The organism is Rathayibacter sp. PhB127 (genome assembly GCF_003751665.1).
In the GTDB taxonomy this organism is placed as follows: Bacteria; Actinomycetota; Actinomycetes; order Actinomycetales; family Microbacteriaceae; genus Rathayibacter; species Rathayibacter festucae.
This window is the reverse complement of sequence record NZ_RKHW01000002.1, coordinates 453,706-907,708: the sequence shown is the minus strand read 5'-3', so window position 1 is coordinate 907,708 and position 454,003 is coordinate 453,706. Positions and strand designations below refer to the sequence as shown.

Genomic DNA, 454,003 nt, shown 5'->3' with positions numbered 1-454,003 from the left:
CCCATGCTGATCGAGCAGCCCGCGCAGCGGGCGCATCGAGATCCGCCGTCGCCGGGACTACCCCACCGCCGTCACCAGCACCAGCAGCAGCACTGCGGAACCGTTCAGCGTCGCGTGCGACACGATCGCCGCGCCGAGCCGGCCGGTCACCGTCGAGATCCAGCCGTGCGCCAGCCCGGCGATCACCGTCGTCGTCCCCAGCGTGACCACCGTCGCGGGGTTCACCATCTGGTGCCCGTGCAGCAGGGCGAAGACCAGCGTCGAAGCGATCACGCTGAACACCGCCGCCCAGACGCGCCGTCCGCGGGTCGGCGGTGCCGCATCGCCCTTCGTCCGCAGCATCCGGTTGCGGACCGCCCGCATGACGACCCCGCGACAGAGGATCTCCTCGACGATCGGAGCGACCAGCACCGGGATCATCACGGAGCTCAGCACGAACCACAGCGGATCGGGGTCGAGCTCGAGGTTGCTCTCCGCCTCGCCCAGCAGCGGCGAGAACACGATCAGCACGGCGACGATCGCGAGCCGCACGCCGATCCCCAGCCCGATGCCGATCGGCACGTCGATCCAGCGGAACCGCAGCCCGTAGTCGGCCGCGAGCGACCCCAGCCCGCGCAGCTTCGATGCGGCGAACGGGATGACGAGCGCGACCAGGTAGCTGGCGAACGACCCCGCGAACACGAGCCCGGGGGAGTAGGGCAGCACCCCGAAGCCGAACAGCACGATCAGCAGCGCGAGCGGCAGCACGATCCCGGCGATCGTCAGCGCCGCCGTCGGCAGCCCCCAGCGCACCCGCGGATCCGGCAGATAGAGGAGAGAGGAGTACGGAGCGTCGACCGACGGCTGCGGCTCGGGCGGCGGCGCCCACGCGAAGGCGGGCCCACCGTGCGGCGGCGCGGCGGCGATGGCAGGCGGCTCAGGGGCGACGGTCGACGGATCGGGCGGCGGAAAGGCGGCGGGATTCATGGCCCGCCCAGGCTACGCAGCCCAGCTGAGCGCCCGGAGCGCACCCCGGGCTCGCAGAACCACGTCCGGCTCGCAGGATCGAGCCGTTCTCGCGAGCCGAGGTCGATCCGACGAGCCGAGGATTCAGTAGGGGCGGGGATGCGCGAGAGCATCGGTGCCGCACGAGGACGAACCTCTCGGCCCCTCGGAAATGTTCGATTCTTTCGTTTCTCCCGAGTATCATCGACGGCATGAGCACGTCCACCGATCGACCGCGCGGTGCCCGCAAGGCCCAGACGTACCTCCCCGAGGCCGCCGCCCGGGACGAGATCCTCGACTTCGCCGCGCTGATGCGAGAGCTCGAGATCTTCCTCGCGCAGAACTCGTCGAAGGCGGCGCTCGTCGATCCCCAGGGCAGGGCCCGCCCCATCCCCGATGAGATCTTCCGCATCCTCGATCAGGTGACGAACTCCCTCGCCGCGGGCGAGGGCATCACGGTGGTCCCGCAGGGGACGACGATGACGACGCAGCAGGCCGCGGACTTCCTCGGGATCAGTCGCCCGACGCTGGTCCGCCTGCTGGAAGCGGGCGACATCGCCCATGACAAGCCCGGTCGTCACCGTCGGGTCCGGTTGGAGGACCTGGTCGCCTACCAGGCGGACTTCCGCGCCGAACGCCGCGCCGCGCTGCGCGAGCTGCGGCAGGCGAGTCTGAGCGCGAAGGTCCAGGTGGGCGATCCTGCCGCGGTGAAGCGGCGTGCGGAGCTCGACGCTGAGTGAGATTCCCGGCCTTCTTCGACACCAACGTCCTCTACGGCGCTCTGCTCAACGACGTCGTCCTCGAACTCGCTGATCGCGGGCTCTACCGGCCGCTGTGGTCGAAGGACGTCCTGTTCGAGCTCGCGAAGAACCTGGTGAAGAACGGGGAGGATCCGCGTCTCGTCGAGAAGCGCGTCGGGACGATGGAGCGCTACTTCGCCGACGCCATGGTCTCCGGCTACGACGACCTGGTACCGACGATGACGAACGACGAGAAGGATCGGCACGTCCTCGCGGCCGCCGTCCGTGGCGGCGCAGAGGTGCTGGTGATGTTCAATACGAAGGACTTCCCGCCGGAGTCCGTCGAGCCGTTCGACCTCGAGATCGTCCACCCCGACGCCTTCCTGCTGGACCAGCTCGACCTCTACCGCGCGCCGACGCTCCGCGCTCTGGTCGAACTCGTCGAGGGGTACGACTCTCCGGCGATGACGGTCGACGACTTCCTGCTCGCGCTCACCCGCGCCGGTGTGCCGGACTTCGTGGATGCCGTTCGGTCGAAGCTCTACTGACCCGTCCCGGAGGGGATCGAGCCAGAAGCGTCACGCGCCGGCCGCCGGACGGGGGCTCACGCGGCAGTCGTGCCGACCGTTAACGGAAGAAACCCCCGCCATGTAGAAGCTAGGCGAGGGTTTCCGTGGCTCCGACGGGCGTCGATCCCGTGACCTCACGATTTTCAGTCGTGCGCTCTACCAACTGAGCTACAGAGCCGTTGCAGCCGAGGATGTCCGAGGACATCGATGCCGCGAGGAGACGAACGAGTCGTCTCCTGGAAAAGGCCCTTCCTCTCGGAAGGGCCTCTCTGCGACCCTGACGGGACTTGAACCCGCGACCTCCGCCGTGACAGGGCGGCACGCTAACCAGCTGCGCTACAGGGCCTCGTTGCGAAGACAAGCATACTGCCTTCGAGGCTGTTCGATTTTCACATCCCGTCCGTCTCCGGCCGTTCTGCGGTGGTGCTCTTCTCTTGCGGTGGTAGCCCTCATCCGTGACCCCAACGGGATTCGAACCCGTGCTGCCGCCGTGAAAGGGCGGTGTCCTAGGCCACTAAACGATGGGGCCGGAAGCTCGCCGGGGCGACCCTGCGGCCGACCCACCATGACTACCGACACGCAAGCATAGGGACAGCCGGCCGGATATGCAAAACCGGCCCTCGAGGGGCGCCGATCGCGGGTCGGCCGCCGGACGTCGATGCGCGCCTGTGCCCCGGACGGGCGACGCCGATCCCTAGGCGTACGGGGAGGGCTTGACTAGTGTGGGTCGGAATCGCCACTTCCTCGCGACGGAGCCGCACCGCTGCCGGGGGAGTAGTCCGTCTCCAGCACCGAGGTCCCATGATCCACTCTTCGCGCCGAAACCGCCCCGCACGCCGCTCCGGCGCGCCGCGGATCGGCCGTCTCCGCGGCACCGCCCTCGTCTCGGCCGCGGTGGCCCTGGTCGCGGGTCTGCTGGTCGCCACTCCCGCCCAGGCGGTCGAGTACCCCAGCTGGGCCGACGTCGAGGCGGCGAAGGGCAACACCCAGGCGGCGGCCGCGCAGGTGGACAGCATCCTCTCGCTCATCGACGGCCTGCAGAGCGAGGTCGCGGCGGCGCAGCAGGTCGCCGAGCAGCGCGGCGAGGAGTACTTCGCGGCGCAGCAGGACTTCGACGACGCCGCCGATCGGGCGAGCGAGCTCGAGGCCAAGGCCACCGCCAGTGCCGACCAGGCCGACGCCGCGACGCAGCAGGCGGGCCTCCTGGCCGCTCAGCTCTACCGCACCACCGGCACCGACCTCTCGGTCAACATCTTCCTCGACGGCGAGGGCGGCAAGGCCGACGACCTCCTCGGCCGCATCGGCAACATGACGAAGCTCGTCGAGCGCTCCAACGCCATCTACGAGCAGGCCAGCACCACCAAGAACGCCGCCGAGTCGCTCGGCGACCAGGCGAAGGTCGCGCAGGCCGAGCGGGAGAAGCTCCGCGTCGCCGCCGAGGCGAAGCTCGCCGAGGCCACGGCCGCGCAGGCCGCTTCGGAGGCGGCGCTCACCGAGCAGCAGAACCAGAGCATCGTGCTCGAGCAGCAGCTCGCTGCCCTCCGCGACACGGAGTCGACGACCGTCGCCGACTACGAGGCCGGCGTCGCCGCCCGCGAGGCCGAGCGCCAGCGCATCCTCGCCGAGCAGGAGGCCGCCCGTCAGGCGCAGGCAGAGATCGCTCGCCAGCAGGCGGCGGCCGCCCGAGAGGCCGCGGCCGCTGCGGCGGCAGCGGCTCCCTCCCGCGGATCCGGCGGCGGCGGTGGCTACAGCGCCCCGGTCGCCCCGTCCCCGGGCGGCGGCTCGACCGCGGTCGGCGACTCCGGCTGGGTGCGTCCCGCCGCGGGTCGGATCACCGGCACTTTCGGGCCGCGCGGCAGCCTCTCTACCGGCGGCGGCTCGACCAGCTCCTACCACCGCGGCACCGACATCGCCGGCGGCTGCGGCATTCCGATCTTCGCCGCCCACAGCGGGACGGTGACCTACGCCGGCTGGTTCGGCACCTACGGCAACTGGATCGAGATCAGCAACGGCGACGGCATCAGCACCGGCTACGCGCACATCATGCCCGGCGGCATCTACGTCAGCGTCGGCCAGCGGGTCGAGGCGGGCCAGCAGATCGCCGCCGTCGGCACCACCGGCGCCTCTACCGGCTGCCACCTGCACTACGAGACCCGCGTCAACGGCACCGCCGTCGACGCTCAGCCCTTCATGGCCGCACGAGGAGTCACACTTGGTTGACGCGCAGAAGACCGCCCGCAGCTTCACCCCCGCCCCGCGTGAGCGGGCCTGGAAGGGCCGTCTTCCGCTGGCGGTCTCGGCCGCCTTCGCGGTGACCGCCGTCACGGCGTCGCTCGGCATCGTGCCGGCTCAGGCGGACGACCCGTCGTACCCCTCGTGGGACGACGTGCAGAACGCGAAGACCGACGAGGCCAGCAAGCAGGCCGAGATCGACTCGATCACCGCGCTGATCGGCGGGCTGCAGACCTCGGTCGACGACGCGTCGCTCGTCGCGATGAAGAAGGCGGAGGCCTGGCGCCAGGCCCAGGAGGCGCTCGACGCCGCGGCCGCCGCCGTCACCGAGCTCGAGGACCGCGCGAACGCGGCGGCGTCGACGGCGCACACGTCGCAGATGCGTGCCGGCCTCCTCGCCGCGCACCTCTCCCGCTCCGCCGGCGGCGACCTCTCGATGAGCCTCGTCGCGAAGGGCCAGGACGCGGGCGATCTGCTGTACCAGCTCGGCGCGATGTCGCAGCTCTCCGAGCAGTCGCAGCGCGTCTACGCCGACGCCCTGGCCGACAAGCAGACCGCGGAGTCGCTCGCCGAGCAGGCCGACGTCGCCGTCGTCGAGCACCAGAAGCTGTCCGACGCCGCGGACGAGGCCCGCACGGGCGCCGACGCCGCCGCCGCCTCCGCCCGGAGCGCCCTCGCGGCGCAGGAGGCGAAGTCGGAGGAGCTCATCGCGCAGCTCGCGCTGCTCAAGGACTCCACCGTCGAGATCGAGACCGCGTTCCTCGCCGGCGAGCAGGAGCGCAAGGCCGCCGCGGCCGCTGCCGCCGCCGCCGCGAAGGCCGAGGCCGACGCGGCCGCCGCCCAGCCGGTCGCGCAGCCGTCGTCCGGGTCCTCGTCGGGAGGGTCCTCGTCGTCGGGCTCCTCGTCGACGGCTCCCCGCCCCGCGGCGCCGGCAGCGAGCCAGCCCTCGGCGCCGGTCCCGAACCAGCCGGTCGTCGAGCAGCCCGCCCCCCAGCCCGCCCCGCAGCAGCCGGTCGCTCCGGCGGCCCCTGCGCAGCAGCCCGCACCGCTCCCGGCGCCCGCAGCCCCGCAGCCCGCACCGGCGCCGGTGCAGAACCCCGCGCCGCAGCAGAACCAGGTCGAGACCGCGATCTCCTACGCGATGGCGCAGCTCGGCGAGCGTTACGTGCTCGGCGGCATGGGCCCGGACGTCTGGGACTGCTCGGGTCTGACCAAGCAGTCGTACGCGAGCGCCGGCGAGTACATCGGCACCCACTCCGCGACGAACCAGTACAACACCATGGCGAACGAGGGCAAGCTCGTCCCCTACAGCCAGCGTCAGCGCGGCGACCTGCTCTTCTGGTCCGACTCGCCCGGCGACTACTATCACGTCGCGATCTACCTCGGCGACGGCCAGATGATCGAGGCGCCGAACCCGAACTCGCCGGTGCGCGTGCACTCCATCTGGGGCACCCCGACCGGCATGGTCGGCCGCCCGACGGCGTAGCGCCGCCCGCGCGGCTCCGCCCGGGCAGCACCGCTCGAAGACACGAGAACCCGCCCCCTCGAGGCGCCGGCAGCAGCCGGTCGACTCGACGGGGCGGGTTCCGTCGTTCGGAGACCCGTGAGGGTCAGTGGCCCTCTTCGGCCAGCTTCTTGATGCCGTCCTGGACGATCTGCTCCGCCTCGGCGGCGTCGCCCCAGGCCTCGACCTTGACCCACTTGTTGGGCTCGAGGTCCTTGTAGCGCTCGAAGAAGTGCTTGATCTCGTTCTTGGTCTGCTCCGGGACGTCCGAGATGTCCTGGATGTGCTGCCAGCGCGGGTCCTTCGCGGGGACCACGATCACCTTGGCGTCGGAGCCGGCCTCGTCGCTCATGTTGAGCACGCCGACCGGGCGGACGGAGACGCCCACGCCCGGGAAGACGGGGTACTCGAGCAGCACCAGCGCGTCGACGGGGTCGCCGTCGAGGCCGAGGGTGTTCTCGAAGTAGCCGTAGTCCGTCGGGTAGACGAAGGAGGTGAAGAGCACGCGGTCGAGGTAGACGCGACCGGTCTCGTGATCGACCTCGTACTTGTTGCGGCTGCCCTTGGGGATCTCTACGACGACGTCGTATGCGGCCATGTTCGCTCCTTGAGTCGGTGGCGCCGCGGGCGGCGCATCGGCGGGTCGGACCGGCCGGGGGAGTGCGCGCGGACACGCGCGCTCGCAGGCCGGATCGCTGGCCTAACGTTACTTGATGTGCCCGATCGCCCCCGCCTGACTCCCGCCGTCGCCGACATCCGGCGCGCGGTGCGCGCGAGCCTCGACGAGCTCGATCCGGGGGCCCTGGTGCTCGTCGCGCTGAGCGGCGGAGCCGACTCGCTGGCCCTCGCGGCCGCGGTCGCCTTCGAGGCCGAGCGCGGCGGCCGGCGAGCCGGCGCGGTGATCGTCGACCACGGTCTCCAGGACGGCTCGGCGGAGGTCGCGCGACGCGCATCGGAGCAGGCGCACGCCCTCGGCCTCGCCCCCGTGCTGCGCGAGGTCGTGTCCGTGCTGCCGGACGGAGACGGTCCGGAGGCGGCGGCGCGCACGGCGAGGTACCGCGCCTTCGACGACGCGGTCGAGGCGACGGGTGCCGCGGCGGTCCTCCTCGCGCACACCCTCGACGACCAGGCCGAGACGGTGCTCCTCGGACTCGCACGCGGCGCTGGCGCGGCGAGTCTGCACGGCATGGCGGCGGTGAGCGGGGTGCTGCGGCGCCCTCTGCTCGGCGTCCGGCGCTCGAGCACCGTGGCGGCCTGCGCCGACGCCGGCCTCGAGCCGTGGAGCGATCCGCACAACGACGACCCGCGCTACACCCGCGTCCGCGTCCGCCGCTCGGTACTGCCGGTGCTCGAGGACGAGCTCGGCCCGGGAGTCGCCGAGGCGCTCGCCCGCACGGCCGACCAGCTCCGCGAGGACGGCGACGCGCTCGATGCGATGGCGCTCGACTGGGCGCTCGAGCTCGTCGGCCAGAACGACGACGGCCACGTCACGGTCGACGCGCGCGGCCTCGCCGCCGACCCCCCGGCGCTCCGCCAGCGCATCATCCGCCTCGTCGTGCAGAACGAGTTCGGCGTCGCCCTCTCCCGCGCCCAGACCCTCGCCGTCGCCGCCCTCGTCACCGACTGGCACGGCCAGAAGGGCGTCGACCTCCCCGGCGTCCGAGCCACCCGGGTATCCGCCACTCTCGTCTTCGCCCCCGTGTGATCTCCCCGCCGCGAGATGCCACTTGTGCACGCGACACGCCGTGGAAGGCGTGCACAAGTGGCATCTCGCGGAGGGGGGCAGGGCGCCCCCGCCCGTAGAGTGGCCGGGTGGAAGCAGCCGACATCGCCGACGACATCACCGAGGTCCTCTTCACCGAGGCCGAGATCCACGAGCGGATCCGCGACCTGGCACGCGCCATCGAGCGCGACTACGCCGGCGAGAACCTGCTCATCGTGGGGGTGCTCCGCGGTGCCGTCATGGTGATGGCGGACCTCGCCCGCGAGCTGAAGCTCGACATCGTGATGGACTGGATGGCCGTCTCCTCCTACGGCAGCAGCACCAAGTCCTCCGGCGTGGTGCGGATCCTCAAGGACCTGGACACCGACATCACCGACCGCAAGGTGCTGATCGTCGAGGACATCATCGACTCCGGCCTCACCCTCTCCTGGCTGCAGGGAAATCTGCGCAGCCGCGGCGCGGAGTCGGTCGAGATCTGCGCGCTCTTCCGCAAGCCCCGCGCCGCCAAGGTCGAGGTCGACGTCGCCTACGTGGGCTTCGACATCCCGAACGACTTCGTCATCGGCTACGGCCTCGACTACGCCGAGCGCTACCGCAACCTCCGCGATGTCGCGATCCTCGCTCCCCACGTCTACGCCTGACCGGTCCGGGGCCGACGCCCGCGCGGACGCGGCGCAGTCGAGCCTCGAGCGGCTGTTCGCCGTGCCGGTGCTCGGCTACCACGTGAGCTACCCGACGTCGCTGCGCGCGGATCTCGAGTTCGACTACTGGTGGCTCGCGCACGCGATCGACGCCGCGGTCGACGCGTTCGAGCGCACCGGCGACAGCGAGCACCTCGAGCGCGCCGCGCGGATCCACCGCGCCGTCCGGCTCCGCAACGGCGGACGGCTGGTCAACGGCTACTTCGACGACATGATGTGGCTCGGCGGCGCGCTGGCCCGCCTCGGCGAGGCGACGGGGGAGGGCCGCTGGCTCGACCGCGCGGACCGGCTCTGGCGCTTCGCGGTCGCGCGCGGCTGGAACCTCCGGCACGGCGCGAGCCTCGCCTGGCGCCGCCGCCAGCTCGACTACAAGAACGCGCCGGCGAACGGGCCGTTCGCAATCCTGGGTGCGCGGCTGGAGCGGCTCCGCCCCGACGGCCGGGAGGAGCTGTCCCGCGCCGCCTTCGACTGGCTGCACGTGCGCCTGCGCGACGACGACACCGGCTTCGTCGCCGACGGCATCGGCCGCGAGGGCGGCTCGGCCCGCGACGACTGGGCGTTCAGCTACAACCACGGCGTCTACATCGGGGCGGCGCTGGCGCTGCACCGGCTGCGTCCGGATGCACGGCTGCTCGCGCACGCCTCCCGGACCGCCGACGACCTGCTCACGCGCCTCGCGCCCGACGGCGTCTTCGTCGACCAGGGTGCGGGGGACGGCGCGCTCTTCGGCGGCATCGCCTACCGGCACCTGGTCGACCTCGCGACGGCGGACGGGGTCGACGCCGCGTCCGCCGCACGGATCCGCCGCTTCGTCACCGGCAGCGTCGACGCCCTCTGGCGCTCGAGCGAGCGAGGCGGGATCCTGCTCGCCGGACCGCGCTGGGACGCCCCGCCGACCCTGCCCGCGACGCTCTCGGCCGAGCTCGGCGCGGTCCTCGCGACGGAGGCGGCGGCGACCCTCGCACGGCGCACGGTGCGGGAGCCGGCGTCCGGCACAGCAGACTGAGAGCGTGAGAGCCCCTTCCGCGAGATCCACGGCCGCGCGACCCGTGGTCGCCGTCGTCATCAATCCGAGCAAGTTCGACGACGTCGGCGCCGCGCAGGACGTGGTCGCCACGGTCGCCCGCCGCGCCGGCTGGCGCGAGCCGCTCTGGTTCGAGACCAGCGTCGACGACTCCGGAGCCGGAGCCGCGCGCGCCGCCCTGGAGTCGGGCGCCGACCTCGTCTGCGCGATGGGCGGCGACGGCACCGTGCGCGCGGTCGCCTCGGTGCTGCGCGGCACGAACGTCCCCTACGGCCTGCTGCCCAGCGGCACCGGCAACCTGCTCGCCCGCAACCTCGGGATCCCGCTCGGCGCGCTCGCCGACGCGGTCGAGATCGCGCTGCTCGGACAGGACCGGGCGATCGACGTCGGCACGGCGACCTTCGACGACGGCGAGGAGCGCGTCTTCATGGTGATGGGCGGCGTGGGCCTGGACGCCGAGATCATGGACAAGACCGACGACGAGCTGAAGAAGCGCGTCGGCTGGGGCGCCTACGTGGCGGCGGGTGCCGAGGTGATGTTCAAGGCCGGCTTCGAGGTGACGCTGACCATCGACGGCAAGCCGGAGCCGCCGACCCGCACCCTGATGGTGCTGGCCTGCAACTGCAGCTCGGTCGTGGCGAACATCGAGCTCGCCGCCGGCGCGGTCCTCGACGACGGCGACCTCGAGCTGGTGCTGCTGCGCCGCCGCTTCGGCCTCGCCCTCGACGTCGCGACCGGCAACCGCAACGGCCTCGCGTCGCTGCACCAGTGGCCGGGGCGAGAGTTCTCCTTCTCGCTCGACCAGCCCGTGCTCGCCGAGCTCGACGGCGATCCGATCGGCCGCACCACGAGCGGCCGCTTCAGCGTCGACCCCGGCGCACTGCTCGTCCGCCTGCCGGTGCCGACCCCGAAGAGCCCGGGCCTCACCCCGCACGACACCCTCGTGATCGATACCACCGAGATCGCCACCATCCTCGCCGCCGAGCCCGACGGAGCCTGAGACCCGCCCGCCGGCCGCGGTGGATCTCGATACGCCCGCTGCGCGGGCTACTCGATCAGCATGACGGGGTGCTCCGCGATCGGCATGCGGGCGGCGTTGGCTGCTCACTCGGCCGGGGGCTTTCCCTCGACTCCTTTACGGATGTAATGTACGTTACGAACGTAAAGGAGGCACCATGGCCGACCCCCGCCTCGCCCGCTCGCGAGAGCAGCTGATCGCCGCGATCACGGTCGCGCTCGATCACCCCGGCGACGAGCAGCCGTCGATCACCGACCTCTGCTCGGCCGCCCGCGTCAGCCGGCCGACGTTCTACCAGCACTTCGGCGACGTGCCCTCGCTGGTCGAGGCCGCCGCGCTCGAGCGGATGCACGCGCTGTTCGCCGCCGTCGTGCCGCCCTCGCCGCAGGACGACTGGGAGACCGCGGTGCCCCGCGTCGTCCGCGGCCTGCTCTCGGGACTCCTCGAGCACGCCGACTTCTACCGCCGCGCGCTGAGCGGTGGCACCGCCCGCTCCGTTCAGGAGTCGGTCGTCGCCTTCCTCGCCCAGCGGCTGCTCGCCTTCTCGCCGCTGGCCGCGCAGGAGGCGGGCGACCGCGCCCGGGTCGAGCGCTTCGCCGTCTTCCTCGCCGCCGGGACCGTCTGGCTCGTCGTCGGCTGGCTGCTCGACGGCGACGACCGCCGCCCGGTCGCCTCCGCCTCGGCCGAGATCGCCGAGCTCCTCGTCACCGGAGTCGCATCGCCGCGGCTCACCGCCCCCGCCACCGACTCCTCGAAGTAGAAGGACCATGCCCGCCTCCGCCGCCCGCCGCTCACCCCGGCTCCTCCACCGTCTGCGCTCCGTCTCCCCGCGCCTCGTCGTCGTCTTCTCCGCGATCGCGCTCATCCCGCTGATCTACGCGGGACTGCTGACCTCGGCCAACCTCGACCCCACCCACCACCTCGACTCGGTCCCCGCGGCGATCGTGAACGAGGACACCGGCGCGACCGCCGCCGACGGCTCGGCCCTGGCGCTCGGCGACGCGCTGACCGACGAGCTGACGACGAGCACCTCCGCCTCGAACTTCGACTGGACGCGGACCGACGCCGACGAGGCCGCGAGCGAGCTCGCCTCCGGCGCCGTCTACGCGGTGCTGACCGTGCCGGCCGGCTTCTCGGCCGACGTCGCCTCCGTCGGCGGGGACGACCCGTCGGCCGCGACCGCGGCCCGGCTGTCGATCGCGACGAACGACGGCGCCAACCTGATCGTCGGCAACATCGCCGCGACGATCGGCAGCACGGTGACCCAGACCCTCGAGAAGCAGGTCGGTGCGGAGTACCTGAAGAACGTCTACGTCGGCTTCACGGACGTGCACGACAGCCTCGAGCAGGCCGCCGACGGCGCGACGCAGCTCGCCGACGGCGCGGCCACCGCGTCGAGCGGCTCGGACGAGCTCGTCGTCGGCCTCGAGCAGCTGCAGGACGGCACCGCGCAGCTCGCCACCGGGGCGGACTCGCTCCGCAACGGGGCCGACTCCGCTGCGGACGGAGCGGCGACCCTCTCCTCCGGGCTTCAGCAGCTCGCCGACGGGACGGCCGCGCTGCCGTCGTCCGCCGCCGCGCTGAACACCGGAGCGCAGTCGGTCGCCGCGGGGGCTTCGACCCTCGACGGTGGAGCCGCGGACCTGGCGACCGGAGCGGCGACCCTCGCGGACGGCACCGCCGCTCTGTCCTCCGGAGCGGCGACAGCCGCGACCGGCGCGCAGTCCCTCGCCGAGGGCGCCTCCTCCGTCTCCGACGGCGCGACGGCGGCGCTCGCCGGTGCCGGGACGCTGCGCGACGGCTCGGCGGCGCTGGCCGCGAGCACTCCCGCCCTGGCCACCGGAGCGGCGACGGTCGACACCGGCCTCCGGTCGCTGATCGCGGGCTACGGCACCCTCACCGACACCGAGCGCCTCGCCCTCCTCACGCAGCTCGAGTCGGGAGCCGCCGGAGTCTCGGCCGGAGCGACCGCCGCGGACCAGGGCGCGCAGACCCTCGCCGCCGGGTCCTCGGCGCTCGTCGGCGACTCCTCGGGCGGGCTGACCGCGCTCGTCGCGGGCGCCGCCTCCGTGTCCTCGGGAGCCGCCGACCTCACGACCGGCGTGCAGTCGCTCGCCTCCGGAGCCGCCTCCGCCGACTCCGGCGCGCAGTCGCTCAGCACCGGGGCGCAGTCCCTCGCGACCGGCGCCGCCTCCCTCGACTCCGGAGCAGCGCAGGTCGCCGCCGGCACCGGCTCCCTCGCCGGCAGCGTCGGCCCGCTGACGACCGGCCTCGACTCCGCCGCGAGCGGGGCCGGCGCGCTCGCCTCGGGCACCGCCTCGCTCGCCTCCGGCTCCGACGCCCTCGCCACCGGTGCCGACTCCGCCGCGCAGGGCAGCGCGGACGCCGCGACCGGCGCAAGCAGCCTCGCCTCGGGGGTCGACTCCCTCGCCTCCGGTTCCGAGACGCTGTCCGGGAAGCTGGCCGACGGGGCCGCCGACGTCCCGTCCTACACGGCGGACCAGGCGGACGCGCTCAGCGCCGTCGCCGCGGCCCCCGTCGCTCTCGACACCGAGCGCCTGAACCGCGTGCCCGAGTACGGCTCCGGACTCGCGCCGTACTTCATGGCCCTCGCGCTCTGGGTCGGCGCCCTCGCCTTCTACCTGATGAGCGCGCCGCTGAGCGAGCGCCTGCTCGCCGCCCGCCGGCCCGCCTGGGTGATCGCGCTGCGCAGCTACCTGCCCGGCGCGCTGATGGCGGCGGCGCAGGGCGTGCTCGCCGCGCTGGTGATCCGCTTCGGCGTCGGCGTCGAGATGGCGCAGCTCCCGGCGCTGATGGGGATCGCGGTCCTCACCAGCCTGACCTTCGTCGCGATCAACCAGGCGCTGATCGCCCTGCTCGACGCGCCCGGCCGCTTCCTCGCGCTGCTGCTGATCGTGCTCCAGCTCTCCTCGGCCGGCGGCACCTACCCGATCGAGACGGCGCCCGCCTTCTTCCAGGCCGTGCACGGGGTGCTGCCGCTGACCTACACGGTCGAGGCGTTCCGCTCCCTGATCGCGGGCGGCAGCATCGGCGTCGCGAACGCCGTGCTGGTGCTCTCGCTGTGGCTGCTCGGCGCCCTCGCCGTCACCGTGCTGGCCGCCGCCCGCCGCCGCCGCGGCCTGACGCCGGCGCTGCGCGACCCGGAGCCCCTGCTCGAGACGGCGTGACCCGAGCGGCCCAGCACGGGCGACCGCGCACGCCTCATGCTGGTCGAGTAGCCCCGCAGGGGCGTATCGAGACCCGCTGTCGTCAGCAGGGCGGGTCTGCAGCCCCGGCTTCTGGCGCTGGTGGATCTCGATACGCCCGCTGCGCGGGCTGCTCGATCAGCATGGAGAGGGGGCCGAGCGCCCAGCCCGCGCTTCCTCCGCCCAGGGCGAACGCGTGGCGCGCGCTCAGAGAGCGGGAGGTAGCCTGACACTCACATTTCCTCGTCAGAAAGGTGCCGGGCCTGCGCCCGCAACATTCATGAACGTCAAGCGCATCTTCCGGGGTCCCATTCTCTACGTCGTCCTCGCGATCGTGGCGGTCTGGATCGGCTCCTCGCTGATCACGATGTCGGGCTTCCGGCAGATCAGCACGCAGGAGGGGCTCCAGCTCCTCTCCGACGGCAAGGTCGATTCCGCGAAGATCGTCGACGGCGAGCAGCGCGTCGACCTGACCCTCGCGCAGGACGACGGCGACAACGGCAAGCAGGTGCAGTTCTACTACGTGGCACCGCGCGGCGCCGAGGTCGTGGACGCGGTCACCACCGCCGCTCCGTCCGACGGCTACGACGACGAGGTCCCGCAGACCAACTGGTTCCTCTCCGCTCTCGGCTTCCTCCTCCCGATCCTCCTGATCGGAGCGTTCTTCTGGCTGATGCTCTCGGGCATGCAGGGCGGCGGCAACCGCGTCATGCAGTTCGGCAAGTCGAAAGCGAAGCTCGTCTCGAAGGAGTCGCCCAAGGTCACGTTCGGCGACGTCGCCGGCGCCGACGAGGCGATCGAGGAGCTGCACGAGATCAAGGAGTTCCTCAAGGAGCCCGCCAAGTTCCAGGCCGTCGGCGCGCGCATCCCGAAGGGCGTCCTGCTCTACGGCCCTCCCGGCACCGGCAAGACCCTGCTGGCCCGCGCCGTCGCGGGTGAGGCGGGCGTCCCCTTCTACTCGATCTCCGGCTCCGACTTCGTCGAGATGTTCGTCGGCGTCGGCGCGAGCCGCGTCCGCGACCTGTTCCAGCAGGCCAAGGAGAACTCGCCGGCCATCATCTTCGTCGACGAGATCGACGCCGTCGGCCGCCACCGCGGCGCCGGCATGGGCGGCGGCCACGACGAGCGCGAGCAGACCCTCAACCAGCTCCTGGTCGAGATGGACGGCTTCGACGTCAAGACCAACGTCATCCTGATCGCGGCGACCAACCGCCCCGACATCCTCGACCCCGCGCTGCTGCGCCCGGGCCGCTTCGACCGCCAGATCGGCGTCGACGCCCCCGACATGCTCGGCCGCAAGAAGATCCTCGAGGTGCACGGCCGTGGCAAGCCGCTGGCCGGCGGTGTCGACCTCGAGGTCGTCGCCCGCAAGACCCCGGGCTTCACCGGCGCCGACCTCGCTAACGTCCTCAACGAGGCCGCGCTGCTCACGGCCCGCTCCAACGCGCAGCTGATCGACAACCGCGCGCTCGACGAGGCGATCGACCGCGTCATCGCCGGTCCGCAGCGCCGCACCCGCGTCATGCGCGACAAGGAGAAGCTGATCACGGCGTACCACGAGGGCGGCCACGCCCTGGCCGCCGCGGCGATGCGCCACACCGACCCGGTCACGAAGGTCACGATCCTCCCGCGCGGCCGAGCCCTCGGCTACACGATGGTCCTGCCGCTCGAGGACAAGTACTCGACCACCCGCAACGAGCTGCTCGACCAGCTCGCCTACGCGATGGGCGGCCGCGTCGCGGAGGAGATCGTCTTCCACGACCCGACCACCGGCGCCTCGAACGACATCGAGAAGGCGACCTCGATCGCCCGCAAGATGGTCACCGAGTTCGGCATGTCCTCGAACGTGGGCGCCGTGAAGCTCGGCTCCTCCTCGGGTGAGATGTTCCTCGGCCGCGACATGGGCCACCAGCGCGACTACTCCGAGCAGGTCGCCGAGCGCGTCGACCTCGAGACGCGGCAGCTGATCGAGCAGGCGCACGACGAGGCCTGGCAGGTCATCAACGCCAACCGCGACATCCTCGACCGCCTCGCCGCCGACCTCCTCGAGAAGGAGACCCTCGACCACGACCAGCTGGCCGAGATCTTCAAGGACGTCCGCAAGATCGACGAGCGCCCGCAGTGGCTCTCGAGCGACAAGCGCCCGCTCTCCGACCTCCCGCCGATCGCGATGCCGCCGGCCAAGGCGCCGATCGACGCCGGCGCCACCGACGGCGCGGTCGTCTCGGAGAGCTCCGAGCCCGCCGCCCCGCAGCGGCCGCCGCTGATCAACCCGCGCCCGACGACGGCGTAGCAGCACCGTGCCGGTCGACAGGGCGCGCATCGAGGCCGCCGTCGCCGAGCTCCTCGCGGCCATCGGGGAGGACCCGGGCCGCGAGGGGCTCTCGACGACCCCGCAGCGCTTCGCCGACTCCTACGAGGAGTTCTTCGGCGAGTTCGACCTCGACCCGGCCTCGCACCTCGCCGAGACCTTCGCGGTCGTCGAGGAGGGGGAGCAGCCGCCGGCGACCCAGACGGTCGTCGTCCGCGACCTGGCCTTCCGCTCCGTCTGCGAGCACCACCTGCTGCCGTTCGCCGGCGTCGCGCACATCGCCTACCGCGCGGGCGAGCGCGTCGTCGGCCTCGGCAAGCTCCCGCGGGTCGTCGAGACAGTCGCGTCCAGGCCGCAGCTGCAGGAGCGGCTGACCGAGCAGATCGCGGACGTCCTCGACGCCGGTCTCTCGCCCGAGGGCGTCCTGGTCGTCGTCGACGCCGAGCACGGCTGCGTCCGGCTGCGCGGCGCGCGCCAGAGGGCCAGCTCGACCGTCACCGTCGCCGCCCGCGGCACCCTCGCCGACCCCGCCGCGCGCGCCGAGATCATCGCGCTGATCGGCGCCGCCCGGGAGGCCTGACGTGGGCCTCGCCGTCACCGATCTCGCGCCCGGCCATCGCGCCGCGCTCCTCGGGATCCTCAACGTCACCCCCGACTCCTTCAGCGACGGCGGTCGCTGGCTGTCCGTCGACGACGCGGTCGAGCACGGACTCACGATGACCCGCTCCTCCGGCGACGGCCCGGCGTCCTTCGGCGCCGACCTCGTCGATGTCGGCGGGGAGTCGACCCGCCCCGGCGCCGCGCGCGTCGACGCCGCGGCCGAGCAGGGGCGCGTGCTGCCGGTGGTCCGCGCGCTCGCGGCCGAGGGCGTCCGGGTCAGCATCGACACCATGAGCGCCGCGACCGCGGAGGCCGCTCTGGACGCGGGCGCGGTCGTCGTCAACGACGTCTCCGGCGGACTCGCCGACCCGGCGATGCTCCCGCTCGTCGCCGAGCGCGGCGCGGTCTACATCGCCATGCACTGGCGCGGTCACAGCGCCGGCATGACGGAGCTCGCCTCCTACGCCGACGTGGTCGCCGAGGTGCGCTCCGAGCTGGAGCGCCGCGTGGACGCCGCCCGTGCGGCGGGCATCCGCGACGAGCACCTGATCCTCGATCCCGGACTCGGCTTCGCGAAGGACGGCGGCCACGACTGGGCGCTGCTCGCGCACCTCGACGCGATCGTCTCGCTGGGCCTGCCCGTGCTGGTCGGCCACTCCCGCAAGCGCTTCCTCGCCCCCTTCGCTCCGGCCGGCTCGACCGCGGCGGAGCGCGACGACGTGACGGCGCTGCTGAGCCTCGCCGCCGTCGACCGCGGCGCCTGGGGCGTCCGGGTGCACGACGTCCGCTCGAGCGCCCGCGCCCTCGCGCTCGGCGCCCGCCTCCAGGAGGAGCTCCCGTGACCGACCCCGCCCGCTCCGCCGCGACGCCGCCGGCCCTCGACGCCGCCGCGCTCGCGCTGCGCGACTCGATCACCCTCACGGGTCTGCGGGTGCGCGCGCACCACGGGGTCTTCGACTTCGAGCGCGAGAACGGCCAGGACTTCGTCATCGACGCCACGGTCTGGCTCGATCTCGCCCCCGCGGCGAGCGGCGACGCGCTGGCCGAGACGGTGCACTACGGCGAGCTGGCGATCGCCCTCGCCGACGCCGTCACCCGCGACCCGGTCGACCTGATCGAGACCGTCGCGGAGCGCCTGGCCGCGGTCGCGCTGAGCTTCGCCGCCGCCGAGGTGGTGCGGATCACCGTGCACAAGCCCGACGCGCCCATCCCGCTGCCGTTCGACGACGTCGCGGTGCAGATCACCCGGGTCCGCCCGTGAGGCCGCGGCAGCAGCGACTGCTGCCCGAGCGTCGGGTCGTCCTCGCACTCGGCAGCAACCTGGGCGACCGGCTCGCGCACCTGGAGGCCGCCGTCCGCGCGCTCGCGACGACGCCCGGGCTCCGCCTGGACGGGGTGTCGAAGGTGGTCGAGTCGCCGGCCTGGAAGCTCGACGGCGCCGACGAGGCCGCGCCCGCCTACTTCAACGCGGTCGTGATCGGCTCGACGACGCTCGAGCCCGACGACCTGCTCGCCGCGACGGCCTCGATCGAGCGCGCGGGCGGCCGGATCCGCGGCGACGGCGAGGAGCGCTGGGGCGACCGCACGCTCGACATCGACCTGATCGCGGTCGGCGGCGTCGTCCGTGACGACCCGCACCTCACCCTCCCGCACCCGCGTGCCGGTGAGCGCGCCTTCGTGCTCGAGCCGTGGCTCGACGTGGAGCCACACGCCGTCCTGGCGGGGCGCGGCCCGGTCGCCGAGCTGCGCGCCCGCGCGACGGACCGGGTGACCGACCGGCCCGAGGCGATAGCGTGGCGGCGCCCGCGAACCTCCGAGACCGCCTCCGCCCCCGGCCGCACCGACCCCGAGAGCAGCACTCCGTGAAGCGCACCCGCATCAGCTCCCTGCTCGGCCTGGCACTCGTCGGCGCCGTCGCCGGCTTCCTGATCGACCTGGCCATCGCCTCCGCGGGGCGCCCGGTGCTGATCCCGCCGCTCACCGTCCCGCTCACGCTCGTGGTGGTCGCGGCGCTGGTGATCGGCTTCGCGATCCCGATCCACCGCGCGACCAAGGGGACGCTCCGCCGCCCCATCGACCCGTTCCGCGCGATGCGCGTCGTCGTGCTGGCGAAGGCGTCGAGTCTCGTCGGCGCCCTGCTGCTCGGGGCCTCCGGCGGGGTGCTCGTCTACCTGCTGAGCCGGCCCGTGGTGCCTTCGCTAGGCTCCGTGTGGCAGGACGTGGCCGCCATCGTCGGCGCGATCGTCCTGCTGGTGGCCGGTCTGGTCGCCGAGCACCTGTGCACCATCCCGCCGACCGACGACGACGACCCCGCTGTCGGCGAGGTGAACCACGCCTGACGCCGACGCCCGCTCGGACGCAGGCAGGGAGGACGTCATCATGGCCGACGACCAGGAGGCGACCCCCGCGGCCGCTCCGGAGCCGCTGAGCCCGGAACCGCTGAGCCCGAAGCCGCTGAGCCGGCGTGAGGCGCGGAGCCGCGAGGCGGCGCTCGAGCAAGAGCGCGAGTCGGTCCGGCCCGTGAACGATGCGATTCAGCAGAAGCCGGACGCGGTTCGGCCGGGGCGTGACGCGGTCCAGCCGGAGGGTGTCGGGCTCGACTCCGTCGGTCCCGAGCGCGCGACCGGTGGCCGCCTCGACCTGGCCGGTCCGTGGCGGCGTGTGTCGCCGAAGTACGTGGCCGTCGAGGTCGTCTCGGCCGTCGTCTCCAGCGTGGTGCTCCTCGCCGTGCCGACCTTCCTTCTCCTGATCGGCGTCGACTGGGCGTGGATCCTCGTCGTCGCGGCGGCGATCCTCGCCGTCACGCTCCTGATCGTGGCGCCTCGACGCGCCCGCGCGTACGGCTACCGGCTGCGCGAGGACGACCTGCTCTTCCGCCGCGGCATCATGTTCCAGCGCTTCGTCTCGGTGCCCTACGGCCGCATGCAGCTGATCGACGTCAACCGCGGACCGCTCGCCCGCGCCCTCGGCCTGGCCGACCTGCGCTTCGTGACGGCCGCCGCGGCGACCGGTGTCAGCATCCCCGGGCTCGTCGACGGCGACGCCGAGGAGCTGCGCGATCGGCTCGTCGAACTGGCGGAGTCGCGCCGGGCCGGCCTGTGAGCGAGGCTCCTGCGGCCGTCCGCGGCATCGAGACCGACCTCGCCGACGGCGAGTGGCACCGCCTGCACCCCGCGACACCCGTGCTCAAGGGCGGGATCGGCCTGCTGGTGGTCCTCGGCATCCTGATCACCAACCTCCGCGAGCGCCTGCTCGAGCTCTTCCTCCCCGGCCCCGGCGATTACGAGAGCGGCGACCCGGTCGACGCCTTGATCGACCGCGGGCTGATCGGCTGGGCGCTGCTCGCCGTGGCGGCCGGTCTCGCCGTCGCCGTGTTCGCCTTCTGGCTGTCCTGGCGGATGCACACCTTCCGCATCACCGACGAGATCGTCGAGGTGCGCTCGGGGGTGCTGTTCCGCACCAACCGGCGCGCGCGGCTCGACCGCATCCAGGGCATCGCCGTGCAGCGCCCGCTCTTCGCCCGGCTCTTCGGCGCGGCCAAGCTCGAGGTGAGCGTCGCCGGGCAGGACGCGAACGTGCAGCTCTCCTACCTCGGCTCGCGGCTGGTCGACGCGCTGCGCCGCGACATCCTCCGGCTGGCCTCCGGGGTGCGCGAGCGGGAGGCGGTCGCGGGGGAGGCACCGGCCGGCGGCTTCCTCGCGCGCCGGATCGAGGAGTTCGGCGAGCAGCCGGAGGAGGCGCCGCCCGAGTCGGTCGTCTCGATCCCGCCGGGCCGGCTGCTCGGCTCGTTGGTGTTCAGCGGCTTCACCGTCTTCCTGATCGTGACGATCGTCGCCGTCGTCCTCACCTCCGTCTACGGCTCGCCCTACGTGCTGATCGCGATCCTGCCCGGCCTGATCGGCTCCGGCAGCTACTACATCCGCCAGTTCGTCCGCTCGCTGCGCTACTCGATCGCCGCGACGCCGGACGGCGTGCGGGTCGGCTACGGGGTGCTCTCGACCAGCAGCGACACCCTGCCGCCCGGCCGGATCCACGCGGTGGAGATCACCCAGCCGCTGCTCTGGCGGCCGTTCGGCTGGTGGCAGGTGAAGATCGACCGGGCCGGCCACGCGGCGTCGCGCGGTGCGAACGGCGAGCCGAACACCACGATCCTCCCGGTCGGCGACCTCGCCGCCGTCGAGCGCGTGCTCGCGCTGCTGCTGCCCGGCGACGACGAGGGCGCCGAGGCGACCCCGGTCGGCGACGCGCTGCGCCGCCGGGACGCTCCCGGCTTCACGAGCGCGCCCCGCTCGGCGATGCTCCTCCGGCCGTTCTCCTGGCGGCGCACCGGCTTCCGGCTGGCGGAGGACGTCGTGGTCCTGCGCAGCGGAGCCGTCTGGCGCCGCGTCACGGTCGTCCCGCTCGCGCGGATGCAGAGCGTCGGTGTGCAGCAGGGGCCGCTGCAGCGGATGCTCGGGCTGGCCTCGGCGCGCGTGCACACGGTCGCCGGCCCGGTCACGCCGCTGGTGCCGGTGATGAGCGTCAGCGACGGAATCGCCTTCTTCGAGAGCGTGGGCCGCGCCGGGACCGCCGCGGCCGAGCGCGACGCCAGCCACCACTGGGGGCGGCGCGCCGCCGCCGCTCCGACGCCCCGCGACGCGTGGGCCGCACCCGAGGGGGACCCGTATGCCTGACGCCCGCCGCGACGGACGCCTCGGCGTCGGGATCATCGGCGCCGGACCCGTCGGCCCGGTGCTCGGTGCCGCGCTCGCCAACGCCGGGCACGCCGTGGTCGGCGTCGCCACGACGAGCGACGCCGGTCGCGAGCGCGTGGACGCGCTGCTGCCGGGAGCGCCGGTGCTCGCGATCCCCGATCTCGTCGAGCGGAGCGAGCTGGTGATCATCGCCGTCCCCGGCGCCGAGATCGCGGCCCTCGTGGCGGGCCTCGCCGCGACCGGGGCCTGGCAGCCCGGGCAGCTCGTGCTGCACACCGCGGCGGAGCACGGCTTCGGCGTGCTCGCGCCCGCCCTGGCGTCGGGCGTCATCCCGCTCGCGGTGCACCCGGCGATGACGTTCACCGGCACCAGCCTCGACCTGGCGCGCCTCGCCGAGACCTACTTCGCCGTGACCGCGCCCGGCCCCGTGCTGCCGATCGCCCAGGCCCTGGTCGTCGAGATGGGCGGCGAGCCGGTGACCGTCGCGGAGGCGGACCGCCCCGCCTACGCCGAGGCCGTCTCCACCGCGACCACCTTCTCGACCGCCATCGTCGAGCAGGCTGCCGGCCTCCTCGCCGGCATCGGCGTCGACAAGCCCGGCTTCTTCCTCTCCAGCCTCGTCCGCTCCTCCGTCGACGACGCCCTCCGCCGCGCGGCCGGCTGACCCCGCCCTCCCGTGCCGGCGGATCTCGATACGCCCGCTGCGCGGGCTACTCGATCAGCAAGTGGGGCGCCCGCGGCGCGGGCCACTCGATCACCGGACTCCGCCTCGCCGGTAGGGTTCTCGGGTGATCAGCACCATCGAACGCATCGGCGAGCTCCGCGGGACCCTGCAGGAGGCGCGGCGCGGCGGGGCGCGGATCGCCCTCGTGCCGACCATGGGCGCGCTGCACGACGGGCACCTCGCGCTCGTCGACCGGGCGCGGGAGGTCGCGGACGTCGTCGTCGTCTCGATCTTCGTCAATCCGCTGCAGTTCGGCCCGAACGAGGACCTCGACCGCTACCCGCGCGACCTCGCGGCCGACGTCGCGCTGCTCGAGGAGCGCGGTGTCGCCCACGTCTTCGCGCCGAGCGTCGCCGAGATGTACCCGGACGGCCCCTCCTCCACCCGCGTCGTCGCCGGGAAGGTGGGCTCGCTCTACGAGGGCCGCTCGCGCCCCGGCCACTTCGACGGCATGCTGACCGTCGTCTCGAAGCTCCTGCACATCGTGCAGCCCGACGTCGCGATGTTCGGCCAGAAGGACGCGCAGCAGCTCTTCCTCGTCCGCCGGATGGTGCGCGACCTCGACCTGCCCGTCGCGATCGAGGGCGTGGCGACGGTCCGCGAGGAGGACGGCCTCGCGCTCTCCAGCCGCAACCGCTACCTCGACGCCCGCGAGCGCCGGGCCGCCCGGACGATCCCGCTGCTGCTCGAGGCCGCCGCCTCCGCCGCCGACCGCGGCATCGACGCCGTGATCGCCGCCGCGCAGTCCGCCTCGATGGGCGAGCCGCTGGTTAAGCTGGACTACCTCGTCGTCGCGAACCCGGCGACGCTCCTGCCGGTCGACGACGACCACCGCGGCCCGGCCCTCGTGCTCGTCGCCGCGGTCGTCGGCTCCACCCGGCTCCTCGACAACGGCCCGATCCTGCTCGCCTGATCGCGCCCGCCGCCTCCAACCGAAAGCACCCGCGTTCTGACATGGTCGACACTCCCGGCGCCCCCGTGCCCCCGTCCGAGCCCACGCCCGAGGAGGCCTCCGAGCAGAAGGCCGTCCGCCTGGCCAAGCGCGAGCGCCTGATCGAGCTGGCCGGCGACGACCTCGGCGGCGGCGCCTACCCGGTGTCCGTCGCGGTCACCGACACCATCGCGGCCGTCCGCGCGCGCCACGAGGGCATCGAGCCGGACGTCAAGACCGGCGAGCGAGTCGGCCTGGCCGGCCGCGTCGTCTTCCAGCGCAACACCGGCAAGCTCTGCTTCGCGACGCTGCAGGCCGGTGACGGCTCGCGGATTCAGGCGATGGTCTCGCTCGGCGACGTCGGCGAGGAGTCTCTGGCGAGCTGGAAGGAGCTCGTCGACCTGGGCGACCATCTCTTCGTCGCCGGCGAGGTGCTGTCCAGCAAGCGCGGCGAGCTCTCCGTCTGGGTGTCGGAGTGGAGCATCGCGGCCAAGGCGATCCTCCCGCTGCCGAACCTGCACAACGAGCTCGGCGACGAGACGCGGATGCGCCAGCGCTACCTCGACCTGATCGTGCGCCCGCAGGCCCGCGAGACCGTGATCGCCCGCTCGACCGTGAACGCGTCGCTCCGGAAGACCTTCGTCGACCACGGCTTCCTCGAGGTCGAGACCCCGATGCTCCAGGTGATGCACGGCGGCGCCTCGGCCCGCCCCTTCGCCACGCACTCGAACGCCTTCGACACCGAGCTCTACCTGCGCATCGCGCCCGAGCTCTACCTCAAGCGCGCCGTCGTCGGCGGCATCGAGCGCGTCTTCGAGATCAACCGCAACTTCCGCAACGAGGGCGCCGACTCGACGCACTCGCCCGAGTTCGCGATGCTCGAGGCTTACCAGGCCTACGGCGACTACTCGACCATCGCCGACCTCACTCAGGAGCTGATCCAGAACGCGGCGCTCGCCGTCGCCGGCTCGCACGTGGTCACCTGGGCCGACGGCACCGAGTACGACCTCGGCGGCGAGTGGGACCGCATCTCGATGTACGAGAGCCTCTCGCTGGCCGCCGGCATCGCGATCACCCCGCAGACCCCGCTGGTCGAGCTCGAGACGCTCGCCGCGCGCGAGGGCGTCGAGGTGCACGTGCCCACCCACGGCAAGTACGTCGAGGAGCTCTGGGAGCACTTCGTCAAGGGCGGTCTCGTCCGGCCCACCTTCGTGATGGACTTCCCCGTCGACACCTCGCCGCTGGTGCGCGCGCACCGCAGTGTCCCGGGCGTCGTCGAGAAGTGGGACCTCTACGTCCGCGGCTTCGAGCTCGCCACCGGCTACTCCGAGCTGATCGACCCGGTCGTCCAGCGCGAGCGCTTCGTCGAGCAGGCGCTCCAGGCCGCGGCCGGCGACGACGAGGCGATGCGCCTCGACGAGGACTTCCTCCGCGCGCTCGAGCACGGCATGCCCCCGACCGGCGGCATGGGCATGGGCATCGACCGGCTGCTGATGGCCGTCACCGGTCTCGGGATCCGCGAGACCATCCTCTTCCCGCTGGTCAAGTAGGTTCGAGGCGTGGTCAGGGCATCCAGCATCGTCGCGACGGTCGTCGCCGGCGTCCTCACCCTCGCGCAGTTCGGCGTGGGCGCGGCGGTCGCCGGCTCGGTGCTCGTCGACTCCGCCGATGTCGGCCGTGCGCTGGCGGATCAGCGGGCGGCGGAGTCGTTCACCCCCGACGGCACGATCACCGGTTTCGCGGACCGCACCGCGATGTCCACCCGCGGCCGCGCCCTCTACTACGCCTCGAACCCCTCGGTCGAGCCGACGGCCGGCTTCAACGCGCTCTGCGGCTACGGCGCCTCGGACGAGATCGTGCTCGGCTGCTACACCGGCAGCGACATCTACATCTCCGACGTCGAGAACCCCGACCTCGACGGGATCCGCGACGTGACCGCCGCGCACGAGATGCTGCACGCCGCGTGGGTCCGGATGGACGCCGCCGAGCAGGCCGAGGTCGGCGCGCAGCTCGAGGCGGCCTACGCCGCCCTGCCGCAGGACGGCCCGATCGCCGAGCGCCTGGAGCTCTACCGCACCGGTGGCCTCGGTGAGCGCGTCAACGAGCTGCACTCGATCCTCGGCACCGAGGTCGCCGACCTGCCGCCCGCGCTCGAGGCGCACTACGCCGAGTACTTCGCCGACCGCTCGATCGTGGTCGGCCTGAACGCCCAGTACGAGGCGGTCTTCACCGACCTCGAGGACCGCATCACCGAGCTGGTCGCCCGCATCGACGCGATGTACGCGGACCTCACCGCGCGCATCGACGCCAACAACGCCGAGTACGACGCGCTGAACGCCGAGATCGACTCCTTCAACGTCCGGGCGGACAGCGGCGACTTCGCCTCGGACGCCGCCTTCGACGCCGAGCGGGCCGACCTGCTCGCGCGGGGCGAGGCGATCGACGCCACCCGGGCCGCGATCGACGCGGACATCGCGGTCTACGACGGCCTGCGCACCGAGCTCGAGGGGCTGAACGCCGACGCGTCGGCCCTCAACCGGTCGATCGAGAGCAGCTGAGCCGCGCCGGGCGGCCGGGGGAGCGATCCGGCCGGCCCCGTTCGCTGAGCGGCCGCTCCGGGCCCGCTCCCGGCCGGGCCCGGTAGGATCGCCCCCATGGACTGGGAGCTGTGGAATCAAGGACTGTGGGCACTCGTGCCGACCGTCACCGTCGGCCTCCTCTTCTGGTTCATCATGCGCGCGCTGATCCGCTCGGACCGCAACGAGCGCCGCGCCTACGACCGCATCGAGGCGCAGGAGCGGGCCCGCCGAGGTCTGCCCCCGCGCGACGCGGCGTAGAGCCCGGCGTGAACACTCCCGACTGGTCGCTGGTCCTCGCGGTCGGCGCGATCGTCGTGGAGCTCGTCGTCCGCGTGATCGCGGTCATCGTCGTCCCGCGCAACCGCCGCCCGACCACCGGCCTCGCCTGGCTGATGGCGATCTTCCTGATCCCCTACGTCGGCATCCTGCTCTTCCTCTTCATCGGCAGCTACCGGCTCCCGCGCAAGCGCCGGCGCAAGCAGGAGGAGATCAACCGCTTCATCCTGGAGTCGACCGAGGGCATCGACCGGGTCGCCCGCGACCACCCCTGGCCGCTCTGGCTCGAATCCGTCGTCACCCTCAACCGCAACCTCGGCGCGATGCCCCTCGTCGGCGGCAACGACGCCCGCCTGCAGGGCGGCTACGAGCAGACCATCCGCGCGATGGCCGACGAGATCGACCGCGCCCGCCGCTACGTGCACTGCGAGTTCTACATCCTCGCCGCCGACGCGACGACGGCCCCGTTCTTCGACGCGCTCGACCGCGCCGTCGCCCGCGGCGTGACGGTGCGGATCCTGCTGGACCACATCGCGTCGATCCGCGTCCCCGGCTACTACACCGGGACGCACCGCCGCCTGAGGGCGCTGGAGCGGGCCGGCGCGCGCTGGTCGTACATGCTCCCGGTGCGCCCGTGGCTCGGCCAGTACCAGCGCCCGGACCTCCGCAACCACCGCAAGCTGCTGATCGTGGACGGCAACGCGGCGTTCATGGGCTCGCAGAACGTCGTCGACTCCAGCTACAACAAGCGCGGCAACATCCGCCGCGGCCTGCACTGGCACGACCTGATGGTGCGCCTCGAGGGCCCGGTGGTGCAGGGCATCAACGCCATCTTCATCACCGACTGGTACAGCGAGACGGACGAGCTGCTCCTGCGCGAGTCCGAGCCGATGGAGGCGCTGCAGCAGCGCGACACCATCGACTGCCAGGTGGTGCCGAGCGGTCCGGGCTTCGACGGCGAGAACAACCTCCGGCTCTTCCTCGCGCTGCTCTACTCGGCCCAGAAGTCGATCATCATCACGAGCCCCTACTTCGTCCCCGACGAGGCGATGCTCTACGCGATCACGACCGCGACCCGCCGCGGGGTGCACGTCGAGCTCTTCGTCTCCGAGATCGGCGACCAGGCCGTCGTCTACCACGCTCAGCGCTCCTACTACGAGACGCTGCTCACCGCGGGCGTGCGGATCTGGATGTACCGGAAGCCCACCATCCTGCACGCGAAGCACTTCACCATCGACGACGACGTCGCCGTGATCGGCTCGAGCAACATGGACATGCGCTCCTTCACGCTCAACCTGGAGGTGTCGCTGATGGTGCGCGGCGCCGACTTCGTCGAGGACCTGCGCGAGGTGCAGCAGGACTACCGGGAGCACTCCCGCGAGCTGACGCTGCGCGAGTGGCGCCAGCAGCCGCTGCGCTCGACGATCCTCGACAATCTGGCGCGGCTCACCTCGGCCCTCCAATAGGGGTCGATCGAGCTTCGCTCAGGAATGGCGAGACTCTCTCACTTCTTGTTACGCTCCGAAGGCGAACGTTCCTCGACGTCCGCTCCTCTTCGATCGGAGTCGCCCTCGTGATCCCTCGTCCCTCACATCTGAATCCGCTCTGCGTCCCGCTGAGCGCCGGAGCGCGCGCCGTGCGGCTCCGGGGCTCAGCGGGCGCCTCGGCGCTGCGCCGCACGGTCGACGTCTCCGTCCCGGCGTCGGCCGGCTTCCGGATGGACCTCGCCATCGCCGCGACCGAGCGCGTCCGCGTGATCCACGTCGTCTCGACGGCGTTCGCCGTCCGCTGGCCCGGAACGAGCGCGGTCGACGGGTCCTCGGTCTTCATTCTGCCGATGGACGGCGTCCTCGTCGTCGACACGACGTCCGGCCTGCTCGAGGTCGAGGAGGGCGGGCTCGCCCTCTCCTCGGAGGATCCGGTCGTCGTCCGCACCTCGCGCCCGGCCCGCTTCCTCGTGCTCTGCGCCGACAACGGCGTCTCGGAGCGCCGCCGCACCGACCCGGTCCGGCTCATCCCCGCCACCTCGACGACGGCCACCGCGCGGACGATGCTGCGGGCGTTCCTCGCCGAGCTCGACCCCGAGAACCCGGTGCAGGCCGAGTACCTCGAGGGCACCGTCCTGCGCCTCGCCCGGCTGCTCGGCTCGGAGCGGGAGGAGGGCTCGCGCGAGCGCCTCGGTCTGCACGACATGGTCGAGGCCGCCCTGCAGGTGATCCAGGCCGACTACAGTGACCCGACGCTCGACCCGAGCACGGTGGCGCGGCGCTGCCGGGTCAGCCTGCGGACGCTCCAGCGCGCGGTGGCCGACGAGCGCGGCTCGACCCTGCGCCGGCTCATCTCCGACGTCCGCACCGAGAACGCCCTGCGTCTGGTCGGCACGCCGGAGTCGAGCATCCTCCCGCTCAGCGACATCGCCCGCCGCTCCGGCTTCTCGTCGCCGGAGCGGCTGCGGCGCGCGATCGCGACCGAGACGGGGCTGTCCCCGAGCGAGTACCGGCGCCGTCTGAACGGGGAGGACCTCGCCGCGGGCTGAGCCGGCCCTCGGCCGCTGTGCCGCCCGTCCTCGCCCACCCTCGTCGCTTGCGGGTGACGGCGACTCGCGCAAGGCCCTGTGCTGTCCGAGGCGCCCGGCGTAGCGTCGGATCGTCCTCAGCACGGTGGGCCGTCGGTCCTCCCGGGCCGGCACTCTAGAAGGGAACGTCATGGCGGCGAGCAGAACGACGCGCATCCTCATCCTCGGCGGCGGCTACGTCGGCCTCTACACGGCCTGGGGCCTCGAGAAGCTCCGCGGAGCGACGCCGATCGACGTCACCGTCGTCGAGCCGAACCCCTACATGACCTACCAGCCGCTCCTCCCCGAGGTGGCCGGCGGGCACGTCCAGCCGAGCCACGTCACGGTCCCGCTGGTGCAGGCGCTGAAGCGCACCCGGATCGTCCGCGGCGCGATCACCGGCGTCAGCCTGGCCGAGCGCTCGGCCACCGTCGCGGCGATGGACGGCACCAGCCGCACGCTGCCCTTCGACCACGTCGTCTTCGCGCTCGGCGCGGTGACCCGCACCTTCCCGACGCCCGGTCTCGCCGAGCACGCCATCGGCTTCAAGACGGTCGAGGAGGCGGCGCACCTGCGCGACCGCGTCATCGAGAACATCGCGAGGGCCGCGCTGACCACCGATCCGACCGAGCGCCGGCGCCTGCTCACCTTCGTCTTCGTCGGCGGCGGCTACACCGGGGTCGAGGCGCTCAGCGAGCTGCTCGACCTCAGCCGCCGCACCCTCGCCGCGCAGCCGTCGCTCTCGATGGGCGACGTCACCTGGCACCTCGTCGAGGCGCTCGACCGGGTCGCGCCCGAGGTCGGCCCGGAGCTCTCGGTCTGGACGCTCGACCACCTCCGCGAGCGCGGCGTGCACGTGCACCTGAAGACGACGATGCCCTCCTGCGAGGACGGCGTGGTCGAGCTCTCCAGCGGCGAGCGGATCCCCGCCGCGACGATCGTCTGGACCGCGGGCGTGAAGCCCAACCCGATCCTCGACGCGACCGATGCGCCGCGCGGGCCGAAGGGCCACGTGATGGCCGACGCGCGCCTCCGGGTGATCACCGAGGACGGCGAGCCCGTCGGCTCGGCCTGGGCGGCCGGCGACGGCGCGCAGGTGCCCGACCTGACCGCCGCGAAGCAGCCCGCGTACTACCCGCCGAACGCCCAGAACGCCGTCCGTCAGGCCAAGCTGCTGGCGCGCAACATCATCGCCGACATCACCGGCGGCCCGGTCGAGGAGTACCGCCACGTGTCCGTCGGCACGGTCGCCGAGTACGGGATCGGCAAGGGCGCGGGCCTCATCAAGGGCGTGAAGCTGCGCGGGCTGCCCGCCTGGCTCGCGCACCGGGCGTACCACGGGGCGGCCATGCCGACCTTCGACCGCAAGTGGCGCATCATCGCCGGCTGGGTCGTCGACGCGGTCTCGCGCCGCGACCTGTCGCCGATGAGCGCGCTGCAGGATCCGCGCCGCGCGTTCCGCGAGACCGCCGAGGCGACCGACCGCGAGGCCGCGGAGAAGCGCGCGGCGAAGGAGAAGGAGAAGGCGGCCGAGGCCTCCTGACCCGGACCTCCTGACCCGGCGCCGGTGCGCTCAGGCGCGTCGGCGCGGCTTCAGCCGGACGGTCGGCAGGGTCGGCGCCGGCAGTGCCCGGCCGGGGTAGTCCGCGACCGTGCCGAACGGCCCGTCGGCGTCGCCGCCCGCGATGACGTCGCTCTGCCAGCGCTCGCGCGCGGCCGCGACATCGTCGTGGCTGCGGCCGACGAAGTTCCACCACATCACCAGCTGGTCGGGGAAGGGCTCGCCGCCGATCAGGACGACCCGGGCGCCCTCGTCCCCGGCCGTCAGCACCAGCACGTCGCGGCCCGGCGCGAGATAGGCGAGGTCGGAGCGGGGGACGTCGACGCCGTCCACCTCGAGCGGGCCCGCGTCGACCAGCACGCCGTGCTCCCACGCCGCCTCGAGCGGGATCTCGACGCGGGCGCCCGGCTCGAGGTCGAGCTGAGCGGCGACGAGCGGGGTGAACACGCTCGCGGGCACGGAGGCGCCGAGCAGCTCGCCGACGAAGACCTGCGCCGTCGCACCGGGCAGCTCCACCCGGACGCCGCGGTGGTGCTCGAAGAACGGCTCGCCCAGGCGCGCCTCCTCGGGCAGCGCGACCCAGAGCTGCACACCGTGCAGGACGGGCTCGGCGCCGGTGGAGACCTCCGAGTGCGAGATGCCGCGCCCGGCGGTCATCAGGTTGAGCTCGCCCGGGCGCACCAGCTGGTGGCTCCCGACGCTGTCGCGGTGGTCGATCTCGCCCTCGAAGAGCCAGCTGACCGTCTGCAGCCCGGTGTGCGGGTGCGGCGGGACGTCCATTCCCGCCTCCTCGCCGAGGCGCACCGGACCGTAGTGGTCCGCGAAGCACCAGGCGCCGATCGTGGAGCGCGAGCGCTGGGGGAGCGTGCGGCGCACCTCGATCGCGCGGGGACCGCCGAGCGGCACCAGGCGCGCCTCGAGGATCTCGACCGCAGGGGCCTCGACGACGGGAGCCTCGACGGCGGTGCTGCGGGCGGAGGGCACCGGGTGCTCCTCCGGGTGCTTCTCGAGGTCGCTCATCCCCGAAGTGTATGCCTCTGCATGGATTTTCGGCGGCCGCTCACGGAACGCTGCATGCGGGCTCCGCCAGGTCCGGGTCCACCGGGGCGGCGGCGGCGGGCGCCCCGCGGGGAGCGTCCGCCGGCGGCACCTCGATCGTCGCGGCGTCCTCCTCGCCGGTCCCGGCGATCGCCTCGGCGACGGTCCGGTGGACCAGATCGATGTCGGGCTGCTCGGGCAGGGTCAGCGGCAGGCCGAGCTCGACGCGCAGGAGGGGGTGCTCGCGGGCCGAGACGGCGAGCCGGGCGAGGGCAGGCAGCGACTCGGCCGGGAGACTCGTCGAGACGTTCTCGCCGCCGGCCCGGGCGATCGCCTGGAAGCGGGTCAGCACCGTCAGCGGGTCGGCCTGGCGGAACAGCGCGGCCTGGAGGCAGCCCTGCCGCTCGGACCGGTCGGCGTCGGAGGTGTTCACCCGTGACCGGGCGAACCAGAGCGCCTCGCTGCCGTCGAGGTGCTGGAGTCCCGCCTCGATCGGCGGACCGTACTCGACGGGTCGCCCGCTGCCGTCGTCGGGCACGCCCGCCTGGAGGACCGGGCGGCCGACCACGACCGAGACGCCGCCCAGCGCGTCGATGAGCTCGACGAAGCCGGTCATCCGGATCGACACCGTCGCCTGCACGGGCAGCCCCGTGTAGCCGCTGACCGCCTCCCGCACGGCGTCCGCGCCCGGGTCCGCGCTGCCGGGGTAGAGCTCCGGGTGCTCGAGCCCGTACTGGTAGGTGTGGTTCACGCCGCAGCCGGCCAGGCAGCGGGTCCCCTCGGGCAGGGCCGCCGCCAGCGCCGAGCCGGGCGGGTAGAGGAAGTTGGCGGCGGTGCGCGGGACGCCGAGCAGCACGCTGCGCCCCGTCACGGCGTCGACGCTGACGACGGTGAGGGAGTCGGGCAGGAGGACCTGGTCGCGCAGGGGGTCGTCGTCGAGGCCCATCAGCAGGATCGTGTAGCGGCCGTCGACGGGCTCCAGGCCGCGACCCGAGGCCGAGACCGCCGTCAGCAGGCGGTGCTGCGCGGCGACGGTCGAGACCCACCACGTCGTCGCCCCGAGGGGCGCGAGCACGGCCAGCACGGTGACGAGCGCGAGGGCCGCCCGCGGCACCGCGGTGCGCCGGGCGAGCAGGGCGGCGGCGATCGGGCCGGAGATCCAGAACAGGCCGATCAGCGCGCCGACCGCGCCGAGCAGCAGCAGGACGTGGGTGTCGGTCGCGGCCCCGACGAGTGCTGCCGGATCGGAGACCGCGGTCCAGGCGCCGAGGGCGATGCCCAGCACGACGAGCACGGCGAGGCCGGCGCGGACGGCGGCCGCTCGCGGGCGGCCGAGCATCCGGTGCCCGAGTCCGGGGAGCACGGAGGAGGCGAGCACCGCCAGCAGCGCTCGCCTCGTCGTGCCGGGAGCGGGCGGGCGGCTGCGCTCGCCGTCCGCTCCCGGGTGGTGCGTCAGGCTCTCGCGCGGCGACGGCGCGCCACGACGAGTCCGCCGAGGCCTGCGGCGAGCAGGCCGCTCGCCAGCAGGGCGATCGAGCCGGCCTCGACGCCGGTCTCCGCCAGGTGCGCGCCGGGCTTCGCGCCCGGCTTCGATCCGCTGTTCGAGACCGGGGCCACGGCCACCGGCGTCGGAGTCGCGGTCGGGGTCGCCGTCGGCTCGGCCTCGGGAGCGGCGGCGCCGCCGTCGAGCGTCGCGGCCGACAGCACGCGGCCGTAGCCGTCCAGCAGCGCGACCGTGTGCGGGTCGGTGGTGTACTCGGCGCCGATCGTGGTGGTCACCGAGCCGCCGGCGATCGTCGAGGTGCCGATGGTGGTCGGCTCCGAGTAGACGACCGTGCTGGTGGACTGGCCGTCCAGGTCGCCGGGCGCCGCCCAGTACAGCTCGGAGAAGGTGAGGTCGAACGCCTCGTCGACCGTGTAGCTCGACGGCTCGACGGTCGCGAGCGTGAGCGGGGTGCCGTACGTCTGCAGGTCGGCCAGCGCGGGCGCCACAACCGTCGGGACGGCCCCGTCGACGACGGCGGTGCCGGCCTCGGGATCGACGTCGTACTCGATCTCGCCGCCGCGGTAGATGGCCGCCGTCGCGTCGGGCTCCGGCAGCTCGAGGCCCGGCTGCGCGGCACTCGGGCTGAAGAAGTAGAGGTTCGTCGGTCCGGCGAAGTTGACGACCCGGGCGGTGCCCTCGGCGTCGAGCGACGCCTTGCGGATGTTCCAGACCCCTCCGCCCTCGTAGCCCTCGACGGTGCGCGGGATCTGCGACTGCACGAACACGTCGTAGCCGGCGTACTCGGGACCTGCGTCGACGGTGATCCCGCCTCCGTTGTACTCGAAGATCTCCTCGCCCTCGATCTCGGCGGCCGAGGCGGGCGTCGCCGCCAGCAGCGCGAGGCCGAGTGCGGCGGCGGTGGCGGCGACGGCGCCGCGGGCGAAGGGTGGTGCGAGTCGTGTCATGTGGTGCTGGTCCCCCAGGTGATCGAGGCTCTCGGTGGTGAGTGCGCTGAGTCACGATCCCGCACGGGAGACCCCGTCGCATCCGCCGGGAGGCGGACGTGTCGCGGGGCGTCGGTGCCGCCGTACGGCCGCTCTCGGGCACCCGTCTCACGCCCAGGGCGAACAGGGGGTCCGACCGGGGGGAGCGCTGGTTACAGTCGAGCTATCGGAGCCCACCCCTGCGGGTTCTGTAGGGAGTGACAGCATGTTCGAGAGATTCACCGATCGCGCACGGCGCGTCGTCGTCCTGGCCCAAGAAGAGGCCAAGATGCTCAATCACAACTACATCGGGACCGAGCACATCCTGCTCGGCCTGATCCACGAGGGCGAGGGAGTGGCCGCCAAGGCGCTCGAGTCCCTCGGCATCTCGCTCGACGCGGTGCGCGAGCAGGTCCAGGACATCATCGGCCAGGGGCAGCAGCAGCCCACCGGCCACATCCCCTTCACGCCGCGTGCGAAGAAGGTCCTCGAGCTGTCCCTGCGCGAAGCGCTGCAGCTCGGCCACAACTACATCGGGACCGAGCACATCCTGCTCGGCCTCATCCGCGAGGGCGAGGGCGTCGCCGCACAGGTTCTCGTCAAGCTGGGCGCCGACCTCAACCGGGTGCGCCAGCAGGTCATCCAGCTCCTCTCGGGCTACCAGGGCAAGGAGCAGGTCGCCGTGGGCGGTGAGCAGCAGCAGCCTCAGGGCGGCTCGCAGATCCTCGACCAGTTCGGACGCAACCTCACGCAGGCGGCGCGAGACAACAAGCTAGACCCGGTCATCGGGCGCGAGAAGGAGATCGAGCGGGTCATGCAGATCCTCTCCCGCCGCTCCAAGAACAACCCCGTCCTGATCGGCGAGCCCGGCGTCGGCAAGACCGCCGTCGTCGAGGGCCTCGCCCAGGCGATCGTGCGCGGCGACGTGCCGGAGACGCTCAAGGACAAGCAGCTCTACACGCTCGACCTCGGCTCGCTCATCGCCGGCTCCCGCTACCGCGGTGACTTCGAGGAGCGCCTCAAGAAGGTGACGAAGGAGATCCGCACCCGCGGCGACATCATCACCTTCATCGACGAGATCCACACCCTCGTCGGCGCAGGGGCCGCGGAGGGCGCGATCGACGCCGCCTCGATCCTCAAGCCGCTGCTCGCCCGCGGCGAGCTGCAGACCATCGGCGCGACCACGCTCGACGAGTACCGCAAGCACTTCGAGAAGGACGCCGCGCTCGAGCGCCGCTTCCAGCCGATCCAGGTCGCGGAGCCGTCGCTGCCCCACACCATCAACATCCTCAAGGGCCTGCGCGACCGCTACGAGGCGCACCACAAGGTGTCCATCACCGACGGCGCCATCGTCTCGGCCGCCAACCTCGCGGACCGCTACATCAGCGACCGCTTCCTCCCCGACAAGGCCATCGACCTGATCGACGAGGCCGGCGCCCGCCTGCGCCTCTCGATCCTCTCGGCCCCGCCGGAGCTGCGCGAGTTCGACGACAAGATCGCCGTCGTCCGCACCGCGAAGGAGGCCGCGATCGAGGACCAGGACTTCGAGAAGGCCGCGTCGCTCCGCGACGAGGAGAAGCAGCTGCTCGGTGAGCGCCTGCGCCTGGAGAAGAAGTGGAAGTCGGGCGACGTCAAGGCGACCGGTGTCGTCGACGAGGGCCTGATCGCCGAGGTCCTCGCCCAGGCGACCGGCATCCCGGTCTTCAAGCTGACCGAGGAGGAGTCCTCGCGGCTCGTCTTCATGGAGAAGGCGCTGCACCAGCGCGTCATCGGCCAGGAGGAGGCCATCGCGGCCCTCTCGCGGACCATCCGCCGCACCCGCGCCGGCCTCAAGGACCCCAAGCGCCCTTCGGGATCGTTCATCTTCGCCGGTCCCACCGGTGTCGGAAAGACGGAGCTCGCCAAGGCGCTCGCCGAGTTCCTCTTCGACGACGAGAACGCGATGATCTCGCTCGACATGTCGGAGTACGGCGAGAAGCACACCGTCTCGCGGCTGTTCGGCGCCCCTCCCGGGTTCGTCGGCTTCGAGGAGGGCGGCCAGCTCACCGAGAAGGTCCGCCGGAAGCCCTTCAGCGTGGTCCTCTTCGACGAGATCGAGAAGGCTCACCCCGACATCTTCAACTCGCTCCTCCAGATTCTCGAGGAGGGTCGTCTGACCGACGGCCAGGGGCGCGTCGTCGACTTCAAGAACACCGTCATCATCATGACCACCAACCTCGGTGCGCGTGACATCGCCGGTGGTCCCGTCGGGTTCCAGATCGAGGGCGAGAACGCCACCGGCTACGACCGCATGCGCGGCAAGGTCAACGAGGAGCTGAAGAAGCACTTCAAGCCCGAGTTCCTCAACCGTGTGGACGACGTCATCGTCTTCCCGCAGCTGTCGAAGCCCGAGCTGCTCCAGATCGTCGACCTGTTCATCGGCCGCCTCGGCGACCGCCTGCTGGACCGCGACATGACGGTGGAGCTGACGCAGTCGGCCAAGGAGCGGCTGATCGAGGTCGGGTTCGACCCGGCCCTCGGCGCCCGCCCGCTGCGCCGCGCGATCCAGCGCGAGATCGAGGACCAGCTGTCCGAGCAGATCCTGCACGGCCAGCTCGGTGCCGGAGACCACGTGCACGTGGACTTCGCGGAGGGCAAGTTCGTCTTCACGACGACGCCGCGTCTCATCTCGATCAGCGCCGGTGCGACGGCGGGAGCGGCGACCGCCGGCCCCGCGACGCCGGACCTGATGGCGTAGCACCCGCACAGCACGACAGCGAGCCCGTTCCTCCTCGCGGAGGGACGGGCTCGTCGTCGTTCGGCCGTACGCTTGTCGGATGGCCGATTGGAAGTACCCGGTGCGCCGCGCGCGCACGAGCGACGTCCCCTTCATCCAGGAGCTCAGCGAGCCGCTCGTCAACGAGCGCATCCTCCTCGGCAAGGACCGCGTGGTGCTCTACGGCGCCGTGCAGGAGTTCCGGATCGCGGAGTCGGGCGACGGCACCGCCATCGGCTGCGGCGCGCTGCACGTGATGTGGGACGACATCGCGGAGGTGCGCACCCTCGCCGTCGCGAAGGACTGGCTCGGCCGGGGCGTGGGCCACCACATCCTGGAGCGCCTCGAGAACGACGCGCGCGAGCTCGGGCTGAAGCGCCTGTTCTGCCTGACCTTCGAGGTCGGCTTCTTCGAGCGCCACGGCTACGCGCCGATCGGCGAGAAGGTCGTCGACCCCGAGGTGTACGCCGAGCTGCTGCGCTCTCCCGACGAGGGCGTCGCCGAGTTCCTCGACCTCGCCCGGGTGAAGCCGAACACGCTCGGCAACACCCGCATGCTCAAGACGCTCTGAGCGCTCGCGCGTCGTAGCCTGTGTCGGTGACTCCGCCTCCCCGCCGCCTGCCCTCCCGGGTCTACCGGCGGCGCAGGGCCGGCCTGATCCTCGCGCTCCTGGTGATCATCGCCGGGATCGCCGCGCTGGTCTCGCTGCAGCCGTGGGCGGGCGCGCGCGGGACGGCCGAGAGCGCGAGCCCGACGGCCTCGGCGCTGCCGACGCTCTACCCCTCGACCGCGCCCGAGGGCTCGCCGCCCGCCGACGCCGCCGCCTGCACCGCCGACACCGTCGCGGTCACGGCCGTCACCGATGCGACGAGCTACGGGCCCGACGAGGCGCCACAGCTCTCGCTCTCGCTCGCGAACATCTCGAGCACCGACTGCGTGATCGACGCCGGGACGAGCGGGCAGGTCTTCACGATCACCAGCGGGTCCGACCCGGTCTGGACCTCGACCGACTGCCAGACGAACGGGTCGTCCTTGGAGATCCTGCTCCAGGCCGGCACCTCGGTCACGGGCAGTGCGATCACCTGGGACCGCACCCGCTCCTCGCCGGACACCTGCTCCGGCGGGCGCGAGGCGGTCGAGGGGGGCGGCGCGGCGTACAACCTCTCGGTCTCGGTCGCGGGGATCCCGTCGGGGTCGACGACGCAGTTCCTGCTGCAGTAGTCCGTCCCGCCTGTCGCCCTTCAGGAGGAGGTGGCGCGGAACACGCGCGCGTACGCTCACAGACATGATGAGGACGCTCCGCCGGCTCCTGTCCGCGATCACGCCGAGGGGGCGGGGCTCGGGAGCGCGCGGACCCGGGTCGTCCGCGGGAGCGGCGGGGATGCTGCTCGTGGCCGTGCTGGCGGGGGCGCCCACGGCGGCGGCCGGGCCACTGCCGGTGGTCCACGCGGGCGAGCCGGTCGCCGCCGCTGCCGTCGGCGCCGCCGCCATCGGCGGACCAGCACGCGGCGTCGACGACTTCCGCTTCACCCGCTACGCCGTCGACTACGACCTCGGCCGCGACGCCGAGGGGCGCTCGACGCTGACGACGGTGGAGACCTTCGTCGCCGAGTTCCCCGAGAACCAGAACCGCGGGATGCAGCGGGCGATCCCGCTCCAGTACCAGGGCTACCCGACCGGTGTCGACCTGGTGTCGGTGACGGACGAGACGGGACGGGCTCGGCCCGTCGACACCGAGACCGAGGACGCGATCCTCCTCGTGACGAGCGCTGCGGACGGCTTCGTCAGCGGCAGCCAGACCTACGTCTTCACCTACACCCAGCACGACGTGACGCTGCCCGGCTCCGGAACGCGGAGCGGCGAGGACGAGTTCTACTGGGACGCGAACGGCACGCAGTGGCGGCAGCCCTTCGACCGTTACGACGTCCGGATCCGGCTCACCGGCGGCCTGGCCGAGGCGGCGACCGGCACCGCTGCGTGCTACCGCGGCGCGGCCGGCTCCACCGACGGCTGCTCGATCGGCCGCGACGGCGCCGTGGTGACCGCGAGCGGGACCGACCTGGCGGCGTACGAGAACGTGACGGTCGCGGTCGGCTTCGCGCCGGGGACCTTCACGCCGCGCGACGACGGCTACTTCGCCTCGGGCTGGGCCTGGGTGCAGCTGGCGTCGATGCTCGTGCTGCTCGGCGTGCTCGTCGCGGCGATCCGGCGGCGTGCCACGGTGCTGCGCGATGCTCCGGGGCGCCCGACGGTGATCGCCGAGTACGAGCCGCCCGCGCAGGGGCTCTTCCTCTCCGCGGCGCTGCGCGGGCGGTCCTCGCGCGCTCCGGCCGCGGCGCTGCTCGACGCGGCGGTCCGCGGGCTGGTCCGGGTCGAGGAGAAGGACTCGGGGAGGAAGCCGGGGTTCCTCCTCCGCGTGCTCGATCCGGCGACGGCCGCGCCGCGACGGGCCGGGCGGCCGCGGGTCGTCCCTCCCGTCGACCGGGAGTTCTTCGACATCGCGTTCGGGGTCTCGCCCTCGCCGGGCACCGTCCGCGATCTGAGCGGGAAGGACAAGGAGTTCGGGAAGGCGGTGTCGTCCTTCCAGACGGTGATGTCCGCGCGGGTCGTGGAGGAGGGACTGCGGCGCTCCGGGACGGTGCGCGGCTCCGTGCTCCTGGTCGTGCTCGCGGTCGTCGCCGTCGTCGGCGTCGTGCTGTCCGGGGCGCTCCTGCTCGGGGCGGCGCTCGGCGGGGCGCTGCCGATCGTGCTGCTCCTCTCCGCGCTGGTCGTGGGGGCGCTGGTCTGCGTCCTGCTCGCGAAGGTGCCGCTGACCGCGGCCGGCGCGGAGCTGCGCGACCACCTGAAGGGTCTCGAGCTGTACCTGCGGCTGGCGGAGGCGGACCGGTTCGCGATGCTGCAGTCGCCCCGCGGTGCCGACCGGCGCAGCGTCGGTCCGGTCGAGGTGGTCGAGGTGACCGAGCGGCTGCTGCCGTGGGCGGTGCTCCTCGGGCTGGAGAAGGAGTGGTCGGCGGCGCTCGCGACCGCGTACGAGCAGACCGGCGAGAGCCCGGTCTGGTACTCGGGGACGACGGGGTTCCACGCCGCGGCGTTCGCGGGGAGCATCTCCTCGTTCTCCTCGTCCGCGTCGAGCTTCGTCGGCTCCTCGTCGAGCTCGTCGAGCGGCGGCGCGGGCGGTGGCGGCAGCTCCGGCGGTGGCGGGGGCGGCGGCGGAGGCGGCGGGGTCTAGCCTTCTCGGCCGCGCGCGCCCCGTCTCGACCTGCTCTCGGCGCGGCGGTCGGCGCGGAGCCGGCTCTTCGCGGCCGCGTAGTCGCGGGAGCTGCGGCTCGAGAGGGCGAGCAGCACGAGGATGTCGAAGGCGACGCTGCCGAGGTTGGTCTGCAGGCTGATCGCCGCACCGCCCTGGAGCACGGCGGCGAAGGCGGTGATCGTGCTGAGCAGGCTGGAGGAGAGGGCGAGCAGGCGGGCCGTCCCGGAGCCGCGGAGCACGAGTGCGCCGAGGAGTAGCCAGAGGAGCGTCGCCACCCCGAGGAGGGCTGCGGCGATCGGCCGGGTCGAGGCGTCGTCGAGCGTGGAGCCGCCCGCGGTGGCGGTGCCGCCGTCGAGCCAGGTCAGGTCGTCGAGCGAGGCGGCGCCGGCGAGCAGCAGCACGGCCTGGAGCGCGTACGCGAGGCCGCGGGCGACGAGCATCAGGGCTCCGACGTGCGTGGTGACGGGACGGCGGAGGACCGTCGCGGACGAGGTGCCGAGCGCACCGGCCAGCTCGGTGGCGGCGACGGGGGCGATCGCGTCGCGCTCGGCGGCCCCGGACGGCAGGGGGATCGCGCGGAGGTCGACGACCGGCAGGTCGCCGTCGGTGACGATGGAGTCGCCGCCGCCGTTCCGGGAGTGGTAGCCGGTGGAGAAGTCCTGGATGACGTCGACCGTCACCTCGGGGTGGTGCTCGCGGAGGCTCGCCACGATGTGGTCGCGCTCCTGGTCGGTGTCGGGGGAGATCTTGTGCGTGACCTGGAGGGTGAAGAGCGAGAGTCCGACGCTGCGGTCGAAGGTGCCGGCGGCGACCCATTCGACGGGGAACCCGCCGGGCAGGAACCAGTCCTCGGGGCAGCGCCAGAAGCGCACGTGGTGGCGCTTGCCCGGGTTGCCGGCGACCTCCTGCTGGAACGCGACGTCCTGCTGCCGCCCGAACACGAAGAGCGGCGAGACGGGGGCGCGGTGGTAGCTGCGGCGGGTGAGCGTGGCGGTGATGATCCTCCGGCTGCTGCGCACCGTGACCTCGTCGGCGCGGGTCCAGCCGGAGGAGGTCATCGCGTGGACGAGCTGCGCGTCGCTGCCCTGGAGGGCGAGGTTGACCGGGTCGCCGAGCAGGCCGTCGCTGGTGCGCGCGCGGCCGATGAAGTAGTCGGGCACGTAGAGCCGGGTGAGGATCCGGTGCAGCCGCGGCAGCACGAGGTACGCGACCAGGACCCAGACGGCGACGTAGAAGCCGATCTGGGCCCAGCCGGAGCGGACGCCGTCGGTGACGAGGACCACGGCGAGGAGGGTCGCGGCCACGCCGCCGAGGACGAAGAAGGCCTGGTCGAGCAGGGCGGGGATCGGGAAGCGGCGGCGGCGGACCGCCGGTGCGGAGGCGGGGGCGGAGTCTCCGTCCGTGGCGGGACGGTCCTGGTCGGTGCCGGGCCGCTCGGTGTCGCTGCTCACGGCGTCAGCCTAGGGCGGCGGTCCGGCGCGGGGCCCGTCAGCCGACGGGGATGCGGGCGGGCACCGGCACCAGGGCGTGGGTGATCGCGCTCGAGAGGGTGAAGGCGCTCGAGTCCAGGTGGGAGGGGTGGCCGAGCCGGGTGGCCTCGTTGGCGCGCTGCTTCGCGCCGGACGCCGGACGGATGTCGCCGGAGAGGCTGATCTCGCCGAAGGCCGCGATGCCGGGGCGCAGCGGCGTGTAGGCGTGGGCCGAGGCGATCGCGACGGCGATGGCGAGGTCGGCGGCCGGCTCCATCAGCTTCACGCCGCCGACGGTCGAGACGTAGACGTCGCAGCGGCGGAGCGGGATGCCGGCCTGGCGCTCGAGCACCGCGAGGATCATCGCGACGCGGGAGGCGTCCACGCCGTTGGTCACCCGGCGCGGGTGGTCGCCGTCGTTCGCGATGACGAGGGCCTGGATCTCGACGGGCAGAGCGCGGCGCCCCTCCATCGCGACCGTGACGCAGATACCCGGGGTGGGGAAGCGGGTGCGGCTGAGGAAGAGGCCGCTGGGGTCGGGGATCTCGGCGATGCCCTCGGCGGTCATCTCGAAGCAGCCGACCTCGTCGGTGGGGCCGAAGCGGTTCTTGAGGGAGCGAACGAAGCGCAGCGCCGTCTGGCGGTCGCCCTCGAAATGGCAGACGACGTCGACGAGGTGCTCGAGCAGGCGCGGGCCGGCGATCGAGCCGTCCTTGGTGACGTGGCCGACGAGGACCAGGGGCAGCGCGCGCTCCTTGCAGACGCGGATCAGCGTCGCGGCGACCTCGCGGACCTGGCTCGGCCCGCCGGGCAGGCCGTCCACCGTGTCGCTCGCCACGGTCTGCACGGAGTCGACGATCAGGAGGTCCGGGCGGACCTCGTCGATCTGGCCGAGGACGGTGGCGAGGTCGGTCTCGGCCGCGAGGAAGAGGCTGTCGTGCATGGCGCCGGTGCGCTCGGCGCGCATCCGCACCTGGGCGGCGGACTCCTCCGCGCTGACGTAAAGCACGCGCTGGCCCTCGGCGGCGGCGCGGGAGGCGACCTCGAGCAGCAGCGTCGACTTGCCGACGCCGGGCTCGCCGGAGAGGAGGACGACGGCGCCGTTGACGATGCCGCCGCCGAGCACCCGGTCGAGCTCGCCCACGCCGGTGGGCCGATGGGCGGCGGAGGTGGTCTCGATCTGCGTGATCGGCTTGGCGAGCCGCGCCGCAGTGGGGGCGACGGCCGCGACCGCCCGGACGAGACCGGTCCGCTCGGTGCTCTCGATCACGGAGCCCCACTGCTGGCACTCGCCGCAGCGGCCGACCCACTTCGCGGTCGTCCAGCCGCACTCGGAGCAGCGGTAGGCGGCGGTGCGCGTCTTCGAGGAGGCCATGGGGTCCTTCCGGGCCGGGGGAGTGCGGGGCAGTGTGGAGTACAGGGCAGTGGTGGAGTGCTGGGCAGTGGTGGAGCGAGGGAGCACCGGCGACGCTACGGCCGGCCTCCGACATCGGAGTGTTCCTTCGAACGTGTCTTCGACCCTAGCGGGCACCGCCGACACCCGGACGCGCCGCGCCCGATCGGTGGACAGCCGGGCGGACGTCCCTGTGGGGAGGAGTCCTGGCGGCACCAGAGCGGCGCGCGGGCGGTGTCGGTCGTCTGCGGGAGACTGGGCCCATGACCTCGACGGTGCACACGCTCAAGTCCGGCCGCGCGCTCGGAGTCGCCTGGGTCGGCCCGGAGGACGCCGAGCGCGTCGTCGTGCTCGCGCACCCCGCACCCGGCGCCGCCGGTCTCGACCCCGACCCCGCGGCCACCGCCCGCCACGGCGTGCGGCTGCTCTCGTTCGACCGCCCCGGCTACGGTGCCTCGGAGCTGCTGACCGACGTCGATCCCGCCGGCGCCGGTGCCGGGGCGAGCCCGGAGCAGGCCGCCGCCGACATCGCCGAGTACCTGGCCACCGCGGGCATCGCCTCGGTCACCGCGGCCGGCTGGTCGGCGGGCGGCCGCGTCGCCCTCGCCCTCTCGGCCAACTACCCGGGCCTGGTCGGGCGCGTCGCCGTCCTCGGCACTCCCGCGCCCGACGACGCCGTGCCGTGGGTCGGCGAGCAGAACCGGGCGATGCTCGAGCAGCTGCGCGAGCTGCCGGTGGACGAGGCCGTCCGCTCCCTCGCCGCCGCTCTCGACAGCGCGTTCGGGCCGTCGCCCACCCCCGAGTCGCTTCTCGGCGTGCTCGGAGGGGACGCCGCCGACGAGGACGTGCTCGAGGCGCCCGGCGTCCGCGAGCGGCTCCTGGCGATGCTCGAGCGCGCCGTCGCCCAGGGCAACCTCGGCCAGGCCGCGGACATCGTCGGCTACACCCTCCAGGAGTGGGGCTTCGCGGTCGAGACGGTCGACGCCCCGGCGCTCCTCCTCTACGGCGGCGAGGACGCGACCGTCGGCCGCCAGCACGGCGAGTGGTACGCCGCGCGACTGCCGGACTCGCGCCTCGAGGTCGTGCCCGGCCGAGGCCATCTGCTCGCCGTCTCCGAGTGGGACCGGGTGCTCGCCTTCCTCCTGCCCGAGCCCGCCTGACGCCCCGGCGACGGCCGCACGCCCGCGCTCGGCCGCGGTTCCCGCGCCGATTGGCGGGATTCCGGAGCCTCGCGTACACTCGTCCTCGGTACCGTGTCCGAGCGGCCGAAGGAGCATGTCTCGAAAACATGTGTGGGCTTGCGTCCACCGTGGGTTCAAATCCCACCGGTACCGCCAGTCAGAACCCCCGAGTCAGCGAGAGCCGACCGGGGGTTCTGTCGTTCCCGGACCGCGCGACACCGTCGGCGGAGGCGGATGGTGACAGCTGTCGAGCTCTCGAGGACGGGGCCGGTCACGTGGAGCGACAGAGGAAACGCGCCTCTCGTACCCCCGGTGCATGAGCTGCCTAAGCTCTCGGTCGATGACATGGCGAGAGCTCCTTCTCGCCCGGCGGAGGACGTAGGTTTGCCAGATGACACCGACAGCTCGAGCAGCGATGAGGGGCCTGGCCCATGGAGCATTCGTGGGAATGACGGGCGACAGACGGCGCCTGGGCGAGATGAAGAAGGTGCTTGGTCACCCGACGCCGACCGAGGTCTCGTCCATGGAACGATCGACGCCGAAATCGAAGAAGAATCTGAACGCTCCGGCACGGTAGAGGCGATCGCTCGAAGCCGATCGTTTCGAGGTCCTCTCCCTCCGGTCGCGATGATCGAGGGATACGAGCGCGTCGTCCCGGGCAGTGCCGAGAAGATCGTCGATGCGCATGTCGCGAATGAACATGCTCGCGCGGGAGCGCTGACTCGGCTCACGAGGGCGGAATCCGTCGGTGTGATCGTCGGAGCGGGTGCGTCGCTCCTGGCACTCGGGGCGACGACCCTCACGCGGAGATGTGGGTGACCCCCGTCCGAGGCTTCTGCCGGTGGTGGCGCGCATCGTGCTGGAGATGGTTGCGCTGCCATGCTACGTTCGCCGGAGTGATGTTGACGTGGACATCCGTGCGGGGGAGATGCCGATCAGGCGCCGCGGCACGAGCACCACAGGTACAAGGAGGTACCCATGAAGATGGACAGGAGAGGGCTTCTCGCCCTCGCAGGCACGGCAGCGCTCGCGGGCGCGGTCACGGCGGTGGCCGGGCCGGGCGCCGCACCCGCGCACGCCGCCACCGGCACGGCGGTCGTCGACCCCGGGCAGCGCGGACCCGTATGGGAGGGCTTCGGCACGGCGCTCTGCTGGTTCGCGCACCGCATCGGCGGCACGCAGGCGGTGCGCGACACCTACGCCGACCTGCTCTTCGACCGCGACAAGGGTCTCGGGCTGAACATCGTCCGCTACAACATCGGCGGCGGCGAGAACCCGGCCTACCCCGGGCACATGGATCTGCGCGCCCGCATCCCCGGCTACCTCGCGTCCGCTTCGGCGGCCTACGACTGGTCGGCGGATCCGAATCAGCGCTGGTTCCTCCAGGCCGCCAAGTCGCGGATCCCGGCGAGCGAGTTCCTCGCCGAGTCGTTCGCGAACTCGCCGCCCTGGTGGATGACGATCTCGGGCAGCGTCACCGGGGGCAGGAACGCCGCCGAGAACCTCCGCACCGACAGCTACGAGGCCTTCGCCCGCTACCTCGTGACGGTCAACGAGCGCTTCCGCACGACCTGGGGCGTGCCCTTCCGCACCCTGTCGCCGGTGAACGAGCCGAGCGCCGCCTACTGGACCTTCGGCAACCGCCAGGAGGGCAACCGGATGTACCCGGCGAACCAGGCGACCATGCTCAGGGCCCTGGCGGACGAACTGGCGCGGCAGGGCTCGCCGACGCGGATCGCGGCGTCGGACGAGACGAGCATCGACGTCGGCCGCGACACGGTGAACAGCTGGTCCGCGCAGACCCGCGCCCTCGTCGGGCAGTACAACGTGCACAGCTACGAGGGCTCCGACCGGACCGGCTTCAAGACCGCCGCTCGCGGCACGCGGATCTGGGACTCCGAGCACGGCAACGGCGACGCCAGCGGCATGACGCTCTCGCAGAACATCCTCTGGGACGTGAAGTGGCTCGGCGCGAGCGCGTTCGCCTACTGGCAGGCGGTCGACTCCGGTGGCTGGGGGGTGCTCGACACCGACCTCAACAACGCCTCCGCGGATCTCTCGAGCTACACCCGGAACAAGAAGTTCTGGGCGATGGCGCAGTGGAGCCGTTACATCCGCCGCGGCTACCGGGTGATCGGCGTGAGCGACAACGACACCGTCGCCTTCCACGACGAGGCCGGCCGGCGCGTCGTGCTGGTCACGGTGAACAACACCTCGACGCCGGCGACGGTCACCTACGACCTCAGCCGCTTCGCTCCCGCCACTGCGACCGCCTCGGGGGTGCGCACCAGTGGCTCCCAGGACCTCGCGGCGCTGCCCTCGGCCGCGCTCGCCGGCAACCGATTCACGGCATCCGCTCCGGCGATGTCGACCACCACGTGGGTCGTCCCCTCGATGACCCTCAACTAGAAGGAGAGTTTCAATGACGAAACGACGAGGACGGATCAGGCTGGCGCTCATGGCGCTCGCCACGGCGGCGCTGGTCGCGGTCTCGTGCCTGGCGCCCGCGACGGCGGCGCCGCAGACCGTCACCAACGGCACGCAGTTCCTCACGACCCAGGGCCAGCCGATCCACGGCCACGGCGCCGGGCTGCTCAAGGTCGGGCAGTACTACTACTGGGTCGGTCAGAGCACCGACGCGGACAACCGGTTCATCTCGGTCCCGCTCTACCGCTCCACCGACTTCAAGAACTGGGAGTTCCGCGGCGACATCCTCACCAAGAACTCGGCGCCGGAGCTGAACGTCTCCACGATCGAGCGGCCGAAGCTCGTCTACAACGCGGCGACACAGAAGTACGTGCTCTGGATGCACTGGGAGAACGGGCAGAACTACTGGGAGGGCCGGGTCGCGGTCGCGACCTCGAGCACGATCGACGGCTCCTACTCCTACCAGGGCAGCTTCCGGCCGCAGGGCTACGAGTCGCGCGACATGACGGTGTACCAGGACGACGACGGCTCGGCGTACCTCTTCTCGTCGACGGCCATCCCCACCACGAACGCGTCGACGGCGATCTTCAAGCTCAACGCGTCGTACACGAACGTCGAGTCGTTCCAGGGGCTGCACTGGGAGAACCAGTCCCGTGAGGCGCCGACGATCTTCAAGCGCAACGGCGTCTACTTCGCGCTCTCGTCCGGGACCACCGGGTGGAGCCCGAACCAGAACAAGTACTCCACGGCCACGAAGATCACCGGGCCGTGGTCGACGCCGACCGACTTCGGCGGGCCGACCGGCAACCGCTCGCAGCCGACCTACGTCGCGACCATCAGCGGCAGCGCCGGCACGTCCTACCTCTACATGGGCGACCGCTGGGCGGGCGCCAACAACGGAGCGGTCAACGACTCCAGCTACGTCTGGCAGCCGCTGCAGTTCCCGTCGAACACCTCGGTCGCCATGCCGGAAGTGGACGGGGTCGTCATCGACACCGCGGCGGGAACGGTGAACGCCGCCCCGGCGCTGCCGCGATCGACGATCAAGTCGGCGTCGAGCGGACTGTGCGTGAACGTCGCGGACGACTCGACCGCGACCGGCTCGAAGGTGGTCCAGTGGACCTGCGGCAACGGGTCGAACGCCGTGTTCGCCCGGGCGTCGGCCGCCGGCTACCTGCAGTTCCAGACGCAGCACAGCGGGCTCTGCCTCGCGCAGTCCGGGTCCTCGGGCTCCGGCGGCGCGCTGGTGCAGGCGCCCTGCACCTCCGGACAGACGACGCAGTGGCAGGTGAGCGGTCAGACCATCGTCAACCGCGCGAGCGGCGCCTGCCTCGACGTGCCCGACGAGAGCACGACCGCGGGTCGTCAGCTCGGGACCTGGTCCTGCAACGGAGGCAACCACCAGAAGTGGAGCTTCGTCGCCTAGCTGAGGCGTGAGGGTCGCGCGGTGGGGGGAAACCGCCGCGCGACTCCGCGCCTCGTGCGGGGGCGGGCGGGCCCATCGGGTCCGGCGCCCGCCGACCCCCGCCGTGGAACCCCCGGTCAGCGCGAGCCGACCGGGGGTTCCGTCGTGCCCGGGTGAGGGAGCGAGGCTCCGACCCGCCGGGATCCGGATCGAACGGTGGAGCGAGCGGTCATTCGTCCGCAGCGATCTCGACCACGCGCCCCGCGTCCCCGGCGGGGCGCCAGACGTAGCTCTTGCTCCGTCGGGAGCGCACGAACAGCCCCGCTTCCTCGAGGCCGAGGAGATCGACTCGAGCGGTCTCTCCTGAGATGCGATGGGTGGTGGCGTGCCCGTGCACCGTGAACTCCGACTGCGGATCGCGGAGTGCCGACTCCAATGCGGCGAGCTGGCGAGGATTGAAGTCGTTCGAACGGCGATCGAGCAGGGCTCTCATGTCCCGAAGTTCAGCGCTCTTGCGCTGCAGGTGTCTCTGCAGATCGTCGAGCGCTCGCGTGCAGACGTCGACATGGAAGGTGAGGAAGTACGTGAGATCGCCGTCGTCGTCCTCGGTGAGCAGGTAAGCGCCTGGGTAACGGGCGGGAGCGTTCTTGAGGATCCGGGAGACGGTGAGGTACTCCGTCACCCAGTAGCCCTGCCGGAGCATGCTCCAGTAGAAGAGGATCCGCGCGGTCCGGCCGTTGCCGTCGGCGAAGTAGTGGTCGTAGCCGACCATGAAGTGCAGGACGATCGAGCGGAGCGGAGCGGGAAGATAGGCCGTGTCGCCGTCCTCGCCGTTCGCGAAACGGCAGAGCGCCTGGAGCCGATCGGCGAGCTCGGCGGCCGGCGGCGGCACATGCAGGATCTGGTCGTCGTCGCCGAAGATGCGGACGCGCTCGTCGCTCTCCTGCTGGAGGCGTCCGGCGTCCTCGGGGTCGTCGAGCGTGCCATCGGTCACGATGCGGTGCAGCTCGAGGACGAGCTCCGGGGTGAGCCGCTCCTCGGTCACCTCGCGGATGCGCTCCATGGCGCGATAGTTGTTCAGGATCATGCGCTCGCTCCTCGTAACGGGACGGCGACCGGAGACGAGCATCTCCTTGGCCACGCGGCGCGAGGTGGAGGCGCCCTCCAGCTGACTGGAGGTGATCGCCTCTTCGATGAGGGAGCTGACGACGTACCGGTCTCGATCGCCCTGGGAGACGGCGAGCTCGGGCATCGAGATCGTGCCGCTCGCGCGGGCCGCGATCTCCTCGCACCTCCGGAGGAGGTGATCGGTGAGCGTGTAAGAGAAGGCCTTGCCGTCCTTCGAGAGGAGAGAGACCGTGCGCAGCCCGGACTGACGACGGAGCTTGAGCGCCGCCCAGAATTCCTGGGCGGTGAGGCCGGCGGGAGGGGTCCGGTAGCGGACCTTGTCCCAGGGCAGGTAGGCGCTGTCGTCGAGATCGGCGCCGACCATCGCCGAGAAGATCCGATCTCGCCCTTCGCCGTGCAGGATCGCGGCCCAGTCGGGGGGCGGCATGGGGACCTTCACCGTCACACCCACCTCTCGTTGCTCCAGATTCTGTCACGATCTGGAGCAGATCTGGAGTGGGGCGACGCGGGATGCGGGCGAGCGGCCGGTCAGCGGGTGGCGGTAGTTCCCCGGGGCGTGCGGGTGGCGACCGCGTGGGACAGCAGGGTGGCGGCCACGCCCACGGCGACGCCGATCGCGGTCTCGAGGGCGCGGTCGCGCAGGAGGACGAACTCGTCGGTGTGGTGGGCGAGCTCGACCATCAGGATCGCGAGCGGGGTGATCAGGGCGAGGGTCAGGCCGTAGTTGCGGCCGACGACGAGCTCGGCGAGCATCTGCAGCAGCACGACGACACCGATCGTGGCCAGCGGGGACAGCGGCAGGGCGAGCAGCGCGGCGGCGATCGCGACGCCGATGACGGTGCCGAGCATCCGGTGGCCGGCGCGGACGAGGCGGGCGGTCGCGTCGGCGCCCGAGACCGCCGCGACGGCGGAGACCATCGCCCAGTAGGGGTGGCCGAGGCCGGTCGCGGTGGGGATCGCGCCGGCGATCAGCACGACGGCGCCGAAGCGGAGCATCCCGGCGCGGGTCGTGGAGCGGACGGCGGCGGCGCGGAAGGAGGGTCGCCACGGCGTCGCGGGCAGCAGCCGGGCGCGCGGGGCGGCGATCCCGCTCACTCCGATGAGCAGCGAGAAGGCGGCGGAGGCGGCGGCGAGGGCGAACGCCTCCGGGATCCGCGTCGCCTCGACGGGCACCGACGCGCAGGCGGTGACGGCGAACACCGGGAAGAGCGGGCCGGGCGGGTGCCAGTGCAGGGCGTCGCTGAGATAGGCGGCGCCGGCGGCGGCGAGGGTGACCACCGGGATGATCAGCCAGTCGCGCTGCGGCGACAGGGCGACGGCGGTGCCGATCGTCACCATCGCCACGAGGTAGGCGGCGGCCGAGGCCTGCATCAGCAGGCGCGGGCGGTGGGTGTGCCGGCGGCCGTAGAGCGCGGTGAAGGCGCCGAAGGTGGCGTAGAGGGCGAGGTCGGTGCGGCCGAAGACCCAGAGGAGGAGGAGCGGCACCGCCATCGAGATCCCGGCGCGCAGGGCGACGCGGTGCGCGCCGTCGTGCGGGCCGAAGGCGACGAGCTCGCGGGGGTGCGGCAGGGCGCTGCGGAGGGAGGGGGTGGCGGGCATCGGAGTCCTCGGGTCGGCGGGCGGATCCGAGCGGCAGCGGCCGGAGAGGTCGTTCACGGGTGAACCAGATATACTTTACTCGTGAATCATCTTCTGTCGAGCGACTCGTCGCATCCGGACCACGACGCGGCTCCGGACGCCGTCGACGAGATCCGCGCGGGCTGGCGCCGGCTGCGGCCCGAGCTGGACACCTCGGCGGTCGATGTCGCCGGGCGGCTGATCCGCGCCTCCGCCCTGCTCGTGCGGGCGACCGAGGAGCGGCTCGCCGTCTTCGAGCTGACCCGCGGCGAGTTCGATGTGCTGACGACGCTGCGCCGGCTCGCCGCGCCGCAGTCGCCGACGACGCTGCGGACGATCGGCCTCGCCTCCGCCCCTGCGGTGACGAAGCGGCTGCACGCGCTCGAGCGCCGCGGGCTGGTGCTGCGGACCGCGAACCCGGCGGACGGGCGCGGCGCGCTGATCGCGCTGACCGCCGAGGGGACCGCGCTGGTCGACGCCGCCTTCCCCGAAGTGCTCGAGGTGGAGCGGGAGCTGCTCGCCGCGGTGCCCGACGCGCTCCGCGACGAGGCCGCCCGGGGCCTGCGGGCGGTGCTCGCGAGCATCGAGGCGGCGCCCGAGCGGTGACCGCGCCCGCACGCCGCGGCTACCGTGGAGCCATGCGCCTCACGTCCAGCTTCACCGTGGACACGCGGCCGCCGGTGCTGCAGCTGGTCAAGACGGCGGCGGCGACCGTCGTCACCTGGATCATCGCCGCCCTGATCTTCCCCGGGACGCTGCCCGTCTTCGGCGCCATCGCCGCGCTGCTGGTGGTCGCGCCCAGCGTGAACCAGTCGTTCTCGAAGGCGCTCGAGCGCAGCGTCGGCGTGATCATCGGGGTGGTCGTCGGGTCGCTGATCGGGACGCTCTTCGGCGACGACAGCGCGATCGTCCTCGGGGCGATCGTCGCGGCGATCGCCGTGGGCTGGGCGGTGCGGCTGACGCCCGCCTCCGCCGTGCAGATCCCGATCAGCGCGATGCTCGTGCTCTCGGTCGGCTCGGTGACGCCGAACTACGCCGTCGACCGCATCCTCGAGACGCTGATCGGCGCGGCGGTCGGCATCGTCGTCAACGCGCTGATCGTCCCGCCGATCACGCTGGCGCCGGCCGAGCGGGCCGTCGGCGACCTGACCGCGCAGCTCGCCGCGGCTCTGGACGACCTGGCCGACGTGCTCGAGACGAAGGTCGGCCGCGAGCGGCTCAGCGAGCTGCTGATCAACGCGCGGCTGCTGCAGACCATGCAGACCAAGGCGGAGGAGGCCATCGCCACGGGCGAGGAGTCGCTGCGGCTGAACCCCCGCCGCTCCGCGCACCGCGACCGGCTGCTGGCGCTGGACTCCGTCACTCCGCGGCTCGCCCGCATCGTGACGCGCGTCCGCGGCATGACCCGCACGGTGCACGACCTCTACGACCAGGACCTGGTGGGCGAGCCGACGATCGGGGACATCGCGGTGCAGCTGCACCGAGCGGCGCACGACCTGCGGCTGCTTGTGCAGTCCTCGGTCGCGGTGCCGGAGCCGGAGCCGATCACCGACGAGCTGCCGGCGCTCACCGCCCCGCTCGTCATCGTGACCCCGCACCCGGAGCACTGGATCCTGCTGGGGGCGCTCGCCGAGGACCTGCGGCGCATCCGCGAGGAGATCGTGGGCGAGGAGTCCTGAGCGGGCTCCGCGCTCAGCGTGCGGTGGGCGTGTCGAAGAGGCCGGGCCCGGAGTCGCCGTCTCCGGCATCGGTGTCGGACTCCTGCAGCGCGGCCGGGTCGGTGGCCTCGGCGTGCTGGGTCTTGCCCTCCGCGATCAGCGAGTCGTCGTCGACGAGGATGCCGGCGAGCTCGGTCACCCGGCCGCGGATAGCGCCCAGCGGGTCGTCGATCGGGGCGTCCTCCTGCGAGCGGTCGACCTCGTCGTCCGGGAAGCGGCGCAGCTCGGCCTCGTCGCGGTCGGGCTGCGGGGCGCGGGCGTGCTCGACGCAGAGCCGGGCGACCTCCTCCGCGTGGGCGTGCATCACGGAGTGCGAGGCGTCCGGGATCTCCCAGGCGCGCGCGTGCGGGATCGCCTCGGCGACCTCCTCGGCCCACTCCCGCGGGACGAGGCGGTCGAACTCGCCGCGGATGACCAGCGTGGAGGCGCGGATCCGGGGCAGGACGTCCTCGATCCGGTACTGCATCATCTCGGGCAGCACCCGCGAGAACCAGCGCGGGCCGCAGAGCAGGTAGGCCGCGGCGGCGAGGACGGCGACCTGCACCGGCTCGCGGACGCTCGACTGGGCGAAGCGCCAGGCGGCGATCGGGATGCGGCGCTCGTGCGGGTTCATCACCGGGCCGAGCAGGACGATCGTGGTGAGCTCGGGGCGGCGGGCGGCGAGCTCGGCGACGACCTGCGTGCCCATCGAGTGGCCGAGGACGACCGGGTCGTCGAGGCCGAGGTCGTCGATGACGGCGCCGACCAGCTCGGCGTAGTCGCCGATGGTCATGTGCCGGGCGTTCGGCGGGTGCGGGACGCCGCCGAAGCCGGGCAGGTCGAGGGCGTGCACGGGGCCGAACTCGTTGAGCGCCGGGGCGAGCCGCTCGAAGTAGGTGGCGGCGACGCCGATGCCCGGGACGAGGACGAAGGTGCGCTCGCCGGTGTGGCCGACCGTGTTGACCCGGGCGTAGACGTCTCCGCGGCGGACGCGGAGGACGGAGACGTCGGTGTTCTTGTAGCGGCGGCGCGGGTCGCGCCGGCGGGAGCGCGTGGTGGAGAAGACGTCGCGCAGGCCGTGGCGGACGCTCGAGGCGAGGGCGCGCAGGGGGCGGCCGGGGTAGGGCACGGGCGCCTCCTCGGGTGTCGCGGCGCAGCGGCCTGGCGGGAACGGGTCGGGGGAGAGCCTAGGCGCTGGCCGATCCGCTCAGATCAGCATGTCCTCGGAGCGGTGGAGGATCAGCCGGGCCGGCCCGATGTGGAGGAGGCCGTTGGTGAGCGGGGCGCAGCGCACGCCCCCGCGGCGCCGCATCGCCTTGAAGGCGCCGGGCGCGAGCGAGACGTCCATCCAGGCGCAGGGGTTGGCCGGGCGGCCGCCCTGGAACTCGATCCGCTCGCCGCCCTGCTCCACCGCGAAGGTGCGGCCGGCGAGCGCGTCGATGTCGGCGCCGCGCACGATGATGTTGCGGCGGGTGTCGGCGGGGTCGAACGCGGCACGGCCGAGCTCCGCCGCGACGTGCTCGAGCGACTCGATCGCGAAGAGGGTGACCGCGGCGGTGCGATGCGCGCGCTGGGCGAAGTAGCGGTCGCCGACGATGCCGAGTCCCGCGCGGATCTCGATCCGCTCGGGCTGCTCGTTGCCCTCGGAGGGGATCGGGCCGTCGGCCGGCCGGCCCTCGAACCGGTGCAGCGGCGAGACGACGAAGCGCACGAGCTCGATCGCGGCGGCCTCCATGACTGCCACGGTACGCGGGCCCGGGCGGGCGCCCGCTCGATTCGCGGCGGGGCTCCCCGATGTGTATAGTCGTACCTCGTTGCGTGCGCCCCCCAAGGCCACGCGATGGACTGCGCCCGTAGCTCAACGGATAGAGCATCTGACTACGGATCAGAAGGTTGGGGGTTCGAATCCCTCCGGGCGCACTCTGGTTGAGACAGAACAGGACGGCTCGCTTCGGCGGGCCGTTCTTGGTTGAACGGCTCATTCACGATGCAGCCTCCGCCTCGGACCAGGGGATGCTGTCGCCCTCCTCCGCCAGCGCGGCGTCGAAGGCCTCCACATCTTCTGCGTCCTCGAGAGCGTCCCTCATCCGCTCGTACTGCTCGGGGCTGATGAGCACGGCTTCCGGACGTCCTCGGCGCATGATGACGACGGTCTCGGTGCGTGAGCGGATGATCAGTTCGGAGAAGTTCGCGCACGCGTCGGTGACGCTGATGGTCGACATGCTTCGAGCGTACGTTCGGCCGTCGGGGCATCCGCGGTTCGGCGCCGAGGGGCGTGCAGTCCGACGTCCGGGGGCTGCTCGCGGGACGTCGCGCGCCAGCTCGGGTGCGGGGCGGCGGCGGCGCGAGGGGGAGGGCTAGCGTCGTCGGGGCGGGATCTTGCGCAACCCGGGTTCCGGTCTCGTGCGGTGGACGGTTGCGGCGGGGCGGGCGGCCCTGCATACTCAAAACCACACGACGCAAGGTTTTGGGCGCGACCGCTCGATTCCGCACACTCGATGACGAGAGGGAACGATCATGACGACGTCCAGCGGATCCGCGGCGGGGATGCCCTCGGGCATGACCACCGCGACGGCGACAGTGCGGGGGCACCACGCGTTCTCCGAGCCGACCGAGCCCGCGTCGAAGGGCTACGTCTTCTGGCTGCTCGCGGCGCAGCTGATCTTCTTCATCGCGCTGCTCGGGCCGGCGGTCGTCGGCATCGGCCTGAAGATCCAGTCGCTCGTCGAGTCGGGCGAGATCGCGCAGGACGGCGCGACCGGCGCCGCGGCGGTGCTCGGCGGCTTCGGCGCCCTCTTCGCCACGATCGCGAACGTCGTCGTCGGCCGGCTCTCCGACCGCACGACGAGCCGCTTCGGCCGCCGCCGGATCTGGATCGTGACCGGCACGGTGCTGATGACGGTCGCCTTCGCCATCATGGCGCTCGCCCCCACCCTGCTCGTCGCCACCGTCGGCTGGTCGCTCGCCCAGCTCGGCGCGAACATGACGCTCGCCCCCTTCACCGCGACGCTCGCCGACCAGGTGCCGAAGTTCCAGCGCGGCAAGATCACCGCAGCGCTCGGCATCGCGCAGAACGTCGGCATCCTCGGCGGCACCTACGTCGCCCAGGCGTTCGCCGGCCAGCTGGTCGTGATGTTCGTCGCCCCGTCGATCCTCGCGATCGTCGCCATGATCGTCTTCGCGGTCGTGCTGCCCGACAAGCGCCTGCCCCAGGCGCCGCCGCGCGCGACGCTGCGCGACTGGGCCGAGACCTTCTGGGTCAGCCCGGTGAAGAACCCCGACTACGCGCTGGCCTGGTGGTCGCGCTTCCTGATCATCTTCGCGAGCTTCGGCTTCACCACCTTCCGCTTCTTCTACCTCCTCAACCACATCGGCGTGGAGGAGGGGAGCATCCCGGCCGTGATCACCACCAGCGTGCTGATCTACACGGTGACCCTCGTCGGCGCGAGCTACTTCGCCGGCTGGCTCTCCGACCGGATCGGGCGCCGCAAGGTGTTCGTCTGGAGCTCGACCGCGCTCTTCGCGGTCGGCACCTTCGCGCTGATCTTCGTGCAGGACATCGGCGCCTTCTACGTCCTCGAGGCGGTCCTCGGACTCGCCTACGGCATCTACGTCGGCGTCGACCTCGCGCTCGTCGTCGACGTGCTGCCGAACCCCGACGACTCCGGCAAGGACCTCGGCGTCTTCAACATCGCCAACGCGCTGCCGCAGACGCTCGCGCCGCTGGTCGGCGGCATCCTCGTCTACGTCAGCGACCCGACCGGCAACAACTACGGGCTGTGGTTCACGGTCTGCGCACTGGCCGCGGTGGTCGGCGCGCTCGTCATCCTCCCCATCAAGAAAGTCCGATAGGCCTTTCTCGGACGTCCATAGGACAGGCTGGTCGGAGACGACAGTCCTGCCCGCACCACCATCACCAGTGAAAGCGACATCGATCATGACTCTGCCCCTGGCCTCCATCCAGCTGTACACGCTGGCCAAGGAGTTCTCCGAGGACCCGAACGGCTCACTCGAGAAGCTCGCGGCGATCGGACTGAAGAACGTCGAGGCGTTCGACTTCGTCCGCCGCCCCGCCGAGATCCGCGCCGCACTCGACGCGAGCGGTCTCGCCTCGCCGACCGGCCACGCTCCGCTGCTCTCCGACGAGCTGTGGACGCCGGACGGCTCCATCCCCACGCCCGCCCCCGAGGTCGTCTTCGAGGCGGCCGCGCAGATCGGCATCCAGACGGTCATCGACCCGTTCGTCTCGGCCGAGCGCTGGCTGACCGAGGACGGCGTGGCGGACATCGCCGACCGCCTGAACAAGGCCGCCGAGGTCGCCGCGACCTTCGGCCTGAAGGTCGGCTACCACAACCACGCGCAGGAGTTCATCGCCTCCTTCGACGGCGAGACCGCCTACGAGCGCTTCGTCGCGACGACCGACGAGCGCGTCGAGATCGAGCTGGACCTGTTCTGGGCGCTGACCGGCGGCCAGGACGGCCCCGCGCTGGTGTCGAAGCTGGGCTCGCGCCTGGTCGCGGTGCACGTCAAGGACGGCATCGCCCCGGCCGAGAACCCGTTCGCCCCCGGCGCCGCGGCCTTCGGCTCGGACACCCTCGACCAGCGCCGCCCGGGCGAGGGCGACGTGCCGCTCGTCGAGGCGCTCAAGGCCGGCGAGGGCGCCATCAAGTACGCCGTCATCGAGTACGACAACGCCCCCGGCGACGTCTTCGCGGACATCCAGGCGAGCTACGACTTCCTCGTGAAGGGCGGGTACGCGGCATGAGCGGGCCCATCGGCATCGGCGTCATCGGCGTCGGCGTCATCAGCGACACCTACCTCGAGAACCTCGCGTCCTTCCCGGACGTCCAGGTGCTCATCGTCGGCGACCTGCTGCTCGACCGGGCGAAGAGCCAGGCCGAGAAGCACGGCGTCCCCGCCTGGGGCTCGGCGGAGGACGTCCTCGCGCACGCCGGCGTGCAGGTCGTCGTCAACCTGACCATCCCCGCCGCGCACGTCGAGGTCTCGGCCGCGGCGATCGCCGCGGGCAAGCACGTCTGGAGCGAGAAGCCGCTGGGCCTGGACCGCGCCGGCACCGCGCAGCTGCTGCAGGACGCCGCCGCCAAGGGGCTGCGCGTCGGCTCGGCGCCGGACACGCTGCTCGGCCCGGGCTTCCAGACCGCGAAGCGCGCGATCGCGGACGGCGTGATCGGCGAGCCGATGTTCGCGTCCACCGTCTTCCAGACGGTCGGACCGGACCTCTGGCACCCGAGCCCGGCGTTCCTCTTCGCGCAGGGCGCGGGCCCGCTGCTGGACATGGGTCCGTACTACTTCACCGGACTCGTCAGCCTGTTCGGACCGGTCCAGCGGGTCGCGGCCCTCGGGCGGAAGAAGCTCGAGGAGCGGGTCATCCGCTCCGGCCCCGACGCGGGGACGACGTTCCCGGTCGAGGTGCCCACCTCGCTGCAGGTGCTGACCTCGTTCGCGGCCGGGCCGCAGGCGTCGAGCCTGCTCAGCTTCGACTCCGCGCTCGAGCGCCACGGCGTCTTCGAGATCCACGGCACGGAGGGGTCGATCGTGATCCCGGACCCGAACCAGTTCGAGGGGCGCACCGCGTACGTGAAGGCCCGCACCTCGATCGCCGACGGCCAGTGGGGCGAGCAGGAGTGGACCGAGATCGAGCAGAAGGGCACGGTCGTCGGCCGCGGACTCGGCCTGCTCGACATGGTCCGCGCGATCGCCGAGGACCGCCCGCACGTGGCCACCGGCGAGCTCGGCTTCCACGTGCTCGACGTCATGCTGTCGGCGCAGGAGTCGGCCGAGAGCGGCGAGTTCGTCGCGATCGACAGCACGCTGTCCGCGCCGGTACCCGCGGTGCCGGTGGACTTCGACCCGTTCGCGCAGACGCTCTGACGCGCTGACGGTCTCGCCGTGGCCCCCGCTCTCCACTCTCGGAGGGCGGGGGCTTCGGCGTGGGTGGGTCTCGCTACGGTGCTGCGCACAACATCAGCTGAGAGCAACCGGCCTCCTCTGTCAGCCGAGGGACCCCCTTCTCAGCTGATGTTGTGCGCGGCTGCGGCGGCAGAACATCGGCTGGAAGCGCTTGTCATCGCTGATGGGCGATGAGACGGATTCCTGGCTGATGTTCTGCGTCCGCGTCGGACGATGACGACATCGGAGGGGCCGCTGCAGGGCCGCCGTGCTGAGGATGTGGGTCTCGATACGCCGCTGCGCGGCTACTCGACCAGGATGCGGGGGCGCTGCGCGGCTACTCGACCGGCATGGAGGGGCCGCTGCGCGGCTGCTCGACCAGCGTGCAGGGGCCGCTGCGCGGCTGCTCGACCGGCATGGAGGGGGGCGCTGCGCGGCTGCTCGGCCGGCGTGCAGTGCGCGTCAGGGGGGCGGGGGCGTCAGCTCGCGGCGGAGGCGGGCGAGGGTGTCGCGGAGGCGGGTCTTGACGGTGCCGATCGGCAGGCCGAGCTCGGTGGCGATCTCGGCGTGGGTCAGGCCGCGGACGTAGGCGAGGAAGAGCAGGTCGCGGTGCTTCGGCGCGAGACGGCGGATCTCGGCGGCGGCGCGGCTGAACTCGCCGACGATCTCGCCGTGCGACTCCGCCTCGTCGATCTCGCGGAGGTAGCTGTGGATCGCGTACCGGTGGTCGCGCTCGCGGGAGGACTGAGAGGCGCGGACCCGGTCGATCGCGCGGCGGCGGGCGATCACGGCGACGAGGTGCTGCTGCTCCTCCAGGACCGCGTGCCGGCCGGCGGAGCGCCAGAGCTCGAAGTAGGTCTCCTGCGCGACCTCCTCGGCCTGCGCGTGGTCCTGCAGGATGCCGACGGTGATCGAGCGGACGCGGCGCACGGTCCGCTCGTAGAGCCGGCGGAACGCGGCGTGGTCGCCGTCGGCGAGGCCCGGGACAAGGCCCTCCGGAGCGGACAGGGCGTCGGCGGTCACGGAGCGCTCAGCACCCGGCGGACCCCAGGCTGCCTTCGGAGTGCGGACGGAGCTCCTCCGCCAGGCGCTCGAACGCGGCGACGGCCTCGTCGTTGCTGACCCGGCCGGCGTCGACGCCGTCCGCGATGCGGAGGATCTCGAGCTTGCGGTCGGCGCGGGCGGCCGTGTCCAGACCCGCGGTGCCGACGGCGGCGGTGGCTTGGACGCGGGCCACGATGGTGCGCACCTGCCAGCGGCGACTGTTGAACGACATCCTTGCGACCTCCTCGATCGACCCCGTGCATCATTCGGAGCCGCGGCTCTGTCCGATGGGTGTCGGGGAGGAGGAGGGAGTCAGGGCAGCTGGTCCTCGAGATGGAAGACCTCGGTCAGCTGCAGGAAGCCCGTATCGGGGGCTCCGTCGAGCTCGACGAAGAACTCGGCCATCTCGGCCTGCCAGCGGGCGTTGACCTCGGTGGCGGCCATCCCGGCGCGGGCGGCCTCGAGCGACGGGGTCTCGAAGTACCCGATCAGGAGGCCGTCGGGGCGGAGGAAGAGGGAGTAGTTGTTCCAGCCGGTGGCCTTCAGGGCGGCGGCCATGTCGGGCCAGATGGCCGCGTGGCGGCGGGTGTACTCGGGGATGCGCTCCGGTCGCACCTGGAGCTGGAAGCAGACGCGCTGCATGGGGTGGGGCCTTTCGGTGGGGGATCTCGATACGCGCCCTGCGGGCGCTACTCGATCAGCAAGGAACATGCTGGTCCAGCAGGAAACATGCTGGTCGAGTAGCCGCGGAGCGGCGTATCGAGACCCACCGTTTCAGGGACGGTGGATCTCGATACGCGCCCTGCGGGCGCTACTCGATCAGCATGCCGCGATCAGCAGGGCTGCGACGGGTCAGAAGTCGAAGTCGGCGATGTTGTCGGCGGTGAAGGTGAAGGGGTCGCCGAGCAGGACGGTGTTGTCGGCGTCGACGGTGAAGGAGCCGAGGTCGCCGGCTTCGAAGGTGTCGCCCTCGGCGCCGGTGATGTCGCCGTCGATCAGGGCCTTCGAGGCGTAGGCGGCGAGGTAGCCGAGGTCTCCCGGGTTCCACAGCGCGAACGCGGTGACGGTGCCGTCCTCGACGAACTCGCGCATCTGGTTCGGCGTGCCGAGACCGGTCAGCGCGACCTTGCCCTTGAAGTCCGAGGTGGAGAGGTAGCGGGCGGCGGCGGCGATGCCGACCGTCGTGGGCGAGATGATGCCCTTGAGGTCGGGGTGGGTCTGCAGGAGGGCCGCGGTCTTGTCGAACGAGGTCTGGTCGTCGTCGTCGCCGTAGACGGTGTCGACGAGCGTGACGTCCGGGTGGTTCGCGGTGAGCTCCTCCTCCATCAGCTCGATCCAGGCGTTCTGGTTCGTGGCGTTCGCGGAGGCGGAGAGGATCGCGACCTCGCCGCTGTCGCCGATCTGCTCGGTGATCAGGTCGACCTGCGCCTTGGCAATGCCCTCGGCGGTGGCCTGGTTGATGTAGAGGTCGCGGCAGTCGGCGTTGGTGTCGGAGTCGAAGGTGACGACCTTGGTGCCGTTGTCGCGCGCCTCGTTCAGCGCGTCGCAGATCGCCTTCGGGTCGTTCGCCGAGACGACGATCGCTCCGGCGCCCTGCTGGGTGAGCGTGTTGATGTAGGAGACCTGCGCGTCGGGGGAGGCCTCGGCGGGCCCGACCTCGGCGTAGGTGCCGCCGAACTCCTCGATGGCCTTCTCGCCGCCGGCGTCGGAGGTGTCGAAGTACGCGTTGCCGAGGTTCTTCGGCAGGAAGGTGATCGAGTAGTCACCGGAGCCGGAGTCGCCGCCGGCGTCCGAGCTGGAGTCGCCGTCGGAGGCGGAGCAGCCGGTCGCGACGAGCGCGACCGAGACGGCCAGTGCGGTGAGGGTGCCGAGGCGGCGCCCACGGGAGGAGAACATCATCGTCTGCCTTTCGTCGAGGTGCTGTGGGGGTGGTGCGGGGTGGTGCGGGTGCTGTGCCGGTGATGCGGGATCAGGGGCGTCTCCTGCCCGAGCGCCGCAGTCGCGACAGCCAGGCCAGGAAGCTGGTGGACACCACCGAGAGCACGAGCAGCACTCCGGTGATGATGTTGATGACGTCGGAGGTGACGTTCGCGAGGCGCAGGGCCGAGGCGATCACGCCGATCAGGATCACGCCGGCGATCACGCCGTGCAGGGCGCCGCGGCCGCCGAAGATCGACACGCCGCCCAGCAGGACGGCCGCGATCACCTGCAGCTCGAGCCCGGTCGCGTTGTCGCCGCGGGCGGAGCCGTAGCGGAGCGTGTAGTAGATGCCGGCCAGCGCGGAGACGGCGCCGGAGACCACGAACAGGATGAACTTGGTGCGGTTCACGTTCACGCCGGAGAAGATCGCCGCCTCGTCGTTCAGGCCGATGGCGAAGACGCCGCGGCCGAAGCGGGTGGAGTGCAGCACCACCGCGAAGACGATCGCCAGGATCGCGAACGGCAGCACCACCAGCGGCACCGGGCCGACGAGCTTCGCCTTCGCGAGGTCGGTCCAGAACTCGGGGAAGTCCGTCACGGCCGTGGTGCCGAGCAGTCCGACCGCGAGCCCGCGGTAGAGCGCGAGCGTGCCGATCGTGACGGCGAGCGAGGGCAGTCCGACGACGGTGACCAGGAAGCCGTTCAGCGCTCCGCCGACGGCGCCCGCCACGATCGCGATCAGCGCTGCGACCTCGAACGGCACTCCGGCCTGGTGCAGCGTGCCGGTGAGCACGCTCGCCAGCCCGACGGTGGAGGCGACCGACAGGTCGATCTCGCCGGTGATGATGATCAGCGTCATCGGCAGCGCGATCAGCAGCGTCGGAGCGATGTCGAGGAAGAGGTAGGTGATGGTGATCGGCTTGTCGAAGCTCTTCACCGAGGCGGAGGCGACGACGATCACGAGGATCAGCAGCAGGACGATCGCCGTCTCGCGGCTGAAGAGGATCCGCTGCCAGGCCGGCCGGGCGTAGTCGCGGTACTCGCGCGCGGTGCGCACGGCGGTGGTGTCGGTGACGAGGCTCATCAGGAGTCGTCCCTCTCTTCGAGGAGCTTGCGGGACTGTCGGAGGGAGAGCACGCGGTCGAGCACGATGGCGCCGATGATCAGCACGCCGACCACCGCCCGCTGCCAGAAGTCGGGCACGCCCAGGATCGGCAGGGCCCGGTTGATGGTGAGCAGCAGCACCGCGCCGATCGCTGCGCCCCAGACCGTGCCGGAGCCGCCGAAGATCGCGACGCCGCCGATCACCGCGGCGCCGACGGCGTCGAGCTCGTAGCCGGAGCCGGCCTGCGAGTTGACGGTGCCGTAGCGCGCCGCGTAGAGGACGCCGGCCAGGCCGGTCAGCGCGCCGGAGACGACGAAGGCGACCAGGATGCGCCGGGTGACGGGCAGGCCGTAGAGCCGCGCCGCGTCCGGGTCGGAGCCGATCGCGTAGAACTCGCGGCCGGCGCGCTGGTTGCGCAGGTACCAGCCCGAGGCGATCAGCACGACGAGCGCGATGATCGTGAGGTACGGGATGGTGAGGAACTGCCCGGTGCCCAGGGCGAGGAAGTCCTTGGGCATGTCGGACGCGTTGATCCGATCGCTGCCCGTCCAGGCGACGTTGATGCCGCGATAGGCGTAGAGCGTGCCGAGAGTGATCACCAGTGCCGGGACCTTCGCGAACGCGACGAGCGCGCCGTTGATCAGCCCGAGCAGTCCGCCGAAGACGATGCCGGCGGCGAAGACGGCGAGGATCGGGATCCCCGGCACGTCGAGGAACAGCCGGCCGGTGAGGTAGGCGGTCAGCCCCAGGATCGAGCCGACCGAGAGGTCGACCGAGCGGGTGATGATCACGATGGCCTGGCCGACCGCGATCAGGATGAGGATCGACGGGGTCAGCAGCAGGTCGCGCCAGCCGTCGGGGGAGAAGAGGAAGGTCGGGTTCTTCGCGGTCGTCGCGATGACGACGAGGATCAGCGCGAGCAGGATGCCGGTCTCGCGGGCCCGGACGAAGGAGCCGAAGCCGGAGGCGAAGGCGTTGGGCTTGGCAGCGGGCACGCGCTTCTGCGTCGGTGCCTGGGCGGTGCTCATGCGGCTGCTCCTCTGGTGGCGGCGAGCATGACGGTCTCGCTGGTGGCCTCGGCCCGGTCGAGCTCGGCGGTGATCCGCCCCTCGCGCATCACCAGGACGCGGTCGGCCATGCCGAGCACCTCGGGCAGCTCGGACGAGATCATCAGGATCCCCATCCCCTCCCCGGCGAGCTGCGAGAGCAGCCGGTGCACCTCGGACTTGGTGCCGACGTCGATGCCGCGGGTCGGCTCGTCGATGATCAGGACCCTCGGGTTCGTGGCGAGCCACTTGCCCAGCACGACCTTCTGCTGGTTGCCGCCCGAGAGCGTGCCGGCGACGGTGTCGAGCGCGTCGGTCTTCACCTCGAGCCGCGCGGCCCAGTCGCGCGCGGCGGTGTTCTCGCGGCGGCCGGTGATCAGGCCGCCCTTGGAGAGCGACTTCTGGATCGCCATCGTGATGTTGCGCGACACGGAGGAGTCGAGCACGAGGCCCTGCTTGCGGCGGTCCTCGGGGACGAGAGCGAGCCCGGCGCGCATGGCGGCCGAGGGGCTGCCCGCCGGGATCCGGCCGCCGACGAGGGTGACGGAGCCGGAGTCGTAGGGGTCGACGCCGAAGACGGCGCGGGCCACCTCGCTGCGGCCGGCGCCGACGAGGCCGGCCAGGCCGACGATCTCGCCGGCGCGGACGGTGAAGGAGATGTCGTGGAAGACGCCGGCCGAGGTGAGGCCGCTCACCTCGAGCAGGACGTCGGTGATCTCGGTCGCCTGCTTGGGGAAGAGCTCGGTGATGTCGCGGCCGACCATCTCGCGGACGATGCCGTCGACGGTGGCGTCCTCGGTGGCGGTGGTGGAGATGTAGGCGCCGTCGCGCATCACGGTGATGGCGTCGCAGAGCGAGAAGACCTCGTCGAAGCGGTGCGAGATGAAGATCAGCGCCCGGCCCTCGTCGCGGAGCGAGCGGGCGACGGTGAAGAGGCGCTCGACCTCGACGCCGGAGAGCGCGGCGGTCGGCTCGTCCATCACGAGGACCTTCGCGTCGAGCGAGATGGCCTTGGCGATCTCGATGATCTGCTGGTCGGCGATCGAGAGACCCTCGGCGGGGCGGTCGGGGTCGATCCGGACGCCGAGGCGCTCGAAGAGGCCGACGACCTCGGTGCGCATCGCCTTGCGGTCGATGCGGCCGAGGCGACCGCGGGGCTGCCGGCCCATGAAGATGTTCTCGGTGACGCTGAGATCGGGGAAGAGCGTCGGCTCCTGGTAGATCACGGCGATGCCCGCGGCCTTCGACTGCGCGGTCGAGGAGAAGTCGACCGGTTCGCCGTCGAGGAGGAACTCGCCCGCGTCGCGCTGGTGCACTCCGGCGATGATCTTGACGAGCGTCGACTTGCCGGCGCCGTTCTCGCCGACCAGCGCGTGGATCGACCCGCGGTGCACGGCGATGGTGCCCGAGCGCAGCGCGACGACGGCGCCGAACGCCTTGACCACGCGGGCGAGCTCGAGTGCGGGTGGCGGATCTGATGCCACGGGTGGTACCTCCTCATCGAGGGGAATCGCGGTCAGGTCCCGGCTTCGGATGAAGAGGACCTGAATCGATTCATCCAGCTTCATCGCTACTATAGGGACGCTGAGCCGGAGCGGTCAACGCGAGATGCGGCTCGGCGTCCCAAGGGAGGCGATGTGGCGCGAGTGAGCATCCGCGACGTCGCCCTGCGCGCCGGCGTCTCGGTCGGCACGGTCTCCAACGTGCTGAACCGGCCGGACGAGGTCTCCGACGACTCGCTCGCCCGGGTGAACGCCGCCGTCGAGTCGCTCGGCTACGTGCGGAACGACGCGGCCCGGAAGCTCCGCAACGGCGTGAGCTCGACCGTCGGCTTCGTGGTGCTCGACGGGCAGAACCCGTTCTTCAACGACGTGGTGCGCGGCGCCGAGGACGAGGCCTCCCGCCACCAGATCGCCGTGCTCTACGGCAACACCGACGAGGACCCGTCGCGCGAGCGGCAGTACCTCGACCTGTTCGAGGAGCAGCAGGTGCGCGGCGTGCTGATCGCGCCGTACGGCGACATCTCGCAGCGGCTGGAGAAGCTGCGCGGGCGCGGGGTGCCGGTCGTGCTGGTCGACCGCTTCAGCGGCGACGGCCGCTACAGCTCGGTCTCGGTCGACAGCGTCGCGGGCGGGCGGATGGCGGCCGAGCACCTGATCGCGACCGGGCGGCGCCGGCTGGCCTTCGTGGGCGGGCCGTTCGAGATCCGCCAGGTCACCGACCGGCTGGCGGGCGCGCGGGTCGCGGTGGAGAACAGCGATGCGTCGGTCGATCTCGAGGTCGTGGCGACCACGGCGCTGACCGTCGCGCAGGGGGTCGCCGCCGGGATGCGGATCCTGGCCCGGCCGCGCCGCGACCGCCCCGACGCGCTCTTCGCGGCCAACGACCTGGTCGCGCTCGGGCTGCTGCAGGCGCTCGCCGTGGACGGGCGGATGCTGGTGCCGGACGAGATCGCGCTGATCGGCTTCGACGACATCTCGTTCGCCGCGGCCGCCGCCGTGCCGCTGTCCTCGATGCGGCAGCCGAGCTCCGTGATCGGGCGGACGGCGCTGCGCGTGCTGTTGGAGGAGGCGGCGGACCCGGAGCTGATCCCGCGGCAGACGGTGTTCCTGCCGGAGCTGGTCGCGCGGGCGTCGACGCGGGCGCGGCGCTGACGGCGGCACCTGCGGATCGGCCTCCCGCTAGCGTGGACGGGATCGTCGACCGGATCCGAAGGAGCATCTCGATGACCGCAGCACGCCAGGACACCGTCAGCACCGCCACTGTGCGGCACCTCCCGTGGGCCGCGCCCGCGCGGGAGCCCGCGATGAGCACCGCGGTCGACCGCCACGGCCGCTGGCGGCTGACCAGCCGCTCGGTGCTGCGCGACGGTCGGCCCTTCATCCCGGTCTCCGGTGAGCTGCACTACAGCCGCGTGCCGCGCGCTCGGTGGGAGGAGCGGCTGCGGCTGATGCGCGCGAGCGGCGTGACGGTCGTGGCGTTCTACGTGATCTGGATCCACCACGAGGAGGTGCGCGGAGAGCGCCGCTTCGACGGGGACCTCGACGTCGGCGCATTCGTCGACCTCTGCGCCGAGGTCGGGCTGGACGTCGTCCTGCGGGTGGGGCCGTGGTGCCACGGCGAGGTCCGCAACGGCGGCTTCCCGGACTGGGTGCAGGCCGCCGAGGTGGAGCACCGGACCGACGACCCCGAGTACCTCGAGCTCGTCCGGGACTGGTTCGGCGCGCTCGGCGGCGAGCTGGCGTCGCGGTGCGGACCGGGCAGCAACGTGGTCGCGATCCAGATCGAGAACGAGATCTACGACCAGCCCGGGCACATCCGGACCCTCAAGGGCCTGGCCCGGGAGGCGGGGCTGACGGCGCCGATCTGGACGTCGACGGGCTGGGGCGGCGCCGACCTGCCGCTGGACGAGGTGCTGCCGCTGTTCGGCGGCTACGCGGACGGCTTCTGGGTCGAGTCCGACTCGCCGTGGGACTCGACGTTCCGCGACCACTTCTTCTTCAGCCACCAGTGGGACGACCCGGGCATCGGCGCCGACGTCCGCGGCGCGACGACGGACGCGGTGACGCCCCGCGCCCCCTCGCTCGACTACCCGCCGGCGACCTGCGAGCTCGGCGGCGGCATGGCCACCGCCTACCACCGGCGCCCGGCCGTGCAGCCGCTCGACATCGCGGCGGTCGCGCACACCAAGATCGGCAACGGCTCGGCCTGGCAGGGCTACTACATGTACACCGGGGGGACGAACCCGCGCAGCGCCGCCGCCGACGGACTGCAGGAGTCGCAGGCGACCGGCTACCCGAACGACCTGCCGCGGTTCGACTACGACTTCCGCGCGCCGATCGGAGCGAGCGGCCGGCCGTCGCCGACCCTCGCGCTGCTGCGGCGCCAGCACGCCTTCCTCGAGGCCTTCGGCGAGCGGCTCGCGCAGATGCCGTCGACGCTGCCGGACGAGCTGCCGGTCGACCAGCAGGACACGGACACGCTGCGCTGGGCGCTGCGGAGCGACGGGTCGAGCGGCTTCGTGTTCGTCACCTGGCACCAGCCGCACGAGCCGCTGCCGGAGCACCCGGGCGTGGTGCTCGAGGTGGGTCTCGACGACGAGGTCGTGCGGTTCCCCTCGGTGAGCACGCCCGTGCCGGCCGGGACGCTGATGGTCTGGCCGGTGCGCCTGACGGTCGGCGGGGTCCGGCTGGACTGGGCGACCGCGACGCCGCTGACGCTCCTCGACGGGGCGGAGCCGACGCTGGTCCTGGTGGCGGCCGCGGGCGTCGTCGCCGAGCTCGCCTTCGCCGAGGGCACGCGGCTGGCGGTGGACGGGGAGCGGCGGGACGGCGCGCTCCTCCGCCTCGATGTCGAGGAGCCGGTGCTGGTACGGGCGCAGGGCGACGGCGGGGCGTGCTCGGTGCTGGTCCTGTCGGCGGAGGCGGGCGAGGAGGCGTCGGTGCTCGTCGACCAGGGCTCGGGGGAGCGCCGCCTCGTGCTGTCGGAGGACCCGGTCTGGCTCGACGGAGCGGGGCGGATCGCGGGGGACGTCCGGGCGGGGAGCCGCCTGCCGCGCGCCTACGACCCGGAAGGGCAGCGCTTCGTCCCGGTCGCCGGATCAGCGGCGTCGATGCGGCCGGAGACGGAGGCGGTCGAGGCGCCCCTGCTCCGCGCGAGCGACGCCGTGCCGGTGTCCTACGGCGAGTCCGCGGGGCGCGCCTCCGCACCCCGGGACGCCGACTTCGCCGCCGCGGCCGCGCACCGGCTCGAGCTGCCGGAGACCGATCCGGCGGCGCAGCGCCGCGAGCTCGAGATCCACTGGGCGGGCGACGTCGCCCGGATCCTCGTCGACGGCGAGGTCGTCGCCGATCAGTTCTGGGACGGTGGGCCGTGGGTGCTCGACCTGGACGAGTTGAACGCGGGTTCCGGGGACGTCGTCCTGGAGATCCTGCCGATGTCGCCCGAGGCCCGGATCGGCCTGACCGGGAGCGCCGAGGAGCGCCGGCGACGAGACGCTTCTCCTCTTCTCGAGCTCGGCCCGGTCGTCGTGGCGCACTGGTACCGCTGGACCGAGGACTGACGAGCGTCCAGGTGGCGTGCACGCCCGGAATCTAGGGTGGGCGGATGACCTCCTGGAGCGCCGCAGACATCCCCGACCAGACCGGCAGGACGTTCGTCGTCACCGGCGCGAACAGCGGACTGGGGGAGGCGACCGCGCGGGCGCTCGCCGAGCACGGCGCCCGCGTGGTCCTCGCCTGCCGGACCGTCGAGAAGGGCGAGCGGGCTGCCGAGCGGATGGGCGGCGACGTCGTCGTCCGGCGGCTCGACCTCGCCGACCTCGCCTCGGTGCGCGAGTTCGCCGAGGCGACCGGGCCGATCGACGTGCTGGTCAACAACGCCGGCATCATGGCGGTCCCGGAGGGGCGCACCGCGGACGGCTTCGAGCTGCAGTTCGGCACGAACTTCCTCGGCCCGTTCGCGCTGACCGGGCTGCTGCTGCCGCGGATCGCGGACCGCGTGGTGTCGCTCTCGAGCCTCGCACACCGCTTCGGCGCGCTCGACTTCGACGACCTGAACTGGGAGCGCCGCCGCTACAGCCCGTGGCCGGCATACGGGCAGTCGAAGCTGGCCGACCTCGTCTTCGCGTTCGAGCTGCACCGGCGCCTGCGCCGGGCCGGCTCGAGCGTCGGCTCGATGGCCGCGCACCCCGGCATGTCGGTCACCGAGCTGCACACGCACACCGGCGACGGGCAGGGCGCGATCATGGGCGCGCTGATGCGCACGGTCGGGCAGAGTGGTGACGACGGCGCGCTGCCGACGCTGCTCGCGGCGACCTCGCCCGACGCGCGCTCCGGCGCCTACTACGGACCGGGCGGCCTCGGCGAGGTCCGCGGGGCGCCGCGCCAGGTGAACCCGAACCGCGCCGCCCGCGACCGGGACGCCGCGCGCCGGCTCTGGGACCGCGCCGTCGAGCTGACCGGGGTGTCGCCGCTCGACGAGGGCTGAGCGAAGCGCCCTTCCGCGGACACCCGCCTCCTCCGCGTCCCGGCTCCTCCGTACACTGGCGAGCGCGCGGGAAGCCGCCGCCGGACCCCGAGGAGCACCGTGGCAGCACGACGAACGACCGCCGCCGCGACGCTGCACGACGTCGCCCGGGCGGCGGGAGTGTCCCTGGCCACCGCCTCGCGCGTGCTCAACGGCAGCGCCCGCAAGGTGCAGGGCGAGTACCGCGAGCGGGTCGAGGCGGCCGCGGCCGAGCTGGGCTACTCCGCGAATCCGGCGGCGCAGGCCGTCGCGCGCGGGACCACCTCGACGATCGCGCTGCTCGTCAGCGACATCACCGACCCGTACTTCTCGGGCATCGCCTCCGGGGTGATCGGCGCGGCCGACGCGTCGCGGCTGGACGTGCGGATCGCCGTCACCGACCGCGACCCGGACAAGGAGCTCGGCCTGGTCCGCTCGCTGCGCGGTGGGCGGCCGCGGGCGATCGTCCTGGCCGGCAGCCGCTTCGCCGCCGACCGGCACCGCGACGCGCTGATCGCCGAGCTGCAGGCCTACGAGGCGTCCGGCGGGCGGGTCGCCATGATCAGCCAGGGCGGGCTGCCGTTCCCCTCGGTGCAGGTGGACAACCGCGCCGGAGCGCGTGCGCTCGCGGCGGCGCTCGCCGAGGCCGGCTACCGGCGCTGCGCGATCGTGCGCGGTCCGGAGGCGGTGCTGACGTCGTCCGACCGGGTCGCGGGGTTCCTCGAGGGGCTGTCCGCGGCGGGGGTGAGCGTCGATCCGGATCTGATCGTCGAGGCGCCGCTCACCCGGGACGGTGCGTTCGACGCCGCAGCCGCGCTGCTGGCCGGGCGCTCCGCCGACATCGACCTGGTCTTCGCCGTCACCGACCTGATGGCGGTCGGCGTCGCCTCCGCGATGCGCGCGGCCGGAGTCGAGCCCGGCGCGGGCATGGGCGTCGCGGGCTTCGACGACGCGCCCATCGCGGAGGACGTGCACCCCGGCCTGACCACGGTCGCGGTGCCGCTCGCAGCGCTCGGCGAGCGCGCCGTCGCCGCGGCCCTCGGCGACGACGCCGACGGGGCCTCGGTCGAGCTGCCCACCCGCGTCGTCCTGCGCGCGAGCACCCCGCCGCGAGTCGCGCCGGCCGCGTAGCGCGCGCCATGCTGGTCGAGTAGCCCTGCAGGGGCGTATCGAGACCCGCCGTCCCCCGAAGGGCAGGTCTGCAGACCCCTGTTCTAACGGTGGTGGATCTCGATACGCCCGCTGCGCGGGCTACTCGATCAGCATGGAACACGTGCAAGCGTGTCGGCGCGGGTCCGCACGTGCTGGTCGAGTAGCGCGCAGCGCGTATCGAGACCCGCCCACTGCCGTTCCTCCGCTGGATGGGAAAGCGCTTGCCCGCAGGACCGGTCCGCGGCTAGCATCAGGAAAACGCTTCCCACTCCTCCGAAAGGCGCACCGTGTCAGAGTCGACCACCCCCACCCTCGGGATCATCCTGAACGGCGCCTCCGGCCGGATGGGCTACCGCCAGCACCTCGTCCGCTCGATCCTGGCGATCCGCGAGCAGGGCGGCGTGCTGCTCTCCGACGGCACCCGCGTGCAGGTCGAGCCGCTGCTGGTCGGGCGCTCCGAGGCGAAGCTCGCCGAGCTCGCCGGCAAGCACGGCCTGACGAACTGGACCACCGACCTCGACGCCGCGCTCGCCGACCCGAAGTGGCAGGTCTACGCCGACTTCCTCGTGACGAAGGCGCGCGTCCCCGCGATCAAGAAGGCGATCGCCGCCGGCAAGCACATCTACACCGAGAAGCCCACCGCGGAGTCCTACGCCGAGGCGCTCGAGATCGCCGAACTGGCCAAGGAGGCCGGCATCAAGAACGGCGTCGTGCACGACAAGCTCTACCTGCCGGGCCTGCAGAAGCTCAAGCGCCTGATCGACTCCGGCTTCTTCGGCCGCATCCTCAGCGTCCGCGGCGAGTTCGGCTACTGGGTCTTCGAGGGCGACTGGCAGGCCGCGCAGCGCCCGAGCTGGAACTACCGCAGCGAGGACGGCGGCGGCATCATCGTCGACATGTTCCCGCACTGGAACTACGTGCTGGAGAACCTCTTCGGACCGATCGAGGGCGTCTACGCCAAGGCGACCACCCACATCGAGACCCGGGTCGACGAGAACGGCGCGCCCTACACGGCGACGGCCGACGACGCGGCCTACGCGATCTTCGATCTCGCCGGCGGCATCACCGCGCAGCTCAACTCCTCCTGGGTCGTGCGGGTCGACCGCAAGGAGCTCGTCGAGTTCCAGGTCGACGGCACGCTCGGCTCGGCCGTGGTCGGCCTCTTCGGCGCCAAGATCCAGCCGCGCGTCGCGACCCCCAAGCCCACCTGGAACCCCGACCTGCCCGAGACGCACGACTACGCGGAGGACTGGCAGGAGCTGCCCGTCAACGACGTGTTCGAGAACGGCTTCAAGACCCAGTGGGAGCAGTTCATCCGCCACGTGGTCGAGGACGCTCCGCACGAGTACGACTTCTTCGCCGGAGCGCGCGGCGTGCGCCTGGCCGAGCTGGGCCTGGAGTCCTCCCGCGAGGGCCGGCGGATCGACGTCGCCGCGCTCGACGCCGCCGCCGACGCCGAGGTGCTCGTGCAGGCGGGCGCCGTCCAGTGAGCGGGCTGACCCTGCTCGGCGCCGACGGCGCGACCCGCTCGATCGAGCTGCTGCCCGCTCCCGCGCACACGCGGCCCACCGCTCCGCTGCGCTCGCGCACCGCCTACGCCGCCGCGCACGTCGTGCCGCTCGTGCACGGCGAGAACCGGCCCGGCCACCCGGCCCAGATCGACTGGGACGCCACGCTCGGCTTCCGCCACCACGTCTGGTCCTGGGGGCTGGGCGTCGCCGACGCGATGGACACCGCGCAGCGCAACATGGGCCTGGACTGGACCGCGACGCAGGAGCTGATCCGCCGCAGCGCCGCCGAGGCCGCCTCGGTCGGCGGGGCGCTCGTGGTCGGGATCAACACGGACCAGCTCACCGAGGACGTCGTCCCGCTGGACACCGTCATCGACGCCTACGTCGAGCAGCTCGCCTTCGCCGAGGACGCGGGGGCGGAGGTCGTGCTGATGGCCAGCCGTCACCTGGCCCGCGCCGCGGAGACCGCCGCCGATTACGAGCGGGTCTACGCCGCCGTGCTCGCCCGCGCCACGAAGCCGGTCGTCCTGCACTGGCTCGGCACCGCCTTCGACGGCGTGCTCGAGGGCTACTTCGGCGCGGCCGACCCGGTCGACGCCTTCCCGGTCGTGCAGCGGATCATCGAGGACAACCTCGACTCGGTGCGCGGCATCAAGATGTCGCTGCTGGACGCGGACGCCGAGATCGCGCTGCGCTCCCGGCTGCCCGAGGGTGCGACCCTCTTCACCGGCGACGACTTCAACTACGTCGGCCTGATCGAGGGCGCCCCCGACGCCGACGGCACGCCGCGCTGGTCGGACGCGCTGCTCGGCGCCTTCGCCGCGCTGGCACCGAGCGCCTCCGCCGCCATCCAGGCACTGGACGCGGGCGACACCGCCGAGTACCGCCGCGTGCTGGGCCCTACCGAGGCGCTCTCACGCCAGGTCTTCGCCGCGCCGACGCAGTACTACAAGACCGGCGTCGCCTTCCTCTCCTGGCTGAACGGCCACCAGCCGGCCTTCTCGATGGTGGGCGGGCTGCACTCCGCGCGCTCGCTGCCGCACCTGTCCGAGATCGTCCGGCTCGCGAACGCCTCCGGTGCGCTGGAGCGGCCGGAGCTCGCGGCCGACCGCTGGACCGGGCTGCTCGCGCTGAACGGCGTCGAGGTCACCCGCGGCGTCGAGGCGCTGCACCTGGTCGAGGCGGTCACCGCGTGAGCGCCGACCCGCGCCTCTCGCTCAATCAGGCCACGATCAAGCACGCCTCGCTCGCCGAGGCGCTCGACACCACGGTCGCCGCGGGGATGTCCGCGATCGGCCTCTGGCGCGAGCCGGTCGCCGAGGTCGGGCTGGCGGAGGCCGTGCGCCTCGTCGCCGACTCCGGCCTGCGCGTCTCCTCCCTCTGCCGCGGCGGCTTCTTCACCGCGCCCGAGGGTCCGGAGCGGCGGGCGGCGATCGACGAGAACCGCCGTGCGATCGAGGAGACCGCCGCGCTCGGAGCCCCCGCGCTCGTGCTCGTCGCCGGCGGGCTGCCGGCCGGCTCGCGCGACGTGATCGGCGCCCGGGCCCGCGTGCAGGAGGCGCTGGCCGAGCTGGCCGACGACGCCGCGGCGGCGGGCGTGCAGCTCGCCATCGAGCCGCTGCACCCGATGTACGCCTCGGACCGCGCCGTCGTCTCGACGCTCGGCCAGGCCCTCGACCTCGCCGCGCCGTTCGACGCGGCCGCGGTCGGCGTGGTCGTCGACACCTTCCACGTCTGGTGGGACCCGCAGGTGCTCGCGCAGATCGCCCGCGCCGGAGCGGAGGGCCGGATCGCGAGCTACCAGGTCTGCGACTGGGCGACCCCGCTGCCGGCCGACGTGCTGCTCGCGCGCCGCTACCCGGGCGAGGGTGTCATCGACTTCGAATCGCTCACCCGCGCGGTCGTCGAGGCGGGCTACGCCGGCGACGTCGAGGTCGAGATCTTCCACCAGGAGGTCTGGGACACGGCGTACCCCGAGGTCGCGGAGCGCGTCGTCGCGTCCTTCGCCGAGACGGTGTCGCCGCACCTCTGAGAGGCGCACCCCTGAACTCCCGGTCCGCCGTCGCTGGAGGGTGAGCGGCGGACCGGGCTTCTTCTTTCTAGAGGAGCGACGCGCTCAGCTCCACGGCAGATCCAGCGCGTCGAACGTCGTCTCGCGGCGCAGCGCCTCCTGCAGCGCGTGCTCGACTCCGTCGACCACGCGGTGGCGCCCCTCGACGTCCTGCACCTCGCGCCAGGCGTCCGCGGGCAGCGCGCGCGGCGACGGAGCCGCCATCACCGCCTCGAGCAGGCGGAGGAAGCCGCCGGTGCGCTCGATCCCGGCGTGCAGCGGCGTGCCCAGCTCTCGGGCGGCGAGCAGCCCCTCGAACGGCGTGATCCGGTCGAACTGCAGCGTGCGCGGCGGCAGGTCCTCGCGCACGAGCTGCACCACGTCGAGGGTGTAGTAGAACCGCAGCGTCCCGCGGGTGCCGACGATCTCGACGGAGGGCTCCTCCGGCCGTTCGGCGCAGAGGGTGACCGCGGTCGTGACCCGCAGGCCGTCGGCCAGGGTCAGGACGGCGACCGAGGTGTCGTCGGCCTCGATGTCGTTCGCGCGGCGCAGGTCCAGCCGCACGTCGACGACGTCCTCGAGCCGGTCGGCGCCGGCGATCGCGAGGGCGGTGGCGGTCGCGTGCGAGAAGGGGTTGGTCAGGACGCCGTCGGCGACGACCGCGCCGTCGAGCGTGCGGCGGCCGGCCCAGGGGGAGCGCGACCAGTAGCGGTCGTCGCGGACCCAGACTCCCGAGGCGCCGTAGCGCAGGACGTCGCCGATCTCGCCGTCGGCCACGGCCGCGCGGATCGCCGGGATCGCGGAGGAGCCGAGGCTCTGGAAGCCGACCTGCACGAGCGAGCCGGTCGCCGCGGCGCGCTCCGTGATGGCGGTGAACTCGGCGAGCGAGGCGGCGGGCGGCTTCTCCAGCAGGACGTCGTTGCCGTGGTCCATCGCCGCGAGCGCGATCGCCGCGTGGGTGTGGATCGGGGTGCTGATGATGACGACGTCGGTGCCGCCGGCGGCGAAGAGGCCGGTCGCGTCCGGGTGGTGCGCGACGCCGTCGGGGAGCAGCCCCTCGACCGGCGGCCGCGGGTCGGCGACGCCGATGAGCCTGACGCGGCCGTCGCGGTGCGCCGCGAGGACGGCGCCGAGGTGCGAGGCGCCGTAGCCGCCGATGCCGACGAGCCCGATCCGGGGGATCACGGTCGGACTCCGGAGAGCGGGCGGCTGCGGTCGTCTCGTCTGCGCTGCATGATCCGGCCAGCGTATCGGAAAGCGGTTACCTACGCCCCTCTGCGGGCCGGCCGTCTGGAGGCGGCCGCCGGTGCCGGACTACTCTGGTCACGCTGAGACGAGGTCACGGAATGAAGTTCACAGGTCACGTGCTGTCGATCGGGGCGCTCCTCGAGCTCGAGGACGAGCAGCCTTCCTCGCCGGTCGGGCGCAGAGCAGGCGTCCTGCACACTGCGGCGGGGAACGCGCGCCGAGTCGAGCAGCTGCTCGCCGAGGGTGAGTCGCTCGAGACCTGCTGGAGGTTCGGGATCCTGCAGACACTCGACGACTACGTGTCGACGGCGAAGCGGGCCGGTACCGAGGTCGCTTCCGGGGTGTTCTCGGAAGAGCCCGGGCGGACAGGTGCCGCCGAGCTCGATGCGGCGTTCGCGGCTCTGGCGGATCACTTGGCCGGACGAGACGGGTGGGAGACTCCCGCGTGGGCGTCGGCTGCTGAGCGTCGTGTCGAGGCCTGGTATCCCTCCGTGCCGAGCATCTTCCGCGAGGAGGCCGAACGGGACAGCCCTCGTGCCTTCCGCCAGCGCGGGATCCTGATCACTGGACGGTCCCTGGCGCGCGCATGACCGGCGACGGAGAGCTCGACGCCTCGGAACTCCGGGCGCTGTTCCAGGAGCTCTCCGACCGCTTGGAGGACCGCGGCCAGCAGGCACAGCTCTTCGTCGTCGGCGGGGCAGCGATGGCACTCGAGTACGACGGAGGGCGGGTGACGCGTGACGTCGATGCCGCGTTCGCTCCGGCCTCCGCCGTCCGGGAGATCGCCGCTGAGCTCGGCGAGCTTCACGGCCTCGAGCCCGACTGGATCAACGACGCCGCGAAGGGCTTCCTGCCCGGCCAGGACGATGACGCTCGGACGGTCTTCGACTCCGAGTCCCTCCTGGTCCAGGTCCCCTCGCCGGAGTACCTCCTCGCGATGAAGCTTCACGCCGCACGGGACGAGCGCGACCTGTCCGACGCGGCGACGCTGTACAACGTCTCGGGCTACACCACCGCGGAGGAGGGAGCGGCGCTTCTGAGGCGCACGTACTCCGATGCGCTGCTGCTTCCCCGCCACCGCTACATCGTGGACGACGTCGCGGAGAGGGCGCGAGTGCTGCGAGTGCTCGGAGGTCCCGCCGCGGAGTGAGCAGATCAGCGCGCGGGGTCGATGATCGTCATGCCCGCCGGGCTCGCGCGGTCGAAGACGGGGAGCAGCTCGGCCGCCTCCTCGAGTCCGATGGTGTGCTCGATCAGGCGCTGGGGGGCGAGGACGCCCTGCTCGATCAGCCGCAGCATCCCCGGGTAGTCGCGGGCCGCCATCCCGTGGCTGCCGAGGACGTCGAGCTCCCAGGCGATCACGCGCGCCATCGGCACGCGCGGGTGGCCCTCGACCGGCGGCAGCAGGCCGATCTGCACGTGCCGGCCGCGCCGGCGCAGGCTGAGGAGGGCGTCGGCGCAGGTCTGCTCGCTGCCGACGGCGTCGACGGCGACGTGACTCCCGCCGCCGGTGAGCGCGTGCACGGCGGCCGGCAGATCGCGGCCGTCGGCGAGGAGGACGTGCTCGGCGCCGACACTCGCCGCGACCTCGAGCGCCGCGGCGTTGCGGTCCACCGCGATCACGCGGGCGCCGAGCGCGTGCGCGACCATGACGGCGCTGAGGCCGACGCCGCCCGCTCCGATCACCGTCACCCACTCGCCGGGCTGCACCCGGGCCCGCCCGACGAGCGCGCGGTAGGCGGTGGCGAACCGGCAGCCGAGGCTCGCGGCGGTCGCGAAGTCGACGCCCCCCGGGATCGCGACGAGATTGGTGTCGGCCGCGTGCAGCGCGACGGACTCGGCGAACGAGCCCCAGTGCGTGAAGCCGGGCTGCTCCTGGTCCGGGCAGACCTGGGCGTCGCCCTGCAGGCACCACTCGCAGCGGCCGCAGCCGCAGACGAACGGCACGGTCACCCGGTCGCCGACCGCCCAGTTCCGGACCTCGGGCCCGACCTCGGCGATCACACCGGCGAGCTCGTGCCCCGGGACGTGCGGGAAGGCGATGTCGTCGTGCCCGGCCCAGGCGTGCCAGTCGCTCCGGCACAGCCCGGTGGCCAGCACCCGCACGACGACGCCGTCGGCCGGGGCGACCGGCGTCGGGACCTCGCGGACCTCGGGCTCGCCGCGGACGGAGTCGAGGACGAGAGCGCGCATGCCCTCATCCTGGCAGCGCGGCGGGGAGACGCCGAAAGCCCACGCTCTCGCGTGGGCCTCGGAAGTGGAGCGTCGCAAGCAACGCGTCCGGGACGACTTTAGCAGTCGTCGGCGCCGAAGCGGAGGTCGGTGAGCGAGACGAAGTGCCAGCCCTGGCGGCCGTCGTGCTGGGTGTAGGTGAGGGTGCTGCCCGAGGGGAAGACGCCGAAGCGGAAGGTGTCGGAGCGGGTGACGCCCGCCGTCGTGTACTCGTTCCCGGTCGCGCGGCGGAAGGGGTCGGCGAGGGTGCCGGCGCCGGCGCCGGGGAGGGAGCCGGACGTGGCGATCGAGGTCGGCTCGGTGCTGAAGCCGACGGCGTCCCAGTAGGTCGGCACCCAGGAGTTCGCGTCGGTGTTCGAGGTGATGTCGAAGACCGTCAGCTGGAAGTCGACCGGGTCGAAGAGCGCGCCGTCGGCGTCGCGGAACTCGAAGGTCAGGGTCTGCGCGTCGGATCCGGGGGTGGGCAGGACGGCGAGGTCGCCCTCGCGACGCTGATTGAGCACGAGCGCTCCCGCCGGACCGAAGCCGGCGAAGGAGTACTCGGAGGGGACGCCGCCGGGAGCGTTGCCGGCCCAGCCCGAGCCGTTCTGGCTCATGTTGTAGCGCGTGCCGCCGGAGAGGTCGGTCGTGCCCGCGGCGAGGGTCGAGGTGATGCGGACCGTCGAGGTGCGGCCGGACGCGGAGGTCGCGCCGAGGACGGCGGGGTTGCCGCTCGCGTTCGTCGCGGCGAACTGCGTGACGCTCGTGCAGGGGGTGGTCGACGCGGCGGCGAGGGGCGCGCCCGTGGCGACGGCGACGACGGGGACGGTCCAGAGGGCGGTGGTGGTGAGCGAGCGGCGGGAGAGTCCGGGCGCGGGGGTGCTGGTCATGGCGGGATCCGTTCGGGTGCGGAGGGGAGCGGGCGAGGCGGAGCAGGGCTGAGCGGTGCGGGTGCAGGGCGGTGCAGGGCAGGGCAGGGCGGTGCAGGTCGGGGCGGAGCGGCGGCTCAGCGGCCGGCGTTGTAGTGATTCTGGATCTGGGTCGCGGTGAGCGCGGTCGAGTAGACGGCGGCGTAGCGCAGGCTGCCGGAGAAGGAGGCGGGGCCGACGTTCGTCCAGGAGCCGCCGAGGGTGTCGTAGCCGATCTTCCAGTAGCCGGTGGTGTTCTCCGCGCTGCGGAAGGCGGTGTTGCCGGCGACCTTCACGCCGTCGAGCCAGAGGCTCGTCCCGGCGGTCGGCGAGAGGGTGGAGACGACGTGGTGCCAGGCTCCGTCGTTGACCGGGTTCGGGCTGGTGATCGACTGGACGCCGTTGTTGTAGATGCCGAAGACGAGGCGGCCGTCCGCGCCGATGTAGGTGTGCCGGTCGTACTGGCTGCCGGCGGTGTCGCGGCTGCTGTTGAAGCTGAAGAGCTTGCCGCCCGCGACGGTGGTCTTGAACCAGATCTCCGTGCTGAACGTGGTCGGGTTGGCCAGCTGCAGCGGCGTGCTGAGGTAGCCGTTCGTCCCGTTCAGCAGCCAGGAGCCGCCGGCGTCGCGCGGGCAGGCCTTCGGGGTGGTCGCGGAGCTGGTCATCGCCGGACGGTAGGTGCCGGGGTAGGCGCCGGAGTCGGTGTCGACGGCGGTCGTCGCTCCGGTGGCCTGCGCGAGCGTGTAGGAGAACAGCGCGTCGCCCCTGTCGGCGGCGACCGCCGAGTCGCAGGTGAAGAAGGCCGCCGCGCTGCCGACGGTGTTGTTCGAGTTGCGGATGGAGGCGACGTAGGCGCCGGAGGTGGCGGGGGCGAGGAACAGCACGGCCGAGAGCGCGGCGACGAGCAGCGCGGCGAGGGTGGTGCGCGGGGTCCGCGGCGCCGCGGAGCGGAGGCGGGCCAGGAGGCCGGAGCGGGTGCGGCGGTGGCGGCTCATCGGGCGGCCGACTCGGTCTCGGCGGTCTCGGCGGTCTCGGCGGTCTCGGCGGTCTCGGCCGGCTCGGTCTCGGTCGGCGCGGTCTCGGTGGCGCGGGCCCGGCGGCCGTGCTCGCCGCGCGGCTCGGCCTCGGCGGGGAGTCCGACCAGCATCGTCCAGAGCACGGGGGTGGCGCAGAGGGCCCCGAAGAGGATCCAGCCCCAGAGCGGCAGGTGCAGCGCCGAGGACACGTTGTAGAAGTCCTCGCCGTTGGCCGGCACCTGGATGCTGCCGACCTGGCCGGAGACGAGGTCGGCATGGGTGCCGCCGACGGCCGTGACGCGGATCGGGAGCATGCCGACCGAGACGAGCGAGGCGTCCGTCTGCCCGTCCTCCACGGTCGCCTCGAGGACGACGATGCCGACGAACGGGCGGAGCACGAAGACCGTGAAGGAGGCGACGAGCGAGATCCCCAGCACCCGCATCGCGGCGCGGTGGGTGGGGGAGGAGAGCAGGCGGGTGAGCAGCAGGACGAGGACGGTGCCGGCGAGGAGCATCGGCAGGCCCTTCGCGAGCCAGCCGGCGCCGGGGAGCGCGACGACGACCTCGCCGATCAGCTGCTCGGCGCCGGTCGCCCACGGGTCGGTCGCGCCGTTGATGTCGCCGCGGGTGACCAGGGTGCCGTCCTCGGCGAGGTCGACCACGCGGTGCGTGTAGGTCTCGTCGGGGGTGGTGGTGGGGTGGAAGCTGACGACGTCGCCGACCCGGATGTCCTCGAGGGGCGTCGGGGCGGTGAGGACCAGGGTGCCGACGGGAGCGGCGGTGCCCATCGACGGCGTCTGGACGATGAACCAGCGTCCGCCGGAGGCGTGGAAGAGGAAGGCGGCGACGACCAGGGCAGCGACGAGGGCGGTGACGGTCCAGGTCGCGACGGTGCGCAGGCGGGAGCGGGGGGAGCGGGGCTCGGGGGTGGAGACGGTGGTGGCGGGGGTGAGGGGGGAGGCGGTGCCGGTGGGGACGGCGGTGGATCCGGGGAGCGCGGGGGCGGGGCGGGTCTGCAGCGTGGTCACGGGTCCACCTCCTCGGCGGGGTGGGGGCCGCCTGGGCGGCGGCCCCCGGGGTGCGGGTGTCGGGTGTTGCGGGGGCGTTTCTCGGGGTGGGGCGGGTGCTTCGGGGGAAGCGGTCTTCGGTGGTGGATCTCGATACGCCCGCTCTGCGGGCTACTCGATCAGCATGAGCTGATCAGGTGACGATCGAGGGTTCCTCGATCGGCGCGAGCCGGGGAGGCTCGATCAGCTGGCGAAGGTCCAGGTGAGGGGGAGCGAGGCGGACAGGCCCTGGTAGGTGTTGCCGGCCGAGGAGTCGAGCGTGACGGCGATGGTGAAGGGGGTGCTGGTGCCGGCGGTGACGGGGGCGGCGGAGAGCGACTTGGCGGCGGTGCCGGCGAGCGCGGCGGCGGTGCCGCTGTAGACGGTGGTGCTGCCGGAGGTGATGACGACGTTCAGCTTGGAGCAGAAGTCGGTCGCGGTGCCCGAGGAGCCGGCGGCGGTGTTGACCGACTGGGCGCAGGTGGCGCCCGGGGTCAGCGTGAAGGTGTTGGCCGAGACGGTGCCGGCGTTCTTGATGGTGATCGAGGTGCTGACGGTCTGGCCGGGGACCATGGTGGTCGAGCCGCCGAACTTGTTGATGGTCGAGCAGGTCGCGGTGTTGGTGCTGACCGAGCCGCCGTCGGTGCTGAGGCAGGTGACGGGCGTGGTGCCGGTCGACTTCTCCTCCATGACGAGCGAGCCGGAGGCCGCGGTGTTGTTGGTGTTGGTGATGCTGGCGACGAAGCCGGAGAGGGTTCCGGACATCGAGACCGACAGCAGCGCGGCGGCGGCGACGCTGGTGGCGAGGACGAGGGGGGCGAAACGGACGCGCTTGCGCTTTGCGGTGTGGTTCGACATGACAGGACTCCTGATCGGGTAGAAGGTGAACTGCCGTGCAGTTCGCTGTGGGTGTTTTTCTGGCTTGTCGAGTAAGTTACTTGATGGCAAAGATACTTTGCAATCGTCCTAATACCCCCTGTTGTGGGGACAGCCATCCCGACGGCGACGTCGCCGCTCCGACACTCGCTCCCACCCCCGCTCCGACACCCGAGAAGGCCGCATGGATCCCGACACCACACCCCCCGCCGACGGCGGCGAGCAGACCGCCGGCGCGGCCCTCCGGCAGGCGCTGCGGCAGCTCGAGACGGCGCAGCGCCACCTGCGCGCCGCGGTCGCCCTCGACGCCGGGATCGGGATCTCGGAGCTGAGCGCGCTGGAGGCGCTCGCCGAGTCGCCCGGGCTGACGCCCAAGTGGCTGGGGCTCGAGCTGTCGCTGACGACAGGGGCGGTGACCGCGCTGCTCGACCGCCTGGCCAAGGCCGGCCATCTCGACCGCGTCTCGAACCCGCAGGACCGGCGCAGCGTCCTGCTCCAGCTGACCGACTCCGGCACCGCGCTGCTCGCGGGGGTCGACGAGCGCTACGGCGCGGTCAGCGTCGAGGTGCTGCGGGCGTCCCCCCGCCTGGGCGAGGAGGAGGTCGTCGAGGACCTCGCGCGCGCCGCGGCGGTCATCACGGCGCACACGATCGGCTGAGCGCGGGCGACCCCGCGCGTCAGGCCTGCAGGGCGCGGTCCTTGCGGATCGACCAGAGGTTGCGGCTCGCGGTGCGCTCGTAGTCGAAGTCGGTCACCAGTGCCTGGATGAGGGCGATCCCGCGACCCGACTCGGCGAACGCGTCCGGCATCTCCCGCGGTCCGGCGTCGACGCCGGGCGGATCCGCGGTGTCGACCAGCTCGGCCCGGAGCGCCTCGTCGTCGACGGTGACGACGAGGCGGCAGAGGACCGCGGTGGTCGAGACGGCGTGCTGGATCACGTTGGAGACGAGCTCGACGAGCGCCGTCTCGAACTCCATCCGGTCGCGGGCGCCGACGTCGGCGCGCTCGCCGAAGAGCGAGTCGAGCAGGTCGTGCACGAGCTCGATGTCGTCGGGCGGCGTCCGGAAGGCGAGGGTGCGCTCAGTCACGGTACGCGTCGCCGGCCGAGGCGTAGCCGACGAGCACGCGGTCGAGGTTGGAGAGCTCGAGCACCATGGTGACCTGCTCGCTCGGGGCGGCGATCCGGAGGTCGCCCCCGGCCTGGCGGGCGCTCTTGAGGCAGGCGACGAGCGCGCCGAGCCCGGACGAGTCCATGAAGGTGACCTCGCTCAGCTCGACGACGATGCGGCTGCTGCCCTCGTCGAGAGCGCTGCGCACCTCCGTCCGCAGATCCCGTGCCGCGGCGAGATTGAGCCGGCCCGCCGCCGTGATCACGGCGACGCCGGGAGCGATCGTCTCGGTGCTGAAGGTCATGCCTGCTCCTGGTCGGTGTCCGCGGCGGGGCGCGGAGTGTCGTGGGTCCGCGTCACGAGGAGCGCGGTGATGTCGTCGAGCGCGCGGCCGGAGCCGGCGAGCGCGGTCAGGGCGGTGAGGAAGCCGATGGCGCCCTCGGAGGTGCGGACGAGGTCCGCCGCGAGGACGAGCGACTGCAGGGTCCCGTCGAAGAGGTCGAGCACCCCGTCGGTGAAGGAGACCAGGGAGTCGCCGACGGCGAGATCGACGGTCTGGGTGACCCAGCCGCCGTCCTCCGCGATGCCGAGGGGGAGGCCGAGCGCGGCGAGGCGGTGGAAGGTCCCGTCGGCGCGGAGCAGGACGGTGAGCCCGTGGCCCGCGTCCACGAAGTCGACCCGGCCGGTCGCGGTGTCGAGCCGGCCGTGGAAGAGCGTCGCGAAGGTCTCGGTGGCGGAGAAGTCCGGCTGCAGCTGCTCGCTGACCGCGGCGACCACCGCGTCCGGAGCGCCGCCGGCCCGGGCGCGGAACGCCGCGCGGATCCCGGCGGCGAGGATTGCGGCGCCGGTCCCCTTGCCCATCACGTCGACGAGGGTCAGATCGACGACCGCCTCGGTCGCGGTCCAGGTGTAGAAGTCGCCGCAGATCTGCCACTTGGGCAGCGACGCCCCGGCCAGGTCGTAGCCGGCGGGATGGCGGAACGCGGTGGGGGAGAGGCGGGCCTGCACGTCGGCGGCGCGGTCCCACTCCGCGGTATCGCGCAGCTCGCGCTCGACCCACTGGCCGAACTCCTCGAAGAGCAGCTCCTCCTCCGGGCTGAGCGCGCGGGGGACGAAGTCGAGCAGGCAGAGCGTCCCGAGCTGCAGGCCGTCGTCCACCGTGAGCGGGCGCCCGGCGTAGAACTGCACGTGCGGCGGTCCGGAGACGTGCACGTGCTGCGCCCAGGCTCCGTCGGCGCCCAGATCGGGGACGACGAGCGTGCTCCGCTGGGCGAGCGTCGCATCGCAGAACGTCCCCGCGCGCGGGTAGGACACCGGCCCCTCGGGCTGCGGCGACTTCGTGAAGAGCGTCGTCTCGTCGAGGATGTGGATCTCCGCCACCGGCACCTGGAAGAGCTCCTGCGCCATCCGGGTGATCCGGTCGAAGCGCTCCTCGGGGCCGGAGCCCATCAGGCCCAGCGCCTCGATCACGGCGGCGCGGCGGTCCCGGTCGTCGGGCGCCCCGAGCGGTGCGTCGGCGCCGATCGCCGGGTCCTGGCTGGTCTGCTGCGACATCGTCCCCCCGAGTCTGCGTGCGGAGACGGTGTCTCGCCTCCGCGATGACGGTATCGAACGGTGCGCCCCCGGTCGCCGCTGAGGGCCGTTAGTCACCCGGACGGGGGTCACAGCTGCGCGACACTCGTTGCATTGCACCCTGACCCCGATGGTGCAATGATGCACAGTATGCAAGCAGATGCGACCGCGACCCGGCGCGACCAGCGCGCGGCCGAGCGGCGCAGCGAGCTGGCCCGCACCGCCCGCGAGCTGACCATCCGCCACGGCTTCTCGGGCTTCACCGTCGAGGAGCTCTGCGAGGAGGTCGGCATCTCACGCCGCACCTTCTTCAACTACTTCCCGAGCAAGGAGTACGCGATCGTCGGCCGGCCCGAGGAGGGCCTCGACGACGACAGCGTCGCGGAGTTCCTGACCCGCCGCCCGGGTGTCTCGCTGCTCGAGGCCCTCGTCGCCCTCGGCGCGGTGCACTTCGCCGCGATCGGCCTGAACGCCGACAGCGTCCGCGAGTTCGTCGCCGTCGCCGATCGCGAGCCGAAGCTCCTGCAGGCCCTGCTCGACGTCGGCACTCAGCGCGACCGGCTCGTCGCCGACCTCGTCGCGCGGCGCGAACGGCTCGACCCCGCCGACCCGGCCGTGCTGCTCGCCGTGCAGACCGCCGGCACCGTGATCCGCAGCGCCGTCGGCGCCTACCTCGACTCCGACGGCTCCGTGCCGCTCGAGCGCCTCGCGCAGGACCGCATCGCGGCCGTGACGCGCCTGCTCCTGGGCTGACCCGGCCCCCGCCGCGCAGGCCGGCCCCGCTCCCTCTCGCCCCACCCGACCCCGAGGACACCATGACCGCCCCCGCCCCCGCCACCGCCTCACCGCTCCTGCTCACGCAGCGCCGGATCTGGATCATCTTCTCCGCGCTGATCGCCGGCATGCTCCTCTCCAGCCTCGACCAGACGATCGTCTCGACCGCGATGCCGACCATCGTCGGCCAGCTCGGCGGCGTCGAGCACCAGGCCTGGATCACCACCGCCTACCTGCTCGCGACCACGATCGTGATGCCGATCTACGGCAAGTTCGGCGACGTCCTCGGCCGCCGCACGCTGTTCCTGATCGCCATCGCGCTGTTCACCCTCGCCTCGGTCGGCTGCGCGCTGGCCGGCGACTTCTGGTCCTTCGTCGTCTTCCGCGCGCTGCAGGGCCTCGGCGGCGGCGGGCTGATGATCCTCTCGCAGGCGATCATCGCCGACATCGTCCCCGCCAACGAGCGCGGCAAGTACATGGGCCCGCTCGGCGCCGTCTTCGGCCTCTCCGCCGTCGCCGGCCCGCTGCTCGGCGGCCTCTTCGTCGACCACCTCACCTGGCAGTGGGCGTTCTACATCAACATCCCGGTCGGCATCGCGGCCTTCGCCATCGCCTGGTTCGCGCTGACCCTCCCCAGCAAGCGGGCGACCAAGCGGATCGACGTCCCGGGCGTGCTGCTGCTCTCGATCGCCACCACCTGCCTGATCTTCTTCACCGACTTCGGCGGCGACGCCGCGCACGGCTGGGGCGCCCTCGAGACCTGGGCGTTCGGCGCCGGGCTGATCGCCGCGGTCGCCGGCTTCATCTGGGTGGAGTCGCGCGCCGAGGACCCGATCATCCCGCTCAGCCTCTTCCGCAACCCGATCTTCGTGAACGCGACCGCGATCGGCCTCACGCTCGGCCTCGGCATGTTCTCCGCCATCGCCTTCGTGCCGACCTTCCTGCAGATGGCGTCCGGAACCTCCGCCGCCGCGTCGGGCCTGCTGATGCTGCCGATGATGGCGGGCCTGATGGGCACGTCGATCTACTCGGGCATCGCGATCTCGCGCACCGGCCGCTACAAGGCGTTCCCGATCGTCGGCGCGCTGCTCACCGGCCTCGCGATGGCGGCGATGACCACGCTGACCGCCGAGACCCCGATCCCGCTGATCTGCGTCTACCTCTTCTTCTTCGGCGCCGGGCTCGGCCTGATCATGCAGGTCATCGTCCTGGTCGTGCAGAACGCCGTCGCCCCCGAGATGATCGGCACGGCGACCAGCACGAACAACTACTTCCGCGAGGTGGGCGCCTCGCTCGGCGTGGCCGTGTTCGGCACGATCTTCACCAACTCCCTCGCCGAGAAGCTGACCGGCGTCTTCACCGACGCGGGCGTCGCCGACGTCGGAGCGGCCACCGCGACCCTCGACCCGCAGGCGCTGAACGCCCTGCCGGACGAGGTCCGCGACGGCGTCGTCCGCGCCTACGCCGAGTCGCTGGCGCCGGTGTTCTGGTACCTCCTGCCCTTCATCGCGATCGCCTTCGTCCTCGCGCTGCTGCTCAAGCAGATCCCGCTGTCGGACCAGTCCGGCATGGTCGCCCGCGGCGAGGCCGTCGGCGGCGAGGAGGCGGAGCGCCTGCACCGCGAGAGCCTCGCGGCGCCGACCACCGGGGTGCGGTCGGAGGCTCCGGAGGACGCGCGCGCGGACCGCTGACGCGGGGGCCGGCCGCCGTCGCTCTTGTCGCGGCGGCGGCCGGCCGCGACACTGGGGGCGTCCCTCACCGCGCGGTCCTCTCCGGACCGGCGACAGGGGCGCGAGCTGCGGCCGCCGCAGGTCCGGTCAGGAGGACGCGTGTCCCGCTCCGACGACGAGCAGGCCGTCGCCTTCGAGGCGGAGCGCGGCCGGCTCGCCCGGCTCGCCTCGCGGCTGCTCGACGACCACCACGAGGCCGAGGACGCGGTGCAGTCGGCGTGGCTGCGCCTGCACGGCACGACGGCCGCGATCGACAACCTGCCGGCCTGGCTGACGACGGTCACCACCCGGCTCTGCCTCGACCGGCTGCGCGCGCGCATCCCCGAGCCCGCCGAGCTCGTCGAGACCGGCCGAGGCACCGAGGGTGCGGGCCTGGAGCGCGCGGAGGCCGTCGGTCAGGCTCTGCACGTCGTCGTCGAGACCCTGACGCCCAACGAGCGCGTCGCGTTCGTGCTCGCGGACAGCTTCGGGGTCGACTTCGCGACGATCGGCGAGATCCTCGGCCGCAGCGCGGTCTCGGCGCGCAAGCTCGCCTCGCGGGCGCGCGCCAAGACGACGGCCGGAGCCGCGGACGGGCCGGTCGCCGACTGGCAGGTGGTCGACGCCTTCCTGGCGGCGGCGCGCGGCGGCGATCTCGCGCGACTGCTGCAGCTGCTCGCACCGGGCGCGAGCATCCGCGCGGACGCGGACGCGCTCGCCGCGGGGACCCCGGAGCGGATCGACGGTCGCGAGGCCGTGGCCGCCTTCTTCGACGGCAGCGCTCATGCGGCGCTCGCCGCGGTCGTCGACGGGCGGCCGGGCGCCGCCTGGTTCCACCGCGGAGCCCCGCAGGTCGCCTTCGACTTCACCGTTCTCGACGGGCGGGTGGCCGCCGTCGTCTTCCGGGCGGACCCGGGCGTGCTGGCGTCGATCGTCCGGCGCGACGGCGGCTCAGCCCACGCAGGCTGACGCGCTCCGGCGTGTCGTGTCACATCGGCGGCTCCCCGGCCGTCGAACAGGAGAGAGGCCCACTCGGGCCCCGACAGAAGGAGCACCCGATGAAGACCATGACCTGCCGCCAGCTCGGCGGACCCTGCGATCTCGAGCACCGCGGCGAGACGGCCGACGTCGTCATCAATCTGCAGGACCGGCACCTGCGCGACGCGGTGAAGGCCGGCGACGCGGTCCACGAGGAGGCGCGCAACGACATGAAGAACCGCTGGCGCCATCCGGTGCAGTCGATGGGCTGGTACAACGGCGCCAAGCGCACGTTCGCCGAGCTGCCCGAGGGCTGACCCTGCCGGCGCCGGGGGCGACCCGGCGTCAGGCGGGCAGCAGGCCGATGATCACGGCCATCACGAGGATCGTGACGAGCTCGTGCGTGATGTTCAGGATCGTCAGCTTGGCCGGCCGGCCCTCGAAGGCGTCGTGGGTGATCATCCGCGCGGCGGTGAAGCCGACGAAGAGGAACAGCCCGGTGACCACCGAGTTCGCGAACCAGCTGCCGCCGTAGAAGGCGTGCGCGATGTCGACGCAGCCGGCCAGGACGAGCGCGGTGACCAGGCTGACCACGACGGTGACGAGGATCGGGACGACCGCGCTGCGGCTGCTCATCTGCTCCCGGCTGATGCCGGCCAGCCGCATCCAGAGCGTGCCGAAGACCTTCGGGGTGTACCAGATCGAGCCGACGAGCATCGTCGACAGGGTGGCCAGTCCGACCGCCCACGGGTTGATGTCGGGGACCACGGCGGCCGCCTCTCGGTGTCCCGGTCGCGCGGGGATCGCGGCGGCGGCGGGTGCGCTCACCCTAGCGGCGGGCCGGCTCCTGGGGCGGCGGCTCCGCGACCGGACGCGGAACGGGCCCTGGCCTCCACGCGAGGCCCGTATCCGGGCGTGCGACCGGACGCGGATCGGGCTCCGCTCCGGGCGCAGCGCCCGGTTCGGGTCCGTTCGCAGTCGGAGCCGCGTGCGAGTGGACGGAAATCGGGCTCCCCTCCATGCACAGGGCTCGTTTCGGGTCCGTTCGCGTGAGGGTCTCCTGCTCCGCGGCGGCTCACGGAGTCAGCTTCGGCTTCTGCGATCTGCTCCGGCTCGCGGAGTCGGCTCCGGCTCGTGGAATCGACTCGATCCGGCGAGCCGAGCCTCTTTCCACGTGCCGGAGGTCCACCCGCACCGGCCTCGGCTCGCAGGAACGGCCTCGGCTCGTGAGAACCGGCCGATCCCACGAGCCGGACCCGGATCCACGTGCCGAACGTCGCGAGCGCCACCGCCGACGTCCAGCTCCGGCTCGCGGAATCACCTCCGGCTCGCGGGATCCGCCCGATTCAGCAAGCCGAACCGCGTTCCGCGAGCCGGAGGTCCGTCGCCGACTCGCGTCGCATCGTCACCGCATAACAGCGCAGGCGCGCGAACCGAGGCGTCAGGCGCCCTGACTCGGTGCTCCGCTCGCGGTCTGCGGGTGCCGGCGGGCGACAGCCCAGCCCGCGCAGAACGCCAGCACCAGCAGGCCGAGCGCGATCAGCGCGGCGGCGGTCGCCAGACCGGGAGTGACGACCATCGTCCCGACGGGCGAGAACATCGTCTCCGAGAGCGGCGCGTACGCGAACCAGCCGAACGACACCTCGCGCGGGGTGGTCGCCGCCACGACGATCCCGATCACGACGAGCAGTGCGCCCGCCGCCGGTAGAAGCCAGCGCCTCGTCCTCATGCCTCCACGGTAGAGGGCGGGCGCCGCCCGGCGGCACCGGCTACGGCGAGACCATCCCGCCGTTGACGTTCAGCGTCTCGCCGACCACGTAGCTCGACTCCGCCGACGCGAGGAAGACGTAGGCGGGCGCCTGCTCGGCCGGTTGCGCCGCGCGACCCATCGGCGCCTCGCTCGAGCCGAACTCGGGAAGGCTCTCGGGGTCGACACCCGCGGTCACCTGCAGCACCGACCAGGTCGGTCCCGGTGCGACGACGTTCACCCGGATGCCCTTCGCCGCGAGCTGCTGAGCGAGCCCCTTGGACAGGTTGTTGATCGCGCCCTTGGTCATCGCGTAGTCGAGCCGGTCGGGCGCGGGCGTGTGCGCCTCGGCGGAGGCCGTGTTGATGATCGTCGAGCCCGCGGGGAGGTGCGGGAGCGCCGCCTTGATGATCCGGAACGGCGCGAAGACGTTGATCGCGAACGTCGTCTCGAACTGCTCGTCGCTGAGCTCGAGCACGTCGTCCTGCCAGACCTGCTTGCCGGCCACGTTGACGACCGTGTCGAGGCCGCCGAGCCCCTCGACGGCCTTCGCGACCAGGTCCCGGCAGTACTGCGCGTCGGTCAGGTCGCCCGGGATCGTCACGGCGGTGCGGCCGGCCGCGCGGACGAGCTCGACGACGTGCTGCGCGTCCTCCTCCTCGTCGGGGAGGTAGGCGAGCGCGATGTCCGCGCCCTCGCGGGCGAAGGCGATCGCGACCGCCGCGCCGATGCCGGAGTCGGCGCCCGTGATCAGCGCGCGGCGCCCGGTGAGGCGGCCGGTGCCGCGGTAGCTGTCCTCGCCGAGGTCCGGGACCGGGGTCATCCGCGACTGGAGGCCGGGCTCGGGCTGCTGCTGCACCGGCGGCGTGACGTTCGGGTACTGCGTGGCGGGGTTGGTGAAGGTGTACTGGTCGGGCATGGGGTCCTCCGGGTCGTCGAGCGGGCGGGTGCCGTCGTTCCGCGGCACCGGCGCTCCTCGACGCTAGTCGCGGCCCGCGTGCCGACGGAGGAGCTTGACGGGCGCCCCGTCCGTCCGGCGGCGACTGCCGTCCACCCCCGGGCGATACCGTCGTAGTCATGCCGTCTCGCCCCGTCTCCGCCGTGAAGCGCCGCCTGGCCATCTCGGCCTTCATGCTCGTCTTCGGCATCGGGATGGCCTCCTGGGTCGTGCGGACCCCGGCGGTCCGCGACCTGCTCGCGGCCTCGACCGCGGAGATGGGCCTCGTCCTGCTGGGCCTCTCGGTCGGCTCGATGAGCGGAGTCCTGTCCTCGGCCGCCGTCGTGCGTCGGCAGGGGGTGCGCTTCACCGTCGTCATCGGCGGCGCCTCCTTCGTCACCGGCATCGCGCTGACCGGCGTCTTCGCCGAGCTCTCCACCCCGTTCGGCGTCGCGGCGGGCCTCGCCCTCGTCGGCTTCGGGATCGGCATCTCCGAGATCGCGCTCAACGTGGAGGGCGCCGCGCTCGAGACGCTCACCGGCCGCTCGGTCCTCCCCGCGCTGCACGGCTTCTACAGTCTCGGCACCGTCACCGGCGCGGTCGCGGGCATCGGCCTGACGGCGATCGACTTCCCCGTCGTCTGGCAGCTCGTCGGAGTCGCGGTCGTCGCGCTGGCGCTGCTGCTCACCGTGATCCGCTCCATCCCGGTCGAGACCGGTCGGGTCGAGCGCGCCGTCGCCGGCGCTCCCCGCGAGAAGGTCCGCTCGACGCCGGTCTGGCAGCAGCCGCGCGTGCTGATGCTCGGCCTGATCGTGCTCGCCCTGGCGCTGGCCGAGGGCTCGGCGACGGACTGGCTGCCGCTGCTCATGGTCGACGGCCACGGCGTCTCCGCCACCGTCGGCACCGTGGTGTTCACCGCCTTCGCCGCGGCGATGACCGTCGGCCGCTTCCTCGGCACCCCGCTGCTGGCCCGCTTCGGCAAGGCGACCGTGCTGCTGGCGAGCACCCTCGTCTCGGCGGTCGGGATCGGCATCGTCGTCTTCGCCGACAACGCCGTCGTCGCCGGCGCGGCCGTCGTCCTCTGGGGTCTCGGCGCGGCCCTCGGCTTCCCCGTCACCCTCTCCGCCGCGGGCGAGAGCGAGGACCCGACCTCCGCCGTCGCCGCCGTCGCGACCGCCGGCTACATCGCCTTCCTCGTCGGCCCGCCCCTGCTCGGCTTCCTCGGCGAGCACTTCGGCCTCCGCGGCGCGATGGCCGTCGTCCTCGTGCTGGTCGCCCTCGCCTCGCTCCTCACCTCGGCCGCGAAGCCCCGCGTCCCGCGCGAGCGCGTCCCGGCCTGACCGCCCGCCCTCGGGCGCCGATCACGCAGCGAACCCGGCGCCGATCGAGCGGCCCGCCGAGCGGGCCCGCGCAAGCGGATCGAGGAGCCCGCGCAGCGGGCCCGCCCCTGCTGATCGACCAGCCCGCGGAGGGGGCGTATCCGGATCCACTCGCAGCCCTCTGAATCCCCTGCGCATCGGCCACGCGCACCTCTCGACCTCAAGAAGGTCGGCTCGTCGAGGACGCAGACAGCCAGCATCGAGCGACATCAGGTGGACCTGGTATAAGGTCGGACTAATGTTCACGGGATGGATATCGAGTGGTCGCGCGACTTCGACCGTCAACTGGACCGGATGGAGTCCGACGAGTCCGAGCGCGGTCGGCAGGTGCTTCAGCTGCTGGCCTTCATGCTGGGCCGCCTGCGGGCGCTCGAGGACGAGCCTGCCGAGGAGTCCGCGATGTTCAAACGGGTTCGGCAGTCCGGCAGATTCACCGTCTGGCGCGTCTCCCATCCGTATCGGGAAGGTGTCGCGGTTCGGTTGATCTGCTGGTTCCCGCCGGGGGAGGATCGGACCGTGGTCACCCTGTTCGCAGGGGAGAAGGCTCGCATGGGAGACGTGTTCTACGACTCGGTCGGCGCTCGAGCCGACCGGATCATCGAGCTGTGGTTGATGGAGAACGAGGATCGATGATGGCTGAGAAGAACTTCGTGAGTGGGAACGACCGCATCGACCGGCTGCACCGGCTACCAGGGGTCGAGGACGCGGTCGCCGCTCTGGACGCCGAGGCCGATGAGATGGATCGCGTTCACGCGATGAGTCTCGCCATGGTGAGGGAAGCCGGGAAGCGCACTCAGGCGGACATCGCCCGAGAACTGCACGTCAGCCAGGGAGCCGTGTCGCAGCTGGAGAACCGTTCGGACATGCTCCTGTCGACGCTTCGCGGCTACCTCGTCGCGACCGGGGCGACCAACCCGAGGATCGTCATCTCGGTCAATGGGCGTGACGTCGCGCTCGAGATCTGACGACAGGAGCGGAGGCCGGCGGGTCTCGATACGCCCCCTTGGGGCTACTCGACCAGTAAAGGCTGCGGGCAGCTCTTCCACGTGCATCCGCCGGCAGGCCCGGGCTCAGGTCGTCGCGTCCGCGACCACCCAGGGGAAGGCCTCGGCCTTCGAGCGGGCGCCCTGGCGGGCCTTCGAGCGGTTCGGCTCCTCGACGTCGGCGAGCAGCCGCTCGGACTGGCGCACCAGCTCGGCGAAGCGCTCGGTGTCGAGCCAGTCGGGGCGCATCGCGAAGACGAGGTCCTCGGTGGCGGTGTTGCCGCTCGCGCCGGGCGCGAACGGGCAGCCGCCCAGCCCGCCGAGCGCGCCGTCGACGACGGTCGCCCCGGCGCGGACGGCGGTCAGCGCGTTGACCACGCCGGCGCCCCAGGTGTCGTGGCCGTGGAAGACGATCTCTCGGGGCGGCGTCTCGGCGGCGACCCGGGAGACGAGCGAGAACACCTGCTCGGGGTGGGCCTGGCCGAGGGTGTCGCAGATGACGACGTCCTCGGCGCCGGCCGCGCGAGGGTCGTTCGCGATCGCGAGCACCCGCTCCTCGGGCACCGGGCCCTCGAAGGGGCAGGTGAAGGACGTGGCGATGCAGAGCTGGATGCGTCCGCCGACCGCGTGGGCGAGGGCGACGGCCTCGGGCATCGCGTCGAGGCTCGCCTCGGTGCTCCGCCCGATGTTGGCGCGGTTGTGGGAGTCGGAGGCCGAGAAGCAGTACTGGAAGTTGCGTGCGCCGGCCGCCGCTGCTCGCTCGATGTGGCGCGGGGTCGCCACCCAGACCCAGCAGTGCTCGAGCTCCTCGGCGGTCAGCGCCGCGACGACCTCGAGGGTGTTGGCCATCGGCGGCACGAGATCGCCCCGGGCGAGCGAGCCGATCTCCAGCTCGTGGACGCCCGCCGCGAGGAGCGCCCGGACCAGCTCGACCTTGCGCTCCGTCGAGAGGAGCTTGCCGGTCAGCTGCAGTCCGTCGCGGAGGGTGACGTCGCGCAGCCGGACGGTGCGGTCGGCGCCGGTCATCGCGTCTCCTCCGCTGCCGCCGCGTCGTGGATCGGCTTGCGTCCGAGCATCGCCAGGACCTCCTCGGTGTCGTGGCCCAGCGCGGGCGCGAGCGTGCGGATGGGGAGCGAGCGGTCGCCGAGCACCGGGACGATGCCGGGGAAGCCGACGCCCTCGATGATCCCGGCGCCCGTGTCGACGTCGAACTTCTGAATCATGCCGCGGGCCGCGTACTGCTCGTTCGTGCTGATGTCGGCGGCGGTGAGGATCGGGCCCGACGGCACGCCGCGCTCGTCGAGGATCGCGAGCGCCGCGTCCGAGGTCGTCGTGGCGGTCCAGGCGCCGATCGCGGCGTCGAGCTCGTCGCGGCGGCGCCAGCGGCCGTCGTTGGTGAGCAGGTCCGGGTCCTCGGCCAGGTCGGCGCGGTCGATAATCGCCATCAGCCGCTGGAAGATCGCGTCGCCGTTGGCCGCGACGACGATGCTCGAGCCGTCGCCGCAGACGTAGGCGTTCGTCGGCGCGATGCCCTCCATCCGGCCGCCGACGCGCTCGCGGACGATGCCGTGCGCCTGGTAGTCGGGGATGAGCGACTCCATCATCGAGAACATCGCCTCGTTCAGCGCGACGTCGATCACTCGCTCGACCAGCGGTGCCGGGCCGAGTCCGGCCGCGCGGCGGGTCTCGCGCTGGAAGAGCGCCATCATCACCCCGTAGCCGGCGTAGAGGCCGGCGATGGAGTCGCCGATCGAGACGCCGACGCGGACGGGCGGGCGGTCCGGATCGCCGACCAGCTCGCGGAAGCCGCCCATCGCCTCGGCGACCGCCGCGAAGCCCGGCCGGCTGGAGAGCGGACCGGTCTGGCCGAACGCCGAGATGCGGCCGATGACCAGCTCGGGGTTCGCCTCGTTCAGCACGTCCGGTCCGATGCCCCAGCGCTCGAGGGTGCCCGGGCGGAAGTTCTCGAGGACGACATCGCACTCGGCGGCGAGCCCGCGGACGGCGTCGCGGCCCTCCTCCGTGCGGAGGTCCAGCGCGACCGAGCGCTTGCTGCGGTTGAGGGTGTGGAAGAGCATCGACGTCGTCGATCCGGGGTGCAGCCGCCACTTGCGCAGCTCGTCGCCCGTGCCGGGGCGCTCGACCTTGATCACGTCGGCGCCGAAGTCGGCGAGCAGGCGGCCCGCGGTGGGGGCGGCGATGAAGTTGCCCAGCTCGAGCACGCGGACGCCGGCGAGCGGAGCGGGAGAGGGAGTCGGAGCGGAGGGAGGTGCGGTGGTCATCACGGCCTTTCGGTCTCCACGAGCGTGCCACGGATCCCGCGCGCCGTCGCGGTCCGGCGCAGGAGACGCCACTCCTCCCCAACGTGCGGATCGCGGAGCTCTCCACAGTTCGCTCCCGTGACCCTCTGCCGTGCGGAAGCGAGCAGTACTTTCCTCCCGATGCAGCTGGACCACCGCCCGGCGCAGGCCCCGTGCCACGTCCCCCCGGCGCAGATCCGCTCGACACCACCCTCCCTCGGAAAGGCACGAACGATGACCCACCCCCACGACGAGCTGCCCCTGCGCATCACCGAGCGCTTCGACCTGCCCGACGGCCGGGTCGTAGTCAGTGCCTGGTCGGCCCGCGATCCCGAGCAGCTGGAGCAGCAGCTCCGCACCCGGGTCGGCCGCGCCGATCCGGAGCGCGAGCCGGGCCGTCGCCTGCACCTCGTGCGCCCGCCGCTCGTGCGCATCGAGGAGCGGATCGACGGCGTCCTCCAGCCGATCGATCCGCTCCAGCGCGCGGTGGTCGACGTCCGCTGGCGCACCGCGCTGACCCGCTCGCGCCGACCGGCCGGGCTGCGCCGACTCGTCGGCCCGCGGGACCTCCCCACGACCGAGCCCCCGTCGGACGTCGCCCGCTGGACCGAGCGGCGCCCGCCGGGGGAGGGCCCGACGGACGAGGACGGAGGGCCGCGCAGCCCGTGACCTTCCGGCTCGGGTGTCGAGGGGTGATGTCGTCGTTCGACGCCTAGCGTCCGCGCCGATGAAGATCAGCGAAAGCGCCGATACCGGTTCCGAGGAGGCCGATCGCGGCGAGGATGATCCACCACGTCGGCTTGTCCTCGGCGGCAGCAGAGAACATGAAGAACGTCCCCATGCTGAACATGATCAGTGAGGACGAGCAGCCGGCCTGATCTTCCTGAGCCGATGCCCCGGCTTTCCGTCTAGCGCCCACGCCGGCGGAAGTCGACGAAAGTGCTGTATCCCGTCAGGAGCAACGTCGTCGCCATGAGGATGTTCCACCACACGGGGCGGTTCTCGGCGGCGGCGATGAAGACGAACACAGTGCCGGTCGTGAAGGCGACGAGCGCAGTAGAAACGCCCGCTTCGCTCTGACGGGTCACAGCAGGCCGCCCTGAGCGCGGCCATGCCGGTCACTTCCCCTGCCGGGTCGCCGATGGCATCGATGATCGCTCACCAGGCTCGACACGACGATGGTCGGATGGATTGTCGACTTCGTTCGCATGACCATTCTGTGCACTCCTTCGTGACGTCATGACCGACGTCTTCGAGCGTGAGAAGACCGTTCGGTATCCGCGCTCTGCGGTTGACGATGAAGAGTAGGAGGGTCGAACGGCTGGTCCGAGTGCGATGGCGCCTGACGGGGCATCCGCCCCGCCCGGCCGTGAAGGCCGAGCGCTCCGGCCCGGAGAGGGGTCTCCTGCGGCGGGTGTGTGTGAGCGCCGCCTCGAAGGACGCGCGATCCGCGCCAGTACGGACGTCTGCCGGTCGTTCGTCCTGCCGGCTCCGCTGGTGGCCAAGTCCTTCTGCGGCGCTGAGCGACCGCCTCGATGCTCATCACCCAATGATGCAACTGGCGCGAGACACAGCATACGGATATGACAACAGGGCTCTGCGGGGAGACACCCCCCCCACGACGGAACCGCCGCCGAACCTCTCCCGGTGGAACGGGAGGAGTTCGACGGCGGCTCCGGAGCGGCGCGGCGGCGCGGCGGCCCCGCTCAGCCCTTGACCGCTCCCGACGTCATGCCGGCCACGATCTGGCGGTTGAAGAAGATGTACATCACCAGCGGCGGGATGGTGATCAGCAGCACGTCCATGAAGAGCAGGTTCCAGGAGGACACCGACTGCGAGGAGAAGTTGTAGAGCGTCAGCTGCACGGTCGCGTTGTCGTCGCCGGGGAGGAAGTACAGCGCGTAGGTGAAGTCGTTGAACACCGTCACGGCCTGGACGACGATCACCGTCACGATCACCGGCTTCAGCAGCGGCAGCACCACGGTGAAGAACAGCCGGAAGGGACCGGCGCCGTCGATCGTCGCCGCCTCGTCCAGCTCGCGGGGGATCGTCGAGACGAAGGCGCGGAACAGGAGGATGCAGAAGGAGAGGCCGAAGGCGACGTGCACCGCGATCAAGCCGGGCAGCGTCTTGAAGAGCTCGAGGCCCTGGAGCACCCAGATCGTCGGGACGACGGCGGGCGGGATGATCAGGCCGGCCAGGACGAAGCCGTTGACGAGCGGGTTCCACTTCGAGCGGCGGCGCTGGAGGACGTAGCCGACCATCGCGGCCAGGACCACCATCACCGTGACGGAGACGATCGTCAGGATCGCGCTGTTCGCGAAGGCCCGCAGCAGCACGAAGTTCCGCGCCGAGACCACCTCCTGCAGGTTCTCGAGGAACACCCACTGCGTCGGCAGGGTGAAGCCGAGCAGCGACGACTCCTGCTGCGTCTTCGCGGCGGTGAGCACGATGAAGAGGAAGGGGACGATGAAGACGATGACCGCGAGGACGATGGCGAGGATCCCGCCGCCGTAGCGCCAGGTCCGGGAGCCGCGGCCGACGCCGCGCTGGCGCACCTTCGCGCGCAGCGGGTCGTCCTGGAGCGGGGTCGGCGAGAGCGGGGCGGGCGTGAGCGGCGTGGTGGTCACAGCTCCTTGTCCTTCCGGTTGAGCCAGGCCGACAGCGGGAAGATCAGCGCTGCGACGACGAGGAAGAGGATGACGTTGCCGGCGGTCGAGAGGCCGTAGAAGCCGGCCTGGTACTGCTTGTAGATGACCGAGGCGACCACGTCGCTGGTGAAGCCGGGCCCGCCCTTGGTCATCGCCCAGATCAGATCGAACGAGCGCAGCCCGCCGATCAGCGAGAGCAGGATCACCGTCACGGTGGCGGGGCGCAGCAGCGGCAGCGTGATGTGCCGGAAGTTGTGCCAGGCGCCGGCGCCGTCGACGCGGGCGGCCTCGAAGTAGTCCTGCGGGATCGCGACGATGCCGGCGATGTAGATGAGCGTCGCGAGTCCGACGCCCTTCCAGACGTCGACGAGCGCGACCGAGAAGAGCGCCCACTGCGGGTCGGTGAGCCAGCCCGGGCCGGCGAGGCCGATCGTCGCGAGGCCCTGGTTGATCAGGCCGTCGAACGGGTCGAGCAGCACCTTGAAGGTGATGCCGATGCCGATCGTCGACACCAGCACCGGGAAGAACACCACGCTGCGGAGGAAGCCGCGGCCGATGATCTGCGAGCTCAGCAGCACGCCGAGGGCCATGCCGAGCACGATCTTCAGGCCCGAGGTGATCGCCGCGTAGATGAAGGTGTTGACGAAGCCGGTCGTCAGCGCCGGGTCCTGGAAGAACTCGACGAAGTTCTCGAAGCCGATGAAGGTCGAGTCGAAGAGCGTCCAGCGCGTGAGGGAGAAGTAGAGGGAGGCGACCGTCGGGACGAGGAACAGGACCACGTAGAAGACGCCGGCCGGCAGGTAGAACCACGTCGGGTACGGGCTCTTCATGGCCTTGCGTCGTTTCGGCGGCTCGGGGGAGCGGGAGGGTTCGGAGCGCCGGGCCGGGCGCTTCTCCATCGTTGCGGTCATCAGATCTCCGTCGATCGGCCGGGGGAGGGGTGGGAGGGCGGTGCGCCCGGGGGAAGGGGCCGGGAGCGGAGGGGCTGCCTCCGCTCCCGGCCCCCGAGGCTCACCAGCCGTCGAGGCCGAGCTGCTTGGCCTGCTTCGTGACGTCGTCGTCGTACTGCTGAGCACCCTCCGCGGCGGGCGTGATGCCGGAGCCGACGGCGACGGTGATCTGCTCGAGCGCCGGGCCCTTGATCGGCGAGAGGAACTCGAGCGCGAGGCCCGTGTCACCACTGTCGAAGTAGGGCTGCATGTCCGACACGAGGGCGGGCACGTCGTCGGGCAGCGTGCAGCCGTCGATCACGAACGGACCCTGAGGCGCCGCGACCTCGCTCTGGATGTCGCAGCTCTCGGGGGTGACCAGGAAGGCCATCAGCTTCTTGGCGCTCTCGAGCTTCGCACCCTCCGTCGACTTGGGCACGTAGACCGCGTTGGGCTGCCAGACGGTCAGCGGGTTGGAGTCGGCCGACTCGCCGGGCAGCGGGAACAGGCCGACCTTCTGCAGGGAGTCCGGGTAGTTCTGGATCAGCGGGCCGGCCGCGAAGGTCAGCATCGGGTACTGCGCGCCCTCGCCGGTCGCGACCATGCGCACGCCGTCGTCGTAGGTGGCGGAGGCGTAGTCCTCGTTCACGAGACCCGACTCGGCGACCTGCTGCAGGTGCTCGAAGCCGGCCAGCGCCGGCTCGTCGACGTACTTGGCCTCGTTGGCCGTGTACTGCGTCGCCCACTCCGGGTCCTGCTCCAGCACGTTGGCGAAGTCGCCGAGCACGAAGAGCTGCGAGGTCCAGGTGTCGCCGTAGGTCTGGATGATCGGCGCGACATCGCCGGCGGCCTTGATCTTCTCGCTGTTCGCGATGAACTCGTCCCAGGTCTTCGGCACGGTCAGGCCGAGGCTGCTGTACACGTCCTTGTTGTAGAGGACCGCGCCGCCCATCGCCTGGCCGAGCGGGATGCCGTAGAGGTCCGAGTCGGTCGAGACCACGGTGCGGAAGCCCTCGTCGAGCGAGTCGACCCAGGGCTCGTCCGAGAGCGGCGCGAGGTTCTGGTCGGGGTTCAGCGCCTGGAAGAGCGAGCCAGAGTTGTAGGCGAAGACGTCGTTCATCTCGCCGGTGGCGAGGCGCGTCTTGATCAGGTTGTCGCCCTCGCTGCCCTGCGGCCGGGTCTCGATGTCGAGGGTGATTCCGTCGTTCTCCTCCTCGAACTTCGTCTTCAGCGCGTCCCAGAGCTCGACCGTCGCCGTCTGGTTGTCGATGAGCACGCTGAGCGTGGAGCCGTCGGCGGAATCGCCGCCGCCTCCTCCGGTGCTGCAGCCGGTGAGCGCGAGAGCGAGAGCCGCTCCTCCTGCGCCGAGGGCGAGCACTGCTCGCCGGTTCTGTCGGGTCGACATCACTACCTCCATGTAGGGACAACTTCTTCGTTGCGGGGGTGCCCGGGGGCTGTCGTCCTGCTCGCCGGACCGTTCGGAAGGCCGGGCCGCGGGGCGACGCAGGGAGAACCTACGTCCGTGTCGTGAAACGTGTCAACGAAATCGGGCAAATTCGTGGATCGATCTACACGATCGAGAATGAACCGTTACAGTGGCGTTCGCGGAGGCCCCGATCGGGGCGTCGTCACAGCACGGCAGCAACGCAGCACGGCAGCACGGCAGCAGCGACAGCGCGAGGAGGCGATGATGAGCTCGATCGAGACCGGTCACACCGGCCCCGCGACCATCCAGGACGTCGCGCTGCACGCCGGCGTCTCGCGCGCCGCGGTCTCCAAGGTCATCCGCAACGCCTACGGCGTCAGCGCCTCGATGCGGGAGCGGGTCACCGCCGCGATCGAGGAGCTCGACTACCGGCCGAGCGTCGCGGCGCGAGCGATGCGCGGCGCCAGCTTCACCCTCGGCGTCGAGGTGCCCTCGCTCGACAACGCCTTCTTCAACCGCATCGTCACCGGCGCGAGCACCGCCCTGGAGGGGACCCGCTACCAGCTCGTCGTCGCGCCGGTGCAGAGCGATTTCGGCGACGACGGACTGCGCGCCATCGAGGCGCTGGTCGACCGCCAGGTCGACGGGCTCATCGCCGTCTCGCCCGTGGTCAGCCACGCCTGGCTCGAGCGGCAGTCGACGCGGATCCCGATCGTCATGCTCGGCCGGCACGACGCCTCCGTCGGCTACGACACCGTCACCAACGACGACGTCGCCGGAACCGATCTCCTGATGGACCACCTCTTCGCGCTCGGGCACCGCCGGATCGTGCACCTCACCGAGAGCAGCCAGGTCACCCACCGGCTCGCGGAGGCGCCGCACTTCGTCCGGCGCGTCCGGTACGAGCAGCGGATGCGCGAGGCCGGCCTCGAGAGCGAGACGCGCATCGTGCACGTCGACGCGGCCCGCAGTGACGCCCGGGTCCGCTCGCTCGAGCTGTTCCGCTCACCGGACCGGCCCACCGCGTTGTTCGCGGGCAACGACTCGCTCGCGCTCGGCGCGCTCTGGGCCCGGAGCGACGCCGGACTCGACGCCTCCCAGCTGTCGATCGTCGGCTACGACGACATCGAGATCGCGGCCCACCCCGGGGTGTCGCTGACGACCATCGACCAGCACGGCGAGACCCTCGGCGCCCGCTCGGTCGAGCTGCTGCTCGAGCGGATCGCCGGTCGGACGGAGGCCGTGCACTTCGAGGTCGACCCGGTGCTCCGCGCCCGCGACTCCTCCGCCGCGCTCCGGACCTCCGCGCTCACCGCAGACCCCACCCACTCCTGAGACCCCGCCCACTCCCGAGACCCCGCCCACTCCTGACCACCCCGACCACTCCCGAGACCCCGCCCACTCCTGACCACCCCGACCACTCCTGACAGAAGGACGATGATGACCGACTGGACCGCCCGCTTCACGGCGCCCGCCGCTGCCCTGGACGCCGCCCCACTGCTCCGCCGCGAGACCGCCCTCGAGACCGGGCACGGCGACGTCGTCTCCGCGACCCTCCGCCTCTCGGCGCTCGGGATCGTCGAGGCCTGGATCGACGGCGAGCCCGTCTCGGACGAGCTCTTCACTCCCGGCTGGACCAGCTACGAGTGGCGCCTGCGCTACTCCGAGCACGACGTCACGAGCCTGATCTCCGGCGACTCCGTGGTGCTCGCCCTCGCGCTCGGCGACGGCTGGTACCGCGGCCGCCTGACCTGGGGCGAGGGCGCCGAGCCCTACGGCACCGAGATCGCCGGCTTCGCCGAGCTGCGGATCACCTTCGCGGACGGCACCGAGCAGGTCGTCGCGACCGACGACTCCTGGCGCGCCGCGACCGGATCGACGACCGCCGACAGCATCTACGACGGCCAGGACATCGACGCCCGCCTCGAGCCGCAGGGCTGGAGGAGCGCCGGCTTCGACGACTCCGCCTGGACCGCCACCCGCGAGATCGACGTCGACCTCTCGAAGCTCGAGCCCTACATCGCGCCGCCGGTGCGCCGCCTCCGCGAGGTCGCGCCGCAGAAGATCTGGACGAGCCCGTCCGGTCGCACCCTCGTCGACTTCGGCGAGAACCTCGTCGGCTGGCTGCGCGTCGAGGTCACCGGCCCGGAGGGGAGCGTCGTCACGCTGCGCCACGCCGAGGTCCTCGAGGACGACGAGCTGGGCGTGCGCCCGCTGCGCGAGGCGAAGGCCACCGACCGCTTCACCCTCTCGGGCGGCGCGGACGTCTTCGAGCCGACCCTCACCTTCCACGGCTTCCGCTACGCCGAGGTCGAGGGCTGGCCCGGGGACATCGCCGACGGCGCCCTCACCGCGGTCGTGGTCTCCAGCGACCTGCGCCGGATCGGCACCTTCCGCAGCTCCGACGACCTCGTCAACCAGCTGCACGACAACGTCTACCGCGGCATGGTCGGCAACTTCCTCGACGTGCCGACCGACTGCCCGCAGCGCGACGAGCGCCTCGGCTGGACCGGTGACATCGCCGCGTTCGCCTCGACCGCCGTCTACCTGGCCGACGCCGAGGACTTCCTCCGCGACTGGCTGCGCGACCTCGCCCTCGAGCAGGCCCACCACGACGGCGCCGTCCCGTTCGTCGTGCCGGACGTGCTGAAGCGCCGCGCGGCCGAGACCAGCTTCCCTCCCATGGACTCCACCGCGCTGTGGAGCGACGCCGCGGCCTGGGTGCCGTGGGCGGTCTGGGAGGCGTACGGCGACCCGACGGTGCTCGAGGAGTCGTTCGCGTCGATGGCCTCGCACGCCCGCCGGGTGCGCTCGAAGCTCTCCGACTCGGGGGTCTGGGACACCGGCTTCCAGTTCGGCGACTGGCTCGACCCCGACGCCGCGCCCGACAAGCCCGCCGACGCGAAGGCCGACACCGGCGTCGTCGCGACGGCCTGCGCCTACCGCACGGCCCGCATCGTCGCCGAGAGCGCCGCCGTGCTCGGCCGCACCGAGGACGAGCGGGAGTTCACCGAGATGGCGGCGCAGCTGCGCGAGGCCTTCCGCGCGAAGTACGTCGCGGACCAGCGCGTCTTCAGCGACTGCACGACTGTCTACTCCCTCGCGATCGTCTTCGGCCTGCTCGACGACGACGAGCTCGGCTGGGCGGGCGACCGCCTCGCCGAGCTGGTCGCCGAGAGCGGCTACACGATCTCGACCGGCTTCGCGGGCACGCCCTTCATCACCGACGCGCTCTCCTCGACCGGGCACATCGACGCCGCGTACCGCCTGCTGCTGCAGCGCGAGTGCCCGTCGTGGCTGTACCCGGTGACGATGGGCGCGACGACCGTCTGGGAGCGCTGGGACTCGATGCTGCCCGACGGCACCATCAACCCGGGCGAGATGACGAGCTTCAACCACTACGCGCTCGGTGCGGTCGCCGACTGGCTGCACCGCGTCGTCGGCGGTCTCGCGCCGCTGGAGCCCGGCTACTCCCGCCTCCTGATCGCGCCGCAGCCCGGCACCGACCTCGACTGGGCGGAGTCCACGCTGGAGACCCCGCACGGCCTCGCCTCCGTCCGCTGGGACCGCCGCGGCGACGCGATCGAGCTGGCCGTCACCGTCCCGGAGGGTGCGACGGCCGTCGTCCGCACGGCCGGCGCCGAGGACCGCGAGCTCGCCTCGGGCGCGCACACGCTGACGCTCTGAGCGCGGAGGGGGCCGACCTGTGGAGGGTCGGCCCCCTTCGCGTCCGCCGCCGAGGTCTCAGACGGCGGTGATGTATCTGCGGAGCAGTGCGCTGAACTCCGAAGGCGGGACGTCAGACCCTCTGAGACTCAGGCGGAGACCCGGCGCGCCGGCGAGTCGGTTCAGCGCGGTCGCCGCGTCCCGTCGCGCTCCGGCGTCTGCGCGGTCTCCGATCCGCCAGCCTCCGATCTCGGCGGGTTCGTTCGAATGCCTGATCTGCAGGAGGTTGAAGAGGTCGATCATGTCGTTCGTGCTTCTGCGGGATTCGTAGGACAGGGCTTTCACGATCAAGGCGCGTTCGACTCCCGGGACTCGGGTGCGGAAGGTGAGCGGAGTGTCTCGCGCATCAGCAGGTGATCCGCGGCCTCGTCGGCGTCGGGACCTCCGCTCCGGCGGAGATCCCAGGCGGCGATGAGCGGGTCGACGGTGCGGCCGTCCGGGTACCACGCGGTCGCCGTCGGCCGGATCGTCCGGTCCCTCGGAACGGTGACCAGGAGAGTGCCCTCTCGCGAATCCGACTCCGTGAAGTCAGCGGGTTCGAGTGGGAGTCCGCGGTCGGCGTAGACGACGGCGAGACGCGGGACTCTCCACGGCTGGAGACGATCGGCGGCGGAGTCGCCGGACAGCAGCGCTGGAACTCCCGTCGTCAGGGCTCGCTCTCCCTGCGCGATCACGGGCCGAAGGGAGTACCAGTACTGAGCGAGCCCGCCCGGGCCCGGGTACTCCGTGAGGAAGTGCCGGACGAGCGCCTGCGGGTCGCGGGCGGTCCAGCCGTGCTCGGTCCGCTCGGCGAGGAGCGGGTCGGCGCGGAGCAGCTTCGAGATCGCCATCTGCGAGACGCCGCACTCCGCCGCGAGCTCCATCTGCGAGCGGGGCTCGCGGGTCCGCACGAGGGTGCGGAGGAGGGCGAAGCGCGCGTACGGCACACGCAAGGGGACGGCGAATCGATCGTTCGTGGGGTACGACAGGTCCTGCCTGTCCAGGATGACCGTGCCGTCGTCCGTGCCGAACAACGCGAGCCGCGGCTCGTCGAGAGCGAGTCGGCGCGCGATCGCATTCGCTCGCGCCACGACGAACCCGGTCACGGCGCCGTCGATCGCCCGCGAGGCCTGGTCGCGCAACTCGGAGGCGGTGGGCGGCCGAGGGGTGATCACGAGGCGCACGTGCAGGTCCGCGCCGGACGGCGTGGTGATCCTCAGCTCGCGGAAGCCGGTGATGCGCGTGCTGAGCCCGGCGTCGAGCAGCAGCTCGCTCAGACGTGCGGAGTGGTCGTCGCGGCTCATGTCCTCAGTCCAAAACCATGCGGACTAAATCGTTCGGAAGGTTTTAGAAAACGGCGCGGTTCGTCGCGCGGGTCACGCCGCGACGGCGTCCTCCAGCGGGTCGGTGGGCTCGTCCGGCTCGAAGGAGTCCGGCTCGGCGAGGATCGCGACCGGCGCCAGAGGGGTCTGCGCCGCAGAGTCCACGTCGTCCTCCGCCGGTGCCGCGACCTCCGCCAGGCGCGCCCGCTCGACGGCCGCGATCAGCACGGCGAAGGCGACCTCGAGGGTGTCGGTGTCGCGCAGCAGGACGCGCTCGCCGGTCGCGGTGTCCAGGCGCAGGGTGCGGAAGACGGGCTGCGGCAGGTCGTCGGCGAAGGTGATCAGACCGTGGACGACACCGGTGCGGCGGGCGCGGGCGATCCAGCGGTTGGAGTGGGTGCGGAGAAGGATCATGACCGGGACCGTCCTGGCTGCTGGTGGTGCGCGGTGAGGGGGGAAGTCGATCCTCTCCGAGCATCCTGCACAGGAGCCCCGTGTGCCTGTGCTTGACAGAAGAGTCCTCGCGCGTCAGCGCACCCGGGCGCGCGCTCCGGCCGCCGCGCGCAGGGCCTCGACGAACTCCGGCACCACCGGATTCCCGGTGTCGCGGACGAGCACGCCGATCTCGCGGACGGCCCGCGGGTCGTCGATCGGGATCTCGCGCACGCCGTCCTCGATCGACGACGGGCTCGGCGGCAGGATCGTCAGCCCGAGTCCCGCCGCGGCCAGTCCGCGCGCGGCGCGGTAGTCGCCGACCTCGAAGGCCGGCTCGGGGTCGCGTCCCTCGAAGGACAGCAGTCGCCGGGCCGACTCGTGCAGGCCGTAGCCGGGCGAGAGCATGATCAGGTCGAGGCCGCGCAGCTCCTCGACCGTCACGGAGCGGCGGGAGGCGAGCGGGTGCCGGTCGTCGACGACGGCGAGCAGCGGCTCCGTGTAGAGGGTGGTCGTGGTGGTGCCCGGCAGCTCCGGCGGGTCGGCGACGATCGCCAGCTCCGATTCGCCGTCGGCGACCGCCCGGAGGCACAGCGCGCGCGAGCCGTGGCGGAGGCCGAAGCCGACGCGGGGCCAGCGGCGGCGGAAGCGCCGGATCACGTCGGGCACGAACGTCTCGCCGAGCAGGGTCTGGAAGGCGATCGCGATGCGGCCGTCCTCGAGGTCGCGGGCCTGCTGCACCTCGGTCAGGCCCGCGCGGATCAGCGCCAGGCCGTCCTGCGCGACGTCCGCGAGCCGTCGGCCGGCCTCGGTCAGCACGACACCGCGGCCCTCACGGCGGATCAGCGGAGCGCCGACCAGCTCCGACAGGCGCGCGAGCGAGCGGCTCGCGGTGGGCTGCGGCACGCCGAGCTCGGCCGCCGCGGCGGTGACGCTCCCGGTCTGCGCGACGGCGACGAGCGTCGGAAGCAGCCGGAGGATCGCGGGCTCATCCATGCCTTCAGCGTATAGGTCAGCGCGCGACAGGCATTGGTCATGCGTTCGCCGCGGTTCTAGCCTCGGAGGATGAGCACCAGCGTCCGCCCCGCCGTCGACGCTCCTCCCGTCTCGCAGCGCCGGCTGACGATCGCCCTCCGCGCCGCCGGGGTCGCGACCTTCGCCGAGCTCTACGCCGTGCAGGGCGTGCTCCCGCAGTTCTCCCGGGAGTGGGGGATCTCCGCGTCGGACGCCGCCCTGACCGTGTCGGCGGCGACCGTCGGACTCGCGCTGATGGTGCTGCCCTGGGCGTCGATCGCCGAGCGGATCGGACGGCTGGAGTCGATGCGGATCGCGGTGCTCTCCTCCGTGGTGCTCGCTCTGCTCGCCTGCGTCGCACCGTCCTTCGAGGTGCTGCTCGTGCTGCGCTTCCTCAGCGGAGCGGCACTGGGCGCGGTGCCGGCGCTCGCCGTCGCGGCGATCCACGACCGGGTCGGGGGGGCGGGTGCGACCGCCGCCGCCGCGGCCTACGTCTCCGGGACGACGCTGGGCGGGGCCGCGGGTCGCCTGCTGGCCGGTCCGCTCGCCGCGGTGGTCGGCTGGCGGGGCGCGCTGCTCGCCGTCACGATCGTCTGCGCGCTCGCGGCCGTCGCGTTCGTCCTGCTCGCTCCCCGGGGCGGTGTCGCGCGGGCGCCGCGGGGCGAGGGCGGCTGGCGCGGCAAGATCGCGCAGGTGCTCCGCGATCCGGTCCTGCTCGCGGTCGCCGCGCAGACGTTCTTCGTCGTCGGCGTGTTCGTCGCGGTGTACAACTACCTGGCGTTCCGGCTCGAGGCCGCGCCGTTCGCGCTGCCGCCGGCGCTCGTCTCGCTGCTGTTCCTCACCTATCTCGCCGGCACCGCGACCTCCCGGCTCGCCGGTGTCTGGGCGCCGCGCCTGGGCCCGCGGGTCGTGATGCGGATCGGCGTCGCCGCGATGATCCTCGGCCTGCTCGTGATGCTCTCCGAGCTGATCGTGGTCGTCGTCATCGGGCTCGTCCTCTTCTCGGCCGGCTTCTTCGCCGTGCACGCCACCGGCGCGGCCTGGACCGGCGCGCGAGCGGCCCCCGCCCTCCGCGGCCACGCCGGCGCCGTCTACACGATCGCCTTCTACGTGGGCTCGGGCGTCGGCGGCTGGCTGCTCGGCTTCATGGTCGAGGCGGGCGGCTGGGGCGCGCTGACCGCGGTGATGATCGCCCTGCTGCTCGTCGGCGCCGGCTGCGTGAGCCTGCCGAGCCGCGCGAGCGTCGCTTCCGCGCGCTGAGCGCCTGGCCGGTCGTCGCGCTTCTGCGACAGGATGGGGGCTCGCGCACGGAGTGGGGGACTTCATGACCGACAGCACCCGGACGGATCCGCGGTTCCACCCCGCCTACCAGCGGGGGTACCAGGGGCAGGGGGCGCCGAGAGTCTCCGCGACGCCCGCGGAGGAGCTGTTCCGCCGCCCGCGCGGAGCCGAGGCGGCCGAGTTGCGCCGCTCGACGAGGTCGGAGGAGCCCGGGCCGATCCGTCCGCGACGCCCGAGACCCGCGCCGGCGCCCGAACCGTCGCCGATGCCCGTCTCAACAGCGCTGCCGAACGCCGGCGCCGTCGAGACTCACGTCGCGCAGGCTCCGGTGGGCGGGGTCGACACGGAGACAGCGGCGGCTGCGGCGCTCCGGCCCTCCGCGCTCGATCGGCGCGTCCCGCTCGCGCTCGCCGTGCTGGGCGTGCTGTTCCTGGTATCCGGGGTGGGACTGCTCTGGTCCGCCACCTCGGCGATGTACGGGGGCTACGGCGCTCAGCCGAGCGAACTCGACCGGTTCGTCAGCGCGGTCACCAACTATCTGGCCGGCCCGGCCGTTACGATCGGCCTGCTCTCGATCGGCGCGGCGATCGCCGTGCGGGCGGCGCGCTCATGACCGGGCGAGGGGGCTGGTGGGGCCTGCTGCTGGGCTACACCGCCCTGCTCTGGGCGCTGGCGCTGGGGGCCTGCTGGGTCTCGGCGGTGCAACCGGACAACTGGAGCTACACCGACGGCGACGAGATTCCGCTGGCCGCGATCGTCTCGAGTCTGCTGTGGCCGGTCGCGACGGCACTCGGCACCGCGACCTTCGCGATGACCGCGGCGACCCTCGCGCTCGGACTCGTGCGCGCCGGCCGGGGCAGGCCCGTCGCGGAGGACGAGGGACCGGAGGACGAGGACGTCGAGCTCGGCGAGGGCGTCCTCGTCGAGCTGCTGCCCGCGGGAGGCGCCGGGCGCCGCTCCTGACGCCGCGCCTCGCTCGGCCGCGGGCCGTGCGACAGGATGAGACTCCGAGTGCACGAGGCGGGGGCGGTCATGGCCGACAGCAGCAGAACGGATCCGCGGTTCCACGCGGCGTATCAGCGCGGGTACCAGGGGCCGGCGCCGGAGGTGCGCCGCCGTGAGGAGGAGGCCTACCGGCGCCCGCGGCGGGCGGGCGGGCGGGTATCGCGAGCTGATCCGAGTCCGCGCGTGGAGTCGGCCGAGCCGGAGTCCCCGTTCGCCGGCCTCTCGTTCGTGCCGGATCCCGCTGACGTCGAGGCCGCCGAGGACCGGCCCGTCGCGGAGGAGCCGCCGCCCGCGGCACCGGCGGTCGTCCGTCCGCTCGGGCGCCGGGTGCCGCTGACGCTCGCCGTCGCGGGTCTCGTGCTGATCCCGCTCGGCCTCGCAGCCCTGTGGTGGTCGACGCTCGCGTCGTACACGAACAACGTCGTCTACGAGCGGCTGGAACCCGAGCAGTACCTGCGGATGCTGCTCGGATTCGTGGCGTCGCCCGCTCTCACCGTCGGCCTCCTCGCGCTCGCCGCAGCGGTCGTGCTGCAGGCCGTGCGGCGGTCCCGCGCGTGAGCGGTGCTCGCGTCTGGTGGATGGGCGCCGTCCTCCTCGATGTCGTCCTGTGGGCAGCTCTGCTGGCGATCCCGGCGATCATCCTCGTGCTGCCGAACCAGTGGCAGGGCGACTCACTGACCGCCCCGATCGAGATCGTCTGGCGGTCGGCGCTGGCGCAGGCGGCGGGCCCCCTGGCGACCGCGGCGCTCGGGCTGCTGGTGGTGCTCGCCGTCGCGGCGGCACAGCACCGCCGGGTGCGGCCCGCGCCCGCGGACAGTGAGGACGCCCCCGACGGGTGGGTCGAGGGCGAGCTCGTCGAGCGCTGACGGCGCGGGGTCTCGATACGCCGCTGCGCGGCTACTCGACCAGCATGCAGGGGACCGCCGCACTCCTTCTACGGTCGCGTCGCAAGGACGGAGCGCCCGCTTCATGGTGATCGAGTAGTGCCCGGAGGGCGCGTATCGAGATCCACCGTGCCCTGGAGGGTGGGTCTCGATACGCCGCTTCGCGGCTGCTCGACCAGCATGCGAGGGACCGCCGCACTCCTTCTACGGTCGCGTTGCAAGGACGGAGCGCCCACTTCATGGTGATCGAGTAGCGCCCGGAGGGCGCGTATCGAGATCCACCGTTGGATGGAGGGTGGGTCTCGATACGCCGCTGCGCGGCTGCTCGACCAGCATGCAGGGGCCGCTCCGCTGCTACTTCGCGAGGGCTCCGAAGCGGAAGAGGTAGGTCGCGTCGAGGGTGTCCTCGATGCCGGTGACACCCGAGGCGGCGACGACCGTCTCGCGGCCCTGGAGCAGCGGGATGATCGGCGCGTCCGTCGCGGTCTGAGCCTGGATCTGCTCGATCGCGGTGGCGCGCGCGGCGGGCTCGGTCGCGGTCGCCTCGGTGTCGATCAGCGCGTCGACGGCCGGGTTCGAGTAGCCGTTCGCGACGGAGGCGCCGGTGGTCGAGTAGGCCGAGCGGAGGAAGTTGTCCGGGTCCGGGTAGTCCGGGAAGAAGCCGAGCTGGTAGGCCGGGTAGCCGGCGTCCGGCGAGAGCTGCTTCACGTAGCTGGTCCACTCGGTCGACTGCAGGTCGACGGTGAACAGGCCCGAGGACTCCAGCTGCGACTTGATCAGCGCGTACTCCTGGTCGGAGTCGGGGCCGTAGTGGTCGGAGGTGTACTGCAGCGGCAGGGTCACCGGGGTCGAGACGCCGGCGGCGCTGAGGATCGCGGCGGCGGCGTCCGCGTCGGGGGTCGTGCCGTACGCGTCGGCGAAGGCCTGCGTCGCACCGGTCTGCCCGTCGAGCACGACGGAGTAGGCGGGCGTGTAGGTGCCGCGGTAGACCTGCTCCGACAGCTCGTCGCGATCGACCAGCGAGGCGACGGCCTGGCGGATCGCGAGCTTCTGCTCGGGAGTGCCGCCGGGCTGGGTGTTCACGTTGAAGGTGAGGAAGCGCACCGAGCCGCCGGGGCCGTCGACGACCTGGAGGTCCGCGTTGCCGCGGAGGTCTTCGACGTCGGTCGCGGTGAGCGAGCGGTACGCCACGTCCACGGCGCCGTTCTCCACGTCGAGACGCAGGTTGGTCGACGAGGTGTACGGCCGCAGCACCACGTCGGCGGTCTTCGGCGCCGGGCTCGAGGTCGACTCGTTCGCGGCGAGCTGCAGCAGTCCGCCGGCCTCGTAGTTCTGCACGGAGTAGGGCCCGGAGCCGATCACGTCGGCGTCGTCGAGCAGCGCGTCGGCGGGGAAGACCTCCTCGTCCACGATCGGTCCGGCCATGCTCGAGAGCACGTACGGCCAGGTCTGGTCGTTCGGCACCGCGAGGGTGAAGACGACGTCGTCGCCGTCCTGCGCGACCGACTCCATGTTCGCGAGCAGCGGCGACGGGCCGTTGTCCGAGGCGATGTCGACGACGCGCTGGAAGGAGAAGACGACGTCCGACGCGGTCAGCTCGTCGCCGTTCGAGAAGGTCAGGCCGGGCGCGATCGAGCAGCGGTAGGTCGTCGCGTCGTCGAAGCCGCACTCCTCGGCGGCCTCGGGGACCGGCGTGGTGGAGCCGTCCGCGTAGCTCAGGAGGTGCTGGTAGATCTGGTTCTGCGGCGTGAAGCTGCCGCGGTCCCAGGCGCCGGCCGGGTCGAGCGAGACGATCGAGTCGGTCGTCCCGATGACGAGGCGCTCGCCCGCGGCGGAGTCGCCGGTCGAGGCGCCGGGGGCCGTGCAGCCGGCGAGGGCGACGGCGGTGCCGAGGGCGGCGAGGGCGCCGAGGGCGCGGAGTGTCTGCATGCTGCTGCTTTCGTCCGTGGTGCGGGGGAGTGGTGGAGATCTAGAGGGTCGCGAGCCGGAAGCGGTCGAGCGCGCCGGCGCCGTCGACCAGGTCGGCCAGCAGCTCGCCGAGCACGGGCCCGAACTTGAAGCCGTGGCCGGAGAAGCCGGTCGCGAGGGTGACGCGGCCGACGCGGTCGAGCACGAAGTCCTCGGTCGGCGTGATGTCGTAGAGGCAGGAGATCGGATCGGCGCTCGCAGCATCGACGCCCGGCAGCCAGTCGGCGACGTACTCGACGAGCCGGGCGAGTCGCTCGGGCTCCGCGCGGAAGTCGCGGTGGTCCGGATCGACGACGCGGCCGGTGCCGTGCTCGCCGACCTTCACGCCGACGCCCGGGGTCGCCAGGCCGTAGATCGTCGGCTCGTCGCCGCGGTGGTGCACGAAGCTCGGCCAGGCGTCGAGCGGCAGGTCCGTCGTGAAGTGCGCGGGCTGCTCCTGCGTGATCCGCAGCGGCGGGAGCGAGCGGCCGGCCGCGGCGACCAGCCCGCCCACGAGTCCCGGGGTCCAGGAGCCGCCCGCGACGACGACCGCGTCCGCGAGCAGCGGACCCTCGTCGGTGACGACGCGGACGCCGCCCTCGCGCTCCTCGATCGCCCGGACGCCGGTGCTCGCCCGGACGACGGCGCCGTGCGACTCCGCGGAGCCGAGCAGCGCCTCGATCGCGGCGGCCGCGTCGAGCCGGCCGCCCTCCGGGTGCAGCAGCACGTCGGTCTCGAAGCGCAGGCCGGGCCAGCGTGCGGCGGCCTCCTCCGCGTCGAGGCGCTCGCAGGGGATGCCGTCGCGGGCGAAGGCCTCCTCGATCGCGAGCAGGGCGGAGGCGTCGCCGTGGTCGATCGCGCCGGTCGCGGTGAAGAGGCTCCGGCCCGACTCCCGCTCGAGCCGCGCCCACTCGGCGGCCGCCCGGCCGGTCAGCGCGCGGTAGTCGTCCTCCGCGTAGCCGCGGCGGAAGATGCGGGTCTCGCCGTGCGAGGAGCCGCGGTCGTGGCCGCGCTCGAAGCGCTCGAACAGCAGCACCCGGTCGCCGCGCTCGGCGAGGGAGCGCGCGGCGGCGGCGCCGACGAGGCCCGCGCCGACGACGACGACGTCCCGGTCGCTCATCGGGCGGGCACCGCGTCGACCAGGCGCCGGGCCGGCATCGCCGCGCGCACGGCGGCCTCGTCGGGGAACTGCCGAGCGGCGAAGCGGGCCGGGGCGTAGCGCTCGGCGTCGCCGAGGGTCGTGCGGCCGTGGAGGACCAGCTCGGCGACGAGATGGCCGAGACCGGGCCCGTGCGTCACTCCGGACTCGTTGTCGCCCGCGGCGACGAACAACCCCGGCAGCTCGGGGACGGGGCCGGCCAGGAAGCGGCGGTCGGCGGTGTAGGAGACGACGCCCTGCGTCCACTCGGTCTCGCGCAGCGCGTCGGCGGAGGCGGGGATCAGGCGGGCGATCAGCGGGGCGAGGTGCGCGTCCATCGCCTCGACGAGGTCGGTGCGCTGCGGGCGGCGGTCGGCGGCGGACTCGCCGAGCGGCTCGTAGCCGACGCCGTTGCCGTAGGTGAGGCCGCCGAGGTGCTCGCGGACCCAGAGGCCGCCGAGCTCGGGCAGCATCAGTGTCGGCAGGTGCGGGAGGCCGAAGGGCGCGGTGGTGAGGCGGCTCGCGACGACGCGGGCCAGCGGGAGGCGGCGGCCGAGCGGGGCGAGCAGCTCGTTCGTCCAGGACCCCGCCGCCAGCACGACGCTGTCGCCGGAGAAGATGCGGCCGTCGGCGGTGCGGACGCCGCTCGCGCGGCCGTCGGTCGCGAGGACCTCGGTGACGGGCGCGTGCTCGACGATCTCGACTCCGGCCGCGCGGGCCGCGGCGACCAGGGCGAGCGCGGCGTCGGGGGCGCTGATCTGGATGCCGTCGGGCTGGAGGAAGCCGCCGGTGACCGCTCTTGCGTCGAGGCCGGGGACGAGCTCGGCGGCCTCCTGTGGCGAGAGCTCGCGGGAGCCCTCCGGGCGCAGCGGGTGCTCGGCGAGCGGGCCGAGGTGGTCGCGGACGCCCTCCTCGGTGACGGCGAGCCAGGCGCTGCCGGTCTCGCGGAGGAGGATGTCGACGCCGCCGCGGTCCGGATCGACGGCGAGGGCGCGGTAGAAGTCGAGGCCGTACTGCTCGAGGTCGCGCTCGGACTCGTTCCAGTACCAGGCGTAGCCCGCGGCCCACAGGCCGACGAAGCCCGCGCCGGCCGCCGTGGTGCCGCGCGCCGCGTCCCCCGACTCGACCAGCGTGACCCGGGCGCCCCCGCGCGCGAGGTGCAGCGCGGTGGCGGCCCCGAAGAGCCCGGCCCCGACGACGACGACATGCCTACTCATACTCGGTATCCAACCAGCGGGGCCCCTGTCGGTCGAATCGATATGACGCCCCGAGTCCTCCCTCCCCTCCGCGAGATGCCACTTGTGCACGCTTCTGTCGGCGTGTCGCGTACGCAAGTGGCATCTCGCGGCGGGGGAAGGGGCGCGCACCAGGTCAGGGGGCGGGGAGGAAACAGTTTCGGTAGGGTCGGGGCACCGTTGAGAGGAGGGCCTGTGGCCCGCACGCCGGACACCCGCGTCACGCTGGACGTCGTCGCGGCGCACGCCGGCGTCTCGAAGGCGACCGCGTCGAAGGTCCTCAACGGCCGGCCCGGCGCGTCCGCCGCGACGCGCGCGCGGGTCGAGCAGTCCCTCCGCGAACTCGGCTACAGCCCGAGCACCCGGGCGCCCCGGGTCGGCGGCGGCGTCACCGTCGTCTTCGACACCCTGCTCAGCGTCTACTCGCTGCGCGTCCTCGAGGGCGTCGTCGGAGGTGCGCAGAGCGAGCGCGTCGACGTCACGACCGGCGTCCTCGCGCCGAGCGGCTCCGCCGACGAGTCGCTCCGCTTCGACGCCGCGTTCGTCCGCTCCGTCGCGGCGAAGGGGCACCTCGGGATCCTCGCCGTCACCACCGCGATCGACGCCGAGATCGTGTCGGCCGCTGCCGAGGCAGGGCTGCCGCTCGTCGCCGTCGATGCACCGAACCCGCTCGACCCGTCCGTGGTCAGCGTCGGCTCGAACCACTGGGTGGGCGGGCAGCAGTCCACCGAGCACCTCGTCTCGCTCGGCCATCGGAGGATCGCCTTCGTCGGCGGCGACGCCCGCAACCCGGGGCTGCGCGCCCGCTACGGCGGCTACCGCGAGGCGCTCGCCGCGGCGGGCCTGCCGGAGGACCCGGCCCTCGTCTCCGAGCAGGGGATGGGGTCGGCCGAGCACGTGGTTCCGGGACTCCTGGCACTGGACGATCCGCCGACCGCCGTCGTCGCGACCAACGACATCGACGGCCTGCAGACGATCCGCGCCGCGATCGCAGCCGGCCTGCGCGTCCCCGAGGACCTGAGCGTGATGGGCTACGACGACACCTTCGCCGCGCTGCCGACCGCCGTGCTCCTCTCGACCGTGCACACGCCCATGCACGACCTCGGCCGCCTCGGCCTCGAGACCCTCGTCCGGATGCACGACGGCATCCCGCCCCTCTCGCACCGCATCGAGCTGGCCACCAGCCTCGTCGTCCGCGAGTCGACGGCCCCGCCGCGAGGGTGAGCGGCGAACCCGCTCAGCGCTTCTCGTCGTCCGGAACGTCGCCGATGTAGTCGGCGATGACCTCCGCCATGTTCTCGAGCGCTTCCCGATGGGACTCGATGTACTCCTGGTCGTACGCGGACTGCACCGCGAGCTCGATCCCGACGAGATTCGTCTCGGCCTTGCAGTCCATATCAGCGGTCGCGGTCGCGATCTGCTCGGGAGTGACAGGCGACGTGCCGCCTCCCCAGCGCGGATCGAACTCCGCGCTGATGGGGTCCGGGTAGTCGAAGCCTCGCTTCGTCATGCAGGTGCTCCACGCCCCGACGACCGCTTCGACTCGGCTGTCGGCAGAGGGGACAGGCGGACCGCCGTCCGGGAGAGCGGACGGGTACCGGGCCGAGAACGCCCCGCCCCCGTCGCCGAGAGGGAAGGACCCGTGCACGGACATCGAGCACTTCGCGAACTCATCGGGCGCGACTCCGGCCGGTACACCGCTCGGCAGAGCGCCCACGTCGTCGCCCGCACGCGTGTAACCGTGCCGGCTCGCGTTCTCCGGGTCGAAGAACCCCCAGAGCTTCGAGTGCTCGTATTCGACCTGGCCGTCGCCGAGGAAAGCGAGGACCGCCTCCTCGTCGAGGGGCCACTCGATCGACCGCTCGTCGTCGTCTTCGCGCAGGCAGGCGATCTGCTTCGTGCGCTCGGCGCGCACGAGCTGAAGGATCAGCTGCGTATCGGGGACGTACTGATCGATCGGCCGCACGATCTGCGACGGATCCGTCGGGACGCGGATCAGTCCGAGCCGGGGCTCGGCGGTGGTCGCAGGGCCGTCCTCGGGTGCTCGCGCTTGCGTCGTGCATCCGCCGAGTCCGACGGTCGCGGCGAGTACCGCCACGAGCGCGAGCATCCGGGTCGGCCTGGGACGCCGCTCGCGGCTGACGATCGACTGGTGGCCGAAGCGCGGCGACGGCTCCTCCTCGTCCCGTCGCGCCGCCATCAGCCCGCAGCCTCCTCGCCGAGGTAGGCCGCCAGAAGGTCCGCCATGCCGTCGAGCGCATCCCGGTGGGTCTCGATGTACTCCTGGTCGTACGCGGACTGCACGGCGAGCTCGATCCCGACGAGGTTCGTCTCGGCCTTGCAGTCCATGTCAGCGGTCGCGGTCGCGATCTGCTCGGGGCCGACGGAGGCGAGCCCGGACTGCCATCTCGGATCGATCAGAGCTGAGATGGGATCCGGAGACGCGAAGCCCCGCGATGCCATGCACGCACTCCACGCAGCGACGACTGCCTCGACCCGACTGTCGGCCGTGGGGACGGGCGGTCCGCCGTCGGGCAGCGAGGAGATGTAGGCAGCGGAGTAGGCACCCCCTCCGTTGCCGAGAGGGAAGGCACCGTGCGCCGAGAGTGAGCACTCGGTGAACTCGTCGAAGGTGACGCCCGCCGGTATGCCACTCGGGAGGGCCCCCGGAACGTCGGCGGGTCGCGAGTACCCCCGGACCGCCGCGTTCCCAGGATCGAAGAACCCCCAGAGCTCTGAGCGCACCACCTCGTCCCGGCGGGCGCCCTCGATGAAGGGGACCGCGCCTTCTTCGTCGAGCGGCCATTCGATGGTCCGTTCGTCGGAACCACGCAGACACTCGGACTGCTTCGCGCGTTCAGCGCGGACCAGTTGCAGCACGAGCTGCGTGCTCGGCACGTACTGGTCGATCGGCCGGACGATCTGCGAAGGCTCGGTCGGGGACCTTATGGGGCCGAGCTGAGGCTCGACAGCGGACGGTTCGTCGTCAGGAGGCCTCGGCGACTCCGTGGAGCAGCCAGTGAGCAGGACGGCCAGACCGAGCGCCGTGGAGGCTGCGAGCAGCGATCGTCGTCGCGCACGAGCGCAAACCGTCTTCGGAGCTGAGATCGTCGTCATCGGTCGAGTTCCGTCGGTGGTCTCAGGATCTACCTGATGTGCTCGACACTCACGGTCAGCTGTCTCGCGTAGCTGAAACCCCAATCGCGAGTGAAGGGGACGTCTCCGTAAGCATCCGTGGTGAAGAAACCCGCGTTGTGCCCCGCACCCACCGTCTGCTGCGAGGTGAGTCGATCCGCGGCGGTGCCGCTGTTCGCGTAGCAGTGGTTCCCGGTGTGGAACTTGAGGAAGTCAGTGCGGGTGCCGCAGTCGGGGCGGGTGATCGCGTGGGCGGGGACGGACGCGGTGATCGCGAGGGCGGCTCCAATGCCGACAGCGGCCATGGCCTTGGTCAGTGACTGCTTTTTCATGATGAATGATCCGTTCTTGTCGTCTTCGAGTTCGAGTGGAGATGCGCAGTGGAAGGCGACGATGAAATGCGGATCGACGCGCGAGAAGCCGACCGAAGGTCGGAATTCTTTCTCCATGAGCGGGTGATGCGGGAAACGGTAGGGCGGCCGTGGTGGCCACGGCCAGAGGCGGCGCGTTATCGCGGGTCCGCTGCTTCGATCGGGCACTCGGTTCCCCGAGAACACGCGGGATGAGGGGCGGGCGGCAGGCGACGATCCGCGCCGACCGTTCCGTCCGATGATCGGCGTCGGTAATCTCGCAGGGGTCCGCAGAATCGTCGAGACGGACGATATCTGCGCTCTATCGGACGATTCTCCAGGTGGCCTTCTCCCGGAGAATCTCTGCGCCTTCTTTCGATGGATCACTGTGCCTTCTTCCGATGGATCAGTGTGCCTCTGGTGAAGGCGAGGAGAGAGTCGTGGTCGAGAGGAATCAGCACGATCGATGAGCGAGAGGGGGAGTGCACCGTGACGGATTCGCGCGCCCCCCGACGGACCCCGGTGGAGCGGCGGCAGCGGCTGCTGCTCTGGGCGGCGATCGCGGCGGCGGTCCTCTCGACCGCCGGGCTGGTGCTCTCGCTCTCGATCCGCTCGCCCGCGCAGCAGGCGGCCGACCAGGCCGCACCTCCGCCGACGACGCTCACGGAGCCGGTGGCGCGCCGCGTCCTCACCGGGACGGTCACCGTGCGGGGGACCGTCGCGGCGGCGAGCACGATCAGGGTGCTGCCGGCGGTCGCCACCGCGGGCGGAGCGGCGATCGTCACGGCGCTGCCCAAGGCGGTCGGCGCCGCCGTCCAGGCGGGGGACGTCCTCGCGCAGGTCTCGGGTCGCCCGGTCCTCGCGCTGCCGGGGGCGACCCCCGCCTACCGCGACCTGAAGCCCGGGGCGGAGGGAGCCGACGTCGAGCAGCTGCAGAACGCGCTGGTCGCGCTGGGGCACCTCGCGGCCGACGACGTCGACGGGCACTTCGGCGCCGCGACGAAGGACGCGGTCGCCGTCCTCTACTCCGATCGCGGCTTCGACGCGCTGACGACCGCCGACGTGAACGAGGGCGAGGCGGCCGAGTTCAGCGGTGCCCAGCAGGCCGTCGTCGTCGCCCAGCAGCAGCGCGCCAGCGCCGCGCTCGAGTTCGCTCAGGCCGTCGATGAGGTCGCACAGGCCCAGGCGCGGCTCGCTGTCGAGTTCGCGACCCGCGCCGAGGCCGACGCCGAGGACGCCCTCGCGGCGCTCCGAGCGCGCACGGGGGTCGAGATGCCGCTCGCGGAGACCGTCTTCGTCCCCTCCTTCCCCGTCACCGTGGGCAGCCTCGACCTCCCGGTCGGAGCGCCGCTGGCGGGCGCGACCGGAGCGCTGATCACCCTCGACGTCGGCGATCCGATCGTCTCCGCGATCGTTCTGGCCGGGCGCGAGCAGCAGCTCGCCGCCGGCCAGAAGGTGGCCGTCGTGGACGACGTCGACCGCCGGGAGGCCGAGGGGACCGTCACCGCGCTCGGCGCCTACAGCGGGGGAGGCGCCGCCGAGGGCGCGGCGGAGGGCACGGAGTCCGCCCCCGGCTTCCCCCTCACGGTCACGCCGTCGCCGGCACTGCCCGCGGACTGGCGCGGCCGGAACGTCCGCCTGACGGTCACCGTCGGCGAGACTCCGGAGCCCGTCCTCGTCGTGCCGGTCGTCGCCGTGCAGTCGGCGGACGACGGAACGACCTTCGTCACCGTGCTGCAGTCGGAGGGGGGCCAGCGGGTGACCGTCGCGGTCTCGACGGGGCTCATCGCCGAGGGCGAGGTCGAGGTCACTCCGGCCGAGGGCGCCGTGCTCGAGGAGGGCGCCCGTGTCGTCGTCGGCTGAGTCCGGGGCTGAGGCAGATGCCGGCACTCCCGTGATCGCGCTCGTCGACGTCCGCCGCATTTTCCCCGGCCCGCCCGAGACGACCGTGCTCCTCGGAATCGACCTCACCGTCGCGCGCGGCGACTACCTGGCGCTCGTCGGGCCGTCCGGCTCGGGCAAGACGACCCTCCTGCACCTCCTCGGCCTCCTCGACACCCCGAGCGGTGGCGAGTACCGCTTCGACGGCATCGAGGTGACCGGCCTGACCGAGGTGCAGCGCACCTCCCTGCGGGGGCTGCGCATCGGCTTCGTCTTCCAGGACTTCCACCTGCTCAGCCATCGCACCGCGACCGAGAACGTGGCGCTCGGTCTCCTCTACGCCCGGGTCCACGCGGCGGAGCGCACGGCGCGAGCTCGGGAGGCGCTGGAGCGCGTCGGCCTGGGCCACCGCCTCGATGCGCTGCCCCGGACGCTGTCCGGTGGCGAGCGGCAGCGGGTGGCGATCGCGCGCGCGCTCGTGATCCGGCCGAGCCTCCTGCTCTGCGACGAGCCGACCGGCAACCTCGACTCCGGCTCCGCGGAGCGCGTGCTCGACCTCTTCGACGAGCTGCACGCCGACGGGGTCTCGGTCGTCGTCGTCACCCACGACCCGACGACCGCCGCCCGCGCCGGCCGAACGGTGCGGATGCGCGACGGGCGCCTGCGCTGATGGCGCCGTCGCTCCCGACCAGCGGTCTGCGAGCCGCCGACCTCCTGCGCGAGGCGCTGGCCGGGCTGGTCCAGCGCCCGACCCGGACGGTGCTGACCCTGCTCGGACCGTTGCTCGGGGTCGGCGCCTTCGTGGTCGTCCTCGGGCTCACGGCGACGGCCTCTGGTCAGATCTCCGAGGAGTTCTCGCTGCTGCAGGCGACGCAGGTGACCGTCACCGACGCGGGCGGGAGCGACGCCTCCGACACCGTGGACAGCTTCCCGCCCGACGCCGAGAGTCGGGCGGACGGGCTGACCGGAGTCGTCGCCTCCGGGGTGAGCTGGACGCTGCCGAGCGGGTCCACGCCCGTCTCCTCCCGTCCGGACGGTCTCGGCTCCGCCGTTCCGATGACCGTCGCCGCGGCCACGCCGGGCTGGTTCACGGCCGCCGATGCGTCGTTCCGCTCGGGCCGCGCGATCCAGGCGTGGGAGGAGGAGCGGGGCGTCCCGGTCGCCGTGGTCGGCGCGGGAGCAGCGAGGCAGCTGGGCCTGCCGCCAGTGGCCGGCGAGGCGAGCGTCTTCCTCGGCGGGGTCGGCTACACGGTGGTCGGGATCCTCGGCGAGGCCGGGCGCGACCCGCTCGCGGCCTCGACGATCTACCTGCCCGCCTCGGTCGCCCGGCAGGTCTACGGGCCGCCGAGCACGAGCGCGCCGGCCGTGCTGCTCGTGGAGACGGAGGTCGGTGCCGCCGGTGTCGTCGCGCAGCAGCTCCCGCTCGCGCTGCGGCCGGATGCTCCCGCGACGATGAAGACCTCCGCGCCGCCGGACCGGTTCGCGCTGGCGGAGAGCGTGACCGCCTCGCTCGCCGACCTCTTCCTGGCCCTCGCCGCGGTGATCCTCCTGATCGGGGCGGTCGGCATCGCGAACACGACGCTGGTGGCGGTGCTCGAGCGGACTCCGGAGATCGGACTGAGGCGCGCGATCGGCGCCCGGCCGCGCCACGTCTTCCTGCAGATCCTGCTCGAGACCGGGATCACCGGGACCCTCGGCGGTCTGCTCGGCACGGCCGCCGGCATCGCGGTCGTCGTCGCGAACGCCGCCCTGCAGCAGTGGACCGCGATCCTCGATCCGCTGGTCACGGCGAGTGCGCCGCTGCTCGGCACGCTCGTCGGGGTGCTCGCGGGGCTCTCGCCGGCGATCCGGGCCGCGCGGATCGAGCCGATCGAGGCGCTGCGGCGGTGAGCGGGCTCGCTGCGGCGGTCAGGTCGTGGCGCCCCGCGAGGCGCGCCGCACGCCGACCAGCACGACCAGGCGGAGGAAGCCGACGAGGCCCGTGCCCAGCAGCGCGGCGAGGAGCAGCAGCACGGCGACTCCCGCGACCCAGGTGGTGTCGCCGCTGACGTCCTCGACCAGGAACTCGAGGCAGAACAGCGCCAGGCCCGCGTAGGCGAGGACGAGCACGATGATCGTGCCGGGGCGGCGCAGGCGCTGGCGCGGGGTGCGCCAGAGCGCCGGCGGCTCGAGCCAGCGGCGGAGCAGACGGACGACGAGGGTGCCGACGAGGCCGGTCAGGCCGGCGCCGATCAGCACGACGCCGGCGGAGCCGAGGGGCGTCGAGTTCAGGCCGGCCAGCGACAGAGCGATGCCGACGCCGATGAAGACGGCGCCGAGCCCTCCCGCCGCCATCGCCGACCACATGCCGAAGCCGCCGCGGAGCACGCTCTCGCGCTCGGGGCGCGGCTCGAGGGGGGCGTCGACGAGGCGCTGCGGAGCGGGCGGGGCGGAGGAGGCGGGAGCGGGAGTGGTGGAGGCGGCCGCGGGCTCGCCCCACGCGGGCGCCGCTCCCGTCGTCTCGACCACGTTCTCGCGGACCGGGATGTAGCGCAGCGGCGCGTCGACGCGGACCTCCGGGCGACCGCGGACGACGGCCGTCGCGCTCACGGGGACGCCGCGGAGGAGGAGGACGGGCGCGAGCAGCAGGGAGCCGGACGGGTCGATCGACCACTCGGGGGTCTGCGGCGGGGCGCCGTACCAATCGGCGGAGGAGGAGCCGGCGAGGACGAAGGAGATCGGGCGGTCGGCGACGAAGGTCGTCGGGGGGAGGTCGCTGCGGCCGAGGTTGCGGACCGTCGCGGTGACCCGCCACCAGTCGTCGCCCGCGTGCGACAGGCGCACGTCGATGTCGACCAGCGAGGCCGGCTTCGCGCGGCGCTGGCCGATGACGACGGCGACCACGGCGGCGGCCGCGACGATGAGACCGCCGAGCAGGCCGACGACTCCGAGAACGATCTCCATGGGCCCAGTCAACCATCCGGGCGGGGGCGGGCGGCGGCGGGCGGCCGGGGTGGATCTCGATACGCGCGCTCCGCGCGCTACTCGATCAGCATGCTCGGCACCCGGGCGCCCCAGCGCGGGGTTTGGCGGCTCGTGGCGGGGTCCGCATACTGGAGGACCGCCCCCAACAGGGAGCGTTCAGCTGCGACAGCGGAGGGTGGAGCGGTGTCGACCGTGCGTGACCGGGCCCTCGCGGCCCGACGAACCGCCAGCATCCTGCCTCTTGCAGTGGGTGCCGCGGGGCTCGTGGTGAGCCTCGTGCTGGCCGTCGTGGCCGCCTCCGTCGCCTCGGCGCCCGTCCGCGTGCTCGGGCTGCCGCTCCCGCTGGTGCGCGGGAGCGCCGTCTGGCTGAGCGTCGCCGGCTACGTGCTGACGCCGCTGCTCGTCTTCCTCGCGACCGGCTGGGACCTCTCCTCCCAGCGCGCGCACTCCCTCCGCGACGCCCGCCGCTTCGTGCCCGACGCCCGCTTCACCCGCGCCCTCTACTGGCTGTCGGCCGCCGCGCTCGTGCTCGGCGCCTGGCACGTCCTCAACATCAGCGTGCCGATCTCCGAGTGGCTGGGCACGTGATTCGCCGCGCCCTCGCGATCGCGGTCACCGCGCTCCTGCTCGTCCTCGGACTCGGGGCTGCGGCGCAGCCGGCGAGCGCGGCGACCACGGGCACCGCCGCCAGCACCGCCTCGCTCACCGACATCGGCCGCGGCGCGATCGAGGACCTGCGCACCTGCCTCTCCTCCTCCGACGTCCTCAACGTCTACTACCTCGTCGACAGCTCCGGCTCCCTGAACACCGGCGGCGATGACGGCCGCGGCTCCGACCCGGACGTCGCGCGCGCCGGCATCCTCGCGGGCAGCCTGCAGGAGCTCGGCGGCCTCCGCGACTCGCTCACCGTCAACTGGGGCGCCGCCTTCTTCAGCCGCGCCTTCGAGCCGGCGGTCGACTGGCGTCAGTGGTCGCAGGAGAGCCCGGAGGCGCTCGCCGGCGTCATCCGCGACAAGACCCCCGGCGGCGGCACCAACTGGCTCGCCGGACTCCAGGGCGTGCAGACCGCGCTGCAGAGCCAGCCGAGCGCCGGCTCCGCCTGCCAGCTGGTCATCTGGCTGACCGACGGCGAGATCGATCTCGGCTCCGCGCAGGCCACCGCCGACGCGACCAACGCGCTCTGCGGCGTCCGGATCGACCCCGACGGCGACGAGCCCGAGGGCAACGGCCTGCTCGCGGCGCTCCGCCAGGCCGGCGTCGTCGTGCTCGGCACGCTCCTGGCCGACGGCGAGCAGCGCGAGGAGGCCCGCGTGATGTGGCCGCTCGTCGAGGGCAGCGGCGCCTACGGCGGCGGCACCGCGACCTGCGGACCGGCCGTCGCTCCCGAGGGCTCCGTCCGCGGCGCCGTGGTCGACGCCTCCGACCCCGACGCGCTCGCCTCCGTCTTCCTCCAGCTCGGCGCCCGCATCGCCGGCGGCGCCTCGCAGGCGCTCGCCGCCGACGGCTCCTTCTGGATCGACCCGGGCGTCGCGCGGATCCAGGCCGTCGTGAAGGACGGCTGGACGCTCCAGGCGCCCGCCTCCTCCGGCCTCGGCACTCTCTCCGCCTCCGCCACCGCCCCCGAGGTGAGCGTCACGCAGTCCTCCGGCGTCTCGCGGCTCGAGATCACCGTCGACCGGCCGGAGCTGCAGGGGCAGTGGACGCTGACCTCGCCGGGCACCGCCGAGGTCTTCGCGTTCAGCGACCTGCGGATCGTCTTCGACGACGCCAACCAGGTGCAGCGCGGCGAAGACGGCACGCTCTCCGCGACCCTCACCGCGCGGGTCCAGGACCCGGACGGGCAGCCGGTCGACCTCTCCGTCTTCGGCCGCGCCGACTTCACCGCGACCAGCACCGCCGATGGCGCGACCACCGACCTGTCCGGCGCCGCGATCGACGCCGCCTCCGGCGTCATCACGATCCCGCTGCCCTCCGACGTCACCGCCTCCGAGCTGCTCGTCACCGCCTCGCTCGACCCGCTGACCACCGCCGAGCACGCGATCGAGCTCGCCCCGGTCACCACGCAGCAGCGGATCAGGACCGTGCTGCCCGCCGCCTTCCCGAGCGTCGCCTCGCCGCTCGTGCTCAGCGAGCTGACCGGTGCCGACGGCCGCGCGGAGGGCACTCTCGCGATCCAGGGGCCGACCGCGGGAGGCGACGGCCAGGTCTGCCTCTCCGCCGCGCCGACCGTCACCAGCGACAACGCCGACCGCGCCGACGCCTGGCAGTGGAGCTTCACCGACGAGTCGGGCACCGCCCTCGCGCCGGGCGCCTGCCTCGACGTCGCGCAGGGCGCCGCGCGCACCGTGACCGTCTCCGCCGAGAACCCGGTCGCCGCCGACTCCTCGGTCGCCGCGACCCTCCCGCTCGACCTCCGCACCGCGGGCGGCAGCAGCGCCCCGCAGACCGTCGCGCTCTCCTTCCCGTCGACCTTCCCGGTGAACGCCGCGGCGATCGGCCTGGTCGCGCTCGTCCTCCTGCTGCTCGGCGTGCTCCTGCCGCTGCTCGGCCTGTACCTCTTCAACCGGGCGAAGGCGAAGATCGCGATGAACGGCTCGTTCCAGCGCGGCACGATCCCCGTCGAGATCACGCCCGAGGGCGTCCGCTCCGCGCTGACCCACGGCCGCCTCGACGAGCGCTTCCGCTACCTCCGCAGCGAGACCGGCGTGCGCGAGCTGCCCGACCCCGAGCTCGGCCGGCTCCGCGCGCACGTGCCGTGGTGGCCGCTGAAGGCGCCCAGCTACCGCGTCGGCCCGCCCGCCGGCGGCGAGATCGTCGCCTCCCGCACCGGCACCCGCGGCACCTCCGCCGGGCGACCGCTCGGCAACGGCGGCGTCGAGTTCTCCGCGCTTCCGCTCGACGTCTTCTGGGCGATCGTGGTCTCGGAGCAGGAGCTCGAGCGTCCCCGCGGCGACGAGCCCGTGCGCGCCACGGCCGTGCTCTACCACCGCGTCGACCGCGACGACGAGCGCCAGTACGAGCGACGCCTCGAGGATCTGCTCCGCGACTCCGGCGAGCCCGCCTGGAAGACGGTCGACGTGCTCCGCCGCGAGCGAGCGGCGAAGCGCCCCGAGCGCCGGGAGCCGCAGCAGCCCGTGCCCGCCGCCCAGCCCGCTGCCGCCGAGGCCCGCTCCTCCGTGCCGCCGCGGAGCGCCCAGAGCGGCACCCCGACCGCGACCCCGCCCCGCCCCTCCTCACCCCCGCGCCCCGGCGGCCCGCCGCCCCGGACGCAGGGAGCGCCCGGCCGCCCCGGCGGACCGCCGCCCCCGCGGCCCGGCGGCTCCACCCCGCCCCCGCCGCCGCCCGGCCGGGCCGGCCCCCGCACCCCTCCGCCCCGCAGTCGCTGACGGCGCTCCGCCTCCCGGCACCGCCCGCACGACGACACACGACACACCGCGCTACCGCAGGAACACCGCGCGACCAGACGAAAGCAGGACCTCATGCTCAGACCCTTCCTCCTGATCGGAGTCGGCGGCTCCGGCGGCAAGACCCTCCGCGGCATCAAGTACCAGCTCGAGCTGAAGCTCCAGCAGCTCGGCTGGGAGGGCGGCATCCCCGCCGCCTGGCGCTTCCTGCACTTCGACACCCCCACCGTCCAGGACGGCATGGAGTACCAGGCGCCGTTCCTGCCCCGGCAGGACTACCGCGGTCTGGTCAGCACCGCGGCGACCTTCGACATCGTGCACGGCTCGATCACGAGCGCCCACGCGACCAACAACGCGATGCGCCACGACATCGAGCGCCAGCTGCCCGACCCGCGCCTGGTCAAGGTCGACGTGACCAAGGGCGCCGGCCAGTACCGCGCCGTCGGCCGCGCCGTCGCGCTCGCCGCCACCAAGGAGATCGCCCAGGCCGCGCGCCTCGCCATCGGGAAGATGAACGACGCCGAGTCGCTCGCCGAGCTGCAGACCCTCGGCCAGCGCCTGCGCGCCCGCGACGACGGCGGAGACGGCAGCCCGATCGTCATCGTCATCTCGTCGGTCGCCGGCGGCTCGGGAGCCGGCCAGTTCCTCGACATCATCGAGATCATCAAGTCGACCGCGAAGCAGTACCCGTGGTCGAACCAGTTCTTCAGCATGCTCTACGCGCCGGACGTCTTCGATCAGCTCTCGGTCACCGCCGGCATGCCCGGCAACGCGCTCGCCGCGATCTCCGAGACGATGAACGGCTTCTGGACCGACACCCCCTCCGCCGCGACCCTCGAGCTGCTGCGCACCAAGGGCGTCGCCCCCTCCTACGGCGCCGCGATGGACCGCGTCGGCGCCGCGTACCCCTTCATCGTCGGCCGCAGCAACAGCAAGGTCACCTTCGAGGACCAGAACGCCGTCTACGACGCCGTCGCCACCAGCCTCACCGCGTGGATGATCGACGAGCGCGTGCAGGACGACATGATCGCCTACTCGTCCGGCAACTGGCAGGCCCGCTCGGCCGCCAACGTGCTGCCCGACAACTCCGGACTGATGAGCCCGGCGCACCACTCGCCGCCGTTCTCCTCGATCGGCTTCGGCCGGGTCACCCTGGGCCGCGAGCGCTTCCTGGAGTACTCCGCCGAGCGCTTCGCCCGCTCCGCGATCGACCGGATGCTCTTCGCGCACGCCGAGGAGGACCCGCAGTTCGAGCGGATGACCGAGCGCGAGTACATCGAGAAGTCCGCGGACAGCGAGTACCAGCGCTTCCTCCGCGAGCTGCGCCTGAACGAGGAGACCGCCGAGCACAACGACGTCACCGACGCGCTGCGCGACCAGAGCACCCTCGACCTGATCAAGGCCGAGCTGCAGCGCGGCGCCGACGACGAGCTGGCCCGCCCCGAGTCGCTCGACCGCCAGGGCGGCACCGACATCACCACCTGGACCGACCGGCTCGTCAACGAGTTCACCCGGCACAGCCCGCGCCTGCTCCAGCGCGACCGCGAGGCGCGCCAGCGCCGCCTCGACGAGTGGACGCGCACGATGCCCGGCCACATCCTCGAGACCGTCTCGCGCTACGTCGCCCAGGACGGCCTGCCCGTCGTCACCGCGATGCTCCGCCGCCTCGAGCGCGGCCTCAAGGGCACCGTCGACGCGCTGCGCGTCGAGGCCCGCCAGCACGAGGAGTGGGTGGGCACCCTCAGCTCGCTCGTCTCGGACGAGCTGCGCACCTCGGCCAACCAGCAGTCGATCCGCCCGGACCAGGAGGCGGTGCAGTTCGCGATCCAGCGCCTCGGCCAGGCGCTCGAGTGGTCCTCCGAGGCCGCCCTGCGCGACTCCGCCTGGGCGCTGCTCGCCGAGCTGCGCGAGACGTTCCTCGGCCCGCTCGCCGACTACCTCGACGGCTCCCGCACCGCGCTGCTCCAGCGCGTGCACTCGCGGAAGACCAGCGACGACCGCGAGAACGCCTACGAGTTCTGGCCCCGCCGCGTCGACGAGACCGTCCCGCGCAAGTACTCGCCCGCGCCCAACGAGCGGATGCTCGTCGAGCCCGAGAAGTACCCGGCCGAGTTCCAGAAGCTCGTGCGCGCCTCCGTCGACGGCGACGCCAAGTACCAGGACGCCGTCCTGCGCGTCCTCGCCGACCAGCTCGTCGGCGTCAGCCCGGACAGCGAGTCGGACGCGGGCGCCTGGTCGCTCGTCGGCAACCCGCGCACCTGGAAGCCGACCGTCACCGCGGACCCGGCCGTCGCCAACCCGGCCCAGCGCGCCTCCTTCGAGCTCGCGACCGACCCGGAGGTCTACGTCGGCCGCGCCCGCGCGTGGATGAAGCGCGACGGCACGCCGTTCGCCGCCTACATCGGCGAGGACCTGCTCGGCTTCTTCGACTCCGAGGTGCTGCCGCCCGACGTCTTCGCCGCCCGGCGCGACCGCTACCGCGAGCAGCTCCAGGCCGCCCTCGGCGCCAGCGAGCCGCTGGTCAAGCTCAACCCGGCGCTGCTGCGCGCCGTGCACGGCAAGGCGATCAACGAGGACACCTCGCTGGTCTTCAGCTCGATCCCGTTCCGCGCCGGCACCGAGATGTACGAGGTGACCAAGGGCGTGCTCGGCCAGATGGGCGTCTGGGACGACGCGACCAGCGAGTCGTGGTTCCAGGACCAGAAGGTCGACGGCATCGAGGTCTTCGCGATGTCCGGCTTCCCCTACGAGCCCATCGTGATGGACTCCGTGATGGAGCCGATCGCCCGCGGCTGGCTCGCGCAGTCGAACACCCAGGACAGCCGCGAGGCGTTCTGGAAGTTCAAGCGCGCCCGCCTGCTCGGCGAGAGCATCCCCGCGGACCCGCGCGCGATCGAGTCGATGATCCGCGGCTGGTACGTCGCCAAGGCCCTCGGCCGCCTCGCCGTCGACGCCTCGCAGGGCGAGAAGGGCCCCAAGCTCTCCGTCTGGGACCCGTCGACCCGCGCGCTGGCGGACTTCCCGCACCCGCTGCTGAGCGAGCGCAACGCCCGGCCCGCCGACTTCCCCGGTGTCGTGCTGCAGTCGCTCGCCATCGCGATGGCGCTCTGCAACGTCGACGGCACGCTCGCGCCGCTCGCCGCCTACCGGGTGCTGATCTCGCTCGGCGGCAGCCGCGGCGAGGAGACCGAGCTGGCCGAGTGGCTGCAGACCGGCGCGCTGCCGACCGGTGCTCCGGTGCCGGAGTCGTCCCGCGCCGGCAGTGCCGACGGCGACCTCGCGTCGCGCCGCTCCGCCGTCCAGGCCTACCTGACCGCCGAGCTCGCCCGCTTCGACAGCGACATCGTGCAGCAGGACGACATGGTCTCGGTCTACGACTACCCGGTCACCTGGGAGATGCGCGAGCAGTTCCGCGAGGCGCTGCTGGGGCTGGTGTCGTCGGTCGTCTCGACCGGTCCGCGCGACTCCGGAGTCTGAGCGTGCCCCCGGAGATCCGCCCGGACGGCTACGGGCCCGACGGCTTCTGGCCCGACGGCAAGGCGGCGATCGTCCTGCTGCCCAGCGGCGCGCAGGGCGAGACCCTGCTCGAGCTGGCGGCGCAGTGGACGAAGACCGGCCTGCTCGGCCAGGCCCTCTGGGTGCTGCCCGAGCACGTCAAGACCTCGCCCTACGCGCCGCCGCAGATCGAGGCCGTGGTGCTCGGCGTGGGCGCCGACCTCGAGTCCGTCGCGATCGCGGTCGACCTGTTCGAGGCGCTCGCGGAGGAGCCGCTCGCCCTCGTCCGCCTGGTCACCCTCCGCTCGGCCCTGCCCGAGCGCGAGACCGACGAGGCGCAGGACGCGGTCGCCGACCTCGTCAGCCGCTGGGTCCGCACCTCGATGCCGCTGCCGAATCCCTCCGCGACCCTCGCCGACCAGACCACGGAGCTCCGCCGGGTGACGCTGATCTGCGCGCCCACCGCGTTCCAGCTGCGCGAGCGGGTGGAGGCGCACGAGCACGGCTTCGTGGTCATCGCCTCGCCCGAGGACCGCTCGAGCCCGTGGTCCGGCGACGCGTTCGTCCGCGACGACGAGCGCTTCACCGGCTTCACGCTCACCCACCTGGCGAGCGTCGCCGGGCTGTGGAACGGCGTCACCGACGGCAGCGTCGAGCTGATGAGCCGCGAGTCCGACGGCGGCGACTCCGTCTGGATCTCGCGGGTGTTCCTCAACGCGGTGCTGACCGAGTCGCTCGGCCGCCGCGTCGCCGCCGGGGTGCTCGAGAACGCCGCCCGCCCGGACTCGCTGCTGATCGACCCCAGCGTCAGCCCGCCGCCGCCCGGCACCGCCTACATCGACGACGGCCAGATCGCCGGCTACGTCGACAGCATGGTCGCCGGCGCGCTGCGCCTGGACGGCGGGGCGCTCACCTACGACTCCGCCGGCTCGCTCGACGTGCCGGAGCCCGAGCGGATCGGCTTCTGGGCGCAGATCGGCCGCTTCTTCGCCTTCTCGGCCGGCAAGCTCGTGCAGATCCCGCGCTGGGCCGTGCTCTGGGTGACCTCGAGCGCGAACCGCTCAGTGACCCGCGCCCTGCACACCTCGCAGGGCTCGGCCGTGGTCGGGGCCGACTACGACGAGGTGCTGGACGTCCGCGACCGGCTCCTGGTCGCCGACCTCGAGCACCTCCGCGAGGACGAGGGCCGCGCCCGCGCCGAGGCCGACGCGCCCGCCGCGATGGCGCACGTCCGCACCACGCCGCGGCTCTGGGCCGGCCTGCGCGAGCTGGTCTTCGGCGCGCTCGACGGCAGCGCCGACCTCCGCGACGCGGGCTTCGCACCCGTCGAGGGGGCCGTGCCGGTGTTCGGCCGGGTGGGCGACGTGCTCGCGCTGCCGGACGACCCGTGGGTGTCGTCGGGGTACGACGTGCCGCCGGGGTTCCCGGAGAAGGTGGACTGGTACGCGCTGGCGCTCGCGGATCCGCGGGAGAGGCTGCAGAACTGGGTGTCGGCGTCGGAGGCGGCGGCCGTCGCGGCTGCCGCGCAGGTGCCGGTCGAGGCCGGTGCCGCTCCCGAGGTTGCTGAGGCGCCCGTTGCGGAGGAGTCCGAGGCCGGGTCCACCGACCCCGTCGCGTTCGCGCCGCCCGCGCAGGAGACGCTCGTCGAGGGCGAGGCCGCCGAGCCGAGGACCGTCGTGCAGATCGAGGTCCCCGCGGAGGAGGCTCCCGAGCCCGTCGAGCCGCCCGTGTCCGCCTACGACGCCGAGGCGCGCCGCTCCAGCCGACTGCAGGCGCTCGGCGAGTACGACCTCTGGGCCGGCCGGCAGAGCTCCTCGTTCGTCTGGCGCTTCCTCGACCGGATCGGCGCCGAGCGCCGCCGGGCCGAGGACGAGGTCGCGTACCTGAAGGGCGAGATCGACGCGATCCGCCCGCAGCGCCCCGGCGAGCTGCTGGGCCTGCGCCGCGAGTTCCACCGCACGCTGCTCGTCGGCTGGGTCACCGTGCTGTCGCTCGCGATCGTGGTCGGCGTCGGCATCTGGTTCGTCAACGACTACGCCTCGCGGCAGCCCGCGGGCACCTTCGATCCCGGGCTGATCACCTCTGTGCTGTTGTGGGTGCTGGTCGGCCTCGCCGGCGCCGGAGTGCTGATCACGCTGATCTCGCTCGTCCGGTACCACGCCGGCTGGTCGCGCTTCGAGCGGCGGATCCAGCTCGAGCGCACCCGCCTCGCGCACTACGGCCGCAGCGCCCGCCGCGCCCGCGAGGAGGCCGCGCGCCTGCGCTCGGTGCACCGCCAGGCCGTCGAGTGGCTGGTGCTGCTGTCCAAGGCCGTGCACCGTCCGTGGCACGTGCCGCCCGTCTGGCTGCAGCACGAGACCTTCGACGTCGAGCGCGGAGCCATGCCGTTCGCCGTGCGCCTCGCGACCGTCAGCGGCGAGGAGACCGCGGCCGTGGCCCGCATGCGCGCCGCGATGACGTCCAAGCTCGTCCGCCGCGGCTGGCGGCACGAGGCCTTCGAGTCGCTCGTGCAGGAGATGGCGGCCGACTACGGCGCCGGCCAGGGCTTCGGCCTGTCGGCGCTGGACGAGGACCTCCCGCACTCGTCGAACCACACCCGGCGGATGCTGCTGCGCGCCCTCGACGACGAGTCGCTGCTCACCCGGATCGCCGCCCCGCGCCTGGCCGACATCGTCGCCTCCGTGCAGCGCGACGAGGAGGCGATCGCCCGCCCGCGGGTCCGCCCGATGGGCACGAATCCGCTGAACGCGCTGCGCCGCCCCGAGGACTTCGAGGGCGTCGAACTCGATGTCCCGTGGGACGACTTCCTGCTCGACTCGCTGACCCGCGCTGACCCGATGACCCCGGTGAGCGCCACGGTGCTGACCGAGCTGCAGGTGGGCGAGCGCTACCACGAGCGCGTGACGAGCTTCCTCGTCGCGCCGTCGCGGCTGCAGGAGCGGCTGCGGTTCGATCCGTCGGCGCCGATCCACGTGGTGCCGTTCGAGGCGTCGACCGGATCGCCGGTGGATCTGGTGTGGCGGGTGGATGTGGTCGGGCCGGTGCCGCGCGCCGCGATCCGGCTGTGGGACGGGGCGGTGCGGGCCTCGGCGCCCGTCGTCCCGGCTGACGGCGACTCGGGGGTGTAGTCGGTGGTCGGCAGGCCGCCGCCGCCGCGACCCGGTGGGGTGCGGCGCGTGGGGGCTCCGGGGCTCGGCGTGCGACCGGGGGCGAGTGCTCCGTATCGGCGGGCGCGGCGGGCGCCGTGGTGGGGGTGGATCGTCGCGGCCGTCGGTGTGGCTGCGGTCGCGTTCGCGGTGGTGGGAGTGGGGGAGACGGTCGGGGCTCCGGGGGCGGGGTCTGCGTCGTCCGGTGTCGCTGCTGGGCCCGCTTCGACTTCGCCTGCTTCGACCCCTCCCGCGACGGCCACGCCGTCCGCCGCTGCCGCGCCGACCGCGTCCGCGTCCGTCCCTGCGTCGCCGACTGCGGACCCTGCCGACCCCGCCGCGCTCGCGCTGGCGGCCCTCGCCGCGCTGCCCGTCGACGACGGCCGCGCCGACGTCCCCTACGATCGCGACCTCTTCGGCGAGTCCTGGAAGGACGTCGACCGCAACGGCTGCGACACCCGCAACGACATCCTGGGCCGGGACCTGCTCGACCCGGTCTTCAAGCCCGGCACCCGCGACTGCAAGGTCCTCTCCGGCACCCTGGTCGACCCGTACGACGGCACCGCGGTGTCCTTCGTCTCCGGGAGCGACACGTCCCGCCTGGTGCAGATCGACCACGTCGTCGCCCTCGGCTGGGCCTGGCACCACGGCGCGTGGGCGTGGACGGACGAGCAGCGCCTGCTGTTCGCGAACGACCCGGCGAACCTCGTCGCCGCCTCGGACGACACGAACCAGTCCAAGAGCGACGCCGGCCCGGGGGAGTGGCTGCCGCCGGCCTCGGAGCTGCGCTGCGGGTACGTGGAGCAGTTCGTGGGGGTGCTGGGGGCGTACGGGCTGGCGGTCGGGGCGAGGGACCGGGAGGCGGCGGAGGCGGTGCTGGTCGGGTGCTGATGCGCGCCGCGGCTGCGCCGCCCGCGGTGCCTGCGAGCCCTGCTCGGATAGCCTGAGCGGCGCTATGGCCTTCGACTCGGACGCGGACTGGGACGACCCGGATCCGTTCGACCGGCCACCGCGCCGGCGGCCCACGCGCCGCCTGCCGGCCGGCGAGGACCGCGTCACCGCGATCCTGCTGCTCGTCTTCCTGCTCGTGCTCGGCGCGATCCTCTTCGTCCTCGTCCTGATCGAGAACCTGACCTTCGATGCGAACCGGGTGAACGACCGCCTGGCTGGCGTCTCGGTTCTGGGCGAGACGATGTGGATCGTCCCCGGAGCTGTGGGCCTGTCCGCCCTCGCGACGCTCGTCGCACTCCTCCGCCCCGACAAGTCCCGCCGCATCTGGTGGATCCCCGTAGGCGGCGCGGCAGTCACTGTCGCCGCCTTTCTGGTCGCGTCAGGGATCGTGATTCTCGCCGGGCGGTGACCGCAAAACGGCGACGCTCCTCTTGCGCAATTCCGGGATGAGGTCCGAGCACGCTCGACCGGGCTAGGCAAGAATCTCGTTGTCCTCCGCCTGCGAGAGGTAGGGCATATTGAGACTCAAGCCCAGACACGAGCGTCTCTCGCTAGTTCTTCCCGTTGATGTTTCTACTCTCGGGCTATGCCCGATCTCACTCCCGCTGATCTTTCCCTCGAGCTGGGAGTGTCTCAAAAGCGCATTCGTTCCGTTCTCCGAGAAAATTTCGGGAATCTCGATCCCGGTACCACGCGATGGGCGCTCACAGACGAGCAGGCCAATCTCGTCCGGACCCGAATTTCCCGTCGTGCAACAGGAGCGCGCTTCACTCTCGTTCCCGGTGACCAGGTCCGAAGAAGATTGGTGCATGCCGCGTATGGCGGTCAGCAGCAGGGCGGTATCTCTACGCCGAAATCGCTAGGAGAGATCCTGATCTTCACCGACCCGGCGAAGGGGGCTCGGTACGGGTACGACCGTTTCGAGGGCCTGCGCGAGGACGGCTCCTACTCGTACACGGGTGAGGGTCAGATCGGCGACCAGGTCTTCCTACGAGGCAACCTTGCTCTCCGAAACGCCGCGGTTCAGAACCGTGTCATTCGGCTCTTCACGGTGCAGGGAACGAGCGTTACCTACATCGGAGCCTTTACGACGGGAACCCCCACCTACCGCTTCGAGACCATTCCTGACACCGAGGGAACCCTTCGGCAGGGGATCATCTTCACCCTCGTCCCGATCAGCGCCGACGTCTCGACCCTCCCTGCGTACGGCGGTCACCCGGTGGCGTCAGCGGAGCTCTCTGAGTGGTCGGCTCCGGAATCGTCTGATGTCGTCATCGCGGGTGCGGACCTCAGCCCGATCGAGGAGCGGGTTGTTTCCCGCGTGGAATTCGAGCTGCAGGCGGCCTTCGGCGAGTGGCTGTCGGAAAATGGGACACCGCCGAGTCGGCTCACCCTTCCCGTCGGCTCCACCCGGATTGAACCTGATCTGTACGTGAAGTCCAGCGGCTGGATCGTCGAGGCCAAGAAGTCGACTGCTCGCGCCTATGTGCGCACTGCTATCGGCCAGGTTCTCGATTACGCCCACGTCGCCAATGGCCTCGGCTGGGCAGCTGTTCCCGTCATCCTGCTGCCGGGTCGTCCCGAGTCAGATCTCCTCGAACTGATCGGACGGCTCGGGATCATCACCGCGATCCGCACGGACGACGGCTTCGACCTCGTCGATCCCTAAGCCGTCAGGAGAGCGACGGCGGGCAGATCGGCGGGTGCCCAGTCCAGTCGTGTGAGCTCAGAGCGAGTCGCCCACAGCATCGAGTCATGGTCGGTGCTCGCCGTAGGACTCTCTGAGGAGAGAGCCGCCCAGAAGCACGACAGCCTGATCACGCCCGTAGAGCCTGCGGTGTCGTCGACCGTCAAAAGCTCGCCTACTTCGATATTGACGCCGAGCTCCTCGCGGATTTCGCGCGCGAGCGCCTGTTCGTGGGTCTCGCCGGCCTCGACCTTGCCGCCCGGGAACTCCCACTTGCCGCCGGCGTCCTTCTCGGGCCGGCGGCGGCAGGCCAGGATGCGGCCGTCGCTCTCGATGACAGCGGCAACAACCTCGAGGACATCCACGACACCATCATGGGGCACCCTCACAACCAAGGCTGAGGGCGCTCTCCGTCGGATAGTCCAGCGCTTCTGAGCGCTCATCCTTGGTTTTGAGGCCAAGCCGCCCGGCATGCAGCGCCTCCGCCCCGCACTTTGACGCCCCCGCCACCCCCGTGTTACGTTCGCTCTCGGACATGTGACTGGTCGTGCAGGCAGGATCCGACGAAACGCGTACGAAGCGTCGTCGGGTCCTTTTTTTGTGCCCGGACGCCTCCTGACGCCCCGATGACGGGGCGGGGACAGCGACGGACGGCAGGACAACACGCAGCACAGCGCAGGGAAGCGCGCGTCCCCCACACACCCGAAGGAGTACCGATGAGTACCCAGGACAGCGCGAAGGCGATCCTCGAGCACGTCGGCGGCGCCGGCAACGTCTCGAAGCTGCAGCACTGCTCGACCCGCCTGCGCTTCGCGCTCGCGGACGACCAGAAGGCCGATGTCGACGCCCTCAAGGCGGTGCCCGGCGTGATCGGCGTCGTCATGGGGCCGCAGACGCAGGTCATCGTCGGCAACGGCGTCGCCGAGATGTACGCGGCGGTCGAGAAGCTGCGCGGCGGCACCGAGGCGACAGCCCCGAAGGCCAAGCAGCCCCGGTCGCTCAAGCGCCTGGGCGCGACGATCATGGACTTCGTCGTCAGCGTCTTCACGCCGATCATCCCGGCCATCGCCGGCGCCGGCATCTTCAAGTCGTTCCTCGTCCTCGCCTCCGCGGTGGGCTGGCTCGACCCGGCCTCGGACAATTTCAGGCTGCTGTCCGCCATCCCGGACGCGGTGTTCGGCTTCCTGCCGCTCCTCGTCGCGTACACGAGCGCCAAGAAGCTCGACGTGAACCGGCCGCTCGCGCTCGGACTCGTCGGAGTCCTGGTCTTCCCGGCCTTCACCGCGCTGCTCAACCAGGAGGGCGGAGTCGCCCTCTTCGGCATCCCGGTCCCGGTGATCGCCTACAACGCGCAGGTGTTCCCGGCGATCCTCGCGGTCCTCCTGCTCTCGGTCGTCGAGCGATTCTTCACGAAGCACTCCTGGGGACCGATCCGCACCTTCTACGTGCCGCTGATGTGCCTCGTCATCGTCGCGCCGGCCACGATCTTCCTGCTCGGACCGCTCGGCTACTGGCTCGGCTCGATGCTCACCGGCGCCCTGATCGGCCTCTACGGCGCGCTCGGCTGGGTGGCCGTCGCCCTTCTCGCCGGCGTCCTGCCGCTGATCATCTCGGTCGGCATGCACAAGGCCTTCATCCCGCCGACCATCGCGACGATGGCCAGCGCGGGCAAGGACACCTTCTACCTCGCCTCCTCCCTCGCGCACAACGCGGCGGAAGCCGGCTCCAGCCTCGCGATCGCCCTGCGCACCAAGAGCGCGGCGCTGCGCGCGACCGCCTTCTCCGGCGGACTCTCCGCCCTCTTCGGCATCACCGAGCCCGCCCTCTACGGCGTCACGCTGCAGAACAAGCGCGCGCTGATCTCCGTCATCTCGGGCAGCGTCGTCGGCGGCGCCTACATCGGCGCCACCCAGGTCGCCGCGTTCGCGCTGGTCAGCCCGGGCGTCGCGAGCATCTCGATGTTCATCGACGGGCTGAACCCCTGGAACCTGCTCAACGCGGTCATCGGCCTGCTGATCTCGGTCGCCGTCTCGTTCGTCGTCTCCTTCATCATCTGGCGCGACGACGCCTCCGCCAGCGTCCAGGCCCTCGGCGACGTGGTCGCGAAGGACGCCGACGACGCGACCGCCCTCACCGCCCCGCTCAGCGGCGACGTCATCCCGCTCAGCGAGGTGAACGACCCCGTCTTCTCCGCCGGCGTCCTCGGCGAGGGCATCGCCATCCGCCCCACCGACGGCGTCGTCCGCTCGCCGTTCGCCGGCACGGTCATCGCCGTCCTCAGCTCCAAGCACGCCATCGGCCTGCGCCGCGACGACGGGGTCGAGGCACTCATCCACGTCGGCCTCGACACCGTCCAGCTCGACGGCGCGCCCTTCGACGTGCACGTCGCCGTCGACGAGCGCGTCGAGGCCGGGCAGCTGCTGCTCACCGCCGACCTCGCGGCCATCACCGCCGCGGGCTACGACACCACCACCCCGGTGCTGATCACCAACTCGGCCGAGTACACCGTGCTCATCGAGGCCGCCGACCGCGTGTCGGTGGGCGATGCGATCATCACCGTCACCCAGAAAGAGAAGGAGCTCGCCGATGGCGCTGCCTGAGGGATTCCGTTGGGGCGGCGCACTCGCCGCCAACCAGGTCGAGGGCGCGTGGCGCGAGGGCGGGCGCGGGCCGGCCGTCAGTGACGTCGCCTCCTACAAGCCCAAGGCCGACCCCAAGGAGTACGCGATCCACCACCAGAACACGGTGGCGAGCATCACCGCGGCGATGGCAGACGACGACACCGAGTACTACCCCAAGCGCCGCGGGATCGACTTCTACCACCGCTACCCGGGTGACCTGGCGCTCTTCGCGGCGATGGGCTTCACCACCCTCCGCGTCTCGATCGCCTGGACCCGGCTCTACCCGACGGGGGAGGAGGCGGAGCCGCTCGAGGAGGGCGTCGCCTACTACCTCGCGCTCTTCACCGAGATGCGGCGCCTGGGCATCGAGCCGCTGGTCACCCTCTCGCACTACGACCCGCCGCTCGCCCTCGCGCTCAAGCACAACGCCTGGGTCGAGCGCCGCACGATCGAGCTGTTCGAGCGCTTCGCCCGCACCTGCTTCGAGCGCTTCGGCCACCTGGTCGACATGTGGCTGTCGTTCAACGAGATCGACGGGATCATCCGCCACCCGTTCACCTCGGGCGGCATCATCGAGGAGACCGTCGAGGGCAGCGTCGAGCAGGCCTGCTACACGGCGCTGCACCACCAGTTCGTCGCGTCGGCGTCGGTCACCCGCATCCTGCACGAGCTCTGGCCCGAGGCGCGGATGGGCTGCATGCTCACCATGCTGACGACCTACCCGAACACCTGCCATCCCGACGACGTCGCGGCCACCCAGGCCAAGGAGCGGATGCTCTACCTCTGCACCGACGTCCAGGCCGGCGGCGCCTACCCGCGCCTCGCCCTGCGCGCGCTCGCTGCGCGCGGCGTCGAGATCCCGTTCGCGGAGGGGGACGCCGAGCTGCTGCGCGAGCACCCCGTCGACTTCATCTCGTTCAGCTACTACATGTCGATGACGGAGTCGGTGCGCCCGGACGCCGAGCGCACCCCCGGCAACACGGTGCTCGGCGTGAAGAACCCGTTCCTGGAGTCGAGCGAGTGGGGCTGGCAGATCGACCCGGTCGGCCTGCGCATCTCGCTGATCGACCTCTACGACCGCTACGGCAAGCCGCTGTTCATCGTCGAGAACGGGCTCGGGATGCGGGACGAGCTCGTCGCCCCGCAGAATGAAGGGGAGGATCCTCGCATCCACGACCCCTACCGGATCGACTACTTCCGCGCGCACTTCGAGCAGATGATCCAGGCGGTGGACGAGGGAGTGGAGCTCCTCGGCTACGTGAGCTGGGCGCCGATCGACCTGATCAGCGCCTCCAGCTCGCAGATCTCGAAGCGCTACGGGTTCGTCTACGTCGACATGGACGACCTCGGCCACGGCAGCACGGACCGGTACCGGAAGGACTCCTTCTACTGGTACCAGCGGGTCATCGCGTCCAACGGCGCCGACCTGGGATGACCCTCCTCGCTCCAGTTGCCCGCCGGGCCGCGCAGACGCCGTCGACGGAGACACGCATGCAGACCATCAAGAAGGTGCTCAACTCGAGCGTCGTGCTCGTCGTCGACGAGCGCGGCGCCGAGCGGGTGCTGCTCGGCAAGGGGATCGGCTTCGGCGCGAAGGCGGGCGAGGTGATCGAGGCGTCCGCGGTGGACCAGGTGTTCGTCGCGCTCGACGACGCCGACCAGCGGAACCTCGTCGAGCTGCTGGCGCAGATCCCGCCGGAGTTCGTCGAGCTGACCCGCGCGGTCGTCGCCGACGCGGAGGAGCAGGGGCTGAAGCTCGACCCGCACGTGTACCTCGCGCTGACCGACCACCTGCACTTCGCGGTGGAGCGGCAGCGGCGCGGGCTCGCGGTCGCCAACCGGCTGGCCTGGGAGATGCGCTCGGTCTACCCGGTGCAGTACGCGGTGGGGGAGCGGGCGGTCGCGGCGATGCGCGCGCGGCTCGGGGTGGACGTGCCGGACGACGAGGCGGCGAACGTGGCCTTCCACTTGGCCAACGCGGAGCTGGGCAAGGTCGGCATCGACTCGCTGCGGATCGTGCAGCTGATCCGCTCGGTCACCGCGATCATCCAGCACACGAGCGGGGCGGCGCTGGACCGCGAGGACCTGCGCTCGGCGCGCTTCGTGGCGCACCTGCAGTACTTCGCCGAGCGGTTCTTCTCGGGCGGGCTGCTGGTCAGCTCGGACGACTTCCTCTTCACCAGCCTCAGCACGCGGTATCCGCGGGCCGTCGCGTCGGCGGAGCGGGTGCGCGCGTTCGTGCGGGCGGAGTACGGTGCGGAGCTGCCGAACGAGGAGGTGGCGTTCCTGGCGCTGCACATCGCGCGGGCGGCGCCGGAGTAGGGCGCGTTCCCGTCCTGTCGGTCCCGACAGTCCTGTCAGTCACTACGGAGAGAGCACCATGACCCGCGGCACCGTCCACTTCGTCCGGCACGCCCAGACGCTCTTCAACGTCAACGGCCAGCTGCAGGGCTGGTGCGACTCGCCGCTGACCGCGCGCGGCGAGCGGCAGATCGCGGCCCTCGGCGAGCGGATGCGCGGGGTGCCGCTGGTCGCGGCGTTCCTGAGCGACCTCACGCGGACGCGGACCACGGCCGCGGCGGCGCTCGCCGGGCATCCGTCGATCGAGCCGGTGCCGACGTCGACGCTGCGGGAGTGGCACTTCGGCGGCTTCGAGGGGCAGCCGAACGCGTCGCTCTGGGAGCCGGTCTTCGCGGACCACGGCTACTCCTACGTGCCGGCCTCGGCGGACTGGCCGCGGATGACCGACGCGGGCCTGGACAGCGTCATCGACGCGATCCACCGGCACGACCCCTCCGGTCGCGCGGACACGGCCGCCTCGGTGCGGGAGCGGGTGGAGGCGGCGCTCGCGCTGATCCTGCCGGCGGCCGAGCACGGAGACGTGCTGGTCGTCACCCACGGGACGGTGCTCGGCAGCCTCCTGCGCGCCATCGACCCCGCGCACCGGCCGCGCGCGGGCTTCCCGAACTGCGGCATCGTCCCGGTGACCGACGGCGTGATCGGCCCGATCGACGCGAGCTGCGCGGTCGACTGACGGCGGGGCCGCGGGTCGGACGCCTGTGGCGGCGGTGCTGACGGGGCGGGTCTCGATACGCCGCGTTCCGCGCCTACTCGACCAGCATGATCGGCGGGCGCCTGCGGCGGCGGTGCTGACGGGCGGGTCTCGATACGCCGGCTGCGCCGGCTACTCGACCAGCATGCAGAGGGCCGCGCGTTCCCCGGCTGCCGCCCGTTCATGCTGATCGAGTAGCGCGCGCAGCGCGCGTATCGAGATCCACCCACCGCAGGCGCGTCGGCCGCCGAGGCGTCCAGCACCCGTCGAAGCGTCCCGCTGTACAGGGACGTCTCGACGGTTCAGGGACGCCTCGGCAGCGAAGGCCCCGCCCGGTCACCCCTTCAGCGGGTCGTTGCCCCAGTTCATCAGCGAGTAGCGCCACTTCGTCTCCGTGACGTCGCCGGAGGGACGCTGCTTCGAGTGCCGGGCGACGTAGCCGGTGACCTTCTTCATGTGCGCGTAGTCGTCCTCGCTGAGGTCGGCCTGCTTGGTGCCGAGGATGTCGATGATCCGGCGCCCGCTGTGGTGGCCGACGGACTCGCCGCCGCTGGCCGGCTTCTGGCCGACCTCCTTCGACTCGTCCTTCTCGAGCCAGGACTCGATCTCCTTGGCCGTCATGTTCACGGCGTCGTGGAAGTCGTCGCGGATCCCGCGCTTCTCGTCGTCGGTGGTGTCGTCGCTCATCGTGCTCGCTCCTCGGGTCGGTACCGCTCCACTCGAGCGCCCCGCGGGCGAGAGGTCAAGCCCCGTGCCATCCGCGGGCACGCGCGTAGCGTCGGGAGTCAGCCGTCCGAGATCACCCACGCACAGGAAGAGGCCTCCATGCCCTCACGCAACACGCTCGTCCGCAGCCTCCACGACCTCGGCGCCGCCGCCTGGTTCGGCGGGTCCCTGATGGGCGCCGTCGGCCTGAACGGTGCCGCGTCCACCTCCTCCGACCCGTCCGAGCGCCTGCGCCTCGCCGCGAACGGCTGGGCCCGCTGGACCCCCGTGCAGCTCGCCGCGATCGCGGCGCACGGCGTCGGCGGCATCGGCCTGATCCTCGCCAACAAGACCCGCCTGGCGAACCAGCAGGAGAGCCGCACCAACACGGTCGTGAAGACGATCGTCACCGGTCTCGCGAGCGCCGCCTCCGTCACCGCCGCGATCGCCGGCGCGACCCGGGCCAAGCACGCCGACGAGGGCGCGAAGGGCGTCACCGAGGCGTCCTCGAGCAACTCCGACGAGCTGACCACCGCGCTCCGCGTGCAGAAGGTCACCCAGTGGGCGATCCCGGTGCTGACCGCCGTCATCATCATCCTCGGCGCCCAGCAGGGCGAGCAGCAGCGCCCGGTCGCCGGCCTCTTCGAGACGACCGCCCGGATGTTCCGCAAGTAGCCGTCCATGTCGGATCCGTCGACCGCGGCGGATCCGCCTCAGGCGTTCGCGGCGCCGTCACTCTTCGCAACGGTCGGCCGCACGGCGTCACGCGCCTTCCGTTCCGCCTCGGCCCGCACCACCCTGGGCGGAGGCGGAACGCGTTCCCCGAGCGCACTCTCCGCCGCCGTCGCGGCGTGCCCGAGAGGCCAGGGAGCGGTCTGCAACACCGCTGACGCGGGTTCGAATCCCGCCGTCGCGTCGATGGCGAGCCCGGTGAGGTCTAGACCCTCCCCCTCGTCGAGTGCAGGTCTTCATGCTGGCAGACAGCGGCGCGTGTCCTGGCTGCGGGGGAGCACTTCTGCTCGGAGCACCTGGAAGGACCGGCATCGAGCCCGCTCAGAGCGCCTCGGATCCCGGCAGCACCAGCTCCACGTTCCCCTTCGACGAGCTGGCGATGATCTCCGCCTGTTCACCCAGCGCGATGCGCAGGTCGTCGGCCGTGATCCAGTGCCGGTCGGGCGAGCGCTCCGCCGTCTCGAGGAAGCTGTTGCACGCGCGGTACATCGCGCGCACGGGTCCTCGGGCAGGGGACTTCGGGCGCAGCGACCGCATGACCTCGGCGATCTGCGTCCGCATCGACAGGACGGAGCGCTTCATCCGGTCGAAGTCCGAGCCGGGCGACGTGTCGGCGCCCGGGACGAGTGTCCGTCCTGGGACGAGGAAGACCCGCCGCCGCCCGAGGTCGAGCAGCAGCAGGTCCAGGGCGTTCCACTCCGCCTTCTTCTCAGCGGAGGACTGCCGACGGGACTCGACGTAAAGGGTCGCTCCGGCGCCGACCACGGCGCCGAGCACGGCGGCGAAGAGTTCTTCCATGCTCGGAGGCTAGGGCGTAGCCGGTCCTCGGTGCGGGGCGATGCTGTCGGCTCGCCCCGAAGACGGGGTCCGGGTCAGCGCTCCGGGGATCCTCGGTGAGCCTCGCGGACGGCATCGGCGAGCCCGGCCCAGGGTGTCGCGCCTTGCGAGACCCTCTCTACTCCCGCGAGACCGATCGAGTCGCCGGCTGCAGCGTCGAGCGCCGTCCGAGAGACCACGTGGAAGGTCCACTCCGTCAGGTCGAGCGGGTCGTACTCCGAGTGGCGGACGGACGTCTGCGTGCAGAAGACGTAGACGTCCGCATTTAGAGTCCGGGATCCCCGCGGTCCGGTGCGCAGCCCGCCGAACGACAATCGGCTGTGCCGCTGCTGCGGCCAGGCCTGCAGGAGGGCGGACGACTTCACCTCGACGCTGATGCCCTCGAAGAGCAGGTCGTACGCCTCCCACTCCACCCGGTGGACGTCCTGGAGGCCCAGGGCTCTCGCGACCAGGAACTCCGCGAGGTAGCCGCGGGTGTTGTTCATCCGCAGATCGCTCATCGCGAAGCGCCAGAAGTCGAGGACCTGCGCGTCGATCCCGACGAACGCCTCGTTGCCGCGCAGCCCTGCTGTGGCGGCGGGCTGCTCGAACGGTTCGGACGACACGGCTACTGCGGGGTGGCGATGCAGACGGCCGAGCCGAAGGCGCCGGTGCCGGTCTCCTCGGCGAGGACCTCGCCGTCGAGGGTGATGCGGCAGGTGATCTCGCCCTCGTCGTCGGCGCCGTTCGTCGCGGTGACGGAGAACGCCTGGAAGGCGGTGCTGTCGACCTGCAGCTCCTTGGTGAAGGGGAGGGGCTGCGCAGCGGCCTGCTCGACGCCGGAGTTCGCGCCGTCGAGGGTGGAGTAGACGATCGACGTGCTCGTGCCCGCTCCGGTGACCTCGTAGACGAGGGTCTGGGGAGTGCCGGAGGTGGCCGAGGCCTGCGCGGTCGCGATCGCGTTCGAGATGCCGCTCGCGAAGCCGGCGGTGTAGACGATCGCCAGGATGATCGCGAGCACGATCGCCAGGGCGTTGAGGATCACGCCGGCGATCGCCGTTCCCTTCTTCCTGCCCTTGAGGAACAGCGCGATCACGCCGAGCACCAGGCCGACGAAGGCGACGAAGCCGGAGACGTAGTTGACGATCGGGATCACGGCGCCGACGAGCGCGACGATGCCGATGATCAGCGAGGCGAGCCCGAGGCCGTTGCCGGTCTTCGGGGGCTGCGGGCCGGTGCCGGGGGTGGGCTCGGGATACGCGGCGGGGTTGTAGGCGGTCATGCCGCGAGTATCGCAGCAGCGCGGTTGACCATCCTATCTCTATATAGGTAGCCTCGGCGCATGACTCCGCTCAGCCGCATGACCGCCGCGACCGCGGACGTGCTCCGCGCGCTCCTCGACGCCTCCGGGCCGACCTGGGGGATGCTCGTCATCAAGGGCACGGGGCGTCCGGCGGGCAGTGTGTACCCGATCCTGGAGCGGCTCGAGGGGGCCGGCTGGGTGTCGTCGGCGTGGGAGGCGGACACGGAGCGCAGCGGTCCGCGGCGCCGGCTGTACGAGCTGACGAGCGAGGGGGCGGAGGCAGCGACGAGCGCCGTGGCGCGGTTCGAGGCGGTCGCCGCCCGGCCGGTCCGGCTCTCCGGGGCGGAGGCCGGCGCGTGATCGACTTGCTGCTGCGGCTCCTGGCCCTTCTGCTCCCGCCGCTCGCCCGCGAGCGCTACCTCGAGGAGTGGCGGGCCGATGTCGCCGGCGCCGGCGAGGCGGGGCTGCGGCGCCGCGACGTCGTGCTCGGCGCGCTCGTGCTCAGCGCGACCCTCGACCGCGGGCTGCCGATGCACTCGGGGGAGCCGCGGTTCCTGCGGCCGCGACGGCTGGCGCGGCGCGGACTCGGGCTGCTGACGGCGGCGGCGGTGATCCTGATCGGCGGGTACCTGACCGGCGGGGGAGTCGTGCCGGAGGGGGTCTCCGCGGGGGTGCTCACGGTGATGCAGGCGACGGGCCGGGTCCTGATCGGGCTGGCGCTCGTCGTCGGGCTGGTGGGCGCCGCGCACATGGCGGGGGCTGCGCGGGCCGCCGAGACCCGGACGGCGCGGGTGTCGCTGCTCGCGGCGATCGCGGGGCCGGCGATGGTGGCGGGCGGCGTGCTGGTGCCGGGGGCGCCGTGGTGGCTGCCGCTCCTGGGCTTCCTGGTGTCGAGCGCGGGGCTGGCGACCGGTGTCGCGGTGATCGGCGGGACGCGGCCGATCGCGTGGGAGCACCGGACCGCGACGCGGGCGCAGCGGGTGCCGATCGCGCTGGGTGGGGCGGCGCTCGTGGTCGCTGTGGTCGTGGTCGGCGGGGTCGACCTGCTGGTCTGGAACCCGCTCACCAAGGTGCCGGGCACCGACCTCGCCACGATCTACCGGCTGCTGGCCGAGCGCGACGGCTTCTCGATCACGGGCACGCTCGTCGCGACCGCGATCTGGGCGGCCTTCTGGACGGTGCCCGCGCTGTTCGTGGCGGCGCTCGCCGTGCACCGCGCGGGCGACGCCCTCACGCCGCGGCGGCTCGTGAGCGTGATGCTCTCGCTGGTCGGCGCAGCGATCTTCTTCCGCTTCTTCACGGGCTTCGGCATCGGGATGTCGATCGCCGACTCGTTCGCGACCAGCGGCGGTGACGCGTCGGTCGTGTCCGCGGTGCTGCCATGGGTGGGGCAGCTCTCGTTCGCGGTCGCGGCGATCGCCGTCGGCTGGGCGCCGCGGGCGCGGATCGAGCCGGTCGCGGTGGCGGCCTGAGGGTGCGGGGTCTGCTGACTCGACTTTCGGCGGTGGTGGATCTCGATACGCCCGCTGCGCGGGCTACTCGATCAGCATGGACTGCCGGCCGAGCCGCTGAGCCGCAGAAGTTCGGCGCAACATCAGCTGAGATTGGGCCTCATCGCTCATCGGCGATGAGACGTGCTCCCAGCTGATGTTGTGCGGCCGGGCACGCGGAAGCGGGGCCGGCGGGACTCCGCCGACCCCGCCTACCGTGCGGTGGTTACTTCTGGGCGGTGCGCCTGCGCGTCGCGGTGAGTGCGAGAGCTCCCGCGCCGCCGGCGATCAGGGCGAAGGCCAGCGCGGCAAGGCCCGTCGTGCCCTCGGCGCCGGTGTGCGCGAGCGCGGCACCGGGCTTCGCCGTGGGCTTCGGCGTCGTGCTCGGCGCCGGAACGACGGGACCGGCGGTCGCGGTCGGCTCAGCGGTCGGCGCGACGGTGGGCGCCACGGTCGGCTCGCCCGTCGGCGCCACGGTGGGCTCCGCGGTCGGCTCGACCGGCGGCGCGGTCGGCGTGGCCGTCGGCTCCGGGGTCGGCGCGGCGGCCAGCTCCGGGGTCGACGCCGGGGCGACGCGGTTCAGCGTCGCCTGCTCGTAGTCGTACGACATCGCGAGCAGCGCGGCGTCCTGGCTGCGCGGGGCGGCCAGCTCGAGGCCGGCGGCCGTCCCGGTCGAGGTGAAGCCCGCGGGCAGCGAGACCGTCGGCACGCCGGTGTTCGCGCCGACGTCGCAGAACGTCGTGCCCGCCCAGTCGGGGGTCGCCGCCGTCGCGCTGGTCGGCATGGCCAGGGCGTCGAGGTCGTTGTCGATGAAGAACTGGTCCATCGCCAGCTTGCCCGCGTCCTGCGCCGCGATCGCCGCGTCGTACGCGGGGTTCGGGATGTCCGCGTTGCTGTTGAAGAAGTCGACGTCGCCGGGCAGCAGCGAGGTCTTCCCGTCCGCCATCACGTCCGAGAAGGTCAGCGCGTCGGCCGGCTCCGTCAGTCCGGCGAGGCCCTCGGGCCAGGTCGCGTCGGTGTCCGCGAAGAACGCGTCGATGCTCGGGCGCATGTCGAGGTAGCCGCCGCTGACGAGCGTCTCCGACACGAACTCGCGGGTGAAGGTCGGCACCGGCACGATCTCGGCGCCCTGCGCGGCCAGGTCGCGGACGGCCTGGTCGACGAGCCCGGTGGTCTCGGCGAGGCCCGGGCGGGCGGGGTCCTCCTCGTAGTCCCAGCGCACGTAGCCGATGCGCTTGCCCTCGAGCGCGGTGTCGCTGAGCCCTTCGACGTAGGTCGAGCTGTCCTGCTGATCCGCGATGACGGTCAGCGGGTCGGTCGGGTCGTAGCCGGCCAGCACCTCCATCAGCAGGGCCGCGTCGGTGACGGTCGTCGTCATCGGGCCCGAGACGTCCTGGCGCGGCGACAGCGGGACGATGCCCGTGACGCTGGTCAGGCCCATGGTCGGCCGGTAGCCGACGAGGCTCTGGTGCGCGCTCGGTCCGACGATCGAGCCGCAGGTGTCGGTGCCGAGGCCCGCGGGGGCGTAGCCGGCGGCGACGGCCGCGCCGGTGCCTCCGCTCGAGCCGCTGGCGCTGTTGGCCTGGTTGTACGGGTTGTTCGTGCGGCCGCGCTCGGAGCTGAGCGTGTAGGTGCCGTGCCAGGCGAACTCGGCCATGTTGGTCTTCGCGAGGATGATCGCGCCGGCGTCGCGCAGGCGCTGCACGGCCGTCGAGTCGAGCTTCGTCTGGTACGTGTGCAGGGAGGCGCTGCCTGCGGTGGTGGGCATGTCGAACGTGGCGTAGTTGTCCTTCACCAGGATCGGGATGCCGTGCAGCGGGCCGCGGATCGTGCCGGCCGCGCGCTCGGCGTCGAGCTCGGCCGCGGTGGCGAGCGCGTCCGGGTTGGCCAGGATGACCGCGGCGAGTCCGGGCTGGTCGCCGTAGGGGTCGTCGTAGGCGGCGATGCGGTCGAGGTAGCGCTGGGTCAGGGCGACGGACGTCGTCGCGCCGGACTGCAGGAGCGCCAGGGCGTCGGTGATGCTCAGGTCGACGACCGCGGGGGCGACCGCGTCGACGGGGGGTGTGGTCGCGCCGAGCGCCGCGGGGGCGGCGAGGGCGGTGCCGAGTGCGAGTCCGGTGCACAGGGCGGTGGCGGCGGAGAGTCGGACGACCCTCCGGAACGAGGGGGTGGTGGACAAGCGACAACCTTCGGATCGAGTGGGAGGGGGCTTGGAGCCTCCCCAGTCTCGGAGCCGGATGTTGCACGCCTGTTTCGGCGCGGAGACGATCGAGCGCGCCCGATGTCCCCCTTCGCGGGGTGTCGAGGGAGCGCTCTCAGCGGGAGCAGTCGAGCAGGCCGTCGCCCTCCAGCGAGACCGGGTCGGCGGGGGTCAGTCCTACGCGCAGCCGCGCGGTCTCCCCGCTCCACCGCAGCTCGTAGCTGCCCGCACGGAAGGGCTGATAGCCGTCCGACGCCGAGTAGTCCTCGACCCACTCCGCGACGACCGAGCCCGGCCGCACCAGGCCGAGGGAGCCGCCCGCCGCGCGGAGGAACCCGAACTCGCGCACCACGACGCGGCAGCCGTCGTCGCTCGCGGACGGGAGGACGGAGTAGGTGCTGGTGCTGAACAGCAGCGAGAAGAAGACGGCGCACGGCACGCAGATGATCAGGAGGACGGCGCTGAGGACGCCGAGGATGGTCCTGGCCCTCGACGGCTCCCGCGGGATCCCGGGGAGGATGCAGCCGGCCAGGAGGCAGATCGGACCGCCGGCGAGCATCACCAGCTCGATCCCGAGCAGCGACGGCACGACGTCGCCGACCACGATGGTCCCCCAGGCCAGCGCCTCCTGCCCGCTCGTGCCGGCGACGCGGTAGAGGGGGGCGATCGGCCCCAGCACGCCGAGGACGACGACCGCCACGAGCTGCCAGGCCCCCGCTGCGAAGATCCGGCGGTCGAGGTGCGCCGGTCGCTCAGCGGGCGGCGCCGCCGACGAGCTCGGCATCGCTCCCCTCCTCGTCCCGGACGCGACTGAGGATGTCGCCGGGCTGGCAGTCGAGGACCGCGCAGATCGCGTCGAGGGTGGAGAAGCGGACGGCCTTGGCGCGGCCGTTCTTGAGGATCGAGATGTTCGCGGTGGTGATGCCGACCGCGGCGGCCAGGTCGGTCACCGACATCTTGCGCTTGGCGAGCTCGACGTCGAGGTGCAGGACGATCGCCATCAGACGACCTCGGCGAGCTCGCTGCGCTGCGCCACGGCGAGGTGCAGGAGGCGCCGCATCACGACGACGATCAGCGCGGTGGTCGCGCTCGCCACGGCGACGAGACCGAAGGCGAGGGCGGGGAGGGGCGCGGGCACCGCGACGAGCGAGGCGACGGCGCCGATGACGGCGAGGACCGCGCCGGAGACGAAGGCGCCGATCGCGAGGTCGACCCAGAGGTCGGAGCGGTGGTCGCCGGCGAAGAGCGTGTCGTCGCGGACCAGGCTGAGCAGCCGCCAGACCGCGATCAGCACGGCCTCGACGCAGAGCAGCCCGGCGACCACGACCGCGACGAGCACCGCGTCGACCGGCCCGCCGTCGAGCGCCTCGCGGGCGACCGGGCCGACAGCGAGCTGCACGAGCAGGCAGCCGAGCAGCAGCACCAGCAGGAGGGTGCGGAGCGCGAGGAGGACGGGTCGGGGCATGCGGGGCTCCTGGGTCGGAGGGTCGGGCGGCAAAGCGGCCGGACGTATCGAAAGTCGTGCGCTTCGTATCGAAAGTCGATACTGTCACCTCGAACACGAGGCAGCAAGCGGAGGCGGGGGTAACGGCGTGGGACGACGGGGACGAGCGCTCACGGGTGCGGCGGTACTGCTGACGGTCGCGGTCGTCGCGACCGGCACGGGTCCGGCGGAGGGGCTCGAGCGGGCGCTGTCGGCGGACGACTGCGTCGAGAGCGAGAGGGTGGACTGGCGGCCGGCGCCGCTCCTCGTGCGCGGTGAGCAGGCGGTCTTCGACGTCGAGGTCACCGCCCGGGAGGACTGCCCGGCGGAGCGCCTCGTCGCCGTCGCGGCCACGGCGTCCGAGGCGATCGACGCGGCGCTGGGCACGGCCCCAGCGGGGCGGCGCTCGAGCGAGCTGGTGCTGCGGGCCGGCGACGACTCCCTGGCGATCGCGGATCCGCGGGAGCGCACGGCACCGGTCGAGGCCTGGGACGCCCTGCGCCGCGGCATCGACGGGAGCCTCTCGGTGCGGACGGTCGAGTCCTACCCCGTCCTCGCGATCGTCCTCGCCCCGACCAGTGCGGCGACCGCACTCGACGCGCTCGATCTCCTCCTCGAGCAGCGCTCCGCCCTCACGGAGGGCGACCTCGACTGGACGATCGAGCAGCCGGCGACCGACTCGCGCGGCGCCGCCGTGATCCGCGTGCAGGAGGGGCGCCCGGCCGACGAGATCGTGCGCCTCGCCCGCGAGATCGACGGCTCCTTCTCGGGGGTGCGGGAGTCGACGGTCCACCTGAACGGCGCGGTGCTGACCGTCGCGCTGGCGGGCGCTCCCGGACCGTCCGCCCCGCGCTCGCTGCGCGACTCCGTCGTCTGGTCGCGCGTGCTCGGCACGATGACGGCGCTGACCGGCCGGGGGAGCGGCTACGCGATCGGCGCCGAGATCGCGGCGGAGGCGGCCGACGGCTCCGGCCCGGTCGTCGACTCGTTCGCCTCGTCGTCGCTGCAGTGCGCGGCGACGCCCGGAGCGGGCGCGACGACGCGTGCCGCCTTCGAGCACCTGCGCACGTCGATCCGCCCCGCCCATCCCGGCGAGAGCTTCGCCTTCAACGGCCTGACGGCGCCGGACTGCCGGTGAGCCCCGCACAACATCAGCTGAGACGGGGGTCCCTCCCCCCACAGAGGAGGCCCACCCTTCTCAGCTGATGTTGTGCGCGGCCGCGGTCAGTCCAGGTGCCGGAGGTACCGCTGCGGGTCGCCGAGGAAGCCGCGCCAGGTCCGCACGAGGTCCAGATCGTCGTACTCCGCGCGGCGGAGGCCCCACTCGCCGAGCTCGTAGAGGTCCGCGCCCGGCAGCGCCGCCAGCACCGGCGAGTGCGTCGAGAGGATCACCTGCGAGCCGCCCGCGACCAGGGACCGCAGCTGGCCGATCAGCGCGAGGCAGCCCGAGACCGACAGCGCCGACTCCGGCTCGTCGAGCAGCCACAGCCCGCGGATCCGGGAGCGGTTCACGACGATGTCGAGGAACGACTCCCCGTGGGACCGCTCGTGGTAGTCCGCGTCGCCGAGGCCGATGTCCTCCAGGTAGGTGAAGAAGCCGTGCATCGTCTCCGCGCGGAGGAAGAAGCCGCGCTTGGAGGCGCCCGCTCCACGCACGAGCTGCAGCTGCTGCGAGAGGTCCGACTCCGAGACCCGGGTCGAGTGCATCGCGCCGGTCGAGCCGCCCTCGGCGTTCAGCCCGTAGGCGAGCGCGATCGCCTCGAGCAGCGTCGACTTGCCGGAGCCGTTCTCACCGGTGATCACCGAGACGGGACCGAGGTCCCAGCCCTCGTCGAGCACCTGGCGCACCGGCGGCAGGGTCGCGGGCCAGACGACGGACTCGAGCGCGGACGGGTGCTTCTGCACCCGGCGCACGGGGAGGGAGGAGAACACCTGCACCCCCTCCGGTCGCGACGACCCGGCCAGTCAAGCACGGGGCCGCGGGAGGCGGCGGCTCAGACCGCCCAGCCCGCCTCCGCCAGGGCGAGCGCCGCATCGGCGCGCGGCGAGTACGGCAGGTCCTGATCCAGCACCACGCGGTAGTCGGTGTCGCCCGGGCCGACCCAGAGGATCGAGTCGTCCGCCCCGGCCCGGCCGACGGCGGCGCGCACGGCCTGCGCGGGCTCGGCGATCTCCTGCACTTCGCAGCGACCGTCGCGGGCGCCGTCGAGCAGGGCGCGGCGGATCCGCGCCGGGTCCTCGAAGCGCGGGTGGTGGTCGGTCACGATCAGCAGGTCCGCGCGCTCGGCGGCGGCGCGGCCCATCGGCGCGCGCTTGCTCGGGTCGCGGTCGCCGTCCGCGCCGAGGATCACCAGCACCCGGCCCGGCGTGACCTCGCGGAGGGCGTCGACGGTGCGGGCGACGGAGTCGGGGGTGTGCGAGAAGTCGACGTAGAGGCGCGGCCCGGCCTCGCCGGAGACGAGCAGGGTGCGGCCGGGAACGGCGACGTCGATGCCGTCGGCGACAGCCCGGGCGAGCGCGTCGCGGTCGTGCCCGGCCGTCACGAGCATCACCAGCGCCAGCGCCGCGTTCGAGGCCATGTGCCGGCCGATCAGCGGGACGGAGGTGGTGAGGGTCCAGCCGTCGGGCGCGGTCAGTCGGAAGCGGGTCGCCGCGGCGCTCAGCGCGAGGACGTTTACGCGCCAGTCAGCCTCCGCGGTGGAGCCGACGGTGACGACCGGGACCTCCGCCTCCGCGGCGACCGTCCGTCCCTCCGGAGTGTCGACCACGACGACGCCGCGCCGGCTGCGGTCGGGGCGGAAGAGCCGCTGCTTGGCCCGGAGGTAGCTGCCGAGGTCGCCGAAGTCGTCCAGGTGGTCGTGGCTGAGGTTGGTGAAGCCCGCGACGTCGAAGACGAGGCCGTCGACCCGCGAGCGGATGAGGGCCTGCGCGCTGACCTCGATCGCGGCGGACTCGACGCCGTCCTCGCGCATCCGGGCGAGGAGCGCATGCAGCTCGGGCGCTTCGGGCGAGGTCAGGCGGCTGGCGACGACGGTGTCGCGGCTGCGGCGATCGGCGGTCGAGCTGAGGCCGGAGGGCACGCCGAGCCGGCGCAGCACCGCGTCGAGCAGGTGCACGGTGCTGGTCTTGCCGTTGGTGCCGGTGACGCCGAGCAGCTGCGGCCGGTCGCGGTCGGTGGCGTAGACGCGTGCGGCGATCGCGCCGAGGTCGGCCCGGGGATCCGCGGACACCAGCACCGGCAGGCCGCTCGCCCGCGCGGTCGCGAGCCCGGCCTCGTCGGTGAGCACGGCGACCGCTCCGGCCGCGGCGGCCTCGTCGGCGAAGTCCGCCCCGTGGCGGCGCCGGCCGGGCAGCGCGGCGAAGAGCGCGCCGGGCGAGATCTCGCGGTGCGCGAGGGTGACGCTGCGGATCAGGACGTCGCCGTCGCCGATCAGCGCGAGTCCGTCGATGAGCTCGCGCAGCGGGACACCCGCGACGCGGTGGGGTTCGAGGAATCGGAAGGTCGGCATGGGCCTGTCTCCTGGGTACGGACCGGTCCCGCGCGGAAGCGACCGCGCGGGACCGGAGGGGTCGTACTACTTCGCGGTCGGGCGGTAGAACGAGGTGATCTCGTCCAGCTCCATCTCGGCGGTGGTCTGGATGAGCTTCCGCAGCTCGGGGTCCAGCCCGGGCGAGAACTCCTCGAAGCGCTTCGGCGCGATCGTCGACGGCACGCCCTCGGGGGCCTGCTCGTTCGCCGAGAGGTCGCCGCGGAAGTTCATCGCCTGGAAGAGGTGCTGCATCATCGTGCGCATCTCGCCGAACTGCCCGCCGAGGCCCTCCTGCAGCGCGTTCGCGGCGGCCGGATCCGGCTCGTCCTGCTCGATGTCGGTGATGAGTCGCTGGACGTGGAAGAACACCATTGCCTCCAGAAGGATCGTCGGTGCTCCCACCCTCCGCCGCGCTCCGGGCGTTTGCAGAGCCCCTTGCCACCGAGGGGGTGCGCGTGCGACCGGGCGGGGGCTCGCCCCGGTCCGCCGCTCTGTGTCAGGCTCGAGAGATGACCGAGCAGACGCGCACGACTCCGCGACCGGTCGACTCCCGCGCGCTCGCGAGCGCGGGCGTCGCGGTGCTCGGCGCGCTGCTGGTCGGCGTCCCGCTGCTCGCGTCGGCGCTCGCCGTTGTCGCGATCGTGCTCGCGCTCGGCGCGCGCGACCGGCTGCGCGCGGACGAGACGCTCCGCGGCGCACGAGTCAGCCTCGTCGGCTTCGTGCTGGGGCTCGGGGTGCTCGCCGTGGCCTTCGGCCCGCTGGTGCTCGGGTGGGTGCTCGGGCTCTTCGCCTGAGGCCCGCGGCTACCGCCTGAGGTCCGCGACTACCGCTGCGCGAACGCCTCCCGGTACAGGCTCGTCAGCTCGGGGGAGTCGGCCGCGCTCAGCCCGCAGGTGAGGATCGTGTCGCCGTCGGCGGCGATCAGGTAGTCGACGCCGCGCTCGAAGACGATCGGGGCGCCGTCGACGGCCGACTCCGCCGCCTGGGTCACCGTCACCGCGTCGCCGACGTCGCCGGCGAACCGGTCGATCACGCGCAGGGTGACGGTGTCGTCGTCGATCGAGGCGACCTCGGCGCGGAAGGCGAGCTGCGACGGAGCGAGCGCCTCGGCGGTGACGGGGGCGCACATGTCCATCGGCCCGCCGGTCGCGGGCAGCCGCAGCGCGGAGGCGGACCCGCCGGTGGTGACGCCGAGGGCGAAGGGGAGCAGGAGCGACGCGGCGGCGCCGACCGCGAGCGCGCCGACCCCGACGATCAGCCAGGGGGAGCGGCGGCGGCGGACGGCGGCGGGGTCGGAGTCGTGGGGGTCGGGCTCGGTGCCAGGCCCGCCCGTCGCCTGCCCGCCCATCGCCCGCTCTCGGTGCTCGGCGAGCTGCGCCCGGGTGAGCGGGGCGAGCCCCTCCGCCGGGTCGGTCGAGCGCACCAGCCGGCGCAGCTCCGAGTCCTCGATCGCGGTCATCGTGCTCCTCCTTCTGAGGTCGTCGGGTCCTGGGCGGCGCGGCTCTCGTAGAGCTCCGCGAAGCGCTGGCGCGCGCGGTGCAGCCGGATCGACGCCGCGTTCGGCGTGATCCCGAGGACCTCGCCGATCCCGCGGGCGTCGAGCTCCTCCCACGACCACAGCCGCAGCAGCTCGGCGTCGGACTCGCGCAACCGCGAGAGCACGAAGCGCACGGCGTCGTCGGTGGCGGACGGGCCGTCCGGGTCGCGCACCTCCTGCGGCGGGTCGACCACGGCGATGCGGTGCGTGAGCAGGACCTGGCGCCGCTGCATCCGGCGAGCGTTCTGCAGCTGCAGCCGGGCGACGCCGATCGACCAGGCGATCGGGTCGTCCTCCGGCACGTCGGCGACGCGGCGCCAGAGCACGGCGAGGGTGGCGGCGAGCACGTCGTCGGCCGTGGCCTCGTCGGTGCGGCGCCAGAGGTAGCGGCGGACGGGGTCGGCGACCACGCCGGCGAGCGCGGCGAAGCGGTCGGGACCCGCGAGGGGAGCTGGCATGTGCCTCATGCTCCCTCCTGTCCGGCACGCCCGCCGTTCTTTCACCGGCGCGCCGACCCGGCTCCCGGCTGCGTCACGGCGAGGGCGGCGCCGCTCGCTCGGAGCACCTCCGGCTCGCGGTTCCGGCTCCGGCACGTGGTTCTGCGGAGTTCCCGCGTGCCGGAGTGGTTTCCGCGTGCCGGAGGTGCGCCGCCGCCCGCGCCGAGCACCTCAGGCTCGCGGTTCCGGTTCCGGCTCCGGCACGTGGTTTTGTCGGATTCCCGCGTGCCGGAGTGGTTTCCGCGTGCCGGGGGTGCTCCTTCGTCCGCGCCGAGTGCATTCGGCTCGCGATTCCGGTTCGGGCTCGTGGTTCTGCGGGGTTCCCGCGTGCCGAAGCCGATTCCGCGTGCCGGGGGTCCGCCAGCGGCCCCCCCGCCCACCTTCGGCTCGCGGTTCCGGCTTCGGCTCGTGGTTCTGCTGGATTCCTGCGTGCCGGAGCCGTTGCCGCGTGCCGGGGGTGCTCCTTCGTCCACGCCGAGTACCTCCGGCTCGCGATTCCGGTTCCGGCTCGTGGTTCTGCGGGGTTCCCGCGTGCCGGAGCCGTTTCCGCGAGCCGGAGGTCCGCCAGCGGCCGCCCCGCCCACCTTCGGCTCGCAGTTCCGGTTCCGGCTCGTGGTTCTGCGGGGTTCCTGCGTGCCGGAGCCGATTCCACGTGCCGGAGGTCCGCCGGCCGCCGCCGCCGCCCGCCCGCCGCCTCGCTACTCTGAAGCGCCCCCATCCCCCTTCCGCCGAGGAGCCCCATGCCCATCTGGTCCCTGCACGGCGACGGCCGCACCGTCGCGCCCGGAGCCGTCGTCGGCCCCGCCGAGCGGCTCAACTGGCCCGCGACCGTCGCGATCGGCATCCAGCACGTCGTCGCCATGTTCGGCGCGACCTTCCTCGTGCCCGTGCTCACCGGCTTCCCCGTCGCCACGACCCTGCTCTTCTCGGGCGTCGGCACGCTGCTGTTCCTCCTGATCACCCGCAACAAGCTGCCCAGCTACCTCGGCTCGAGCTTCGCCTTCATCGCCCCGGTCACCGCGGCGACGGCGGTCGGCGGAACGGGGTCGGCGCTCGCCGGAGTCGTCGCCGTCGGCGTGCTGCTCGCGCTCGTCGGCTTCGTGGTGCAGTTCGCCGGCCTCGGCTGGATCGACCGCCTGATGCCCCCGGTCGTCTCCGGCGCCATCGTGGCGCTGATCGGCTTCAACCTCGCCCCGACCGCCTGGTCGAGCTTCCAACAGGCGCCGGTCACCGCGACGGTCACGCTCGCCGCGATCATCCTCGGCAGCGTCTTCTTCCGCGGCTTCCTCGGCCGCGTCTCGATCTTCGTCGGCGTCGTCATCGGCTACGTCGTCGCGCTGATCCGCCAGGAGATCGACTACTCCGCCGTCGCCGACGCCGCCTGGGTCGGCCTGCCGCCGTTCAGCTTCCCCGACTTCGCGTCCGGATCCACGTGGTCCGGCATCGCGATGTTCCTGCCCGTCGTGCTCGTGCTCATCGCCGAGAACGTCGGACACGTGCGCGGCGTCGCGACGATGACCGACTCCTCGGTCAACCAGCACACCGGCCGTGCCCTGATCGCGGACGGCATCGCGACCACCGTCTCCGGCGCGTTCGGCGGCTCGGGCACCACCACCTACGGCGAGAACATCGGCGTGATGGCCGCGACCCGCGTCTACTCCACCGCCGCCTACTGGGTCGCCGGCGTCACCGCCGTGCTGCTCAGCCTCTCGCCGAAGGTCGGCGCCGTCTTCAACTCGATCCCCGCCGGCGTCCTGGGCGGTGCGACCACCGCGCTGTACGGCCTCATCGGCGTGATCGGCATCAAGATCTGGATCGACAACCGCGTCGACTTCTCCCGCCCGGTCAACCAGTACACGGCCGCCGTCTCCCTCGTCATCGCGATCGCCGGCTTCTCCTTCAGCTCCGGCGGCTTCGAGCTCGGCGGCATCGTCCTCGGCGCGGCCGCGGCCCTCGTGATCTACCACCTCGGCAACGCCGTCGCCCGCTGGCGCCGCACCGGCGCCGACGACGGCGGCCCGCTGCCCCCCATCGGCCAGCTCGGCGGCGACCCGCAGCACTGACCCGCGAGGCCCCCGCCCATCCGTCACGAACGGTCGTCCTCCGCGCCGACGCACGACCGTTCGCGCCGGATCGCGGACGCCGCTGGTAGCGATTCGACACTTTCTGCTGGTTCCAGAGGCTCAGAACCGCAGAAAGTGGCGAACCGCGAGCCGGATCAGCCGGAGACCTACGCCTTCGCGCTGGCGGGCATGGGTCTCGATACGCCGCTGCGCGGCTACTCGACCAGCATGTGCTTCATGTTGATCGAGTAGCCCTCGGAGAGGGCGTATCGAGATCCGGCGTGGCAGGGACGGGGGCATGAGTCCGGCGCCTCGGCGAGCGTGGGTCTCGATACGCCGCTGCGCGGCTACTCGACCAGCATGGGGTGCCGCTGCGCGGCTACTCGACCCGCAGGGGTGGGTGCGCGTTCCACGAGTGGACGCGTTTCGGGCTCCAGCTGCCGCTCGGGACCCGATAGGTGTCCAGTCGGCGACTTCGGGTGCGTCGAGTGGACGCGGAACGGGGGTACGTGCCTCCGCAGATCCCCGTACGCGTCCGCTCGCGGCGACGCGTTCGCGGTCAGGCGTCCTGGGCGCGGAGGGCGAGCTTCGCGTAGAGGTCCTCGAGGAGGAGGCGGGTGTCGAGGTGGGTGTAGACGCGGAGGTCCGGGCCGTCGCCGGTGCGGGGGCCGTACTGGCCGTCGGGGGTGATCGAGGGGCGGGGGACGCGCGCCGTGCGGCTGGAGGAGGCGTCGGGCTCGAAGGCGGAGAGCAGGGCGGTCGCGAGGACGAGCGGGCTGTCACCGAGGGCGTAGGTCTCGCCGAAGCTGAGGCCGTGCGCGGCGCCCATCCGGAAGACGCCGTCGAGGGCGTCGAAGAGGTGCCGGCCGAGCTCGCCGGCGGTGCGCATCCGCACGCGCAGCTCGGCGACGGAGGCCAGCGGCTGCCGGTAGGCGTCGCGCGGGAACTGCTCGATCGGCAGCGAGGACGCGAAGACCTCGGCGGCGGCGGGCACGTCGATCAGCAGGTTGTACTCGATCAGCATCGCGCCGGGCGGAGGGACGGCCAGGCCCGGGTGCTCGGGTCCGCCGATCCAGACCAGGGTCATCCTGGCGGCGATCGACGGCTCGAGGCGCAGCGCAGCCGCCACCTCCGTCAGGCCGGCGCCCGCGCAGAGGTACAGCGGCCGCGGGTCGTCCCGCAGCGCCTCCGCCACGATCGCACGCGCCGCCTCCGACACATCGGCATCCGGAGCGTTCGACCCCGCCACCACCGGCACGTCCGGGCGCCCGCAGAGCGCGAGCACCTCGCGCGCCGCCGCGGCCGCGTTGTCCGCGGTCCGGTCGGAGGGATCGAACGGGTCGCCCGGCCGCAGCCGCGAGCCGACGACCAGCGCCAGCTCGACCGACTCCGACAGCGCGTGCTGCGCGAGCTGCACCAGCCCGTCCGGGTCGCCGGAGTAGTCGTTGTCCGAGATCACCCGCACCCGCGGCGGCACCCCGCCCGCGACCCCGCCGACGGCGCCGCCAGCGCCCCCGCTCACGACACCACCCGCGTCAGCCGCACGGCCATGAACTGCCGCGCCGGCAGCTCCACCCGGAACGACCCGGAGAACACCCCCGGCACCCGCGACACGGTCATCCCCCAGGTGTCGATCACGTCGACGATCCAGGAGTCGGATGGGTCCCGCACGATCTGCCGGAACCGCGGCCGGTTGAAGCCGAAGTACACGAGCTGCACGCCGCCGCCCCCGCCCCAGGGCGCGTCCCAGTCGGAGGGCAGCGGGTCGATCCGCCCGTCCGGCATCTCGGCGGTGATCCGCCGCAGGAACGCGATGCGCGCCGGACTGTCGCCGACGAGCTCGCCGCCCTTCGACCACCAGAGCTCCTCGCGGTCGTTGAGGTAGGTCTCGCCGTGGCCGACGTAGCCGCCGCGGACCGCTCCCTCCCAGAACCGCCGGACCATCTCCTCGCCGGTGATGTTGCCCCAGCCCTGGTCGATGTCGCCCTCGTAGGCGCACTCGTCGATCACGACCGGCTTGCCCCACTGCTCGCGCCAGGCGTCGGTGTTCTCGGCGGTCCGGTACACGTCGATCCGCTGCACGGACGCGTGCGTGATCCACGGCCGCGAGTAGTCGTAGAAGCCGAAGCAGTTGTGGATGGAGAGCAGGTGGCCCACCGGGTCCTCGGCGACGACGAGCGCGGCGAGGCGCTCCCAGTCGTCGACGCTCTTCGACCAGAGCAGGTCGTACTCGTTGGCGAGCGACCACCAGACGTTCGGCGAGGCGGCCAGGCGCCGGACCACGTAGCGCGTGACGAGGTCGTCGGCCGCGCGGCCCATGTCCGAGAAGCCCCAGCGGTCGTAGGCGTGGAAGAGGATCACGTCGGCCTGGATGCCGAGCGCGTCGAGATCCGCGACCCGCTCCTCCAGCCGGCGGAAGAACGCGGGCACGGGCCGATCGAGGTCCCAGCCGTCGCCGTCGCGCTCGAACGGGTACAGCTCCGGCTCGTTCGTGTTGTACAGGTAGGCCTTCGGGAAGACGCAGTGCCGCACCTTGGTGAACGGCGCGTCCGCGAGCGTCGCGAGGGTCGCCTCCTGCAGCGCCTCGGTCTGGTGCGTCCAGGCGTAGGCGGTCGTGCCGAGCGGCAGGTGCCGGGTGCCGTCCTCGTGCGCGAAGTGGAAGGTGTCGGCGACCCGGACCGGCCCGTGCGCGCCGGGCAGGGCGGCCTCCACGGTCACGGAGGCGGTGAGCCCGTCGAGCGAGCGCGCGGTGGAGGCGGTGGACACGCTCCAGACGCCGGCGGCAGGAGGCAGGAACCGCACCCGGTACACCCCGTCCCCGTCGTAGAACCCGCCGGCCCGCACCGTCTCGCCGCCGAGCGAGAACTCCGCCGAGAACTCGACGTCCACGAACGGGTTGCCGTGCGAGGGCCCGTCGACGACGACCTCGGCCGGCGCCCACACGGTGCCCGGAGCGACCGGTCGCACCACCGCGGACGCGACAGCCACGTCCTCGCCCTCGTAGTCCGTGCGCGGCAGCACGGCCACCCGCTCCGGACGCGGCGCCGCGACCCCGGAGTCGTCGACCGCGTCGAGCGCTGCCCAGAACGAGGCCTCGCGCTCGGGATCCGCCTTCAGCAGCGGATCCATCCCGACGACCAGCCCGACGGGCGCGGAGCGCAGCTGCACCAGCAGCGGCGAGTTGACGACACCCGGGACGAAGCGGCGCACGACGTCGCCCGCCTCCCCGTGGTCGAGGACGGCGGCCAGGGTCGATTCGCGGGAGAAGCCCACGGTCACACCTCCACGGTGGTCAGGGTCTGCACGGTGCGCCGGAACTCGGCCTGCATGTCGAGGGCGTCGCGCTGCAGCAGCCACTGCACCTGCAGCCCGTCCATGGTCGCGATGACGCGGATCGCGGCGCTGCGCGGATCCACGCCCGGCACGAGCTGCCCGCGGGTCAGCATGTCGCCGAACGCGCCGGTGAACAGGTCGACGATGAAGCGGTAGCGGTTCGCGAAGTACTCGTGCGCCGGGTGGTCGGCGTGGGTCGCCTCCGCCGAGAGCACGCACTGCAGCTCGACGAGGCCGGGGATCTCGGTGTTGTAGGCGACCAGGTCGATCAGCGCGCGGACGGTGTCGATGCCGGGCACGGCGTCGCCGCTGGGCACCCGGACGATCGAGTGGTCGTCGCGCAGGGTGAGCACCGCGGAGAGCAGCTCCCACTTGTTGGCGAAGTGGTGCAGCACGCCGGCCTGGCTGAGCCCGACCTTCTCGGCGATCTCGCGCAGCGACGCGGCGTGGTAGCCGCTCGCGGAGAAGACCTCCAGGCCCGCGGCCACGATCTCGGCGCGCCGGGCGGCGGTCTTGGCGTACTGCCCGCGCGGTCGCCGCGGGGGAGAGGTGGGGAGTGCCATGAAGTGCCTCCAGGCGCATCGTTGCGAGGGGGCACGGAGCCTCCGGTGCGAGAAACCTAACCCTTTGAGGTTTCTTAGTCAAAAACCCCGGGCGGATTCGGCTTTCGGAGACGCCCCCGTCAGAGCGCAGTTCCGGAGGCGGTCCCGGATGTGAACGGTCACGAGAATCACGAAAACCTAACGGCCCGAAGTTTTTCTCTCAAAAACCTAGGGGTCGTCTGTTTTTCGTGTTAGCTTCCTCGGCACCGGTTCATGGGAGAACCGGGAGAACCTGGAGACCGAAGATGTTCCGATGGAAGAGGCTGGCGGCCGCTGCGATCGCCGTCACCACGATGGTCGGCCTGACCAGCTGCGCGGCCGACTCCGGCGGAGGCGCCTCCGGCGGCTCGAGCGAGACGCTCACGCTGGGTGCGATCCAGACCCTGTCGACGTTCGCCGCGGCGGACTCGTACTGGGCCAACGAGTCGCCCTACATGCAGGCCGTCTACGACAGCGTGCTCCGGGCCGAGCCCGACGGCACCATCACCGAGGGCCTCGCCTCCGAGTGGACCTACAACGAGGACAACACCGTCCTCACCCTGAAGATCCGCGACGGCGTGACCTTCTCCGACGGATCGACGCTCGACGCCGACGCCGTCGCGCAGAACCTGATCCGCTTCCGCGACGGCAACTCGCCCGACACGAACAAGATGGCCGACCTCGCCGACGCGGTCGCGACCGACGCCTCGACCGTCACGGTGACCCTCAAGCAGGCCAACCCGACGTTCCTCTTCTACCTGACCCAGAACGCCGGCCTCGTCGAGGCGCCCTCCGCCTTCGAGTCCGCCGACATCCAGACCGTCCCGGTCGGCTCCGGCCCCTACGAGCTCGATGCGGCCAAGACGGTCATCGGCACCTCCTACGCCTTCACCAAGCGCGACGGCTACTGGGACGAGGACTCGGTCCACTACGACAACCTGAACATCAACGTCTACAGCGACTCCACCGCTCTGGTGAACGCGATCAAGGGCGGTCAGGTCAACGCGGCCAACACGGTCGACAACAACGACCTCAAGGAGATCGAGGCGTCGGGCTTCACCGTCAACGCCTTCGAGCTCAACTGGACCGGTCTGCTGCTGCTCGACCGCGACGGCACCATCGCGCCGGCCCTGAAGGACGTCCGCGTCCGCCAGGCCATCAACTACGCGTTCGACAAGGAGTCGCTGCTGAAGGCCATCGGCCAGGGCTACGGCACCCCGACCACGCAGATCTTCCCGACCTCCTCGGAGGGCTACGACGAGTCGCTCGACGACGACTACCCCTACGACCCCGAGAAGGCCAAGGAGCTGCTCACCGAGGCCGGCTACCCGGACGGCTTCGAGCTGAACATGCCCTCGAGCTCGCTCGTCGGCTCCTCGACCTTCACGCTGATCCAGCAGCAGCTCTCCGAGGTCGGCATCACCGTCACCTACACGGACGCCGGCAACAACTTCATCGCCGACGTCCTCGCCCCGAAGTACGCCGCGACCTGGCTCACGCTGCAGCAGGACCCCGACTGGGCCCTGATCAACTTCGAGCTCAGCCCCAACGCGATCTTCAACCCCTTCAAGAACGCCGACCCCGAGCTCGAGACGCTGATCGAGGCCGTCCGCACCGCGGACGAGTCCGGCTACGGCGCCGCCGTCCAGGCCGTCAACGCCTACACGGTCGAGAACGCCTGGTTCGCCCCCTGGTACCGCCAGCAGTCGAGCTTCGTGACCGACGCGAACACCAAGGTCGAGACCCAGACGGGCAACGCCTACCCGTACCTCTGGAATATCACTCCCGCGTGATCGGCACCCCTGCCTGATCCGGATCGGCGGGGGCCGGCTTCACGGCCGGCCTCCGCCCCCTCTTCTCCGCGCGTCACCGATCCGCTGATCAGGCCCGCGCCCTCCTCCGTTCGAAGGACCACTGATGACCAGGTTCATCCTGCGACGCGTCGTCTCGGGGATCATCCTCGTGGTGCTGATCTCCGTCGTCGCCTACGCACTCCTCTATCTCGGCGGCGGCGACATCGCCCGCCGCATCCTCGGGCAGAACGCGACGCCGGAGGCGGTCGCCCAGCGGGCCGCGCAGCTCGGCCTCGACCAGCCGATCTGGTCGCAGTACCTCGGCTGGCTCGGCCACGCCGTCACCGGCGACCTCGGCAGCTCCTGGTTCACCGGGCAGGCGGTCACCACCGCCATCTCCACCCGCGTCACCGTCACGCTCTCCCTGGTCATCGGCGCCACGATCATCTCCGCGATCGTCGCGGTCGTGCTCGGCGTCTGGGCCGCGGTCCGCCGCGGCTGGGCCGACAAGCTCGTGCAGCTGGTGTCGATCCTCGGCTTCGCGATCCCCGGCTTCCTGATCGCGCTGGGCCTCGTCACGGTCTTCGCGATCAACCTCCGCTGGTTCAAGCCCACCGGCTACGTCAACCTCACCGACTCGTTCTCGGGCTGGATCGCCACGGTCACCCTGCCGATCATCGCCCTCGCGATCGGCGGCATCGCCGGCGTCGCCCAGCAGGTCCGCGGCTCCGTCATCGACGCGCTCCGCCAGGACTACGTCCGGACCCTGCGCTCGCGCGGCCTGCCGGCCAACCGGATCGTCTTCCAGCACGTGCTGCGGAACGCCGGCGGCCCCGCGCTCGCCGTCCTCGCCGTGCAGTTCATCGGCCTCCTCGGCGGCGCCGTCATCGTCGAGCAGATCTTCGCGATCCCCGGTCTCGGCCAGGTCGCGGTCACCGCGACCACCCAGGGCGACATCCCGCTGGTGATGGGCCTCGTGCTCGTCACCGCGATCATCGTCGTCATCGTCAACCTGCTCATCGACCTGCTCCAGGGCTGGCTCAACCCGAAGGTGCGACTCTCATGACCGCCACGACTCCGCTGCCCGCCAGCACCCCGTCGGTCGGAGTGGAGGAGCGCGCCGCCCGCACGCACCTCTTCCGCCGCCTGCTGCACAACCCGGTCGGGCTCGTCTCGCTCGTCTTCCTCGCGATCGTCGTCCTCTCCGGGATCTTCGCGCCGCTGCTCGCCCCGGCCGACCCGAACCGCGCCTCGCTGCAGGATGTGCTCGCCGAGCCCGGTGCCGCGCACCTGCTCGGCGCCGACAGCGCGGGCCGCGACGTCCTCTCGCGACTGCTCTTCGGCACGCAGTTCAGCCTCGCCGGCGCCCTGGTCGCGCTCGCCGTCGCCGTCGTGATCGGCGTCACCAGCGGACTGCTGGCCGGCTACTTCGGCGGCTGGTTCGACTCCGTCTCGGCCTGGACCTCCGGCCTCGTGATGGCGCTGCCCGGCTTCGTCGTCCTGCTGGCGGCCCGCGCCGTCATCGGCCCGTCGATGTGGCTCTCGATGGCCATCTTCGGCGTCCTGCTCTCGCCGGCCTTCCACCGCCTGGTCTACGCCTCCGTCACCGCGGTGCGCGGCGAGCTCTTCGTCGACGCGGCCCGGGTCTCCGGACTCAGCAACGGCCGGATCATCGCCCGGCACATCCTCACCGTCGTCCGCGCTCCCGTCATCATCCAGGCCTCGCTGGTCGCCGGCATCGCGATCGCGATTCAGGCGGGACTGGAGTTCCTCGGCCTCGGCGACCTGTCGATCCCCACCTGGGGCTCGATGCTCAACGACGGCTTCTCCAACGTCTTCAACGCCCCGATCCTGATGCTCTGGCCGAGCCTCGCGATCGCGCTCACCTCCATCGCGCTGACCCTGCTGGGCAACGCGATGCGCGACGAGCTCGAGCGCAGCGCCTCTGGAGCCAAGCGCTCGAAGAAGCGCAAGTCGGCCTCGGCGCCCGCGACGGTGCCGACCAGCCTCTCCACCATCGGCATCCAGACCATGCTCGACGAGGACGCCGCGGCGCCGAAGACCGTCGTGCACGAGGAGGAGGCCGGCGCCCGCAGTGCGGAGGAGATCCTCCGCGTCACGAACCTCTCGGTCGGCTACGGCCAGAACGACGGCTCGGTGAAGACGGTCGTCCACGACGTCTCGCTCGCGGTCCGCCGCGGCGAGATCCACGGCCTGATCGGCGAGTCCGGCTCCGGCAAGACGCAGACCGCCTGGTCGGTGCTGCGCCTGCTGCCCGAGGGCGGCCGGATCACCGGCGGCTCGATCGTCTTCGACGGCAAGGACCTCGCGCACCTGTCGGAGAAGGAGATGACGAAGCTCCGCGGCAAGCGCATCGCGTACATCCCGCAGGAGCCGATGTCGAACCTCGACCCGTCCTTCACCATCGGCACGCAGCTCGTGCAGCCGATGCGGATCTGCCTCGGCCTCTCCAAGGCGGCGGCGAAGGAGCGGGCGCTCGGCCTGCTCGCCCGGGTCGGCATCCCCAACCCGCAGCGCACCTTCGACGCCTACCCGCACGAGGTCTCGGGCGGCATGGCCCAGCGCGTGCTGATCGCCGGCGCCGTCTCCTGCGACCCCGACCTGCTGATCGCCGACGAGCCGACCACCGCGCTCGACGTCACGGTGCAGGCCGAGGTGCTCGATCTGCTCCGCGAGCTGCAGTCGGAGCTGAACATGGGCATGATCCTCGTCACGCACAACTTCGGCGTCGTCGCCGACCTGTGCGACCGCGTCTCGGTCATGCGCGACGGCCGGATCGTCGAGACCGGGCCCGTGCGCTCGATCTTCGCCGACCCGCGTCACCCCTACACCCGCGCCCTGTTCGACGCGATCCTCGAGGAGGGGCCCGCCCGCGGACCGCTCGTCGCCACCACCGCCGTGAAGGAGTCGAGCCGATGAGCGCCGCACCCGCCGCACCCTCCGAGCTGCTGCTGGACGTCAAGGACGTCGTCGTCGAGTACCCGGGCAAGGGCTTCCGCGCGAAGCCGTTCCAGGCGCTGAAGGGCGTCTCGCTCGACATCCGCCCCGGCGAGACGGTCGGCCTGGTCGGCGAGTCCGGCTCGGGCAAGACCACGCTCGGCCGCGCGGTGCTGGGGCTCGCCCCGGTCACCGGCGGCGAGATCCTCTACAACGGGCGCGACATCGCGCACCTCGACCGGCGCCAGCGCCGCGGGCTCTCCTCCGAGATCCAGGTCGTCTTCCAGGACCCGTACACCTCGCTCAACCCGTCGCTGACGATCGAGCAGATCCTGGTGGAGCCGCTCACCGTGCGGAAGGTCGACGCCAAGGTCGCCTCGAAGCGGGTGCGCGAGCTGCTCGACCAGGTCGGGCTGCCGCAGTCCGCGGCCGACCGCCTGCCGCGCGAGTTCTCCGGCGGTCAGCGCCAGCGGATCGCGATCGCCCGGGCGCTCGCCCTCGAGCCGCGGCTGATCGTCTGCGACGAGCCCGTCTCGGCGCTGGACCTCTCCACCCAGGCGCGCGTCCTGGACCTCTTCACCGAGATCCAGGAGCGCACCGGAGTCGCGTACCTCTTCGTCTCGCACGACCTCGCCGTCGTGCGGCACCTCTCGCACCGCGTCGCCGTGATGTACCACGGCGAGATCGTGGAGTGGGGCGACGGCGACCAGGTCACCTCCCGCCCGGAGCACGCCTACACCCAGCGCCTCTTCCTGGCCGCCCCGGTCGCCGACCCGGTCCGCCAGGCCACCCGCCGCGAGGAGCGCCGCGCCTTCGTGGCCGCCCACCCCTGACGCCCGCCCCCCGGACGCGCGCGCGTCCCTCCCCTCTCCGCGAGATGCCTCTTCGGTACGCCTCACTCGGCGTGTCGCGTACCGAAGAGGCATCTCGCGGAGGGGGCCGGGGCGGGGTGCATCGTCAGAAACCCACTAATGCTAGGTTTTGAGGGACGACGACGTCGCCTCCCGAGAGAGAAAGAGTCACCGTGACCGACACTTCCACTGCTCCCCGCATCCCGGCCGAGGGACCCGACGCCGACGCCCTGCTCACCGAGCTGATCGGGCGCCTCGACCTCGAGGAGAAGGTGCAGCTGCTCACCGGCCGCGACTTCTGGACCACCTGGCCGATCGAGAAGATCGGCCTGCGCCGCATGCTCGTCTCCGACGGCCCCTCGGGCGTGCGCGGGGAGGTCTGGGACGAGCGCTCGCCCTCGCTCAACCTGCCCTCCGCGACCGCGCTCTCCTCCTCCTGGGACCGCTCGATCGCCCGCCGCTACGGCGCCGCTGCCGCGGTCGAGGCGCGCCGTAAGGACGTCGACGTCGTCCTCGGCCCGACCATCAACCTGCACCGCTCCCCGCTCGGCGGCCGCCACTTCGAGGGCTTCAGCGAGGACCCGGTGCTCACCGCCGACCTCGCCGCCGCCTACGTGGCCGGCGTGCAGGAGAACGGCGTCGGCGCCACTCCCAAGCACTACATCGCCAACGACTCCGAGACCGACCGCTTCACCGTCGACGTCCGCGTCGGCGACCGCGCCCTCCGCGAGCTCTACCTGCTCGCCTTCGAGCGCGCGATCGTCGAGACCCGCGCCTGGCTCGTGATGAGCTCGTACAACTCGATCAACGGCACCACCGCCACCGAGAGCGACCTGCTGGAGACGCCGCTGAACAGCGAGTGGGGCTTCGACGGCGTCGTCATCAGCGACTGGACCGCGGTCCGCACCGTCGACAGCGCCCGCGCGGCGCAGGACCTGGTCATGCCCGGCCCCGACGGCCCGTGGGGAGCGGCGCTCGTCGCCGCCGTCCGGGACGGCTCGATCGAGGAGTCCGTCGTCGACCGCAAGGTCCGCCGCATCCTCCGCCTCGCCGCCCGCGTCGGCGCACTCGAGGGCTTCGCGCCCGCGGTCGCCGAGCCGGTGCTCGTCGAGGACGGCCGCGCCTTCGCCCGCGAGGCCGCCGCCGCCGGCAGCGTGCTGCTGCGCAACGAGGGCGAGCTGCCCTGGGACGCCTCGGCGCTCAGCTCCGTCGCCGTCATCGGCCACAACGCCCGCGAGGCGCGCACCCAGGGCGGCGGATCCGCGACGGTCCTGCCCGAGAAGGTCGTCACTCCGCTCGACGGCGTCCGCGCCGCGCTGCCGCACGCCCGCGTCGACTACGCGCTCGGCGCGGTCGTGCAGGACGGCGTCGCCCCGCTGGTCCTCGACACCATCAGCAACCCGGTCACCGGCGAGCCCGGCCAGCGCGTCCGCTTCCTCGCCGAGGACGGCGCCGAGCTGTTCGTCGAGGACCGCCGCGCCACCTCGCTGGTCTGGTTCGGCGGCACCGCCCCGATCGCCGCCTCGGCCCGCGTCGAGTTCTCGACGATCCTCACCCCCGCCGCCGACGCGACCGTCCGCCTGGGCTTCGCCGTCGCCGGCACCGCCCGCGTCTACGTCGACGGCGCGCTCTTCCTCGAGGAGACCCTCGCCGCCGTCGGCTCCGACCTCGGCGCCGCGCTGCTCGCGCCGCCGTCGGTCTCCGCGCCGCTGACCGTCACCGCCGGCACTCCCGTCGACATCCGGATCGAGTACGACATCGTGCACGCCGAGGGCGACCTCGAGGGCGCGCTCGGCTTCACCTACGGCCTCGAGCCCGACGCCACCCCCGCCGACGAGCTGATCGCGGAGGCGGTGGCGCTCGCCCGCGACGCCGACGTCGCCCTCGTGGTCGTCGGCACCAACTCCGCGGTCGAGTCCGAGGGCTACGACCGCAGCTCGCTCGACCTGCCCGGCCAGCAGGACGCGCTCGTGCGCGCCGTGGCCGCGGTCAATCCGCGCACCGTCGTGGTCGTCAACGCCGGCGCCCCCGTGCTGCTGCCGTGGCGCGACGAGGTCGCGGCCGTGCTGGTCGGCTACTTCGGCGGCCAGGAGATGGGCGACGCGGTCGCCGACGTCCTGCTCGGCCGCGTCGAGCCCGGCGGACGCCTGCCCACCACCTGGCCGGTCGCGATCGAGGACGTCCCCGTCCTCTCCACGCTGCCCACCGACGGCGAGCTGCACTACGACGAGGGCATCCACATCGGCTACCGCGCCTGGCTGCGCAGCGAGGTCGAGCCGGCCTACGTCTTCGGCCACGGCCTCGGCTACACCTCGTTCGAGCTCGTCTCGGTCTCGACCCCCGAGCCCGTCCGCGGCGGCGAGGACGTCGCGCTCCTCGTCGACGTCGTCAACACCGGCGAGCGCGCCGGCAAGGTCGTGCTGCAGGCCTACGCCGAGCGCCGCGACTCCGCCGTCGAGCGCCCGGTGCGCTGGCTGGTCGGCTTCGAGAGCGCGACGCTGGAGGCGGGCGCGAGCGCGCAGATCGCCGTGACCGTGCCGACCCGCCTGCTCGCCACCTGGAACGACGGCTGGGAGTACGAGGCCGGAGCGTTCACGATCCGCCTCGGCACCTCCCTCGAGGACGTCCCGCTGGTGACCGAGCTGGAGCTGCGCGCGTGAGCGGCGGCGTCGTGCCGGGCGGAGTCGCGCAGGGCGGGGTCGGCGCGCCGTTCCCGAACCCGCTGATCCCCGGCTTCAACCCCGACCCCAGCGTCGTCCGCGTCGACGGTGTCTACTACCTGGTCACCTCGACGTTCGAGTACCTGCCCGGCATCCCCGTGTACCGCAGCACCGACTTCGAGACCTGGGAGCGCGTCGGCAACGTCGCGACCCGCGCCGAGCAGATCGGTGTGGAGGAGGTGCCCACCGGCCTCGGCGTCTGGGCGCCGACCATCCGCCACCACGACGGCCTCTTCCACGTGATCGTCTCGGTCCCCGCGGGCGTCGGCACCGTCGTCTTCACCGCGGCGGACCCGGCCGGCGAGTGGAGCGACGGCACCGTCCTGACCGACGCCGACGGCGGCCCCCTCCAGGGCATCGACCCGGACCTCGCCTGGGACGAGGACGGCACTGCCTACGTCACCTACTCCGGCCTGATCCTGAGCGGCGAGGAGGCCGGCGCGCACCTCGGCATCCAGCAGGTGCGGGTCGACCTCGCGGCCGGCCGCATCCTGGAGGAGCCGCGCTCGCTCTGGTCGGGCACCGGCGGCGGCTTCCCGGAGGCGCCGCACCTGTACCGGCGCGGCGAGCAGTGGTACCTCCTCATCGCCGAGGGCGGCACGGAGCGCGGCCACGGGGTCTCGATCGCCCGGAGCGACGCGCCGACCGGCCCGTTCGAGACCGCGCCCGGCAACCCGTTCCTCACCGCCCGCGGCACCACCCGCCCGGTGCAGAACATCGGCCACGGCGACCTGGTGGAGGGCCCCGACGGCTCGACGCTGATCGTGCTGCTCGGCGTGCGCCCGCGCGGAGCGACGCGCGCCTTCTCGGCGCTCGGCCGCGAGACCTTCGTCACCCGCGTCTCCTGGGTCGACGGCTGGCCGGTCGCCGAGCCGGTCGCGCTCGCGCCGCGCGGTCCGCTGCGCGACGACGTCGACTTCACCGGTCCGCTCGACGCGGGCTGGATCGGCGTGCGCCGCCTCCCGACCGCGCTCGCCACCGTGGCGGACGGCCGGCTGTCGCTGCCGGGGGAGGGGCGCACCCTGCGCCACCCGCAGCCCACGTTCGTCGGCCGCCGCCAGCTCACCCAGACCATGCAGGCCTCGGTCGTCGTCGACGTCTCGGCCGGCGTCGGCGGGCTCGCCGTCCGCTACGACGAGACGACCTTCGCGTCGGTCGAGGCGGAGTCGACCGGCTCCGGCACGCGCATCACCGCCCGCGCGGTGATCCCCTCCTTCGAGCAGGAGTGGACCGCCGAGCTGCCCGAGGGGCCGGTGACGCTGATGCTCGAGTCCGAGCGCGACGGCGGCGTCGGCTTCGGTCCCGGTCAGATGACGAGCGACTTCCTCGTCCTCCGCGCGGAGGCCGGCGGCGTCTCCCGCACCCTCGCCCGCATCGACGGCCGCTCCTTCACCGCCGAGACCGCCACCTCCTTCACCGGCCGCGTCCTCGGCCTCTACGCGACGACCGGCACCCCGACGTTCACCGCCTACCGCTACGCCGGCACCGACGACTGACCCGCGCCCATGCCGATCGAGCAGCCCGCGTCGCGGCCCGCGCCCCATGTTGATCGAGTAGCCCGCGGAGCGGGCCACCCATGCTGATCGAGTAGCCCTCGCAGAGGGCGTATCGAGATCCACCGCTCTGCAGACGTCGGGTCTCGACACGCCGCTCCGCGGCTCCTCGACCAGCATGCGGTCGCCCGCTCCCGGGTTGTACCACGTCTGCGTCCAGCCGCAACCACGTGAACTCCCAGGCGGCTCGCCTCTACCGTCGAGGGAGGCGACCGCAGCAGCGGCCTGCCGCACACCGAGTGAGACATCAAGGAGCACTACCGTGTCGCAGATCATCGAGACCGTCGACGTCAACGTCCCCGTGTCCGTCGCGTACAACCAGTGGACCCAGTTCGAGGAGTTCCCCAAGTTCCTCGACGAGGTCGAGTCCATCCAGCAGGTCACCGACGTCCTCACCGTCTGGAAGGTGAAGGTCGGCCCCGTCGAGCGCGAGTTCGAGGCCAACATCACCGAGCAGCACCCCGACGAGCGCGTCGCCTGGAACAGCACCGGCGGCGAGACCGACCACGCCGGCGTCGTCACCTTCCACAAGCTCTCGGACACCGAGACCCGCGTCACCGTGCAGCTCGACTGGGAGCCCGAGGGCTTCCTCGAGACCGTCGGCTCGCTCGTCGGCGCCGGCAGCCACGCGGTCAAGAAGGACCTCAAGAACTTCAAGGAGTACATCGAGTCCAAGGGCTCGCCGGACGGCGCCTGGCGCGGCGACGTCGAGGCCTGAGCCCGATGTCGGACGACAGCACCCCGGACACCGGCACTCCTGAGGACGGCGGCCTCGGCACCGAGGGCACCATCCCCGACTCCGAGGACGGGATCGCCCTGGGCGTCTCGGGCGACTCGCACTTCAACCCCGAGGAGGACGCCCCGAGCGACTCCGAGGGCGAGGCCGACGAGAAGTAGCAGAACGATGTGAAGGGCCGGAGGCGGTGACGCCCCCGGCCCTTCGTCGTGTCAGCGCCAGGCCCGTGCGTACTGCGGCGGCACCAGCCCGAGCGGAGCCCCCAGCTCGCGCGCCATCCGCGACGGCGCGTGCGGGTCGCGCAGCAGCTCGCGCGCCAGCAGCACCACGTCCGCGTCACCGCCCGCCACCACGCCCTCGGCCTGCTCGGCCGTCGTGATCAGCCCGACCGCCCCGACGGGAGCGCCGGTCGCCCGGCCCACCTCGCGCGCGAACGGCACCTGGTAGAGCGGCGCCACCGGGATGTCGGTCCCCTTCACGAGCCCGCCGGTCGAGACGTCGAAGAGGTCGACTCCCTCGTCGCGCGCCCACTCCGAGACCCGGATCGTCTCCTCGAGCGTCCAACCGCCCTCGGCCCAGTCGGTGGCGGAGAAGCGCACCAGCAGCGGCAGCTCGCCGATCTCGGCCCGCACCGCGCGGACGACCTCGAGCAGGAGCCGCGCGCGGTTCTCCAGCGATCCGCCGTAGGCGTCCTCGCGGTGGTTCGAGAGCGGCGAGAGGAACTGGTGCAGCAGGTAGCCGTGCGCCGCGTGCAGCTCGATCACGTCGAAGCCCGCGTCCACGGCACGGCGGGCGGAGGCGCGGAACGCCTCGACGAGGCCCGGGAGCTCCTCGACGTCGAGCGCCCGCGGCACCGCGTAGCCCTCGAACGCGACGGCGGAGGGGGCGACCGTCTCCCAGCCGCCCTCGTCGACGGGCACGGAGCCGCGCCCGCTCCACTCGCGATAGGTCGACGCCTTGCGGCCCGCGTGCGCGAGCTGGATGCCGGCGAGGGCGCCCTGCCCGTGCACGAAGTCGACGATCGGCGCCCAGGCCGCCTGCTGCGCGTCGTTCCAGAGCCCGGTGTCCCAGGGGCTGATCCGCCCCTCGGGCACGACGCCGGTCGCCTCGACGATCACGACCCCCGCCCCGCCGCGCGCGAGCGAGCCGAGGTGCACGAGGTGCCACGGCGTCGGCACGCCGTCCTGCGCCTCCACCGAGTACTGGCACATCGGCGCGGCCCAGACACGGTTGCGCGCCGTGCGGGAGCGGAGGGTCAGCGGCTGGAAGAGGGCGGGGGAGTCGGTGGTGGTGCGAGGTGCGTCGGTCATCTCAGGGCCAACCGACGGAGCGGCCCCCGTATGCCCGCTGTCGCGCGATGGCCGTCCCCGCGCCGTCGCTCAGCGCGGCCAGGTCGCCCCGGGTGCCTCCTGCCAGACCGAGCTCGGCGGCGCGAGCGACTCCAGCTCCTCGAACAGCGCGTCCGGGATGTCGAGCGCGTCGTCCGCGACGAACGCGTCGTAGTGCTCGGCGCTCGTCGCACCGACCACCGTCGTCGTCACCCGCGGGTCGCGGGTCGAGAACTGCAGGGCGGCGGCGGCGAGCGGCACGCCCGCCCGCTCGCAGGCCTCGCCCATCGCGGCGACCGCGTCGACGATCTCCCGCGGCGCCGGCGCGTAGGCGTAGGTCCGGACCGGCTCTGGCCAGCGCGCGAGCGCCCCGCCCCCGTAGACGGCCGCGTTCACCACGACGACGCCGCGCGCGACGGAGGCGTCGATCAGCTCCTCGGAGGAGCGGTCGACCAGCGTGAACCGGTTGTGCGTGATCACCGCGTCGAAGAGCCCGGTGTCGACGTAGTGGCGCAGCATCGGCGCGGGCCCGCCCGAGATGCCGATGGAGAGCGCGACCCCCGCCTCCTTCATCGCGACGAGCGCGCGCACCGGGCCGTCCTCGGCGAAGGCCTCGTCGTAGGAGATCCGCTCCGGGTCGTGCAGGTAGAGCAGCGGCAGCACGTCCATGCCCAGGCGCTCGCGGCTCTCGTCGAGGCTGCGGCGCATCCGCTCGGCCGAGTAGCTGCCGGTCTCCGGGTCGCGGTCGAGCTTCGTGACGACGGTGATCCCCTCCGGGACCCCGCCGCGCGCCCGCAGCGCCTCGCCGATCAGCCGCTCGCTGTGTCCGAGCGCGTACTCGTTGGAGGTGTCGATCACCGAGACGGGGCGGCCGGCGCCGGAGTCGAGCACGCGCTCGAGCGCGGGCACCGTGTCGAGCGAGCCGACGCGGTCGGGGTTCCAGGAGGTGCCGAGGGTGAGCCGGGTCACCAGGGCGCCCGACGGGCCGAAGGGGCGGAGCGCGGAGGGCTGAGAGGTCATCCCGTCAGCCTGGCAGCCGCGCCCGTCGCCCGTCGAGGGTTCCGTGCACCGGCAGTTCCGTGCACCAGCAGCTCAGTGCACCTGCAGCTCAGTGCACCAGCGTGCTGAGCCACACCACGACGAACCCGAGCAGCGTCGTCACGAGCGTGCTGAGCACCCGACGCTTCCACGAGCTGCCGCGCCGCGCCGACATCAGGTAGCCGAGCGCCGCGAGGATCACGACGCCCGCTCCGAGCGCGAGGTAGTACGCCGTCCACTCGTCCAGCACCCCGAGCGGACCGAGCGCGAGCAGCAGCGCCGGCACGACCATCGCGGCGATCATCCCGATCGAGTGCCGGGCGGTGTCCCGCACGGCGGCGAGCACCGTGCGCGGAGTCGGATCCGACTCGGGCAGACGCGCGATCGTCCCGGAGTAGAGGTGCGCGACCCAGAACACCGTCACCGAGCCGAGCAGGAACAGCAGGACGTCGAGGTCGGTGTCCTTGTCCCAGCCGACCGCGATCAGCGTGATCGAGAGCACCGTGCCGTAGATCGCACCCTCGGTGCGCATCACCGCGCCGAGCACGCCGACCGCGACCACGGCGCCGGTGCGGGTGGTGACGATCCGCCGCTGCGGCGGCGCCTGCTCGAGGGTCGGGGAGTCGTCGGGATCCATAGAGCTCGGCCTTCCGTCGGGCGCGGGCGACCGGCGGCGGACCGGTCTGACCACACCCTAGGGCCTGTGCGCCCGCGGCCGCGTCTTCAGCGGCACGGGCGGCAGAGTGGCGAGCGAGGGCGCGACGAAGCCGACGACGTCGGAGTAGTGCTCCTCCTCGCCCGAGCGGACGAACGACCAGCACTTCAGCGACGCGGGCCGGTCGCGCAGCGGCAGCGGACTCGCCTCGACGACCAGCGCTCCGTCGCTCCGGAAGACCACCCGCGCCGGGACGCCGCGGCGGCGGCCGTCGATCGTGTGACTCGCGGTGGGGCGGAGCACGCCGTCCCGGCTGTCGAGTCCGATGGAGAGGACGGAGCGGAAGTCGTCCGAGGCGGCGCCCATGCCGATCAGGAAGTCGGGGCCGGTGCCGCGGAGCAGGAACACGACGTCGAGCCCCTTCTCGTGCCGGAGCGCGTACGTCGCGGTCAGCATGCCCTGACCGAAGGAGGCCGCGCGCGCCGCGGACTCCTCGTGGTGGGATCGGGCGTCCTGCTCGCGCATGCGGCACTCCTTCGGGTCTGCGGCTCGGTCGAGTCGCCGCCCCCGCCGCTCGTCGTCCCCTTCACCGTAGAGGAGAGCCGCCCTAGGATCGCCCCGTGCCTCGCATCCCGGACAGCGTCCCCACGCCCGCGCTCGTGCTCGACGAGGCGGTCCTCGACCGCAACATCGCGGCCACCGCCCGCTCGGCCCGCGATCGGGGCGTCGCGCTGCGCCCGCACGCCAAGACCCACAAGTCGATCGAGATCGCCCGGCGGCAGCTGGCGGCCGGCGCGGTCGGCCTCACCGTCGCGACGGTGTCGGAGGCCGAGGTGTTCGCGGCCGGCGGTGTCGAGGACCTCTTCATCGCCTACCCGCTCTGGCTCGACGCCGAGCGCGCGGCCCGGCTGCGCGGTGTGCTCGAGCGGGCGCGGGTCCGGGTCGGCGTCGACTCCGCGGAGTCGGCGCGCCGCCTCGCCGCGGCGATCCCCGCCGGCCTCGAGGTCGTGGTCGAGGTCGACTCCGGCCACCACCGCAGCGGAGTGCCGCCGCAGGAGGCCGGTGCCGTCGCGGCTGCCGCGGCCGAGGCCGGGCTCGACGTGGTCGGTGTGTTCACCTTCCCCGGGCACAGCTACGCCCTCGACGGCCGCCGCGCCGCCGCCCGCGACGAGGCCGTCGCGCTCAGCGCCGCCGCCGTCTCGCTCGCCGACGCCGGAGTCCCGGCCCGCGTGATCAGCGGAGGCTCCACCCCGTCCCTCGAGTTCGCCGACGCCACGGTGCTCACCGAGCTGCGCCCCGGCGTCTCGGCCCTCGGCGACGCGCAGCAGTGGGAGATCGGCACCATCGGCCCGGAGTCGATCGCCGTCACCGTGCTCGCGACGATCGTCGCCCGCCGCGACGACCACCTGATCGCCGACGCCGGCAGCAAGGTGCTCTCCTCCGACCGCGGCGCCGCCTCGACCGGCTTCGGCCGCCTCCTCGAGCACCCCGAGGCCCGCATCACCGTCCTCTCGGAGCACCACGCCACGATCACCGGTGTCGACCTGCCGCTCGGCACCCGGATCCGCATCGCCCCCAACCACGTCTGCGTCGCCGTCAACCTCGCCGACGACTACCGCGTCCTCCGCGCCGACGGCACCACCGCCACTTGGCCCGTCGACGCCCGCGGCCGCAACACCTGACCGCCCCCGCTCGCGCCGAGACGTCCTCGAACGGTCGAAGCGTCCCGGTGCTGCTGGACGCCTCGACCAGTGCAGGACGCCTCACCGGCGTGCCGGAGTGCATGGTGCGGCGGTCAGCGCCGCGGCACCCGCAGTCCGACGACCGCGGTCAGCCCGAGCAGCACGAAGGCCGACGCGAACGCCGCCGTCGGCGACGCCGCGTCCGCGAGCGCCCCCGCCAGCAGCGGCCCGACGACCCCGCCGAGGTCCGACGCCGCCTGGAAGAACGACACGGGCTTCCCGCCGCGCTCGCCCGCCGCATCGCCCACGAGCGCGCCGGGCGCCGTCCCCATGAACGCCGCCGCCGCCCCGTACACGCAGAGCAGCGCGATCAGCAGCCACAGCTCGTGCACCAGCGGCATCGCCAGCATCGCGACGGCCGCGACGGCGAACCCGCCGATCAGCGCGGGCCGCCGCCCGACCGTGTCGACGAAGCGCCCGGCCGGCGCCAGCGCGATCGTCTGCACCACCGCCGCGATCGCGAAGGCGATGCCCGTCCAGGCCGGCTCGTCGCCCAGCCCCTCGACGACGAGCACCGGCACGAGCGTCGCGCGGACGCCCATCGCCGACCAGCCGAGCGCGAAGTTCGCGAGCACCGCGCTCTGGTACCGCCGGTCGCGCGCGACCTCGCGCATCGGCTTGGCGACCGCAGTCACCGCCGCCTCCGCGTCCCGGTCCGGCCGCTGCAGCAGCACCAGCCCCACGATCCCGGCGATCGCGAGCGTGCCCGCGTAGAAGAAGAAGGGAGCGGTCAGCGAGATCGCCGTCAGCACGCCGCCGACGGCCGGTCCCGCCATGCCGCCGAGCAGGAAGCCGCCCTGGTAGAAGCCGATCGACCGGCCCCGCCGCTCCGGATCCGCCGTCCGCAGCAGCAGCGTCATCGCCGCGACCGAGAACATCGCGGAGCCGATCCCGCCGGCCCCGCGCAGCAGCAGCAGGTGCGCGTAGTCGCCGGCGAGCCCGACGAGCGCGCTGGAGACCGCGACGATCCCGATGCCGACCGCCAGCACGATGCGCTCGCCGACCCGGTCGACCAGCGGCCCGACGAACGGATTCGCGACCAGCCTCATCAGCGCGAAGGCCGACACGACCGCGCCGACCTCGACGTAGCCGACCCCGAAGCTCCGCACGTACACCGGCAGCACCGGCACGACGACCCCGAACCCCAGCATCACGAAGAACGCGACGATCCCGAGGACCTTCACGTCGCGGGGGAGCCGCGCCCCGGGTTCATTGTTCTTCCACGGAGCACGCACCCACCGACGCTACCCCGTGCCTCCGACACCGCGATCCCGGACGGACGGTACCCTCACTCGGATGAGGCGGACAAGCAGGGCGGCGGCAGTGCTCCTCACCGCGCACGTCCTCCTCCTCACCGGCTGCGCTCTCCCCGGGCAGACGCAGGACCCGGCCCTCTGCCCTCCCGTCGAGGAGTCGTGGAACGCCTTCGCGGCGGACCCCGCGACGGCGAACCGCGAGGCGTTCGAGGCCGCCCTCGACGCGCTGAAGTACGAGTCCTCCACCTCGACCGCGGTCGACGCGGCGCGCTCGGCGAAGCATGCACTGCAGAGCACCCTCGCCCGGAAGCCGGTGCGGAATCCGTCCTTCTGGAACGCCCTCGACCTGATCGCCCGCGAGTGCGCCGAGGCCGGCGTCGACCTCTCCTTCGACGGCCACGGCGAACCGCTGCCCGCCGTCGGCTGACGCGCCCAGGAATGCCGGGCCGGGACGCGCGTTGTCCTCAGGGATGACTTCCGCAGCAGACCCGTCCACCGTCCCCACGTCCGAGGCCCCCACTCCCGAGGCCCCCGCTCCCGAGCAGCGCGCCCTCGTGGTCGGCGCCACCGGCATCGGCGGCTCCGCCCTCGTCGACCTGCTCGCCGAGCGCGGCTGGCCCGTGACCGCCCTCTCGCGTCGGCCGATCGCCGAGCGCCCCGGCGTCACCCCGCTCTCCGCCGACCTCCGCTCCGCCGAGGACCTCGAGCGCGTGCTCGCCGACGAGAAGCCGACCCACGTCTTCTTCACCGCCTGGTCGCGCCAGGCCACGGAGGAGGAGAACATCGCCGTCAACGGCGGCATGGTCCGCGACCTCCTCGCCGCGCTCTCGCACGCGCCGCTCGAGCACGTCGCGCTGGTCACCGGCCTCAAGCACTACCTCGGCCCGTTCGAGGCGTACGGCCAGGGCGCGATGCCCGACACCCCGTTCCACGAGGAGGAGGAGCGCCTCGACGCGCCCAACTTCTACTACGCGCAGGAGGACGAGCTGTTCGCGGCCGCCGAGCGCGACGGCTTCACCTGGTCGGTGCACCGCTCGCACACCGTGATCGGCCACGCGGTCGGCAACGCGATGAACATGGGCCTCACCCTGGCCGTCGCCGCGTCGATCCACCGCGCGCAGGGCACGCCGTTCGTCTTCCCCGGCTCGCTCACGCAGTGGAACGGCCTCACCGACATGACCGACTCCACCGTCCTCGCCGAGCAGATGCTCTGGGCGTCGACGTCGGAGGCGGGCCGCGACGAGGCGTTCAACGTCGTCAACGGCGACGTCTTCCGCTGGCGCTGGATGTGGTCGCGGATCGCCGAGCACTTCGGCGTCGAGCCCGTCGGCCCCGGCGAGGAGCCGCAGCCCCTCGAGCAGCAGATGGCCGGCGCCGACGAGGTCTGGCAGCGCCTCGTCCGCGAGCACGACCTGATCGAGCCCGACCTCGAGCGCGTCGCCTCCTGGTGGCACACCGACGCCGACCTCGGCCGGCAGATCGAGGTGGTCACCGACATCAGCAAATCGCGCCTGGCCGGCTTCGGCGTGCACCACCGCACCGTCGACTCCTTCACGGCCCTGTTCGACCGCTACCGCGCGGAGCGCCTGATCCCCTAGGCGCCCGATCCGGCAGGCGCTGGATCCCAGAGGCCCGCGGCGACGGGTCGGCGGCCCCGTCCGGTCGCCGACCCGTCGCCCGCACGACACCCGGGCGACACCCTGCGTCCCCCCGCGCTGCCTAGCGTCACGGCATGGCGGCGGCGGGGTACGGACGGGTGGGCACCCGGTGATCGAGCGGGTGGACCCGTTCCTCGGCACCGAGGCGACCCTGCTCCCGGACGCGACCGGGCTCGCCGCGACCTGGTGGTCGCCCAAGCCGCAGATCGGCAACACGCACCCGGGCGCGACCTTCCCGCTCGGGATTGTGTCCGCCTGCTCCTACTCCGGCGCCTACCCGACCGGCTACGGCCGCTACGACCTTGCGCTCGAGGGCGTCCCGCCGACGATCCAGGACGGCCTCGTCGCCTCAGGCTTCACGCACTTCCAGCAGTCCGGCACCGGCGCGATCCGCAAGTACTACAACTACCTCCGCGTCACGCCGATGCTCGAGCCGCTCGACGAGCTCGGCCGCAGCTGGGCGATCGAGGACGAGGTCGCCGAGCCCGGCTACTACGCCGCGACCCTCTCCTCCGGGATCCGCGCCGAGCTCACCGTCGGCCCCGCCTCGGTCGTGCACCGCTACACCTTCCCCGAGCACCGCAGCGCCCGCGTGGTCGTCGACCTCTCGCTCGGCGGTCTCGCGATCCCGTCCGGAGCGACGATCCCGCTCCGCGCGCAGCTGCACTCGATCTCGCCCGGCGTCGCAGCCGGCGAGGTCGTCATGGAGGGCGCGCCGCTCGCCGTCCACCTCGAGTGCGACGCCCTGCAGTGGCGGCAGATGCTCTGGTACGACCGCCGGCTGATGCCGGGCGGCACCCGGCTCGACTTCGACCACATCCGCCCGACGACCCTGCGCCCGTTCGGGCTGATGTGGGCCGGGCCGAGCACGGCCGGCCAGACCGTCGAGCTGCGGATGGGCTTCTCCCTCCGCGGCACCGAGCGTGCCCGCGAGAACCTGCACCGCGACGTGCCGCCGACGACCGGCGGCTTCGACCAGCGCCGCGACCGCACCCGCAAGACCTGGCGGAAGCGCCTGCGCACGATCGCCGTGGACACCCCCTCGCCCGAGCGCGAGACCGTCTTCGCCACGGCGCTCTACCACTCGCTGATCAAGCCCTGCCTGGCGCCGGACGAGAGCCCGTTCTGGCCGACCGACGGCCCGTTCGTCTTCGACCTCAGCACCATGTGGGACATCTACCGCACCCAGCTTCCGCTGCTCACCGCGCTCCTTCCCGAGCGCGCCGTCGAGATCGGCGCGGCGCTGCTCACCATCTGCGAGGAGGAGGGCAACTTCCCGATCGGCTACCGGATGGCCAAGGGCAGCGACCGCTTCTCCCGCCAGGGCAGCGCGCTCGCGCACACCTTCCTCGCCGACCTCTGCCGCCTCGGCCTGCCCGGCATCGACTGGGAGGCGGCCCTCGTGCACATGGGCGAGGACCTCAAGCGCACCTACGGCGAGGAGTTCCTGGCGGCGGGGGAGGCGCACCCGATCAGCCACACCCTCGACCTCGCGCACGGCTACTGGTGCACCGCCGTCGTGGCGCGGCACGTCGGCGACCACCTCCTCGCCGACCAGCTCGAGGAGCGGGCGGCCCAGTGGGTGAACGCCTACGACCTGCGCTCCGGCCTGCTCAAGGACTCCACCTACTACGAGGGCACCCGGCACAACTACTCCTTCCGCCTGCTGCACGACATGGCCGGCCGCATCGCGATCAGCGGCGGCGACGACGCCTTCGTCGCGCAGCTGGACGAGTTCTTCGGCTACGGCGCCGAGCCCGTCGTGCAGCCGGGACTGCGCCCGGACCGCGCGGAGATGCTCGCGGGCTCCGCCCTCGGCCGCTTCGAGGGGCTGAACAACGAGCCCGACATGGACGCGCCCTGGGCGTACCACTACGCGGGCCGGCCCGACCGCACGGCCGAGATCGTGCACGGGGTGCTGCACCAGCGCTTCGGCGCGGGTCGCGGCGGTCTGCCCGGCAACGACGACTCCGGTGGCCTGAGCTCCTGGTACGTCTGGGCGAGCCTCGGGCTCTTCCCGGTCGCCGGCCAGGGGCTGCTGCTGGTCAACGCGCCGGCCTTCGCGCGGGCGTCGATCGCGGTGGGCGGGGCGGACGTCGAGCTCCGCACGACCGGCTTCGTCGAGCCGGTGCCGGGCGGCCCCGTCCAGTACGTGCAGTCCGCGGAGCTGAACGGCGCACCGCTCGAGGCGAGCTGGATCACCGCCGCCGAGCTGCACCGCGGCGGCGAGCTGACGCTGCACCTCGGCCCCGAGCCGGCTGGCTGGGGGAGCGCCCCCGAGCACCGCCCGCCGTCGTTCCCGCGGCACTGAGCACCCCGCACGCCCTGACCACGCCCTGACCACGCCCGACCCACCCGCACCGATCACCCCTGAAGGAGCACCATGGACCAGAGCACGCACGCCCACACCGTGCAGAACCGACTCGTCATCGTGGTCCGCGCGGATCCGGTGATCTGCGGGCACTCGGTCGAGGCCCGCAACCTCGCCGAGACCGCCCTGGAGCGCGGCTTCGACGAGGTGCGGATCGTCACCTGGCCGATCGAGCGGCTCCAGGCCGCCGGCCTCCCGCTCAAGCCGCTCGACGCCGTCCTCCCCTACAGCGACGGCATCATCGTCGAGCGCCCGGAACCGGTCGGCGACTACAAGGTGCCGGACGGCCGCTTCCTCGCCGGCATGGTCGGCCGCCTGGTGGAGCTGTTCACCGACGGCGTGCCCACCGTCTGCCTCTCCCTCTACCTCAGCCCGCACACCCTCGCGGTGGCGGACGCCCTGCGCGCCGCCTGGAGCACCGGACTCCCGGTCGACGTCACGACGATCGCCGAGGCGGTCGGCTCCGACGTCACGAACGTCGTCCGCCGGGCGGTGGAGGAGGGCCGCCTCGGCGCCGCCGCGCACATCTTTGCCTCGTACCTCTCGCAGGACCACTGCGTCGCCGTCTCCGAGTACACCCGCGACCTGATCGTCGAGGAGGCCGAGCGGATCGACGCGGTGCACGGCACCCGCTTCGCCGAGCAGTGCCGCGCGCGCATCGAGATCTCCTACCCGGCGATCGACTCCGACGCCTACACCGGGCTCGACCCGGCCGTCGTCGACGAGGTGGTGCGCGCCCGCGGGCTCCGCACCGACGGCTACGTGCTCTTCCTCTCCCGGCTGACGGAGGCGAAGGGCGTCGAGGACCTCATCGCCGGCTACGAGCGCAGCGCCGTGCACACGGATCGGGAGCTGGTCATCGCCGGCCGCGGACCGCAGGAGGCGGAGCTGCGCCGCCTGGCGGCCGCGTCGCCGCTGGCGCACCGCATCCGCTTCCTCGACGACGTCGGCGACGCGGAGAAGCCCTTCCTGATGGCCGGCTGCTCGGCGTTCGTGCTGCCGAGCAAGCCGCGCCCCGAGTTCGTCGAGACCTTCGGCATCGCGCTCGCCGAGAAGATGCTCGCGGGCGGCGGACCCGTCATCACGACCCTGACCGGCGGCATCGGCGAGGCGGTCGGCGAGCACGCGTTCATCACCCCGGTCGACGCTCCGGACACGATCGCCGCGCTGCTCGACCACGTCGTCCTCGAGCTGACCGCGGAGGACCGGGCGCAGCGGGCCGTCGCGGCGCGCGAATACGCCCTGCAGTTCGACCGCCGCCGAGTGTTCGACCGGATGTTCGCCCGCCTCGGGCGCCCGGTGCAGGCGGGACGGGCCGCCTAGGCGCCGCCCTCGGCCGCGACAGCCAGGCGGTAGCGGACGAAGCGGAGGGTGAAGCTGTGCCGGTCGCCGACGCCGAGGCGCTCCGCCAGCACGCGGATGCCGAGCACGGCGACGACGCGCCACCACTCGAGCTCGTCGGAGACGACGGCGGTGAACTCGTCGCCGGGCCGGACGTCATCGGGATCCGTGCCGGGGGCCCCGGCGCTGGAGCGCGGGGCGGTGGTCGTGTCGATCATGGCGCCGACTCCTGTCGGCAGGCCTCGCGGGAGCGCTTCGGGTGCGCCGCGCACCCGGATGCCGGGCCCACGAGAGGGGGAGCTCGCTACCCGGCATCCGGTCATGCGCGCGGTCACGGGGTCGAGCCCGCCGGAACGAACCCGGACCGCACTCGAAGTGTAGGCCTGCGCCCTGGGCGTGGCGCGGAATGTCAAGCGCTTGCAAGGCAGTTCGGAGAGTCCGACAGATATCGGCGAAGTCGATGCCGGCCGGTCCTTCAGAGGCGACCGGCGCCAGGCGGCGAGCGTCAGGCGGCGCGCGTCAGGCGGCGTGCGCCAGGCGGCGTGCGCCAGGCGGTGTGCGCTAGGCGGCCGGCTCCGCGCGGCGCAGCGGCACCGCGGTCGCGCCGACGGGCTCGGGGACGATGCGCAGACCGGCGCCGCTGTTGGCGCGCTCCATCAGGGCCTCGATCCACTCGGGGTTGATCGTGGGCTGGCGGCTGCCCTTGAAGTCGAACTGCAGCGGGATGGTCGGGTGCATCCAGACGCCGCGGCGGCCGGTCCCGGCGTTCGGGCTGGCGTCGAGGGTGAGCAGGAAGCGCTCGTCCCGGCGGAACTTGTTGATGATGACGATCTGCAGGTGGGCCAGAGTCCGGTCGTCGACCTCGATGGCCGCCGGAGGAGTGCCGTACATGATGCTGCCCATGGTCTTCTCCCGTTCGCACGAAGACAGGAGCCTGTCCCTGTCGCTAGAAAGACTGTCTACTAGTTTGACTAACGATGTCAAGCCGGGCCGGATGAACGGACGGTGACGCCCGGAGCGCCCGAGTACCGACGCCGAGGACGCGTGTTCCGCACAGAACGCGGAGGGCGCGGCCGGGCCGAGCGGCTCAGGCGCGGCGTCGCTCGACTGTGAGCTCGTGGTCTGCGTCGTCCTCGAGGACGTCGCCCTGCTCGCCGGGAATCTCGACGATCTCGCGGACGGTCTGCAGGAAGCGGACCACCGCGCTGGCCTCCTCGGGAGAGAGCTGCTCGGCGGCGGCCAGCATCCGCTGGTTCATGTCGTCGAGCGTCTCGCGCACCTCGCGGTGGGAGGTGGGGGTGGCGACGATCCGGATCGCGCGCCGGTCGCTCGGGTGCGGCTGGCGGAGGACGTGACCGCTCTTGACCAGGCGATCGATGAGCACGGTGGTGGAGGCGGAGGAGATGCCGAGATAGGCGGCGAGGTCCTTCGGGCTGACGTGCTGGCCGCCCTGCTGCCGGCGCATGAGGAACTGAACCGCGAGCAGATCGTTCTCGCCCATGCCCATCGATCCGCGGGTGCGTCGGCGCATCGCGCTCTCGGCCGTGCGGAAGGCCCGCATCGCGCCGAGGACCTCGGCGGCCCCGGGCGCGCTCGGGACGGCCGGGTGCCGGAGGGCAGCCGGTCGAGTCAGCGCGACCTCGTCCATGCACCACAGCTTAGACAGTCATGTAGCAAGAAGATCTAGTCATGTGCAACCCCGTCCTGGTGCTTGTCCTCGGCGACCCCAGACGGTACGAATGGACAAGCTAGTTAGACGAGCTAGCGAAATCAGGAGGACGGAGGACGGCATGCTCGACACCGCACCGGTCCTCCCGCTCTCGGATCCCCTCCTCGGCACGACTCTGGCCGACCGCTACCTCCTCCTCGAGCGCATCGGCGAGGGCGGCAGCGCGACGGTCTTCCGGGCGCGCGATCTCCGCCTGGCGCGCTCCGTCGCCGTGAAGGTCTACCGCGAGGTCGCCGACACTCCGAACGAGCGGTCGCGGCGCGAGCGCGAGGTGCGCCTGCTGATCGACTCCCGCCACTCCTCGATCGTCGAGATCCTCGACCAGGGCGAGATCGCGACGGAGGAGGGCGCGCTCGCCTTCCTCGTCCTCGAGTACTTCGACCCGGCCGACCCCGCCGCCGGCTGGTTCGCCTCGGGCGACGAGGAGCTGCTCGCCGGGGTCGGCGCTCAGCTCGCCGACGCTCTGGCGCACCTGCACGCGCGGGACGTCCTGCACCGGGACGTGAAGCCCGAGAACGTCCTGGTCCGCACGCGGTCCGTCGTCGCCGCCGGTGCTGGGCACGAGGCGAAGCTCAGCGACTTCGGCATCGCCCGGGCCGTCGACGACGCGCGGCTCACCCGCTCGGACGTCCTGGTCGGGACTGCGGCGTACCTCAGCCCCGAGAGCCTCGGCTCCGGGACGGTCGGCCCGGCGTCCGACGTCTACTCCCTCGGCCTGGTGCTGCTCGAGGCGGTCTCCGGGCGTCGCGCCTACACCGGCACCACCCTGGAGATCTCGCTGCAGCGGATGCACCACGCCCCTGTCGTCCCCGACTCGGTGCCCGAGCGCTGGCGCGGGCTGCTGACCGAGATGACCCGCCTCGACCCCGCCGCCCGCCCGAGCGCCGACGAGGTCGCGCGCCGACTGTGGTCCGGACTGCGCGACGAGCCGCGGGCCACACCGCTGCGCAGCGGCGTGCACGGGGCGATCGCGGCGCTCTCGGCGGTCGCGGTCGGCGTCGCCTCGACGCTCGCGCTGCTCGGCCGTTTCGGCTGACCTGTCGCGCCGGCAGCGCTTCCTCGGTCGACGCGCCGCCTCGGCCGGCCCGTCGACGGCGAGGCCTGGTCCCCGCGGTGCCGCGCCGTCCAGGTGGTGGGCAGGAGTGCTGTCGTAGTCTCCCGGTGACCGTCGACCCGCTGACCGTCGACCGACGCCGACCGTCCGCTGCACCGCCGCGGACCCGAACGGAGCCGATCCCATGAGCCCGCGCCGCCTCTTCCGCATCCTGTCGATCCTCGAGGCGGTGACCTGGACGCTCCTGCTCGTCGGCATGCTGCTCAAGTACGCCGTCGGAGTCGGCGACTGGCCCGTGAGCGTGGCCGGCCCGATCCACGGCTTCGCGTTCCTCGCCTACGGGGCGGCCGCACTCGTCCTCGCGGTGAACCAGCGCTGGACCGTGGGAGCGACCCTGCTCGCGCTGGCCAGCGCCGTCGTGCCGTACACGACCATCCCGCTGGAGCGCGGCTTCGAGCGGCGGGGGCTCCTCGAGGGGGACTGGCGCCGTGAGGCGGGCGCCGACCCGCGCGACCGGAGGCTCCCGAGCCGGCTGCTGCGCTGGGCGCTCGGCCGCCCGGTCCTCGCGGCCGCCCTGGTGCTGGCCGCTGTCGCCGCGATCTTCGCCGTGCTGCTCGTCGTCGGCCCGCCGGGCGGCGGCGAGGCCTGACGCGCCTGATCGGGTCACCCGCGGAGCGGTCGCATCGAGATCCCGCGTGAGCACTCCGGCGCGGCGGTTCTCGATACGCCCTTCGGGCTACTCGACCAGCATGTGCGGACGTGCGCCGGCATGCTTGCGCGCTGTTCATGCTGATCGAGTAGCCCGCGGAGCGGGCGTATCGAGATCCCCCACCGTCAGAACGGTGCGGGTACATCGGCGAAGCGGGGCCCCGGTGGCGGCTCGGGTGGTCGGCCGGGGAGCGGCGGTGGCCGGTTGCTGATCCGCCGGCCGGTCGGGCTCGTCCAGACGATCGTCCTGTCGTCGCTTGTGACGTACGTCCACTGGTCCCCGTGCCGGATGTGGTGGTGGGACGTGCAGAGCGAGACGAGGTTCTCGAGCGAGGTCTCACCGCCGTTGCGCCATTCGAGGGTGTGGTCGGCCTCGCTTGTGCTGGCGGGCCGTGTGCAGCCGGCGAAGCGGCAGGTCTGGTCCCGCAGCTGGAGGTGCAGGCGCATCTGCGGCGGCGGGACACGGTAGGTGCGGCCCACGGAGACGACGGCGCCGGTCTCCGGATCGGTCAGGACCCGGGTGAAGGAGGCGGCCGTGCGGATCAGCTCGCGGGCGATCGGTGCGGGGACCGGGCCGTAGCCGTCGAGGTCCGCGGGAGCGTCGTCCAGGCCCACGGCCGTCGACGCGGCGAGGGTCAGCCGGACCTCGGCTCGCACTCCTGGGACGAACGTCGGGTCCGGCCGATGATGAGGGTCCGGTGTCGTGCCGGCGATGTCGCCGTCGCAGAGGAGATCGACGGCCGCGTCGGCGCTGAGCTGCTGGAGAGTACGGGGGCCGCCGTCGTCGCGGAGGGTGCGGGCGATGCGCCGCAGCCGGTCGTACGCGCCGGTCACCGCCGGCGCGGGACCGTGGACGCAGAGCGTCGCCATGCCGTCGACGTCCGGGGTGACCCACACCGCGCGGTCTTCGCGGGCACGCGCGTGCCGCTCGGCGAGGGGCTGCTCGTGGAGTTCCTCGCGCCAGCGGCCGAGGGCTCGGCGCAGCTGCGTGGTCGTCATCGTGAGCGCGGCGTCGGCGGCGCGCTCGTCGAGTGCCGCGCGGGAAGCTACAGGAAGGCTGCTCGCGGTCTTGCAGATCGCCTCGCCCATCTCCCAGAGGATCCGGCCGTCGCGGAGCAGCGCACGGGTGAGGGGCAGGTGCTCCATCAGCAGCTGCGCGGTCTCGAGGCGTCGGGAGACGTCCCGCTCGGACACGCCGAACGCCACCGCCAGCTCGGCACGAATGGAGCGCTCGACGAGGTCGCGGGTCTCGCTGCGCGTCGCGCCGCGGGCGAAGGATTCCGGGACGGTGAGCGCGACGCGGTAGCCCCGGTGCATCCGTTCCGCCGCCGTGAGGCGCGTCGGGGACGCGGCGCGCTCGGTGGCCGCGGCGTCGGTGAAGCAGTCGCGCACCTCCGCGAGTGCTGCCGCATTCTCATCTTCTGACATACGCGTATTGAAGCAGGGACCACCGACAGCCGGGTCGGAACCATGGGCTGACCGGGGACAACACTGTCGGATCGCGTGTGTGGAGGAGGCTCGCTCCCGGATGTCTCGGTGATGGTGGGTCTCGATACGCCGCCGAAGGCGGCTACCCGACCAGCATGCCCGGCCGCCCTGCGGGCTACTCGACCAGCATGACCGGCCGCCCTGCGGGCTACTCGACCAGCATGCCCGGCTGCCCTGCGGGGTGCTCGGCCGGCATGGGCACTCTCTTGCTGGTCGAGTAGCGCGCGCAGCGCGCGTATCGAGACCCGCTTGCGTCAGAAGGACGGGTCTGCAGACCGGCCTCGCTGATGACGGTGGGTCTCGATACGCCCTGCGGGCGGCTCGATCAGCAGGGGATGCGGCGCGGCGTCAGGACGTGCGGGTCGCGGCGTCGATCAGGATCTCGGCGGCGCGGCGGGCGTGCAGGGCGGGCTCGGGGGTGCCCGAGATGGCGGCGGTGGTCTGCGCACCCTCGGCCAGGAGGGCGAGCTGCGCGGCCAGCTCGGCGCCGCCGCCGACCTCCTCGGTCAGCACGGCGAGGAACCGCTGGAAGGTGTCCTTGTGCTCCCGGGCCAGCTGGGCGACCGCCGGGTTGGACGAGCCGAACTCGCCGAAGGCGTTGATGAAGCTGCAGCCGCGGAAGGAGTCCTCGGAGAACCAGTCGAAGAGGAAGTCGTAGATCGCCAGGAGCTTCGGCCGGGCGCCGGTCGCGGCGGCGACCCGGCTGCGCACGCCGAGGGTCCACTGCTCGTGGCGGGCCTGCAGCACGGCCAGCACGAGCGACTCCTTGCTCGGGAACTCCGAGTAGAGGCGCTTGAGCGAGACGCCGGCGGCGGTGCGCAGCGCGTCCATCCCGACCGACTGGATCCCGCGCTCGTAGTAGAGGCGGTCGGCGGCCGCGAGGATCGCCTCGCGGGGAGGCGTTGCTTCGAGGGTCGGCGGCGTCATCCCTCCATCGTAGGCGCAGAGGGAACGCGCGTTCTCGGATGTCCGACATCCATCGGCCTCGGCCCCGGCCGCCTCGGCCGCGGGCCCCGGCCGGTGTCGGAGGCTGCTGCTAGCGTCGGGCGCGCCCGGACCCCTCCTGATCGTCGCCGGCGATCGGGGCCCGCGCGAGAGGCGGTCCCCGTGGTTCTGGCGATGCAGGCGGACGAGTTCGGCGGGCCCGAGGCCCTCCACGCGGTGACGGTCGAGCCCGGCGAGCCCGGTCCCGGCCGGGTGCGCATCCGCGTGCGCGCCGCGGGCGTCAATCCGGCGGACGCGAAGCTCCTCCGCGGTCTCTTCGGCCGCGGGCGCACCCCCGTCCGACCCGGCAGCGAGGTCGCCGGAGTGGTCACCGCGGTGGGGGAGGACGCGGCCGGGCCCCTCGGCGCCGTCGCGGTCGGCGACGAGGTGGTCGCCTTCCGGGTCTCCGGCGGCTACTCCGAGGAGCTGGTGGTGCCGGCCGCCTCGGTCCTGCCGAAGCCGCCGGGCCTCGCCTGGGAGCAGGCGGCCGGGCTCCTGCTCACCGGCACGACCGCGGTGCACCTGCTCGAGGCGACGCACGTCTCCGCCGGTGACACCGTCCTGATCCACGGGGCGAGCGGCGCCGTCGGCAGCCTCCTCGTCCAGCTCGTGCGCGAGCGCGGCGCGCGTGCCGTCGGCACGTCCAGTGAGCGGGGCGCCGCGATCGTCGAGCGCTTCGGCGGCGAGTCCGTGCGCTACGGGGAGGGGCTGGTGGAGCGGGTGCGCGCGCTGGCGCCCGAGGGCGTCGACGTCGCGCTCGACACGGCCGGCACCGACGAGGCGCTCGACGCCTCCGTCGCGCTCGTCGCCGACCGCTCCCGGATCGCCACCGTCGCCGGCTTCGAGCGCGGCGCGGCGCTCGGCGTCCTGCTGCTGGGCGGCGGCGAAGGCGCCGATCCCGGCACGGCCCTCCGCGACGCCGCCCGGGCGCCGCTGCTCGAGCGGGCCGGCCGGGGTGAGCTCGAGGTGGTGCTCGGCCGCTCCTTCCCGCTCGCCTCTGCCGTGGAGGCGCTCGCGCTGGTGGAGTCGGGCCGCGCCGGCGGCAAGGTGGTGCTCCTCCCCTGAACGCCGTCGACCCCAGCGCCGCAGACTCCCGACCCGTGGACCCGCGCCCCGTCGACCTCGTCGCGAACGGCCCCTTCGACGTCGTCGGCGCCGCGAACCTCCTCCTGCACCACTCGCTGCCCGGCGTCGAGCGGGTCTCCGACGACGGTCGGCGGCTCGAGCGCCTCGTCACCGTCGGGTCGCGGGCGGTGCCGCTCGCGCTCGAGCTGACCTCGTCCGGCGTCCGCGTCACGACGACCGACCCCGCCGTCCTCCCGCTGGTCCGCGCCTGGTTCGACCTCGACTCCGACGTCGAGGCGATCGGCGCCGCCCTCGCCCGCGATCCGCTGCTGGCCCCGATGGTCGCCGCCCGGCCGAGCCTGCGGGCGACGCAGTACCCCGAGCCGTTCGAGGCCGCGGTGATGGCGGTGCTCGGCCAGCAGGTGTCGGTGGCGGCGGCGAGGACCTTCGGCGGGCGCGTCGTCACCGCCCTCGGACGCGAGGGCGAGCGGGGACTCCGCTCGTTCCCGACGCCCGAGGACCTCCTCGCCGGACCGATCGAGGAGCTGCGCGCCGCGATCGGCGTGACGCGGGCCCGCGCGGCGACCGTCCGCGCCGTCGCCGCGGCCTTCGCCGACGGTCTGGTGCTCGATCGCGCGGGCGACCTGCCGGAGCAGCGCCGGCTCCTGCTCGCGATCCCCGGCATCGGCCCGTGGACCGCCGACTACCTCGGCCTCCGGCTGCTCGGCGACCCGGACGCGTTCCCCGCGGGCGACCTGGTCCTGCGCCGCGCGCTCGGCGGCATCAGCACGGCGGCGGCCGACGCGGCCTCGCAGGCGTGGCGTCCGCACCGCGCCCATGCGGCGTTCCACCTCTGGGCGTCGACGGGCGCCGTGTGAGGCCTCCGAACCCGTGCCGTCCGAACCCGTGCCGTCCGAGCCTGTGCGGTCCGAGCCCCTGCGGCCGGCCCGGGCGCGTCCCGCCTAGCCCGAGGAGGCGCGCACGACGAGGGTGCCCTCGAGGAGGGTCGAGCCGGTCACGCCGCCGACCAGGCGGTCGAGGGCGGCCTCGGCCAGCGCCTCGAGCGGCTGCCGCAGCGAGGTGAGCGGCGGTGCGCTGTACTCGCCCTCCCAGGTGCCGTCGAAGCTCGCGACCGCGATGTCGTCCGGCACCCGGAGCTCCGCGTCACGGACCGCGCGGAGCACGCCGATCCCGATCAGGTCGGAGGCGGCGAAGACGGCGTCGGGCCGAGGCGACAGCCCGGCCAGGACCCGGCCGGCGGCCCAGCCGCCCTCGCGGGAGTAGTCGCTGCGGAGTGCGGGACCCGGCTCCCGCCCGGCGTCGAGGCACGCCGACTCCCAGCCGCGCCGACGGGCCTCGGACCGGCCGCGGTCGTCCCGCTCGACGTCGCCGACGAAGGCGATGCGGCGCCGCCCCGTCTCGAGGAGGTGGCGGGTCACCGCCGCCGCGCCGGCCTCCAGGTCGACGCCGACGCCGTTCGCCCCCGACTCGTCGCTGCTGTTGAGCTGCAGCCAGGGCACGCCGAAGGCGTCGATCGACGTCCGGTCGACGGGGCCGCCCGCGAGGAGGAGCACCCCGGCGATCTGCCGCGCGGTCAGATCGCGGAGTCGGGCGTGCAGGGCGTCGACGTCCGGGATCGAGGTGACCACGAGCAGATCGAGTCCTCGGGCGCGCGCCGCGTCCTCGACGGCGCTGGCCAGCTCGGTGAAGAGCGGATTGGTGAACACCCGCCGGCTGCCGACCGGGGCGAGCAGCGCGATGGTCCGCGAGGTCCCGGTCCGGAGGGCGGCCGCCGTGGCGTTCGGCCGGTAGCCGAGCTCGGCGATCGCCGCCCGCACCCGCGCCGCGGTCGCCTCGGCGACGGGCGCGGTCCCGGTGAGCGTGTACGTCACGACGGCGTCGCTGACGCCGGCCAGGCGGGCGACGTCGCGCCGAGTGACCCGTCGCGAGGTGTTCATCGCAGCGAACCTACCGCGCCCGCGCTGACAGCGCCCGCCCCGCCCGCGCCCGTCCGAAGGGAGTCACCCGCCTCAGCTCGCGGGCGGCCGCACGCTCCCGACCCGGGTCACCTCGTAGAGCACCCCGCGCTCCGGGTGCAGGAGCGGCGGGACGAGTCCCGCTCGGCCGAGCAGGGCGCCGGACAGCTCGAACGCCCCGCCGTCCTGCGGCCACCAGATCGCGTCACGGACCGCGGCGTCCCGCGCGCCGATGACGACGGGGGCGACCCGGTACACCGACTCCGGATCGAGGCCGGGCAGGCGGACCCGCCCGGGGGAGACGACGCCGGCGCGCGCGAGCGAGACGTACGCGTAGACGGCGGCCGAGCGGTCGGGAGCGACGACGCCGTGCACCGCGATCGTCTCGTCCGGGTGGTCCAGGCGGACGAGGTCGCCGCCGTGCAGCAGGGGCCGGAGCCGCTTGTGCAGGGCGATCCACTGGCGCAGCTCCTCGAGCTCCTCGTCGCCGGCGGAGCGCAGGTCCCACTCGACGCCGAGGTGGCCGAACAGCGCCGTCAGAGCGCGGAAGGACAGGTCGTGCACGCGGCCCGTCGTGTGCGAGGCCCCCGACGCGATGTGGGTCCCCATCAGCTCCGGCGGCAGCAGCTGGCCGGTCCAGCGGTTCATCTGCTGGCGGTCGAGCGGGTCGTTGTTGTCGGAGACCCAGACGCGGTCGGTCCGCTCCAGGATCTCCAGGTCGACCCGCGCTCCGCCCGAGGAGCAGGACTCGATCTCGAGCCCCGGGTGCAGGGCCCGGATCTCGTCCATCAGCCGGTAGACCGCGAGCGTCTGGCGGTGCACGCCCGGCGCGCCGTCGGGGCGCCGGCCCGCGTCGGTGAGGTCGCGGTTGTGGTCCCACTTGATGTAGGCGATGTCGTACTCGTCGAGGATCGCGAGGATCGCGTCGCGGAGGTGGGCGAAGCAGTCCGGATCGCCCAGGTCGAGGACCTGCTGCCAGCGCGACTCGGGCGGCATCCGGTCGCCGGTCGAGAGGATCCACTCGGGGTGCGCCCGGGCGAGGTCGGAGTCCGGGTTGACCATCTCGGGCTCGAACCAGAGCCCGAACTGCAGGCCGAGGGAGCGCACGTGGTCGACCAGGGGGTGCAGTCCGTCCGGCCAGACGTCGCTCGAGACGGTCCAGTCGCCCAGGCCGGAGTGGTCGTCCCGGCGGCTCCCGAACCAGCCGTCGTCGAGCACGAAGCGCTCGATCCCGAGGTCCGCGGCGCGGTCGGCCAGCTCGACGAGCGCGTCGAGGTCGTGGTCGAAGTAGACGGCTTCCCACACGTTGATCGTGACGGGCCGCGCCGAGTGCGGGTGGCCCGGCCGGGCGCGGAGCTGCCGGTGGAAGCGCCGCGCGACCTCGTCGAGTCCGTCGCCGTAGACGGCGTGGATCCACGGTCCGGTGTAGGTCTCGCCGTGGGCGAGCCGGACCTCGCCGGGCAGCAGCAGCTCGCCGCCGCCGAGGGTCTGCACGCCGGTGTGCACGCGCTCGACCTGGTGGACGTGGTTGCCGGACCACGCGGTGTGCACGCCCCAGACCTCGCCGCGGGCGAAGCCGAAGCCGGGCTCGCCGACGCTGAGCAGGGTGGCGGCGTCCGCCCCCGTCCGCCCGTGCCGGCCCTCGCGGCGGTGCGCGCCGATGGTGACGGTCGAGCGCTGCGGCACGCGCTCCTTGCCCCAGCGGCCGGCGAAGTCGAGGATCTCGCTCGCCGAGGGCGGGGTGGGCAGGCTGAGCAGCAGCTCGTCGACCTGGTAGCCGTCCTCGCCGAGGTTGGTGAGCGCCGCCCGCATCCGCAGCACGCCGGAGGGGTCGAGGACGATCACGATCTCGAGGCCGAGCGCGGCGACGTCGTCCTGGGCGCGGACCACGAGCGTGCCCGCGCCGGCGTCCGCGATCTCGCCGGCCGCAAGGGCGGCGCCGTCGAGCTCGAGGCTCGTGGTGCGGAAGGCCGGCGACCAGGCGGCCCCCGCGCGGGATCCGCTGAGGCCGGACCGACCGGTCCAGCCCGTGGAGTGCTCGAGGAGCACCGCGAGACGGATCGGCTCGTCGATGTCGTTCGGGCCGACCGGGGCGACGCCCGAGAGCACCAGCGCGTCGAACGCCGCCCGATCGAGCGGCCCGCAGTCCGCCCCCCAGTGCGCGACCGACGGGAGCCGGGAGTCGCTGAGGTCCAGCACGAGGGCGACTCCAGCGCTGCGGAGGACGACTCCGGTCGAGGAGGTGGCGAGTGTCACGGTGATTCTTCCTGTTCTGCCCGGCTCAGGGCTGTTCTGCCCGGCTCAGGGCGCGGACGGTGTGCAGCCGCAGGACTCCCGGAGGAGCAGCTCCCCGCGGAACAGCGTGTGGTGCGCCTTGTCGGGCGTGAAGTCGATGATGGTGTCGATCGCAGCGCGGGCCATCTCGCGGACCGGCTGCTTGAAGGAGGTGAGCCGCGGAACGCTGAAGGCGGACTCCGCGGTGCCGTCGTAGGAGACGATGCGGAGGTCCTCCGGGACCCGGAGCCCGAGGTCGGCCGCGCCGCGGAGGACGCCGATGCCGAGGAGGTCCGAGCCGGCGAAGACGGCGTCGGGCCGGTTCGGGGTGTCCAGGAGCATCCGCGCCGCCTCGATCCCGCCCTCCCGCGTCCAGGTCGTGGTGACCACCGGACCGGGCTCGAGGCCGATCTCCTCGATCGCCTCGGCCCAGCCCAGCACGCGCGGGTCGGTGGTCTGCTGCGAGCTCGCGCCGATGACGAGTCCGACGGAGCGGCAGCCGTGCACCTCGGCGAGGTGCTGCACCACGGTCCGCGCGCTGTGGCGGATGTCGACCCCGACGCTGGCGGCGCCGTCCGCGGGATGGAAGGCGTCGATCCACATCACGGGGACGGGGAGCGAGTCGAGGGAGGAGCGGTCGCTGGCGTGGCGGACGCTCGAGAGCATCACGCCGTCGACCCCGCGCTGCGAGATCTCGTCGAGCAGCCGCACCTCCGTCTCCAGGCTCTCGTGCGAGTTCGCGATGAGCAGCGCGTAGCCGCGCTCCGTCGCGGCGATCTCGAGCTGCAGGGCGTACTCGGAGAAGAAGGGGTTGCTCACGTCGGCGACGATGAGCGCGAGGGTGTGCGTCCGGCCGGTGCGCAGGGCGCGAGCGGTGGAGTTCGGCCGGTAGCCGAGCTCCTCCATCGCCGTCCGCACGCGCTTCGCCGTCTCGGGAGTGACGTGCTTCGCCCCCGTCATCACGTAGCTGACGACGGCCGAGCTCACCTGCGCCCGCTCCGCGACGTCGTTGCGGGTCGGGCGCTTGCGGGGGGTGGTGATGTCCGGCACGGGGTCTCCTCGAGTAAGCGACGATCGGCGGAGAGGGGGACACGATCGCCCCCTCTCCGCCAGTCTGGCCGAAGCGCTACTGGAACAGCGCGTTCACCTGGTCGTTCGCCGACGACAGGGAGGACGGGTCGGCCTGGCCCTCGAACACCGCGTCGACCGCCGGCTGCATGATGCCGTTGATCTTCGCCGCGTTGTCGGAGATCGGGAAGAGGAACGTGGTCCCCTCGTCGACCTGGCCGGTGAAGGCCGTCACGTCGATCCCGCGCTCCGCGAAGGCGGCCTGGGCCGCGTCCGAGCCGGAGGGGATGGCCGGGAAGACGACGCCGGCCGCGCCGATGACGTCCTGGCAGTCGGCGGAGGCCATGTACTCGACCCACTTGGCCGAGGCGGCCTTGTTGTCCGAGCCGGACCAGATGGAGTCGGCCAGGCCGTTGAACATCGTGGCGCGCTTGCCGTCGGGGCCGGTCGGGGTCGGCGCGGTGCCGACCTGGATGTCCTTGAGGCCGTAGAAGGAGTTGATGTTCCACGAGCCGTTGGTGATCATCGCGTACTTGCCGGCGCCGAAGGTCTGCGTCGAGTCGCTGCCGGTGACGGCCGCGAGGGAGGGCATGTAGCCCTCGTCGATGATCTTCGCCATCCAGCCGATGGTCGCCTGGAAGCGCTCGTCGTCGTAGTTGTACTTCGTGCCCCAGGGGTTCTTGTCGGTGTAGCTCCAGCCGGTGGTGCCGGCGTACATCGACCACTGGGTCTGGCCGTTGCCGCCGCCGGACTGGCCGTCGAGGCCCAGGCCGTAGACGGCGACGCGGGTCTTGTCGAAGCCGGGCTCGTCGCCGCGGACGCCGTTGACGTCGACGGTGAGGTGCGCGATGGCCTTCTCGTAGCTGCCGCCGTCGTCGGGGTTCCAGTCCAGGCCGGCGATCTGGTCGGCGGTGTAGCCGCCGTCCTCGACGAGAGCCTGGTTGTAGAAGATCGCGGTGGTGTCCCAGTCCTTGGGCAGTCCGTAGCGCTCGCCGTCCTCGCCGACCCAGAGGTCCGCGAGGCCCTTCTGGTACTGCGAGACGTCGACGCCGTCCTTCTCGACGACGCCGTCGAGCGAGACGACCTGGCCGTTGTTCACGAAGTCCGCGAACTTCGAGAGGTGGTCGGTGAACACGTCGGGGGCCGTGCCGGCGACGAAGCCGTTGGTGAGCTTGGTCCAGTAGTCGTCCCAGGAGTACTGCGAGATGGTGACGCTCACGTCCGGGTTGGCGGTGTGGAAGTCGTCGGCGCACTGCTGGTAGGCGGCCTTCTGGTTGTTGTCCCAGAGCCAGTAGTCGATGGTGCCGGAGGCGGAGCTGGTGTCGATGTCGGCGCTGTCGCCGCCGCCGCTCGCGGCGCCGCCGGAGCCGCCGACGCAGCCGGTGAGTCCGAGGGTGAGGACGGTGGTGCCGGCCAGGACGGCGGCGGATCGTCGGAGGATGCGGGTCATGGTGCTGGTTCCTGTCTGCTGCTTCATTGCACGGGAGGGAAGGGAGGGGGAGGGGGAGGGGGAGAGGGAGAGGGAAGGAAGAGGGGACGGGGAGGAGGAAGAGGAGGAGTAGGAGGGCGGGGAAGGGGAGGGGGAAGGGGAAGGGGAAGGCGAAGGCACAGGGGGAGTCACTTGACGCCCGAGAAGCCGATGGAGTCGACGATGCGACGGCCGAAGGCGAGGAAGAGGAGGAGGACGGGGATGGCGGCGACGACGGTCGCGGCCATCAGTCCGGCCCAGTCCGGGCTGCCGCCCGGGGTCTGCGAGCGGAAGACGCCCAGGGCCACGGTGAGCACGCGGCTGTCCTCGGTGTTGCCGGCGAGCAGCGGCCAGAAGTAGTCGTTCCAGGTGTTGATGTAGGTGAGGATGCCCAGCGTCGCGAGCGGCGCCGTGCTCATCGGCACGATGAGGCGGAAGAAGATCCGCAGCTTGCCCGCTCCGTCCAGCTCGGCCGCCTCCTCGATCTCGCGGCTGATGCCGAGGAAGAACTGGCGGAGGAAGAACACCGCGAAGGGGGTCATCAGCAGCGTCGGCAGCGAGAGCCCGATGAAGGAGTTGAGGAGCCCCAGATCGCGCATCAGGACGAAGTTGGGCAGGGCGGTGAAGATCGGCGGGACCATCAGCGCGGTGAGGAAGAGGAAGAAGACGGCGTCGCGGCCGGGCCAGCGCAGTCGTGCGAAGGCGTAGGCGGCGAGGGAGCAGAAGAGCAGCTGGCCGAGGGTGACCAGGGTCGCGTAGGCGACCGAGTTGCGCAGGTAGAGCCAGAAGTTCACCGAGGCGCCGGACCCGCCCTCGGCGAGGGCCTGCTCCTGGGTGGAGAAGCCCAGGACGCGGGCGAAGGCGCCCCAGGTGAAGTCGACGGGCAGCAGTGAGGTCGTGTCGCTGGCGAGGGCGTTCCCGGTCGAGAACGCGGTGCGCACCATCCAGAAGAAGGGGAAGAGGGTGACGACGAGGGCGAGGATCAGCGCGATCCAGGCGACGACGCGGCCGAGGGAGGGCCGGCGGGCGGGCCGGGTGCGCCGGGGAGCGGGCGCGGGGGACGCGGCGGCGGCGGGATCGAGGGCGACGGGAGCTGCAGTGGTCATCGGCGTTCCTTACGCGAGGTCGGACTGGTCGGCGCGCAGCAGCCGGAGCTGGATCAGCGCGACGCCGGCGAGGATGACGAGGAGGACGACCGAGATCGCACTGGCGTAGCCGAAGTCGTTCTCGCCGAAGCCGACCTGGTAGATGTAGTACTGCATGACCCTCGTGGCGTTGACCGGGCCGCCCCGGGTGGTGACGGCGACCGTGTCGAAGACCTGGAACGAGCCGGTCACGGTGACCACGAGGACCAGCGCGAGCACCGGCCGCAGCAGCGGCAGGGTGATCTTCCAGAACGACCGCCACTCGCTCGAGCCGTCGATCGCGGCCGCCTCGTAGACGTAGCTCGGGATGAGCTGCAGGCCGGCGAAGACCAGCAGCGCGGTGTAGCCCATGTGCCGCCAGACGTTGACCAGCGCGATCGTCGGGATCGCCCAGTTCGAGTCGGCGAAGAACGGGATGCGGGTGAGCCCGAGGTTCTCGATGACGCTGTTGACGAGGCCGAGCTGGTAGTCGAGCAGGAGGAACCAGATCATCGCCGCGATGACGTTCGAGATCAGGAAGGGCAGCAGGATCGCCCCGCGGATCACCACGGACTGGGTGAGGCGGTGCATCAGGACCGCGAGGCCGACCGCGACGACCGTCTGGACGACGATGTTGATCAGGACGTACTCGAGCGTGACGCCGACCGAGTTCCAGAACAGCGGGTCCGTCGCCAGGCGCACGTAGTTGTCGAACCCGATGTACGACGGCGCGCTCATCAGGTTGTAGTCCGTGAGGCTCAGGTAGATGCCGCGGATCGTCGGGACGACGTAGAAGGCTCCGAAGCCGACGGCGGCCGGGAGGATGAAGGCGAGCGCGACGAGCAGCTCGGAGCGGCGCGCCCGGCGCCGGCCGAGCGACATCGTCGGGCGGATCCGGACCGCGCCGGTGCCCTGGCGGGTGCGCCCCTCGCGGAGAGCCGTCATCGTGCGCACCCGGTCCGTCGCGCGTTCGACCGTCGTGAAAGCAGCAAGAGATGACTCCTTCGTCATAGTCCGAGCAGGTGAGGTGGCGCCCGTTCCGCGGTGCGGAGGGAGCGTGCTGCGAAGGAAGCTACACGAGTAACCGGGAGGAATTCAACTGTTGAAAGAATGTACTTACATAACTACAGTCATGCTCGGCTCCGAGCAGTGCTGCCGGGTCGGAGAGAGAGCATCATGACGATTCCGCCCGTGGATCCCGCACGCATCGCCGTGCAGATCGACCCCGACGGCGCCTTCGCCGACGTCCGAGGCTCGGGCGTCCGCGTCCACCTCGTCGAGACCGGCTCCGGCGGTCTGCGCGTCGAGGTCGGAGCCGTCGCCGCCGTCTCTCGGGTGCGGCTGCGCTGGGCCGCGGCAACCCCCGAGGACTGCCTGGTGCTCGGGGACGCGTGGGAGCGCTCCTACGGCGAGCTCGAGTGGCGCGGCGTCCGCGCCGAGCGGATCCTGCCCTGGACGGCCCTCGTGCACCACCCGCGCACGGGCACGACCGACGGCTGGGGCGTCGAGGTGGGCGGCGCCTCGTTCGCCTTCTGGCAGGTCGACCGACGGGGAGTCACGCTGACCCTCGACCTGCGCAGCGGCGGCGCGGCGGTCGTCCCCGGCGACCGCGTGCTCACCGCGGCGATCGTGCACGTCGTCTCCGGGAGGGAGGGCGCGTTCGCCGTCCAGCGGTCGCTGCTCCGCCGGCTCTGCCCCCAGCCGCTCACGACGGGCGGGCCCCTGGTCGGCGCGAACAACTGGTACTACGCCTACGGGCGCGACTTCGGCCTCGCCGCCGTCGTCCGCGACGCGCGCACCATCGCGGACCTCATCGGCGACCACGCGGTGCGCCCGTTCGGAGTCGTCGACGACGGCTGGAGCTCCGCCGGGACGGCCGACGGCCTCGCGGCCTCACCGGGTCCCTGGCGGGCGGGTCGCCCGGACCGCTTCCCCGACATGGCCGAGGCGGCGGAGGCCGTCCGCGCCGAGGGCGTGCGGCCGGGGGTCTGGTTCCGGCCGCTCCTGACGCGCGAGGAGCCGATCGAGGGAGTGCGGGCCGGGCGGGACGGGGCGCTCGCCCTCGACCCCAGCTCGCCCGCCGTGCTCGAGCTCGTCGCGGAGGACACGGCCCGGCTCAGCGCCTGGGGCTTCGAGCTGATCAAGCACGACTTCTCGACCTACGACCTCCTCGGCTCGTGGGGACCGGACTTCGGCGCGGCGCCGGGCTCCGGGCCCGCGCTGCACGACCCCTCCGTCACCACGGCCGAGGCGCTCGTGCGCTTCTACGCGACGGTGCGCGCGGCGGCCGGCGAGGCGCTCGTGCTCGGCTGCAACATCGTCGGGCACCTCGCCGCCGGGCTCGTGCACGCCCAGCGGGTCGGCGACGACACCTCCGGCCTGCACTGGGACCGCACCCGCCGCGTCGGCGTCAACGCGCTGGCGTTCCGCCTCGCGCAGCACGACGCGTTCTTCACCCTCGACGCGGACTGCGTGCCCAGCACGACCGCCACCGACTGGGCGCTGAACCGCCGGTTCCTCGACCTCATCGCCCGCAGCGGGACCGCGCTCTTCGTCTCCGTCGATCCCGCGACGCGGACCGACGCCGTCGACGCCGACCTCGCGCAGGCGCTGCGGCTGGCGCTGGACGGCGGCACGCCCGGGGGAGTCGCTCCGCTGGACTGGCTGCACTCGCCGACGCCGTCCCGGTGGTCCGCGGGCGACGACGTCCTCGAGTACGACTGGGTCGGCCCGGACGGTGCCGACGCCTTCGAGCCGTTCCTCGCCGGGAGTCCGGACCCGGCACTCTGAGCGGGGGCGGGCGCGGCGCCCGCCCCCCGCTCCGTGCGTCAGACCCGTGCCGACGCCGGGAGCGGCTCGCCGACCGCGACCGGGGCGTCGCCGTGGTCGGGGATGGGCAGTCGGGCCCCGTTCTGCCGGGCGGACTCCATCGCGACGAGCCCGGGCAGGGTGTACCGAGCGGCGACCCAGGCGTTCACGGTCGGCAGCGTGCCGGTCGAGACGGCGCGGACGAAGTCGTCCACCAGGAAGTGGTGCGAGCCCTCGTGCCCGTTCGGCGCGCCCTCCAGCTCACCGGGGAGGCGTGCGGCCTCCTCCTCGTGCACCGGTGCGTGGCCGCTGACGAAGGCGGCGCGCAGGGCGGGCGAGACGTTCTCGAGGCGCGGGTCGTCGTCCGCCATCGTCGCGGTCGTGGCGAGCTGCTCGGTCACGTCCTCGACGCCCTTGCCGGTCTGCCAGACGCTCGTCTGCACGAGCTGCTCGAAGACGCCGGTGGTGCCGAAGAAGCGGAAGCGGCTCTCGCAGAGGAAGGACGGGTAGCCGACCCGGCGGAACTCGTTGATGCGCATGGAGCCGCCGCCGTCGAGCTCGAACAGCGCCGTCATGTTCGAGAAGTCGTTGCCGAACATGCTCACGTCGGTGTCGAAGACCCCGTCGTCGAGGTGGTCGCGCATGCCCGTGCAGCTCACGCTGGTCGCGTGCATCGGCACGGCCCCCAGCACGCCGCCGATCGAGTGGGTCGGGTACCACATCGGCGGGTAGCTGGCGGTCGACTTCCAGTCGTCGCCGCCGCTGTAGCGGTAGGCGTCGTAGAACCCGTGGTCCATGTCGTGGAGGTAGTCGCCCTCGAGGTAGAAGACCCGGCCGAAGGCGCCCTCCTCGTGCTTGCGCCGTGCGAAGACCGTGGCCGGGTTGTACTGGCTGGTCTCGCCCATCATGTAGGTCAGGCCGGTCGCCGAGACCAGCTCGATGATCTCCGCGATCTCGTCGGCGTCGCTCGCCATCGGGACGGCGGAGTAGACGTGCTTGCCCGCGCGGAGCGCCCGAGCGACCAGGGGTCCGTGGGTCCAGCGCTGCGTGAACAGGGCGACGGCGTCGACCGCCGGATCGGCGAGCATCGCCTCGAAGCTCTCGTGCGTCCCGGCCAGTCCCTCCGACTCGACGAGCGTCTCCGCGCGGCCGTCGAGGACGTCGGTCACGGTGATCGCGCCGACTCCGGGGTGGCGGTGGAAGAGATCGGCGAAGTGGCGGCTGAACTGGCCGGCGCCGACGATTCCGAGGGTGAAGGTCATGATTTCTCCTTAGAGCCGACGACGAACGGTGGCGCGGCGGACCCAGTTCAGCACGCGGGTTTACTCGTGTCAATAACGTGGAACACGAGAAGACCGGAGGGCGCGGAGCGGCGCAGGAGCGGAGCCGCAGAGGAGCCGGCCCGCGACCTAGGTCAGGTACTCGACGTCGTCGTACTGCACCGCGTCGTCCGGCTCGAACTCGTCGACCGGCACGTCCTCGTGCTCGAGGATGACGGCGACACCGGGGGAGACGAGCACGCAGACCTCGCGGTCGCCGGCGACGGTGAAGCTCACCATGCCGCCGCGCTCGCGGACCGCCTCGACGAGCTTCTTCTCCAGCTCCTCCGTGTCGAAGGAGAGGGCGAGCAGGAAGCGGCGGCCGTCGATGCTGAGGCTGGTGCGGCGCGTTGTGGCGGCCGGCGTCGGCATCCCGCGCCGCTCGGAGCCGGGGGTGACGGCGCGCACGCGCATCGGGGAGGCGTGCATCCGGATCACGGAGTTCATTCGGGATCCGGCCGGGACTCGTGGTGGCGGAGACCGTGCGAGCGACGGTCCTCCTTCATCTCGGACTCGAAGAGGTGCCGGCGACCGGCGGCGAGCTCGTCGCGCGCGGCGCGCTCCTGCTCGCGGAAGGCGGCGTAGTAGCCGTCGTCGTAGTCCTCGACGATCTGGAACGTCCAGCGGCCCTCGATGACGTTGCGGCCGACCAGCTCCTTCTCCAGGGTGTCGGCCAGCGCGTCGCGCCCCGCCTCGCGGAAGGCGTCGACCGCCTCGCCGAGTGCCAGATCGGCGGCGCCGGTCAGCCGGTGGAAGCCGTAGAGGAGCCCGCGCGCGTGCTCGACGGTCTCGAGCGCCTCGGAGAGCTTGCCCAGCGCAGCGACGGTGGCGTCGTCGAGACCGTCCGGACGCAGGTGCGCGGAATCGGGGTGGTCGTGTGAGCTGGTCATCTCCGAGAGCTTAGGCCGACCGTATTCCGCTGTGACCCCCTTGCGCCGCTGGCCGGAACCGGTCGTCCCGCGGCTGAGCGGTCTCGAAGGCGGACGTTCAGGCGCGGCGGATCGGCGCGAAGCCGTCGGTCCTGCCGGGGTCGTGGAAGTCGCGGACCAGCCGGGCGACGAGGTCCGGCTTCTCCACGATCACGCCGTGGCTGGCGCGCGGGACGACGGCCAGCTCGGCGTCCGGGATCGCGTCGTACATCGCCAGGACGTGCTCGAAGCGGATCTCGTCGTCGTCGCCGAAGAGGAGGAGCGTCGGCACCGCGAGGCCGCGCAGGTCCGCGGTGGTGAGCTCCGGCTCGGCGGCGTGCAGCGCGTCGAGCTTCGCGACGACGACGTCCCAGTGCGCGGCGCCGTCGGGCGACACCTCGGCGTAGCTCTCCCTCAGGAACTCGGGGGCCTCGCCGTCGAGCACGCCGGGCAGCCAGCCGTCGCGGTGGAAGACGCCGGAGGAGAAGACCAGGCTCGCCACGAGGTCGGGGCGACGGAGGGCGACGTGCAGGGCGACGATCGCGCCGTCGCTGTGACCGAGGAGGTGCACGGGGGCGCCGGGCAGCGACTCGATCAGCGCGATCGTGTCGCGCGCCATCGCGGCGAAGCTCAGGGGAGCGTCGGTGTCAGCCGTGCGGCCGTGCCCGCGCTGGTCGGGCAGGTGCAGCGTGTAGTCGCCCTGCAGCTCCGCCACCAGCGGCTCGAGCGAGCGCGAATCGGCGCCGCCCGGGTGCAGCAGGACGAGGGCGGGGCCGTCGCCGATCCGGCGGCTGACGAGCGGAACGGCGTCCTCGATCATGCGGCGAGCGTAGCCCCGCGCTCGCGCGGCGGGAAGGATCGCTCGCGCGGCGGGACGGCTCGCCGTCAGCGGGCGGGGACGCGGACCGGGAGCGCGACGAGGCGCACCTCGCGCAGCTCGCCGTCCTCGGCGATCGCGGTGAGGTAGGTGCAGGCCGGCTGGCGGCGGCGGTCGGTCGGCGAGCCGGGGTTGAGCAGTCGCATCCCGGACGCGGTCCGCGAGTCCCAGGGGATGTGGCTGTGGCCGAAGACGAGCAGGTCGGCACCGGCGTGGGCGGCGTCGGCGCGCGCCTCCCGCCCCGCGGCGGGGCCGGTCTCGTGCACGACGCGGACGTCGAGCCCGGCGATCTCCGCGCGGGCGACCTCGGGGAGGCGCGCCCTAAGCCCAGCGGGGTCGTTGTTGCCCCAGACGGCGAGCAGGCGCGCGGCCCGCGACTCGAGGGCGTCGAGCGTCGCCTCGTCGACCCAGTCACCGGCGTGCACGACCAGATCGGCCTCGTCGACCGCCCGCCAGACCTCGTCGGGCAGCGCCTTCGCGCGCTTGGGGAGGTGCGTGTCGGCGAGCAGCAGCAGCCGCACCGGGCCGTCGAGCCGCAGCATCGGCGCGGTGGGTCGCCCGTCCGGCATCAGAGCGCGGGGCCGGGGGTCGGCTCCACCCCGCCGTCGGCGCCGGGCTCCTCGGCCGTCGCGGAGTCGCGGAGGCGGGCGTCGAGGGCGTCGAGCGCGGGGACGAACCAGAGGTGGTCGCCGCGGTTCGACTCGACGACGAAGTCGTGCAGGGTGCTCGAGGCCGAGACCTGCTCGGTGATGTCGCCGACGACCACGAGTCGCTTGCCGTACATCACGAAGCGCTGCACGAACTCGCCGGCGATGCCGGAGCGGAGCCGGAAGAACTCCGGATCGAGGCGGCCGACCGGGACGACGATCGTCTCGGCGTCGCTGCCGTAGATCTCGCCGATGACCGCGAGCGCGTCCTCCGAGGTGGAGAGGGCGGGCCCGTCGTCGTCGACGAGGAGGAGGGGGACGCCCTGGCGGGTCTCGGTGCGCATGGACCCAGCCAACCACGTCGCCCCGCGCACGTCACTCTGCGCGGAACGAGCGCAGCCGCAGGCTGTTCAGCACCACGAAGACGCTCGAGAACGCCATCGCCGCTCCCGCGACCAGCGGACCGAGGAGGCCCGCCATCGCAAGCGGGATCGCCGCCACGTTGTAGGCGAAGGCCCAGAACAGGTTGCCCCGGATGACGCCCAGGGTCCGCCGGCCGAGCCGGAGCGCGTCGGGCACCCGGGCGAGGTCGTCGCCGACCAGCGTGACGTCGCTCGCCTCGATCGCCGCGTCGGAGCCGGCGCCCATCGCGATGCCGAGGTCCGCGGCGGCGAGGGCTGCCGCGTCGTTCACGCCGTCGCCGACGAAGGCGACCGTGCGGCCCTCGGAGCGCAGCCGCTCGATCACCGCGAGCTTCTCCTCCGGCAGCACCTCGGCGATCACCTCGTCGAGGCCGACCGCGGCGGCGACGGCCGACGCCGCGCGCGGATTGTCGCCGGTCAGCATCAGCACGCGGAGCCCCCGGGAGCGGAGCGACGCGACGGTGCGCGCCGCCTCGGGTCGCGGCTCGTCGCGGAGGACGGCGAAGCCGCGCAGCTCGCCCTCCCAGCCGATCCCGACGACGGTCCCGCCGTCGGCTGCGGCCTGCTCGGCGCGGGCGGCGAGGTCGCCGGGTGCGTAGCCCCACTGCTCGTCGAGCCAGCGCAGGCGCCCGGCGACGACGAGGCGGCCGTCGACCCTCGCGCGGACTCCGAAGCCGGCGCTCGCGCGGAACCCGGTCGCCTCGGGGACGGTCAGCCCGCGCTCCTCCGCGCCGCGCACGATCGCGGCGGCGAGGGGGTGCTCGGAGCCGCGCTCGACGGCCGCGAGCAGGCGGAGGGACTCGTCGTCGCTCGCCGCCGCGACGGTGAAGGCGCCGGTGGTCAGCGTGCCGGTCTTGTCGAGGACGACAGTGTCGACGCGGCGGCTCGTCTCGAGCACCTCGGGTCCGCGGATCAGGATGCCGAGCTGCGAGCCGCGGCCCGTGCCGACGAGGACGGCGGTGGGCGTGGCGAGCCCGAGCGCGCAGGGGCAGGCGACGATCAGCACGGCGACGGCGGGGGAGACGGCGGCGGCGAGGTCCGCTCCGGTGAGCAGCCAGCCGACGAGGGTCGCCAGCGCGAGCACGACGACGACCGGCACGAAGACGGCGGAGACGCGGTCGGCGAGCCGCTGCACCCGCGCTTTGCCGGCCTGCGCCTGCGAGACGAGGCGGCCCATCCGGGCCAGGGTCGTGTCGGAGCCGACGCGGTCGACTCGGACGGTGAGCACGCCGTGCGCATTGAGGACGCCGCCGGTGACGACGGAGCCGGGCCCGACCTCGACCGGCACACTCTCGCCGGTCAGCAGGCTCGCGTCGACGGCGCTGGAGCCGTCGAGGACGGTGCCGTCGGCGGCGACGACCTCACCGGGCCGCACGCGCAAGCGGTCGCCGACCGCGAGGGCCGCGGCGGGGACGCGCTCCTCGGAGCCGTCGGCGGCGACGCGGGTCGCCTCCTTCGCGCCGAGCCGCAGCAGCGCGCGCAGGGCCGCGCCGGCGTCGCGCTTGGAGCGGGCCTCGAGCCAGCGGCCGGCCAGCACCAGCACGGGAACGGCGGCGGCGACCTCGAGGTAGATCTCGTCGTGGCCGGAGCGGGTGCCGAGCAGCTCGAACGGCATGCTCATCCCGGGGCGGCCGGCGTCGCCGAGGAAGAGGGCGTACAGCGACCAGGCGAAGGCCGCGGTGGTGCCGAGGCTGATCAGGGTGTCCATCGTGGTCGTCCCGTGCCGCAGTGCCCGCCAGGCGGTGCGGTGGAACGGCCAGGCGCCCCAGACCGCCACGGGCGCGGCGAGGGTGAGGCAGAGCCACTGCCAGTTCGCGAACTGCAGCGCGGGGATCATCGACAGCAGCACGACCGGCGCGGCCAGCAGGGCCGAGACCGTGAGGCGGGTGCGCAGGACGCGGCGCTCGGCCTCGGCGGCCTCCTCCTCGCGGGAGGGGGCGCCGTCGTCCGTGCCGTCGTCCGCGACGGGCGTCGCTCCGGAGACCGTGGCCGTGTAGCCGGCGGCCTCGACCGCGGCGATCGCGTCGGCGGCCGTGGTGCCCTCGGGCAGCGCGACGGTGGCGCGCTCGAGGGCGAGGTTGACGCTCGCGCGGACGCCGGGGAGCGCGTCCAGGCGGCGCTCGACCTTGGCGACGCAGGACGCGCAGGTCATGCCGCCGATCGCGAGCTCGAGCTCGGCGGGTGTCTCCGTGCGGCCGGTCGGGGCGGCGTCGGCCATCTCTGCGTCGGCCGTCTCAGGCCAGGGGCGCGAGGCGGTACCCGGCGTCGGCGACGGCGGCCGCGATCTCCTCGCGGCCGAGCGGGCGGGAGGAGCCGACGGTGACGGTGGAGACGCCGTCGGGGAGGAGCGAGATGTCGACGCTGTCGACCTCGGGGTAGGCGGCGAGCTCCTCGGTGACGCTGCGGACGCAGTGCTCGCAGGTCATCCCGGCGACGCCGAAGCTCTGCACCGAGGCGCCGCCCGCGGCGGAGCCCTGCCCTGACGCGTGCGCGGAGTCGTGGCCGCCGCAGGCGCAGGCGCCGCCCGACCCGCAGCCGCCCCCGGACCCGCCGACGGCTCCCTTGGCGGTGAGTCCGAGATCGAGGTGCGCGGTCATGCTGTTCTCCTTGCGTGGGGCGGGGGACCCGGCGGAGGGATACCCCCCGGGGGTACTCCCATCGTAAGCCCGTCCGCGCTCGCGGGCAAGGCGGAGGCGGAAGGCGGGAGAATCGACGGAGGAGCGCCGCGGTCCCGAGTGCTCCGGGGGAGGGGACATGGCCGCCGCACCGACGCCCGACTGGGGCGCGCCGCCGCCGCACGCCTCCGCACGTCCGCTGCCCTCCGACCCACTGCCCCCGCGCCGGCGCTTCGAGCCGACCGCGCTAATCACCTCGCCGGCCGAGGCCCGCCGGGCGCGGGGCGCGCTCGCCGCGCAGCTGCGCCAGACGTCCCCGGCGAACCGGCGGCGGCTGGCCGAGTTCGCGGCGGTCGCCGACGGGGTCGCGCTGCTGCGCGGCCGCGAGTTCGACCGGGCGCTGCGGCGGATCGCGGCCCCGGCCGCCGCCGTCGCTCCGGACGCCACGGGCGTCGTCACCCTCGGCGCGGACGGACCGGCGCTCGCCGGGGAGCGCGCGGACGCCCTGGCCATCGCCTCATGGAGCGACGTGCTCTCGGTCGAGGTCGGCACGGTCGCGCACGGCGCCTTCCGCGTCCGGGCCGTCGTGCTCGCCGTTCTGGCGGCCCGGCCGGAGCGGGGGGCCGCCGCGGGACAGGGCTTCCGTGGCCTGGTGTCCGACGCGGCCCGCGCCTCCGCGGCCGCCCTCGCCGCGCGGGCGCGCCGCCGAGTCCTGGTGCCGCTCGTGGTCGCGTCCCCGGGGCCGCTCGGCTGGACCGTCGCCGACGACCGCACCTTCCTCCTCGCCCTCGACCGGGTGCGCCGCGCGCACGGCGCCCGATGAGGGCGCGGCTGCCGTTCGCGCTCGCCGCGATCGCCGCGCTCGCGCTCGGGCTCGCCCTGCGCTTCCTCCTGGTCGGCCCGCTCGCCGACCTCGCCGGCAGCGTCCTCTACGTCGTGCTCGTCGCCCTGCTGGTCTGCGTGCTGCTGCCGCGGATCCCGGCGGTGACCGCCGCGGGGATCGCGCTGGCCTGGTCGATCGCGATGGAGCAGCTCCAGGCGATCGGTGCCGCCGCCCGACTGGTCGAGCTGTGGCCGCCGCTGCGGCTCGTCGTCGGCAGCACCTTCTCCTGGCTGGACATCGCCGCGTACGTGCTCGGCGCGGTGGTCGCCGCCGCCGTGCTGATCGCGGTGGCGCCGCGGGCGCGGTTCGAGCGCGAGGAGCCGGGGCGGGACGAGCCGGGCCGCGGGGAGCCGGGGGAGCTCCGCCCGTAGGGTGGGCCCATGCACGAGGCGACACCGGCACTGCCCCCCGCGAACGACCGGGCGCACGCGGACGACCGGGCGCACGACACCCGCCGCGACCGCCGCACGCCGGAGCCCGTCGACCGCTTCGCCACCGGCGAGGAGTTCCCGGAGTACCGGGTCGATCTGGAGCGCATCCGCTTCTCGCCCTACTTCGCCCGGCTCTCCGCGGTGACGCAGGTGATCTCGCCCTCCGGCGTCGGCCAGGTCGTGCACAACCGGCTGACCCACTCCATCAAGGTCACCGCCGTCGCCCGCGCCATCGCGATGCAGCTGACCACCACCGACACCGCTCAGCGCGAGCTGGTCGAGCGCCTCGGCGGCTGCGACCCGGTCGTCGTGCAGGCCGCGGCCAGCGCGCACGACCTCGGCCACCCGCCGTTCGGGCACCTCGGCGAGCAGGCGCTCGACCGCCTGGCCCGCGAGAAGCTCGGCCTCGAGGAGGGCTTCGAGGGCAACGCGCAGTCGTTCCGGATCCTCTCCGAGCTCGACGTCTGCGAGACGGTCGAGGCGGGGCTGAACCTCACCGCCGCCTCGCGCGCCGCGGTCCTCAAGTACCCGTGGGGTCGGACGGTCTGCCGGCCGGACCTCGAGACCGCCGACCCGACCGAGCTGCCGCGCGGCTCGACCGCCAGCCGCTGGGAGACCGCGCCGCCCAAGTTCTCGGCCTACACCCTCGACCTCGACGACCTGCTCGACTCCCGCACCGGCTTCACCGCGATCGCGCCCTGGCAGCAGACCCTCGAGTGCTCGGTGATGGACGTCGCCGACGACATCGCCTACTCGCTGCACGACCTCGACGACTTCTACCGCGCGGGCGTGCTGCAGCAGGCGGCCGTGGCCGTGGAGTTCCGCGCCTTCCTCCGCGAGCAGAACGCGCTGGCCGCCCTCGACGCCGACGAGCTGTGGGCGCGGGCCCCCGGCCACTCGCTGGAGATGCTGCGGCGCCGGCTGGTGGCCCGCGACCCGTGGATCGCCAGCGACGAGCACTTCCGCTCCTCCGTCGAGCGGGTCTCGGCCGAGCTGGTCGAGGGCCTGCTCGCGGTGCCGTTCGACGGCTCCACCCGCACCGAGCGGGCGATCGAGTCGTTCGTCTCCTCCTGGATCGGCCGGCTGCAGCGCTCGGTGCTCGTGCTCGCCGAGCCGAACGTGCGCTCGGGACACCTGACCCTCCTGCCCGACGCCTGGCACGACGTCGCGGTGCTGAAGTTCGTGCACACCCGCTTCGTCATCGACCGGCCCGACTTCGCGACCTACCAGCGCGGCCAGTCGCAGGTGCTCGGGACGCTGGTCACCCACCTCGACGCCTGGCTCGACGATCCGCGCGACGGCCCGCGCGCCCCGCAGAAGCTGCTCGACCTGATCGAGCTGGCGACCGACGGCTACTTCCGCCTCCGCGCCGACCGACCCGAGTGGCTGCCGGCCGGCGAGCGCGGCCGCCCGCGGGTCGACGCGGAGTCGCTGCAGCGCCTCGGCCGCGCCCGCGGCGTCGTCGACTACGTGGCGACCCTCACCGACGAGCAGGCGATGGCGCTCGCCGCCCGCCTCCGCGGCGACCGCGAGCCCTGGGCGATGGGCACCTGACCCGGCTCGCGCTGCCCGCGGCTGTCGTCCGCACCTCCCTCCCTGCTCGCCTCCGCCCGCACCTCCGTTCGCACCTCCGGCTCGCGAAACCGGCTACGGCTCGCGAGACCGGCGGACTCCGACGAACCGAGGCGGTCTCCGCGAGCCGAACCTCGGCCGCCCGTTCCTCCGCCGACACCTCCGGCTCGCGATTCCGGCCTCGGCTCGCGGGATCCGCCGATTCCGGCGAGCCCAAGCTGTTTCCGCGAGCCGAAGCTCGGCCGCCCGTTCCTCCGCCGACACGTCCGGCTCGCGATTCCGGCCTCGGCTCGTGAGATCCGCCGGTTCCGGCGCGTCGAGGCGGTTTCCGCGAGCCGAGCGTCGACGGCTCGGGCCTCCGGCTCGCACTCTCGGTCACGGCTCGTGGAATCCGGCTGTTCCGGCGAGCCGGAGCTGGTCCCGCGAGCCGAACCTCGGCCGCCCCTTCCTCCGCCGACACCTCCGGCTCGCGATTCCGGCCCCCGCTCGTGGGATCCGCCTGTTCCAGCGAGCCCACGTTGTTTCCGCGAGCCGAATGCCGGTGACCCGGACCTCCGGCTCGCAGTTCCGGTTACGGCTCGTGGAATACGCCTGTTCTGGTGAGCCGGGGCGGTTTCCGCGAGCCGAACGTCGGTGGCCCGGACCTCCGGCTCGCAGTTCCGGTTACGGCTCGTGGAATACGCCTTTTCTGGCGAGCCGGGGCGGTTTCCGCGAGCCGAACGTCCGCGGCCCGGACCTCCGGCTCGCACTTTCGGTCACGGCTCGTGGAATCCGGCTGCTCTGGCGAGCCTGGGCGGTTTCCGCGAGCCGAACGCCGGTGACCCGGACCTCCGGCTCGCGGTTTCGGTCACGGCTCGTGGAATCCAGCCGTTCTGGCGGGCCGGGGCTGTCTCCGCGAGCCGAACCTCGGCCGCCTGCTGCTGCGCCGACACCTCCGGCTCGCGATTCCGGCCTCGGCTCGTGAAATCCGGCTGTTCCAGCGAGCCGAAGTCGGTTCCGCGAGCCGGAGGTGCCCCGAGCGTCGGGTGGTTGACACCGGAGGGTCGGCTGTGGCCGTCGCGGAGAACACCCGCGAGAACGCGCGCGATTCCGCGCCAGAGCGCGCGCGAGACCCCCGGAGTGTGCATGTCGCCGCCGTCCAGCCCGCGTCCAGCAAGCGTCGGGTGAACGACAGCGTAAAATCACGGGGGCACATGCCGAGATCGACAACTCGATAGGGAGTTCCGTTGGACGGAAACGCAACGACCACGCATCGCAACGTCGCATTGCTGTCCGTCGCAACCACGATGGCCCCCCGGGTGACCACGTCGGAAGAGATCGACGCGCGACTGGCGCCGGCGCTGAAGCGGCTGCGACTCCCCACCGGACTCCTCCAGCGCGTCGCCGGCGTGCAGGAGCGGCGCAACTGGGGCCCCGAGCAGGGCTTCGACGGGGCCGCGATCGAGGCGGGCAAGCGCGCGCTGGCCGAGGCCGGCATCCGGCCCGACCAGATCGGGCTGATCATCAACACGTCGGTCACCCGCAAGCACCTCGAGCCCTCGGTCGCCGTGCGCCTGCACCACGGGCTCGGCCTGCCCTCCTCCGCGATCAACTTCGACATCGCGAACGCCTGCCTCGGCTTCGTCAACGGCATGACGCTCGCGGCCCAGCTGATCGACTCCGGCCAGATCAAGTACGCGATGATCATCGACGGCGAGGATGCCGACGAGATCCAGGTCAACACCATCGAGCGCCTCAGCCGCGAGGGCATCAAGCGCAAGGACTTCATGAGCGAGTTCGCGAGCCTGACCCTCGGGTCCGGCGCCGCGGCCGCGATCCTCGGCCCGGCCGACGAGCACCCCAAGGGCCACCGGATCCTCGGCGGCATCACCCGCGCGGCCACCCAGTTCAACGAGCTCTGCGTCGGCAGCGTCGACGGGATGTTCACCGACGCGAAGGCGCTGCTCAAGGGCGGCATGGAGCTCGTCGTCTCCGCCTGGAAGGAGGCGAAGCGCGACTGGAGCTGGGGCGGGATGGACCGCTACATCATGCATCAGGTGTCCGACGTGCACACCAACGCCTTCGTGAAGGCCGTCGGCATCGACCCCGAGCTGGTCCCCACCACCTACCCGACCCTCGGCAACGTCGGCCCCGCGTCGATCCCGATCACCCTCGCGCAGGAGTCGAAGACCCTCGAGCCGGGCCACCGCGTCCTGCTGCTGGGCGTCGGCTCCGGCATCAACACCGCGATGCTCGAGATCGCCTGGTGAGCGCCCCCGCCGGCCGACACCCGGCCGCCAGGATCCGCCGCGCACTCGGCTCGACCTCGGCGGCGGAGCTGCCGCCGGCGGAACTGGACGGCCTCGATCCGTCCTGGTCGCGCCTCGTCGACGCGCCCGATGCGCACGGCGTCCCGCGCCGCTGGCACCTGCTCGACACGCACGAGGCGCTGGGCGGCGTCGAGCCGCTCGGCACGATCCTCTGCGTGCACGGCAACCCGACCTGGTCCTACCTCTGGCGCGCCCTCGCCGCCGCCACCGTCGCGGCCGCCCGCCGCGGCGAGCCGGCCTGGCGCGTCGTCGCCGTCGACCAGCTCGAGATGGGCTTCTCCGAGCGCACCGGCGAGCTGCACGCCCTGGCCGACCGCGTCCGCGAGCTGTCGAACCTCACCGACGTCCTCGGCCTGACCGACGTCGTCACCCTCGGCCACGACTGGGGCGGAGTCGTCTCGCTCGGCTGGGCGGTCGACCATCCGGAGCTCCTGCGCGGCACGATGCTGCTCAACACCGCGATCCACCAGCCGGCCGACGCGCCGATCCCGGCGCCGCTGCGGCTCGCGCTCGCCTCGGGCGTCCTCGGTGCCTCGACCGTCGGCACGCCCGCGTTCCTCGAGACGACGCTCGCCCTCGGCCACCCGGCGATCCCGGCCGCGGTCAAGGACGGCTACCGCGCGCCCTACCGCTCGGCGGAGCGACGGGGCGGGGTCGGCGGGTTCGTCGCCGACATCCCGGTCGGCCCCGCGCACCCGAGCCACGCCGAGCTGGAGCGGATCGCCGCGGGCGTCCGCGCGCTGGAGACCCCGGCGCTGCTGCTCTGGGGCCCGCTGGACCCGATCTTCTCGGACCGCTACCTCGACGACCTCGTCGACCGCCTCCCGCACGCGCAGGTGCACCGCTTCGAGGGCGCCGGCCACCTGCTCGCGGAGGACGTCGACTACTCCGCCGCCGTGCTCACCTGGCTCGGCGACGTCACCGCCGGCGTCCAGGCGCCCGACGTGCAGCGCCCGGCCGTGCCGATCGAGCCGCTCTGGCGGCACCTCGACGAGCGCGTCGAGGACGACTCGCTCGCGCTGGTCGAGATGGCGCCGCCCGGCGGAGGCGGACCGCGCTCCGTGTCCTGGCGGCTGCTCTCGCAGCGCGTCCGCGAGCTGGCCGCGGGGCTCCGCGCCTCGGGTGTCGCCCCGGGCGACCGCGTCTCGCTGCTCGTGCCGCCCGGCGCCGACCTCACCGCCCTGCTCTACGCGTGCCTGCGGATCGGCGCCGTCGTGGTCGTCGCCGACGCGGGCCTGGGCCTCCGCGGCCTGACCCGCGCCGTCCGCGGCGCCTGGCCGGACCTCGTCGTCGGCGCGCTGCCGGGGCTCGCCGTGGCCCGCGCGCTCGGCTGGCCGGGCGGCCGCGTCTCGACGCAGACCCTGCCGCGCGCGTCCGCCCGCGCGCTCGGCGTCGACACCTCGCTCGGGCAGCTGATCGAGCTCGGCCGCGCGGAGCTCGACGCCTCCGCCGATGCGCTCGGCGAGGCGCCCGCGGCGGACGCGACCGCCGCGATCCTGTTCACCTCCGGATCGACCGGCCCCGCGAAGGGCGTCGTCTACACGCACCGCCAGCTCGCCGGCGTCCGCGACGCCCTGGCCCGCCAGTACGGCATCGGACCGGGGACCGGACTCGTCGCCGGCTTCGCGCCGTTCGCCCTCCTCGGCCCGGCGCTCGGCACCCGCTCCGCGACGCCGGACATGGACGTCACCTCGCCGCGGACGCTCACCGCGCGGGCCGTGGCCGCCGCGGCGTCGCGCGTCGACGCCACCGTCCTCTTCCTCTCGCCCGCCGCGCTCGCCAACGTGGTCGCCACCGCGGGCGACCTCGACGCCGACGACCACCGCGCGCTCGCCGGCGTCCGCACCTTCCTCTCGGCCGGCGCCCCCGTCGCCGAGGGGCTGCTGACGCAAGCGCAGGCGCTGATGCCGAACGCCTCGGCCCGCACCCCCTACGGGATGACCGAGGGGCTGCTGCTGACCGACGCGTCGCTCGAGGGCATCCGCGCGGCCGCCGCCGACGACGATCCGCGCGGGGGAGTCTGCGTCGGGGTCCCGGCCGCGGGTGTCCGCCTCCGGATCGCGCCGCTCGACGACGACGGACAGGCGGCCGCCGAGCCGGCCGAGCTCGTCGGTGTCACCGGCGAGATCGTCGTCTCCGCCGGGCACGTCGAGGACCACTACGAGCGGCTCTGGCTGACCGACCGCGCCGCGCGCCGCGGCGCCGTCCCGGGCGAGCGCTGGCACCGCACGGGAGACGTCGGGCGGATCGACGCGGACGGCCGGCTCTGGGTCGAGGGCCGACTGCCGCACGTGATCGTCACCGCCGACGGCGTCGTCACGCCCGTGGGGCCGGAGCAGCGGATCGAGGCCCGCGTGGCCGCCGTCTCCCGCGCCGCGCTCGTCGGCGTCGGGCCCCGCGGAGTCGCGCAGCTGGTCGCCGTCGTCGAGCGGCACGAGGGCGCCCGCCGCACGCAGCTCGCCTCCGAGGAGCTCGCCGCCGCGGTCCGCGCGGCCGTCGGCGCACCGGTCGCGGCCGTGCTCGTGGTGCCGGGGCTGCCCACCGACATCCGGCACAACTCCAAGATCGACCGGGCCGCGCTCGCGCGCTGGGCGGAGTCGATCCTCGCCGGCGGCCGGATGGTCGCGCCGTGAGGGTCCTCGTCACCGGGGCGAGCGGGCTGCTCGGCGGCGCCGTCGCGGCGGGGCTCGTCGCGGCGGGACACGAGGTCCGCACGTTCCAGCGCCGTCCCTCGGGAGTGAGCGGGGTGGAGGACGTCCGCGGCTCGCTGGCCGACGCGCACGCCGTCGAGGCCGCGGTCGAGGGCTGCGAGGGAGTCGTGCACCTCGCGGCGAAGGTCTCGCTCGCGGGCGACCCGGCCGACTTCGTCCGGGTGAACGTCGACGGGACCCGGGATCTGCTGGCGTCCGCCGCTCGCGCAGGTGTCCGGAGCTTCGTCCAGGTGTCGTCGCCGTCCGTCGCGCACGCCGGCGCCTCGATCATCGGCGAGGGCGCCGAGCCCGCCGATCCCGACCGCGCCCGCGGCGATTACGCGCGCACGAAGGCGCGGGCCGAGCTGCTGGCGCTGGCCGCCGACGCGCCGGGCTTCGCCGTGGTCGCGGTGCGTCCGCACCTGGTCTGGGGGCCGGGCGACACCCAGCTCGTGGCGCGCATCGTCGAGCGCGCCCGCACCGGCCGGCTGCCGCTGCTCGGCGACGGCCAGGCGCTCATCGACTCCACCTACATCGACAACGCCGCCTCGGCGATCGTCGCCGCGCTCGGCCGGGCGGAGGCGGTGCACGGCCGCGCGTACGTCGTCACCAACGGCGAGCCTCGGCCGGTCGCCGAGCTGCTCGCCGGGATCTGCCGCGCCGCCGGCGTGCGGCCGCCGAGCTGGTCGGTGCCCGCGGGTGTCGCGCGCGCCGCCGGCTCGCTCGTGGAGCGCGTCTGGGCGGTGCGCCCGGGGGAGGACGAGCCGCCGATGACCCGCTTCCTCGCCGAGCAGCTCTCGACCGCGCACTGGTTCGACCAGCGAGCGACCCACGCCGACCTCCAGTGGACGCCCGCGGTCACCCTCGACGAGGGCCTCGCCCGCCTGGCCGCCTCCTACCGCTGACGCGACGAACGCCCCCCGCGCGAGTGCGCGAGGGGCGTCCGTCGGAATGCGGTGGCCTTCTCCATGCTGATCGAGTAGCCCGCGCAGCGGGCGTATCGAGATCCACCACAGTCGGGACACCGGGTCTGCAGACCCGCCCTGCTGAGCACGCCGGGTCTCGATACGCCCCTGCGGGGCTACTCGACCAGCATGCCGCGGGACGGCTCGGCCAGCATGATGGCCGCCGTCAGATGGTCGTTTCATGCTGATCGAGTAGCTCGCGCAGCGGGCGTATCGAGATCCACCACCGTTCGGAGGTGGGTCTGCAGACCCGCCCTGCTGAGCACGCTGGGTCTCGATACGCCCCTGCGGGGCTGCTCGACCAGCATGAGGCAGGGCCGCTCGACCGGCATCGGGCAGCCGAGCCTCGTCAGTCCGCGAGGATCAGGTACAGCGCGCGGCGGGTCTCGTCGAGCTTCGCAGAGGCGGCGGCGCGCTGCGCCTCCGAGGCCCCGCGGAACTGCTGGACGACGCCCATCAGCTTGCCGATGTTCTCGACGAACTCGCGGTCGGCGTCGCTCGCGCCGGGAGTGGCCTCCCAGGCGGCGGCGAGCTCGTCGGCGTGCTCGCGCACGTAGGTGCCGCCCGCATCGGTGAGCTGGTACTCGGTGCCGCGGCCCTCGCCGACGGCCGTGATCAGGCCCTCGTCGACGAGCTGCTGGAGCGTGGGGTAGACCGAGCCGGGGCTGGGGCGCCACGAGCCGTTGGTCTTCTCGGCGATCGCCTTGATCAGGCCGTAGCCGTTCGAGGACTTCTCGGCGAGGAGGGAGAGCAGGGCGGCGCGGACGTCGCCGCGGCGGGCCCGTCCGCCGCCGCGGCCGAAGCCGGGGCCGCCGAAGCCCGGGCCGAAGCCGAAGCCGGGACCGAAGCCGCGGCCGTGTCCGCCGGGGCCGCGGCGCTCGCGGCGGCCGGGCTGGTCGTGGCCGCCGTGGCCGTGGTCGCCGTGCGAGCGGTCGAAGCGGTCGCTGTGGTCGTGGAAGGAGTTCCTGGTGTTCATGGTGTCTCTTCTCGTGTCAGGGGATTCCTCTCGAAATCCGTCTCGCCCGTCGGAGCGAGTGCTCACGATCTGTCGGCGATGTAGTAACGATATATCGGCGACTGTCACTCGTCAAGCACGAGTTTCGAACTACGCTCGAGGGACCCCCACCGGAAGGCCCCTCCGCATGCCGCTGTCCGCCGCCGCGCTCGCCGCGATCCTCGACGAGTCGCTCCTCACCGGCGCCGTCCTCACCGGCCGCGCGAGCAATCTCGGCAACCTCCGCCGCCTGGCCGCCCGCGAGCCCGCCCACCTCTACGGCGTCGACGTCGCCGAGCACTGGGACGTCGAGAGCCTGCTCGCCCTGATGGGGGAGCGGGTCGGCATCAGCACCGACCCCGCGTTCGAGCACGGCCAGGACCGCATCGACGCCGCCCTCACCGTCGCCGCGCTCGACGCCTACCGCGACCGCTTCGCCCGCGCCGTGCGCGAGGGCGCGCTGATCCTCTTCGCCACCGCGCACCCCGCGACCCTGCTGGACGTCTACCGCCGGCTCGCCGCGGCCGCGACAGCGGCGGGCGCCCGCGTGATCGACGTGAACGCCCTCCCGTTCGCCCGCCCCGACGGCATCCGGGTCAGCTTGGCCGACGAGCACCAGCGGCTCTGGTGCACGGGCGGCGTCACCTGCGCCTACCGCGGCGGCAGCCTCCAGCACACCCACTCGGCCGAGCCGATGAACGCCCTGCTCGACGAGCTCGAGGCGCTCGGCATCCGCCCCGACCTCGTCGTCGCCGACCACGGCTGGGCGGGCGCCTCCGGGCGGCGCGGCCTGGCGACGATCGCGATCGCCGACTGCAACGACCCCGCCGTCTTCGTCGCCGAGGCGCAGGGCTCGATCGAGGTGGTCGTCCCGATCGACGACGGCCTCGCCGTGCACCTCTACGAGCCGGTGATCGCCTACCTTCTGGACGGCCTCGACGCCACCTCCGAGCCCGCTCGGACCTCCGGCTCGTAGAATCGCCTTCGGCTCGTCAGGATCCCGTGATCCGACGAGCCGTCCGCGTTCCCGCGAGCCCGAGGTCAGTCCTCGCCACCACTTCCCAGACGGAGCATCCGTGACCCAGCCCCACGACGGCCTTCTTCCGCGCTTCGCCGTCGGCGTCGACATCGGCGGCACCTCGATCAAGGCCTCCCTCGTCGACGTGACCACCGGCGAGCGCGCCGCCCGCCGCTTCGCCGTCGCGAACCCGGTCGGCAAGGAGCCCGAGGACTTCGCCGCGGCCATCGCCGGCATCGTCCGCGACGTCTCGCCGATCGCCGGCACGCCCGTCGGCGTCGGCTTCCCCGGCATCGTCCGCGGCGGCATCGTGCGGCAGACCACCCACGTCTCGCAGCGGTGGGTCGGGATCGACGCGCAGGCCCTGCTGTCCGAGGCGACCGGCGTCGACGTCGTCGTCGTCAACGATGCCGACGCCGCGGGGGTCGCCGAGCGCGAGTTCGGCGCGATGCGCGACCGCGAGGGCCTCTGCCTGCTCACCACGCTCGGCACCGGGATCGGCACCGCGCTGGTCTACGAGGGCGAGGTCATCCCCAACTCCGAGCTCGGCCACGTGCACATCGACGGTCCCGACTTCGAGCCGCGCGTCGGCTTCTCCGCTGTCCGCCGCGAGGGCATCACCCTCGAGGAGTGGGCGGGCCGCCTCAACGTCTACTACCGGCACCTCGAGATGCTGCTCTCGCCGCAGCTCTTCGTGATCGGCGGAGCGGCGGCGCACGTCTTCGACGAGTTCGCCCGCTTCCTCGACCTCGGCACCGAGATCGTCTCCGCCCGCTTCGGCAACGACGCCGGCTTCACCGGCGCCGCCATGGTCGCCGTCTCGCCCGACCGCCTCGCCCCCTGGTACCGCTCCACCCGCGGCGCCCACTTCGACCCGGGCACCCCGGCCATCGCCGACTGACGCCAGTCGAGCAGCCGCCCTGCATGCTCGTCGCGGCGCGCAACGGCCTCTCGTCCATGCTGGTCGAGTAGCCGCATCGCGGCGTATCGAGACCCGCCCGCCGGTCGACGGTGGATCTCGATACGCCATCTGCGAGGGCTACTCGATCAGCATGCAGTGCGGGCCGCTCCGATTCATGGTGGTCGAGTAGCCGCGCAGCGGCGTATCGAGACCCGCCCTCCGAGCGACGGTGGATCTCGATACGCCCTCTTCGAGGGCTACTCGATCAGCATGATGCGCACGCCCTCTGCGAGGGCTACTCGATCAGCATGCAGCGAGACCCGCCCTCAGCGCTGCAGCAGCCCGCGGTACAGGGCGTCCAGGCGCGCCGCCGCGGCCGCCCAGGTGTGGGCCGCCGCCCACTCCACGCCGCCGCGGCCGAGACGCGCGCGCTCGGCGTCGTCGGCGAGCAGCCGGCGGATCTCCGCCGCCCACACCGCCGGGTCGCCGGAGTCGATCAGCACGCCGCTCTCGCCGTCGCGCACCGCGTCGACCAGCCCGGTCGTCCGCCGGGCGAGCACCGGCGTCGCACTCGCCGCCGCCTCGAGCGCGATCAGCCCGAACGTCTCCGCCGCCGACGGCACCAGCGCGAGCCGCGCCCCGCGCAGCAGCGCCGCCGCCGTCTCGCGGTCGGCCACGCCCTCGAAGCGCACCCACTCGTCCACGCCGAGCTCCCGCGCCGCCGCGCGCACCTCCTCCAGGTACCCCTCGCGCCCCGGCGCCGGCCCGCCCGCCAGCCGCAGCAGCGGCCGCTCGCCCACCGGGATCCGCGCGAGCGCCTGCACCGCGAGTAGCTGCCCCTTCAGCGGCTGCACCCGCCCGAGCAGCACGATCTCCCGCGCGCGCTCGCCGGCCCCCGGCGAGAACCGCGCATCCACGCCCGGCGGCACGACCAGCACGCGTGCCGGATCCACCCCGTAGCCGTCCACGACGTCCGACCGCTCCGACGCTCCCGCGACCACCACCGCGTCCGCCGAGCCCAGCACCGAGCGCTCGGCGCGGATCCGCTCCTCCGGCTCCCGCACGTCGCCCGGCACGAGCCGCACGTTCTTCGCCAGCGAGTTCGAGTGCATCGAGTGCACGTGCGGAGCGCCGGTCAGCGCCCCCGCCAGCCCCGACACCCAGTAGTGCGAGTGCACGACGTCCGCACCCTCGGCCGCCGCCGCGAACGCCGGCGCGGAGGCGGCCAGCGCGTACTTGTCCGCCGCCTCGACCGGCACGCCGACCACCGTGACCCCCGGCGCGAGCCGCCGCACGCCCTCGCCGCGGGTGAGCACGGTGACCTCCCAGCCGAGCGCCGCGAGCTCGGGCAGCACCCCGGCGAGGTACACGTTCATCCCGCCGGCGTCGCCGGTCGAGGGCTGCTCGAGGGGCGAGGTGTGCGCCGAGACGATCGACAGGCGGGGCATCCGTCCATCGTAGGAGCGGGCGCGGAGGGCGCGGATCCCGCCCCGCGGCTCCCGGCGCCTCCGGAATCGGGTTGAATGGACGGATGCGCTCCGGTCGGTGCGCGGAGAGCGTGAGGTCCATGGCCCGCCAGAGTCCCCCCGAAGAGGTGCTGCCCCCCTCGGCCGCGCCCGGGGCCGAGGGCCGCGAACCCTTCAGCGAGCAGGACATCCGGGGACTCGTCGGCACCGCCGCCCTCGACAAGGGCGTCGCCTACGCCGACGAGGGCCGGGTCGCCGAGCTGCAGTGGTTCGGCGGGCGCACCCGGCTCTTCGGCCAGGTCCGCGGCTCCGGCCGCTCGCCCTACGCCGTGAGCGTTCAGCTGCGCGACGAGGGCGACCACTCGATCCTGCTCGGCGGCGCCTGCAGTTGCCCGGTCAAGCACGAGTGCAAGCACGTCGCCGCGGTGCTGATCGAGGCGCTGCGCCGCGAGCGCGAGGGCGCTCTGAGCGGCCCGTTCCCCGGCGAGGCCGCCGTCGACGCGGTCCCGGAGTGGCGCAGCGCCCTCGCGCCGCTGCTCGCGGGCGCCGAGCGCTCGCACTCCGGCATCCCGCTCGGCCTCCAGTTCGAGCTCCTCCCCGGCGAGCCCGTGCGCCGCCCGCCCGGCCGCTACAACAGCTACCGGCCGCCGCCCGAGCCGCGCCCGCGCCTCGGCGTCCGCCCGGTGCGGATGGGCGACCGCGACCGCTGGGTCCGCACCGGCACCAGCTGGCGCGACCTCGGCTACCTGCACTACAGCCACGACTACGACGAGCGACAGATCGACGTCGTCCGCGAGATGCAGGGCCTGCTCTCGGGGCACAGCGCCTCGAGCTACTACTCGCCCGACACCTGGCTCTACCTCGACCAGTGCCGGAGCGAGGCGATCTGGGCGGCCCTGCACGGCGCCGTCCGGGCCGGCATCGGCCTGGTCATGGGCGACCGCGACCAGACCCCGCTGAAGATCCTGGACACCACCGCGACCGCGTCCATCGACGTCACCCGCACCCCGGCCGGCCTCGAGCTGCGCTCGCTCGTCGCGATCGGCGACCACCCGGCTCCCGAGCACTTCGGCTTCATCGGCGACCCCGCCGTCGGCCTCTACATCTGGGACGAGGGTGACGAGCTGCGCGGCAAGGCCGTCACGCTCGTGCCGTTCGCCGCGCCGCTGGTCTCCTCCGCGCGCACCTTCCTCTGGAGCAACGAGCCGATCCGCATCCCGGAGCAGGAGGAGTCGGCGTTCCTCACCGAGCACTACCAGCGCCTGCACCGCCTCTTCGACATCGTCTCGCGCGACGGCTCCTTCGAGGCCCCGCCCGTCCCCGAGCCGCGGCTCGGCCTCACCCTCGAGCACACCGAGGGCGCGGGCCTGCGCGGCTCGTGGTGGTGGCGCTACGGCATCGAGGGCGGTCGCGGCACCGAGGCCGAGCGCCTGCCGCTGCGCCTGGACGACGAGTCCGGCTACCGCGACGCCGAGGCCGAGCAGCGGATCCTCGACTCGCTCGGCGGCGCCGGCATCGACCCGGAGTCGACGCCCGCCCTGGTCTCGCCGTCGAGCCGTCGCCTCCGCCCCACCTTCGACCTGCGCGGCATGCAGACCGTCGGCTTCCTCACCGGCGAGGTCGAGCGCCTGCGCGAGCTCGGCACCGTCGAGATCGAGGAGATCGGCCAGCGCGTCGAGTACCGCGAGGCCGAGACGGCGCCGGTCGTCGCCGTGCAGACGGTCGCGCAGCCGGACAGCCGCGACTGGTTCAACCTCGAGATCTCGGTCACGGTCAACGACGAGGCGGTCCCGCTCGCCGAGATCTTCCTCGCCCTGGCCCGCGGCGACGAGTACATGGTGCTGCCGAGCGGCGTCTACTTCGCGCTGGACGACGAGCGCTTCGGCCGCCTCCGCGAGCTGATCGCCGAGGCGCGCGAGCTCTCCGACGACCCCAGCGAGACGCTCCGGATCAGCCGCTTCCAGTCCTCGCTCTGGGACGAGCTCGTCGAGCTCGGCGTCGTCGAGGCGCAGGCCGCGGCCTGGCGCCGCTCGGTCGAGGGCCTCTCCGGCTTCACCGCGACCGGCGCCCTCGAGTCGCGCGCCCTCCCCGAGGGCTTCGCCGTCGAGCTGCGGCCCTACCAGCAGCTCGGCTACGACTGGCTCTCCTTCCTCTACGACAACCAGCTCGGCGGCGTCCTCGCCGACGACATGGGCCTCGGCAAGACCGTGCAGTCGCTCGCGCTCGTCACCCGGGTGATGCAGGAGCAGCGCGCGGCCGCCGCGAGCGCCGGCACCTCGCCCCGCCCGTTCCTCGTCGTCGCGCCGACGAGCGTCGTGCCCAACTGGGTCGGCGAGGCCAAGCGCTTCGCCCCGGACCTCCGCGTGGTCGGCATCGACGAGACCTCGAAGAAGAAGCGCAAGGCGCTGTCGACGATGATCGGCGAGGCCGAGCTGGTCGTCACCTCCTACGCCCTCTTCCGCCTCGACTACGAGTCCTACGCCGGCATCCAGTGGTCCGGCTTCCTGCTCGACGAGGCGCAGTTCGTGAAGAACCGCCAGTCGGCCACCCACCAGCTCGCGCGGCGCCTCGACGTGCCGTTCAAGCTCGCCATCACGGGCACGCCGATGGAGAACAACGTGATGGAGCTCTGGTCGCTGCTGTCGATCGTCGCTCCGGGCCTCTTCCCCTCGCCGGCCGGCTTCGCCGAGTACTACCAGAAGCCGATCGAGCGCGACGCCGACACCGAGCGCCTCAGCCAGCTGCGCCGCCGCATCCGCCCGCTGATGCTCCGCCGCACCAAGGAGCTCGTCGCCACGGAGCTGCCGCCCAAGCAGGAGCAGACCATCGAGGTCGAGCTCGGCACCCGCCAGCGCAAGGTCTACGACACCTACCTCGCCCGCGAGCGGCAGCGGGTGCTCGGCCTGATCGGCGACTTCGAGAAGAACCGCTTCGCGATCTTCCGCGCCCTGACCGTGCTCCGCCAGGTCGCGCTCGACGCGGCCCTGGTCGACGAGGCGCACGCAACGGTCCCGTCGACCAAGCTCGACCTGCTCGACGAGCTCCTCGCCGACGCGCTCGCCGAGGGGCACCGGGTGCTGGTCTTCAGCCAGTTCACCCGCTTCCTCGGCCGGGTGCGCGGCCGGCTCGACGCGGCCGGCGTCGAGTACGCCTACCTCGACGGCGCGACCAAGAAGCGTGACGAGGTCATCGACCGCTTCCGCTCCGGCGAGGCGGGCGTCTTCCTCATCTCGCTGAAGGCGGGCGGCTTCGGTCTCAACCTCACCGAGGCCGACTACTGCATCCTGCTCGACCCGTGGTGGAACCCGGCGACGGAGTCGCAGGCCGTCGACCGCGCGCACCGCATCGGCCAGACCCGCTCGGTGATGGTCTACCGGCTCGTCGCGAAGGACACCATCGAGGAGAAGGTGATGGCGCTCAAGGAGGCGAAGGCCGCCCTGTTCGCGGCCGTCATGTCCGACGACGGCGCGGCGGCGACCGGCGGCATCACCGCGGAGGACGTCCGGGAGCTGCTGGGCTGAGCGGCCCGGGCCGGCGCGGGTCCGGTCGGTGCGGGTCCGGTCGGCGCGGGTCCGGTCAGCAGGCCGGGTCCGCGAGCGCCTTCACGAACGCGCCGGTCTGGTAGACGTACTCGTAGGCCCAGTCGCCGAGCGTGTACGGCTCGCCGGAGGACACCATCGACAGCTCGCCGTCGAAGCAGCGGCCGAGCAGCAGCCGCGCCCGCGCGATGTGCGGGGTCTGCGTGATGACGACGACGCTGTCCCAGTGGTCCGCCCGCGCGTCGTCGGCGAGTGCGCGCGCCTCGCCCTGAGTCGTCCCGGGGTCGGCGGTGAAGCAGATCACCTCCATGTCCGGCTCGTCGCAGGCCACGACGTCGTTTTCGCCCGGAGCCGCGGCCAGATCCGACGCCCAGACCGAGATCACCAGGGTGTCGGCCACGCCCGCCTCGACGAGGTCGCGGCCGAGCTCGGTGCGCGCGCGGGTGGGCGGCCCGAGGACGAGCACCGCGTCGGCGTGCTCCGGCACCGGATCGATCGCGGGCAGAACGTAGACGGGGATCCCGGCGCCGACCACCAGCACGAGCGCGGCGAGGGCGCCGACGCCGAGGCGCCGTGCCAGCCGTCCTGCTCCCTGCATGCGTCTCCTCGCGAACCCCGGCGGTCACCGTACCCCAGGCAGGTGACGCCGGTGTTTCGGCGGAGCGCGGAGATCCGGCATCGCGGGGACCGCGTCCCGCGGCGCCCGCAAGCCCCCGATCACTCCTGGCAGTGCGTGGACCGAACTCTGACATCCTGTGTCTTCGGAGCACAGCACGGTGACTCGTGGCGCTCCCGCGACGCCGTGGCGGTCGCTCCTCCTCGACAGAAGGACAGGCGATGGCTGAACCGACACTGGTGGACGTCGCGCGCATCGCGGGGGTGTCCCGCGCCACCGCCGCTCGAGTGCTCGCGGGCAGGACCAACGTCGACGCCGGCATGGCCGCCGCCGTGGAGCGCGCCGCGAAGCAGCTGGGCTACGAGGCGAACGGCGCCGCCCGCATGCTGCGCGGGGGACGCGCGGGCTCGATCGCGCTGATCGTCGCCTTCGAGGATCTCGACCGCCTGCCCGGGACGATCCTCACGGCGGTCCTGAAGGGCGCCGCGGCGAGCCTGCACGCGCAGGGAATCCAGCCGGTCCTGCTGCCCGCGGACTACGACGACAGGGGCAGGGTCGCCCGGCTCCTCCGCACGCGCGCGGTCGACGGGGCCGTCGTGATCCTGCAGAACGAGATGACCCAGGTGACCCAGGAGCTGGCGGACTCTCCCGCGCCGATCGCCTGGGTGGGACGACCGCGGGTCGCCCTCGCGGACGACGCGCTCGTGATCGACGCGGACAACTACGGGGGAGGGAGGCTCGCCGCACGAGTGCTGGCCGAGTCCGGCCGTCGGCGACTCGGCATCATCACGGGCCCCCACGACATGAAGCCCGCCCGTGAGCGGCTGCGCGGCTGGCGCGACGAGCTGGAGCACCTGGGCATCGACTACGCGCCCCTCGCGCACGGTGCGTTCACGGTCGAGAGCGGCGTGACCGCGATGGTGCGCCTCCTGCAGCGCTACCCCGATCTCGACGGGATCTTCGCCTCCTCCGACCTGATGGCGCACGGCGCGATCCACGTCCTCCGGGCCGCCGGGCGGCGCGTGCCGACGGACGTCTCGGTCGTGGGCTTCGACGACGTCGTCATCGCGACCACGACGGACCCGCCGATCACGACGATCCGCCAGCCCCTCGCGGAGATGGGCCGCATCGCCGCCGAGACCGTCGTCGCCGTCCTGCAGGGACGCGAGGTCGACCGGCAGCGGATCTTGCCCGTCAGCCTGGTCCAGCGGGAATCCGCGTAGCGCAGGGGGCGTCCTCGAGCAGCGTGGCGCTCAGCGGCGACCGCCCGCTCAGTCCGCGACCAGCGACCGCAGCTCCCGCACCCCCGCGACCACGTCGGCACCGACACGCCCCGCCTGCACCGCGGCGCGCAGCGGCAGCGTCCGGTGCGGCCGCAGCAGCCGCCGCGCCGCCGTGCAGGGCAGCGCGAAGAGCGCGACGACGCCCGCATCGATCCCGTCGAGTCCGCCGTCGTCGCGACCGAAGACCAGCTCGCGTCCCTCGCGGGCGAGCTCCTCGGGCAGCGCCGCCTCGCCGACCGGCAGCCGCACGGAGGCGAGCACGGCGGCGGCGACGATCCGGCGGCGCAGCGGCCGGCCGATCGTGTCCGCGGCGAGCTCGCCGAAGAAGTCGGCGTGCCGCTCGAGGATCGCGGCGACGGTCTCGGCGAGGCGCTCCATCTCGGGGTGCAGCGACAGCCGCGCGAGGCGGCGGTAGGCGTGCAGCGCGATCTGCGCGTCGACCGCCAGCGCGAGGGCGACGGGCCCCGCGAGCAGCCGGGACGAGCGGTCGCGCAGCACCCGGCTCCTGACCACGGGCTCGGCCGGTCCGGTCTCGACGCCGCGGATCCGCGGCGAGGCCGCCAGCACCTCGCCGAGCGCGTCCGCGATCCGGTGCCGCTCGGCGGCCCAGGTCGTCGCGAACGACCGCACCCGCGGATCCGGATGCGCCCGCGCGAGCGGCAGCACCCGGACGACGGCCGCGTGCTCGAGGGCGCGGAGGTAGGCGGACGCGACGATCGCCTCGCGATCCAGCGGCGCCTCCTCGAACTCGCGGATCGAGAAGTGGTCGCGGAGGCTGCCGTGCGCGCTGCGCCGATAGCTCTCCACGTCGAACGGTTCCGCGATGCCCATGCTCCACCCGCCTTCGCCTCGACCGTACCGCCATCCCGGGCCCGGAACCTGAACGGCGGAAGGTCCGCCGCTGCCAGACTGGAGCCCGCGCGCCGCCCGGCCGCGGGACGGGGCGGAGATGGGGTCTCGCGGGTCCGCGGTCGCCGCGATCCTCCTCGCCGCGGTCTGCTTCGGCACCACCGGCACCGCGCAGTCGCTCGGCGCGCAGGGCGTCGATCCGCTGCTGCTCGGCGCCGCCCGGATCGTGCTCGGCGGGGCGCTGCTGGCCGCCCTGCTCGGCGTCGAGACGGCGCGCGCTCCCCGCCGCGCCGCCCGGAGGCCGCGCGTCTCGACGGTCCTGCTCGTCCTCCTCGGCGCGGCCGGCGTCGCCGCCTACCAGCCCGCCTTCTTCACCGGCACCGCCGAGAACGGCGTCGCGGTCGGCACGATCGTCGCGCTCGGCTCCGCCCCCGCCTTCACCGGACTGCTCGAGTGGCTCCTGCTGCGCTCCGTCCCGAGCCCGCGCTGGTTCGTCTCGACGGCGCTCGCCGCGGTCGGCGTCGTGCTGCTCGCCGGTCTGCTGACCGGCGGCGCCGCGGGCGGAGTCTCCGTGCTCGGTCTCGCGGGCTCGGCCGGAGCCGGTGCCGCCTACGCGCTCTACGCCGTCTGCGGCAAGCTGCTGCTCGAGCGCGGCTTCAGCCCGGCCGCCGCGATGGGCGCCCAGTTCGGCACCGCCGCGCTGCTCGCGCTGCCGGTCCTGCTCGCGGGCGACCCCGGACGCCTCGCCGGCTCCGTCCCCGCGGTGCTCTGGCTCGGCGTGGTGACCGTCGCGGTCGCCTACACCTTCTTCGCGCGCGGCTTGCGCCTCCTGCCCGCCGCCACGGTCTCGACGCTCACCCTCGTCGAGCCCGCCACCGCGACCCTCCTCGGCGTCGCCCTGCTCGGCGAGCGGCTGACCCCCGACGCGGTCGCCGGCATCGCCGTCCTGGTGCTCGCCGTGCTGCTCCTGGCGATGCCCGCGCGCCGGGGGAGTGCGCGCCGGGGGAGTGCGCGTCGCGAGAGGCCCGACATCGTCGCGCCTGAGGCGCCGTCGAGCCTCGCGGAGTAGCCTCTGCCCTGCCGCGGCGCCCGAGCGCCTCACCGATCGACGACGAGGGGGCGGATGAGATGACCAACCCCTGGCTCGCCCTGCCCGGCAGCGGTCGCCGCCGCCCGCTGGTCGAGGCCTCCTGGGAGCGGGCGCGCCGCCACCGCCTCGATCCCGAGCGCCTCACCGCCCCGCTGTCGTTCTCGAGCGACGAGCTGCGCGACTACCGGATGGGGCACCCGCTCGCCTCGGTGCTGCCCGTCATCCGGCGCCTCCTCGTCCGCGACGCCGACGAGGACAGCGGCGTGCTCGTCGCGGTCGGCGACGCCCTCGGGCGGCTGCTCTGGATCGACGGCGACCAGGCGCTGAAGAGCTCCGCCGAGCGGATGCTCTTCGTCGAGGGCGCGGCCTGGGCCGAGCCCGACGTCGGCACCTCCGCCCCCGGCACCGCCCTCGTCCTCGACCACGGCGTGCAGATCCACGGCGCCGAGCACTTCGCCTCCCTCGTCCACCCGTGGAGCTGCACCGCGGTGCCGATCCACGACCCGGAGACCCATGAGATCCTCGGCGTGATCGACATCACCGGCGGCGCCGAGGTCGTCGCCCCGCAGACCCTTCCGCTGATGGAGGCGACCGCGGCGGCCGTCGAGAGCCAGCTGATGGTGCAGCGGCTGCAGCGCCCGCGTCGCGCGCAGCCCCGCCGCTCGCCACCCCGACCGGCGGCGGCCCGCGCGCCGAGCCTGCGAGTCCTCGGCCGCGAGACCGGCGTCGTCACCGCCGACGGCGTCGAGCTCGACCTCTCCACCCGGCACGCCGAGATCCTCACCCTCCTCGCCTGGCACCGCGCGGGACTGTCCGCCGAGGCGCTCGCCCAGCTGCTCTACGGGCGGGAGGACGCGGTGGTCACGGTGCGCGCCGAGATGGTGCGCCTGCGCCGGATCCTCGAGCCGCGCCTCCCGCGGCTGGTGCCGCTCTCGCGCCCGTACCGCCTCGCCAGTCCGGTCGACCTCGACGCGCGCCAGGTGGTCGGCCTGCTCGATCGCGGCGCGCACCGGCTCGCCCTCGACGCCTACGCCGGCGCCCCGCTGCCCGGCTCCGAGGCCCCCGGCGTCCGCGCGATCGCCGACGAGCTGCGCGCCCGCGTCCGTGCCACCGTGCTCACCAGCGCCGCCGCGGAGACGCTGCTCGCCTACGCGCACGGGCCCGACGGCCACGACGACGCGGAGGTCTGGGCCGAGCTGCTGCGGATCCTGCCGCGCCGCTCGCCCCGCCGCGCCGGCATCGTCGCGCACCTCGAGGAGCTCGAGGCCGAGCAGCGCTGACCCGCACCCGGCCGCCGCCTCCGGCGCCGCGCGGCCGTGCAACGGCGTGCAACCTCCCGCGACGTACGGTCGGATCGAGCGCGACACCCCGCACTCACCCGACAACGACGTCGATGGAGGTCCACATGACGCTGTACGCCGACCCGGTAGCCGACCAGGCACCGAAGGAGCCGGAGTCCACGGTCTACGCCAATCCGGGCACGGAGGGATCCGTCGCCTCGTTCCGCTCCCGGTACGACCACTTCATCGGAGGCGAGTACGTCGCCCCCGCGAAGGGCCAGTACTTCGAGAACATCACCCCGATCACCGGGAAGCCCTTCTGCGAGATCGCCCGCGGCACCGCCGAGGACATCGACCGCGCGGTCGAGGCCGGCTGGAAGGCGTTCCCGAGCTGGGGCAAGACCAGCCCCGCCGAGCGCGCGAACGTCCTCCTGCGCATCGCCGACCGGATGGAGGCGAATCTCGAGCTGCTCGCGGTCGCCGAGACCTGGGAGAACGGCAAGCCGGTGCGCGAGACCCTCGCCGCCGACATCCCCCTCGCGATCGACCACTTCCGCTACTTCGCCGGCGCCCTGCGCGCCCAGGAGGGCGGTGTCTCCGAGATCGACCACGACACCATCGCGTACCACTTCCACGAGCCGCTCGGCGTGGTCGGCCAGATCATCCCCTGGAACTTCCCGATCCTGATGGCGGTCTGGAAGCTCGCCCCGGCGCTCGCTGCCGGCAACTGCATCGTCCTCAAGCCGGCCGAGCAGACCCCCGCGTCGATCCACGTGCTGATGGACCTGATCCACGACCTGCTGCCCGCCGGCGTCCTCAACATCGTCAACGGCTTCGGGATCGAGGCCGGAGCCCCGCTCGCCTCGCACCCGCGGATCCGCAAGATCGCCTTCACCGGCGAGACGACCACCGGCCGCCTGATCATGCAGTACGCGAGCGAGAACCTCATCCCCGTCACGCTCGAGCTGGGCGGCAAGAGCCCCAACGTGTTCTTCGCCGACGTGGCCGCCGAGCGCGACTCCTTCTACGAGAAGGCGCTCGAGGGCTTCTCGTTCTTCGCCCTCAACCAGGGCGAGGTCTGCACCTGCCCCTCCCGCGCCCTCGTGCAGAAGTCCATCTACGACGACTTCGTCGGCGACGGACTCGAGCGCGTCGGCCGGATCAAGCAGGGCAACCCGCTCGACGTCTCGACGATGATCGGCGCCCAGGCCTCCAACGACCAGCTGGAGAAGATCCTCTCCTACATGGACATCGGCAAGCAGGAGGGCGCGAAGCTGCTCATCGGCGGCGACCGCGCCGACCTCGGCGGTGAGCTCAGCGGCGGCTACTACGTCAACCCGACGGTCTTCGAGGGGCGCAACTCCATGCGCATCTTCCAGGAGGAGATCTTCGGCCCCGTCCTCGCCCTCACCTCGTTCGAGGACTTCGACGACGGCATCGCCATCGCCAACGACACCCTCTACGGCCTCGGCGCCGGAGTCTGGAGCCGCAACGGCGCTCAGCTCTACCGCGCCGGCCGCGCCATCGAGGCCGGCCGCGTCTGGTCCAACACCTACCACCAGTACCCGGCCCACGCGGCCTTCGGCGGCTACAAGCAGTCCGGCATCGGCCGCGAGAACCACAAGATGATGCTCGACCACTACCAGCAGACGAAGAACCTCCTCGTCAGCTACGCGGAAGGGCCCATGGGCTTTTTTTGAGCCGTCTTGCGGCGATTCCTCGCTCCGCTCGTCATCACCGCCGCGGTCGGCTTTCCGAGGTGGTCGCGCTGAGTGGAGCGGGGAGCGTCGCGCTACGCGAATCCGCTGGCACGCGGATTCGCGCTCCGCGCTCTCCCCTGCTGCCGCGCCGCGCGGGCGCGGTGAAAGACGCGGCGGCGGACCTTCATGTTGGTCGAGTAGCCCCGGAGGGGCGTATCGAGACCCGCCGTCTTCAGCGGAGCGGCTCTGCAGACTCGTCCTTCTGAGGCTGGTGGATCTCGATACGCCCGCTTCGCGGGCTACTCGATCAGCATGGGGGGCTTCCCCGCACCGACGAAGTGATCTCTCCTGAGGGACCACAGCACACACACACCCCCGAGAGGACACGGCCCATGGACAGCACGCGCGTCGACGTGACCGAGGCGGCAGCCGGCATGCTGCAGCGGATGAGCGAGCTGCACGGCCCGCTGATGTTCCACCAGTCCGGCGGCTGCTGCGACGGCAGCTCGCCGATGTGCTTCCCGGTCGGGATGTTCCGCACGGGGGCGTCCGACGTGCTCGTCGAGACGCTGCACGTCGACGGCCTCGAGCCGATCGAGTTCTACATGTCGCGGACCCAGTTCGAGTACTGGAAGCACACCCACCTCACCGTCGACCTGGTCGACGGGCGGGGGAGCGGCTTCAGCGTCGAGGCGCCCGAGGGCAAGCGCTTCATGATCCGCAGCCGCCTCCTCACCGACGCCGAGCTGGTCGAGTTCGGCCTCCTGCCGGCCGCCGCCGTCCAGCTCTGACCCCCTCGGTCGCAGAGAATCGCCCGCCTTGAGAATATACCCCCCGGGGGTATGTTGAACCACGGTGACCGACACCGAGGGAGCATCGATGACCGACGCCGCGCACGACCACAGCACCCACTCCGCCTCCGCCACGACGTCCTGGCGGACCGCCGCCACGGCGACTCTGCACTGCCTCACCGGCTGCGCCATCGGCGAGGTCCTCGGCATGGTGCTCGGCACCGCGCTCGGGCTGCACAACCTCGGCACCGTCGTGCTCTCCATCGTGCTCGCCTTCGCCTTCGGCTACGCCCTGACGATGCGCGGAGTGCTCCGCGCGGGGGTCTCCTGGCGCGCCGCCGTCGGCATCGCCCTCGCGGCCGACACCGTCTCGATCGCCGTGATGGAGGTCATCGACAACACGGCGATGCTGGCGATCCCCGGCGCGATGGACGCGGGACTCGCGACCGGCCTCTTCTGGGGCTCCCTCGCCGGCTCGCTCGCCCTGGCCTTCGTGGTCACCACCCCGGTCAACCGCTGGCTGATCAGCCGCGGCAGGGGCCACGCGGTCGTGCACCGCTTCCACCACTGAGAGCCGACGGGGGCGGGACGCCGCTCCGGCGCCCCGGCGGCGGCGCGGCTCCGACCTCGAGCCGCACCGCCACCGGCCTCACGCCCCGCAGCCGCCGATCGTCAGCACCGGGTGCTCGTTCAGCGTGATGTCCACCACGGTCCCCTGGTCGGCGGCGATCCGGAACCACAGGGTCCGCCCGGAGCCGTCGCTCAGCGCGTAGAGGGCGTCACCGGCGACCGGATCCGCCGGGGTGATCCCCGGATAGGCCGCCAGGAGCTCCTGCTCGGTCGAGCCGATCCCGATCCCCTCCGCCGTGCGCGGGAACGCGGCTGCCGCCCGCGTCGCGTCGGTCCCGTAGCCGAAGACGTTCAGGAGGGTGACCCTGCCCGGCTCGTCGGAGACCGCCATGATCCAGGCCTGAGGATTCTCCGCGGAACCCCGCCGATCGGAGCGGCACTCCTCGATCCCGAAGTCGTACGGCACGAGAGCGGTCGTGTCGAGGGCGGCGGAGGCGGACTCGCTGCTCCCGCCGAACGCGATCGGCCCGATGCCGTCGAACCCGATCACCCAGGCGGACAGGTCGGCGGCCGCCGCGGTCTCCGCCGGCACGGGGGTCGGCGCCGGCACGGGCGCGGCGGTGGCGGTGGCCGTCGGCGTCGCGATCGGTGTCGGTGTCGGGACGGGCTCCGGCGTCGCCGTCTCGACGTGCGCCGGCTCCGGAGGGTCGAACGCGCCGGTCAGGGCGACCGCCACCCCGCCGCCGGAGAGCAGCACGGCCGCCGTCACGAGGCCGACGAGGAAGGAGGCGCGGTGGCGTAGCGGCCGCCGAGCCCGGTCGGCACGGGCGTTCTCGACGATCATGCGACGGAAGGCGCGGTCGCGCTCCGGATCGATCACGGGCTTGTCGTTCATCGTGCACCTCCATCGGTGGCTGCGTCGGCGGTGAGATCGGAGATCAGCCCTGCGAGCTTCCCCTTGGCCCGGGAGAGCCGGGACTTGACCGTTCCCTCGGGGACGCCGAGCACCGCGGCGGCGTCGGCGACGGGCATCTCGGCGATGACGCACAGCGACAGCACGTCCTGGTCGCGGAGGCCGAGGGCTCCGAACGCCAGGCGGATCGCCTCGCGTCGCGGCTCGTCGTCGATCCGCCGGTCGGAGTCGCCGGAGAAGTCGTCCTGGTGCTCCGGCTCGGGCAGGCGCCCGAGAGCCAGCCGGTGCCGGCGTGCCGACCGTCCGGCGTTCCGGGCGACGTTGTTCGTCGTGGCGAGCAGCCAGGGGAGCGGCGACCCGTCGACGAGCCGGACGGACGCCCGGCGGCGCCACGCCTCCAGGAAGACGAGCGCCGTCACGTCCTCGGCGTCGTGCAGGGCGCGGGTGTGGCGGAGCGCGTGCCAGAACACGCGCTGCCGGAAGGCGTCGTAGAGGCGGCCGAAGTCGTCGGGGTCACCCGAGAGCGCGGTCGCCCACGACACTCCGGCTTCTCGAGGCGGTGAGGAAGCGGTCATGCTCAGAGATGTCCGATCGGGCGGAACGGTTCCCTCCGTCGCGACGGCGTGTCGCGGGTCCGCTCCTCGTCGAGGTGGTGGCGGCCGGTGGGTCTCAGCCGGTGGGCGGCGCGGCGGCGGGCGGGGGCGAGGCGGGCGGGGGTGAGGCGGCCGGGGGCGGAGTGCCGGTGCTGAGGGTGACGCCGACGAGGGAGCCCTTGTCGACCGTCGTGCCGGCCGCGGGAACCGTGCCGGCGACCGCCCCCTGCGGCTGGGTCGAGTCCACCTGCGTGATCGACCCGACCGTGAAGCCGGCGTCGGTGAGCGTCCGGGTCGCGCTGTCGCTGGTGCGGCCCGAGAGATCGGGCACGACGACCTGCGGCGCCGCGATCATCGCCGGATCGGCGGCGGCGAAGTCCGACCCGCCGTAGAGCGAGTCGATCTCGGTCATCAGCGGCTTCCAGATCCGGTGGCGCGCGCTCGGCGCCCACCCGCTCGCGAAGTCGATCGACTCCAGGTTCACCCGCGAGCCGCTGTCCTGCGCCTTGATGCTGCCCACCCAGACGGCGAGCGAGACGGAGCTCGAGGCGCCGAGCGCCCAGGTGTCGGCGGAGTTGTCCGAGGTCCCGGTCTTGGTGATGTGCTGGACGCCGTCCTTCGGGTCGGCCTGCGTGCCGGTGCCCTCCGCGGTCACCCTGAGCATCGCGTACTGCATCGCCCGGGCAACCGACGACGAGACCGCCCGCGTGCACTCCGACTCGCTCGGCGGGATCGGGACGCCGTCCGGTCCGGTGATCTCGGTGATCACGACGGGGGTGCAGCGCCTCCCGTCGTCCGCGATCGCCGCGTAGGCGACGGCCATCGTCATCGGCGCGACCTCGTTCGTGCCGATGACCGACGCGGCCGACTGGCTCAGTGCGCCGCCGTCCGCCCGGTGGATGCCGAACGACTCGGCGGTCGTGCGGATCCTGCAGAGATCGAGCAGGTGCGACATCCCGGTGTAGCCCGTGTTCAGCGACCAGATCGTCGAGTTCAGCGCGGTCTGCGTGTCGGAGTAGCCGCCGTCGCCGGCGTTCTTCGGGTTGTAGGAGGCGTAGTCCTGCCTCCCCTCGCAGCTGTCCGTGAAGCCGGTCCAGTTCTTCCGCTTCGAGTCGAACTGCTCGAGCAGCGTGTGCCCGGACCGCAGCCACTCCGCGAGGGTGAAGACCTTGTAGCCGGAACCGGGCTGGAAGCCGTTGCCACCGCCCATGTCCGCGTCGACGTTGAGGTTGATCGCCGAGTACTCCGGTCCGCTCGCGATGACGTCCGGGTCCTGGCTGTAGCGCTTGTTCTGCACCATCGTCAGCACCTTCCCCGTCCCCGTCTGCACGGCGACGGCGGTCGCGCCGACGTCGAAGCGCGGGTCCGAGGCGGGGATCTGCTCGTCCATCAGCGCCTGCGCGGTCTCCTGCAGCCCGAGGTCGATCGTGGTGTAGACCTTGAGCCCGCCGCGCTTGAGCGCCGCGTAGCGCTCGTCGGCGGTGTCGCCGAGGGCGGGGTCGTCGCGCAGCACGTGCGAGACGTAGTCGCAGAAGTAGGCGGCGCTGCCCGCGGTCTGGCAGCCGGTCGACGGGGGAGTGATGACCGGCTCGATCGGCGCCGCCTGCGCGCTGTCGTGGGTCGCTTCGTCGATCTTCCCGTACTCGAGCATCCGGTCGAGGATGTAGTCGCGCCGGCTCGTGGTCAGCGCGTAGCCGTTCGCCTCGCCGTTGTCGGGATCGTCCGGGCGGTCGAAGCGGAACTTCTCCGGGTTGTTGACGATCGCCAGCAGCGCGGCCGACTGCCCGATCGAGAGGTCGGCGGCGTGGACGCCGTAGTAGTACTCGGCCGCGGCCTCGATGCCGTAGACGGTGCCGCCGAAGAGCGCGATGTTGAGGTAGCCGAGGAGGATCTCGTCCTTCGAGTACTCCTTCTCCACCCCGATCGCGAGCCGCATCTCCTTCAGCTTGCGCTCGGGAGTCGTCGCGGTCGCCTCCGCGTAGGCCGCGTCCCGCTCGCTCTCGTCGCTGATCGACTCGGCCTTCTGCACGAGGACGTTCTTGACGTACTGCTGCGTGATCGAGGAGCCGCCCTGCGGCGCCGCGTCGAGGAGGTAGGTGCTGGCGACGGCGCGCAGGGTCCCCTGCAGGTCGATGCCGCCGTGCTCGTAGTAGCGCGGGTCCTCGCTCGAGACCAGGGCGTCGAAGACCGGCGCCGCGATCTGGTCGGCGGTGACCTCGATGCGGTTCTGGTCGTAGAAGGAGGCGAGGAGCGTCGGGTCGTCGGGGTCGCCCGCGTAGACGTCCGTCTTCTGCATCAGCTCGCCGACCTCGAGGTAGCTCGGCAGCGACTGGAACGCCGAGATCGTGCTCGAGGTGGCGGCCCCGGTGAGCGCGAAGGCCGGCGCCACCACGACGGTCGCGAGCAGCCCGGCCAGCACGCTGACGATCACGAATCCGAACAGCGCGCCGAGAGCCCCGTGGACGGTGCGACGGGGCTGGAAGACGGGGACGTTCGGACGCTTCAGGATGGATCCTCTCGGTGCACCAGCACCCTAGGCGACGTCTCCGACATCCCCGCCCAGGCGCGCCCGGACTCCTCCTGCGCGGCGCGGAACACGCCCGACCACGCGGGTCGGCCGCTGACACCGGCTCGATGGACGACCGCATGCCCGCGCCGGCCGCGAGGACGTCGTTCCCGGCGCGAGAGGCGGCAGGCGGGGTGCCCGCCGTCAGGCGCGGCCTGCCCGCCGGCGTCCCTACTCGAGCAGGTCTCCCTTGAGATCGGCGATGTCGTTGACGTTCTTCGGCGCCTCGCCGGTGCTGACCTGCAGCGGGATGATGGCTCCGCGGAGAACCGTCTCGTCCGCGCTGGGCGTGGTCGAGACGACGGAGCCCGCGGGGATGCTCGCCACTTGGACGGGCTCGCTCCTGCCGACGGTGAAGCCCGCGGCGGTGAGCGTGGCGGTGGCCGCAGCGACCGTCAGTCCGGTCACATCCGGCACCTCGGTGAGCGTGGCGGTGCGCGGAGACGACGCGAGCATCGAGGCGGGCGGGGCGATGAAGTCGTCGCCGCCGTACTTCTGATCGAGCGCCGTCATGATCGGCTTCCAGATCGCGTGGCGCGCGTCCGCTGCTCTGATCGAGCCCTTCTCGCCGGTCAGCGTCGTGCGGCGCAGGTTCTGCTTGGTCTGGTCCTCGAAGCCCTTGATGCTGCCGACCCAGACGGCGAGCGACGCGGCGCTGCTGGCGCCGGCCGTCCAGACGTCGGCCGCGTCGTCGGTGGTGCCCGTCTTGGCGATGTGCTCGATGCCGTCGCGCGGATCCGAGGCGGTGGCGGTGCCGGAGGTGATGACCCGCTGCATCGCGTACTGCATTCCCCGCGCGACCTCGGGGGTGACGGAGGGAGTGCAGGACGAGGCGGGCGGCGCGACCGCTGCACCGGTGCTGTCCGTGATCCGGTCGATGACGATCGTGTCGCAGGTCGCCCCGTCGTTCGCGATGCCGGCGTAGGCGTTGGCGAGGGTGAGCGGCGCGATCGGGTTGGTGCCGAGAACCGACGCAGGCCTGCTCTCCAGCTCCTTGACGTCGGCGCGATGGATGCCGAACGACTCCGCAGTGGTGCGGATGTCGCAGACGTCGAGCTGGTTGGCCATGCCCATGAAGCCGGTGTTGATCGAGTTCGCCGTGGCCTGGATCGCGGTCATCGACGAGGCGTCCTCGGAGGGAGTGTCGTTCTTCGGCGTGAAGCGCTCGCCGGAGTAGTAGCCGTCGTTCGCGACATTGCACTTCATCGGGTAGGAGCGGAAGCCCGAGGTCGGCGAGGGGAACGACTCGTTCAGGGTGTGGCCCGCCTGCAGCCACTGCGCGAGCGTGAAGACCTTGTAGGTCGAGCCGGTCTGCACGCCGGCGGTGCCACCCATGTCGACGTCGACGTTGAGGTTGATCGCGCTGAAGCCGGGGTTCGCGGCGAGGAACTCCTCGTCCTGGCTGTACTTCGTGTTCTGCACCATCGACAGCACGCGGCCGGTGCCGGCCTGGACCGAGGCGGCGGTCGCCCCGACCTGGAAGCGGGAGTCGTAGGACGGGATGTAGGCGTTGATCGCGGCCTGCGAGACCTGCTGGATGTCGAGGTCGAGCGTGGTGACGATGTCGAAGCCGCCCTGGCGGATCCGCTGGTAGCGCTCGTCGTCGTCGGCGCCGAACGCCTCGTCGTTGCGCAGCACGTTGAGCACGTACTCGCAGAAGTACGCCGCGTCGCCGGCGGTCGCGCAGCCGGTGGAGGGCTCCGTGATGTTCGGCGTGATCGGCTCGGCGATCGCCGCGTCGTAGACCTCCTGGCTGATCTTCGAGTACTTCAGCTCCTCGGTGAGGATGTAGTCGCGGCGCTCCTTGGTCGCGGCGTACCCGTTCGCGGCGCCGTTGGCCTCGTCCGTCGGGTCGTCGAAGCGGAACTTCGACGGGTTGTTGACGATCGCCAGCAGCGACGCGGCCTGCGAGGTCGAGAGCTGGCTGGCGGGGATGCCGTAGTAGTAGTTGGCCGCGGCCTCGATGCCGTAGACCGTGCCGCCGAAGAGCGCGATGTTGAGGTAGCCGAGCAGGATGTCGTCCTTCGACGTCTCCTTCTCGAGGCCGATCGCGAGGCGCATCTCCTTGAGCTTGCGCTCGGGCGTCGGGTCGGTCGCGAGCTTGTAGGCGGCGTCGCGCTCGGCCTCGTCCGTGATCGACTCGGCCTTCTGCACGAGCACGTTCTTGACGTACTGCTGCGTGATGGAGGAGCCGCCCTGCAGGTCGTCGCCGGTCAGCGTGACCGCGAGCGCACGGAGCGTGCCCTGCAGGTCGATGCCGCCGTGCTCGTAGAAGCGCGGGTCCTCACCGGCGACCGCGGCGTCCTTCGCGGTCTGGGCGACCTCGTCCCAGCCGACCTCGACGCGGTTCTGGTTGTAGACGGAGGCGAGGAGCGTCGTGCCGTCGCCCGCGTAGATGTTGGTGCGCTGCATCAGCTGGCCGGCGTCGAGGTAGCCGGGCAGGTTCTGGAACATGCCGATCGTGTTGCTCGTCGCGAGGCCCGTCAGCGCGAGCGCCGGAGTGACGCCGACGGTGATCAGGACGCCCGCCACGGCGCTCATCCCGATGAAGCCCAGCACTGCCCGCAACGACATCCCCAGCGGTCGAGCGGAGCTGCGGGATGCGGTGGGGAGAGCCATGGAGCGGGAGGTCCTTCCGGCGCGGTGATGCCGCGCGAATGCAGGGTGGCGGGTCGTCGCGCCGGTCGTGCGATCCCCCTCGGTCATGGTACGCGACGCGCCCGGGAGGAGGGGGTCCTCCGAGAGGACGAGATGCACCTGTGACGAGCCGTCCGCGACCTTCTGATCGGAGGCGACCCGGAGGTGGGAATCCGGCGCGCGTGACCGTCGGAAGGCGCCCCCGGGCACGCCGCTTCCGTATCGTGGAGGGTGCGTCCCCGCGAGGGGAGCGTCGGCATCACCGCACCACCAGTCGCCCCGGGGCCCCGGGGCGGTCGGCCCCGGCAGAAAGCACACACCATGGCACGCATCCACGACGACGTGACGCAGCTCGTCGGCAGGACCCCGCTCGTCCGCATCAACCGCCTCGACGGAGCGGACAGCGCCGTCGTCCTGGCCAAGCTCGAGTTCTACAACCCCGCGAACAGCGTGAAGGACCGCATCGGCGTCGCGATCGTCGACGCCGCCGAGGCGTCGGGGGAGCTGCCGCCCGGCGGCACCATCGTCGAGGGCACGAGCGGCAACACCGGCATCGCGCTGGCCATGGTCGGCGCTGCCCGCGGCTACAAGGTGATCCTGACGATGCCGGAGACGATGTCGACCGAGCGCCGGGTCCTGCTGCGCGCCTACGGCGCCGAGATCGTGCTGACCCCCGGCTCCGAGGGCATGCGCGGCGCGGTCGAGAGGGCGCAGGCCATCGTCGCCGAGACGCCCGGCGCCGTGCTCGCCCGCCAGTTCGAGAACGCCGCCAACCCCGAGGTGCACCGCCGCACGACGGCCGAGGAGGTCTGGGAGGACACCGACGGCGAGGTCGACGTCTTCGTCGCCGGCATCGGCACGGGCGGCACCATCACCGGCGTCGGCCAGGTCCTCAAGGAGCGCAAGCCCGGCGTGCAGATCATCGGCGTCGAGCCGATCGACTCGCCGCTCCTCACGCAGGGCACGGCCGGTCCGCACAAGATCCAGGGGATCGGCGCGAACTTCGTTCCCGCCAACCTCGATCGCGACGTCTACGACGAGATCATCGACGTCACCCTCGACGACTCGGTGCGCGTGGCACGCGAGATGGCCGCGCAGGAGGGCATCCTCGGCGGCATCTCCTCCGGCTCGATCATGTGGGCGGCGCTCGAGGTCGCGAAGCGCCCCGAGAACGCGGGGAAGACCATCGTCGCCATCGTCTGCGACTTCGGCGAGCGGTACATCTCGACCGTCCTCTACGAGGACCTCCGCAGCTGAGCGCCGCCGGACCCCACCGCGGGGCGGCCGGACGCCTCACGGCCTTCGCGCGCCTCCGCGAGGACGTGGCGGCGGCGCGTCTGCGCGACCCCGCGGCCCGGAGTGCGGCGGAGGTGGTGCTCGCCTACCCCGGGCTGCACGCGGTCTGGGTGCACCGCCTCGCCCACCGGTGGTGGCGGCGCGGCGCACGCCTGCCTGCGCGGCTGCTCGCGCAGGCGGCCCGCGCCGCGACCGGGGTGGAGATCCACCCCGGCGCGACGATCGGCCGCCGGCTCTTCATCGACCACGGCATGGGCGTGGTGATCGGCGAGACGGCGCGGATCGGCGACGACTGCATGCTCTACCACTCGGTCACGCTGGGCGGGAAGTCGGCGAAGCGCGAGCGGCGTCACCCGACGCTCGGCGATCGCGTGGTCGTCGGCGCGGGGGCCGTGATCCTCGGGCCGATCGTGCTCGGCTCGGACGTCAGCGTCGGCGCGAACGCGGTCGTGGTGAAGGACGCCCCGGACGGGGCCGTGCTGGTCGGCATCCCCGCCCGCGACCTGCGCGCGCTGGGCCGGGCCGAGGACGCGCTGGCGGATCCGGCCTTCTGGATCGACCCCGCGATGTACATCTAGGGCCGAGCGGTCGAAGGCCGGCCCGTTGAGGGCCGAGGCGGGGTGTCAGTCGTCGTCGTCGGGACGCGAGATGTCGCGCTTCGCGCTCTTGATCACCGCGAACGCGTCCAGGGCGTGCACTCGCGTCTCCTTGAGGTCGAGGATCGGCGCGGGGTAGCCGTCCGCCTCCGGCGTCAGCGTGTCGCCGAGCGTCCACGGCTCGTGGATCACGGTGCGGTCGAGCTCGGCCAGTTCCGGCACGTACTCGCGCAGGTAGCCGCCCTCGGGGTCGAACTTCTTCGACTGCGTCACCGGGTTGAAGACGCGGAAGAACGGCGACGCGTCGGCGCCGGACCCCGCGACCCACTGCCAGTTGGCGGCGTTGCTCGCCGGGTCCGCGTCCACGAGGGTGTCCCAGAACCAGTCCTCGCCGACGCGCCAGTCGACCAGCAGGTTCTTGATCAGGAACGAGGCGGTGACCATCCGGACCCGGTTGTGCATGTAGCCGGTCTTCCACAGCTCGCGCATCCCCGCGTCGACGAGCGGGAAGCCGGTGCGGCCCTGGTGCCAGGCGTCGATCCTGTCCTCGCCGGGGTGGCCCCAGGGGAAGGAGTCGAAGCGGGAGTCGAAGTTGGCGGTCGCGAGGTCGGGCCAGTGGAAGAGCAGGTGGTAGCAGAACTCGCGCCAGAGCACCTCGGCGAGGAAGCGGTCGCTGCCCTCACCGCGGTGCTGCCCCTTCGCGTGGGCCTCCTCGAGCGCGTGCCAGACCTGGAACGGGCTGATCTCGCCCCAGCGCAGGTGCGGCGACAGGTTCGAGGTGGCATCGCGCGCCGGCAGGTTCCGGTCGTCGGCGTAGTCGTCGAGCTGCTCGGCGAGGAACGCGCGCAGCCGCTTCGCCGCCGCCTTCTCGCCCGGCACCCAGCGCTCGCGGAGCCCGCCGGCCCAGTCGGGGCTGGTCGGCAGCAGCTGCCAGTCGTCGAGGACGTCGGAGGCCGCCTCGGTGGCGATCCCGTCGATCTCGCGCGGTCGCGGCAGCGGTGCGCGCGGAGTGTCCCGGTTGCGGCAGGCGCGCGCGAACGGGGTGTAGACGGAGTAGGGGGTGCCGCCGCCGGTCTGCACGGTCCACGGCTCGAAGAGCAGCGAGCCCTGGTGGCTCTCCGCCTCGACGTCCCGGTCGCGCAGCGCCTCCTTGATCGCGGCGTCGACCGTCCGCTCCGCCTTGCCGTAGCGGCGGTTCCAGTGCACCGCGCCGGTTCCGAGCTCCTCGGCGAGCTGCAGCACGACGGCCTCGGCCGGCCCGCGGCGCAGGATCAGGGACGCTCCCGCCTCCTCGAGGTCGCTCGCGAGCGCGAGCAGGCTGCCGTGCAGCCACCAGCGGGCCGCGCCGCCGAGCGGTCGGATGCCGTCGGACTCCTCGTCGAGCACGTAGCAGACGGCGACGGGGCCGCCGCGGTCGATCGCGGCCCGGAGTGCCGGATTGTCGGCGAGACGCAGGTCGTCGCGGAGCCAGACGAGAGTGGGGGAGGAGCTGCTCATGGTGCCTCCATGATCCGCGAGCGCGGCGCCCCTGCGAAGTGCTGGCCGCGCGGCGGCGGGGCGTGCTAGCGGAGGACGGGAGCTCTCAGGCCGAGGCGACGCGCTCGCGCAGCTTGTCGCAGAGGGCGGTCAGCTGGTCCAGCTCGTCGTCGTCGAGCGCCGCTCCGACGTGGTCCGAGATCGTCTGCATGTGCGTCATCGCCACCCGTCGGAAGAGCGCGTAGCCCTCGTCGGTGATCGCGATGACCGTGCCGCGGGCGTCCGTCGGGTCCTCGCTCTTCGTCACGCAGCCGCGGGCGACGAGGCGGTCGATCAGCCGGCTGACGCTCGGCTGCGTCAGCAGCACGTGCTTGTTGAGGTCGCGCAGGCGGGCCCGCCGCTCGGGCTGGAGCGTGAGGTTGAAGAGGACGTCGTACTCGTTGAGCGAGATCTCCTTCGACGGGAAGTCGGTGCTCAGCGCCCGCATCACGTGCACCTGCGCTCGGAACAGCGACTCCCACGCGGCGACCGCACGTCTCGAGCTCACGCATCCTCCTTGTGTTCCGTTCAGGATACGGCGTCTCGACGGTCGTCCGGCGCCCGGGGCGCGGGGCCGGTCGGAGGGTGTCGCGCGGAGGCGGTGCTCAGTCCGGGAACGACAGAAGGCCGGCCGCTGAGGCGAGCGGCCGGCCTTCATTCCCTTGCACCAAGAGTGTCCTGCAATCACTTCTCGCGCTTCCCGCCACAGCAAACGGTCGACGCACTTGAACTATATAACGGATCGATAACGCCGCAAGGACCGATTTCCTGAGCTTTCGCTGTGACCCACTGGCGCCGCCGTCCCGAGGCCGCCGCAGCACCGGACCGGGTCTCGATACGCCGCGTCCCGCGGCTACTCGACCAGCATGATGGCGCGGCCTCCGGCAACCGAGCGCGGGACCCGTAGGCACGCGGAGCGCTGCCGCTTGCAGACGCGCGAAGCGCCGCTGTCCCTTGCATGCTGATCGAGTAGCCCGCTCCGCGGGCATATCGAGATCCCCCACCGTCCGAGCGTGGGTCTCGATACGCCGCTCCGCGGCTACTCGACCAGCATGTTGTAGTGCCGCCGACCTCGAGTCCGACTCGGGGCCGACGACCAGCCGCATCCCGCGAGGCGTCTGGTGGAAAACGCGTGTCAGCGTTTTCCACGAGCCGTACGAAGGACGCTCTGCGGAACGCGGCTACCCGCGGAGCCGACCGCGGCGGAGCGAGCGCTCGCGCTCGCGCAGCAATCGAGCACCGAGGAGTGGGCGCGAGCGCCCACTCCTCAGAACAGGTCGGGGCTCGGGGTAGAGGCGTAGCGGATGGCGACGTCGGCATGGCGGTCGAAGCGGTAGCCGACGCCGCGGACGGTGCGGACGATGTCCTCGTAGCGGCCGAGCTTCGCGCGGAGGCGGCGGACGTGCACGTCGATGGTGCGCTCGTTCGGGGCGTCGTCGTCGGCGGCTCCCCAGAGCGAGGAGATCAGCTCGGCGCGCTCGATGGTGCGGCCCTCGCGGAGGACGAGGTACTGCAGCAGCTCGAACTCCTTGTAGGTGAGGGCGGTGGTCTCGTCGTCGAGGATGACGCGCTTGCGCGAGATGTCGATGACGACGCCGCCGGGGGCGCGGTCGAGGTCGGGCTCGGTCTCGGAGCGGCGGCGGGCGACCGCGGCCGGGTCCTGGAGGGCGAGGCGGACGACGTCGACGTCGCGGCCGCCGGCGCCCTGCGGGGCGAGGGCGACGGAGGCGTAGGTCTCGGCGTCGGGAGCGAACTCGGCGGTGACCCGCTTGAGCTCCTCGACCAGGCGGCCGAGGTCGATGCCGGCGGCGCGGGCCTTGGCCTCGTCGATGCCGACGTAGAGGGCGAAGCCGCGGGCCTCGGTGCCCTGCGGCACGGCGCGGAGCCGGGGAGCGGCGGGCGCCGCCTCGGGGGTGGCCTGCAGGCGGGGGGCGGCGACGGGAGTGGAGACGGGACGGGCGTGGAGGAGGGACATGACGAATCCTTGGGCTGGTCGGATCCGGGACGAGTGTCCGGGGAGCGGATCCGGGTGTGCGCGCGAGAGCCGGTGCACGAGGTGCGGGCCGGCAGGGGCGGATGCGGGGCATCCAGGGGTTCACCGCGCCTGCGACGCCCGGCCGATCAGAGGATCGGATCGATCAGTGCGATCGGGGGCGGAGGCTTGCGGAGAACCGGCGAGGGTGATTCCTCAGGCGCACATTCGACAGCGCAGGACGAGGCCGCCGGCCATCATCATGCCGGCATCCCCGATGGCCTCAAGGGAGGTCAGGGCGTGCGCGTTGTCAGTCATGTCCGAAAGTAAAGCGGATGGCGGCGGACCCCGTCAACAGATCCGCGCACACTGGCGCGCTCCGGGCGCCGGGGCGGGCGCCCGGAGCGGCTCAGCCGGCGAGCCCGTAGAGGCGGTCGCCCGCGTCGCCGAGCCCGGGGACGATGTAGCCGAGCTCGTTGAGCTTCTCGTCGAGCGAGCCGAGGACGATGGTCACGTCCTTGCCGACGAACGCCTTCTCCACGGCCGCGAGGCCCTCGGGGGCGGCGAGCAGGCAGACGGCGGTGACGTCCTCGGCGCCGCGGTCGAAGAGGAACCGGATGGCGGCGATCAGCGAGCCGCCGGTGGCGAGCATCGGGTCGAGCACGAAGCACTGGCGGTTGGACAGGTCGTCGGGCAGGCGCTCGGCGTAGGTGGTCGGCTCGAGGGTCTCCTCGTTGCGTGCCATGCCGAGGAAGCCCACCTCGGCGGTGGGGATGAGCTTGACCATGCCCTCGAGCATCCCGAGGCCCGCGCGCAGGATCGGCACGACCAGCGGCTGCGGGTCGCTCAGCGCGAGACCGGTGGTCGTGGTGACCGGCGTCTCGATGGTGACGGTGCGGGTGCGGACGCCGCGGGTCGCCTCGTAGGCGAGCAGGGTCATCAGCTCCTCGGCGAGCTGCCGGAAGGTGGGGGAGGGGGTGCGCTTGTCGCGCAGCACGGTGAGCTTGTGCGTGATCAGCGGGTGGTCGGCTACGTGGACGCGCATAAGCTCAATCTACTTGCCGGTCGGAGCCGGCCGGAGCCGGACGAGGGGGCGCGATGCGCGAGAGCGACCTCCCCCTCCCTCCCGAGGCGGACGACTGGATGCGGCTCGCGCTCGACGAGGCCCGCCGGGCCGCCGGGTGGGGCGACGTGCCGGTCGGCGCGGTGGTCGTCGACTCCGACGGCGCGGTGATCGGGCGCGGCCGCAACGAGCGCGAGCTGCGCACGGATCCGACGGCGCACGCCGAGGTCGTCGCACTGCGGGAGGCCGCTGCGACCCGCGGAGACTGGCAGCTCGCGGGCTGCACCCTCGTGGTCACCCTCGAGCCGTGCGCGATGTGCGCGGGGGCGATCCTCGCCTCCCGGCTCGAGCGCGTCGTCTTCGGGGCGTGGGACGAGAAGGCGGGCGCGGCGGGATCGGTGCACGATCTGCTCCGGGACCGACGGCTGCACCACGTGGTCGAGGTGTACCCGGGGCTGCGCGCCGACGAGGGTGCGCGGCTGCTGCTCGACTTCTTCGCGGCGAAGCGCTGAGCGGCCCGGAGCGCGAGACTCCCGAGCACGCGACTCAGCCCTGTGCGCCGACCCATTCGCCGAGCGCCGCCTCCGTCGCCGTCCGCATCCGCTCGAAGCGGCCCTCGCGCACGTCGTCCTCGAGCTGCTCGTGCCCGTAGCCCGCTCCCGCGGCGTACTCGGCGTCGCCCTCGAGCCAGCGCGCGGCCAGCTCGCCGGTGAGCTCGGGGTGGAACTGCACGCCGAGCAGCCAGTCGTCGATCGCGAAGGCCTCGACGGCGTAGGAGGGCGAGGAGGCGAGCAGGGTCGTCCCCGCAGGCAGGTCGAAGGTGTCGCTGTGCCACTGCATCACCGGGACCTCGGCGAGGTGGCGCAGCGGCGAGCGGAGCCCCGCCTCGGTCGCGACGATGCCGCGGAAGCCGACCTCGCGGGTCGGGCCGGGGCGGACCTCCTCGCCGAGCGCGGCGGCGATCAGCTGCGCGCCGAAGCAGACGCCGAGAGTCGGTCGGCGGTGGTGCAGCCGGTCCTGCAGCAGGGCGATCTCGGGCGAGATGAAGGGGTGCCGCGCGGTCTCGTAGACGCCGGCGCTCGAGCCGAGGGTGACGACGAGGTCGGGCGCGAGGATGTCGACGGAGTCGAGGTCGGTGCCGGCGACCGCGTCCACGTCGAAGCCCCGGTCGCGCAGCATCGGCTCGAGGGCGCCGAGTCCGGCGCCGCGCTCGTTGACGATCGCGAGGACCCGGCGCATCAGCCGGCGCTCCCGGCGGCGGCGGTCGGCTCCGTCGAGGGCGGCTGCGCCCCGCGGTCGACGTCGGGTTCGAGGTAGATGACGCGGGCGGCCGGGACCGCGTCGCGGATGCGCTTCTCCGTCGCGTCGATCCCCGCGGCCAGCTCGGCCATCGTCTCGGCGGCGGGGAAGGCGAGCTTGGCGGCGACGAGGATCTCGTCCGGACCGAGGTAGAGGGTCTTCATGTGGATGACGCGCTCGACGTCCGGACCGGCCTCGATGGCCGCGCGGATCGCCGCGGCGTCGGCCGGGGTCGCGCCCTCGCCCACCAGCAGGCTCTTGGTCTCGACGCCGAGGACGATCGCGACGACGACCAGGAGGGTGCCGATCATGATCGTGCCGATCGCGTCGAAGACGGTGTTCCCGGTGATCACCGAGAGGCCGACGCCGAGCAGCGCGAAGACGAGGCCGGTGAGCGCGGCGACGTCCTCGAGCAGCACGACCGGCAGCTCCGGCGCCTTCGCCCGGCGGATGAACTGCAGCCAGGACTGCTGCCCGCGGACCTTGTTCGACTCCTTGACCCCGGTGCGCAGGGAGTAGCCCTCGAGGCAGATCGAGACGACGAGGACCAGGATCGGCAGCCAGGCGTTCTCGAGCTCGTGCGGCTCGGCGATCTTCTCGACGCCCTCGTAGATCGAGAAGACGCCGCCGACGGAGAAGAGGATGATCGCGACGACGAAGGCGTAGACGTAGCGCTCGCGGCCGTAGCCGAACGGGTGCTCCTCGTCGGCGGCCTTGCGCGACTTGCGGCCGCCGAGCAGCAGCAGCAGCTGGTTGCCGGAGTCGGCGAGCGAGTGCACCCCCTCGGCCAGCATCGAGGCCGAGCCCGAGAAGAACCAGGCGACGAGCTTGGTCAGCGCGATGCCGAGGTTCGCGGCCAGCGCCGCGATGATGGCGGAACCGCCTCCGGATGCGCTCACGGGGTCTCCTCGGGGTGACTCGTCGGGGTGCTGGTGCTCGGGGGTGGTCGGCCCATCCTAGGAGGCGGGTGCCGGGCGGCGGCCTCCCGCCGTCGACCGAGTCGTGGCCCTTGCGCGGAGATCGCCTTCGTACGATGGGCGGATGACCGACGCACCCGTGCAGCTCCCGTCCATCGCCGTCCTCGGGCTCGGCTCGATGGGGGGCGCGATCCTCAGCGGTCTGCTCGCCCCCGGCGTGGAGGTGCAGGGCGGTGTCCGCGTGACCAACCGCGACGCGGAGAAGGCGGCGCGCTGGAGCGGCCACCCCGTGGTGACCGCGTTCGCGACCGCCGACGATCCGGAGGCGAACCGCCGCGCGATCGAGGGCGCCGCCGTGGTGCTGGTGGCCGTGAAGCCGCACATGGTGCCTGCGCTGCTCGACGAGATCGCCGACGCGCTCGCCCCCGGGACGATCGTGGTCAGCGTCGCGGCGGGCGTGACGGTCGCGACGTTCGAGGCGCACCTGCCCGCGTCGGTGTCCGTGCTCCGCTCGATGCCGAACACCCCGGCGGTCGTCGGCCGCGCGGTCACCGGTCTGAGCGCCGGCACTCGCTCGAGCGAGGACGACCTGGCGCTGGTCCGCCGGCTGTTCGAGACCGTCGGCGAGGTGGTGGAGGTGCCGGAGTCGCAGCTCGACGCGCTGTCGACGATCTCGGGATCGGGGCCGGCCTACGTCTTCCTCCTGGTCGAGGAGCTGACCGCCGCGGCGCTCGCCAAGGGCTTCACGCCCGAGCAGGCGGCGACCATGGTGACCGGCACCTTCCGGGGTGCCGCCGAGCTGCTCGTGCACTCCGGCGAGGAGCCGGCCGAGCTGCGCCGCCGGGTCACCAGCCCGAACGGCACGACCGAGCGCGCGATCGCCGTGCTGCAGGAGGCGGACCTCGCCGCCCTCTTCACCCGCGCGACGGACGCGGCCCTGGCCCGCGCCCGCGAGCTCGCCGCCTCCTGACGCCCGCCGCTGCTCCGCGAGATGCCACTTGGGTACGCGACACGCCGTGCGAGGCGTACCGAAGTGGCATCTCGCGGGAGGGGCAGGTGGGTCAGGAGCCGAGGGCCGCGAAGCGCTCGATGTCGGTGGGGGTGCCGCTGACGACGATGAGGTCGTGGTTGGAGACGACGGTCTGCTCGGTCGCGTAGGTGAAGGGCTTGCCCGGGCTCTTCACGCCGACGACGGTGACGCGGTGCTTGCGGCGCACGCCCGACTCGGTGAGAGTCAGGCCGCGGATCGGCTTGGGCGGGTACATCTTGGCGAGCACGAAGTCGTCGTCGAACTCGATGAAGTCGAGCATCCGGCCCGAGACCAGGTGCGCGACGCGCTCGCCCGCCTCGGCCTCCGGGTAGATCACGTGGTTCGCGCCGATCCGCTCGAGGATCTTGCCGTGCGAGCGCGAGATCGCCTTGGCCCAGATCTGCGGGATCTTGAGGTCGACGAGGTTCGCGGTGATCAGCACCGACGCCTCGATCGAGGAGCCGACGGCGACGACGGCGACCTGGAAGTCCTGCGCGCCGATCTGGGCGAGGGCGTCGAGCGAGCGGGCGTCGGCCTGGACCGCGTGGGTGACCCGCTCCGACCACTTCTGTACGAGCCCGGCGTCGGCGTCGATCGCGAGCACCTCGCGGTCGAGCCGGTCGAGCTGGCCGGCCGTCGCGGCGCCGAAGCGACCGAGGCCGATCACCAGCACCGGGGCGTCGTACCTGATGCGGTCAACCAACGATGGGCCTCTCTTCCGGTCGTCTGAACAACTGCCTGCGCTGGCTCGCGGCGAGAGCGGCAGCGAGAGTCACGGTACCAACGCGGCCCATGAACATCGTCAGCGCCAGCACGTAGACGCCGGAGGTCGGCAGCTCGGCGGTGAGCCCCGTCGACAGACCGGAGGTCGCGAACGCCGAGATCACGTCGAAGAGGACGTGGTCGAGCGGCGCCTTGGTGATGTGCAGGATCAGGACCGACGAGACGGCGACCGTGGTGGCTCCCCAGAGCACGACGGAGACCGCGAGGCGCAGCACGTCGTTGGGGATCCGGCGGCCGAACGCCTCCATGTCGTTGTTGCCGCGCGCCTCGGCGAACGCCGCGAGGAAGAGGATCGCGAGCGTCGTCACCTTGATGCCGCCCGCCGTCGAGGCCGAGCCGCCACCGATGAACATCAGCATGTCCGTGACGAGCAGGCTGGAGCCGTTGAGGTCCGGGATCGAGATGGTCGAGAAGCCGCCCGAGCGCGTCATCGTCGACAGGAAGAAGGACTGGAAGACGGTGTCGCCCGCGTCGAGGGTGCCGAAGGTCGTCGGATTGTCGAACTCGAGCACGATGTAGAGCACGGCTCCCGCGACGAGCAGGATCAGCGAGGTGACCAGCGTGAGCTTCACGTGCACCGACCACTTGCGCGGGCGCCGCCAGCCGCGGGAGAAGGCGTAGATCACCGGGAAGCCGATCGAGCCGAGGAAGACGCCGATCATCAGGATCCCGAGGAACCAGTAGTCGTCCTCGAACGGCGTCAGGCCGGCGGCGTTCGGGGCGAAGCCGGTGTTCGTGAACGCCATCGCGGAGTAGTAGAAGGAGTGCCAGATCGCCTCGCCGATCGGGATGCCGTCGATCAGCATCCGCGGGAAGAGGAGGAGGGCGACCACGATCTCGATCACCGCGGCGCTGATGGCGACCGTCGCGAGCAGACCGCCGATCTCGCCGAGCCGCACGGCCTGGCCCTCGGCGACGGGACCGGAGTGGATGCGGAGCGGGTTCGAGTCGCTCGCGGCCATCAGCTTCGCGCGGAGCCCGAGGCGGCGCGAGATCGCCAGGCCCATGATCGACGCGAGCGTCAGCACGCCGAGGGCGCCGATGTTCACGCCGATGAAGACGATCGAGTGGCCGAACGCGGACCAGTGCGTCGCCATGTCGACCGTGGCGAGGCCGGTGACGCAGATCACCGACATCGCGGTGAAGAAGGCGTCGTGCAGCGGGGTGACGGTGCCGGTCGTGCTCGACACCGGCAGTGAGAAGAGCAGGGTGAAGACGAGGATCAGGCCCGAGAAGATCATGATCGCGAAGCGCGACGGCGAGCGACCGGCGAAGTCGTCGACGAGGTCGCGGGCCCGGGCGAAGCTCGACCACGGCGAGGCCGGCGAGACGCCCACGGGGCTGCGGAACTGCTGCCGAACCACCACGGCGGGCCCTCCACTCGATCGCGGCCATGCTACCCGCTCGCCGGGCGGCTCCCGGGGCGCCCGGACACCATGCGCCGCGCGGCATACGCACGGGCGACACCCTGCCCGCGGCGGAGGGCGCTGACTACCCTGGGGGGATGGCTGACATCTTCGCGGTGATCGCGGACGGCACCCGCCGCGACATCCTCTCGCTCCTCCTGGAGCAGCGGGTCGAGGGTGCCGGGGGCGCCGGCGGCATGAGCGTCTCGCGCATCGTCGCGAAGCTCGAGCTCAGCCAGCCGACGGTGTCCAAGCACCTCAAGGTGCTGCGCGAGGCGGGGCTCGTCACCGTCCGCGAGAGCGGGCAGCACCGCATCTACGCACTGCAGTACGGGCCGCTCGTCGCCGTCGAGGACTGGCTGCTGCCGTTCGGCGCGGCCGACGAGGCCGACGAGGGCGCCGCCGTGCTCGACGCGGCGGCCGCCGCCCGAGCCGAGTCGCTCGGGCGGGCGCTCGCCGACCGGACGCACCAGGTCAGCGCGGTGGTGCAGGACATCCAGCGCGGTGTGAGCGAGGGAGCGACGAAGGTCGCGGAGGCGCTGCGCATCCGCAAGTGAGGCCGCATCGGTCGCCGCCAGGGGTTGCGCGACGGCGCGGATTCTCTTGGGGGGCCGCGTCGTGTAAGCTCGCGGGAGCCAGTTTTTCGTAAGCGGCCGTCCGTCGGGCGGTCGACCCCCTGAACGTTGTGAGGTCTTCGTGGGTTCTGTCATCAAGAAGCGTCGCAAGCGTATGGCGAAGAAGAAGCACCGCAAGCTGCTTCGCAAGACTCGTCACCAGCGTCGCAACAAGAAGTAGGCTCGCGCCTCTTCACCCTTCGAGCGTCCGCCCCTCTGGGGTCGGGCGCTCGTCTGCGTCTCCGGGCCCTTCTGCGTTCGGACCCTCTGCATTCGGACCCTCTGCGTTCGCGCCGTGCCGCTCTCGGGCCCGATCCGCTCGCCAGGACGCGTCTACACTGACCGGGTGGATGTGGCACTGACTCTCGTGGGCAAGCCCGGCTGCCACCTCTGCGACGACGCCCGCGCCGTCGTCCGGCAGGTCCTCGCCGAGCTCGCGGACGTGCCCGGCGCTCCGAGCGTCTCGCTCGCCGAGGCCTCGATCCTCGACGACGCCGAGCTGCACGAGCGCTTCGTCGAGGAGATCCCGGTCGTCCTGATCGACGGGCGCGTGCACACGTACTGGCGCGTCGAGCCGGATCGCCTGCGCCGAGCCCTGCTCGAGCGCGCCTGACCGCAGCGCATCGGCGGGTATCCGCCGTGATGCGAATGTTGTAGAAGGCCCCTCGGACGGGGGACTGGACCGCTGTCGAGCGGCGCCGGTTCGCGCATAGTCTCTTCACGGGGAGGCTCGCTCCCCGCATTCGGGGTGCGTTCGGCGTCTCGCGGGGGAGGAACTTCCATGACTCGACAGCGTCTGCTGCAGCAGCGTCGCCGCTCCACGGCGTCCGCGCTCGCGCTCGCCCTGCTCCTCGCCGGGCTCGCGCTGCCCGCCTCGGCCCACGCGGAGAACCTTCCCGAGGCTTCTCCGACGAGCAGCGAGCCGGCGCCGGTGAATCCCGAGGAGGAGACGCCGCCCGGCGAGACACCGCCGGAGGAGAACCCGCCCGTCGAGACCCCGCCGGGGGAGAACCCGCCCGTCGAGACGCCGCCGGGGGAGAACCCGCCCGTCGAGACGCCGCCGGGGGAGAACCCGCCCGTCGAGACGCCGCCGGAGGAGACGCCGCCCGCCGAGACACCGCCCTCGCAGCCCCAGCCGACCGAGGGTCAGGGCGGGTCGACGACCGGCCCGGTGCCGCTGCCCACCGTCGGCGGTGGATCCCCTGCGACATCCGCACCCGCGCCGAGCGCTGGAGGGGGTGCTCCCGCTTCCGGCGGCGGTGGCAGCCCGTCCACCGGAACGGGCTCGGGCTCGGGCTCCGGCTTCGGCTCGAGTGGCGGCGGCGGCGGCGGCAACTCCCGCGGCACCGCGACCACCGAGGCCGGCACGACGGCGCCGCGCGCCTCCGCGCCCGGACGGACGCTGCTCTCGACCTCCGCGGCCGACCCCGCCGCGGCACCCGTCCCCGGCACGGAGACGGCCGGCAGCCCTCCCGCCGTCTCGGTGTTCCTCACGCGCGACGCCGGGGTCGACCCCGGGTCGCTGACCGTTGATCTCGCCCGCTTCTACGGGGTGGGCGTCGCCTACGCCGGGTTCCAGCGCGAGGAGAACGCCACGGCCACGCTGCGCGCTCCCGCCGGGACGGAGACCGCGCTGACCGTCGAGAACCGCCAGGACGGCGAGTCGACCAGCACCGGATCGGCCACCGTGCCCACCGCGGCACTCCTCTCCATCGGCACCTACACGGTCACGATCAGCGGCGACCGCGGCTCGTCCGCGACCAGCACCTTCGGGCTGACCGCCTCCTCCGCTCCCGGCATCCTCGTCGAGCCGCGCGAGTCCTCCAGCGCCGAGGCGGCCATGCCGCGCGGCGCGGTCTGGGGCTTCGGTCCGGTCGAGAGCGTCACCGTCGGCGCCTACACGACCGCCGGCGTCCAGGCTGACCTCGCGGCGGGCGACCTCGCGGTCCGCGTCGACGCGCTCGGCTGGTCCGACCTCGACCTCGGCGAGGCCGTCGTCGCGGAGCCCACGGCCGAGGTCTACTGCATCGTCGCGGTCGGCTCGATCAGCAAGCGCACCGCCGCGGTCACGGTCGCCTACCCGGCGGAGGGCTCCACCGCGACGGCTCCCGACGCCGCGCAGGTCTGCGGCATCGCGATCACCTCCGCCAAGGCCGGCACCGTGCCGCCCGCAGCCTCCAGCACCGGCGGGCTCTCGGCCGGGGTCGGGCTCACCATCGGCGCGGGCGTGCTCGTCGCGCTGCTGATCGCCGGCCTGGTGACCACCGTCGTCCTGCGCCGTCGCCGCGAGAACGACGACCTGCTCATCGGCGGACCGCTCCCGCACCCGACGGAGCAGTGAGGCGCTCCTCCCGGTGCGTGACGACAGTCTGATCGCGGCGCTGCACCGCGGTCGTCCTCGGACGATCGCGGCGGCGGCGGAGCTGGTCCACCTGGCGCCGGCCGACGTGCGGATCGCCGTCGACCGGTTCCGCGCTCTGGGGCTCCTCGGCGGCGAGGGCGAGGAGATCGCCTACGTCCCGCCCGCCGACTGGGCGGCCGACGCGGTCCTCCGGCACACCGTGGCGGCTCGCCGCGCCACGCTCGAGGCGCTGGACGGCATCGAGCGCCTCATCGGCGACCTGCCCTCGCTGCTCGGCGCGTGGTCGGTCGGTGCCGCCGCCGACGATCTCGTCCCCACGCTGCTGCGTCACGGGCCGCACGCCTCGGAGGACCTCTGGTTCGACCTCGTCCGCAGGGACTCCGGGACGCTGATCGCGGTGCTCCCGGACGTCCAGCGCTTCCTCGATCCGCCGACCGAGCGCGCGCTGCGCTTCGGCCAGGCGCTGGCGGCGAAGGACCGGGTGCGGGTCATCATCCCCGCCGAGGGCGTCCGGGACCCGCGGGTGCTCGCGCGGATCGAGGCGTACCAGAAGGCCGGGGTGGAGTACCGCCTGCTCGAGACGATGCCGAGCTGGTTCTGGGTCGACGGCGAGTACCTGGCCGTGCCGTTCGAGTGGGGCGAGACCCGGCCGACGAGCGTGCTGGGCGTGCGGCACGAGGCGCTCGCGGGACTCGTCAGCGCCTACTTCGAGCAGCTGTGGCGGCAGGCGCTGCCGGTCGATGCGGCCGAGCAGAGCTGGACGTCGCTGCTCCGGCTGATGCGGACGGGCCTCACCCTCGAGACGGCCTCGCACCGGTTGGGGATCAACCCGCGCACGGGCCGGCGCCGCATCTCCGCCGCGATGGAGCACTACGGCGCTCCGACTCTCTTCGCCCTGGGAGCGGCCTGGTCGGCGGAGGGGGGCCCAGCGGCCCCGGAGGGGCCGGCCGAGCAGTAACGGCGCGGCTCCGGTCCGGGCTTCCCGGCCCAGGTGCCGAGAAGGTCCCGACCACTCGGGGAGGGTTCGGGTCGCCCCGAGTGGTCGTCTGCGCCGACCAGGCAGTCCCCAGTGTCCGGAGTCGGGCCTCCCCGCCGCAAGCGCCGCTTGCGGACATGTCCGGAAGAGGGCGTCGGCTCCGCTCGCCGAGCCGGCACCTTTCCTGCTGGTCGGGCAGCCCCGCAGGGGCCTACCCATGCTGGTCGAGTAGCCCCGCAGGGGCGTATCGAGACCCGCCGTCGTCAGCACGGTTGGTCTGCAGACCCGGGTTCTGACGGTGGTGGATCTCGATACGCCCGCTGCGCGGGCTACTCGATCAGCATGAGCGGGGCCCGGTGCGCGGTCAGGCGGCGGCGGTGAAGCGCAGCAGGATCGTGCGGGCCTCCGGGCGCAGCTGGAAGTCGGGCCAGACGTCGGGGCCGCAGGCGCGCGAGCCGAGGCCGTGCTGGGCGGCGTCGATCGTGAGCACCGAGCGGGTCGAGGCGGGCAGCTCGTGCGGGTGACCCGCCGCCGTCAGCTCGTGCGCGGTGTGGCTCGCGAGCGTGAAGCCGGGGAGCCGGCCGTGCAGGTCGGCCGCCGCCTCGATGCGCAGGCGAGCGGACCCGCCCTCGCTGAGGACCAGCTCCCGCACGGCGCTGCGGTGACCGTTCTCCTGCGGGCGCGCGTACTCCGTCTTCAGCTCGTCGATGCCGGCCGAGAAGCGGCCGACCCTGGTCGCGCGCATGCTGTCGGGGTACGACTCCCGCGGACCGGTGCCGAACCACTCCGCGCCGTCGACCGACGCCGGGAGGTCGAGCCGGATGCCGAGCCGCGGCCAGACCGAGCCCCAGCCGCGGGTCGGCACCAGGTCGACCCGGAGGACGACCCCGTCGCCGTCGAGGCTCCACTGCTCCTCGACGAGGAGTGCCGCGTCGAGGTCGGCGGCGGACCAGCGGGTGCGCCGGCGGACTCCCGCCGAGGTGTCGACCGACTCGACCCGGCCGACCAGCCGGTCGAGTCCCGCCTCGCGCCAGCGCGACGCGGAGGACGGCGCGGGCACGCCGTTGCCGTTGCCGGTGCGCGGGTCGCCCTCGGTATAGGCGGGGAAGCCGTCGCCCTCGTCGTTGTCGGTCGGGGCGCGCCAGAGCTCGGCGCGCGGTCCGTCGACCGCCAGCCCGGCCAGCGCGGTGAGCCGGCCGTTCCGGAAGCTCGCGAGCCCCAGAGCGCCCTCGACGGAAGCGCCGTCGCGGGGCGAGCGGGCCCAAGCAGGCATCGGTGCGAGCGCGGAGAGACGGCGCTGACCGGTGGTGATCACGTGCCCCTCCTCGGCCCAGACGGTGCTCGACGCGAGCGCCGCGTCGACGGTCAGCCACGCCTCGCCGCCGGTCGGCACATCGAAGACGGGCAGCGCCAGGCGCACGGAGTCGCCGGCCGCGATCGCGGGAGCGTCGAGCACGCCCTCCGCGGTGACCCGGCCGTCGAGCTCGACCCGCCATGCGAAGCGCAGGTCGGCGGTCGACGCGTCGTGACGCCTGTTCTCGACCAGCACGGCGTCGGGCTCGACCGTGACGCGCACCGGCGCCACGATCTGCTTCCACTCGAACAGCCCCGGACTCGGCGTGCCGTCGGAGAGGACCATGCCGTCCATCACGAAGTTGCCGTCGTGCACGACCTCGCCGAAGTCGCCGCCGTAGGCGTAGTACTCGACGCCCTCGGGCGTGCGGGCGCGCAGGCCGTGGTCGCGCCACTCCCACACGAAGCCGCCGTGCAGCCGCGGGTAGCGGTCGACGAGGTCCTCGTACTGGTCGATCGCTCCGGGCCCGTTGCCCATCGCGTGCACGTACTCGCAGAGCAGGAACGGCTTCGAGCGCTGGCGCGCCGACTCGCCGGCCGAGCAGCCGAGCAGCGGCGTGCGCGAGTCGTCGCGGCCGATCTGCTCCGTCTCGGGGATCGATGAGTACATCCGCGAGTAGACGTCGGTGTAGGCGCCGGTGTAGTCGCCCTCGTAGTGCACGGGGCGCGCGGGGTCCCGGCCGTGCACCCAGGACGACATGGCGGCGAGGTTCGCCCCGGTGCCGGCCTCGTTGCCGAGGGACCAGATCACGATGCTCGGGTGGTTCTTGTCGCGCTCGACGGTGCGCTCGATCCGGTCGAGGTACGCCTCGCGCCAGGCCGGGTCGTCGCTGGGGTTGCCCTTCCAGCCGTGGCGCTCGAAGCCGTGGGTCTCGAGGTCGCACTCGAGGATCACCCAGAAGCCCAGCTCGTCGGCGAGGTCGAGCAGGCGCGGGTGCGGCGGGTAGTGACTGGTGCGGATCGCGTTGACGTTGAACCGCTTCATCATCGCGAGGTCCGCGCGGGCGAAGTCCTCGTCGAAGGCGCGGCCGCGGTCGGGGTGCGTCTCGTGGCGGTTGACGCCGTGGAAGACGACGCGCTCGCCGTTGACCAGGAAGCGGTCGCCGCGGATCTCGATGGTGCGGAAGCCCAGGCGGAGCGAGACCGTCTCGCCCGAGGAGGCGACCTCGGCGTCGTAGAGGCGGGGCACCTCCGCCGACCACGGCTCGACGGACGGCACCTCGATCGGAGCGACGTCGCCGGCGCTCGCCCAGACCGTCTCGATGCCGAGCTCGGGGACGCGGAGGGTGACCGGGAAGGCCGTGTCGCCCGCCGTCAGCTCGGTCTCGATCCGGCCCGCGCCGGCGGCGAAGGAGGCGCGCACGAAGACGTCCTCGACGCCGCCGACCGGGCGGGCGATCAGGTGCACCGAGCGGAAGATGCCCGGCAGCCACCACTGGTCCTGGTCCTCGACGTAGCTCGCGGCGGACCACTGGTGCACGCGGACGACGACGAGGTTCTCACCCGGCCGCACCGCCTCGGTGACGTCGAACTCCTGCGCGAGCCGGCTGCCCGAGCCGATGCCGATCTCGACGCCGTTGACCCAGACGCGGTAGCGCGACTCGACGCCGTCGAAGCGGAGCACGACCGCCTCGGCGCCGGCGAAGGACTCCGGCAGCTCGAAGCTGCGGCGGTGGTCGCCGGTCGGGTTCTCGTCCGGGACGAACGGCGGCTCGGTCGGGAACGGGAACTGCACGTTCGTGTAGGCGGGGAGTCCGTAGCGCCCGTCGCCCTGGAGGACCCAGTGCGACGGGACGGGCAGCACGTCCCAGCCGGAGTCGTCGAAGGACTCGGCCCCGACGTCGTCCACCCCCTCGCCCTCGGGCAGCGCGTCGGCGCCGCCGGGCGTGCCCGGCGCGGCGGGGAGCAGGCGGAAGCGCCAGTCCCCGTCGAGCGAGAGCGTCGGTGCGTCGGTGTGCAGCCACGAGCGGGCGGCGCGGCGCCGGCCGGAGCCGGGGCCGGTGTCGGTGAGGTAGTGGGAGGACGTCGGGGCGAGGGTCACTTGACGGATCCTTCGGTCAGGCCGCCGCGCCAGAAGCGCTGCAGCACGATCATGGCGATGGCGAGCGGGATGATCGACAGCAGGACGCCGCCGGTCGTGAGCTCGTAGAACTCGGGCAGCCGGTCCACCTGGCTGAGCCAGTTGTTCAGGCCGAGGGTGATCGGGAAGAGCTCGGTGTCCGAGAGCATCACGAGCGGCAGGAAGTAGTTGTTCCAGATCCCGACCAGCTGGAAGAGGAACACGGTGACCAGCGCCGGGGTGAGGATCCGCAGCCCGAGGGTGTGGAAGATCCGCAGCTCGCTCGCGCCGTCGATCCTGGCGGCCTCGATGATGGCCGTGTCGACCGTCGCCTGCGCGTAGATCCGGCAGAGGAAGAGGCCGAACGGTGAGACCAGCGAGGGGATCAGCACGCTCCAGTAGGTGTTCGCGATGCCCATCTGGCTGAAGAGCAGGAACAGCGGGAGCGCGGTGGCGGTGCCGGGGACGAGGACGCCCGCGAGGATCGTGCCGAAGACCAGCTTGCTGCCCTTGAACTCGTACTTCGCCAGCGCGTAGCCGCCCGCGGCCGCGAGGTAGGTCGCGAGCAGCGCACCGACGCCGGCGTAGAGCACGGAGTTGAGGAACCAGCGGACGAAGATGCCGCCGTCGTAGGTCAGCACCTGGCCCAGGTTGTCCCAGAGCGCGAAGGTCGGCGCGAACCAGAAGCCGTAGGTGGCGAAGAGGTCGCCGGTGGTCTTCGTCGCGGCGACGACGACCCAGTAGACCGGGATCAGGAAGTAGATCGCGACGACGACGAGGATCGCGGTGACGATGATCGTCGAGGCGCGGTTGCGCCCGGCCGAGCGGTCGGGGCCGCGGCCGGCCTTCGCGGGCCGTTCCGCGGTGACGATGCCGGTGGTCGTGGGCGCATCGGCGGTGGCGCGCTCCGTCGTGCTCATGAGGACTTCCTGTTCGAGATCGAGAGGAACGTGAAGGAGAGGGCGAACGCGACGAGCGCGATCAGCACGGCCTGCGCGGCGGCGACGTTGTAGTCGTTGTAGGCGAAGGCGGTGGTGTACGCGCTGAGGTTCGGCGTGTACTGGCTGTCGATCGCGGGCGCGACCGTCTTCAGCACCTGCGCCTCAGCGAAGAGCTGGAGCGTGCCGATGATCGAGAAGATCGTCGTGAGCACCAGGGCCGGGCGGATCAGCGGGAGCTGGATGCTCCGCGCGACCCGCCAGGTGGACGCTCCGTCGACCTTCGCGGCCTCGTAGAGCTCGACCGGGATCGACTTCAGCTGAGCGACGATGATCAGCATGTTGTAGCCGGTGTAGCTCCAGAGCGAGATGTTCGCGATCGACCAGAGCACCGAGTTCGCGCCGAGGAAGTCGGGGTCGAGGCCGACCACGTTCGCGGCGTCGATGATCGGGCTGAGCCCGGGCACGTAGAGGAAGGACCACAGGATCGTGGCGATGACGCCGGGCACGCCGTAGGGCAGGAAGTAGGCGGCGCGGAAGAAGCCGGGGAAGCGCGCGGAGGCGGACTCGAGCATCAGCGCGAGCACCGTGCAGAGCGCGATCATGATCGGCACCTGCACGATGCCGAAGAGGAACATCCGGCCGATCGACGCGATGAAGTTGCCGTCGGCGAGGGCCTGGGCGTAGTTGTCGAAGCCGGCGAAGCCGCTGGTCACGCCCGCCTCGCCGAAGAGGCCCGAGCGGGTCACCTTCGTGAAGCTCGAGCCGATGGCGACGACGATCGGGATGATGAAGGTGAGGACGAAGAGCGCCAGGAACGGCGCCAGCAGGATCCACGGGGCGCGGGTGACGGAGCGGCGCCGCTTCGAGGCGCCGGGCGCCTTCGAGGTGGCGGCGACCGCGGCGGCGGCGGGGGATGTCGTGGTGGTCATGCGGAGGCCTTCCTGATGCTGAGGCCCTTGTTCTGGAAGACCGTGATGATCTGCTGCTCCGCCTGTGCGACGGCGTCGACGAGCGAGAGCCCGGACGCCTTCTTGCGGAAGCCGTCGCTGAGGATGTTGAACGACTGCTGCGTGACCGGCCACCAGGACCAGTCCGGGTTCTGCTCCGTCGCGGCGGGGACGAAGACGTCCTCGTTGTAGTTCTGGCCGCTGAAGAAGTCGCTCGGGCCCTTCCGGACCGAGCCGATCTCGCCGACCGCCGGGGACCAGCCGATGCCGCTGTTGGCGATCATCGCGTCGATGCCCTCCTGCGTGGTGGTCATCCAGACGGCGAACTCGAGCGCCTCCTTCGGGTGCTTGCTGTTCGCGAAGACCGCGGCCGTCGAGCCGCCGAGGAAGCTCGAGCCGTAGCCCGTGCCCTCCCAGACCGGCATCGGCGCCGCGCGCCACTTGCCGGCGCCGCCGCTGACGCCCTCGATCAGGGCGTCGCCCCAGCTCGCCGTGGTGCAGGAGGCGATCCCGCCGTTCGCGGCGGCCGCGAACCAGGCGGGGGAGTAGGCGCCGTAGCCGACCTCGACCAGGTCCTGGTCGATCGCGGAGTCGAAGAAGGCGGCGACCTTCGTGGTGGCCTCGTCGGTCATGTCGATGACCCAGCCGTCCTCCTCCGCCTTCAGCCACTGCGCGCCGGCCTGCGTGGCGAAGGCGGCGAACACCGAGGCGTCGGCGAGCGGGAAGCAGTCGAGGTAGGAGTCGACGCCGCGCAGCTCGGTCGCGACCGCGGCCCAGTCGTCCCAGGTGGTGGGCGTCTCGGCGCCGACGCTGTCGAAGATCTCCGGCTGGTAGAACAGCGCCATCGGGCCGCTGTCCTGCGGGATCCCGTAGACGCCGCCGGTGTAGCTGACCTGGCCCCAGAGAGTGGGGTCGTAGCGGTCGGCGTACTCCTCGGCGCCGTAGCGGTTGAGGTCGACGAGGCCATTGACCAGCAGGAACTCGGGGAGCGAGCGCATCTCGACCTGGCCGAGATCGGGGCCGCCGCCGGCCGCGAGGGCCGAGTAGAGCTTCTGATAGCCGCCGGCGTTGCCGCCGGGGATCCAGACCGCGTCGACCTGGACCTCGGGGTGCGAGGCGTTCCAGACGTCGCAGACCTTCTGCAGGTCCTTGAGCCAGGCCCAGTACTGGAGCCGGATCGGCCCACTGGCCGCCGGGATCGCCGCGCCGGCGTTGACCGAGACGGTGCCGGGCGTGGAGCAGGCGGTGAGGCCGCCGAGTGCCGCGGTGCCGAGGCCCGCGGCGAGCAGCTGTCGCCGGGTGAACGGATGCATGTGTCCCTCACTTCATCGTGGTGGAGTCCGGGACCAGTCCGCCCGGCTGATCCGGACGCTACCACAATTTCGAGTGCGTACTCGAAATTGGTGGAGGGCACCGCTCGGTCGCTCCGAGCGCGCGCTACGCTGGGCGATCGACCGGCTGCGCAGCCGGCACTTCGAGGGCGAGGAGCGGCCGATGGCGGAGGCGGGCACCACCCGGAGCGCGCGCCGCGGCCCCTACGCGAAGTCGGCCGAGCGCCGGCGCGCGATCATCGAGGCGGCGCACGCGGTCTTCGCCGCCCGCGGCTACGCCCGCGGCTCGCTGCAGGACGTCGCCGACCGGGTCGGGCTCAGCCAGACGAGCCTGCTGCACTACTTCCCGTCGAAGACCGATCTGCTGCTGGCCGTGCTGCAGCACCGCGACCGGATCACCGGCGACGGCTCGACGCCCGTCGATCCTGAGGAGGGGCTCGTCGAGGGCATCGTCCGCCAGACCCGCTACAACGAGACGGCGCCCGGCGTGATCGAGCTCTACGCGGTGCTCTGCGGGGAGTCGACGACCGACGAGCACCCGGGGCGCGACTTCTTCGCGTCGCGCTTCCAGCGGCTGCGCGCGGACTACGCCGGCCAGCTCCGGGAGCTGCGCGCCGCGGGCCGGCTGCGCGAGGGCGCGGATCCGGACCGGGTCGCCGCGTCGATCATCGCGCTCTGGGACGGCATCCAGCTGCAGTGGCTGCTGGAGAACGACGCGGTCGACATGGTGGCCTGCCTGACCGACTACCTCGACCTGATGATCCTGCCCGCGCCGTAGGCTCCGGGCATGACTCTCACCCAGGACTCGGGCTGGCTCTGGTTCGGACTCGCGATCGTCACGGCCGGTCTCGCGGAACAGAAGGGCCGCTCGCGCTGGCGCTGGTTCGTGCTCGGGCTGCTGCTCGGCCCGATCGCGACGGCGCTCGTCGTGCTGTGGGCGCGACCGGAGGCCGGGGTGGCGACGGACGTGCGCTGGAACTTCGCGATCGGCGCCGGCGTCGCCGCGGTGGCGCTCGCGCTCGTCGCGGTCACGTCGGCGCTCTGGCTGCTGCTCGTCCCCGCGGCGGTCGCGGCGCTCGTCGCCGGCCTGCTCGCCTGGCTCAGCCGCCGCGTCCCGTACGAGCGCCTGCCCCGCTGACGCCCTCTGCGAGGGCTACTCGATCAGCATGAAACGGACGCCTGCGCTTGCAGCATGAAGTGAACGCGTGCGCGCCTTCTTGCTGGTCGAGTAGCTGCGCAGCGGCGTATCGAGACCCGCCGTCGTCCGGTGGGTGGATCTCGATACGCCCTCTGCGAGGGCTACTCGATCAGCATGGGGCGAGACTCCGGCGCCTACGGCAGCAGGCGCGTGGGGCCGCGGAAGAGGTAGGTGACCTCGCGGAGGTTGGCCTGGCCGAGCATCAGCATGATCACGCGGGAGAGGCCCATGCCGAAGCCGCCGTGCGGGGGGACGCCGTAGCGGAAGAAGTCGAGGTAGAACTCGAGCTCCTCCGGCTCCAGGCCCTTCTCGCGCGCCTGCTCGACGAGGACGTCGACGCGGTGCTCGCGCTGCGCTCCGGTGGAGATCTCGACGCCGTTGTAGATGAGGTCGTAGCTGTTGGTGATCGTCCCGTCGCCCTCGCGGCGCATGTGGTAGAACGGCCGGATGCTCGAGGCGTAGTCGGTCAGGAAGACGAAGTCGTGGCCGAACTCCTCCTGCACGTAGGCCGCGATGCGGCGCTCGCCCTCGGGGTCCATGTCGTCGTCGGCGCGGGGCACCTCGTAGCCGCGCTCGGCGACGATCCGCTTGGCCTCGGCGAGCGGGATGCGCGGGAACGGCGTGGTCGGCACGCGCAGGTCGATGTCGAAGAGCGCCTTGATCGCCTCGCCGTGCTTCTCGACGACCGCGGTGAGGCCGGCGACGATCAGCTGCTCGTGCAGCTCCATCACGTCCTCGTGCGAGTCGATCCAGGAGACCTCGGCGTCGACGCTCGTGAATTCGGTCGCGTGCCGGGAGGTGAAGCTCGGGTCGGCGCGGAACGCGGGCCCGACCTCGAAGACCTTGCCGAAGCCGGCCGGCTGCGCCATCTGCTTGAAGAACTGCGGGCTCTGCGCGAGGTACGCCTTGGTCTCGAAGTACTCGACCTCGAAGAGCTCGGCGCGCGACTCGGAGGCGCTCGCCATCAGCTTCGGGGTGTGGATCTCGATGAAGTCGTGCTCGATCCAGTACGTGCGCAGCGCGTGCTCGAACGTGGTCTGCACCCGGGCGATGAGGTTCTGCTCGGGGCGGCGGAGGTCGAGGAAGCGCCAGTCCATCCGCTTGTCGATGCCGGAGTCGGCCGCGATCGGCGCCTCGGGGATCGACGCGCTGACGATCTCGAGCGACTCGAGCTTGACCTCGAGGCCGCCGAGCTTGACGCGCTCGTCGTGCTTGAGCTGACCGGTCACGCTCACGAACGAGCCCTGCGCGAGTCCGGAGATCGCCTCGGTGATCGCGAGCTTCGCGGCGGAGGCGTCGTCGCCCTCGACCGCCTCGCGGACGGCCGGGTTCACCAGCTGCACGGCGCCGGACTCGTCGCGGAGGACGACGAACTGCACCTTCTTCTGATCGCGCACGGTCTCGACCCAGCCGGCGACGCGCACCGGCCCGTCCTCGAGCGCGGCGAGCTTGCTGACGGTGGTTCGGGGGAGGCGGGTCTCGTCGGTCACGGTAGGGGAGTCTACTCGGGGCCCGCCGCGGGCGCCCCGTCGGCGCCGGTCAGCGGCTGCCGCGGGCTCCCTCGACCGTGCTGCCGCGGACGATCAGCGTCGGCTCGAGCACCTCGTGCCGGTGCTCGTGCTCCGGCCCGTGCAGCAGCTCGTCCAGCAGCAGCCGGATCGCGGCCGCCCCCATCGCCTCGCCGGGCTGAGCCAGGGTCGTGATCGGCACGAGGCTGTCCCAGGCGGAGCGGTTGTCGTCGTAGCCGGTGATGGCGAGATCGACCGGGAGCCGGATGTCCGACTCCGACAGGATCGACTGCACGATGCCGAGCGCGAGCAGGTCCGCCGCTGCGACGATGCCGTCCGGGCGATCCTCCGGTGCGCGGGCGGCGATCAGGTGGCCGAAGCGGCGGCCGTCCTCCACCTGCACCTCGGCGGTCGGATCCAGCTCGAGCGAGACTGCGCCGTTCGTCTCGGCGATCGCGCGCTCGACCCCCCGCAGGCGCTCGCGGACGGGGTTCGCGATGCTCGGGTCACCGGCGAAGGCGAGCCGGCGGCGACCGAGGTCGATCAGGTGCCGCGCGGCGAGGTATCCGCCGTGCTCGTCGTCCGCGCTGACCGTGCAGGCTCCGTCGACGGCGGCGTCGTTGAGCAGCACGACCCGTCGCCCGCCGCGGCGCTCGGCGACGACGTCGGGCGCCGTCCCCGGCAGTGGGGCCAGGAGGATCCCGGCGACCTGCTCCTCGGTGAAGAGGTCGAGGTAGGTGCCCTGCTTGGCCGCGCGCATGTCGGCGTTGCCGAGCACGACGCTCATTCCCGCGGCCTCGGCGGCGTGCTCGGCACCGCGCGCCATGTCCAGGAAGAAGGAGTTGCTGAGGTCGATCACGACGAAGCCGACGGTGCTGCTCGTCCCCGCGGCCAGCGCGCGGGCTGCGCGGTTGGGCGTGAAGCCGAGCTCGTCGATCGCCCGCTGCACCCGCTCGCGCGTCGCCGGCGCGACCAGCAGCGGACGGTTCACCACGTTCGAGACGGTTCCGAGCGCGACTCCCGCCAGGCTGGCGACGTCCTGCATGCGGGCGGGCGGGCGCCGCGCGGGCGAGCTCTCTGCCGCGGTCATCCCTGCCTCCGTCGCGTCCGCCGTCCGGCGGTCGGAGGTCACGGTATCAGCGCGCCCGGCACGGCGAGGCCCGCGGCCGGGAGCGATCCCGACCGCGGGCCGTGGTGGCGCGAGCGCCTAGGGGATGCGCACCGTCGTCGTGCGCGACGCGTCGACGGAGCCGCCGACCGACACGGTATACGTGCCGCGGGCGGCGACCCAGGAGTCGCTCTTCACATCCCAGTACTGCAGGAGGCGCAGGTCGGCCACGTCCTTCGCCGAGAGCGAGACCTTCACGGTCTTCGACTCGCCGGGCTGCAGGGTCACCCGCTCGAAGCCGACGAGGCGCTGCGCCGGCTCGCCGGTCGAGCTCGGGAGGGTGAGGTACGCCTGCGCGACCTCGGTGCCCGCCCGGTCGCCCGAGTTCGTCACGCGGAAGGAGATGTCGATCCCGATGTCCTTGATGCCGAACTCGGCTGACCTGTCGAACGTGATCTTCGGCGTCAGCTTCGCCTTCGCGTAGTCGAAGGTCGTGTAGGAGAGGCCGTGGCCGAACGCGAAGAGCGGCTCGATCCCCTGCGACTCGTACCACTTGTAGCCGACGGCCAGTCCCTCGGCGTAGTCGACCTGGCGGATCTCGGTGCTCCCCGCGGGGCGCTCCGTCGATCCGTCGGCGAAGACGCCGGGGTACTGCGCGGGGGTGCTCGCGGGGACGTCCGCGAGCGACTTCGGGAACGTCATCGGCAGCTTGCCCGAGGGGTTCACGTCGCCGAAGAGCAGGCCCGCGAGTGCCGGGCCGACCTGCTCGCCGCCGTACCAGGCCTCGAAGACGCCCGAGACGCTGTCGAGCCAGGGCATCTCCACCGCGGAGCCGGTGTTCAGCACCACGACGGTCGCGGGGTTCGCGGCGGCGACCGTCTCGATCAGCGCGTCGCCGTTGTCGGCCAGGCGCAGGTCGGCCAGGTCGTCGAACTCGCCCATCCGCTGGTAGCCGAACACGATCGCGACGTCGGCGGCTGCGGCGGTCGCGGCGGCGCTCGCCGGATCGGTGCCCGGGTCGAAGACGACGCTCGCGCCGGCCGCGGCGGCCCGCTCGCGGATCGCGGTCTCGGGGGAGACCAGGTCCTCGCAGTTCAGCGTGCCGGCGTTGTTGAAGCGCCAGGCCATGCTGCAGACCGAGGCGGCGCTGATCCCGTCGGTGACCGTGCTCGACGCCGTCGCGCCGATGACGGCGATCGTGGCGCCCTTCTCGACCGAGAGGGGCAGGACGCCGTCGTTCTTGAGCAGCACCGTGCCCTGCTCCGCGAGCGTCCGGGCGACGGCCTTGTGCTCCGCGGTGGAGGCGTCCGCCACGGGGGTCGTCGGCACCGGGTTGTCGAAGAGCCCGCCGCGCACGTAGGCAGCGATGACCCGCTTCGCCGCCGCGTCGATGTGGCCCTGGGTGATCTCGCCGGCCGCGAGCGCGGCGTCGAGCAGGGCGGGAGTGTAGAAGCGCGGCCGGTTGAGCTCCTGGTCGAGTCCGGCGACGAGCGAGGCCGCCGTCGAGTGCACGGCACCGAAGTCCGAGACCACGTAGCCGTCGAAGCCGAGGTCGTCCTTGAGGTTCGTGGTCAGCAGCGGGTTCTCGCAGGCGTAGACGCCATTGATCTGGTTGTACGAGCACATGACGCTCTCGGGCGAGCTCTTGCTCAGGGCGATCTCGAACGGCAGTTCGTAGACCTGCTTGAGCGTGCGCTCGTCGACGTTCGAGGAGCTGGTCTGCCGGTCGAGCTCCTGCTCGTTCGCGACGTAGTGCTTGAGGTCCGAGATCACCGGCTTGTCCGGGTCGCCGTCCTCGAGGCCGTTCACGGTCGCGGCCGTGAGCAGACCGGTGAGCAGCGGATCCTCGCCGAAGTACTCCGGCGTGCGTCCGGAGCGCGGGTCGCGCCCACCGGCCAGGCCGGGGCCGAGCACGCCGTTCTTGCCCTTGTCGAAGGCCTCGGCGCCCTGGGCCGCGCCCTTCTGCTCGGCGAGCGCCGTGTTCCAGGTCGCGGCGACCGAGATCGGCGCGGGGAAGGCGGTCACGCCCTCGGTGAAGCGGACCCCGTCGGGGCCGTCGGTGTACGTGACGAGCGGGGTGCACGGCACCTGCACCGGGTACTCGACCCCGGAGAAGACCGTCTGCTGAGGCGCGTTGGCGGGCTGCTCCACCAGCCAGCGGTACTTCTGCTGCGGCGAGCTCGCGGCGAGCAGCGCGTCGGCGCGCTGCTCCGGGGTCTTCGAGGCGTCCATCCACGGGACGCTCGAGCAGTCGACGGCGGCGGCGGGGGCGGTCGCGCCGACGAGGGTCGGAGCGGTCAGGGCGAGCGCGGTGGCGGCGACGAGCGCCCACCGTCCCCGCCGGCGCGCGGGGCGTGGCATGTTCGTCGGTCGCAGGGGCTTCAGTTGCATGTGCTGATCCTCACCATTGAGTCGATCGAAGTCCTGAAGCGCTTCAATCTGAGCACACACTAAGGAGCCGCGCAGGGCGGTGTCAACGGATCGCCGCTCCGCGAGTGTCGCGGGAAGCCTCCGGGAGCGGACGGCTCAGCGCACGATCCCCTGGCGGCGCGCCGCCGAGACCGCCGCGGTGCGGGAGGCGACGCCGAGCTTCGCGAACACGTGCGCGAGGTGCGACTTGACGGTGGTCTCGGTCACGAACAGCCGGGCGGCGACCTCGGTGTTGCTGAGGCCCTGGGCGACGAGGGCGAGCACCTCGGTCTCGCGGGTGCTGAGGCGCGGGGAGGGGGAGCGGAGGCGCTCGAACAGCCGCGCGGCGACCGCGGGGGCGAGCGCGCTCTCACCCGCGGCGGCGGCTCGGATCGCGGCCAGCAGGTCCTCGGGCGGCGCGTCCTTGAGCAGGTAGCCGCTCGCGCCGGCCTCGACGGCCCCCAGAATGTCCGCGTCGGTGTCGTAGGTCGTGAGGACGAGCACCGAGGGCGGGGCGGCCGAGGCCCGCAGCGCCCGCGTCGCGTCGACGCCGGTCTCGCGGTCGGCGCCGAAACGCAGGTCCATCAGCACCACGTCCGGGTGCAGGCGGGCGGCGGCGTCGATCGCCTCCGCGGGGGAGCCGGCCTCGCCGACCACGGTCAGACCGTCCTCCGCGCCGATCAGCGCGCGCAGCCCGGCGCGGACGATGGGGTGGTCGTCGACGAGGAGCACGCGGATCACGCGGCGCCTCCCACGGGGAGCTCGGCGCGGACCGTCGTCCCGGCCGGCGAGGAGTCGAGGTCCAGCCGCCCGCCGAGCTGCTCGGCCCGCTCGCGCATCGCCCGCAGACCGAAGGAGTCCGGCCGGGCCGAGGGGGTGTCCGCCTCGGGATCGAAGCCGGCCCCGTCGTCGGCGATCTCGAGGCGGGCGGTGCGTCCGTCGCTGCGGAGCGTCAGCGCGACCGTGCTCGCTCCCGAGTGCTGCAGCGCGTTCGCCACCGCGCCCTGGGCGAGCCGGAGCAGCGCCGTCTGCGTCTGCATCGGCAGCGCGCGGCCGTCCTCGGCGTCGACCGTGACGACGACTCCCGAGCGCTCCCAGTGCGTGGCGGCCAGTCGCCGCAGCGCTCCGTCGATGCTCTCGTCGTCGAGCGCGGGCGGGGCGAGCTCGCGGATGAAGCGCCGGGTCTCGTGCAGATCGGCGGCGGCCGTCTCCCGGGCGAGACGGATGTGCTCGATGCCCGGCCGTCCGGGGTCCGCCCGCTCGGCCGCGTGCAGCAGCATCTGGATGCTGGACAGGCCCTGCGCGACGGTGTCGTGGATCTCGCGGGCCAGTCGCGAGCGCTCCTCGGCGACGGCGGCCGCGCGCTCGCTCGCCCCGAGCCGGTCGCGGGTGGCGAGCAGCTCGGCGAGCAGCTCCTCCCGCTCGCGCGCCTCCCGGGCGAGGGCGCGCGCGGCGAGGCCGATCAGGATCGCGATCCCGGCGGCGATCACCGGGCCGACGACCCCGCCGATGCTCCAGCGGCCGTCCCAGCCGAGGGCCGCGACGGCGATGCCCGTGAGGCCGAGCACCGCGGCGATCGCCGCTCGCGGGGGCAGCACGTGCATCGCCAGGAAGAACAGCGGGAACGCGAGGTAGGCGGCGTCGGACTCGAGCAGGACGAGAGCGGCCCAGGCGAGGGTCACTCCCGCGAGCCACAGCATCCCGCGGCGGCGCGAGCGGGCCGTCCAGCGCGGCCCGGCGAGGTACGCGCCGAGCAGGAGGAGGCAGAGCAGGAGCACCGCCGGAGTGCGCGGGCCGGGCTCGACGAGCGTGCGCACGGCGACGAGGGCGAGCAGACCGCCGACCAGGAGGTGCAGTCCCGCGCGCAGTCCCGTCAGGACGGGGGCGAGCGGAGTGTGCGGCACGGGGGAACGCTACGCACCGCGGGGCTGCCTGTCATCGTGCGAAAGGAGGAGGCGGCCGTCCCTCGAAGAGCGGGCGGCGCCCCCGGTCGACCGCACGATGCGCCGGATGCGCGCCGCTTCCAGGCTGGAGGGGCCGCCGATCCCCGCGGCATCGACTCCCTGGAGGTCCCCGTGTTCGTCGCCTGGCGCGAGCTGCGTTCCGCACGCGGCCGATTCCTGCTCATCGGCGCGGTGGTCGCGCTGCTCACCCTCCTGGTCGGGTTCCTCTCCGGCCTGACCGGCGGTCTGGCCCTGCAGAATGTCTCGGCGGTGCTCGGCGTCCCCGCCGACCGCCTCGTCTTCTCGGCCGGCGCCGACGCACCCTCGTTCGCCGACTCCTCGGTCACCGCGCAGCAGGAGGCGGAGTGGGCGGCGCTGCCGGGCGTCGCGTCCGTCGAGCCGCTCGGCGTGCTGCAGGCCCGGGCGGAGGCGGGCGGTGCGCGCGTCGCGGTCGCCGTCCTCGGCGTCGACGCGGCGCTCGGGGCGCCGGCCGACCCGGGCGGCATCGCGCTCTCGGCGCCGGCGGCGAGAGCGCTCGGCGTCGGAGTCGGCGACACCGTGAGCATCGCGGGCACCTCCGCTGTCGTCTCCTCGATCGGCGGCGACGACTGGTACAGCCACACGCCCGTCGTCCGCCTCCCGCTCGCCGCCTGGCAGGCGCTCGCGGCCTCGCTCGGCACACCGGCCGACGCGACCGTCCTCGCGGTGCGCGGCTCGCCGGACTGGGCGGCGGGGGAGGCGGCGACCGGCACGGTCTCGCGCGCTCCGCTCGCCGCGCTCACCGCGATCGGGTCGTTCCGCTCCGAGATCGGCTCGCTGCTGCTGATGGTCGCGATGCTCTTCGGGATCGCCGCGCTGGTCGTCGGCGCGTTCTTCACGGTCTGGACGATGCAGCGCTCCGGCGACATCGCCGTCCTGAAGGCCCTCGGCGCCTCGACGCGCTCCCTCCTCCGGGACTCCCTCGGCCAGGCCCTCGTCGTGCTGATCGCCGGGACAGGGGCGGGGCTGCTCGCCGTGGTCGGGCTCGGGAGCCTGGCCGGGACCGCCCTGCCGTTCCTGCTCAGCCCCGTGACCACGCTGGCCCCGGCCGCGCTGATGATCGCGTTGGGACTGCTCGGCGCCGCCGCGGCCCTGCGCGCCGTCGTCTCCACCGACCCCCTCACCGCACTCGGGAGCGCACGATGATCGAACTGCACGACGCCACCCTCACCTTCGACGACGGCGGCTCGCGCCTCACCGCCGTCGACCGGGCCGACCTCGAGTGCCGGCCGGGGACCGTGACCGGGCTGACCGGCCCGAGCGGCTCCGGCAAGTCCAGCCTGCTCGCCCTGGCGGCGACGCTGATCCGCCCGGACTCCGGCCGCGTGCTGATCGACGGCGACGACGTGTCGCGCCTGTCCCGGGCGGGGGCGGCCCGGCTGCGCCGCTCGCGGATCGGCATCGTCTTCCAGCAGGCGAACCTGCTGCCCGCGCTGACCGCCCGAGAGCAGCTGCTGGTGATGGACCGGCTCGGCGACCGGCGGCGGAGCTCGGCGACGGCGCGGGCGGACGAGCTGCTCGCGGAGGTCGGCCTCGCGGACCGCGCCCACGCCCGCCCGGCGCAGCTCTCGGGCGGTCAGCGGCAGCGGGTGAACATCGCCCGCGCGCTGATGAACGCACCGTCGGTGCTGCTGGTCGACGAGCCGACGAGCGCCCTGGACACCGAGCGCGGCGCGGCGATCGTCGACCTGATCGTCCGCCTCACCCGCGAGCGCGGGACCGCGACGCTCCTGGTGACGCACGAGGAGGCGCACCTCCCGCGACTCGACCGCGTCGCGACGATGCGGGACGGGCGGTTGTCGGCGGGCGAGCCGTGCGCCGCGGTGCCGGCCGGTCGGCGGTCCGCGGCGCGGTAGCGTCGCCCGCATGAGCACCGCACTGATCACCGGAGCGTCCACGGGCATCGGGGCCGCCTTCGCGCGCGCCTTCGCCCGCCGGGGCTTCGACCTCGTCCTCGTCGCCCGCGACCGGGGCCGGCTCGAGGAGGCGGCCGCCGCCTTCCGCGCGCTCGGCGCCCCGCACGTCGAGGTGCTGCCCGCCGACCTCTCCGACCGCGAGGACGTCGAGCGGGTGCGCGTCCGGCTCGTCGACCCCGAGCGGCCCGTCCGGGTGCTGGTCAACAACGCCGGCTTCGGGATCGACGGCAGCTTCGCCGAGCCCGACGTCGCGGCGCAGGACGAGGCGTTCGAGGTGATGGTCCGCTCCGTGTCAGTGCTCTCCGGCGCCGCGGCGCAGGCGATGGTCGGCCGCAGGCGCGGGGCGATCCTCACCGTGTCGAGCGTCGCCGGCTTCGTGAACCTCGGGCCGTACTCGGCGATCAAGGCCTGGGCGACGGCCTTCACCCAGTCGCTGGCGGTCGAGCTGCGCGGTACGGGCGTGCGGGCCGCGGCGCTCTGCCCGGGCTGGGTGCGCACCGAGTTCCACGAGCGCGCGGCGATGGACACCGCCTCGATCCCCTCCTTCCTCTGGCTCGACGCGGACGCGGTGGTCGAGGAGTTCCTGCGCGACGTGGCGCGCGGCTCGGTCGTCTCGATCCCCTCCTGGAGGTTCGGCGTGCCGATCAGCGTGGTGCGCCACCTGCCCGGCTCCCTGGTCCGCCGGCTCTCCGCGGCGGTGAGCGCGCGGCGCTGACCGCCCGCCGCAGCCGGGCACGGCAGAGGTGCGGATCGGCCGTCCCTATTCCCGGCGTTCCTCCACGCGGCGTTCCGTACACTTGACGCTCGTGGTTGCCGATCAGATCCATCTCGTGCGGCACGGCGAGGTCTTCAACCCCGACCGGGTCCTCTACGGGCGACTCCCGCACTTCCGGCTCTCGGACCTGGGCAACCGGATGGCGCGCGCCGCCGCCGACGACCTGCTCGAGCGCCGCCGGCCCGTCACGGCGCTGTTCGCCTCGCCGCTGCAGCGCACCCAGGAGTCGGCTCAGCCGATCTCGCGGGCTTTCGAGCTCGAGATCGTCACCGACGCTCGCCTGATCGAGCCGACCAACCGCTTCGAGGGCAAGCGCGTCGCCGCCCGCAACTCGGCGCTCAAGGACCCGCGCAGCTGGCCTCTGCTCCGCAACCCCTTCGAGCCCAGCTGGGGCGAGCCCTACCTCTCCATCTCGGCGCGGATGTACGCGGCGCTCGAGTCCGCCTGGCAGGGCACGGCCTCCGGCGACGCCGCGCTCGTCAGCCACCAGCTGCCGATCTGGACCACCCACCGCGCGATCGCGGGGGAGAAGCTCTTCCACGACCCGCGCAAGCGCCGCTGCGCGCTGTCGAGCATCACCACCTTCGAGCGCCGGGGCGACCGCTTCGTCGAGGTCGGCTACTCCGACCCGGCGGCCGGCCTCCAGGGCCTCGCGACCGACGTCGGAGCGGTCTGATGCGCCGCACCCGCGCGCTCGGCGTGCTCGTGCTCGTCGGCGCCCTCGCGCTGAGCGGCTGCACCCGCGACAAGCTCGCCGAGGACTACCGGCAGGGCACCAACAACGGCTTCATCTCCGGCGACGGCACGATCACGGAGGTCCCGGTCGATCAGCGGGGCGAGGCGATCGAGTTCACCGGGACCGACGAGGACGGCGAGACCATCGACTCGGCCGATCTCGCCGGCCGGGTCGTCGTCGTCAACTTCTGGTACGCCAGCTGCGCTCCCTGCCGCGCCGAGGCGGCGGACCTCGAGCAGGTCAACAGCGAGTTCGCCGGTCAGGACGTCTCGTTCGTCGGCGTGAACGTGCGCGATCAGGCGCCGACGGCCGCCTCCTTCGCCGCCGACTACGGCATCAGCTACCCCTCGATCGTCGACACCGACTCCTCGGTGCAGCTCGCCTTCACCGGCGACGTCCCGCCGAACGCGGTGCCGACCACGATCGTCCTCGACAAGGAGGGCCGGGTCGCCTCGCGCATCCTCGGTCAGCTGCAGGAGGCGTCGATCCTCTCGACGCTCGTGGGCGACACGCTCGCGGAGTCGGAGTAGCGCGGTGAGCGAGGTCGTCATCAGCGGCCAGCTCCTCCTCGCGGTGCCGATCGCGCTGCTGGCCGGGCTCGTCTCGTTCGCGTCGCCCTGCGTGCTCCCGCTCGTGCCGGGGTACCTCGCCTACGTCGGGGGCTTCACCGACGCCGACGAGCGCGCCGCCCGGGGCCGCCGCCGCATCGTGCTGGGCGTGCTGCTGTTCGTGCTCGGCTTCTCACTGGTCTTCGTGCTCTTCGGGGTCGCCGCCGGCTCGATCGGCTTCTGGCTGCGCGCCTACGCCGACGTCATCACCCGCGTGCTCGGCGTCTTCGTCATCGCGATGGGGCTGGTCTTCATCGGCCAGCTCTCCGTCCTGCAGCGCACGATCCGTCCCGGCTTCCGCCCGGCGACCGGGCTGATCGGCGCCCCGCTGCTCGGCATCGTCTTCGGCGTCGGCTGGACGCCCTGCCTCGGCCCGACGCTGACGTCGATCCTCGCCCTGAGCTACGGCGCCGGCTCGCCCTGGCGCGGCGCGCTGCTGACGGTCGTCTACTGCCTCGGCCTCGGCATCCCCTTCCTCCTGGTGGCGTTCGGCTTCAGCTGGGTGATCACCACCCTCGCGTTCGTGAAGCGCCACATCCGCGTCATCAACATCGCCGGCGGCGTCGCCCTCGTCCTGATCGGAGTCCTGATGGTCACGGGCCTGTGGAACACCCTCGTCTACGGAGCACTCTTCGAGGTGATCAATGGCTTCCAGCCCGCGCTCTGAGTCCGGGTCGAGCACCGAGTCCGGCTCGAGCACCGAGTCCGACTCGAGCACCGACGCCTCGGCAGGCACCGACGCGACCCAGCGGAAGGCGGACGCGTCCTTCCGCCCCGCCGACCACTTCGACTCCGACGGGTCGATCACGCAGCCGACCCTCGGCTTCACCGGCTGGGTCCGCTGGATGTGGCGCCAGCTCACCAGCATGCGCACCGCGCTGTTCCTGCTGCTGCTGCTCGCGATCGCGGCGGTGCCGGGCTCGCTCGTGCCGCAGCGCTCCTCCGACCCCAACGGCGTCACCCAGTACTTCGTCGACAACCCGGACCTCGCGCCGCTGCTCGACAAGGTCCAGGCCTTCGACACCTACACCTCGGCCTGGTTCTCGAGCATCTACCTGCTGCTGTTCGTCTCGCTGATCGGCTGCATCATCCCGCGGACGAAGCACCACTTCGAGGCGATGCGCTCGCGCCCGCCGCGCACCCCCGCGCGCCTGCAGCGTCTGGCCGGCTACACCGTCCGCGAGGTCGAGGGAGCGAGCGAGGAGGAGGCGATCGCCTCCGCGCAGGCCGTCCTGCGCCGGGCGGGCTACCGCACCGAGCGCCACGACGACCCGCGCGGCCGCTGGTCGAGCGTCTCGGCCGAGCGCGGCTACCTCCGCGAGACCGGCAACCTCGTCTTCCACTCCGCCCTGGTCGGCATCCTCCTGGCCGTCGGCATCGGCGGCGGCTTCGGCTACAGCGGCCAGCGCGTGCTGGTCGAGGGCTCGCAGGGCTTCGCCAACAACCTGGCCGGCTACGACTCCTTCAACCCGGGCCGGTTCTTCGACAGCAGCCAGCTCGACCCGTATCAGCTGACCCTCGACTCGCTCGACGTGCAGTACGAGGAGCAGAACCAGCAGGCGCTCGGCCAGCCGGTCGACTTCACGGCGCACGTGACGACCACGCAGCGCGACGGGGACTCCTCCGACGAGACGATCAAGGTCAACGACCCGCTCGCGGTCGGCGGCACCAACGTCTACCTGCTCGGCAACGGCTACGCGCCGACGATCACGGTGCGCGACCCCTCGGGCACGGCGATCTTCACCGACTCGGTGCCGTTCCTGCCGCAGGACGCAAACCTCACCTCGGTGGGCGTCGTCAAGGTGACCGACGGCCTCGCCGAGCAGGTGGGGCTCACCGGCTTCTTCTACCCGACCCAGGACGAGCTGGCCTCCGGAGCGTCGACCTCGATCTTCCCGGACCTGCAGTACCCGGTGCTCTCGCTCAACGTCTTCGAGGGCGACCTCGGCCTCGACGGCGGCGTGCCGACCTCGGTCTACGTGCTGAACACCGACTCGCTCACCCGCCTCACCGGCGGGCAGACCGGGGTGCCGTCGATCACGCTCAAGCCGGGCGACTCCGCCGAGCTGCCCAACGGCCTCGGCACGGTCACCTTCGACAACGTCGGAGCCGATCCCTCCGTCGTCGGCACCGACAGCGTCAAGCGCTTCGCCTCGTTCGACATCCACCACGACGCGACCCAGGGCTGGGTGCTGCTCTTCGCGATCCTCGTGCTCGCGGGGCTGCTCACCTCGCTGTTCGTGCCGCGGCGCCGGGTGTGGGTGAAGGCGACGAGCGGGGCCGACGGCGGGCTGACGCTCGAGTACGCCGGGCTCGCCCGCGGCGAGGACCCGCAGCTGACCCGCGCGGTCCGGACGATCGCCGACCGACACGCGCCGCTCGACCAGCCCTGAGGCGGGCCGGCCCCGACGTCGATCTGCTCCGACGCCGGCCGGCCCTGACGCGGCCGGCACCGGACTCCTCGGGGGCCGCGGTCAAGTGATCCAACCTGTGCATGTGTGCAGGGGCGCCTCACGGCGCCGTCGCTTACCCTGGAGGGGTGATCGAGACCCTCTCGCAGTACTCCGTGCTGTGCCTCTACTCCGCCATGGGCATCTACGCCCTGGCCTTCATCTTCTTCGCCATCGACCTGGCCCGGCGCTCGTCGGTCGCCGACGGCGACTCGATCGAGGTCGTGCGCGAGGCCGAGCGGGTCGCCTCCAGCGCCGCCGCCGACCGCGCGGCGAGCGGCAAGGCCACCGTCGCGTCCGGAGCGGCCTCCGCCGGCGGCAACGGACGCACCGCGACGCTCTCCCGCCTCGGCAGCCGGGTCGAGGACGAGGTGTACAACGCACCGTCCCGCTCGAAGGCGATGCGGATCGGCTTCTCGCTCACGCTCCTCGCCTTCGTCCTGCACCTCGGCGCCACCGTCCTCCGCGGCATCGCCGCCGGCCGGGTGCCGTGGGCCAACATGTACGAGTTCTCGATCACCGGGACCGTCCTCATCATCGGCGTCTTCCTCGCCGTGCAGCTGCGCTGGGACCTCCGCTTCCTCGGCGCGTTCATCACCGGCCTCGTGCTGGTCCTCCTCGGCGTCGCGACCGTCAACTACTACGTCGACGTCGTCCCGCTGCCGCCGGCCCTCCAGTCCTACTGGCTCGTCATCCACGTGCTCGTCGCGATCCTCGGCACCGCCTTCTTCGCCCTCGGCTTCGCGCTCTCCGTCACCCAGCTGCTCCAGTCGCGGAGGGAGACCAGCGGCGAGAGCGCCCCCTCGGTCCTCCGCTTCCTGCGCACCCTGCCCAGCTCGCTGACGCTCGAGAACCTCGCCTACCGCGTCACGATCATCGGGTTCATCCTCTGGACCTTCACCCTCATCGCCGGCGCCGTCTGGGCCGAGAAGGCCTGGGGCCGCTACTGGGGCTGGGACACCAAGGAGGTCTGGACCTTCATCATCTGGACCATCTACGCCGGCTACATCCACGCCCGCGCCACCCGCGGCTGGCGCGGCACCCCCTCCGCCTGGCTCGCGATCATCGGCTTCTCCGCCGTCATGTTCAACTTCGGCGTCGTCAACGTCTTCTTCAAGGGGCTTCACGCCTACTCCGGCCTCGACACCGGCATGTGATCTGCGGGCGCTGGTGGGCGCGCTCGCGGCGTTGTCGTCGCGGTCCGTGGCGCCGCCACGCACCACTCCTCCGCCTTGCGATCACACCCACCAGCACCCGCAGATCGGTGCTGACGGGGGCGGGGCCGTCGCTGCGCGACGAGCCTCAAGAACACAGCCGTCGCTGCGCGACGAGCCTTTGCGGCAGGGCCGTCGCTGCGCGACGAGCACTCGGGAGCAGGGCCGTCGCTGCGCGACGAGCCTCATGAGCACGGCGGCCGCTGCGCGACGAGCACTCGGGAGCACAGCCGTCGCTGCGCGACGAGCTTGAGCACGGCCGTCGCTGCGCGACGAGCTCCTCCTGGGGGCGGCAGCGCCGCACGCAGGACGGTCGGCGCATTCATGCTGGTCGAGTAGCCCCGAAGGGGCGTATCGAGACCCGACATCGTCAGCTGGGTGGGTCTGCAGACTCGCGTTCTGGCGCTGGTGGATCTCGATACGCGCGCTGTGCGCGCTACTCGATCAGCAGGAAGGTCCGCGGTCCGTGGGATGGTCCGCCTTTTTTGCTGGTCGAGTAGCCCCGCAGAGGCGTAGCGAGACCCACCGTCGTCCGCACGGCAGGCCTGCAGACTCGACCTCGGGTGCTGGTGGATCTCGAGACGCCCGCTGAGCGCGCTACTCGATCAGCATGGAGTGCGGAGGCGCTCAGGCGCCCGTGATCACGTCGATGAGGTGCGGGGCGAAAGGCTCCGCCAGCGCGAGGACGAAGCGGGTGCGGGCGCCCTCGGGGTGGACGTCGCGGTAGAGGCCGCGGAGGTCGGGGAGGGTCTGGCCGCGGCCGGGACCGAAGGAGGTGTCGACCTCGACGGGGACGCGCGGGGCGGAGGTGAGCTCCAGGGCGCCGACGGCGATGGCGGCCGCCATCGGGTCGTGCAGTGCGGCGGTCCGGTCGCCGAAGTGGCCGACGTAGAAGTCGAAGTAGTAGTCCAGCGCGTGCCCGATCGCGGACGCCAGCGGGTCGGCGGAGCGGATCAGGACGTCGCGCTGCTCCTCGTCCAGGAGGTGCTTCATCGTCACGTCGAGCGGGACGAGCGTGAGATCCCAGTCCGCGGCGACGACCTCGGCGGCCGCGGCCGGGTCGTGCCAGATGTTCGCCTCGGCGACGGCGGTCACGTTGCCCGGCGCGAGCCCCGCGCCGCCCATCACGGTCACCGAGTGCAGCAGCGACGGCAGCTCGGGGTGCTTGCGCAGTGCGAGCGCGAGGTTCGTCAGCGGGCCGATCGCGACCAGCCGCAGCTCGCCGCCGTGCTCGCGGGCGAGGCGCAGCAGCAGGTCCGCGGGGTCCTCGTCGACCGGCTCCGCGCCGGCCGGCAGGACCACGCCGCCGATGCCGTTCTCGCCGTGCACGTGCGGGGACCCGCCGGAGTAGGGCTCCTCGAGGAAGTCGTGCGCGCCGATCGCGACGGGGATGTCCGTCCGGCCGGCGAGGGCGAGCAGGCCGAGGCTGTTCACGGCGGCCTGGCGGGCGTCGGTGTTGCCGCTGACGGTGCTGATGCCGACGAGCTCGGCGAGCGGCGAGCGCAGCAGGTAGGCGAGGGCGAGCGAGTCGTCGATGCCGGTGTCGCAGTCGAGGAAGACGGGGACGGTGGGTGCGGTCACGGGACTCCGATGCTCGAAGGGGGTGGGGTGCGGCGGGCATCGGCGGCCGGAGCAGATCCATTCTGGCCCTCCGGCGGCGCCGCCCCGACCGCGGGTAGCCTGAACCGGTGCCCGCCGCCCGGCCGGTGCTGGAGTCGAGGAGGGGCCCGTGCCGCGTCCGTCCCTCGTCGCGACCGTCGCGGACGCGCTGCTCGACGAGATCGTCGCCGGCCGCATCCCGATCGGCTCCGAGCTGCCGAGCGAGGGCGAGCTGGCCCTCGCGCACGACGTCAGCCGGGCGACCATACGCGAGGCGCTGGGCCGCCTCCAGGGCCTCAATGTCATCGATGCGCGCCGGGGCAAGCGCGGCACGGTCAATCCGGTCGCGCGCTGGAGCGACCTCGAGCCGATCCTGCGGGCCACCGCCTCCGGCACGGACTCCGCCGAGGCGTCGCTGCACCTGATCGAGGTCCGCGAGATGATCGAGACCGGCGCCTCGGCGCTGGCCGCGGTCCGCCGCTCCGACGCCGACCTCGCGCGGCTGGAGGAGGAGCTGGCGCGGATGACCGCCGCTCACGAGGCCGGCGACCTGGCCGCCTTCGTCGCCGCCGACATCGCCTTCCACGACGTGATCCTCGCCGCGACGGGCAACGTCTTCGTCGCCGCCGTCTTCGCGCCGCTCGCGAAGGTGATGCGGGCCAAGCGCGAGCAGACCTCCGCGCTGGTGCAGATCCAGCGCAACGCCCTGGCCAAGCACCACGCGGTGCTCGAGGCGATCCGCGCTGCTGACGCCGATGCCTCCCGCGTGGCGATGGCCGACCACATCGCCCAGACGGCCGAGGATCTGCGGCGCTACGTGCTCTCCGGCCCCACGTCCGACGGCCCTGCCTCCTCCGGTCCCGACGCCGACTCCGCGAGGGCGGCCCGCGCGTAGCCGAGCGCGGTGACGACGTGCGGTCGCCAGCGCTCCAGCGCCGCGGTGTCGGGAGACTCGCGCGGCACGCTCACCCACTCGCGGAGGGTCCGCCTGCCCATCATGACCGGGTCGGCGTCGCCGCGCCCGGTCAGCTCGACGGCGTCCTGCCGCGTCAGCTTCACGATCAGCCGGTCGTCGGCGCCGAGGAAGCAGACGATCCGCCCGCGGTGCCGGATCGCGGGGGAGCCGAACATCGTCGCGATGTCGACGTCGTCGAGCGCGGCGTGCTCGATCAGGTCCTCGAGCAGGTGCCGCCGGGCGGGGAGGGGGCTCGTCATGCCCGGAGGCTACTCGCGCGGGCACGCCCCCTGCGCGGCGGACCTGCTGGTCGAGCAGCCCCGGAGGGGCGGATCGAGACCCGCCCTCCGCCGGCAGTGTCGTCTGCAGACCGGCGTGCAGACGGTGGTGGATCTCGATGCGCCCGCTGCGCGGGCCGCTCGATCAGCAAGGGAGGGATGGCTTCTGCGGGGGAGGGCGGCCCCTTCCACCACAGGCCGGACTGCTTGTAAGATATCTGATACCTCAGGACGAAGGAGTACCGGTGATCTCGGAGACGACGCTGCTGCAGCAGTACCCCGCGCAGGTGCCGGTCGAGGCCGCCGCCGTCGCCGCCACGCGGACGGAGCGCACGCCGGTGCTGGTCGTGCTGGACGACGACCCGACCGGCACGCAGTCCGTCGCCGACCTGCCGGTGCTGACCAGCTGGGCGGAGGAGGACCTCCGCTGGGCGCTCGCCACCGGCGCGCCCGCCGTCTACGTCCTCAGCAACACCCGGAGCCTCGCGCCCGAGGACGCCGCCGAGCGCAACCGCGAGATCGTCGCGAGCGCGCTCGCCGCCGCCCGCTCCCTCGAGGTCCCGGTCGCCTTCGTCAGCCGCGGCGACTCGACGCTGCGCGGGCACTTCCCGCTCGAGACCGACACCATCACGGACGCCCTCGACGGCGCGGTCGACGCCGTCCTCCTTGTGCCCGCCTTCCCCGATGCCGGCCGGGTGACGATCGGCGGTGTCCACTACATGCGCGGCGCGGACGGGCTCCAGCCGGTCGCCGCGACCGAGTTCGCCCGCGACTCGACCTTCGGCTACGCGCACTCCGACCTGCGCGAGTGGGTCGAGGAGAAGACCGACGGCCGGTGGCTCGCCGACCGGGTCGTCGCGCTCGGCCTCGACACGATCCGCGCGGGCGCCGAGGCGGTCGCGGCAGTGCTGGCTCCGCTCCGCGGCGGCGTGCCGGTGGTCGTCGACGCCGTCACCGAGGACGACCTCCGGCTGCTGGCCCTCGGGCTCGCGCAGGCGGAGGAGGCGGGCCTCCGCGTGCTCTACCGGGTCGGGCCGCCGTTCGTCCGGGCGCGCATCGGCCAGGCGGTGCACCCGCCGCTCACCGCCGACGAGGTGTTTCCGAGCGGATCCGACGCGGCCGATCGGTCCCGCGGCGGCCTCGTCGTCGTCGGCTCGCACGTCGGCCTCACCTCGCGTCAGCTCGAGCGGCTCGCGGCGACCGGCTCGCTCCGCGCGACCCTCGAGCTCGACGTCGACCGCGCCGTCGACCCCGACCGCGCCCCCGCGCATCTCGCCGAGCTCGTCGACGAGGCGGTCGCGGCGCTCGCGGAGGGCGACGTCGCCGTGCACACCAGCCGCTCGCTCCGCCGCACCGACGACCCGCAGGAGAGCCTCGACATCTCCCGGCGCGTCTCAGCTGCGGTCGTCGCCGTGGTGCAGGGCGTGCTCGCCCGCGTCCGCCCGCGCTTCGTCATCGCGAAGGGCGGCATCACCTCGAGCGACGTCGCGTCGAAGGGCCTCGGCATCCGGCGCGCCGTCGTGCGTGGACCGATGCTGCCCGGCCTGGTCTCGCTCTGGGAGCCCGTCGCGGGCCCCGCGACGGGCATCCCCTACATCGTCTTCGCCGGCAACGTCGGCGACGACGAGTCGCTGGCGCAGGTCGCCGCGACGCTCCGCGCTCCCACGCTCTGACCGCACATCCGCATCCGCACCGATCCCTGGAGGACCCCGTGACCACGCCCGACACCACTCCCACTCCCGGCTCGGACTACACCGTCGCCGTCCTCGGCCTCGGCGCGATGGGCCTGCCGATGGCCACCCGCCTGGCCGGCTCGCTGACCGTGCACGGCTTCGACATCGCCGAGCCGCGCCTCGCGCTGGCCCGCGAGGCCGGCATCACGCCGTTCGGCTCGGCCCGCGAGGCGGTGGCCGGCGCCGATGCGACGCTGCTCGCCGTCCGCAACGGGGCTCAGCTGCGCGAGGTGCTCTTCGGCGGCGCCGACTCCGAGGGGATCGCGACCGCGCTGCGTGCCGGCTCCGTCGTGATCATGACCAGCACGGTCGGCATCACCGAGGTGACCGAGGTGGCGGCGGCGCTCGCCGAGCACGGGGTCGACCTGGTCGACGCCCCGCTCAGCGGCGGACCGGTGCGCGCGGGGGAGGGCGACCTGCTGATCGTCGTCGGCGCGACGCCCGCCGCCCGCGAGCAGGCCCGTCCCGTGCTCGACCTGCTCGCCTCCACCCTCAGCGTCATCGGCGACCGGCCCGGAGACGGGCAGGCCTTCAAGACCGTCAACCAGCTGCTCTGCGGCGTGCACATCGCCGCCGGGGCGGAGGCGCTCGCGCTGGCCGCGAAGCTCGGCCTCGACCCGGCGGCCACGCTCGAGACGCTCTCCGCCGGAGCGGCCGGCTCGTTCATGCTCGGCAACCGCGGGCCGCGGATGCTGCAGGCCGGCGAGGACGGCGGGGCCGAGGTGCTGAGCCGGCTCGACATCTTCGTCAAGGACCTCGGCATCGTCACCACGGCGGCGCGCGGCGCGGGGCTCGCCACGCCGGTCGCCGCGGCGGCCGAGCAGCTCTTCCTGCTCGGTGCGGCCCAGGGACTCGCGGCGGCGGACGACTCGGCGATCATCTCGGTGCTCGCGCCGCCCGCCTGAGCGGAGGCGGGCCCTGAGAGCCTCAGAGCAGCGCCCACGTCTCGCGGAGGCGGTCACGCCACCAGGCCAGCCGCTCCGGCGCGACCGCGTGGCGCAGCAGCAGCGCCTCCGACACCTCGACCCGCTCGACCGGGATCGCGCCGTCGACGGGCCGCAGCGGCCGCTCGGTCACGTCGGCGGCGAGCAGCGAGGCCGTGCCGAGCCCGCAGTCGTAGGGCAGCTCGGGCAGCGCCGCGGCGAGCGCCGCTCCCATCGCCAGCCCGACCGAGCTGTCGAGAGCGCTGGAGACCACCGCGGGCAGCCCCGCCTCGGCGACGATCTGAAGCGCCCGCCGCACCCCGCCGAGCGGCTGGGCCTTGACCACGAGCAGGTCGGCGGCACCGGCGCGCGCGACGGCGAGCGGATCCGCGGCCTTGCGCACGCTCTCGTCGGCGGCGACGGGGATGCCCATCCACTTCACCCGGCGGCGCAGGTCGGCGAGCTCGTCGACGCTCGCGCACGGCTGCTCGACGTACTCGAGGTCGGCGGAGGCGAGCGCGTGCACGGCGTGCTCCGCCTCGTCGACGTTCCAGCCACCGTTCGCGTCGACGCGGATGCGGCCCTCCGGCCCGAGCACCCGGCGCACCTCGGCGACCCGCGCCACGTCGTCGGCCAGGGTCTGCCCGCGCTCCGCGACCTTCACCTTGGCGGTGCGGCAGCCGTGGTAGCTCGCGAGGATCGCGGCGACCTCGCCGGCGTCCACCGCGGGCACGGTCGCGTTCACCGGGATGCGGCCGCGCAGCGGCGCGGGCTGCTCGTTCCAGCCGTAGTCGAGGGCGGCGCGCAGCCAGGCGGCCGACTCCGCGGGCCCGTACTCGAGGAACGGCGAGAACTCGGTCCAGCCCTCCGGCCCGCGGACCAGGGCGATCTCGCGATGGTCCACCCCGCGGAAGCGGGTGCGCAGCGGCAGCGCCACGACGCGCAGTCCGGCGTCGACCTCCTCGAGGGCGGGCAGAGCGGCGGGGAGGGGAGCGGGCACGACATCGTCCATCCCGCCATCATCCTCCGCCGGGGGAGCGGGCCGGGACGGGCGGCGCTCCTGCCGCGTCGACGACGACCGCGGGCAGTCCGTCCTCGCCGCCGACCGGTGCCCGCCCCCGTGCGAGACTGGCGTCCACGACGCTCGACCCCGGAGGGATGCGATGAGCCAGGTACCCGTGAGCCCGCCCCCGATGAGCTTGTCGCCCGCGGTGCCGCCCGGAGTCCCGGGGGCACCCCGGCCGCTCGGCACCGGCGGCTGGATCGCCCTGGGCGCGAGCATCGTCGTCGGCGTCGTCTACACCGGCGTGCTCGGCACGCTGCTCGCTCTCGGCATCGGCACCGCGATCGACGCGACCGCCGACGCCCTGCCGACCGCGGCGCCCGGCTTCACCGACGAGCCGTTCGGCGAGGCGACCGACGGCCCGGACGCCGGCGACCCGACGGACCCGCTCTACGACTACCCGGGCTACCAGGACGGCGACGCCGCGATCGTGCTCGCGCAGCCCTCGGCCGAGGCCGCGATCGCGCAGTCCGAGGCGGCCGTCGCGGCGATCGAGTCGACCGTCCTCGACGGCTGGACCTCGGCCGACGACGAGTACTACGAGCGCTCCGAGAACGGCTACGGCGGCCCGTCGCTCCTCTACGACTACATCTCCGCCACGAGCTACGCCGACGCCGACCTCGGCTCCGACGCCGCCAAGCAGGCGGTCGTCGACGTGTTCACCGCCGCGGTCGCGCCGCTGGGCTTCGACGCCGTCGACGTCGCCGACACCCCGGCGGAGTGGTCGGAGGTCGGCTACGAGTACGAGGGCGACCTGAGCGACGAGGAGGCGGGCGCCGCGCTCTGGGTCGTCACCGCCTACTCCACGGTGGAGGACGTGCCCGCGATCGAGATCGGCCTCGTCGATCTCGGCGCCGACAGCACCGGAGAGGTCGAGCAGATGCTCGACGACGTCGGGCTGACGCCGCCGGACAGCGGTGCGTTCCTCGCGGGCTACGCCAACGCGATCCTCGAGGAGGGCGACCGCGCCGAGTTCACCGAGCGGATGCAGGCCTACGGCGGAGTCGCCGCCACCTGAGCCTCCGGTACCGGCAACCGGGTGACCTCGCAAGCCCGAGCCGACGACCCGCGCGCCGCCTAGCGTGAGGGCATGGCCCAACCCCGAGCGACCAGACCCCTGCGCGACTACGCGGCGATCGGCGACGGTCGCACCGTCGCGCTGATCGCGAGCGACGGGAGCGTCGACTGGCTGCCCGTCCCCGACCTCGGCTCGACCCCCGCCTTCGCCGCGCTGATCGACGCGAAGACCGGCGGCTGCATCGAGCTCGCCCCGGAGGAGCCCGCGGAGACGACCCGCCGCTACGTGGGCGACACGAACGTGCTCGAGACCACCTTCACCACCGAGTCCGGCACCGTGACGGTGACCGACGCGCTGGTGACGGGTATCGCCGGGCGCCTGCCGTGGGCCGAGCTGGCGCGCCGGGTCGAGTGCACCGACGGCGAAGTCCGGATGCGCTGGGTCGTCCGTCCCGGAACCGGCCTCGGCACCTTCTCCCCGTGGATCCAGAACGCGGACGGCCGCTCGCTGATCCGGGCCGGCGACATCACCATCGGCGTCACCGGGAAGGACCACGGACCGGTCGACGAGTCGGCGCCCTCCGGCGCGGGCGACGAGCTGGCGGGCGGCTTCGTCGCGACCGCGGGCGGCGAGCGGCACGTCCTGGTCGTCTCGGCGACGCACGACGAGCCCCTGCACTTCCCGGTCGCGGTGAACGTCGACCGGGGGATCGACCGCACGCTCGCCAGCTGGCAGTCCTGGTCCGACGAGTTCTCCTACGACGGGCCCTGGGCCGGAGCGGTGCAGCGCAGCGCGCTCGCGCTGAAGCTGCTGATCTACTCGCCCACCGGCGCGATCGCGGCAGCCGCCACCACCTCGCTCCCGGAGTCGCCCAACGGCGGCAAGAACTGGGACTACCGCTTCGCCTGGGTGCGCGACGCCGCGTACACGGCACACGCGCTGGTGCGGTTCGGCCTGCGCGAGGAGACGCACGCGGCGCTCTCCTGGCTCCTGCGCACGATCAAGGAGCACGGCCCGGATCTGCACATCTTCTACGGCCTCGACGGTTCGCTGCCGATCGAGCAGACCGAGTACGACGTGCCCGGCTACGCGGGCATCGGCCCGGTCCTCGCCGGCAACGGCGCGCAGAGCCAGCTCCAGCTCGGCGTCTTCGGCGACCTCTTCGACATCTGCCGCATCTACGTCGACGAGGGCAACGTCCTCGACATCGAGACCGGCCGGCTGCTCGCGCGGATCGCCGACACCACCTGCGACCTCTGGCGCAACCGCGACGCCGGGATGTGGGAGCTCGAGGAGGAGCAGCACTACACCTCCTCGAAGATGGGCTGCTGGCAGGCGCTCGACGCCGCCGTGCACCTCGCCGAGCTCGGCCAGGTGGCGGGCAGCCCCGACCGCTGGCGCTTCGAGCGCGACCGCATCCGCGACTGGATCGAGGAGAACTGCTGGTCCGAGGAGCTCGGCTCCTACGTGATGTACCCGGGCAGCGAGGAGCTGGACGCCTCCGTCCTGCTGCACGCGCCGAGCGGCTACGAGCGCGGCGAGCGGATGGTCTCGACCATCGACGCGCTGGTGAAGGAGCTGGGCCGCGGCGCCCTGCTGTTCCGCTACTCCGGCATGGAGGCCGAGGAGCACCCGTTCGTCGCCTGCTCGTTCTGGCTCGCCGGTGCGCTCGCCTGCGTCGGCCGGCACGACGAGGCGATCGCGCTGATGGACGAGCTGGTCGAGACGGTGCCGAACGACGTCGGCATCATGTCCGAGATGGTGGCCGTCGACGACCTCGCGTTCTGGGGCAATCTGCCGCAGGGCCTCAGCCACCTCGCGCTGATCAACGCCGCGATCACGATCGAGGAGCTGGCGCCGGAGAAGGTCGGCGAGCGCTGACGGCGGCGTCCGGGCCCCCGACGATCGGCGCGGCGCACCGCTAGACCCGGCGACGGGTTCGCGCAACCCGGTTGAGGGGCTCCCGCCGCGGCGCGTAGACCGGACTCATCACCCCGGACCGTCCTGCGCGGCGTGCCCGGGAGCGGCAGGAAGGAAGAGCAGATGGATCTCGGCATCTCCGGGCGCACCGCCCTCGTCACCGGCGGCGACTCCGGCATCGGCTGGCACACCGCCCAGCTCCTGCTCGCGGAGGGCGTCACCGTCGTCCTGAGCGACAAGGACCAGGGGAAGCTCGACGAGGCGGCCGCCCGCCTCGGCGCCGCGGACGGGACGCTGCACGCCTTCGCCGCCGACGTCACGAGCGTCTCCGAGCTCGCCGCCCTGCACGAGCGCACGGCCGAGGCCGTCGGCGAGATCGACATCCTCGTGCAGTGCGCGGGCGTCACCGGCGCCCAGGGCCTCTTCCACGAGATCGACGACGAGGGCTGGACCAGCACGCTCGAGACCGACCTGCTCGGCCCCGTCCGGCTCGTCCGCGAGTTCCTGCCCGACCTGCGCTCCGGAGGCTGGGGCCGCCTCGTGCTCACCGCCTCCGAGGACGCGGTGCAGCCCTACGACGACGAGCTGCCCTACTGCGCGGCGAAGGCCGGCGTGCTGGCGCTCGCCAAGGGCCTCTCCCGCTCCTACGCCCTCGAGGGCCTGCTCGTGAACGCCGTGTCGCCGGCCTTCATCCACACGCCGATGACCGACGCGATGATGGACAAGCGCGCCGACGAGAACGGCACCTCGAAGGAGGAGGCCATCTCGTCCTTCCTCGACGAGGAGCGGCCCTACCTGGAGCTGAAGCGACGGGGCCGGCCCGAGGAGGTCGCCGCGGTCATCGCGTTCCTCTGCTCGGAGCGCGCCTCCTTCGTGAACGGCTCGAACTACCGCGTCGACTCGGGATCGGTCGCGACGATCTAGCCCCGGGCGTCCGGCCCCCCCAGTCCCGGCGCCGTCCAGGTCGCGCACCCCGCGCGTCCGGGCGACGTCCAGCCGAAAGAGTCACAATCGAAGTCGGGTTTTCCGCATCCCGGCACTGTCAGAGAAAGGAACGGTCCATGACCACCACCCTCGAACGCCACGTCGAAGCCCCCGCGGGCTCCGGAGCGAAGACCAGCCGCCGCCAGAACGCCGAGAAGGGCTTCAAGGCCTCCAAGGAGCTGCTCGACAGCCTCCAGATCGTCCTCGTCGACCTGATCGAGCTGCACGTCCAGGGCAAGCAGGCGCACTGGAACGTCGTCGGCAAGAACTTCCGCGACCTCCACCTCCAGCTCGACGAGATCATCGAGGCCGCGCGCGAGTTCAGCGACGACATCGCCGAGCGCATGCGCGCGCTGCACGGCATCCCGGACGGCCGCAGCGACACCGTCGCGGCGACCACGACGCTCCCGGAGTACCCGCACGGCGAGATCGACACCGCCGAGACCGTCGACCTCATCACCATCCGCCTCGAGAACACCGCCGCCACCATGCGCGAGGTCCACGACCAGGTCGACGACGAGGACCCGACGAGCGCCGACCTCCTGCACGCGATCATCCAGAGCCTCGAGCAGTACGCCTGGATGGTGTCGGCCGAGAACCGCACCACCTCCGCCGCGAAGTAGCACCACCGCACCACCCGTCGAGGGATCCCGCCTGCGCGGGGTCCCTCTTCGCGTCCCCGGGGTCCGCGCCGACGGAGGACCCCGCGGAGTGGGCGCGTCCTCCGCTGATCGAGCAGCCCGCGCAGCGGGCGCACCTCATGCTGATCGAGCAGCCCGCCCAGCGGGCGCACTTCATGCTGATCGAGTAGCCCGCGCAGCGGGCGTATCGAGATCCCCGTCGTCCGCAGTGCTGGTGCCGTCGGTCTCGATACGCCCTGCGGGCTACTCGACCAGCATGCGCGCAACCGGACCGATCCCGCCCCCAGCCCCCGACAGTAGGGTCGAAGCCATGAGCACGCAGGTTTCCGAGCTGTTCGACGCGCGCCGCTGGGCGCCGGTCGACGGGTTCGACGGTCTCGAGGACATCACCTACCACCACGACCGGTCGGGCCGCATCGCCCGGGTCGCGTTCGACCGGCCGGAGGTGCGCAACGCCTTCCGCCCGCGCACCGTCGACGAGCTGTTCCGCGCACTCGAGGACGCGCGGACGAACCCGCGCATCGGCGTCGTCGTCCTGACCGGCAACGGCCCCAGCCCGCGCGACGGCGGCTGGGCGTTCTGCTCGGGCGGCGACCAGCGCATCCGCGGCCGCGACGGCTACCGCTACTCCGACGGCGAGACCGCTGAGGGCATCGACTCTGCGCGCAACGGCCGCCTGCACATCCTCGAGGTGCAGCGGCTGATCCGCTTCATGCCCAAGGTCGTCATCGCCGCCGTCCCCGGCTGGGCGGCCGGCGGCGGGCACTCGCTGCACGTGGTCTGCGACCTGACGATCGCCTCCGAGGAGCACGGCCGCTTCAAGCAGACCGACGCCGACGTGGGCTCGTTCGACGCGGGCTACGGCTCCGCCTACTTCGCCCGCCAGATCGGCCAGAAGAACGCCCGCGAGGTGTTCTTCCTCGCCCGTGAGTACTCCGCGCAGCGCGCCTACGAGATGGGCGCCGTGAACGCGGTCGTCCCGCACGCCGAGCTCGAGGCGACCGCCCTCGAATGGGCGGAGACGATCCTGACCAAGTCGCCCACCGCGATCCGGATGCTGAAGTACGCCTTCAACGCGGTCGACGACGGCCTCGTCGGCCAGCAGCTCTTCGCAGGCGAGACCACCCGCCTCGCCTACGGCACGGACGAGGCCGTCGAGGGCCGCGACTCCTTCCTCGAGAAGCGCGCGCCCGACTGGTCGCCCTTCCCGTGGCAGTTCTGACGACGGCGGCGGGGACCGGGCCGGCGCGATCCGGGGCGGCGCGGCGATGACCCGCCCGCTCGCCTCCGTCGATCCGGCTCCGGAGAAGGTGCTCATCGCCCTGCGCGCGGCGCTCGACGGCAGCGGTCCCGCGGTGCGGATCGCGGCTCCGGGAGTGGAGTCGGACCCGGATGCGGACGCGTCCGTCCCGCAGCGCGTCGCCGTGGTCGTCGAGACCTCCGGCTCGTCCGGCCCGCCCAAGCGCGTCGCGCTCGCCACCTCGGCGCTGCTGACCAGCGCCTCCGCCGCCCTCGCCGAGCTCGGCGGCCCCGGCCGCTGGCTGCTCTGCCTGCCGACGCACTACGTGGCGGGAGTGCAGGTGCTGGTCCGCTCGCTGACCGCCGACGTCGACCCGGTCGTGCTGCCGCCCGGCGGCTTCGACGCCGCCGCCTTCCTCGCCCTCGCCCGGACGATGCCCGCGGGGGAGCGGCGCTACTCCTCGCTGGTACCGGTGCAGCTCGCCCGGCTGCTCGACCTCGCGGAGAGCGTGCCCGCCGAGGCCGCGGTCCTCGCCTCCTTCGACGCGCTGCTGATCGGCGGCCAGTCGACCCCGCAGACGCTGCGCGACCGGGCCGCCGCGCTCGGCGTGCGGATCCGGCTCACCTACGGCTCGAGCGAGACCGCCGGCGGCTGCGTCTACGACGGCGTCCCGCTGCGCGACGTGCGGATGCGCGTCGTCGACGGCCAGGTCCTGCTCGGCGGCCCGACCCTCGCGGAGGGCTACCTCGACGCGGACGGCGGCCTCGACGCGGAGCGCAGCGCCACCGCCTTCGTCTCGCTCGACGGCGAGCGGTGGTACCGCACCGGTGACGCCGGCGTCGTCGAGGACGGCCGCCTGAGCGTCACCGGCCGCCTCGACCGCGTGATCGTCTCGGGCGGGGAGAAGATCTCGCTGGACGCGGTCGAGCGGGTGCTCCGCGACGGGCTCCTGCCCGACGCGGTCGTGGTGCGCCGCTCGGACGCGCAGTGGGGCGAGGTGCCGGTGGTCGCGACGACCGCGCCGGACGCCGACCTGGCGCGGGTGCGCTCCGAGGTGGTCGAGCGGCTGGGCCGAGCAGCCGGTCCGGCGGCGGTCCTGGCCCTCGCGGAGATCCCGCTGCTCGCCTCGGGGAAGCCCGACCGCCGCACCCTCGAGAGCCTCGCGGCGGACGGAGCGGTCTGAGCACAGGCCCGGACGGGGGCGGAGAACGACGCATCGCCCTGCGGCCGACGGCCCGGGACGGGCAGGGACCACTCGGTAGGATTCCCTCCGTGTCGAGTTCGAGTCGCAAGAAGAAGCCGTCGGCGAAGCCCCGGAGCGGACGACCCGGCGGCGACCCCCGCCGGGTCGTCGTGCAGCCCGCCGGCCCGCGCGAATGGATCGCCGGAGCCCGGCTGCGGACCCTCCCGCTCGCGATCGCCCCCGTCCTGATCGGCACCGGAGCGACGCAGGTCACGGACGAGGGCTGGCACTGGGTGCGCGCCCTGCTCTGCCTCGTCGTCTCGCTCGCCCTGCAGATCGGCGTCAACTACGCCAACGACTACTCCGACGGCATCCGCGGCACGGACGCGAACCGCGTCGGCCCCTCGCGGCTCACCGGGTCGGGTGCCGCCAAGCCGCGCGCGGTGCTCACCGTCGCGCTGGTCTTCTTCGGGATCGCGGGCGTCGCGGGCCTCGTGCTGACCTTCCTGTCCGGCTTCTGGTGGTTCCTGATCATCGGCGCCGCCGCGATCGCCGCCGCCTGGTTCTACACCGGCGGCCGGCGCCCCTACGGATACCTCGGCCTCGGCGAGCTCTTCGTCTTCGTCTTCTTCGGACTCGTCGCCACCGTCGGCACGACGTTCGTGCAGATCGGCCGCGCGAACCAGGAGTCCTGGCTCGGCGCCGTCGCCGCGGGCCTGTTCGCCTGCGCCGTGCTGATGGTCAACAACATCCGCGACATCCCGACGGACCGCCTCTCCGGCAAGCGGACCCTGGCGGTCGTCGTCGGCCCGACCATCGCGCGGGCGATGTACAGCGCCTTCGTGTTGGTGCCGTTCGGGATCGCGGTCGTGCTGGCGCTGTTCTACCCGCTCGCCTGGCTGACGCTCTTCGTCCTCCTGGCCGTCCTGCCGGCGATCCTCATCACCCTGACCGCGCGCACGGCCAAGGAGCTCATCCTCGCCCTGCAGCTCACCAGCCTCAGCGGCCTCGCCTACGCCGCGATCCTCGGCGCAGCCCTCGCCTTCTGACCCACCCGCATGCGCGTCGCGCGCATCCATCGCTGGTCGAGCAGCCCCGGAGGGGCGTATCGAGACCCACCGTCACCGAGCGGCGAGGCGAGCAGGCCGATCTCGCGGCGGGGTCAGGCGCCCGGGCGGCCGTCGCGGGCCGCGTCGACCGCGGCGTCCTCGATGTCGTCGTCGGTGGGCGTGCGGGGGACGTCCTTGCGGCGCTCGTAGATGGCCTCGGCGATCCGCTCGCGGGGCTTGCGCAGCACGATGTACGAGAGCGACATGCTCGCGATGGCGGCGACGAAGCCGGCCGTCACCGCCGCCGTCAGCTCGGAGTCGACGAAGGAGCGCGCCGGCAGGTACACCAGCACGAAGACGCCGGCGAACATGGCCAGACGCAGGAGCGAGTAGACGACGACCGCGCGGCTCAGTTTCACCGGGCAAGTGTACGTCGGCCCCCGCATGCGCGTCCGTGAGCACCCCGGGAGCTCCCTGTCCAGCATCCGTGCGCCCCGTTCCTTCGAGGACCCCGGACGTACACTGGACACCATGATCCGCCTGTTCATCGGCCTGCTCGTGGCCCTCGCCGTCTTCACGGTCTACACCGTGATCGACGTCGCCCTGAGCAATCGCCACTCGGTGCGCGCGATCCCGAAGTGGTCGTGGGTCCTCGTGGTCCTCCTGCTGCCGATCATCGGCGCGGGCCTCTGGTTCTGGATCGGCCGCCCTCGCAAGCAGCGCTCCGAGGGTCGGCGTTTCACGGCCCCGGACGACGACCCCGACTTCCTCGGCACCCTCCGCCGCGAGCGCGATCCGGAGAAGGAGCGTGAGCAGGCCGAGCGCATCGCCCAGCTCGAGCGCGACCTCGCCGATCTCGACGACTCCGGCGAGTCGGACGGCACCGGCCGTCGGGATGCCTGACGCGGCTCCGGTCGCCCCCTCCACCCGTTTCGCGGTCGACCTCCTCACCCGCTTCGTCGCGCTCGGCGTCCGCGACATCGTCGTCTCACCCGGCTCCCGCTCCCAGGCGCTCGCGCTCGTCGCGGCCGAGCTCGAGACCCGCGGACGCGTCCGTCTGCACGTCCGGATCGACGAGCGCTCCGCCGGATTCCTCGCCCTCGGCCTCGCACTCGAGACCGGTTCGCCCGCCGTCCTGATCACGACCTCCGGCACCGCGACCGCCAATCTGCACCCCGCCGTGCTCGAGGCCGACGCCTCCGACGTGCCGTTGATCGTGCTCACGGCGGACCGCCCCGGCGAGCTGCGCGGCATCCGCTTCAACCAGACCACCGACCAGGTCGAGCTGTTCGGCCGCGCCGTCCGCCTCTTCGAGGACGTCGCCGCCCCCGACGCGCAGACGCCGGCGGAGTCGGCCAGCGCCCTCGCCGACCGCGCGCACGCCGCGGCGCTCCGCCCGGGCGGCCCTGTGCACCTCAACCTGGCCTTCCGTGACCCGCTGTCCTCGCGCCTGCCCGCCTTCGAGGTGCCCGAGCCCGGATCCGCCGCACCGGCCCCGGACGAGGCCGCACTCGCCCCGGAGACGATCGCCGCCGGCCCGCTCGAGCCCCTCACCGTCGTCATCGCCGGCGACAAGGCCGGGGCCGAGGCCGAGGCGCTCGCCCGCACCGGCGACTGGCCGCTGCTCGCCGAGGTCTCCTCCGGGGCCCGCTTCGGTCCGCAGCTCGTCGTCGCCTGGCGACGCCTCCTCTCCGAGCCCGGGTTCGGCGGCCGCGTCCGCCGGGCGATCGTCCTCGGCCACCCGACCCTCTCCCGCGAGGTCCCGGAGCTGCTGCGCCGCGAGGACGTCGAGGTGATCGTCGTGGACCGCGGTCGCCGCGAGTTCTACAACCCCGGCCGCCGCGCCCGGAGCGTCCGCGATCTCGCCGTCGTCCGTCCCGAGGACTCGCCGCGGCCCGAGCGGTCGGAGCGCGCCTGGGCCGGCTCCTGGGTGTCGGCGAGCCGCGCGCTCCTGGCCGACGCCGACCCCGATGCGATCCCCGAGGCGCCCGACGGCGGCTCGATGTCGATCGAGGACCGCCGGGGCTACGCCCGGAACGCCCTGACCGCGATCCGCGCACCGCTCACCCGCGAGTTCGTCGTCGCCGCCGTCTGGCGCGTCACCTGGCCGCACGACCGCCTGCTCTTCGGCGCCTCCCGCCTCATCCGCGTCGCGGACGGCTCGCTGCCCGGCAAGCGGATCACCGTGCACTCCAACCGTGGGCTCGCCGGCATCGACGGCACGGTCTCGACCGCCCTCGGCATCGCCGTCGCCTCGCAGGCCGCCGACGCGGGCTCGGGCGGCGCCACCCGCGTCGTCCTCGGCGACCTCACGCTCCTGCACGAGGCGGGCGGACTGCTGCTCGCCCCGGGCGAGCGCCGCCCGCGCGTGCAGCTCGTGGTCGTGAACGACGGCGGCGGCACCATCTTCGACGGTCTCGAGGTCGCCACCAGCTCCGCTCCCGACGCCTTCGACCGCGTGCAGTTCACGCCGCAGACCGTCGACATCGCGTCCCTGGCGAAGGCCTACGGCTGGACGCACCGCCTCGTCGCCACCCGCGGCGAGCTGGAGCAGGCGCTCACCTCACCCGGCGAGGGCCCCGGAATCGTCGAGATCGCGCTCGAGCGCTGATCTCCCGCCCGGGCGTCCGAGGCCGTCAGCTCAGGGCGTCGAGGATCGGCCGGAACTTCATGCCGGTCTCCGCGAGCTCGGTGGCGGGGTCGCTGTCCGCGACGATGCCCGCACCGGCCCACGCGGTGACCGCGCCGTTGGGGGAGACCTGCGCGCTGCGCAGCCCCACGGCCCACTCGCCGTCGCCGTTGCCGTCGATCCAGCCCACCGGACCGGCGTAGCGGCCGCGGTCGAACGGCTCGAGCTCCTCCAGCAGGGCGAGCGCGCGGTCGGTCGGCGTGCCGGCGACGGCGGCGGTCGGATGCAGGGCGTGGACCAGGTCGAGCGCCGTCGAGGCGTCGTCGAGCGTCCCGCGGACGTCGGTCGCGAGGTGCCACAGATTCGGCAGCTTCAGAGCGAAGGGCTCCGGCGTGGTCGTGAGCGCGCCGGTGTGCGGCTGCAGCTCGCGGAGCAGGCTCGCGATGGCGAACGCGTGCTCGGAGCGGTCCTTCGGGCTCGCCAGGAGGGCGCGCACGATCGCGGCGTCCTCGTCCGCGTCGCCGCCGCGCGCGCTCGTGCCGGCGAGGACGCGCGCGGTGATCGCGCCGTGGTCGACCCCGACGAGCGTCTCGGGACTGGCGCCGAGGAAGCCGTCGACCGCGAAGGTCCAGCAGTCCGGGTAGCCGTTCGCGAGATCGCGGAGCAGCCGACGGCGGTCGGCGTCCCGGGGGAGCCGTCCCTGCAGGTCCCGGGCGAGGACGACCTTCTCGAGGGCGCCCGAGCGGATCGAGCCGACGGCCGACGCGACGGCGGCGCGATACGCGTCCGGCGTCATCGCACCGGGGAGGAGGGGGAGGCGGAACTCGTCGCCGAAGGGCAGCGGAGCGGGGACCGCCGTCGAGCCGGCCGTCTCGTCGGCCGTGCGGATGCGGGTCACCCACGATCGCCCGCCCCGAGAGCCGAGAACCACGCGGGGGACGATCAGGACGCTCTTCGCGCTCGACCGGCTGGAGAAGGCGAAGGCCCCGAAGGCCACCAGTCCGGTGCCCGGGACGCCGAGCGGATCCGCGACGACGGCCGCAGCCGACAGTTCGCGCCACGCAGCGGAGGCCTCGCGGATGCGATCCGGGCCGGAGAACTCCAGCCGCAGAGCCTCGCCGAGCCCGGCCAGTCCTGCGCCACCGCGCTGCCAGAGCAGCGGCTGCCGCGGATCGACGCGGGTGATCAGCTCGTGCGGGCCGTCGAGCGGAGTCGTCTCGGCATGGAGGGGAGGAGCCCCGGCCCCGGTCGATGTCACTGCTCCACAGTACGCCCGCGTCGGAAAGCGAGACGTTGTGCGCCGGGACCACCCTCGCCCGGGGGCCCGCTGCTACGGTTTCCTCGTCCGGGGCCGCCGCAGCTAGGCGGAGCAAGGCGGCCCCGGCACCTCCGCTCCGTCCCGCTCCCCGCGCGCGGTTCCGCCGGTCCGGCGCCGGTCGCCTGAGCGGATGTGCAAGGGCGGTGGATGCACAGCCGCCACTCCGCTCCTCGCCCTAGACTCGTTGATCGTGACAAAGGCAGACCTCACCAAGCGGCCCGACGAGGTCGCTGCCATGTTCGACACGGTGGCGCCCGCCTACGACCTGACGAACACCGTCCTGTCCGTCGGCAACGACCACCTCTGGCGGATCGCCACGACCCGCGCCGTCAACCCGGCGCCGGGCGAGCGGATCCTCGACGTCGCGGCCGGCACCGGCACCTCGAGCGCCTCGCTGGCGCGCTCCGGAGCGCAGGTCGTCGCCGCCGACTTCTCCCGCGGGATGATCTCGGTCGGCCGCCGCAGGCACGCCGAGAACGAGCTCATCGAGTTCGTCCTCGCCGACGCGATGAAGCTCCCCTTCGAGGACGACTCCTTCGACGCCGTCACCATCTCCTTCGGTCTGCGCAACGTCTCCGAGCCGCGGACGGCGCTCGCCGAGTTCTTCCGCGTCGTCAAGCCCGGCGGCCGCGTCGTGATCTGCGAGTTCTCGACCCCGCCGCTGAAGCCCCTCGCCGCCGCCTACGACTTCTACCTGTCGAAGGTCATGCCCGTGATCGTCGGCCTCGCCTCCTCCAACGACCCGGCCTACGACTACCTCGGCGACTCCATCCGCGCCTGGCCCGAGCAGAAGGTCGTCGCGGGCTGGCTCCGCGCGGCCGGCTTCGAGCGCGTCGCCTACCGCGACCTCACCGCCGGGATCGTGGCCCTGCACCGCGGGATCAAGCCGATCGCGGCGACCTGATGCGCGCCCAGGGGCCTGCCGGGCCGAGACGTTAGGGTTTGAGTGTGAACGCCAGTGCGCCCGTCGCCCGCCGCAGTCCGTCTCTGACGGCGCAGCTCGGCCTCTCCGAGCGCATCTTCTCGACCGCTCCGGACCGCGCTCTCGCGCGCGCGATCGACGACGGGCTGGAGCGGGTCGAGGCCGGCATGGTCCAGCAGCTGTCCTTCGCGGACGCGGTCGCCGACGTCTCGACGCGCTACCTGCTCGAGGCCGGCGGCAAGCGGGTGCGGCCGATGCTCACCCTGCTCACCGCGCAGCTCGGCCGGGGCAACACCCCCGAGGTGCTCAGCGCCGCGCAGGCCATCGAGATCACCCACCTCGGCTCGCTCTACCACGACGACGTGATGGACGAGGCGGAGAAGCGCCGCGGCGTGCCGTCGGCGCAGACCGTCTGGGGCAACAACGTCGCGATCCTCACCGGCGACCTGCTCTTCGCCCGAGCGAACCAGCTGATGACCGAGCTCGGCGAGCGCGCGATCCGGCTGCAGACCGACACCTTCGAGCGCCTCGTGCTCGGGCAGCTGCACGAGACCGTCGGCCCGGGCACCGGCGAGGACCCGGTCGAGCACTACCTCGGCGTCCTGGCCGACAAGACGGGCTCGCTGATCGCCGCCGCCGCCCGCACCGGCGTCGTCTTCTCCGAGGCGCCCGCGCCCTTCGAGGAGGCGGTGCGCGTCTTCGGCGAGAAGATCGGCGTCGCCTTCCAGATCGTCGACGACGTGATCGACCTCTCGCCGCAGCCGGAGGAGACCGGCAAGAACCCGGGCACCGACATCCGCGCCGGCGTCTCGACGCTGCCGATCCTGCGCCTGCGCGAGCGCGCCGCGTCCGACCGCGAGGCGGCCGTGCTGCTCGCCCGGATCGAGAGCTACGTCAGCCGCACGAACGACGCGATCGCGCACACCGACGAGCAGAGTGCGGACATCTCCGACGCCATCGCGCAGCTGCGCGACCACCCCGTGACGGCGCAGACCCTCGCCGAGGCCCACGCCTGGGCCGATGAGGCCGTCGACGCCCTCGCCCCGCTGCCCGACGGGCCGGTCCGCAAGGCGCTCACGCGCTTCGCCGACACGGTCGTCGACCGCAACGGCTGACCGAATCGTCGCGGCGCGCACGAGCGCCGCAGGAATGAGTCCGGAGACGCGCCTCGGCGCCCCGGCAGGAGGAATGCAATGACCAAGCTCAGGCTGGCCATCGTCGGCGCGGGTCCCGCGGGCATCTACGCCGCCGACCTCATGATCAAGGCCGAGAAGAAGTACGACGTCTCGATCGATCTGTTCGAGCACCTGCCGGCGCCCTACGGACTCGTCCGCTACGGCGTCGCGCCCGACCACCCGCGGATCAAGGGCATCATCACGGCGCTCCGCGAGGTGCTCGACCGCGGCGACATCCGCATCTTCGGCAACGTGCACTTCGGCACCGACATCACGCTCGAGGACCTCAAGCGGCACTACAACGCCGTGATCTTCTCGACCGGAGCGATCCGCGACGCCCCGCTCGACGTCCCCGGGGTCGAGCTGGAGGGCTCCTACGGCGCCGCTGACTTCGTCAGCTGGTTCGACGGCCACCCCGACGTGCCGCGCACCTGGCCGCTCGAGGCCTCCTCCGTCGCCGTGATCGGCAACGGCAACGTCGCGCTCGACGTCTCGCGGATGCTCGCGAAGCACGCCGAGGACCTGCTGCCCACGGAGGTGCCGCCGAACGTCTACGACGCGCTGGCCGCCTCGCCCGTCACCGACGTGCACGTCTTCGGCCGCCGCGGACCGGCGCAGGTGAAGTTCACCCCGCTCGAGCTGCGCGAGCTCGGCGAGCTGCGCGACGTCGACATGATCGTCGCCGACGAGGACTTCGTGCTCGACGCCGCCTCGCAGGCCGCCATCGAGACGAACAAGCAGGTCATGGTGATCAACCGGGTGCTGAACCAGTGGCGCACCCGCGAGGTCGGCTCGGCCTCGCGCCGCCTGCACCTGCACTTCTGGGCCAAGCCGCTCGAGCTCGTCGACGACGGCACCGGCCGCGTCTCGGCCATCCGCTACGAGCGCACCGAGCCCGACGGCGAGGGCGGCACCCGCGGCACCGGCGAGATCCGCGAGATCGCGGTCCAGGCCGTCTACCGCGCCGTCGGCTACTTCGGCTCCCCGCTGGACGGACTGCCGTTCGACGAGATGCGCGGCGTCATCCCGAACCGCGAGGGCCAGGTCCTCGACGACAACGACGAGCCCGTGCACGGCGTGTACGCCACCGGCTGGATCAAGCGCGGACCGGTCGGTCTCATCGGCCACACCAAGTCGGACGCGATGGAGACCGTCGGGCACGTGCTCAACGACCAGGCGTCCTGGTGGACCCCGGCCCACCCCGAGGAGTCGGCGGTCGTCGCCCTGCTCGAGGAGCGCGGCGTCGCCTACACCGACCTCGACGGCTGGCACCGCCTCGACGAGCACGAGCAGGCGCTCGGTGCTCCCCAGGGCCGTGTCCGCGTCAAGGTCGTTCCGCGCGAGGACATGATCTCGATCTCGCGCGGCGAGACCGTCTCGAGCTGACGCCGCGCGCCGACGCCGTTCGTCCCCGATGCCGTGGGACGGCGGCGTCGGCGGGACGGCGGACGTCGGTCTCGGTTCTCGGCCGGCAGCCGGGAGCCGGCCGGCGCTCAGGCGGGAAGGTGCCCCGCGCCAGGCTGTGACGCAGGCGTGCGGCCGTTTCTCAGGAACCCCTACCGTGCCTGGGATGAGAACCAGGTCGCGCCCGGGCAGCACCCGTCGATTCCTGCGAGTGAGGGCGGCGGCCCTGGTCGCGATGACGCTCCTGACCGGCCTGGCAGTGCCGGTCGCCGAGGCGGCGCCGCTGCCTCCGCCCGACGCCGGGCACGCCGCGCCCGCGGTTCCGGGTCCTGCGCACCGGGTGGACGTCAGCGACCCCGGCGCGGCCGGTCTCACGCAGCGCCAGCCGCGATCGGACAGCCTCTACCGGGTCGTCGAGGTCGCCCCCGGGATCGGGGTGACCGACAGGGTGTCGCCCGAGGAGGCCTTCGATCTGCATCCGGACGGGACGGTCCTCTCGGAGGACAGGTTCCAGCTGTTCGCGGACCGGATCTCGGGCATCGTCGAGCAGATCCGGAGGACCCCGACGGGGGACGCCGCTCTCAAGGCGATCCCGCATCTGCTCGCACCGACGGCGAAGAGCGTCTGGACCGTACCGCAGGCGGAGGGCGAGTCGCCTCCCTCGAGGGTGCAGATCGTGTTCGCCGAGGGGGCCAGTGCGGACGAGGCAGACAACCGCCAAGTGCCTCTCGGCCGTGACGTCGAGGGCGGCGGGAGCCTGATCACCCTGGGCAGGGCGACCTGGTACGACGAGGACGCCACCGGTCGGGCCTACATCGATCCGTCCACCGATGACGCGCGCATGCTGACGCCCGAGCAGACGGTCGAGCACGAGCTGATGCACGCGATCGCCGACCTCGGTGAGGCGATACCCGCGAGAGGGCGCGTGCAGGTCCCGACCCCTGCCTGGAGCACCTGGCCGATCGCGGGTGATCCGGACGCGTCGGTCGAGATCGGCGTCGAGCTCGACGAGATCTTCACTCACGGAGGACCGCGCGGGCTGACGGCGGCCCGGTCGATGCTGCTGTCGCCGGGGCCGAACGGCGCGCCACCGCAGTTCACGCCGGAGGAGTTCCCGTCCATCTCGATCGATCCGTGGTTCCTGCGGGCGCACGGACGGGCGATGGACAGGTACGCCGCCGCGGACACTCCCGCGTCCGAGCGGGAGGGATGGCTGCGAGCCGCTGCCGCCCGGCTGAGCATGGCGATGAACCCGCCGAGGGAGACCACCTTCGTTCGGGAGAGCGGGCTGCCGGGGCGGGCCGAGTACCACCCCAGCGGATTCGTCGTGGGCGACTTGGCCAGTACCCTGATCCGCATCTCGGTCACCGGCGGCCAGGAGCCGTGGAAGGCTGCGGACCTGCGTCAGCGGGCCGACGTCGTCCCGTCGCGAGGGACGTGGGAGAGGCCGATCCTGGTCCTCCCCCCTCAGGTCGCCCCGAGTCGGGCGACGGAGCCCGATGGGTCGTCCGAGTCCTCCTCGGGCGACGAGTCCGACTCCTCGGGCCACACGTCCGACTCCTCGGACGAGACGGACCGGCTGTCGGAGTCCGGCTCGTCGGACGGGGGATCGAGTCGGTCCACCACTCCCGACCGGGCAGGGGGCGACCCGGAGTCCGCGCCGCGTGTCAGGTGCTCGTCGTGCGGGGGCGCGGTGGGTCGCGGGTTGTCGGCGGAGGAGGCGGCGGCCTTCAAGGCGCGGGTGGCGGCGGAGGTGGGGTCGGCGTTCGAGGGTCCGCGGGCGGTGCAGCGGCGGGTGCTGGCGGATCCGGTGGGGGATGCGATCCGGCAGGTGCATGGTCCGGGGTTGGCGTCGGGGGTGTGGGCGCGGTATCCGAGGGTCGTGTCGGGGTTGGAGCGGGCGTCGTTCCGGTTCTTGGCGGGGTCGGACTCGTTGAGCGCGGCGGGGATCGGGCTGGATGTTCTGGGGTTGGTGCAGGGGGATGTGAGTGCGTTGTCGATCACGAACACGACGGCGGACATCGTGACGACGATCGCGCCGATGCTGGGGTCGCGGATCGCGACGACGGTCGGTGGTGCGGGGGCGGTGGTCGGGTTCATCACGTCGACGATCGCGTTCAGTCAGGGTGGCAGTGAGACGGATTACATCTTCTCGATGGCGGGGATGCTCACGGCTGCGATGCCGGAGCTGGCGCCGTTCATGATCCTGTACACGGCGGCGTCGATCTGGTCGCGCACCTCGCCCGTGGAGGGCGCGATGGATGCGGGTCAGCAGATGGCGGTGGCGTTCAAGGACTGGGCGCTGCCGTCGCTGGAGAAGCAGGCGGGCGCGATGGCCGATGCGATGCGCGATGCGGTCTCGGACCGGATGGACGAGGCCCGCTACCGCGCCGACTACCTCCAGACGAAGGTGGATCTGGAGCAGTTGAGCGCGGGGGATGACCTGACGACGGGTGGTGGACCCTCTGGCGGTCAGGAGCAGAAGCGGCTGATCCGGGTGGCGACGGATCAGGAGCTCGCCCGGATCGCTGAGGCGGGGGTGCTCAGTCTTGATCAGGGGTTGGATGCTCTGCTGGACGTGTACAACAACGGTGCCGTGTTCACCGAGTTCCGCAAGAAGTGGGCGGACACGATGAACGAGAACGGTGGCGTGTCGATCAACGGCTTCAAGCACCACGTGGACCTCGACGCGCTGCCCACGACCAATCCGACGCCGGTGCACGTGGACGAGTTCACGACTCCGCTGGGCTCGATCCGGACGACGATGCAGAGCCGCTACCGGCACGCACTCGATGGCCTGCCGTTGTGGGCGCCGTCGAAGAACGCGTTCGCGACGCCGATGGTGACCGAGGAGAAGGTGCTCTCCACGGTCGAGAAGGTGCAGCGCGACTGGGGCTTCACCGCACCCTCAGCGAGCGCGCCGGCAGACGGCGTGACTTCGTTCACCGGGACGGGAACCCCGGGCTCGTTCGTGCAGATCTGGAACCCGATCACGCACGCCCTGGTCTGCGGGGCGACGAAGGTCAACACCGTCGGCCTCTGGGTCTGCCGCAACGAGAAGGGCTTCCAGGAGCCGGGCATCAACTCGACGTACGAGCTGCACTCCTCGACCTCCGACACGGGCGGATTCGCGAGCACCGGCAAGACCGTCACGGTCACCACCACGGGCAAGCCCAAGCCCGAGCCCGTCGTGGAGTGGGGACCCGACCTCCGCGTCGAGGGCCGCACCGTGATCGGCACCGTCACCGCGGGCGCGGTCGTGCAGCTGCAGACCATGCCCCAGGACAGCATCGACGCCGACAGGAACGGTCTGCCCGTCTCCGATCCGGTCACCGCGGCGGACGGGCACTTCACCCTCACCGCGAGACCCGACGCGCCCGGCGGCAGCACCCGCCTGGTCGCGTCGTTCAAGGACCACACCATCGCCGAGCGCATCGTCCTGGACGGCGGACCGACCGTCCCGGCCCGGATCCCGGAGAGCGTCGAGGACTCGCCCCTCCGCATCCTCCACCTCACCGCGACCGGCATCGAGGGCGCAGTCCCCGCCGGTCAGAAGCTCCAGCTCCGCCTCGGCGAGGACCCCGCCCGGCCCACGATCGAGACCGACGGCACCGGCAGCTTCCGCCTCACCTTCGACCGACCGCTGCCGAACCCCCAGACCATCACCCTCCGCACCTGGCCCGCCGACAAGCCCTGGCAGCAGAGCACCCGCACTGTCGTCTGGACCGGGGACCCACAGCAGCCGTCCGCCGTGCCGGACGTCCGCGTGCACTAGCCGGGCGTGCACCGCGCGACCGGCAGCAGGTCGCGCCGACCGGGCCGCTTCCGCGTCGCTGGACACGGGAGCGTTCGTCTCGCGCCAACGCCGGTGGTGGACTCCCCGGGATCGCTACCGTCCCTGGGATGAGCGCACGAGCAGGGGTCGACGGTCGGACGACGCGAGCGAGGACGGCAGCCGTGGTCGTCGTCCTGACACTGCTGGCCGCGCTGCTGGCACCGCCGGCGCAGGCGATGACTCAGCCTCCTCCGCCCGGCGCGAGCACGCCGACGCACCGCGTGGACGTCCGCAGTCCGGGCGCGGACGGGCTGACCCTGAAGCATCCCCTGTCGGACCTTCCGTATCGCGTCGTCCGCGTGGCGCCGGGCATCGGCGTCACGGACATGATCCCGTCCGCGCGGACACGGGAGAACGGACTGGACCCGGACGGAGCGGTGCTGTCGGAGGACCGCTTCCAGACGCTGGTCGATCGGGTCTCGGACGTCCTCGATCGCATCCGAGCGACCCCGACGGGCGCCCTCGAGCTGAAGGCGATCCCGCATCTCGTCGGCCCCGACGCGACGTCCGTCTGGACCGTCTCCGGGCCGGACGGATCAGCGCGGGTGACGTCGGACGTGCAGATCGTGTTCGCAGGACGCGCCCACAGCGGGCTCGACGGGACGACGGCGACGACCTTCGACCCCGACCTCGCGGGAGTGGGCAGCATGATCAGCCTGAGCCCGGACTTCTGGGAGGAGGGGGACTCGGCACGGTCGATGTGGTTCGACCCCGCCTCGGGGGAGGGACGGATTCTGAGCACCGAGACGGCCGTGCACCACGAGCTCATGCACGCGGTGGCAGCGGCGGCGGGAGCCGAGCCGACGGGCGGAATCTGGGTCCTCACGCCCGAGTGGACGAGGTGGCCGCTGACCGGTCCCGCGGATGGTGACGCCGAGATCCAGGAGAACCTGACGGAGGTGTTCGCCCACGGGGGTCCGGGCGGGTTGACGAGGGCGAGGGCGGTGCTCACGTCGCCCGGCCCGAAGGGTGAAGCGCCGGTGTTCACGAAGGAGGAGTTCCCCTCGATCGGCGTGGATCCGTGGTTCCTGCGGGCTCAGAGGCATGCGACGGACAGGTCTCTCGCCGCCGGCACTCCGGCGGCGCAGCGGGAGGCCTGGCGCCGCGCCGCGGCGGCCCGGCTGAGCATGGCCCTGCACCCGCCGACCGAGCTCACCTTCGCGCGCGAGCGGGGCGTCGTGACGCGCCCCGAATACAACGCCAGCATGTTCGAGCTCAAGGGAGAGCTGCTGACGACGCTCGATGTCACCGTCCCTCACGGCTTCGCCGACTGGGAGGCCCCCGATCTGCGGGGTCGGACCGACGTCGTGCCGATGAGAGGGACGTGGGAGGCGCCGGAACCGCCCGATCTTCCGCCCGCAGCGCCGGAGGGGGCGCCGAGCCGGTCCGCTTCACCCGGCGGGTCCGAGGACCGACACGGGGCGCACTCGGGAGAGTCGTGCCTCACCTGCGCGGTCACGGTGCACCGGCGTCCGTCCCAGGAGGACGCGGCGGCCTTCAAGGCGCGGGTGGCGGCGGAGGTGGGGTCGGCGTTCGAGGGTCCGCGGGCGGTGCAGCGGCGGGTGCTGGCGGATCCGGTGGGGGATGCGATCCGGCAGGTGCATGGTCCGGGTCTGGCGTCGGGGGTGTGGGCGCGGTATCCGAGGGTCGTGGCGGGGTTGGAGCGGGCGTCGTTCCGGTTCCTGGCGGGGTCGGATTCGTTGAGCGCGGCGGGGATCGGGCTGGATGTTCTGGGGTTGGTGCAGGGGGATGTGAGTGCGCTGTCGATCACCAACACGACGGCGGACATCGTGACGACGATCGCGCCGATGCTGGGGTCGCGGATCGCGACGACGCTCGGTTCGGCGGGGGCGGTGATCGGGTTCATCACGTCGACGATCGCGTTCAATCAGGGTGGCAGTTCGACGGACTTCATCTTCTCGATGGTGGGGTTGGTGGCGAGTGCGATGCCGGAGTTGGCGCCGTTCATGATCCTCTACACGGCGGCGTCGATCTGGTCGCGCACGTCGCCGGTGGAGGGGGCGATGGATGCGGGGCAGCAGATGGCGATCGCGTTCAAGGACTGGGCGCTGCCGTCGCTGGAGAAGCAGGCGGGTGCGATGGCGGACGCGATGCGGGACGCGGTCTCGGACCGGATGGAGGAGGCCAGGTATCGGGCCGACTATCTGCAGACGAAGGTGGATCTGGAGCAGTTGAGCGCGGGGGACGACCTGACGACGGGCGGTGGACCCTCTGGCGGTCAGGAGCAGAAGCGTCTGATCCGGGAGGCGACGGATCAGGAGCTCGCTCGGATCGCTGAGGCGGGGGCGTTGAGTCTTGATCAGGGGTTGGATGCTCTGCTGGACGTGTACAACAACGGCGCCGTATTTACCGAGTTCCGCAAGAAGTGGGCGGACACGATGAACGAGAACGGGGGCGTGTCGATCAACGGGTTCAAGCACCACGTGGACCTCGACGCCCTGCCCACGACCAACCCGACGCCGGTGCACGTGGACGAGTTCACGACTCCGCTGGGCTCGATCCGGACGACGATGCAGAGCCGGTACCGGCACGCGCTCGACGCGCTGCCGTTGTGGGCGCCGTCGAAGAACGCCTTCGCGACGCCGATCGTGACGGAGGAGAAGGTGCTCGCCACCGTGGCGAAGGTGCAGCGGGACTGGGGCTTCACCGCGCCCGCGCCCTCAGCGACCGTCGACGGTGTGACCTCGTTCACCGGGACGGGCACGCCGGGCTCGTTCGTGCAGATCTGGAACCCGAACACCCACGCCCTCGTCTGCGGGGCGACGAAGGTCAACACGGTCGGGCTGTGGGTCTGCCGCAACGAGAAGGGCCTCCAGGAGCCGGGGACGAGCGCTACCTACGAGCTGTACTCCTCGACCTCCGACACGGGCGGGTTCGCGAGCACCGGGAAGACCGTCACGGTCACTACGACGGGAAAGCCCAAGCCCAAGCCTGTCGTCGAATGGGGCACGGACCTGCGCGTCGAGGGCCGTACCGTCACCGGGACCGTCACTGCCGGCGCCGTCGTGCAGCTGCAGACCATGCCTCGAGACAGCGTCGACGCGACGAAGAACGGACTGCCCGTCTCCGACCCGGTCACCGCGACGGACGGGCACTTCACCCTCACCGCGAGACCCGACGCCCCCGGCGGCAGCACCCGCCTGGTCGCCACGTTCAAGGACCACACGATCGCCGAGCGCATCGTCCTGGACGGCGGACCGACCGCCCACGCGCGGATCCCGGAGAGCGTCGAGGACTCACCCATCCGCATCCTCCACCTCACCGCGACCGGCATCGAGGGCGTCGTCCCCGCGGGTCAGAAGCTCCAGCTCCGGCTGGGCGAGGACCCCGCGCTGTCCCCGGTCGACACCGATGGGACCGGCAGCTTCCGAGTCACCTTCGACCGGCCGCTGCCGATCCCGCAGACCATCACCCTCCGCAGCTGGCCCACGGACAAGCCCTGGCAGCAGAGCACGCGCACCGTCGTGTGGGCCGGCCACGACCAGTGAGCACCAGACCGCGGTGCTGAGGGGGCCCTTCCGGTCCGGTCGCCCTCGGCGACTCCCGGACGTCGGAGGCCTCCTCTAGGCTTCGGGCACCGCTGACGGACGGAGACCCGATGACGATGCCCGACCTGCCCGCGACGAGTCCGGACAGCAGCCCGCACGACGTCATCCGGGTGCGCGGCGCCCGGCAGAACAACCTCCGCGGGGTCGACGTCGACATCCCGAAGCGCCGGATCACGGTGTTCACGGGGGTCTCGGGCTCCGGCAAGTCGTCGCTGGTCTTCGGGACGATCGCGGCCGAGTCGCAGCGGCTGATCAACGAGACCTACTCCGCGTTCCTGCAGCAGTTCATGGGCTCGCCGGCCCGGCCGGACGTCGAGTCTCTCGACGGGCTGTCGGCGACGATCGTCGTCGACCAGGAGCGGATGGGCGCGAACGGCCGCTCCACCGTCGGCACCGCGACCGACGCCTACACGATGCTCCGCATCCTGTTCAGCCGCATCGGCGATCCGCACGTCGGCACCAGCGGGGCGTTCTCGTTCAACCTGCCCGAGGGAATGTGCCCGCGCTGCGAGGGCACCGGCCGCGTCTCCGACATCGACCTCGACGCGCTGCTCGACCGCTCGAAGTCGCTCGAGGGCGGTGCGCTCGACGCGATCCCGAACTTCGTCGTCGGCGGCTGGTACTGGAAGAGCCTCGCCGAATCCGGGCTCTATCCCGCCGACGTGCCGATCGCCGACTTCACTCCGCAGCAGCTCGACGACTTCCTGTACAAGCCGGCCGTCAAGATGCCGATCGCCGGCATCAACATGACCTACGAGGGCCTCGTGGTCAAGGTGACCCGGCTCTACCTCGCGAAGGAGGCGGCTCAGGCGCACATCCGGGCCTTCGCCGAGCGGGTGGCCGCCTTCGGCCCCTGCCCGGAGTGCGGGGGAGCGCGGCTCACCCGCGCGGCGCTGGGCTCGCTGATCGCGGGCCGGAACATCGCCGAGTGCTCGTCGATGCAGGCGACCGACCTCGCGGAGTGGCTTCGCGGGGTGCGCGATCCCTCCGTCGCGCCGATCGTCGAGGCGCTGCTGGGCACGCTGGACGCGCTGGTTCAGGTCGGGCTCGGCTACCTCTCGCTCGACCGCGAGTCCGGGACGCTCTCCGGCGGCGAGGCGCAGCGGGTGAAGATGGTGCGGCACCTGGGGTCGAGCCTCACCGACATCACCTACGTCTTCGACGAGCCGACCGCGGGACTGCACCCGCACGACGTCTCGCGGGTGATCGAGCTGCTGCGCCGACTCCGCGACAAGGGCAACACCGTGCTCGTCGTCGAGCACAAGCCGGAGATCATCGCGGTCGCCGACCACGTCATCGACCTCGGGCCGCGGGCCGGCTCGCACGGCGGCGAGATCCGCTTCGAGGGCTCGGTCGAGGCGCTGCGCGGATCCGACACCCTCACCGGCCGGCACCTCGACCACCGGGTGCCGCTCAAGAGCGAAGTGCGCCGACGCACGGGCGTCGCCGAGATCCGCGGGGCCTCCACGCACAACCTGCGCGGCGTCGACGTCGACGTGCCGCTCGGCGTGCTGACGGTCGTCACGGGCGTCGCCGGGTCGGGCAAGTCCTCGCTGATCCACGGCTCGCTGGCGAAGCGGCCGGGGGTGATCGTCGCCGACCAGTCGCCGATCCGCGGCTCGCGGCGCAGCAACCCCGCCACCTACACCGGCGTGCTCGATGCGATCCGCACCGCCTTCGCGAAGGAGAACGGCGTCAAGGCGGCGCTCTTCAGCGCCAACTCCGCTGGTGCCTGCCCGGTCTGCAAGGGCGCGGGGCTGATCTTCACGGAGCTCGGCCCGGCGGCGACCGTCTCCTCGATCTGCGAGGAGTGCGAGGGCAAGCGGTTCACCGCGGAGGTGCTCGAGTACCGGCTGCGCGGGAAGAACATCCACGAGGTGCTCTCGATGCCGATCGTCGAGGCGGCGGAGTTCTTCGGATCCGGGCCGGCGCACACGATCCTGGCTCGCCTCGTCGACGTGGGGCTCGGCTACCTCACCCTCGGGCAGCCGCTGAACACGCTGTCCGGCGGCGAGCGGCAGCGGTTGAAGCTCGCGATCAACATGGCCTCGAAGGGCTCGGTCTACATCCTCGACGAGCCGACGACCGGCCTGCACCTGGCCGACGTCGACAACCTGCTCGGCCTGCTCGACCGCCTCGTCGACTCCGGCTCCTCGGTGATCGTGATCGAGCACCACCAGGCGCTGATGGCGCACGCGGACTGGATCATCGACGTCGGCCCCGGCGCGGGGCACGACGGCGGGTCGATCGTCTTCGAGGGGACGCCGGCCGACCTCGTCGCGGGCGCGCCGACGCGCACCGGCGACGCGCTGCGGGCGTACACGGCCTGACCGGACGGCCCTCGGAGGGCCTCTGCTGGTCGAGCAGCCGCGCAGCTGCGTCTCGAGACCCGGTCTCCGAACGACGGTGGATCTCGATACGCCCTCTTCGAGGGCTACTCGATCAGCATGAGGCGGCCCTCTCTCCGGGGCTGCTCGGTCAGCAGGAGATCCATGCTGGTCGAGTAGCCCCGCAGGGGCGTATCGAGACCTACCGTCCTCCGCAGGGCGGGCTTGAAGGCTCATCCTCTGGCGCCGGTGGATCTCGATACGCCCGCTCGGCGAGCTACTCGATCAGCATGGATTGCGATCCGCCGTCGCGAGGGGAGGGCTGCCGGCGTCAGCGCGAGAACGGGCCGCTCAGGGCCGCCCACTGCAGCAGCATGATCGTCTTCGCGTCGATGATCTGGACGCCGATCTGTGCGAGGGCCTCGTCGAAGGACAGCTCGACGAGCTCGGTGTCCTCGCCCTCGTCCGCGAGCCCGGCGTAGACGCCGTCGCTCGAGCCGGCGCGGTAGGGGCCGGCGTAGAAGTGCAGCATCTCGGTGATCGAGCCGGGGCTCATGTACGCGTCGAAGACGTGCTCGAGCCGGCCGACCTCGAGGCCGGTCTCCTCGGACGCCTCGCGGCGCGCGCCCTCCTCCGGACCGTCCTCGTCGAGCAGGCCCGCCGGCACCTCGAGCAGCATGCCGTCGAGGTTGCCGTTGACGTAGGTGGGGTAGCGGAACTGCCGCACCAGCACGACGGAGCGCGCCTCGAGGTCGTAGAGCAGCACGGCCGCGCCGTTGCCGCGGTCGTAGGTCTCGCGGTGCTCGGTGGTCCAGCGGCCGTCGCGGTGCCGGTACTCGAACTCGGTGGTGCGCAGGACGTACCAGTGGCTGGAGAGGAGGGTCACCGACTTCACGACCACGTCGGGGTTGCCGGTCAGGTCGTAGCCCTCGCGGTCGAGGCCGGTGCGGCCCCGAGCGTCGGGGGCGTCGATGCCGCGGCGGGTCTGCGTGCTCTCGGAGTGCGACATCCCTCAGCGGAAGTTGACGAACTGGAGGTCGAGGTCGAGGTCGGCCCCGCGCAGCAGCGCCATCGTCGCCTGGAGGTCGTCGCGGCTCTTGGACGAGACGCGGAGCTCGTCGCCCTGGATCTGCGACTTGACCGACTTGGGCGCCTCGTCGCGGATCAGCTTGTTGATCTTCTTCGCCTGCTCCTGGTCGATGCCGTCCTTGAGCGTCGACTCGATCCGGTACTCCTTGCCCGAGGCGAAGGGCTCACCGGAGTCGAGGCTCTTGAGGCTGATGCCGCGCTTGATCAGCTTGGTCTGGAAGACGTCGAGGATGGCGTTCGCCCGCTCCTCGGTGTTCGCCTTGATCAGGATCTTCTCGCCGCTCCACGCGATCGAGGCGCCGACGTTCTTGAAGTCGTAGCGCTGCTCGACCTCCTTGTGGGCCTGGTTGAGGGCGTTGTCCGCCTCCATCTTGTCGACCTTGCTGACGACGTCGAACGTTGAATCTGCCATGCCTCCGAGCTTAGCTTTCGTGCCTCCGCCGGGCCGATCCGGAGGCGCGCCTGGTACGAAGGGACGGTGCGCCGCCTCCCCGTCCTGCTGATCCTGCCGCTCGTCGGCCTCGTGCTCGTCGGCTGCACCCGCCCCGCGGACCCCGCGGTGGAGTACGAGGACGGACTCGTGACGGTGCCGCCCGCCGCCCCGGCTCCCGCCGCGGCCGACCCTGCGCTGCTGGAGGACCCCGAGGAGGCGGCGGCGACTCCGGTGCGACAGCTCACGAGCGGGGACTGGCTGGCCGGCACCGCCGAGGGCAGCGGCATCCCGGTGCGCGCGCTCACGGCCTACGCCGGCGCGGCGCTGCTCACCTCCTCCGTCGACCCCGGCTGCGGCCTCGACTGGGCGACGCTCGCCGGTATCGGTTACGTCGAGAGCCGGCACGGCACGATCTTCGGCGGCGAGCTCGGCGAGGACGGGCGCCCCACCGAGCCGATCTACGGACCCTCGCTGGACGGCACGCGGTTCGACCGCGTCGAGGACAACGACGGCGGCGCGCTCGACGGCGATCCCGAGACGGACCGCGCGATGGGCCCGCTGCAGATCATCCCCGCCACCTGGATGCGCTGGGCGTCGAGCGGCTGGGACCCGCAGAACGTCGACCAGCAGGCGGTGACGGCGGCGCGCTACCTCTGCCAGGCGGGCGGCGACCTCACCACGCAGTCCGGCTGGCGCGACGCGATCGCCGCGTACAACCCGGCGACGAGCTACGCGGGCAAGGTCGCCGAGGCGGCGTCGCGCTACGCCGCGGCGGCGGGCTGAGGCCGATTTCCGATCCGGGGAGCGCGTGGGTATCCTTGTCCAGCGCCTTCGGTCGAGAGCTTGACTCCCGGTCGGGTGCGCGACGGCGAGTTACCCTAGCGGCCAAAGGGATCTGACTGTAAATCAGACGGCGTAGCCTTCGGGGGTTCGAATCCCTCACTCGCCACAGCACTGCGACCGAAGCCCCGCACGCGCCTCCACGAGGCGGGTGGCGGGGCTTCCTCCGTCTCCCGGTCTTTCTGGAGCGTGGGTCTCGATACGCCCCTCCGGGGCTACTCGACCAGCATGCAGCTGCCGCGGCACTCAGTGCTCATGCTGACCGAGCAGCCCGCGCAGCGGGCGTATCGAGATCCACCCACGTCAGCAGGGTGAGTCCGCAGACCCGGCTCGCTGGTCACGGCGGTCTCGATGCGCCCCTGCGGGGCTGCTCGACCAGCATGCAGCGAACCGTGCACACGCCCTCGCCACCGCCGGGAGGATCACGACCGCGTCAGGTCCGGCGTCAGTCGTAGTGCAGGGCGGGGTTGAGGATCTGCCGGCCCCAGAGACGATCGCGATCGCGAGCGGAGAGTCCCGCCTCGGTGACGGCGTCGTGCCAGCCGTCGTGGACGGCCGCGACGACGTCCTCCGTGATGCGGCGTCCCTCCTTCGTGCTCAACCCGTAGGTCCCGCTCTGCTGGATCAGCAGCGGCAGGGAGGAGCGGCGCTCTCCCCGGCGGCCGAACGCCATGGCCTGGGAGGCGCTCTCGCCCGAGCGCGGGCCGGGGGTGAGGTCGAACGCGGGTGTCAGCCGGAGGGAGGCGCCGTCCCAGAACGCCGCGTGATTGCGAGCGTGGTCGTCGCTGTTGCTGATGGCCATGTTGAAGGCGATCCGGCGGAACAGCTCCTCGCCGGCGGTCGCGTCGCCGTACTGCCGGAGGACGTCGAGGATCGCCGGGTAGGAGACGTAGCGAGCCGTCATCTCGCTCTCGCCCGCCAGGGTCAGTCCGCTGATCACGTGCCGACGGGTGCCTTCCGGTCCCCGGTCGAACCTCTCGAGCAGGAGGACGTCCTTCCCGCCCGCGGTGACGACCTCCCACTTCGGCACGTCGATGCCCGCCCGCGCCGCGAGTGCGAGCATGGTCGCCTCCGCACGGACGTAGGAGAACAGCCGGTCGGTCGAGGAGGCGAACTTCGCGAGGAAACGACGCCCGTCCTCGCCGATGAGCGTCGCCTTCGGCCGCGCGCCGCCGATGGAGGTGCCGTGCTCGAGCGCCGCCTCGAGCTCCGGGGTCAAGCGCACGCCGGCTTCCAGGGCCTCGGCGGCTCGTCGCAGCTCCTCGAGCGTCGCCGAGTCGGATCGGGAGACGTAGTCCGTGGGCGACTCCTGGAAGTCGAGGGCGCCGAAGCGATCCGAGCCGGAGCGCAGCAGGTAGTCGATCTCGTTGAGATCGTCGTCCTCGCCGAGACCGAGTCCGTAGCGGATGACGCCGCGGCCCCATCCGTCCGGCGCGCCGTCGCGGAGTGCGCCGGCGATGACCAGACCGTCTCTCGGCGGCTGGGCGCCGCGGGTCAGAGGAAGCTCGGGCGCGAGGGCGATCGCCCCCGGCCGCTCCAGATAGCTTCGCGCGTAGGCGAAGCGTGTGGCAGTGCCGTCCGCTTCCACGAGTCCGGCGACGACGGGTACCTCGGCGCCGGGAAGCCAGGTCCAGACGTAGGCGCGGTCAGAAGTCGTCATCGACGACCGCCGCGGCCCGTCGGACTCGCGAGGGGAGCAGGGCGAGCCGCTCCTCTCCGCGGCGCCGCAGGCGAGCCATCTCGACCGGGTCCTCGATCCCGAACGGCGCGCTGCCCGTGAGGACGAGCAGCTCCAGCACCGTCGCGAACGCCGTGCCCGGCGCACCGGATTCGGCCGCGAGGACGGTGCGCTCGGAGACGCCGGCACGGCCCGCGAGTTCGCCCGCCGACCAGCCGCGATCGCCGCGCCCGGTGCGGATCAGCTGACCGGTGACGCGGAGGGCGTCGTCGACCACCGGACGCGGCTGTAGAACGCGCTTGGCCATGTGACCTCCATAAATGCAGCCTCAGGGGTACTGAGACATTGTTTATGGGGGCAATATTAGCGCGCATCGTGTCTCGATGCCCGGAGGAGTGTCAGCGCGACGCCGCGAGGAACTGCGCGAGGGAGAGCGGGGCGCGGCCCGTCAGGCGCTCGACGTCGCCGGAGACGTGCTGCATCTCGCCGGCGGCGACGGCGGTGTAGGTGCTGATCCAGGCGTCGAGCTGCCAGTCGGGGGCGTTCCAGCGGCGGCGGGAGGCGCGCGCCTCCTCGAGGGTCTCGTCGACGAAGACGGCGGGGCGGCCGGCGACGGTGAGGACCGCGGCGATCTCGTCGAAGGTGAGGGCCTCGGGGCCGGTGAGCTCGTAGGTCGCGCCGCGGTGCTCCTCCGGGGCGCGCAGGATCGCGGCGGCGGCGCGGGCGACGTCCTCGCGGGCGACGATCGCCGCGCGGCCGGAGCCGGCCGGGCCGCGGATCGCGCCGTCGTCGCCGAGCATCGCGGGGACGAAGTCCAGATAGAGGTTGTCGCGGAGGAAGGTCCAGTCCATCCCGGAGGCGCGGATCGCCTCCTCCGTCGCGGCGTGGTCGCGCGCGAGCGTGAAGGTCGCGGTGGGGGAGGCGCCGGCGAAGGACGTGTAGACGACCTGCTCGACGCCCGCGGCGGCGGCGGCCGCGACCATCGAGAGGTGCTCGGCGAGCCGGTCCTCGTTCTCGGCCGCGGACACCATCAGCAGGAGCCGGACGCCGTCGAGCGCATCGCCCGGGTCGGTGAAGGAGGAGCGGACGGCCGTCGCCCCCGGCAGCTCGGGCGCACGCGAGGGGTCGCGGGCGAGGAGGCGGAGGGGGAGGCCGGCGTCGGCGAGCAGGCGCGCGACGCGGCCGCCCACCGCCCCGGTGGCTCCGGTCACGGCGATCGGGGGCTGAGGGGTCACGGCGGCGCTCATGCCCCCATGATCCTCCGCAGGTCCGGTCGCCGTCTGCCCCGCCTGCGTTCGTCCCCGCCCGCCCGGCCGGTCCCTAGGCTGGACGCATGAGCGCCCACGCCTCCCTCCTCGCCATCGCCCGCTCGATCGCCGTCGAGGCGGCGCACCTCGCCCGGCAGCGCCGCCAGGACGGGGTCGAGATCGCCGCCTCGAAGTCGTCGCCGGAGGACGTGGTCACGGCCGCCGACCGCGAGGTCGAGCAGCTGATCCGCCGCAGGCTCGCCGAGGCGCGGCCGGACGACGGCTTCCTCGGCGAGGAGTCGGGCGCGGGCGGCGGGACGAGCGGGCTCACCTGGGTCGTCGATCCGATCGACGGCACGGTCAACTACCTCTACGGCATCCCCTCCTACGCGGTCAGCATCGCGGTCGTCGAGGGCGAGCCGGAGCCGGAGACGTGGACGGCGCTCGCCGGGGCCGTCGTCAACGGTGCGACCGGCGAGGTGTACACCGCGAGCCGGGGCGGCGGGGCCGAGCGCGACGGGGTCGCGCTGCACGTCACTCCGCCCGCCTCGCTCTCGCTGGCGCTGGTCGGCACGGGCTTCGGCTACGACGCCGGGCGCCGGATGCGCCAGGGTGCTGTCGTGCAGGAGCTGCTCGGCTCGGTGCGCGACATCCGCCGCATCGGCTCGGCGGCGCTCGACCTCTGCGCGGTGGCCTCGGGGTCGCTGAACGCGTACTACGAGCGCGGGCTGAACCCGTGGGACCTCGCGGCGGGCGCCCTCGTGGCGGAGGAGGCCGGGGCCGTCGTCGCCGGCTTCGACGGCCGCCCGGCGGGCAACGGGCTGCTGATCGCGGCCCCGGATCCGATCTTCAGCGAGCTCGAGGCTCTGCTGCGGCGGCTGCGCGCCGACGAGGTCTGATCGGGGACCGGTCTGCGCGGAGTCGGTGCATGCGCGCGCATGATCGCGCAGGATCCGAGCGCCGAGCGCGGATCCGGCGACGAGGATCCGGCCTCTGCGCGACCCGCTCTGGCCGGATCGGGAGTCCGTGGTTATCCTTTATGAATTCGTGACATTCGCACAGGATGCGGTCGCGGATCCCCGAGAAGCGCTTCGACTCCCTGGCGGAGTGCCCCTCGTCCCCTGCCCCCGACGGAAGATCCGGATTTCGTGAGCCCCGATTCGCCCTTGCCCGCTGCCCACGCATCGACTCCCGGCGAATCCCTCCCACCCCTCACCCGTCGCGAGCTGCGCGAGCGCGAGCGCGCTCAGGCCCTGGCTGCCGACGTCCAGGCCGAGGGAGTGACGGTCGGCCCGGCCGAGCTCCGCGATGCCGAGCTGCGCGTCGCCTCCGTCCGCTCCGCGCCGCCGGCGCCCGTCTCCGCACCCCGCGTCGCGCCGCTGCGACCCGTGCGGTCCAGCCGCCGGATCGGCGGGCTCGTCGCGCTGTCGTTCGTCGCCGCGATGGTGGCGGCGACCTCGCTGCCGGCCACGTCGCTCCTCACGGCCGAGGAGGTGCAGGCGCAGAACCTCGTCGTCGCGCCCGGCGGCACCGTCGACCGCGGCGCGCAGTCCTTCACGACCGGCGAGGTCAGCGCCGAGACCGTCGCCCGCGACGGCTTCGGCGTGCAGGAGCGCAAGACGCAGACGGACATCGCCGCCATCGGCCGCACCTCCGACGCGGGCTTCACCAACGACCCGAACGCCTCGATCCAGTGGCCCTTCGCCGTCGGCGTGCCGGTGGGCGACCGCTTCGGCTACCGCAACTGCGCGGGGTGCTCGGTCAACCACGGCGGCACGGACTTCAATCCCGGCAACGGCTCGCCGATCCAGGCGATCGCCGACGGCGTGGTCCGCACCGTGATCGACGGCGAGGGCTCGCTCGGCGTGCACGTCATCGTCGACCACGAGATCGACGGCCAGCTCGTCTCCAGCGTCTACGCGCACATGCAGCACGGCAGCGCGGCGGTCAACGAGGGCGACCCGGTCAAGGTCGGCCAGCTGCTCGGCCTCGTCGGCACGACCGGCATGTCGACCGGACCGCACCTGCACTTCGAGATCCGCCTCGACGGCGTGACCAAGGTGGACTCGTACCTCTGGCTGAAGGCGAACGCCGGGCGCTGAGCCACCGCGGGCCCGCCCGCTCCTGTTCGGTCTGCAGGCGATCCGCGCCGCAGCGCCCGTTCCGCCGCGGGAGCGCAGCCCGCGGCGGCCGATCGCCTGCAGATCGAACTCTGGGACGTCAGTCTTGGCGCAGCCAGACCGTCGTGTCGCCCGGCAGCGCCGGCTCGTGCAGCTCCTCCGAGGCGAGCACGACCGTGCCGACCGGGAGCTCCACCGGCGCCGAGCCGGTGTTGGCGATGACGGTGACGCCGCCGTTCCGGAACGCCACGACCTCCTCCGGGTAGCCCTCGAGCCACTCGATCGAGCCCGAGCCGAGGTCCTCCGCGCGGCGCACCGCGAGGAGCGCCCGGTAGAGCTCGAGGGTCGACCCCTCGACGCCGGCCTGGCGGTCCCGCGCGAACGGCGCCCAGTCGCCGGGCTGCGGGAGCCAGGAGTCGCCGGAGTCGTTGAAGCCGTAGGCGGGCGCGTCCGCCTCCCAGGGCAGGGGCACGCGGCAGCCGTCGCGGCCGTAGCGCTCGCCGCCGGTGCGGAACCAGGTCGGGTCCTGGCGCGCCGCGTCGGGCAGGTCGATCGCCTCGGGCAGGCCGAGCTCCTCGCCCTGGTAGACGTAGGCGGAGCCGGGCAGCGCGAGCATCAGCGCGGTCGCGGCCCGCGCACGGCGGAGGCCGAGCACCGGATCGGGCAGGCCCGGGGTGCGCGGGCCGATGCCGTAGCCCTGCGGGTTGTCGGCGGTGAGGGCGAGGCGGCTCGCGTGACGCACCACGTCGTGGTTCGAGAGCACCCAGGTGGACGGCGCGCCGACCGCGGCGAACGAGCTCAGCGAGGAGTCGATGATGTCGCGCAGCGCGGGTCCGCCCCACGGCGTCTCGAGGTAGGCGAAGTTGAAGGCCTGGTGCATCTCGTCGGGGCGCACCCAGCGGGCGAGCTTCGAGAGCGGCTGCACCCACGCCTCCGCGCAGAGGACGCGGTCGGCCGGGTACTCGGCGAGCAGCGCGTGCCAGTCGCGGTAGATCTCGTGCACGCCGTCCTGCGCCCAGTAGGGAGCGGTGACGGGCTCGGCGTCGTCGCCGGGCGCCACGCCGCCCATCGAGCCGCTGTCGGCGGGCGGGGTGTAGTCGGGCAGGCCCTCGGCCTTGATCATCCCGTGCGCCACGTCGACGCGGAAGCCGTCGACGCCGCGGTCCAGCCAGAAGCGCAGGACCTCGCGGAAGCGCTCGCGGACCCACTCGTTCGTCCAGTCGAAGTCGGGCTGCGAGGTGTCGAAGAGGTGCAGGTACCACTGGCCGGGGGTGCCGTCGGGCTCGGTGACCCGGGTCCAGGCGGGGCCGCCGAAGACCGACTCCCAGTTGTTCGGCGGCAGTTCGCCGGTGGCGCCGCGGCCGTCGCGGAAGAGGTAGCGGGCGCGCTCGTCGCTGCCGGCGGGAGCGGCCAGGGCGGCCTGGAACCAGCGGTGCGCGCTCGAGGAGTGGTTGGGGACGAGGTCGACGATCACGCGGATGCCGAGCGCGTGGGCGCGGGCGAGCATCGCGTCGAAGTCGCCCAGCGTGCCGAACAGCGGATCGACGTCGCAGTAGTCGGCGACGTCGTAGCCGGCGTCCTTCTGCGGGGAGGTCATGAACGGCGAGAGCCAGATCGCGTCGATGCCGAGCTCGGCGAGACTGTCCAGGCGCGAGGTGATGCCGGGGAGGTCGCCGATCCCGTCGCCGTCGGCGTCCGCGAAGGACCGCGGGTAGATCTGGTAGATGACCGCGGTGCGCCACCACTCCGCACCGGGCCGGCCGGCCGCCTCCGGGAACGAGACGGGGGAGCTCCCGGGAGCAGGGGAGTTCTCGGGCGCGCCGGAGAGAGCGGAGTCCAGGGTCATGGCATCAAGGGTAGCGGGCGCCCCGGAAGCACCCGGCCCGGCGGAGGCGCCGCCTGGCCTAGGGTCGACGGGTGAGCGAAGAGACCCCGGAAGCCGCCCGCGCCCGACGCCGGAGGGCCCTGCTCTGGGTGGTGCCGCTGCTCGTGCTGCTGATCGGCGGGCTGTTCGCGGTGACGCTCGCCGTCGGCGGCTACGCGCTGCGGACGATGACCGGCGGCTAGGCGGTCGCGGCCGGGCCGTCCTCGTCCTCGGGCTGCGGCGCGCTCGAGCGCTCGGCGGCCTCCTCGGAGGCGTGCGCCGTCTCCGGACCGGTCGCCCGCGAGGCGTCGTCCGCGCGCTGCACGGCGTCGGCGAGCTCGTCCGAGACGAGGAACCCGGTGGAGACGGCCTCGGCCCGGTAGGCCGCGCGGCCGACCATGTGCGCCGAGATCGGCACGGTCAGCAGCTGGAAGCCGATCACCAGGACGACGGTGCCCGCGGCGGCGAAGCCGGGGTTCCGGATCGCGACGGCGAGCATCACGCAGATGATGCCGAGCACCTGGGGCTTCGTGCCCGCGTGCATCCGCGAGAGCAGATCGCCGAAGCGGAGCAGGCCGATCGCGGCGACCAGCGAGAGCAGGGCGCCGACGGTGACGAGCACGGCGGTGACGACGTCGAAGAAGACGTCCATGTCAGTCCTCCTCGCGGTTGGCCATGAACTTGGCGACGCTGATCGAGCCGAACACCGCGAACAGGGCGAGCCCGAGCGCGACCGGCAGCGTCGTCGCGTGGTGGTTGATCGCCATCTCGGCACCGAGGCCGCAGAGGATCGTCGCCACCAGCACGTCGGCGGCGACCACGCGGTCCAGGACCGACGGGCCGATCAGGATGCGCACGAGCGCGAGCAGGGCGGCCGCTCCGAAGATCGGGACCAGGATCCAGACGAGCCACTCGATCATCGGAGCACCCCCGCGTTCTCGCCGAGCGGCGCGCTGACCCGGGCGACGTCCTCGCGCGAGCCGATCGCGCGGACGATGCGCGCCTCGGTGCGCAGGACCGTGCGGCGGACCTCGTCGATCCGGTGGCCCTCGTCGTGAGTGACCCCGAGCACGTGCAGGTAGAGGACGTTCAGCTGGGGGTCGACGTCGATCACGAGCGAGCCGGGGACGAGCGAGACGGCCTCGGTCGTCCAGACCAGCATCCCCTCGGAGCGGCTGCGCAGGTGCACGGCGACGATCGCGTTGTGCACGGGGACCGGCAGGGTGAGGATCTGGTACGAGACGCGCACGGAGGCGACCGCAATGTCGTAGGTGAGGCGCAGCAGGAAGACCAGCAGGTGCCAGGGGTTCACCCGGTTGGAGAACTCCACCGGCGGCAGGTAGAAGACGCGGGTGATGATCAGCGCGACCAGGAAGCCCGAGACGATCGAGAGCACCGACACGTCGTCCCAGAGCAGCACCCAGATGCCGACGAGCGTCACGAACATCGCGAACCGGTTCCAGAAGTCGACGCGGCGGCGGGGGCTCATCGGGGGCCCTCCTCTCCGAAGGACGAGTCGCGGTAGACCGTGGCGATGTAGGTGGACGGGTCGGCGACCGCGGCGGCGGCCTGCTCGCTGGCGTCGTAGAGCGGGCCGGCGGCGATCGTGAGGCCCACGCCGAAGACGACCATGCCGGCGGTCGCGAGGACCATCATCGGCGGGGAGTGCCGGGTGCGGACCGTGCCCGTGTCGTGCGGGTCCTCCTGCAGCTGGTCGATCAGCGGGGACTCGTAGCCGGGCACCTCCTCCTGGCGGCGCCAGAACGCCATGTTCCAGACGCGGGCGACCGCGTAGAGGGTGAGCAGCGAGGTGACGGCGCCCGCGGCGATGACCGCCCAGATCAGCCAGGAGGGCTGGTCCGCGGCCGACTCGGTGCCGGCGACGAAGAGGCCGACCTTGCCGAGGAAGCCGGTGAACGGCGGGATGCCGCCGAGGTTCATCGCGGGGATGAAGTAGAGCAGCGCGAGCAGCGGCGAGGCCTTCAGGAGCCCGCCGAGCCGGAGGATCGAGGTGGTGCCGCCGACGCGCTCGATCAGCCCGGTCGCGAGGAACAGGGTCGTCTGCACGGTGATGTGGTGGATCACGTAGAAGATCGTCGCGGCGTAGCCCGCCTCCGTGCCGATCGCGATGCCGAAGACCATGTAGCCGATGTGCGAGACCAGGGTGAAGGAGAGCATCCGCTTGATGTCCGCCTGCGCGACCGCGCCGAGGATGCCGACCACCAGCGTCAGCAGCGCGACCACCATCAGCACTTCCATGAGCCTGCCGCCCGGGAAGAGCAGCGTCTCGGTGCGGATCAGCGCGTAGACGCCGACCTTGGTGAGCAGGCCGGCGAAGACGGCCGTGACCGGCGCCGGAGCGGTGGGGTAGGAGTCCGGCAGCCAGAACGACAGCGGGAAGACCGCGGCCTTGATCCCGAAGCCGAGCAGCAGCACCACGTGCAGCACGAGCTGGACGTCGGCGGGCAGCTCGGCGATGCGGATCGACAGCTGCGCCATGTTGACGGTGCCGGTGGCGCCGTAGAGCAGGCCGATCGCGGAGAGGAAGAACACGCTCGAGACCAGGCTGACGACCACGTAGGTCGTGCCCGCGCGGATCCGCGGCGCGGTGCCGCCCAGGGTGATCAGCACGTAGCTCGCCGCGAGCAGGATCTCGAAGCCGACGTAGAGGTTGAAGAGGTCACCGGCGACGAAGGCGTTGAGGATGCCGGCCGAGAGGATCAGGTAGGTCGGGTGGAAGATCGTGACCGGCGTCTCGCGATTGCCGTCGACCAGGCCCTGGCCGACCGAGAACAGCAGGACGCCGAGCAGCGTGACCGAGGTGATCACGAGCATCAGGGCGGCGAGCGGATCGACGACCAGCACGATGCCCCACGGCGGCTCCCAGCCGCCGACGTAGACCGCGCTGCCGCCCTCCTGGCCGGTGAGGACCAGGACGAGCAGCACGGAGGAGATCACCAGGACCGCGGACAGCGTGACGATGTTGACCGTGATCTGCGCGCGGCGGTGCCGGCCGAGCACGAGGGCGACGGCGGCTCCCAGCAGGGGGAGGGTGACGACGAGGGGGATCAGCACGTTCATCGGTCCTCCTTCCTGTCGTCGGTCATGGCGCTCTCGCCGTGCTTGGCGGCGGTGCCCTCGTCGCTCGATTCGAGCAGGACGTCCAGGGCCCGGTCGTCGGCCGTGGTCTGCGCCGAGATGCCGGCCGCGTCCTCACGGACGGAGGCGTCGGTCTCGTCGTTCTCGACCTGGTCCGCGTTGGCCAGGCGCCAGCGCCGGTAGATCATCGCGAGCAGGAACGCGGACACCCCGAAGGTGATCACGATCGCCGTCAGGATCAGCGCCTGCGGCAGCGGGTCGGCCATCTCCTCGGCGATCTGCTCGTAGGAGCGGCCGTCGTCGGTCACGAACGGCGCGAGGCCCGAGCGGCCCGCCATCAGCAGGATCAGGATGTTGGTCGCGTTGCCGACCAGGAGGAAGCCGATCAGGATGCGGGTGAGGCTGCGCTCGAGCATCTGGTAGACGCCCGCGGCGTACAGCACCGCCATCACGACGACGAGGACGAGGGTGATGCTCATGCGTCGTCCCCCCTGCCCGGTCCGCCGACGACCGTGGAGCCGGTCGGCAGCTTCGTCTCGAGGCCGTCGACGGTGCCGGCGCCGGGGCCGGGGGTGCTGTCGGTCGAGTGGGTGACGCCGTCGCCGGACGGGTCGCCCTGCTCGGCCTCCTCGCCGTGGCGGTCGACCTCGCCACCGAGGCTGCGGAGGATGTCGAGGGTCAGGCCGATCACGATCAGGTACACGCCGATGTCGAAGAGGGTGGAGGTGCCCAGGTGCAGCTCGCCGAGGACCGGCAGGTAGAGGTCGAGCCAGCTCGACTCGAGCACCTCGAGGCCGAAGGCGAGCGAGGAGACGGCGGTGCCGACCGCGAAGAGCAGCCCGAGTCCGAGGACCTTGCCCGCATCGATCGGCGCGGCCTCGCCGAGCTCGAACCGGCCGCCGGCCAGGTAGCGCGCGACGAGGGCGAGACCGGCGAGCAGGCCGCCCGCGAAGCCGCCGCCCGGGGTGTTGTGGCCGGTGAAGAGCAGGTAGACCGAGACGATCATCGCGGGGTGGAAGAGCAGGCGCACCAGCACCTCGAGCACGATCGAGCGGTTCTCGGGGCGCAGCGTGCGGCCGGCGACCAGCCAGGAGCCGCGGTCGCCGGTCTTCTCCGCGTCGGCGGAGGGAGCGGTGAGGTCGGTCGCGCGCTCCTCGCGGTCGGCCGCGCTCTGGTGCTCGAGGCGCGGAGCGCCGCCGGCCCGGCTGGAGAGGAAGATCAGGCTCGCGACACCGGTCGCCACGACGACCAGCACCGAGATCTCGCCCATGGTGTCCCAGGCGCGGATGTCGACGAGGAGGACGTTGACGATGTTGCGTCCCTTGCCCTCCTCGTAGGCCAGGCGCGGGAGGTCGACGGAGATCGGGGTCGCGGTGCGGGCGCCGAGGGCGATCGTCGCGGCGAGGGCCATCACGGCGCCCACCGCGATGCCGATGACGGCGCGCAGGCGCTTGCGCATCGGCTGGTGCTTCTGCGCGATCCGGGTGGGGAGGCGGCGCAGCACGAGGACGAAGACGACCAGCGTGATCGTCTCGATCAGCGCCTGGGTGAGCGCGAGGTCCGGGGCGCCCTGGATGGCGAAGAGCGCGACCATCCCGTAGCCGGTCGCGCCGGCGAGCAGCACGGCGGCGACGCGGTTGCGCGCGACGGCGCAGAGGATCGCGGCGAGGATCATCACGGCCGCGACCGCGAGCTGGCCGGGCGAGTCCCAGAAGACGAGGTCGCCGGGCCAGGTGCGGTTGAGCGCCGCGGCGCCGCCGACCCCCAGCACGAAGACCGCGAAGATCACCGTGAGGTAGCGGGGGAGCGAGCCGCGCTGGACGAACTCGGTGACGGTGCTCGCGACGCGGTCGAGCCAGCGGACGGTGGCCCAGTAGCCCTCGGCGGAGTCGATGGTGTTCGGGACCTTGGACTGGATCCGCGCGACCGCGATCCGCTTGGCGAAGAGCAGCAGGCCGATCGCGATCACGATCGCGCTGAGCGCGAGGGCGGGCTCGAAGCCGTGCCAGAGCGCGAGGTGGTAGCCGCCGTGGTCGGACTCCTCGGCCGCCGCGGCGAGCCGCGGGTCGGCGTCGGGGGCGCCGTAGGGGAGCGTGTCGGCGTAGACCGCGACGAGCGGGTCGAGCAGGGAGGCGCCGATGCCGCCGACGAGGCTCACGACCGCGAGGACGACGGTGGGCGCGGTGAAGGTCCACGGCTCCGCGTGCAGGTGGGTGTCCTCGAGGCCCTTCTTGCGGGCGAACGCGCCCCAGAAGAAGCGGGCCGAGTAGGCGACGGTGAGGATCGAGCCGAGGACGAGGCCGATCAGCGCGACCCAGGCCCAGAACGAGCCCTGCTCGATCGCGGACAGCAGGCTGGTGAAGACCGCCTCCTTTGCGACGAAGCCGAGCAGCGGCGGGATGCCCGCCATCGAGAGCACGCCGAGCAGCGCGGCGCCGGCGAGCACCGGGGCCTGGCGGCCCAGGCCGCTGAGCTTGCGCAGGTCGCGGGTGCCGGCCCGGTGGTCGACGATGCCGACGGCGAGGAACAGCAGCGCCTTGAACAGCGCGTGCCCGATCAGCAGGGTGAGGCCGGCGAGGGCCGCGTCGCGCGAGCCGAAGCCGACCGCGACGGTGAGGAAGCCGAGCTGGCTGACGGTGCCGTAGGCGAGGACGAGCTTGAGGTCGTACTGGCGGAGCGAGCGCCAGCCGCCGACGAGCATCGTCCAGACGCCGACGCTGACGATCACGGGGAGCCAGACGGCGTCGTCGGCGAAGCCCGGCGCGAGGCGCGCGACCAGGTAGATGCCGGCCTTCACCATCGCGGCGGCGTGCAGGTAGGCGCTGACCGGGGTGGGCGCGGCCATGGCGGCCGGCAGCCAGAAGTGGAAGGGCACGAGCGCCGACTTCGAGAACGCACCGAGCAGGACGAGGACGAGCGCGACCGAGACGATCGGGCCGGAGGGAGCCGCGGCGACGATGCCCGCGAGGCTCGAGGTGCCCGACTCGACGATGAGGATGATCACGCCGACGAGCATGGCCAGGCCGCCGAGAGTGGTGACCAGCAGGGCCTGGAGGCCGGCTCCGCGGCTCTCCTTGCGCCCGCTGTAGTGCCCGATCAGCAGGTAGGAGAGGACGCTCGTCGCCTCCCAGAAGACGAAGAGGATGATCACGTCGTCGGCGGTGACCAGCCCGTACATCACGCCGGCGAAGGCGAAGAGCAGGGCGGCGAACCGGCCGAGCGACGGCTCGTCGCGCGTGAAGTAGCTGCCGCAGTAGGCGAGGACGAGGGCGCCGACGCCGCTGACGACGAGCGCCAGGACGATCGAGAGCGCGTCCAGCCGGAACGAGAGCGAGATGTCGAGGGAGGGGATCCACGGGATCTCCTCGCGCAGCTCCCCGCCGGCGAGGATCGTCGGCAGCGAGGCGGCGGTCGAGACGAAGGTCGCGGCCGGCACGAGGGCGAGGGCGTAGAAGACCTTAGGACCGAAGCGGTCGACGATCCACGGCGTGATCACCGCGAGGGCGAACGTGATCGCGAGGGTGAGGAGCATCACACAGTCCTCCCCGGTACCACTCAGCACAGTTGTCCAGACAAGGATAAGGGAGGCCGGGCGGCAGGAACCTGAGTGCGGACGGGCTTGACGACCGCCCTCCCCGTGCCGTGACGGGCGGGGCCGTAGCGTGAGGGGCATGGCCCGCTCACTGCTCCCCGCCCAGACCTGCCGGATCCGCGTGCTCGACGTCGCGAGCGGCGAGGTCACCACGGTGTTCTCCTCCGACTCGCTGCTCGTGGAGGCGCCGAACTGGTCGCCGGACGGGTCGTTCCTGGTGGTCAACGGGGACGGCGGGCTGTTCCGGCTGCCGCTGGGGGACGCACCGGTCGGTCCCGCCGGGCTCGAGGCGATCCCGCTCGACGGGGTGCCGGACGAGCTGAACAACGACCACGTTCTCGCTCCCGGCGGCGGCACCGCCTACGTCTCGGCCCGCGACGGCCACCTCTACGCGGTCGCGCTGGACGGCTCGGCGCCGGCCCGGCGGATCACGACCACGGGCCCCGTGCCGCGCTTCAAGCACTACCTGCACGGCGTCTCGCCCGACGGCCGGCTGCTCGCGCTGATCGGCGGCGGCGAGGACGCCACCGGCCGCTGGGTCACCAACGTCTACACGATGCCGGCCGAGGGCGGCTCGCTCACCGCGCTGACCGACGACGCGCACCCGGACGACGGCGTCGACTTCTCCGCCGACGGCGAGTGGCTGCACTTCAACTCCGAGCGGGAGGGCGGCGTCGCCCAGCTGTTCCGGATGCGGCGCGACGGCTCCGGGATCGAGCGGCTCGTGGCGTCGGACACGGTCGACTGGTTCCCGCACGAGTCGCCGGACGGCGCGCACCTGCTGTATCTCGCCTACCCCGCCGGGACGGCCGGGCACCCGGAGAACCTGCCGGTCGAGCTGCGGCTGATCGCGCTCGAGGGGCGCGCGGCCGGCGACACCTCGCCGGGCCAGGTGGTGCAGTCGCTCTTCGGCGGCCAGGGCACGATCAACGTCGCCGGCTGGTCGCCGGACGGGGCCCGCTTCGCCTACGCGGACTACCCGCTCGGCGGCTGACGCCCGCCGCCCTGAGCGGGTGCGCGAGGCCCGCCCCACCTCCGGCTCGCGGAACCCCCTCCGGCTCGCGAGAACCGGCCGTTCCGGCGTGCCGGAGTCGGTTCCGCGTGCCGGAGGGTCCGCCGGTGCGCAGCTCCGGCTCGTGGAACGTGCCCGGGCTCGCGAGAACCTGCTGTTCCGGCGTGCCGGAGTTGGTTCCGCGTGCCGGAGGTCCTTCCGCTGCGACCCGCCCGCCGTCTTCCGCGGACGTTCGGCACGCCGAATCGGCTCGGACTCGCGAGAACCAGCTGATTCCACGAGCCGGAGGTGTTCTCGCGTGCCGGAGATCGAACCGGGCGGGCTCCGGCTCGTGAAACGTGCCCGGGCTCGCGAGAACCTGCTGTTCCGGCGTGCCGAAGGAGGTTCCGCGTGCCGGAGGTGCTGTCCTGCGGCGGGCGGCTGAGTGCTTGCTCCGCATGCGCGGCGGGGGATCGGCAGTGCGGCCCGCGGCGAGTTGAATCGGGGGATGACGATCGACAGCGCAGCTCCGTCCCCCGACTCCCTCACCCGCGCGCCCCTGGGCGACTCCGGCATCGAGGTCTTCCCGCTCTCCCTCGGCGGCAACGTCTTCGGCTGGACCGCCGGGAAGCAGACCTCCTTCGACGTCCTCGACGGCTACGTCGCCGCGGGCGGCGACTTCATCGACACGGCCGACTCCTACTCGGCCTGGGTCCCCGGCAACCACGGCGGCGAGTCGGAGACGATCATCGGCGAGTGGCTCTCGCGCCGCTCGGGCTCCCGCGACGACGTCGTGATCGCGACCAAGGTCAGCCGGCACCCCGAGTTCACCGGCCTCGCCCCCGACAACGTCCGCAAGGCCGCGCGCGCCTCGCTCGGGCGCCTGCGCACCGACCGGATCGATCTCTACTACGCGCACTTCGACGACGACGCCGTGCCGCTCGAGGACATCGCCCGCGTCTTCTCCGAGCTCGTCGACGAGGGATTGGTCCGCGCGATCGGAGTCTCCAACTTCAGCGCCGAGCGCATCGCCGAGTGGCTGCGCCTCGCGAAGGAGGGGGGCCTGCACGCGCCGGTCGCCGTGCAGCCTCACTACAACCTCGTCGAGCGCGACATCGAGGCGGACGTCCTGCCGCTCGCCCGCGAGGCCGGCCTCGCCGTCGTCCCGTACTACGCACTCGCGTCCGGCTTCCTGACGGGCAAGTACCGCGACGGCTCGACGCCGGACAGCCCGCGCGCCTCGGGTGCCGCGCAGTACCTCGACGCCCGCGGGCGCCGGGTGCTGGCCGCCCTCGATGCCGCCGCCGCGGCCCACGACGCCGAGGTCGCGACCGTCGCCCTCGCCTGGCTCCGCTCGCAGGACGGCGTCGCCGCGCCGATCGCGAGCGCCCGCGTGATGGAGCAGCTGCCCGCCCTCGTCGCCTCCGCGACGCTCGAGCTGACGGCGGAGGAGCTGGCCGCACTCGACACGGCGAGCCGCTCGTAGCCGGGTCCCGATACGCCGCTGCGCGGCTGCTCGACCGGCATGAGGCCCCGCTGCGCGGCTGCTCCGCCCGCGCCTTCATGCTGATCGAGTAGCCCGCAGAGCGGGCGTATCGAGTTCAACCCGCCCGGACCACCCCCTCCACCCCGCGGTCAACACGGCCCCGTGGAGGTGCTATCGTCTAACGGTGCCAAATCGCGGGCACGCCCCGAGAAGGGCAGTCAGACCCGCAGGTGCGCCCCCTTAGCTCATTGGTAGAGCACTTCCTTGGTAAGGAAGAGGTAGTGGGTCCGATTCCCACAGGGGGCTCCGTTCCCGGCAGGCCAGCCTCCGGAAACGTGCGGCGGGGTAGCTCAGGTGGTTAGAGCACACGGCTCATAATCGTGGTGTCGCGGGTTCAAGTCCCGCTCCCGCTACATCGAGAAGGCCCCGGTTCGCACGTCGAGCCGGGGCCTTCGTCGTCCCCGCTGCCCTCCTCCCGCGAGATGCCACTTGTGCACGCGACACGCCGTGAAAGGCGTGCACAAGTGGCATCTCGCGGAGACGACCGGTCGTCAGAGCATCGAGATCGTGCGGTTCTCGATCCGGAGGACGCCGTCGCACTCGGCGAGGAAGTCCGCCTCGCCGTGCATCGTCAGCAGAACGGTGACGCCCTGAGCCACCCGCTCGCGGAGGACGTCCTTGACGACCGCGACGCTCTCCGTGTCGAGCGCGGTGAACGGCTCGTCGAGGAGGAGCACCTTCGGCTCCTCCATCAGGGCCTGCGCGAGAGACAGCTTCTGCTTCATCCCCGAGGAGAAGGTGCGGACCGCCGCGCGCCCCGTGCTCTGCAGACGTACCGAGGCGAGCGTCGCGCGGATCTCCTCGATTTCGATGCGCCTGCGGATCGCGGCCAGTCGCAAGAGGTTCTGCTCCGCGGAGAGGCCGGCGATGTAGGCGGGGCCGTCGATCGTGATCCCGAAGCCGTCCGGGAACGTCCGCCCCTCCGGCGAGATCGAAGGGTCGACGCTGATGCTGCCCGAGTCCGGCCTGAGGAAGCCGCAGAGCAGTCGCAGCAGGACCGACTTCCCGGAGCCGTTCGGACCGAGGAGGGCGTAGAGCCCGCCTCGGCGCAGCTCGAACGCGACCTCGCTGTAGAGCAGATTCCCGCGGATGCTCTTGGACACACCCTCGACCGTGATGGCGTTCGTCATGAGCGACCTCTTTCTGTTCTTGGATGCCTCTCGACCAGTCGAGACGCGATGACTGCTGCGATGAGGACGATGCAGGCGCTCCCCAGCGCCAGCGCCGTCCCGTGGAGGACGCTCGGCCAGCCCCCCGCGCTCCTCCACAGACCCGCGATGCCGAGCGGGTTGCCCTCGAGGAGCTCGCTCGGCAGGAAGGCCAATCCGGCCGAGAAGGCCGCGGGGGCCGCGCCCGATCCGGCGAGCGGCGCGAAGGCGGAGGCGGCGACCGCGACCAGTGTCAGCTGCAGCGTTCCGTTGACCAGGAGCTGATAGCCCACCACGGGGTCGGCGAAGGACGCGAGCTCGCCGGGGGCGCCTCGCAGGAGCGCCTCGGCACCGGCCAGAGCGCCGACGAGCGCGCTCACTCCGAGTGCACGGGCGAGGAGCCCTGCGCCGAGTCGCCGATTCCGAGCGCCGCTCGATCCGTACCGGATCAGCTCGCAGCGGAGGATCGGGCGTCGGGGATCGAGCTCGCTGAGCTGCCAGGTCATCGCGAAGCCCGTGACGACGAGGACGGAGAACAGGGTGGGTGCGAGAGCGCCCGCCGGGCCCGCGAAGAGAGGACCGAGGACTCTCCCCTCGACCCCGGGTGCCGGATTCCCCTCGGAGACCGACTGGAGCCCCGTCGGCCCGAGCGCGGCCGTGCCGAGGAGGAGGACGTACGCCGCCCATCCGGCACCCCAGGACCGCGCAACTCCGGACAGCCGGCGATCCTGGACCCGGACGGCGCCGAGGAGGACGACCTCGATCGAGAGGAGGACGACGGCGGCGGCGAGCACGCCGAACGGCCGCCCGAGGTGGAGCGAGGAACTGGAGAGGAACGCCGAGCTGACGGCGGAGTCCCTCGGGAGTCCCCCCGCCGCCGAGACGGCGAACCAGCCGAGCAGCACCGTCGCCGCCGGCCCGACGAGGACACTCCCGCCTGAGAGCACCCAGCAGGCGGAGAGGAGGGACCCGATCGTCGCGAGGAAGAGCAGGAGGAGCGGGAGCTGGAGCAGCACTCCGACGGGCGGGGGCAGCGCGACGTCCGAGAGCAGTGCAGTCACCGATCCGGGCACGCGCGCGACGTCGTTCGCCAGCCCGAGGGAGCACACCCAGCACGTCGTCAGTACCCCGAACAGGACGACCGCAGCACTCGCCGCGTCGCTGCGCAGGAGGACGAGGAGCGCGTTCCTGAGCGATCCGGCCCTGATGCACACGGATTCCGGAGGGAGGGACCTCGATGCCAGGAAGAAGGCGATGCACCACGGCGCTCCCAGTCCGTAGCAGACGAAGAGCGGGTCGTTCACGACTTCGACCGCCACGTCGACGAATCCGAACGAGGAACCCGACGCGGTCCAGAGCATCCGCTGGTGGATCGAGTACGCGGCGGCAGCCGCGAGGGCCCAGCCGGCGAGCAGCAGGCGGACACGGCGGGAGAGCGAGGCGATCATGTCAGCGCCGGGAGTCGCTGGGCTCTGCCGAGAATCCGCCGTGCGGCGAGAACCGTCGCGGCTCCAGCGACCGCGAGCGGCAGGACCATGATGCCCATCGGTGCCTGATCGAGACCGAACGGGAAGGCTCCGTACATGAATCCGAGAAGTGGATGGTCGACCAGAGCGACAGCCATCGTCTCGACGAAGAAGATCACTGCGGGCAGCACCATCGCCAGCCCCAGGTTCTTCAGTGCGACCAGTGCGAGCACCCCGGCCACCGCCGTGATCGCGCCCCAGGCACCCAGCACCGAGGAGTAGCCGATCAGGTACACCGGCCAGCCGAAGGCGAGCAGCTGCGAGTAGTTCACGCGCTCCAGGGCGTTCCGTTCCACCTCGTCCGGTGCGAGTCCGTACACGACCGGATCGATGAAGGGCGCACCCAGCTCCGGCCAGATCCCGAAGGCGATCAGTCCGGGAAGGAGTGCGGCGACGAAGCCGAGCACGAATCCTCCGAGGGCGACGCTCATCATCCGGGTCGCCAGGTAGGACCGGAGATCCATTCGCGCGCGGACGAGGACGACGAACCTGTTCCTGATCTCGGCAGCGGTGCCGCTGCAGCAGGCCGTCGTGATGAAGACGGGGAAGAGGATGATCATCGGGGAGATCATGAACTGGGAGTAGACGTCCAGCTCATCGCGGTGGACACCGCCGCCCACCTCCGCCAGCCCGAGAGCCGTCGGACCGACGACGAGGATCGCACCGAGGAGCGCCTGCGGCCAGCGCAACGACGACCGCAGATCGGTGAGGACCAGTGCGAAGCGCGAAGGCACGGTCGTGTCGATGGTCGGGCTCCGGCTCTACCAGGCCTGCCACTGACCGCGAACGTGCACCTGATAGATGGTGAAGGGGGTCGTTCGAAGCGCGGACGTGAGAGTCTCGGTGCCCGCCTCATAACTGTTCGGGAGCCCGTGGACGATGTTGTCGTCGGTGATCGAGAAGATCTTCGTGCCTCTGTCGCAGTTGACGAGCGCCTGGCACATCTGCGCGTCCATCTTGTAGTCGCTGCCGATCTCCCGGAGCTGGATGGTGCCGTTCCGATTCGACTCGTACTTCGTCTGGTAGGTGGTCGACGTCGGCGACTGGAACCCGCCGGCGTTCTTGTCGAAGCTGTCCGCGAAGACGTTCGCCTGCGCCGTCGCCGCCATCCCGACGCTCAGCCAAACTGCTCCTGCGAGGGAAGCGATTCGTGTCGATCTCTTCATGGCCGTCCCTCGATTCGTCGGTCGGACCCAGCGCCGCGACCACATCTATATGACCACTAAGCGAGGAAATTTCACACACCCCTCTTCAGGGCACACGGTCTGAGCGAGATGCCACTTGTGCACGCGACACGCCGTGAAAGGCGTGCACAAGTGGCATCTCGCGGACAGTACCGATGGGGCGGCCGAGGGCTTAGGTAAGGTAAGCCTTACCAAACCCGGCGGTGCGTCCGCCCGCAGCACGGAGGCTCCGCATGGCCCGCTCGTCCGCCCCGACCCGCCCCACCGATCCGCAGGTCGTCACCGTCGAGGTCGTCCGCACCGCGCGCGTGACGCCCGGGATGCAGCGCGTCACCTTCGGCGGGCCCGGGGTCGCGCTGCTGCACCCGCTCGGCCACGACCAGTGGTTCCGCCTCTTCCTGCCGCGGCCCGGGCAGGAGGCGCTGCGGCTGCCGACCCGCTCGAGCGCGCTCTGGTACGCGCAGTACCTCGCGATGCCGAAGGCGCAGCGGCCGGTCGTCCGCAACTACACCGTCCGCCGCTACCGGGCCGAGGGCGCCGACGGCGGACCCGAGATCGATGTCGACTTCGTCGTGCACGGCGAGCCGGGGGCGGCGGGGCCCGCCGTGACCTTCGCCCTCACCGCCGCGGTCGGCGACCGGGTCGGCATCCTCGACCAGGGGCTCGGCTACCGCCGGGCGGACGGCTCCGACTGGTGCCTGCTCGTCGCCGACGAGACGGGACTGCCGGCGGTCGCGGGCATCCTCGCCTCGCTGCCCGAGGACCGCGCCGCGCACGTCTTCCTCGAGCTGCCCTCCGAGGCGGACCGCCAGCCCGTCGTCGCCTCCGACGCCGTCACCGTGCACTGGCTGCCGCGCGCCGACCCGCACGCCCGCCCCGGCGAGCACGCGCTCGCCGTCCTCCGCGACGCGACCCTGCCTGCGGGCCGCCCCTCCGTCTTCGCCGTCGGCGAGTCCTCCCTCGCCACCGGCGCCCGCCGCCACCTCGTGTCCGACCGCGCCGTCGACAAGCGCGCCATCACCTTCATCGGCTACTGGCGCCACGGCGTCGCCGCCCCCTGACCGGCGCCTCCGCGAGATGCCATTTGTGCACGCGACACGCCGTGAAAGGCGTGCACAAGTGGCATCTCGCGGAGAAGCGTCAGACCTCGCAGCCGGCGAAGAGGACGTCGGGGGAGGAGACGAGGTCGTCGAGGGTCAGCAGGCGGGTGAGATCGTGGCCGGCGGCCAGGGCGTTCGCGCGCTCGAGGGCGGTCTGCGGGGCGAGGCGGCCCTCCATCACGCCGCCGAGGGCGCGCACGGCGCAGGCGGCGACGACCCCTTCGGGGGTGCCGCCGATGCCGAGCACCAGGTCGACGGCGCCGGAGGGGTCTGCGGCCTCGATGGCGACCGAGACGTCGCCCTCGCCGCGCAGCGACAGCGCGATACCGGCCTCCCGGAGGGCAGCGATCAGTCCGGCGTGCCGCGGCTTGTCCAGCACGGCGACCACCAGCTCGGAGACCGGCTTGCCGAGGGCGTCGGCCAGCCGCCGCGCGTTCTCGGCGGGCGGCAGGTCCAGCCCGACGGCCCCCGCCCCCGCGCCGGAGCAGACCAGCTTGTCCATGTAGAAGACGTCGCGCGGATCGAGCATCGTGCCGCGCGGGGCGAGCGCGATGACGCAGACCGAGCCGGGGATCCCCTCCGCCGTCAGCCGGGTGCCGTCGAGCGGGTCGACCGCGACGTCGCAGGAGGGGGAGTGGGCGCGCCCGAGCCGCTCGCCGTTCGCGAGCATCGGGGCGTCGTCCTTCTCACCCTCGCCGATCACGACGACGCCGGCGAACGGTGCCTCGGCGAGCATCGCTCGCATCGCCGCGACCGAGGCCGCGTCGGCGGCGAGCTTGTCGCCGCGGCCGTACCAGCCGCGAGCGGCCTCCGCCGCCGCCCGGACGCTCGCGGCCACCGCCTCCCGCAGCTCGGCGGAGTAGGACGGCGACGCGATCAACCGGACGTCGCTCACGCGCGCGCCGGCTGCGACGTCGCGGTGCGGACCAGCCGCTCGAGCGTGCGCAGGCCGTCGGAGGACAGCACCGATTCCAGGTGGCCCTGCACGGAGGCGACTCCCTCCCCGCGCAGCGCGTCCACGATCCCCGTCGCCGGGTCGCGCGAGATCTCGAGGTCGAGCAGCGGCGTGCTCGAGACGTCCGCACCCGCGACCGACGAGAAGGTGTTGTAAAAGCCGATCGCCGCGTCCTCGCCGAAGACGTCGACCGCCAGCCGCACGCCCTGCCGGGGCGCGGGCAGCGGCTCGACCGGCAGCCCGGCGAGCAGCGAGAGCATCTGGTGGCTGAGGCAGACGGCGAGCATCGGCCGCTCCGAGGCGAGCCGCTCGGTCATCAGCGCCCGCAGCCGGGCGATCCGCGGCTCGGAGTCGTCGCGCGGGTCGCCGGGGCCGGGGCCGAACACGACGAGGTCGTCGCTCAGCACGTCCTCGACGCTCGACCAGCGCTCGACCCGGGCGTCCATGCCGAGGTGGCGCAGCTGGTGCGCGAGCATCGTCGTGAACTGGTCCTCGTTGTCGACGATGAGCGCGGTGTGCCCGGCGAGGCCCTCGATGTGCTCCGGCGCCTGGGGCCGCAGCCAGAACGAGGCGAGCCGCTCATTGCGCGCCTCGAGCGCCTCCTGCACGCCGGGCTGCGCGTTGAGGTCGATCGCCGGCGGGATGTCGCGGTGCGGGAGCAGCCCCAGCGCGGAGAGCACACCGGAGGCCTTCGCGCGGGTCTCGGCGACCTCGCCCTCCGGCGTCGAGTGCCGCACGAGGGTCGCGCCGGCCGGGACGGTGAGCCGGCCGTCCTCGCGGAGGTACGCGGTGCGGATCAGGATCGGCGCGTCGACCGTGTAGCCGTGCTCCTCCGGCTCGAACAGGGCGAGGACACCGGAGTAGTAGCCGCGCGGCTCCTTCTCGTACTCCGCGATCACGGCGCAGGCGTTCTCCATCGGCGAGCCGGTGACGGTCGGCGCGAACATGGTCAGCCGCAGCACCTCGCGGACGTCGAGATCGGTGCGCCCCTCGAGCAGGTACTCGGTGTGGCTCAGCCGCGACATCTGCTTGAGGAACGGGCCGAGGATCCGCCCGCCGTTCGGGCAGACGGCGCTCATCATCTTCATCTCCTCGTCGACCACCATGAAGAGCTCCTCGCTCTCCTTGACGTCGGCGAGGAAGGCGAGCACCTCGGCGCCGGTCGGGCCGGCCGCGGGGTGGCGGAAGGTGCCGCTGATCGGGTTCATCATCGCCACGCCGTCGCGGACCGAGACGTGGCGCTCCGGGGTCGCGCCGACAGCGGTGACGGCCGGCGAACCGTCGGCACCCGGGGTGTGGATGGCGAAGGTCCAGTAGGCGCCCGATTCGTCGGTCAGCAGCCGGCGGAACCAGGCCAGCACCGCCTCGACCGCGGGAGCGTCCGTGTGCGCGACGAAGGCGCGGTTGATGACGAAGTTCGCACCCTCGCCCCGGCCGATCTCGTCGTCGATCACCCGGCGGACGATCTCCGCGTACTCCTCGTCGGGCACGTCGAAGCCGCGCTCCTCGACGGGGATCTCGCGCTCGGGCAGCAGTCGCAGCACCTCGGCGAGCGGCACGCTCTCGCGCTCGCGCACCACGAGGTTGCGCAGCGGGGCGCCGTCGTCCTTCGCCGCGAAGCCGCGCTCGCGCACCTGGCGGTAGGGCACGAGGGTCAGCACGTCGGCGCCGTCGAGCGGGATGTCGGCGAGGCCGTCGACATCGACGACGTCGCCGGTGAAGACGTCGACGTCCGTCCGGCCCTGCCGGAGGACGACCGCGAACGGCAGCGTTCCGTCGGAGGCGAGGATGCGGGAGAGGAGCGAGGTCATCGTGGTCCTTGGGTCGGGGTGTCCCTCACCCGGGCCCCGACATGCAGAACGACCGCCCGGTCGAGGCGGTCGTGTGCGCGAGGAGTCTGCGCGTCGGCCTGCCTAGGAGGCGGGCCACCAGGGGCGGAGGGTCGACGTGAGCACGGGGGAAGTCTAGGGGAGGCGCCGCTCGGGCGGCCACCCGATCAGGCGGTCGCGGCGTCGGGCGCCGGGTCGATCCGCTCCGTCGACTCGCCGCGGAGCGTGCGCAGCAGGAGGGTCGCCCCGGCCGTCGCCGCGGGGGTCGCGAGCACAGCGCCGCCCGGGATCAGGAAGGCCAGGTAGACCGCGATGCCGAAGCCGAGCGACACCGCGCGGCGCTCGCCGAGGAGCCGGCGGCGATCGCGCAGTGCGAGTCCGCGGGCGTCGCCGGCGAACCCGGTCAGCTCGAGGGCGAGCGCCCGGCCGCCGACGAGCGCGCCGGCGACCAGCCCGACCACCTGCCCGACGACCGGGATGATCCCGAGCAGCACCAGCACGACGCCGATCGCCAGCGAGGTGCCGACCAGCACCGAGGAGTCGCGCAGTGTGCGGCCGAGTCCGCGCCAGAACCCCGTCTCGTGCTCGTCGGGCACGCCGCCGAGCTCGTTCTCGACGCCGCGCCAGATCCGCTCGTAGAAGGGGTCGCCGACGAGCAGGGTGACCGCGGCGAAGAGGACGACGCCGAGTGCGACGATCGCCCCGACCGCGGCGATGGAGAGCAGGAGGCGGACGGTGCCGGCCGCGGCCTCGTCCCAGCCGTCCACGAACGGCGTCAGCGCGCGCACCACTTCGTCGATCCGGGTGAGAACGAGCACCAGCACGCCGACGAAGACGAGGCCGACGATCAGGGGCGGGATCGCGCCGAGGAGCATCGCCCGGGGCGAGCGGACCCAGGTGCCGAACCCCCTGCCGAAGAGCCGTGCGCCGAGGGCCAGGTCGCGGAGGATCGCCATGGCTCGATCCTCCCAGAAGCGCCGTTACGCGATCGATGCAGAGCGCCGCGCCGCGGGGGATGTGCGGACGCTCAGGCCGCTGATAGACATCAGCCAGGCGCCACGGGGGCAGCTTCGGCGCCGATCCCGCATCCACATTCTCGAGAAGGAATACATCCATGTCTCTCCGGGGGACCCCTCTCCGCTCGCGCTCGCGTCTCGCGTGCCTCACCCTCGCCGTCGGCCTCGCCGCCGGTCTCCTCGCGCCGGGGGCGGCCGCGAGTGCTCGTGTGGAACCGACGCCGTCGGCGAGTCCTGCGGCGGAGTCGGCAGCGGCTCAGGCCGCCGAGCCGGCGCCGACCACAGCGCCGACGTCCGCGCCGACCGCGACCGCCGTGCCCACCGCGACCGCCGCGCCGACCGCGACCGCCGCGCCGACCGCGACCGCCGCGCCGACCGCGACCGCCGTGCCGTCTCCGGCACCCGTCGCGAGCGACGACACCGACCCCTCCTGCCCGGACGGCGCGCGGGCGGTCGCGATCGACTTCGACGCGATCACCGTCGACTGGAAGGCCGCACCCGGTTTCGCGACCGTCGCGCTCCCGGAGGCGTCGTTCCCGGACTGCGCCGCGTCGGCGGACATCGTCCTCGTCGCGCAGGGCCCCGACGGCGAGTACTCCGGCGGCATCGGCGTCACGGTCCCCGTCGAGCGGGACGGCGGCGCGCCGCAGACCGCCCTGGTCCCCGCGCCGGCCGGCTCGCGCACCGTCCTGGTGACCACGAAGCTCTACGGCATGCGCGGCGGATCGTTCATCGATCTCGCCTCCGAGCAGTGGCGCTCCGCAGCGGGAACGGCACTCGACCCGTCGACCGCCGACACCGCCGTGTCGCTCGACGGTGAGATCTCGATCGCCACCGCCCCCGGGACGCTCACGCTGTCGGTCCCGCCCCGAGCGAGCACCGGCCGCTACGACGAGGCGAACATCGGCTACTTCGTGACCCAGGACAACGGCGTCGGTGTCGCACTGGACACCGTCGAGCAGGTCCCCGCCGAGGGCCTGCCGGCCCGCACCATCGAGGTCGCTCTGCCGTACACGGCCGACTGGACCGTCTCGGTCCAGACCTCGGGGGTGAACGAGGGCGTCGAGATCTTCCGCAGCGAGATCCTGCGCGAGACCCTCCGGGTGCTGAGCGCCTTCGACTCCTGCGCTGACGGCCTCGACCGCTCCCAGGCGAACGAGCCGTTCACGGTCGACGCCGTCGGCGGAGTGGGCACCATCGCCGTCACGGTCGGCGCCTTCGCGCTGCCCGACTGCTTCGACGAGGTCACCCTGCGCGTCCTGGTCAAGAAGTTCAACAACGACGACGAGCAGGAGGGTGTCGAGCTCGGTCCGCTGCAGAGCGACGCCACCTTCGACGGCGCGACGGTGCGCGGCTCGTTCGCGCCCGGTCGCTACTTCGTCGTCGTCCTGGTCTCGGCCGCGGTGGACGGCGAGTACGACGGCCTGTTCCAGGTCTTCGATCCGAGCGTCAACATCGCCGCCGATCAGCGGGAGCCGATCGTCGTGACCGCTGCCGCGGCGTCGACCGCGACCGCGACCGGCGGCCGGCACCTGGCCGCCACCGGTGTCGAGACGGCGGGCGCCGCCTCCGGTGCGGCCGCCCTGCTGGCCCTCGGCCTCGTGTCGCTCGTCGCGGCGCGTCGTCGCCGGAGCGCGCAGCAGTCCTAGCCGCTGCAGACGAAGGGCCCGGGAGCGTCTGCTCCCGGGCCCTTCGTGCGTCCCGCCTCGTGCGCTCGCCTCAGGCCAGCGCGAACGGGGCGAGCAGCCCCGTCATCTCCTTCGGGCGCGGTGCCGCGAACTCGTCGCGGCGCGAGGTCGTGACTCCCATCGCGACGAGGCCCTCGACCAGCCGGACCGCGGCGGCGACCCCGTCGATCACCGGGACGCCGAGCTCGCGCGAGAGGTCGCGGCAGAGGTCGGCCATCCCCGCGCAGCCCAGGACGATCACGTCCGACCCGTCCGTCGCGAGCGCGGCCGCGCACTCCTCGAGGATCACCCGGCGCGCGTCGGAGTGCGGGTCGTCGAGCTCGAGCACCGGGATGTCGCAGGCGTGCACTCCCGCGCAGGCCCGGTCGAAGCCGGCCCTGTGCGCGATGTCCCAGGCCCGCCCGCTGGTGCGCGAGAGCGTGGTGACGACGCTGAACCGCCGGCCGACCAGGGACGCCATGTGCATCGCGGCCTCGGCGATGCCGATCACCGGTCCGCGGGCGATCTCGCGGGCCGCGTCGATCCCCGGGTCGCCGAAGCACGCGACGACGTAGCCGTCACTGCCCTCGGCGTCGCCGCGGACGATCTCGTGCAGCAGCCCCGGGACGGCGAGCGCCTCGTCGTAGTGGCTCTCGATCGAGGCCGGTCCCATCGGCGGCGTGACGGCGACGATCTCGGTGCCGACGGAGGCGACGGACCGCGCGGCGCGGCCGATCGCCTCGGTCATGTGCTCGCTGGTGTTCGGGTTGACGACGGTGATGCGCACGGCGCTCCTCGGGATGCTGCGGGGGTGGAACGGCCGCCACGCCACCGGCCGGTCCTCGAAAGTTGCGGTAGTCACGCGCGACTACCGCAACTTCTGGAGGATGGAGTGGATGGCGAGGCGGGGTAGGGACGGGTGGGGAGGGCTCGGGTCAGACCGTGCTGCCGTCGCTGACGTTCGCGAGGTCCTCCTCGAGGCGGCCGATCCTCGGGGAGCGGCGCTCCAGGACGGCCATCGCGACGAAGCCGAGGCCGCAGCCGAGGAACCAGCTGTAGTCGCCGAGCCAGGTGAAGGACGGGCCGCCCGCCTCCTCGATCCAGCGCGGCACGAGCACCGAGAGGACGGAGGGGAGGCCGCCGATCACGGTGGCCCAGACGGCGTTGGGGTTGAAGCCGCGGGAGAACCAGTAGCGGCCCTTCTCGCTCATCGTGTAGAGGTCGTCGACCCAGACGCGCTGACGGCTGACCAGGTAGTAGCCGGCGATCAGGACGCCGAACAGCGGGCCGATCAGGGCGCCGAGGATGCCGAGCGTGTAGTGGATCGCGGTGTCGTTGGAGTACCAGTTCCACGGGGTGAGCAGCACCGAGCCGACGGCGGCGATCATGCCGCCCATCCGCCAGCTGATCTTCTTCGGGTTGACGTTGGAGAAGTCGAACGCGGGCGAGATGAAGTTGGCGACGATGTTGATGCCGATCGTCGCGATGACGAAGGTGAGCCCGCCGAGCAGGACGGCGAACCAGGTGTCGATCCGCTCGACGGTCTCGATCGGGTCGGTGATCAGCTCGCCGAAGACGGGGACCGTCGCGGAGGCGGTGATCACGGTGAGCAGCGAGAAGAAGAGGAAGTTGATCGGCAGGCCGAGGAGGTTGCCCTTCTTCACGGCGCGGTAGCTGCGGGCGTAGCGCGAGAAGTCGCCGAAGTTCAGCATCGGACCGGAGAAGTAGGAGACGACCAGCGCGACGGCCGAGATCATCACCGGGATCGAGGCGCCGAGGTCGAGGGGCTCGCCCGAGCCGAGGTTCAGCGAGATGTTCTCCCAGCCGGCCTGCGAGACGAGGTAGATCGCGAGCACGAGCATCACCACGTAGACGGCGGGGCCGGCCCAGTCGATGAAGCGGCGGATCGACTCCATGCCCCGCCAGAACAGCGCGGCCTGCGCGACCCAGAGGATCGAGTAGGAGAGGTAGCCGAGGGCGGAGAGGCCGAGGAAGGAGGCCTCGGGGGTGTTCCAGGAGGCCATCGCCGGGAAGAACTTGAGGAACACGATGTTGAGCGACTGCGCGGCGAGGTAGGTCTGCACGCCGTACCAGGCGATGGCGATCAGCCCGCGGATGATCGCGGGGATGTTCGCCCCGCGGACGCCGAAGATCGCCCGGTTGATCACCGGGTAGGGCACGCCGGTGACCTGGCTGGGCTTCGCGACGAGGTTGCAGAAGACCTGCACGATCACGATGCCGACCACGAGGGCCACCAGCACCTGCCAGCCGGCGAGGCCGAGCGCGAAGAGCGAGCCGGCGGTGACGTAGCCGCCGACGCTGTGCACGTCGGACATCCAGAACGCGAAGATGTTGTAGCTCGACCAGCGCTGCTTGACGAGCGGGGCGAGGTCCTCGTTGGCGAGGCGGTCGTCGTAGCCGGGCTTGACGAGCGAGGGGCCGGCGAGCCCGGCGCTCTCGGCCGGCGGCGCGGTCGACGGGTCGATGCGGGGTGCAGTGGCGCGGTCGGTCATGGTGGATCCACCTCTCGGGCGGGCGTGCGCGGGTGGGCGCACGGAGCGGATGTGTCAGGGTGGTCGAGGCGGTCGGCCGTGGCGATCGGCCGCCTCCGCGCGAGCGGTGGGCGTTCGGATCGTGTGAAGTGATGACTTCACACGGGAGAACCTAGGGCTCCGCCGGTCCGCGTTCGTTTCGCCCCCGTTACAGCTGTGTGACGATCACCGAGGAGAGGACGGCGTCCCGCATGCCCACCGACGAGACCGCCCGGGATTCCGCGGTCTCCGCGGCTCCGGACGTCGTCGCCGCGCTCCCCGGGGCGGTCCGCGAAGGCGTCGGCGCGCGCCTGCGCGAGCTGCGTCTCGCGTCGGGGATGTCCCTGCGCGCGCTCGCCCGCGAGCTCGGCATCTCGGCCAGCGCGGTCTCGCAGATCGAGCGGGGAGCGATGCAGCCGTCGGTCGGGCGCCTCATCGCGATGGTCGGCGCCCTCGGCGTCCCGCTCTCCGCCGTCTTCGACGAGAGCGCCGCCGGCGGTGCGGCGGCCGGCGGGCCGGGCGGGCCGAGCGGCGGAGGGGACCCGGGGGCGACGACGGCCGTGGTCCGCGCGGGCGAGGTCGCTCCCGTCCTCCTCGAGGGGGGCGTGCTCTTCCGCCGGCTGGCGCCGCAGCCCGTCGATGCGGTCGACTTCTTCGAGTCGACCTATCCGCCGGGGGCGACCTCGACCGCGCAGCGTCGGTTCCTGCGCCACGACGGCATCGAGATCGGGACCGTCACGCTCGGCGAGCTCACCGTCGAGTTCGAGGACGAGACCGTGGTCCTCGCGGCGGGGGATGCGATCACGTTCCCCTGCGAGCGCGGCCATCGGATGATCAACCGCGGCGCCACGACGGCCGTCGCGACCTGGCTGATCGTCCACCGCTGACGCGGCCCGCGGGGCCGCCATCCCGGTATGGCACAGTGACAGCATTCCTCCACAGGGGGGAGTTGCCGGGTGCCTGTCCACATCCCCGGCGGATCCGGTCGGCGGGCCCGCCGCGATGTCGGTGCCGCCTGGTGTGCTGTGCGCCTCGAACGATTGGTGCGGAACATGGACGGACGACAGAACAGGCGAGACGACGACGAGTGCCCCCGCTGGTGCGCGGGGGAGCACGACGAGATCGAGTGCCCCGAGGAGCGGCTGCACCGCTCCCGGGCGCAGTCGCTCCCGCTCGTGCTCTGGTGCGGGGACGGTGCGTCGGGCGAGCCCGTCGCCGCCGTCGTGCACGTCTCGCTGTGCCGGCCCGGCCGCCGGGGCGAGGAGCGGCTGCGCCTCGAGTCCGACGGGCTCGGCGCGGTGGACCTCGATCTCAGCGCGGCGGCGCGGCTGGCGCGCGGCGTCGAGACGACGCTGCGGCTACTCGGCCCCGGCGGCGCCGGATGAGCGGGGCGGGTTCGGCGGCAGCAGGTCGGAGAGCTCGATGTCGAGGGCCTCGCAGAGGGCGAAGAGCGTCTTCAGCTGCGGGTTCGCGGGCGAGCCCGGCTTCGACTCGCCCTTCTCGAACTTCTGGTAGGTGTAGCCCGCCAGTCCGGCGGCGTGGGCGATGCGCTCCTGGCTCTCGCCCTTGGCCATCCGGGCGCGGTGGAGGTTCGTGCCGAGCTCGCGGGCGTAGGTCATCCAGTCGCGTTCGGGGTCAGGTGTGGACATGCTCGCCAGCTTCGGAGAAGAATCGTCCGCGGTCACCCATACGCGCGTGGGTAATTGCCGATGGTCATACGTGCATGACCCTCGTCGAGGGGGAGGGGCCTCGGAAGGCGCCAGGAGCCCGAGAGGCTTCCGAGGCCAGCGCCTAAGATGGCCGGGTGCCAGTGAACCCCGACCTCACCGAGCGCGTGTTCGCGCCGACGGAGCCCTACCAGGTGGGCCGCGAGAAGGTGCGCGAGTTCGCGCGCGCCGTCTCCGCCGAGTCCCCTCTCCACCTCGACCCCGCGGCCGCGCGCCGTGCCGGCTACCGCGACGTCGTCGCCCCGCCGACCTTCGCCGTGGTGGTGCAGGAGTTCACCCTCGCCCAGCTGCTCGCCGCTCCGGACGCCGGCATCGACTTCAGCCGGGTCGTCCACGGCGACCAGCGCTTCAGCTACTCGCGCCCCATCGTCGCGGGCGACGAGCTGACCGCGACCCTCTCGGTCGCGAGCATCAAGCAGCTCGGCGCGCACTCGATGATCACCACGCAGTCGACCATGGTCGACGCCGACGGCGCCCACGTCGTCACCGCCCTGTCCACCCTCGTCGTCAGGGGAGACGAATGAGCGCCGAGCGCCCCGTCCTGTCCGAGCTCACCGTCGGCGACGTCGTCGGCGAGCGGCGCTTCCACCTCGAGCGCGGCTCGCTCGTGCGCTACGCCGGCGCCTCGGGCGACTTCAACCCGATCCACTACCGCGACGACGTCGCGGCCGAGGTCGGGCTGCCCGGCGTGCTCGCCCACGGCATGCTGACGATGGGCACCGCCGTGCAGGTCGTCGTCGACTGGGTCGGCGATCCCGGCCGTGTCGTCGACTACCAGGTCCGCTTCACGCGGCCCGTCGTCGTCGACCCGAAGGAGGGCGCCGAGCTCGACGTCATCGCGAAGGTCGGGGCGCTCGACGCCGAGGCCGGGATCGCGCGCATCGACCTCGCTGTGACGTACGGCGGCCAGGCGGTGCTCGGCAAGGCGCAGGCGCGCGTCTCGCTGGCCTGATCCCGCACCGATGACGACACCCGCCCTCTCCACCCTCACCACGCTGCGCGTCGGGGGAGTCCCCGAGCGCCTGCTCGAGCCGGCCACCGAGGCCGAGCTCGTCGCCGCCCTCCGCGAGGTGTGGGCCGAGGACGAGCCCTGGCTGCTGCTCGGCGGAGGCTCCAACCTCCTCGTCGGCGACGACGGAGTCGAGGGGACCGTGGTGCGCGTGCGCACGACCGGGATCGAGCGGCTCGAGACGGGCCGGCCCGGCGCGGTCCACCTCCGCGTGCAGGCGGGCGAGTCGTGGGACGGCCTCGTCGCGGCCACCGTCGAGCACGGCTGGGCGGGGCTCGAGGCGCTCAGCGGCATCCCCGGGACGGTCGGCGCGTCGCCGGTGCAGAACATCGGCGCCTACGGCCAGGAGCTCTCCGACACCCTCGTCGCGGTCGACTTCCTCGACGAGGGCGCGCAGGAGCCCGTGCGGCTGACGGCGGCCGAGCTCGAGCTGGGCTATCGGACCTCCGCCGTCAAGCAGGGTCGACGCGGCGCCGTCCTCGCCGTCGAGTTCGCCCTCGAGGACGTCGGCGGAGCGGGTCTCGGCGCTCCCGTCGCCTACGGTCAGCTGGCCAGTGCGCTCGGCGTCGAGCTGGGCGACCGCGTGCCGCTCGCGGAAGTGCGCGCGAGCGTGCTGCGGCTGCGCGGCGCGAAGGGGATGGTGCTCGATCCGGACGATCCGGACACCGCCAGCGCCGGCTCCTTCTTCACCAACCCGATCGTCACCGTCGCGGCCGCGAGCGGCCTGCCGCCGACCGCGCCGAGATGGCCGGAGACTCCGGCCAGCGACGCCCCGCTGGTGACCGCCCTCGCCGACGTCGAGGCAGGGGCGCCGATCCGGCTGCCCGCCCCGACCTCGCCCGACGCACTGGTCAAGCTCAGCGCCGCCTGGCTCATCGAGCACGCCGGGATCGCCCGCGGCTTCTCGCTCCCGGGCTCGCGCGCCGCGGTGTCGAGCAAGCACACCCTCGCACTCACGAACCGGGGCGGCGCGACCGCCGAGCAGATCGCCGAGCTCGCCCGCTACGTCCAGGGCCGCGTGCTCGCCGAGTTCGGGATCCTGCTGCACCCCGAGCCCGTGGTGGTCGGCACCACCGTCTGACTCCCCGCGCCACGGACCGCGCGGCGCGCGTCCCCGCCCTACGGGGAACGGTGGGTCTCGATACGCCCCTGCGGGGCTACTCGACCAGCATGGTGGACGTCAGGCGTCGCGGCGGATCCAGCGGAAGGTGAGGCGGCTCGCGATCAGGCCCAGGACCAGCCAGATTCCGAGGGCGATCGCGACCCCGGTCAGGTCCCAGTCGCCGTTGACCTCGGCCTGCTCGAAGTCGGCCGGCAGGAAGACCGCCCGCATGCCCTGCGCGATCCACTTGAGCGGGAAGACGCTCGCGATCGTCTGCAGCCAGTCCGGCAGGGTCGTGAAGGAGAGGTACGACCCGGAGACGAACTGCAGCACGAGCAGCGGCGGGACGATGACGGCCGTCGCGCTCTTCCCAGTGCGGGGGAGGGCGGAGACCGCGATGCCCAGGATCGCCGAGGTCGCCACTCCGGCCAGGTAGATCCAGGCGAAGGTCGCCCAGCGACCGCCGTCGGTCGGCAGCGGCACCGAGAACGCGGTCGCGGCGACCGCGAGCAGCAGCGCTGTCTGGGCGACGCTCGTCACGAGCACCTGGCCGAACTTGCCGAGGAAGTAGCTCAGGACGGGCAATGGTGCTCCGGCGAGGCGCTTGAGCGTGCCGTCGCCGCGCTCGATGGCGATGTCCACGCCGAGGTTCTGCACCCCGGAGAGCAGGATGCCCGCCGCCGCGAGTCCCGGCACGTAGTACTCGGCCATGCTGATGCCCGGGTCCTGCGGGTCCGCCTGCATCACCGCGCCGTCCCCGAACGCGACCGAGAAGATCGCGAGCAGCAGCACCGGGAAGAGGAAGGTGAAGAACACCTGGTCCGGCGCGCGGAAGTACGAGCGCACCTCGTAGCGGGCGCGGGCGGCGCCGAGCCGGAGGGTGCGGCCGGCACCGGTGCGCAGCGCGGGGCGGGGGGCGGCGACGGCGCTCATGCCGGCTCTCCGATCACGTCGAGGGCGGTGTCTCCGGCGCGGTCGTCGCGGATCAGGTCCAGATAGATGTCCTCGAGGCTGGGCCGGAGGACCTCGAGGGCCGTCGGCTCGCCGAGGCGGGCGCTCAGCTCGGCGACGACGCGGGCCGGCTCCGTGGTGCGGAGGCGACGTCGCGCGCCGTCCTCCTGCCACTGGACGATCGGCACGCGAGCCTCGTCGCCGCCGATCTCGTCCATCCGTCCGATCGCGAGGAGCCGGCCGCCCGCGATGACCGCGGCCCGGTCGGCCAGGTGCGCCGCCTCGTCGAGGTAGTGCGTGGTGAGCAGGATGGTCGTGCCCTCGCTCTTGAGCAGCGCGACCAGGTCCCAGAACGCGTGCCGCGCCTCCGGGTCGAAGCCCGTCGTCGGCTCGTCGAGGAACACCAGCTCCGGACGGCCCACGATGCCCAGCGCCACGTCGACGCGGCGGCGCTGCCCGCCGGAGAGCTTGCCGATGCGCGAGCGCGCCTTCGCCGTGAGGCCGACCGCCTCGATCGTCTCGTCGACGTCGCGCGGGCTCGGATAGAGGCTCGCGAAGTGGGCGATCTGCTCGCGGACCGTGGCGTTGCCCGATTCCCCGCTGGACTGCAGCACGATCCCGAGTCGCGACTTCCAGGCGAGGTCGCCGTGCCGCGGATCGACGCCGAGCACCGATGCCTCGCCGCCCGAGCGGTCGCGGTAGCCCTCGAGGATCTCGATCGTCGTCGACTTGCCCGCCCCGTTGGGCCCGAGCAGTGCGAACGTCTCCCCGCGCGCGATCTCGAACGACACCCCGCTCAGCGCGGGCGCACCCCCGTAATCCTTCCGCAGATCACGGACCCGGACGGCGTCTTCAGGCGTCATCCCCCCAGCGTGCCCTGTCCCGCCCCCCGACGACAGTCATCCGCCCTACGAGCCCCCACTTGCGCCCACCCCACCCGGCGTGTCAGGCCCCCAAGTGGCATCTCGCGAACCCTCCTACGGGCCCGACGGCAACAGGGCCGAGCGTCACCGGCGATCCGCGTGCTAGCGGATCGTCGTACGCGGTACGCAGGACGCTCTGCGGGACGCGCCCACGTCAAGAAGCCGACCGCGGCTGATCGACGACGAAGGAGGAGATCAGCTCAGAAATACCGTCGGCGATTCGCGTGCTAGCGAATCGTCGTGGGCGGACGCGAGACGCTCTGCGAAACGCATCCACCTCAGGAAGCCGACCGCGGCTGATCGACGACGAAGGAGGAGATCAGCTAACGGCACCGAACAGCGCTTGAAGGCGCTTCGCGCCTTCGAGCAGTGCGTCGTCGCCGAGCGCGTAGGAGAGGCGGAGGTAGCCGCTGGGTCCGAAGGCCTCGCCGGGGACGGTGGCGACCTCGGCCTTCTCGAGGATCAGGTCGGCGAGCTCCAGCGAGGTGGTGGGCGTGACGCCGTCCCACTCGCGGTTCAGCAGTCCACGGACGTCCGGGTACACGTAGAACGCGCCACCGGGCGTCGGGCAGTCGACGCCGTCGATCGCGTTGAGCGCGTCGACGATGGTGCCGCGGCGGCGCTCGAACGCGAGGCGCATCTCCTCGGCGGGCTCCTGGGGGCCGGTGAGGGCGGCGATCGCCGCGCGCTGCGAGATGTTCGAGACGTTGCTCGAGAGATGGGACTGCAGGTTCGAGGCGCCCTTGATCGCGTCGGCGGGGCCGACCATCCAGCCCACGCGCCAGCCGGTCATCGCGTAGGTCTTGGCGACTCCGTTGACGAGGATCGTGCGGTCGCGCAGGGCGGGGACGGCCTCGACGATCGAGGTGGCGCGGGTGAGCGGGCTCGCGTCGTCCTGGCCCTCGGCCGCGTAGACCAGGTTCTGGTAGATCTCGTCGGCGATCACCCAGAGGCCGTGCTCCTCGGCCCACTCGCCGATCTCGCGGGTCTGCTCGGCGGAGTAGACCGCGCCGGTGGGGTTGGAGGGGGAGACGAAGAGGAGGACCTTGGTGCGCTCGGTGCGCGCCGCCTCGAGCTGCTCGACGGTGACGAGGTAGCCCTGGTCCGCGCCGGCGAAGACGTCGACCTGCACACCGCCGGCGAGCTTGATCGCCTCGGGGTAGGTGGTCCAGTACGGCGTCGGGACGAGCACCTCGTCGCCCTCGTCGAGGAGGGTCTGGAACGCCTGGTACACGGCCTGCTTGCCGCCGTTGGTGACGACGACCTGCGACGCCTCGACGGCCCAGCCGGAGTCGCGCGCGGTCTTCTCGGCGATGGCCTCGCGGAGGTCGGGCAGGCCGGCCGCCGGCGTGTACCGGTAGTTCCTCGGGTCGAGCACCGCGGCCGACGCGGCCTCGACGATGTGCTGCGGCGTGGTGAAGTCGGGCTCGCCCGCGGCGTAGGAGATCACCGGCCGCCCCTGGGCCTGGAGGGCCTTCGCCTTCGCGTCGACCTTGAGGGTCGCGGACTCGGCGATGGCGGCGATGCGGGCGGAGATGCGCGTGGTGGAGGACACGACGGCCAGCGTATCGCGCGGGCGCGGGGGCCTCCAGGCGACGGGTCGCGCCCGGCTGGACACGTCCAGCGGGTCCACGTACACTCGTCTGCGGTAGTCGAACGCTGCCAGGATTCACAGCGCCCGAGGCGGTTGCTGAGGCTCCCGAAGACGTTCGACTCCTCCTCGGATGCTCGCAACGGCATCCATAGGGCGGTGGCTCAATTGGTAGAGCAGCGGTCTCCAAAACCGCAGGTTGCAGGTTCGAGCCCTGTCCGCCCTGCACATCGATGCCCGTCGCTCGCGGTCCCCGCGATGCAGCGGTCATCGGTCCAGGACCGCCCACGGGCGGTCGGCCACACCGGAGGTTCCGGTGCGGGAAAGGTGCGTGCAGGTGGCCGGGAAAGCAGTCGACGAGCCGAGCGAGGACGTCGTCGCGATCGCCAATCAGCAGCGCGAGGCGCGGCGCAGTCCGTTCGCGCGCATCGCCCTCTTCATCCGGCAGGTCATCGCCGAGCTGAAGAAGGTCGTCACGCCGACGCGCAAGGAGCTCGGCAACTACGTCGTCGTGGTCCTGATCTTCGTCGTGATCATGATGGCGCTGGTGTCGCTGCTGGACTGGGTGTTCGCGCTCGCCGTGACCTACGTGTTCGGCACACCGGCGTCCTGACCCCCGCCACCCGACCCGGGAGCGTCCCGTCCGCACGAGCGGGGGACGCCGACGGCAGCGGCACGCGATTCCCGACGGGACGCGGCCGATCGATCGAGAGAGAGTTACGAGTGTCTGACAGAAACCGCGACGACGTCGACTGGGCCACCGCCGCCGAGCAGTCGTCCGAGGTCGACGAGGTTCAGGAGGGCGACACTCAGATCCAGGCTGAGGACGCCGTCGAGCCCGCCGAGGAGGGCGCCCTGAGCGTCATCGACGAGAACGAGTCCGAGGACGACCTCGCGTCGGACCTCGAGGCCGCGCTCGACGCGATCGGCTCCGTGGACGACCCCGAGGCCGACTCGGCCGTCGACGAGGCAGCGCACATCGACACCGTCGAGGAGGCCGAAGCGGCCCTCGAGGCCGTCGAGGACGAGGCCGAGGTCGCCGCGGAGGACGCGGAGGCCGAGGGCGAGGACCTCGCCGACATCGACCCGTACGAGGCGTTCCGCGCCGAGCTGCGCGGCAAGATGGGCAAGTGGTACGTCATCCACTCGTACGCGGGCTTCGAGAAGCGCGTGAAGTCGAACATCGAGAACCGCAAGGTCTCGCTCGAGGCCGAGGACTACATCTTCGAGGTCCAGGTCCCGATGGAGGACGTGGTCGAGATCAAGAACGGCCAGCGCAAGATGGTCACCCGCGTGCGCATCCCCGGCTACGTGCTGGTGCGCATGGACCTCAACGAGGACTCGTGGTCGGTCGTCCGGCACACCCCGGGCGTCACCGGATTCGTGGGCAACGCCCACAACCCGACGCCGCTGCGCTTCGAGGAGGCCTTCACGATGCTGAAGAGCCTGGTCGAGATCAAGGAGGTCGCGCCGTCCAAGACTGCCGGCGTCAAGGGACAGAAGCAGGCGCAGCGCGTGCTGCCCGCCGAGGTCGACTTCGAGATCGGCGAGACCATCACGATCAAGGAGGGCTCGTTCGCGGGTCTTCCCGGCTCGATCAGCGAGATCAAGCCCGAGAGCGGCAAGCTCACGGTCCTCGTCTCGCTCTTCGAGCGCGAGACCCCGGTCGAGCTGTCGTTCGATCAGGTCACCAAGCTCTGACGACGGACCCCCGTCCGGCCGAGGCCCTTCCCGCACTGTCGGGGAGGGCCTCCGCCGTGTAAGCTCGTACGGGTTTTCGTGTCGGCGCCCGTCCGCGTGCGCGCCGACCGACCCTCCTCCACCGCGATCCGGCCCCGCCGGGTGCGCGGGAGAGCGGCCGGGAGCCCCCGACCACTCGAACCCTGAGAAAAGGAATCCTGAATGGCCCCCAAGAAGAAGGTCACCGGCCTGATCAAGCTCCAGATCAAGGCGGGCGCCGCGAACCCGGCCCCCCCGATCGGTCCGGCGCTCGGTCAGCACGGCGTCAACATCATGGAGTTCTGCAAGGCGTACAACGCGCAGACCGAGTCGCAGCGCGGCAACGTCATCCCCGTCGAGATCACCGTCTACGAGGACCGCTCGTTCACCTTCATCCTGAAGACCCCGCCCGCGGCGGAGCTCATCAAGAAGGCCGCCGGCGTCGCCAAGGGCTCGTCGACCCCGCACACCGTGAAGGTCGCGAAGCTCACCATGGCGCAGGTCCGCGAGATCGCCGAGGCGAAGCAGACCGACCTCAACGCGAACGACATCGAGGCCGCCTCGAAGATCATCGCGGGCACCGCTCGGTCGATGGGCATCACGGTCGAGTAGTGCGGCGCACTGCTCGACCGTGATGCCCATCAAAGGCGGCAGCCCGGCGATCCAGTGGATCGCCGAACGCGGAAGAGCGTGTGACGTGACGGCGACCCCTCAATGGGGTCGCATGACACTCGTGCAGAGTCGGTTCCGACGCAGCACTACAGAACTCCAACATCCCGTGGGAGAGCCCGCCAGGCTCTAGAACCACATTCTCGTTTCAAGGAGAAACAACATGGCACAGAAGTCGAAGGCCTACCGGGCCGCCGCCGCCAAGCTCGAAGAGGGCAAGTTCTACACCGCCGACGAGGCCGTCGCGCTCGCGCGCGAGACCGGCTCCGCGAAGTTCAACAGCACCGTCGAGGTCGCGCTCAAGCTCGGGGTCGACCCGCGCAAGGCCGACCAGATGGTCCGCGGCACGGTCATCCTGCCGCACGGCACGGGCAAGACCGCCCGCGTCATCGTGTTCGCGACCGGTCCGGCCGCTGAGGCCGCGATCGCCGCGGGCGCCGACGAGGTCGGCGGCGCCGAGCTCATCGAGAAGGTCGCCGGCGGCTACACCTCGTTCGACTCCGCCGTCTCGACGCCGGAGCTCATGGGCCAGGTCGGCCGTCTCGGAAAGGTGCTCGGCCCCCGCGGCCTCATGCCCAACCCGAAGACCGGCACCGTGACCCCGGACGTGGCTCGCGCCGTGACCGAGATCAAGGGCGGAAAGATCGAGTTCCGCGTCGACAAGCACGCCAACGTGCACCTCGTCGTCGGCAAGGCCGCCTTCACGGAGGAGCAGCTCCAGGAGAACTTCAAGACGGCTCTCGACGAGATCGTCCGCCTGAAGCCGTCCTCCTCGAAGGGCCGCTACATCCAGAAGGCCGCCGTCTCGACGACCTTCGGCCCCGGCATCCCGCTGGACGTCAACGTCCTGGCCTGAGCCTCGGCACAGCACTGAGCTGCGGAAGCAGTGACGGGAGGGGATCCGCTTCGGCGGGTCCCCTCCTTCGTCGTTCCAGGGGCACCGCGCGCGCCGGGCATACTGAACGGCGTGTCCGACTCCCTCCCGCCGAGCGCAGACCCCGTGACCGTCCGCCGCGCCTCGGCTGCTGACGCCGAGGAGCTCGCCGCGGTCGCCGCCGCGACCTTTCCGCTGGCCTGCCCGCCGCACGTCACCGAGCAGGCGAAGGCGGACTTCATCCGGACCGTGCTGTCGGTCGAGCGCTTCCGCGGCTACCTCGCCGATCCGGGCCGCGTGCTGTTCCTGGCGGAGGACGACTCCGGGGCGCTCGGCTACACGATGCTCGTGCGGGGCGAGCCGTCCGACCTCGAGGCGGCGGTCGCGGTCATGGTCCGGCCGACGATCGAGCTGAGCAAGTGCTACGCGCTGCCCGACCGGCACGGCTCGGGCATCGCGGCGCGGCTGATGGCCGCGACCCTCGACGAGGCGCGCGCGATCGGCGCCCTGAGTATCTGGCTCGGCGTGAACCAGGAGAACGAGCGGGCGCGCCGCTTCTACGCGAAGCACGGCTTCGAGGTCGTCGGCGTCCGGCACTTCCGCGTCGGCGGCCGCCTCGAGGAGGACTTCGTCCTCGAGCGCCCCCTGCCCTGACGTCCTGCTCCCCTTCGCGAGATGCCACTTGTGCACGCCCGACACGGCGTGTCGCGTGCACAAGTGGCATCTCGCGGGAGGGGGGGCGGGTCAGCCCTCGGCGACGGTGAGGACGAGCTTGCCGCGGGTGTGGCCGGTCTCGAGCTGCGCGTGCGCGGCGCCGGCGGCGGAGAGCGGGTAGACGCCGTCGATGAAGACGCGGACGTCGCCCGACTCCAGCAGGCGTGAGACGACGCCGAGGGTGGCGCCGTCGGGGGCGACGCGGAAGGTGGAGGCGCGGACTCCCGCGGCCGCCGCCTCCTCGAAGAACTCCGGCCAGCTGCCGGTCGGCGCGTTGACGATCAGCCCACCGGGGCGCAGCACCGACAGTGAGCGGGAGCCCGTGCTGTCGTGCACGTTGCCGACGAGGTCGATCACCACGTCGACGCCGGACAGCAGCTCGTCGAAGCGCTCGGTGGTGTGGTCGATGACCTGGTCGGCGCCGAGCTCGCGCAGCCACTGCAGGTTGCGGGTGGAGCCGGTCGCGATCACCGACGCGCCGAAGTAGGCGGCGAACTGCACGGCGAAGTGCCCGACGCCGCCGGAGCCGGCGTGGATCAGGATCCGCTGGCCCTCGTGCGCCTTCGCCAGCTCGACGACCATGCCCCAGGCGGTCAGCGCGGCGAGCGGCACCCCCGCCGCCTCGACGTGCGAGAGCGTCGACGGCTTGCGGGCCAGCGAGACGCTCGGGACGCTGACGTACTCGGCGTAGGAGCCGGAGTAGCGCGGCACCATCACGAAGCCGTAGACCTCGTCTCCGGGGCGCAGCGGGTGCGCCGGATAGGGGCTCGAGACGACGATGCCGGAGAAGTCGTGGCCGAGCACCGCCGGGTAGGAAGGGATCTGCGCGGCGACCCCCTTGCCCGCGCGCGTCTTCACATCGAGCGGGTTCACTCCCGCCGCGATCACCTTGACGGCGAACTCGGCGTTGATCGCGGTCGGCGTGGGCACCGTCGCCAGGTGGAGGACCGAGCAGTCGCCCGGGGCGTCGATGACCGCCGCCGTCATCGTCTCGGGGAGCACCACCTCCTCCGGGATGTCGCCGATCGCGAGGCCGTGGCCGAGCGCGCTGTTGTGCATCATCGCCCTTTCCTGATCCGGCGCCGGTGGTCCTTCGAGCAGGCGGGAGGCGGCTGTCCGCCCCGACCGACCCCGCTTCCGCGCGCCGCGTTCAGTCAAGCCCGGTAATGAGTCCGGGCTGTTTCGGCGGTGTCACCCCTCGGAGAAGAAAGCCTTCCTGTCCCCCGTACGGGAGGGGAGGGCGGCGACCCGGTCCTCGGATGGCACTCCCTGTGCTGTCTGGCACCATGAAGGGGTGCGACGACGAGCGAACGGCCCCCTTCTCGTGGTGGGGGCGCTCCTGGTCCTCGCGGGACTCGCCCTGCTGCTCGCAGCCCGCTTCAGCATCGGCACCAGCCGCTGGGTCTACGTCAGCGAGATGGGCGCGCCGGACCTGCCGACCGCCGGGACGTTCCGCATCGCCCTGCTGCTGGTCGCGGCGGGCGGCGTCGCGATCGCGATCGGGGCGCGAGCGGTGCGGACGCGGCTGCTGCCCGGCTTCCGGCCCGCGCTGGCGATCCTCCTCGCCGCGCTGTGCTTCGCGCTCGCCTCGCAGGTGACCTGCTCGGCGGGTTGCCCGCTCCCGGTCGGACCGCGGTTCAGCTGGCAGGACCTGATCCACACCTCCGCTGCGGTGCTCGGCTTCTCCGCGGCCTGCCTGGCGATGCTGCAGCTCGCAACAGCACGGGAGCGGCCCGGCGTCGCGCGGCTGTCGCTGGTCGCGGGTATCGCGGTGGCCCTGGTGGCCGGGACCGGCGCGATCTTCTCGCTGCTGCGGCTGTGGCTGGGAGTCGGCGGCACCCTCGAGTTCGTCGCGACGGCGATCGCGGTGCTCTGGCTGGCCGTCGTCGGGCTCGTCCTCGCTGCCGAGGAGTTCAAGGGTGGGCGCGCGGACGAGGAGCTCAGCGGCCGAGCCACTCCCGGACGTGGCCGCGGATCCGCTCCTGCTGCTGCGCCAGACCGGCGTCCCGCGACGGGACCCGCTCGAGGTCTGCGTCCGGAAGAGCCCTAGCCCACTGCTCGGCGACCGCCACCGGGTGCACCGGGTCGCGGTCGGCCGCGATCACGAGCGTGCGCGCGATGACCTCGCCGAGCTCGCCGGAGTCGCGGTAGGCGGCGTTCCGCGGGATCTCGGCCAGGCGGACGGCCCGCTCCTGTGCCTGCGGCGACCGGAACTGCAGGCAGAGCGCCTCCGCCGACGCGGGTGACACCTGGGCCGCGCGCTCGAAGAGGCCGGAGGCGCGGAAGAGGCGCTCGCCGCGCTTGGCGCCGTGGTCGTGCAGCAGCTGCGCGATGACGGGGAAGACCGTGAGGTTGTCCGGCAGCGGCTCCGCGGTGAAGGCGGGGCGGACGAACACGGCGCGGTCGATCGGCAGCACCTTCCGGCTGGCGAGCCGCAGGGCGATCGCGGCGCCCATCGAGATGCCGAGGACGGTGAGCGGCTTGTGCGCGGCTCCGGCCCGGATCACGTGCTCGGTCACCTCGTCCGCCAGGGCGTCGAGCGAGAAGTCGGCCGCGCCGCCGATCAGCTCGGAGGTGCCGTGCGCGCGGACGTCCGGGGCGATGACCTCGGTGCCGGCCGGCAGCGCCGCGCGCAGGAGGCCGAGCGGCTGGGAGCGGTCGCCGCCCAGGCCGTGCAGGAGCAGGGCGGTCACCGCCGGCCCGCGCGCGTTCTCTCGTGCAGCTCGGCCATCAGCATGCCGGCGAGGCGGACCAGCACGTGGATCTCGTCCTCGTCGCGGTCGACCCAGCGGAACTCGGGGACGGCGTCGATCGGCACGAAGTCGCGGTGCTGCTCCCAGACGACGAGGGTGCGCTCGGCGCCGAGGACGTACTGCTGCCAGAAGACCTGGCGCAGGTAGTGGCGCGGGATGCTGCGCCACTGCTTCGAGGTCGTCTTGATCTCGCAGAGCTCGAGGCGGCCGTCCTCGCGGAGGCCGATGCCGTCGGGCGTGGCCAGGTGGCGGCGCTCCTGGCTCGCGTGGAAGAGGGTGCTGCTCGGCTCGATCGCGTGCTCGCGGAGCACCCAGGCGGCGATCTCCGGCTCGCGGGCGCGGCCGTGGTCGGTGAAGGCGTTGCCGCTGAAGCTCGAGCCGTAGAGCTTGTCGAGCGCGGCGCGATCGATGGCCGCGGGGGAGGACAGGCGGGCGACGTCGGTCGCGGTGATGCCCCGCGAGCGGGCGCGCAGCCAGGCGACGCGGTCGGAGGAGTCGGCGACCACTCGGCGGAGGTGCGGCGGCTTCGCGTCCACGAAGACGGGTTGCGTCTCCCAGGGGAACGAGAGCTGCAGATCGGGCACCGATTCATTCTCTGCCTCCCGGGCCGTCCTGCCCAACCGGCACGCCGCGGCGGGGGGAGGTGCGATTGCACGTCAGGGCGCCGCGCACTGTCCTGGAGCATCGCTACCATGCCGGATGGCTTCCTTCACCTCGGACGTGATCCTGCTCTGCCTCACCCGCGACGGCGCCTGGGCGGGTGGCGGCACCGGCCCCTCGGAGGCGGCCGGAGCGGCTGCCGTGGCCGATGCGGTGCTCTCCGGAGCGCTGCGCCTCGAGGAGGGGCGGCTCGTCACGGTCGAGGCGTCCCGGGTGCCTGCGGCGCTGGCCGCCGTGCTCGAGCGCACCACGGATCCGGGCGCCGTCGTCGGTGAGCTGGGCGAGGACGCGCTCCGGGCCGGGCTCGAGGAGCTCGAGGCGCGCGGCGATCTGACCGTGCAGCGCTCGCGGTTCCTCGGGATGCTGCCGACCGTGCGGATCACGGTGCTCGACGACGCGCGGCGCAGTGCGCTCCTCGCCGAGCTGACCGCCCTCGTCGAGGGCGAGCCGGCGGGGGAGCGCGGCGTCCTCGCCTTCGCGATCCTGGACGCCGCGCGCATCCTGCCCTTCGTCCGGGCGGTCTCGGAGGAGCGGCGCGTCGAGATCCTCCGCGGGGCGATCGACGCCGGCGGTCTCGCCGAGGGGGCGGCGCGGTCGGTCGAGCAGCTGCGGGTCGCGGTCTACACCTCCGTCTTCGCGGCCGGCCCGCTCCGCTGAGCGGCCCGCCGTCCCCGCCGACGGCGGCGCGAGCGGACGCGGAGCGGGGCGCGAGGCGCGCGCACACCCCGAGAGGCGTCCGGTCGGGGTCGGCGCCACGAGCGAGAGGACGCGAACAGGGGTCGGCGGATCTCGCGGAGCCCGTCGACCGTCCACTCGACGACGGAGCGCGCGGAGCGGTCAGGCGCTGAGGAAGGCGTCGACCTCGGCGGGGGAGAGCAGGTGGCGGCGGACCATCAGGGCGGCGCCGCGGACGCCGCCGCCGGTGTCGCCGGAGGCCTGGACGATGTCGAGGGCGCGGGTCGCCAGGGGGAGGGAGCGGCGGTAGACCACCTCGCGGACGCCGGCGAGGACCTCGTGGCTCGCCTCCGCGATGCTGCCGCCGATGACGATGACGGAGGGGTTGAGCAGGTTGACGCAGGTCGCCAGCACCTCGCCGAGGTCGCGGCCGGCGGCGCGGGTCAGCTCGACGGTGGTCGGCTCGCCGGCGGTGAGCAGGGCGACGACGTCGGAGGTCCGGGCGACCGGGAGGCCGGCGGCGGTGTGCAGGCCCGCGGCGGTGAGGCGGCGGGCGATGGCCGAGCCGCTCGCGATCGCCTCGAGGTCCGCCTCGCCGCGGTCGCCGGGCACCTGCACGTGACCGAGGTCGCCGGCGGCGCCGAGGGCACCGCGCTGCAGGGCGCCGCCGCTGACGATGCCGGCGCCGATGCCGGTGGAGACCTTCACGTAGAGGAGGTCGTCGACGTCGGCGTAGTGGGCGGCGTGCTCGCCGAGCGCGAGCAGGTTCACGTCGTTGTCGACGAGGACGGGGACGGCGAGGCGGCGGCCGACCGCGGCGGGGATGTCGAAGCGGTCCCAGCCGGGCATGATCGGCGGCTTCACCGGGCGCCCGGTCGCGTGCTCGACCGGGCCGGGGACACCGACGCCGACACCCGCGAGCGGACCGGCGCCGGGGGTCTGCGCGAGCAGCGCGTCGGCGACGTCGAGGGCGTGGCCGAGGACGACCTGCGGGCCGTCGGCGATCGCGATCGCCTCGCGCCGCTCGGCCAGGACGCGGCCGTCGAGGTCCGTCAGGGCGACGGTGGCGTGCGCGGCACCGAAGTCGATGACGAGGAGGCTGCGCGCGCGGGCGTCGAAGGCGACGCGGCCGGCCGGGCGCCCGCCGGAGGAGGGGGCGTCGTCGCGGCGGGCGACGAGGCCCGTCGCGATCAGCGTGTCGAGCTGCGCGGAGACGGCGGCACGGGGCAGGCCGGTCTCGGCGACGACGTCGGCCCGGGTGCGCGGCGCCCCGTCGGCGAGCAGGAGCAGCAGCTCGCCCACCGCGCTGATCGAGGAGCGGCGGCGCGGGGACATGGCTGGAGTCAACCACAAGGGGGTCGGCTTCTGCGCGTCGGGAGCACGCTTTCCCGCGCCGCGGCCCGGGGTTTTGCTTGGCGGGAAGCAAAAGTCCGCGTAGGGTCGGGGGACCAATGTTCGACGTCGATCAGGAGCACCCCCCGGTGGCCACACCCCAAGACCTCTCCGTCCAGCTCTACTCGGTCCGCGACGCGCTCGCGGAGGACCTGCCGGCCGCGCTGGACCGGCTCGCCGGACTCGGCTTCACGAAGGTCGAGCTGTTCGACCTGGTGAACCGCGCCGACGCCTACCGCTCCGCCCTCCCGGCCGCCGGCCTCACCGCGCCGAGCGCGCACGCCCGGCTGCTCGAGACCGGGGCGCCGGTCGAGGAGATCCTCGACATCGCCGCCTCGCTCGGGGTGCAGACCGTGATCGACCCGATGGTCGACCCGGAGCGCTGGACCAGCGCCGATGGCGTGAAGGCGATCGCCGACGAGCTCAACGGGCTCGTCGACTCCGCCGCCTCGCGCGGGCTGGCGCTCGGCTACCACAATCACGCCTTCGAGTTCGAGAACCGCGTCGACGGCCGCAGCGCCTTCGAGCACCTCGCCGGCCTGCTCGACCCGCGCATCGTCCTCGAGCTGGACACCTACTGGGCCGCGGTCGGCGGTGACGACCCGGTCGAGGTGCTCGGCCGCCTCGGCGATCGCGTGCGGTTCCTGCACGTGAAGGACGGGCCGATCTCGAAGGAGACGTCCGAGCAGCTGCCCGCGGGCGAGGGGGCGATGGACGTCCCGGCGATCCTCGCCGCCGCCCCGCAGGCCGTGGCCGTCCTCGAGTTCGACGCCTACGCGGGAGACGTCTTCGAGGGCCTCGCCTCCGGCCTCCGCTACGTCTCGGAGCTCGGCGCATGAGCGGCACCGGGCGCGTCGGCGTCGGCGTCATCGGCGCCGGCAACATCAGCACGCAGTATCTGACCAACCTCACCGTCTTCCCCGACCTCGAGGTCCTCTTCGTCGCCGACATCGACCTCGAGCGCGCGAAGGCGCAGGCGGAGGCGTTCGGCGTGCCGGCCTCCGGCACGGTGGACGAGCTGCTCGCGCACCCCGGCATCGAGATCGTGGTGAACCTCACGATCCCGGCCGCGCACGTCGAGGTCGCGCGCAAGGCCGTCGAGGCGGGCAAGCACGTCTGGACCGAGAAGCCGTTCTCGCTCGACCGCGACAGCGGCGTCGAGCTGCTCGCGCTCGCGAAGGAGAAGGGGCTGCGCGTCGCCACGGCACCCGACACCTTCCTCGGCGCCGGCCTGCAGACCGCGCAGCGCCTCATCGAGGGCGGAGCCATCGGCACGCCGCTCTCGGCGATCACGCTCTTCCAGGGCCCCGGCCCCGAGGGCTGGCACCCGAACCCCGAGTTCTTCTTCACCACCGGCGGCGGACCGCTGCTGGACATGGGGCCTTACTACATCACGACCCTCGTGCAGAACCTCGGCCCGGTCGAGAGCGTGACCGCGGTCTCCTCGCAGGCCCGGGCGACCCGGACGGTCGGCTCGGGCCCGCGCGAGGGCACCGAGTTCCCCGTGACGATTCCGACGCACATCGGCGGGCTCCTGCGCTTCGAGTCCGGCGCCTCGGCGCAGGGCGTCTGGAGCTTCGAGTCGAGCCTGCCGCGGATGGGCTTCGTCGAGATCAACGGCTCCGAGGGCACCCTCGTGCTGCCCGACCCGAACATGCACGACGGCGAGCTGACGCTGTACCGGCGCGGCGAGTCCGAGCCGGAGGTCGTCCAGGCGACCGGCTCGACGGCCTCGCGCGGCACCGGCGTGCTCGAGCTTGCGCGCGCGATCCGCGCCGACCGTCCCGAGGCGGCCTCGGGCGACCTGGCGTACCACGTGACCGACGTGATGCTGTCGCTGCTCGAGGCCGCCGAGACCGGCGAGAAGGTGCTCGTCGAGAGCACCGTCGCGCCGCGCCCCGCTCTGCCCGAGGACTGGGACCCGAGCGAAGCGACGCTCGTCTGATGGGCGGACCCCTGCGGGTCGGCGTGCTCGGCGGCGGCTTCATGGCCGCCGTGCACAGCCGGGCGGCCCGCAGTGCGGGCGCGGTGCTCGCGGGCATCGCCTCCTCCAGCCCGGCGAAGGGCGAGCGGGCGGCCGGCGAGCTCGGCTTCGAGATCGCCTACGACGACGCTCGCGCGCTGATCGAGGACGACTCGATCGACGTCGTGCACGTCTGCACGCCGAACGGGACGCACGCCGAGCTCGCCCTGGCGGTGATCGCGGCGGGCAAGCACGTGGTCTGCGAGAAGCCGCTCGCGGCGACGACAGCGGAGGCGACCGCGCTCGTCGACGCCGCGTCGGCCGCCGGAGTGGTCGCCACGGTGCCGTTCGCCTACCGGTTCCACCCCATGGTGCGCGAGGCCCGGGCGCGGATCGCGGCCGGTGAGACCGGGCGGCTCGTGACGTTGCGCGGGAGCTATCTGCAGGACTGGCTGCTCGGCGCCTCCGACGACAACTGGCGCGTCGACCCGGCCGCGGGCGGGCGCTCGCGCGCCTTCGCCGACATCGGCTCGCACCTGGTCGATCTGCTCGAGTTCGTGACCGGCGAGCGGATCGCGGCGCTCGCCTCGCTCACGAGCACCGTGCACGCCGAGCGCGGTGGCCGTCGGGTCGAGACGGAGGACGCTGCCGGGGTGGTCGTCCGCCTCGCGGGCGGCGCCGTCGGCACGCTGCTCGTCTCGCAGGTGACCGCTGGCCACCGGAACGAGCTCGTGCTCGAGGTGTCGGGGCTCGAGGAGTCGCTGCGGTTCGAGCAGGAGCTGCCGGAGACGCTGTGGGTCGGGCGGCGCGACAGCGCGACGCTCGTTCCGCGCGACGGGTCGATCCTCCGCCCGGATGCGGCGCGGCTCTCGATCGTGCCGAGCGGGCATCCGATGGGCTACCAGGACGCGTTCACCGCGTTCGCCCGAGACACCTACGCCGCCGTCGCGGGCGCCGAGGTCGAGGGTCTGCCGACCTTCGCCGACGGCCTGCGCGCCGCCCGCATCACCGACGCCGTCCTCGACGCCTCGGCGGCCGGCGCCTGGGTGGACGTCCCGGCTTAGCCGTCTCCGCGAGATGCCACTTGTGCACGCTTTTCACGGCGTGTCGCGTGCACAAGTGGCATCTCGCGGGAGTCGGGCTTACGCGGACTCGGCGTCCTTGGCGGCGCGCTCGGACTTGAGGCGGGCCTGCTCGCGGCGGACCTCGGCGTAGGAGTTCTGCTCGACGCGGAGCCACTCGGGGACCTCGTCGAGGAGGGCCTGGATCTGCTCGGTGGTCAGCGCCTCGTCGATGCCGCCGCGGGCGAGACCCGAGATCGAGACGTTGAGGCGCGAGGCGATGACGGGGCGCGGGTGCGGGCCGGTCTCGCGGAGCTTGGTCAGCCACTCCGGCGGGTTCGCGACGAGGTCGTCGTACTGCTCGCGCGTGATCGCCGACTCCTGGAACTCCTCCGGAGTCGCGGGGAGGAAGATCTGGAGCTTCTTCGCCGCGGTCGCAGCCTTCATCGTCTGTGTCGCCTTGGCCATGCGGCAACCCTACCGGTGGGCGCGCAGGACCTACCCTGGACGGATGAGCGACGAGCCGGACCCCCGCGAGCAGCCGGCACCCCGCGAGGACGCGGTCGGCCTGGACGACGGGGCCGATGCCGCTGAGACGGACCTCGAGACGCCGGAGATGGTCGACGTCGAGCCGGACGACATCGAGCCGGACGACATCGAGCCCGACGACGTCGAGCCCGAAGGTCCCGCGCTTCTGATCGCGCTGGTGCCCGGCGTCACGCCGACCAAGTGGACCCGGGTCTGGTCCGAGCGCCGCCCCGACCTGCGGCTCCGTGTGCTCCCGATCGCCGAGAGCGAGCAGGAGGAGGTGCTGCGCGACGGCCGCGCGCAGATCGTCTTCGTCCGCGGGGACGTGCGTAGCGACTCCGTCAGCTCGATCCTGCTCTACGAGGAGCAGCCCGTCGCGATCCTGCCCCGGGACCACCCGTTCGCCGACGCCGAGGAGATGGACGTCGCCGACCTCGCCGACGAGCACCTGCTGCAGGAGCCGGAGGCGGTGCCGGAGTGGGCGGCGCTCGCCGCGGAGATCGCGGACGGCACCCGCCGGGCGCTGCCGCGGATGGCCGGCCTCGACGACGCCGTCGAGCAGGTCGCGGCCGGGGTCGGCGTGCTGATCGTGCCGCAGTCCGTCGCCCGCGTGCACAGCCGGAAGGACGTGCGGGTCGTCCCCGTCACCGGAGTCGCGCCCACGAGCGTCCGGCTCGCCTGGGCGACCGAGGACAAGACCGACGACGTCGAGGACTTCATCGGCGTGGTCCGCGGCCGCAGCGCGAACACCACGCGCGGCACAGCGGCGACGCCGAAGGTCGAGTCGCGGGCGAAGGCGGCGAAGGCGAAGGCCCGCGAGGCGCGGGAGAAGGCCGAGAAGGCGGGCGGCGGGAAGAAGAAGCCGGCTCGCCCCGGCGGCACCGCGCGGCCGGCGGTGCGGCGGACCCGGAAGCCCCGTGGGCGCTGAGCCCGACCGGGTTCCGCGCTGGAGCCTCCGGGCGGGGCGGCTCGACGACGCCCCGGTGATCGCCGAGCTGCGCGCCGTGGTGATGCGGCCCGATCTCGAGCGGCTCGACCGCTACGACGAGCACCGGGTGCGGCACCGGTTCCTGGACGGGTACCGGCCTGAGCACACCCGCGTGATCGAGGTGGACGGCGGGCTCGTCGGCTGCATCGCGTCGCGCCTCGAGGACGACGCGGTCTGGATCGAGCACTTCTACCTCGCGACCGCCGCGCAGGGGCAGGGGATCGGCGGGGCGGTCCTCCGGCGGGTGATGCTCGAGGACGGGCGCGCCGACCGGTCGTTCCGCCTCGACGTGCTGCGGGGGAGCGCCGCCCGGCGGCTCTACGAGCGGCACGGCTTCCGCTGGGAGCGTCCCGAGGGGGAGTGGGACGAGATCCTCGTCGCGCCGCCGCTCGCGGCTGCGGTGGGCTGACCGCGACTCCGGAGCACGTCCGGAGCACGTCCGGCTCGCGGACTCGGCTCCGGCTCGCGGGAATCGGCCGTTTCGACGAGCCGGAGGAGGTTCCGCGTGCCGGAGGTCCGCCAGGGGGTGCGCTCCCGGCTCGCGGGGCTAGGGTGCGCAGATGCCCACGAGCGATGAGACCTGGACCCTGGCCGACCACGATGTACCGGTGTACTGCAGCGGAGAGGGCTCTCGCGTCCTGATCCTGATCCACGAGGTGTGGGGCGTCGACGGCCACATCCGCTCGGTCGCCGACCGGTACGCGGCCGAGGGCTTCCGGGTCGTCGCGCCCGAGCTGCTCGCCGACAGCGGGCTGCTCGAGCAGCTCGAGACCGAGCAGCGCGCGGACTACGACCACCCGGTGCGCCGGCTGCCGCGCCAGGTGGAGCTGCGGACGTTCTTCGCCCCGGTGTTCACGCCGCAGCACGCGGTGCGGACGATCGCGATCCTCCGGGCGCTGGTCGAGCGGCTCCTGCGCGAGGAGGGGACGACGAGCGTCTCCGTCACCGGCTTCTGCTACGGCGGCACCTTCAGCTGGGCCCTCGCGCTCGCGGAGCCGCGCGTGGCCGCGGCGGTGCCGTTCTACGGGCACAACACGGCCTCGGCGGAGGAGCTCGGCTCGCTGCGGGTGCCGGTCCTCGCCTTCTATGGCGATCAGGACGAACCGCTGATGGCGCAGGTCCCCGGGATCCGCGAGGCGACCGCGGGCAAGGACGTGGAGATCGTCGTGTATCCGGGAGCCGGGCACGCGTTCTTCAACGACGCGAACGAGGGCATGTACCGGGCGGACGCGGCGACCGACGCATGGCCGCGGGCGCTGGCGTTCCTGCGGGAGCACGCGGGCTGAGGCGGGGCCTCAGCGGGAGGCGCGGCAGACCGAGGAGCAGGCGCTTCTTGCTGGTCGAGTAGCGCGCAGCGCGTATCGAGACCCGCTGTTCGAACGGTGGTGGATCTCGATACGCCCACTGCGCGGGCTACTCGATCAGCATGGCTGTGCTGCCTGCCGCCTGCTGCCTGCTGCCTGCAGCTCCGCACCGTGCATGCTGGTCGAGTAGCGCCGGAGGCGCGTATCGAGACCCGCCGTCACCCGGGGTGGCGGTGCGGGGGCGGCCTACGCGACGTCACGGACATGGCCGGCCTTCAGGTGCAGGCGGCGCTGGGCGCGGCGGGCGACGGCGGAGTCGTGGGTGACGATGACGAGGGTGAGGCCGAGGTCCTTCCAGAGGGTCTCGAGCAGGGTCATGATGTCGTCGCGGGTGTCCTCGTCGAGGGCGCCGGTCGGCTCGTCGGCGAGGAGCACCGTCGGGTTCTTGACCAGTGCGCGGGCGATGGCGACGCGCTGCTGCTGACCGCCGGAGAGCTCGGCGGGCAGGTGGTCGAGGCGGTCCGTGAGGCCGACGGAGGCGAGCGCCGCCCTCGCCCGCTCGGCCCGCTCCGCCCGGGGGACGCGCTGGGGAGCGAGGGCCGTCTCCACGTTCTCGAGCGCGGTGAGCGTCGGGATCAGATTGAAGCTCTGGAAGACGATCCCCACTTCGCGCGCCCGGATCGCGGCGAGGCGCGCGTCGCCCGCGGAGGAGATCTCGTGCTCGCCGAGGACGACGGTGCCCGAGGTGGGGCGGTCGAGGGCGCCGAGCATCTGCAGCAGCGTCGACTTGCCGCCGCCGGTCGGGCCCTGGATCGCGACCATCTGCCCGTCCGGGATCGTGAGGGTGACGTCCTTCAGCGCGGTGACCGTCGTCTTCGCTCCGTCGTAGCTCTTGGTGACGTTCGTGAGGGTGTACATGCGGGTGTCCTTCCGGGGACGAGGAGTCGAGGAGTCGAGGGGGTCAGCCGACCGAGCGGAGCGCGGCGGCGGGGCGCAGGCGCGAGGCGCGCCAGCCGCCGAGGGCACCGGCGAGCAGTCCGCCGAGGACGGCGAGGCCGACCGCGAGCAGGATCACCGGCACGGTGACGGGGAGCGAGAGCGCCACCTCGGTGGCCGTGGCGGTCTGCGCGGCGCCGGGGCCGCCTCCGCCGAAGCCGCCGCCGGGACCGCCGGCGCCCATCGCCGAGGTGGTGGTGGAGGTGCCCGAGAGCGTGGGCGCGATCAGATTCACGATCGTGACGCCGACGAGCCCGAGGACGATGCCCGCGGCGCCGCCGATCAGCCCCTGGACGACGGACTCGCCGGCCACCTGGCGGACGATCGCGCCGTTGCTCCAGCCGATCGCCTTGAGCGTGCCGAACTCGCGGGTGCGCCGGGTGACGCCGGAGACGGTGAACAGGATCGCGATCAGGAACGCGGCGGCGAGGACCAGCAGTGAGAGCCAGGTGCCGAGGTTCGCCACGAGGCTGCCCGCGGTGGAGAGCGAGCCGGAGACGCTCGAGGCGAGGTCGGCCTGCGTCGAGACGGTCGCGTCGGGCAGCGCGGTCTGCAGGGCGGTCTGGATCGAGGAGATGTCCTCGGAGGAGGCCGCCTGGACGTAGACCGAGGAGATCAGTCCGGCCTGGCCGGAGAGGGTCTGGGCGACGTCGAGCGGGATGTAGGTGTCGGAGGCGGTGCTCGCGTCGGTCGAGTCGGTCGTGACGATGCCGATGACGCTGAAATCGGTGCCGCCGATGTCGACGGTCGAGCCGACGGACAGCGAGGCCGTGGTCGCGTAGGAGGAGTCCACGACGACGACGTCCTGGCCCGCGTCGTCGGCGGTGAAGGTGCGGCCGTCCGTCAGGCTCACGTCGGCCAGGGGGCCGATCGCGGAGCCGGCCGGGTCGAGGCCGAGCACCGAGAAGGAGTCGACGCCGAAGGAGGAGCCCCCCGCGCCGTCCGGGCCGCCCGCGGGCGCCTCGCCGGCCGCCGGAGCGGTGCCTGCGGTGCCCTGGCCCGTCGCGCCGTCGGTGCCGCCCTGCTGGGCGGAGTCGGGCAGCTGCCCGCTGAAGGTCGTGTTGTTCAGCGCGAGGACGCCGATCGCGGCGGAGACGTCGGTCACGCCCTGCGCGGTGGCGACGGCCGAGGCGTCGAACGTGGTCGTGCCGCGGTCGGGCTCGAGGCGCGACTGGCTGACGGAGGTGGTGCCGTCGTCGGTCGTCCCGTCGGTGGAGCCGAAGTCGAAGCGCTGGCCGGGGGCCTCGCCCTCCGTCGGCGCGGCGGCGGCCTGGGTGACGGTGATGTCGGTGCCGACGCCGTAGACGGACTCGAGGACCGAGGCCTGGGCGCTGCGGACTCCGGCGGAGAACGAGGTGACGAGGATCACGAGGGCGATGGCGAGCGCCATGCCGGCGGCGATGATCATCGTCTGCCGGCGGCGGTTGGTCAGCTCTCGCCGGAGATAGGTGGCGAACATGGCGTCCTTCGGTCGGGGAGGCCGAGCGGTGGGGTCCGCTCGACGTCCCGACAGTAGGAACGCGCGCTATCCGTGCCGTTGCGGCGGGCTATCGGTCTCCGATGAGCCGCGGCGCTCCGCCTCGGTGAGCGGGGCGCCTCCGCGGTGCACCGCGGTCAGCTGGTGCTCGTCGTCCCCGCCGACCTCGGCGTCTTCGCGGTCCTGCTCAGCCGCACCGGCCGGCAGGAGCTGCGCGACCAGACGGCGCGCGAGCTGGGACCGGTGCTCGCCGAGGAGGCCGCGCGCGGCGTCCCGCTGCTTCGGGCGCTGGAGCTCCAGGTGCTGCTGCGGCTGCGGCGCGCCGCGGAGGACCTCGACGACGCCTGAGCCGGCGGCACGTCCGGAGACGGAACCGTCCCTCGCCGACAGCGGTGCGCTCTTCCGCGCCACCTGACGAGAGTCCGCGGGGGTCCGGCGCGCGCACCCGCAGAGCCCCGGCCGACGGGCGAACCCGGACGTCGGGGCGCCGACGCCCGGAACGGCGCGGAATTCTCTGCTCGCGCTCCCAGCGGACGCTCCAGCAGCTCCCTGGCCATGTCCAGTTCGAGTCATCCTCGCTCTCCTGCATCCGTGTAGTCCGGAGGAGGACATCTCCCTAGGTTTCCCCTTGTCCGGACGCGGGGGGCTCCTCCGACGCACGGCTTCCGACCCCAGCCCTCGAAAGGGGAACCGTGCCCGAGAACTCCCTCTCCCGCCGCACTCTCGCCAAGACCGCTGCGTGGAGCGTCCCGGTCGTCGCCGTGGCGATGGCCACGCCCGCCGCCGCCGCGTCGAACGCGACCGTCGACATCGTCGTCTCGCGCGCCTGCCGGACGCTCACCATCGGCGGCGTCGTGCCGCGCTTCACCGTGTCCGCGGCGACCGGCAACATCCCCGCCGGCACGACCTTCACACTGACCAGCCCCCGCCTGGCCGATGTGGGCGTCTCGGCCACGGGTGCGACCGTCGGCGTGCTCGTCAACAACACCATCACCTTCACCATCGCGACGGCGACCCCGTCGGCGATCATCGACATCACCGGCGTCCTCGGCGTCTTCGCGGTGGCCGAGTTCCGGCTCTCCCTCGCCAGCGTCCCCGCCGGCTACACGGAGACCAACACGGGGAACAACGCCGCGGCCACCAACCTCACCGGTCTCTCCGCCTTCCCGCTGACCGGCTTCGTCGGGGTCTGCCTCCCGATCTAGGTCTCGATCACCTGAGCGGGGCGACCTCGGTCGTTCCCGGTGATCGCACCACCACGGAAGCGCCAGGACCGGTTCGGGGTCCTGGCGCTTCTGCGTTCCCGGACGCGCTCGCGCCGTCGTTCCCGTCCTCGGGGCTTCCCCCTGCCTCCCGCGCGGCCCTAGGCTCGCGCCACCCGGTACGAACCGATGGAGGCGCGATCATGACGGCGACCAGCGAGAAGACGGCACCTCCCGAGCTCAAGCGGGTCCTCGGCCCCAAGCTCCTCCTCCTCTTCGTGGTGGGGGACATCCTCGGCACCGGCATCTACGCGCTGACCGGGCAGGTCGCCTCGGAGGTGGGCGGTGCCGCCTGGCTGCCGTTCGTGATCGCCTTCGTCGTCGCGACGCTCACCGCCTGCTCCTACCTCGAGCTGGTGACCAAGTTCCCGCAGGCCGCCGGCGCCGCGCTCTACGCGCACAAGGCGTTCGGGATCCACTTCGTCACCTTCCTGGTCTGCTTCACCGTGATGGCGAGCGGGATCACCTCGGCCTCGGCCGCCTCCGGCGCGTTCGCCAGCAACTTCGCGATCGGCTTCGGCCTCGGCGACGGCGCGGGCACGCGGCTGAGCATCGCGCTGATCTTCATGGTCTGCATCGCGCTGGTGAATCTGCGCGGAGTCGCGGAGAGCGTCGGCCTCAACGTCGTGCTCACCCTGATCGAGCTGTCGGGCCTGCTGCTGGTGATCTTCGTCTGCTTCTTCGCGGTCTTCGGCGGCCAGGCCGACTTCTCCCGGGTCGTCGCGTTCGAGACCCCGGAGGACAAGTCGCTCCTGCTCGCGATCAGCACCGCCACCTCGCTGGCCTTCTTCGCGATGGTCGGCTTCGAGGACTCGGTCAACATGGCCGAGGAGACCAAGGATCCGAGCCGCATCTTCCCGAAGGTGATGCTGACCGGTCTCGGCATCACCGCCGTCGTCTACGTGCTGGTCTCGACGCTCGCCGTCGCGATCGTGCCGATCGGCGAGCTGGCCGGCAACGACACCCCGCTCGTGACGGTCGTGGAGACCGCCGCGCCGGACTTCCCGATCTCGACGCTGCTGCCCTTCATCTCCCTCTTCGCCGTCGCGAACAGCGCGCTGATCAACATGATGATGGCCAGCCGACTGCTCTACGGGATGAGCAAGCAGGGCGTGCTGCCGCCGTTCCTGAAGAACGTGCTGGCCGGCCGACGGACGCCGTGGGCGGCGATCCTGTTCACCACCGTCCTCGCGCTGCTGCTCACCGCGTACGTGTCGCGCGACCCCTCCGACCCGATCGCGGTCCTGCTCGGCGGCACCACGTCGCTGCTGCTGCTCGCGGTCTTCGCGGTGGTGAACGTCGCGGTGCTCGTGCTGCGGCGCCAGCCGGTCGACCACGAGCACTTCCGGACGCCGACGGTGCTGCCGGTGCTCGGCGCGATCGCCTGCCTCTACCTGGTGCTGCCGATCACCTCCGGCCGCGACATCGCGCAGTACGAGATCGCGGGCGTCCTGCTCGTGATCGGCGTGCTGCTCTGGTTCGCGACCTTCATCGACCGGCGCGTGCGCGGCTACGCCCGCTCGGCGGTCGTCGACCCGGAGGAGTTCGACGCGGACCCGGCCGACGAGCCGGCGCCGGGATCGAAGCGCTAGGGCTCGCCCGGGCCGGCGTCCGGCAGTCGCCGGCTCCTACCCTCGACCTTTCTCGGTCGACGGGTAGAATCACGGGGAACGAAGGGGGCCCTCGATGGTGACGAAGACCGCAGAGCGCGTCGCAGCGGCACCCTCCGGAGTGCGTCGCCAACGGATCGAGACCGCTGTCCACTCGGCGGCGATGGAGGGTCTCGCGGTCACGGAGGAGTGGCGCGAGGACGCGGCCGACTACGTCGCGGGAGAGATCGACGAATCCGAGCTCGTCGAGCGCACGCGCGCTCGGTACGGCCTCGTCTGACCTCGATACGGCCTCGTCCGACGTGGGTCCGTACATCGATCCCGACACGGGTCTGCTGCGCAACCTCGTCGGGTGTCGAACGAAGGTCGACCTCGATTCCGCCGAGGCCGACCTTTCGTCTTCCCGCCTCGCCGAGCTGCTCGCGAGACCTCCGCAGCCGACGGGAGATCTCGATGAGCTGATGGCGATCCATCGACAGCTGTTCCAGGACGTCTACCCATGGGCCGGTCGGCTGCGCACGATTGACATGGCGAAGAACATCGCCGGCGCCGCCCACTTCCAGGCGGCGTCCGCTGTCCCGACCGGCGTCGGGTGGGTCGCTCTGCAGCTCCGCGACGCGGACATGCTCCGCGGCCTCGAACGCGGTCCCTTCATCGAGAAGCTCTCCGAGCTCTACGACGCGCTGAACTACGCGCATCCGTTCCGCGAGGGCAACGGACGTACGCAGCGCGTCTTCTGGACGCGTATCGCCCGAGACGCCGGATGGGAGCTCGACTGGAGCAGGACGACAGGCGCCGTCAATGACGACGCGTGCCGCGCCGCGATGGAGCAGTCCGATCTGGCGCCGATGCTGGCCATGTTCGAGAGCATCACCCGGCCGGTCGATCACTCGGAGTCGCCGGGTCGATCCGGCTCGTCGCGGCGTCTGTCGTTCCCCTCCGCGCCGTCCGCAGTCACGGCCGCACGCGCGCTCGTCGAGGGTGGACCACCCGCGCCGCTGCCGAGACGCCGCGCCAGGGGTCACCGGCCGCCGGACGCGCGTCGCTGACGGGAGCTGTGCCCGGCTGCGCACGGGTCTGCTCTCGACGATCACCCGGTACATCTGGGGAAGCCCTGCTGATCGAGTCGCCGGCGGAGCGAGCCTCTCGAGATCCACTCGCGTCAGGAGACGAGTCTGCAGACCGTTCTGTTGGATGACGGTGGGTCTCGATACGCCCCTGCGGGGCTACTCGACCAGCATGAAGAGGGGCGCCGCGCGTCCGTTCCCCATGCTGATCGAGTAGCCCGCGGAGCGGGTGTATCGAGATCCGCCAGCACCAGAAGGACGAGTCTGCAGACCTGCCCTCGTGACGATGGTGGGTCTCGATACACCCCTGGCGGGGCTACTCGACCAGCAGGAGGAGGGGCGGCGGTCCTCTCCCTCACTACCTGTTCCAGGACGAAGGTGGCTGGTGCTGCCGATGGTCGTCTCCGCGCCTCTCCGGCCGCGCACAGCCGGGCCATCGTCCGGGCATAGCGCGCTCATAGGAAACTCCTGATACTGGGGAGACATGAGCACCCCGGCCCCCTCGAAGCATCTCGCCTCCGCGCAGCGCACCCGCCTCAAGCGAGCGGACGGCACGCCGATCCGCGTCCTCGTCGTCGACGACGAGAGCACCCTCACCGATCTGCTGCAGATGGCGCTGCGCTACGAGGGCTGGGAGGTGCGCACCGCCGCCGAGGGCCGCTCCGCGATCACGATCACCCGCGAGTTCCGCCCCGACGTCATCGTGCTCGACGTGATGCTGCCGGACATCGACGGGCTGCAGGTGCTCCAGCGGATCCGCGCGGACGGCAGCGAGACCCCGGTCCTCTTCCTCACCGCGAAGGACGCGCTCGACGACCGGATCGCCGGGCTCACCGCCGGTGGCGACGACTACGTCACCAAGCCGTTCTCCCTCGAGGAGCTCGTCGCCCGGATGCGCGGGCTCATCCGCCGCTCCACCCTGCTCGCCAACGACGCCGACGACCCCGAGGTCGTGGTGGGCGACCTCGTCCTCAACGAGGACAGCCACGAGGTGCGCCGGGCCGGCACCGACATCGAGCTGACCGCGACCGAGTTCGAGCTGCTGCGCTTCCTGATGCGGAACCCCCGCCGCGTGCTGAGCAAGGCGCAGATCCTCGACCGCGTCTGGTCCTACGACTTCGGCGGCAAGTCGAGTGTCGTCGAGATCTACATCTCCTACCTCCGCAAGAAGATCGACGCGGGGCGCTCGCCCATGATCCACACGGTCCGCGGCGCCGGCTACCTGCTGAAGCCCGCCGAGCAGTGACGACCGGGGGCGGGCGGCTGCGGCCGACACTCGGCGATTTCGCGACCCGGTCGGCACTGCGCCGCTCGAACGCGTCCCGACGCGCGCCCTGGACGCTGCGGCGCCGGATGGTCGTCGCCGTCGTCGCGCTGGTCGCGGTGATCGCGGGGATCGTCGGGACGGTCAGCGTGCTGTCGCTGCGCGGCATCCTCTACGACAACGCGGAGACGCAGCTCTCGGAGTCGCTGGACCGGCTGGCCGGCTTCGACGGACCGGGCCAGTTCGCCGGCTCCAGCGCGATCGAGCGCGCGACCACCTGCCCGAGCGGCGACTTCGCTGGGCGGCCGAACCAGGACACCCAGACGATCACGGCGGTGCTCGGGGCGTCCGGCGCCTACACCGGCGCGTACATCGACAGCTCCGGGGCCTGCCGGGAGTTCGCCGACCCGGCCGACTCCGTGCTGGCCGCCGCGGTCGCCGACGCCGGTGACGCGACCACCCTCGATCTCGGCGACGCCCTCGGCCAGTACCGCGCAGAGGCGCGCGTGATCGACGGCTCGGTCGTGATCGTCGGAGTGCCCCTCGGCGAGGCCGAGGACACGCTCCGGACCCTCACCACGGTCGTGGTCGTCGTCGTCCTGCTCGCGATGCTGCTGGTCGCCCTGATCGCGACCGCGATCATCCGGGTGGCGCTGCGGCCGCTCGAGCGGGTGGAGGCGACGGCGACCCGCGTCGCCGAGCTGCCGCTCGAGCGCGGCGAGGTCGAGCTGATCGAGCGGGTGCCGGAGGAGGACGCCGACGTCCGCACCGAGGTGGGCCGGGTGGGTGCCGCCTTCAACCGCATGCTCGACCACGTCGGCGGTGCTCTGGAGTCGCGCCAGGCCAGCGAGAACAAGGTCCGGCAGTTCGTGGCCGACGCCTCGCACGAGCTGCGCACGCCGCTCGCGGCGATCCGCGGCTACGCCGAGCTGCCCCGCCGCGGCGACGTCGAGCTGTCGGAGTCGGCGAGCTACTCGCTCGACCGGATCGAGTCGGCCGCCACCCGGATGACCTCGCTGGTCGAGGACCTCCTCCTGCTCGCGCGCCTCGACGAGGGCCGCGATCTCGAGAAGGAGCCGGTCGACCTGACGATGGTGCTGATCGAGGCCGTGTCCGACGCCCACGTCGCCGGACCGGACCACGAGTGGGACCTCGACCTGCCGGAGGAGCCGATCGAGATCCGCGGCGACGGCTTCCGGCTGCACCAGGTGGTCGCGAACCTGCTGCGGAACGCCACCGTGCACACGCCGCCGGGCACGCGCGTCGTCGCGGCGCTCGCCGAGTGCCGCGACGAGCGCGGCCGGCCGATCGCGGTGGTGACGGTCACCGACTCCGGTCCGGGGATCGACGAGGCGCTGGTGCCGGTGCTGTTCGAGCGCTTCGCCCGCGGCGACTCCTCGCGGGCGCGGACCACCGGGTCGACCGGGCTGGGCCTGGCGATCGTGGCGGCCGTCGTCGACGCGCACGGCGGGCGGGTGCTGGTCGAGTCGGAGCCGGGGCGCACCAGCTTCCGGGTGGAGCTGCCCGCGGGCTGACGCGCGATCTGCAGGCGATGCCGTCCGGAACACGCTCTCCTCCGCGGGGGAGTGCCGCGCGGTGGCCGGATCGCCTGCAGATCGAACCGCTGTCGTCAGACCTCGACGCCCAGGCGGCGGCGCGCCTCGTCGAGCGTGCGCACCACCTGCACCGTCTCGTCCAGCGGATGCACCGGCGACTCGGTGCGCCCCTCCGCCACGTACTGCGCGAGGTGCACGGCCTCCCACGCGAGGCCCTCGCCGCCCTGCAGTCCGGTCTCATCCCGCCACGAGGCGCTCTCGGCGCCGCGGGTCAGGGTGACGCCGCTCGGTGTCCAGAACGACGGGTGCACGTCGATCCGTCCCTCGCTGCCCGCCACACTCGCCGCGTGCAGGGTGTCGGCAAGCACGGTCGACGTCGCGACCGACTGGATCCCGTGCGCGTGCCGGCCGACGATCGTCGCCATCGCGTCCACTCCGGTCGAGGTCAGCGCGCCGGCGACGACGGTGCTCTGCGGCGCCCCGGCCACCATCGAGACGAAGGACGAGGCGTAGACGCCCACGTCGAGGAGTCCGCCGCCCGCGAGCGCCGGATCGAAGATGCGGCTGGCCGGGTCGAACGCGAACGCCGCGCCGAAGTCGGCGGACACCAGCGCGGGAGCGCCGACCGCGCCGTCCGCGAGGAGCTGCCGCACCACGTCCATCTGCGGCAGGTAGCGCATCCACATCGCCTCCATCGCGAAGACGCCGGCGTCGCGCGCCGCGTGCGCGATCATCTCGGCTTCGCCCGCCGTGGTGGCGAACGGCTTCTCGATGAGGACGTGCTTGCCCGCGGCGATCGCGCGCAGGGCCTGGCGCGCGTGCTCCGAGTTCGGCGAGGCGATGTAGACGACGTCGACCTCGGGGTCGTTCACGACCGCGTCGGAGCCGACCGAGGCGCGCTCGATGCCGAAGCGCCGGGCGAACTCGTCGGCGCGCTCCTGCGAGCGCGAGCCGACCGCGACCACGCGCTGCCGGGTGTGCTTCTGCAGCGCGGCGACGAAGGTGCCGGCGATCGAGCCGGGGGCGAGGACTCCCCAGCGCAGCACCGGGGAGTCGAGGAGCGAGGGGAGCCGGGGCTCGGGAAGCGTCAGTGCCATCCCGCCACGCTATTCCCTCCTCCTGGGCGGCGCCGAGCCCCCACCGCGCAGGCCCGGAGCTGCTGAGTCGCCCGAGAAGGCTCGTTCTCGGCGTGGAGAACGAGCCCTCCCGGGCGACTCAGCGGGCTTCAGCGGAGTGCAGCGGGCCTCAGTCGACCGCGGTCATCGCCGCTCCGAAGCCGCGCAGCCGGGCGACCGTCAGGGTGCCGATCGGCTGCGGGGCGCCCTCCGGCGAGAGGACGAACGCGTTCCGGGCGACGTAGAGAGCGCCGTTGCGCAGCTCGATCGCCGCGGGCGAGACGACCGCGAGCCCGGTGATCGGCGTCGAGGTGCGCGGCAGGATCAGCGCCACGCGTCCCGTGCCCTCCGGGCCGCCGAACAGCTCGGTCACCACGACGGTGCCGGTGACGCGGTCGACCGCGAGGCCGGTCGCGCTCAGCAGGCCGGTGGCCACCGTGCGGATCTCGCCGGTCGCCGGATTCACCCGCACCACGGAGCCGCGGGCGCCGAGGCTGGCGTCCTCCGGTCCGCCGGGCAGCGTCGACACGTACAGCCAGCCGCCGGGGCCGACCTCGACGTCGGTCGGGACGGGCTCGAACGAGTAGCGGTAGCCAGCGGTGCAGGCCGGGAAGCCGAAGGCCGCCGCCTGCTCCGCCGTGATCGTGATCGGCGCCGTGGTCGGCAGCACCGCCAGGGTCGAGACGACGCCGTTCGGCGTCACCTTCAGGATCGCGTTGCCCGCCGCGTCGGCGACGTAGACACCGGCGCTGGTCGCTGCCGACGCGTAGGGGTGCACGTCGATCCGGCCGGTGTAGGAGGCGGGTCCGGCGACCTCCGGGTCCACCTGGGCGGCGCACTCGGCGGGCAGGCCGAGGAAGCCGTAGCTGTTGCCCGCGTCGGGGTTCGCGCTCGCCTCGTACGCGCCGAGGTCGGCGACGGTCGTCGGCGTTCCGCCGCCGGTCGGCACGGACCGCAGCAGCGCCTTGCCCTCCTCCTGGACGCCCTCGCTGTAGTAGACGGTGGAGCCGCGGACCGAGACGGCCCCGATCTCGGTTCCGGGCGCGCCGACCAGGGTCGAGGTCGCGCCGGAGGGAGCGACCTTCGTCAGCATGCCGGCGAAGTTCTGCGCGACGTAGGCGGTGCCGCCCGCATCGACGGCGAAGCTGAGCGGCGAGACGAGTCCGGTCGCTCGATCGGTGACGGAGACGAAGGACAGCGGGGAGGGGGTGGCCTGGGCGACAGGGGCCGAGACGAGAGTCGTGACCGCGACGGCGGCGGCCGCGGTGAGGAAGAGGCGTTTGTTCACGAGGTGCTCCTTTGCACTCGGGGTGCGGGCAGAGCAGTGCTGCGGGTCGAACGATCCACGGCTCCGACCGCGGCGACGGGAATCGCCGATGCGCACACCGTAGGACCGCGGTGGCCAGGAGTCCATGGGGCGGACCCCCTCACGCGGCAGACCCGCGTGGTGACGCGGGTGTTCTGCGCCGGATCCTCCGCACCCCTAGGGTGTGAGAGCCCGCGCCGCCGCGGGCGGAGGAGGCGTCATGCCGGAGTGGTACACCCTCGGCGTCGTCGCCCTGGTCATCGTCGTGGTCGTCGTCGCGATCGTCCGCTACCGCTTCAATCCGGTGCTCGCGCTCGCCGTGGGCGCGGCGGCCATCGGGCTGCTCACCGGGCTCGGCCCCGTCGACACCGTCTCGACGATGACCCGCGGCTTCGGCGAGGTGATGATGGAGGCGGGCCTCCTCATCGGCTGGGGCGTCCTGATCGGCGCGATGCTCAACGAGATGGGCGCCGTCGTCCGCCTCGTCGAGGGGCTGCTGCGCGTCTTCGGCAAGCGCGGCATCCCGTACGCGCTCGGGCTCTCCTTCGCCACCTATCTGCAGACGATCTTCGTCGACGCCCTGATCGTCATCGCGGCGCCGCTCGCCCGGCGGATCGCGCCGCGGCTCGGCCCCGCCGGCACGGGCATCGTCGCCGTGACCTTCGCCGTCGGCCTCGAGATGGGCATCGTGATGATGGTGCCCGGCTTCGCGGCCGTGGCGCTCGCCGGGCTGCTCGGGGTGCCGCTCGGCGTGATGCTGCTGGGCGGCTTCGTGGTGGTCGCGCCGACCGTCGTGGTCACGATCCTGCTGATGTCGCTCGCCTTCCGCCTGGGCTTCTGGGATCCGGCGCGCGACGAGCAGCTCGTCGTGCGCGACGAGACCGCCGGGCTCGCGACGGTGCCGGCGGGGGAGCGGGCCGGGAGCGAGGCGATCGGATCCGGCTCGGAGGGATCCGGGCGGTCCTCGAGGGGCGGGTCCGCTCCGTCCGCCGACGCCGGCGACACCGCCGACGCACGCGACGCCGACGCCCCGCGTGAGCGCCCGCTGCTCCTGCTGTTCGCCCCGATGCTCCTCGCGCTGCTGCTCATCGCGGCGCAGGCCGTGCTCTCGGTCGCGGGTGCGGAGGTGCCGGTGCTGCAGTTCCTCGGCAACCCGGTGATCGCGCTGCTGCTCGCCGTGATCGCGACCGGCCTCGTCGGCCGCTGGGTCGCGGGCACGGCGCGGATGGAGAAGGCGGTCGCGAAGGGCTTCCAGGACGGCGGGCAGATCTTCCTGCTCACCGGCGTCGGCGGCGCGCTCGCGGCGGTGATCGCGGAGGGCGACCTCGGCGAGCTGCTCAAGGGCTACTTCTCGGCGAACGCCGCCGCGCCGCTGCTGCTGGTCTGGCTGATGGCGGCCGTGCTGCACATCGCCGTCGGCTCGGTCACCCTCTCGGCGATCACCGCCGCGGGCGTCGTGGCCCCGGTCGCCGCGACCCTCGGACTCGATCCGCTGCTGATCGCGCTCGCCGCCGGCTCCGGCGCGCTGTTCTGCATCCACGTCACCTCGAACACCTTCTGGCTGCTGCAGAGCTTCCTCGGCCAGTCCGTGCGCGGCGCCCTCAAGTCGGTGACGGTCGGCGTCTCCCTCGCCTCCGTCCTGGCCCTCGGCATGGTCCTCCTCCTCTCCCTCTTCCTGGGCTGATCCCCCGCGCGAGATGCCACTTGTGCACGCCTTTCACGGCGTGTCGCGTGCACAAGTGGCATCTCGCGGCGGGGGCCGGGCGTGACACGTGCCGGAAACACGGGTGGCCTAGGTTCCTGAGAGGGTTCACACGTTGCTCCGAGGTCGATGACGCAGGAGCGAGCGCGGAGCCTCGTCCGCGCCGACCTCCGACACGAAAGATCTCCGCTTGAGAACACGCACCGCCCTGACCTCCGGCTGCGCGGCCCTCGCGCTCGCCGCCGGCGGTCTGCTGATCGCGCCCGCCGCGACAGCGACCACCGCCGCGACACCGACCGCCGCCGCACCCTCCGCCTTCGAGCGGGTGGACCTCGTCCGCCCCGCCTCCGCGCCGATCGCCGAGCCCGCGAGCTACCCCTACCGAGAGGCCCTCACCGAAGTCGCGGTCGACCCGACCGACGCCTCGCTGACCCGCGGCGTCACGCCGTACGACCAGATCGCGCCGGCCCTGAACGACCTGGCCGCCCGCTCCGACCGCGTCTCGACCCAGGTGGTCGGGAAGTCGGGCCTCGGCCGCGACATCTACCTGGTCACCGTCACCGCTCCCGAGACCGCCGCCGAGACCGCGCGGCAGGCCGAGTGGCGCGACCACCTGAAGAACGAGCCGGAGGCGGCCGCCGCCGACGCCGAGCTGATGGCCGAGTACAAGGTGCCGACCTGGTTCAACGGCAACATCCACGGCAACGAGTGGGAGGGATCCGACGCGATCCTGAACTACATCGAGAAGGTGGCCACCGCCGAGGACGCCGAGACCGAGGCGCTCCTCGAGGGCAACCGCCTCTACTTCACCGTCACCAACAACCCCGACGGCCGGGCCCTCGGCCAGCGCGCCGTCGCGGCCGGCTACGACCCCAACCGCGACATGATCACCGGCGCGACCAACGAGGCGGCCGTCATCCGCGACCTCTCCAGCGTCCTGCAGCCGACCTACTTCATCGACATCCACGGCTACACCGGCATCCTCCAGGTCGAGCCCTGCGGCCCGCCGCACGGCGAGAACTACGAGTACGACCTGTTCCTGCCGCACGCCTACGCGACCGCGCTCGAGATCGAGCGCCGCGTCGTCGAGGCGGACGTGCCCGGCAACACCTACAAGGCCGCCGACGGCAGCGTCACGACCGAGAACACCGGTCAGATCCTGATCCCCTACCGCGATATACGCGCGGGCTGGGACGACTGGCCTCCGATCTTCGCGCCGCAGTACGTCGCCTTCCAGGGCGCGATCACCAACACGGTGGAGCTGCCGCTGGGCCGCACGGCCAATGAGACGCCCGAGGAGATCGCCGAGGGCCAGGCCAACGCGGACATCGACATCGAGGTCGCCGGGATCGTCATGGACGCCTCGGTCGACTACATCGAGGCCAACCGCGACGCCCTGCTGAGCAACCAGGTGCAGATCTTCGAGCGCGGCGTCACCGGTGCCCCGGCCGTCGAGATCCACGCCGACGTCGCCGCGTCGGACCTGCCGGCCGGCACGCCGACCGAGTGGACCGAGATCTGGGACGAGACCGACGTCTACACGACCGAGTACCCCCGCGCCTACGTCATCCCCGCCGGTGACGCGCAGCGCTCCTCCTCCGACGCCGAGACCCTCGTCGCGCAGCTGCTCGCGCACGGCGTCGAGGTCGATCGCACGACCACGGCGATGACCGCGGGCGGCACGACCTACGCCGCCGGCTCCTACGTCGTGGACATGCACCAGCCCGTCCGCGGCCTCGCGAACGTGCTGCTCGCCGACGGCACCGACATCTCCGACCGCGTGCCCGAGATGTACGACGTCTCGGCCTGGAGCCTCTCGCTGCTCTGGGGCGCCGACGTGATCCCGGTCGGCTCGACGCTCGACCCGATGCCCGCCGTCGAGCTCGAGCCGGTCACCGCGATCGCCCCGAGCGGCAGCGTCCCCGCCGACGCCGGCTACCTCGCCTTCGAGCCGCGCGGCGTGCTCGAGTACCAGGCGGTGAACGCGCTCCTGGGCGCCGGAGTCGCACTCGAGCAGTTCGCCGACGGCACGATCGCCCTGCGCGCCGACGCCGACGGCCTCGCCGCCGCGAAGGCCGCCGCCGCCGAGTTCGGCGTCGACTTCACGGCGACCACGGCCGAGCGGATCGAGGACGAGGACGGCACGGCGCTGTCCGCCGTCCGCGTCGCCTACTCCGGCTCGCACGAGGACCGCGACGCGCTGGCCAAGCTCGGCTTCGCCGACGCGGTCGCCGTCACGGCGGACACGCTCGCCTCGGGCGAGACCGTCCTGACCGACGCGGACGTGCTGCTCCTCGGCCGCGCGCTGTCCTTCACCCCGGAGCAGGCCGCGGGCCGCACCGCCGTCGAGGAGTTCCTCGCGGCGGGCGGCGACGTGGTCGGCCGCGGCGGAGCGGGAGCGGCGTTCGCGACCGACTTCGGCCTCGCGACGCTGACCGCACAGACCGGCACCAGCGGCTCGAACGGCATCGTCTCGGTCGAGACCCCGGCCGACGGGATCCTCGGCGACTACCCGCAGGACACCGCCTTCGTCTCGCCGGCGCTCTGGTTCGAGGGCTTCGACGCGTCCGTGACGGTGGAGCAGAGCTACGCCGCCGAGGACACCTTCGTCGCCGGGCACTGGGTCGCGTCCGAGGGGCAGTCCCGGAGCGACGCGGCCGGGCAGGCCTCGGCCGTCTCGTTCGCGACGGAGTCGGGCACCGAGGGCTTCCTCTTCGGCACCTCGCCGGTCTTCCGCAACCACCCGGTCGGCGCGTTCAGCGACGTCGCCCGGGCGCTGCTCGCCGTGGCGCCCGAGGGCGCGGCCGTCGAGCTGCCGGGGACGCCTGAGCCGACGGCGACGCCGACCGCGACTCCGACCGCTACTCCGGAGCCCACGGCGACTCCCGAGCCGACCGCGACCCCGGAGCCGACCGCGACTCCGGAGCCGACGGCAACCCCGGAGCCCACCGCGACTCCTGAGCCGACCGCGACCGCCGCGCCGACGGCCGCGCCCACCGCGGCTCCGGAGCCGACCGCCACGGCGACCGCGGCTCCCGTCGCGAAGCCGGGCACCGGCGGCCTCGCGTCGACCGGCGTCGAGACCGGCCCCTGGCTGCTGCTCTCGGGAGGTGCGCTCGTGCTCGGTCTCGGCGCCCTGCTGATCGCCCGCGGCCGCCGCGAGGTCGAGGAGGCGTAGCCTCCGCCGCGGGAGGGCCGGCGAGCACGATCCGCCGGCCCTCCCGCCTCGCCCTCCCCGCATCACATGCACCACCGCACCGACGCACCACCGCACCCGCACCACCGAGGAGTCCCGATGCAGCCCCGTACCGCCCGCACCCTCGGGATCGTCCTCGCCGTCCTCGGTCTCGTCGCCGTGATCGTCGCGATCGTCCTCCTGGTCCGCCCGGCCGACGGCGAGGGAGCTCCGACCTCCACCCCGGTCGCCCCCTCCGCTTCGGCCGCCGCCTCTGCGTCGACCGGACCCACCGAGACCGCGGCCACCGGGCCCGCGACGCAGGCGACCACCCCCGCCACCGGCGCCTCCGCGGCCGCCTCCCCGACCGAGGGCGTCGTCGCCTCGGCCGCTCCCGGCGCCGCCACCGCCGCGGCCGCCGTCCTCTCCTTCACCGCCTCGCCCGCGACGATCGACTGCGCCGGCGACCGCACCGCCTCCGTCCCCGTCGCGCTCTCCTGGCAGACCGAGGGCGGCGTCTCCGCCCGCCTCGCCGTCGGCACCACTGACGCGCAGTCCGGCACCCCCGTCGACCTCAGCGCGACCGGCTACTCCGCCCTCTCCGTCCCCTGCCGCGACGCCGAGACCCTGATCACCCTCGCCGTCGAGTCCCCCGACGGAACCCTCACGCAACGCACCCTCGTCCTCCCCACAGACTGACCCCCCCTCCTCCCCCTGACCTCCTCCCCTCCGCGAGATGCCACTTGTGCACGCGACACGCCGAGGAAAGCGTGCACAAGTGGCATCTCGCGGAGACGGCCGGACGCGCCCGCACGGCAGAATGGAGACGATGACCTCCACCCCGCCTCCGCTCGGCCTGCTCCTCGACGTCGACGGCCCGATCGCCAGCCCGATCAGCCGCACGATCGCCATCGACTCGATCGCCGACGACCTCGTCGCGCTCGCGAACGCCGGCATCCCGCTCGTCTTCAACACCGGCCGCTCCGACGCGTTCCTGCGCGAGCGCGTGCTGCCGCCGCTCCTCGAGCGCGGCGTCTCGGCCGACGCGCGGATCGTCTGCGTCTGCGAGAAGGGCGCCGTCTGGTTCACCGTCGACTACCGCGGCACCTCCGAGCCGATCGTCGACGAGTCGCTCGCGATCCCGGAGGCGGTCGCCCGCGACCTCGAGCGGATGATCCGCGAGGACTACGACGACCTGGTCTTCTTCGACGAGACCAAGCGCGCGATGGTCTCGGCCGAGCAGCTCGTCGACCTCTCCAGCGAGGACTACCTCGAGCGCCAGCTCGTCTTCGACGCCGACGCCCTGCAGATCATGACCGCGGCCGGCCTCGGCGTCGAGCGCCGCGGCATCCGCTACCCGAACGACACCGGCGCCGTCGAGTACCGCATCGACCCGACCGTGATCTCCACCGACATCGAGTCCAACCGCCTCGGCAAGGACCTCGGCGCCCAGCGCGCCGTCGAGCTGCTCGGCGCCACCGGCCCGATCCCGCAGCGCTGGCGCACGGTCGGCGACTCCCGCAGCGACTACGCCATGGCCGACTGGCTCGCCGAGCACGCCTACGACGTCGCCCACGTGGACGTCCGCCCCGCGGAGGGCGTCCCGGACAAGCCGTACCCGATCCTCGTGGTCGACGGCGCGATCAACGACGAGGCCGGCGCCGCCGTACTGCGCCGCTGGACCGAGCTCGTCGCCGACGAGACGACGCCCGAGGTCGGCGACGGCATCTCCCTCCACGTCTCGGACTGATCCGCCAGCCCTCGTCCGCAGGCCCGCGGCCCGTTAGCGTTCGAGGCATGAGAATCGCAGTCACCGGTGGATCCGGGAAACTCGGCCGCAGCGTCGTCACCCGTCTCCGCGAGTCCGGCCACGACGTCTTCGTCCTCGATCGCGCGGGAACGCGCGGCGAGGGCGTCATCAGCATCGACATCACCGACTACGGGCAGGTCGTCGACGCCCTGCAGGCCGTGGGCGACCGCTACGAGGGGATCGACGCGGTCGTGCACCTCGCGGCCGTCCCGGCGCCGGGCATCGTCCCGGACATCGCGACCTTCCAGAACAACATGTCGTCGACCTTCAACGTCTTCCACGCGGCGATCCGCGCGGGCATCCGCAGCATCGTCTACGCGTCCAGCGAGACCGTGCTCGGCCTGCCGTTCGACGTGCCGCCGCCCTACATCCCCGTCGACGAGAAGTACCCGGCCCGCCCGGAGTCGGTCTACTCGCTCACCAAGCACCTCGAGGAGCAGCTCGCGATCGAGCTCTGCCGCTGGCACGAGGACCTGACCATCATCGGCCTGCGCTTCTCCAACGTGATGAACGAGGAGGACTACGCCGAGTTCCCGTCCTTCGACGCCGACGCGACGCTGCGCAAGTGGAACCTCTGGGGCTACATCGACGGCCGCGACGGCGCCCAGGCGGTCGAGAAGGCCCTCGCGCACCGCGAGCCCGGCTTCGACCGCTTCATCATCGCCGCGGCCGACACCGTGATGACCCGCCCGAACGACGAGCTGGTCGCCGAGGTCTTCCCCGGCGTCGAGCTGCGCGGCGAGCTCGGCGTGAACGACACGCTGCTCTCGATCGACCACGCCCGCGAGGTCCTCGGCTACGCTCCCGAGCACTCCTGGCGCGACTCGCAGTAGGCACCACCCGCCTCCGCGCCGCTCCGGCTCGCGGAACACTCTCCGGCTCGCAGGAATCCACGGATCCCGCGAGCCGGAGCCGTTTCCGCGAGCCGAAGCTGCGCCCGGCCGACCTCGGGCTCGCGGATCGGCGTCCGGCTCGCTGGAACCCGCGGTTTCCGCGTGCCGAGGGTGCTTCCGCGTGCCGGAGCTGAGGCGGGGGGACCCTCGGCTCGTGGAACGGTGTCCGGCTCGCTGGAGTCCGCGGTTTCCGCGTTCCGAGGGCGATCCCGCGTGCCGGAGATGTGCCGGAGGTGCGGTGTGGGGAGCTTCGGCTCGTGGAACGGTGTCCGGCTCGCTGGAACCCGCGGTTTCTGCGTGCCGGAGGTGATCGCGCGTGCCGGAGGTGTGCCGGAGGTGCGGTGCGGGGAGCTTGGGCTCGTGGAACGGTGTCCGGCTCGCTGGAGTCCGCGGTTTCTGCGTGCCGGAGGTGATCCCGCGTGCCGGAGGTGTGCCGGAGGTGCGGTGCGCGGAGCTTGGGCTCGTGGAACGGTGTCCGGCTCGCTGGAGTCCGCGGTTTCTGCGTGCCGGAGGTGATCCCGCGTGCCGGAGGTGCGGTGTGGGGAGCTTGGGCTCGTGGAACGGTGTTCGGCTCGCTGGAGTCCGCGGTTTCCGCGTGTCGGAGGTGATCCCGCGTGCCGGAGGTGTGCCGGAGGTGTGGTGCGGGGTGCTTGGGCTCGTGGAAGGGTGTTCGGCTCGCTGGAGTCCGCGGTTTCCGCGTGCCGAGGGCGATCCCGCGTGCCGGAGGTCTCCCACGGGAGCTCCGGCACGTGGAGACGCCTCCGGCTCGCGGGGATCCGAGGATCCCGCGAGCCGGAGGCGTGAGGGCGAGCCGGAGGTGCCGGCTCAGCAGCCGAGGGTCAGCTGGGGATGTAGTTGAACTCGTCCGGGTTCGGGCCGGTGCGCTCGTCGCGGTTGAGCGCGGAGATCGCCGTCATCGACTCGTCGTCCAGCTCGAAGTCGAAGAGCGCGAAGTTCTCCTCCACGCGCTTGCGGGTGACCGACTTCGGGAAGACGATGTCGCCGCGCTGGATGTGCCAGCGCAGGACGACCTGCGCGGGGGAGCGGTCGACGCTGTGCGCGATGCGCACGATCGCCTCGTCGTCCAGGACCTTGCCCTGCGCGATCGGCGACCAGGCCTCGGTCGCGATGCCGTGCTCGACGCCGTAGGCGCGGAGCTCCTCCTGCGTGAGGAAGGGGTGCACCTCGATCTGGTTCACGGCCGGGACGATCGTCGCCTCGGCGCGGAGCCGGTTGAGGTGGTTGGTCTGGAAGTTGGAGACGCCGATCGCCTTCGCCTTGCCGCTGCGGTAGATCTCCTCCATCGCCTTCCAGGTCTCCAGGTAGTCGCCCACCTTCGGCAGCGGCCAGTGGATGAGGAAGAGGTCGACGTAGTCGAACTTCAGCTCGGCGAGGGTGTCGTCGATCGCCTGCAGAGCGTCCTCGCGGGCGTGGAAGCCGTTGTTGAGCTTCGAGGTGACGAAGACCTCGGAGCGGTCGAGGCCGGAGGCGCGCACGGCCTCGCCGACGCCGGCCTCGTTGCCGTACATCTCGGCGGTGTCGATGTGGCGGTAGCCGACCTCGAGGGCGGCGAGCGTCGCGTCCTTGGTCTCGGCGGGGTCGATCTGGAAGACACCGAAGCCCAGCTGCGGGATCTCGACTCCGTTGTTGAGGGTGATCGTGGGGACAGTGTTCGCGTCCGTGCTCATACTCGAGCGTCCTTTCGTCCGGGGATCGGCCGCATCGGAGAGCTTGCGGCCGGAGTACAGTCCACGCCCCGGGGCCTCCCAGGTGCAAGGCCTTGCGCCGCCGGCGAACATCGGCGGTCGTCCGGCGCCATCGGACGCTCGGGGAACGACGAAGGCCCCCGGCACGGATGCCGGGGGCCTTCGGGGGTCGCGTGACTACGCGCGGGACTTGCGGCCGGTGATCGCGCCGTAGATCAGCAGCACGATGATGGCGCCGACGACAGCGAGGATGATGCTGACGAGGTTGAAGCCCATCGGGTCGTCGCGCCCGAAGAGCGCGCCGCCGATGAATCCTCCGAGGAGGGCGCCGACGATGCCGAGGATGATGGTGATGATCCATCCGCCGCCCTGCTTGCCGGGCAGGATGAGCTTTGCGAGTGCGCCGGCGATGAGGCCGAGAACGATCCAACCGATGATGCCCATGATGTGTCTCCTTCGTAGTGTGCTCGACCGGCCGTTCCGGTGCGAGCGTCAACGCCTGTCGTGAAGGCGTCCTTGCAGATGATGTCGATCAGCGGAGTGAGCGCTGCACCTTCGCGCGTGCCTTGTCGGCGACCGCGGTGAAGTGCTTCGCCTCGCGCTTCGAGGTCTTCTTGAGCTTCTTGCGCGTCTTCTTCGTGGCCGGGTCGTTCCACACACCGAGTGCGAGATGGCGGAGCTCTTCGTAGCGTCCGCGGCCGGCGCGGGCGCCGAAGACGTACGCGGCGAGGGCGACGAGCGCCAGCAGGACGAGGCGGGGATTCATGCGGTGACCCTTCCATCGGAGAGAGCACAGGGTCGTGCTCGGCCCCCATTCCACTCTCCTGCGGATGCCGTGACAATTCAGGCCCGGACCGTTGACAACGGCCTCGCGGATCTGCTTGCGCCCGCGCGTAGTAGCAGAGGTGGCTGCGCTCGCGGGAGCGTCAGTGCACCGGGGCGTCCGCGAACCGGTCGTGCAGGTAGGGCCCGTACCCGCCGTCCACGCGGTTGCGTCGGCGCCCGGAGGTGGTCACCTCGCCGCGGTCGGTCGCTCCCACCCGGGCGCCGGCGGCGTGCAGCCGCTCGACCAGCAGGACGTCCTCGTGCAGCGGCTCGCCGCCGAAGCCGCCGGCCGCCAGGTAGGCGCTCGCCCGCACGCCGAGGTTCGCGCCGTGGATGCTGCCGATCGACTCCTCCCGCTCCCGGGTGCGCTGCCAGCGGCCGTACATCTCCGGCGAGAGGTCGGACGGGTCGGGCCGGACCGTGCCGACCAGCGCGTCGTGGTGGCGGGCGTGCTCGACGTGCTCGAGCAGCCACTCCTCCGGCACGACGGTGTCGGCGTCGGTGTTCGCGAGCCAGACCCGGTCGTCCGGAACGGAGCCGGGGACGGAGCCGAGGGAGTGCGCGATTCCGGCCGCCCGCGCCGCGCCGACTCCGCAGCGCTCGAGCTCGAGGACCTCGGCGCCCGCGGCCCGCGCGCGCTCCACCGTCGCGTCCGTGCAGCCGTCGGCCACGACGATAAGGCGGACCGCGATATCGGGGGCGGTGGTGGCGAGGTGCGCGGCGCTCCGGAGGATCGACGCGACGGTGGCGCCGATCCGCTCCTCCTCGTCGTGGGCCGGCACGACCACCAGCAGCTCCTCGATCCGGGTCACAGCAGCCCCGTCCGCCGGGCGACCGAGCGGCCGTCGCGCGAGTGGACCTCGAGCAGGAGGTCCTCCTCCTCGTGTCGGGCGATCCGGTGCAGGCCGAGACCGGCGACGGCGCTCTGGACGGCGTCGCCGTCGAGCTCGAGGCCGTCGATCGGGTGCCGCCAGTGCACGGTGACGAGCTCGCCGGAGGCGGAGAGCCGGTCGCGCACCCCGCGCAGCGTGCGCTCGAGCGTCTCGCGCCCCAGGTAGTAGCCGACCTCGGAGAGCACGATCAGGTCGAACGGACCCTCCGGCACCCCGCGCGTGATGTCGTGGTGCTCGACCCGCACGTGCGCGAGCGCCGCGAGCCGGCGAGCGGCCCGCTCCACGGCGGCCGCGGAGACGTCGATCGCCAGCAGGTGCTCGGCCCGCGCGGCGAGCGCTTCGGCCAGCACGCCGATCGAGGAGCCGATCTCGAGGACGGAGTCGTAGCGGCGCTCGGGCAGGCTCGCGAGGGTGAGGGCGCGCTTGCGCTCCTCGTACCAGCGGCTCGTGTACCCCCAGGGGTCCTCGTGCCGCTCGTACAGCTCGTCGAAGTAGCTCATCCCCGTGTCCTCGTCGCCGGGGCCGCGCCCGTCCGTCCCCCCGAGCCTAGGCAGGATCGGGGCTTCTCTCCGCCACTTGTCGGTCGGATCGCCGTGCGCTAGCTCCGTGCGGGCCATCAGCGGACCCGGATCAGGCGGTCGTCGCCGGCAAAGGCCCGGACGAAGCGCGGGTGGAGGACCGGGGCGATCCCGCCGGGTCCCGGCGCGGTCTGGCTCGGATAGCGCTCGCGGGCGCGGGCCTTCCGCTCCCGCAGGTCCTCGTCGGCCTGGACGCGGACGAGCGCCGGCCACGGCACCTCGGCGTCGTCGGGTGCGGCCCAGTGCCAGAGCCAGATCGGCGCCGCGAGCAGCGGGTGGCCGAGGGTGGCGGCCGCCTCGGCGCAGACCTCGCCGACGACGCGGTGATCGCGGTGGCCGTCGCCGGTCCAGGTGGAGAGCAGGAGGACCCGGCCGTGTTCGGCGGCGGCGCGGGCGAGCACCTCCGCGAGGATCCGGTCGCGGTGCTCGGGGGTGCCGGAGTCGGGGACGTCGAGGAAGGCGAGTCCGATCCCGGGGCCGAGCTCATCGAGCGCGGCCCGTGCCTCGGCGCGGCGCTCGGCGACGAGGGCGGCCGCGGCCCCGGGGGAGGAGGCGCCGTGCGCCGCGCCGCCGTCCGTCACGATCACGACGTCCACGGGGACGCCGAGGTGGCGGGCCAGGGCGATCGTGCCGCCGCAGCCGAGCGTCTCGTCATCGGCGTGCGCGACCACGACGAGCACGCGGTCGACGGAGAGGAGTGCGTGCTCCGGAAGTACCGGCAGCCGGTCGAGCCGCCCGTCCTCGCGCCAGCGCTCGACCGGGGTTCCCTCGAGGTGACCGTCGAACTCGATGACGCGGCTCACCACTCCTCCGTCTCGCCGCTGGCGAGGACCGCTCGGCCGAGGGCCGCGTCGTCGCGCTCGGCGTGGTGCTGGCGGACGTAGAGGGCGAGGTCGGCGACCCGCTTCGCGTGCTCCGCGTCGAGCGCGAGCGGAGCCGGTCCGAGCGCGCGGCCGGCGCGCAGCAGGATCTCCTCCACGGCGCTCGCGACCGTGCCGCGGACCCGCTTGGCCAGCAGCGCGCCGCGCGCGCCCTCGGCCTCGCCCGCGTCGATCAGCGCCGAGGCCTCGTCGAGCGCGCGCCGCCCGGCGGACAGGGCGGTATCCACCGCGCCGAGGTGCGCGAGCAGGTGCGGGTCCTCGCGGCGGGCGGCCGCCCGGGCCAGCGTCGCGGCGACGCCACGAGCCCCGCCGAGCCAGCAGGCGGCGACGCCGATCCCGCCCCAGCCGAAGCCGGGTCGCGAGAGGTACCAGCCGGGAGCGCCGACCTCCTGGGCGCGCGCACCGGCGAAGCGCACCGGCCCGCTCGGGATCTCGGTCAGCCCGCGGGGGTGCCAGGCGTTCTTCTCCGGGGTCGCGGTGCCGTCGCCGAGGCGCACGGCGAAGAGGCGGCGCTCGCCGGAGCCCTCGCCGACGTGCGCCGTGATCAGCGCCGCGTCCAGGCGGCCGGCCAGCGAGCACCAGGGCTTCACGCCGTCCAGCCGCCAGGCGTCGCCCTCGGGAGTCGCGACGAGCGGCTCGTCGCCGCCCTCCGCCGCGAAGACGCCCCAGACCGCGTCGTCCTGGACGCCGAGGTCCGCGGCCGACAGGCCTGCCTCACCGAGGATCGCGAGCGCGTCGAGGTGCGGCTCGATCGCGCGGGCGACGCCGAGGTCGTGCCGGGCCAGGCGCTCGAGCAGGCCGTGCAGCTCGGCGGTGCGGCCGGTGCCGGGCCGCGGCGGGTCGGCGGAGAGGGTGCGGGCGAGGGCCAGAGCGCCGTCGACGTCGCCGGGAAGGGAGGCGGGAGCGAGCGATTCCATCCCCCTGGACGCTACGCGGTCGGCGCAGCGCCCGCCCCGGATTGTCCGGGGGAGGGCTCGGTGGTAGCGCCGCGCATGTCCAGGGCGGTGATGCGGCGCAGGAGGACGGCGAAGAGCTCGACGTCGCCCGCGTCCCAGCGGCGCAGCTCCTCGTGCATCAGCGCCTGGCGGGAGCTGCGGATCGCCCGCATCCGCTCGGCGGTCTCCGGCGGCACCGAGAGGATCGTCGCGCGCCCGTCGTCCGGGTCGGGGGAGCGCTGCAGCAGACCGAGGCGGTCGAGCGCCGAGATCTGCCGGCTGATCGAGGACTTGTCCGTCTCGAGCAGCTCGGCCAGGGCGCCGGAGTGCATCGGGCCGCGCCGCTCCAGGGTGGCGAGCGTCCGGTACCCGGCGGTGCTGAGGTCGGGGTGCAGGCGCTCGGCGGCCGAGCGCATCGCGTCGCGCACCCGGTTGAAGAGGGTGCTCAGCTCGCCCTCGACGGCGGCGATCGCGGCGTCGGTCGTGCTTTCGGTCGCGCCCTCGGTCGCGCGGTCGCCTTCGGCGTGCCCGCCGGGCTCGGGGTCGGGAGGGGAGGACGGGCCGGTCATCCCTCCAGCATCCCGTGTCGATCCGACTTGCGCACGGCCCCGTCCACGTCGTACGCTTCCCGAAGCCAAAGACCGCCGGTTTCCGGTGTGCGCACGAGCAGGGCCCAGGCCCCGCGGATCGCCACCGGACGAAGGATTCGCGAAGCGAATGGCCCGCGCAGGTGTGCAAGAGATGTGTTCCGCGTTCATCGCGATCCCCAGGCTCCCGCGCTCCTGCGCCGGAGCCTTTTTCTTTGCGTGCCTTCGGGCTACCGGCACGAGAATTCACAGGAGTAGCCATGGCGAACAAGGAAGCCTCGGTCGCCGAACTCACGGAGAAGTTCCAGAGTTCGACCGCCGTTCTGCTGACCGAGTACCGCGGTCTCACTGTTGCTCAGCTCAAGACGCTGCGCAAGGACATCAGTGAGCACGCGACCTACGCCGTGGTGAAGAACACGCTGACCAAGATCGCGGCGAACAACGCCGGGATCTCGTCCTTCGACGCCGAGCTCGCTGGCCCTTCGGCCATCGCGTTCGTGCACGGCGACCCCGTCGCCGTCGCGAAGTCGCTGCGTGCCTTCGCCAAGGCAAACCCTCTCCTCGTGGTCAAGGGCGGTTACTTCGACGGTAACCCGCTGACCGCGGAAGAGGTGGGAAAGCTCGCCGACCTCGAGTCCCGTGAAGTGCTGCTCGGCAAGCTCGCCGGCGCCTTCAAGGCCTCGCTCTTCGGTGCCGCTTACCTGTTCCAGGCGCCGCTGTCCAAGGCCGTTCGCACGGTCGAGGCACTGCGCGAGAAGCAGGAGTCCGCGAGCTGACGCTTCCCTCCGGGAGGCAGTGCGCACGCGGTTCGTAGACAAGAAACAACAAGGAGAAAAATCATGGCAAAGCTCACGCAGGACGAGCTCATCGAGGCCTTCAAGGAGCTCACGCTCATCGAGCTCTCTGAGTTCGTGAAGAAGTTCGAAGAGGTCTTCGAGGTCACCGCCGCCGCGCCCGTCGCCGCCGCTGGTGTCGCCGGCCCGGCCGCCCCGGCCGAAGAGGTCGAGGAGCAGACCGAGTTCGACGTCGTGCTCGAGGCCGCCGGCGAGAAGAAGATCCAGGTCATCAAGGAGGTCCGCGCGCTCACCAGCCTCGGCCTCGGCGAGGCGAAGGCTGTCGTCGACGGCGCCCCCAAGGCTGTCCTCGAGGCCGTCAACAAGGAGACCGCCGAGAAGGCCAAGGCTCAGCTCGAGGCCGCCGGCGCGACCGTCACCGTCAAGTAATCCCCTCGCACCCGTCAGGGTGCACGGGTCCTCCCTCGGGCGGGCCCACCGGCGCAGGGCGTCGTCTCCTCGGAGGCGGCGCCCTTCGTCGTTCCCGCTCGTCGTCCACCTGTCCTCCCAGCGCTGTCATCCCCGCGCTGTCGTGGCCGCCCCGGCGTCCCCGACCGGGGGTGATCGGCCTCCCCGGTGCGGCGCGACGCAGCCTCTAGAATCGGCGGGTGACTGCTATCGATCCGCTCGCAGGCCTGCCGGCCCGCGACGTGCCGCCCAGCGAGGTCTCGCTGAGCGAGCTGCTGAGCGACTTCGTCTCGGTGACGCACCGGATCACCCGCCTCGCGGCGCAGGCCACCGACAACCAGGAGTCGCAGGCGGTCTGGCGCACGCTGTCGGTGCTGCTGTCGATGGGGCCGATGCGCCTGGGCGAGCTGGCGACCCAGAGCCGCGTCTCGCAGCCCACGATGACCAAGATCGTGAAGAACCTCGTCGAGGCCGGCTGGCTCGACCGCATCGCCGACCCGGTGGACGCGCGGGCCTGGCAGATCCGCCTCGCGCCCGACGGCGCCGCCGCGCTGACCGCGTGGCGCACCCAGCTGGGCGACGCCCTCACGCCGATCTTCGCCGACCTCCGCCCCGAGGACCGCCGCGTCCTCGAGCGAGCCGTCGAGATCATGCACGAGCGCCTCGTCGTCGCCCCCCGCGACTGACCCCGGCCTCTCCCTGCTGGTCGAGCAGCCCCGGAGGGGCGTATCGAGACCCGCGGTCGTCAGCAGTGTGTGCCGGCGGTGGGCGATCTCGATACGCCCGCTGCGCGGGCTACTCGATCAGCAGGGAGGGCCGCGCCGCTCCGGGCCGGGTCGGCCGGGGGTGCAGGATGAGCGGGTGCAGATGCGACTCGAACTCGTCCCCGTGCCCGTCTCCGACGTCGATCGGGCGCTGGCGTTCTACGCGGACGTCGTCGGCTTCCACGTCGACCACGACGTCCGGCCCTCGCCGTCGATGCGGGTCGTCCAGCTGACACCGCCCGGCTCCTCCTGCTCGATCGTGATCGGCTCCGGGATGGGGCCCGGACCCGAGGCCGGCGTCGTCCGCGGGCTGCACCTCGTCGTCGACGACATCGATGCCGCCCGTGCCGAGCTGGTCGGGCGCGGTCTCGAGCTGTCGGACGTGCAGGACATGGGCGGCGTGAAGTACGCCCACTTCGCCGACCCCGACGGCAACACCTGGTCCCTCCAGGAGATCGGCTCCCGCACTCCGCCCGCCTGAGCGGCGGCGCTCGCTTCCAATGCTGGTCGAGTAGCCCCGCAGGGGCGTATCGAGACCTGCGGTCGTCAGCAGTGGTGTTGCCGGTGGTGGATCTCGATACGCCCGCTCCGCGGGCTACTCGATCAGCAAAGAAGCGCGCGCTGCGAGGCGCGTCGGGACGATGGTGCGCAAGCCCCGAGGCGTGTCCGCCCCGCGTCAGTCCTCGGGCCAGCGGACGCGGGCGCCCGAGTCGGGGTGCTTGCGGAGCCAGGCCGCGACGAAGGGGCAGCGGGGGACGACCGTGCCGCCCGCCTCGGTCACCGCGAGGACCGCGGCGCGGGCGAGCACGCTGCCGAGGCCGTGGCCCTCCCAGGCGTCGTCGACGACGGTGTGGGTCAGCACGACCTCGTCGCCGTGGCGGACGTAGGCCGCGAAGCCGGCCGTCTCGCCGCCGACGGAGATCTCGAAGCGGGAGCGCTCGGGCGCATCGCGGACGACGGGGGAGGGGGACTCGGAGTCGCTCATGCTCCGATTCTCGCGCCCCGCGGCGCCGACGTGCTGGTGCGGATGACGAGCGAGGCGGGGATGGTCGTGTGCCGGGCGGGCGGCGGCGCCTCGCCCCGGGCGATCGCGGCCAGCGCCTCCAGCACGAGGGCGACGGCGAGCTCGCCCTGCTGCCGCGGGTCCTGCCGGATCGAGCTCAGGCCGAACAGCTCGGCCAGCGGGTGGTCGTCGATCCCGATGATCGAGACGTCCTCCGGCACCGAGAGCCCGAGCTCGCGCGCGGCGAGGATGATCCCGATCCCGATCTCGTCGGAGGCGGCGAAGATCGCGGTCGGCCGGGTCCGCGGATCGCCCAGCACCTGACGTCCGGCCCGGTGCCCGCCGGGGATGTCGAACCGGGTCGGCACGAAGTGGCCGGCCTCGCGCTCGAGTCCCGCCGCAGCGAGGGCCTGCGAGAAGCCCTCGTGGCGCTTGGTGTGCACGTGGAAGTCCATCTCCTCCTCCGCCAGTCCGCCGATGTGGACGATGCGCTCGTGGCCGAGGGAGAGCAGGTGCTCCGTGGCGAGCCGGGCCGCGGCGACGTCGTCGATGCTGAAGGTCGGGATGCCGGGGAGTGAGCCGCCGATCCCGACGATCGGCTTGCCCAGAGCGAGCAGCGCCTCCGTCTCGTCGGGCGAGATCTCGAGGGTGACCGCGACGATCGCGTCGACGCGCTTGCGCACCAGGTAGTACTCGAAGACGCTGCGGCGCGCGTCGTGGTGCTTGTCGATGTTGTAGAGGAGCAGGTCGTAGCCGGCGGCGAGCAGGGCCCGCTCGATGCCCTCGATGATCCCGCCGAAGAACCACTGGTTGATGACGGGGATGATCACCGCGACGTTGTTGCTGCGCCCGGTGACGAGGCTCGAGGCGTTGGCCGACACGACGTAGCCGAGGCTCGACGCGGCGTGCTCGACCCGCTGCTTCGTCCCGGCGGAGACGTAGCCGCGGCCGCTCAGGGCGCGCGAGACGGTCGCCTTCGACACTCCCGCGAGCTCGGCGACCTCTTCGATGCCTGGCACGGCGTTCCTCCCGGACCGTCCGGCGTCGGTGCTGGAAACGGTTCCAGAAAGTTATACCCCGCGCGCGGGGCGGCCGGAGCATCGAGATCGATCTCCAGCCGACCACCGGCCCGGATTCTCGCGGTTCGTCGCCGGATCGTTATCTCAGAGAGCGCTCTATCACCGCCGTTGTGCTTTCATCGATCTTGTGGAAAGGTTTCCCTCCGTGGAGGCCCGAGCCACACGAACCCGGTGTTCCGCTCGGAGAGTCTCCGCACGGAACCACCAACAGCATCCGAGTCGTCGCAGCACCTGCTTCGAGTCGCCTCAGCCCGCCGGCCCGCCGGACGGCACCGGCCCTCGGCTGAACCACCACTCAATGAGGAGGAACCATGCGGTCATCCCTGCACCGCCGTATCACCCTTCCCGTCGCCGTTCTCGCAGCGGCCGGGATCGCCCTCGCCGGCTGCTCGAGCAGCAGCGACCCGAACGACCCGAACGCGGGCGGCGGCAGCTCCGCCGGCACCGTGGGCACCGCCGACGGCGTCGTCAACATCTACGGCACCATCAACGGCGACGAGGCCACCCTTCTCGAGCAGTCCTGGGCGGACTGGGAGAAGGAGTCGGGCATCGACATCAAATACACCGGCGACAAGGAGTTCGAGAAGCAGATCGGCATCAAGGTCCAGGGTGGCGACACCCCCGACCTCGCGATCTTCCCGCAGCCGGGTCTGCTCGCCGACACCGTCGCCTCCGGCAAGGTCCAGGAGCTGCCCGAGGGCGCCCTGACCAACGTCCAGAACAACTGGTCCGAGGACTGGCAGAAGTACGGCCAGGTCGACGGCACCCAGTACGGCGCGCCGCTGATGGCCTCCGTCAAGGGCTACATCTGGTACTCGCCGAAGAAGTTCGCCGAGTGGGGCGTCTCCGTGCCCACCACGTGGGACGAGATGGAGGCGCTGGGCAAGACCATCGCCGAGAAGACCGGCGGACCGTCCTGGTGCGCGGGCTTCAACTCCGGTGAGGCGTCCGGCTGGCCGGGCACCGACTGGATCGAGGACGCGGTCCTCCGCGAGGCCGGCCCCGACGTGTACGACTCCTGGGTCGCGGGCGACACCCCGTTCACCGACCCCGAGATCAAGGCGGCCTTCGACAAGGTCGGCTCGATCCTCCTCGACCCGACGCTGGTCAACGCCGGCTACGGCGACGTCTCCTCGATCAACTCGACCGCCTTCGGCGACGTCGCGCAGAACGTCGCCAACGGCACCTGCGCGCTGACCCACCAGGCCTCGTTCTTCGAGGGCTTCCTGATCTCGGCCGGCGCCAACGTGGCCGAGGACGGCGACGTCTGGGCCTTCCTCACCCCGCCGGCCGAGGCGGGCGACGCCCAGGCCGTCACCGGTGGTGGCGAGATGGTCGCCGCGTTCTCGAACGACGAGGACACCGCGAAGGTCCAGGAGTACCTGGCCAGCGCGGACTGGGCCAACAGCCGCGTCAAGCTCGGTGGCGTCATCTCGGCGAACACCGGCCTCGACGCCGCCAACGCCGGCAGCGACATCCTGAAGGACTCCATCGGAATCCTCCAGGACCCGGAGACCACCTTCCGCTTCGACGGCTCGGACCTCATGCCGAAGTCCGTCGGCGCCGACAGCTTCTGGAAGGGCATGGTCGACTGGATCGACGGCTCGAGCACCGATCAGGTCCTCGAGGAGATCCAGGCCGGCTACACCTCCTAGCAGTCGCGGAGAGGGCCGTCGCTCCCCGGAGCGGCGGCCCTCGACCGATGCCCGTCCGGCCGGATCGCACCCGCGGTCCGGCCGGACCGGGCCTCACCAGAGTTCAGAGTCGCACTCGAAAGGGCGTCCATGTCCGGCTTCTTCCAGTGGCTGGCGAGCATCCCCCCGCTCGCGCAGATCCCCATCATCCTTCTGGCGTTCGCGGCGGTCGTCGCGATCATCCTCTTCTTCGTCGAGATCGCCCCGCGGCGCGGCACCGGCTACACGATCCTCCGCCTCGCCGTCACCGTCCTGCTCCCGGTGGTCCTCCTCCTCGCGTTCGGCCTCTACAACTCGGTGATGTGGGTCGCGGTCGTCGCGGCGGTCATCGGCGGCATCCTCTTCCTGCTCGATTTCCGGTCCCGCAAAGGCGCGGGCTACGGACTGCAGCTGATCGCGTTCATGGCTCCGGCCGCCTTCTTCATCCTGATCGGCCTGATCTACCCGACGATCACGACCGCGCTGAACGCCTTCATGAAGAACGACGGCTCCGGCTTCGCCGGTCTCGACAACTTCATCTGGGTCTTCACCAGCCCGGACGGTGTGACCGCCTTCCTCAACACCGTGGTCTGGGTGCTCCTCGCCCCGATCACCGCCACCGCGATCGGCCTGGCCTACGCGGTGTTCATCGACAAGAGCCGGGGTGAGAAGTTCTTCAAGCTGCTGGTCTTCATGCCGATGGCGATCTCGTTCGTCGGCGCGTCGATCATCTTCAAGTTCTTCTACGACACCCGCCAGGGCGAGCAGATCGGTGTCCTCAACGGCATCCTCACCGCGTTCGGCGGCTCGCCCGTCGACTGGCTGGGCCTCGAGCCGTGGAACACCCTGTTCCTCGTCGTCGTGCTGATCTGGACCCAGGCCGGCTTCGCGATGACGGTCCTCTCGGCCGCCATCAAGGGCGTCCCGTCCGAGCAGCTGGAAGCGGCGTCGCTGGACGGCACCAACGCGTGGCAGTCGTTCTGGAACGTCGTCGTCCCGGGCATCCGCTCCTCGATCGTGGTCGTGCTGACCACGATCTCGATCGCGTCGCTGAAGGTCTTCGACATCGTCTCGGCGATGACCGGCGGCCGCTCCGACACCACCGTCCTCGCCTTCGAGATGGTGCGCCAGTTCCAGCTCGGCGCCCGCAGCGGCTACAGCGCGGCCCTCGCGGTCATCCTGTTCCTGCTCGTGCTCCCGATCGTCGTCTACAACGCCCGCCAGCTCGCCAAGCAGAGGGAGATCCGATGAGCGTCACGCCCACTCCGATCCAGGTTCCGGTCGACCGCAGCACCGAGCGCGCGCTCGCCCGCGGCGAGTCCAAGATCGAGGCGGCCAGCGGCAAGGTCCGCAAAGCCACCACCTCGCGCGGAGCGACCCTCGCGGCCGCGATCATCGCGGCGATCTGGACCATCCCGACCCTCGGGCTGTTCATCTCGTCGTTCCGCCCCGCGAACGACATCAAGACCACCGGCTGGTGGACGATCTTCGCCAACCCCGGCTTCACCCTCGACAACTACGCGAACGCGCTCAACTCCGGCGACAGCCTGACCCTGGGCAAGGCGTTCGTGAACTCACTGGTCATCACGCTCCCGGCGGCGCTGATCCCGATCACGATCGCCAGCCTCGCGGCCTACGCGTTCGCGTGGATCGACTTCAAGGGCCGCAACACGCTCTTCGTGCTCGTGTTCTCGCTCCAGATCGTGCCGATCCAGATGGCCCTCGTCCCGCTGCTGCAGCTGTTCTCGGACGGCCTGCGCATCGGCAACCTCTACATCCTCCCCGGGCTCGGGGTGAACGGGTTGGACGGCTCGTACGCGAAGGTGTGGATCGCGCACACGATCTTCGCGCTCCCGCTCGCGATCTTCATGCTGCACAACTTCATCTCGGAGATCCCCGGCGAGGTCATCGAGGCCGCCCGCGTGGACGGAGCCGGCCACGGCCAGATCTTCTTCCGCATCGTGCTGCCGCTGTCGGTCCCGGCGATCGCCTCGTTCGGCATCTTCCAGTTCCTCTGGGTCTGGAACGACCTGCTGGTCGCGACGGTCTTCACCTCCGGACAGGGCTTGCCGATCACGAAGGCGTTGCAGGACCTCTCGGGCTCGTACGGCCAGTCGTGGGAGCTCCTCACGGCCGGCGCGTTCATCTCGATCATCGTCCCGCTGATCGTGTTCTTCGCCCTCCAGCGCTTCTTCGTCCGCGGCCTCCTCGCCGGCGCCACGAAGGGCTGATCTCCGTTCCGTCCGGAGGCCCGGGTCCTGCTCACGCAGGGCCCGGGCCTCCTGTCGTTCCCGGCTCGTCGGTGCGGGGGTGCCCCCATGCTGATCGAGCAGCCCGCGAAGCGGGCCGCTCCTGCTGATCGAGTAGCCCGCGAAGCGGGCCGCTCATGCTGGTCGAGTAGCCCGCGAAGCGGGCGTATCGAGATCCACCACCGTCAGTACCTGAGTCCGCAGACCCGCCGTGCTGGTGACGTCGGGTCTCGATACGCCCCTGCGGGGCTACTCGACCAGCATGGGTGAGCGCGCTGCGCCGCTCAGGATGAGCGCGATGGCGAGGCGGGCCGGACAGGCATGCCGCGGACGGTCGGTGGTCCATGCAGGTCGAGTAGCCGCGGGACGCGGCGTATCGAGACCCGGGGAGCGGAGTCCGCGGAACGCGGCCCGTCAGGGTCGGCAGGGTCGCCGCCGCGGGCCCGCCGCTGAGCACATCTTCGCCGTGGGCGGAAGCCGCGGGCGGTGTCGGCGGCCGGGGTTATGGTCGAGCGATGAGCAGGATGGGTGACGTCGCGAGCGGCGGCGGGATGCGCGCGGGGGCGGTGCGCGGGAAGATCTCCAGCAGCGACCCCGACGCCCAGCGGCGGAAGAACTCCGACGCTCCGAGGATCGACCACCTCTTCTCCCGGATCGCCTCGCTCTTCCGCGCCCACCGCACCAAGCTCACGCTCACCGTCGCCCTCGTGCTCGTCGGCGCCGCCCTCACCGTCGTGCCGCCGCTGCTCACCCAGCTCGCCTTCGACCGCGGCCTGTTCCCGGAGTCGGGCCGTCCGAACCTCCCCGTCCTGCTCGAGCTCGTCGGCGTGATGGTGCTGATCTGGGTGGTCTCCGCCGTGCTCGGCGTCTGGCAGACCTTCCTCACCGCGACGGTCGGCAACAGCGTGATGGGCGAGCTGCGCATCCGGCTGTTCCGTCACCTCCAGGCGATGGAGCTCGGCTTCTTCACCCGCACCCGCACCGGAGTCATCCAGTCGCGCCTCGCGAACGACGTCGGCGGCGTGGCCAGCGTCCTCACCAACACCGTCTCGAGCGTGCTCGGCAACACCGTCACCGTGATCGCGGCCGTCGTCGCGATGCTCCTGCTCTCCTGGCAGATGACGATCGTCGCGGTGGTGCTCACCCCGGTGCTCGTGATCGCGCAGCGCCGGGTCGGCCAGGTCCGCGCCCGGATCGCCACGAAGACGCAGGAGTCGCTGTCCGAGATGACGGCGATCACGCAGGAGACGCTGAGCGTCTCCGGGATCCTGCTCGCCAAGAGCTTCGGCCGCCAGGAGTCGGAGGTGACCCGCTACGCCGACGAGAACGGCCGGCAGATCGACCTCCAGGTCCGCCAGCAGATGTCCGGGCAGTGGTTCTTCGCGACCGTGCAGATCTTCCTCTCGGTGATCCCCGTGGTCGTCTACCTCGTCGCCGCCTGGCTGATCCTCGGCGGGACGACCGTCACCGCGGGCACCGTCGTCGCCTTCACCACCGTGCAGGCCCGGCTGATGTGGCCGCTGCTCGGGCTGATGCGCGTCGCGCTCGACCTGCAGACCGCCGGCGCGCTCTTCGCCCGCATCTTCGAGTACCTCGACCTGCGGCCCGCCATCGCCGACCGCGCGAGCGCCCGCGACGTCGACGGCGAGCTCGGCCGAGTCGAGCTGGACGAGGTCGTCTTCCGCTACCCCGACCAGACCGACGACGTCCGGCCGACCCTCGACCACGTCTCGGTCTCGATCGCGCCGGGTGAGTTCGTCGCCTTCGTCGGTCCCTCCGGCGCCGGCAAGACGACGATCTCCTACCTCGTGCCCCGGCTCTACGACGTCACCGAGGGCTCCGTCCGCTTCGCCGGCACGGACGTCCGGGAGCTGCGGCAGGAGTCGCTCGTCTCGCACATCGGCATCGTCAGCCAGGAGACCTACCTCTTCCACGCCACGATCGCCGACAACCTCCGCTACGCGCGTCCCGGCGCGACGCAGGAGGAGCTGGAGGCGGCCGCGCGGTCCGCGAACATCCACGACACGATCGCGTCCTTCCCCGACGGCTACGACACCCTCGTCGGCGAGCGCGGCTACCGGCTCTCCGGCGGCGAGAAGCAGCGCCTCGCGATCGCGCGCGTGCTGCTGAAGGACCCGGCCGTGCTCATCCTCGACGAGGCGACCAGCGCGCTGGACACCGTCTCGGAGCGGATCGTGCAGACCGCCCTCGACGACGCCGCCCGCGGCCGCACCACCATCGCGATCGCCCACCGCCTCTCGACGGTCGTCTCGGCCGACGTCATCCACGTCGTCGACGGCGGCCGCATCGTCGAGTCGGGCACCCACCTCGAGCTGCTCGAGCGCCGCGGCCTCTACGCCTCCCTCTACGCCCAGCAGGTCGAGACCGCCCTCAGCTCCTGAGGACGCCGTCGGGCGTCCTCTCGCTCCTTCTGTCGCATCCGGCCGAGAGGACCCGCAGCGGCGTCGACTCTCGGCCGTCTCAGCGCTGAGACACCGGTCGGCTCCGTCTCAGGCGTGAGACGGCCCGAGAGAGGGGATCGCCCGGTCGCTGCGCGGGGGTGATGGTGCAGAACATCAGCTGAGACGGCCTCTCACCGCCGATGGCGGATGAGCACGGTTCTCCACTGATGTTCTGCGCGCAGGACGCCGGTCAGGCCGCCGGGCGGTCCTCGAGCATCTGCTCCATCAGCGAGATCTCGGCCTCCTGGGCCTTCACGACGGAGGAGGCGAAGTCGGTGGCGACGGTGGCGCGGCTGCGGGCGAGCAGTGCCTCGGCCATGTCGATCGCGCCGCGGTGGTGGGCGATCATCAGCTCGAGGAATCGGCGGTCGAAGTCGCGGCCGGTGAGCGTGCTCAGCTCGGCGATCTGCTCGGGCGTCGCGAGGCCGGGCATGCTCGCGGGGATGACGTCCTCCTCGGTGGACATGCCCATCGAGGAGTGCTCGTCGGCGGCGCCGGCGAGGGTCGGGCGGCCCATCCAGGTCATCGACGGCTCGGGCGCCGCCTGCGGGAGGCCCCACGAGTTCAGCCAGCCGAAGAGCTGACCGGCCTGCTGCTGCTGGGTGAGCAGGATGTCCTTCGAGACGGTGAGGACCTCGTCGTCGGCGCTGCGGTCGCGGGCGATCATCGCCAGCTCGGCGCCCTGGAGGTGGTGCACCTGCATGTCGCGGGCGAAACCGGCCTCCGCGCTCGTCGTCGACGGGGTGGCCGAGGACGAGAACGGGGCGAGGGCGCCGAAGAGGTAGCCGCCCGCCGCGCCCAGGAGCAGGGCGACGACGGCGACGGCCGCGACGAGGAGGCGGCCCCTACTGCTTGCCGGGCGCATCGATGCCTCCGGTGCACGGGGCACCGGGCTCGGGCGCGGTCGAGGACTGCCAGAAGCGCTCGATGAACGCGTCGATGCGCGGGTCCTCGGGGGAGTCGATCGCGACCTGGGCGTCCCAGGCGCTGAGCACGATCGGGGAGTCGAGACCCTCGTAGGGCGAGACGACCGCGTAGGTGTCGGGCATCGCGGCGATCAAGGCGTCGACCTCGCTCTGCGGGAGGGACGGGTCGTAGGTCGCCCAGACGGCGCCGTGCTCGAGGTCGTGCACCGCGTTCTCGTTCGGGACGGGCTCGTTGTAGACGCCGCAGTTCATCCAGACGGCGTTGTGCGGGCCGCCCGCGGGAGGGGTCTGCGCGTAGTCGACGGTGCCGGCGACGTGGGTCGCATCGTTCTCGAAGGTCTGCAGGCCGTCGATCTGCCGGGCCTCGACGATCTGCTGGTTGCCGAAGACGGTGACGGCGACGATGCCGCCGATCGCGACGACGGCGAGGGCCGAGAGCGACCAGATCCAGATCCGGCCGCTCCGCTTGCGCTTGGCCTGCTCGCGCTTGTAGGCCTCGACCTTGTCCTGGCGGGCGCGGTTCTTGGCGGACATCGTGTCTTTGGGCACGGTGGCGTCTCTCGTTCTGATCGCGGGGTGGCGCGCCGGGGGAGGCGCAGGCGCCTGAGAGGCGCTCTCAGAGGATAACGAGCGAGGCTCCGGATCGGATCAACGCGGGGTGGGAGTGCTCGGGGTGGGCGGGTCTCGATACGCCCTGAGGGCTACTCGACCAGCATGTTCCGCCTTCATGCTGATCGAGTAGCCCTCGGAGAGGGCGTATCGAGATCCGCCGCGCTCAGCCGGTGAAGGTCAGCCAGAGGAGCAGGCCGTTCAGCACGATGAGGAAGAGGGCTGCGAGGATCGCGCCGAGGGTGGTGAACCAGCGGTTCGCCTGGTCGCCCATCAGGGCGCGATTGCGGGTGAGGGCGACGAGCGGCACGAGCGCGAACGGGATGCCGAACGAGAGCACGACCTGACTGAGCACGAGCGCGCGGGTGGGGTCGAAGCCGATCCCGAGCACGATCAGCGCCGGGATCAGTGTCACGAGGCGGCGGGCGACGAGCGGCACCCGCAGGTTCAGCAGCCCGTGCATGATCTCCGCGCCGGCATAGGCGCCGACCGAGGTCGAGGCGAGGCCGGAGGCGAGCAGCCCGACCGCGAAGAGCGTCGCGACGACCGGGCCGAGGGCCGCGCCGATCGCGGCGTGCGCGCCCTCGAGGCTGTCGGTGCCGGCGACGCCGGACAGCGAGTGCGCGGCGAGCAGGAGGATCGCGAGGTTCACGGTGCCGGCGATCGCGAGGGCGACGGTGACGTCGATCCGAGTGGCCGTGAGGATCCTCCGGCGGGCGGTCACCCCGTCGACGCGGCCGAAGCGGTCGCGCGCGAGGGCGGAGTGCGCGTAGATCGCGTGCGGCATCACGGTGGCGCCGAGGATCGACGCGGCGAGGAGCACCGACTCCGAGCCGTCGAAGCGGGGGAGGAGCCCGGCCGCTGCGGCGCCCGCGTCCGGCGGATCGACGACCACGCCCACGGTGAAGCCGACGGCGATGACGACCATCAGCGCCGTGATCACGCGCTCGAACGGCTGAGCGCCGCCGCGGGTCTGGATCACCAGGAGCACCAGGGAGACGGCCCCGGTCACGAGTCCGCCCGCGAGCAACGGCAGCCCGAACAGCAGGTTCAGCGCGATCGCGCCGCCGATGACCTCGGCGAGGTCCGTGGCGATCGCGACGGTCTCGGCCTGCAGCCAGTACGCCCGCCGGCCCCAGCGGCCGCGCAGGCGCTCACCGAGCAGCTCGGGCAGCGACTTGCCCGTCATCAGGCCGAGCTTGGCCGAGAGGTACTGGATCAGCCAGGCCATCAGGTTGCCGAGGACGACGACCCAGACGAGCAGGTAGCCGAAGCGGGCGCCCGCCGTCATGTTGCTGGCGACATTGCCCGGATCGAGGTAGGCGACTCCGGCGACCATGGCGGGGCCGAGCAGTCTGAGCAGGCGTGCATCGGCCGGACCCCGCGTCGTGGCGGTGATCGGAGGGGTCATTGCAGGCGGTGTCCGTTCCGGTCGGCGGTGACGCGAGGACCCCCACGATAGGGCACTCCTCTGCGCTGAACCACTCTCCTGCGGACCGCACCGGGGCCGCGTCCGGGGGTCTCGGCGACCCCCGTCATCCGCCGATCCGCGGTTGATACGCTGGCCGCATGACCCTCGATCGAGCCCTTCCCGCACGCCCGGACACCGGGATGGCGTACGCCGATTCGGTGCTCGACCTGATCGGCGACACCCCGCTCGTGAAGCTCGGCCCGGTCGCCTCGGGCGTGCAGGCCACCGTCCTGGTCAAGGTGGAGTACCTCAACCCCGGCGGCTCGTCCAAGGACCGCATCGCGACCCGCATCATCGACGCGGCCGAGCGCGACGGACTCCTGAAGCCCGGCGGCACCATCGTCGAGCCGACCAGCGGCAACACCGGCATCGGCCTGGCCCTCGTCGCGCAGCAGCGCGGCTACCGCTGCGTGTTCGTCCTGCCCGACAAGGTCGGCGAGGACAAGCGGAACGTGCTCACCGCCTACGGCGCCGAGATCGTCGTCACGCCGACGGCCGTCGCTCCCGAGGACCCGGACTCCTACTACTCCGTCTCCGACCGCCTCGCGCGGGAGATCCCGGGTGCCTTCAAGCCCAACCAGTACGCGAACCTCAACGGACCGCTCAGCCACTACGAGACCACCGGCCCCGAGATCTGGCGCGACACCGCCGGGAAGCTGACGCACTTCGTGGCGGGCGTCGGCACCGGCGGCACCATCAGCGGCGTCGGCCGCTACCTCAAGGAGGTGTCGGAGGGCCGCGTGCAGATCGTCGGCGCCGACCCCGAGGGCTCGGTCTACTCCGGCGGCGGCGGGCGTCCGTACTTGACCGAGGGCGTCGGCGAGGACTTCTGGCCGAGCGCCTACGACCCGAGCGTGGTCGACCGGATCATCGCCTCGAGCGACGCGGAGTCCTTCGCGATGACCCGGCGGCTCGCCCGCGAGGAGGGCCTGCTGGTCGGCGGCTCGAGCGGCCTCGCCGTCTCGGTCGCGCTCAAGGCCGCCGCCGAGCTCGGTCCCGACGACGTGGTCGTCGTGCTGCTGCCCGACGGCGGGCGCGGCTACCTCGGCAAGATCTTCAACGACCGCTGGATGCGCTCCTACGGCTTCCTCGAGCACCGCGAGGAGGGCACCGTCCGCGACGTCCTCTCGGCGCGGGCCGCGAACCCCAGCACGGGCGACCTGCCGGCCCTCGTGCACGTGCACCCCAGCGACACCGTCCGGGACGCGATCGAGATCATGACGACCTACGGTGTCTCGCAGCTGCCCGTCCTCACCGCCGAGCCGCCCGTGGTGATGGGCGAGGTCGTCGGAGCGGTCGACGAGCGCGAGCTGCTCGACCGCGTCTTCAGCGGCGCGACGTCGATGACCGATCCGATCGGCGCCTCCGCCGGCGACGCGCTCAGGCTGATCGGTCTCGGTGAGAGCATCACGGCGGCCCGCGCCGCGCTGAGCGAGGCGAACGCCCTGCTCGTCACCGACGAGGGCAAGCCCGTCGCCGTGATCACCCGGCAGGACCTCCTGTCCTTCGCGACGGCCTGAGCGCCACCCCCCTCCCTTCTTCTCCACCCCCTCGACCAGGAAAGCCCCGCGATCATGCCCAAGAAGCAGCACTTCGACACCCGCGCCATCCACGCCGGTCAGGAGTTCGACCCGACCACCGGCGCCGTCGTCCCGCCCGTCTACATGACGTCGACCTTCGTCCAGGACGGGATCGGCGGCTTCCGCGGCGGCTACGAGTACGCCCGCTCGGCGAACCCGACCCGCGACTCGCTGCAGGAGCTGATCGCCTCGCTCGAGGGCGCCGACGTCGCCTACTCGTTCTCGTCCGGCCTCGCCGCCGAGGACACCCTGATCCGCGCGGCGCTCGCTCCCGGCGACCACATCGTGCTCGGCAACGACGCGTACGGCGGAAGCCACCGGCTGATCGACCGGGTGCACGCGGCCTGGGGCATCAGCAACACCGCGGTCGACATGTCGAACCTGCGCGAGGTGCAGCACGCGATCCGCCCCGGCGAGACGAAGATGCTCTGGGTCGAGACGCCGTCGAACCCGCTGATGACCATCAGCGACATCGCGGAGCTGGCCGACCTGGCGCACGCGCACGACCTGATCGTGGTCGTCGACAACACCTTCGCCTCCTCGGCGCTGCAGCAGCCGCTCGCGCTCGGCGCCGACGTGGTCGTGCACTCGACGACGAAGTACCTCGGCGGGCACTCGGACGTGGTCGGCGGGGCGCTCGCGCTGCGCTCCGGCCCGCTCGCGGAGAAGGTGGCCTTCCTGCAGTTCGCGGTCGGCGCGATCTCGAGCCCGATGGACGCCTGGCTGACCGTGCGCGGCATCAAGACGCTCGCGATCCGGATGGAGCGCCACTCCAAGAACGCTCAGGCGGTCGCCGAGTTCCTGGCCGGGCACTCCGCCGTGACCGCCGTGCACTACCCGGGCCTGCCCTCGCACCCGGGCCACGAGCTGGCGAAGCGCCAGATGTCGGGCTTCGGCGGCATGCTCTCCGTCGAGCTGGCCACACCGCGCGCGGCGCGCAAGTTCGCGGAGTCGACCGAGCTGTTCCAGCTGGCGGAGTCGCTGGGCGGCGTGGAGTCGCTGATCGGCTACCCGAGCGAGATGACCCACGCGTCGGTCAAGGGCACGCCGCTCGAGGTGTCGGAGTCGCTGGTGCGGCTCTCCGTCGGCATCGAGGACGCGAGCGATCTGATCGCGGACCTCGCGGCGGCGCTGCCGAAGAAGTAGCGGCGCGGCCGGGTCGGCCTCCGCTCGGCGACGCCTCGGCGTCTGCTCGCACCTCCGGCTCGCGGAATCGTCTCCGGCTCGCAGGAGTCGGCGGATTCCGCGAGCCGGAGGTGCTTCCGCGTGCCGGAGGTGCTTCAGCGAGCCGGAGGTGCGCTCGGCGCTCAACCGGGCATGTTCGGCTCGTGGTTCGCGGTTCGGCTCGCCGGATCCGGTTGTTTCCGCGTGCCGGAGGTCGTTCCGCGTGCCCGAGGTGGCCGACGGCTGGCCATATTCGCGCGAGGGTTGGCAGTTCCTCGAGGGGCGCGGTGATCCTGCCACTGGCACGATCGGAGGCATGACCTCCTCCGCGCGCCGCCTCGTCGACCTCAGCCACACCGTCGCGGACGGGCTGGTGACCTACCCCGGGCTGCCCGCGCCGCGGATCCGGCCGCACCTCACCCGCGAGGAGTCGCGCGCCGCCTACGCCCCGGGCACCGAGTTCGCGCTGGACGTCATCGAGATGATCGGCAACACCGGCACCTACCTGGACAGCCCGTTCCACCGCTACTCAGGCGGCACCGACCTGGCCGGGCTCGACCTCGAGACGCTGGTCGACCTCCCCGCCGTCGTCGTCGACGCGCGGGCGGCCGGCGGGCGCGGGATCGACAGCGACGCGTTCGACGGCGTCGACGTCTCCGGCGCCGCGGTCCTGCTCTCGACCGGCTGGGACGCGCACTTCGCCACGCCCGAGTACGCAGCCGGCGCGCCCTTCCTCACGGCGGCCGGGGCGCAGGCGCTGATCGACGCCGGCGCGGTGCTCGTCGGCATCGACTCGCTGAACATCGACGACGTCGAGGGCTCGCGCGAGCGGCCCGCGCACAGCCTCCTCCTCGCCGCGGGGGTGCCCGTGGTCGAGCACCTCACGGGCCTGGACGCCCTGCCCGCGACCGGAGCACGCTTCACCGCGGTGCCGCCGAAGGTGCGCGGCTTCGGCACCTTCCCGGTGCGGGCCTTCGCCGTCGTGGGCGGCCGCTGACGCCACCGGGTGCTCGAGCGCGCCGAGCCGTCCGGGATCGATGCGCGCACGACGCCCAGGACGTCGGCGCCCTCCGCGTCAGGCCGGGACGGCCGTGCGGGCCAGCAGCTCCGCGATCCGGCCCGTGCAGCCGCCGCAGCCGGTGCCGGCCCGGGTGGCCGCGCCGATGCAGGCGACGGTGTCGTGGCCCGCGGCGGCCGCCTCGGAGATCGCGCCCGCCGAGACGCCGTTGCACCAGCAGACGGTGGCGTCGGGAGCGAACGGGTCGCCGGTCGGGGCCGCGCCCGCGTCCGGGGCGTCGAGGCGCAGCAGGCTCGAGCGGTCGGCCGGCAGCTCGGAGCCGCGCTCGAACAGCAGCGTCAGCTCCGCGCCGACGCGCGGCAGGCCGACCGAGACGAAGCCGCGCAGCACACCGCCGACCGTCACGAGCTTCGCGTAGCCGCCCCGGGCGGGATCCGCCCAGACGGTGACCTCGGGGTGCGGGGCGCCGTCGCAGGCGTCCCAGGGCTCGGCCGTCGGATCGCCGCCCGCCACCAGGTCGACGCCCTCGGCTTTCAGCATCACCACGGCGGGGCGCGCCGCCGGCACGCGCTCGTCGGCGAGGCGGCCTGCCGCCTCCGCCGCGATGCGGGCCGCGAGGCGGTCGGCCTGCTGCCAGCCCGGGCCGATCAGGCCGCTCGGCCCGCCCGGCACACGCCCGTCCGGCAGCGCCGAGCCGCGGGCCGCGACGTGAGCGCAGTCGCCGATCGCGAAGACGCGCGGGTCCGTCCAGCTGCGCTGGTGCTCGTCGACGAGGATGCCGGTCGAGACCGCGAGGTCGGCGCTCGCCGCGAGCTCGGTGCGCGCCCCGACACCGCAGGAGAGCACGAGCAGATCGCCCTCGATCTGCTTGCCGTCCGCGCAGACCAGCGCCTGGAAGTGCGCGCGGCCGAGGTCGTCGTGGGCGAGCAGGATGCTCTCCGAGCGGGCGTGCGACACCATATCGACGCCGGCGGCGCGGGCGGCCGCGGCGAGCATCCGCCCGCCGCCGTGATCGAGGTTCCGCCCCATCGGGATGTCGCCGTGATACACGACCACGACGTCGGCGCCCTGCTCGGCGGCGGCGAGCGCGAACTCGACCCCGAGCACTCCGGCGCCGAGCACCACGATGCGGGAGCGGGCGCGCACCGCGTCGAGCACGACGTGCGCGTCGTCGAGGTCGCGCAGCGCGACGACACGCTCGGGCAGCGGGCTCGCGCCCTGATCGAGAGTCGCGGGCAGTGCCGAGCGCACCCGCCGGTCGCGCCGCGCGCGCTCCATCCCGGCGAGGGTCGGCACGTTCGCCCGGGCCCCGGTCGCGAAGACCAGGCGGTCGTAGGGGAGGCGCTCGTCGTCGTGCAGGCGGACGACTCCGCGCGCGCGGTCGAGGCCGACGGCGGCGGCACCGAGCCGGAAGACCACGCCGGCCGCCTCGGCCGTGGCGCGGTCACCGAGGTCGAGGCGCTCGCGGGTCGCCCGCCCGACGGCGTACTCGGCGAGCAGCACGCGGTTGTAGGCGTCGGCCGGCTCCGCGCCGACCACGGTCAGCGCGACCGATCCGGCGCGGACGGCCGGCAGCAGCTCCTCGACGAAGCGCGCGCCCACCGGCCCGTAGCCGAGCAGGACGACCCGCTCGGGCGCGGCGATCCCGTTCTCGGCCGTCATCGGCTCAGACATCGAGCACCCCTTCCGCGCGGATCCAGACCCGCGTCCGCTTGAACTCCGGCATCGAGGAGATCGGATCGACGACCGCCTCGGTCAGCAGGTTGGCGCACTGCTCGCCCGCGTAGTGGAACGGCAGGAAGACCGTGTCGTGCCGGATGTCGGCCGTGACGCTCGCGCGCGCCCGCACCACTCCGCGCGCGTTGCCGACCGAGACCGGCCCGCCGTCGCGCACGCCGAGCCGGGAGGCGGTGGCCGGGTGGATCTCCAGCCGCGCCTCGGGCCGTGCCGCGTCGAGCTCGGCGACCCGCCGGGTCTGCGTGCCCGACTGGTACTGCTGCAGGTAGCGGCCGGTGATCAGCGTCAGCTCGGCGCCGACGTCGACCGGCGCCGGGGGAGCGGTGCTGACCGCGACCATCCTGGCCCGGCCGTCGGCGTGGCCGAAGCGCTCGCCGAAGAGCCGCGGAGTGCCGGTGCTGCCGGCGGGGTACGGCCAATACGCGGCGAGTCCCGTGTCGAGCAGCGCGTGGGAGAGCCCGGAGTAGTCCGCGACGCCGCCGGCCGAGGCGCGGGCCAGCTCGTCGAACACCTCGGCCGGTTCGGTCGACCAGGTCGAGGGCGCGGCGAGGCGGCGGGCGAGCTCGCTCAGGATCCACAGCTCGCTGCGGACGCCGGCGGGCGGGTCGAGCGCGCGACGGCGGCGCAGGACGCGGCCCTCGAGCGAGGTCATCGTCCCCTCCTCCTCCGCCCACTGCGGCACCGGCAGCACGATGTCGGCCAGCGCCGCGGTCTCGGAGAGGAAGAAGTCGCAGACGACCAGCGTGTCCAGCGCGGACAGCCCGGCCCGCACCGCGTCGACGTCGGGCGCGGAGACGACGACGTTCGAGCCGTGCACGAGCAGGCAGTGCACCGAGCGGCCGAGCTCGCCGAGCAGCGCGACGGCCGGCAGCCCCGGCCCGGGGATCGTCGACGGATCCACGCCCCAGACGCCGGCGACGTGGCGCCGCGCCTCCGGATCGCGGATCGAGCGGTAGCCCGGCAGCTGGTCGGCCTTCTGCCCGTGCTCGCGGCCGCCCTGGCCGTTGCCCTGGCCGGTGAGGGTGCCGTAGCCGGAGCCCGGCCGCCCGACCAGCCCGAGCACGAGCGCGAGGTTGATGGCGGCGGTGGCGGTGTCGGTGCCGTCCACGTGCTGCTCGACGCCGCGGCCGGTCAGCACGAAGGCGCGACCGGCGGCGAGGCGGCGTGCGGTGCGGCGGAGCAGCTCGGCCGGCACGCCGGTGACGGAGGCGGTGCGCTCCGGCCACCAGGACGCGACGCTGCGGCGCACCGCGTCGAACCCGGTCGTGCGCGCGGCGAGGTAGTCGCGGTCGGCCAGCTCCTCGGCGAGCACGAGGTGGGTGAGGCCGAGCAGCAGCGCGAGGTCGGTGCCCGGCGCGGGCTGCAGGTGCAGCCCGGCGCCGTCCTCGGTGAGCCGGGCGGTGGCGGAGCGGCGCGGATCGACGACGATCAGCCCGCCGCGCGAGCGCGCGCCGGCCAGGTGCGCCAGGAAGGGCGGCATGGTCGCCGCGACGTTCGAGCCGAGCAGGAGGATCGTGTCGGCCTCGTCGAGGTCGGTCACCGGGAACGGCAGCCCGCGGTCGACGCCGAAGGCCCGGTTGCCGGCGGCGGCGGCCGAGGACATGCAGAACCGGCCGTTGTAGTCGATCCGCGAGGTGCCGAGCGCGATCCGGGCGAACTTCCCCAGCTGGTAGGCCTTCTCGTTGGTCAGCCCGCCGCCGCCGAAGACCGCGACCGCGTCCGCTCCGTGCCGCTCCTGAGCCTTCGTGACGGCCGCCGCGACCGCGTCGAGCGCCTCGTCCCAGGAGACCTCGACGAAGGTGCCGCCCGATCCGCGCATCAGCGGCGCCCGCAGCCGCTGCCCGCTCGCGAGCAGCTCGGCGGCCGTCCAGCCCTTCGCGCAGAGCCCGCCCCGGTTGGTCGGGAACTCCCGCCCCGCGATGCTCACCGGCGTCGGATCGTCGACCCGGGTCAGCGTCATCGCGCACTGCAGGGCGCAGTACGGGCAGTGCGAGTCGGTCGGGGCGGGAGCGGCGGTCATCGTCAGATCCGGGTCCCGGTCTTCGCGGCCAGGCGGAGGTAGACGCCCGCCGTGATCGCGAGCATCACCGCGTAGGCCGCGACGAACCAGCCGAGCGCCGTCGTGTAGTCGCCGAAGGTCGTCTTCGAGTAGCCGAGCAGCTGCGGGATGACGAAGCCGCCGTAGGCGCCGATCGCCGAGATCAGGCCGAGGGCTGCGGCCGCGGTGCGCTGAGCGCCGACCCCGTCGTCGCCCTTCTGCCGGGCGCGGAGGGCGAAGACGGTCGGGATCATCCGGTAGGTCGCGCCGTTGCCGATGCCCGCCGAGGCGAACAGCACGAGGAAGCCGGCGAGGAAGAGCCAGAAGCTGCCGAGCGGCAGCGTCGTGATGACGAAGAGGATGCCGGCGCCCATGGCGACGAACGCGGCGATCGTCACGGGTGCCCCGCCGAAGCGGTCGGCGAGACGGCCGCCGTAGGGCCGCGAGAGCGAGCCGACCAGGGCGCCGAGGAAGGCGAGGGTCAGCGTCGCGGAGCCGACGGAGAACTGCGAGAACTCGGGGAAGGTGTCGGCGATGAGCTTCGGGAAGACGCCCGCGAAGCCGATGAACGAGCCGAAGGTGCCGATGTAGAGCACCGCCAGCAGCCAGAGGTGCGGCTCGCGCAGCGCGGCGAGCGAGGCGGCGACGTCGGCCTTCGCGGTCGAGAGGTTGTCCATCCGCTTCCAGGCCCCGATCATCGCGACGATGATCAGCGGCACCCAGATCAGGCCGGCGAGCGGCAGATTGACCGTGGCCGCGGCGCCGATCGTGACGGCGATCGGCACGATGAGCTGCGCCACCGAGGCGCCGAGGTTGCCGCCCGCGGCGTTCAGGCCGAGCGCGTAGCCCTTCTGGGCGTGCGGGTAGAAGAACGTGATGTTGGCCATCGAGCTGGCGAAGTTGCCGCCGCCGAAGCCGGCCAGCGCCGCGACGAGGAGCATCACGCCGAAGGGCGTGTCCGGGTTCCCCACCGCGAGCGCGAGTCCGATGCTCGGGATGAGCAGGAGCCCGGCCGACACGATCGTCCAGTTGCGCCCGCCGAAGCGGGGGACCATGAAGGTGTACGGGATCCGCAGCGTCGCGCCGACGAGGCTCGGCATCGAGATCAGCCAGAAGATCTCGCCGGTGCTGAAGTCGAAGCCGGCCGCGGGCAGCTGGACGACCACGACCGACCAGAGCTGCCAGACGACGAAGCCGAGGAACTCGGCGAAGATCGACCAGCGCAGGTTGCGGCCGGCGACCTGTCTCCCCTCCGCCTGCCACTGCGCGGGGTCCTCGGGGTTCCAGCCGTCGATCCAGCGGCCGGGGCGGCGGGTGATGCCCGACGGGGTGGTCGTCGCGGCGCTCGTGGTGGCGGGGGCGGTGGTGGGCGGTGCAGCAGTCATCGGATCCTCCGGGGAGTGGGCGCGGGCGCGCCGAAGAGAGTGCGGGGAGAGAGCGGGGCGAGAGTGTGGGGCGAGAGAGGGTCGAGCGGCCGGGCGCCTAGGCGCTGCGGCCGAAGAGCTCGGAGACGATGTCGACCAGCTCGCGCGCGGGCGGGTCGACGGCGGTGAGCAGCGGGGCGGTGGCGAGGTCGGCTCCCGCCGAGGCGGCGAGCGAGGCGAAGTAGCCGGGGGCGAGGAGGTAGGTGGAGACGAGCACGCGGGCGCCGGGGTGGGCGGCGCGCTCGGCGGCCACCGCCTCCGGGACGCGCGGCTCGGCGGCCGAGATGAAGGAGACGGCGACCTCGCGGCCGAGCTCGGCGGCCAGGAGGCGGCCGGTGGCCCAGCAGTCGGCGACCGCGCCGGCGTCGCTCGAGCCGGCCGCGGCCAGAACGACGCGGTCGCCGTCGGCGAGTCCCGCCTCGCGCAGCCGCCGGGCCAGCACGCGGGCGAGCCGCGGATCCGGGCCCAGGGCGCCGGTCACGCGGACGGGGCGGTCCGCCTCCGCCGCGGCCTCGGCGAGGTCGATGTGCACGTGGTAGCCGGCCGAGAGCAGCAGCGGCACGACGACGGCCGGGCGGTCGGGCTCGAGGGTGCCGAGGGAGGCCGGAACGTCGGGCTGCTGCACGTCGACGAAAGAGTCGAGGACGTCCGCCGCGGGGTTCGCCTCGCGGACCGCCTGGACCAGCGCGGCGACCGCGGTGCGGCCGTCGTCGTCGGAGGTGCCGTGCGAGGCGCAGACCAGCGCGGTCCGCTGGGCGACCTCGATCACTCCGCCCGTCTCCCGCACGCTCCAGGTGGCGAGGTGCAGCCGCGGCGAGGTGTAGCAGACGCCCGTCTCGAGGTCGAAGACGTCCTTGTGCAGGGGTGAGGCGATCGTCGCCCGCTGCACGCCGTCGACCGCGCGAGAGCCGACGATGCCCCGGGAGAGCACGGCCGCGCCGGTCGCCGGGTCGAGGTTCGAGACGGCGAAGACGCGGCCGTCGGGGAGGAGGAACAGCGCGAGCTGCACGCCGCCGACGAGCGCGGCCTCGCCCCAGAGCGGCTCGAGCTCGAGCCGGTTGCAGACGGGGACCCAGGTCGCGGCCGGAGCGGTGCGGGCCGTCGCGGGGCCGGCGGTGACCTGCTGATCGAGGAGGGTCATCGTCCCGCCTTCCGAGAGGAGTGCTGCCCGCGGCCGGTCGGCGGCGGTGAGCCCCACGGTAGAGAGCGCAGGTTTCGCGGGAGCACCCCTCCGGAGTCACGGGCGTAACGAAGCCCTCACGATGCCGGTCCGCTGTCGTGAGAGGTCGGTCACACGACGTTACGCAGGGGCAACGGGGGCGAAACCGCGCCTGCCTACGGTGGAGCCCATGACATCCCGAGGAGCGACCCCCACCGGCCCCCGACGCGTGCTCGTCGTCGGCGCCGGCCCCGCCGCCCACCGCCTGGTCGACGCGCTCGTCGCCCGCGCCGGCGCCACCGCCCTCGCGATCACCGTCTTCGGCGAGGAGGCGCACCACCCCTACGACCGCGTCTCCCTCTCCAAGCGCCTCGAGGGGATGACCGACCTCACCCTCGGCGACGGCGCGCTCTGGGAGGCGGCGACGCTCGTCACCTCCTCCCGCGTCGTCGCGCTCGATCCCGAGCGCTGCCGCGTGCAGCTCGCCGACGGCCGCTGGTTCGAGGGCGACGAGATCGTGCTGGCCACCGGCTCCTCCGCCACCGTGCCGCCGATCGAGGGCGCCGAGCACGGCCGCGTCTACCGCACCCTCGAGGACGTCGACGGCCTCGTCGCCGACCTCGCCGCCTTCCGCGCCCGCCGCGGCCGCCCGGCGAGCGTCGTGGTGGTCGGCGGCGGCCTCCTCGGCCTCGAGGCCGCGGGCGGCGCGCACCGGCTCGGCGCGCGCACCGCGCTGATCCACTCCGGCCGCTGGCTGATGAGCGCCCAGCTCGACGAGGGCGCGGGGCAGGCGCTCGGCCGCATCATCGCCGCGCAGGGCGTCACCCTGCACCTCGGCAACCGCCCCACGGCCGTCCTCACCTCGCCGCAGGGCACGGTGCTCGGCGTCACGATGACCGACGGCACCAGCATCGGCGCCGACATGGTCGTCTTCTCGATCGGCATCACGGCGCGCGACGAGCTCGCCCGCGCGGTCGGCATCGAGGTCGCGCCCCGCGGCGGCGTCGTCGTCGACGAGGCCTGCCGAACCAGCCGCCCGCACGTCTGGGCGATCGGCGAGGTCGCCGCGATCGACGGCCGCACCGTCGGCCTCGTCGCCCCGGCCAACGCGATGGCCGAGGTCGTCGCCGACCGCCTGCTGGGCGGCGACGCGACCTTCCCCGGCGTCGACGACGCCACCAAGCTCAAGCTCTCCGGGGTCGAGGTCGCCAGCTTCGGCGACGCGCTCGGCGCGGGGGAGGGAGCGCTCGAGGTCGTCTACGCCGACCCCGCCCGCGGGCTCTACCAGAAGATCGTCGTCTCGGACGACGCGCGCACCCTGCTGGGCGGCATGTTCGTCGGCGACGCAGGCCCCTACTCCTCGCTCCGCCCGCTGCTCGGCCGCGAGCTTCCCGCGGAGCCCAGCGCCTACCTCGCGGCGGCCGGCGGCGAGGCGCCCTCGGGCGACCTGCCCGACGACGCTCAGCTCTGCTCCTGCAACAACGTCTCCGTCGGCGACGTCCGCCACGCGATCGGCGAGGGCTGCACCGAGCTCGGCCCGCTGAAGGCCTGCACCCGCGCCGGCACCCAGTGTGGCTCCTGCGTGCCGCTGGTGAAGAAGCTGCTCGACACCGAGTTGACCCGCGCCGGCGTCGAGGTGTCGCGCGCGCTCTGCGAGCACGTCTCGCTCAGCCGGAGCGAGCTGTTCGAGTCGGTCCGGATCCTCGGCCTGTCCTCGGCCGAGCAGGTGATGGAGCGCTTCGGCTCGGGCCTGGGCTGCGACGTCTGCAAGCCGGTGATCGCCTCCGTGCTCGCGACCCAGACCAACGGCTACATCCTCGACGCCGGCCAGGCGCCGCTCCAGGACACCAACGACCGCGCGCTCGCCAACATGCAGAAGGACGGCACCTACTCCGTCGTCCCGCGGGTGCCGGGCGGCGAGATCACGCCGGCGAAGCTCAAGGTGATCGCCGAGGTCGCCGAGCAGTACGGCCTGTACACGAAGATCACCGGCGGCCAGCGGATCGACATGTTCGGCGCCCGCCTCGAGCAGCTCCCCGAGATCTGGCGCATCCTCGTCGACGCCGGGATGGAGTCGGGCCAGGCCTACGGCAAGTCGCTGCGCACCGTGAAGTCCTGCGTCGGCTCGACCTGGTGCCGCTACGGCGTGCAGGACGCTGTCGGCATGGCGATCTTCCTGGAGGAGCGCTACCGCGGCCTGCGCTCGCCGCACAAGTTCAAGCTCGGGGTCAGCGGCTGCGCCCGGGAGTGCGCCGAGGCGCGCGGGAAGGACATCGGCGTGATCGCGACCGACACCGGCTGGAACCTCTACGTGGGCGGCAACGGCGGCTACCAGCCCGCCCACGCCCAGCTGCTCGCGCAGGACCTCGACGACGAGACGCTCGTGCGCTACATCGACCGCTACGTCATGTACTACGTCCGCACCGCCGAGCGGCTGCAGCGGACCGCACGCTGGCAGGAGGACCTGCCCGGCGGCCTCGACCACGTCAAGGAGGTGGTCTGCGAGGACTCGCTCGGGATCGCGGCCGAGCTGGAGGCGGCGATGGCGACCCACGTCGACACCTACGTGGACGAGTGGGCGGCGACGCTCGCGGACCCGGACCGGCTGCGGCGCTTCCGCTCCTTCGTCAACGCGCCCGACACCGCGGATCCGCGGGTGAGCACCGTGCGTGAGCGCGGGCAGAGCCGGCCGGCGGGGCGCGACGAGCGCTCGGACGGGCCGGTGCTCGTGGCCGGGACGTCGATCCCGATCGGGCCGGGCGCGGTCTCGGTGGTGGGGCCGTCGGCGTCGGTGCCGGCACCCGCGACGCTCGCGCCGTTCGCTCCCTCCGGCTCCGCGGGGTCCTCCGCCTCCGCCGCCTCCGCCGTGCCCGGATCGGAGGCGTGATGCAGCTCTCCGTCGACCTCACCGGCCGCCGCGTCCTCGTCGTCGGCGGCGTCGTCGGCACCCGCCGCGTCCTCGCGCGCTACCGCGCGGCCGGCGCGCGGGTCGAGCGCTGGGACGCGGACGACGCGGTGTGCCTGCGCCTCGCCTCCGCGTCGCTCCTGCCCGCGGCCCGTCCCGCCCTGCTCGCCTGGGTCGAGGGGGCCGCGTCCCTCCGCTCGGCCGCGGCCGCGGAGGCCGCCCGCCACGGCGTCTGGGTCGTCGACGAGGAGCCGGCCGAGTGCCGCTCCGTCGGCCGTGTGAGCATCGTCGGCGGCGGACCCGGCGACCCCGAGCTGATGACGCTCGCCGCGCACCGGGCCCTCCGCGAGGCCGACGTCGTGCTCTTCGACCGCCTCGGCCCGCACGACGGCCTCGCCGACTGGGCGCCCGGCGCCGAGCTGATCGACGTCGGCAAGACCCCCGGCCACCACGCCGTGCCGCAGCACGAGATCGAGCGGCTGATGGTCTCCCGCGCCCTCGACGGGCTCGACGTCGTCCGGCTGAAGGGCGGCGACCCGTTCGTCTTCGGCCGCGGGTCGGAGGAGGTGCGCGCCTGCCGCGTCGCCGGCGTCCCGTTCACGATCGTCCCCGGCGTCACCAGCGCGATCTCGGTGCCCGCCGCGGCCGGCATCCCGGTCACCCACCGCGAGGTCAGCCGCGCGTTCACCGTGGTCTCGGGCCACGCGCCGTTCAGCGAGGAGGAGCTCGGGCACCTGGCCGGGCTCGGCGGGACGCTGGTCGTGCTGATGGGCGTGAACACGCTCCCGCACCTCGTCGCGGGGCTGCAGCGCGCCGGGATGCCGGCCGGCATGCCGCTGGCGATCGTCGAGCGCGGCTGGTCGCACGCCCAGCGCACCACGGTCTCCTCCGTCGGCGGGGTGCTCGGCCTGCTCGCCGAGCTGGCGCCGCGCTCGCCCGCGGTCATCGTCATCGGCGAGGTCGTGCGCCAGGCGGCGTGCGATGATGCTCAGGATCCCGAGAGCATCGCCCGCGCGGTCGATGCGCTCACCCTGTGACCGCCCGAGGGGGCCGCTGATGACCGGCACCGAGGCGAGCGGTGAGGCGACCGGTGCCGTCGCGACCGCCGCTCCCGGCGCCGACGGGTCCGACGCCGACGCCGCGTCGCCCGGCTTCCGGGCCGACCAGCTCGTCGGCTTCCGCATCGGCGTCACCTCCGACCGCCGCTCCGAGGACCTGATCGCCGCCTTCGAGCGCCGCGGCGCCGACGTCACCCACGCCCCCACCATCCGTATGCGCGGCGTCGACACCGAGGGCGTCCTCGAGGCGGAGACCCGCGCGATCGTCGCGGCGCGCCCCGATGTCCTGCTCGCGACCACCTCCTACGGCATGCGCCGCTGGCTCGAGGCGGCCGACGCCGCCGGCCTCGGCGACGACCTGACCGACGCGCTCTCCGACGCCCGGATCCTCGTCCGCGGCCCGAAGGCGCGCGGGGCGATCCGCGCCGCCGGCCTCGACGACCACGGCATGAGCGAGCGCGAGACCACCACCTCCCTCGTCGACCTGGCCCTGCGCGAGGGCGCCGCCGGCCGCACCGTCGCGGTCCAGCTGCACGGCTTCACCGACCCGGCGCAGCTGCAGCGCCTCACCGACGCCGGCGCGACCGTCCTCACCGCCGCCCCCTACCGCTGGAGCGCCCACGAGGACTCGGCCCGCGTCCTCCGACTGATCGAGGCGATCTGCTGCGGCGGCCTCGACGCCGTCACCTTCACCAGTGCGCCCGCCGTCGAGGCGCTGTTCACCGTCGCGGAGGCGGCCGGCCGGCTCGACGAGCTCCAGGCCGCCTTCCGCGAGACCGTCGTCGCGGCCGCCGTCGGCCCGGTCACCGCCGCACCCCTCGTCGAGGCGCAGATCCTGCCGATCGTCCCCGACCGCTTCCGGATGGGCGCGCTCATCCGCCTCACCTGCGAGCACCTCGAGCAGTCCGCCCCCCGCCTCGACACCGACTACGGCCCCCTCGAGCTGCGCGGCCGGCACGCCCTGCTCGCCGGGACGCGCGTCGCCCTCACCCCCGTCGCCCTCGCCCTCTTCCGCACCCTCGTGGCCGCCGAGGGCGCCACCGTCGCCCGCGCCGTCCTCGCCGCCGCCGCCCCCGAGCCCCTCGACGACCACGCCGTCGACGTCGCCATCAGCCGCCTCCGCCAGGCCCTCCCGGAGCCGCGCCTCGTCGCCACGGTGATCAAGCGCGGCTTCCGCCTCGCCACCCCCCTGTAGGCCCGCGCGCCTCCGCACGGCCGCCTGCGGCGTTGTCGTCGGGCGCGATACCGCCGGTATCGCTTCCTCCTCCGCCTTGCATCCGACCGCGCGGAGCCCCGCGGGTCGGTGGGTGTCCGCACGGCGATCCGCGGCGTTGTCGTCGGTTGCGATACCGCCGGTATCGCGCCCTCCTCCGCCTTGCGGCTCGCCGCGCGGAGACCCGCGGGCGGGTTGCCGGAGCACGGCCGGCCATTCGGCACTTTCTGCTGGAATGCGGGGGGCGAAGCAACGGAAAGCGGCGAACGGATCACAGGTCGGGGGCCGAAGCAGCAGAAAGTGGCGAACGGGTCAGGGGTCCGGGCGCCAGCCCGCGTCGAGGAGGCGGGCGCGGACGCGGGCGGCGCAACCTGCGGGGTCGCGCAGGAACGAGGCCGCGGCGATGCGGACGATCGAGAAGCCGGCGGCCGCGAGGCGCTCGTAGCGGATCAGGTCGCGGTCCCACTGCACGCGGTCCGTGCGGTGCTGGTCGCCCTCGTACTCGCCGCCGACCTTCCAGCGCGGGTAGAGCGTGTCCAGCCGGCCGATGAAGCCGGCCGCGTCGTGCACCGGGACCTGGAGCTCCGGCTCGGGCAGGCCCGCCTCGAGGAGCGCCAGCCGGAACTCCGTCTCCTTCCGCGACTCCGCACCTGAGCGGACGAGGGTGAGCGCCCGCCTGGCAGCGGGAGCTCCCGGTCCGCGGTACGCGGCGACGCGAGCCTCGAGGGCGCCGCGGGCGACCCACGGCCGGTGATCGCCCGCGGCCTGGCGGAAGGGCTCGCGGACGAGCGCGTCGCCGACCGCCACCAGGTCCTCGAGTCGGAGGATCGGCGCGAGGTGGCAGAACAGGCTCGCGCCGTCGGTCAACCGGAGCCCGTGCCGGACCACGGCGCGCACCTCCGGATCCGCGATCGCGTGGCCGACCACGCCGCGGCGCCTCGGCGCTCGCCCCGGGTGGCGGACGGCCACATGGAGCGGCTCATTGTCCTGTTCGCGCGGCAGCTCGAGCGGCCAGAGCCTGGCGGCGGTGAGGTGACTGAAGACGACGCCGTCTCCGAGCACGGTCGAGAGCGCCCACGCGCGCGCCGCGACGGTCGTCGCCGATCCTCGCGGCACGCGGACCCCCGAGAAGGGAGCCTCGAGGTCCGCTGCTCTCAGCCGGGCGCCCGATACCCCTTCCGTGCCGGCGCGAGCGGTCGAGAACGGCCGTCCTTCGAGCTCGCGGGGGAGAGGTGCAGGTCGACGCATCGCAGCAGAGTGCCCGGTCCCGAGCCCTCCCCGCTCGAGTTCTCCACAGGCCGACCCGGCGAGCGCACCGCTGCCAGACTGGAGCGCATGAGCAGCGGAGCCCAGAGAGTGATCATCGCGCCCGACTCCTTCAAGGGGTCGGCGACCGCCGTCGAGGTGGCGGAGGCGCTCGCCGAGGGCTGGCGCGGCGAGCGGCCGGACGACGAGCTGGTGCTCGCGCCGATGGCCGACGGCGGCGAGGGCACGGTCGACGCGTTCGCGGTCGCGGTGCCGGAGGCGGAGCGCCACGCGCTCACCGTGGTCGGGCCCGACGACCGCCCCGTCGAGACGGCCTGGCTGCTGCTGCCGGACGGAACCGCGGTCGTCGAGCTCGCCTCCGCGAGCGGCATCACGCTGCTCGATCCGCTGCGCCCGCTCACCGCGCACACCCGCGGCTTCGGCCGGGCGATCGCCGCCGCGCTCGACGCCGGCGCGCAGGCGCTGCTGCTCGCGATCGGCGGCAGCTCGTCCACCGACGGCGGCGTCGGGGCGCTGCGCGAGCTCGGCGCGCGCTTCCTCACGGTGGCCGGGCACGAGCTCGGCGACGGCGGCGGCGCGCTGCACGAGCTCGCGGTCGTCGACCGGCACGCGCTGCGCCCGGTCCCCGCCGGCGGCGCGCGGATCCTCAGCGACGTCACGAACCCGCTGCTCGGCGACTCGGGGGCCGCGCACGTCTTCGGACCGCAGAAGGGCGCGAGCCTCGACGACGTGCTGCGCCTCGACGACGGCCTGCGCCACCTCGCCGCGCACCTGGACGCCGACCCGGAGGAGGCGGGTACCGGCGCGGCCGGCGGCACCGGCTTCGGCCTGCTAGCCTGGGGCGCGCGGCTGGCTCCCGGCTCGGCCGCGGTCGGCGATGCGCTCGGGCTGCCGGCCCTCGTCGCGGGCGCGGACGTGGTCCTCACCGGTGAGGGACGCTTCGACGCGCAGTCGATGGCGGGCAAGGTCCCCTCCTACCTGCTCGGACTGGCGGAGGCGGCGGGCGCCCGCGCGATGCTGGTCGCCGGGGCGATCCAGGCGCCGACCACCGCGTTCGCCGCGGCGGGCTCGCTCACCGAGGCGGCGGGGTCGGCGGCGGCGGCCATCGCCGATCCGCTGCCACACCTGCGGGCCGTCGCGGCGGAGCTGGCGCGCCGCGCGTCCTGACGGCGTGTGACGGCGGTGTCGGCCCTGCCGGTGCGGCTGCCCGAGTGCTCGGGGCGGTGCGTGACGGCTGCGTGGCGACCCGCCGCGGCCACTCCGACGGCGTCCGTCCGCACCCGCGGGTGTCGGTGGTCGGCCGTAGCGTCGAGCCATGGATCTCGCAGCACCCCGACCCCTAGATGTAGTGGTCGGCGTGCGTCCCGGCACCCGCATGTCGGGCATGCCGACACGCCGGGGAGCGTTGTACCCAGGGAACGGATCGCGACTGTCCACAGCGGTGGATAACTCCAGAAGATCCGCGTCCTTCCGCGGGTCCGCGGGCCCCGGCCTGTGGATGGATCGGGGGAGGACCGGTGGATAACTACACGGATGTAACTACTACTCCTAGTGGGCTGCCGCCGGGCCGCCCACTATATGTAGTATTGCTGAGCAGGTCGGGCCGAGAGGCCCATCGGCACCGCCGCTCGGTCTCCGAGCGCCCCGCACCACTCCACATCAGAACTCCCCACGACCGCCTCCCCGCCCGCCCGGACCCCCGGCGCGGCACCGGATCCGGCCCTCGGGACACCTCCTTCCGAAAGGACGACACCCATGGCTGTGACGGTCTACACCAAGCCCTCCTGCGTGCAGTGCACCGCGACCTACCGGGCCCTCGACAGCAAGGGCATCGACTACGAGATCTTCGACCTCTCCGTCGACGAGAAGGCCCTCGACGCCGTCAAGGCCCTCGGCTACCTCCAGGCGCCGGTCGTCATCACGGACGACGATCACTGGTCCGGCTTCCGCCCCGACAAGATCTCCGCCCTCTGAGCCGTCTGAACGGCGATCTGCGGCGTTGTCGTCAGGCGCCGTAGCGCCGCTACGGCTTCCTCCTCCGCCTTGCAGCTCACCGTCCAGCCGCCTCAGAGCAGGTGCCGACGGTGATGCGGCGGCAGGAGCAGAGCACACAGCTTCGCCGGTCCGGGTGCGCAGGTTCTGCCCCGGGCCGGCGGAGGATCCGCGGGAGCGGGTCCGCAAGCGCCCGCGAGGGCGGACGACGGAAGGACGGGGGAGGCGCGCGATGAGCGGACTCGTGTACTTCTCGAGCAGCTCGGGCAACACCCACCGCTTCATGCAGAAGCTCGGGCGGCCCGCGCAGCAGATCCCCCTGCACTCCCGGCGGGACGGCGCCGCGGTCGACACGCTCCACGTCGACGAGCCGTACGTGCTCGTGCTCCCCACCTACGGCGGGGGCAACGGCGGGGGAGCGGTCCCCAAGCAGGTCATCCGCTTCCTGAACGTCCCGCGCAACCGCGCCCTGCTCCGCGGGGTCATCGGCGCCGGCAACACCAACTTCGGCGAGGCCTACTGCCTCGCCGGCGACATCATCGCCCGCAAGTGCGAGGTGCCGCATCTCTACCGTTTCGAAGTATTCGGCACACCCGACGACGTCCGCGCCGTCGACGAAGGATTGGACTCGTTTTGGACGCAGCAGTGATCGACGCCCCCCGGGACGCCGCGCAGATGGACTACCACTCGCTCAACGCGATGCTGAACCTGTACGGCCCGAACGGGGAGATCCAGTTCGACAAGGACCGCGAGGCGGCGCGCGAGTACTTCCTGCAGCACGTCAACCAGAACACGGTCTTCTTCCACTCCCTCAAGGAGCGCCTGGACTACCTGGTCGAGAAGGAGTACTACGAGAAGGCCGTCCTCGACCAGTACTCGTTCGACTTCATCCAGGAGCTGAACGACCTCGCCTACTCGAAGAAGTTCCGCTTCGCGACCTTCCTCGGCGCCTTCAAGTACTACACGTCGTACACGCTGAAGACCTTCGACGGGAAGCGCTACCTCGAGCGCTTCGAGGACCGCGTCGTCATGTCGGCCCTCGGGCTCGCCCAGGGCGACGAGAAGCTCGCGATCGCCCTCGTCGAGGAGATCGTCGCCGGCCGCTTCCAGCCCGCGACCCCCACCTTCCTCAACACGGGCAAGGCGCAGCGCGGCGAGCTCGTCTCCTGCTTCCTCCTCCGCATCGAGGACAACATGGAGTCGATCGCCCGCGGCATCAACTCCGCGCTGCAGCTCTCCAAGCGCGGCGGCGGCGTCGCCCTCTCGCTCTCCAACATCCGCGAGGCCGGCGCCCCAATCAAGCAGATCGAGAACCAGTCCTCCGGCATCATCCCCGTGATGAAGCTCCTCGAGGACAGCTTCAGCTACGCGAACCAGCTCGGCGCCCGCCAGGGTGCGGGAGCGGTGTACCTCTCGGCGCACCACCCGGACATCCTGCGCTTCCTCGACACCAAGCGCGAGAACGCCGACGAGAAGATCCGCATCAAGACGCTCTCCCTCGGCGTCGTCGTGCCCGACATCACGTTCGAGCTCGCGAAGAACAACGAGGACATGTACCTCTTCTCCCCGTACGACGTCGAGCGCGTCTACGGCCTGCCCTTCGGCGACATCTCGATCTCCGAGAAGTACCGCGAGATGGTCGACGACCCGCGCATCAAGAAGACCAAGATCTCGGCGCGCGAGTTCTTCCAGACCATCGCGGAGATCCAGTTCGAGTCGGGCTACCCCTACATCGTGTTCGAGGACACGGTGAACAAGGCGAACCCGATCAAGGGCCGCATCAACATGTCCAACCTGTGCTCCGAGATCCTCCAGGTCAACACCCCGACGACCTACAACGAGGACCTCTCCTACAACAGCATCGGCAAGGACATCTCCTGCAACCTCGGCTCGCTGAACATCGCGCTGACGATGGACTCGCCCGACTTCGGCCGCACCATCGAGACCGCGATCCGCGGCCTCACCTCGGTGTCCGACCAGTCGCACATCACCTCGGTGCGCTCGATCGAGGACGGCAACGACAAGTCGCACGCCATCGGCCTCGGCCAGATGAACCTGCACGGCTACCTCGCCCGCGAGCGGATCCACTACGGGTCCGAGGAGGGCATCGACTTCACCAACATCTACTTCTACTCGGTGCTCTTCCACGCCCTGCGCGCATCGAACAGCATCTCGATCGAGCGCGGCACGACCTTCGAGGGCTTCGCCGATTCGAAGTACGCCTCGGGCGAGTTCTTCGACACCTACACCGAGAAGGAGTGGGCGCCCGCCACCGAGCGCGTCTCCCGCCTCTTCTCCGAGGCCGGCATCGCCGTCCCCACCCAGGACGACTGGCGCGCGCTCAAGGCCTCGGTCATGGAGCACGGCATCTACAACCAGAACCTGCAGGCCGTCCCGCCGACCGGCTCGATCTCGTACATCAACAACTCGACGTCCTCGATCCACCCGATCGCGTCGAAGATCGAGATCCGCAAGGAGGGCAAGCTCGGCCGCGTCTACTACCCGGCGCCGTTCATGACGAACGACAACCTGGAGTACTACCAGGACGCGTACGAGATCGGCTACGAGAAGATCATCGACACCTACGCCGCGGCGACGCAGCACGTCGACCAGGGCCTCTCGCTCACGCTGTTCTTCAAGGACACCGCGACCACCCGCGACATCAACCGCGCGCAGATCTACGCCTGGCGCAAGGGCATCAAGACCATCTACTACATCCGTCTCCGCCAGCTCGCGCTGGAGGGCACGGAGGTCGACGGCTGCGTCAGCTGCATGCTGTAACGTCCCCCGTCGATCCCCCGACAGTCTCGAACGACCTACCCGCACGAAGAAGAGATCATGACTCCCCCTGAGAAGCTCAAGCTGGTCAGCCACGTCGACGCCATCAACTGGAACCGCATCCAGGACGACAAGGACGTGGAGGTCTGGAACCGCCTCACGAGCAACTTCTGGCTGCCCGAGAAGGTCCCGCTGTCCAACGACATCCAGTCGTGGAACACGCTGACCCACGACGAGCAGCAGCTCACGATGCGCGTGTTCACGGGCCTGACCCTGCTCGACACCATCCAGGGCACGGTCGGCGCCGTCTCGCTGATCCCCGACGCGCTCACCCCGCACGAGGAGGCCGTCTACACGAACATCGCGTTCATGGAGTCGGTGCACGCGAAGTCGTACTCCTCGGTGTTCTCGACCCTGTCGAACACCCAGGACATCGACGAGGCGTTCCGCTGGTCGGTCGAGAACCCGAACCTGCAGAAGAAGGCGTCCATCGTCATGGACTACTACCGCGGCGACGACCCGCTGAAGCGGAAGGTCGCCTCCACGCTGCTGGAGTCGTTCCTCTTCTACTCGGGCTTCTACCTGCCGATGTACTGGTCCTCGCGCGCCAAGCTCACCAACACCGCGGACCTGGTGCGTCTGATCATCCGCGACGAGGCCGTGCACGGCTACTACATCGGCTACAAGTTCCAGAAGGGACTCGAGCTGGTCGACCAGGCCAAGCGCGACGAGATCAAGGACTACACGTTCTCGCTGCTCTACGAGCTCTACGACAACGAGGCGCAGTACACCCAGGACCTCTACGACCAGCTCGGCCTGACCGAGGACGTCAAGAAGTTCCTGCACTACAACGCCAACAAGGCCCTGATGAACCTCGGCTACGAGCCGATGTTCCCCAAGCAGGTCACCGATGTGAACCCCGCGATCCTGTCGGCCCTCTCGCCCAACGCGGACGAGAACCACGACTTCTTCTCGGGCTCCGGCTCCTCCTACGTGATCGGCAAGGCCGTGAACACCGAGGACGAGGACTGGGACTTCTAGGCGTCGACACCACGTCCCGGCCTCCACGGCGAACGGCTCCTCCCCTCCCGGGTGAGGAGCCGTTCCTCGTCTGTGCCGAAACGGAGCGGGCCCGAGACGCCCGCGGGCGTCCCATGATGCTGGTCGAGTAGCCCCGAAGGGGCGTATCGAGACCCGCCTTCCTCAGAAGCCCGAGTCTGCAGACCTTCGTCCGACGCTGGTGGATCTCGATACGCCCGCTCCGCGGGCTACTCGATCAGCATGAAGCGCGGCCATCACTGCTTCTCGGCGTGATCACTTCAGCGGCAGCCGCATCAGCACGCGCGGAAAGCCGTTCAGCACCGAGGTGGTGTCGGCCGCGTGCGAGAAGCCGGCCTTCTCGAAGAGGGCGCGGGTGCCGACGTAGGCCATCGTCTGCTCGACCCGCGCGCCGGCGTTGTCGACCGGGTAGCCCTCGATCGCCGGGGCGCCGTGCGCGCGGGCGAAGTCGACGGCGCCGGCGAGCAGGGCGTGCGAGATCCCGCGCTTGCGGAAGCCGGGGCGGACCCGGATGCACCAGACACTCCAGACGTCGAGGTCGTCGACGTGCGGGATCCTCCGGTTCTTCGCGTAGCTCGTGTCGGCGCGGCGGTGCACGGCGGCCCAGCCCGCCACCTCGCCGCCGTCGTAGGCGAGGACGCCGGGAGGCGGGTCCTGCGCGACGAGCTCGCGCATCCGGTCGCCGCGCGCCGTACCCCGCAGGGCGTTGTTCACGGTGGAGGAGAGCAGCCGGTAGCTCAGGCACCAGCACACGCTCGCGTCGTGCCGCTTCGGGCCGTTCATCGCGGCCAGGTCGTCGAAGACGGTGGCCGGGCGCACCTCGATCGTCATGGCGGCAGCCTCCCACCGCGGCGTCTCCTCGGCAAGGCGCTCGATTCACCACTCCGGCGCATGAATCGCACCAGCACCCCCTGTTGGACGGCGCACAGGCGGCGCCCGTACCGTGGTCGAGGTATCCAACGAAGGAGCACTCCCTTGAAGCACGTCCCCCTCGGCGCCTCCGGCCTCGACTCCCCGAACGTCGTCCTCGGCCTCATGCGCATCCCCGACATGACCGACGACGCCATCCGCGACCTCGTCCGCACCGCCCGCGACTCCGGCATCGACTTCTTCGATCACGCCGACGTCTACGGCGGCGAGCTGCACCGCTGCGAGGAGCGCTTCGCCGAGGCGCTGGCGCTCACCTCCTCCGAGCGCGAGCAGGTCGTCCTGCAGACCAAGGCCGGGATCGTCGGCGACGGCCCGTACTTCGACTTCTCCTACGAGCACCTGATGCAGTCGGTCGAGGGCTCGCTGAAGGCGTTGCGCACCGACTACATCGACGTGCTCCTGCTGCACCGCCCCGACGCGCTGGTCGAGCCCGACGAGGTCGCCCGCGCCTTCGACGAGCTGCACGCCGCCGGCAAGGTCAAGCACTTCGGTGTCTCCAACCAGACGCCGTACCAGATCGAGCTGCTCAAGAAGTCGTTGAACCAGCCGATCGTCGCGAACCAGCTGCAGCTCTCGATCACGCACTCGCCGATGATCGCGCAGGGCGTGGCCTCGAACATGATCGCCGAGGACCAGTCGGTGATGCGCGACGCGGGCATCCTCGACTACTGCCGCCTCAACGACATCACCGTGCAGGCCTGGTCGCCGTTCCAGAGCGGCTTCTTCACCGGCGTCTTCCTCGACAACCCCGAGTACGGCGAGCTGAACGCGGTCCTCGACCGCCTCGCCGCCCAGTACGACGTCCCGCCCCTCGCCGTCGCGACCGCCTGGATCACCCGCCACCCGGCGAAGATGCAGGTCGTCCTCGGTACGACGAACGAGCAGCGCGTGCGCGATGCAGCCCTCGGCTCCGACCTGCCGCTCACCCGGCCGGAGTGGTACGAGCTGTTCCGCGCCGCGGGCCACATCGTCCCCTAGAGCTCCCACCCCGGAGAAACGCGCGTCGGCGCACAGGGAGGCACGGACCGGACAGGGTCCGTGCCTCCTCTTCGTCTGCCCCCTCCGCGAGATGCCACTTGTGCACGCGACACGCCGTGAGAGGCGTGCACAAGTGGCATCTCGCGGGCGGGAATAGGGGAGGGCCCCCTGCGTTGAACTTGAGTGCAAGTGACTCAACTCTTTCAGGAGGACTGGTGCCCGACAACTACAACGAGGCCGGAGCGAGCTCGTTCGACGACTTCCTCGCCCGCTACCTCGACGGTGAGCGCGCCCGCGCGGCGCGGTCCATCGACCTCAGCCGCTTCCTCAGCGCACGCACCCAGAGCATCCTGCAGTCCGCAGGGCGCTTCGCTCTCGAGCGCGGCCAGACCGAGCTCGACGCCCTGCACGTGCTGCGGGTCCTCGTCGACGACGAGGCCGTGTCGCAGGCGGTCCGCCGCATCGGCGTCGACCCCGGCGCCATCGCGACCGCCACGGAGGCGCGCCTGCCGCAGGCGAGCGAGGCCCCGGCCTCGCAGAACGCGGCGACCATCACCCCGAGCGCCCAGCGCGCGCTCTTCCACTCCTACCAGGTCGCCCGCTCCAGCGGCTCGACCTACATCGACCCCGAGCACCTCTTCTTCGCGCTCGTCCTCGGCCAGGACGCGCCCGCCGGACAGGTCCTCGCCCGCGCCGGCGTGACCGCGGAGGCGCTCACCCAGGGCCTGCGCGAGACGGTCGCCGGCGAGCAGCCCGTCCCGGAGCAGGGCGCGCCCGCGTCCGAGACCCCGATGCTCGACAAGTTCGGCACCGACCTCACCGAGCTCGCCCGCGAGGGCCGGCTCGACCCGGTGATCGGCCGCTCCGAGGAGATCGAGCAGGCCGTCGAGATCCTCAGCCGTCGCACCAAGAACAACCCGGTGCTCGTCGGCGAGGCCGGCGTCGGCAAGACCGCGGTCGTCGAGGGCCTGGCCCGCGCGATCGTGGCCGGCGAGGTGCCCGAGCAGCTGCGCGAGAAGCGCGTCGTCTCGCTCGACCTGCCCGCCATGCTCGCGGGCACCCGCTACCGCGGCGACTTCGAGGAGCGCCTCACCACGACGATGGACGAGATCGCGGCCCACTCGGGCGAGCTGATCGTCTTCATCGACGAGGTGCACACCGTCGTCGGCGCCGGTGGCGCGGGCGAGGGCGGGATGGACGCGGGGAACATCCTCAAGCCGCGGCTGGCCCGCGGCGAGCTGCACCTGATCGGCGCGACCACGCTCAAGGAGTACCGCACCATCGAGAAGGACCCGGCCCTCGAGCGCCGGTTCCAGCCGGTGCGCGTCGGCGAGCCGAGCATCGAGGACGCCGTGGCGATCCTGCACGGCCTCCGCGGCGCCTACGAGGAGCACCACCGCGTCGCCTTCACCGACGACGCCCTGCGCGCCTCCGTCGAGCTCTCCGCCCGCTACCTGCCCGACCGGGTGCTGCCCGACAAGGCGATCGACCTGATCGACCAGGCCGGCGCACGTCTGCGCCTGAAGCTCGGCGCGGGTGTCGACACCGACGCCCTGCTCGCGCGGCTCGCCACCCTCGAGGGCGACAAGAACGCGGCCGTCTCGGCCGAGCACTACGAGGAGGCGTCGCGCCTGCGCGACGAGATCACCGCGGTCCAGGCGTCGCTCGACGCGGCGACCGCCGGCGGAGCCGTCTCGCAGGAGGCGGTCGTCGGCGAGGCCGAGATCGCGGCCGTCCTCGCCCGTGCCACCGGCATCCCGGTGTCGCGGCTGACCGAGGGGGAGCGCGACCGTCTCGCGCAGCTCGAGACGGAGCTGCACCGGCGCGTCATCGGCCAGGACGCCGCGGTCGCCGCGGTCGCCCGCGCCGTGCGCCGCAGCCGGACCGGGATGGGCGACTCCTCGCGGCCCGTCGGCTCGTTCCTCTTCCTCGGCCCGACCGGCGTCGGCAAGACCGAGCTGGCCCGCACCCTCGCGGGCTCGCTCTTCGCCGACGAGCAGTCGGTGATCCGCTTCGACATGAGCGAGTTCGGCGAGCGGCACACCGTCTCGCGACTGGTCGGCTCCCCTCCCGGGTACGTCGGCTACGACGAGGCCGGTCAGCTGACCGAGCGCGTGCGCCGGAACCCGTACTCGGTCGTGCTCTTCGACGAGATCGAGAAGGCCCACCCGGACGTCTTCAACCTGCTCCTGCAGGTGCTCGACGACGGACGCCTGACCGACGGTCAGGGCCGCACGGTCGACTTCCGGAACACGGTGATCATCATGACCTCGAACCTGGGGTCGGAGTTCCTCGCCTCGCGCTCCGGCGCGCTCGGCTTCGTCGCGCAGAGCGACGAGTCGGCCGAGGGCTTCGCCTCGGAGAAGGACCTGCACGACCGCGTGATGGGCCGGCTCCGCGAGGCGATGCGACCGGAGTTCCTCAACCGGATCGACGAGATCGTGCTCTTCCGCCGGCTGGGCCGTGCGCAGCTGCGCGAGATCGTCGGGCTGGTGCTCGAGGCCAGCCGTGCTCGCCTCGCCTCGCGCGAGGTGTCGCTCGAGGTCAGCGAGGCCGCGGTCGACTGGCTCGCCGAGCACGGCTACGAGCCGCAGTACGGCGCCCGGCCGCTCCGCCGCCTGGTGCAGCGCTGGGTCGACGACCGCATCGCCGACCTGTTCGTCTCCGGCGACGTGACCGACGGCGGCGCCGTCCGCGTCGACGCCGTCGCCGGCGACCTCGTCGTCACTTCGAACGCGACCCTCCCCCTGGCAGCCTGACCGTCTGGTGAGCGGACGCCCCCGGCGTCCCTCCCGCGAGATGCCACTTGTGCACGCTTTTCACGGCGTGTCGCGTGCACAAGTGGCATCTCGCGGAGGGGGAGGCCGGGGGTTTCGTGCGTCCGGGGACGGTGCGGGGGCGGGTGTCGAGTGGTTGCGGGGGGTGGCGCGGGTGGGTAGACACGAGGGACGAGAACCGGAGGCACGATGACGAACCCGCGCTACTACGACCCGGTCGGCAAGGCGGTCCGCGCGCTCCTGGTCATCAGCTTCGTCTGCTTCGGACTCGCGGTCGGCTTCTTCGCCCTCGACATCGTGATGCCCGGCAGCATGACCGACGCACACCGCCCCTGGTCGGAGGCGAGCGGCGGACTGGCCTGCTTCGGGATCGCGGCGCTGATCGTGCACTACGCGACGGTCGCCATCGTCGGCGCGCTGCGCGGCCGCGGCTGACGCGGACCCTCCTGCTGATCGAGTAGATCGCGGAGCGGTCGTATCGAGATCCACCGATGTCAGAAGCTGAGTCTGCAGACCTGGCCTGCTGGGGACGGTGGGTCTCGATACGCCCCTGCGGGGCTACTCGACCAGCATGCTCGCGGTGCTGCTGCAGGCTCGGCCGCACCACGTCCATGCTGATCGAGTAGACCGCGGAGCGGTCGTATCGAGATCCGCCGATGTCGGGAGACGAGTCTGCAGACCTGGCGTGCTGGGGACGGTGGGTCTCAAGACGCCCCTGCGGGGCTACTCGACCAGCATGCAGGCGTGGGCGGGTCGATCGTTCGGCTCGGCCTCGGGCTCGGGCTCGGGCTCGGCCTCGGGCACGCGGAAACGGCTCCGGCTCGCGGGAACCGGGGGGGGGTTCCGCGAGCCGGAGGCGGTTTCAGGTGCCGGGGGTGGTGGCTACGGGCACTTCTTCGCGGTGATGGCGACGCGGAGGGTGGCGTCGGGGGAGACGCCGGTGCCGCCGGCGGGGTCCTGGCCGGTGACCTGGCCGGCGTCGGGGGCGTTGCCGTTCTCGGTGCAGGACAGGGTGATCTTGGAGAAGCCGGCCGAGGCGAACGCGGCCTTGGCGGTCTCGAGGTCCTGACCCACCACGTTCGGCACCGTCTGCTGACCGGCCGCTGGGGCGGCCGGAGCGGCGGGTTCCGCGGTCGGAGCGGGAGCGGGTGCCGGGCCCGAACTCGGGATGATCGTCACCGTGGTGCCGCGGGTCGCGGTGCCGGAGGGGCTCTGGCGGACGACCGTGCCGGACGCGGCCGAGTTCGCCTCGGCGGCCCCCTCGCTCACGCTGAAGCCGGCCGACTCGAGCTTCGCCCGGGCGTCGCCGACCGAGAGGCCGGTCACGTCGGGGACGTTGACTCGCGGCACGACCTGCAGCGATCCGTCGGCCTCGGGGAACGCCGTGCCGCCGTAGCGAGCATCGGCTGCGCGCATCACGACGGGCCAGATCCGGTGCCGGGCGGTCGCGGCGGAGCCGGTGTCGAACGAATAGCGTCCGAGGCGGAGGTTCGCGTCGCCCTTGATGTTGAAGACGCCGACCGCGGTTGCAACACGGGTGCTCGCGCCGGTCATCCAGGTCGCTTTCGCGTCATCGGTCGTCCCGGTCTTGCCGATCAGCGGGATGCCGTCGCCGGTTCGCGACTGGTAGGCGGTGCCGTTGCCGGAGAACGTCGACTGCAGGGCGATCGCCGCCGTCGCGGCGACGTTGCGGTCGATCGACTGGCGGCAGTTCGCTGCAGGGACGGGCTGCTCGGCGCCGGTCGCATCGACGATCTTGTCGATCGCGATCGAGTCGCACGTCGATCCGCCGGAGGCGATGGTGGCGAAGGCGCCGGCCATCGAGAGCGGGGAGACGTCGTTCGTCCCTAGCACGGAGCCGGGGTTGTGCTCGAGCTCCTCGCCGCTGCCCTGCTTGACGCCCATGTCGACCGCCGTGTTGCGGATCGCACAGAGGTCGAGTTCGCGGGCCATGCCGACGAAGCCGGTGTTGAGGGAGGTCCGAGTGAAGTCGACGGCGGTGCCGACCTGGCCGTTCCCGCCCTCGTCGTTCTTGGCGCTGGTCGAGGCGACGTAGTTCGTGCCCCCGGGCGCGCAAGAATCTTCAAAGGACCCCCAGATGGGCTTCCGGGTCCCGTCCACGGACTCGTTGATGCTGTGCCCCTCCTTCAGCCACTCCACCAGGGTGAAGAGCTTGTAGGTGGAGCCGGGCTGGATGCCGGAGGAGCCGCCGTAGGCGCGGTCGGTGCTGAGGTTGATGGCGCTGTAGGAGGGGTCGGCCGCGAGGACGTCCGGGTCCTGCGAGTACTTCTTATTCTGCGTCATCGCGAGGACGCGGCCGGAGCCGACCTCGACGCTGACGGAGACCGCTCCGACGTCGAAGTTCCAGGTCTGCGGGACCTGCGCGTTCACGGCCGCGACGGCCGCGTTCTGCAGGTCGACGTCGAGCGTCGTGTAGACGTCGAGGCCACCGCGGCGGAAGTTCGTCCAGCGGGTGTCCTCGTCGTCGCCGAACACCGGGTCGTTCTTGAGGATGTTGGTGACGTAGTCGCAGAAGTAGCCCGCGTCCCCGGCGGTGGAGCAGCCGGTGCTCGGCTCGGTGATCTGCGGCTCGATCGGCGACGCGATGGCGGCGTCGTGATCCTCCTGCGAGATCTTCCCCTCCTCCAGCATCTTGCCGATGATGTAGTCGCGGCGGTCCTTGTTGCGCTGGTAGCCGTTCGCGGCGCCGTTGTCGGGGTTGTCCGGCTGGTCGAGGCGGAGCACGGCCGGGTTGTTCACGATCGCGACGAGGCTCGCGGCCTGGGCGACGGTGAGGTTCGCGGCGGTGGTGTTGTAGTAGTAGTTGGCGGCGGTCTCGATGCCGTAGGTGGTGCCGCCGAAGAACGCGATGTTCAGGTAGCCCTGGAGGATCTGGTCCTTCGAGTACTCCTTCTCGAGGCCGATCGCGAGCTTCATCTCGCGGAGCTTGCGCTCGGGGGAGGTGCGCGTCGCGGCGTCGATGGCGGCGGCGCGCTCGGCCTCGTCGGTGATGTTGCGGACGGCCTTCTCGACCAGCACGTTCTTCACGTACTGCTGCGTGATGGAGGAGCCGCCCTGGGTGTCGTTGCCGAGGACGTAGGTCTGCGCGACGGCGCGCAGGGTGCCGGGGAGGTCGACTCCGCCGTGCTCGTAGAAGCGGGGGTCCTCGCCGGAGACGGCGGCGTCCTTCGCGAACTGCGAGATCTGGTCCAGCGGGACCTCGATGCGGTTCTCGACGTAGAAGGAGGCGAGCAGCTGCGGGGAGCCGTCCGCGCGGGTCGCGTAGATGTTGCTCTTCTCGGAGAGCTTGTCGACCTCGAGGTACTCGGGGAGACCGTCGAACACTCCGATGGACTGGTTCGCGGCGACGCCGGCGATCGCCACGGCAGGAGTGACGGTGGCGGTCACGAGGACTCCTGCCACGACACTCATGCCGAGGAAGCCCACGACCGCCTTGATCACGCCACCGGTTGTCCTGCTGTCGGACGCCAAACCTTCTCCTTCGGGTAACCCCCGATCATCGCGACGGCCGCCACCGACGCCCCGGACGCCCATCTGCGCCGGGTCAACCCCGACAGACTAACCCGAGACCCGGGAATGACGAAGGGCCGGTCCGGGGCCTGAAAAGGACCTGTGCGCGGGCGAAGCGCACCTCGTGCCCCGCTCGAGCGTCGGCGGGCGTCCGGATCGTGCCCCTGCGGCGGGTCGTCAGCCGGTGACCGGCCAGACGTAGTCGAGCCCGGGCAGCGTGTCCGGGAAGAGCGGCGCGTAGTGCTCCGGGTCCTTCTCCACCAGCTTCGAGCGGTGCGAGAGGTGCACGTCGTCGCGGCCGAACCAGGGCGGCAGCTCGATCTGGCCGGCCCGGTAGCGTGCGGCGTCCTCGGGGTCGAGCGCCAGGGCCGCCTCGGTCTTCTCGAGGCAGGTGTCGGCGAAGCCGCGGTCGGTCCAGGCGTCGCAGGTCTCGCGCTGGTACGCCATCACGGCCGGCCGGTAGCCGCGCCACATCCGCACGGCGGGGTGGTGCTGCCGGCCGTAGCCGGGCACGGTGAGCGCGCGCATGATCTGCAGCGTCTCGATCCGCTGCTTCCCGAGCCGCTTGCTGTCGAGGGCGCGGGCGCTCGCACGGAGATCGGGGACGGGGAGGAACGTCTGCACCCGCCCCATTCAAGACGACGCGGATGCTCCCCGGCTGTGTCCGCCCGGACGCCGCCCGGCCACCGGACCGTCACGCCGATGTCGCCTGCGCGGCGTACCGTGCGGCGCATGACCGGTCTCCCCCTCCTCGCCACCGACGACGTCCAGCTGCGCTGGGCGCGCCCCGAGGTGCTCGACTCCGCCCGGCACCGGATGCTCCGGCTGCTCACCCTCGCCGAGCGCCTGCGCTACGAGGCCACCGGCCGCCGTGAGGCGCGCGACGGCTTCCTCCTCGGCCGGGTGCTCGTCCGCGAGCTCGCCGCCGAGACGCTCGGGATCGATCCGCTCGACGTCCGCGTCGACGCGCGCTGCGAGCAGTGCGGCGGGCCGCACGGCCGCCCGGTGCTCGGCGGCGACCACCCGGCGCTCGAGCGGATGCGGATCAGCATCGCGCACTGCGACGGCGCCGTCGTCGCCGCGCTGGCCACCGGTCGCGGGATCGGCATCGCCGCCGCCCGGACCCGTGCGGTGCGCGAGCGGATCGCGTCGGGGAGCGCGAGCGCGGAGGAGGTGCTGCAGGAGCTGCGGACCCGGGCCGTGACCAAGGCCGACGGCCGCGGATCCTCGAGCGGGGACGCGGTGCTCTTCCGCACCCGCGAGGGCGCGACGGAGGCGTGGATCGAGGGCGCGGAGGGCTACCTCGCGGTCTCGGAGCCGGTGGTGCACTCGGCGCTCGTCGTCACGGTCGCGGTCGCGCAGGACTGAGAACCCGCCGCCCTGCGGCTTGCGGAAGCCGCGCGGGCCTCACTCGAAGAGCGAGAGGGTGAGCGTCGAGCGGTAGGCGCCCGCGGCGACGGTCGGCTCGGTGGCGAGGATCAGGTCCGCGGTCGCGGACCAGGATCCGGCCTGAGCGGGGGAGTCGTCGTCGGCGCCGACGAGCACCGCGTCGCGCACGCCCGAGCCGCCGTCGAGGACACCGGAGACGCGGGGGCCGGCGGAGACCGCGCCGCCGGAGCCGGCGAGCTCCGGGGTCCAGCCGAGGTGCGCCGCGCCGATCGAGGCGCCGCTCGCTCCGGTGAAGTCGCTCGCGGTGCCGAGGACGTACCAGCCGGAGGCGGCCGGGCCCTGCGCGGGGTCGCGGGTGTCGGTGACCGTGATCCTGGGCAGGGCGCCGAGGAACTGCCGGCGCAGGGGGGTGGAGCCGGACTCGACGAGTGTGGCGGCCGATCCGGCGACGGTCATCGACAGGGCTCCGGGACCGGTCGGCGGGTCGATTCTGACGCCCACGTCGACGCCGCCGGCGTCCTGCTGCTCGGGGAGGCGCTCGGGGTCCTGGGGCGCGGGAGTCGCGGTCGGGGAGGTGCTGTCGGGGGAGCCCTCCGGGTCGACGTCCTCCACGGGGGCGGCGGGGGCGGAGGTGCTCTCGGCCGAGGGGATCGTGCAGCAGGCGGTCGCCGCGTCCGTGTCGGAGTCGCGGCCACTGCGCGTGGCCGACGACGGCCAGGGCAGTGCCGTCGAGGAGGCGGTCGCCGTCGGGACGGGGAGGGGCGCGGAGGTCGGCGTGCTCTCCGGGGCGGTGACCGCCTCCGGAGCGACGGCCGCCGAGGCGAGGAGGACGCTGAGCGCGAGGGCGGCGGTGGGGACCGCGGTCGCGAGGACGGCGCGGGTGGTGCGGATCACTGAGGTTCCCGTTCTGCCGGCCGCGGCGGTGCGCCGACTCGAGATTCCTATCAGTGCGGGGACGGCGGGGGTCACCCCGCTTCCGGGTGCAGCCGGTGGGTGGGTCTCGATACGCCGCGTGCCGCGGCTACTCGACCAGCATGCAGAGAGGGCAGCGCTCCATGCTGATCGAGTAGCCCGCGCAGCGGGCGTATCGAGATCCACCACCGTCAGAAGGCGAGTCTGCAGACCCGCCCTGTTGAGGGCGGTGGGTCTCGATACGCCCCTGCGGGGCTACTCGACCAGCATGACAGGCGCCGCTGCGCGGCTGCTCGACCAGCATGCGCGTGGGCTGCGGCTCAGCAAGCGAGGGCGGCAGTTCATGCTGATCGAGTAGCCCGCGGAGCGGGCGTATCGAGATCCGGGCCGTCAGCAGGTGCGGGCCGGGTAGCTCACCTTCTGCTCGAGGGTGGACGGGCCGGACGTCGCGGTCACGGTGACCTCGCCGGACGGCATCGACGCCTGGCGGGTGGTCCAGCTGTGGCTGGCGTTCGCGCCGGCCGCGACGCTCGCGAAGGCCTTCTGCCCGTACGCGGACGAGACGGTGACGCCGATCGGGGCGGTCTCGCCGTTGGTCGCCGTCACCGACAGCACCGCCTTGCCGGCGATGCAGCGCGAGGACACGACGGCCGGGACCTTCAGGGCGGGAGCGGCCGCCTCGGGCACGACGATCTCGGTGATCTTCAGGTACGAGTTCGGCGTCGAGAAGCTGAGCTTCAGCCCCGTGGCGTCGACCGCGGTGAAGGGGATCGTCGTCAGCGCGCCGTTCGCCGCCGGAGCGACGTTCTGCGCGGACGTCGGGCGCCAGACGCCGTCGGTGCCGCGGTAGGCGATGCTCACCGAGGCCAGGGTGCCCTCGGTGTTCGTGAACGACAGCCCGGCGACGCGGTGCGCCTCCGTGTTCGTCAGCGTGAAGTCCGCACTGCCGGCGAAGGCCTGGTCGGTCCAGGTCGACCACGCCGTCGCGACGTTCCCGTCGCAGGCGTTGCCGGCGGGCAGGGTCGCCCACTTGGTCTGGCTGAACGACGCCGAGACGGCGGCGCCCTTCACCCGGCAGACGTTCACCGGCGGCGCGGTGCCCCAGATCTGCACCTCGGCGATCGACTGCCAGGTGTTCGCGGCGCTCGTCAGGTGCAGGCGGAGGCCGGTGGTGTCCGGCAGCGAGGACAGATCGAGAGCGACCGTCGGCGCGGCGTCGGTCGCGGCCTGCGAGAGGGTCGCGGCGACGGTGCTCGTGGTCCAGGCACCGTTCACCTGGTACTCGACCTCGATGCGCGAGGGCCAGGTCGCCGTCGCGCCGTCCTTGAAGGCGTGCACGGTCACCGAGTCGAGGTTCTGCGGGCTGCTCCAGGAGAAGGCGAGCCGGCTGTCGCGGGGGTAGCCGGTGCCGGTCCAGTCGTCCCAGCCCTTCGCCTTCACGTTCCCGTCGATCAGCGTCGGCGCGAGGTCGGCGCGGCTCGAGACCGTCAGCGAGGCGCCGGGCGCGAGATTCGCGATCCCAGGCTCCGCGACCTCGATCGTGCGGGTGAAGGTGCGGCCGCGCGCGAACTCGGAGTCGGCGGCGAGCGTGCCCGTCACCGTCAGCGTGCCCAGGAGCGCGGGGCCGGTGGGCGCCCAGGTGACCGCGACGTCGCGGGTGGCGGTGTCGGTCTTCACCGAGACCGTGGCGGGCAGGACGGCGGCGACGTCGGCGTTCCGGCGCACCGCGTCGGGGAGGCGGTCGTCGACGACCGACCAGGTGCCGGCTCCGACGCCCTTGTCGTCCCAGTAGGACTCGTTCCAGCCCGCGGCCCAGCGCGCCGGGTCCTCGACGGCGGGGTTGCGCATCTCGAGTCGGCCGTTCTCGCCGATGGTCATCGGCAGCCAGACGTAGTTCGAGTTGGACTCGCCGTCGGCCCAGCGGTCACCCATGTAGACGTACTTCCCGGGCGCGAGCGTCAGCACGTTGGTCGACTGCGAGCCGAAGGTGGTCTTCCGGGTGTCGCCGACGGAGAGGAGTCCGTCGCCGCCCTCGGGGATCGCGTTGTAGGCGACGTTCTCGTTGACGTCGCCCTTCTCCACTCCGCGGATCCACGAGCCGAGGATCGAGTCGGCCGTGTAGTAGGTCTGCGGGTTGGGCGCCCAGCCGGTGGCTCCGGACGCGATCGTGTAGTACTTCCCGCCGTTCGCGAAGATCGCGGGCGCCTCGAGGTGGCCGCACTCCTTCACGATCTGGAAGTCGGTGCCGCGGACCGGCGCTCCGGCCTTCCCGTCGGCGAAGACGTAGGGGTAGGTGCCGTCGGCCGAGTACTGGCCGGCGTCGAGGGTGTCCGTCGTGGTCGTGCGCTCGACGTTCGTGTAGTCGGCGTCGAGCTTCGCGATGTAGAGGGAGTAGTTCTCCTCGGAGGAGTAGGAGATGTACGCGGTGCCGTCCTCGTCCTGGAAGACGGTCATGTCGCGCGCCTGGCCGGGGACCGCTGAGGTGGTGCAGGCCTGGTAGTTCGACCGGTTGTAGAGCCGGTAGACGCCCTGCATCGTGAAGGGACCGGTCGGGCTGTCGGAGGTGGCGACTCCCGCCATCGACCGGGCGTAGGTGCTGCCGCCGGGGGTGATCCGGCCGTCGGAGTGCCACCACATGACCCACTTGCCGGTCTTCTCGTTGAAGAGCACCTTGGGCCGCTCGAAGATCGCGGTGTTCGGCGAGGCCTGCGTGGTGTCCAGGTGGTAGTCGAGCTCGGCGATGCGGTCGGCACGCGGCTGGCCGGCGTCGTCGACGGTGTCGTAGAGGGCGTCGAAGTAGGGGGACTTCAGGTCGTCGGGAGTGGCGACGCTGCGCAGCGCGACTCCCTTGTTCTCCCAGTTGTGGCCGTCGGTCGAGCGGTAGACGGCGACGCCGGGGCTGCTCCAGTAGCCCTTGGTGCGGTCCTCGCCGTACCAGTACTGCACCTCCTGGCCGTTCTCCTGCGTGGTGACGATCTGGCCGCCGTGCGCCTGGATGTGGCGCCCGTCGGTGTCGTACCAGGAGGGCTGGAAGTAGTCGGCGGCGGCGCGGCCCGGGTCCTGGATCGCGGGGTAGTCGGTGTAGACGGGCGGCGGACTCGTCCGCGGGACTCCGTCGTTCGGGTCGGTGACCACGCCGGAGGGGGCGGCCGCCGCGGGGGACGCTCCCGCTCCGAGGAGGACGGCCGCGAGGAGGGCCGCCACTCCCGCCGCCACGGATCGCTGTCGAGGACTCATGCTGTGCTCCTTTGCACGCCGGACCGATGTTCACGCAAACACCGCTTCTCGACCGTACATGGCGACGTCAACACTTGGCGAGGGGTGAGTGCCGCTCCGCTGGAGGACGCGGGTCTCGATACGCCCCTGCGGGGCTACTCGACCAGCATGCGGCGGGGAGCGTTGCGATGTGAGGTCCGCCCATCGGGGGGTAGGAGTTCATGCTGATCGAGTAGCCCGCGGAGCGGGCGTATCGAGATCCACCACCGTCAGGAGTCGGGTCTGCAGAGCCGGCCTGCTGAGCGGCGATTCTCGAGACGCCCCTGGCGGGGCTACTCGGCCAGCAGGGAGCGCGGGGCGCGCAGCTGCGCGAGCGGGCCGTCGTGCAGGGGCTCCGTCTCCCAGTGCGCCGTGAAGGTGCCGGCGGTGGGGTCGAGCGCGAGGTGCAGGCGGTGCGGCGTCTCGAGGAAGAGCACGTCGACCAGGAGGGCCCCGCCCTCGCCGGAGTCGGCGCTCGCCGCGAACGCGTCCGTGACGGTCCACTCGCCGGAGCCGGGGGCGAGCAGCAGCCGCTCCTCGCCCTCGATCAGCGCGAGGGACCAGCCGGCCGCGTCGCCCGCGATCTCCAGCGCGGTCAGCGAGCGGATCGCCGACCCGGCCGCGGGCGAGAAGCGCCCGGGCTCCGGCGCCGTGGGCAGCGCAGGGAGCGGCGCGAGCCCGAGCGAGCCGAGGCGCGCGAGCAGTCGCGCGTCGGCCTCGACGGTCGAGCCGCGGCCGACCGCCGGCAGCAGGTGCTCCCAGACCGCGGCGAGGAGTGCGCCCGTGTCGGTGCTCTGCCCGGTGATCGCGACGACGAGGTCGTGCTCGGGCAGGATCAGGCTGAACTGCCCGTAGGCGCCGTCGGCCCGGTAGCCGTGCAGCGAGCGCCAGAACTGGAAGCCGTAGCCCTGCTTCCAGTCGGGGGAGTCGGCCGGGGGAGTGGCGACGTGGGCGGTCGACGCCTCGGCGACCCACTCCGGCGAGAGGATCGCCGCGTCACCCCAGCGCCCGTCCTGGAGGTAGAGCTGCCCGAGGGCGGCGGCCGCCTCCGTCGTCGTGTGCATCCCGCTGTAGCCGATCTCGCGTTCCGAGGCGTCGCGGATCCAGGCGACCTCGCCGATCCCGAGCGGGTCGAGCAGGCGCGGGCGGAGGTACTCGGTCAGCGGCAGGCCGCTCACCCGATGGACGATCGCGGCGGCGGCGAAGGTGCAGGGCTGGTTGTAGGCGAAGACGCTGCCCGGCTCCTGCTCCGGCGGCAGCAGCAGGAAGCCGCGGACCATGTCCACGGGATCGAGCTCGCGCGCCCGGTCGATGGTCTCGGCGGAGTGACCGCTCGCCATCGCGAGGACGTCGCGGACGCGGATCGCCCGTGACCGCGGATCCGTGATCTCGGCGTTCAGCTCCGGGAAGAAGGAGAGGACGGTCGCATCGAGGTCGACGAGGCCCTCGCCCACCGCGAGGCCGACCGCCGCGGCGGTGAAGCTCTTGCTCAGCGAGTAGAGCAGGTGCAGCCGCTCGGCGGAGTACGGCGCCCACCACCCCTCGGCGACCACTGCCCCGGCGTGCACGACCATCAGGCCGTGCAGCTCGACGCCGGGAGCGGCCTCGATCGCGTCGAGCAGGTCGAGGACGCCACCGGCGTCGAGTTCGTGGGCGGAGGGGGAGCTTCTCGGCAGTGAGCGCGTCATGCCTCGATGCTACGCAGGCGTGCTCCCGGCCGAGGCGGGGCCGCTGCCGCCGAACGGTCTCGTCGTCAGCGGCCATGGCCCCAGGGTCGTGTCAGCCCGCTGCCGGTCCCGTCGGCAGGGTGAGGGTGCCGGTGAAGGGGGTGGAGTAGCGGGTGCCGAGGGGGGTGGTGCCGGAGAAGGTGCGGCTGAAGGTGATGCTCCCGGCGTCGAGGTCGGCCTGGGTGACCTCGGCTCGGACCTGGTAGTAGGGCGCGGGCTGGCCAGGGGCGAGGGCCATGCTCGTGTCGTTGATGTTGCGGAGTTCGACGTCGCCGCTGTTCATGGGGTAGGCGATCCAGGCGATCCGGGTGCCGACCTTGACGGCTTCGCCGTTCTTCAGTTCGAGGTGCCCCTCGAACTCTCCGGAGAGCCTGGGGCGCTCGGCGGGAGCGGGCAGGGCCAGCGTGCCGGTGACGGCACCGGAGGTGTAGCGGGTGCCGGCGAGGGTGGTGGCGTCGTAGGTCTTGCTGACGCTGACGGTGCCGGCGTCGAGGTCGGCCTGGGTGACCTGGCTCCTCCAGGAGAACTGGTCGGTGGTCTCGCCGGGGGCGAGAGCCACGTCGATGCCGTCGATGGTGCTCAGCTCGATGTCGCCCGTGTTGGCGAGCTCGGCGGTCCAGGTGATCCAGGTGCCGGCGGTGACGGGTTCACCGTCCTTCGTGTCGAGGACGCCGGTGAAGTGCCCGTCGATGCCGGGGTGCTGGACCGGGAGGGTGAGGGATCCGGTGATGGTTCGGGAGTTGTACGGGGTGCCGTCGGGGGTGGTGGCGGAGAGGGTAGCGGCGAAGGTGGCGGTGCCGGCGTCGATCTCTTCCCGGGTGAGCTTGGTCTGCCAGTAGCCGTTGGTGGCGGTCTGGCCGGGGGCGAGGTCGGTGTCGGTGCCGTTGAGGTTGTTGAGGGTGACGTCGCCGGTGTTGGTGGCCTCGATGTGCCAGGTGATCGTGGTGCTGGTGGTGGCGGGTTCGCCGTCCTTCTTGTCGAGGGTGCCGACGAGGCGTGCGCTGACGCCGGGGTGCTCGACGGGGAGGGCGAGGGAGCCGTGGAGGGTGGGGGAGTTGTAGGGGGTGCCGTCGGGGGTGGTGGCGGAGAGGTTGGCGGCGAAGGTGGCGGTGTGGGCGTTGATCTCTTCCTGGGTGAGCTTGGTCTGCCAGAAGAGGTGGGTGGTGGTCTCGCCGGGAGCGAGGTCGGTGTGGCTGCCGTTCAAGTCCTTGAGGGTGACGTCGCCGGTGTTGGTGGCCTCGATGTGCCAGGTGATCGTGGTGCTGGTGCTGGCGGGTTCGCCGTCCTTCTTGTCGAGGGTGCCGACGAGGCGTGCGTTGACGCCGGGGTGCTGGACCGGGACGGGCGCGGGCGACGGGGTCGCAGTGTGCGCGGTGACGGTCGCCGTCCCCGGCGACGCCTCGTCGGCGTGCGCGGCGGTCGCGGCGCCGCCGAGGAGGACGAGGGACAGCGCTGCCGAGACCGTCATGTCGAGGGCTCGTGCGGTGTGACGGCGGCCGGAGGTGGATCTGGGGGAACTGTGTCGCGGGGTCATGGCGCTCCTTGACGTGAGGGTGAACAGAGGATGTGAAACATTGTCACATCCGTTGTTCACCCGGATCGCGTCCGTCGTTCCCTGTGGCGCGAGACGCGCCTCTCAGTCGGCCGAGGTGGGGAACGGGCCGAGGTCGAGCAGGAAGCGCAGGATCTCGCCGGCCGGGGCGCGGACGGCGGGGCCGGAGCCGAGCGACCAGGAGGCGTCCGTCGGCACGAGGGAGCTGCCGCGGGCCGCGGCGCGGATGGCCAGCGGTGCGCGGAGGGAGCGGTCGAGCGCGACGGCGCCGGACACCTTCTCGGGGAGCACGGTCTCGGGGGCGAGGGCGAGCTCGACCCGGACGGCCTCGATCAGCTCGGCGACGCCGGAGGGACCGCGGCCGGCGCGGCGGGCGGTGGCGAGGGCGGTGAGCGCCGCCGGCAGCGCTGCCGGGGCGGGGGGATCGGCGGCCTCGCGAGCGCCGAGGCGGGAGGCGAGCCGCTGCGTCGTGCTGCTGGAGAGCCGCACGACGAGGGCGCCGAGAAGAGGGGTGGAGACGGCACTGGCCGCCCCGCCCTCCGCGAAGGAGGGGGAGGCGGCCAGGACGGCGAGCCGGTCGAGCCGATCCGCGACGAGCGGGCGCCAGTCGTTGCTGACCCCCGACTCGTCGACCGAGGCTCCGGAGCTGAGCGGCAGGAACCGCGACCAGTCGGCCACGACCGGAGCGGCTAGCGTCCGCCGGAGCGGCGCTTGTTGTAGACGTCGAAGGCGACCGCGAGCAGGAGCACGAGGCCCTTGACCGCCTGCTGCCACTCGATGCCGATGCCCATGATCGACATGCCGTTGTTCAGGACGCCGATGATCAGACCACCGAGGATCGCGCCGCCGATGGTGCCGACGCCGCCCTGGACGGCCGCGCCACCGATGAACGCGGCCGAGATGGCCTCGAGCTCGAAGCCGTCGCCGGCCTTCGGGCCCGCCAGGTTGAGGCGGGCGGTGAAGACGAGGCCGGCCAGCGCCGCGAGGACGCCCATGTTGACGAACAGCCAGAAGGTGACGTTGCGCGTCTTGATGCCCGAGAGCTCCGCGGCGTGCAGGTTTCCGCCGATGGCGTAGACGTGGCGGCCGAAGACCGAGCGGTTCATCACGACGCCGTAGACGAGGACGAGGACGGCCAGGACGATCAGGGTCACCGGGATGCCCTTGAACGACGAGAGCGCGAAGGCGAACGCGGCGACGACGACAGCGATGAGGACGAGCTTGGTGACGAACCAGGCGCCGGGCTCGACACCCTGGTTGTACTTCTGGCGGCCGCGGCGGGTGCGCACCGACTGCACGGTGAACGCGACGATCGCGAGCGCGCCGACGCCGAGCGACAGCGGGTCGAGACCGGTGGTCTCGCCGAACAGGTCGGTGAGGAAGCCGTTGCCCAGGGCGCGGTACTCGATCGGGAAGGAGCCGATGTTCGCGTTACCGAGGACGACGAGCGCCAGGCCGCGGAAGATCAGCATGCCCGCCAGGGTCACGATGAACGCGGGTATCCCCACGAACGCGATCCAGAAGCCCTGCCAGGCGCCCACCAGAGCTCCGATGAGCAGCGAGAGCACGATCGAGACGAACCACGGCAGGCCCATGTTGACGGCGAAGACACCGGACATGGCGCCGACGAACGCGGCGATCGAGCCGACCGAGAGGTCGATGTGCCCGGCCACGATGACCATCACCATGCCGATGGCGAGGATGAGGATGTAGCCGTTCTGGACGATCAGGTTCGAGATGTTCTGCGGACGCAGGAGGATCCCGTTGGTCATGATCTGGAACAGCAGCACCACCACGATCAGGGCGATGAAGATGCCGTTCTTGCCCAGGTCGCCCAGCACGTGGCTGAGGCGCTTGGTGAACGCGTTCTCGGTGGGGTTCACCTGCGCTCCCGCCGCCGTCGGCGGGGTGTTCTGCAGATCGGTCATCGTTGCTTCTCCTGGGTCATGAGGGTGAGGACGGCCTCGGGCGTGGCCTCGGCGATGGGCAGCTCGCCCGTGATGCGGCCCTCCGACAGCGCGTAGACGCGGTCGCAGATGCCGAGCAGCTCGGGCAGCTCGGAGGAGATGACGATGATCCCCTTACCCTCCGCCGCGAGCTTGTTGATGATGGTGTAGATCTCGTACTTCGCACCCACGTCGATGCCGCGGGTGGGCTCGTCGAGGATCAGGACGTCCGGGTCGGAGTAGATCCACTTCGACAGGACGACCTTCTGCTGGTTGCCGCCGGAGAGCTTCCCGGTCTTGGCGAGCACGGTCGGCGACTTGATGTTCATGCTGCCGCGGTACTCGTTGGCGACCTCGAACTCGCGGTTGTCGTCGACGAGTCCGGCGCTGGACACCTTGGGCAGCGACGCGAGCGAGATGTTCCGCTTGATGTCGTCGATCAGGTTCAGGCCGTAGTGCTTGCGGTCCTCGGTGGCGTAGGCGAGGCCGTGGGCGATCGCCTCCGACACGTTGCGCATCTTGATCTCCTTGCCGGCCTTGAAGACCTGGCCGGAGATGCGGCTGCCGTAGGAGCGGCCGAAGAGGCTCATCGCGAACTCGGTGCGGCCGGCGCCCATCAGGCCCGCGATGCCGACGATCTCGCCGCGGTGCACGGTGAGGTTCACCTTGTCGACCATGACGCGGGTCGGGTCCTGCGGGTGGTGCGCGGTCCAGTCGACGACGCGGAGGATCTCCTCGCCGATGTGCGGCGTGTGGTCCGGGTAGCGGTGGTCGAGGTCGCGGCCGACCATGTCCTTGATGATCCGGTCTTCCGTCACGTCGTCGTGCGCGATCGTCTCGATCGTCTTGCCGTCCCGGATGACCGTGACGGTGTCGGCGATCTTCTTGATCTCGTTGAGCTTGTGGCTGATGATCAGCGAGGTGATGCCCTGCTCCTTGAGGTGCAGGATCAGGTCGAGCAGGTGATCGGAGTCCTCGTCGTTGAGCGCCGCGGTGGGCTCGTCGAGGATGAGCAGCTTGACCCGCTTGGAGAGCGCCTTGGCGATCTCGACGAGCTGCTGCTTGCCGACTCCGATGTCCTGGATCTTGGTGGTGGGGTTCTCCTTCAGGCCGACCCGGGCGAGCAGCGAGGCCGCCTCCTGGTTGGTCTTGTTCCAGTCGATCAGACCGGCGAAGCCGCGGACCTCGTTGCCGAGGAAGATGTTCTCCGCGATGGAGAGGTAGGGGCTGAGGGCCAGCTCCTGGTGGATGATGACGATGCCCTTCGCCTCCGAGTCGCGGATGCTGGCGAACTGCATCACCTCGTCCTCGAAGACGATGTCGCCCTCGTACGTGCCGTGCGGGTACACGCCCGACAGCACCTTCATCAGCGTCGACTTGCCGGCGCCGTTCTCTCCGCAGATCGCGTGGACTTCGCCGCGCTCGGCGTTCAGCGTGACGTCCTGGAGCGCCTTCACGCCCGGGAACGTCTTGGTGATGCCGCGCATCTCGAGGATGTTCGTGGTCACGCGTGCCTCCCTTCCTTCGTAGTGGGGGAGGGCGCCCGATGGGCGCCCTCCCGGGGTAGTGCTGACTTCAGTGGAGGCGGTGCTTAGCCGTTGACCTCGGCGTCGGTGTAGTAGCCGCCGTCGACCAGCACGGACTGGATCTGGTCCTTGGTGACGATGACCGGCTCGAGCAGGAAGGACGGGACGACCTTCTCGCCGTTGTCGTAGGTCTCGGTGTCGTTGACCTCGGGCTCGGTGCCCTCGAGGACGGCCTGCGCCATGAGCACGGCCTCCTTGGCGAGCTCGCGGGTGTCCTTGTAGATGGTCGCGTACTGCTCACCCGAGATGATCGCCTTGACCGAGTCGAGCTCGGCGTCCTGACCGGTGATGATCGGGAAGTCGGTGCCCACGGTGTAGCCGGCGTCCGTCAGCGCGGAGATGATGCCGCGGCTGAGGCCGTCGTAGGGCGAGAGGACGCCCTGGATCTTCGAGCCGTCGGAGTACGTCTTGGTGATGATGTCCTCCATGCGGCTCTGGGCGACCTCGGGGTCCCAGCGCAGCGTGGCGACGGTGTTGAACTCGGTCTCGCCCGACTTCACGACGAGGGTGCCCGCGTCGATGAACGGCTTGAGGGTGTCCATCGCGCCGTTGAAGAAGAACGTGGCGTTGTTGTCGTCGGGGCTGCCGGCGAAGAGCTCGATGTTGAAGGGGCCGGCCGGGGCGCTCGCCGCGGCGGTGCCCTCGAGGTCGGTCAGGCCGAGGCCCGCGAGGAGCGAGGTGGCCTGCTGCACGCCGACCTTGTAGTTGTCGAACGTGGCGTAGTAGTCGACGTTCGGCGAGTCGCGGATGAGGCGGTCGTAGGCGATGACGGGGATGTCGTTGGCCTTGGCCTCCTCCAGCACGCTGGTGAGGGTGGTGCCGTCGATCGAGGCGACGATCAGGGCCTTGGCGCCCTTGGTGATCATGTTCTCGAGCTGCGAGACCTGGGTGGGGATGTCGTCCTCGGCGTACTGCAGGTCGACCTGGTAGCCGGCGTCCTCGAGCTGCGACTTGACGTTGTTGCCGTCGGCGATCCAGCGCTCGGAGGACTTGGTCGGCATCGCGACGCCGACGAGGCCGCCGTCGCCCGAGCCGGAGCCCGAGTCGCCGGAGCCGCTCGAGCAGGCCGCGAGGGAGAGGATCATCGCGCCGCCGGCGAGGCCGGCGATGAGAGCGCGCTTCATTGTGGTCACTGTGATTCCTTCGTCATTGAATGCAGCGGGTGCTGGGCTGCCGCGGGGTGCCAGCGGCGGCGGGACGCTCATGTGAGCGATCACATGGAGTGATGCTAGACCCGCTGGCGGCAATCGTGCCACCACGGATGTCTCGACTCGATAACGGCGCGGATCATCGGTGCGCCGCGCGCACGACGGCCGCGAGCGACCGGGGAACGGCGGTGGAGCCGCGGACCATCAGCTGCGGGTCGATCGGCGGAGACGCCTCGGGACGCTCGCCCTCGATCAGGCTCAGCAGCGTGGCCACGCAGCGTCGGCCGAGCTCGGCGAAGTCCTGCCGCACGCTCGTCAGCGGCGGCCAGTAGTAGGCGGCCTCGGGGATGTCGTCGAAGCCGATGACGCTGACGTCCTCCGGGACGCGGATCCCGCGCTCGTGGAACGCGCTCATCACGCCCAGCGCCATCTGGTCGTTGGCGGCGAAGACCGCGGTGACGTCGAGGAGGCGGCTGAGCTCGAGCCCGACGTGGTGGCCGCGCTCGGCGCTCCAGTCGCCGAGGATCGGCGGGCGCAGCGGCAGGTTCCGGTCGCCGAGCTCGACGAGGTACCCGCGCATCCTGGCCTCGGCCTCGATCCAGTCCTGCGGACCGGACAGGTGCACGATCTCGGTGTGGCCGAGCTCGATCAGGTGCGCGGTCGCCATCCGCGCGCCGGCCATCTGGTCGACGTAGAGCGCGTCGCCGCGCTCGGCGTCGGTGGTCTGCAGGGTGACGTTCGGGATCCGCAGGGCGACGCCGGAGAGGATGTCGAAGACGCGGATCTGCGGGGCGATGACCACGAGACCCTCGACCGCCTGGTTGAGCAGGTGCCGGATCCCGGCCTGGATGGAATCGCCGTCGGTGCCGTCGACGTTGGCCGTGACGACGAGGTAGCCGGCGTCGCGGGCGGCGACCTCGATGGCCTGGATGCTCGACGCGGGGCCGAACTGGAGGCTCTGCGAGGAGAGCACGCCGATGGTGCGGGTGCGGCTGGTGACCAGCGCGCGGGCGGCGAGGTTGGGGCGGTAGTCGAGCTCGGCCATCACGCCGAGCACGCGCTTCTTCGTCTCCGCGCGCAGGCTCGGGTGGTCGTTGAGCACCCGGGAGACGGTCTGGTGCGACACTCCGGCGGCGCGGGCGACGTCGTAGATGCTCGGGGCCCGCGGCGCGGGCTTGTCTTCCGGCATCGGGCACCGTGGCTTCCTGTGATCGGGCGGCGCTTCGTCGCAGGGACGCGGGTGCCGCTGCGATGCGGGGCCCGCCCGTCCGCGGGCGCGTGTGAGCACACCTTACGTCTCCCGCGGGGCGGAACCGCTCTCAGGGGGACGCGGGGGTGCGCGGGGCTCCGGCTCGTGGAACGGGGGCGGGCACGTCGGATCGCGGGGTTCCGGCGTGCCGGGGGTTGTTCCGCGTGCCGGAGGTGGGCGGGCGGAGGTTCGGCTCGTGGAACGGAGTCGGGCTCGTCGGATCGCGGGGTATCCGCGTGCCGGGGGTGGTTTCGCGTGCCGGAGGTGGGGCGGGCGGAGGTTCGGCTCGCGGGCTGGGGTCGGGCTCGCCGGATCGCGGCGTTCCGGCGTGCCGGGGGTGGTTTCGCGTGCCGGAGGTGGGGCGGGCGGAGGTTCGGCTCGTGGGATGGGGTCGGGCTCGCGGGATCGCGGGGTTGCGGCGTGCCGGGGGTGGTTTCGCGTGCCGGAGGTGGGGCGGGCGGAGGTTCGGCTCGTGGAACGGAGTCGAGCTCGTCGGATCGCGGGGTATCCGCGTGCCGGAGGGGGTTCCGCGTGCCGGAGGTGGGGCGGGCGGAGGCTCAGGCGGGCGGGGTCGGCGCGTCGTCCGGGCTGGTGCCGGGGGCGGCATGGCGGCCGCGGGTGGCGAGCGCGCCCTCGCTGATGCGCAGGACGCGGTCGGCCGAGGCCTGGACGGAGGCGTCGTGGGTGGCGATCAGGGCGGTCGCCGACTCGGCGTGCACGACCGCGCGGATGAGGTCCATGATCGCTGCGCCGGTCGCCGCGTCGAGCTGGCCGGTCGGCTCGTCCGCGATCAGGAGCCGGGGCGAGGCGGCGAGGGCGCGGGCGATCGCGACGCGCTGCTGCTGGCCTCCCGAGAGCTCGCCCGGCCGGGAGCGGCCGCGGCCGGCGAGGCCGACCAGGTCGAGGAGGTGGGCGACGCGCTCGTCCCGGCGGGCCGGCTCCTCGCGGCGCAGGCGCAGCGGGAGGCCGACGTTCTCGGCGATCGTCAGGTGCGGCAGGAGTCCGAAGGTCTGGAAGACGAAGGCCAGGGAGTCGCGGCGCAGGCGTGTGCGGGCCGCCTCGTCGAGGCCGGTGACCGGCTCGCCGTCGAGCAGGACGGTGCCGGAGGTGGGCACGTCGAGGCCGCTGATGCAGTTGAGCAGCGTCGTCTTGCCGGAGCCGGAGCGGCCGGAGAGCGCGACGATCTGGCCGCGCGGGATCCGGAAGGAGACGTCGCGGAGGGCCGTCACGTCGCCGGCCGGGGTGCGGAAGGTGCGGGTGAGGGACTCGACCACGAGCACGTCGGTCATCGCGGGGGCTCCTCGGTGTCCGCGTCCGGTCCGCGGTGCTCGGGCCAGACGCCCACGTGGTCGCCCTCGAGCGTCAGCCGCACCCGGTCCTCGAGCCTCAGCGCGTCGCGGTACTCGGCGGGCAGCTGCAGCCGGCCGACCCGGTCGAGGACGGCGAACTCCTCCTCCGAGGTGGTGGTGCCGCCGCTCGCGTCGAGCTCGTCGCGGCGGAGGGTCTCGGAGGAGATCCGGCCGTCGCGGATGGCGACCGCGCGCTGCACCTGGCCGGCGACGGTGGGGTCGTGGGTGACGATCAGGATCGTGCAGCCGAGCGACTCGTTCACCGCGCGGAGGGCGGCGAAGACCTCGTCGCCGGTGCGGGCGTCGAGCTGGCCGGTCGGCTCGTCCGCGAGCAGGACGCGGGGCGAGCCTGCCAGGGCGACGGCGATGGAGACGCGCTGCTGCTCGCCGCCGGAGAGCGCGGCCGGCCGGCGGTCGGCCTTCTCGGCCAGGCCGAGCATCCCGAGCAGCTCGTGGGCCTTCGCCGCCCGCTCGCGCCGGCCGCGACCGGCCAGGGCGAGCGGCAGGGCGACGTTCTCGGCGGCGGTGAGCGCGGGCAGCAGGTTCTTCGCGGACTGCTGGCGGACGAAGCCGACGCTCGAGCGGCGGTAGCGGACCAGCTCGGCGCCGCGGAGGGCGGAGAGGTCGTGGCCGTCGAGGCGGGCGCGGCCGGCGGTGGGAGCGTCGAGTCCGGAGAGGATGCCGAGCAGGGTCGACTTGCCGGAGCCGGACGCACCGACGATCGCCAGGACCTCGCCCGCGCCGACGAGCAGGTCGAGGCCCTGCAGCGCCTGCACCTCGACGCCGCCGGCCCGGAAGACGCGGACGAGGGCGTCGCAGACGATCAGCGCCTCGCCGCCGAACTCGCCGGTGCGCGACTGGAGCAGAGTGCTGGTGGGGCCGGGCGCGCCGGCAGCTGCTGATCCGGGTGCGCCACCGGGGAGGTCCGCTCTCGGCGTCCTTCCTGCGCTGCTGGTGCTCATGATTCCTCTCCGGATCTCAGGATGTCGGCTGTGCGCACGCGGCGCGAGAGCGGGGCGTCGACCGCGAGGGCGAGCGCGAGGGCCGCGGCGGCCGCGCCGAGCAGGCCGAGGGGCAGCGGCCAGGGGATCGAGAGGGCCGCGTCGCCGCCGACGAGGGTCTCCACGCCGAAGGCCGGCCAGGCCGCGGCGAGGACGACAGCCGCGGCGATCGCTCCGCCGACCACTCCGCTCAGCACCGCCGGGACCAGCTCGCCGGCCGCCAGGACGAGCCGCGCGCGACCGGGGACGCCGAGCGCGCTGAGCAGGGCGAGGGTCCCGCCGCGCCGGCGTGCGCCGAGGACCGTCGTGACCAGGAGGGCGAGGACGGCGAGCGCGGCGGTGGCCAGGAGAGAGAGCCCGGTCGCGTCCGCGACGCCGGCGACGAGGGCGGAGTCACGCTGCCGTTCCAGCACCTCGGGGCGGACGATCGTGCCATTCGGAAGGGTCGTGCGATCGACGTCGCCGACGGCGAGGACCGTGCCGGGCGGTGCGGGGGCGTCGCCGCCCGCGGCGGTGACGGCGGCGGCCAGCGCCTCGCGATCGACCACGAGGACGGACCTGTCGATCCAGTCCGGGCGCGTCATCGGCTCGCCGGTGACCACGGCGCGCAGCAGCACGTCGTCCACCACCAGGCCGAACGGCTCGGTGCCGAGAGAGGCGGTCAGCCGCGCGTCGGCCAAGACGGGCACCGGTTCGGCGGGGCCGGTGGCGACCAGGGCGCGGACGGCCTCGGCGGAGGCGTGCTGCGGCTGGTCGTCGGGCAGCGCGGCGAGCAGGTCGGCGTAGTCGTCGTCGACGCTGAGCACGGTCGCGCTGAGGGCGGCGGTGGGGCTGCGGACCTCCACGGAGTCGAGGGTGCCGATCGCGGCGGTGACTGCGCCGCCATCGGCGAGGCTCGCGGCGAGCGCTGAGCCGTCGGCGGCGTCGTCGACCCGGACGTCCGCCCCGACGGTGCGCCAGGACAGCGCCTCCTGACCCGCCGCGACCGTCTGCAGCAGCACCAGGGAGGTGAGGGCGGCGCTCGCGGCGAGCACGAGGGTCGCGAGGGTGAGCACCGAGCGGCCCTCCTGGGCTCCGGCACCGGCGAGCAGCGGACCGGGTCCGCGTGTGCCGCCGGCCGCGCGGCGCAGCGGGGCGAGCAGGGCAGTCGGCAGCGGCGCCAGCGCCAGCGCGATCACCGCCGCGCAGAGCACGGGGGCGACGAGGGCGAGCGGGTCGAGGCCGGTGCCGCTCGCGCGCGCCCCGCCGCGCAGCGCTGCGACCGCGGCGACGGCCAGCGCCAGGAGGAGGCCGGCCCCCGCGAGGCGCAGGACGCGAGCCCGGCGCGGCGGGCGGAGCAGCGGGCGCAGCACCGCGACGACGGGCGCGGCGACGAGGACGGCGGCGACGGCGATCAGCAGGCCCGGCGACTCCGGCGGGGCACCGAGGGCGGTGGCGGTCGCGAGCCCGAGCGCGGTGCCGAGGGCGGTGACGATCAGCGCCTCGAGGCCCGCGTGGCTCCCGAGCAGGCCGAGGGAGGCGCCGTGCGAGCGCAGCAGCGCGATCTCGGGCCGCCGCCGCCGGGCGAGCGCGGTGCCGGCGAGACCGGTGACCAGCACCGCGACGCCGAGCAGCCCGGCGGCGAGGGTGGACAGCTGCGCGGTGGCGGCCGCGGCGGCGGGCGGGAGAGCGGCGAGGGCCTCCTCGTAGCCGGACTCCGCGGCGACGCTCAGCGGAGCGCCCTCGGTGAGCGTCGAGGTCGAGGCCTCGAGCGCGTCGATCTCGCGGCGCACGGTCTCGGTCCGCGCCAGGTCGAAGCGCGCGGGATCGACGCTCACGCGGATCGTGCCGACGGCCGGCTCCTGCAGGCGCAGGCCGATCCGGTCGAAGACGACGGGACTCGTGAGGGCGACGACGACGGGCTGAGGCTCGCCGCCGCTGCTGCCGGAGGTGCCGGGCTGCCAGAGGCCGGGCAGATCGGTCCATGCAGCGGCGGAGGGGTCGACGGGCTCGACGACGCCGGTGATGCGGAGCGAGGGGCCGCCGCCGCGGGAGGCGCCCTCGATCGCGTCGCCCACCGAGAGCCCGGCGGCGGCGGCGCTCGCCGAGGAGACGACGACCGGGGCGGGGTCGCCCGGGTCCTCCGTGGCCGGCAGCTCGCCGGCGACCAGCCGGATGCCGTCGGCGGCCGCCGGATCCAGGACGCCGACGCGGACGACGGCGTCGCCGGCGGGGATCCGCGCGGGCTCCTCCGGACCGAGGATCGCGGTGTCGATGCTCCGGACGACGTCGAGGAGCGGCGCGGGCAGGCGCTCGGGGAGCTCGTCGGCGAGGGCGAGCAGGCGCTCGGAGGTGGTGGTGTCGTAGCCGGAGACGTCGGCGACGGTGCTCAGGAGGCGGAGGTCGGCGTCGCTCCCGGCTGCGCTGACCGCCTCGACCGCGGCGGCGTCGAGGGTGGTGCGCAGCTGGTGCGGCACGGCGACCGCGAGGGCGGCGGTCAGGGCGGTGAGCACGAGGATCCCGAGCAGGGCGACGAGGTCGCGACGCGCACGGCGGGCGATCAGGAAGGCGGCGGCGCCGACGGCGCGGAGGCCGTCGGTGCGGCGGGCTGGGGAGGGGGCGGCGGTGGCCTGCGCCGGGCGGGCGGCGGCGCTCGGGCGCCCGGACGCGGTCATCCGTCCGCCCCCTGCCGGAGCAGCTCGGACAGCGGCAGGCGCCGCTGGGCGAGGGCAAGGGCCGCCGAGACGGCGGCGAGGGCGAGCAGCAGGGCCAGCGGCAGGAGCGAGACGGCCTGCCACGGCACCACCAGCTCGACCGGGCGGCCGCTCGCGCCCGCGGCGAGGCGGCTGCCGGTGAGCGCCAGCACGGCCCAGCCGCCGGCCAGTCCGACGAGCACGCCGGCCAGCGCGGTCGCGGCGGTGTCGGCCGAGAGGACGGCGAGCATCCCGCGCCGGGAGAGCCCGATCGCCCGCAGCTGCGCCGCCTCGAGGCGTCGCGCGCGGGCGACCGCGGCGGCCCGGGCCGAGAAGCCGGCGAGCGCGAGCAGCAGGCTCGCCCAGACGACGACCGCGGAGGCGGCGGGGATCTCGGCGCGCAGCGGCGCCTCCTGCATCAGGCGGGCGAGGTCGGCGGCGGTGACGGTCTCGGGCTCGTCCGCGGTGGTCGCGCCCGCCGCGTCCGGCGCCTGTGCCGACCAGTACTCGTCCACCAGGCTGCCGAAGGCGTCGGCCTGCACCAGCCGGTGCGCGAGCGCGCGGCCATCGACCACGATCGTCGAGTCGGATCGCGGGCTGGACGGCAGCCCGGCCGCGAGCGACGCCAGATCGTCGGAGGTCGCGGCTCCCGGCACCTCCGGAGTGTCGCCGACCATGCGCAGCGAGACCGGGGTGCCCGCGACGAAAGCGGTGACCGCGGCCCCCGCCAGGACGTCGAGGTCGTCGGCGAGCGCCTCGGGCAGGACAGCGCCGACCGGCTCCTCCGGGTCCCAGCCGACGGCGCCGTAGGTGGTCGGCGCGGAGGAGAGCTGGGTCAGGATCGAGAGGCGCACCCCGGTCGCGGTGACCGCGACCTCGGGCGGTCGGCGGCCGGTGTCCTGGCGCGAGCCGGCCCACTCGGCGGCGTCGGTCAGCGCGAGCGGGACAGGCGTGTCCGAGCCCGCGGACAGCGTGGCGAGCGACTCGAGCCAGACGTCGACGGTGACGAAGGTGTCCGTCTCGACGTCGCGCAGTGTCGCGGTGAGGGCGACGAGGCGGAGCGACGCGGCCGGGTCGATCGCTCCCTCCGCGGTGGCCAGCGGCACCGGCTCGGTCGGCGAGGTCAGCGCGCCGAGCGGCAGGATGTCGATCCGCCCGCGCTCGTCCTCCACGGCGGCCGACACCTGCACCTCGAGCCCCTCCGGCGCGTCGAGGGCGGCGAGCAGCTGGAGCCCGGTGGTCCCGGCGGGCAGGGCGGGGCCGGTGTCGACGCGGTCCTCGACGCGCAGCTCCCCGGCGATGTCGGCGCCGCCCGCGTGGGGGACCGGACCCGATCCCGCGCCGAGCAGCTGCCGGGCGCGGGCGTCGAGGGCGAGGATCTGCGCCGCCGCGCCGGGTCCCTCGCTCGCGAGACCGGGCGGGGTCTCCTTCGCCACCAGGCTCTGCCGGCGGAGCACGGGCGCGCCGTCGGCCGAGACCGACGACCGGGCGGGGGCGCCGAGGGCGACCGCGGCCTCGTCGCGGACGCCCTGCTGCCAGGTCGCGCTCGCACCGAGCGCCACGACCGAGGCGCCGACGGTGAGCGCGACGAGCACGATGCCGGTCGAGCGGCCGCTCCCGCGTGCGGCGAACCAGCCGGCCAGCGGAGCGACGGCGCCGCGGGAGCGGACGGCGAGGGCTGCGACCGGCCGCGCGCACAGCTCCGCCAGCCGCGCGCCGACCACGGCGATCGCGCCGAGCAGCAGCGCGGGGGTGAGAGTGAGCAGGAGGTCGCCGCGCTCGGTGCCGCCGGTCGCCGCGCGCCAGACCAGCACGGCCGCGACGACGACGAGGATCGTCTGGCCGGCCGCGGCGAGCGGGCCCTTGCCTGCGGCCGGCGCGGGCGGCAGGGCGACG

General features: G+C 72.6%; 403 protein-coding genes, 10 tRNA genes and 1 pseudogene (1 of these 414 cut by a window edge). 223 read left to right on the top strand and 191 right to left on the bottom strand.

The annotated features are described in order from the left end of the window. Positions 1-57: 57 nt before the first annotated feature. On the bottom strand, positions 58-966 hold the full coding sequence (locus EDF22_RS14565; RefSeq protein ID WP_133962866.1) for a CPBP family intramembrane glutamic endopeptidase: 909 nt from the start codon (positions 964-966) through the stop codon (positions 58-60). A 230-nt stretch (positions 967-1,196) separates the two neighbouring features. On the opposite strand from EDF22_RS14565, the gene EDF22_RS14560 reads away from it, so the two are divergent. Both EDF22_RS14560 and EDF22_RS14555 read left to right on the top strand, forming a co-directional pair. Continuing rightward, positions 1,197-1,724, top strand: a complete 528-nt coding sequence (locus tag EDF22_RS14560; RefSeq protein ID WP_123705537.1) for a helix-turn-helix domain-containing protein — start codon at positions 1,197-1,199, stop codon at positions 1,722-1,724. Further along, positions 1,721-2,272: a putative toxin-antitoxin system toxin component, PIN family gene (locus tag EDF22_RS14555; RefSeq protein WP_123705536.1), complete on the top strand. Its 552-nt coding sequence runs from the start codon at positions 1,721-1,723 to the stop codon at positions 2,270-2,272. Before EDF22_RS14560 ends, EDF22_RS14555 begins: the two co-directional genes overlap by 4 nt. A gap of 126 nt (positions 2,273-2,398) precedes the next feature. Here EDF22_RS14555 and EDF22_RS14550 read toward each other — a convergent pair. From EDF22_RS14550 to EDF22_RS14540, 3 genes are all read right to left on the bottom strand, one after another. Further along, a tRNA-Phe gene (locus EDF22_RS14550) sits at positions 2,399-2,471 on the bottom strand. A 94-nt stretch (positions 2,472-2,565) separates the two neighbouring features. Continuing rightward, positions 2,566-2,639, bottom strand: a tRNA-Asp gene (locus EDF22_RS14545). Between the two features lie 110 nt (positions 2,640-2,749). Continuing rightward, a tRNA-Glu gene (locus EDF22_RS14540) sits at positions 2,750-2,822 on the bottom strand. 272 nt (positions 2,823-3,094) lie between these two features. Here EDF22_RS14540 and EDF22_RS14535 point away from each other — a divergent pair. Beyond that, positions 3,095-4,513 carry a peptidoglycan DD-metalloendopeptidase family protein gene (locus EDF22_RS14535; protein WP_243839997.1) on the top strand — a complete coding sequence of 473 codons (1,419 nt, stop codon included), beginning with the start codon at positions 3,095-3,097 and terminating at the stop codon, positions 4,511-4,513. After that, on the top strand, positions 4,506-6,011 hold the full coding sequence (locus EDF22_RS14530; RefSeq protein WP_123705535.1) for a C40 family peptidase: 1,506 nt from the start codon (positions 4,506-4,508) through the stop codon (positions 6,009-6,011). Before EDF22_RS14535 ends, EDF22_RS14530 begins: the two co-directional genes overlap by 8 nt. 124 nt (positions 6,012-6,135) lie before the next feature. On the opposite strand, the gene ppa is transcribed toward EDF22_RS14530, so the two are convergent. Then, entirely contained in the window at positions 6,136-6,627 is a 492-nt protein-coding gene (gene ppa, locus EDF22_RS14525) for an inorganic diphosphatase (protein WP_123446811.1), read from the bottom strand. Between the two features lie 117 nt (positions 6,628-6,744). On the opposite strand from ppa, the gene tilS reads away from it, so the two are divergent. The 22 genes from tilS to EDF22_RS14415 all read left to right on the top strand — a co-directional run bounded on the left by tilS (position 6,745) and on the right by EDF22_RS14415 (position 29,913). After that, positions 6,745-7,734 carry a tRNA lysidine(34) synthetase TilS gene (tilS, locus tag EDF22_RS14520; RefSeq protein WP_123705534.1) on the top strand — a complete coding sequence of 330 codons (990 nt, stop codon included), beginning with the start codon at positions 6,745-6,747 and terminating at the stop codon, positions 7,732-7,734. Between the two features lie 107 nt (positions 7,735-7,841). Further along, complete coding sequence (hpt, locus tag EDF22_RS14515; RefSeq protein ID WP_123446809.1) at positions 7,842-8,393, top strand: hypoxanthine phosphoribosyltransferase; 552 nt, start codon at positions 7,842-7,844, stop codon at positions 8,391-8,393. Next, positions 8,359-9,459: a glycoside hydrolase family 76 protein gene (locus EDF22_RS14510; protein WP_123705533.1), complete on the top strand. Its 1,101-nt coding sequence runs from the start codon at positions 8,359-8,361 to the stop codon at positions 9,457-9,459. The genes hpt and EDF22_RS14510 overlap by 35 nt, the downstream gene beginning before the upstream one ends. A 4-nt stretch (positions 9,460-9,463) precedes the next feature. Further along, positions 9,464-10,477, top strand: a complete 1,014-nt coding sequence (locus EDF22_RS14505) for a diacylglycerol kinase family protein (protein WP_123705532.1) — start codon at positions 9,464-9,466, stop codon at positions 10,475-10,477. A 175-nt stretch (positions 10,478-10,652) separates the two neighbouring features. Then, positions 10,653-11,255 (top strand): TetR/AcrR family transcriptional regulator, encoded by a 603-nt coding sequence (locus tag EDF22_RS14500; protein ID WP_123705531.1) that lies wholly within the window; start codon positions 10,653-10,655, stop codon positions 11,253-11,255. A gap of 7 nt (positions 11,256-11,262) precedes the next feature. Continuing rightward, a complete protein-coding gene (locus EDF22_RS14495; protein WP_123705530.1) occupies positions 11,263-13,683 on the top strand; it encodes a YhgE/Pip domain-containing protein in 2,421 nt (806 codons plus the stop codon). Between the two features lie 298 nt (positions 13,684-13,981). Then, positions 13,982-15,994, top strand: a complete 2,013-nt coding sequence (gene ftsH / locus EDF22_RS14490) for an ATP-dependent zinc metalloprotease FtsH (RefSeq protein WP_123705529.1) — start codon at positions 13,982-13,984, stop codon at positions 15,992-15,994. A 7-nt stretch (positions 15,995-16,001) separates the two neighbouring features. Beyond that, the gene (gene folE / locus EDF22_RS14485; RefSeq protein WP_123446802.1) at positions 16,002-16,592 is read left to right on the top strand and encodes a GTP cyclohydrolase I; all 591 of its coding nucleotides are present in this window, start codon (positions 16,002-16,004) and stop codon (positions 16,590-16,592) included. 1 nt (position 16,593) lies between these two features. Then, entirely contained in the window at positions 16,594-17,454 is an 861-nt protein-coding gene (gene folP / locus EDF22_RS14480) for a dihydropteroate synthase (RefSeq protein ID WP_123705528.1), read from the top strand. After that, on the top strand, positions 17,451-17,873 hold the full coding sequence (gene folB, locus EDF22_RS14475; RefSeq protein WP_185020188.1) for a dihydroneopterin aldolase: 423 nt from the start codon (positions 17,451-17,453) through the stop codon (positions 17,871-17,873). The genes folP and folB overlap by 4 nt, the downstream gene beginning before the upstream one ends. After that, positions 17,870-18,478: a 2-amino-4-hydroxy-6-hydroxymethyldihydropteridine diphosphokinase gene (gene folK / locus EDF22_RS14470; RefSeq protein ID WP_123705527.1), complete on the top strand. Its 609-nt coding sequence runs from the start codon at positions 17,870-17,872 to the stop codon at positions 18,476-18,478. The genes folB and folK overlap by 4 nt, the downstream gene beginning before the upstream one ends. After that, positions 18,475-18,951, top strand: coding sequence for a DUF3180 domain-containing protein (locus tag EDF22_RS14465; RefSeq protein WP_123446799.1), 477 nt, complete (start codon positions 18,475-18,477; stop codon positions 18,949-18,951). The genes folK and EDF22_RS14465 overlap by 4 nt, the downstream gene beginning before the upstream one ends. Positions 18,952-19,252: 301 nt before the next feature. Further along, entirely contained in the window at positions 19,253-19,714 is a 462-nt protein-coding gene (locus EDF22_RS21485) for a PH domain-containing protein (protein ID WP_127888575.1), read from the top strand. After that, entirely contained in the window at positions 19,711-21,285 is a 1,575-nt protein-coding gene (locus EDF22_RS14455; protein WP_123705525.1) for a PH domain-containing protein, read from the top strand. The genes EDF22_RS21485 and EDF22_RS14455 overlap by 4 nt, the downstream gene beginning before the upstream one ends. Then, the gene (locus EDF22_RS14450) at positions 21,278-21,970 is read left to right on the top strand and encodes a Rossmann-like and DUF2520 domain-containing protein (protein WP_123705524.1); all 693 of its coding nucleotides are present in this window, start codon (positions 21,278-21,280) and stop codon (positions 21,968-21,970) included. Before EDF22_RS14455 ends, EDF22_RS14450 begins: the two co-directional genes overlap by 8 nt. A gap of 124 nt (positions 21,971-22,094) precedes the next feature. Continuing rightward, a complete protein-coding gene (gene panC / locus EDF22_RS14445; protein ID WP_123705523.1) occupies positions 22,095-22,943 on the top strand; it encodes a pantoate--beta-alanine ligase in 849 nt (282 codons plus the stop codon). A 41-nt stretch (positions 22,944-22,984) separates the two neighbouring features. After that, on the top strand, positions 22,985-24,511 hold the full coding sequence (gene lysS, locus EDF22_RS14440; protein WP_123705522.1) for a lysine--tRNA ligase: 1,527 nt from the start codon (positions 22,985-22,987) through the stop codon (positions 24,509-24,511). A gap of 9 nt (positions 24,512-24,520) precedes the next feature. Further along, positions 24,521-25,519, top strand: a complete 999-nt coding sequence (locus EDF22_RS14435) for a hypothetical protein (protein ID WP_123705521.1) — start codon at positions 24,521-24,523, stop codon at positions 25,517-25,519. A 96-nt stretch (positions 25,520-25,615) separates the two neighbouring features. Next, on the top strand, positions 25,616-25,798 hold the full coding sequence (locus tag EDF22_RS14430; protein ID WP_123705520.1) for a hypothetical protein: 183 nt from the start codon (positions 25,616-25,618) through the stop codon (positions 25,796-25,798). A gap of 8 nt (positions 25,799-25,806) precedes the next feature. Next, positions 25,807-27,282, top strand: coding sequence for a cardiolipin synthase (cls, locus tag EDF22_RS14425; RefSeq protein WP_123705519.1), 1,476 nt, complete (start codon positions 25,807-25,809; stop codon positions 27,280-27,282). A 107-nt stretch (positions 27,283-27,389) separates the two neighbouring features. After that, the gene (locus tag EDF22_RS14420) at positions 27,390-28,352 is read left to right on the top strand and encodes an AraC family transcriptional regulator (RefSeq protein WP_148059201.1); all 963 of its coding nucleotides are present in this window, start codon (positions 27,390-27,392) and stop codon (positions 28,350-28,352) included. A gap of 169 nt (positions 28,353-28,521) precedes the next feature. Further along, entirely contained in the window at positions 28,522-29,913 is a 1,392-nt protein-coding gene (locus tag EDF22_RS14415) for an NAD(P)/FAD-dependent oxidoreductase (RefSeq protein WP_123705517.1), read from the top strand. A gap of 30 nt (positions 29,914-29,943) precedes the next feature. Here EDF22_RS14415 and EDF22_RS14410 read toward each other — a convergent pair whose 3' ends face one another. The 3 genes from EDF22_RS14410 to EDF22_RS14400 form a co-directional block, all read right to left on the bottom strand. Next, positions 29,944-30,951 carry a pirin family protein gene (locus tag EDF22_RS14410; RefSeq protein WP_123705516.1) on the bottom strand — a complete coding sequence of 336 codons (1,008 nt, stop codon included), beginning with the start codon at positions 30,949-30,951 and terminating at the stop codon, positions 29,944-29,946. Between the two features lie 40 nt (positions 30,952-30,991). Beyond that, positions 30,992-32,347: an LCP family protein gene (locus EDF22_RS14405; protein ID WP_123705515.1), complete on the bottom strand. Its 1,356-nt coding sequence runs from the start codon at positions 32,345-32,347 to the stop codon at positions 30,992-30,994. 74 nt (positions 32,348-32,421) lie between these two features. Then, positions 32,422-33,420, bottom strand: a complete 999-nt coding sequence (locus EDF22_RS14400) for an LPXTG cell wall anchor domain-containing protein (protein WP_123705514.1) — start codon at positions 33,418-33,420, stop codon at positions 32,422-32,424. A 244-nt stretch (positions 33,421-33,664) separates the two neighbouring features. Here EDF22_RS14400 and EDF22_RS14395 point away from each other — a divergent pair, with 244 nt between their 5' ends. The 4 genes from EDF22_RS14395 (at position 33,665) to EDF22_RS14380 (ending at position 39,422) form a co-directional block, all read left to right on the top strand. Continuing rightward, a complete protein-coding gene (locus EDF22_RS14395; protein ID WP_123446787.1) occupies positions 33,665-36,175 on the top strand; it encodes an ATP-dependent Clp protease ATP-binding subunit in 2,511 nt (836 codons plus the stop codon). A gap of 79 nt (positions 36,176-36,254) precedes the next feature. Further along, on the top strand, positions 36,255-36,764 hold the full coding sequence (locus EDF22_RS14390) for an amino-acid N-acetyltransferase (protein WP_123446786.1): 510 nt from the start codon (positions 36,255-36,257) through the stop codon (positions 36,762-36,764). A 26-nt stretch (positions 36,765-36,790) separates the two neighbouring features. Next, on the top strand, positions 36,791-37,414 hold the full coding sequence (locus tag EDF22_RS14385; RefSeq protein WP_148059200.1) for a hypothetical protein: 624 nt from the start codon (positions 36,791-36,793) through the stop codon (positions 37,412-37,414). Between the two features lie 64 nt (positions 37,415-37,478). Continuing rightward, on the top strand, positions 37,479-39,422 hold the full coding sequence (locus EDF22_RS14380; RefSeq protein ID WP_148059199.1) for a DUF2207 family protein: 1,944 nt from the start codon (positions 37,479-37,481) through the stop codon (positions 39,420-39,422). Here the strand turns inward: EDF22_RS14380 and EDF22_RS14375 are convergent. After that, complete coding sequence (locus tag EDF22_RS14375) at positions 39,419-40,894, bottom strand: LssY C-terminal domain-containing protein (RefSeq protein ID WP_123705511.1); 1,476 nt, start codon at positions 40,892-40,894, stop codon at positions 39,419-39,421. The two genes, EDF22_RS14380 and EDF22_RS14375, sit on opposite strands and share 4 nt — an antisense overlap. Positions 40,895-40,931: 37 nt before the next feature. After that, positions 40,932-42,287: a DNA repair protein RadA gene (radA, locus tag EDF22_RS14370; protein ID WP_123705510.1), complete on the bottom strand. Its 1,356-nt coding sequence runs from the start codon at positions 42,285-42,287 to the stop codon at positions 40,932-40,934. Between the two features lie 281 nt (positions 42,288-42,568). Between radA and EDF22_RS14365 the strand changes: the two genes are divergently transcribed. Then, positions 42,569-43,465: an alpha/beta fold hydrolase gene (locus tag EDF22_RS14365; RefSeq protein WP_123705509.1), complete on the top strand. Its 897-nt coding sequence runs from the start codon at positions 42,569-42,571 to the stop codon at positions 43,463-43,465. Between the two features lie 87 nt (positions 43,466-43,552). Then, positions 43,553-43,642 (top strand) — tRNA-Ser (locus EDF22_RS14360). 339 nt (positions 43,643-43,981) lie between these two features. On the opposite strand, the gene EDF22_RS14355 is transcribed toward EDF22_RS14360, so the two are convergent. After that, on the bottom strand, positions 43,982-44,173 hold the full coding sequence (locus EDF22_RS14355; protein WP_148059198.1) for a hypothetical protein: 192 nt from the start codon (positions 44,171-44,173) through the stop codon (positions 43,982-43,984). A gap of 291 nt (positions 44,174-44,464) precedes the next feature. Between EDF22_RS14355 and EDF22_RS14350 the strand changes: the two genes are divergently transcribed. Both EDF22_RS14350 and EDF22_RS14345 read left to right on the top strand, forming a co-directional pair. Then, the gene (locus tag EDF22_RS14350) at positions 44,465-45,895 is read left to right on the top strand and encodes a glycoside hydrolase (protein ID WP_123705507.1); all 1,431 of its coding nucleotides are present in this window, start codon (positions 44,465-44,467) and stop codon (positions 45,893-45,895) included. A 13-nt stretch (positions 45,896-45,908) separates the two neighbouring features. Beyond that, entirely contained in the window at positions 45,909-47,339 is a 1,431-nt protein-coding gene (locus EDF22_RS14345) for an RICIN domain-containing protein (protein ID WP_123705506.1), read from the top strand. A 208-nt stretch (positions 47,340-47,547) separates the two neighbouring features. On the opposite strand, the gene EDF22_RS14340 is transcribed toward EDF22_RS14345, so the two are convergent. Both EDF22_RS14340 and EDF22_RS14335 read right to left on the bottom strand, forming a co-directional pair. Next, the gene (locus EDF22_RS14340) at positions 47,548-48,873 is read right to left on the bottom strand and encodes a Fic family protein (RefSeq protein ID WP_260303469.1); all 1,326 of its coding nucleotides are present in this window, start codon (positions 48,871-48,873) and stop codon (positions 47,548-47,550) included. A 101-nt stretch (positions 48,874-48,974) separates the two neighbouring features. Continuing rightward, a complete protein-coding gene (locus tag EDF22_RS14335; protein ID WP_148059197.1) occupies positions 48,975-50,045 on the bottom strand; it encodes an FUSC family protein in 1,071 nt (356 codons plus the stop codon). An 81-nt stretch (positions 50,046-50,126) separates the two neighbouring features. On the opposite strand from EDF22_RS14335, the gene EDF22_RS14330 reads away from it, so the two are divergent. Beyond that, the gene (locus EDF22_RS14330) at positions 50,127-50,669 is read left to right on the top strand and encodes a MarR family winged helix-turn-helix transcriptional regulator (protein WP_123705504.1); all 543 of its coding nucleotides are present in this window, start codon (positions 50,127-50,129) and stop codon (positions 50,667-50,669) included. A 32-nt stretch (positions 50,670-50,701) separates the two neighbouring features. Continuing rightward, on the top strand, positions 50,702-51,742 hold the full coding sequence (locus tag EDF22_RS14325) for an aromatic acid exporter family protein (protein WP_123705503.1): 1,041 nt from the start codon (positions 50,702-50,704) through the stop codon (positions 51,740-51,742). A gap of 13 nt (positions 51,743-51,755) precedes the next feature. On the opposite strand, the gene EDF22_RS14320 is transcribed toward EDF22_RS14325, so the two are convergent. Together EDF22_RS14320 and EDF22_RS14315 are read right to left on the bottom strand one after the other, a co-directional pair. Then, entirely contained in the window at positions 51,756-52,889 is a 1,134-nt protein-coding gene (locus EDF22_RS14320) for an alpha/beta fold hydrolase (protein WP_123705502.1), read from the bottom strand. A gap of 78 nt (positions 52,890-52,967) precedes the next feature. After that, complete coding sequence (locus tag EDF22_RS14315; RefSeq protein ID WP_123446774.1) at positions 52,968-53,495, bottom strand: MOSC domain-containing protein; 528 nt, start codon at positions 53,493-53,495, stop codon at positions 52,968-52,970. A gap of 112 nt (positions 53,496-53,607) precedes the next feature. Between EDF22_RS14315 and EDF22_RS14310 the strand changes: the two genes are divergently transcribed. Then, positions 53,608-53,680, top strand: a tRNA-Arg gene (locus EDF22_RS14310). 62 nt (positions 53,681-53,742) lie between these two features. On the opposite strand, the gene EDF22_RS14305 is transcribed toward EDF22_RS14310, so the two are convergent. Beyond that, a complete protein-coding gene (locus tag EDF22_RS14305; RefSeq protein ID WP_123705501.1) occupies positions 53,743-53,982 on the bottom strand; it encodes a type II toxin-antitoxin system Phd/YefM family antitoxin in 240 nt (79 codons plus the stop codon). Between the two features lie 295 nt (positions 53,983-54,277). On the opposite strand from EDF22_RS14305, the gene EDF22_RS14300 reads away from it, so the two are divergent. The 3 genes from EDF22_RS14300 to EDF22_RS14290 all read left to right on the top strand — a co-directional run bounded on the left by EDF22_RS14300 (position 54,278) and on the right by EDF22_RS14290 (position 57,652). Beyond that, positions 54,278-55,612, top strand: coding sequence for an MFS transporter (locus tag EDF22_RS14300; RefSeq protein WP_221180933.1), 1,335 nt, complete (start codon positions 54,278-54,280; stop codon positions 55,610-55,612). Between the two features lie 85 nt (positions 55,613-55,697). Next, complete coding sequence (locus EDF22_RS14295; protein WP_123705500.1) at positions 55,698-56,525, top strand: sugar phosphate isomerase/epimerase; 828 nt, start codon at positions 55,698-55,700, stop codon at positions 56,523-56,525. Continuing rightward, positions 56,522-57,652 (top strand): Gfo/Idh/MocA family protein, encoded by a 1,131-nt coding sequence (locus tag EDF22_RS14290; protein ID WP_123705499.1) that lies wholly within the window; start codon positions 56,522-56,524, stop codon positions 57,650-57,652. Before EDF22_RS14295 ends, EDF22_RS14290 begins: the two co-directional genes overlap by 4 nt. Positions 57,653-58,132: 480 nt before the next feature. Here the strand turns inward: EDF22_RS14290 and EDF22_RS14285 are convergent, their stop codons facing one another. From EDF22_RS14285 to EDF22_RS14255, 7 genes are all read right to left on the bottom strand, one after another. Continuing rightward, positions 58,133-58,693 (bottom strand): sigma-70 family RNA polymerase sigma factor, encoded by a 561-nt coding sequence (locus tag EDF22_RS14285; protein ID WP_123705498.1) that lies wholly within the window; start codon positions 58,691-58,693, stop codon positions 58,133-58,135. A gap of 7 nt (positions 58,694-58,700) precedes the next feature. After that, positions 58,701-58,946 (bottom strand): hypothetical protein, encoded by a 246-nt coding sequence (locus tag EDF22_RS14280; protein ID WP_123446770.1) that lies wholly within the window; start codon positions 58,944-58,946, stop codon positions 58,701-58,703. 80 nt (positions 58,947-59,026) lie between these two features. Continuing rightward, the gene (locus EDF22_RS14275) at positions 59,027-59,356 is read right to left on the bottom strand and encodes an L-rhamnose mutarotase (RefSeq protein ID WP_123705497.1); all 330 of its coding nucleotides are present in this window, start codon (positions 59,354-59,356) and stop codon (positions 59,027-59,029) included. A gap of 210 nt (positions 59,357-59,566) precedes the next feature. Then, positions 59,567-60,613, bottom strand: a complete 1,047-nt coding sequence (rhaS, locus tag EDF22_RS14270; protein ID WP_123705496.1) for a rhamnose ABC transporter substrate-binding protein — start codon at positions 60,611-60,613, stop codon at positions 59,567-59,569. A 70-nt stretch (positions 60,614-60,683) separates the two neighbouring features. Beyond that, the gene (locus tag EDF22_RS14265) at positions 60,684-61,718 is read right to left on the bottom strand and encodes an ABC transporter permease (RefSeq protein WP_123705495.1); all 1,035 of its coding nucleotides are present in this window, start codon (positions 61,716-61,718) and stop codon (positions 60,684-60,686) included. After that, positions 61,718-62,767 (bottom strand): ABC transporter permease, encoded by a 1,050-nt coding sequence (locus EDF22_RS14260; protein WP_123705494.1) that lies wholly within the window; start codon positions 62,765-62,767, stop codon positions 61,718-61,720. The genes EDF22_RS14265 and EDF22_RS14260 overlap by 1 nt, the downstream gene beginning before the upstream one ends. Further along, on the bottom strand, positions 62,764-64,269 hold the full coding sequence (locus EDF22_RS14255; protein WP_260303467.1) for a sugar ABC transporter ATP-binding protein: 1,506 nt from the start codon (positions 64,267-64,269) through the stop codon (positions 62,764-62,766). Before EDF22_RS14255 ends, EDF22_RS14260 begins: the two co-directional genes overlap by 4 nt. A 153-nt stretch (positions 64,270-64,422) precedes the next feature. On the opposite strand from EDF22_RS14255, the gene EDF22_RS14250 reads away from it, so the two are divergent. The 7 genes from EDF22_RS14250 (at position 64,423) to EDF22_RS14220 (ending at position 73,486) form a co-directional block, all read left to right on the top strand. After that, positions 64,423-65,439, top strand: a complete 1,017-nt coding sequence (locus EDF22_RS14250; RefSeq protein WP_123705492.1) for a LacI family DNA-binding transcriptional regulator — start codon at positions 64,423-64,425, stop codon at positions 65,437-65,439. A 71-nt stretch (positions 65,440-65,510) separates the two neighbouring features. Next, complete coding sequence (locus EDF22_RS14245; protein WP_123705640.1) at positions 65,511-67,847, top strand: beta-galactosidase; 2,337 nt, start codon at positions 65,511-65,513, stop codon at positions 67,845-67,847. 44 nt (positions 67,848-67,891) lie between these two features. After that, a complete protein-coding gene (locus EDF22_RS14240; RefSeq protein WP_123705491.1) occupies positions 67,892-68,773 on the top strand; it encodes an oxidoreductase in 882 nt (293 codons plus the stop codon). Positions 68,774-68,872: 99 nt separating this feature from the next. Beyond that, complete coding sequence (locus tag EDF22_RS14235) at positions 68,873-69,922, top strand: LacI family DNA-binding transcriptional regulator (protein WP_123705490.1); 1,050 nt, start codon at positions 68,873-68,875, stop codon at positions 69,920-69,922. 365 nt (positions 69,923-70,287) lie between these two features. Continuing rightward, positions 70,288-71,433, top strand: coding sequence for a Gfo/Idh/MocA family protein (locus EDF22_RS14230; protein WP_123705639.1), 1,146 nt, complete (start codon positions 70,288-70,290; stop codon positions 71,431-71,433). Further along, entirely contained in the window at positions 71,430-72,650 is a 1,221-nt protein-coding gene (locus EDF22_RS14225; RefSeq protein WP_123705489.1) for a DUF993 family protein, read from the top strand. Before EDF22_RS14230 ends, EDF22_RS14225 begins: the two co-directional genes overlap by 4 nt. Beyond that, positions 72,647-73,486: a sugar phosphate isomerase/epimerase gene (locus EDF22_RS14220; RefSeq protein ID WP_123705488.1), complete on the top strand. Its 840-nt coding sequence runs from the start codon at positions 72,647-72,649 to the stop codon at positions 73,484-73,486. The genes EDF22_RS14225 and EDF22_RS14220 overlap by 4 nt, the downstream gene beginning before the upstream one ends. Positions 73,487-73,570: 84 nt before the next feature. On the opposite strand, the gene EDF22_RS14215 is transcribed toward EDF22_RS14220, so the two are convergent. Further along, positions 73,571-74,689 (bottom strand): Gfo/Idh/MocA family protein, encoded by a 1,119-nt coding sequence (locus tag EDF22_RS14215; protein WP_123705487.1) that lies wholly within the window; start codon positions 74,687-74,689, stop codon positions 73,571-73,573. Between the two features lie 179 nt (positions 74,690-74,868). Here EDF22_RS14215 and EDF22_RS14210 point away from each other — a divergent pair, with 179 nt between their 5' ends. Both EDF22_RS14210 and EDF22_RS14205 read left to right on the top strand, forming a co-directional pair. Further along, positions 74,869-75,342 carry a hypothetical protein gene (locus EDF22_RS14210; RefSeq protein WP_260303464.1) on the top strand — a complete coding sequence of 158 codons (474 nt, stop codon included), beginning with the start codon at positions 74,869-74,871 and terminating at the stop codon, positions 75,340-75,342. Then, positions 75,339-75,902, top strand: a complete 564-nt coding sequence (locus EDF22_RS14205) for a DUF6036 family nucleotidyltransferase (protein ID WP_123705485.1) — start codon at positions 75,339-75,341, stop codon at positions 75,900-75,902. The genes EDF22_RS14210 and EDF22_RS14205 overlap by 4 nt, the downstream gene beginning before the upstream one ends. 5 nt (positions 75,903-75,907) lie before the next feature. Here the strand turns inward: EDF22_RS14205 and EDF22_RS14200 are convergent, their stop codons facing one another. The 5 genes from EDF22_RS14200 to EDF22_RS14180 form a co-directional block, all read right to left on the bottom strand. After that, positions 75,908-76,945, bottom strand: a complete 1,038-nt coding sequence (locus tag EDF22_RS14200; RefSeq protein ID WP_123705484.1) for a zinc-dependent alcohol dehydrogenase family protein — start codon at positions 76,943-76,945, stop codon at positions 75,908-75,910. A gap of 98 nt (positions 76,946-77,043) precedes the next feature. Continuing rightward, positions 77,044-77,853 (bottom strand): hypothetical protein, encoded by an 810-nt coding sequence (locus tag EDF22_RS14195; RefSeq protein ID WP_123705483.1) that lies wholly within the window; start codon positions 77,851-77,853, stop codon positions 77,044-77,046. Positions 77,854-77,969: 116 nt separating this feature from the next. Beyond that, positions 77,970-78,866, bottom strand: coding sequence for a LamG domain-containing protein (locus tag EDF22_RS14190; protein ID WP_123705482.1), 897 nt, complete (start codon positions 78,864-78,866; stop codon positions 77,970-77,972). Continuing rightward, on the bottom strand, positions 78,863-79,915 hold the full coding sequence (locus EDF22_RS20905) for a S26 family signal peptidase (protein WP_185038940.1): 1,053 nt from the start codon (positions 79,913-79,915) through the stop codon (positions 78,863-78,865). Before EDF22_RS20905 ends, EDF22_RS14190 begins: the two co-directional genes overlap by 4 nt. A 222-nt stretch (positions 79,916-80,137) precedes the next feature. Continuing rightward, on the bottom strand, positions 80,138-80,791 hold the full coding sequence (locus EDF22_RS14180; RefSeq protein WP_123446753.1) for a hypothetical protein: 654 nt from the start codon (positions 80,789-80,791) through the stop codon (positions 80,138-80,140). A gap of 202 nt (positions 80,792-80,993) precedes the next feature. Here EDF22_RS14180 and EDF22_RS14175 point away from each other — a divergent pair, with 202 nt between their 5' ends. Beyond that, the gene (locus EDF22_RS14175; protein ID WP_123705481.1) at positions 80,994-81,467 is read left to right on the top strand and encodes a MarR family transcriptional regulator; all 474 of its coding nucleotides are present in this window, start codon (positions 80,994-80,996) and stop codon (positions 81,465-81,467) included. 19 nt (positions 81,468-81,486) lie between these two features. Here EDF22_RS14175 and EDF22_RS14170 read toward each other — a convergent pair whose 3' ends face one another. Genes EDF22_RS14170 through EDF22_RS14160 form a run of 3 tightly spaced genes read right to left on the bottom strand, consistent with a single transcriptional unit; the run spans position 81,487 to position 83,472 of the window. Beyond that, complete coding sequence (locus EDF22_RS14170) at positions 81,487-81,897, bottom strand: ATP-binding protein (protein ID WP_123705480.1); 411 nt, start codon at positions 81,895-81,897, stop codon at positions 81,487-81,489. Next, positions 81,890-82,222 carry an STAS domain-containing protein gene (locus EDF22_RS14165; RefSeq protein WP_123446750.1) on the bottom strand — a complete coding sequence of 111 codons (333 nt, stop codon included), beginning with the start codon at positions 82,220-82,222 and terminating at the stop codon, positions 81,890-81,892. Before EDF22_RS14165 ends, EDF22_RS14170 begins: the two co-directional genes overlap by 8 nt. Beyond that, positions 82,219-83,472 carry a PP2C family protein-serine/threonine phosphatase gene (locus EDF22_RS14160; protein WP_123705479.1) on the bottom strand — a complete coding sequence of 418 codons (1,254 nt, stop codon included), beginning with the start codon at positions 83,470-83,472 and terminating at the stop codon, positions 82,219-82,221. The genes EDF22_RS14165 and EDF22_RS14160 overlap by 4 nt, the downstream gene beginning before the upstream one ends. Before the next feature lie 168 nt (positions 83,473-83,640). On the opposite strand from EDF22_RS14160, the gene EDF22_RS14155 reads away from it, so the two are divergent. The 4 genes from EDF22_RS14155 to EDF22_RS14140 all read left to right on the top strand — a co-directional run bounded on the left by EDF22_RS14155 (position 83,641) and on the right by EDF22_RS14140 (position 87,268). Further along, a complete protein-coding gene (locus tag EDF22_RS14155) occupies positions 83,641-84,243 on the top strand; it encodes a TetR/AcrR family transcriptional regulator (protein WP_164874545.1) in 603 nt (200 codons plus the stop codon). 62 nt (positions 84,244-84,305) lie between these two features. Further along, positions 84,306-85,955 (top strand): MDR family MFS transporter, encoded by a 1,650-nt coding sequence (locus EDF22_RS14150; RefSeq protein WP_123705477.1) that lies wholly within the window; start codon positions 84,306-84,308, stop codon positions 85,953-85,955. Between the two features lie 138 nt (positions 85,956-86,093). Beyond that, on the top strand, positions 86,094-86,942 hold the full coding sequence (locus EDF22_RS14145; protein ID WP_123705476.1) for a sigma factor: 849 nt from the start codon (positions 86,094-86,096) through the stop codon (positions 86,940-86,942). An 89-nt stretch (positions 86,943-87,031) separates the two neighbouring features. Beyond that, positions 87,032-87,268 (top strand): hypothetical protein, encoded by a 237-nt coding sequence (locus tag EDF22_RS14140; RefSeq protein ID WP_123705475.1) that lies wholly within the window; start codon positions 87,032-87,034, stop codon positions 87,266-87,268. Positions 87,269-87,296: 28 nt separating this feature from the next. Here EDF22_RS14140 and EDF22_RS14135 read toward each other — a convergent pair whose 3' ends face one another. From EDF22_RS14135 to EDF22_RS14125, 3 genes are all read right to left on the bottom strand, one after another. Then, positions 87,297-87,719, bottom strand: a complete 423-nt coding sequence (locus EDF22_RS14135) for a DUF1761 domain-containing protein (RefSeq protein WP_123705474.1) — start codon at positions 87,717-87,719, stop codon at positions 87,297-87,299. Positions 87,720-88,392: 673 nt separating this feature from the next. Beyond that, positions 88,393-88,680 (bottom strand): hypothetical protein, encoded by a 288-nt coding sequence (locus EDF22_RS14130; RefSeq protein ID WP_123705473.1) that lies wholly within the window; start codon positions 88,678-88,680, stop codon positions 88,393-88,395. A 40-nt stretch (positions 88,681-88,720) separates the two neighbouring features. Beyond that, on the bottom strand, positions 88,721-89,617 hold the full coding sequence (locus tag EDF22_RS14125) for an SDR family oxidoreductase (RefSeq protein ID WP_123705638.1): 897 nt from the start codon (positions 89,615-89,617) through the stop codon (positions 88,721-88,723). A 158-nt stretch (positions 89,618-89,775) separates the two neighbouring features. Here EDF22_RS14125 and EDF22_RS14120 point away from each other — a divergent pair, with 158 nt between their 5' ends. From EDF22_RS14120 to EDF22_RS14110, 3 genes are all read left to right on the top strand, one after another. Beyond that, a complete protein-coding gene (locus EDF22_RS14120; protein WP_123705472.1) occupies positions 89,776-90,975 on the top strand; it encodes an MFS transporter in 1,200 nt (399 codons plus the stop codon). Between the two features lie 288 nt (positions 90,976-91,263). After that, positions 91,264-91,647 carry a hypothetical protein gene (locus tag EDF22_RS14115; protein WP_123705471.1) on the top strand — a complete coding sequence of 128 codons (384 nt, stop codon included), beginning with the start codon at positions 91,264-91,266 and terminating at the stop codon, positions 91,645-91,647. Then, positions 91,647-91,979, top strand: a complete 333-nt coding sequence (locus EDF22_RS14110) for a helix-turn-helix transcriptional regulator (protein WP_221180932.1) — start codon at positions 91,647-91,649, stop codon at positions 91,977-91,979. Before EDF22_RS14115 ends, EDF22_RS14110 begins: the two co-directional genes overlap by 1 nt. A 105-nt stretch (positions 91,980-92,084) precedes the next feature. Here EDF22_RS14110 and EDF22_RS14105 read toward each other — a convergent pair whose 3' ends face one another. Continuing rightward, positions 92,085-93,023: a hydroxymethylglutaryl-CoA lyase gene (locus tag EDF22_RS14105; RefSeq protein WP_123705470.1), complete on the bottom strand. Its 939-nt coding sequence runs from the start codon at positions 93,021-93,023 to the stop codon at positions 92,085-92,087. Next, complete coding sequence (locus EDF22_RS14100; protein ID WP_123705469.1) at positions 93,020-94,279, bottom strand: CaiB/BaiF CoA-transferase family protein; 1,260 nt, start codon at positions 94,277-94,279, stop codon at positions 93,020-93,022. Before EDF22_RS14100 ends, EDF22_RS14105 begins: the two co-directional genes overlap by 4 nt. Before the next feature lie 252 nt (positions 94,280-94,531). Between EDF22_RS14100 and EDF22_RS14095 the strand changes: the two genes are divergently transcribed. Both EDF22_RS14095 and EDF22_RS21330 read left to right on the top strand, forming a co-directional pair. Then, the gene (locus EDF22_RS14095; RefSeq protein ID WP_123705468.1) at positions 94,532-94,966 is read left to right on the top strand and encodes a hypothetical protein; all 435 of its coding nucleotides are present in this window, start codon (positions 94,532-94,534) and stop codon (positions 94,964-94,966) included. 58 nt (positions 94,967-95,024) lie between these two features. Then, the gene (locus tag EDF22_RS21330) at positions 95,025-95,156 is read left to right on the top strand and encodes a hypothetical protein (protein WP_260300639.1); all 132 of its coding nucleotides are present in this window, start codon (positions 95,025-95,027) and stop codon (positions 95,154-95,156) included. A 49-nt stretch (positions 95,157-95,205) separates the two neighbouring features. On the opposite strand, the gene EDF22_RS14090 is transcribed toward EDF22_RS21330, so the two are convergent. The 4 genes from EDF22_RS14090 to EDF22_RS14075 form a co-directional block, all read right to left on the bottom strand. Further along, on the bottom strand, positions 95,206-95,385 hold the full coding sequence (locus tag EDF22_RS14090) for a hypothetical protein (RefSeq protein WP_123705467.1): 180 nt from the start codon (positions 95,383-95,385) through the stop codon (positions 95,206-95,208). Positions 95,386-96,003: 618 nt separating this feature from the next. Continuing rightward, entirely contained in the window at positions 96,004-96,801 is a 798-nt protein-coding gene (locus EDF22_RS14085) for a carbohydrate ABC transporter permease (RefSeq protein ID WP_397459896.1), read from the bottom strand. A 122-nt stretch (positions 96,802-96,923) separates the two neighbouring features. After that, positions 96,924-97,859, bottom strand: coding sequence for a carbohydrate ABC transporter permease (locus EDF22_RS14080; protein ID WP_123705466.1), 936 nt, complete (start codon positions 97,857-97,859; stop codon positions 96,924-96,926). Positions 97,860-97,959: 100 nt separating this feature from the next. Further along, complete coding sequence (locus EDF22_RS14075; RefSeq protein ID WP_260300640.1) at positions 97,960-99,282, bottom strand: ABC transporter substrate-binding protein; 1,323 nt, start codon at positions 99,280-99,282, stop codon at positions 97,960-97,962. Positions 99,283-99,567: 285 nt separating this feature from the next. On the opposite strand from EDF22_RS14075, the gene EDF22_RS14070 reads away from it, so the two are divergent. Together EDF22_RS14070 and EDF22_RS14065 are read left to right on the top strand one after the other, a co-directional pair. Further along, complete coding sequence (locus EDF22_RS14070; RefSeq protein ID WP_123705464.1) at positions 99,568-100,638, top strand: LacI family DNA-binding transcriptional regulator; 1,071 nt, start codon at positions 99,568-99,570, stop codon at positions 100,636-100,638. A 105-nt stretch (positions 100,639-100,743) separates the two neighbouring features. Continuing rightward, positions 100,744-102,990, top strand: coding sequence for an alpha-L-rhamnosidase (locus EDF22_RS14065; protein ID WP_221180931.1), 2,247 nt, complete (start codon positions 100,744-100,746; stop codon positions 102,988-102,990). Between the two features lie 57 nt (positions 102,991-103,047). On the opposite strand, the gene EDF22_RS14060 is transcribed toward EDF22_RS14065, so the two are convergent. The 4 genes from EDF22_RS14060 to EDF22_RS14045 form a co-directional block, all read right to left on the bottom strand. Further along, positions 103,048-103,272 (bottom strand): hypothetical protein, encoded by a 225-nt coding sequence (locus EDF22_RS14060; RefSeq protein ID WP_123705462.1) that lies wholly within the window; start codon positions 103,270-103,272, stop codon positions 103,048-103,050. A gap of 44 nt (positions 103,273-103,316) precedes the next feature. Then, on the bottom strand, positions 103,317-104,312 hold the full coding sequence (locus EDF22_RS14055) for a hypothetical protein (RefSeq protein ID WP_123705461.1): 996 nt from the start codon (positions 104,310-104,312) through the stop codon (positions 103,317-103,319). A gap of 72 nt (positions 104,313-104,384) precedes the next feature. Further along, positions 104,385-104,744, bottom strand: coding sequence for a hypothetical protein (locus EDF22_RS14050; protein ID WP_123705460.1), 360 nt, complete (start codon positions 104,742-104,744; stop codon positions 104,385-104,387). 114 nt (positions 104,745-104,858) lie between these two features. Beyond that, complete coding sequence (locus EDF22_RS14045; RefSeq protein ID WP_123705459.1) at positions 104,859-105,758, bottom strand: LysR family transcriptional regulator; 900 nt, start codon at positions 105,756-105,758, stop codon at positions 104,859-104,861. A gap of 69 nt (positions 105,759-105,827) precedes the next feature. Here EDF22_RS14045 and EDF22_RS14040 point away from each other — a divergent pair, with 69 nt between their 5' ends. From EDF22_RS14040 to EDF22_RS20900, 5 genes are all read left to right on the top strand, one after another. After that, positions 105,828-107,036, top strand: a complete 1,209-nt coding sequence (locus tag EDF22_RS14040) for an MFS transporter (protein ID WP_123705458.1) — start codon at positions 105,828-105,830, stop codon at positions 107,034-107,036. Positions 107,037-107,322: 286 nt separating this feature from the next. Then, positions 107,323-107,670: a hypothetical protein gene (locus tag EDF22_RS20515; protein WP_148059196.1), complete on the top strand. Its 348-nt coding sequence runs from the start codon at positions 107,323-107,325 to the stop codon at positions 107,668-107,670. Then, a complete protein-coding gene (locus EDF22_RS14030; protein ID WP_123705456.1) occupies positions 107,667-108,020 on the top strand; it encodes a hypothetical protein in 354 nt (117 codons plus the stop codon). Before EDF22_RS20515 ends, EDF22_RS14030 begins: the two co-directional genes overlap by 4 nt. A 225-nt stretch (positions 108,021-108,245) precedes the next feature. Next, positions 108,246-108,620 carry a hypothetical protein gene (locus EDF22_RS14025; RefSeq protein ID WP_123705455.1) on the top strand — a complete coding sequence of 125 codons (375 nt, stop codon included), beginning with the start codon at positions 108,246-108,248 and terminating at the stop codon, positions 108,618-108,620. 20 nt (positions 108,621-108,640) lie between these two features. After that, the gene (locus tag EDF22_RS20900) at positions 108,641-108,928 is read left to right on the top strand and encodes a hypothetical protein (protein ID WP_185038938.1); all 288 of its coding nucleotides are present in this window, start codon (positions 108,641-108,643) and stop codon (positions 108,926-108,928) included. Positions 108,929-109,300: 372 nt separating this feature from the next. Here the strand turns inward: EDF22_RS20900 and EDF22_RS14020 are convergent, their stop codons facing one another. From EDF22_RS14020 to EDF22_RS14010, 3 genes are read right to left on the bottom strand one after another with little or no spacing between them, the layout of a single operon-like run. Beyond that, positions 109,301-110,875, bottom strand: coding sequence for an ABC transporter substrate-binding protein (locus tag EDF22_RS14020; protein WP_123705454.1), 1,575 nt, complete (start codon positions 110,873-110,875; stop codon positions 109,301-109,303). Positions 110,876-110,915: 40 nt separating this feature from the next. Next, complete coding sequence (locus EDF22_RS14015) at positions 110,916-112,013, bottom strand: FAD-dependent oxidoreductase (RefSeq protein WP_123705453.1); 1,098 nt, start codon at positions 112,011-112,013, stop codon at positions 110,916-110,918. Beyond that, positions 112,010-113,248, bottom strand: coding sequence for an FAD-binding oxidoreductase (locus EDF22_RS14010; protein ID WP_123705452.1), 1,239 nt, complete (start codon positions 113,246-113,248; stop codon positions 112,010-112,012). Before EDF22_RS14010 ends, EDF22_RS14015 begins: the two co-directional genes overlap by 4 nt. A 213-nt stretch (positions 113,249-113,461) precedes the next feature. Here EDF22_RS14010 and EDF22_RS14000 point away from each other — a divergent pair, with 213 nt between their 5' ends. Further along, positions 113,462-114,490, top strand: coding sequence for a LacI family DNA-binding transcriptional regulator (locus EDF22_RS14000; RefSeq protein WP_185038936.1), 1,029 nt, complete (start codon positions 113,462-113,464; stop codon positions 114,488-114,490). Between the two features lie 13 nt (positions 114,491-114,503). On the opposite strand, the gene EDF22_RS13995 is transcribed toward EDF22_RS14000, so the two are convergent. From EDF22_RS13995 to EDF22_RS13985, 3 genes are read right to left on the bottom strand one after another with little or no spacing between them, the layout of a single operon-like run. Then, complete coding sequence (locus EDF22_RS13995; RefSeq protein WP_123705451.1) at positions 114,504-115,466, bottom strand: hypothetical protein; 963 nt, start codon at positions 115,464-115,466, stop codon at positions 114,504-114,506. Continuing rightward, positions 115,466-116,383: a hypothetical protein gene (locus EDF22_RS13990; protein ID WP_123705450.1), complete on the bottom strand. Its 918-nt coding sequence runs from the start codon at positions 116,381-116,383 to the stop codon at positions 115,466-115,468. The genes EDF22_RS13995 and EDF22_RS13990 overlap by 1 nt, the downstream gene beginning before the upstream one ends. Positions 116,384-116,412: 29 nt before the next feature. Further along, entirely contained in the window at positions 116,413-116,850 is a 438-nt protein-coding gene (locus EDF22_RS13985) for a hypothetical protein (protein WP_148059194.1), read from the bottom strand. Positions 116,851-117,240: 390 nt separating this feature from the next. Here EDF22_RS13985 and EDF22_RS13980 point away from each other — a divergent pair, with 390 nt between their 5' ends. Genes EDF22_RS13980 through EDF22_RS13970 form a run of 3 tightly spaced genes read left to right on the top strand, consistent with a single transcriptional unit; the run spans position 117,241 to position 120,522 of the window. Then, positions 117,241-118,614 (top strand): peptidoglycan-binding protein, encoded by a 1,374-nt coding sequence (locus tag EDF22_RS13980; RefSeq protein ID WP_185038934.1) that lies wholly within the window; start codon positions 117,241-117,243, stop codon positions 118,612-118,614. Further along, on the top strand, positions 118,598-119,302 hold the full coding sequence (locus tag EDF22_RS13975; protein ID WP_123705447.1) for an ABC transporter ATP-binding protein: 705 nt from the start codon (positions 118,598-118,600) through the stop codon (positions 119,300-119,302). Before EDF22_RS13980 ends, EDF22_RS13975 begins: the two co-directional genes overlap by 17 nt. Next, complete coding sequence (locus EDF22_RS13970) at positions 119,302-120,522, top strand: ABC transporter permease (protein ID WP_123705446.1); 1,221 nt, start codon at positions 119,302-119,304, stop codon at positions 120,520-120,522. Before EDF22_RS13975 ends, EDF22_RS13970 begins: the two co-directional genes overlap by 1 nt. A gap of 18 nt (positions 120,523-120,540) precedes the next feature. Here EDF22_RS13970 and EDF22_RS13965 read toward each other — a convergent pair whose 3' ends face one another. Then, positions 120,541-121,575 (bottom strand): hypothetical protein, encoded by a 1,035-nt coding sequence (locus EDF22_RS13965; protein WP_123705445.1) that lies wholly within the window; start codon positions 121,573-121,575, stop codon positions 120,541-120,543. A gap of 204 nt (positions 121,576-121,779) precedes the next feature. Here EDF22_RS13965 and EDF22_RS13960 point away from each other — a divergent pair, with 204 nt between their 5' ends. The 7 genes from EDF22_RS13960 (at position 121,780) to EDF22_RS13930 (ending at position 134,261) form a co-directional block, all read left to right on the top strand. After that, on the top strand, positions 121,780-122,184 hold the full coding sequence (locus EDF22_RS13960; protein ID WP_148059193.1) for a hypothetical protein: 405 nt from the start codon (positions 121,780-121,782) through the stop codon (positions 122,182-122,184). Next, the gene (locus EDF22_RS20895) at positions 122,181-124,982 is read left to right on the top strand and encodes a hypothetical protein (RefSeq protein WP_185038932.1); all 2,802 of its coding nucleotides are present in this window, start codon (positions 122,181-122,183) and stop codon (positions 124,980-124,982) included. Before EDF22_RS13960 ends, EDF22_RS20895 begins: the two co-directional genes overlap by 4 nt. Positions 124,983-125,075: 93 nt before the next feature. Then, entirely contained in the window at positions 125,076-128,477 is a 3,402-nt protein-coding gene (locus EDF22_RS13950; protein WP_123446716.1) for a tubulin-like doman-containing protein, read from the top strand. 2 nt (positions 128,478-128,479) lie between these two features. Then, positions 128,480-131,623: a hypothetical protein gene (locus tag EDF22_RS13945; protein WP_123705444.1), complete on the top strand. Its 3,144-nt coding sequence runs from the start codon at positions 128,480-128,482 to the stop codon at positions 131,621-131,623. A gap of 147 nt (positions 131,624-131,770) precedes the next feature. Further along, entirely contained in the window at positions 131,771-132,532 is a 762-nt protein-coding gene (locus EDF22_RS13940) for an HNH endonuclease family protein (RefSeq protein ID WP_260303460.1), read from the top strand. Positions 132,533-132,596: 64 nt separating this feature from the next. Further along, positions 132,597-133,001 (top strand): hypothetical protein, encoded by a 405-nt coding sequence (locus EDF22_RS13935; protein WP_123705443.1) that lies wholly within the window; start codon positions 132,597-132,599, stop codon positions 132,999-133,001. 177 nt (positions 133,002-133,178) lie between these two features. Further along, on the top strand, positions 133,179-134,261 hold the full coding sequence (locus EDF22_RS13930) for a hypothetical protein (protein WP_123705442.1): 1,083 nt from the start codon (positions 133,179-133,181) through the stop codon (positions 134,259-134,261). Here the strand turns inward: EDF22_RS13930 and EDF22_RS13925 are convergent. Beyond that, the gene (locus EDF22_RS13925; RefSeq protein ID WP_260303459.1) at positions 134,258-134,644 is read right to left on the bottom strand and encodes a (deoxy)nucleoside triphosphate pyrophosphohydrolase; all 387 of its coding nucleotides are present in this window, start codon (positions 134,642-134,644) and stop codon (positions 134,258-134,260) included. The two genes, EDF22_RS13930 and EDF22_RS13925, sit on opposite strands and share 4 nt — an antisense overlap. A gap of 351 nt (positions 134,645-134,995) precedes the next feature. Here EDF22_RS13925 and EDF22_RS13920 point away from each other — a divergent pair, with 351 nt between their 5' ends. The 4 genes from EDF22_RS13920 to EDF22_RS13905 are packed head-to-tail and all read left to right on the top strand — an operon-like array spanning position 134,996 to position 139,934. Further along, positions 134,996-136,879 (top strand): beta-glucoside-specific PTS transporter subunit IIABC, encoded by a 1,884-nt coding sequence (locus tag EDF22_RS13920; protein ID WP_123705441.1) that lies wholly within the window; start codon positions 134,996-134,998, stop codon positions 136,877-136,879. Further along, positions 136,866-138,335: a glycoside hydrolase family 1 protein gene (locus tag EDF22_RS13915; protein ID WP_123705440.1), complete on the top strand. Its 1,470-nt coding sequence runs from the start codon at positions 136,866-136,868 to the stop codon at positions 138,333-138,335. The genes EDF22_RS13920 and EDF22_RS13915 overlap by 14 nt, the downstream gene beginning before the upstream one ends. A gap of 56 nt (positions 138,336-138,391) precedes the next feature. Then, positions 138,392-139,222 (top strand): PRD domain-containing protein, encoded by an 831-nt coding sequence (locus EDF22_RS13910; RefSeq protein ID WP_123705439.1) that lies wholly within the window; start codon positions 138,392-138,394, stop codon positions 139,220-139,222. A gap of 58 nt (positions 139,223-139,280) precedes the next feature. Continuing rightward, positions 139,281-139,934: a histidine phosphatase family protein gene (locus EDF22_RS13905; RefSeq protein ID WP_123705438.1), complete on the top strand. Its 654-nt coding sequence runs from the start codon at positions 139,281-139,283 to the stop codon at positions 139,932-139,934. Positions 139,935-140,288: 354 nt separating this feature from the next. Here EDF22_RS13905 and EDF22_RS13900 read toward each other — a convergent pair whose 3' ends face one another. Beyond that, complete coding sequence (locus tag EDF22_RS13900) at positions 140,289-140,639, bottom strand: DUF3140 domain-containing protein (RefSeq protein ID WP_123705437.1); 351 nt, start codon at positions 140,637-140,639, stop codon at positions 140,289-140,291. A gap of 138 nt (positions 140,640-140,777) precedes the next feature. Here EDF22_RS13900 and EDF22_RS13895 point away from each other — a divergent pair, with 138 nt between their 5' ends. Continuing rightward, positions 140,778-141,332 carry a hypothetical protein gene (locus EDF22_RS13895; RefSeq protein ID WP_123705436.1) on the top strand — a complete coding sequence of 185 codons (555 nt, stop codon included), beginning with the start codon at positions 140,778-140,780 and terminating at the stop codon, positions 141,330-141,332. Positions 141,333-141,502: 170 nt separating this feature from the next. Continuing rightward, positions 141,503-141,573: transfer RNA gene (locus tag EDF22_RS13890), tRNA-Cys, on the top strand. 137 nt (positions 141,574-141,710) lie between these two features. Here the strand turns inward: EDF22_RS13890 and EDF22_RS13885 are convergent. The 3 genes from EDF22_RS13885 to EDF22_RS13875 form a co-directional block, all read right to left on the bottom strand. Then, complete coding sequence (locus EDF22_RS13885) at positions 141,711-142,187, bottom strand: hypothetical protein (RefSeq protein WP_123705435.1); 477 nt, start codon at positions 142,185-142,187, stop codon at positions 141,711-141,713. A 74-nt stretch (positions 142,188-142,261) separates the two neighbouring features. Then, positions 142,262-142,831 carry a hypothetical protein gene (locus EDF22_RS13880; protein WP_123705434.1) on the bottom strand — a complete coding sequence of 190 codons (570 nt, stop codon included), beginning with the start codon at positions 142,829-142,831 and terminating at the stop codon, positions 142,262-142,264. Positions 142,832-142,833: 2 nt separating this feature from the next. Continuing rightward, positions 142,834-143,487: an MmpS family transport accessory protein gene (locus EDF22_RS13875; protein WP_123705433.1), complete on the bottom strand. Its 654-nt coding sequence runs from the start codon at positions 143,485-143,487 to the stop codon at positions 142,834-142,836. A gap of 60 nt (positions 143,488-143,547) precedes the next feature. On the opposite strand from EDF22_RS13875, the gene EDF22_RS13870 reads away from it, so the two are divergent. Together EDF22_RS13870 and EDF22_RS13865 are read left to right on the top strand one after the other, a co-directional pair. Continuing rightward, the gene (locus tag EDF22_RS13870; protein WP_123705432.1) at positions 143,548-143,868 is read left to right on the top strand and encodes a PadR family transcriptional regulator; all 321 of its coding nucleotides are present in this window, start codon (positions 143,548-143,550) and stop codon (positions 143,866-143,868) included. Beyond that, on the top strand, positions 143,865-144,980 hold the full coding sequence (locus EDF22_RS13865) for a hypothetical protein (RefSeq protein ID WP_123705431.1): 1,116 nt from the start codon (positions 143,865-143,867) through the stop codon (positions 144,978-144,980). The genes EDF22_RS13870 and EDF22_RS13865 overlap by 4 nt, the downstream gene beginning before the upstream one ends. A 244-nt stretch (positions 144,981-145,224) precedes the next feature. Here EDF22_RS13865 and EDF22_RS13860 read toward each other — a convergent pair whose 3' ends face one another. From EDF22_RS13860 to EDF22_RS13845, 4 genes are all read right to left on the bottom strand, one after another. After that, entirely contained in the window at positions 145,225-147,177 is a 1,953-nt protein-coding gene (locus EDF22_RS13860) for an amidase family protein (protein WP_123705430.1), read from the bottom strand. A gap of 136 nt (positions 147,178-147,313) precedes the next feature. Next, positions 147,314-147,982: a hypothetical protein gene (locus tag EDF22_RS13855; protein WP_123705429.1), complete on the bottom strand. Its 669-nt coding sequence runs from the start codon at positions 147,980-147,982 to the stop codon at positions 147,314-147,316. Continuing rightward, on the bottom strand, positions 147,951-148,199 hold the full coding sequence (locus EDF22_RS13850; RefSeq protein WP_123705428.1) for a helix-turn-helix transcriptional regulator: 249 nt from the start codon (positions 148,197-148,199) through the stop codon (positions 147,951-147,953). Before EDF22_RS13850 ends, EDF22_RS13855 begins: the two co-directional genes overlap by 32 nt. Next, positions 148,199-148,663: a DUF2975 domain-containing protein gene (locus EDF22_RS13845; RefSeq protein ID WP_123705427.1), complete on the bottom strand. Its 465-nt coding sequence runs from the start codon at positions 148,661-148,663 to the stop codon at positions 148,199-148,201. Before EDF22_RS13845 ends, EDF22_RS13850 begins: the two co-directional genes overlap by 1 nt. Before the next feature lie 127 nt (positions 148,664-148,790). Between EDF22_RS13845 and EDF22_RS13840 the strand changes: the two genes are divergently transcribed. Then, positions 148,791-149,819 (top strand): hypothetical protein, encoded by a 1,029-nt coding sequence (locus EDF22_RS13840; protein WP_123705426.1) that lies wholly within the window; start codon positions 148,791-148,793, stop codon positions 149,817-149,819. 86 nt (positions 149,820-149,905) lie between these two features. Here the strand turns inward: EDF22_RS13840 and EDF22_RS13835 are convergent, their stop codons facing one another. From EDF22_RS13835 to EDF22_RS13825, 3 genes and pseudogenes are all read right to left on the bottom strand, one after another. Next, positions 149,906-150,619, bottom strand: coding sequence for an AAA family ATPase (locus tag EDF22_RS13835; RefSeq protein ID WP_243732839.1), 714 nt, complete (start codon positions 150,617-150,619; stop codon positions 149,906-149,908). 56 nt (positions 150,620-150,675) lie between these two features. Continuing rightward, the gene (locus tag EDF22_RS13830) at positions 150,676-152,190 is read right to left on the bottom strand and encodes a Mur ligase family protein (RefSeq protein ID WP_123705425.1); all 1,515 of its coding nucleotides are present in this window, start codon (positions 152,188-152,190) and stop codon (positions 150,676-150,678) included. Between the two features lie 237 nt (positions 152,191-152,427). Beyond that, positions 152,428-152,580 (bottom strand): annotated as a pseudogene (locus EDF22_RS13825) (manganese catalase family protein); the annotation flags it as partial. A 140-nt stretch (positions 152,581-152,720) separates the two neighbouring features. Here EDF22_RS13825 and EDF22_RS13820 point away from each other — a divergent pair. Continuing rightward, positions 152,721-153,005, top strand: coding sequence for a hypothetical protein (locus EDF22_RS13820; RefSeq protein WP_123705424.1), 285 nt, complete (start codon positions 152,721-152,723; stop codon positions 153,003-153,005). 29 nt (positions 153,006-153,034) lie between these two features. On the opposite strand, the gene EDF22_RS13815 is transcribed toward EDF22_RS13820, so the two are convergent. Next, positions 153,035-153,670, bottom strand: a complete 636-nt coding sequence (locus EDF22_RS13815) for a hypothetical protein (protein WP_123705423.1) — start codon at positions 153,668-153,670, stop codon at positions 153,035-153,037. Beyond that, on the bottom strand, positions 153,667-154,206 hold the full coding sequence (locus tag EDF22_RS13810) for an RNA polymerase sigma factor (protein ID WP_123446682.1): 540 nt from the start codon (positions 154,204-154,206) through the stop codon (positions 153,667-153,669). The genes EDF22_RS13815 and EDF22_RS13810 overlap by 4 nt, the downstream gene beginning before the upstream one ends. A 779-nt stretch (positions 154,207-154,985) precedes the next feature. Here EDF22_RS13810 and EDF22_RS13805 point away from each other — a divergent pair. After that, complete coding sequence (locus tag EDF22_RS13805; RefSeq protein WP_123446681.1) at positions 154,986-156,308, top strand: uracil-xanthine permease family protein; 1,323 nt, start codon at positions 154,986-154,988, stop codon at positions 156,306-156,308. 559 nt (positions 156,309-156,867) lie between these two features. Here EDF22_RS13805 and EDF22_RS13800 read toward each other — a convergent pair. The 3 genes from EDF22_RS13800 to EDF22_RS13790 are packed head-to-tail and all read right to left on the bottom strand — an operon-like array spanning position 156,868 to position 160,204. After that, the gene (locus EDF22_RS13800; protein WP_221180930.1) at positions 156,868-157,830 is read right to left on the bottom strand and encodes a nucleoside hydrolase; all 963 of its coding nucleotides are present in this window, start codon (positions 157,828-157,830) and stop codon (positions 156,868-156,870) included. Next, positions 157,827-159,581: a DUF5605 domain-containing protein gene (locus tag EDF22_RS13795; RefSeq protein ID WP_185038931.1), complete on the bottom strand. Its 1,755-nt coding sequence runs from the start codon at positions 159,579-159,581 to the stop codon at positions 157,827-157,829. The genes EDF22_RS13800 and EDF22_RS13795 overlap by 4 nt, the downstream gene beginning before the upstream one ends. A 2-nt stretch (positions 159,582-159,583) precedes the next feature. After that, positions 159,584-160,204: a TetR/AcrR family transcriptional regulator gene (locus EDF22_RS13790; RefSeq protein WP_123705422.1), complete on the bottom strand. Its 621-nt coding sequence runs from the start codon at positions 160,202-160,204 to the stop codon at positions 159,584-159,586. A 284-nt stretch (positions 160,205-160,488) separates the two neighbouring features. Here EDF22_RS13790 and EDF22_RS13785 point away from each other — a divergent pair, with 284 nt between their 5' ends. The 8 genes from EDF22_RS13785 (at position 160,489) to EDF22_RS20890 (ending at position 170,994) form a co-directional block, all read left to right on the top strand. Next, on the top strand, positions 160,489-162,015 hold the full coding sequence (locus EDF22_RS13785; RefSeq protein ID WP_123705421.1) for an ABC transporter substrate-binding protein: 1,527 nt from the start codon (positions 160,489-160,491) through the stop codon (positions 162,013-162,015). Between the two features lie 124 nt (positions 162,016-162,139). Then, a complete protein-coding gene (locus EDF22_RS13780) occupies positions 162,140-163,081 on the top strand; it encodes an ABC transporter permease (RefSeq protein WP_123705420.1) in 942 nt (313 codons plus the stop codon). Further along, positions 163,078-164,955: a dipeptide/oligopeptide/nickel ABC transporter permease/ATP-binding protein gene (locus EDF22_RS13775; RefSeq protein ID WP_123705419.1), complete on the top strand. Its 1,878-nt coding sequence runs from the start codon at positions 163,078-163,080 to the stop codon at positions 164,953-164,955. The genes EDF22_RS13780 and EDF22_RS13775 overlap by 4 nt, the downstream gene beginning before the upstream one ends. Continuing rightward, positions 164,952-165,806 carry an ABC transporter ATP-binding protein gene (locus EDF22_RS13770; RefSeq protein ID WP_123705418.1) on the top strand — a complete coding sequence of 285 codons (855 nt, stop codon included), beginning with the start codon at positions 164,952-164,954 and terminating at the stop codon, positions 165,804-165,806. Before EDF22_RS13775 ends, EDF22_RS13770 begins: the two co-directional genes overlap by 4 nt. A gap of 191 nt (positions 165,807-165,997) precedes the next feature. Continuing rightward, the gene (locus EDF22_RS13765) at positions 165,998-168,484 is read left to right on the top strand and encodes a glycoside hydrolase family 3 protein (RefSeq protein ID WP_221180929.1); all 2,487 of its coding nucleotides are present in this window, start codon (positions 165,998-166,000) and stop codon (positions 168,482-168,484) included. After that, on the top strand, positions 168,481-170,040 hold the full coding sequence (locus EDF22_RS13760; RefSeq protein ID WP_260303458.1) for a glycoside hydrolase family 43 protein: 1,560 nt from the start codon (positions 168,481-168,483) through the stop codon (positions 170,038-170,040). Before EDF22_RS13765 ends, EDF22_RS13760 begins: the two co-directional genes overlap by 4 nt. A gap of 319 nt (positions 170,041-170,359) precedes the next feature. Further along, a complete protein-coding gene (locus EDF22_RS13755; RefSeq protein WP_123446671.1) occupies positions 170,360-170,815 on the top strand; it encodes an SRPBCC family protein in 456 nt (151 codons plus the stop codon). 5 nt (positions 170,816-170,820) lie between these two features. Further along, positions 170,821-170,994 (top strand): hypothetical protein, encoded by a 174-nt coding sequence (locus tag EDF22_RS20890; RefSeq protein WP_164874539.1) that lies wholly within the window; start codon positions 170,821-170,823, stop codon positions 170,992-170,994. A gap of 51 nt (positions 170,995-171,045) precedes the next feature. Here the strand turns inward: EDF22_RS20890 and EDF22_RS13750 are convergent, their stop codons facing one another. From EDF22_RS13750 to EDF22_RS13735, 4 genes are all read right to left on the bottom strand, one after another. Continuing rightward, positions 171,046-172,143 carry an NADH:flavin oxidoreductase/NADH oxidase gene (locus tag EDF22_RS13750; protein ID WP_123705417.1) on the bottom strand — a complete coding sequence of 366 codons (1,098 nt, stop codon included), beginning with the start codon at positions 172,141-172,143 and terminating at the stop codon, positions 171,046-171,048. A gap of 69 nt (positions 172,144-172,212) precedes the next feature. Next, positions 172,213-173,181: an aldo/keto reductase gene (locus EDF22_RS13745; protein WP_123705416.1), complete on the bottom strand. Its 969-nt coding sequence runs from the start codon at positions 173,179-173,181 to the stop codon at positions 172,213-172,215. Between the two features lie 88 nt (positions 173,182-173,269). Further along, the gene (locus EDF22_RS13740) at positions 173,270-173,836 is read right to left on the bottom strand and encodes a hypothetical protein (RefSeq protein WP_123705415.1); all 567 of its coding nucleotides are present in this window, start codon (positions 173,834-173,836) and stop codon (positions 173,270-173,272) included. 57 nt (positions 173,837-173,893) lie between these two features. After that, the gene (locus EDF22_RS13735) at positions 173,894-174,379 is read right to left on the bottom strand and encodes a hypothetical protein (protein WP_123705414.1); all 486 of its coding nucleotides are present in this window, start codon (positions 174,377-174,379) and stop codon (positions 173,894-173,896) included. A gap of 95 nt (positions 174,380-174,474) precedes the next feature. On the opposite strand from EDF22_RS13735, the gene EDF22_RS13730 reads away from it, so the two are divergent. Continuing rightward, positions 174,475-175,536 carry an alanine racemase gene (locus EDF22_RS13730; RefSeq protein ID WP_123705413.1) on the top strand — a complete coding sequence of 354 codons (1,062 nt, stop codon included), beginning with the start codon at positions 174,475-174,477 and terminating at the stop codon, positions 175,534-175,536. A gap of 113 nt (positions 175,537-175,649) precedes the next feature. Here the strand turns inward: EDF22_RS13730 and EDF22_RS13725 are convergent, their stop codons facing one another. Beyond that, positions 175,650-176,831, bottom strand: coding sequence for an MFS transporter (locus tag EDF22_RS13725; protein ID WP_260303457.1), 1,182 nt, complete (start codon positions 176,829-176,831; stop codon positions 175,650-175,652). A 61-nt stretch (positions 176,832-176,892) separates the two neighbouring features. On the opposite strand from EDF22_RS13725, the gene EDF22_RS13720 reads away from it, so the two are divergent. From EDF22_RS13720 to EDF22_RS13705, 4 genes are all read left to right on the top strand, one after another. Continuing rightward, the gene (locus tag EDF22_RS13720; RefSeq protein ID WP_148059192.1) at positions 176,893-177,279 is read left to right on the top strand and encodes a hypothetical protein; all 387 of its coding nucleotides are present in this window, start codon (positions 176,893-176,895) and stop codon (positions 177,277-177,279) included. A gap of 43 nt (positions 177,280-177,322) precedes the next feature. Beyond that, positions 177,323-178,450 (top strand): SDR family oxidoreductase, encoded by a 1,128-nt coding sequence (locus EDF22_RS13715; RefSeq protein WP_123705411.1) that lies wholly within the window; start codon positions 177,323-177,325, stop codon positions 178,448-178,450. A 169-nt stretch (positions 178,451-178,619) separates the two neighbouring features. Further along, on the top strand, positions 178,620-180,821 hold the full coding sequence (locus EDF22_RS13710) for a glycoside hydrolase domain-containing protein (protein ID WP_123705410.1): 2,202 nt from the start codon (positions 178,620-178,622) through the stop codon (positions 180,819-180,821). 72 nt (positions 180,822-180,893) lie between these two features. Further along, positions 180,894-182,204, top strand: a complete 1,311-nt coding sequence (locus EDF22_RS13705; RefSeq protein ID WP_123705409.1) for a glycosyltransferase family 4 protein — start codon at positions 180,894-180,896, stop codon at positions 182,202-182,204. Here the strand turns inward: EDF22_RS13705 and EDF22_RS13700 are convergent. From EDF22_RS13700 to EDF22_RS13690, 3 genes are all read right to left on the bottom strand, one after another. After that, positions 182,201-182,440: a hypothetical protein gene (locus tag EDF22_RS13700; protein WP_123705408.1), complete on the bottom strand. Its 240-nt coding sequence runs from the start codon at positions 182,438-182,440 to the stop codon at positions 182,201-182,203. The two genes, EDF22_RS13705 and EDF22_RS13700, sit on opposite strands and share 4 nt — an antisense overlap. Positions 182,441-182,783: 343 nt before the next feature. Then, positions 182,784-183,125 carry an ATP-dependent DNA ligase gene (locus EDF22_RS13695; protein ID WP_123705407.1) on the bottom strand — a complete coding sequence of 114 codons (342 nt, stop codon included), beginning with the start codon at positions 183,123-183,125 and terminating at the stop codon, positions 182,784-182,786. A 184-nt stretch (positions 183,126-183,309) separates the two neighbouring features. Further along, positions 183,310-183,870, bottom strand: coding sequence for a MarR family winged helix-turn-helix transcriptional regulator (locus EDF22_RS13690; protein ID WP_123705406.1), 561 nt, complete (start codon positions 183,868-183,870; stop codon positions 183,310-183,312). A gap of 142 nt (positions 183,871-184,012) precedes the next feature. Between EDF22_RS13690 and EDF22_RS13685 the strand changes: the two genes are divergently transcribed. Next, positions 184,013-184,987 (top strand): serine/threonine-protein kinase, encoded by a 975-nt coding sequence (locus EDF22_RS13685; RefSeq protein ID WP_185038929.1) that lies wholly within the window; start codon positions 184,013-184,015, stop codon positions 184,985-184,987. Between the two features lie 202 nt (positions 184,988-185,189). After that, on the top strand, positions 185,190-185,654 hold the full coding sequence (locus tag EDF22_RS13680; protein WP_123705405.1) for a DUF3817 domain-containing protein: 465 nt from the start codon (positions 185,190-185,192) through the stop codon (positions 185,652-185,654). Positions 185,655-185,839: 185 nt separating this feature from the next. Here EDF22_RS13680 and EDF22_RS13675 read toward each other — a convergent pair whose 3' ends face one another. Both EDF22_RS13675 and EDF22_RS13670 read right to left on the bottom strand, forming a co-directional pair. Continuing rightward, on the bottom strand, positions 185,840-187,141 hold the full coding sequence (locus tag EDF22_RS13675) for an HNH endonuclease signature motif containing protein (protein WP_123705404.1): 1,302 nt from the start codon (positions 187,139-187,141) through the stop codon (positions 185,840-185,842). A 408-nt stretch (positions 187,142-187,549) separates the two neighbouring features. Further along, complete coding sequence (locus tag EDF22_RS13670; RefSeq protein ID WP_123705403.1) at positions 187,550-188,128, bottom strand: TetR/AcrR family transcriptional regulator; 579 nt, start codon at positions 188,126-188,128, stop codon at positions 187,550-187,552. A 180-nt stretch (positions 188,129-188,308) separates the two neighbouring features. Here EDF22_RS13670 and EDF22_RS13665 point away from each other — a divergent pair, with 180 nt between their 5' ends. Both EDF22_RS13665 and EDF22_RS13660 read left to right on the top strand, forming a co-directional pair. Beyond that, positions 188,309-189,250, top strand: a complete 942-nt coding sequence (locus EDF22_RS13665; protein WP_260303456.1) for an NADP-dependent oxidoreductase — start codon at positions 188,309-188,311, stop codon at positions 189,248-189,250. A 35-nt stretch (positions 189,251-189,285) separates the two neighbouring features. Then, positions 189,286-190,128, top strand: coding sequence for a DNA-3-methyladenine glycosylase (locus EDF22_RS13660; RefSeq protein ID WP_123705402.1), 843 nt, complete (start codon positions 189,286-189,288; stop codon positions 190,126-190,128). A gap of 84 nt (positions 190,129-190,212) precedes the next feature. On the opposite strand, the gene EDF22_RS13655 is transcribed toward EDF22_RS13660, so the two are convergent. The 6 genes from EDF22_RS13655 to EDF22_RS13625 all read right to left on the bottom strand — a co-directional run bounded on the left by EDF22_RS13655 (position 190,213) and on the right by EDF22_RS13625 (position 198,042). Continuing rightward, positions 190,213-191,208, bottom strand: a complete 996-nt coding sequence (locus EDF22_RS13655) for a LacI family DNA-binding transcriptional regulator (protein ID WP_123705401.1) — start codon at positions 191,206-191,208, stop codon at positions 190,213-190,215. A 72-nt stretch (positions 191,209-191,280) separates the two neighbouring features. Beyond that, positions 191,281-193,482 carry an alpha-galactosidase gene (locus EDF22_RS13650; protein ID WP_123705400.1) on the bottom strand — a complete coding sequence of 734 codons (2,202 nt, stop codon included), beginning with the start codon at positions 193,480-193,482 and terminating at the stop codon, positions 191,281-191,283. Between the two features lie 45 nt (positions 193,483-193,527). Then, entirely contained in the window at positions 193,528-194,550 is a 1,023-nt protein-coding gene (locus EDF22_RS13645; protein WP_123705399.1) for a LacI family DNA-binding transcriptional regulator, read from the bottom strand. Positions 194,551-194,626: 76 nt separating this feature from the next. Then, positions 194,627-196,018, bottom strand: a complete 1,392-nt coding sequence (locus tag EDF22_RS13640) for a sugar ABC transporter substrate-binding protein (RefSeq protein WP_123705398.1) — start codon at positions 196,016-196,018, stop codon at positions 194,627-194,629. Between the two features lie 167 nt (positions 196,019-196,185). Further along, positions 196,186-197,142: a carbohydrate ABC transporter permease gene (locus EDF22_RS13630; RefSeq protein WP_123705397.1), complete on the bottom strand. Its 957-nt coding sequence runs from the start codon at positions 197,140-197,142 to the stop codon at positions 196,186-196,188. A gap of 9 nt (positions 197,143-197,151) precedes the next feature. After that, a complete protein-coding gene (locus EDF22_RS13625; protein ID WP_123705625.1) occupies positions 197,152-198,042 on the bottom strand; it encodes a carbohydrate ABC transporter permease in 891 nt (296 codons plus the stop codon). Positions 198,043-198,351: 309 nt separating this feature from the next. Between EDF22_RS13625 and EDF22_RS13620 the strand changes: the two genes are divergently transcribed. Next, a complete protein-coding gene (locus EDF22_RS13620) occupies positions 198,352-199,950 on the top strand; it encodes a hypothetical protein (protein ID WP_221180928.1) in 1,599 nt (532 codons plus the stop codon). A 38-nt stretch (positions 199,951-199,988) separates the two neighbouring features. Here EDF22_RS13620 and EDF22_RS13615 read toward each other — a convergent pair whose 3' ends face one another. The 8 genes from EDF22_RS13615 to EDF22_RS21325 all read right to left on the bottom strand — a co-directional run bounded on the left by EDF22_RS13615 (position 199,989) and on the right by EDF22_RS21325 (position 206,738). Then, complete coding sequence (locus tag EDF22_RS13615) at positions 199,989-201,230, bottom strand: Gfo/Idh/MocA family protein (RefSeq protein WP_123705396.1); 1,242 nt, start codon at positions 201,228-201,230, stop codon at positions 199,989-199,991. Between the two features lie 147 nt (positions 201,231-201,377). Continuing rightward, the gene (locus EDF22_RS13610) at positions 201,378-201,734 is read right to left on the bottom strand and encodes a hypothetical protein (protein ID WP_123705395.1); all 357 of its coding nucleotides are present in this window, start codon (positions 201,732-201,734) and stop codon (positions 201,378-201,380) included. Continuing rightward, a complete protein-coding gene (locus EDF22_RS13605; RefSeq protein ID WP_123705394.1) occupies positions 201,731-202,177 on the bottom strand; it encodes a hypothetical protein in 447 nt (148 codons plus the stop codon). Before EDF22_RS13605 ends, EDF22_RS13610 begins: the two co-directional genes overlap by 4 nt. 97 nt (positions 202,178-202,274) lie before the next feature. After that, positions 202,275-203,015 (bottom strand): alpha/beta fold hydrolase, encoded by a 741-nt coding sequence (locus tag EDF22_RS13600; RefSeq protein WP_123705393.1) that lies wholly within the window; start codon positions 203,013-203,015, stop codon positions 202,275-202,277. Positions 203,016-203,080: 65 nt separating this feature from the next. Then, complete coding sequence (locus tag EDF22_RS13595; protein WP_221180927.1) at positions 203,081-203,614, bottom strand: metallophosphoesterase; 534 nt, start codon at positions 203,612-203,614, stop codon at positions 203,081-203,083. 26 nt (positions 203,615-203,640) lie between these two features. Further along, positions 203,641-204,063, bottom strand: a complete 423-nt coding sequence (locus EDF22_RS13590; RefSeq protein WP_123446650.1) for a DUF4180 domain-containing protein — start codon at positions 204,061-204,063, stop codon at positions 203,641-203,643. Between the two features lie 31 nt (positions 204,064-204,094). Next, positions 204,095-206,359: a cation-translocating P-type ATPase gene (locus EDF22_RS13585; protein WP_123705392.1), complete on the bottom strand. Its 2,265-nt coding sequence runs from the start codon at positions 206,357-206,359 to the stop codon at positions 204,095-204,097. A 16-nt stretch (positions 206,360-206,375) separates the two neighbouring features. After that, positions 206,376-206,738 (bottom strand): heavy-metal-associated domain-containing protein, encoded by a 363-nt coding sequence (locus tag EDF22_RS21325; RefSeq protein WP_123705391.1) that lies wholly within the window; start codon positions 206,736-206,738, stop codon positions 206,376-206,378. Between the two features lie 157 nt (positions 206,739-206,895). On the opposite strand from EDF22_RS21325, the gene EDF22_RS20880 reads away from it, so the two are divergent. From EDF22_RS20880 to EDF22_RS13555, 6 genes are all read left to right on the top strand, one after another. Beyond that, positions 206,896-207,579, top strand: a complete 684-nt coding sequence (locus EDF22_RS20880) for a hypothetical protein (RefSeq protein WP_185038927.1) — start codon at positions 206,896-206,898, stop codon at positions 207,577-207,579. Further along, a complete protein-coding gene (locus tag EDF22_RS20875; RefSeq protein WP_185038925.1) occupies positions 207,576-208,010 on the top strand; it encodes a DUF2809 domain-containing protein in 435 nt (144 codons plus the stop codon). The genes EDF22_RS20880 and EDF22_RS20875 overlap by 4 nt, the downstream gene beginning before the upstream one ends. Positions 208,011-208,019: 9 nt before the next feature. Beyond that, positions 208,020-209,624: a deoxyguanosinetriphosphate triphosphohydrolase family protein gene (locus tag EDF22_RS13570; RefSeq protein WP_123446646.1), complete on the top strand. Its 1,605-nt coding sequence runs from the start codon at positions 208,020-208,022 to the stop codon at positions 209,622-209,624. A 1,304-nt stretch (positions 209,625-210,928) separates the two neighbouring features. Beyond that, positions 210,929-211,891, top strand: a complete 963-nt coding sequence (locus tag EDF22_RS13565) for a 3-oxoacyl-ACP synthase III (protein WP_372487889.1) — start codon at positions 210,929-210,931, stop codon at positions 211,889-211,891. Between the two features lie 32 nt (positions 211,892-211,923). Continuing rightward, positions 211,924-214,584, top strand: a complete 2,661-nt coding sequence (locus EDF22_RS13560; protein WP_123705622.1) for an alpha/beta fold hydrolase — start codon at positions 211,924-211,926, stop codon at positions 214,582-214,584. After that, positions 214,581-215,546, top strand: coding sequence for an NAD(P)-dependent oxidoreductase (locus tag EDF22_RS13555; protein WP_123705389.1), 966 nt, complete (start codon positions 214,581-214,583; stop codon positions 215,544-215,546). The genes EDF22_RS13560 and EDF22_RS13555 overlap by 4 nt, the downstream gene beginning before the upstream one ends. Positions 215,547-215,955: 409 nt before the next feature. Here EDF22_RS13555 and EDF22_RS13550 read toward each other — a convergent pair whose 3' ends face one another. After that, positions 215,956-216,582 carry a PadR family transcriptional regulator gene (locus tag EDF22_RS13550; protein WP_123705388.1) on the bottom strand — a complete coding sequence of 209 codons (627 nt, stop codon included), beginning with the start codon at positions 216,580-216,582 and terminating at the stop codon, positions 215,956-215,958. A 166-nt stretch (positions 216,583-216,748) separates the two neighbouring features. Here EDF22_RS13550 and EDF22_RS13545 point away from each other — a divergent pair, with 166 nt between their 5' ends. Further along, entirely contained in the window at positions 216,749-217,576 is an 828-nt protein-coding gene (locus EDF22_RS13545; RefSeq protein WP_123705387.1) for a phosphatase, read from the top strand. Positions 217,577-217,676: 100 nt separating this feature from the next. Then, positions 217,677-218,519: an ROK family protein gene (locus EDF22_RS13540; RefSeq protein WP_260303454.1), complete on the top strand. Its 843-nt coding sequence runs from the start codon at positions 217,677-217,679 to the stop codon at positions 218,517-218,519. A 326-nt stretch (positions 218,520-218,845) separates the two neighbouring features. On the opposite strand, the gene EDF22_RS13535 is transcribed toward EDF22_RS13540, so the two are convergent. Then, the gene (locus tag EDF22_RS13535; protein WP_123705385.1) at positions 218,846-219,967 is read right to left on the bottom strand and encodes a glycosyltransferase; all 1,122 of its coding nucleotides are present in this window, start codon (positions 219,965-219,967) and stop codon (positions 218,846-218,848) included. A 119-nt stretch (positions 219,968-220,086) separates the two neighbouring features. On the opposite strand from EDF22_RS13535, the gene EDF22_RS13530 reads away from it, so the two are divergent. Beyond that, entirely contained in the window at positions 220,087-223,506 is a 3,420-nt protein-coding gene (locus EDF22_RS13530) for a DEAD/DEAH box helicase (protein ID WP_185038923.1), read from the top strand. Positions 223,507-223,561: 55 nt separating this feature from the next. Here the strand turns inward: EDF22_RS13530 and EDF22_RS13525 are convergent, their stop codons facing one another. Continuing rightward, positions 223,562-224,122 (bottom strand): hypothetical protein, encoded by a 561-nt coding sequence (locus EDF22_RS13525; protein WP_123705383.1) that lies wholly within the window; start codon positions 224,120-224,122, stop codon positions 223,562-223,564. A 239-nt stretch (positions 224,123-224,361) separates the two neighbouring features. On the opposite strand from EDF22_RS13525, the gene EDF22_RS13520 reads away from it, so the two are divergent. After that, complete coding sequence (locus EDF22_RS13520; RefSeq protein WP_123705382.1) at positions 224,362-225,363, top strand: LacI family DNA-binding transcriptional regulator; 1,002 nt, start codon at positions 224,362-224,364, stop codon at positions 225,361-225,363. Between the two features lie 48 nt (positions 225,364-225,411). On the opposite strand, the gene EDF22_RS13515 is transcribed toward EDF22_RS13520, so the two are convergent. After that, positions 225,412-226,254, bottom strand: coding sequence for a ferritin-like domain-containing protein (locus EDF22_RS13515; protein ID WP_123705381.1), 843 nt, complete (start codon positions 226,252-226,254; stop codon positions 225,412-225,414). A 118-nt stretch (positions 226,255-226,372) separates the two neighbouring features. On the opposite strand from EDF22_RS13515, the gene EDF22_RS13510 reads away from it, so the two are divergent. The 5 genes from EDF22_RS13510 to EDF22_RS13490 all read left to right on the top strand — a co-directional run bounded on the left by EDF22_RS13510 (position 226,373) and on the right by EDF22_RS13490 (position 231,704). Beyond that, positions 226,373-227,341: a DMT family transporter gene (locus EDF22_RS13510; protein ID WP_123705380.1), complete on the top strand. Its 969-nt coding sequence runs from the start codon at positions 226,373-226,375 to the stop codon at positions 227,339-227,341. Positions 227,342-227,400: 59 nt separating this feature from the next. Continuing rightward, complete coding sequence (locus EDF22_RS13505; RefSeq protein ID WP_123705379.1) at positions 227,401-228,642, top strand: helix-turn-helix domain-containing protein; 1,242 nt, start codon at positions 227,401-227,403, stop codon at positions 228,640-228,642. Between the two features lie 125 nt (positions 228,643-228,767). Beyond that, positions 228,768-230,342, top strand: coding sequence for an aldehyde dehydrogenase family protein (locus tag EDF22_RS13500; RefSeq protein ID WP_123705621.1), 1,575 nt, complete (start codon positions 228,768-228,770; stop codon positions 230,340-230,342). A gap of 392 nt (positions 230,343-230,734) precedes the next feature. Beyond that, complete coding sequence (locus EDF22_RS13495) at positions 230,735-231,133, top strand: DUF779 domain-containing protein (protein WP_123705378.1); 399 nt, start codon at positions 230,735-230,737, stop codon at positions 231,131-231,133. Between the two features lie 64 nt (positions 231,134-231,197). Beyond that, entirely contained in the window at positions 231,198-231,704 is a 507-nt protein-coding gene (locus EDF22_RS13490) for a DUF4396 domain-containing protein (protein WP_260303453.1), read from the top strand. A gap of 78 nt (positions 231,705-231,782) precedes the next feature. Here the strand turns inward: EDF22_RS13490 and EDF22_RS13485 are convergent, their stop codons facing one another. The 4 genes from EDF22_RS13485 to EDF22_RS13465 form a co-directional block, all read right to left on the bottom strand. Continuing rightward, the gene (locus EDF22_RS13485; RefSeq protein ID WP_123705377.1) at positions 231,783-232,598 is read right to left on the bottom strand and encodes a hypothetical protein; all 816 of its coding nucleotides are present in this window, start codon (positions 232,596-232,598) and stop codon (positions 231,783-231,785) included. Next, a complete protein-coding gene (locus EDF22_RS13480) occupies positions 232,595-233,158 on the bottom strand; it encodes an RNA polymerase sigma factor (RefSeq protein WP_243732833.1) in 564 nt (187 codons plus the stop codon). The genes EDF22_RS13485 and EDF22_RS13480 overlap by 4 nt, the downstream gene beginning before the upstream one ends. A gap of 127 nt (positions 233,159-233,285) precedes the next feature. Beyond that, on the bottom strand, positions 233,286-235,640 hold the full coding sequence (locus EDF22_RS13470; RefSeq protein ID WP_123705376.1) for a penicillin-binding protein: 2,355 nt from the start codon (positions 235,638-235,640) through the stop codon (positions 233,286-233,288). Positions 235,641-235,946: 306 nt separating this feature from the next. After that, a complete protein-coding gene (locus EDF22_RS13465) occupies positions 235,947-238,349 on the bottom strand; it encodes a transglycosylase domain-containing protein (RefSeq protein ID WP_185038921.1) in 2,403 nt (800 codons plus the stop codon). 384 nt (positions 238,350-238,733) lie between these two features. Here EDF22_RS13465 and cysK point away from each other — a divergent pair, with 384 nt between their 5' ends. Both cysK and epsC read left to right on the top strand, forming a co-directional pair. Continuing rightward, entirely contained in the window at positions 238,734-239,669 is a 936-nt protein-coding gene (gene cysK / locus EDF22_RS13460) for a cysteine synthase A (RefSeq protein ID WP_123446628.1), read from the top strand. Between the two features lie 65 nt (positions 239,670-239,734). Next, a complete protein-coding gene (gene epsC, locus EDF22_RS13455) occupies positions 239,735-240,286 on the top strand; it encodes a serine O-acetyltransferase EpsC (protein WP_243732832.1) in 552 nt (183 codons plus the stop codon). Positions 240,287-240,331: 45 nt separating this feature from the next. On the opposite strand, the gene EDF22_RS13450 is transcribed toward epsC, so the two are convergent. From EDF22_RS13450 to upp, 4 genes are all read right to left on the bottom strand, one after another. Next, positions 240,332-241,801 (bottom strand): deoxyribodipyrimidine photo-lyase, encoded by a 1,470-nt coding sequence (locus EDF22_RS13450; protein WP_123705374.1) that lies wholly within the window; start codon positions 241,799-241,801, stop codon positions 240,332-240,334. Positions 241,802-241,886: 85 nt separating this feature from the next. Next, on the bottom strand, positions 241,887-242,267 hold the full coding sequence (locus EDF22_RS21320; protein WP_260303477.1) for a MarR family winged helix-turn-helix transcriptional regulator: 381 nt from the start codon (positions 242,265-242,267) through the stop codon (positions 241,887-241,889). 819 nt (positions 242,268-243,086) lie between these two features. After that, positions 243,087-243,794 carry a winged helix-turn-helix domain-containing protein gene (locus EDF22_RS13440; protein WP_123705372.1) on the bottom strand — a complete coding sequence of 236 codons (708 nt, stop codon included), beginning with the start codon at positions 243,792-243,794 and terminating at the stop codon, positions 243,087-243,089. Positions 243,795-244,200: 406 nt separating this feature from the next. Next, positions 244,201-244,836, bottom strand: coding sequence for a uracil phosphoribosyltransferase (gene upp / locus EDF22_RS13435; RefSeq protein ID WP_123705371.1), 636 nt, complete (start codon positions 244,834-244,836; stop codon positions 244,201-244,203). Between the two features lie 53 nt (positions 244,837-244,889). On the opposite strand from upp, the gene tadA reads away from it, so the two are divergent. After that, positions 244,890-245,366 (top strand): tRNA adenosine(34) deaminase TadA, encoded by a 477-nt coding sequence (gene tadA, locus EDF22_RS13430; protein WP_260303452.1) that lies wholly within the window; start codon positions 244,890-244,892, stop codon positions 245,364-245,366. 34 nt (positions 245,367-245,400) lie between these two features. Here tadA and EDF22_RS13425 read toward each other — a convergent pair whose 3' ends face one another. Further along, entirely contained in the window at positions 245,401-246,093 is a 693-nt protein-coding gene (locus EDF22_RS13425; protein WP_123705370.1) for a glutamine amidotransferase-related protein, read from the bottom strand. Beyond that, entirely contained in the window at positions 246,093-247,052 is a 960-nt protein-coding gene (locus tag EDF22_RS13420; protein WP_123705369.1) for a cation diffusion facilitator family transporter, read from the bottom strand. Before EDF22_RS13420 ends, EDF22_RS13425 begins: the two co-directional genes overlap by 1 nt. Before the next feature lie 142 nt (positions 247,053-247,194). On the opposite strand from EDF22_RS13420, the gene proC reads away from it, so the two are divergent. Continuing rightward, a complete protein-coding gene (proC, locus tag EDF22_RS13415) occupies positions 247,195-248,040 on the top strand; it encodes a pyrroline-5-carboxylate reductase (protein ID WP_123705368.1) in 846 nt (281 codons plus the stop codon). A gap of 91 nt (positions 248,041-248,131) precedes the next feature. Here proC and EDF22_RS13410 read toward each other — a convergent pair whose 3' ends face one another. Both EDF22_RS13410 and EDF22_RS13405 read right to left on the bottom strand, forming a co-directional pair. Beyond that, complete coding sequence (locus EDF22_RS13410; RefSeq protein WP_123446620.1) at positions 248,132-248,803, bottom strand: TrkA family potassium uptake protein; 672 nt, start codon at positions 248,801-248,803, stop codon at positions 248,132-248,134. Beyond that, a complete protein-coding gene (locus EDF22_RS13405) occupies positions 248,796-250,220 on the bottom strand; it encodes a TrkH family potassium uptake protein (protein ID WP_372487887.1) in 1,425 nt (474 codons plus the stop codon). Before EDF22_RS13405 ends, EDF22_RS13410 begins: the two co-directional genes overlap by 8 nt. A 167-nt stretch (positions 250,221-250,387) precedes the next feature. On the opposite strand from EDF22_RS13405, the gene EDF22_RS13400 reads away from it, so the two are divergent. From EDF22_RS13400 to EDF22_RS13380, 5 genes are all read left to right on the top strand, one after another. Then, positions 250,388-250,846 carry a helix-turn-helix transcriptional regulator gene (locus tag EDF22_RS13400; protein ID WP_123705367.1) on the top strand — a complete coding sequence of 153 codons (459 nt, stop codon included), beginning with the start codon at positions 250,388-250,390 and terminating at the stop codon, positions 250,844-250,846. Between the two features lie 139 nt (positions 250,847-250,985). After that, positions 250,986-251,084 carry a 30S ribosomal protein bS22 gene (locus tag EDF22_RS13395; RefSeq protein WP_003792170.1) on the top strand — a complete coding sequence of 33 codons (99 nt, stop codon included), beginning with the start codon at positions 250,986-250,988 and terminating at the stop codon, positions 251,082-251,084. Positions 251,085-251,249: 165 nt separating this feature from the next. Next, entirely contained in the window at positions 251,250-251,516 is a 267-nt protein-coding gene (locus tag EDF22_RS13390) for a glutaredoxin family protein (RefSeq protein ID WP_123705366.1), read from the top strand. A gap of 168 nt (positions 251,517-251,684) precedes the next feature. Continuing rightward, a complete protein-coding gene (locus EDF22_RS13385; protein ID WP_123705365.1) occupies positions 251,685-253,244 on the top strand; it encodes a hypothetical protein in 1,560 nt (519 codons plus the stop codon). A 13-nt stretch (positions 253,245-253,257) separates the two neighbouring features. Further along, the gene (locus EDF22_RS13380) at positions 253,258-254,223 is read left to right on the top strand and encodes a hypothetical protein (protein ID WP_123705364.1); all 966 of its coding nucleotides are present in this window, start codon (positions 253,258-253,260) and stop codon (positions 254,221-254,223) included. 382 nt (positions 254,224-254,605) lie between these two features. Here EDF22_RS13380 and EDF22_RS13375 read toward each other — a convergent pair whose 3' ends face one another. From EDF22_RS13375 to EDF22_RS13360, 4 genes are read right to left on the bottom strand one after another with little or no spacing between them, the layout of a single operon-like run. After that, positions 254,606-257,635, bottom strand: a complete 3,030-nt coding sequence (locus EDF22_RS13375; protein WP_123705363.1) for a glycoside hydrolase family 2 TIM barrel-domain containing protein — start codon at positions 257,633-257,635, stop codon at positions 254,606-254,608. After that, positions 257,632-258,573 (bottom strand): carbohydrate ABC transporter permease, encoded by a 942-nt coding sequence (locus tag EDF22_RS13370; protein ID WP_123705362.1) that lies wholly within the window; start codon positions 258,571-258,573, stop codon positions 257,632-257,634. The genes EDF22_RS13375 and EDF22_RS13370 overlap by 4 nt, the downstream gene beginning before the upstream one ends. Then, positions 258,570-259,523, bottom strand: coding sequence for a carbohydrate ABC transporter permease (locus tag EDF22_RS13365; protein ID WP_123705361.1), 954 nt, complete (start codon positions 259,521-259,523; stop codon positions 258,570-258,572). Before EDF22_RS13365 ends, EDF22_RS13370 begins: the two co-directional genes overlap by 4 nt. Continuing rightward, positions 259,520-260,854, bottom strand: coding sequence for an ABC transporter substrate-binding protein (locus EDF22_RS13360; RefSeq protein WP_123705360.1), 1,335 nt, complete (start codon positions 260,852-260,854; stop codon positions 259,520-259,522). The genes EDF22_RS13365 and EDF22_RS13360 overlap by 4 nt, the downstream gene beginning before the upstream one ends. 181 nt (positions 260,855-261,035) lie before the next feature. Between EDF22_RS13360 and EDF22_RS13355 the strand changes: the two genes are divergently transcribed. Together EDF22_RS13355 and EDF22_RS13350 are read left to right on the top strand one after the other, a co-directional pair. Next, positions 261,036-261,650, top strand: coding sequence for a TetR/AcrR family transcriptional regulator (locus EDF22_RS13355; RefSeq protein WP_123446612.1), 615 nt, complete (start codon positions 261,036-261,038; stop codon positions 261,648-261,650). 9 nt (positions 261,651-261,659) lie between these two features. Further along, positions 261,660-262,010: a hypothetical protein gene (locus tag EDF22_RS13350; RefSeq protein ID WP_123705359.1), complete on the top strand. Its 351-nt coding sequence runs from the start codon at positions 261,660-261,662 to the stop codon at positions 262,008-262,010. 194 nt (positions 262,011-262,204) lie between these two features. Here the strand turns inward: EDF22_RS13350 and aspS are convergent, their stop codons facing one another. From aspS to EDF22_RS13325, 5 genes are all read right to left on the bottom strand, one after another. Continuing rightward, positions 262,205-263,560 (bottom strand): aspartate--tRNA(Asn) ligase, encoded by a 1,356-nt coding sequence (gene aspS, locus EDF22_RS13345; RefSeq protein WP_243615965.1) that lies wholly within the window; start codon positions 263,558-263,560, stop codon positions 262,205-262,207. Positions 263,561-263,609: 49 nt separating this feature from the next. Beyond that, positions 263,610-264,668, bottom strand: a complete 1,059-nt coding sequence (locus tag EDF22_RS13340) for a LacI family DNA-binding transcriptional regulator (RefSeq protein WP_123705358.1) — start codon at positions 264,666-264,668, stop codon at positions 263,610-263,612. 117 nt (positions 264,669-264,785) lie between these two features. Then, the gene (locus EDF22_RS13335; RefSeq protein ID WP_221180926.1) at positions 264,786-267,077 is read right to left on the bottom strand and encodes a glycoside hydrolase family 3 C-terminal domain-containing protein; all 2,292 of its coding nucleotides are present in this window, start codon (positions 267,075-267,077) and stop codon (positions 264,786-264,788) included. A 135-nt stretch (positions 267,078-267,212) separates the two neighbouring features. Continuing rightward, positions 267,213-267,836 carry a response regulator transcription factor gene (locus EDF22_RS13330; protein ID WP_123705357.1) on the bottom strand — a complete coding sequence of 208 codons (624 nt, stop codon included), beginning with the start codon at positions 267,834-267,836 and terminating at the stop codon, positions 267,213-267,215. Beyond that, the gene (locus EDF22_RS13325; protein WP_123705356.1) at positions 267,833-268,999 is read right to left on the bottom strand and encodes a sensor histidine kinase; all 1,167 of its coding nucleotides are present in this window, start codon (positions 268,997-268,999) and stop codon (positions 267,833-267,835) included. The genes EDF22_RS13330 and EDF22_RS13325 overlap by 4 nt, the downstream gene beginning before the upstream one ends. Positions 269,000-269,170: 171 nt before the next feature. Here EDF22_RS13325 and EDF22_RS13320 point away from each other — a divergent pair, with 171 nt between their 5' ends. From EDF22_RS13320 to ccsB, 8 genes are all read left to right on the top strand, one after another. After that, a complete protein-coding gene (locus tag EDF22_RS13320; protein ID WP_123705355.1) occupies positions 269,171-270,223 on the top strand; it encodes an ABC transporter permease in 1,053 nt (350 codons plus the stop codon). After that, positions 270,220-270,933 carry an ABC transporter ATP-binding protein gene (locus EDF22_RS13315; protein ID WP_123705354.1) on the top strand — a complete coding sequence of 238 codons (714 nt, stop codon included), beginning with the start codon at positions 270,220-270,222 and terminating at the stop codon, positions 270,931-270,933. Before EDF22_RS13320 ends, EDF22_RS13315 begins: the two co-directional genes overlap by 4 nt. Positions 270,934-270,943: 10 nt before the next feature. Further along, positions 270,944-271,708 (top strand): SDR family oxidoreductase, encoded by a 765-nt coding sequence (locus EDF22_RS13310; RefSeq protein WP_123705353.1) that lies wholly within the window; start codon positions 270,944-270,946, stop codon positions 271,706-271,708. Positions 271,709-271,799: 91 nt separating this feature from the next. Beyond that, entirely contained in the window at positions 271,800-272,444 is a 645-nt protein-coding gene (locus tag EDF22_RS13305; RefSeq protein ID WP_123705352.1) for a histidine phosphatase family protein, read from the top strand. After that, the gene (locus EDF22_RS13300; RefSeq protein ID WP_123446604.1) at positions 272,444-273,034 is read left to right on the top strand and encodes a TlpA disulfide reductase family protein; all 591 of its coding nucleotides are present in this window, start codon (positions 272,444-272,446) and stop codon (positions 273,032-273,034) included. The genes EDF22_RS13305 and EDF22_RS13300 overlap by 1 nt, the downstream gene beginning before the upstream one ends. A 4-nt stretch (positions 273,035-273,038) precedes the next feature. After that, on the top strand, positions 273,039-273,779 hold the full coding sequence (locus tag EDF22_RS13295) for a cytochrome c biogenesis CcdA family protein (RefSeq protein WP_123705351.1): 741 nt from the start codon (positions 273,039-273,041) through the stop codon (positions 273,777-273,779). Continuing rightward, the gene (locus EDF22_RS13290) at positions 273,757-275,505 is read left to right on the top strand and encodes a cytochrome c biogenesis protein ResB (protein ID WP_123705350.1); all 1,749 of its coding nucleotides are present in this window, start codon (positions 273,757-273,759) and stop codon (positions 275,503-275,505) included. The genes EDF22_RS13295 and EDF22_RS13290 overlap by 23 nt, the downstream gene beginning before the upstream one ends. A 146-nt stretch (positions 275,506-275,651) precedes the next feature. Further along, positions 275,652-276,719, top strand: coding sequence for a c-type cytochrome biogenesis protein CcsB (gene ccsB / locus EDF22_RS13285; protein WP_397460163.1), 1,068 nt, complete (start codon positions 275,652-275,654; stop codon positions 276,717-276,719). A gap of 684 nt (positions 276,720-277,403) precedes the next feature. Here the strand turns inward: ccsB and EDF22_RS13280 are convergent. After that, positions 277,404-278,357 carry a nucleoside hydrolase gene (locus EDF22_RS13280; protein ID WP_123705349.1) on the bottom strand — a complete coding sequence of 318 codons (954 nt, stop codon included), beginning with the start codon at positions 278,355-278,357 and terminating at the stop codon, positions 277,404-277,406. 148 nt (positions 278,358-278,505) lie between these two features. On the opposite strand from EDF22_RS13280, the gene EDF22_RS13275 reads away from it, so the two are divergent. Next, entirely contained in the window at positions 278,506-279,270 is a 765-nt protein-coding gene (locus EDF22_RS13275; protein ID WP_123705348.1) for a FadR/GntR family transcriptional regulator, read from the top strand. Here EDF22_RS13275 and EDF22_RS13270 read toward each other — a convergent pair. Next, positions 279,189-279,590: a hypothetical protein gene (locus EDF22_RS13270; RefSeq protein WP_123705347.1), complete on the bottom strand. Its 402-nt coding sequence runs from the start codon at positions 279,588-279,590 to the stop codon at positions 279,189-279,191. The two genes, EDF22_RS13275 and EDF22_RS13270, sit on opposite strands and share 82 nt — an antisense overlap. A gap of 263 nt (positions 279,591-279,853) precedes the next feature. Here EDF22_RS13270 and EDF22_RS13265 point away from each other — a divergent pair, with 263 nt between their 5' ends. Both EDF22_RS13265 and EDF22_RS13260 read left to right on the top strand, forming a co-directional pair. Next, a complete protein-coding gene (locus EDF22_RS13265; RefSeq protein ID WP_260303451.1) occupies positions 279,854-281,281 on the top strand; it encodes a four-carbon acid sugar kinase family protein in 1,428 nt (475 codons plus the stop codon). 38 nt (positions 281,282-281,319) lie between these two features. Continuing rightward, entirely contained in the window at positions 281,320-282,246 is a 927-nt protein-coding gene (locus EDF22_RS13260; protein ID WP_260303450.1) for an NAD(P)-dependent oxidoreductase, read from the top strand. Positions 282,247-282,268: 22 nt separating this feature from the next. Here EDF22_RS13260 and EDF22_RS13255 read toward each other — a convergent pair whose 3' ends face one another. Next, positions 282,269-283,276, bottom strand: a complete 1,008-nt coding sequence (locus tag EDF22_RS13255) for an o-succinylbenzoate synthase (protein WP_123705345.1) — start codon at positions 283,274-283,276, stop codon at positions 282,269-282,271. Between the two features lie 181 nt (positions 283,277-283,457). Between EDF22_RS13255 and EDF22_RS13250 the strand changes: the two genes are divergently transcribed. The 7 genes from EDF22_RS13250 (at position 283,458) to EDF22_RS13220 (ending at position 291,362) form a co-directional block, all read left to right on the top strand. Further along, entirely contained in the window at positions 283,458-284,345 is an 888-nt protein-coding gene (locus EDF22_RS13250) for a hypothetical protein (protein WP_148059190.1), read from the top strand. Between the two features lie 72 nt (positions 284,346-284,417). Further along, positions 284,418-286,226 (top strand): glycoside hydrolase family 15 protein, encoded by a 1,809-nt coding sequence (locus EDF22_RS13245; protein ID WP_123705343.1) that lies wholly within the window; start codon positions 284,418-284,420, stop codon positions 286,224-286,226. Between the two features lie 162 nt (positions 286,227-286,388). Further along, on the top strand, positions 286,389-287,189 hold the full coding sequence (locus tag EDF22_RS13240; RefSeq protein WP_123446595.1) for an SDR family NAD(P)-dependent oxidoreductase: 801 nt from the start codon (positions 286,389-286,391) through the stop codon (positions 287,187-287,189). A 137-nt stretch (positions 287,190-287,326) separates the two neighbouring features. Further along, positions 287,327-287,872, top strand: a complete 546-nt coding sequence (locus EDF22_RS13235; protein ID WP_123446594.1) for a Dps family protein — start codon at positions 287,327-287,329, stop codon at positions 287,870-287,872. Positions 287,873-288,200: 328 nt separating this feature from the next. Then, on the top strand, positions 288,201-289,112 hold the full coding sequence (locus EDF22_RS13230; protein ID WP_123705342.1) for a 1,4-dihydroxy-2-naphthoyl-CoA synthase: 912 nt from the start codon (positions 288,201-288,203) through the stop codon (positions 289,110-289,112). 46 nt (positions 289,113-289,158) lie between these two features. After that, positions 289,159-290,313 carry an AMP-binding protein gene (locus tag EDF22_RS13225; protein WP_123705341.1) on the top strand — a complete coding sequence of 385 codons (1,155 nt, stop codon included), beginning with the start codon at positions 289,159-289,161 and terminating at the stop codon, positions 290,311-290,313. Positions 290,314-290,402: 89 nt separating this feature from the next. Continuing rightward, complete coding sequence (locus EDF22_RS13220) at positions 290,403-291,362, top strand: 1,4-dihydroxy-2-naphthoate polyprenyltransferase (protein ID WP_372487876.1); 960 nt, start codon at positions 290,403-290,405, stop codon at positions 291,360-291,362. A 113-nt stretch (positions 291,363-291,475) separates the two neighbouring features. Here the strand turns inward: EDF22_RS13220 and EDF22_RS13215 are convergent, their stop codons facing one another. After that, on the bottom strand, positions 291,476-291,781 hold the full coding sequence (locus EDF22_RS13215; RefSeq protein WP_159422135.1) for a DUF4229 domain-containing protein: 306 nt from the start codon (positions 291,779-291,781) through the stop codon (positions 291,476-291,478). Between the two features lie 112 nt (positions 291,782-291,893). Here EDF22_RS13215 and EDF22_RS13210 point away from each other — a divergent pair, with 112 nt between their 5' ends. Both EDF22_RS13210 and menD read left to right on the top strand, forming a co-directional pair. Then, positions 291,894-292,265, top strand: coding sequence for a PLD nuclease N-terminal domain-containing protein (locus EDF22_RS13210; protein WP_123447864.1), 372 nt, complete (start codon positions 291,894-291,896; stop codon positions 292,263-292,265). After that, positions 292,258-293,973, top strand: a complete 1,716-nt coding sequence (gene menD / locus EDF22_RS13205) for a 2-succinyl-5-enolpyruvyl-6-hydroxy-3-cyclohexene-1-carboxylic-acid synthase (RefSeq protein ID WP_123705339.1) — start codon at positions 292,258-292,260, stop codon at positions 293,971-293,973. Before EDF22_RS13210 ends, menD begins: the two co-directional genes overlap by 8 nt. A gap of 25 nt (positions 293,974-293,998) precedes the next feature. On the opposite strand, the gene EDF22_RS13200 is transcribed toward menD, so the two are convergent. Further along, positions 293,999-295,249: an isochorismate synthase MenF gene (locus EDF22_RS13200; protein ID WP_123705338.1), complete on the bottom strand. Its 1,251-nt coding sequence runs from the start codon at positions 295,247-295,249 to the stop codon at positions 293,999-294,001. A gap of 250 nt (positions 295,250-295,499) precedes the next feature. On the opposite strand from EDF22_RS13200, the gene ubiE reads away from it, so the two are divergent. The 6 genes from ubiE (at position 295,500) to EDF22_RS13170 (ending at position 308,544) form a co-directional block, all read left to right on the top strand. Continuing rightward, on the top strand, positions 295,500-296,213 hold the full coding sequence (gene ubiE / locus EDF22_RS13195) for a bifunctional demethylmenaquinone methyltransferase/2-methoxy-6-polyprenyl-1,4-benzoquinol methylase UbiE (RefSeq protein ID WP_123705614.1): 714 nt from the start codon (positions 295,500-295,502) through the stop codon (positions 296,211-296,213). A 44-nt stretch (positions 296,214-296,257) separates the two neighbouring features. Continuing rightward, entirely contained in the window at positions 296,258-297,346 is a 1,089-nt protein-coding gene (locus tag EDF22_RS13190) for a polyprenyl synthetase family protein (protein ID WP_123705337.1), read from the top strand. Positions 297,347-297,424: 78 nt separating this feature from the next. Then, a complete protein-coding gene (locus EDF22_RS13185; protein WP_123705336.1) occupies positions 297,425-298,792 on the top strand; it encodes an FAD-dependent oxidoreductase in 1,368 nt (455 codons plus the stop codon). 184 nt (positions 298,793-298,976) lie between these two features. Beyond that, a complete protein-coding gene (locus tag EDF22_RS13180; protein ID WP_148059189.1) occupies positions 298,977-302,585 on the top strand; it encodes a hypothetical protein in 3,609 nt (1,202 codons plus the stop codon). Positions 302,586-302,713: 128 nt separating this feature from the next. Beyond that, complete coding sequence (locus EDF22_RS13175) at positions 302,714-306,154, top strand: hypothetical protein (protein ID WP_148059188.1); 3,441 nt, start codon at positions 302,714-302,716, stop codon at positions 306,152-306,154. A gap of 116 nt (positions 306,155-306,270) precedes the next feature. After that, positions 306,271-308,544, top strand: coding sequence for an excinuclease ABC subunit UvrA (locus tag EDF22_RS13170; RefSeq protein WP_185038950.1), 2,274 nt, complete (start codon positions 306,271-306,273; stop codon positions 308,542-308,544). A 328-nt stretch (positions 308,545-308,872) separates the two neighbouring features. Here the strand turns inward: EDF22_RS13170 and EDF22_RS13165 are convergent, their stop codons facing one another. Further along, entirely contained in the window at positions 308,873-309,550 is a 678-nt protein-coding gene (locus EDF22_RS13165; RefSeq protein ID WP_123705333.1) for an NUDIX domain-containing protein, read from the bottom strand. A gap of 3 nt (positions 309,551-309,553) precedes the next feature. Further along, a complete protein-coding gene (locus EDF22_RS13160; protein ID WP_123447856.1) occupies positions 309,554-310,042 on the bottom strand; it encodes a YajQ family cyclic di-GMP-binding protein in 489 nt (162 codons plus the stop codon). Between the two features lie 66 nt (positions 310,043-310,108). On the opposite strand from EDF22_RS13160, the gene EDF22_RS13155 reads away from it, so the two are divergent. Beyond that, positions 310,109-310,846: a hypothetical protein gene (locus EDF22_RS13155; RefSeq protein WP_123705332.1), complete on the top strand. Its 738-nt coding sequence runs from the start codon at positions 310,109-310,111 to the stop codon at positions 310,844-310,846. Between the two features lie 84 nt (positions 310,847-310,930). Next, a tRNA-Tyr gene (locus EDF22_RS13150) sits at positions 310,931-311,012 on the top strand. A 336-nt stretch (positions 311,013-311,348) separates the two neighbouring features. Here EDF22_RS13150 and EDF22_RS13145 read toward each other — a convergent pair. The 3 genes from EDF22_RS13145 to EDF22_RS13135 all read right to left on the bottom strand — a co-directional run bounded on the left by EDF22_RS13145 (position 311,349) and on the right by EDF22_RS13135 (position 313,828). Beyond that, complete coding sequence (locus EDF22_RS13145; protein WP_123705331.1) at positions 311,349-312,563, bottom strand: type II toxin-antitoxin system HipA family toxin; 1,215 nt, start codon at positions 312,561-312,563, stop codon at positions 311,349-311,351. Then, the gene (locus EDF22_RS13140; RefSeq protein ID WP_123705330.1) at positions 312,550-312,888 is read right to left on the bottom strand and encodes a transcriptional regulator; all 339 of its coding nucleotides are present in this window, start codon (positions 312,886-312,888) and stop codon (positions 312,550-312,552) included. The genes EDF22_RS13145 and EDF22_RS13140 overlap by 14 nt, the downstream gene beginning before the upstream one ends. A 91-nt stretch (positions 312,889-312,979) precedes the next feature. Continuing rightward, on the bottom strand, positions 312,980-313,828 hold the full coding sequence (locus EDF22_RS13135) for an SDR family oxidoreductase (RefSeq protein WP_123705329.1): 849 nt from the start codon (positions 313,826-313,828) through the stop codon (positions 312,980-312,982). Positions 313,829-313,914: 86 nt separating this feature from the next. Between EDF22_RS13135 and EDF22_RS13130 the strand changes: the two genes are divergently transcribed. Together EDF22_RS13130 and EDF22_RS13125 are read left to right on the top strand one after the other, a co-directional pair. After that, complete coding sequence (locus EDF22_RS13130) at positions 313,915-314,727, top strand: inositol monophosphatase family protein (protein WP_123705328.1); 813 nt, start codon at positions 313,915-313,917, stop codon at positions 314,725-314,727. 267 nt (positions 314,728-314,994) lie between these two features. Continuing rightward, positions 314,995-315,930: a M23 family metallopeptidase gene (locus tag EDF22_RS13125; protein ID WP_148059187.1), complete on the top strand. Its 936-nt coding sequence runs from the start codon at positions 314,995-314,997 to the stop codon at positions 315,928-315,930. 118 nt (positions 315,931-316,048) lie between these two features. Here the strand turns inward: EDF22_RS13125 and EDF22_RS13120 are convergent, their stop codons facing one another. Continuing rightward, the gene (locus EDF22_RS13120) at positions 316,049-317,794 is read right to left on the bottom strand and encodes an alpha-amylase family glycosyl hydrolase (protein ID WP_123705326.1); all 1,746 of its coding nucleotides are present in this window, start codon (positions 317,792-317,794) and stop codon (positions 316,049-316,051) included. A 71-nt stretch (positions 317,795-317,865) separates the two neighbouring features. On the opposite strand from EDF22_RS13120, the gene EDF22_RS20870 reads away from it, so the two are divergent. Beyond that, the gene (locus tag EDF22_RS20870; RefSeq protein WP_159422145.1) at positions 317,866-318,015 is read left to right on the top strand and encodes a hypothetical protein; all 150 of its coding nucleotides are present in this window, start codon (positions 317,866-317,868) and stop codon (positions 318,013-318,015) included. On the opposite strand, the gene mnhG is transcribed toward EDF22_RS20870, so the two are convergent. From mnhG to EDF22_RS13090, 6 genes are read right to left on the bottom strand one after another with little or no spacing between them, the layout of a single operon-like run. Beyond that, on the bottom strand, positions 318,012-318,464 hold the full coding sequence (gene mnhG, locus EDF22_RS13115) for a monovalent cation/H(+) antiporter subunit G (protein ID WP_123705325.1): 453 nt from the start codon (positions 318,462-318,464) through the stop codon (positions 318,012-318,014). The genes EDF22_RS20870 and mnhG overlap by 4 nt on opposite strands. Position 318,465: 1 nt before the next feature. After that, positions 318,466-318,732, bottom strand: coding sequence for a monovalent cation/H+ antiporter complex subunit F (locus EDF22_RS13110; protein ID WP_123705324.1), 267 nt, complete (start codon positions 318,730-318,732; stop codon positions 318,466-318,468). Beyond that, positions 318,729-319,301 (bottom strand): Na+/H+ antiporter subunit E, encoded by a 573-nt coding sequence (locus EDF22_RS13105; protein ID WP_123705323.1) that lies wholly within the window; start codon positions 319,299-319,301, stop codon positions 318,729-318,731. The genes EDF22_RS13110 and EDF22_RS13105 overlap by 4 nt, the downstream gene beginning before the upstream one ends. After that, entirely contained in the window at positions 319,298-320,893 is a 1,596-nt protein-coding gene (locus EDF22_RS13100) for a Na+/H+ antiporter subunit D (protein ID WP_123705322.1), read from the bottom strand. Before EDF22_RS13100 ends, EDF22_RS13105 begins: the two co-directional genes overlap by 4 nt. Next, on the bottom strand, positions 320,890-321,390 hold the full coding sequence (locus EDF22_RS13095; RefSeq protein ID WP_123705321.1) for a Na(+)/H(+) antiporter subunit C: 501 nt from the start codon (positions 321,388-321,390) through the stop codon (positions 320,890-320,892). The genes EDF22_RS13100 and EDF22_RS13095 overlap by 4 nt, the downstream gene beginning before the upstream one ends. Continuing rightward, positions 321,387-324,443 carry a Na+/H+ antiporter subunit A gene (locus EDF22_RS13090; RefSeq protein WP_123705320.1) on the bottom strand — a complete coding sequence of 1,019 codons (3,057 nt, stop codon included), beginning with the start codon at positions 324,441-324,443 and terminating at the stop codon, positions 321,387-321,389. The genes EDF22_RS13095 and EDF22_RS13090 overlap by 4 nt, the downstream gene beginning before the upstream one ends. 139 nt (positions 324,444-324,582) lie before the next feature. Here EDF22_RS13090 and EDF22_RS13085 point away from each other — a divergent pair, with 139 nt between their 5' ends. The 4 genes from EDF22_RS13085 (at position 324,583) to EDF22_RS13070 (ending at position 327,393) form a co-directional block, all read left to right on the top strand. Further along, positions 324,583-325,497, top strand: coding sequence for a PD40 domain-containing protein (locus EDF22_RS13085; RefSeq protein WP_123705319.1), 915 nt, complete (start codon positions 324,583-324,585; stop codon positions 325,495-325,497). Between the two features lie 505 nt (positions 325,498-326,002). Further along, complete coding sequence (locus EDF22_RS13080; RefSeq protein ID WP_123705318.1) at positions 326,003-326,980, top strand: aldo/keto reductase; 978 nt, start codon at positions 326,003-326,005, stop codon at positions 326,978-326,980. A gap of 234 nt (positions 326,981-327,214) precedes the next feature. Beyond that, positions 327,215-327,286 (top strand) — tRNA-Thr (locus EDF22_RS13075). Positions 327,287-327,319: 33 nt separating this feature from the next. Beyond that, positions 327,320-327,393 (top strand) — tRNA-Met (locus EDF22_RS13070). 138 nt (positions 327,394-327,531) lie between these two features. On the opposite strand, the gene EDF22_RS20865 is transcribed toward EDF22_RS13070, so the two are convergent. From EDF22_RS20865 to EDF22_RS13055, 4 genes are read right to left on the bottom strand one after another with little or no spacing between them, the layout of a single operon-like run. Then, positions 327,532-328,170 (bottom strand): ATP-binding cassette domain-containing protein, encoded by a 639-nt coding sequence (locus EDF22_RS20865; RefSeq protein WP_185038919.1) that lies wholly within the window; start codon positions 328,168-328,170, stop codon positions 327,532-327,534. Then, positions 328,167-329,636: a hypothetical protein gene (locus EDF22_RS20860; RefSeq protein WP_185038917.1), complete on the bottom strand. Its 1,470-nt coding sequence runs from the start codon at positions 329,634-329,636 to the stop codon at positions 328,167-328,169. The genes EDF22_RS20865 and EDF22_RS20860 overlap by 4 nt, the downstream gene beginning before the upstream one ends. Then, positions 329,633-330,448 carry a hypothetical protein gene (locus EDF22_RS13060; RefSeq protein ID WP_123705317.1) on the bottom strand — a complete coding sequence of 272 codons (816 nt, stop codon included), beginning with the start codon at positions 330,446-330,448 and terminating at the stop codon, positions 329,633-329,635. Before EDF22_RS13060 ends, EDF22_RS20860 begins: the two co-directional genes overlap by 4 nt. A gap of 27 nt (positions 330,449-330,475) precedes the next feature. After that, positions 330,476-330,823 carry a hypothetical protein gene (locus EDF22_RS13055; protein ID WP_123447840.1) on the bottom strand — a complete coding sequence of 116 codons (348 nt, stop codon included), beginning with the start codon at positions 330,821-330,823 and terminating at the stop codon, positions 330,476-330,478. A 308-nt stretch (positions 330,824-331,131) separates the two neighbouring features. On the opposite strand from EDF22_RS13055, the gene EDF22_RS13050 reads away from it, so the two are divergent. Then, positions 331,132-331,959 carry a siderophore-interacting protein gene (locus tag EDF22_RS13050; protein WP_123705316.1) on the top strand — a complete coding sequence of 276 codons (828 nt, stop codon included), beginning with the start codon at positions 331,132-331,134 and terminating at the stop codon, positions 331,957-331,959. A gap of 79 nt (positions 331,960-332,038) precedes the next feature. On the opposite strand, the gene EDF22_RS13045 is transcribed toward EDF22_RS13050, so the two are convergent. The 3 genes from EDF22_RS13045 to EDF22_RS13035 all read right to left on the bottom strand — a co-directional run bounded on the left by EDF22_RS13045 (position 332,039) and on the right by EDF22_RS13035 (position 335,738). Continuing rightward, a complete protein-coding gene (locus EDF22_RS13045) occupies positions 332,039-332,893 on the bottom strand; it encodes a fructose-bisphosphatase class II family protein (RefSeq protein ID WP_185038915.1) in 855 nt (284 codons plus the stop codon). After that, positions 332,890-334,764: an anthranilate synthase family protein gene (locus EDF22_RS13040; RefSeq protein ID WP_123705314.1), complete on the bottom strand. Its 1,875-nt coding sequence runs from the start codon at positions 334,762-334,764 to the stop codon at positions 332,890-332,892. The genes EDF22_RS13045 and EDF22_RS13040 overlap by 4 nt, the downstream gene beginning before the upstream one ends. 185 nt (positions 334,765-334,949) lie before the next feature. Then, positions 334,950-335,738 (bottom strand): EI24 domain-containing protein, encoded by a 789-nt coding sequence (locus tag EDF22_RS13035; RefSeq protein WP_123705313.1) that lies wholly within the window; start codon positions 335,736-335,738, stop codon positions 334,950-334,952. Between the two features lie 158 nt (positions 335,739-335,896). On the opposite strand from EDF22_RS13035, the gene EDF22_RS13030 reads away from it, so the two are divergent. Continuing rightward, positions 335,897-337,447, top strand: a complete 1,551-nt coding sequence (locus EDF22_RS13030; protein WP_148059185.1) for a hypothetical protein — start codon at positions 335,897-335,899, stop codon at positions 337,445-337,447. A gap of 70 nt (positions 337,448-337,517) precedes the next feature. Here EDF22_RS13030 and EDF22_RS13025 read toward each other — a convergent pair whose 3' ends face one another. Together EDF22_RS13025 and EDF22_RS13020 are read right to left on the bottom strand one after the other, a co-directional pair. Beyond that, the gene (locus tag EDF22_RS13025) at positions 337,518-338,252 is read right to left on the bottom strand and encodes an aspartate/glutamate racemase family protein (RefSeq protein ID WP_123705311.1); all 735 of its coding nucleotides are present in this window, start codon (positions 338,250-338,252) and stop codon (positions 337,518-337,520) included. A 148-nt stretch (positions 338,253-338,400) separates the two neighbouring features. Continuing rightward, positions 338,401-339,978 (bottom strand): NCS1 family nucleobase:cation symporter-1, encoded by a 1,578-nt coding sequence (locus EDF22_RS13020; protein WP_123705310.1) that lies wholly within the window; start codon positions 339,976-339,978, stop codon positions 338,401-338,403. Positions 339,979-340,208: 230 nt separating this feature from the next. Here EDF22_RS13020 and EDF22_RS13015 point away from each other — a divergent pair, with 230 nt between their 5' ends. Together EDF22_RS13015 and EDF22_RS13010 are read left to right on the top strand one after the other, a co-directional pair. After that, positions 340,209-340,883, top strand: a complete 675-nt coding sequence (locus EDF22_RS13015) for a helix-turn-helix domain-containing protein (RefSeq protein ID WP_123705309.1) — start codon at positions 340,209-340,211, stop codon at positions 340,881-340,883. A 165-nt stretch (positions 340,884-341,048) separates the two neighbouring features. Beyond that, on the top strand, positions 341,049-341,381 hold the full coding sequence (locus tag EDF22_RS13010) for a DUF6907 domain-containing protein (RefSeq protein ID WP_123705308.1): 333 nt from the start codon (positions 341,049-341,051) through the stop codon (positions 341,379-341,381). On the opposite strand, the gene EDF22_RS13005 is transcribed toward EDF22_RS13010, so the two are convergent. After that, positions 341,355-341,645 carry a helix-turn-helix domain-containing protein gene (locus EDF22_RS13005; protein WP_123705307.1) on the bottom strand — a complete coding sequence of 97 codons (291 nt, stop codon included), beginning with the start codon at positions 341,643-341,645 and terminating at the stop codon, positions 341,355-341,357. The genes EDF22_RS13010 and EDF22_RS13005 overlap by 27 nt on opposite strands. A 155-nt stretch (positions 341,646-341,800) precedes the next feature. Between EDF22_RS13005 and EDF22_RS13000 the strand changes: the two genes are divergently transcribed. From EDF22_RS13000 to EDF22_RS12990, 3 genes are read left to right on the top strand one after another with little or no spacing between them, the layout of a single operon-like run. Next, on the top strand, positions 341,801-342,247 hold the full coding sequence (locus tag EDF22_RS13000; protein ID WP_123705306.1) for a MaoC family dehydratase N-terminal domain-containing protein: 447 nt from the start codon (positions 341,801-341,803) through the stop codon (positions 342,245-342,247). Continuing rightward, positions 342,244-342,675, top strand: a complete 432-nt coding sequence (locus EDF22_RS12995) for a MaoC family dehydratase (RefSeq protein ID WP_123705305.1) — start codon at positions 342,244-342,246, stop codon at positions 342,673-342,675. The genes EDF22_RS13000 and EDF22_RS12995 overlap by 4 nt, the downstream gene beginning before the upstream one ends. A gap of 10 nt (positions 342,676-342,685) precedes the next feature. Continuing rightward, positions 342,686-343,813, top strand: coding sequence for a UDP-N-acetylmuramate dehydrogenase (locus EDF22_RS12990; protein ID WP_123705304.1), 1,128 nt, complete (start codon positions 342,686-342,688; stop codon positions 343,811-343,813). A gap of 99 nt (positions 343,814-343,912) precedes the next feature. On the opposite strand, the gene EDF22_RS12985 is transcribed toward EDF22_RS12990, so the two are convergent. The 3 genes from EDF22_RS12985 to EDF22_RS12975 form a co-directional block, all read right to left on the bottom strand. After that, positions 343,913-344,767, bottom strand: a complete 855-nt coding sequence (locus tag EDF22_RS12985; RefSeq protein WP_123705303.1) for an ABC transporter permease — start codon at positions 344,765-344,767, stop codon at positions 343,913-343,915. Continuing rightward, positions 344,764-345,648, bottom strand: coding sequence for an ABC transporter ATP-binding protein (locus EDF22_RS12980; RefSeq protein ID WP_123705302.1), 885 nt, complete (start codon positions 345,646-345,648; stop codon positions 344,764-344,766). The genes EDF22_RS12985 and EDF22_RS12980 overlap by 4 nt, the downstream gene beginning before the upstream one ends. A gap of 379 nt (positions 345,649-346,027) precedes the next feature. Next, a complete protein-coding gene (locus EDF22_RS12975) occupies positions 346,028-347,272 on the bottom strand; it encodes a pyridoxal phosphate-dependent aminotransferase (RefSeq protein ID WP_397460167.1) in 1,245 nt (414 codons plus the stop codon). 180 nt (positions 347,273-347,452) lie between these two features. Here EDF22_RS12975 and EDF22_RS12970 point away from each other — a divergent pair. The 6 genes from EDF22_RS12970 to EDF22_RS12950 all read left to right on the top strand — a co-directional run bounded on the left by EDF22_RS12970 (position 347,453) and on the right by EDF22_RS12950 (position 351,215). After that, positions 347,453-347,525 (top strand) — tRNA-Trp (locus EDF22_RS12970). A 111-nt stretch (positions 347,526-347,636) separates the two neighbouring features. Then, positions 347,637-347,912, top strand: coding sequence for a preprotein translocase subunit SecE (secE, locus tag EDF22_RS20855; protein WP_123447877.1), 276 nt, complete (start codon positions 347,637-347,639; stop codon positions 347,910-347,912). A 110-nt stretch (positions 347,913-348,022) separates the two neighbouring features. After that, positions 348,023-349,000, top strand: a complete 978-nt coding sequence (gene nusG / locus EDF22_RS12965) for a transcription termination/antitermination protein NusG (RefSeq protein WP_123447823.1) — start codon at positions 348,023-348,025, stop codon at positions 348,998-349,000. 201 nt (positions 349,001-349,201) lie between these two features. Beyond that, positions 349,202-349,630 carry a 50S ribosomal protein L11 gene (gene rplK, locus EDF22_RS12960; protein WP_123705299.1) on the top strand — a complete coding sequence of 143 codons (429 nt, stop codon included), beginning with the start codon at positions 349,202-349,204 and terminating at the stop codon, positions 349,628-349,630. Positions 349,631-349,850: 220 nt separating this feature from the next. Continuing rightward, complete coding sequence (rplA, locus tag EDF22_RS12955; protein ID WP_123447821.1) at positions 349,851-350,543, top strand: 50S ribosomal protein L1; 693 nt, start codon at positions 349,851-349,853, stop codon at positions 350,541-350,543. A gap of 111 nt (positions 350,544-350,654) precedes the next feature. Continuing rightward, positions 350,655-351,215, top strand: coding sequence for a GNAT family N-acetyltransferase (locus EDF22_RS12950; protein WP_221180925.1), 561 nt, complete (start codon positions 350,655-350,657; stop codon positions 351,213-351,215). Positions 351,216-351,305: 90 nt separating this feature from the next. Here EDF22_RS12950 and EDF22_RS12945 read toward each other — a convergent pair whose 3' ends face one another. Further along, positions 351,306-352,334: an NADP-dependent oxidoreductase gene (locus EDF22_RS12945; RefSeq protein ID WP_374204745.1), complete on the bottom strand. Its 1,029-nt coding sequence runs from the start codon at positions 352,332-352,334 to the stop codon at positions 351,306-351,308. Between the two features lie 235 nt (positions 352,335-352,569). On the opposite strand from EDF22_RS12945, the gene EDF22_RS12940 reads away from it, so the two are divergent. Further along, positions 352,570-353,325, top strand: a complete 756-nt coding sequence (locus EDF22_RS12940) for a DUF998 domain-containing protein (protein ID WP_123705297.1) — start codon at positions 352,570-352,572, stop codon at positions 353,323-353,325. Here EDF22_RS12940 and EDF22_RS20850 read toward each other — a convergent pair. Next, positions 353,216-353,968, bottom strand: a complete 753-nt coding sequence (locus EDF22_RS20850) for an alpha/beta fold hydrolase (protein WP_185038913.1) — start codon at positions 353,966-353,968, stop codon at positions 353,216-353,218. The genes EDF22_RS12940 and EDF22_RS20850 overlap by 110 nt on opposite strands. After that, a complete protein-coding gene (locus EDF22_RS20845) occupies positions 353,965-354,612 on the bottom strand; it encodes a YqaJ viral recombinase family protein (RefSeq protein WP_159422160.1) in 648 nt (215 codons plus the stop codon). The genes EDF22_RS20850 and EDF22_RS20845 overlap by 4 nt, the downstream gene beginning before the upstream one ends. A gap of 115 nt (positions 354,613-354,727) precedes the next feature. On the opposite strand from EDF22_RS20845, the gene EDF22_RS12930 reads away from it, so the two are divergent. Then, positions 354,728-355,345, top strand: a complete 618-nt coding sequence (locus tag EDF22_RS12930; protein WP_185020507.1) for a GPP34 family phosphoprotein — start codon at positions 354,728-354,730, stop codon at positions 355,343-355,345. Positions 355,346-355,525: 180 nt separating this feature from the next. Here the strand turns inward: EDF22_RS12930 and EDF22_RS12925 are convergent, their stop codons facing one another. Then, positions 355,526-356,698, bottom strand: coding sequence for an ROK family protein (locus tag EDF22_RS12925; protein WP_123705294.1), 1,173 nt, complete (start codon positions 356,696-356,698; stop codon positions 355,526-355,528). 146 nt (positions 356,699-356,844) lie between these two features. Between EDF22_RS12925 and EDF22_RS12920 the strand changes: the two genes are divergently transcribed. Genes EDF22_RS12920 through EDF22_RS12910 form a run of 3 tightly spaced genes read left to right on the top strand, consistent with a single transcriptional unit; the run spans position 356,845 to position 359,782 of the window. Beyond that, positions 356,845-357,594, top strand: coding sequence for a sugar phosphate isomerase/epimerase (locus tag EDF22_RS12920; protein ID WP_260303448.1), 750 nt, complete (start codon positions 356,845-356,847; stop codon positions 357,592-357,594). Further along, positions 357,591-358,700: a Gfo/Idh/MocA family protein gene (locus EDF22_RS12915; RefSeq protein ID WP_123705292.1), complete on the top strand. Its 1,110-nt coding sequence runs from the start codon at positions 357,591-357,593 to the stop codon at positions 358,698-358,700. The genes EDF22_RS12920 and EDF22_RS12915 overlap by 4 nt, the downstream gene beginning before the upstream one ends. Continuing rightward, positions 358,700-359,782 carry a Gfo/Idh/MocA family protein gene (locus EDF22_RS12910; protein WP_123705291.1) on the top strand — a complete coding sequence of 361 codons (1,083 nt, stop codon included), beginning with the start codon at positions 358,700-358,702 and terminating at the stop codon, positions 359,780-359,782. The genes EDF22_RS12915 and EDF22_RS12910 overlap by 1 nt, the downstream gene beginning before the upstream one ends. Positions 359,783-359,860: 78 nt before the next feature. Here EDF22_RS12910 and EDF22_RS12905 read toward each other — a convergent pair whose 3' ends face one another. Next, positions 359,861-360,247, bottom strand: a complete 387-nt coding sequence (locus EDF22_RS12905) for a DUF5997 family protein (RefSeq protein WP_123447814.1) — start codon at positions 360,245-360,247, stop codon at positions 359,861-359,863. 43 nt (positions 360,248-360,290) lie between these two features. Here EDF22_RS12905 and EDF22_RS12900 point away from each other — a divergent pair, with 43 nt between their 5' ends. The 3 genes from EDF22_RS12900 (at position 360,291) to EDF22_RS12890 (ending at position 362,581) form a co-directional block, all read left to right on the top strand. Beyond that, the gene (locus EDF22_RS12900; protein ID WP_185038911.1) at positions 360,291-361,235 is read left to right on the top strand and encodes a LysR family substrate-binding domain-containing protein; all 945 of its coding nucleotides are present in this window, start codon (positions 360,291-360,293) and stop codon (positions 361,233-361,235) included. Then, on the top strand, positions 361,225-361,704 hold the full coding sequence (locus EDF22_RS12895; RefSeq protein ID WP_260303447.1) for a GNAT family N-acetyltransferase: 480 nt from the start codon (positions 361,225-361,227) through the stop codon (positions 361,702-361,704). The genes EDF22_RS12900 and EDF22_RS12895 overlap by 11 nt, the downstream gene beginning before the upstream one ends. Positions 361,705-361,855: 151 nt before the next feature. After that, positions 361,856-362,581 carry a dienelactone hydrolase family protein gene (locus tag EDF22_RS12890; RefSeq protein WP_123705289.1) on the top strand — a complete coding sequence of 242 codons (726 nt, stop codon included), beginning with the start codon at positions 361,856-361,858 and terminating at the stop codon, positions 362,579-362,581. A 264-nt stretch (positions 362,582-362,845) separates the two neighbouring features. On the opposite strand, the gene EDF22_RS12885 is transcribed toward EDF22_RS12890, so the two are convergent. Continuing rightward, on the bottom strand, positions 362,846-363,517 hold the full coding sequence (locus EDF22_RS12885; protein ID WP_123705288.1) for an ABC transporter ATP-binding protein: 672 nt from the start codon (positions 363,515-363,517) through the stop codon (positions 362,846-362,848). Between the two features lie 43 nt (positions 363,518-363,560). Further along, positions 363,561-365,054, bottom strand: coding sequence for an ABC transporter permease (locus EDF22_RS12880; RefSeq protein WP_123705287.1), 1,494 nt, complete (start codon positions 365,052-365,054; stop codon positions 363,561-363,563). Positions 365,055-365,198: 144 nt separating this feature from the next. Between EDF22_RS12880 and EDF22_RS12875 the strand changes: the two genes are divergently transcribed. The 7 genes from EDF22_RS12875 (at position 365,199) to EDF22_RS12845 (ending at position 371,810) form a co-directional block, all read left to right on the top strand. Beyond that, entirely contained in the window at positions 365,199-365,420 is a 222-nt protein-coding gene (locus EDF22_RS12875) for a hypothetical protein (protein WP_123705286.1), read from the top strand. Between the two features lie 344 nt (positions 365,421-365,764). Next, a complete protein-coding gene (locus tag EDF22_RS12870) occupies positions 365,765-366,277 on the top strand; it encodes a hypothetical protein (protein WP_123705285.1) in 513 nt (170 codons plus the stop codon). Between the two features lie 200 nt (positions 366,278-366,477). Beyond that, positions 366,478-367,926, top strand: a complete 1,449-nt coding sequence (locus EDF22_RS12865) for an APC family permease (protein ID WP_123705284.1) — start codon at positions 366,478-366,480, stop codon at positions 367,924-367,926. Positions 367,927-368,020: 94 nt separating this feature from the next. After that, positions 368,021-368,224, top strand: coding sequence for an antitoxin VbhA family protein (locus EDF22_RS12860; RefSeq protein WP_123705283.1), 204 nt, complete (start codon positions 368,021-368,023; stop codon positions 368,222-368,224). A gap of 22 nt (positions 368,225-368,246) precedes the next feature. Continuing rightward, the gene (locus EDF22_RS12855) at positions 368,247-368,993 is read left to right on the top strand and encodes a Fic family protein (protein ID WP_123705282.1); all 747 of its coding nucleotides are present in this window, start codon (positions 368,247-368,249) and stop codon (positions 368,991-368,993) included. Between the two features lie 502 nt (positions 368,994-369,495). Then, positions 369,496-370,257, top strand: a complete 762-nt coding sequence (locus tag EDF22_RS12850) for a response regulator transcription factor (RefSeq protein WP_123447806.1) — start codon at positions 369,496-369,498, stop codon at positions 370,255-370,257. Continuing rightward, on the top strand, positions 370,254-371,810 hold the full coding sequence (locus EDF22_RS12845; protein ID WP_260303446.1) for a cell wall metabolism sensor histidine kinase WalK: 1,557 nt from the start codon (positions 370,254-370,256) through the stop codon (positions 371,808-371,810). Before EDF22_RS12850 ends, EDF22_RS12845 begins: the two co-directional genes overlap by 4 nt. A 95-nt stretch (positions 371,811-371,905) precedes the next feature. Here EDF22_RS12845 and EDF22_RS12840 read toward each other — a convergent pair whose 3' ends face one another. Beyond that, positions 371,906-372,928: a Gfo/Idh/MocA family protein gene (locus tag EDF22_RS12840; protein ID WP_123705281.1), complete on the bottom strand. Its 1,023-nt coding sequence runs from the start codon at positions 372,926-372,928 to the stop codon at positions 371,906-371,908. 148 nt (positions 372,929-373,076) lie between these two features. Further along, the gene (locus EDF22_RS12835; RefSeq protein WP_185038909.1) at positions 373,077-374,234 is read right to left on the bottom strand and encodes a ScyD/ScyE family protein; all 1,158 of its coding nucleotides are present in this window, start codon (positions 374,232-374,234) and stop codon (positions 373,077-373,079) included. Between the two features lie 238 nt (positions 374,235-374,472). On the opposite strand from EDF22_RS12835, the gene EDF22_RS12830 reads away from it, so the two are divergent. The 5 genes from EDF22_RS12830 (at position 374,473) to EDF22_RS12810 (ending at position 381,772) form a co-directional block, all read left to right on the top strand. Next, positions 374,473-375,936 carry a GntP family permease gene (locus EDF22_RS12830; RefSeq protein ID WP_123705279.1) on the top strand — a complete coding sequence of 488 codons (1,464 nt, stop codon included), beginning with the start codon at positions 374,473-374,475 and terminating at the stop codon, positions 375,934-375,936. A gap of 208 nt (positions 375,937-376,144) precedes the next feature. Further along, entirely contained in the window at positions 376,145-379,132 is a 2,988-nt protein-coding gene (locus tag EDF22_RS12825) for a M14 family zinc carboxypeptidase (protein ID WP_123705278.1), read from the top strand. A gap of 117 nt (positions 379,133-379,249) precedes the next feature. Then, on the top strand, positions 379,250-379,828 hold the full coding sequence (locus EDF22_RS12820) for a hypothetical protein (protein WP_123705277.1): 579 nt from the start codon (positions 379,250-379,252) through the stop codon (positions 379,826-379,828). Between the two features lie 130 nt (positions 379,829-379,958). Then, positions 379,959-380,879, top strand: coding sequence for a hypothetical protein (locus EDF22_RS12815; protein ID WP_185038907.1), 921 nt, complete (start codon positions 379,959-379,961; stop codon positions 380,877-380,879). 47 nt (positions 380,880-380,926) lie between these two features. Beyond that, a complete protein-coding gene (locus tag EDF22_RS12810) occupies positions 380,927-381,772 on the top strand; it encodes an NAD(P)-dependent oxidoreductase (protein ID WP_123447800.1) in 846 nt (281 codons plus the stop codon). An 899-nt stretch (positions 381,773-382,671) separates the two neighbouring features. On the opposite strand, the gene EDF22_RS12805 is transcribed toward EDF22_RS12810, so the two are convergent. From EDF22_RS12805 to EDF22_RS12770, 8 genes are all read right to left on the bottom strand, one after another. After that, positions 382,672-383,520, bottom strand: coding sequence for an aldo/keto reductase (locus EDF22_RS12805; RefSeq protein ID WP_123447799.1), 849 nt, complete (start codon positions 383,518-383,520; stop codon positions 382,672-382,674). A 195-nt stretch (positions 383,521-383,715) separates the two neighbouring features. Further along, positions 383,716-383,982, bottom strand: a complete 267-nt coding sequence (locus EDF22_RS12800) for a GlsB/YeaQ/YmgE family stress response membrane protein (RefSeq protein WP_056041656.1) — start codon at positions 383,980-383,982, stop codon at positions 383,716-383,718. Between the two features lie 88 nt (positions 383,983-384,070). After that, entirely contained in the window at positions 384,071-384,304 is a 234-nt protein-coding gene (locus EDF22_RS12795) for a YtxH domain-containing protein (RefSeq protein ID WP_123447798.1), read from the bottom strand. A 160-nt stretch (positions 384,305-384,464) separates the two neighbouring features. Next, positions 384,465-385,175, bottom strand: coding sequence for a glycosyltransferase family 2 protein (locus tag EDF22_RS12790; protein ID WP_123705275.1), 711 nt, complete (start codon positions 385,173-385,175; stop codon positions 384,465-384,467). Then, positions 385,172-385,756 (bottom strand): SAM-dependent methyltransferase, encoded by a 585-nt coding sequence (locus EDF22_RS12785; RefSeq protein ID WP_123705274.1) that lies wholly within the window; start codon positions 385,754-385,756, stop codon positions 385,172-385,174. The genes EDF22_RS12790 and EDF22_RS12785 overlap by 4 nt, the downstream gene beginning before the upstream one ends. Positions 385,757-385,872: 116 nt before the next feature. Beyond that, positions 385,873-386,637 carry a PIG-L deacetylase family protein gene (locus tag EDF22_RS12780; RefSeq protein WP_185020504.1) on the bottom strand — a complete coding sequence of 255 codons (765 nt, stop codon included), beginning with the start codon at positions 386,635-386,637 and terminating at the stop codon, positions 385,873-385,875. Further along, positions 386,634-387,632: an acyl-CoA/acyl-ACP dehydrogenase gene (locus EDF22_RS12775; protein ID WP_123705272.1), complete on the bottom strand. Its 999-nt coding sequence runs from the start codon at positions 387,630-387,632 to the stop codon at positions 386,634-386,636. The genes EDF22_RS12780 and EDF22_RS12775 overlap by 4 nt, the downstream gene beginning before the upstream one ends. Positions 387,633-387,643: 11 nt before the next feature. Then, complete coding sequence (locus tag EDF22_RS12770) at positions 387,644-388,219, bottom strand: MarR family winged helix-turn-helix transcriptional regulator (RefSeq protein WP_185038905.1); 576 nt, start codon at positions 388,217-388,219, stop codon at positions 387,644-387,646. A gap of 278 nt (positions 388,220-388,497) precedes the next feature. On the opposite strand from EDF22_RS12770, the gene rplJ reads away from it, so the two are divergent. The 4 genes from rplJ to EDF22_RS12750 all read left to right on the top strand — a co-directional run bounded on the left by rplJ (position 388,498) and on the right by EDF22_RS12750 (position 390,723). Beyond that, positions 388,498-389,013, top strand: coding sequence for a 50S ribosomal protein L10 (gene rplJ / locus EDF22_RS12765; protein ID WP_123447792.1), 516 nt, complete (start codon positions 388,498-388,500; stop codon positions 389,011-389,013). Between the two features lie 63 nt (positions 389,014-389,076). Then, entirely contained in the window at positions 389,077-389,460 is a 384-nt protein-coding gene (gene rplL / locus EDF22_RS12760; RefSeq protein ID WP_055791021.1) for a 50S ribosomal protein L7/L12, read from the top strand. A gap of 218 nt (positions 389,461-389,678) precedes the next feature. Then, a complete protein-coding gene (locus EDF22_RS12755) occupies positions 389,679-390,164 on the top strand; it encodes a MarR family winged helix-turn-helix transcriptional regulator (RefSeq protein ID WP_260300742.1) in 486 nt (161 codons plus the stop codon). Positions 390,165-390,345: 181 nt separating this feature from the next. Beyond that, positions 390,346-390,723, top strand: a complete 378-nt coding sequence (locus EDF22_RS12750; RefSeq protein ID WP_123705607.1) for a VOC family protein — start codon at positions 390,346-390,348, stop codon at positions 390,721-390,723. A gap of 195 nt (positions 390,724-390,918) precedes the next feature. Here EDF22_RS12750 and EDF22_RS12745 read toward each other — a convergent pair whose 3' ends face one another. Together EDF22_RS12745 and EDF22_RS12740 are read right to left on the bottom strand one after the other, a co-directional pair. Then, the gene (locus EDF22_RS12745) at positions 390,919-391,227 is read right to left on the bottom strand and encodes a GNAT family N-acetyltransferase (protein ID WP_123705270.1); all 309 of its coding nucleotides are present in this window, start codon (positions 391,225-391,227) and stop codon (positions 390,919-390,921) included. Further along, entirely contained in the window at positions 391,224-392,264 is a 1,041-nt protein-coding gene (locus tag EDF22_RS12740; RefSeq protein ID WP_123705269.1) for a LacI family DNA-binding transcriptional regulator, read from the bottom strand. The genes EDF22_RS12745 and EDF22_RS12740 overlap by 4 nt, the downstream gene beginning before the upstream one ends. Before the next feature lie 371 nt (positions 392,265-392,635). Here EDF22_RS12740 and EDF22_RS12735 point away from each other — a divergent pair, with 371 nt between their 5' ends. From EDF22_RS12735 to EDF22_RS12720, 4 genes are all read left to right on the top strand, one after another. Then, positions 392,636-393,979: an ABC transporter substrate-binding protein gene (locus EDF22_RS12735; RefSeq protein WP_123447789.1), complete on the top strand. Its 1,344-nt coding sequence runs from the start codon at positions 392,636-392,638 to the stop codon at positions 393,977-393,979. A 129-nt stretch (positions 393,980-394,108) separates the two neighbouring features. After that, positions 394,109-395,248: a carbohydrate ABC transporter permease gene (locus EDF22_RS12730; protein WP_123705268.1), complete on the top strand. Its 1,140-nt coding sequence runs from the start codon at positions 394,109-394,111 to the stop codon at positions 395,246-395,248. Further along, the gene (locus tag EDF22_RS12725; protein ID WP_123447787.1) at positions 395,245-396,228 is read left to right on the top strand and encodes a carbohydrate ABC transporter permease; all 984 of its coding nucleotides are present in this window, start codon (positions 395,245-395,247) and stop codon (positions 396,226-396,228) included. The genes EDF22_RS12730 and EDF22_RS12725 overlap by 4 nt, the downstream gene beginning before the upstream one ends. A 542-nt stretch (positions 396,229-396,770) precedes the next feature. After that, on the top strand, positions 396,771-398,648 hold the full coding sequence (locus EDF22_RS12720; protein WP_123705267.1) for an ABC transporter ATP-binding protein: 1,878 nt from the start codon (positions 396,771-396,773) through the stop codon (positions 398,646-398,648). A 250-nt stretch (positions 398,649-398,898) separates the two neighbouring features. Here EDF22_RS12720 and EDF22_RS12715 read toward each other — a convergent pair whose 3' ends face one another. From EDF22_RS12715 to EDF22_RS12705, 3 genes are all read right to left on the bottom strand, one after another. After that, a complete protein-coding gene (locus tag EDF22_RS12715; RefSeq protein ID WP_123705266.1) occupies positions 398,899-399,573 on the bottom strand; it encodes a DUF305 domain-containing protein in 675 nt (224 codons plus the stop codon). After that, on the bottom strand, positions 399,554-400,183 hold the full coding sequence (locus EDF22_RS12710) for a DUF3105 domain-containing protein (protein WP_260303445.1): 630 nt from the start codon (positions 400,181-400,183) through the stop codon (positions 399,554-399,556). Before EDF22_RS12710 ends, EDF22_RS12715 begins: the two co-directional genes overlap by 20 nt. A gap of 226 nt (positions 400,184-400,409) precedes the next feature. Beyond that, on the bottom strand, positions 400,410-401,654 hold the full coding sequence (locus EDF22_RS12705; protein WP_123705264.1) for an Nramp family divalent metal transporter: 1,245 nt from the start codon (positions 401,652-401,654) through the stop codon (positions 400,410-400,412). 200 nt (positions 401,655-401,854) lie between these two features. Here EDF22_RS12705 and EDF22_RS12700 point away from each other — a divergent pair, with 200 nt between their 5' ends. The 3 genes from EDF22_RS12700 (at position 401,855) to EDF22_RS12690 (ending at position 405,455) form a co-directional block, all read left to right on the top strand. After that, positions 401,855-403,234 carry a cystathionine beta-synthase gene (locus tag EDF22_RS12700; RefSeq protein WP_123447782.1) on the top strand — a complete coding sequence of 460 codons (1,380 nt, stop codon included), beginning with the start codon at positions 401,855-401,857 and terminating at the stop codon, positions 403,232-403,234. A gap of 54 nt (positions 403,235-403,288) precedes the next feature. Then, on the top strand, positions 403,289-404,440 hold the full coding sequence (locus EDF22_RS12695) for a cystathionine gamma-synthase (protein ID WP_123447781.1): 1,152 nt from the start codon (positions 403,289-403,291) through the stop codon (positions 404,438-404,440). Positions 404,441-404,774: 334 nt separating this feature from the next. Further along, positions 404,775-405,455, top strand: coding sequence for a cyclase family protein (locus EDF22_RS12690; RefSeq protein WP_123705263.1), 681 nt, complete (start codon positions 404,775-404,777; stop codon positions 405,453-405,455). A gap of 78 nt (positions 405,456-405,533) precedes the next feature. Here the strand turns inward: EDF22_RS12690 and EDF22_RS12685 are convergent, their stop codons facing one another. From EDF22_RS12685 to nirD, 4 genes are all read right to left on the bottom strand, one after another. Continuing rightward, positions 405,534-407,150, bottom strand: coding sequence for an NAD(P)/FAD-dependent oxidoreductase (locus EDF22_RS12685; RefSeq protein WP_260303444.1), 1,617 nt, complete (start codon positions 407,148-407,150; stop codon positions 405,534-405,536). Beyond that, a complete protein-coding gene (locus tag EDF22_RS12680; RefSeq protein ID WP_123705261.1) occupies positions 407,143-409,233 on the bottom strand; it encodes a molybdopterin oxidoreductase family protein in 2,091 nt (696 codons plus the stop codon). Before EDF22_RS12680 ends, EDF22_RS12685 begins: the two co-directional genes overlap by 8 nt. A 2-nt stretch (positions 409,234-409,235) precedes the next feature. After that, positions 409,236-410,636: an MFS transporter gene (locus EDF22_RS12675; protein ID WP_123705260.1), complete on the bottom strand. Its 1,401-nt coding sequence runs from the start codon at positions 410,634-410,636 to the stop codon at positions 409,236-409,238. 97 nt (positions 410,637-410,733) lie between these two features. Further along, positions 410,734-411,816 (bottom strand): nitrite reductase small subunit NirD, encoded by a 1,083-nt coding sequence (gene nirD, locus EDF22_RS12670; RefSeq protein ID WP_123705259.1) that lies wholly within the window; start codon positions 411,814-411,816, stop codon positions 410,734-410,736. A 208-nt stretch (positions 411,817-412,024) separates the two neighbouring features. Here nirD and nirB point away from each other — a divergent pair, with 208 nt between their 5' ends. From nirB to EDF22_RS12655, 3 genes are read left to right on the top strand one after another with little or no spacing between them, the layout of a single operon-like run. Then, positions 412,025-414,721: a nitrite reductase large subunit NirB gene (nirB, locus tag EDF22_RS12665; protein WP_123705258.1), complete on the top strand. Its 2,697-nt coding sequence runs from the start codon at positions 412,025-412,027 to the stop codon at positions 414,719-414,721. Continuing rightward, complete coding sequence (cobA, locus tag EDF22_RS12660; protein WP_123705257.1) at positions 414,721-415,776, top strand: uroporphyrinogen-III C-methyltransferase; 1,056 nt, start codon at positions 414,721-414,723, stop codon at positions 415,774-415,776. The genes nirB and cobA overlap by 1 nt, the downstream gene beginning before the upstream one ends. A 19-nt stretch (positions 415,777-415,795) precedes the next feature. Then, positions 415,796-416,992, top strand: coding sequence for a uroporphyrinogen-III synthase (locus EDF22_RS12655; RefSeq protein WP_123705256.1), 1,197 nt, complete (start codon positions 415,796-415,798; stop codon positions 416,990-416,992). A gap of 330 nt (positions 416,993-417,322) precedes the next feature. Here EDF22_RS12655 and EDF22_RS12650 read toward each other — a convergent pair whose 3' ends face one another. Then, positions 417,323-418,126, bottom strand: coding sequence for a hypothetical protein (locus EDF22_RS12650; protein ID WP_221180924.1), 804 nt, complete (start codon positions 418,124-418,126; stop codon positions 417,323-417,325). A gap of 219 nt (positions 418,127-418,345) precedes the next feature. Here EDF22_RS12650 and EDF22_RS12645 point away from each other — a divergent pair, with 219 nt between their 5' ends. From EDF22_RS12645 to nrdF, 5 genes are all read left to right on the top strand, one after another. After that, a complete protein-coding gene (locus tag EDF22_RS12645) occupies positions 418,346-419,443 on the top strand; it encodes a glycerate kinase (protein WP_123705255.1) in 1,098 nt (365 codons plus the stop codon). A 588-nt stretch (positions 419,444-420,031) separates the two neighbouring features. Next, the gene (gene nrdH, locus EDF22_RS12640; protein ID WP_123447771.1) at positions 420,032-420,250 is read left to right on the top strand and encodes a glutaredoxin-like protein NrdH; all 219 of its coding nucleotides are present in this window, start codon (positions 420,032-420,034) and stop codon (positions 420,248-420,250) included. A gap of 250 nt (positions 420,251-420,500) precedes the next feature. Then, positions 420,501-420,917: a class Ib ribonucleoside-diphosphate reductase assembly flavoprotein NrdI gene (nrdI, locus tag EDF22_RS12635; RefSeq protein WP_123447770.1), complete on the top strand. Its 417-nt coding sequence runs from the start codon at positions 420,501-420,503 to the stop codon at positions 420,915-420,917. Positions 420,918-420,943: 26 nt separating this feature from the next. After that, positions 420,944-423,049, top strand: coding sequence for a class 1b ribonucleoside-diphosphate reductase subunit alpha (nrdE, locus tag EDF22_RS12630; RefSeq protein WP_123447869.1), 2,106 nt, complete (start codon positions 420,944-420,946; stop codon positions 423,047-423,049). 57 nt (positions 423,050-423,106) lie between these two features. Continuing rightward, positions 423,107-424,087: a class 1b ribonucleoside-diphosphate reductase subunit beta gene (gene nrdF, locus EDF22_RS12625; RefSeq protein ID WP_123447769.1), complete on the top strand. Its 981-nt coding sequence runs from the start codon at positions 423,107-423,109 to the stop codon at positions 424,085-424,087. A gap of 273 nt (positions 424,088-424,360) precedes the next feature. Here nrdF and EDF22_RS12620 read toward each other — a convergent pair whose 3' ends face one another. Continuing rightward, positions 424,361-424,936 (bottom strand): GNAT family N-acetyltransferase, encoded by a 576-nt coding sequence (locus EDF22_RS12620; protein WP_123705254.1) that lies wholly within the window; start codon positions 424,934-424,936, stop codon positions 424,361-424,363. A 144-nt stretch (positions 424,937-425,080) separates the two neighbouring features. On the opposite strand from EDF22_RS12620, the gene EDF22_RS12615 reads away from it, so the two are divergent. From EDF22_RS12615 to EDF22_RS12605, 3 genes are all read left to right on the top strand, one after another. Next, a complete protein-coding gene (locus EDF22_RS12615; RefSeq protein ID WP_260303443.1) occupies positions 425,081-426,013 on the top strand; it encodes an aldo/keto reductase family oxidoreductase in 933 nt (310 codons plus the stop codon). 215 nt (positions 426,014-426,228) lie between these two features. Beyond that, positions 426,229-428,772, top strand: a complete 2,544-nt coding sequence (locus tag EDF22_RS12610) for an ATP-dependent Clp protease ATP-binding subunit (RefSeq protein WP_123705252.1) — start codon at positions 426,229-426,231, stop codon at positions 428,770-428,772. A gap of 207 nt (positions 428,773-428,979) precedes the next feature. After that, positions 428,980-429,225, top strand: coding sequence for a hypothetical protein (locus EDF22_RS12605; protein WP_123447765.1), 246 nt, complete (start codon positions 428,980-428,982; stop codon positions 429,223-429,225). 447 nt (positions 429,226-429,672) lie between these two features. Here EDF22_RS12605 and EDF22_RS12600 read toward each other — a convergent pair whose 3' ends face one another. After that, positions 429,673-432,282, bottom strand: a complete 2,610-nt coding sequence (locus EDF22_RS12600; RefSeq protein ID WP_185038902.1) for a transglycosylase domain-containing protein — start codon at positions 432,280-432,282, stop codon at positions 429,673-429,675. 216 nt (positions 432,283-432,498) lie between these two features. Then, a complete protein-coding gene (locus EDF22_RS12595; RefSeq protein ID WP_260303442.1) occupies positions 432,499-432,954 on the bottom strand; it encodes an MSMEG_6728 family protein in 456 nt (151 codons plus the stop codon). A 99-nt stretch (positions 432,955-433,053) separates the two neighbouring features. Here EDF22_RS12595 and EDF22_RS12590 point away from each other — a divergent pair, with 99 nt between their 5' ends. Then, a complete protein-coding gene (locus tag EDF22_RS12590) occupies positions 433,054-433,689 on the top strand; it encodes a 4'-phosphopantetheinyl transferase superfamily protein (protein WP_123705249.1) in 636 nt (211 codons plus the stop codon). Between the two features lie 39 nt (positions 433,690-433,728). Here the strand turns inward: EDF22_RS12590 and EDF22_RS12585 are convergent, their stop codons facing one another. From EDF22_RS12585 to EDF22_RS12525, 13 genes are all read right to left on the bottom strand, one after another. After that, positions 433,729-434,604, bottom strand: a complete 876-nt coding sequence (locus EDF22_RS12585; RefSeq protein WP_123705248.1) for a hypothetical protein — start codon at positions 434,602-434,604, stop codon at positions 433,729-433,731. A gap of 408 nt (positions 434,605-435,012) precedes the next feature. Then, positions 435,013-437,859, bottom strand: coding sequence for a glycoside hydrolase family 43 protein (locus EDF22_RS12580; protein WP_123705247.1), 2,847 nt, complete (start codon positions 437,857-437,859; stop codon positions 435,013-435,015). Positions 437,860-438,170: 311 nt separating this feature from the next. Next, positions 438,171-439,565 (bottom strand): serine hydrolase, encoded by a 1,395-nt coding sequence (locus tag EDF22_RS12575; RefSeq protein ID WP_123705246.1) that lies wholly within the window; start codon positions 439,563-439,565, stop codon positions 438,171-438,173. A 91-nt stretch (positions 439,566-439,656) separates the two neighbouring features. Then, complete coding sequence (locus EDF22_RS12570; RefSeq protein WP_123705245.1) at positions 439,657-441,072, bottom strand: hypothetical protein; 1,416 nt, start codon at positions 441,070-441,072, stop codon at positions 439,657-439,659. 168 nt (positions 441,073-441,240) lie between these two features. Next, on the bottom strand, positions 441,241-441,834 hold the full coding sequence (locus tag EDF22_RS12565; RefSeq protein ID WP_123705244.1) for a hypothetical protein: 594 nt from the start codon (positions 441,832-441,834) through the stop codon (positions 441,241-441,243). An 11-nt stretch (positions 441,835-441,845) separates the two neighbouring features. Continuing rightward, on the bottom strand, positions 441,846-443,084 hold the full coding sequence (gene mmsB / locus EDF22_RS12560) for a multiple monosaccharide ABC transporter permease (protein ID WP_123447756.1): 1,239 nt from the start codon (positions 443,082-443,084) through the stop codon (positions 441,846-441,848). Then, on the bottom strand, positions 443,081-444,610 hold the full coding sequence (gene mmsA / locus EDF22_RS12555; RefSeq protein WP_123705243.1) for a multiple monosaccharide ABC transporter ATP-binding protein: 1,530 nt from the start codon (positions 444,608-444,610) through the stop codon (positions 443,081-443,083). Before mmsA ends, mmsB begins: the two co-directional genes overlap by 4 nt. A gap of 83 nt (positions 444,611-444,693) precedes the next feature. Further along, positions 444,694-445,812, bottom strand: coding sequence for a multiple monosaccharide ABC transporter substrate-binding protein (gene chvE, locus EDF22_RS12550; protein WP_123705242.1), 1,119 nt, complete (start codon positions 445,810-445,812; stop codon positions 444,694-444,696). Between the two features lie 163 nt (positions 445,813-445,975). Beyond that, a complete protein-coding gene (locus tag EDF22_RS12545) occupies positions 445,976-447,025 on the bottom strand; it encodes a LacI family DNA-binding transcriptional regulator (protein ID WP_123705241.1) in 1,050 nt (349 codons plus the stop codon). Positions 447,026-447,642: 617 nt separating this feature from the next. Further along, complete coding sequence (locus EDF22_RS12540; RefSeq protein WP_123705240.1) at positions 447,643-448,374, bottom strand: ABC transporter ATP-binding protein; 732 nt, start codon at positions 448,372-448,374, stop codon at positions 447,643-447,645. Beyond that, positions 448,371-449,396 carry an ABC transporter ATP-binding protein gene (locus tag EDF22_RS12535; protein WP_123705239.1) on the bottom strand — a complete coding sequence of 342 codons (1,026 nt, stop codon included), beginning with the start codon at positions 449,394-449,396 and terminating at the stop codon, positions 448,371-448,373. Before EDF22_RS12535 ends, EDF22_RS12540 begins: the two co-directional genes overlap by 4 nt. Next, on the bottom strand, positions 449,393-452,089 hold the full coding sequence (locus tag EDF22_RS12530) for an ABC transporter permease (RefSeq protein WP_123705238.1): 2,697 nt from the start codon (positions 452,087-452,089) through the stop codon (positions 449,393-449,395). The genes EDF22_RS12535 and EDF22_RS12530 overlap by 4 nt, the downstream gene beginning before the upstream one ends. Further along, on the bottom strand, positions 452,086-454,003 hold the 3' portion of the coding sequence (locus tag EDF22_RS12525) for an ABC transporter permease (RefSeq protein WP_123705237.1). The gene runs 1,112 nt beyond the window's last position; only the last 1,918 of its 3,030 coding nucleotides appear in the window; its start codon lies off the right edge, out of view; it ends in the stop codon at positions 452,086-452,088. Before EDF22_RS12525 ends, EDF22_RS12530 begins: the two co-directional genes overlap by 4 nt.

What these genes read in the sequence shown, in the direction of transcription:
- EDF22_RS14565 (WP_133962866.1), bottom strand. Translation starts at nt 966, where the DNA reads ATGAATCCCGCCGCCTTTCCGCCGCCCGATCCGTCGACCGTCGCCCCT.
- EDF22_RS14560 (WP_123705537.1), top strand. Translation starts at nt 1,197, where the DNA reads ATGAGCACGTCCACCGATCGACCGCGCGGTGCCCGCAAGGCCCAGACG.
- EDF22_RS14535 (WP_243839997.1), top strand. Translation starts at nt 3,095, where the DNA reads ATGATCCACTCTTCGCGCCGAAACCGCCCCGCACGCCGCTCCGGCGCG.
- ppa (WP_123446811.1), bottom strand. Translation starts at nt 6,627, where the DNA reads ATGGCCGCATACGACGTCGTCGTAGAGATCCCCAAGGGCAGCCGCAAC.
- EDF22_RS14510 (WP_123705533.1), top strand. Translation starts at nt 8,359, where the DNA reads ATGTCGCGATCCTCGCTCCCCACGTCTACGCCTGACCGGTCCGGGGCC.
- EDF22_RS14500 (WP_123705531.1), top strand. Translation starts at nt 10,653, where the DNA reads ATGGCCGACCCCCGCCTCGCCCGCTCGCGAGAGCAGCTGATCGCCGCG.
- EDF22_RS14495 (WP_123705530.1), top strand. Translation starts at nt 11,263, where the DNA reads ATGCCCGCCTCCGCCGCCCGCCGCTCACCCCGGCTCCTCCACCGTCTG.
- ftsH (WP_123705529.1), top strand. Translation starts at nt 13,982, where the DNA reads ATGAACGTCAAGCGCATCTTCCGGGGTCCCATTCTCTACGTCGTCCTC.
- EDF22_RS14450 (WP_123705524.1), top strand. Translation starts at nt 21,278, where the DNA reads ATGCCTGACGCCCGCCGCGACGGACGCCTCGGCGTCGGGATCATCGGC.
- lysS (WP_123705522.1), top strand. Translation starts at nt 22,985, where the DNA reads ATGGTCGACACTCCCGGCGCCCCCGTGCCCCCGTCCGAGCCCACGCCC.
- EDF22_RS14430 (WP_123705520.1), top strand. Translation starts at nt 25,616, where the DNA reads ATGGACTGGGAGCTGTGGAATCAAGGACTGTGGGCACTCGTGCCGACC.
- EDF22_RS14415 (WP_123705517.1), top strand. Translation starts at nt 28,522, where the DNA reads ATGGCGGCGAGCAGAACGACGCGCATCCTCATCCTCGGCGGCGGCTAC.
- EDF22_RS14410 (WP_123705516.1), bottom strand. Translation starts at nt 30,951, where the DNA reads ATGAGCGACCTCGAGAAGCACCCGGAGGAGCACCCGGTGCCCTCCGCC.
- EDF22_RS14400 (WP_123705514.1), bottom strand. Translation starts at nt 33,420, where the DNA reads ATGACACGACTCGCACCACCCTTCGCCCGCGGCGCCGTCGCCGCCACC.
- EDF22_RS14395 (WP_123446787.1), top strand. Translation starts at nt 33,665, where the DNA reads ATGTTCGAGAGATTCACCGATCGCGCACGGCGCGTCGTCGTCCTGGCC.
- EDF22_RS14390 (WP_123446786.1), top strand. Translation starts at nt 36,255, where the DNA reads ATGGCCGATTGGAAGTACCCGGTGCGCCGCGCGCGCACGAGCGACGTC.
- EDF22_RS14380 (WP_148059199.1), top strand. Translation starts at nt 37,479, where the DNA reads ATGATGAGGACGCTCCGCCGGCTCCTGTCCGCGATCACGCCGAGGGGG.
- radA (WP_123705510.1), bottom strand. Translation starts at nt 42,287, where the DNA reads ATGGCCTCCTCGAAGACGCGCACCGCCGCCTACCGCTGCTCCGAGTGC.
- EDF22_RS14365 (WP_123705509.1), top strand. Translation starts at nt 42,569, where the DNA reads ATGACCTCGACGGTGCACACGCTCAAGTCCGGCCGCGCGCTCGGAGTC.
- EDF22_RS14355 (WP_148059198.1), bottom strand. Translation starts at nt 44,173, where the DNA reads ATGCGCATCGACGATCTTCTCGGCACTGCCCGGGACGACGCGCTCGTA.
- EDF22_RS14350 (WP_123705507.1), top strand. Translation starts at nt 44,465, where the DNA reads ATGAAGATGGACAGGAGAGGGCTTCTCGCCCTCGCAGGCACGGCAGCG.
- EDF22_RS14345 (WP_123705506.1), top strand. Translation starts at nt 45,909, where the DNA reads ATGACGAAACGACGAGGACGGATCAGGCTGGCGCTCATGGCGCTCGCC.
- EDF22_RS14340 (WP_260303469.1), bottom strand. Translation starts at nt 48,873, where the DNA reads ATGCCGCCCCCCGACTGGGCCGCGATCCTGCACGGCGAAGGGCGAGAT.
- EDF22_RS14335 (WP_148059197.1), bottom strand. Translation starts at nt 50,045, where the DNA reads ATGCCCGCCACCCCCTCCCTCCGCAGCGCCCTGCCGCACCCCCGCGAG.
- EDF22_RS14325 (WP_123705503.1), top strand. Translation starts at nt 50,702, where the DNA reads ATGCGCCTCACGTCCAGCTTCACCGTGGACACGCGGCCGCCGGTGCTG.
- EDF22_RS14315 (WP_123446774.1), bottom strand. Translation starts at nt 53,495, where the DNA reads ATGGAGGCCGCCGCGATCGAGCTCGTGCGCTTCGTCGTCTCGCCGCTG.
- EDF22_RS14305 (WP_123705501.1), bottom strand. Translation starts at nt 53,982, where the DNA reads ATGTCGACCATCAGCGTCACCGACGCGTGCGCGAACTTCTCCGAACTG.
- EDF22_RS14300 (WP_221180933.1), top strand. Translation starts at nt 54,278, where the DNA reads ATGACGACGTCCAGCGGATCCGCGGCGGGGATGCCCTCGGGCATGACC.
- EDF22_RS14295 (WP_123705500.1), top strand. Translation starts at nt 55,698, where the DNA reads ATGACTCTGCCCCTGGCCTCCATCCAGCTGTACACGCTGGCCAAGGAG.
- EDF22_RS14290 (WP_123705499.1), top strand. Translation starts at nt 56,522, where the DNA reads ATGAGCGGGCCCATCGGCATCGGCGTCATCGGCGTCGGCGTCATCAGC.
- EDF22_RS14280 (WP_123446770.1), bottom strand. Translation starts at nt 58,946, where the DNA reads ATGTCGTTCAACAGTCGCCGCTGGCAGGTGCGCACCATCGTGGCCCGC.
- EDF22_RS14275 (WP_123705497.1), bottom strand. Translation starts at nt 59,356, where the DNA reads ATGCAGCGCGTCTGCTTCCAGCTCCAGGTGCGACCGGAGCGCATCCCC.
- rhaS (WP_123705496.1), bottom strand. Translation starts at nt 60,613, where the DNA reads ATGATGTTCTCCTCCCGTGGGCGCCGCCTCGGCACCCTCACCGCACTG.
- EDF22_RS14265 (WP_123705495.1), bottom strand. Translation starts at nt 61,718, where the DNA reads ATGAGCCTCGTCACCGACACCACCGCCGTGCGCACCGCGCGCGAGTAC.
- EDF22_RS14260 (WP_123705494.1), bottom strand. Translation starts at nt 62,767, where the DNA reads ATGAGCACCGCCCAGGCACCGACGCAGAAGCGCGTGCCCGCTGCCAAG.
- EDF22_RS14245 (WP_123705640.1), top strand. Translation starts at nt 65,511, where the DNA reads ATGACCGCAGCACGCCAGGACACCGTCAGCACCGCCACTGTGCGGCAC.
- EDF22_RS14240 (WP_123705491.1), top strand. Translation starts at nt 67,892, where the DNA reads ATGACCTCCTGGAGCGCCGCAGACATCCCCGACCAGACCGGCAGGACG.
- EDF22_RS14230 (WP_123705639.1), top strand. Translation starts at nt 70,288, where the DNA reads ATGGGCTACCGCCAGCACCTCGTCCGCTCGATCCTGGCGATCCGCGAG.
- EDF22_RS14205 (WP_123705485.1), top strand. Translation starts at nt 75,339, where the DNA reads ATGACCGGCGACGGAGAGCTCGACGCCTCGGAACTCCGGGCGCTGTTC.
- EDF22_RS14200 (WP_123705484.1), bottom strand. Translation starts at nt 76,945, where the DNA reads ATGCGCGCTCTCGTCCTCGACTCCGTCCGCGGCGAGCCCGAGGTCCGC.
- EDF22_RS14195 (WP_123705483.1), bottom strand. Translation starts at nt 77,853, where the DNA reads ATGACCAGCACCCCCGCGCCCGGACTCTCCCGCCGCTCGCTCACCACC.
- EDF22_RS14190 (WP_123705482.1), bottom strand. Translation starts at nt 78,866, where the DNA reads ATGAGCCGCCACCGCCGCACCCGCTCCGGCCTCCTGGCCCGCCTCCGC.
- EDF22_RS14180 (WP_123446753.1), bottom strand. Translation starts at nt 80,791, where the DNA reads ATGTCGAACCACACCGCAAAGCGCAAGCGCGTCCGTTTCGCCCCCCTC.
- EDF22_RS14175 (WP_123705481.1), top strand. Translation starts at nt 80,994, where the DNA reads ATGGATCCCGACACCACACCCCCCGCCGACGGCGGCGAGCAGACCGCC.
- EDF22_RS14165 (WP_123446750.1), bottom strand. Translation starts at nt 82,222, where the DNA reads ATGACCTTCAGCACCGAGACGATCGCTCCCGGCGTCGCCGTGATCACG.
- EDF22_RS14160 (WP_123705479.1), bottom strand. Translation starts at nt 83,472, where the DNA reads ATGTCGCAGCAGACCAGCCAGGACCCGGCGATCGGCGCCGACGCACCG.
- EDF22_RS14155 (WP_164874545.1), top strand. Translation starts at nt 83,641, where the DNA reads ATGCAAGCAGATGCGACCGCGACCCGGCGCGACCAGCGCGCGGCCGAG.
- EDF22_RS14150 (WP_123705477.1), top strand. Translation starts at nt 84,306, where the DNA reads ATGACCGCCCCCGCCCCCGCCACCGCCTCACCGCTCCTGCTCACGCAG.
- EDF22_RS14140 (WP_123705475.1), top strand. Translation starts at nt 87,032, where the DNA reads ATGAAGACCATGACCTGCCGCCAGCTCGGCGGACCCTGCGATCTCGAG.
- EDF22_RS14130 (WP_123705473.1), bottom strand. Translation starts at nt 88,680, where the DNA reads ATGAGGACGAGGCGCTGGCTTCTACCGGCGGCGGGCGCACTGCTCGTC.
- EDF22_RS14125 (WP_123705638.1), bottom strand. Translation starts at nt 89,617, where the DNA reads ATGCCCGACCAGTACACCTTCACCAACCCCGCCACGCAGTACCCGAAC.
- EDF22_RS14120 (WP_123705472.1), top strand. Translation starts at nt 89,776, where the DNA reads ATGCCGTCTCGCCCCGTCTCCGCCGTGAAGCGCCGCCTGGCCATCTCG.
- EDF22_RS14115 (WP_123705471.1), top strand. Translation starts at nt 91,264, where the DNA reads ATGGATATCGAGTGGTCGCGCGACTTCGACCGTCAACTGGACCGGATG.
- EDF22_RS14110 (WP_221180932.1), top strand. Translation starts at nt 91,647, where the DNA reads ATGGCTGAGAAGAACTTCGTGAGTGGGAACGACCGCATCGACCGGCTG.
- EDF22_RS14105 (WP_123705470.1), bottom strand. Translation starts at nt 93,023, where the DNA reads ATGACCGGCGCCGACCGCACCGTCCGGCTGCGCGACGTCACCCTCCGC.
- EDF22_RS14100 (WP_123705469.1), bottom strand. Translation starts at nt 94,279, where the DNA reads ATGACCACCGCACCTCCCTCCGCTCCGACTCCCTCTCCCGCTCCGCTC.
- EDF22_RS14095 (WP_123705468.1), top strand. Translation starts at nt 94,532, where the DNA reads ATGACCCACCCCCACGACGAGCTGCCCCTGCGCATCACCGAGCGCTTC.
- EDF22_RS21330 (WP_260300639.1), top strand. Translation starts at nt 95,025, where the DNA reads ATGAAGATCAGCGAAAGCGCCGATACCGGTTCCGAGGAGGCCGATCGC.
- EDF22_RS14080 (WP_123705466.1), bottom strand. Translation starts at nt 97,859, where the DNA reads ATGACCGCAACGATGGAGAAGCGCCCGGCCCGGCGCTCCGAACCCTCC.
- EDF22_RS14075 (WP_260300640.1), bottom strand. Translation starts at nt 99,282, where the DNA reads ATGTCGACCCGACAGAACCGGCGAGCAGTGCTCGCCCTCGGCGCAGGA.
- EDF22_RS14070 (WP_123705464.1), top strand. Translation starts at nt 99,568, where the DNA reads ATGAGCTCGATCGAGACCGGTCACACCGGCCCCGCGACCATCCAGGAC.
- EDF22_RS14065 (WP_221180931.1), top strand. Translation starts at nt 100,744, where the DNA reads ATGACCGACTGGACCGCCCGCTTCACGGCGCCCGCCGCTGCCCTGGAC.
- EDF22_RS14060 (WP_123705462.1), bottom strand. Translation starts at nt 103,272, where the DNA reads ATGATCGACCTCTTCAACCTCCTGCAGATCAGGCATTCGAACGAACCC.
- EDF22_RS14055 (WP_123705461.1), bottom strand. Translation starts at nt 104,312, where the DNA reads ATGAGCCGCGACGACCACTCCGCACGTCTGAGCGAGCTGCTGCTCGAC.
- EDF22_RS14050 (WP_123705460.1), bottom strand. Translation starts at nt 104,744, where the DNA reads ATGATCCTTCTCCGCACCCACTCCAACCGCTGGATCGCCCGCGCCCGC.
- EDF22_RS14045 (WP_123705459.1), bottom strand. Translation starts at nt 105,758, where the DNA reads ATGGATGAGCCCGCGATCCTCCGGCTGCTTCCGACGCTCGTCGCCGTC.
- EDF22_RS14040 (WP_123705458.1), top strand. Translation starts at nt 105,828, where the DNA reads ATGAGCACCAGCGTCCGCCCCGCCGTCGACGCTCCTCCCGTCTCGCAG.
- EDF22_RS20515 (WP_148059196.1), top strand. Translation starts at nt 107,323, where the DNA reads ATGCCCGTCTCAACAGCGCTGCCGAACGCCGGCGCCGTCGAGACTCAC.
- EDF22_RS14030 (WP_123705456.1), top strand. Translation starts at nt 107,667, where the DNA reads ATGACCGGGCGAGGGGGCTGGTGGGGCCTGCTGCTGGGCTACACCGCC.
- EDF22_RS20900 (WP_185038938.1), top strand. Translation starts at nt 108,641, where the DNA reads ATGGGCGCCGTCCTCCTCGATGTCGTCCTGTGGGCAGCTCTGCTGGCG.
- EDF22_RS14020 (WP_123705454.1), bottom strand. Translation starts at nt 110,875, where the DNA reads ATGCAGACACTCCGCGCCCTCGGCGCCCTCGCCGCCCTCGGCACCGCC.
- EDF22_RS14015 (WP_123705453.1), bottom strand. Translation starts at nt 112,013, where the DNA reads ATGAGCGACCGGGACGTCGTCGTCGTCGGCGCGGGCCTCGTCGGCGCC.
- EDF22_RS14010 (WP_123705452.1), bottom strand. Translation starts at nt 113,248, where the DNA reads ATGAGTAGGCATGTCGTCGTCGTCGGGGCCGGGCTCTTCGGGGCCGCC.
- EDF22_RS13995 (WP_123705451.1), bottom strand. Translation starts at nt 115,466, where the DNA reads ATGGCGGCGCGACGGGACGAGGAGGAGCCGTCGCCGCGCTTCGGCCAC.
- EDF22_RS13990 (WP_123705450.1), bottom strand. Translation starts at nt 116,383, where the DNA reads ATGACGACGATCTCAGCTCCGAAGACGGTTTGCGCTCGTGCGCGACGA.
- EDF22_RS13985 (WP_148059194.1), bottom strand. Translation starts at nt 116,850, where the DNA reads ATGGAGAAAGAATTCCGACCTTCGGTCGGCTTCTCGCGCGTCGATCCG.
- EDF22_RS13970 (WP_123705446.1), top strand. Translation starts at nt 119,302, where the DNA reads ATGGCGCCGTCGCTCCCGACCAGCGGTCTGCGAGCCGCCGACCTCCTG.
- EDF22_RS13965 (WP_123705445.1), bottom strand. Translation starts at nt 121,575, where the DNA reads ATGGAGATCGTTCTCGGAGTCGTCGGCCTGCTCGGCGGTCTCATCGTC.
- EDF22_RS13950 (WP_123446716.1), top strand. Translation starts at nt 125,076, where the DNA reads ATGCTCAGACCCTTCCTCCTGATCGGAGTCGGCGGCTCCGGCGGCAAG.
- EDF22_RS13935 (WP_123705443.1), top strand. Translation starts at nt 132,597, where the DNA reads ATGGCCTTCGACTCGGACGCGGACTGGGACGACCCGGATCCGTTCGAC.
- EDF22_RS13930 (WP_123705442.1), top strand. Translation starts at nt 133,179, where the DNA reads ATGCCCGATCTCACTCCCGCTGATCTTTCCCTCGAGCTGGGAGTGTCT.
- EDF22_RS13920 (WP_123705441.1), top strand. Translation starts at nt 134,996, where the DNA reads ATGAGTACCCAGGACAGCGCGAAGGCGATCCTCGAGCACGTCGGCGGC.
- EDF22_RS13915 (WP_123705440.1), top strand. Translation starts at nt 136,866, where the DNA reads ATGGCGCTGCCTGAGGGATTCCGTTGGGGCGGCGCACTCGCCGCCAAC.
- EDF22_RS13910 (WP_123705439.1), top strand. Translation starts at nt 138,392, where the DNA reads ATGCAGACCATCAAGAAGGTGCTCAACTCGAGCGTCGTGCTCGTCGTC.
- EDF22_RS13905 (WP_123705438.1), top strand. Translation starts at nt 139,281, where the DNA reads ATGACCCGCGGCACCGTCCACTTCGTCCGGCACGCCCAGACGCTCTTC.
- EDF22_RS13900 (WP_123705437.1), bottom strand. Translation starts at nt 140,639, where the DNA reads ATGAGCGACGACACCACCGACGACGAGAAGCGCGGGATCCGCGACGAC.
- EDF22_RS13895 (WP_123705436.1), top strand. Translation starts at nt 140,778, where the DNA reads ATGCCCTCACGCAACACGCTCGTCCGCAGCCTCCACGACCTCGGCGCC.
- EDF22_RS13885 (WP_123705435.1), bottom strand. Translation starts at nt 142,187, where the DNA reads ATGGAAGAACTCTTCGCCGCCGTGCTCGGCGCCGTGGTCGGCGCCGGA.
- EDF22_RS13875 (WP_123705433.1), bottom strand. Translation starts at nt 143,487, where the DNA reads ATGACCGCCTACAACCCCGCCGCGTATCCCGAGCCCACCCCCGGCACC.
- EDF22_RS13870 (WP_123705432.1), top strand. Translation starts at nt 143,548, where the DNA reads ATGACTCCGCTCAGCCGCATGACCGCCGCGACCGCGGACGTGCTCCGC.
- EDF22_RS13855 (WP_123705429.1), bottom strand. Translation starts at nt 147,982, where the DNA reads ATGCCGAGCTCGTCGGCGGCGCCGCCCGCTGAGCGACCGGCGCACCTC.
- EDF22_RS13850 (WP_123705428.1), bottom strand. Translation starts at nt 148,199, where the DNA reads ATGGCGATCGTCCTGCACCTCGACGTCGAGCTCGCCAAGCGCAAGATG.
- EDF22_RS13845 (WP_123705427.1), bottom strand. Translation starts at nt 148,663, where the DNA reads ATGCCCCGACCCGTCCTCCTCGCGCTCCGCACCCTCCTGCTGGTGCTG.
- EDF22_RS13830 (WP_123705425.1), bottom strand. Translation starts at nt 152,190, where the DNA reads ATGCCGACCTTCCGATTCCTCGAACCCCACCGCGTCGCGGGTGTCCCG.
- EDF22_RS13820 (WP_123705424.1), top strand. Translation starts at nt 152,721, where the DNA reads ATGACCGAGCAGACGCGCACGACTCCGCGACCGGTCGACTCCCGCGCG.
- EDF22_RS13815 (WP_123705423.1), bottom strand. Translation starts at nt 153,670, where the DNA reads ATGACCGCGATCGAGGACTCGGAGCTGCGCCGGCTGGTGCGCTCGACC.
- EDF22_RS13810 (WP_123446682.1), bottom strand. Translation starts at nt 154,206, where the DNA reads ATGCCAGCTCCCCTCGCGGGTCCCGACCGCTTCGCCGCGCTCGCCGGC.
- EDF22_RS13805 (WP_123446681.1), top strand. Translation starts at nt 154,986, where the DNA reads ATGCCCATCTGGTCCCTGCACGGCGACGGCCGCACCGTCGCGCCCGGA.
- EDF22_RS13790 (WP_123705422.1), bottom strand. Translation starts at nt 160,204, where the DNA reads ATGGCACTCCCCACCTCTCCCCCGCGGCGACCGCGCGGGCAGTACGCC.
- EDF22_RS13785 (WP_123705421.1), top strand. Translation starts at nt 160,489, where the DNA reads ATGTTCCGATGGAAGAGGCTGGCGGCCGCTGCGATCGCCGTCACCACG.
- EDF22_RS13780 (WP_123705420.1), top strand. Translation starts at nt 162,140, where the DNA reads ATGACCAGGTTCATCCTGCGACGCGTCGTCTCGGGGATCATCCTCGTG.
- EDF22_RS13775 (WP_123705419.1), top strand. Translation starts at nt 163,078, where the DNA reads ATGACCGCCACGACTCCGCTGCCCGCCAGCACCCCGTCGGTCGGAGTG.
- EDF22_RS13770 (WP_123705418.1), top strand. Translation starts at nt 164,952, where the DNA reads ATGAGCGCCGCACCCGCCGCACCCTCCGAGCTGCTGCTGGACGTCAAG.
- EDF22_RS20890 (WP_164874539.1), top strand. Translation starts at nt 170,821, where the DNA reads ATGTCGGACGACAGCACCCCGGACACCGGCACTCCTGAGGACGGCGGC.
- EDF22_RS13750 (WP_123705417.1), bottom strand. Translation starts at nt 172,143, where the DNA reads ATGACCGACGCACCTCGCACCACCACCGACTCCCCCGCCCTCTTCCAG.
- EDF22_RS13745 (WP_123705416.1), bottom strand. Translation starts at nt 173,181, where the DNA reads ATGACCTCTCAGCCCTCCGCGCTCCGCCCCTTCGGCCCGTCGGGCGCC.
- EDF22_RS13740 (WP_123705415.1), bottom strand. Translation starts at nt 173,836, where the DNA reads ATGGATCCCGACGACTCCCCGACCCTCGAGCAGGCGCCGCCGCAGCGG.
- EDF22_RS13735 (WP_123705414.1), bottom strand. Translation starts at nt 174,379, where the DNA reads ATGCGCGAGCAGGACGCCCGATCCCACCACGAGGAGTCCGCGGCGCGC.
- EDF22_RS13720 (WP_148059192.1), top strand. Translation starts at nt 176,893, where the DNA reads ATGAGGCGGACAAGCAGGGCGGCGGCAGTGCTCCTCACCGCGCACGTC.
- EDF22_RS13715 (WP_123705411.1), top strand. Translation starts at nt 177,323, where the DNA reads ATGACTTCCGCAGCAGACCCGTCCACCGTCCCCACGTCCGAGGCCCCC.
- EDF22_RS13705 (WP_123705409.1), top strand. Translation starts at nt 180,894, where the DNA reads ATGGACCAGAGCACGCACGCCCACACCGTGCAGAACCGACTCGTCATC.
- EDF22_RS13700 (WP_123705408.1), bottom strand. Translation starts at nt 182,440, where the DNA reads ATGATCGACACGACCACCGCCCCGCGCTCCAGCGCCGGGGCCCCCGGC.
- EDF22_RS13695 (WP_123705407.1), bottom strand. Translation starts at nt 183,125, where the DNA reads ATGGGCAGCATCATGTACGGCACTCCTCCGGCGGCCATCGAGGTCGAC.
- EDF22_RS13690 (WP_123705406.1), bottom strand. Translation starts at nt 183,870, where the DNA reads ATGGACGAGGTCGCGCTGACTCGACCGGCTGCCCTCCGGCACCCGGCC.
- EDF22_RS13685 (WP_185038929.1), top strand. Translation starts at nt 184,013, where the DNA reads ATGCTCGACACCGCACCGGTCCTCCCGCTCTCGGATCCCCTCCTCGGC.
- EDF22_RS13680 (WP_123705405.1), top strand. Translation starts at nt 185,190, where the DNA reads ATGAGCCCGCGCCGCCTCTTCCGCATCCTGTCGATCCTCGAGGCGGTG.
- EDF22_RS13675 (WP_123705404.1), bottom strand. Translation starts at nt 187,141, where the DNA reads ATGTCAGAAGATGAGAATGCGGCAGCACTCGCGGAGGTGCGCGACTGC.
- EDF22_RS13670 (WP_123705403.1), bottom strand. Translation starts at nt 188,128, where the DNA reads ATGACGCCGCCGACCCTCGAAGCAACGCCTCCCCGCGAGGCGATCCTC.
- EDF22_RS13655 (WP_123705401.1), bottom strand. Translation starts at nt 191,208, where the DNA reads ATGAACACCTCGCGACGGGTCACTCGGCGCGACGTCGCCCGCCTGGCC.
- EDF22_RS13640 (WP_123705398.1), bottom strand. Translation starts at nt 196,018, where the DNA reads ATGACCCGCATCCTCCGACGATCCGCCGCCGTCCTGGCCGGCACCACC.
- EDF22_RS13630 (WP_123705397.1), bottom strand. Translation starts at nt 197,142, where the DNA reads ATGACCACTGCAGCTCCCGTCGCCCTCGATCCCGCCGCCGCCGCGTCC.
- EDF22_RS13625 (WP_123705625.1), bottom strand. Translation starts at nt 198,042, where the DNA reads ATGTCGCTCGGCCGGCGCCGGGCGCGCCGCTCCGAGCTGCTCGTCGCG.
- EDF22_RS13615 (WP_123705396.1), bottom strand. Translation starts at nt 201,230, where the DNA reads ATGACCTTCACCCTCGGAATCGTCGGCGCCGGCCAGTTCAGCCGCCAC.
- EDF22_RS13610 (WP_123705395.1), bottom strand. Translation starts at nt 201,734, where the DNA reads ATGAACTCCGTGATCCGGATGCACGCCTCCCCGATGCGCGTGCGCGCC.
- EDF22_RS13605 (WP_123705394.1), bottom strand. Translation starts at nt 202,177, where the DNA reads ATGACCAGCTCACACGACCACCCCGATTCCGCGCACCTGCGTCCGGAC.
- EDF22_RS13600 (WP_123705393.1), bottom strand. Translation starts at nt 203,015, where the DNA reads ATGATCGAGGACGCCGTTCCGCTCGTCAGCCGCCGGATCGGCGACGGC.
- EDF22_RS13595 (WP_221180927.1), bottom strand. Translation starts at nt 203,614, where the DNA reads ATGCTGCGGCTCGACGGCCCGGTGCGGCTGCTGCTGCTCGCCGACACG.
- EDF22_RS13590 (WP_123446650.1), bottom strand. Translation starts at nt 204,063, where the DNA reads ATGCGCACCGAGACCCGCCAGGGCGTCCCCCTCCTCCTCGTCGACGAC.
- EDF22_RS13585 (WP_123705392.1), bottom strand. Translation starts at nt 206,359, where the DNA reads ATGGCCGACGCCGCCCCGACCGGCCGCACGGAGACACCCGCCGAGCTC.
- EDF22_RS21325 (WP_123705391.1), bottom strand. Translation starts at nt 206,738, where the DNA reads ATGACCGCGCACCTCGATCTCGGACTCACCGCCAAGGGAGCCGTCGGC.
- EDF22_RS20880 (WP_185038927.1), top strand. Translation starts at nt 206,896, where the DNA reads ATGGCCGCCGCACCGACGCCCGACTGGGGCGCGCCGCCGCCGCACGCC.
- EDF22_RS20875 (WP_185038925.1), top strand. Translation starts at nt 207,576, where the DNA reads ATGAGGGCGCGGCTGCCGTTCGCGCTCGCCGCGATCGCCGCGCTCGCG.
- EDF22_RS13570 (WP_123446646.1), top strand. Translation starts at nt 208,020, where the DNA reads ATGCACGAGGCGACACCGGCACTGCCCCCCGCGAACGACCGGGCGCAC.
- EDF22_RS13565 (WP_372487889.1), top strand. Translation starts at nt 210,929, where the DNA reads ATGGCCCCCCGGGTGACCACGTCGGAAGAGATCGACGCGCGACTGGCG.
- EDF22_RS13550 (WP_123705388.1), bottom strand. Translation starts at nt 216,582, where the DNA reads ATGAACACCAGGAACTCCTTCCACGACCACAGCGACCGCTTCGACCGC.
- EDF22_RS13545 (WP_123705387.1), top strand. Translation starts at nt 216,749, where the DNA reads ATGCCGCTGTCCGCCGCCGCGCTCGCCGCGATCCTCGACGAGTCGCTC.
- EDF22_RS13535 (WP_123705385.1), bottom strand. Translation starts at nt 219,967, where the DNA reads ATGCCCCGCCTGTCGATCGTCTCGGCGCACACCTCGCCCCTCGAGCAG.
- EDF22_RS13530 (WP_185038923.1), top strand. Translation starts at nt 220,087, where the DNA reads ATGGCCCGCCAGAGTCCCCCCGAAGAGGTGCTGCCCCCCTCGGCCGCG.
- EDF22_RS13525 (WP_123705383.1), bottom strand. Translation starts at nt 224,122, where the DNA reads ATGCAGGGAGCAGGACGGCTGGCACGGCGCCTCGGCGTCGGCGCCCTC.
- EDF22_RS13520 (WP_123705382.1), top strand. Translation starts at nt 224,362, where the DNA reads ATGGCTGAACCGACACTGGTGGACGTCGCGCGCATCGCGGGGGTGTCC.
- EDF22_RS13515 (WP_123705381.1), bottom strand. Translation starts at nt 226,254, where the DNA reads ATGGGCATCGCGGAACCGTTCGACGTGGAGAGCTATCGGCGCAGCGCG.
- EDF22_RS13510 (WP_123705380.1), top strand. Translation starts at nt 226,373, where the DNA reads ATGGGGTCTCGCGGGTCCGCGGTCGCCGCGATCCTCCTCGCCGCGGTC.
- EDF22_RS13505 (WP_123705379.1), top strand. Translation starts at nt 227,401, where the DNA reads ATGACCAACCCCTGGCTCGCCCTGCCCGGCAGCGGTCGCCGCCGCCCG.
- EDF22_RS13500 (WP_123705621.1), top strand. Translation starts at nt 228,768, where the DNA reads ATGACGCTGTACGCCGACCCGGTAGCCGACCAGGCACCGAAGGAGCCG.
- EDF22_RS13495 (WP_123705378.1), top strand. Translation starts at nt 230,735, where the DNA reads ATGGACAGCACGCGCGTCGACGTGACCGAGGCGGCAGCCGGCATGCTG.
- EDF22_RS13485 (WP_123705377.1), bottom strand. Translation starts at nt 232,598, where the DNA reads ATGAACGACAAGCCCGTGATCGATCCGGAGCGCGACCGCGCCTTCCGT.
- EDF22_RS13465 (WP_185038921.1), bottom strand. Translation starts at nt 238,349, where the DNA reads ATGTCGTTGCGGGCAGTGCTGGGCTTCATCGGGATGAGCGCCGTGGCG.
- cysK (WP_123446628.1), top strand. Translation starts at nt 238,734, where the DNA reads ATGGCACGCATCCACGACGACGTGACGCAGCTCGTCGGCAGGACCCCG.
- EDF22_RS13450 (WP_123705374.1), bottom strand. Translation starts at nt 241,801, where the DNA reads ATGAGCAGCTCCTCCCCCACTCTCGTCTGGCTCCGCGACGACCTGCGT.
- EDF22_RS21320 (WP_260303477.1), bottom strand. Translation starts at nt 242,267, where the DNA reads ATGCGGGCGCTGAGCACCGACTTCCCGTCGAAGGAGATCTCGCTCAAC.
- EDF22_RS13440 (WP_123705372.1), bottom strand. Translation starts at nt 243,794, where the DNA reads ATGTCCCTCCTCCACGCCCGTCCCGTCTCCACTCCCGTCGCCGCCCCC.
- upp (WP_123705371.1), bottom strand. Translation starts at nt 244,836, where the DNA reads ATGCGCGTCCACGTAGCCGACCACCCGCTGATCACGCACAAGCTCACC.
- tadA (WP_260303452.1), top strand. Translation starts at nt 244,890, where the DNA reads ATGCGCGAGAGCGACCTCCCCCTCCCTCCCGAGGCGGACGACTGGATG.
- EDF22_RS13425 (WP_123705370.1), bottom strand. Translation starts at nt 246,093, where the DNA reads ATGCGCCGGGTCCTCGCGATCGTCAACGAGCGCGGCGCCGGACTCGGC.
- proC (WP_123705368.1), top strand. Translation starts at nt 247,195, where the DNA reads ATGACCGACGCACCCGTGCAGCTCCCGTCCATCGCCGTCCTCGGGCTC.
- EDF22_RS13400 (WP_123705367.1), top strand. Translation starts at nt 250,388, where the DNA reads ATGGCTGACATCTTCGCGGTGATCGCGGACGGCACCCGCCGCGACATC.
- EDF22_RS13385 (WP_123705365.1), top strand. Translation starts at nt 251,685, where the DNA reads ATGACTCGACAGCGTCTGCTGCAGCAGCGTCGCCGCTCCACGGCGTCC.
- EDF22_RS13370 (WP_123705362.1), bottom strand. Translation starts at nt 258,573, where the DNA reads ATGAGCACGACGGAGCGCGCCACCGCCGATGCGCCCACGACCACCGGC.
- EDF22_RS13365 (WP_123705361.1), bottom strand. Translation starts at nt 259,523, where the DNA reads ATGACCACCACGACATCCCCCGCCGCCGCCGCGGTCGCCGCCACCTCG.
- EDF22_RS13360 (WP_123705360.1), bottom strand. Translation starts at nt 260,854, where the DNA reads ATGCATCCGTTCACCCGGCGACAGCTGCTCGCCGCGGGCCTCGGCACC.
- EDF22_RS13355 (WP_123446612.1), top strand. Translation starts at nt 261,036, where the DNA reads ATGGCGGAGGCGGGCACCACCCGGAGCGCGCGCCGCGGCCCCTACGCG.
- EDF22_RS13350 (WP_123705359.1), top strand. Translation starts at nt 261,660, where the DNA reads ATGACTCTCACCCAGGACTCGGGCTGGCTCTGGTTCGGACTCGCGATC.
- EDF22_RS13340 (WP_123705358.1), bottom strand. Translation starts at nt 264,668, where the DNA reads ATGACCGCGGCAGAGAGCTCGCCCGCGCGGCGCCCGCCCGCCCGCATG.
- EDF22_RS13335 (WP_221180926.1), bottom strand. Translation starts at nt 267,077, where the DNA reads ATGCAACTGAAGCCCCTGCGACCGACGAACATGCCACGCCCCGCGCGC.
- EDF22_RS13315 (WP_123705354.1), top strand. Translation starts at nt 270,220, where the DNA reads ATGATCGAACTGCACGACGCCACCCTCACCTTCGACGACGGCGGCTCG.
- EDF22_RS13310 (WP_123705353.1), top strand. Translation starts at nt 270,944, where the DNA reads ATGAGCACCGCACTGATCACCGGAGCGTCCACGGGCATCGGGGCCGCC.
- EDF22_RS13300 (WP_123446604.1), top strand. Translation starts at nt 272,444, where the DNA reads ATGCGCCGCACCCGCGCGCTCGGCGTGCTCGTGCTCGTCGGCGCCCTC.
- EDF22_RS13290 (WP_123705350.1), top strand. Translation starts at nt 273,757, where the DNA reads ATGGCTTCCAGCCCGCGCTCTGAGTCCGGGTCGAGCACCGAGTCCGGC.
- EDF22_RS13270 (WP_123705347.1), bottom strand. Translation starts at nt 279,590, where the DNA reads ATGACGAGCCCCCTCCCCGCCCGGCGGCACCTGCTCGAGGACCTGATC.
- EDF22_RS13255 (WP_123705345.1), bottom strand. Translation starts at nt 283,276, where the DNA reads ATGGACGATGTCGTGCCCGCTCCCCTCCCCGCCGCTCTGCCCGCCCTC.
- EDF22_RS13250 (WP_148059190.1), top strand. Translation starts at nt 283,458, where the DNA reads ATGAGCTTGTCGCCCGCGGTGCCGCCCGGAGTCCCGGGGGCACCCCGG.
- EDF22_RS13245 (WP_123705343.1), top strand. Translation starts at nt 284,418, where the DNA reads ATGGCCCAACCCCGAGCGACCAGACCCCTGCGCGACTACGCGGCGATC.
- EDF22_RS13240 (WP_123446595.1), top strand. Translation starts at nt 286,389, where the DNA reads ATGGATCTCGGCATCTCCGGGCGCACCGCCCTCGTCACCGGCGGCGAC.
- EDF22_RS13235 (WP_123446594.1), top strand. Translation starts at nt 287,327, where the DNA reads ATGACCACCACCCTCGAACGCCACGTCGAAGCCCCCGCGGGCTCCGGA.
- EDF22_RS13230 (WP_123705342.1), top strand. Translation starts at nt 288,201, where the DNA reads ATGAGCACGCAGGTTTCCGAGCTGTTCGACGCGCGCCGCTGGGCGCCG.
- EDF22_RS13225 (WP_123705341.1), top strand. Translation starts at nt 289,159, where the DNA reads ATGACCCGCCCGCTCGCCTCCGTCGATCCGGCTCCGGAGAAGGTGCTC.
- EDF22_RS13210 (WP_123447864.1), top strand. Translation starts at nt 291,894, where the DNA reads ATGATCCGCCTGTTCATCGGCCTGCTCGTGGCCCTCGCCGTCTTCACG.
- menD (WP_123705339.1), top strand. Translation starts at nt 292,258, where the DNA reads ATGCCTGACGCGGCTCCGGTCGCCCCCTCCACCCGTTTCGCGGTCGAC.
- EDF22_RS13185 (WP_123705336.1), top strand. Translation starts at nt 297,425, where the DNA reads ATGACCAAGCTCAGGCTGGCCATCGTCGGCGCGGGTCCCGCGGGCATC.
- EDF22_RS13180 (WP_148059189.1), top strand. Translation starts at nt 298,977, where the DNA reads ATGAGAACCAGGTCGCGCCCGGGCAGCACCCGTCGATTCCTGCGAGTG.
- EDF22_RS13175 (WP_148059188.1), top strand. Translation starts at nt 302,714, where the DNA reads ATGAGCGCACGAGCAGGGGTCGACGGTCGGACGACGCGAGCGAGGACG.
- EDF22_RS13170 (WP_185038950.1), top strand. Translation starts at nt 306,271, where the DNA reads ATGCCCGACCTGCCCGCGACGAGTCCGGACAGCAGCCCGCACGACGTC.
- EDF22_RS13165 (WP_123705333.1), bottom strand. Translation starts at nt 309,550, where the DNA reads ATGTCGCACTCCGAGAGCACGCAGACCCGCCGCGGCATCGACGCCCCC.
- EDF22_RS13160 (WP_123447856.1), bottom strand. Translation starts at nt 310,042, where the DNA reads ATGGCAGATTCAACGTTCGACGTCGTCAGCAAGGTCGACAAGATGGAG.
- EDF22_RS13145 (WP_123705331.1), bottom strand. Translation starts at nt 312,563, where the DNA reads ATGACGACTTCTGACCGCGCCTACGTCTGGACCTGGCTTCCCGGCGCC.
- EDF22_RS13140 (WP_123705330.1), bottom strand. Translation starts at nt 312,888, where the DNA reads ATGGCCAAGCGCGTTCTACAGCCGCGTCCGGTGGTCGACGACGCCCTC.
- EDF22_RS13135 (WP_123705329.1), bottom strand. Translation starts at nt 313,828, where the DNA reads ATGAGCGCCGCCGTGACCCCTCAGCCCCCGATCGCCGTGACCGGAGCC.
- EDF22_RS13130 (WP_123705328.1), top strand. Translation starts at nt 313,915, where the DNA reads ATGAGCGCCCACGCCTCCCTCCTCGCCATCGCCCGCTCGATCGCCGTC.
- EDF22_RS13120 (WP_123705326.1), bottom strand. Translation starts at nt 317,794, where the DNA reads ATGACCCTGGACTCCGCTCTCTCCGGCGCGCCCGAGAACTCCCCTGCT.
- mnhG (WP_123705325.1), bottom strand. Translation starts at nt 318,464, where the DNA reads ATGGACGTCTTCTTCGACGTCGTCACCGCCGTGCTCGTCACCGTCGGC.
- EDF22_RS13110 (WP_123705324.1), bottom strand. Translation starts at nt 318,732, where the DNA reads ATGATCGAGTGGCTCGTCTGGATCCTGGTCCCGATCTTCGGAGCGGCC.
- EDF22_RS13105 (WP_123705323.1), bottom strand. Translation starts at nt 319,301, where the DNA reads ATGAGCCCCCGCCGCCGCGTCGACTTCTGGAACCGGTTCGCGATGTTC.
- EDF22_RS13100 (WP_123705322.1), bottom strand. Translation starts at nt 320,893, where the DNA reads ATGAACGTGCTGATCCCCCTCGTCGTCACCCTCCCCCTGCTGGGAGCC.
- EDF22_RS13095 (WP_123705321.1), bottom strand. Translation starts at nt 321,390, where the DNA reads ATGAGCATCACCCTCGTCCTCGTCGTCGTGATGGCGGTGCTGTACGCC.
- EDF22_RS13090 (WP_123705320.1), bottom strand. Translation starts at nt 324,443, where the DNA reads ATGCTCCTCACCCTCGCGATCACGTTCGCCCTCGCGGTGATCACGCCG.
- EDF22_RS13085 (WP_123705319.1), top strand. Translation starts at nt 324,583, where the DNA reads ATGGCCCGCTCACTGCTCCCCGCCCAGACCTGCCGGATCCGCGTGCTC.
- EDF22_RS13080 (WP_123705318.1), top strand. Translation starts at nt 326,003, where the DNA reads ATGACGATCGACAGCGCAGCTCCGTCCCCCGACTCCCTCACCCGCGCG.
- EDF22_RS20865 (WP_185038919.1), bottom strand. Translation starts at nt 328,170, where the DNA reads ATGACGAACGCCATCACGGTCGAGGGTGTGTCCAAGAGCATCCGCGGG.
- EDF22_RS20860 (WP_185038917.1), bottom strand. Translation starts at nt 329,636, where the DNA reads ATGATCGCCTCGCTCTCCCGCCGTGTCCGCCTGCTGCTCGCCGGCTGG.
- EDF22_RS13055 (WP_123447840.1), bottom strand. Translation starts at nt 330,823, where the DNA reads ATGGCGGCGACGGCGCAGGCGAACGTCTTCGCGGACAGCTTCGACAAG.
- EDF22_RS13050 (WP_123705316.1), top strand. Translation starts at nt 331,132, where the DNA reads ATGGCCCGCTCGTCCGCCCCGACCCGCCCCACCGATCCGCAGGTCGTC.
- EDF22_RS13040 (WP_123705314.1), bottom strand. Translation starts at nt 334,764, where the DNA reads ATGACCTCGCTCCTCTCCCGCATCCTCGCCTCCGACGGAACGCTGCCG.
- EDF22_RS13035 (WP_123705313.1), bottom strand. Translation starts at nt 335,738, where the DNA reads ATGGCGATCCTCCGCGACCTGGCCCTCGGCGCACGGCTCTTCGGCAGG.
- EDF22_RS13030 (WP_148059185.1), top strand. Translation starts at nt 335,897, where the DNA reads ATGTCTCTCCGGGGGACCCCTCTCCGCTCGCGCTCGCGTCTCGCGTGC.
- EDF22_RS13020 (WP_123705310.1), bottom strand. Translation starts at nt 339,978, where the DNA reads ATGACCGACCGCGCCACTGCACCCCGCATCGACCCGTCGACCGCGCCG.
- EDF22_RS13015 (WP_123705309.1), top strand. Translation starts at nt 340,209, where the DNA reads ATGCCCACCGACGAGACCGCCCGGGATTCCGCGGTCTCCGCGGCTCCG.
- EDF22_RS13010 (WP_123705308.1), top strand. Translation starts at nt 341,049, where the DNA reads ATGGACGGACGACAGAACAGGCGAGACGACGACGAGTGCCCCCGCTGG.
- EDF22_RS13005 (WP_123705307.1), bottom strand. Translation starts at nt 341,645, where the DNA reads ATGTCCACACCTGACCCCGAACGCGACTGGATGACCTACGCCCGCGAG.
- EDF22_RS12995 (WP_123705305.1), top strand. Translation starts at nt 342,244, where the DNA reads ATGAGCGCCGAGCGCCCCGTCCTGTCCGAGCTCACCGTCGGCGACGTC.
- EDF22_RS12990 (WP_123705304.1), top strand. Translation starts at nt 342,686, where the DNA reads ATGACGACACCCGCCCTCTCCACCCTCACCACGCTGCGCGTCGGGGGA.
- EDF22_RS12985 (WP_123705303.1), bottom strand. Translation starts at nt 344,767, where the DNA reads ATGAGCGCCGTCGCCGCCCCCCGCCCCGCGCTGCGCACCGGTGCCGGC.
- EDF22_RS12980 (WP_123705302.1), bottom strand. Translation starts at nt 345,648, where the DNA reads ATGACGCCTGAAGACGCCGTCCGGGTCCGTGATCTGCGGAAGGATTAC.
- rplK (WP_123705299.1), top strand. Translation starts at nt 349,202, where the DNA reads ATGGCCCCCAAGAAGAAGGTCACCGGCCTGATCAAGCTCCAGATCAAG.
- rplA (WP_123447821.1), top strand. Translation starts at nt 349,851, where the DNA reads ATGGCACAGAAGTCGAAGGCCTACCGGGCCGCCGCCGCCAAGCTCGAA.
- EDF22_RS12945 (WP_374204745.1), bottom strand. Translation starts at nt 352,334, where the DNA reads ATGCACAACAGCGCGCTCGGCCACGGCCTCGCGATCGGCGACATCCCG.
- EDF22_RS12930 (WP_185020507.1), top strand. Translation starts at nt 354,728, where the DNA reads ATGGCTTCCTTCACCTCGGACGTGATCCTGCTCTGCCTCACCCGCGAC.
- EDF22_RS12925 (WP_123705294.1), bottom strand. Translation starts at nt 356,698, where the DNA reads ATGTCCCCGCGCCGCCGCTCCTCGATCAGCGCGGTGGGCGAGCTGCTG.
- EDF22_RS12915 (WP_123705292.1), top strand. Translation starts at nt 357,591, where the DNA reads ATGAGCGGCACCGGGCGCGTCGGCGTCGGCGTCATCGGCGCCGGCAAC.
- EDF22_RS12910 (WP_123705291.1), top strand. Translation starts at nt 358,700, where the DNA reads ATGGGCGGACCCCTGCGGGTCGGCGTGCTCGGCGGCGGCTTCATGGCC.
- EDF22_RS12905 (WP_123447814.1), bottom strand. Translation starts at nt 360,247, where the DNA reads ATGGCCAAGGCGACACAGACGATGAAGGCTGCGACCGCGGCGAAGAAG.
- EDF22_RS12900 (WP_185038911.1), top strand. Translation starts at nt 360,291, where the DNA reads ATGAGCGACGAGCCGGACCCCCGCGAGCAGCCGGCACCCCGCGAGGAC.
- EDF22_RS12890 (WP_123705289.1), top strand. Translation starts at nt 361,856, where the DNA reads ATGCCCACGAGCGATGAGACCTGGACCCTGGCCGACCACGATGTACCG.
- EDF22_RS12885 (WP_123705288.1), bottom strand. Translation starts at nt 363,517, where the DNA reads ATGTACACCCTCACGAACGTCACCAAGAGCTACGACGGAGCGAAGACG.
- EDF22_RS12880 (WP_123705287.1), bottom strand. Translation starts at nt 365,054, where the DNA reads ATGTTCGCCACCTATCTCCGGCGAGAGCTGACCAACCGCCGCCGGCAG.
- EDF22_RS12865 (WP_123705284.1), top strand. Translation starts at nt 366,478, where the DNA reads ATGACGGCGACCAGCGAGAAGACGGCACCTCCCGAGCTCAAGCGGGTC.
- EDF22_RS12860 (WP_123705283.1), top strand. Translation starts at nt 368,021, where the DNA reads ATGGTGACGAAGACCGCAGAGCGCGTCGCAGCGGCACCCTCCGGAGTG.
- EDF22_RS12850 (WP_123447806.1), top strand. Translation starts at nt 369,496, where the DNA reads ATGAGCACCCCGGCCCCCTCGAAGCATCTCGCCTCCGCGCAGCGCACC.
- EDF22_RS12840 (WP_123705281.1), bottom strand. Translation starts at nt 372,928, where the DNA reads ATGGCACTGACGCTTCCCGAGCCCCGGCTCCCCTCGCTCCTCGACTCC.
- EDF22_RS12830 (WP_123705279.1), top strand. Translation starts at nt 374,473, where the DNA reads ATGCCGGAGTGGTACACCCTCGGCGTCGTCGCCCTGGTCATCGTCGTG.
- EDF22_RS12820 (WP_123705277.1), top strand. Translation starts at nt 379,250, where the DNA reads ATGCAGCCCCGTACCGCCCGCACCCTCGGGATCGTCCTCGCCGTCCTC.
- EDF22_RS12815 (WP_185038907.1), top strand. Translation starts at nt 379,959, where the DNA reads ATGACCTCCACCCCGCCTCCGCTCGGCCTGCTCCTCGACGTCGACGGC.
- EDF22_RS12810 (WP_123447800.1), top strand. Translation starts at nt 380,927, where the DNA reads ATGAGAATCGCAGTCACCGGTGGATCCGGGAAACTCGGCCGCAGCGTC.
- EDF22_RS12805 (WP_123447799.1), bottom strand. Translation starts at nt 383,520, where the DNA reads ATGAGCACGGACGCGAACACTGTCCCCACGATCACCCTCAACAACGGA.
- EDF22_RS12800 (WP_056041656.1), bottom strand. Translation starts at nt 383,982, where the DNA reads ATGGGCATCATCGGTTGGATCGTTCTCGGCCTCATCGCCGGCGCACTC.
- EDF22_RS12795 (WP_123447798.1), bottom strand. Translation starts at nt 384,304, where the DNA reads ATGAATCCCCGCCTCGTCCTGCTGGCGCTCGTCGCCCTCGCCGCGTAC.
- EDF22_RS12785 (WP_123705274.1), bottom strand. Translation starts at nt 385,756, where the DNA reads ATGAGCTACTTCGACGAGCTGTACGAGCGGCACGAGGACCCCTGGGGG.
- EDF22_RS12775 (WP_123705272.1), bottom strand. Translation starts at nt 387,632, where the DNA reads ATGGAATCGCTCGCTCCCGCCTCCCTTCCCGGCGACGTCGACGGCGCT.
- EDF22_RS12770 (WP_185038905.1), bottom strand. Translation starts at nt 388,219, where the DNA reads ATGACCGGCCCGTCCTCCCCTCCCGACCCCGAGCCCGGCGGGCACGCC.
- rplJ (WP_123447792.1), top strand. Translation starts at nt 388,498, where the DNA reads ATGGCGAACAAGGAAGCCTCGGTCGCCGAACTCACGGAGAAGTTCCAG.
- rplL (WP_055791021.1), top strand. Translation starts at nt 389,077, where the DNA reads ATGGCAAAGCTCACGCAGGACGAGCTCATCGAGGCCTTCAAGGAGCTC.
- EDF22_RS12750 (WP_123705607.1), top strand. Translation starts at nt 390,346, where the DNA reads ATGCGACTCGAACTCGTCCCCGTGCCCGTCTCCGACGTCGATCGGGCG.
- EDF22_RS12745 (WP_123705270.1), bottom strand. Translation starts at nt 391,227, where the DNA reads ATGAGCGACTCCGAGTCCCCCTCCCCCGTCGTCCGCGATGCGCCCGAG.
- EDF22_RS12735 (WP_123447789.1), top strand. Translation starts at nt 392,636, where the DNA reads ATGCGGTCATCCCTGCACCGCCGTATCACCCTTCCCGTCGCCGTTCTC.
- EDF22_RS12730 (WP_123705268.1), top strand. Translation starts at nt 394,109, where the DNA reads ATGTCCGGCTTCTTCCAGTGGCTGGCGAGCATCCCCCCGCTCGCGCAG.
- EDF22_RS12725 (WP_123447787.1), top strand. Translation starts at nt 395,245, where the DNA reads ATGAGCGTCACGCCCACTCCGATCCAGGTTCCGGTCGACCGCAGCACC.
- EDF22_RS12720 (WP_123705267.1), top strand. Translation starts at nt 396,771, where the DNA reads ATGGGTGACGTCGCGAGCGGCGGCGGGATGCGCGCGGGGGCGGTGCGC.
- EDF22_RS12715 (WP_123705266.1), bottom strand. Translation starts at nt 399,573, where the DNA reads ATGCGCCCGGCAAGCAGTAGGGGCCGCCTCCTCGTCGCGGCCGTCGCC.
- EDF22_RS12705 (WP_123705264.1), bottom strand. Translation starts at nt 401,654, where the DNA reads ATGACCCCTCCGATCACCGCCACGACGCGGGGTCCGGCCGATGCACGC.
- EDF22_RS12700 (WP_123447782.1), top strand. Translation starts at nt 401,855, where the DNA reads ATGGCGTACGCCGATTCGGTGCTCGACCTGATCGGCGACACCCCGCTC.
- EDF22_RS12695 (WP_123447781.1), top strand. Translation starts at nt 403,289, where the DNA reads ATGCCCAAGAAGCAGCACTTCGACACCCGCGCCATCCACGCCGGTCAG.
- EDF22_RS12690 (WP_123705263.1), top strand. Translation starts at nt 404,775, where the DNA reads ATGACCTCCTCCGCGCGCCGCCTCGTCGACCTCAGCCACACCGTCGCG.
- EDF22_RS12685 (WP_260303444.1), bottom strand. Translation starts at nt 407,150, where the DNA reads ATGTCTGAGCCGATGACGGCCGAGAACGGGATCGCCGCGCCCGAGCGG.
- EDF22_RS12680 (WP_123705261.1), bottom strand. Translation starts at nt 409,233, where the DNA reads ATGACCGCCGCTCCCGCCCCGACCGACTCGCACTGCCCGTACTGCGCC.
- EDF22_RS12675 (WP_123705260.1), bottom strand. Translation starts at nt 410,636, where the DNA reads ATGACTGCTGCACCGCCCACCACCGCCCCCGCCACCACGAGCGCCGCG.
- nirD (WP_123705259.1), bottom strand. Translation starts at nt 411,816, where the DNA reads ATGACCCTCCTCGATCAGCAGGTCACCGCCGGCCCCGCGACGGCCCGC.
- nirB (WP_123705258.1), top strand. Translation starts at nt 412,025, where the DNA reads ATGACATCCCGAGGAGCGACCCCCACCGGCCCCCGACGCGTGCTCGTC.
- cobA (WP_123705257.1), top strand. Translation starts at nt 414,721, where the DNA reads ATGCAGCTCTCCGTCGACCTCACCGGCCGCCGCGTCCTCGTCGTCGGC.
- EDF22_RS12655 (WP_123705256.1), top strand. Translation starts at nt 415,796, where the DNA reads ATGACCGGCACCGAGGCGAGCGGTGAGGCGACCGGTGCCGTCGCGACC.
- EDF22_RS12645 (WP_123705255.1), top strand. Translation starts at nt 418,346, where the DNA reads ATGAGCAGCGGAGCCCAGAGAGTGATCATCGCGCCCGACTCCTTCAAG.
- nrdH (WP_123447771.1), top strand. Translation starts at nt 420,032, where the DNA reads ATGGCTGTGACGGTCTACACCAAGCCCTCCTGCGTGCAGTGCACCGCG.
- nrdI (WP_123447770.1), top strand. Translation starts at nt 420,501, where the DNA reads ATGAGCGGACTCGTGTACTTCTCGAGCAGCTCGGGCAACACCCACCGC.
- nrdE (WP_123447869.1), top strand. Translation starts at nt 420,944, where the DNA reads ATGGACTACCACTCGCTCAACGCGATGCTGAACCTGTACGGCCCGAAC.
- nrdF (WP_123447769.1), top strand. Translation starts at nt 423,107, where the DNA reads ATGACTCCCCCTGAGAAGCTCAAGCTGGTCAGCCACGTCGACGCCATC.
- EDF22_RS12620 (WP_123705254.1), bottom strand. Translation starts at nt 424,936, where the DNA reads ATGACGATCGAGGTGCGCCCGGCCACCGTCTTCGACGACCTGGCCGCG.
- EDF22_RS12605 (WP_123447765.1), top strand. Translation starts at nt 428,980, where the DNA reads ATGACGAACCCGCGCTACTACGACCCGGTCGGCAAGGCGGTCCGCGCG.
- EDF22_RS12595 (WP_260303442.1), bottom strand. Translation starts at nt 432,954, where the DNA reads ATGGGGCGGGTGCAGACGTTCCTCCCCGTCCCCGATCTCCGTGCGAGC.
- EDF22_RS12590 (WP_123705249.1), top strand. Translation starts at nt 433,054, where the DNA reads ATGACCGGTCTCCCCCTCCTCGCCACCGACGACGTCCAGCTGCGCTGG.
- EDF22_RS12580 (WP_123705247.1), bottom strand. Translation starts at nt 437,859, where the DNA reads ATGAGTCCTCGACAGCGATCCGTGGCGGCGGGAGTGGCGGCCCTCCTC.
- EDF22_RS12575 (WP_123705246.1), bottom strand. Translation starts at nt 439,565, where the DNA reads ATGACGCGCTCACTGCCGAGAAGCTCCCCCTCCGCCCACGAACTCGAC.
- EDF22_RS12570 (WP_123705245.1), bottom strand. Translation starts at nt 441,072, where the DNA reads ATGACGGTCTCGGCAGCGCTGTCCCTCGTCCTCCTCGGCGGCGCCGCG.
- mmsB (WP_123447756.1), bottom strand. Translation starts at nt 443,084, where the DNA reads ATGACCGATCTGCAGAACACCCCGCCGACGGCGGCGGGAGCGCAGGTG.
- chvE (WP_123705242.1), bottom strand. Translation starts at nt 445,812, where the DNA reads ATGAAGCGCGCTCTCATCGCCGGCCTCGCCGGCGGCGCGATGATCCTC.
- EDF22_RS12545 (WP_123705241.1), bottom strand. Translation starts at nt 447,025, where the DNA reads ATGCCGGAAGACAAGCCCGCGCCGCGGGCCCCGAGCATCTACGACGTC.
- EDF22_RS12540 (WP_123705240.1), bottom strand. Translation starts at nt 448,374, where the DNA reads ATGACCGACGTGCTCGTGGTCGAGTCCCTCACCCGCACCTTCCGCACC.
- EDF22_RS12535 (WP_123705239.1), bottom strand. Translation starts at nt 449,396, where the DNA reads ATGAGCACCAGCAGCGCAGGAAGGACGCCGAGAGCGGACCTCCCCGGT.
- EDF22_RS12530 (WP_123705238.1), bottom strand. Translation starts at nt 452,089, where the DNA reads ATGACCGCGTCCGGGCGCCCGAGCGCCGCCGCCCGCCCGGCGCAGGCC.